The 461,373-nt window shown below is 46.1% G+C and carries 403 protein-coding genes, 21 tRNA genes and 1 riboswitch (1 of these 425 only partly in view); of the genes, 236 read left to right on the top strand and 188 right to left on the bottom strand.

The annotated features are described in order from the left end of the window. Window positions 1-140, top strand: partial view of an ABC transporter ATP-binding protein gene (locus INR79_RS14720; protein WP_223094857.1) — the 3' portion only. The gene continues 889 nt to the left of window position 1, outside the view; 140 of the gene's 1,029 nt are visible here — the last part of the coding sequence; its start codon lies off the left edge, out of view; its stop codon occupies window positions 138-140. A gap of 189 nt (window positions 141-329) precedes the next feature. Here the strand turns inward: INR79_RS14720 and INR79_RS14715 are convergent, their stop codons facing one another. The 14 genes from INR79_RS14715 to hemL form a co-directional block, all read right to left on the bottom strand. After that, window positions 330-1,742: a phosphoglucomutase/phosphomannomutase family protein gene (locus INR79_RS14715; RefSeq protein ID WP_223094855.1), complete on the bottom strand. Its 1,413-nt coding sequence runs from the start codon at window positions 1,740-1,742 to the stop codon at window positions 330-332. Window positions 1,743-1,819: 77 nt separating this feature from the next. Next, window positions 1,820-4,225, bottom strand: a complete 2,406-nt coding sequence (locus INR79_RS14710) for a GH36-type glycosyl hydrolase domain-containing protein (RefSeq protein ID WP_223094853.1) — start codon at window positions 4,223-4,225, stop codon at window positions 1,820-1,822. A 79-nt stretch (window positions 4,226-4,304) separates the two neighbouring features. Next, window positions 4,305-6,224, bottom strand: a complete 1,920-nt coding sequence (locus tag INR79_RS14705; protein ID WP_223094851.1) for a beta-N-acetylhexosaminidase — start codon at window positions 6,222-6,224, stop codon at window positions 4,305-4,307. A gap of 5 nt (window positions 6,225-6,229) precedes the next feature. Continuing rightward, window positions 6,230-7,114: an N-acetylglucosamine kinase gene (locus INR79_RS14700; protein WP_223094849.1), complete on the bottom strand. Its 885-nt coding sequence runs from the start codon at window positions 7,112-7,114 to the stop codon at window positions 6,230-6,232. After that, entirely contained in the window at window positions 7,111-8,847 is a 1,737-nt protein-coding gene (locus tag INR79_RS14695; protein ID WP_223094847.1) for a glycoside hydrolase family 9 protein, read from the bottom strand. The genes INR79_RS14700 and INR79_RS14695 overlap by 4 nt, the downstream gene beginning before the upstream one ends. Before the next feature lie 332 nt (window positions 8,848-9,179). After that, a complete protein-coding gene (locus INR79_RS14690; protein WP_004401922.1) occupies window positions 9,180-10,172 on the bottom strand; it encodes an ABC transporter ATP-binding protein in 993 nt (330 codons plus the stop codon). 46 nt (window positions 10,173-10,218) lie between these two features. Next, window positions 10,219-11,202, bottom strand: a complete 984-nt coding sequence (locus INR79_RS14685; protein WP_004401924.1) for an ABC transporter ATP-binding protein — start codon at window positions 11,200-11,202, stop codon at window positions 10,219-10,221. Between the two features lie 2 nt (window positions 11,203-11,204). Beyond that, window positions 11,205-12,230, bottom strand: a complete 1,026-nt coding sequence (locus INR79_RS14680) for an ABC transporter permease (protein WP_004401926.1) — start codon at window positions 12,228-12,230, stop codon at window positions 11,205-11,207. Between the two features lie 2 nt (window positions 12,231-12,232). Continuing rightward, a complete protein-coding gene (locus INR79_RS14675) occupies window positions 12,233-13,219 on the bottom strand; it encodes an ABC transporter permease (protein ID WP_004401928.1) in 987 nt (328 codons plus the stop codon). A gap of 155 nt (window positions 13,220-13,374) precedes the next feature. Continuing rightward, window positions 13,375-15,054 (bottom strand): ABC transporter substrate-binding protein, encoded by a 1,680-nt coding sequence (locus tag INR79_RS14670; RefSeq protein ID WP_004401929.1) that lies wholly within the window; start codon window positions 15,052-15,054, stop codon window positions 13,375-13,377. A gap of 744 nt (window positions 15,055-15,798) precedes the next feature. Further along, window positions 15,799-19,185: an ATP-binding protein gene (locus INR79_RS14665; protein ID WP_223094845.1), complete on the bottom strand. Its 3,387-nt coding sequence runs from the start codon at window positions 19,183-19,185 to the stop codon at window positions 15,799-15,801. A gap of 240 nt (window positions 19,186-19,425) precedes the next feature. Beyond that, window positions 19,426-20,454 carry a 16S rRNA (guanine(1207)-N(2))-methyltransferase RsmC gene (gene rsmC / locus INR79_RS14660; protein ID WP_223094843.1) on the bottom strand — a complete coding sequence of 343 codons (1,029 nt, stop codon included), beginning with the start codon at window positions 20,452-20,454 and terminating at the stop codon, window positions 19,426-19,428. 78 nt (window positions 20,455-20,532) lie between these two features. Next, window positions 20,533-21,651 (bottom strand): AI-2E family transporter, encoded by a 1,119-nt coding sequence (locus tag INR79_RS14655; protein ID WP_410482883.1) that lies wholly within the window; start codon window positions 21,649-21,651, stop codon window positions 20,533-20,535. Window positions 21,652-22,120: 469 nt separating this feature from the next. Further along, window positions 22,121-23,410: a glutamate-1-semialdehyde 2,1-aminomutase gene (gene hemL, locus INR79_RS14650; protein ID WP_223094841.1), complete on the bottom strand. Its 1,290-nt coding sequence runs from the start codon at window positions 23,408-23,410 to the stop codon at window positions 22,121-22,123. Window positions 23,411-23,609: 199 nt separating this feature from the next. Between hemL and erpA the strand changes: the two genes are divergently transcribed. The 3 genes from erpA (at window position 23,610) to INR79_RS14635 (ending at window position 28,420) form a co-directional block, all read left to right on the top strand. After that, window positions 23,610-23,951 (top strand): iron-sulfur cluster insertion protein ErpA, encoded by a 342-nt coding sequence (erpA, locus tag INR79_RS14645; RefSeq protein WP_004401935.1) that lies wholly within the window; start codon window positions 23,610-23,612, stop codon window positions 23,949-23,951. Window positions 23,952-24,191: 240 nt separating this feature from the next. Continuing rightward, entirely contained in the window at window positions 24,192-25,274 is a 1,083-nt protein-coding gene (locus INR79_RS14640) for an efflux RND transporter periplasmic adaptor subunit (RefSeq protein ID WP_022595352.1), read from the top strand. An 11-nt stretch (window positions 25,275-25,285) separates the two neighbouring features. Next, on the top strand, window positions 25,286-28,420 hold the full coding sequence (locus INR79_RS14635; protein WP_223094839.1) for an efflux RND transporter permease subunit: 3,135 nt from the start codon (window positions 25,286-25,288) through the stop codon (window positions 28,418-28,420). A gap of 63 nt (window positions 28,421-28,483) precedes the next feature. Here INR79_RS14635 and INR79_RS14630 read toward each other — a convergent pair whose 3' ends face one another. Further along, window positions 28,484-29,776, bottom strand: coding sequence for a peptidoglycan DD-metalloendopeptidase family protein (locus tag INR79_RS14630; RefSeq protein WP_223094837.1), 1,293 nt, complete (start codon window positions 29,774-29,776; stop codon window positions 28,484-28,486). 130 nt (window positions 29,777-29,906) lie between these two features. Here INR79_RS14630 and tyrS point away from each other — a divergent pair, with 130 nt between their 5' ends. Continuing rightward, entirely contained in the window at window positions 29,907-31,094 is a 1,188-nt protein-coding gene (gene tyrS, locus INR79_RS14625) for a tyrosine--tRNA ligase (RefSeq protein ID WP_223094835.1), read from the top strand. Window positions 31,095-31,153: 59 nt separating this feature from the next. Here the strand turns inward: tyrS and INR79_RS14620 are convergent, their stop codons facing one another. Continuing rightward, window positions 31,154-31,558 carry a YbaN family protein gene (locus INR79_RS14620; protein WP_223094833.1) on the bottom strand — a complete coding sequence of 135 codons (405 nt, stop codon included), beginning with the start codon at window positions 31,556-31,558 and terminating at the stop codon, window positions 31,154-31,156. Window positions 31,559-32,037: 479 nt separating this feature from the next. Here INR79_RS14620 and INR79_RS14615 point away from each other — a divergent pair, with 479 nt between their 5' ends. Beyond that, the gene (locus INR79_RS14615) at window positions 32,038-32,865 is read left to right on the top strand and encodes a magnesium transporter (protein WP_223094831.1); all 828 of its coding nucleotides are present in this window, start codon (window positions 32,038-32,040) and stop codon (window positions 32,863-32,865) included. On the opposite strand, the gene dacB is transcribed toward INR79_RS14615, so the two are convergent. After that, on the bottom strand, window positions 32,840-34,234 hold the full coding sequence (gene dacB, locus INR79_RS14610) for a serine-type D-Ala-D-Ala carboxypeptidase (protein WP_223094829.1): 1,395 nt from the start codon (window positions 34,232-34,234) through the stop codon (window positions 32,840-32,842). The genes INR79_RS14615 and dacB overlap by 26 nt on opposite strands. A gap of 109 nt (window positions 34,235-34,343) precedes the next feature. Beyond that, window positions 34,344-35,366: a porin gene (locus INR79_RS14605; protein ID WP_004401945.1), complete on the bottom strand. Its 1,023-nt coding sequence runs from the start codon at window positions 35,364-35,366 to the stop codon at window positions 34,344-34,346. Between the two features lie 532 nt (window positions 35,367-35,898). Between INR79_RS14605 and greA the strand changes: the two genes are divergently transcribed. Continuing rightward, window positions 35,899-36,372 carry a transcription elongation factor GreA gene (gene greA, locus INR79_RS14600; RefSeq protein ID WP_004401946.1) on the top strand — a complete coding sequence of 158 codons (474 nt, stop codon included), beginning with the start codon at window positions 35,899-35,901 and terminating at the stop codon, window positions 36,370-36,372. A 90-nt stretch (window positions 36,373-36,462) separates the two neighbouring features. On the opposite strand, the gene yhbY is transcribed toward greA, so the two are convergent. Further along, window positions 36,463-36,759, bottom strand: a complete 297-nt coding sequence (gene yhbY, locus INR79_RS14595) for a ribosome assembly RNA-binding protein YhbY (protein ID WP_004401947.1) — start codon at window positions 36,757-36,759, stop codon at window positions 36,463-36,465. A 124-nt stretch (window positions 36,760-36,883) separates the two neighbouring features. Between yhbY and rlmE the strand changes: the two genes are divergently transcribed. The 15 genes from rlmE (at window position 36,884) to nlpI (ending at window position 52,923) form a co-directional block, all read left to right on the top strand. Next, entirely contained in the window at window positions 36,884-37,513 is a 630-nt protein-coding gene (rlmE, locus tag INR79_RS14590; RefSeq protein ID WP_004401948.1) for a 23S rRNA (uridine(2552)-2'-O)-methyltransferase RlmE, read from the top strand. A gap of 105 nt (window positions 37,514-37,618) precedes the next feature. Continuing rightward, window positions 37,619-39,562 (top strand): ATP-dependent zinc metalloprotease FtsH, encoded by a 1,944-nt coding sequence (ftsH, locus tag INR79_RS14585; RefSeq protein WP_223094827.1) that lies wholly within the window; start codon window positions 37,619-37,621, stop codon window positions 39,560-39,562. A gap of 57 nt (window positions 39,563-39,619) precedes the next feature. Continuing rightward, window positions 39,620-40,450: a dihydropteroate synthase gene (gene folP, locus INR79_RS14580; RefSeq protein ID WP_223094825.1), complete on the top strand. Its 831-nt coding sequence runs from the start codon at window positions 39,620-39,622 to the stop codon at window positions 40,448-40,450. 15 nt (window positions 40,451-40,465) lie between these two features. After that, window positions 40,466-41,806 (top strand): phosphoglucosamine mutase, encoded by a 1,341-nt coding sequence (glmM, locus tag INR79_RS14575; protein ID WP_223097025.1) that lies wholly within the window; start codon window positions 40,466-40,468, stop codon window positions 41,804-41,806. A gap of 271 nt (window positions 41,807-42,077) precedes the next feature. Beyond that, window positions 42,078-42,422 carry a preprotein translocase subunit SecG gene (secG, locus tag INR79_RS14570; protein ID WP_004401952.1) on the top strand — a complete coding sequence of 115 codons (345 nt, stop codon included), beginning with the start codon at window positions 42,078-42,080 and terminating at the stop codon, window positions 42,420-42,422. 9 nt (window positions 42,423-42,431) lie between these two features. Beyond that, a tRNA-Leu gene (locus INR79_RS14565) sits at window positions 42,432-42,515 on the top strand. Window positions 42,516-42,570: 55 nt separating this feature from the next. Further along, window positions 42,571-42,647: transfer RNA gene (locus INR79_RS14560), tRNA-Met, on the top strand. Window positions 42,648-42,882: 235 nt separating this feature from the next. Next, complete coding sequence (gene rimP, locus INR79_RS14555; protein ID WP_004401953.1) at window positions 42,883-43,338, top strand: ribosome maturation factor RimP; 456 nt, start codon at window positions 42,883-42,885, stop codon at window positions 43,336-43,338. 18 nt (window positions 43,339-43,356) lie between these two features. Next, window positions 43,357-44,844 carry a transcription termination factor NusA gene (nusA, locus tag INR79_RS14550; RefSeq protein ID WP_223094823.1) on the top strand — a complete coding sequence of 496 codons (1,488 nt, stop codon included), beginning with the start codon at window positions 43,357-43,359 and terminating at the stop codon, window positions 44,842-44,844. A 21-nt stretch (window positions 44,845-44,865) separates the two neighbouring features. Further along, window positions 44,866-47,574 carry a translation initiation factor IF-2 gene (gene infB, locus INR79_RS14545; RefSeq protein ID WP_004401955.1) on the top strand — a complete coding sequence of 903 codons (2,709 nt, stop codon included), beginning with the start codon at window positions 44,866-44,868 and terminating at the stop codon, window positions 47,572-47,574. Window positions 47,575-47,674: 100 nt separating this feature from the next. After that, a complete protein-coding gene (gene rbfA / locus INR79_RS14540; RefSeq protein WP_004401956.1) occupies window positions 47,675-48,070 on the top strand; it encodes a 30S ribosome-binding factor RbfA in 396 nt (131 codons plus the stop codon). Then, window positions 48,070-49,014 (top strand): tRNA pseudouridine(55) synthase TruB, encoded by a 945-nt coding sequence (gene truB, locus INR79_RS14535; protein ID WP_022601616.1) that lies wholly within the window; start codon window positions 48,070-48,072, stop codon window positions 49,012-49,014. The genes rbfA and truB overlap by 1 nt, the downstream gene beginning before the upstream one ends. Before the next feature lie 176 nt (window positions 49,015-49,190). After that, the gene (gene rpsO / locus INR79_RS14530) at window positions 49,191-49,460 is read left to right on the top strand and encodes a 30S ribosomal protein S15 (RefSeq protein ID WP_004401958.1); all 270 of its coding nucleotides are present in this window, start codon (window positions 49,191-49,193) and stop codon (window positions 49,458-49,460) included. Between the two features lie 271 nt (window positions 49,461-49,731). Beyond that, window positions 49,732-51,855, top strand: coding sequence for a polyribonucleotide nucleotidyltransferase (pnp, locus tag INR79_RS14525; RefSeq protein ID WP_004401960.1), 2,124 nt, complete (start codon window positions 49,732-49,734; stop codon window positions 51,853-51,855). Between the two features lie 186 nt (window positions 51,856-52,041). Continuing rightward, complete coding sequence (gene nlpI / locus INR79_RS14520; protein ID WP_200767418.1) at window positions 52,042-52,923, top strand: lipoprotein NlpI; 882 nt, start codon at window positions 52,042-52,044, stop codon at window positions 52,921-52,923. A 101-nt stretch (window positions 52,924-53,024) separates the two neighbouring features. Here nlpI and suhB read toward each other — a convergent pair whose 3' ends face one another. Beyond that, complete coding sequence (suhB, locus tag INR79_RS14515) at window positions 53,025-53,828, bottom strand: inositol-1-monophosphatase (protein WP_004401962.1); 804 nt, start codon at window positions 53,826-53,828, stop codon at window positions 53,025-53,027. Window positions 53,829-54,059: 231 nt separating this feature from the next. On the opposite strand from suhB, the gene trmJ reads away from it, so the two are divergent. The 20 genes from trmJ (at window position 54,060) to INR79_RS14415 (ending at window position 72,303) form a co-directional block, all read left to right on the top strand. Then, window positions 54,060-54,785 (top strand): tRNA (cytosine(32)/uridine(32)-2'-O)-methyltransferase TrmJ, encoded by a 726-nt coding sequence (trmJ, locus tag INR79_RS14510; protein ID WP_223094821.1) that lies wholly within the window; start codon window positions 54,060-54,062, stop codon window positions 54,783-54,785. A gap of 118 nt (window positions 54,786-54,903) precedes the next feature. Further along, on the top strand, window positions 54,904-55,410 hold the full coding sequence (gene iscR, locus INR79_RS14505; protein WP_004401964.1) for a Fe-S cluster assembly transcriptional regulator IscR: 507 nt from the start codon (window positions 54,904-54,906) through the stop codon (window positions 55,408-55,410). Window positions 55,411-55,466: 56 nt separating this feature from the next. Further along, window positions 55,467-56,681 (top strand): IscS subfamily cysteine desulfurase, encoded by a 1,215-nt coding sequence (locus tag INR79_RS14500; protein ID WP_022551463.1) that lies wholly within the window; start codon window positions 55,467-55,469, stop codon window positions 56,679-56,681. A 34-nt stretch (window positions 56,682-56,715) separates the two neighbouring features. Next, complete coding sequence (gene iscU / locus INR79_RS14495; protein ID WP_004401966.1) at window positions 56,716-57,099, top strand: Fe-S cluster assembly scaffold IscU; 384 nt, start codon at window positions 56,716-56,718, stop codon at window positions 57,097-57,099. Between the two features lie 63 nt (window positions 57,100-57,162). Then, a complete protein-coding gene (iscA, locus tag INR79_RS14490) occupies window positions 57,163-57,486 on the top strand; it encodes an iron-sulfur cluster assembly protein IscA (protein ID WP_004401967.1) in 324 nt (107 codons plus the stop codon). Between the two features lie 102 nt (window positions 57,487-57,588). Then, a complete protein-coding gene (hscB, locus tag INR79_RS14485; protein WP_022551462.1) occupies window positions 57,589-58,104 on the top strand; it encodes a co-chaperone HscB in 516 nt (171 codons plus the stop codon). A gap of 13 nt (window positions 58,105-58,117) precedes the next feature. Next, entirely contained in the window at window positions 58,118-59,971 is a 1,854-nt protein-coding gene (gene hscA / locus INR79_RS14480) for a Fe-S protein assembly chaperone HscA (RefSeq protein WP_223094819.1), read from the top strand. 23 nt (window positions 59,972-59,994) lie between these two features. Continuing rightward, complete coding sequence (gene fdx, locus INR79_RS14475) at window positions 59,995-60,333, top strand: ISC system 2Fe-2S type ferredoxin (RefSeq protein WP_004401970.1); 339 nt, start codon at window positions 59,995-59,997, stop codon at window positions 60,331-60,333. A gap of 12 nt (window positions 60,334-60,345) precedes the next feature. Further along, window positions 60,346-60,546: a Fe-S cluster assembly protein IscX gene (gene iscX, locus INR79_RS14470; protein WP_004401971.1), complete on the top strand. Its 201-nt coding sequence runs from the start codon at window positions 60,346-60,348 to the stop codon at window positions 60,544-60,546. Between the two features lie 180 nt (window positions 60,547-60,726). Next, on the top strand, window positions 60,727-62,019 hold the full coding sequence (gene pepB / locus INR79_RS14465) for an aminopeptidase PepB (RefSeq protein WP_200766713.1): 1,293 nt from the start codon (window positions 60,727-60,729) through the stop codon (window positions 62,017-62,019). Between the two features lie 68 nt (window positions 62,020-62,087). After that, the gene (gene ndk, locus INR79_RS14460) at window positions 62,088-62,519 is read left to right on the top strand and encodes a nucleoside-diphosphate kinase (RefSeq protein ID WP_004401973.1); all 432 of its coding nucleotides are present in this window, start codon (window positions 62,088-62,090) and stop codon (window positions 62,517-62,519) included. 225 nt (window positions 62,520-62,744) lie between these two features. Then, window positions 62,745-63,863, top strand: coding sequence for a bifunctional tRNA (adenosine(37)-C2)-methyltransferase TrmG/ribosomal RNA large subunit methyltransferase RlmN (locus tag INR79_RS14455; RefSeq protein WP_004401974.1), 1,119 nt, complete (start codon window positions 62,745-62,747; stop codon window positions 63,861-63,863). A gap of 45 nt (window positions 63,864-63,908) precedes the next feature. Next, entirely contained in the window at window positions 63,909-64,664 is a 756-nt protein-coding gene (gene pilW, locus INR79_RS14450) for a type IV pilus biogenesis/stability protein PilW (protein ID WP_004401975.1), read from the top strand. Beyond that, window positions 64,654-65,640 carry a cytoskeleton protein RodZ gene (rodZ, locus tag INR79_RS14445; RefSeq protein ID WP_223094817.1) on the top strand — a complete coding sequence of 329 codons (987 nt, stop codon included), beginning with the start codon at window positions 64,654-64,656 and terminating at the stop codon, window positions 65,638-65,640. The genes pilW and rodZ overlap by 11 nt, the downstream gene beginning before the upstream one ends. Before the next feature lie 26 nt (window positions 65,641-65,666). Then, window positions 65,667-66,791, top strand: coding sequence for a flavodoxin-dependent (E)-4-hydroxy-3-methylbut-2-enyl-diphosphate synthase (gene ispG / locus INR79_RS14440; RefSeq protein WP_004401977.1), 1,125 nt, complete (start codon window positions 65,667-65,669; stop codon window positions 66,789-66,791). Between the two features lie 18 nt (window positions 66,792-66,809). Beyond that, on the top strand, window positions 66,810-68,078 hold the full coding sequence (gene hisS / locus INR79_RS14435) for a histidine--tRNA ligase (RefSeq protein WP_223094816.1): 1,269 nt from the start codon (window positions 66,810-66,812) through the stop codon (window positions 68,076-68,078). 12 nt (window positions 68,079-68,090) lie between these two features. Continuing rightward, window positions 68,091-68,705 (top strand): YfgM family protein, encoded by a 615-nt coding sequence (locus tag INR79_RS14430; protein ID WP_022596645.1) that lies wholly within the window; start codon window positions 68,091-68,093, stop codon window positions 68,703-68,705. A gap of 12 nt (window positions 68,706-68,717) precedes the next feature. Next, the gene (gene bamB, locus INR79_RS14425; protein WP_223094815.1) at window positions 68,718-69,875 is read left to right on the top strand and encodes an outer membrane protein assembly factor BamB; all 1,158 of its coding nucleotides are present in this window, start codon (window positions 68,718-68,720) and stop codon (window positions 69,873-69,875) included. A 152-nt stretch (window positions 69,876-70,027) separates the two neighbouring features. Continuing rightward, the gene (gene der, locus INR79_RS14420; protein ID WP_004401981.1) at window positions 70,028-71,515 is read left to right on the top strand and encodes a ribosome biogenesis GTPase Der; all 1,488 of its coding nucleotides are present in this window, start codon (window positions 70,028-70,030) and stop codon (window positions 71,513-71,515) included. A 548-nt stretch (window positions 71,516-72,063) separates the two neighbouring features. Next, window positions 72,064-72,303 carry a zinc ribbon domain-containing protein gene (locus tag INR79_RS14415; protein ID WP_022551457.1) on the top strand — a complete coding sequence of 80 codons (240 nt, stop codon included), beginning with the start codon at window positions 72,064-72,066 and terminating at the stop codon, window positions 72,301-72,303. Between the two features lie 19 nt (window positions 72,304-72,322). On the opposite strand, the gene xseA is transcribed toward INR79_RS14415, so the two are convergent. Further along, window positions 72,323-73,657, bottom strand: a complete 1,335-nt coding sequence (gene xseA, locus INR79_RS14410) for an exodeoxyribonuclease VII large subunit (protein WP_223094813.1) — start codon at window positions 73,655-73,657, stop codon at window positions 72,323-72,325. A 209-nt stretch (window positions 73,658-73,866) separates the two neighbouring features. Here xseA and guaB point away from each other — a divergent pair, with 209 nt between their 5' ends. From guaB to INR79_RS14395, 3 genes are all read left to right on the top strand, one after another. Next, window positions 73,867-75,333: an IMP dehydrogenase gene (gene guaB, locus INR79_RS14405; protein ID WP_004401984.1), complete on the top strand. Its 1,467-nt coding sequence runs from the start codon at window positions 73,867-73,869 to the stop codon at window positions 75,331-75,333. A gap of 86 nt (window positions 75,334-75,419) precedes the next feature. Continuing rightward, complete coding sequence (gene guaA, locus INR79_RS14400; protein WP_022590162.1) at window positions 75,420-76,973, top strand: glutamine-hydrolyzing GMP synthase; 1,554 nt, start codon at window positions 75,420-75,422, stop codon at window positions 76,971-76,973. Window positions 76,974-77,130: 157 nt separating this feature from the next. Then, window positions 77,131-77,946, top strand: a complete 816-nt coding sequence (locus INR79_RS14395) for a hypothetical protein (RefSeq protein ID WP_223094811.1) — start codon at window positions 77,131-77,133, stop codon at window positions 77,944-77,946. Window positions 77,947-77,998: 52 nt separating this feature from the next. Here the strand turns inward: INR79_RS14395 and INR79_RS14390 are convergent, their stop codons facing one another. Further along, window positions 77,999-79,543 (bottom strand): alanine/glycine:cation symporter family protein, encoded by a 1,545-nt coding sequence (locus INR79_RS14390; protein WP_022590164.1) that lies wholly within the window; start codon window positions 79,541-79,543, stop codon window positions 77,999-78,001. Between the two features lie 278 nt (window positions 79,544-79,821). Further along, window positions 79,822-81,078, bottom strand: coding sequence for a D-amino acid dehydrogenase (locus INR79_RS14385; RefSeq protein ID WP_410482900.1), 1,257 nt, complete (start codon window positions 81,076-81,078; stop codon window positions 79,822-79,824). 133 nt (window positions 81,079-81,211) lie between these two features. Here INR79_RS14385 and INR79_RS14380 point away from each other — a divergent pair, with 133 nt between their 5' ends. The 3 genes from INR79_RS14380 (at window position 81,212) to INR79_RS14370 (ending at window position 83,774) form a co-directional block, all read left to right on the top strand. Next, window positions 81,212-82,111, top strand: a complete 900-nt coding sequence (locus INR79_RS14380) for a LysR family transcriptional regulator (protein WP_223094807.1) — start codon at window positions 81,212-81,214, stop codon at window positions 82,109-82,111. Between the two features lie 115 nt (window positions 82,112-82,226). Beyond that, entirely contained in the window at window positions 82,227-83,204 is a 978-nt protein-coding gene (locus INR79_RS14375) for an ion channel (protein WP_022596632.1), read from the top strand. A 75-nt stretch (window positions 83,205-83,279) separates the two neighbouring features. Then, window positions 83,280-83,774 (top strand): GNAT family N-acetyltransferase, encoded by a 495-nt coding sequence (locus INR79_RS14370; protein WP_045962264.1) that lies wholly within the window; start codon window positions 83,280-83,282, stop codon window positions 83,772-83,774. A gap of 6 nt (window positions 83,775-83,780) precedes the next feature. Here INR79_RS14370 and INR79_RS14365 read toward each other — a convergent pair whose 3' ends face one another. Beyond that, window positions 83,781-84,974 carry an EAL domain-containing protein gene (locus INR79_RS14365; protein ID WP_022551448.1) on the bottom strand — a complete coding sequence of 398 codons (1,194 nt, stop codon included), beginning with the start codon at window positions 84,972-84,974 and terminating at the stop codon, window positions 83,781-83,783. Window positions 84,975-85,606: 632 nt separating this feature from the next. Between INR79_RS14365 and INR79_RS14360 the strand changes: the two genes are divergently transcribed. Further along, window positions 85,607-86,536, top strand: a complete 930-nt coding sequence (locus INR79_RS14360) for an SRPBCC family protein (protein WP_223094805.1) — start codon at window positions 85,607-85,609, stop codon at window positions 86,534-86,536. Window positions 86,537-86,542: 6 nt separating this feature from the next. On the opposite strand, the gene INR79_RS14355 is transcribed toward INR79_RS14360, so the two are convergent. Continuing rightward, complete coding sequence (locus tag INR79_RS14355; RefSeq protein WP_004400774.1) at window positions 86,543-87,253, bottom strand: response regulator transcription factor; 711 nt, start codon at window positions 87,251-87,253, stop codon at window positions 86,543-86,545. A gap of 229 nt (window positions 87,254-87,482) precedes the next feature. Here INR79_RS14355 and INR79_RS14350 point away from each other — a divergent pair, with 229 nt between their 5' ends. Beyond that, window positions 87,483-90,494, top strand: a complete 3,012-nt coding sequence (locus INR79_RS14350) for a 7TM diverse intracellular signaling domain-containing protein (protein ID WP_045962266.1) — start codon at window positions 87,483-87,485, stop codon at window positions 90,492-90,494. Here the strand turns inward: INR79_RS14350 and INR79_RS14345 are convergent. The 9 genes from INR79_RS14345 to INR79_RS14305 form a co-directional block, all read right to left on the bottom strand. Continuing rightward, complete coding sequence (locus tag INR79_RS14345; RefSeq protein ID WP_223094803.1) at window positions 90,461-91,189, bottom strand: FadR/GntR family transcriptional regulator; 729 nt, start codon at window positions 91,187-91,189, stop codon at window positions 90,461-90,463. The genes INR79_RS14350 and INR79_RS14345 overlap by 34 nt on opposite strands. A 232-nt stretch (window positions 91,190-91,421) precedes the next feature. Beyond that, the gene (locus INR79_RS14340; RefSeq protein WP_022551445.1) at window positions 91,422-92,705 is read right to left on the bottom strand and encodes a TRAP transporter large permease; all 1,284 of its coding nucleotides are present in this window, start codon (window positions 92,703-92,705) and stop codon (window positions 91,422-91,424) included. Then, the gene (locus INR79_RS14335; RefSeq protein ID WP_022601590.1) at window positions 92,702-93,295 is read right to left on the bottom strand and encodes a TRAP transporter small permease; all 594 of its coding nucleotides are present in this window, start codon (window positions 93,293-93,295) and stop codon (window positions 92,702-92,704) included. Before INR79_RS14335 ends, INR79_RS14340 begins: the two co-directional genes overlap by 4 nt. Before the next feature lie 49 nt (window positions 93,296-93,344). Beyond that, a complete protein-coding gene (locus tag INR79_RS14330) occupies window positions 93,345-94,340 on the bottom strand; it encodes a TRAP transporter substrate-binding protein (RefSeq protein WP_004400782.1) in 996 nt (331 codons plus the stop codon). A 130-nt stretch (window positions 94,341-94,470) separates the two neighbouring features. Further along, on the bottom strand, window positions 94,471-95,205 hold the full coding sequence (locus tag INR79_RS14325; RefSeq protein WP_223094801.1) for a FadR/GntR family transcriptional regulator: 735 nt from the start codon (window positions 95,203-95,205) through the stop codon (window positions 94,471-94,473). A gap of 21 nt (window positions 95,206-95,226) precedes the next feature. Beyond that, window positions 95,227-96,804, bottom strand: a complete 1,578-nt coding sequence (locus tag INR79_RS14320; RefSeq protein ID WP_223094799.1) for an aldehyde dehydrogenase (NADP(+)) — start codon at window positions 96,802-96,804, stop codon at window positions 95,227-95,229. 11 nt (window positions 96,805-96,815) lie between these two features. Beyond that, complete coding sequence (gene araD1, locus INR79_RS14315; RefSeq protein ID WP_223094797.1) at window positions 96,816-97,802, bottom strand: AraD1 family protein; 987 nt, start codon at window positions 97,800-97,802, stop codon at window positions 96,816-96,818. 8 nt (window positions 97,803-97,810) lie between these two features. Next, window positions 97,811-98,983 carry an L-rhamnonate dehydratase gene (locus INR79_RS14310; protein ID WP_223094795.1) on the bottom strand — a complete coding sequence of 391 codons (1,173 nt, stop codon included), beginning with the start codon at window positions 98,981-98,983 and terminating at the stop codon, window positions 97,811-97,813. Then, entirely contained in the window at window positions 98,980-100,020 is a 1,041-nt protein-coding gene (locus tag INR79_RS14305; protein ID WP_223094793.1) for a 4-hydroxythreonine-4-phosphate dehydrogenase PdxA, read from the bottom strand. The genes INR79_RS14310 and INR79_RS14305 overlap by 4 nt, the downstream gene beginning before the upstream one ends. 324 nt (window positions 100,021-100,344) lie before the next feature. Between INR79_RS14305 and INR79_RS14300 the strand changes: the two genes are divergently transcribed. Next, the gene (locus INR79_RS14300) at window positions 100,345-100,755 is read left to right on the top strand and encodes a hypothetical protein (RefSeq protein WP_022601580.1); all 411 of its coding nucleotides are present in this window, start codon (window positions 100,345-100,347) and stop codon (window positions 100,753-100,755) included. A gap of 67 nt (window positions 100,756-100,822) precedes the next feature. On the opposite strand, the gene ribB is transcribed toward INR79_RS14300, so the two are convergent. From ribB to INR79_RS14280, 4 genes are all read right to left on the bottom strand, one after another. Beyond that, complete coding sequence (ribB, locus tag INR79_RS14295) at window positions 100,823-101,485, bottom strand: 3,4-dihydroxy-2-butanone-4-phosphate synthase (RefSeq protein WP_022551438.1); 663 nt, start codon at window positions 101,483-101,485, stop codon at window positions 100,823-100,825. Window positions 101,486-101,631: 146 nt separating this feature from the next. Continuing rightward, window positions 101,632-101,782, bottom strand: a riboswitch (FMN riboswitch). Window positions 101,783-101,932: 150 nt separating this feature from the next. Next, on the bottom strand, window positions 101,933-103,069 hold the full coding sequence (nagA, locus tag INR79_RS14290) for an N-acetylglucosamine-6-phosphate deacetylase (protein ID WP_223094791.1): 1,137 nt from the start codon (window positions 103,067-103,069) through the stop codon (window positions 101,933-101,935). An 8-nt stretch (window positions 103,070-103,077) separates the two neighbouring features. Continuing rightward, window positions 103,078-103,947, bottom strand: a complete 870-nt coding sequence (locus INR79_RS14285; RefSeq protein ID WP_223094789.1) for an N-acetylmannosamine kinase — start codon at window positions 103,945-103,947, stop codon at window positions 103,078-103,080. Next, window positions 103,944-104,624 (bottom strand): putative N-acetylmannosamine-6-phosphate 2-epimerase, encoded by a 681-nt coding sequence (locus INR79_RS14280; RefSeq protein ID WP_223094787.1) that lies wholly within the window; start codon window positions 104,622-104,624, stop codon window positions 103,944-103,946. The genes INR79_RS14285 and INR79_RS14280 overlap by 4 nt, the downstream gene beginning before the upstream one ends. A gap of 263 nt (window positions 104,625-104,887) precedes the next feature. Between INR79_RS14280 and INR79_RS14275 the strand changes: the two genes are divergently transcribed. From INR79_RS14275 to INR79_RS14250, 6 genes are all read left to right on the top strand, one after another. Continuing rightward, complete coding sequence (locus INR79_RS14275; RefSeq protein ID WP_223094785.1) at window positions 104,888-105,853, top strand: sialic acid TRAP transporter substrate-binding protein SiaP; 966 nt, start codon at window positions 104,888-104,890, stop codon at window positions 105,851-105,853. A gap of 61 nt (window positions 105,854-105,914) precedes the next feature. After that, on the top strand, window positions 105,915-106,418 hold the full coding sequence (locus INR79_RS14270) for a TRAP transporter small permease (protein ID WP_223094783.1): 504 nt from the start codon (window positions 105,915-105,917) through the stop codon (window positions 106,416-106,418). Between the two features lie 9 nt (window positions 106,419-106,427). Further along, complete coding sequence (locus tag INR79_RS14265; RefSeq protein ID WP_223094781.1) at window positions 106,428-107,711, top strand: TRAP transporter large permease; 1,284 nt, start codon at window positions 106,428-106,430, stop codon at window positions 107,709-107,711. Between the two features lie 15 nt (window positions 107,712-107,726). After that, window positions 107,727-108,629, top strand: a complete 903-nt coding sequence (locus INR79_RS14260) for a dihydrodipicolinate synthase family protein (RefSeq protein WP_223094779.1) — start codon at window positions 107,727-107,729, stop codon at window positions 108,627-108,629. 7 nt (window positions 108,630-108,636) lie between these two features. Continuing rightward, complete coding sequence (locus INR79_RS14255) at window positions 108,637-109,509, top strand: N-acetylneuraminate lyase (protein WP_262415353.1); 873 nt, start codon at window positions 108,637-108,639, stop codon at window positions 109,507-109,509. 74 nt (window positions 109,510-109,583) lie between these two features. After that, window positions 109,584-110,417 (top strand): MurR/RpiR family transcriptional regulator, encoded by an 834-nt coding sequence (locus tag INR79_RS14250; protein WP_223094777.1) that lies wholly within the window; start codon window positions 109,584-109,586, stop codon window positions 110,415-110,417. A gap of 1 nt (window position 110,418) precedes the next feature. Here INR79_RS14250 and INR79_RS14245 read toward each other — a convergent pair whose 3' ends face one another. The 4 genes from INR79_RS14245 to metN form a co-directional block, all read right to left on the bottom strand. Then, on the bottom strand, window positions 110,419-110,838 hold the full coding sequence (locus INR79_RS14245) for a DUF1801 domain-containing protein (protein WP_223094775.1): 420 nt from the start codon (window positions 110,836-110,838) through the stop codon (window positions 110,419-110,421). 149 nt (window positions 110,839-110,987) lie between these two features. Continuing rightward, window positions 110,988-111,797 (bottom strand): methionine ABC transporter substrate-binding lipoprotein MetQ, encoded by an 810-nt coding sequence (gene metQ, locus INR79_RS14240; protein WP_223094773.1) that lies wholly within the window; start codon window positions 111,795-111,797, stop codon window positions 110,988-110,990. Between the two features lie 63 nt (window positions 111,798-111,860). Next, window positions 111,861-112,538, bottom strand: coding sequence for a methionine ABC transporter permease (locus INR79_RS14235; protein ID WP_004400809.1), 678 nt, complete (start codon window positions 112,536-112,538; stop codon window positions 111,861-111,863). Continuing rightward, window positions 112,528-113,562 carry a methionine ABC transporter ATP-binding protein MetN gene (gene metN / locus INR79_RS14230; protein WP_022590183.1) on the bottom strand — a complete coding sequence of 345 codons (1,035 nt, stop codon included), beginning with the start codon at window positions 113,560-113,562 and terminating at the stop codon, window positions 112,528-112,530. Before metN ends, INR79_RS14235 begins: the two co-directional genes overlap by 11 nt. Window positions 113,563-113,898: 336 nt before the next feature. On the opposite strand from metN, the gene gmhB reads away from it, so the two are divergent. From gmhB to treC, 5 genes are all read left to right on the top strand, one after another. Then, the gene (gene gmhB / locus INR79_RS14225) at window positions 113,899-114,453 is read left to right on the top strand and encodes a D-glycero-beta-D-manno-heptose 1,7-bisphosphate 7-phosphatase (RefSeq protein ID WP_004400812.1); all 555 of its coding nucleotides are present in this window, start codon (window positions 113,899-113,901) and stop codon (window positions 114,451-114,453) included. 3 nt (window positions 114,454-114,456) lie between these two features. Beyond that, entirely contained in the window at window positions 114,457-114,795 is a 339-nt protein-coding gene (locus tag INR79_RS14220) for an MliC family protein (protein WP_004400813.1), read from the top strand. Window positions 114,796-114,889: 94 nt separating this feature from the next. Then, complete coding sequence (gene treR, locus INR79_RS14215; protein WP_223094771.1) at window positions 114,890-115,840, top strand: trehalose operon repressor TreR; 951 nt, start codon at window positions 114,890-114,892, stop codon at window positions 115,838-115,840. 196 nt (window positions 115,841-116,036) lie between these two features. After that, window positions 116,037-117,461, top strand: a complete 1,425-nt coding sequence (treB, locus tag INR79_RS14210; protein WP_022601569.1) for a PTS trehalose transporter subunit IIBC — start codon at window positions 116,037-116,039, stop codon at window positions 117,459-117,461. Window positions 117,462-117,527: 66 nt separating this feature from the next. Beyond that, the gene (gene treC / locus INR79_RS14205; protein ID WP_223094769.1) at window positions 117,528-119,198 is read left to right on the top strand and encodes an alpha,alpha-phosphotrehalase; all 1,671 of its coding nucleotides are present in this window, start codon (window positions 117,528-117,530) and stop codon (window positions 119,196-119,198) included. A 52-nt stretch (window positions 119,199-119,250) separates the two neighbouring features. Here the strand turns inward: treC and INR79_RS14200 are convergent, their stop codons facing one another. Beyond that, complete coding sequence (locus tag INR79_RS14200; RefSeq protein ID WP_223094767.1) at window positions 119,251-119,862, bottom strand: YitT family protein; 612 nt, start codon at window positions 119,860-119,862, stop codon at window positions 119,251-119,253. Between the two features lie 348 nt (window positions 119,863-120,210). Here INR79_RS14200 and glyA point away from each other — a divergent pair, with 348 nt between their 5' ends. From glyA to dnaJ, 4 genes are all read left to right on the top strand, one after another. Continuing rightward, entirely contained in the window at window positions 120,211-121,461 is a 1,251-nt protein-coding gene (glyA, locus tag INR79_RS14195; protein ID WP_004400820.1) for a serine hydroxymethyltransferase, read from the top strand. Between the two features lie 447 nt (window positions 121,462-121,908). Further along, window positions 121,909-123,174 carry a dicarboxylate/amino acid:cation symporter gene (locus tag INR79_RS14190; protein ID WP_223094765.1) on the top strand — a complete coding sequence of 422 codons (1,266 nt, stop codon included), beginning with the start codon at window positions 121,909-121,911 and terminating at the stop codon, window positions 123,172-123,174. A gap of 265 nt (window positions 123,175-123,439) precedes the next feature. Then, window positions 123,440-125,353 carry a molecular chaperone DnaK gene (gene dnaK / locus INR79_RS14185; RefSeq protein WP_223094763.1) on the top strand — a complete coding sequence of 638 codons (1,914 nt, stop codon included), beginning with the start codon at window positions 123,440-123,442 and terminating at the stop codon, window positions 125,351-125,353. A gap of 281 nt (window positions 125,354-125,634) precedes the next feature. After that, window positions 125,635-126,780 carry a molecular chaperone DnaJ gene (gene dnaJ, locus INR79_RS14180; RefSeq protein ID WP_223094761.1) on the top strand — a complete coding sequence of 382 codons (1,146 nt, stop codon included), beginning with the start codon at window positions 125,635-125,637 and terminating at the stop codon, window positions 126,778-126,780. 67 nt (window positions 126,781-126,847) lie between these two features. On the opposite strand, the gene INR79_RS14175 is transcribed toward dnaJ, so the two are convergent. The 13 genes from INR79_RS14175 to leuS form a co-directional block, all read right to left on the bottom strand. After that, window positions 126,848-127,174 (bottom strand): hypothetical protein, encoded by a 327-nt coding sequence (locus INR79_RS14175; protein ID WP_004400827.1) that lies wholly within the window; start codon window positions 127,172-127,174, stop codon window positions 126,848-126,850. A 227-nt stretch (window positions 127,175-127,401) separates the two neighbouring features. Then, window positions 127,402-128,367, bottom strand: coding sequence for a lipoyl synthase (lipA, locus tag INR79_RS14170; RefSeq protein WP_022551423.1), 966 nt, complete (start codon window positions 128,365-128,367; stop codon window positions 127,402-127,404). Further along, window positions 128,364-129,023, bottom strand: coding sequence for a lipoyl(octanoyl) transferase LipB (gene lipB, locus INR79_RS14165; protein WP_004400831.1), 660 nt, complete (start codon window positions 129,021-129,023; stop codon window positions 128,364-128,366). Before lipB ends, lipA begins: the two co-directional genes overlap by 4 nt. Before the next feature lie 192 nt (window positions 129,024-129,215). Further along, window positions 129,216-129,494, bottom strand: coding sequence for a DUF493 family protein YbeD (gene ybeD, locus INR79_RS14160; RefSeq protein ID WP_004400833.1), 279 nt, complete (start codon window positions 129,492-129,494; stop codon window positions 129,216-129,218). Between the two features lie 174 nt (window positions 129,495-129,668). Then, window positions 129,669-130,853: a serine hydrolase gene (locus tag INR79_RS14155; RefSeq protein WP_022551421.1), complete on the bottom strand. Its 1,185-nt coding sequence runs from the start codon at window positions 130,851-130,853 to the stop codon at window positions 129,669-129,671. A gap of 108 nt (window positions 130,854-130,961) precedes the next feature. After that, on the bottom strand, window positions 130,962-131,756 hold the full coding sequence (locus tag INR79_RS14150) for a septal ring lytic transglycosylase RlpA family protein (RefSeq protein ID WP_223094759.1): 795 nt from the start codon (window positions 131,754-131,756) through the stop codon (window positions 130,962-130,964). Next, on the bottom strand, window positions 131,756-132,877 hold the full coding sequence (gene rodA, locus INR79_RS14145) for a rod shape-determining protein RodA (RefSeq protein WP_004400838.1): 1,122 nt from the start codon (window positions 132,875-132,877) through the stop codon (window positions 131,756-131,758). The genes INR79_RS14150 and rodA overlap by 1 nt, the downstream gene beginning before the upstream one ends. Window positions 132,878-132,882: 5 nt before the next feature. Continuing rightward, complete coding sequence (gene mrdA, locus INR79_RS14140) at window positions 132,883-134,763, bottom strand: penicillin-binding protein 2 (protein WP_022613387.1); 1,881 nt, start codon at window positions 134,761-134,763, stop codon at window positions 132,883-132,885. A gap of 6 nt (window positions 134,764-134,769) precedes the next feature. Next, window positions 134,770-135,240 (bottom strand): 23S rRNA (pseudouridine(1915)-N(3))-methyltransferase RlmH, encoded by a 471-nt coding sequence (gene rlmH, locus INR79_RS14135; protein ID WP_004400840.1) that lies wholly within the window; start codon window positions 135,238-135,240, stop codon window positions 134,770-134,772. Between the two features lie 3 nt (window positions 135,241-135,243). Then, window positions 135,244-135,561 (bottom strand): ribosome silencing factor, encoded by a 318-nt coding sequence (gene rsfS / locus INR79_RS14130; protein ID WP_004400843.1) that lies wholly within the window; start codon window positions 135,559-135,561, stop codon window positions 135,244-135,246. Between the two features lie 133 nt (window positions 135,562-135,694). Continuing rightward, window positions 135,695-136,717 (bottom strand): DNA polymerase III subunit delta, encoded by a 1,023-nt coding sequence (gene holA / locus INR79_RS14125; RefSeq protein WP_223094757.1) that lies wholly within the window; start codon window positions 136,715-136,717, stop codon window positions 135,695-135,697. After that, on the bottom strand, window positions 136,717-137,328 hold the full coding sequence (gene lptE, locus INR79_RS14120) for an LPS assembly lipoprotein LptE (protein WP_022590191.1): 612 nt from the start codon (window positions 137,326-137,328) through the stop codon (window positions 136,717-136,719). Before lptE ends, holA begins: the two co-directional genes overlap by 1 nt. Before the next feature lie 149 nt (window positions 137,329-137,477). Beyond that, entirely contained in the window at window positions 137,478-140,066 is a 2,589-nt protein-coding gene (gene leuS / locus INR79_RS14115) for a leucine--tRNA ligase (protein ID WP_223094755.1), read from the bottom strand. A 116-nt stretch (window positions 140,067-140,182) separates the two neighbouring features. Between leuS and INR79_RS14110 the strand changes: the two genes are divergently transcribed. Further along, a complete protein-coding gene (locus tag INR79_RS14110; protein ID WP_022551415.1) occupies window positions 140,183-140,665 on the top strand; it encodes a zinc ribbon-containing protein in 483 nt (160 codons plus the stop codon). A 12-nt stretch (window positions 140,666-140,677) separates the two neighbouring features. On the opposite strand, the gene lnt is transcribed toward INR79_RS14110, so the two are convergent. The 15 genes from lnt to INR79_RS14035 form a co-directional block, all read right to left on the bottom strand. Further along, window positions 140,678-142,198, bottom strand: coding sequence for an apolipoprotein N-acyltransferase (gene lnt, locus INR79_RS14105; RefSeq protein ID WP_223094753.1), 1,521 nt, complete (start codon window positions 142,196-142,198; stop codon window positions 140,678-140,680). Between the two features lie 39 nt (window positions 142,199-142,237). Continuing rightward, window positions 142,238-143,134: a CNNM family magnesium/cobalt transport protein CorC gene (gene corC / locus INR79_RS14100; RefSeq protein WP_004400860.1), complete on the bottom strand. Its 897-nt coding sequence runs from the start codon at window positions 143,132-143,134 to the stop codon at window positions 142,238-142,240. A gap of 75 nt (window positions 143,135-143,209) precedes the next feature. Then, complete coding sequence (gene ybeY, locus INR79_RS14095; RefSeq protein WP_022551413.1) at window positions 143,210-143,674, bottom strand: rRNA maturation RNase YbeY; 465 nt, start codon at window positions 143,672-143,674, stop codon at window positions 143,210-143,212. Next, on the bottom strand, window positions 143,674-144,765 hold the full coding sequence (locus INR79_RS14090; RefSeq protein ID WP_004400862.1) for a PhoH family protein: 1,092 nt from the start codon (window positions 144,763-144,765) through the stop codon (window positions 143,674-143,676). The genes ybeY and INR79_RS14090 overlap by 1 nt, the downstream gene beginning before the upstream one ends. A 73-nt stretch (window positions 144,766-144,838) precedes the next feature. After that, window positions 144,839-146,263 carry a tRNA (N6-isopentenyl adenosine(37)-C2)-methylthiotransferase MiaB gene (gene miaB / locus INR79_RS14085; RefSeq protein WP_004400875.1) on the bottom strand — a complete coding sequence of 475 codons (1,425 nt, stop codon included), beginning with the start codon at window positions 146,261-146,263 and terminating at the stop codon, window positions 144,839-144,841. A 298-nt stretch (window positions 146,264-146,561) separates the two neighbouring features. Further along, window positions 146,562-147,752, bottom strand: a complete 1,191-nt coding sequence (locus tag INR79_RS14080; protein WP_022613392.1) for a CaiB/BaiF CoA transferase family protein — start codon at window positions 147,750-147,752, stop codon at window positions 146,562-146,564. Beyond that, on the bottom strand, window positions 147,733-148,839 hold the full coding sequence (locus tag INR79_RS14075) for a hypothetical protein (protein ID WP_223094751.1): 1,107 nt from the start codon (window positions 148,837-148,839) through the stop codon (window positions 147,733-147,735). Before INR79_RS14075 ends, INR79_RS14080 begins: the two co-directional genes overlap by 20 nt. Next, window positions 148,836-149,870: an ABC transporter ATP-binding protein gene (locus INR79_RS14070; RefSeq protein WP_223094749.1), complete on the bottom strand. Its 1,035-nt coding sequence runs from the start codon at window positions 149,868-149,870 to the stop codon at window positions 148,836-148,838. The genes INR79_RS14075 and INR79_RS14070 overlap by 4 nt, the downstream gene beginning before the upstream one ends. 10 nt (window positions 149,871-149,880) lie before the next feature. After that, window positions 149,881-150,969 carry a hypothetical protein gene (locus INR79_RS14065; RefSeq protein WP_223094747.1) on the bottom strand — a complete coding sequence of 363 codons (1,089 nt, stop codon included), beginning with the start codon at window positions 150,967-150,969 and terminating at the stop codon, window positions 149,881-149,883. Continuing rightward, complete coding sequence (locus INR79_RS14060) at window positions 150,969-151,745, bottom strand: SDR family NAD(P)-dependent oxidoreductase (RefSeq protein WP_223094745.1); 777 nt, start codon at window positions 151,743-151,745, stop codon at window positions 150,969-150,971. Before INR79_RS14060 ends, INR79_RS14065 begins: the two co-directional genes overlap by 1 nt. Then, window positions 151,735-152,565: an enoyl-CoA hydratase/isomerase family protein gene (locus INR79_RS14055; protein WP_223094743.1), complete on the bottom strand. Its 831-nt coding sequence runs from the start codon at window positions 152,563-152,565 to the stop codon at window positions 151,735-151,737. The genes INR79_RS14060 and INR79_RS14055 overlap by 11 nt, the downstream gene beginning before the upstream one ends. A gap of 4 nt (window positions 152,566-152,569) precedes the next feature. Continuing rightward, window positions 152,570-153,388, bottom strand: a complete 819-nt coding sequence (locus INR79_RS14050) for a carbohydrate ABC transporter permease (RefSeq protein ID WP_223094741.1) — start codon at window positions 153,386-153,388, stop codon at window positions 152,570-152,572. Beyond that, complete coding sequence (locus tag INR79_RS14045; RefSeq protein WP_262415352.1) at window positions 153,385-154,260, bottom strand: carbohydrate ABC transporter permease; 876 nt, start codon at window positions 154,258-154,260, stop codon at window positions 153,385-153,387. The genes INR79_RS14050 and INR79_RS14045 overlap by 4 nt, the downstream gene beginning before the upstream one ends. 50 nt (window positions 154,261-154,310) lie before the next feature. Beyond that, window positions 154,311-155,546, bottom strand: a complete 1,236-nt coding sequence (locus tag INR79_RS14040; protein WP_223094738.1) for an ABC transporter substrate-binding protein — start codon at window positions 155,544-155,546, stop codon at window positions 154,311-154,313. Continuing rightward, the gene (locus tag INR79_RS14035) at window positions 155,543-157,276 is read right to left on the bottom strand and encodes a substrate-binding domain-containing protein (protein WP_223094736.1); all 1,734 of its coding nucleotides are present in this window, start codon (window positions 157,274-157,276) and stop codon (window positions 155,543-155,545) included. Before INR79_RS14035 ends, INR79_RS14040 begins: the two co-directional genes overlap by 4 nt. A 222-nt stretch (window positions 157,277-157,498) precedes the next feature. Here INR79_RS14035 and INR79_RS14030 point away from each other — a divergent pair, with 222 nt between their 5' ends. After that, window positions 157,499-158,650: a 2-octaprenyl-3-methyl-6-methoxy-1,4-benzoquinol hydroxylase gene (locus INR79_RS14030; protein ID WP_223094734.1), complete on the top strand. Its 1,152-nt coding sequence runs from the start codon at window positions 157,499-157,501 to the stop codon at window positions 158,648-158,650. On the opposite strand, the gene INR79_RS14025 is transcribed toward INR79_RS14030, so the two are convergent. From INR79_RS14025 to lolB, 22 genes are all read right to left on the bottom strand, one after another. Beyond that, complete coding sequence (locus INR79_RS14025; RefSeq protein WP_223094732.1) at window positions 158,647-159,693, bottom strand: lactonase family protein; 1,047 nt, start codon at window positions 159,691-159,693, stop codon at window positions 158,647-158,649. The genes INR79_RS14030 and INR79_RS14025 overlap by 4 nt on opposite strands. A 176-nt stretch (window positions 159,694-159,869) precedes the next feature. After that, window positions 159,870-159,954 (bottom strand) — tRNA-Leu (locus INR79_RS14020). A gap of 53 nt (window positions 159,955-160,007) precedes the next feature. After that, a tRNA-Met gene (locus INR79_RS14015) sits at window positions 160,008-160,084 on the bottom strand. Window positions 160,085-160,097: 13 nt separating this feature from the next. After that, window positions 160,098-160,182, bottom strand: a tRNA-Leu gene (locus INR79_RS14010). Between the two features lie 56 nt (window positions 160,183-160,238). Beyond that, window positions 160,239-160,313 (bottom strand) — tRNA-Gln (locus tag INR79_RS14005). Window positions 160,314-160,327: 14 nt separating this feature from the next. After that, window positions 160,328-160,414 (bottom strand) — tRNA-Leu (locus tag INR79_RS14000). A gap of 64 nt (window positions 160,415-160,478) precedes the next feature. Further along, window positions 160,479-160,553: transfer RNA gene (locus tag INR79_RS13995), tRNA-Gln, on the bottom strand. Between the two features lie 29 nt (window positions 160,554-160,582). Beyond that, a tRNA-Leu gene (locus tag INR79_RS13990) sits at window positions 160,583-160,667 on the bottom strand. A 51-nt stretch (window positions 160,668-160,718) separates the two neighbouring features. Beyond that, window positions 160,719-160,793: transfer RNA gene (locus tag INR79_RS13985), tRNA-Gln, on the bottom strand. 29 nt (window positions 160,794-160,822) lie between these two features. Next, window positions 160,823-160,907: transfer RNA gene (locus tag INR79_RS13980), tRNA-Leu, on the bottom strand. 54 nt (window positions 160,908-160,961) lie between these two features. Beyond that, window positions 160,962-161,036 (bottom strand) — tRNA-Gln (locus INR79_RS13975). A gap of 55 nt (window positions 161,037-161,091) precedes the next feature. Continuing rightward, a tRNA-Leu gene (locus tag INR79_RS13970) sits at window positions 161,092-161,176 on the bottom strand. Between the two features lie 30 nt (window positions 161,177-161,206). After that, a tRNA-Leu gene (locus INR79_RS13965) sits at window positions 161,207-161,291 on the bottom strand. 56 nt (window positions 161,292-161,347) lie between these two features. Continuing rightward, window positions 161,348-161,424: transfer RNA gene (locus tag INR79_RS13960), tRNA-Met, on the bottom strand. A gap of 82 nt (window positions 161,425-161,506) precedes the next feature. Beyond that, window positions 161,507-161,581, bottom strand: a tRNA-Gln gene (locus INR79_RS13955). Between the two features lie 29 nt (window positions 161,582-161,610). Beyond that, window positions 161,611-161,695 (bottom strand) — tRNA-Leu (locus INR79_RS13950). A gap of 38 nt (window positions 161,696-161,733) precedes the next feature. Then, window positions 161,734-161,810: transfer RNA gene (locus INR79_RS13945), tRNA-Met, on the bottom strand. A 294-nt stretch (window positions 161,811-162,104) separates the two neighbouring features. Further along, window positions 162,105-163,196 carry a redox-regulated ATPase YchF gene (gene ychF / locus INR79_RS13940; protein ID WP_223094730.1) on the bottom strand — a complete coding sequence of 364 codons (1,092 nt, stop codon included), beginning with the start codon at window positions 163,194-163,196 and terminating at the stop codon, window positions 162,105-162,107. 10 nt (window positions 163,197-163,206) lie between these two features. After that, on the bottom strand, window positions 163,207-163,797 hold the full coding sequence (gene pth / locus INR79_RS13935) for an aminoacyl-tRNA hydrolase (protein WP_004401504.1): 591 nt from the start codon (window positions 163,795-163,797) through the stop codon (window positions 163,207-163,209). A gap of 161 nt (window positions 163,798-163,958) precedes the next feature. Continuing rightward, the gene (locus INR79_RS13930) at window positions 163,959-164,903 is read right to left on the bottom strand and encodes a ribose-phosphate pyrophosphokinase (RefSeq protein WP_004401505.1); all 945 of its coding nucleotides are present in this window, start codon (window positions 164,901-164,903) and stop codon (window positions 163,959-163,961) included. Window positions 164,904-164,931: 28 nt separating this feature from the next. Next, complete coding sequence (gene ispE, locus INR79_RS13925; protein WP_223094728.1) at window positions 164,932-165,804, bottom strand: 4-(cytidine 5'-diphospho)-2-C-methyl-D-erythritol kinase; 873 nt, start codon at window positions 165,802-165,804, stop codon at window positions 164,932-164,934. Further along, window positions 165,801-166,448 carry a lipoprotein insertase outer membrane protein LolB gene (gene lolB, locus INR79_RS13920; protein WP_262415351.1) on the bottom strand — a complete coding sequence of 216 codons (648 nt, stop codon included), beginning with the start codon at window positions 166,446-166,448 and terminating at the stop codon, window positions 165,801-165,803. Before lolB ends, ispE begins: the two co-directional genes overlap by 4 nt. Window positions 166,449-166,588: 140 nt before the next feature. Here lolB and hemA point away from each other — a divergent pair, with 140 nt between their 5' ends. Genes hemA through kdsA form a run of 6 tightly spaced genes read left to right on the top strand, consistent with a single transcriptional unit; the run spans window position 166,589 to window position 171,911 of the window. After that, complete coding sequence (gene hemA, locus INR79_RS13915) at window positions 166,589-167,845, top strand: glutamyl-tRNA reductase (RefSeq protein WP_004401508.1); 1,257 nt, start codon at window positions 166,589-166,591, stop codon at window positions 167,843-167,845. An 18-nt stretch (window positions 167,846-167,863) separates the two neighbouring features. Then, the gene (gene prfA / locus INR79_RS13910) at window positions 167,864-168,952 is read left to right on the top strand and encodes a peptide chain release factor 1 (protein ID WP_004401509.1); all 1,089 of its coding nucleotides are present in this window, start codon (window positions 167,864-167,866) and stop codon (window positions 168,950-168,952) included. Between the two features lie 9 nt (window positions 168,953-168,961). Further along, on the top strand, window positions 168,962-169,810 hold the full coding sequence (prmC, locus tag INR79_RS13905; protein WP_223094726.1) for a peptide chain release factor N(5)-glutamine methyltransferase: 849 nt from the start codon (window positions 168,962-168,964) through the stop codon (window positions 169,808-169,810). Window positions 169,811-169,849: 39 nt separating this feature from the next. Beyond that, a complete protein-coding gene (locus INR79_RS13900) occupies window positions 169,850-170,233 on the top strand; it encodes a SirB2 family protein (protein WP_004401511.1) in 384 nt (127 codons plus the stop codon). A 3-nt stretch (window positions 170,234-170,236) separates the two neighbouring features. Continuing rightward, window positions 170,237-171,046, top strand: coding sequence for a SirB1 family protein (locus INR79_RS13895; RefSeq protein WP_004401512.1), 810 nt, complete (start codon window positions 170,237-170,239; stop codon window positions 171,044-171,046). Between the two features lie 13 nt (window positions 171,047-171,059). After that, window positions 171,060-171,911 (top strand): 3-deoxy-8-phosphooctulonate synthase, encoded by an 852-nt coding sequence (gene kdsA, locus INR79_RS13890; RefSeq protein ID WP_223094724.1) that lies wholly within the window; start codon window positions 171,060-171,062, stop codon window positions 171,909-171,911. A gap of 73 nt (window positions 171,912-171,984) precedes the next feature. On the opposite strand, the gene INR79_RS13885 is transcribed toward kdsA, so the two are convergent. Continuing rightward, window positions 171,985-173,223 carry a sensor histidine kinase gene (locus INR79_RS13885; protein WP_223094722.1) on the bottom strand — a complete coding sequence of 413 codons (1,239 nt, stop codon included), beginning with the start codon at window positions 173,221-173,223 and terminating at the stop codon, window positions 171,985-171,987. Continuing rightward, complete coding sequence (locus INR79_RS13880) at window positions 173,223-173,903, bottom strand: response regulator transcription factor (RefSeq protein ID WP_223094720.1); 681 nt, start codon at window positions 173,901-173,903, stop codon at window positions 173,223-173,225. Before INR79_RS13880 ends, INR79_RS13885 begins: the two co-directional genes overlap by 1 nt. 131 nt (window positions 173,904-174,034) lie before the next feature. Here INR79_RS13880 and INR79_RS13875 point away from each other — a divergent pair, with 131 nt between their 5' ends. Both INR79_RS13875 and INR79_RS13870 read left to right on the top strand, forming a co-directional pair. Beyond that, entirely contained in the window at window positions 174,035-174,817 is a 783-nt protein-coding gene (locus INR79_RS13875) for an efflux RND transporter periplasmic adaptor subunit (RefSeq protein ID WP_223094718.1), read from the top strand. Continuing rightward, window positions 174,818-177,838: an efflux RND transporter permease subunit gene (locus INR79_RS13870; RefSeq protein ID WP_223094716.1), complete on the top strand. Its 3,021-nt coding sequence runs from the start codon at window positions 174,818-174,820 to the stop codon at window positions 177,836-177,838. It abuts the gene before it with no gap. A gap of 70 nt (window positions 177,839-177,908) precedes the next feature. Here INR79_RS13870 and INR79_RS13865 read toward each other — a convergent pair whose 3' ends face one another. Then, on the bottom strand, window positions 177,909-179,804 hold the full coding sequence (locus tag INR79_RS13865) for a methyl-accepting chemotaxis protein (protein ID WP_038145485.1): 1,896 nt from the start codon (window positions 179,802-179,804) through the stop codon (window positions 177,909-177,911). A 351-nt stretch (window positions 179,805-180,155) separates the two neighbouring features. On the opposite strand from INR79_RS13865, the gene ushA reads away from it, so the two are divergent. Continuing rightward, entirely contained in the window at window positions 180,156-181,811 is a 1,656-nt protein-coding gene (ushA, locus tag INR79_RS13860) for a bifunctional UDP-sugar hydrolase/5'-nucleotidase UshA (protein WP_223094714.1), read from the top strand. Between the two features lie 80 nt (window positions 181,812-181,891). Continuing rightward, the gene (gene ybaK, locus INR79_RS13855) at window positions 181,892-182,374 is read left to right on the top strand and encodes a Cys-tRNA(Pro) deacylase (RefSeq protein ID WP_004401520.1); all 483 of its coding nucleotides are present in this window, start codon (window positions 181,892-181,894) and stop codon (window positions 182,372-182,374) included. Between the two features lie 408 nt (window positions 182,375-182,782). Here ybaK and INR79_RS13850 read toward each other — a convergent pair. After that, window positions 182,783-182,859: transfer RNA gene (locus INR79_RS13850), tRNA-Pro, on the bottom strand. 347 nt (window positions 182,860-183,206) lie between these two features. Here INR79_RS13850 and INR79_RS13845 point away from each other — a divergent pair. The 3 genes from INR79_RS13845 (at window position 183,207) to rluF (ending at window position 185,154) form a co-directional block, all read left to right on the top strand. Then, a complete protein-coding gene (locus INR79_RS13845) occupies window positions 183,207-183,347 on the top strand; it encodes a DUF3149 domain-containing protein (RefSeq protein WP_004401522.1) in 141 nt (46 codons plus the stop codon). Window positions 183,348-183,486: 139 nt separating this feature from the next. Further along, on the top strand, window positions 183,487-184,068 hold the full coding sequence (smrA, locus tag INR79_RS13840) for a DNA endonuclease SmrA (protein WP_004401523.1): 582 nt from the start codon (window positions 183,487-183,489) through the stop codon (window positions 184,066-184,068). A gap of 69 nt (window positions 184,069-184,137) precedes the next feature. Then, window positions 184,138-185,154: a 23S rRNA pseudouridine(2604) synthase RluF gene (rluF, locus tag INR79_RS13835; RefSeq protein ID WP_223094712.1), complete on the top strand. Its 1,017-nt coding sequence runs from the start codon at window positions 184,138-184,140 to the stop codon at window positions 185,152-185,154. A 47-nt stretch (window positions 185,155-185,201) separates the two neighbouring features. Here the strand turns inward: rluF and INR79_RS13830 are convergent, their stop codons facing one another. Together INR79_RS13830 and INR79_RS13825 are read right to left on the bottom strand one after the other, a co-directional pair. After that, entirely contained in the window at window positions 185,202-186,074 is an 873-nt protein-coding gene (locus tag INR79_RS13830; protein ID WP_223094710.1) for a TraB/GumN family protein, read from the bottom strand. 139 nt (window positions 186,075-186,213) lie between these two features. Next, window positions 186,214-186,783 carry an outer membrane beta-barrel protein gene (locus tag INR79_RS13825; RefSeq protein WP_022605299.1) on the bottom strand — a complete coding sequence of 190 codons (570 nt, stop codon included), beginning with the start codon at window positions 186,781-186,783 and terminating at the stop codon, window positions 186,214-186,216. Between the two features lie 174 nt (window positions 186,784-186,957). Between INR79_RS13825 and INR79_RS13820 the strand changes: the two genes are divergently transcribed. Both INR79_RS13820 and INR79_RS13815 read left to right on the top strand, forming a co-directional pair. Further along, window positions 186,958-189,522 (top strand): Ig-like domain-containing protein, encoded by a 2,565-nt coding sequence (locus tag INR79_RS13820; RefSeq protein WP_223094708.1) that lies wholly within the window; start codon window positions 186,958-186,960, stop codon window positions 189,520-189,522. Window positions 189,523-189,975: 453 nt separating this feature from the next. After that, the gene (locus INR79_RS13815; RefSeq protein ID WP_022551383.1) at window positions 189,976-190,623 is read left to right on the top strand and encodes an oligogalacturonate-specific porin KdgM family protein; all 648 of its coding nucleotides are present in this window, start codon (window positions 189,976-189,978) and stop codon (window positions 190,621-190,623) included. 82 nt (window positions 190,624-190,705) lie between these two features. On the opposite strand, the gene INR79_RS13810 is transcribed toward INR79_RS13815, so the two are convergent. After that, complete coding sequence (locus INR79_RS13810; protein WP_223097023.1) at window positions 190,706-191,146, bottom strand: DUF411 domain-containing protein; 441 nt, start codon at window positions 191,144-191,146, stop codon at window positions 190,706-190,708. A gap of 9 nt (window positions 191,147-191,155) precedes the next feature. Then, window positions 191,156-193,831 carry a copper-translocating P-type ATPase gene (locus INR79_RS13805; RefSeq protein ID WP_223094706.1) on the bottom strand — a complete coding sequence of 892 codons (2,676 nt, stop codon included), beginning with the start codon at window positions 193,829-193,831 and terminating at the stop codon, window positions 191,156-191,158. A 107-nt stretch (window positions 193,832-193,938) separates the two neighbouring features. Between INR79_RS13805 and INR79_RS13800 the strand changes: the two genes are divergently transcribed. Then, on the top strand, window positions 193,939-194,274 hold the full coding sequence (locus INR79_RS13800; protein ID WP_223094704.1) for a DUF2834 domain-containing protein: 336 nt from the start codon (window positions 193,939-193,941) through the stop codon (window positions 194,272-194,274). A gap of 127 nt (window positions 194,275-194,401) precedes the next feature. After that, a complete protein-coding gene (gene gltX, locus INR79_RS13795) occupies window positions 194,402-195,829 on the top strand; it encodes a glutamate--tRNA ligase (protein ID WP_223094702.1) in 1,428 nt (475 codons plus the stop codon). Window positions 195,830-195,891: 62 nt separating this feature from the next. Here the strand turns inward: gltX and INR79_RS13790 are convergent, their stop codons facing one another. Then, window positions 195,892-196,398, bottom strand: coding sequence for a hypothetical protein (locus INR79_RS13790; protein ID WP_004401540.1), 507 nt, complete (start codon window positions 196,396-196,398; stop codon window positions 195,892-195,894). 475 nt (window positions 196,399-196,873) lie between these two features. On the opposite strand from INR79_RS13790, the gene azu reads away from it, so the two are divergent. Both azu and INR79_RS13780 read left to right on the top strand, forming a co-directional pair. After that, window positions 196,874-197,311: an azurin gene (gene azu, locus INR79_RS13785; RefSeq protein ID WP_004401541.1), complete on the top strand. Its 438-nt coding sequence runs from the start codon at window positions 196,874-196,876 to the stop codon at window positions 197,309-197,311. 173 nt (window positions 197,312-197,484) lie between these two features. Next, entirely contained in the window at window positions 197,485-197,844 is a 360-nt protein-coding gene (locus INR79_RS13780; RefSeq protein ID WP_223094700.1) for a hypothetical protein, read from the top strand. A gap of 135 nt (window positions 197,845-197,979) precedes the next feature. On the opposite strand, the gene INR79_RS13775 is transcribed toward INR79_RS13780, so the two are convergent. Further along, window positions 197,980-198,056: transfer RNA gene (locus tag INR79_RS13775), tRNA-Arg, on the bottom strand. Between the two features lie 49 nt (window positions 198,057-198,105). Next, complete coding sequence (locus tag INR79_RS13770) at window positions 198,106-199,245, bottom strand: flagella assembly protein FlgT (RefSeq protein WP_004401547.1); 1,140 nt, start codon at window positions 199,243-199,245, stop codon at window positions 198,106-198,108. 158 nt (window positions 199,246-199,403) lie between these two features. On the opposite strand from INR79_RS13770, the gene INR79_RS13765 reads away from it, so the two are divergent. Together INR79_RS13765 and INR79_RS13760 are read left to right on the top strand one after the other, a co-directional pair. After that, complete coding sequence (locus INR79_RS13765) at window positions 199,404-200,039, top strand: FlgO family outer membrane protein (RefSeq protein WP_004401548.1); 636 nt, start codon at window positions 199,404-199,406, stop codon at window positions 200,037-200,039. A gap of 32 nt (window positions 200,040-200,071) precedes the next feature. Continuing rightward, on the top strand, window positions 200,072-200,500 hold the full coding sequence (locus INR79_RS13760; protein ID WP_004401549.1) for an LPP20 family lipoprotein: 429 nt from the start codon (window positions 200,072-200,074) through the stop codon (window positions 200,498-200,500). Between the two features lie 131 nt (window positions 200,501-200,631). On the opposite strand, the gene INR79_RS13755 is transcribed toward INR79_RS13760, so the two are convergent. From INR79_RS13755 to flgA, 3 genes are all read right to left on the bottom strand, one after another. Continuing rightward, window positions 200,632-201,057: a flagella synthesis protein FlgN gene (locus INR79_RS13755; RefSeq protein ID WP_022599715.1), complete on the bottom strand. Its 426-nt coding sequence runs from the start codon at window positions 201,055-201,057 to the stop codon at window positions 200,632-200,634. 35 nt (window positions 201,058-201,092) lie between these two features. Next, the gene (gene flgM, locus INR79_RS13750) at window positions 201,093-201,404 is read right to left on the bottom strand and encodes a flagellar biosynthesis anti-sigma factor FlgM (protein WP_004401551.1); all 312 of its coding nucleotides are present in this window, start codon (window positions 201,402-201,404) and stop codon (window positions 201,093-201,095) included. A gap of 121 nt (window positions 201,405-201,525) precedes the next feature. After that, entirely contained in the window at window positions 201,526-202,272 is a 747-nt protein-coding gene (flgA, locus tag INR79_RS13745; protein ID WP_038123296.1) for a flagellar basal body P-ring formation chaperone FlgA, read from the bottom strand. Window positions 202,273-202,346: 74 nt separating this feature from the next. Between flgA and INR79_RS13740 the strand changes: the two genes are divergently transcribed. The 14 genes from INR79_RS13740 (at window position 202,347) to INR79_RS13675 (ending at window position 216,691) form a co-directional block, all read left to right on the top strand. After that, complete coding sequence (locus INR79_RS13740) at window positions 202,347-203,273, top strand: chemotaxis protein CheV (RefSeq protein ID WP_004401553.1); 927 nt, start codon at window positions 202,347-202,349, stop codon at window positions 203,271-203,273. 10 nt (window positions 203,274-203,283) lie between these two features. Beyond that, window positions 203,284-204,111: a protein-glutamate O-methyltransferase gene (locus INR79_RS13735; protein ID WP_004401554.1), complete on the top strand. Its 828-nt coding sequence runs from the start codon at window positions 203,284-203,286 to the stop codon at window positions 204,109-204,111. 328 nt (window positions 204,112-204,439) lie between these two features. Continuing rightward, window positions 204,440-204,835 (top strand): flagellar basal body rod protein FlgB, encoded by a 396-nt coding sequence (gene flgB / locus INR79_RS13730; RefSeq protein ID WP_022605273.1) that lies wholly within the window; start codon window positions 204,440-204,442, stop codon window positions 204,833-204,835. 4 nt (window positions 204,836-204,839) lie between these two features. Next, a complete protein-coding gene (gene flgC, locus INR79_RS13725) occupies window positions 204,840-205,256 on the top strand; it encodes a flagellar basal body rod protein FlgC (RefSeq protein ID WP_004401558.1) in 417 nt (138 codons plus the stop codon). Window positions 205,257-205,274: 18 nt separating this feature from the next. Next, a complete protein-coding gene (locus tag INR79_RS13720; RefSeq protein ID WP_004401559.1) occupies window positions 205,275-205,982 on the top strand; it encodes a flagellar hook assembly protein FlgD in 708 nt (235 codons plus the stop codon). 28 nt (window positions 205,983-206,010) lie between these two features. After that, window positions 206,011-207,315, top strand: coding sequence for a flagellar hook protein FlgE (gene flgE / locus INR79_RS13715; RefSeq protein WP_022591368.1), 1,305 nt, complete (start codon window positions 206,011-206,013; stop codon window positions 207,313-207,315). A gap of 183 nt (window positions 207,316-207,498) precedes the next feature. Beyond that, complete coding sequence (locus tag INR79_RS13710) at window positions 207,499-208,248, top strand: flagellar basal body rod protein FlgF (protein WP_004401562.1); 750 nt, start codon at window positions 207,499-207,501, stop codon at window positions 208,246-208,248. 21 nt (window positions 208,249-208,269) lie between these two features. After that, on the top strand, window positions 208,270-209,058 hold the full coding sequence (flgG, locus tag INR79_RS13705; protein WP_004401565.1) for a flagellar basal-body rod protein FlgG: 789 nt from the start codon (window positions 208,270-208,272) through the stop codon (window positions 209,056-209,058). A gap of 13 nt (window positions 209,059-209,071) precedes the next feature. Further along, the gene (flgH, locus tag INR79_RS13700) at window positions 209,072-209,848 is read left to right on the top strand and encodes a flagellar basal body L-ring protein FlgH (RefSeq protein ID WP_004401567.1); all 777 of its coding nucleotides are present in this window, start codon (window positions 209,072-209,074) and stop codon (window positions 209,846-209,848) included. A gap of 46 nt (window positions 209,849-209,894) precedes the next feature. Beyond that, window positions 209,895-210,971 (top strand): flagellar basal body P-ring protein FlgI, encoded by a 1,077-nt coding sequence (locus tag INR79_RS13695; protein ID WP_375342721.1) that lies wholly within the window; start codon window positions 209,895-209,897, stop codon window positions 210,969-210,971. Window positions 210,972-210,981: 10 nt separating this feature from the next. After that, window positions 210,982-211,893, top strand: coding sequence for a flagellar assembly peptidoglycan hydrolase FlgJ (gene flgJ, locus INR79_RS13690; RefSeq protein ID WP_223097022.1), 912 nt, complete (start codon window positions 210,982-210,984; stop codon window positions 211,891-211,893). 145 nt (window positions 211,894-212,038) lie between these two features. Beyond that, on the top strand, window positions 212,039-213,919 hold the full coding sequence (flgK, locus tag INR79_RS13685; protein WP_004401574.1) for a flagellar hook-associated protein FlgK: 1,881 nt from the start codon (window positions 212,039-212,041) through the stop codon (window positions 213,917-213,919). A gap of 14 nt (window positions 213,920-213,933) precedes the next feature. Then, complete coding sequence (flgL, locus tag INR79_RS13680; protein ID WP_004401575.1) at window positions 213,934-215,127, top strand: flagellar hook-associated protein FlgL; 1,194 nt, start codon at window positions 213,934-213,936, stop codon at window positions 215,125-215,127. A gap of 418 nt (window positions 215,128-215,545) precedes the next feature. Then, window positions 215,546-216,691, top strand: coding sequence for a flagellin (locus INR79_RS13675; RefSeq protein WP_004401576.1), 1,146 nt, complete (start codon window positions 215,546-215,548; stop codon window positions 216,689-216,691). Window positions 216,692-217,265: 574 nt separating this feature from the next. Here INR79_RS13675 and crr read toward each other — a convergent pair. From crr to cysZ, 5 genes are all read right to left on the bottom strand, one after another. Beyond that, window positions 217,266-217,775: a PTS glucose transporter subunit IIA gene (gene crr / locus INR79_RS13670; protein WP_004401577.1), complete on the bottom strand. Its 510-nt coding sequence runs from the start codon at window positions 217,773-217,775 to the stop codon at window positions 217,266-217,268. A 40-nt stretch (window positions 217,776-217,815) separates the two neighbouring features. Continuing rightward, window positions 217,816-219,543 carry a phosphoenolpyruvate-protein phosphotransferase PtsI gene (gene ptsI / locus INR79_RS13665; RefSeq protein WP_004401578.1) on the bottom strand — a complete coding sequence of 576 codons (1,728 nt, stop codon included), beginning with the start codon at window positions 219,541-219,543 and terminating at the stop codon, window positions 217,816-217,818. Window positions 219,544-219,680: 137 nt separating this feature from the next. Then, window positions 219,681-219,938 (bottom strand): HPr family phosphocarrier protein, encoded by a 258-nt coding sequence (locus INR79_RS13660; RefSeq protein WP_004401586.1) that lies wholly within the window; start codon window positions 219,936-219,938, stop codon window positions 219,681-219,683. A 300-nt stretch (window positions 219,939-220,238) separates the two neighbouring features. Then, window positions 220,239-221,207, bottom strand: a complete 969-nt coding sequence (cysK, locus tag INR79_RS13655; protein WP_004401587.1) for a cysteine synthase A — start codon at window positions 221,205-221,207, stop codon at window positions 220,239-220,241. A gap of 225 nt (window positions 221,208-221,432) precedes the next feature. After that, on the bottom strand, window positions 221,433-222,176 hold the full coding sequence (gene cysZ, locus INR79_RS13650; RefSeq protein ID WP_022610421.1) for a sulfate transporter CysZ: 744 nt from the start codon (window positions 222,174-222,176) through the stop codon (window positions 221,433-221,435). Window positions 222,177-222,446: 270 nt separating this feature from the next. Between cysZ and zipA the strand changes: the two genes are divergently transcribed. The 3 genes from zipA (at window position 222,447) to INR79_RS13635 (ending at window position 227,302) form a co-directional block, all read left to right on the top strand. Next, window positions 222,447-223,352 (top strand): cell division protein ZipA, encoded by a 906-nt coding sequence (gene zipA, locus INR79_RS13645; RefSeq protein ID WP_223094698.1) that lies wholly within the window; start codon window positions 222,447-222,449, stop codon window positions 223,350-223,352. Between the two features lie 139 nt (window positions 223,353-223,491). After that, a complete protein-coding gene (gene ligA / locus INR79_RS13640; RefSeq protein ID WP_223094696.1) occupies window positions 223,492-225,507 on the top strand; it encodes an NAD-dependent DNA ligase LigA in 2,016 nt (671 codons plus the stop codon). Window positions 225,508-226,249: 742 nt separating this feature from the next. Further along, window positions 226,250-227,302: a porin gene (locus tag INR79_RS13635; RefSeq protein WP_223094694.1), complete on the top strand. Its 1,053-nt coding sequence runs from the start codon at window positions 226,250-226,252 to the stop codon at window positions 227,300-227,302. Between the two features lie 139 nt (window positions 227,303-227,441). Here the strand turns inward: INR79_RS13635 and INR79_RS13630 are convergent, their stop codons facing one another. Continuing rightward, window positions 227,442-228,098 (bottom strand): DUF2057 domain-containing protein, encoded by a 657-nt coding sequence (locus INR79_RS13630; protein ID WP_223094692.1) that lies wholly within the window; start codon window positions 228,096-228,098, stop codon window positions 227,442-227,444. 152 nt (window positions 228,099-228,250) lie between these two features. On the opposite strand from INR79_RS13630, the gene cueR reads away from it, so the two are divergent. Further along, window positions 228,251-228,646, top strand: a complete 396-nt coding sequence (gene cueR, locus INR79_RS13625; RefSeq protein ID WP_022551361.1) for a Cu(I)-responsive transcriptional regulator — start codon at window positions 228,251-228,253, stop codon at window positions 228,644-228,646. A gap of 35 nt (window positions 228,647-228,681) precedes the next feature. Here the strand turns inward: cueR and INR79_RS13620 are convergent, their stop codons facing one another. From INR79_RS13620 to INR79_RS13600, 5 genes are all read right to left on the bottom strand, one after another. Further along, complete coding sequence (locus tag INR79_RS13620; protein WP_022551360.1) at window positions 228,682-229,134, bottom strand: NfeD family protein; 453 nt, start codon at window positions 229,132-229,134, stop codon at window positions 228,682-228,684. Window position 229,135: 1 nt separating this feature from the next. Beyond that, window positions 229,136-230,053: an SPFH domain-containing protein gene (locus INR79_RS13615; protein WP_022591377.1), complete on the bottom strand. Its 918-nt coding sequence runs from the start codon at window positions 230,051-230,053 to the stop codon at window positions 229,136-229,138. A 148-nt stretch (window positions 230,054-230,201) separates the two neighbouring features. After that, window positions 230,202-231,056, bottom strand: a complete 855-nt coding sequence (locus tag INR79_RS13610; RefSeq protein ID WP_223094690.1) for a co-chaperone YbbN — start codon at window positions 231,054-231,056, stop codon at window positions 230,202-230,204. A gap of 321 nt (window positions 231,057-231,377) precedes the next feature. Further along, window positions 231,378-232,205 (bottom strand): SDR family oxidoreductase, encoded by an 828-nt coding sequence (locus tag INR79_RS13605; protein ID WP_223094688.1) that lies wholly within the window; start codon window positions 232,203-232,205, stop codon window positions 231,378-231,380. A 45-nt stretch (window positions 232,206-232,250) separates the two neighbouring features. Then, the gene (locus INR79_RS13600) at window positions 232,251-233,165 is read right to left on the bottom strand and encodes a TIGR01777 family oxidoreductase (protein ID WP_223094686.1); all 915 of its coding nucleotides are present in this window, start codon (window positions 233,163-233,165) and stop codon (window positions 232,251-232,253) included. Window positions 233,166-233,499: 334 nt separating this feature from the next. On the opposite strand from INR79_RS13600, the gene INR79_RS13595 reads away from it, so the two are divergent. The 5 genes from INR79_RS13595 to yfcE all read left to right on the top strand — a co-directional run bounded on the left by INR79_RS13595 (window position 233,500) and on the right by yfcE (window position 236,416). Then, on the top strand, window positions 233,500-234,234 hold the full coding sequence (locus tag INR79_RS13595; RefSeq protein ID WP_223094684.1) for a DUF1538 domain-containing protein: 735 nt from the start codon (window positions 233,500-233,502) through the stop codon (window positions 234,232-234,234). Further along, complete coding sequence (locus INR79_RS13590) at window positions 234,231-235,025, top strand: DUF1538 domain-containing protein (RefSeq protein WP_004400498.1); 795 nt, start codon at window positions 234,231-234,233, stop codon at window positions 235,023-235,025. Before INR79_RS13595 ends, INR79_RS13590 begins: the two co-directional genes overlap by 4 nt. Beyond that, entirely contained in the window at window positions 235,015-235,365 is a 351-nt protein-coding gene (locus INR79_RS13585; protein ID WP_004400499.1) for a P-II family nitrogen regulator, read from the top strand. Before INR79_RS13590 ends, INR79_RS13585 begins: the two co-directional genes overlap by 11 nt. After that, window positions 235,362-235,766 carry a CBS domain-containing protein gene (locus tag INR79_RS13580; protein ID WP_004400500.1) on the top strand — a complete coding sequence of 135 codons (405 nt, stop codon included), beginning with the start codon at window positions 235,362-235,364 and terminating at the stop codon, window positions 235,764-235,766. The genes INR79_RS13585 and INR79_RS13580 overlap by 4 nt, the downstream gene beginning before the upstream one ends. 104 nt (window positions 235,767-235,870) lie before the next feature. Continuing rightward, complete coding sequence (yfcE, locus tag INR79_RS13575; RefSeq protein ID WP_223094682.1) at window positions 235,871-236,416, top strand: phosphodiesterase; 546 nt, start codon at window positions 235,871-235,873, stop codon at window positions 236,414-236,416. A gap of 55 nt (window positions 236,417-236,471) precedes the next feature. Here yfcE and INR79_RS13570 read toward each other — a convergent pair whose 3' ends face one another. The 4 genes from INR79_RS13570 to INR79_RS13555 are packed head-to-tail and all read right to left on the bottom strand — an operon-like array spanning window position 236,472 to window position 238,975. Continuing rightward, a complete protein-coding gene (locus INR79_RS13570) occupies window positions 236,472-236,750 on the bottom strand; it encodes a SelT/SelW/SelH family protein (protein WP_004400507.1) in 279 nt (92 codons plus the stop codon). 9 nt (window positions 236,751-236,759) lie between these two features. Next, entirely contained in the window at window positions 236,760-237,524 is a 765-nt protein-coding gene (locus tag INR79_RS13565) for a sulfite exporter TauE/SafE family protein (RefSeq protein WP_223094680.1), read from the bottom strand. A gap of 45 nt (window positions 237,525-237,569) precedes the next feature. Continuing rightward, the gene (locus INR79_RS13560) at window positions 237,570-238,112 is read right to left on the bottom strand and encodes a regulatory protein ToxS (protein WP_004400509.1); all 543 of its coding nucleotides are present in this window, start codon (window positions 238,110-238,112) and stop codon (window positions 237,570-237,572) included. Continuing rightward, on the bottom strand, window positions 238,112-238,975 hold the full coding sequence (locus tag INR79_RS13555) for a transcriptional regulator (protein WP_004400510.1): 864 nt from the start codon (window positions 238,973-238,975) through the stop codon (window positions 238,112-238,114). Before INR79_RS13555 ends, INR79_RS13560 begins: the two co-directional genes overlap by 1 nt. A gap of 270 nt (window positions 238,976-239,245) precedes the next feature. Between INR79_RS13555 and htpG the strand changes: the two genes are divergently transcribed. From htpG to hemH, 3 genes are all read left to right on the top strand, one after another. Continuing rightward, window positions 239,246-241,150: a molecular chaperone HtpG gene (gene htpG / locus INR79_RS13550; RefSeq protein WP_200766800.1), complete on the top strand. Its 1,905-nt coding sequence runs from the start codon at window positions 239,246-239,248 to the stop codon at window positions 241,148-241,150. A 283-nt stretch (window positions 241,151-241,433) separates the two neighbouring features. After that, window positions 241,434-242,078, top strand: coding sequence for an adenylate kinase (gene adk / locus INR79_RS13545; protein ID WP_223094678.1), 645 nt, complete (start codon window positions 241,434-241,436; stop codon window positions 242,076-242,078). 265 nt (window positions 242,079-242,343) lie between these two features. Continuing rightward, window positions 242,344-243,309, top strand: a complete 966-nt coding sequence (hemH, locus tag INR79_RS13540) for a ferrochelatase (RefSeq protein ID WP_223094676.1) — start codon at window positions 242,344-242,346, stop codon at window positions 243,307-243,309. Window positions 243,310-243,358: 49 nt separating this feature from the next. Here hemH and INR79_RS13535 read toward each other — a convergent pair whose 3' ends face one another. Beyond that, a complete protein-coding gene (locus INR79_RS13535) occupies window positions 243,359-244,750 on the bottom strand; it encodes a peptide MFS transporter (RefSeq protein ID WP_223094674.1) in 1,392 nt (463 codons plus the stop codon). A 297-nt stretch (window positions 244,751-245,047) separates the two neighbouring features. On the opposite strand from INR79_RS13535, the gene rfaH reads away from it, so the two are divergent. Further along, window positions 245,048-245,545: a transcription/translation regulatory transformer protein RfaH gene (gene rfaH / locus INR79_RS13530; RefSeq protein WP_045966489.1), complete on the top strand. Its 498-nt coding sequence runs from the start codon at window positions 245,048-245,050 to the stop codon at window positions 245,543-245,545. Between the two features lie 36 nt (window positions 245,546-245,581). Here rfaH and asnB read toward each other — a convergent pair whose 3' ends face one another. Continuing rightward, window positions 245,582-247,246 (bottom strand): asparagine synthase B, encoded by a 1,665-nt coding sequence (asnB, locus tag INR79_RS13525; RefSeq protein ID WP_004400517.1) that lies wholly within the window; start codon window positions 247,244-247,246, stop codon window positions 245,582-245,584. 302 nt (window positions 247,247-247,548) lie between these two features. Here asnB and INR79_RS13520 point away from each other — a divergent pair, with 302 nt between their 5' ends. From INR79_RS13520 to INR79_RS13475, 10 genes are all read left to right on the top strand, one after another. Next, window positions 247,549-248,409 carry a GntR family transcriptional regulator gene (locus tag INR79_RS13520; RefSeq protein ID WP_022605737.1) on the top strand — a complete coding sequence of 287 codons (861 nt, stop codon included), beginning with the start codon at window positions 247,549-247,551 and terminating at the stop codon, window positions 248,407-248,409. 365 nt (window positions 248,410-248,774) lie between these two features. After that, window positions 248,775-249,563 carry an SDR family NAD(P)-dependent oxidoreductase gene (locus tag INR79_RS13515; protein WP_223094672.1) on the top strand — a complete coding sequence of 263 codons (789 nt, stop codon included), beginning with the start codon at window positions 248,775-248,777 and terminating at the stop codon, window positions 249,561-249,563. Window positions 249,564-249,570: 7 nt separating this feature from the next. After that, entirely contained in the window at window positions 249,571-250,227 is a 657-nt protein-coding gene (locus INR79_RS13510; protein ID WP_022551343.1) for an L-fuculose-phosphate aldolase, read from the top strand. 67 nt (window positions 250,228-250,294) lie between these two features. Continuing rightward, the gene (locus INR79_RS13505) at window positions 250,295-251,293 is read left to right on the top strand and encodes a sugar ABC transporter substrate-binding protein (protein WP_004400525.1); all 999 of its coding nucleotides are present in this window, start codon (window positions 250,295-250,297) and stop codon (window positions 251,291-251,293) included. Between the two features lie 75 nt (window positions 251,294-251,368). Continuing rightward, on the top strand, window positions 251,369-252,883 hold the full coding sequence (locus tag INR79_RS13500; RefSeq protein WP_223094671.1) for a sugar ABC transporter ATP-binding protein: 1,515 nt from the start codon (window positions 251,369-251,371) through the stop codon (window positions 252,881-252,883). Further along, window positions 252,880-253,884 (top strand): ABC transporter permease, encoded by a 1,005-nt coding sequence (locus INR79_RS13495; protein ID WP_022551341.1) that lies wholly within the window; start codon window positions 252,880-252,882, stop codon window positions 253,882-253,884. Before INR79_RS13500 ends, INR79_RS13495 begins: the two co-directional genes overlap by 4 nt. 10 nt (window positions 253,885-253,894) lie before the next feature. Beyond that, window positions 253,895-254,878, top strand: coding sequence for an ABC transporter permease (locus INR79_RS13490; protein WP_223094669.1), 984 nt, complete (start codon window positions 253,895-253,897; stop codon window positions 254,876-254,878). Between the two features lie 11 nt (window positions 254,879-254,889). Next, window positions 254,890-255,840 carry a carbohydrate kinase family protein gene (locus tag INR79_RS13485; protein ID WP_200766807.1) on the top strand — a complete coding sequence of 317 codons (951 nt, stop codon included), beginning with the start codon at window positions 254,890-254,892 and terminating at the stop codon, window positions 255,838-255,840. 32 nt (window positions 255,841-255,872) lie between these two features. Beyond that, window positions 255,873-256,631, top strand: coding sequence for an SDR family NAD(P)-dependent oxidoreductase (locus tag INR79_RS13480; RefSeq protein ID WP_223094667.1), 759 nt, complete (start codon window positions 255,873-255,875; stop codon window positions 256,629-256,631). Between the two features lie 33 nt (window positions 256,632-256,664). Beyond that, window positions 256,665-258,116 (top strand): flavin-containing monooxygenase, encoded by a 1,452-nt coding sequence (locus tag INR79_RS13475; RefSeq protein WP_223094665.1) that lies wholly within the window; start codon window positions 256,665-256,667, stop codon window positions 258,114-258,116. Window positions 258,117-258,154: 38 nt separating this feature from the next. On the opposite strand, the gene INR79_RS13470 is transcribed toward INR79_RS13475, so the two are convergent. The 4 genes from INR79_RS13470 to nagB all read right to left on the bottom strand — a co-directional run bounded on the left by INR79_RS13470 (window position 258,155) and on the right by nagB (window position 263,181). Next, window positions 258,155-259,738 (bottom strand): cation:proton antiporter family protein, encoded by a 1,584-nt coding sequence (locus tag INR79_RS13470; RefSeq protein ID WP_223094663.1) that lies wholly within the window; start codon window positions 259,736-259,738, stop codon window positions 258,155-258,157. A gap of 272 nt (window positions 259,739-260,010) precedes the next feature. Beyond that, window positions 260,011-261,225 carry an ROK family protein gene (locus tag INR79_RS13465; protein WP_004400536.1) on the bottom strand — a complete coding sequence of 405 codons (1,215 nt, stop codon included), beginning with the start codon at window positions 261,223-261,225 and terminating at the stop codon, window positions 260,011-260,013. Between the two features lie 2 nt (window positions 261,226-261,227). After that, the gene (gene nagA, locus INR79_RS13460; protein WP_004400537.1) at window positions 261,228-262,364 is read right to left on the bottom strand and encodes an N-acetylglucosamine-6-phosphate deacetylase; all 1,137 of its coding nucleotides are present in this window, start codon (window positions 262,362-262,364) and stop codon (window positions 261,228-261,230) included. Between the two features lie 13 nt (window positions 262,365-262,377). Continuing rightward, window positions 262,378-263,181 carry a glucosamine-6-phosphate deaminase gene (gene nagB / locus INR79_RS13455; protein ID WP_223094662.1) on the bottom strand — a complete coding sequence of 268 codons (804 nt, stop codon included), beginning with the start codon at window positions 263,179-263,181 and terminating at the stop codon, window positions 262,378-262,380. A gap of 255 nt (window positions 263,182-263,436) precedes the next feature. On the opposite strand from nagB, the gene nagE reads away from it, so the two are divergent. Beyond that, window positions 263,437-265,002, top strand: a complete 1,566-nt coding sequence (nagE, locus tag INR79_RS13450) for an N-acetylglucosamine-specific PTS transporter subunit IIBC (RefSeq protein WP_022551335.1) — start codon at window positions 263,437-263,439, stop codon at window positions 265,000-265,002. A 175-nt stretch (window positions 265,003-265,177) separates the two neighbouring features. Then, complete coding sequence (gene glnS / locus INR79_RS13445; protein WP_022589947.1) at window positions 265,178-266,848, top strand: glutamine--tRNA ligase; 1,671 nt, start codon at window positions 265,178-265,180, stop codon at window positions 266,846-266,848. A 139-nt stretch (window positions 266,849-266,987) separates the two neighbouring features. On the opposite strand, the gene fcrX is transcribed toward glnS, so the two are convergent. Beyond that, entirely contained in the window at window positions 266,988-267,440 is a 453-nt protein-coding gene (fcrX, locus tag INR79_RS13440) for a ferric iron uptake transcriptional regulator FcrX (protein WP_004400548.1), read from the bottom strand. 176 nt (window positions 267,441-267,616) lie between these two features. Between fcrX and INR79_RS13435 the strand changes: the two genes are divergently transcribed. Further along, window positions 267,617-268,099, top strand: coding sequence for a DUF4442 domain-containing protein (locus INR79_RS13435; RefSeq protein WP_022551333.1), 483 nt, complete (start codon window positions 267,617-267,619; stop codon window positions 268,097-268,099). A 32-nt stretch (window positions 268,100-268,131) separates the two neighbouring features. On the opposite strand, the gene fldA is transcribed toward INR79_RS13435, so the two are convergent. From fldA to INR79_RS13420, 3 genes are all read right to left on the bottom strand, one after another. Next, entirely contained in the window at window positions 268,132-268,665 is a 534-nt protein-coding gene (gene fldA / locus INR79_RS13430) for a flavodoxin FldA (protein ID WP_004400552.1), read from the bottom strand. Window positions 268,666-268,718: 53 nt separating this feature from the next. After that, window positions 268,719-268,940: a DUF2788 domain-containing protein gene (locus INR79_RS13425; RefSeq protein WP_004400554.1), complete on the bottom strand. Its 222-nt coding sequence runs from the start codon at window positions 268,938-268,940 to the stop codon at window positions 268,719-268,721. Between the two features lie 94 nt (window positions 268,941-269,034). Beyond that, on the bottom strand, window positions 269,035-269,802 hold the full coding sequence (locus tag INR79_RS13420) for an alpha/beta fold hydrolase (protein WP_223094660.1): 768 nt from the start codon (window positions 269,800-269,802) through the stop codon (window positions 269,035-269,037). Between the two features lie 92 nt (window positions 269,803-269,894). On the opposite strand from INR79_RS13420, the gene seqA reads away from it, so the two are divergent. Next, entirely contained in the window at window positions 269,895-270,428 is a 534-nt protein-coding gene (gene seqA / locus INR79_RS13415; protein ID WP_223094658.1) for a replication initiation negative regulator SeqA, read from the top strand. Window positions 270,429-270,519: 91 nt separating this feature from the next. Continuing rightward, the gene (gene pgm / locus INR79_RS13410) at window positions 270,520-272,166 is read left to right on the top strand and encodes a phosphoglucomutase (alpha-D-glucose-1,6-bisphosphate-dependent) (RefSeq protein WP_223094656.1); all 1,647 of its coding nucleotides are present in this window, start codon (window positions 270,520-270,522) and stop codon (window positions 272,164-272,166) included. 80 nt (window positions 272,167-272,246) lie between these two features. Here pgm and INR79_RS13405 read toward each other — a convergent pair whose 3' ends face one another. Continuing rightward, window positions 272,247-273,011, bottom strand: coding sequence for a DUF1853 family protein (locus INR79_RS13405; protein ID WP_045966466.1), 765 nt, complete (start codon window positions 273,009-273,011; stop codon window positions 272,247-272,249). A 79-nt stretch (window positions 273,012-273,090) separates the two neighbouring features. Between INR79_RS13405 and INR79_RS13400 the strand changes: the two genes are divergently transcribed. After that, window positions 273,091-273,849: a Nif3-like dinuclear metal center hexameric protein gene (locus INR79_RS13400; protein ID WP_045966464.1), complete on the top strand. Its 759-nt coding sequence runs from the start codon at window positions 273,091-273,093 to the stop codon at window positions 273,847-273,849. A 100-nt stretch (window positions 273,850-273,949) separates the two neighbouring features. Here the strand turns inward: INR79_RS13400 and INR79_RS13395 are convergent, their stop codons facing one another. Then, window positions 273,950-275,239: a citrate synthase gene (locus INR79_RS13395; protein WP_004400564.1), complete on the bottom strand. Its 1,290-nt coding sequence runs from the start codon at window positions 275,237-275,239 to the stop codon at window positions 273,950-273,952. Window positions 275,240-275,634: 395 nt separating this feature from the next. Here INR79_RS13395 and sdhC point away from each other — a divergent pair, with 395 nt between their 5' ends. The 8 genes from sdhC (at window position 275,635) to sucD (ending at window position 285,260) form a co-directional block, all read left to right on the top strand. Further along, window positions 275,635-276,027 (top strand): succinate dehydrogenase cytochrome b556 subunit, encoded by a 393-nt coding sequence (gene sdhC, locus INR79_RS13390; RefSeq protein WP_004400567.1) that lies wholly within the window; start codon window positions 275,635-275,637, stop codon window positions 276,025-276,027. Next, window positions 276,021-276,365 (top strand): succinate dehydrogenase, hydrophobic membrane anchor protein, encoded by a 345-nt coding sequence (sdhD, locus tag INR79_RS13385; RefSeq protein ID WP_004400569.1) that lies wholly within the window; start codon window positions 276,021-276,023, stop codon window positions 276,363-276,365. Before sdhC ends, sdhD begins: the two co-directional genes overlap by 7 nt. Continuing rightward, window positions 276,366-278,132 (top strand): succinate dehydrogenase flavoprotein subunit, encoded by a 1,767-nt coding sequence (sdhA, locus tag INR79_RS13380; RefSeq protein ID WP_022551326.1) that lies wholly within the window; start codon window positions 276,366-276,368, stop codon window positions 278,130-278,132. It abuts the gene before it with no gap. A 15-nt stretch (window positions 278,133-278,147) separates the two neighbouring features. Continuing rightward, window positions 278,148-278,861 (top strand): succinate dehydrogenase iron-sulfur subunit, encoded by a 714-nt coding sequence (locus tag INR79_RS13375; RefSeq protein ID WP_004400572.1) that lies wholly within the window; start codon window positions 278,148-278,150, stop codon window positions 278,859-278,861. A gap of 107 nt (window positions 278,862-278,968) precedes the next feature. After that, window positions 278,969-281,776: a 2-oxoglutarate dehydrogenase E1 component gene (sucA, locus tag INR79_RS13370; protein ID WP_004400574.1), complete on the top strand. Its 2,808-nt coding sequence runs from the start codon at window positions 278,969-278,971 to the stop codon at window positions 281,774-281,776. Between the two features lie 28 nt (window positions 281,777-281,804). After that, window positions 281,805-283,013, top strand: coding sequence for a 2-oxoglutarate dehydrogenase complex dihydrolipoyllysine-residue succinyltransferase (gene odhB / locus INR79_RS13365; protein WP_223094654.1), 1,209 nt, complete (start codon window positions 281,805-281,807; stop codon window positions 283,011-283,013). 208 nt (window positions 283,014-283,221) lie between these two features. Continuing rightward, the gene (gene sucC, locus INR79_RS13360) at window positions 283,222-284,388 is read left to right on the top strand and encodes an ADP-forming succinate--CoA ligase subunit beta (protein WP_004400577.1); all 1,167 of its coding nucleotides are present in this window, start codon (window positions 283,222-283,224) and stop codon (window positions 284,386-284,388) included. Continuing rightward, a complete protein-coding gene (gene sucD, locus INR79_RS13355) occupies window positions 284,388-285,260 on the top strand; it encodes a succinate--CoA ligase subunit alpha (RefSeq protein ID WP_004400579.1) in 873 nt (290 codons plus the stop codon). The genes sucC and sucD overlap by 1 nt, the downstream gene beginning before the upstream one ends. Before the next feature lie 69 nt (window positions 285,261-285,329). Here the strand turns inward: sucD and INR79_RS13350 are convergent, their stop codons facing one another. Continuing rightward, a complete protein-coding gene (locus INR79_RS13350; protein ID WP_223094652.1) occupies window positions 285,330-286,388 on the bottom strand; it encodes a glycosyltransferase family 9 protein in 1,059 nt (352 codons plus the stop codon). A 159-nt stretch (window positions 286,389-286,547) separates the two neighbouring features. Here INR79_RS13350 and msbA point away from each other — a divergent pair, with 159 nt between their 5' ends. The 5 genes from msbA to INR79_RS13325 all read left to right on the top strand — a co-directional run bounded on the left by msbA (window position 286,548) and on the right by INR79_RS13325 (window position 292,705). Further along, window positions 286,548-288,311, top strand: a complete 1,764-nt coding sequence (gene msbA, locus INR79_RS13345) for a lipid A export permease/ATP-binding protein MsbA (protein ID WP_223094650.1) — start codon at window positions 286,548-286,550, stop codon at window positions 288,309-288,311. Window positions 288,312-288,444: 133 nt separating this feature from the next. Next, window positions 288,445-290,073, top strand: coding sequence for a pyridoxal-dependent aspartate 1-decarboxylase PanP (gene panP / locus INR79_RS13340; protein WP_223094648.1), 1,629 nt, complete (start codon window positions 288,445-288,447; stop codon window positions 290,071-290,073). A gap of 16 nt (window positions 290,074-290,089) precedes the next feature. Then, window positions 290,090-291,652: an AMP-binding protein gene (locus INR79_RS13335; protein WP_223094646.1), complete on the top strand. Its 1,563-nt coding sequence runs from the start codon at window positions 290,090-290,092 to the stop codon at window positions 291,650-291,652. Beyond that, entirely contained in the window at window positions 291,649-291,879 is a 231-nt protein-coding gene (locus INR79_RS13330; RefSeq protein WP_004400586.1) for a phosphopantetheine-binding protein, read from the top strand. Before INR79_RS13335 ends, INR79_RS13330 begins: the two co-directional genes overlap by 4 nt. Next, complete coding sequence (locus tag INR79_RS13325) at window positions 291,869-292,705, top strand: lysophospholipid acyltransferase family protein (RefSeq protein ID WP_223094644.1); 837 nt, start codon at window positions 291,869-291,871, stop codon at window positions 292,703-292,705. Before INR79_RS13330 ends, INR79_RS13325 begins: the two co-directional genes overlap by 11 nt. A gap of 80 nt (window positions 292,706-292,785) precedes the next feature. On the opposite strand, the gene znuB is transcribed toward INR79_RS13325, so the two are convergent. Continuing rightward, a complete protein-coding gene (gene znuB / locus INR79_RS13320) occupies window positions 292,786-293,571 on the bottom strand; it encodes a zinc ABC transporter permease subunit ZnuB (RefSeq protein WP_223094642.1) in 786 nt (261 codons plus the stop codon). Beyond that, window positions 293,564-294,346: a zinc ABC transporter ATP-binding protein ZnuC gene (gene znuC, locus INR79_RS13315; protein WP_022551319.1), complete on the bottom strand. Its 783-nt coding sequence runs from the start codon at window positions 294,344-294,346 to the stop codon at window positions 293,564-293,566. The genes znuB and znuC overlap by 8 nt, the downstream gene beginning before the upstream one ends. Before the next feature lie 83 nt (window positions 294,347-294,429). Between znuC and znuA the strand changes: the two genes are divergently transcribed. The 6 genes from znuA to INR79_RS13285 all read left to right on the top strand — a co-directional run bounded on the left by znuA (window position 294,430) and on the right by INR79_RS13285 (window position 303,889). Then, complete coding sequence (gene znuA / locus INR79_RS13310) at window positions 294,430-295,425, top strand: zinc ABC transporter substrate-binding protein ZnuA (protein WP_223094640.1); 996 nt, start codon at window positions 294,430-294,432, stop codon at window positions 295,423-295,425. Further along, window positions 295,422-296,768 (top strand): murein DD-endopeptidase MepM, encoded by a 1,347-nt coding sequence (mepM, locus tag INR79_RS13305; RefSeq protein WP_022597594.1) that lies wholly within the window; start codon window positions 295,422-295,424, stop codon window positions 296,766-296,768. Before znuA ends, mepM begins: the two co-directional genes overlap by 4 nt. A gap of 132 nt (window positions 296,769-296,900) precedes the next feature. Beyond that, window positions 296,901-300,305: an AraC family transcriptional regulator gene (locus tag INR79_RS13300; protein ID WP_004400597.1), complete on the top strand. Its 3,405-nt coding sequence runs from the start codon at window positions 296,901-296,903 to the stop codon at window positions 300,303-300,305. A gap of 862 nt (window positions 300,306-301,167) precedes the next feature. Then, window positions 301,168-301,395 carry a ferrous iron transport protein A gene (locus tag INR79_RS13295; RefSeq protein WP_004400601.1) on the top strand — a complete coding sequence of 76 codons (228 nt, stop codon included), beginning with the start codon at window positions 301,168-301,170 and terminating at the stop codon, window positions 301,393-301,395. Beyond that, entirely contained in the window at window positions 301,395-303,668 is a 2,274-nt protein-coding gene (gene feoB, locus INR79_RS13290; RefSeq protein ID WP_223094638.1) for a Fe(2+) transporter permease subunit FeoB, read from the top strand. Before INR79_RS13295 ends, feoB begins: the two co-directional genes overlap by 1 nt. Further along, entirely contained in the window at window positions 303,665-303,889 is a 225-nt protein-coding gene (locus tag INR79_RS13285; protein WP_223094636.1) for a FeoC-like transcriptional regulator, read from the top strand. The genes feoB and INR79_RS13285 overlap by 4 nt, the downstream gene beginning before the upstream one ends. Before the next feature lie 51 nt (window positions 303,890-303,940). On the opposite strand, the gene INR79_RS13280 is transcribed toward INR79_RS13285, so the two are convergent. After that, window positions 303,941-304,363, bottom strand: coding sequence for an HIT domain-containing protein (locus tag INR79_RS13280; protein WP_223094634.1), 423 nt, complete (start codon window positions 304,361-304,363; stop codon window positions 303,941-303,943). Window positions 304,364-304,439: 76 nt separating this feature from the next. Here INR79_RS13280 and lpxM point away from each other — a divergent pair, with 76 nt between their 5' ends. From lpxM to INR79_RS13240, 8 genes are all read left to right on the top strand, one after another. Next, complete coding sequence (gene lpxM, locus INR79_RS13275; RefSeq protein ID WP_022607264.1) at window positions 304,440-305,381, top strand: lauroyl-Kdo(2)-lipid IV(A) myristoyltransferase; 942 nt, start codon at window positions 304,440-304,442, stop codon at window positions 305,379-305,381. 166 nt (window positions 305,382-305,547) lie between these two features. Then, the gene (locus INR79_RS13270; protein WP_223094632.1) at window positions 305,548-307,893 is read left to right on the top strand and encodes a helix-turn-helix transcriptional regulator; all 2,346 of its coding nucleotides are present in this window, start codon (window positions 305,548-305,550) and stop codon (window positions 307,891-307,893) included. Window positions 307,894-308,141: 248 nt separating this feature from the next. After that, window positions 308,142-309,164 (top strand): ABC transporter permease, encoded by a 1,023-nt coding sequence (locus INR79_RS13265; RefSeq protein WP_262415350.1) that lies wholly within the window; start codon window positions 308,142-308,144, stop codon window positions 309,162-309,164. Window position 309,165: 1 nt separating this feature from the next. Continuing rightward, the gene (locus INR79_RS13260) at window positions 309,166-310,086 is read left to right on the top strand and encodes an ABC transporter permease (RefSeq protein WP_223094630.1); all 921 of its coding nucleotides are present in this window, start codon (window positions 309,166-309,168) and stop codon (window positions 310,084-310,086) included. A 2-nt stretch (window positions 310,087-310,088) separates the two neighbouring features. Continuing rightward, window positions 310,089-311,741, top strand: coding sequence for a dipeptide ABC transporter ATP-binding protein (locus INR79_RS13255; RefSeq protein ID WP_223094627.1), 1,653 nt, complete (start codon window positions 310,089-310,091; stop codon window positions 311,739-311,741). 31 nt (window positions 311,742-311,772) lie between these two features. After that, window positions 311,773-313,332, top strand: a complete 1,560-nt coding sequence (locus tag INR79_RS13250) for a hydantoinase/oxoprolinase N-terminal domain-containing protein (RefSeq protein WP_223094625.1) — start codon at window positions 311,773-311,775, stop codon at window positions 313,330-313,332. Continuing rightward, window positions 313,329-314,411: a DUF917 domain-containing protein gene (locus INR79_RS13245; protein ID WP_004407414.1), complete on the top strand. Its 1,083-nt coding sequence runs from the start codon at window positions 313,329-313,331 to the stop codon at window positions 314,409-314,411. The genes INR79_RS13250 and INR79_RS13245 overlap by 4 nt, the downstream gene beginning before the upstream one ends. A 77-nt stretch (window positions 314,412-314,488) precedes the next feature. Continuing rightward, window positions 314,489-316,051, top strand: coding sequence for an ABC transporter substrate-binding protein (locus INR79_RS13240; RefSeq protein ID WP_223094623.1), 1,563 nt, complete (start codon window positions 314,489-314,491; stop codon window positions 316,049-316,051). A 91-nt stretch (window positions 316,052-316,142) separates the two neighbouring features. Here INR79_RS13240 and argS read toward each other — a convergent pair whose 3' ends face one another. Continuing rightward, complete coding sequence (argS, locus tag INR79_RS13235) at window positions 316,143-317,876, bottom strand: arginine--tRNA ligase (RefSeq protein ID WP_223094621.1); 1,734 nt, start codon at window positions 317,874-317,876, stop codon at window positions 316,143-316,145. A 218-nt stretch (window positions 317,877-318,094) separates the two neighbouring features. On the opposite strand from argS, the gene INR79_RS13230 reads away from it, so the two are divergent. Then, complete coding sequence (locus INR79_RS13230; protein WP_223094619.1) at window positions 318,095-318,697, top strand: VOC family protein; 603 nt, start codon at window positions 318,095-318,097, stop codon at window positions 318,695-318,697. A 62-nt stretch (window positions 318,698-318,759) separates the two neighbouring features. Here INR79_RS13230 and purU read toward each other — a convergent pair whose 3' ends face one another. Then, window positions 318,760-319,593 (bottom strand): formyltetrahydrofolate deformylase, encoded by an 834-nt coding sequence (gene purU / locus INR79_RS13225; protein WP_004407423.1) that lies wholly within the window; start codon window positions 319,591-319,593, stop codon window positions 318,760-318,762. A gap of 478 nt (window positions 319,594-320,071) precedes the next feature. Here purU and INR79_RS13220 point away from each other — a divergent pair, with 478 nt between their 5' ends. The 8 genes from INR79_RS13220 to rnd all read left to right on the top strand — a co-directional run bounded on the left by INR79_RS13220 (window position 320,072) and on the right by rnd (window position 328,193). Continuing rightward, the gene (locus INR79_RS13220; RefSeq protein ID WP_223094617.1) at window positions 320,072-320,269 is read left to right on the top strand and encodes a hypothetical protein; all 198 of its coding nucleotides are present in this window, start codon (window positions 320,072-320,074) and stop codon (window positions 320,267-320,269) included. Between the two features lie 382 nt (window positions 320,270-320,651). Next, window positions 320,652-322,601, top strand: a complete 1,950-nt coding sequence (locus INR79_RS13215; RefSeq protein WP_200766833.1) for an ATP-dependent DNA helicase — start codon at window positions 320,652-320,654, stop codon at window positions 322,599-322,601. Between the two features lies 1 nt (window position 322,602). Further along, on the top strand, window positions 322,603-323,304 hold the full coding sequence (tsaB, locus tag INR79_RS13210; RefSeq protein WP_223094615.1) for a tRNA (adenosine(37)-N6)-threonylcarbamoyltransferase complex dimerization subunit type 1 TsaB: 702 nt from the start codon (window positions 322,603-322,605) through the stop codon (window positions 323,302-323,304). A 56-nt stretch (window positions 323,305-323,360) separates the two neighbouring features. Further along, complete coding sequence (locus INR79_RS13205) at window positions 323,361-323,657, top strand: hypothetical protein (RefSeq protein WP_022551301.1); 297 nt, start codon at window positions 323,361-323,363, stop codon at window positions 323,655-323,657. An 89-nt stretch (window positions 323,658-323,746) separates the two neighbouring features. Continuing rightward, the gene (locus tag INR79_RS13200) at window positions 323,747-324,292 is read left to right on the top strand and encodes a Slp family lipoprotein (protein WP_004407431.1); all 546 of its coding nucleotides are present in this window, start codon (window positions 323,747-323,749) and stop codon (window positions 324,290-324,292) included. Beyond that, a complete protein-coding gene (locus tag INR79_RS13195; RefSeq protein WP_223097019.1) occupies window positions 324,292-325,146 on the top strand; it encodes an alpha/beta fold hydrolase in 855 nt (284 codons plus the stop codon). Before INR79_RS13200 ends, INR79_RS13195 begins: the two co-directional genes overlap by 1 nt. A gap of 104 nt (window positions 325,147-325,250) precedes the next feature. After that, the gene (fadD, locus tag INR79_RS13190; protein WP_223094613.1) at window positions 325,251-326,933 is read left to right on the top strand and encodes a long-chain-fatty-acid--CoA ligase FadD; all 1,683 of its coding nucleotides are present in this window, start codon (window positions 325,251-325,253) and stop codon (window positions 326,931-326,933) included. A 144-nt stretch (window positions 326,934-327,077) separates the two neighbouring features. Continuing rightward, window positions 327,078-328,193: a ribonuclease D gene (gene rnd, locus INR79_RS13185; protein WP_022589976.1), complete on the top strand. Its 1,116-nt coding sequence runs from the start codon at window positions 327,078-327,080 to the stop codon at window positions 328,191-328,193. Between the two features lie 94 nt (window positions 328,194-328,287). Here the strand turns inward: rnd and INR79_RS13180 are convergent, their stop codons facing one another. From INR79_RS13180 to queF, 6 genes are all read right to left on the bottom strand, one after another. Next, window positions 328,288-329,040, bottom strand: a complete 753-nt coding sequence (locus INR79_RS13180; protein ID WP_223094612.1) for a DNA/RNA non-specific endonuclease — start codon at window positions 329,038-329,040, stop codon at window positions 328,288-328,290. A 179-nt stretch (window positions 329,041-329,219) separates the two neighbouring features. Then, on the bottom strand, window positions 329,220-329,990 hold the full coding sequence (xni, locus tag INR79_RS13175) for a flap endonuclease Xni (protein WP_223094610.1): 771 nt from the start codon (window positions 329,988-329,990) through the stop codon (window positions 329,220-329,222). A 78-nt stretch (window positions 329,991-330,068) separates the two neighbouring features. Then, a complete protein-coding gene (gene ppnN / locus INR79_RS13170; protein ID WP_022551297.1) occupies window positions 330,069-331,433 on the bottom strand; it encodes a nucleotide 5'-monophosphate nucleosidase PpnN in 1,365 nt (454 codons plus the stop codon). 157 nt (window positions 331,434-331,590) lie between these two features. Then, complete coding sequence (locus INR79_RS13165; RefSeq protein WP_004399385.1) at window positions 331,591-333,162, bottom strand: GGDEF domain-containing protein; 1,572 nt, start codon at window positions 333,160-333,162, stop codon at window positions 331,591-331,593. A 100-nt stretch (window positions 333,163-333,262) separates the two neighbouring features. After that, window positions 333,263-335,527 (bottom strand): tetratricopeptide repeat protein, encoded by a 2,265-nt coding sequence (locus tag INR79_RS13160; protein WP_223094608.1) that lies wholly within the window; start codon window positions 335,525-335,527, stop codon window positions 333,263-333,265. A gap of 28 nt (window positions 335,528-335,555) precedes the next feature. After that, window positions 335,556-336,401 (bottom strand): NADPH-dependent 7-cyano-7-deazaguanine reductase QueF, encoded by an 846-nt coding sequence (queF, locus tag INR79_RS13155; RefSeq protein ID WP_045966421.1) that lies wholly within the window; start codon window positions 336,399-336,401, stop codon window positions 335,556-335,558. A gap of 101 nt (window positions 336,402-336,502) precedes the next feature. On the opposite strand from queF, the gene syd reads away from it, so the two are divergent. Both syd and INR79_RS13145 read left to right on the top strand, forming a co-directional pair. Continuing rightward, a complete protein-coding gene (syd, locus tag INR79_RS13150) occupies window positions 336,503-337,057 on the top strand; it encodes a SecY-interacting protein (RefSeq protein WP_022551293.1) in 555 nt (184 codons plus the stop codon). 3 nt (window positions 337,058-337,060) lie between these two features. Continuing rightward, on the top strand, window positions 337,061-337,834 hold the full coding sequence (locus tag INR79_RS13145; RefSeq protein WP_223094606.1) for a Zn-ribbon-containing protein: 774 nt from the start codon (window positions 337,061-337,063) through the stop codon (window positions 337,832-337,834). A 60-nt stretch (window positions 337,835-337,894) separates the two neighbouring features. Here the strand turns inward: INR79_RS13145 and INR79_RS13140 are convergent, their stop codons facing one another. The 4 genes from INR79_RS13140 to INR79_RS13125 all read right to left on the bottom strand — a co-directional run bounded on the left by INR79_RS13140 (window position 337,895) and on the right by INR79_RS13125 (window position 340,724). Then, window positions 337,895-338,341, bottom strand: coding sequence for a YaiI/YqxD family protein (locus INR79_RS13140; protein WP_223094604.1), 447 nt, complete (start codon window positions 338,339-338,341; stop codon window positions 337,895-337,897). Further along, window positions 338,338-338,619, bottom strand: coding sequence for a hypothetical protein (locus INR79_RS13135; protein ID WP_022597542.1), 282 nt, complete (start codon window positions 338,617-338,619; stop codon window positions 338,338-338,340). The genes INR79_RS13140 and INR79_RS13135 overlap by 4 nt, the downstream gene beginning before the upstream one ends. Before the next feature lie 747 nt (window positions 338,620-339,366). Continuing rightward, the gene (locus INR79_RS13130) at window positions 339,367-339,666 is read right to left on the bottom strand and encodes a DUF3301 domain-containing protein (RefSeq protein WP_004399378.1); all 300 of its coding nucleotides are present in this window, start codon (window positions 339,664-339,666) and stop codon (window positions 339,367-339,369) included. A 20-nt stretch (window positions 339,667-339,686) separates the two neighbouring features. Next, complete coding sequence (locus INR79_RS13125; protein WP_223094602.1) at window positions 339,687-340,724, bottom strand: DUF3549 family protein; 1,038 nt, start codon at window positions 340,722-340,724, stop codon at window positions 339,687-339,689. An 82-nt stretch (window positions 340,725-340,806) separates the two neighbouring features. On the opposite strand from INR79_RS13125, the gene INR79_RS13120 reads away from it, so the two are divergent. Both INR79_RS13120 and truC read left to right on the top strand, forming a co-directional pair. Next, a complete protein-coding gene (locus INR79_RS13120) occupies window positions 340,807-341,124 on the top strand; it encodes a YqcC family protein (protein WP_223094600.1) in 318 nt (105 codons plus the stop codon). Further along, a complete protein-coding gene (truC, locus tag INR79_RS13115) occupies window positions 341,118-341,852 on the top strand; it encodes a tRNA pseudouridine(65) synthase TruC (protein ID WP_223094598.1) in 735 nt (244 codons plus the stop codon). Before INR79_RS13120 ends, truC begins: the two co-directional genes overlap by 7 nt. 69 nt (window positions 341,853-341,921) lie before the next feature. On the opposite strand, the gene INR79_RS13110 is transcribed toward truC, so the two are convergent. The 3 genes from INR79_RS13110 to map all read right to left on the bottom strand — a co-directional run bounded on the left by INR79_RS13110 (window position 341,922) and on the right by map (window position 346,092). Next, window positions 341,922-342,305: a DUF3461 family protein gene (locus tag INR79_RS13110; RefSeq protein ID WP_004399373.1), complete on the bottom strand. Its 384-nt coding sequence runs from the start codon at window positions 342,303-342,305 to the stop codon at window positions 341,922-341,924. 183 nt (window positions 342,306-342,488) lie between these two features. Continuing rightward, window positions 342,489-345,110: a bifunctional uridylyltransferase/uridylyl-removing protein GlnD gene (gene glnD / locus INR79_RS13105; protein ID WP_022551287.1), complete on the bottom strand. Its 2,622-nt coding sequence runs from the start codon at window positions 345,108-345,110 to the stop codon at window positions 342,489-342,491. 103 nt (window positions 345,111-345,213) lie between these two features. Further along, a complete protein-coding gene (gene map, locus INR79_RS13100; protein WP_022603306.1) occupies window positions 345,214-346,092 on the bottom strand; it encodes a type I methionyl aminopeptidase in 879 nt (292 codons plus the stop codon). A gap of 406 nt (window positions 346,093-346,498) precedes the next feature. Between map and rpsB the strand changes: the two genes are divergently transcribed. The 22 genes from rpsB to INR79_RS12990 all read left to right on the top strand — a co-directional run bounded on the left by rpsB (window position 346,499) and on the right by INR79_RS12990 (window position 369,537). Beyond that, window positions 346,499-347,233, top strand: a complete 735-nt coding sequence (rpsB, locus tag INR79_RS13095) for a 30S ribosomal protein S2 (protein WP_004406902.1) — start codon at window positions 346,499-346,501, stop codon at window positions 347,231-347,233. Window positions 347,234-347,363: 130 nt separating this feature from the next. Beyond that, the gene (gene tsf, locus INR79_RS13090) at window positions 347,364-348,206 is read left to right on the top strand and encodes a translation elongation factor Ts (RefSeq protein ID WP_004406903.1); all 843 of its coding nucleotides are present in this window, start codon (window positions 347,364-347,366) and stop codon (window positions 348,204-348,206) included. A gap of 154 nt (window positions 348,207-348,360) precedes the next feature. Beyond that, window positions 348,361-349,089: a UMP kinase gene (gene pyrH, locus INR79_RS13085; RefSeq protein ID WP_004406904.1), complete on the top strand. Its 729-nt coding sequence runs from the start codon at window positions 348,361-348,363 to the stop codon at window positions 349,087-349,089. Between the two features lie 45 nt (window positions 349,090-349,134). Then, window positions 349,135-349,692, top strand: coding sequence for a ribosome recycling factor (frr, locus tag INR79_RS13080; RefSeq protein ID WP_004406905.1), 558 nt, complete (start codon window positions 349,135-349,137; stop codon window positions 349,690-349,692). A gap of 96 nt (window positions 349,693-349,788) precedes the next feature. Beyond that, the gene (locus tag INR79_RS13075) at window positions 349,789-350,541 is read left to right on the top strand and encodes an isoprenyl transferase (RefSeq protein WP_022551285.1); all 753 of its coding nucleotides are present in this window, start codon (window positions 349,789-349,791) and stop codon (window positions 350,539-350,541) included. 15 nt (window positions 350,542-350,556) lie between these two features. Next, the gene (locus INR79_RS13070) at window positions 350,557-351,399 is read left to right on the top strand and encodes a phosphatidate cytidylyltransferase (protein ID WP_223094596.1); all 843 of its coding nucleotides are present in this window, start codon (window positions 350,557-350,559) and stop codon (window positions 351,397-351,399) included. Between the two features lie 56 nt (window positions 351,400-351,455). Continuing rightward, window positions 351,456-352,664 carry a 1-deoxy-D-xylulose-5-phosphate reductoisomerase gene (ispC, locus tag INR79_RS13065; protein ID WP_223094594.1) on the top strand — a complete coding sequence of 403 codons (1,209 nt, stop codon included), beginning with the start codon at window positions 351,456-351,458 and terminating at the stop codon, window positions 352,662-352,664. After that, on the top strand, window positions 352,661-354,019 hold the full coding sequence (rseP, locus tag INR79_RS13060; RefSeq protein WP_223094592.1) for a sigma E protease regulator RseP: 1,359 nt from the start codon (window positions 352,661-352,663) through the stop codon (window positions 354,017-354,019). Before ispC ends, rseP begins: the two co-directional genes overlap by 4 nt. 62 nt (window positions 354,020-354,081) lie before the next feature. Continuing rightward, window positions 354,082-356,508: an outer membrane protein assembly factor BamA gene (gene bamA / locus INR79_RS13055; protein WP_223094590.1), complete on the top strand. Its 2,427-nt coding sequence runs from the start codon at window positions 354,082-354,084 to the stop codon at window positions 356,506-356,508. Window positions 356,509-356,533: 25 nt separating this feature from the next. Next, window positions 356,534-357,034: an OmpH family outer membrane protein gene (locus INR79_RS13050; protein ID WP_022551281.1), complete on the top strand. Its 501-nt coding sequence runs from the start codon at window positions 356,534-356,536 to the stop codon at window positions 357,032-357,034. 3 nt (window positions 357,035-357,037) lie between these two features. Continuing rightward, window positions 357,038-358,057 (top strand): UDP-3-O-(3-hydroxymyristoyl)glucosamine N-acyltransferase, encoded by a 1,020-nt coding sequence (gene lpxD / locus INR79_RS13045; protein WP_223094588.1) that lies wholly within the window; start codon window positions 357,038-357,040, stop codon window positions 358,055-358,057. Window positions 358,058-358,167: 110 nt separating this feature from the next. Further along, window positions 358,168-358,599 (top strand): 3-hydroxyacyl-ACP dehydratase FabZ, encoded by a 432-nt coding sequence (gene fabZ / locus INR79_RS13040; protein ID WP_173425408.1) that lies wholly within the window; start codon window positions 358,168-358,170, stop codon window positions 358,597-358,599. Between the two features lies 1 nt (window position 358,600). Then, entirely contained in the window at window positions 358,601-359,389 is a 789-nt protein-coding gene (gene lpxA, locus INR79_RS13035) for an acyl-ACP--UDP-N-acetylglucosamine O-acyltransferase (RefSeq protein WP_004406919.1), read from the top strand. A gap of 93 nt (window positions 359,390-359,482) precedes the next feature. Further along, window positions 359,483-360,631: a lipid-A-disaccharide synthase gene (lpxB, locus tag INR79_RS13030; protein ID WP_223094586.1), complete on the top strand. Its 1,149-nt coding sequence runs from the start codon at window positions 359,483-359,485 to the stop codon at window positions 360,629-360,631. Between the two features lie 15 nt (window positions 360,632-360,646). Beyond that, window positions 360,647-361,267, top strand: a complete 621-nt coding sequence (gene rnhB, locus INR79_RS13025; RefSeq protein ID WP_223094584.1) for a ribonuclease HII — start codon at window positions 360,647-360,649, stop codon at window positions 361,265-361,267. An 88-nt stretch (window positions 361,268-361,355) separates the two neighbouring features. Next, the gene (dnaE, locus tag INR79_RS13020; protein ID WP_223094582.1) at window positions 361,356-364,835 is read left to right on the top strand and encodes a DNA polymerase III subunit alpha; all 3,480 of its coding nucleotides are present in this window, start codon (window positions 361,356-361,358) and stop codon (window positions 364,833-364,835) included. Between the two features lie 44 nt (window positions 364,836-364,879). After that, on the top strand, window positions 364,880-365,839 hold the full coding sequence (accA, locus tag INR79_RS13015; protein WP_004406923.1) for an acetyl-CoA carboxylase carboxyl transferase subunit alpha: 960 nt from the start codon (window positions 364,880-364,882) through the stop codon (window positions 365,837-365,839). A gap of 56 nt (window positions 365,840-365,895) precedes the next feature. Beyond that, window positions 365,896-367,218: a tRNA lysidine(34) synthetase TilS gene (tilS, locus tag INR79_RS13010; RefSeq protein WP_223097017.1), complete on the top strand. Its 1,323-nt coding sequence runs from the start codon at window positions 365,896-365,898 to the stop codon at window positions 367,216-367,218. 58 nt (window positions 367,219-367,276) lie between these two features. Further along, a complete protein-coding gene (locus INR79_RS13005; protein ID WP_022589999.1) occupies window positions 367,277-367,591 on the top strand; it encodes a c-type cytochrome in 315 nt (104 codons plus the stop codon). A gap of 238 nt (window positions 367,592-367,829) precedes the next feature. Further along, the gene (locus INR79_RS13000; RefSeq protein WP_004406928.1) at window positions 367,830-368,204 is read left to right on the top strand and encodes a hypothetical protein; all 375 of its coding nucleotides are present in this window, start codon (window positions 367,830-367,832) and stop codon (window positions 368,202-368,204) included. An 88-nt stretch (window positions 368,205-368,292) separates the two neighbouring features. Continuing rightward, window positions 368,293-368,631 carry a nitrogen regulatory protein P-II gene (glnB, locus tag INR79_RS12995; protein WP_004406929.1) on the top strand — a complete coding sequence of 113 codons (339 nt, stop codon included), beginning with the start codon at window positions 368,293-368,295 and terminating at the stop codon, window positions 368,629-368,631. Window positions 368,632-368,694: 63 nt separating this feature from the next. Then, the gene (locus INR79_RS12990; RefSeq protein WP_223094580.1) at window positions 368,695-369,537 is read left to right on the top strand and encodes an endonuclease/exonuclease/phosphatase family protein; all 843 of its coding nucleotides are present in this window, start codon (window positions 368,695-368,697) and stop codon (window positions 369,535-369,537) included. Here INR79_RS12990 and INR79_RS12985 read toward each other — a convergent pair. From INR79_RS12985 to gloB, 3 genes are all read right to left on the bottom strand, one after another. Further along, window positions 369,526-370,209 carry a YIP1 family protein gene (locus tag INR79_RS12985; RefSeq protein WP_223094578.1) on the bottom strand — a complete coding sequence of 228 codons (684 nt, stop codon included), beginning with the start codon at window positions 370,207-370,209 and terminating at the stop codon, window positions 369,526-369,528. The two genes, INR79_RS12990 and INR79_RS12985, sit on opposite strands and share 12 nt — an antisense overlap. After that, window positions 370,206-371,780, bottom strand: coding sequence for a LysM peptidoglycan-binding domain-containing protein (locus INR79_RS12980; RefSeq protein ID WP_022551272.1), 1,575 nt, complete (start codon window positions 371,778-371,780; stop codon window positions 370,206-370,208). Before INR79_RS12980 ends, INR79_RS12985 begins: the two co-directional genes overlap by 4 nt. A gap of 71 nt (window positions 371,781-371,851) precedes the next feature. Next, the gene (gene gloB, locus INR79_RS12975) at window positions 371,852-372,610 is read right to left on the bottom strand and encodes a hydroxyacylglutathione hydrolase (RefSeq protein ID WP_223094576.1); all 759 of its coding nucleotides are present in this window, start codon (window positions 372,608-372,610) and stop codon (window positions 371,852-371,854) included. Between the two features lie 39 nt (window positions 372,611-372,649). On the opposite strand from gloB, the gene INR79_RS12970 reads away from it, so the two are divergent. Beyond that, window positions 372,650-373,387, top strand: coding sequence for a class I SAM-dependent methyltransferase (locus INR79_RS12970; RefSeq protein WP_223094574.1), 738 nt, complete (start codon window positions 372,650-372,652; stop codon window positions 373,385-373,387). Here the strand turns inward: INR79_RS12970 and rnhA are convergent. Then, window positions 373,384-373,848, bottom strand: coding sequence for a ribonuclease HI (rnhA, locus tag INR79_RS12965; protein WP_022551269.1), 465 nt, complete (start codon window positions 373,846-373,848; stop codon window positions 373,384-373,386). The two genes, INR79_RS12970 and rnhA, sit on opposite strands and share 4 nt — an antisense overlap. 55 nt (window positions 373,849-373,903) lie before the next feature. Between rnhA and dnaQ the strand changes: the two genes are divergently transcribed. Then, entirely contained in the window at window positions 373,904-374,644 is a 741-nt protein-coding gene (dnaQ, locus tag INR79_RS12960; RefSeq protein ID WP_022551268.1) for a DNA polymerase III subunit epsilon, read from the top strand. 8 nt (window positions 374,645-374,652) lie between these two features. Beyond that, on the top strand, window positions 374,653-375,909 hold the full coding sequence (locus tag INR79_RS12955; protein ID WP_022551267.1) for a TIGR03503 family protein: 1,257 nt from the start codon (window positions 374,653-374,655) through the stop codon (window positions 375,907-375,909). Between the two features lie 129 nt (window positions 375,910-376,038). On the opposite strand, the gene INR79_RS12950 is transcribed toward INR79_RS12955, so the two are convergent. Both INR79_RS12950 and fadE read right to left on the bottom strand, forming a co-directional pair. Then, a complete protein-coding gene (locus INR79_RS12950) occupies window positions 376,039-378,609 on the bottom strand; it encodes a hemolysin (RefSeq protein WP_223094572.1) in 2,571 nt (856 codons plus the stop codon). 416 nt (window positions 378,610-379,025) lie between these two features. After that, the gene (gene fadE, locus INR79_RS12945; RefSeq protein WP_223094570.1) at window positions 379,026-381,473 is read right to left on the bottom strand and encodes an acyl-CoA dehydrogenase FadE; all 2,448 of its coding nucleotides are present in this window, start codon (window positions 381,471-381,473) and stop codon (window positions 379,026-379,028) included. 613 nt (window positions 381,474-382,086) lie between these two features. Here fadE and lpcA point away from each other — a divergent pair. Continuing rightward, window positions 382,087-382,662 (top strand): D-sedoheptulose 7-phosphate isomerase, encoded by a 576-nt coding sequence (lpcA, locus tag INR79_RS12940; RefSeq protein ID WP_022608489.1) that lies wholly within the window; start codon window positions 382,087-382,089, stop codon window positions 382,660-382,662. 14 nt (window positions 382,663-382,676) lie between these two features. Further along, complete coding sequence (locus tag INR79_RS12935; RefSeq protein ID WP_223094568.1) at window positions 382,677-383,522, top strand: class II glutamine amidotransferase; 846 nt, start codon at window positions 382,677-382,679, stop codon at window positions 383,520-383,522. Window positions 383,523-383,599: 77 nt separating this feature from the next. On the opposite strand, the gene purN is transcribed toward INR79_RS12935, so the two are convergent. Together purN and purM are read right to left on the bottom strand one after the other, a co-directional pair. Next, on the bottom strand, window positions 383,600-384,238 hold the full coding sequence (gene purN / locus INR79_RS12930; RefSeq protein ID WP_004403424.1) for a phosphoribosylglycinamide formyltransferase: 639 nt from the start codon (window positions 384,236-384,238) through the stop codon (window positions 383,600-383,602). Window positions 384,239-384,241: 3 nt separating this feature from the next. After that, entirely contained in the window at window positions 384,242-385,282 is a 1,041-nt protein-coding gene (purM, locus tag INR79_RS12925) for a phosphoribosylformylglycinamidine cyclo-ligase (protein WP_004403425.1), read from the bottom strand. A gap of 249 nt (window positions 385,283-385,531) precedes the next feature. Here purM and upp point away from each other — a divergent pair, with 249 nt between their 5' ends. Next, a complete protein-coding gene (gene upp, locus INR79_RS12920) occupies window positions 385,532-386,158 on the top strand; it encodes a uracil phosphoribosyltransferase (protein ID WP_223094566.1) in 627 nt (208 codons plus the stop codon). A 144-nt stretch (window positions 386,159-386,302) separates the two neighbouring features. Here the strand turns inward: upp and INR79_RS12915 are convergent, their stop codons facing one another. From INR79_RS12915 to INR79_RS12905, 3 genes are all read right to left on the bottom strand, one after another. Next, window positions 386,303-387,688, bottom strand: coding sequence for a TRAP transporter large permease subunit (locus INR79_RS12915; protein WP_223094564.1), 1,386 nt, complete (start codon window positions 387,686-387,688; stop codon window positions 386,303-386,305). Beyond that, window positions 387,678-388,214, bottom strand: coding sequence for a TRAP transporter small permease subunit (locus tag INR79_RS12910; RefSeq protein ID WP_022590009.1), 537 nt, complete (start codon window positions 388,212-388,214; stop codon window positions 387,678-387,680). The genes INR79_RS12915 and INR79_RS12910 overlap by 11 nt, the downstream gene beginning before the upstream one ends. An 81-nt stretch (window positions 388,215-388,295) precedes the next feature. Continuing rightward, the gene (locus INR79_RS12905) at window positions 388,296-389,354 is read right to left on the bottom strand and encodes a TRAP transporter substrate-binding protein (RefSeq protein ID WP_022551260.1); all 1,059 of its coding nucleotides are present in this window, start codon (window positions 389,352-389,354) and stop codon (window positions 388,296-388,298) included. A 157-nt stretch (window positions 389,355-389,511) separates the two neighbouring features. Here INR79_RS12905 and INR79_RS12900 point away from each other — a divergent pair, with 157 nt between their 5' ends. Together INR79_RS12900 and INR79_RS12895 are read left to right on the top strand one after the other, a co-directional pair. Next, window positions 389,512-390,543: a sensor histidine kinase gene (locus INR79_RS12900; RefSeq protein WP_223094562.1), complete on the top strand. Its 1,032-nt coding sequence runs from the start codon at window positions 389,512-389,514 to the stop codon at window positions 390,541-390,543. Next, the gene (locus tag INR79_RS12895) at window positions 390,518-391,144 is read left to right on the top strand and encodes a response regulator (RefSeq protein WP_045966359.1); all 627 of its coding nucleotides are present in this window, start codon (window positions 390,518-390,520) and stop codon (window positions 391,142-391,144) included. Before INR79_RS12900 ends, INR79_RS12895 begins: the two co-directional genes overlap by 26 nt. A 39-nt stretch (window positions 391,145-391,183) precedes the next feature. Here the strand turns inward: INR79_RS12895 and INR79_RS12890 are convergent, their stop codons facing one another. Then, window positions 391,184-392,428 carry a uracil-xanthine permease family protein gene (locus INR79_RS12890; protein ID WP_022590013.1) on the bottom strand — a complete coding sequence of 415 codons (1,245 nt, stop codon included), beginning with the start codon at window positions 392,426-392,428 and terminating at the stop codon, window positions 391,184-391,186. A gap of 480 nt (window positions 392,429-392,908) precedes the next feature. On the opposite strand from INR79_RS12890, the gene INR79_RS12885 reads away from it, so the two are divergent. Continuing rightward, window positions 392,909-394,195, top strand: coding sequence for a DUF2066 domain-containing protein (locus tag INR79_RS12885; protein WP_223094560.1), 1,287 nt, complete (start codon window positions 392,909-392,911; stop codon window positions 394,193-394,195). A gap of 100 nt (window positions 394,196-394,295) precedes the next feature. Here the strand turns inward: INR79_RS12885 and INR79_RS12880 are convergent, their stop codons facing one another. Beyond that, window positions 394,296-397,388 carry a hybrid sensor histidine kinase/response regulator gene (locus INR79_RS12880; protein ID WP_223094559.1) on the bottom strand — a complete coding sequence of 1,031 codons (3,093 nt, stop codon included), beginning with the start codon at window positions 397,386-397,388 and terminating at the stop codon, window positions 394,296-394,298. A gap of 112 nt (window positions 397,389-397,500) precedes the next feature. On the opposite strand from INR79_RS12880, the gene INR79_RS12875 reads away from it, so the two are divergent. Then, window positions 397,501-398,724, top strand: coding sequence for an EAL domain-containing protein (locus INR79_RS12875; protein WP_004403440.1), 1,224 nt, complete (start codon window positions 397,501-397,503; stop codon window positions 398,722-398,724). Between the two features lie 336 nt (window positions 398,725-399,060). On the opposite strand, the gene minE is transcribed toward INR79_RS12875, so the two are convergent. Genes minE through minC form a run of 3 tightly spaced genes read right to left on the bottom strand, consistent with a single transcriptional unit; the run spans window position 399,061 to window position 400,812 of the window. Next, window positions 399,061-399,324 (bottom strand): cell division topological specificity factor MinE, encoded by a 264-nt coding sequence (gene minE / locus INR79_RS12870; protein ID WP_004403443.1) that lies wholly within the window; start codon window positions 399,322-399,324, stop codon window positions 399,061-399,063. A 2-nt stretch (window positions 399,325-399,326) separates the two neighbouring features. Further along, on the bottom strand, window positions 399,327-400,139 hold the full coding sequence (gene minD, locus INR79_RS12865) for a septum site-determining protein MinD (RefSeq protein WP_223094557.1): 813 nt from the start codon (window positions 400,137-400,139) through the stop codon (window positions 399,327-399,329). A 13-nt stretch (window positions 400,140-400,152) separates the two neighbouring features. After that, window positions 400,153-400,812 carry a septum site-determining protein MinC gene (minC, locus tag INR79_RS12860; protein WP_223094555.1) on the bottom strand — a complete coding sequence of 220 codons (660 nt, stop codon included), beginning with the start codon at window positions 400,810-400,812 and terminating at the stop codon, window positions 400,153-400,155. Window positions 400,813-400,989: 177 nt separating this feature from the next. Between minC and INR79_RS12855 the strand changes: the two genes are divergently transcribed. Together INR79_RS12855 and INR79_RS12850 are read left to right on the top strand one after the other, a co-directional pair. Beyond that, window positions 400,990-401,265, top strand: coding sequence for a YcgL domain-containing protein (locus tag INR79_RS12855; RefSeq protein WP_004403448.1), 276 nt, complete (start codon window positions 400,990-400,992; stop codon window positions 401,263-401,265). Between the two features lie 26 nt (window positions 401,266-401,291). Next, window positions 401,292-402,263 (top strand): lytic transglycosylase domain-containing protein, encoded by a 972-nt coding sequence (locus INR79_RS12850; protein ID WP_223094553.1) that lies wholly within the window; start codon window positions 401,292-401,294, stop codon window positions 402,261-402,263. 94 nt (window positions 402,264-402,357) lie between these two features. Here the strand turns inward: INR79_RS12850 and INR79_RS12845 are convergent, their stop codons facing one another. Further along, window positions 402,358-403,563 carry a hypothetical protein gene (locus tag INR79_RS12845; RefSeq protein ID WP_223094551.1) on the bottom strand — a complete coding sequence of 402 codons (1,206 nt, stop codon included), beginning with the start codon at window positions 403,561-403,563 and terminating at the stop codon, window positions 402,358-402,360. Window positions 403,564-403,771: 208 nt separating this feature from the next. Continuing rightward, the gene (folD, locus tag INR79_RS12840) at window positions 403,772-404,626 is read right to left on the bottom strand and encodes a bifunctional methylenetetrahydrofolate dehydrogenase/methenyltetrahydrofolate cyclohydrolase FolD (RefSeq protein WP_004403453.1); all 855 of its coding nucleotides are present in this window, start codon (window positions 404,624-404,626) and stop codon (window positions 403,772-403,774) included. Window positions 404,627-404,826: 200 nt separating this feature from the next. Here folD and INR79_RS12835 point away from each other — a divergent pair. Then, window positions 404,827-404,903 (top strand) — tRNA-Arg (locus INR79_RS12835). 157 nt (window positions 404,904-405,060) lie between these two features. Beyond that, complete coding sequence (locus INR79_RS12830; RefSeq protein WP_223094549.1) at window positions 405,061-405,549, top strand: DUF2867 domain-containing protein; 489 nt, start codon at window positions 405,061-405,063, stop codon at window positions 405,547-405,549. Between the two features lie 22 nt (window positions 405,550-405,571). Here INR79_RS12830 and INR79_RS12825 read toward each other — a convergent pair whose 3' ends face one another. The 3 genes from INR79_RS12825 to INR79_RS12815 all read right to left on the bottom strand — a co-directional run bounded on the left by INR79_RS12825 (window position 405,572) and on the right by INR79_RS12815 (window position 411,266). After that, window positions 405,572-408,061, bottom strand: coding sequence for an ATP-binding protein (locus tag INR79_RS12825; protein WP_223094547.1), 2,490 nt, complete (start codon window positions 408,059-408,061; stop codon window positions 405,572-405,574). Window positions 408,062-408,226: 165 nt separating this feature from the next. Further along, window positions 408,227-409,948 (bottom strand): methyl-accepting chemotaxis protein, encoded by a 1,722-nt coding sequence (locus INR79_RS12820; RefSeq protein WP_223094545.1) that lies wholly within the window; start codon window positions 409,946-409,948, stop codon window positions 408,227-408,229. Window positions 409,949-410,129: 181 nt separating this feature from the next. Then, window positions 410,130-411,266, bottom strand: a complete 1,137-nt coding sequence (locus tag INR79_RS12815) for a GGDEF domain-containing protein (protein WP_004403461.1) — start codon at window positions 411,264-411,266, stop codon at window positions 410,130-410,132. A gap of 639 nt (window positions 411,267-411,905) precedes the next feature. Between INR79_RS12815 and INR79_RS12810 the strand changes: the two genes are divergently transcribed. The 8 genes from INR79_RS12810 (at window position 411,906) to INR79_RS12775 (ending at window position 420,006) form a co-directional block, all read left to right on the top strand. Beyond that, the gene (locus tag INR79_RS12810; protein WP_223094543.1) at window positions 411,906-412,634 is read left to right on the top strand and encodes a response regulator; all 729 of its coding nucleotides are present in this window, start codon (window positions 411,906-411,908) and stop codon (window positions 412,632-412,634) included. A 3-nt stretch (window positions 412,635-412,637) separates the two neighbouring features. Beyond that, window positions 412,638-414,074, top strand: coding sequence for an ATP-binding protein (locus tag INR79_RS12805; protein WP_004403474.1), 1,437 nt, complete (start codon window positions 412,638-412,640; stop codon window positions 414,072-414,074). Between the two features lie 155 nt (window positions 414,075-414,229). Then, a complete protein-coding gene (locus tag INR79_RS12800) occupies window positions 414,230-415,477 on the top strand; it encodes an ABC transporter substrate-binding protein (RefSeq protein WP_022551248.1) in 1,248 nt (415 codons plus the stop codon). 169 nt (window positions 415,478-415,646) lie between these two features. Then, window positions 415,647-416,570 carry a carbohydrate ABC transporter permease gene (locus tag INR79_RS12795; protein ID WP_004403479.1) on the top strand — a complete coding sequence of 308 codons (924 nt, stop codon included), beginning with the start codon at window positions 415,647-415,649 and terminating at the stop codon, window positions 416,568-416,570. Beyond that, the gene (locus INR79_RS12790; RefSeq protein ID WP_223094541.1) at window positions 416,567-417,439 is read left to right on the top strand and encodes a carbohydrate ABC transporter permease; all 873 of its coding nucleotides are present in this window, start codon (window positions 416,567-416,569) and stop codon (window positions 417,437-417,439) included. Before INR79_RS12795 ends, INR79_RS12790 begins: the two co-directional genes overlap by 4 nt. 4 nt (window positions 417,440-417,443) lie before the next feature. Next, window positions 417,444-418,553 carry an ABC transporter ATP-binding protein gene (locus tag INR79_RS12785; protein WP_223094539.1) on the top strand — a complete coding sequence of 370 codons (1,110 nt, stop codon included), beginning with the start codon at window positions 417,444-417,446 and terminating at the stop codon, window positions 418,551-418,553. Between the two features lie 269 nt (window positions 418,554-418,822). Then, window positions 418,823-419,335 carry a type VI secretion system amidase effector protein Tae4 gene (locus tag INR79_RS12780; RefSeq protein ID WP_022608464.1) on the top strand — a complete coding sequence of 171 codons (513 nt, stop codon included), beginning with the start codon at window positions 418,823-418,825 and terminating at the stop codon, window positions 419,333-419,335. 251 nt (window positions 419,336-419,586) lie between these two features. Beyond that, window positions 419,587-420,006 carry a hypothetical protein gene (locus INR79_RS12775; protein ID WP_223094537.1) on the top strand — a complete coding sequence of 140 codons (420 nt, stop codon included), beginning with the start codon at window positions 419,587-419,589 and terminating at the stop codon, window positions 420,004-420,006. Window positions 420,007-420,065: 59 nt separating this feature from the next. Here the strand turns inward: INR79_RS12775 and INR79_RS12770 are convergent, their stop codons facing one another. Beyond that, entirely contained in the window at window positions 420,066-421,109 is a 1,044-nt protein-coding gene (locus INR79_RS12770; protein ID WP_004406249.1) for a type III polyketide synthase, read from the bottom strand. Between the two features lie 353 nt (window positions 421,110-421,462). Between INR79_RS12770 and INR79_RS12765 the strand changes: the two genes are divergently transcribed. From INR79_RS12765 to INR79_RS12755, 3 genes are all read left to right on the top strand, one after another. Then, window positions 421,463-422,461 (top strand): TRAP transporter substrate-binding protein, encoded by a 999-nt coding sequence (locus INR79_RS12765; RefSeq protein WP_004406246.1) that lies wholly within the window; start codon window positions 421,463-421,465, stop codon window positions 422,459-422,461. Between the two features lie 67 nt (window positions 422,462-422,528). Beyond that, the gene (locus INR79_RS12760) at window positions 422,529-423,152 is read left to right on the top strand and encodes a TRAP transporter small permease (RefSeq protein WP_004406244.1); all 624 of its coding nucleotides are present in this window, start codon (window positions 422,529-422,531) and stop codon (window positions 423,150-423,152) included. Between the two features lie 3 nt (window positions 423,153-423,155). Next, on the top strand, window positions 423,156-424,517 hold the full coding sequence (locus INR79_RS12755) for a TRAP transporter large permease (protein WP_004406243.1): 1,362 nt from the start codon (window positions 423,156-423,158) through the stop codon (window positions 424,515-424,517). A 101-nt stretch (window positions 424,518-424,618) separates the two neighbouring features. Here INR79_RS12755 and INR79_RS12750 read toward each other — a convergent pair whose 3' ends face one another. From INR79_RS12750 to INR79_RS12730, 5 genes are all read right to left on the bottom strand, one after another. Continuing rightward, window positions 424,619-425,896 carry a TRAP transporter large permease gene (locus INR79_RS12750; protein WP_022551240.1) on the bottom strand — a complete coding sequence of 426 codons (1,278 nt, stop codon included), beginning with the start codon at window positions 425,894-425,896 and terminating at the stop codon, window positions 424,619-424,621. Beyond that, complete coding sequence (locus tag INR79_RS12745; protein ID WP_223094535.1) at window positions 425,896-426,396, bottom strand: TRAP transporter small permease; 501 nt, start codon at window positions 426,394-426,396, stop codon at window positions 425,896-425,898. Before INR79_RS12745 ends, INR79_RS12750 begins: the two co-directional genes overlap by 1 nt. 18 nt (window positions 426,397-426,414) lie before the next feature. Further along, window positions 426,415-427,392: a C4-dicarboxylate TRAP transporter substrate-binding protein gene (locus INR79_RS12740; protein ID WP_223094533.1), complete on the bottom strand. Its 978-nt coding sequence runs from the start codon at window positions 427,390-427,392 to the stop codon at window positions 426,415-426,417. Window positions 427,393-427,770: 378 nt separating this feature from the next. Continuing rightward, window positions 427,771-429,108, bottom strand: coding sequence for a sigma-54-dependent transcriptional regulator (locus INR79_RS12735; protein WP_004406236.1), 1,338 nt, complete (start codon window positions 429,106-429,108; stop codon window positions 427,771-427,773). 8 nt (window positions 429,109-429,116) lie between these two features. Next, the gene (locus tag INR79_RS12730) at window positions 429,117-430,889 is read right to left on the bottom strand and encodes an ATP-binding protein (RefSeq protein WP_223094531.1); all 1,773 of its coding nucleotides are present in this window, start codon (window positions 430,887-430,889) and stop codon (window positions 429,117-429,119) included. Between the two features lie 448 nt (window positions 430,890-431,337). On the opposite strand from INR79_RS12730, the gene tig reads away from it, so the two are divergent. The 7 genes from tig to INR79_RS12695 all read left to right on the top strand — a co-directional run bounded on the left by tig (window position 431,338) and on the right by INR79_RS12695 (window position 440,317). Next, a complete protein-coding gene (gene tig, locus INR79_RS12725; protein WP_004406233.1) occupies window positions 431,338-432,639 on the top strand; it encodes a trigger factor in 1,302 nt (433 codons plus the stop codon). 105 nt (window positions 432,640-432,744) lie between these two features. Continuing rightward, complete coding sequence (gene clpP, locus INR79_RS12720; protein WP_004406230.1) at window positions 432,745-433,371, top strand: ATP-dependent Clp endopeptidase proteolytic subunit ClpP; 627 nt, start codon at window positions 432,745-432,747, stop codon at window positions 433,369-433,371. 86 nt (window positions 433,372-433,457) lie between these two features. Next, a complete protein-coding gene (gene clpX, locus INR79_RS12715) occupies window positions 433,458-434,738 on the top strand; it encodes an ATP-dependent protease ATP-binding subunit ClpX (RefSeq protein WP_004406221.1) in 1,281 nt (426 codons plus the stop codon). Between the two features lie 113 nt (window positions 434,739-434,851). Then, the gene (gene lon, locus INR79_RS12710) at window positions 434,852-437,203 is read left to right on the top strand and encodes an endopeptidase La (RefSeq protein ID WP_004406208.1); all 2,352 of its coding nucleotides are present in this window, start codon (window positions 434,852-434,854) and stop codon (window positions 437,201-437,203) included. 195 nt (window positions 437,204-437,398) lie between these two features. Beyond that, window positions 437,399-437,671: an HU family DNA-binding protein gene (locus tag INR79_RS12705; protein WP_004406206.1), complete on the top strand. Its 273-nt coding sequence runs from the start codon at window positions 437,399-437,401 to the stop codon at window positions 437,669-437,671. 327 nt (window positions 437,672-437,998) lie between these two features. After that, entirely contained in the window at window positions 437,999-439,870 is a 1,872-nt protein-coding gene (ppiD, locus tag INR79_RS12700) for a peptidylprolyl isomerase (protein WP_022590033.1), read from the top strand. A 126-nt stretch (window positions 439,871-439,996) separates the two neighbouring features. Beyond that, window positions 439,997-440,317 (top strand): ComEA family DNA-binding protein, encoded by a 321-nt coding sequence (locus INR79_RS12695; protein WP_223094529.1) that lies wholly within the window; start codon window positions 439,997-439,999, stop codon window positions 440,315-440,317. 56 nt (window positions 440,318-440,373) lie between these two features. Here INR79_RS12695 and rrtA read toward each other — a convergent pair whose 3' ends face one another. Further along, window positions 440,374-440,940: a rhombosortase gene (rrtA, locus tag INR79_RS12690; RefSeq protein ID WP_022598155.1), complete on the bottom strand. Its 567-nt coding sequence runs from the start codon at window positions 440,938-440,940 to the stop codon at window positions 440,374-440,376. Between rrtA and INR79_RS12685 the strand changes: the two genes are divergently transcribed. Then, the gene (locus tag INR79_RS12685) at window positions 440,929-441,549 is read left to right on the top strand and encodes a tRNA-uridine aminocarboxypropyltransferase (protein ID WP_223094527.1); all 621 of its coding nucleotides are present in this window, start codon (window positions 440,929-440,931) and stop codon (window positions 441,547-441,549) included. The genes rrtA and INR79_RS12685 overlap by 12 nt on opposite strands. 32 nt (window positions 441,550-441,581) lie before the next feature. Here INR79_RS12685 and INR79_RS12680 read toward each other — a convergent pair whose 3' ends face one another. From INR79_RS12680 to INR79_RS12670, 3 genes are all read right to left on the bottom strand, one after another. Further along, window positions 441,582-442,901, bottom strand: a complete 1,320-nt coding sequence (locus INR79_RS12680; protein ID WP_223094525.1) for an anti-phage deoxyguanosine triphosphatase — start codon at window positions 442,899-442,901, stop codon at window positions 441,582-441,584. Window positions 442,902-442,949: 48 nt separating this feature from the next. Continuing rightward, window positions 442,950-443,534: a 5'-deoxynucleotidase gene (yfbR, locus tag INR79_RS12675; RefSeq protein ID WP_004406194.1), complete on the bottom strand. Its 585-nt coding sequence runs from the start codon at window positions 443,532-443,534 to the stop codon at window positions 442,950-442,952. 147 nt (window positions 443,535-443,681) lie between these two features. Further along, window positions 443,682-444,896, bottom strand: coding sequence for a pyridoxal phosphate-dependent aminotransferase (locus tag INR79_RS12670; protein ID WP_022613111.1), 1,215 nt, complete (start codon window positions 444,894-444,896; stop codon window positions 443,682-443,684). Between the two features lie 256 nt (window positions 444,897-445,152). On the opposite strand from INR79_RS12670, the gene INR79_RS12665 reads away from it, so the two are divergent. The 6 genes from INR79_RS12665 to menE all read left to right on the top strand — a co-directional run bounded on the left by INR79_RS12665 (window position 445,153) and on the right by menE (window position 452,286). Continuing rightward, on the top strand, window positions 445,153-446,442 hold the full coding sequence (locus INR79_RS12665) for an isochorismate synthase MenF (RefSeq protein ID WP_223094523.1): 1,290 nt from the start codon (window positions 445,153-445,155) through the stop codon (window positions 446,440-446,442). Beyond that, on the top strand, window positions 446,439-448,151 hold the full coding sequence (gene menD / locus INR79_RS12660) for a 2-succinyl-5-enolpyruvyl-6-hydroxy-3-cyclohexene-1-carboxylic-acid synthase (protein ID WP_410482882.1): 1,713 nt from the start codon (window positions 446,439-446,441) through the stop codon (window positions 448,149-448,151). Before INR79_RS12665 ends, menD begins: the two co-directional genes overlap by 4 nt. Continuing rightward, window positions 448,138-448,935, top strand: coding sequence for a 2-succinyl-6-hydroxy-2,4-cyclohexadiene-1-carboxylate synthase (menH, locus tag INR79_RS12655; RefSeq protein WP_223094521.1), 798 nt, complete (start codon window positions 448,138-448,140; stop codon window positions 448,933-448,935). Before menD ends, menH begins: the two co-directional genes overlap by 14 nt. Window positions 448,936-448,950: 15 nt before the next feature. Then, window positions 448,951-449,817, top strand: coding sequence for a 1,4-dihydroxy-2-naphthoyl-CoA synthase (gene menB, locus INR79_RS12650; protein ID WP_223094519.1), 867 nt, complete (start codon window positions 448,951-448,953; stop codon window positions 449,815-449,817). Between the two features lie 76 nt (window positions 449,818-449,893). Beyond that, complete coding sequence (gene menC / locus INR79_RS12645; RefSeq protein ID WP_038142611.1) at window positions 449,894-450,880, top strand: o-succinylbenzoate synthase; 987 nt, start codon at window positions 449,894-449,896, stop codon at window positions 450,878-450,880. Next, complete coding sequence (gene menE, locus INR79_RS12640; protein WP_223094518.1) at window positions 450,874-452,286, top strand: o-succinylbenzoate--CoA ligase; 1,413 nt, start codon at window positions 450,874-450,876, stop codon at window positions 452,284-452,286. The genes menC and menE overlap by 7 nt, the downstream gene beginning before the upstream one ends. Before the next feature lie 52 nt (window positions 452,287-452,338). Here menE and INR79_RS12635 read toward each other — a convergent pair whose 3' ends face one another. Beyond that, window positions 452,339-454,213, bottom strand: a complete 1,875-nt coding sequence (locus INR79_RS12635) for an MFS transporter (RefSeq protein ID WP_223094516.1) — start codon at window positions 454,211-454,213, stop codon at window positions 452,339-452,341. Between the two features lie 9 nt (window positions 454,214-454,222). Next, window positions 454,223-454,819, bottom strand: a complete 597-nt coding sequence (locus INR79_RS12630; protein WP_004406182.1) for a TetR/AcrR family transcriptional regulator — start codon at window positions 454,817-454,819, stop codon at window positions 454,223-454,225. 341 nt (window positions 454,820-455,160) lie between these two features. Between INR79_RS12630 and INR79_RS12625 the strand changes: the two genes are divergently transcribed. The 3 genes from INR79_RS12625 (at window position 455,161) to INR79_RS12615 (ending at window position 457,849) form a co-directional block, all read left to right on the top strand. Continuing rightward, window positions 455,161-456,033 (top strand): Tim44 domain-containing protein, encoded by an 873-nt coding sequence (locus tag INR79_RS12625; protein ID WP_022551221.1) that lies wholly within the window; start codon window positions 455,161-455,163, stop codon window positions 456,031-456,033. A gap of 275 nt (window positions 456,034-456,308) precedes the next feature. Then, complete coding sequence (locus tag INR79_RS12620; protein WP_223094514.1) at window positions 456,309-456,869, top strand: LemA family protein; 561 nt, start codon at window positions 456,309-456,311, stop codon at window positions 456,867-456,869. An 11-nt stretch (window positions 456,870-456,880) separates the two neighbouring features. Beyond that, a complete protein-coding gene (locus INR79_RS12615; RefSeq protein WP_022613121.1) occupies window positions 456,881-457,849 on the top strand; it encodes a DUF3137 domain-containing protein in 969 nt (322 codons plus the stop codon). Between the two features lie 53 nt (window positions 457,850-457,902). Here the strand turns inward: INR79_RS12615 and pta are convergent, their stop codons facing one another. Both pta and INR79_RS12605 read right to left on the bottom strand, forming a co-directional pair. Further along, window positions 457,903-460,056 (bottom strand): phosphate acetyltransferase, encoded by a 2,154-nt coding sequence (pta, locus tag INR79_RS12610; RefSeq protein WP_022551218.1) that lies wholly within the window; start codon window positions 460,054-460,056, stop codon window positions 457,903-457,905. Between the two features lie 104 nt (window positions 460,057-460,160). Then, a complete protein-coding gene (locus INR79_RS12605) occupies window positions 460,161-461,357 on the bottom strand; it encodes an acetate kinase (RefSeq protein WP_004406172.1) in 1,197 nt (398 codons plus the stop codon). Between the last annotated feature and the right edge of the window lie 16 nt (window positions 461,358-461,373).

Raw genomic sequence — 461,373 nt, 5'->3', positions numbered from 1 at the left:
AACAGCAGTTTATGGGCGATCACTGCCGCTATGTGATTGAGGCTAATGGAACTCGCCTGATCGCCAGTTCTTCTGAGGCTCTGGACATCAACCAGAAGGTCAATGTGCAGATTGAATCCGATGGCGTGTTGGCGTTTTAATACCAGCTACTTACTGCGATTGGTAGAACCTCATTCTGAGAAGAAAAGAGAAAGCCCAGCAAACGCTGGGCTTTGATTTTGGACCTATAGGGGTATATCACCAGTCTAACGGCGAACACTGAATAGTGACTAGCTATTCAGTGCGTCCAAAACACTTTATACAACAATTGTGACAATTGTTTTGTATGATTAAAGAGAAAGGAATGCTTTTACTTGTGCCACAGCGGCTTCTGCGCTTTCCTTGTCTTCCATTTCAGAGAAGATTCTCAGCAGAGGTTCTGTCCCAGAGAATCGGGCAATGACCCATCCGCCATTTTTGAAGTAGACCTTAGCGCCATCTTCATAACTGACTTTCTCTATTTCAAAATCGAAATCGGGCAGTTGCTTCTCTACATAAATCTTGTTGTACAACGCTTCTTTTTGCGCAGGCTTAAATGTGCAATCGCCCTCTGCTGTATAAGCGTAGCCATACTTACCGTAGATTTCATCCAAAAGCTCAGAAAGTTTCTTTCCTGTGACGCTTACCATCTCAACCAGTAAACTTGATGCAAACACACCGTCTTTACCTTTGATGTGACCACGAATGGTCAAGCCACCTGAACTTTCACCACCGATAAGTGAGTCGTCGGCTTCCATTTGAGAACTGATGTGCTTAAAGCCTACTGGAACCTCAAAGCTTTTCTCGCCGTGATCGGCTGCGATTTTGTCTAGGATATGCGTGGTTGCAATGTTACGAACCACAGAACCCGACCAGCCTTTGTATTTCAGCAGGTAGTAATACAGCAGCATCAGCACTTCGTTCGGATGAATGAAGTTGCCTTTCTCATCAATGATGCCTAAGCGGTCTGCATCTCCATCGGTGCCAATGCCGATGTCATAGCCTTCTGCTGCCACCAAGTGTTTCAGGCGATACAGGGTTGCCGCACTAGGTGATGGCATTAAACCGCCAAAATCGGGGTTTTTACCATCATTGATTACGTCTACATCACAACGACCGTTGATCAACACCGTCTGAAGTGCGTTTTTGGCTACGCCGAACATTGGGTCAATCAATACGCGCAGATTGGCTTTTTTGATTGCTTCGATGTCGATGAAGTTAATGATGGAATCGACAAACTCATTCATTGGGTTAATTTCAAGAATGGTCTTGTCTTCTACCGCTTGTTCAAAGTCGATGCTCTTAACATTTTCTAGCGTTAGATTCGCAATCTGTTCTTCGATCTTCTGCGTGATGATTTCATCCGCATCGCGACCGCCTTCAATGAATACCTTGATGCCGTTGTAATCTGCCGGGTTGTGAGATGCTGTAATACATGCTGAGTATGCACATCCCATTTCTTTGGCTTTGAACATCACAATTGGGGTAGGGACAAATTTGTTGATAAAGCTAACCGTAATACCATTTGCTGCCAGCACTTCGGCAAACCAATGACCAGCTTTATCCGAAAGGAAGCGACGGTCGTAACCGACGACAAATCCTTTGTCTTCCACCTTCTCGTTTAACATGATATTGGCAACGGCCTGAGCCACTAAACGAACATTGTCTTTAGTGAACTCTTCACCGATAAAGGCGCGCCAGCCACCTGTACCGAACTTAATCATATTAAAATCCTATTTCTCTCCGTGGCTCACAATGAACCAAAATCAAAAGGGTGGGAGAAAACCTCCCACCAAAAAAGTTAGCCAAGGACAACAACAACGTCGTTTACGCTGCCTTCAGCCAGAACAGGGATAACGCCGTCAACCGCTTCGCCATTCACAGTAATAGATTTCACGCCTTTGCTGACAGAATCAGGGTTTTGTACCGAGATGTTGTACGTAGCGCCACGCCATTGACGAGTCACTTCAAAGCCCGACCAGTCTGTTGGGATACAAGGATCCACAGTCAGACCTTCGAAGCCAGTTCGAACACCCAGAATGAAGTTGGTTACGGCAAAGTAAGCCCAGCCAGACGTACCTGTTAACCATGGGTGGTTTGCACGACCGTGATCCTGATGGTCACGTCCCATAATGAACTGTACGTATGAGTATGGTTCAGCGATTCGTTTCTCGATGATGTCGTTCTGGTTGTACGGGTTCAGTGCGTCGTAGAATTTCATCGCACGGTCACCACGACCCAGTTTCGCTTCCGCTACCCATGCCCATGGGTTCGGGTGAGAGAAGATAGCACCGTTCTCTTTTACGCCTTGGTAAACACGAGTCACGAAGCCAATGTCATCATTCGGTGTTGCGAATGATGGAGCGTTTAGGTGCAAGCCGTACTCAGAGAACAGGTTCTCATCAACCGCGTCCATTGCTTTCTCGCCACGCTCTTGAGAAACCGCACCAGAAAGTACTGCTAGCGTGTTTGACTCTAGGTGTATACGACCTTCAGTTTGTTGCGCCGTACCAATCTTGTCGCCGTTCTTCGTCAGACCACGGATGTACCAACCGCCTTCGTCGTCCCAAAGGTGCGTTTCACACGCTTCGCGAACGTTGGCTGCCATTTCGGTGTATTTGGCTACGTCTTCATCTGCGCCACGGTATTTCGCCAGGTCGATGAACTCTTGTAGAGCCCAGAAGTGTAGGAACGACACCATGGAAGACTCACCGCCGCCAAGGTTCAGACAGTCATTCCAGTCTGCGCGCAGACCTTTACAGATGCCTGTTTGACCCACGTATTCCGCAGAGAAATCCAACGCCGCTTTCATGTGCTCGTAAACTGTGGCTTCACCGCCGTCTGCGTATGGGATGACTTCGTCAAAGAAGTTCTCTTCACCAGTTTCCATCACGTACTTACAGATGGTTGGAACCAACCATAGGTGGTCGTCAGAACAGGTGTCTTCGATTCCGTGAATCTTGTCTTCGTCAGATGGAGTCGGAACGACTGTTGGTGACTTAGAAGGTTCAACGTCTGCTTTTTCAGGATCGAACCAGTCAGGATCGAACAGGTGCAGACCGTATCCAGCTTTCACCTGACCGCGTAGGAGATCCACAAGACGTTTGCGAGTCATGCCGGCGTTTGAGTGAGGAACCGAAATTGCGTCCTGCGCGGTATCGCGGTAACCCAGACCAGTACGACCACCCACTTCGATGAAAGAAGCAAAGCGAGACCAGACTACACAGGTTTCTGCTTGGTATAGGGTCCAAGCGTTGATCATGGTATCCAGACCTTCGTTTGGCGATTTCACCTGGAACTTCGCACAACGTTCATCCCAGTGAGCTTTGATGCCCGCAAATGCAGCGTCAACTTCGTTAAGATCCTGGTACTTAGTACGCAGGCGCTCACCGTTGCCTTTACCAATACCCAGAATGTAGGCAAAACGCACTTCTTCACCAGGCTGGATAGTGAACTGCTTATGCAGAGAACCACAGTGGTTGTAACAGGTTTGAGCCGTGTTAGAACATTTGCCATTTTCTACAGCGATCGGGTTAGCTTCGTCACGGTAAAGACCTAAGAAGCTATCGCGCTGACCGTCGTAAGAATCCGGAGAGAAAGTGGATGCCAGGTAGTAGAAACCTTCAAAATCGTTGGTGTTGTAGTACAGGTCGTACTCAATCACGCCATCTTTATATTCAGTGCCTGCTGAGTACAGAGACATTTGGTGGTTCTGATTATCAGACTGGATATGGCTGAAAGAAAACTCAACAAATGAGAACGCACTGATCGTACGAGGTTTGTTTGAGGTGTTCTTGATAACCACATCCCAGATCTCGGCATCTTCGCCTTTTGGCACGAATAGCGTTTTGGTTGCCGTAATGCCTGCATACTCACATTTGAATTTAGAGTAAGAAAGACCATGACGAACTTCGTAAGTCGCTTCATCAAGGCTTTTTGCTACTGGCTGCCATGAAATTGACCAGTAGTCACCCGTTTCGTCGTCACGCAGGTAAACGTAATGTCCTGGGCGATCGAACGTTGCGTTCGGGCGGAATTTTGTCACGCGGTTGTATTCCGGTGAATTGTAGAAAGAGTAGCCGCCTGCATTGTGAGAAATAACAGTACAGAACTTTTCCGTTCCTAGGTAGTTTGTCCATGGCGCTGGTACGTCTGGACGCGTAATGACATATTCACGATTATCGTTATCGAAATAGCCGTATTTCATGGTTCTTTCCTTTTAAACAAACTGCGAAGGAGTGCAGTAAAAACTAGTAATTCCGTGACCTGAGCAGGCTCGGGTCTTGTTATTCTTGCCAGGGCGAACGGTAGTTCACTCCCAGGCGTTGCCAATGTGGCAAATGTCCTTTAAGTCTGGATAAGTAATCCAGCCAGTTACGATCTTTAGCCTGACTCCAGCACACTTCTGCCAGTGCAGTGAGTCGCGGGAATACCATGTATTCGAGTCGGGATTGGTTAGTGACTTTTTCACACCAAAGCGCACACTGCACTCCCCAGATCCTTTGACGAACAGGATCGTTTTCTGAGGCGGAGCTCAGAGGTTCATACTGGTAAGCCATCTCAAGAGGTACTGGATTTGCCCAGTCCACTCCCGGTTCTTCTGGCGCATAGTCTTGGGTCATATCAAGGTAAGTGGTTTGCGCTGGTTGCAGCACAACGTCAAAGCCTTGTTGCGCGCATTGCAGCGCAGCTTCTTCGTTCATCCAGGCAAAGATAACGGTGTCTTTAGACACTTTGTTTCCGTGCTTGGCTTCTTCCCAGCCTAGCATGCGCTTGCCCAACGATTTCAGTTTGCGTTCGGCATGGCGAAGTAAATGACCCTGAAGCTCAGAAGCTTCCGTGTAGCCGTGCTCTTTCATCATCGCCTGACATTTAGGGCTCTCCGTCCAGACGTTTTTAGGAACTTCATCAGCACCAATATGAACGTATTGTGATGGGAACAAGCCCGCGACTTCCGTCAGAACGGTATCTAAAAACTGGTAAGTACCGTCTAAAGCGGGAGACAGTACGTTGTCGTTGTAGTTCTGAATACTCAGGTATTCAGAAGAGTCTTGTGGATCAACCAGCAATTCAGGCAAAGCTTTGATTGCCGCTCGGCAGTGACCCGGAATATCAATTTCTGGAATAACGGTGATCGATCTTGTCGCCGCGTATTCGATCACTTCTTGCACTTCTTCCTGTGTGTAGTAGCCACCATAAGTTTCAGACAGATGGCTGTACTGAGCATCGTTCTGTGTTTCTGGACCACGTTTGGAACCAGTTTGAGTCAGTTCAGGGAAGGCTTTAATCTCTAGTCGCCAGCCTTCATCATCGGTTAAGTGCCAGTGAAAGTAGTTAAACTTGTAGTACGCCAGGTGGTTGATCAGCTGTTTGACCTGAGCCACGCTGTGAAAGTGTCTGGCGCAATCCAGCATCATTCCACGATAGCCATAGCGAGGGCTGTCTTTAATGGTAATGCTGGGCAGTGTGCTACTGACTTTTTGTGCTGATATTAGTTGAAGCAAAGAGGCACAGGCATGAACGAAACCCGAGCGTGAACCGGACTCCAGCGTAATAGATTTCTCGCGAATTTTAAGACAGTAGTGCCCTTTATCCAGAGTTGGATTACTGCGAAATACGATGTCACCCTGCGCATTGTTCTTTAACGAGATCCCAGTCAGCGACTGTACTTCCTGCTTTAGCCATTCAACAGCATTGCTTGCCAGAGTGCTGGTGACGTTAAGACCGGATGCATCACTCAGGGAGAAGTAACCGTTTTGCGCCGTAAAGCTTGCAGGCTTTGGAATAATGGCGAAATCAGCTGCTTCAACCTGAGGGATGGATTCACGTTTTTTGTATGGCGACATCAGCGCGATTGGCGTGATATCGACCGTTAGGTTCTGAACGCTATCACCATCACGAACTTCTAAATACGCATCATCGATACCGTCCGCCAGATAGCGAAACGGTGAAGTATTAACAGAGAATTCAATGTAGTAATGATGATTGGCCGACAGGCTTTGTTCATCGCTTGGAGAGAGCACACAATGGCTACCCACTTGATCGATGACACCTTGGCTTAAGGTGTCCGCAAGGATGTATCGATCCAATGAGAAGTGCAACGCCCAGCCAGATAAATCCTGATCACTGAGGTTATGCAAAGTCAGCCCGAATCGGGACACTCCATTTTGCTCTGATAGCACAGCAAGATCGACACGATAATTCATAGTCTCTACCCTTGATTGAATAGGTTATGCTCAGATTTGTTTGCCATCATGATGCCGCCTTCAATCGCATCATGCTTAGGGGCTACGATCCATTCTTGGACCGGAGGGGAAAGCCATTTCACGATGCGCTCAGCAATGCTACCCATCAGCGAAATTTGTGTTGCCCCCTTCTTATTCAGAGCAATCAAAAACATTTCGATGTCGGCTGCGGTTTGCTTGAGCATTTTGATGCCCAAAGCATCGCCCTGTTTCGCGTGTTCGAAAATGGCAGGCGAGAACTGACCGTAGTCACGAGGCTTGGCTGTTTTCGACCAGGCAACAATATTGTCAACATTGTTGTCAAAATGGGTCATGACATGTTCTGCCAGAGCGGTCTTAGGAACAATACCATCCTCTGCCAGCAGTACTTGCTGAATCAGGTTCAGACCCATTACTGCGCCGCCACCTTGATCCGATATCGGAAATTCACGACCTCCAACCACATGCTGTTGACCGTCTTTGAGCAAAATGCCGCAAGAACCCGTACCAGCGATCATGATGGCTCCGTTTTCACCGTTATGCGCACCAAGGCAAGCACCATAGGCATCAGTGTTTAACACCACACTGGCGAACGGGTGTGGCAGCGCCATAAAGTCGTGCCAGAAAGATTCCTGTTCAGCTCCTGCTAACGCCATTCCAAGGTGCATGCTGGCGAAGTCTGATTCACTCAATCCACCTTGTCTGGCTGCTTCAGATACCGCAGTCACAATGGAGTCCATCGCCAGTCCAACGCCTAACATGATGTTGGCGCTGCCGCTTTTGGCTTCTCCAATCAAGTTGCCTTGCTCGTCTCTGATTCGCGCTCGGCAAGAGGTGCCGCCGCCGTCAATCCCGACCAAATATTGCGTCATTGATTTGTGTCCTGTGTTTGAATTTTGTCCTGCGTTTGAGTAGTGAACTGCGACATGGTTGCGAGTAGGAACCACGCACCATGAGGGATCCACTGTTCACCCCATCGCCAGTTCTGCATCATGTCGTCTTTTTGCCCCGAAGGGTTAAAGGCAATGTCTTCTTCGTCTTCAAAGCCACCAGTAATGCCATTACAGACGCCACCTTTGGCATTAAAGAAGCCGTATTGTGGAAGGTAGTCAGGGTTGTTTTTGCCATGACCGTCTAGCATGCACATGTCATAAGGGTTCAGACCGACAATCCAGTCTAAACAGCGTTGTGCATATTGCTCGGCTTTAGGCAGTAAAGATTCATCCAAATATGGCTTCGCCAGATAGATCATGCTTGCCAGTGATCCCAAGCGAGCGTTTTCACCCTGCCACCAGTAGCCCGTTTCGTTGTCATGCGCGACAAAGAAGGCATCGCGCTTTTCACCATTTACTGATTTCACATATTGGCGAGGGTAACCAAATGGGTTGGCTGTATCGTGAGTGATGGTCAGTTCAAATGACACGGCTTTATTGACCACGGCACGAATTTTGGATTTCTGAGATTCGCGTCTTTCGACGGCAAGATATTCACAAAGAGCAATCACAGGTAAACCTGCTTCTGCTGCGTGATAGTAAGGTCGGCTGCCATCGTCGGTAGCAGCCCAAAAATGTTCAAAGCGTGCGTCGGAAAGCTGGCGAAGTGACAGGCGGTTTGCCCACATTTGCCCTTCCGATAAGTAACATTGCTCGCCGGTTGAGCGGTAAAGCTCAACACAGGCTAACAATGCACAATACTCATCAATGATGTTCTCTTCACCATCATTGAGATACTGAGTATTGTACTCCTTTAAGTGCCAGTAACCTTTTTCCGCTGCCTGCAAGTATTGCTCTTGTGAAAATTCTCCACAAACATCGAGCCTTGAAGCCGCGGCTAAAGCTGCAATTGCGATTCCGCCACCCTGACGAAAACCAGCCTGGTAGTCGTCAGATTTGTGACCGTCCTGCGTTGCGTAGGCACAGATCTCCCGTTGTTTGACGTCCTTGCTCCATTTGTCAAAGACAGTCATATAAAAGAAACCCTCCGGGTGTTGCATACGGGCTAAGAAGTCAGCACCGAACAGTGCTTCTTCGGTTAGCCTCACCCGAGAATACGTTGCAAAGTCAGAGCGCTCCTCCACTAACTCTAGTCCTTTCAACATATTCCATACGACCATTGGAGTTTGTTGAGGGTTTAAAAAATTGGCGTAAGACAGGTGACTCAGATATTTACTTACATCACCTGACGCGTCGTACCATCCACCGCGAACGTCGACAGTTTTGTCTGAGTTGAGGAGGGGAATGGTGCGATCCTGTTTCTCATAAATCCCGCCACAACGTTGGGATTTAAAGTAGTGCAAAACATCCGAGAAAGTGGTGTTCATCAACACCCCTTCACAAATGTCAAAAGGAGAAGATTGCAGCTCGTTGACTCTTAATGCATAGCGTCCTTCGACTGCGAATTCCGAAAAGTCGATTTCGCAGAACAGCCCCTGGTGCCAGCGGGCGACTTGTGTTGGCTGACCAACATCAAAAGAAGCCACGACTTCATCAGAATCTACCCTGACCAGTTCAGCTTTACTGCTTTCAGCCAATGCTTCGCTGATACATAGCACTGCGTGCTTTGTACCTGACGTTTCGTAGCCTATCTGGTTAGTTAAGAGTTGCATGGGGTTCTCCCGTAAAAGTACATCTGGGAGGCACAAATCTGTGCCTCAATTCTTAGGGTCTGCTGATCTTTCGCGATTAAATTTTGTTCGAGCTAGAAGCGTTTTAATCGCGACGCAAGATTTGCAGCTTAGTTATTCTAAGCAAAGATCTTGCAACAAAGAGTAAAACGCTTATAGCCGAACCCTTTGGGCAGCGTTTGTGGCTTCTTTCTACTGTGTTACCGCTTATTGATGTAGAGTGACTACACCGAATAAGCGCTGCCTTGTATAAAGAACCCACAAACTGCTGCAAAAATCATCTCGAAAGGTCAACAGACCCTATTGGGGTATATTTATTCGTACAAATAACAACGCACAAAGTGGTTGTCAGACAGTTGAGTTACCGCTGGCAGCTTTTCACGACATTTGTCTGAAGCGTGAGTACAGCGACCAGAGAACGGGCAACCAACAGATTCAGGTGTCCACAATGGGATCTCACCTTTATTGCCTTTCAATTTTTCGTGTATCGATTTCTTAGGATCCGGTACTGCGGATACCAATAGCTGGGTGTAAGGGTGCTGAGGATCGTGAATGATTTCTTCCGTATCTCCCCATTCCACCATGTGACCCACGTACATCACGGCAAGATCTTCGGCGATGTAACGCGCCGTTGCGATATCGTGCGTGATGTAAAGCAGAGACATCTGCTTTTCAAATTTCATTTCTTCCATCAGGTTTAAAACACCTGCACGGATAGATACGTCCAACATGGACGTTGGTTCATCGGCGAGAACCACTTCCGCACCTACAGCAATATTTCTTGCCAGATTAACGCGCTGGCGCTGACCGCCAGACAGCTGATGCGGGAATTTTTGTGCGGTTTCCTTTGGTGGAATTAACCCCACTTGCTCCAGAAGATCGTACACACGCTCTTCGAGCTCTTTTTTATTGCCGGACGTGACTTTTTTGTGAATCAGCAACGGGCGAGCAATATGGTGGAAGATATTATGCGTTGGGTTCAATGAACCAAACGGGTCTTGCCATACCATCTGGACGCCTTCGCGGTAGTGCATCAGGTCTTTTCTGTCGTTGATGGACTGAATGTCACGACCTTTGTATTCGATAACGCCTTCAGTTGGGGCGTACATTTTCGCAATCATTTTTGCCGTGGTGGACTTGCCTGAACCAGACTCTCCAACAACCGACAGACCGCGGCTTTTATACATTTTGAATGACACGTCATTAATGGCACGCATCATAGGTTGGTTTAGGGCGTTACTGTTGATAGGGAAGTCTTTTACGACGTTCTTTCCTTCAACTAGCAGTTCGCCAAAATCTTTGCTCATAATTGTCTCCAGTTTCTCTTTTTCGCTTTTTTATTTTTTATTGGCTCTATGCTTTGGCCGTAGCGATTGGTTGACCATATAAATGGCAGTTAGAGAAGCGGTTTGGTTCTATTTGACGCAGTGATGTTGCTTGGGTAGTACATGCTTCGTGTACTCGCTCGCAACGCGCTTGAAAACGACATCCAGTTGGAACTTCCAGTAGGTTCAACGGGTTGCCAGGAATACCAGTTAACTTGGTTTTTGGACCAGTTAATGGAGGGAATGAACTTCCCAGCCCTTTTGTATAAGGATGATATGGGCTTTCCAGAATTTCTTTCGAAGGCGCTACTTCAATCAGTTCACCGGAATACATGATGCCAATGCGGTCAGAGAACTCGACCATCAGTGACAAATCGTGAGTAATGAACAGAATTGAGAAGCCGAACTCTTCTTTTAGCGCGTAAATCTTTTGAAGGATCTCGCGTTGTACAACAACATCAAGCGCGGTGGTTGGCTCATCCATAATGATCATTTTTGGATTGAGTGCCAACGCGATAGCGATAACCAGACGCTGACGCATACCACCAGAGAACTGGTGTGGGTAGTCGCTTAGACGGCTAGGATGAATATCTACGATTTCCAGTAATCCTTCGGCACGGCGTTTTGCCTGCTCTCGAGTCATGTTCGTGTGACGCATAATTACGTCACAGAACTGATCTTCCATTGTAAGGACTGGGTTGAGCGCGTTCATCGCGCTCTGGAACACCATAGACATCTCACTCCAGCGGAACGCTTGCATGCGTTCGTCGCTATATTGAAGGATATCTTCGCCATTGAAGATAACCTCTCCGCCAGTGATAAACGCTGGCGGCTTATGAAGCCGCATCAGCGAAAAGGCAACGGTGGACTTACCACAGCCTGACTCTCCAGCCAGACCGAAGACTTCACCTTTACCAATATCAAAGCTTACGTTGTTACAGGCGCGGACATCGCCCGCGTCTGTAATGTAGTCAACGCATAAGTTGCGGATGGAAATGAGTGACTCAGTCATAATTATTTATCTCCGCTCCATAGTGCATTTTGTGGTGGCAATTCTGGCTCGCGTTCTTTCTGGTCTTGAGCGTTCAGTTTCTTCCAACGCTTCATACCTTTGTGTGAACGTAGCTGTGGGTTAGCAATTTCGTCGACAGCGAAGTTAAGCAGGGCAAGACCTGTAACCAGCAATGTCAGAGCCATACACGGTGCGACTAGTTCCCACCATGCGCCAATCAGCATGGATGATGAGGTCTGTACGTTGTACAGCATGATGCCCCAACTGATGGTACTCGGGTCACCAAGACCTAAGAACGAGATAGTGGCTTCCATCATGATGGCGTACATAACCGAACCGATGAAACTTGCCCCTACGATAGGGATTAGGTTTGGCAGAATTTCTACAAAGATGATTCTCCAGGAAGACTCGCCAAGTACCTCTGCGGCTTTAACAAACTCTTTTTCACGCAGTGCCAGGGTTTGGGAACGTATTACCCTCGCACCCCATGCCCAGGAGGTACATCCCACAATAATGGCAATGGTCAGCGGACCGGCCTCTCCAATAAAGGCAGCAAGCACAAAGAGGAGTGGATATTGTGGAATAACGAGCATGATGTTCATGGCAGCCGTCAGGATGTCGTCGACCCGACCACCGAAGTAACCTGCCGAGATACCAATGATGGTAGCCAGGAAGCACACTGTGATACCTGCACCAAAGCCAACAGCCAGTGATACACGTGCACCGTGAGCAAGCTGAGACCAAACGTCACGACCCATACGGGTTGTGCCTAGTACGTGATCGGCTTTCTTGGAAAGCAGAAGAGTACGGCGGTCAGTTGCCAAGTTTTCAGCGATCCAGCCATCAGGGTTGTTCTGAGCAGCTTTTACAACGAAACCTGGGTATTCATGTGGCTTACCAGTACGTTTGTCTGGTACGTGCTTAGTGATAAGTGGTGCTGCAACCGCAATAAAGATAAACAGGCTTAGGATAATCACACCGATTAACGCAACCGGGTTACCTGCAACTAATTTAGCGAAACCTTTCATGATTATTTGCCTCCCTTACGTAGGCGAGGGTCTAGAACTACGTACAACATGTCTGCAACCAGGTTAAAGAACAGCATGAATAGCGTCATAATAAGCAGTTGCCCCTGAAGAACTTGGTAATCACGTGCGTGAATCGCATTGAATAAAACCGAACCAAGACCCGGATAGTTAAAGATGATTTCGATGATAAGCTGACCACCGATCGCCATACCAAGTGACATAGACAAAGCCGTCACACTTGGAAGCAAGGCGTTACGTGCTGCGTAGTTGAATACCACGCGGTTTTCACTCAGGCCTTTACCCTTCGCCATCGTGATGTAATCTTCGGCAAGCAGGTTAATCATGTTGTTACGCATGTTTACCAGGAAGCCACCGATTTGGACGACAGAAGCACAGAACAGTGGTAGAACAGCGTGGTAAGCAGCGTCTTTATAAAACGCCCAGCTTGTCCAGTCCGGTGTTGTACCTGCGGTGTAAGCGTAACCTGTTGGGAACCATTTCAGACCGATTGCGAAAGTAAACAGTGCCAGCATCGCGATAACCACCTGAGGTACTGCCTGAATAATCAGCATACCTGGAGTGATGAAAGTATCGTAACGGCTACCGCGTTTCCAAGCCGCGAAAATACCTAAAATTGAACCGATAGAGAATGAAAGAACTACCGCTGTACCCGCTAGGAATAGAGACCAGCCAAACGCACTGCCAAGCAGCTCGTTTACGCTAAGAGGATAAAACTGAATAGAAGTGCCCAGTTCCCAGCTTAGAATGTTCTTCATGTAAGCTACGTACTGAACGAACAAGCCGCCATCTACGAAGCCCAGAAGTTGTTTCATTGCTTCAATACGCTCAGGTGTTACCTGAACTGAAGCGTTAGCGAACATCATGGTAACAGGGTCACCTGGCATTGCTCGCGGAATGATGAAGTTCAAAGTGGCTGCAACTAACAGCGCAATAAAGTAAAACGACAAACGTCTTAAAAAATATCCCATAACTTATACCTTACTCACCCAGATTTTTTACCTGATCCTGGTTTCAGGACGCCCTTTTTGGAACGAGAAACCCCCTGACGACGAGCGCCATATCTTAAACTAAGAGAGGAGGGTTTAGTGAGCGGTGCACGGAAGTACACCGCTAAGGTTAGTACTTACTTAACTGGTTTTAGGTCCAGTACGTGAAGTAGACGCTCAGGGATGCCAGACCAGATGTTTGGACGACCCTTAGGATTCTTCTCGCTCCACCAGCCAGCGAAACGAGTTGTGTTGTATTGGTACATGTAAGCACCAGACATCACAGGAACCGTAACTTGGTTAGATGCGATAATTTGCTGAATACCGTGAGCAATTTCTAGCTGCTCGTTCTTGTCTGCAGTCTTGTAGAAGCTGTCTAGAAGTGAATCTAGCTTGCTGTCTTTGAAGAAGTGCATCGCGAAACGAGGCATACCAGCACCGTCTTGAAGGTTTGAGTTGTACGCACTGTTCCAGTAAGTGTATGGATCTGCACCGTGGAAGTAGTTGGTGTATGCAACGTCGTAAGTACCTTCAAGCATAGCTTGGTTGTATACAGAGAAGTCAGGAGTACGAGCACGTGCTTTGATGCCCACTTCTTCTAGTTGCTCAACTGCTAGCTGTACAGTGTTGTTGAAGTCAGTCCAACCGTTAGGAGATTGAATCAATAGCTCGAAAGATTTACCTGATGGCGTGTCAACAAAGCCGTCTTTGTTTACGTCTTTGAAGCCCGCTTTTTTCAGAAGTTCTTTAGCGCCTTCAACATTGTACGTGTTGTAACCTTTGTACTTGTTGTGAGTCTTTTCATCAGACCAAGCTTCAAACGCGTAGCCAAGACCAGATGCGAAGTCATTCACTGTACCGCCACCGTAGAATGCGATGTCGATAATAGTTTGACGGTCAAGAGCCATTGAGAACGCACGACGGAAGTCAACGTTGTTTAGCGCTTCGTTCTTCGCTGCGTCTGGGTGCTTGAAGTTAACAACAAACGCCTGAGTACCTGCTGGTGGGTACCAGTAGTGGTGTTTAGGGCTTGCTGCTGCGTAAGTACGGTCGATGTCAGGAATGAACGATGATGTCCAGTCCATTTCGCTGTTTACAACTTTACCCAAGAACTGGTCGTTGTTTGCGATTTGAGGAACACGTAGACAGTCTACATCTAGGTTATCGTTGTCCCAGTAGTTAGGGTTACGACACTGAACGTAAAGTTGAGGTGTGAACGTAGCGATTTCAGTGAACGGACCAGAACCAACAGGGTTTTCGTTCATGAACGTTGTTGGATCTTCAACTTTAGACCAAACGTGCTCAGGTACGATAGAAACTTTTGCAATTTCGTAAGGTACGTTGGAGTTAGCTTCAGTCAAACGGAAACGAACTTTGTATTCGTCGATTTTCTCAACGTTCGCTACCCAGTTGTTTGTGCCGTGCTGGTCAAGTGCTGGCGTGTTCTTCACTAGGTCGAAAGAGAAGACTACGTCGTCAGCAGTGAATTTTTCGCCGTCAGACCATTTCACACCCTTACGGATGTCAAACGTAACGCTCATTAGGTCATCAGACATTTTGTAATCTGATGCAAGACGCATTACTGGCGTGTTGCCGTGCATTTCATTAAATACAACTAGTGGCTCGTATAGGAAGTCCCAAGTTGTATGTAGATGAGTTGCGCCCAAGAAAGGGTTGAAGTTACGAACGAATGTTGTGAACTCTTTAGGGTGGATAGTCAGTTCACTACGTTCTGCAGCTGAAACTACTGGAGCTACAGAAGTTGCTGCAGCAACTACTGCAACTGCTAGCGCTGTCTTCTTAATATTGGCAAGCATAGCTGTTCCTTACTCATTGCTTTTATTTCACTAAATGGATGTGAATGTCATCAATTGATAAACACTCGCCGTGGCTATCCCAACATCCCTCCAACTTCAAGAAATTGAGAGAAGTTGGGTGGCCTATAGCCGTCGGTCAAGGCTAAGAAAACACCCGTACGCGTAAATGGTCAAACGGGTAGTCCGTTAAAAACGTTAAAACGCCTTTTAACTACGTCATAAACGTCAAAATGACGATTTTGACTTAAGAATAGGTCTCATTTTGTCTTGTGAGCACTGTCAAAAAAAATCGAAGTGTCTTTAAGTGGAGTTAGTGTTTACTTACCTTTTTGGCTTTTATATTTAATGTCATTTCTTTATTTCAATATTATAGAGATCTTACTCACTATCCACTTTTATCGTTAATTTACGTCGATAAAATTATTCTGACAATTTGTTGTGACTAACTTCTCAAACAGATAACAAAACTGGAGTTGCTGCGACAATATTCGATATTTTTCGCCAAAAATGACACTGTTTTTATGCGTTTTAACGGGGTTATTTTAACGGGTGAAATAACATGGATTGACGCAAGAACAGAAACAAAATGGAATGTCTTACTAGTGCGATTTGAAGGTTTCCAGAGTACGTTAATTTATGAGGGGTAGGTCAGATAAGAAGAGAATTGCCACTAGCAACATGGTAATAAAAAGCCAGTCAAACAAAAGTGCTCGACTGGCTTAAAAGGTGATTCAGAATGCGGATTTATGAGGTAAGCAGTTTTTGCAACTTATCCCTCAGGCTAACCAGTTTGTCACGCTGTGCGCCAGGCGTATGGCAGTTATCCAGAATAAACTCGATAGAGTTCAATACCGTCCGCCAGCGTGGAGTTTTTGGCAGAGTTTCAACACGAAGGTATTTGTCCAGTGTTCTAGTTTGCAGCGTGCTGCGATCAAGGTAAACGCGCCATAAGCCACTCTGCTCTGCGAAAGAGAATTTGGTTTGTCCCGTTTCCGATTCCCAGTAGTCAATCGCAGTTGTCATTGAATCAACCAGAATCTCTCTCATGAGCTCTGTCTTGTCTCCACCACGACCAGATACTTTATCTGCGATTCGCGTAAACTCGCCACCCAGTTCTTTAAGCTGTTGCAGTTTGCCTTTGTCACCTTCAAACGCATAGCTGGACAGGGCTTCAACTGCGGTTTCCAGATTATTAATGCGGGTTGCGTTAATGCCTCCGCCTACGTTGAATATGTACATATACTGGATGTCAGAGCCTTCTGGCAGCTTCAATACATCCGCTGAAAGGTGTTCACGCCTATCGTCAATGTAGACGTCAATTCCGCCGCAGAAGTGTTCCTGAGATAGGTTGAGGTATTTCGGTGCGATGACTTCGTCACCGTTTGAACGTTTGAGCTGCTCCTGAGTTCGTTTAAATAGCTTAGATGCCGCCTCGTTTGCAAACCGTATTCTGCCATCGTCCCTAAGGCACAGAATGGCTTCAGGTGCCGATTCAAGCTGTTCTAGCAATCTGCCTTGTGTTTCCAGCAGGTTTGCTTCTACTAGTGCTCTTTGCTTAAGCTCTGCCTGAAGTTTGTCGTTTTCAATTCGGCGAAGCTCAGCCTTACTTGCTGAGAGATGAGCTTTGATTCGAGAAGCCAGCTCGAGTTTGTTGAATGGCTTCGTTAAATAGTCATTCGCCCCGCTGTCGAACCCTTTGATTCGGTCGTTGGTCTGGCTTAGCGCGGTGAGCATAATGACCGGAAGCTCAGATAAGTCATAGCTCAGACGAACCTGCTCGCAAACCTGATAGCCACTCAATCCTGGCATCATCACGTCTAATAACAGCAGTTCTGGCTTTTCCTGCTGAACCAGTTCCAGAGTCTCGGTGCCATCTTTTGCCGTTTTCACCCTGTATCCTTCCATTCGCAGGAAGCTGTCCAGAATTTGCAGGTTCACTGGTTCATCATCCGCGACCACAATAAGTGGACCTTCTGGGTTTTCTGGCAATGAATTGTCTTCTGGTGATGAGTTTTCATTTGCTTCTGGCAACTGGAAATGATTCTGTTCGCCAAGCTGCTTCGACGTTGATATCTCTGCATCTGACGCTAACGGTAAAGAGAAACTAAAGGTAGTTCCAACAAGAGGCTGACTGCTGACATAGAGTGTTCCTCCCATCAGTTCTATCAGCTGTCGGCTGATAGATAAGCCTAATCCCGCCCCCTGACGGTAACGGCTGGAGTCCTGACCCGCCTGAATGAGAGGCTCAAAAATGTGCTCCAGCTGCTCAGCCGGAATACCCTGACCTGTATCAACCACCTGAACCCGGAGTTTATCGTCCAGCACTGTAGCGGAAATGACGATTTTACCCTCAGAGGTGTACTTAATTGCATTGCCTATCAGGTTGTAGAGAACCTGCTCTAAACGCTGCGGATCAGCGGATACTAAAGGCAAATCCATCGGAACCTGATTAATGATGCGAATCGATTTGTTGCCCAGCAAATGCTGTGAAAGTTCCAGTACCAAGCGTGTAGAGGACGAGAGGTTAACGGCGGCAGCTTGAATATCGAGGCTGCCGTAGCGCATTTTGTGATAGTCCAGAAGATCATCAACCAGAGTTGCAAGACGTTGACCACTATTAATGATGATATCGAGCTGATGTTTCTGATTTGCAGGTATTGGTCCATTCGCTCCGCTGATTAACGCCTCTGCAATACCCACCATGCCATGTAGTGGTGTACGGAGCTCGTGCGAGGTAGTTGCTAGGAATTCATCTTTCAGTTTGTTGGCCAGTTGAAGCTCGTCATTCTGGCTTTGAATCACTTTCAAATGGGCTTCTAGCTCTTCATTTTGTGATTTGATGGTGAGGATCTTCTCACGGATAGAACGCTGCATTCGCTGGAAACTGACCGCCAGACGACCAATTTCGTCTTTGCGGCGTGTTTCAAACATCACTTCGTCGAGATCACCAGCTGAAACCCTTTCCGCTGACCACGTCAGTTTTAAAAGTGGGGACGTAATGAAGTTAGAAAGATAATGGGAGCATATCACCACGAGGATAATGGCGATCAACATGGCCACCACGAATACTTTTTCTAGCTGCTGAATCCGAGCAAACGCTTCAGCTTCGGTTCTTTCCGCAATCAATGCCCATTCAATATTCTGGATCTTAATACTGGTGTAAGCCGCAATAATGCTCTCGCCTGCGGTATTAATAAAGGTTTTGACTGAGGTTTGCCCATTAAGGGCGCGGTCGATGATCTCGCTACTTTTGTCAATTTCTTCTTGAGTGACGTTAAAAACACGAGCCTGTTGGTCACTACCAACCAAGAATGCCTTGATAGCTTTACGCGCAGCAGTATCTTCAAACAGAGAAATCAGCTTGGTGCTAGGCAAACGGAATAGGGCATAACTGTGCAGGTATTCTTGCTGGATGATGGGCGCGGCAAACCACGCGATGTGCTCACTGCCCTCTAGTGCAAAATCCGACATCACAATTGGCGTAATGTCTGGTGTGTCTTTCTGCTTTTTCACCAGAGATTTTATTGCCTGAAAAGTTTCACCGAGGTTGCTGTTCCGATACTTTCCAGAACCCAGATTCGTACCATAATTGTCGTGCTTGTTGAGTGAGTAAACGACGTTTCCATCCAGATCGACCAGCAAGATGTCGTCAAAGTCACTGCGTTTCAAAAGATCAACGTAACGTCGATGGTAACGCTTGTGCATTAAGCGATAACGTTCGCTGCCCTGGTAATCATCAGACTCAGGTAAAATTGACGTTTTTATCTGATCCCCAGATCCTTCAATGTAACGCTGCTGCGCATACTCCCGCGATTGTTCAATCGTTTCGCCTAAATTGCTGAAAGCATTGATAAGACCGTAAAAACGACCACCACTGTTATAAGCCAGTTCGGAACGGACAAAACCCATTACTTCGGATTCTTTTGCATCGAAATAATCGACAAGTTGTTGTTTTTTCGTATCTCGAACTGAAAGAAGGTGAGAAGTACTCTGCTCCTGCAAATCTTTACTATGAGACTGCAAAAAGAAGAGAGCAATTAAAGTCAGCGGCGTAATACTGAGGACAAGAAATGCCACCATCAAAGTATGCTGAAGACGTTTAAATTTTTGTTTTTTATTAGATTTAAACATAGGAGTCGTTTAAATAAGCCTAGTGCAACGTCCGTTTTGCCGGGGCGGGCTCGGCAAATGCGACAAAACAGAAAATGACGATTTTAACGTTTATACGAGGTTTTTTTTCTTAATCAAGTAAGTGCAATACAAAGCGTGGGCAATAACGCAAAAATTAAATGAGATAGATTGAAAGTGTTAGTACATATGAAGCAAAGGACGCCAACGGTTTCAGCCACTGGCGAAAGCTTATGGAGGAATTTAGTTTGTCTTGTTTGCCTGATAGATCGCGAATTTATTGGTTTTCTCTACCAAAACACATTCACCAAATGCTTCTTCAATGATTGGTGGGTATTTGAGAAAGCTATTGGCAACAATATGCAATTTACCGTTCTGGCTGAGGTAATCAGGCGCATCAGCAAGCAGTGTTTCCGTCGCGCTGTAGCTGGTATCCAGCCCAGAATGGAAAGGGGGGTTGGAAATCAGAAAGTCGAATCCGGCGTCAATGTCTGAATATACATCGGTTGGGATAACATTCCCTTTCAAACCGTTTGCTTCGAGTGTTGCTTTTGATGAAGCAACAGCTAATGCGCTGACATCGCACATAGTGAGGGCAATTTCTGGGTATTGCATTGCCATAGTCGCGCCAATCACACCAGCACCGCAACCAAAGTCCAACACTTTTCCTTTCAGTTCAGGAAGGGTTTTGAGTAAAAGCTGCGTGCCCACATCAAACTCGCCATGACTGAATACTCCGGGCAAGCTCTTGATCACGACATCTTGCCCATTGATTGGCAAGGTATAGGATTTAAACCAGTCGGCTAACTCAAATGGTGCAGGTTTGCTAGTGCACTGTCCCCAGTAAAAAGAGCATCTTCGGGCTGAATCGTATTTTTTGATTACGCCATAAGGATTGAAAAATTTCTCAATACTTTTAATGCCAGAACGATTTTCACCGACGACGACAATTTCAGTCCCCTGGCCCAAGTGGTTCATCAACATTGCAAGCAGGTATTCCGCCTCTGCTTTGGCTTTTGGCCAGTAAAGCAGCACTAAGTCTGCATTGGTCTGCTCCGTAAATGCTTCAGAAAAAACGCGCGTTACATTTGGGTGTTTTTCATACTGACGAAAGTAGCCATAGTGCGTCGTAAAAACGGTGACGCTTTCGCAATGTTTGGCGAGATCGAGTGGGAATAGGTCTTCTGCTTCGCCAGCAACCAGCACGTGTTTTCCTTCAAAGTATTCAAGGTTGCGCTCTGCAATCTGGCTTGGGGCGGTGTATGCCGACATGGATGGAATCTCGATAAAAAAAGATGGTCGGATTCTCGCATAATCCGACCATCGCTTGAAGCCTAATAAAATGAAAAACTAGCTGTTGTCTTGCTTGTTAAGGAAAGTCTGGAACTCTTCCTCGTAAATCTTAAACAGCACCATGGTAATCGCGAAGATCAACGGACCATAAATCAACCCGATCAGCCCGAACAAGTGGATCCCTCCCAGTAGTGAGAAGAAGATCATCAGGGTATTCATGCCCGCGCTGCCTTGCATCAACAAGGGTCTGAGAACGTTATCAATGGAACCTACAATTACCACACTCCAAATGGTGAGGAATATTGCCCAACCGGTATCATCAGTAAAGAAGAGATAAATCACAGCAGGGATCCAGATTAACGCAGTACCCACAATAGGGATAAATGAAGCAAATCCCATCATCGTACCCCAGAATAGTCCGGGGAACCCTGCCAGCCACATGCCAATACCGCCAGCCAAACCTTGTGCTATTGCGGTAAGAAAAGAACCCAACACTGCGGATTTCGAGACTTTCTCGATCTCTTCCAGTAATCGATCTTCCTGGCTGCGAGAAAGAGGAAGGATATGACGCACTGCCGTGATGATTTTGTCGTGATCTCTCAACAAAAAGAACAGCACAAACAGCATCAACAGAAAGTCCATCAGAAAGTTAGTGGCATCTCCCAGCACTTTGGCACTGAAGGTGACCAATTGAGAACCAAACTGAGAGACAAATTCTGCGACTTTTTGTGCAATGTGCTGAGGATCGATGTTATCAAATGGCAGGTATTCATTGACGAAGCTCAGCCCTTTTACGACGAGCGGGTGAGTTGTGGCTTCCTGTATCCCACCCTGAGTGATCCACTTGTAGGCGTTTTGAGAAAAGCCTGAGCCTTGCTGAACAATTGCAGCGAACACAGCAAGCAGTGGCAGAACAATGATCACTGTAAGCAAAATACACGACAGCACCGAAGCCGTGTTCTTGTAATTCGGCATCTTGTTTTCTAACCACTCATGGACCGGAAACATCAGCAGAGAAATAATGAATGCCAAGATGATGGAGTTGATGTAGGGCTGAACGAGTAAGTAACAGGCATAGCCAGCTACCAGCAAAGCCATGATCAGCACCCAGTGACTGGAAGACAGTTTCAGTTTGTCTGGCACAGTATTGACCTTATATCGGTTGGTATGTGCCATATAATGGCTACAATACAGTCGGTTATCAACTGATGATATACTCAAACTGCCTCAAGATGCTAGATTCAGCGAGAGTTGCTTGGCTTTCAGGCAAGGCAACAATTTGTAGATCTAGTCATTTTAAATCAAAAATTGGTAACGCAGGATGAAAGCCAAGCAAACTCGCCCTTGGGAGCTCATCTTATGTCTCATTTCATCGTCAAAGAGCTTGGAAAGGACTTGTCATTCCGCAGCGCTCTTTTCCTTGAACTGAAACAGAAGATGGAGCTCTGAATCCTGCATATTGAGATAGTTTGAGTATAAGGCCATCTGGGATATGGGGTGTTGTAAGCAAGAGCAGGAATGTTCTAAATCTAGAAAGCCAATTCCTTGGTTTGCTATTTGTGTCGTTGTACTTTTGATCTTAGTGATTGTTAACTGGCAATAAAAAGGGCAGCGAATGCTGCCCCAATAAATTTAGTGTATTCGGTCATTCTGCTGCCAGAATAGCGAAACAGCGATCTGCCGCTTCCAGAGTTGCTTCGATTTCTTTCTGACCGTGTGCAAGAGAAGTGAAGCTTGCTTCAAACGCTGAAGGAGCCAGGTACACACCGTGCTCAAGCATTAAGTGGAAGAATCGTTTAAAGCGCTCAATATCGCATTTAGTGACATCTTCATAACTGGTGATTTCAGCTTGTTCGGTAAAGAAGAAACCAAACATCGCACCAACCTGGTTAACCGCAAGAGGAATACCATGTTTGTCCGCCAGCGATTTGAAGCCGTCAGCCAGTTGCTTAGTGACATCAGCCAATCGTTTTTCATTGCCTTCAAGGGTCAGCTCAGTCAAGCATGCGTAACCTGCCGCCATTGCCACAGGGTTACCAGAAAGCGTTCCCGCCTGATAAACCGGACCTGTTGGCGCAATGTGTTGCATGATTTCTTTCTTGCCGCCGAATGCACCAACTGGCATTCCGCCACCAATGACTTTACCTAATGTGGTCAGATCTGGCTGAATATTGTAGTACGCCTGCGCACCGCTTTGAGATACTCGAAAGCCTGTCATAACTTCATCGAAAATCAGTACAGCGCCTTCCTGGTCACAGATTTCTCTTAACCCTTCATGGAAACCAGCGACAGGTGGGATACAGTTCATGTTGCCTGCCACAGGTTCAACGATAATACAGGCGATCTCATCTTTATTGGCTTCAAACAGCGCTTTAACAGATTCTAAGTCATTAAATGTTGCTGTCAGTGTGTATTTCGCAAAATCTGCTGGAACACCAGGAGAGCTTGGCTGACCAAGAGTCAGAGCACCGGAGCCTGCTTTAACCAGCAAGCTGTCAGCGTGACCATGGTAGCAACCCTCGAATTTCAGGATTTTGTCGCGACCCGTGTAACCACGAGCCAGGCGGATGGCACTCATGGTCGCTTCAGTACCTGAACTCACCATGCGCAGTTGCTCCATTGAAGGAACCAGTTCGGAAACCAGTTCCGCCATTTTTATTTCCATTTCGGTTGGCGCACCAAAACTTAAACCGCGATGAGCAGCTTCAATAACGGCATCGCGAATGGCAACGTGGTTGTGACCAAGAATCATAGGTCCCCATGACCCAACGTAGTCAATGTAAGCTTTTCCATCAGCATCAAAAATGAAAGCACCGTCAGCGCGCTCAATAAACAGTGGCGAGCCACCGACACCATTAAAAGCACGAACAGGTGAGTTAACCCCTCCCGGAATTACATCTTGCGCTTTCTGATACAGCTCGGCTGATTTGGTCATGGAGAAATCCTCATAAAAGTTGAACGCAGGCATTGTAACGATAAAGGTAGGATTTGCATTACTCATTTTAAAGTTTTGTGCGGACTGGTTGGAATTAGGCAATACTTGAACGAAGCAGTCAGGTATTAGATAATCAGCCAATAATGTAAATTTAGATAAGTCGGCGTATTGACAAATTAGCCGAGTGAGAGAGGTCGTTGTGAGCGAAGTAAATGTACCCTTGTCCTTTTCAGATACAGCGGCAGCGCGCGTTAAAATTCTGATTTCTGAAGAGGAAAATCCTGAGCTGAAATTACGAGTTTACATCACTGGTGGTGGTTGTAGTGGTTTTCAGTATGGCTTCACATTTGATGAATCAGTCAACGAAGGTGACACTATTATTGAAAACGACGGTGTTGTTTTGGTTGTAGACCCTATGAGCCTGCAATACCTGATTGGCGGTGTGGTGGATTACACTGAGGGGCTGGAGGGTAGCCGATTCTTCGTAAGCAACCCAAATGCAACCACGACCTGTGGATGTGGCGCATCATTTAGCGTTTGATCCCACCTTTGATACAAAGCTTAATTATTTGAAAACCCAGCGATAAGCTGGGTTTTTTCATTTCTATGTGATTTGAGTGGCATTTTCTTTCTCAGTACGCTGTACTGGTTTTCTATACTTTATTAGCATTGTTCCACCTGCTCTTAATCTTGGTTTAAGGTATCTCCGATATAATTCAACTAAGATTGAGCCTTTTGCGTTAGGATGTCGTAAAAGGCAAAAAAATAACAAGGAATTAGTATGCCAATTGCAAGAATTAATGGCTTTTTTTCTCAACGCCCCTGGCTGGTTTCCCTCATACTCGTTACAGTTCTCACCGTTTGGCTTGGTTTAGGAATGCTTCGAGCAGAAGAGAATCCAACTGCTGAAAAAAAAGAAGAGCCAGTGCCACTCGCTAAAGTTGTCGTCAGCAGTTTTAGCGCAGAACCTACCGCAAAAAGCGTCAACCTTTATGGTCGAACCGCTCCCAACCGAGAAGCCACTCTTGGTGCTGAAATCGCAGGTAAAATCATTGCTTTGAAAGTCAGTAAAGGTGATGCCGTTAAAAAAGGGCAGGCTATTGCTCAAATTGATAAGGGTGATCTGGACATCAGGCTTGAGAAAGCCAGAGCCATTCTCTCGGTAAAAGAAAAAGAATTCAAAGCTGCCAACTCTTTGAAAAAGCGTGGGCTTCAAGGTGAAGTTGCCTACAGCACTGCACAGGCTGCTCTCACGGAAGCTCGTGCTGGTGTGAGAAATGCGCAACTGGCACTAAGCAACACTGAAGTCAAAGCCCCTTTTAGTGGCGTGATTGAAGACATGATGATTGAAGTGGGTGATTTTGTAGGCATTGGCGACCCTGTTGCGAAGGTACTCGATTTATCTACTCTGGTGATTGAAGCCGATGTCAGTGAACGCCACGTAGACCAGCTCAAGCTTAATAAAAAAGCCCATGTTCGTCTGGTAACTGGTCAGGAAGTAGAAGGACATCTGCGATACATTTCCAGAGTCTCCTCACCTGCGACCAATACATTTGCTATCGAAGTCGAGATTCCTAACCAAGGGCAGAGAACATCTGCTGGTGTCAGTGCTGAAGTGGATTTGCAACTTGCTACTCAGCTGGCAATAAAAGTCACTCCGGCGATGCTGGCTTTGGATGAGGCTGGAAATCTGGGTGTTAAGACCGTTCAGGCAGAAGACAAAGTGAAATTTGTTCCTATCCAACTGGTTAAAGCAGAACAGGATGGAGTTTGGTTGACGGGGCTTGGAAAGCAGGTCGAAATCATCACTGTTGGACAAGGATTCGTTCGCGATGGCGACTCCGTAGTTGCCATTCGTCAGTAGGAGACTGAATTATGTACTCCGTGATAGATGCAGCGTTATCTCGCAGTAGGACCATGATCACCTTCCTGATCCTGATTCTTGTTGCGGGCGCTTTGACGTATCAGGCGATTCCTAAAGAATCCAGCCCCGATATTACCATTCCTATTATTTACGTGTCTGTTGGTCACCAAGGTATCTCTCCTGGTGATTCAGAGCGATTGCTTGTTCGCCCGATTGAGCAAGAACTGCGTTCGATTGAAGGCGTGAAAGAGATGAACTCAACGGCATCTGAAGGGCACGCTTCAGTCATGTTAGAGTTCAATGTTGGTGTGGACTTGAATAAAGCCATGTCCGACGTACGTGAAGCGGTAGATTTAGCAAAACCTAAGCTTCCAGCGGACAGCGACGAGCCCACTGTCAACGAAGTGACGTTGGCATCGGCACAGCCCGTTCTTTCGGTGGTGCTTTATGGCACAGTGCCAGAGCGCACCATCGTCCAGATTGGTCGCCAGATCCGCGACAAACTTGAAGGTTTCCGACAAGTTCTGGAGGTTGATATTGCTGGTGACCGCGATGATGTTGTGGAAATCATTGTCGACCCCCTTCTTATGGAAAGTTATGGTCTGGATCAGGGAGACATATATAACTTAGTTGCTCAGAATAATAAGGTGGTTGCCGCGGGTTTTGTCGATACCGGTTATGGTCGGTTCTCGGTAAAAGTCCCTTCTGTTTTTGATTCTTTGAAAGATGTTCTGGAATTGCCGGTCAAAGTTGATGGGAAGCAGGTCATTACCTTTGGAGACATCGCCACAGTCAGACGTGCGTTTCGTGACCCGGAAAGCTATGCTCGTTTGGATGGTGAGTCCGCCGTCGTTTTGGACGTGAAAAAGCGTGCCGGTGAAAACATCATTGATACCGTTGAACTAGTAAAAACCGTTCTTAGTGAAGCGCAAAAGCGCGAGGACTGGCCGTCGAACCTGTTGGTTAAGTACACTTGGGATGAATCCAAAGATGTGAAGATCATGCTTAATGACCTTCAAAACAACATCTTGTCCGCCATCATTTTGGTGGTCATTGTGATCATCGCTATTTTAGGTACCCGTACCGCATTTTTGGTTGGGGTCTCAATTCCTGGCTCTTTCCTAACTGGTCTATTGGTGTTGGCAATCTTTGGTCTTACCGTCAATATCGTCGTTCTGTTCTCACTGATCATGGCCGTCGGTATGCTGGTGGACGGCGCAATCGTGGTTACTGAGTTTGCGGATAGACGGATGCAGGAAGGCGTTCATAAGCGAGAAGCTTATCGGGATGCTGCGAAACGCATGGCATGGCCAATCACTGCATCTACCGCAACCACACTGGCTGCATTCGCTCCACTTCTGTTCTGGCCGGACACAACTGGCGAGTTCATGAAGTATCTGCCGCTGACCCTGATCGCAACGCTGTCTGCATCACTTGTTATGGCACTGCTGTTTGTTCCAGTATTAGGCGGGCTGCTGGGTAAGCCTCAATTTGTGTCACCTGCTAAACAAGCTGAGATGGTGGCATTGCATGACGGCGATTTTGAAAAAGCGACAGGTTTAACCAAGGCTTACTACAAGACCTTGTCGGTTGCGATAAAGCATCCTTTGAAGATTCTTCTTTCCGCATTCCTATTAGCAGGAGCTGTAGGATATACGTACTATAAAGCGGGCTTAGGACTGGAGTACTTCCCAGAAGTGGATCCCCCTTTCTTTACCGTAAAAGTGCGTTCTCATGGTGATTTGTCTCTTCGTGAGAAAGACACCATCATGCGCGAGGTTGAAGCCGTTGTACTTGGGCACGATGAGTTTAAAAGTGTTTACACCAAAACGGGCGGAAAAGAAGAAATCGGGCAAATTCAGATCACACCAGTAGACTGGCAGTATCGCCGTAAGGTCAAAGTGATTATTGACGAACTGCGAGAAACTACTGATAAGTTCGCTGGTGTGGAAATCGAATATAAGTTCCCTGACGCAGGTCCTCCTGTTGAAAATGATCTTGTGATTGAAATGTCCTCCCGTATTCCAAGTGGCTTGGATGATGCGGCTAAGATAGTTCGTCACTGGGCGGATTCCTACCCTGCATTTACTAACTTGAACGATACTTCAAGCAAAGAAGGGATCGACTGGCAAATCGACATTCGCCGTGATGACGCTTCGCGCTTTGCTGCGGACGCCACTTTGGTGGGTAACACAGTTCAGTTTGTCACTAACGGTCTGAAGATTGGCGATTACTTGCCAGATGATGCCAATGAAGAAGTCGACATCTTGGTACGTTTCCCTGAAGACAAGCGTGATATCGGGCGTTTCGATCAACTGAGGGTGAAAACTCAGGCGGGTCTGGTTCCAATTACCAACTTTGCTGAGATCACTCCGAGTCAAAAGCAGGATACGATCAGTCGAATCGACGGTCACCGCATCATCAATATCATGGCAGACATGAAGGAAGGGTATAACCTGACCAACGAATTGCCAGGTATTGAGCAGGCACTGTCTGAGTTGGAACTGCCGGCTGGAGTGGAATACAAAATCCGAGGTCAGAATGAAGAGCAGCAAAACTCTTCTGCTTTCTTACAAAAAGCTTTCCTGATTGCTTTGGCAGTCATGGCTCTGATATTGATCACTCAGTTCAACAGCTTCTATCAGGCGCTACTGATATTGAGTGCGGTTCTGTTCTCAACGGTAGGCGTCTTTGTCGGCTTACTGATATTCCAACGACCTTTCGGTGTCATCATGTCCGGTATCGGTGTGATTGCTCTGGCAGGTATTGTGGTGAACAACAATATCGTATTGATTGATACCTACAATCAGTTGAGAAAGCGTGGTCTAGATAAGACAACCGCCATTCTGAGAACCGGTGTTCAGCGTTTGAGACCTGTTATGTTAACAACCGTGACAACCATACTGGGGCTATTACCTATGGTACTGGAGATGAATATCGACCTAATCAATCAGAAGATTGAGTTTGGTGCGCCTAGTACGCAATGGTGGTCTCAACTTGCGACGGCAGTTGCGGGTGGATTGGCGTTTGCCACGGTTCTTACATTGGTACTCACTCCTTGCCTATTGATGCTAGGGCGTGAACCTAAAGAAGTAAGCAGACCTGAGTCTGAACCAGAGTTAGAACTGGTGGACAAAGCTTCCTGATAGCGCTAGCCAGAAATGCAAACGCCAGCCCTTGGGCTGGCGTTTTTTATTGATGTCAGAGAACTAGCTTTCTATTGGCTGCAACAGCACTTTGTACTTTTCTAGTTGCTCTAATCTGATTTTCGAGTTAGCAACAAAGGTTTGCTTGGCTTTTCCCTTTAACGATTTCGCTTCCGGTAGTTTCACTGTCCTTGGGTTTTTATGAACACCGTTAACCAAAAACTCGTAATGCAGGTGAGGACCAGTTACACGACCAGTTCCGCCTAATGTTCCCACTGTTTGTCCCTGTTTTACCCGCTGACCAGTTTTAACAGAGCGCTTTTTCAGGTGAAGGTATTTTGTGATGTAAGTGCTGCTGTGTCTGATGAAAACATAGTTACCGTTGAATTTGTTGTAACCAGCCTTTTCAACAATGCCGTCACCCGCCGCCCAAATTGGCGTTCCAACAGGGGCCACATAGTCGGTGCCTCGGTGCGGTCTGACGCGCCCCGTTACTGGATGAAGTCGTCTTGGGTTAAAGTTGGAACTCACGTACCGGAAGTTAACAGGGGAGCGCAAGAATGCCTTTTTCATGGCTCGACCATCTTGGTCATAGTAGTTACCGGTTTTCTTGTCGCGAATGGCTTTAAAGGTATCCCCCTGGTTGGTAAAAATAGCGGCTATGATATTGCCACGACCAACCTTTTCACCTTCTACAACCTTTTCTTCGTAAAGAACCTGGAAGTTGTCACCTTTGCGAATATCCAGAGCGAAGTCGATATCCCAACCAAAGATCCCAGCCAGTTCCATAATCTGATTGGCATTTAATCCTGCTGTGACACCAGCATTCCAAAAGTTAGAGGTAATTTCGGCTTCGGCATAGTTGTATTGAACATTTACCTCTTTCTTTTTTAGTTGAGAGGTATAGCTATCATCTGCACGGGTAATACTGAAGGTTTCGAAGGCATTTAGCTGCCGATTCAAATGAATCAGCTCATTATTTTCGTCAAAGCCGAATTTTAGCGTATCACCGGGTCTTAACCGGGAGAGCTGCTGATTTATTTCTTTGTTGCTACTGATGAGGTTATGCAGCAAACGCGGAGACAATCCGATGCGGTTAAACAGAATCGCAGCACTTTCTCCAGAACCTACTTTATGGGTTTCCCAGCGAATCAGAGAAAGGGTTTTAGGTTCGTAGCTCGGGCTGAGATTTGTACCATCTATATCAATGGAATAAACCTTTCCAACTTCTAGGGTTTGATCATTGGGTCTGAGCTCTTTGGCGTCTGGAAGAAGAAACACTGCGCCAAACACTATCGCAGAAAAGAAGGCAATCCATACTCGATGCAGCAGAGAAAGACGTGCGAATTTAGACATCGGAATCCATTTATTGGGTTAATGATATAAAAAAGACAATTACTGAGTCTAACTGGTTTCAAAACTGAGTGCTATTCAAGTAAGATGGCGGAATATCAAATTTTTGCCAAATCTGTGGGAGTGAACAAGAATGGCGAGTATTGAAGCAGCACTGGCTGAAATAAAGCGTGGTGTAGAAGAGCTTATTCCTGAAGAAGAATTGATTGAAAAGCTAAAAGAAGGGCGTCCTTTACGCATCAAGCTAGGGGCAGATCCAACTGCGCCGGATATCCACCTTGGTCACACCGTTATTTTTAACAAGCTTCGTACATTCCAGGATCTTGGTCATGAAGTGACTTTCCTTATTGGTGATTTTACTGCGATGGTAGGTGACCCAACAGGTAAAAATAACACGCGTCCTCCTTTGAGCCGTGAAGATGTTCTGCGTAACGCAGAAACCTACAAAGAGCAGGTTTTCAAAATTCTTGACCCAGCAAAAACAAAGATTCAGTTTAACTCTGAGTGGTTATCTGAGTTGGGTGCTGAAGGGATGATCCGCCTGGCTGCGAACCAGACGGTTGCACGTATGCTAGAGCGTGACGATTTTAAAAAGCGTTATGCTGGTGGTCAGCCAATTGCGATTCATGAATTTATGTACCCACTTCTTCAAGGTTGGGATTCCGTGGCAATGGAAACCGATGTTGAGTTAGGTGGTACTGATCAGAAGTTTAACCTTTTGATGGGACGTGAACTTCAGAAATCGAGCGGTCAGAAGCCACAAGCTGTGTTGATGATGCCATTGCTTGTTGGTTTAGACGGCGAGAAGAAAATGTCTAAATCCGCCAACAACTACATTGGTATTAGTGAGTCGCCGAGTGAAATGTTTGGCAAGATCATGTCCATTTCTGATGATCTGATGTGGAACTACTACGAGCTATTGTCATTCCGTCCACTGGGTGAAATTGAGCAGTTTAAGACTGACATTGCTAATGGCAAAAACCCACGTGATGTGAAGATCTTGCTTGCGAAAGAGATCATCGCACGCTTCCATACTGAAGCTGATGCTGATGCAGCCGAGCAAGAGTTCATCAACCGCTTCCAAAAAGGAGCGATGCCAGACGAAATGCCTGAGTTCGAATTCGATGCAGGTCTGCCAATTGCGAACCTTTTAAAAGAAGCTGGTTTGGTAAATTCGACTTCTGATGCCATGCGAATGATTAAGCAGGGTGCAGCGAAAATTGACGGTGAAAAAGTTGCGGACAACAAGCTGGTACCAGAAGCAGGCACAGCGATTTATCAAGTCGGTAAGCGTAAATTCGCTCGTGTAACATTGAAATAAAAACAAAAAACCTGGCAAATGCCAGGTTTTTTAATACCACTATTTCAGGAGTTCGTGCGTCACTCCGGCACGTAACTCTTGAACCTCAAAATAAACCAAGTCTCGAATATCAGCAGGGATATGATCCCATACTGCCAATGCGTTCCCCACGCAAGAAAATAGAGCACGGCACCCATCGAAAGCCATATCAAAATTAAGGACTGAATTTTCTCAGCTTTGGTCAGCCCTTGCTTGTTCTTCAGTCTGTTGGCGATAGGACCTAAGTATTTGTTGTTGAGTAACAAGGTCTGGAATTTTTCCGATGTTGCACCAAAACAGTAAAGAGTGACCAGCAAAAACGGAACGGTAGGAAGTAAAGGCACGAATACCCCAATAAAGGCAAGAGCAACAGTTAGCCAGCCTAGTGTGATAAGGAAAATGCGCTTTCCATTTGAAATTGATGTATTGCTTTGCACTTTTTCCATTGGGTTAAGATCAGCCTGAGGTCAGTTAAAGTTACAATCCCTATTATAGGACATTCGCAATAGGGACAGCCATTCTAGATTTGCACTTAATGAGAATCAATATCAATACGGAGTACTATTGATCAATCAGTTATAACAGTTTTATTGAACTCACTTATATCATTGATATTGTTTGATTATTTTACTGATAAATTTACTTTTTATTGAGTTCGATACGCAAAGCATTGTGCTAGAATTTTTCGGCTGCATAAAGTAGCTTTCAGGAGTTTATTTATGAACAATGTCGACCATCCTCCAAGTAGCCAAAGAGAAAAATAACCTTCCGGCATTGAAACATCTAATGTCTTGTCGGAATGGCAGGGTATTAGCCTCTATATTTTCCTTCTAAATACTCGTGAAAATCAGACATCTGAGCTGGCATGGTCGATCACATTTTGCGTTTGGGAAGCACAAACGTAAAGCTAATCGGGAGATTCGCTATGACCTTTATTCAAACCCTACACTTTTCAGATGCAGAAATCAGTGCTGCATACGGCGCCTTTCTCCAATACGAACAAGCGCAACAAGTTCATCTGCTTACGGTAATGCCGATAGAGGAGGCTGTTTGCGTGCTGGCAATGTGCCCAATTAGACACGTTCATATCTTATTGCAAAAGTTGGAAGAAAAAGGGCACGACTTACGAGCAAGGCACTATGCAATGCAACTTGGGTTAATCCGCTCGGAAGCCGAAACAACCAAAGGGTATTTAAGCACAGGTGTTTTTGAGCATTTCAGGCAGAGAGTTGGCTGGATCTTAGCGTTAGCACTGCTTGGCATCGTTTCTGGGCTAATCATTGCGCAGTATGAGGATACATTGAGCCAGCTGGTATTGCTTGCAGTGTACATGCCAGTGATTGCCGCGGCTGGCGGAAACACGGGCTCTCAGGCGGCGACATTAGTGATTCGTGCTTTAGCGACTAATGAGCTCAAGAAAAGGCAGTGGCTTAGTGTGATGTGGAAGGAGAGCCGAATCGCTGTAATGTTGGCTGTGGTTGTTGTCGCGGTTATTGCTATGAGAATACTTTTGTTCAGCGGTACAGGCAGTAATTCTGAATATGATCTCCATTTGATTGCGATGGCTATTGCCACCGCGCTCTTTATACAAATCACTCTATCTACAACGTTAGGTGGTGTGCTACCGATACTCGCGCGAGTATGCAAATTAGACCCAGCAGTACTAGTCAGCCCAGTGCTCGCCTCAATTGTCGATATTTCCGGTATCTGGATCTATTTTACTGTCGTTAATTACTTTTTAGGGTTGAGTTAACCAGGTCCTTATAGAATTGTTTTTCAAAGTGAAAAATAGGGGCGATGACTTTTGGAGCATCATCTCTCTTAACAGGGTGATAGTCGGTAATAAATTGAACAAACAGCGATTGGGGTTTGTTGTTTTCATCCAATACAAACCCCGCCATATTGTAGCTTCCGTACAGGGAACCGCTTTTCGCTGCAAGCCTGCCTTCAATAGGGGGCTTTCTCATGCTTTGGCGGTATTTTAACGTACCAGACTGACCGGATATAGGAAGCAACTCGATCAGCCCTAATTTCACATCATACTTCCAGATGTACCTTAGAATCTGTTCCATATCTGAGCTGGTGAGTCGGTTGTTGCGCGACAACCCAGAACCGTCTTCAAGCTTCGCATGCTCAAGATTGATACCTGCTCGGGTGAATAAGATCTGTTTTATTGCTTCAGTGCCATTAGAAAAGCTACCAGGTTGATGATAAAAACGTGCACCAAGCGTTTTCGTGAGGTTGTCAGCGATTAAGTTATCAGACTTTCTCAGCATTATGGTCAGCAGTTCAGGTAAAGGAGCAGACTGGTGAGTCGCAATGATAATACCTTTTGATACGACATTATCTGCGTAAATCTTCCCACTAACCTGAATGTCATTCTCTGCAAGAATACGCTTAATAATTGCCGAAACGTAAAGAGTGGTGTCCTGAACGGCAAATTTCAGAGGAAGTGGTCTACTTCGCTCTTGCATGCAGCCTGATAAGTGGTATTGGTTTCCTTCCGATGTCAGAAGTTCTAAATCACAGCGTTTGGATTTCTGCGCCATTTTACTGAGGCTCAAAGCATCGGTGGTCACTTTAATAGGCTGGTGGGCTGGAACAAATACAGATGTAGCCTGATTTGGTTTGGATGAAATAGAGGCCTGTACACAGTTGTTGTCTAAAGTAATTGCACTTGCAGGGGCGCTGTAGCAAACCCCCAGTATATCCCAAGGCCACCCCACCGCACGTTCGTACCCTCTGAATGCGCTGTTATCCAATATGACGTTTTCTAACCGATTAATGCCTTGCGCTTTTAGGTTAGTGATAAGTGCAGTTAGATGCTCGGTTTTCAGCTCAGGGTCGCCACTAAAGCGAATAACCAGATTCTTCTCTTGTATTTCGAGGTGCGTCTCGAAACGAAAATCATCCCCCAATTCCAGCTTGGCTGCCAATGCTGTCGCAATTTTTAATGTGCTGGCTGGCGGGAAAAATTGCTCACTGGCTAAATTGATGGAGTGATTCCCCATACTGTCAGACACTAGCAAAGCGTGTCTTGAACCATAAGGTAACGAGTCTAACGGCGCATAAGCAAAAGAGGGAAAAACCAGAAGAGAAAGCAGAGTGATCAAATTTCGCATAATATGAGTTCAGAGGTGCATATCGATGTTCAGTGTAGCAAAGAATAGATGAAAAAAAACGCTCACCTATGGCGAGCGCTTTTTCTATAAAACTTAGCTGAAAGCTAAATTAGAAGTCGTAACGTAGACCTAGAACAGCTTCATTCTGCGCACCTAGCTTACCAACTTTGTCTGAGTCTAGCAGATTGAAGTTGTAAGATACGTATGAACGGAAGTTATCGTTGAAGAAGTAAGTTGCATCAACAGCGATGTTGTCTTTTTCTACTTCTGAATCAGAGTTAGCAGCGTTTGATTTGTTGTTCAAACGGTTGTAAGTCGTAGTGAACTTAGCCTGACCCATAGTGTAAGCCGCAGCTAGTTCGTAACCGTCGCCTTTAGAACCGTTGTTCGCACCGTCTTCTTGGTTGTCGATGTTGGTGTAAAGACCAGCTACGTAAAATGCGTCAAACTCGTAAGAAGCACCAAGCATGAACTCTTTAACAGACTTAGTTGCTGACTCGTCTTGAGCTGCGTAAGCCGCAGTTACACGAGCACCAGTTTCACCGATGTTGTAGATACCAGACAGAGCGTAACCGCCGTTGTTGTCTTTCTCGTTTTTGTCAGTAGAAGTGTTAGCAGTCGCTGAACCAAACGTGTAGTTTGCACGCGCTTCGAAATCACCAAAAGTACCAGCGTATGCTACAGAGCGATCTGGACGGTCTGCTGCGTTTACTTTAGGAGCAGCAGTGTTACCGTGGTAAGCCATGATATCTGTGAAGTCAGTTACTGCTTGCAGAGAACCTTTAACAGTACCAAAAGTCACTTCACCGAAGTTACCGCCGATACCAGCAAAAGCGTAACGGTGTTCAATGGTGTCTTCTTTAAGACCATTGTGACCGCTTTCGTTGTATGCTTTGAACTCACCTTCGTAGAAGCCTAGACCGTATAGCTCGTCAGTGATCTCAGTTTTGCCTAGGAAGTTTAGACGTACTCGAGATTTGTCTTCTACTTTGTTGTCTTTAAGAGATAGACGCGCTTCAACACGACCACCCATTTCAAGAGAAGCGTTGTCGTTTTTCGCGATTTCAGCAGCAGTAGCGCCAGTAGTGCTAGCAGCTGCAGCCACAGCTAGAGCAATCAGTTTTTTGTTCATTGCTTTCTAAGTCCTAATTTTAGTCCGTAAATATAAGCAGATAGGTTATTCCCTGCCCACTTAGGGATGCGTTTGATATCAGCAGCTAACTGCGTGATCTCATTCGCATTTATAAGGTGAGGAAGTTGTACCCCTAAAGTTCAGCTAGCCGTTAGTAAAATGATATAAAATGAAATAGTGAACATTGTTTTTTTAGGTTTTTGATATTAATCCACCTATAAGAAACAATGGGTTAATGATTTTTTTGATTTTTTTCTCAATTATTTTTTTTATATTTTTTTATATGAATTATGTTTGGGTGAGGTTTGATTTATAAGTTTGGTGATTGAATTCAATGGATTTAATCGGGCAATTCTAGGAATTGTGACTCCCAACTTTTGAAAGACGTGACCTCGTGAAAAAGTTTGATTACACTAAATTGAAATGTGAACCAATTTGCCCCGCCTCCAACTCACTTGCTGAGCAGGAGTGGGGTTTTGTTGTCTGAGGATGCTGGTGAAATGAATCAGCCAGTTATCTGTAGAGGTATAAAATGGAAAAAGTTCCAATGACTGCTCAAGGCGAGCAGAAGTTACGTGAAGAATTGGAAACGTTGATGAAGCGTCGTCCATTGATTTCTGAAGCGATTGCAGAAGCTCGTGAGCTTGGTGATTTAAAAGAAAACGCAGAATACCATGCCGCTCGTGAAGAGCAGGGTATTTGTGAAGCGCAGATTCGTGATATTGAATACAAGCTTTCTGTTGCTCAGGTTATCGATGTAACCAAAATGGAAAATACGGGCAAAGTAATTTTTGGTACTACAGTCACCTTGATAGACGTGGATACTGACCAAGAGAGCACGTACCAAATTGTAGGTGATGACGAGGCCGACATTAAAGCGGGCAAAATTTCAGTAAGCTCACCTATTGCTCGTGGTCTAATTGGTAAGATGGAAGGCGATGAAGTTACCATTACCACACCTGGTGGCATCAAAGATTACGACATCGAAAAAGTTGAGTATATTTAAGACTTATTCATCTTAATATCAAAAAAGGTCGCTCTGGCGACCTTTTTTGATGGAAGTAAACGAGTACTTCAAATGACTAAGAGAGAGTTCTTACTTACGAGGAATCTCAATCTTACGCTCCTCAGACTGGCGATAAAGAACCAACATCTTACCGATAGTTTGTACTTTTTCTGCCTTCGTTTCACGTACGATAGCGTCAATAATCAGGTTCTTTGTTTCTCTGTCTTCAGAAGCTACTTTCACTTTGATCAGTTCGTGATGATCCAGTGCCAGTTCAATTTCAGCCAGTACTGCTTCGGTCAATCCATTGGCGCCCATAAGTACCACAGGTTTCAATCTGTGAGCCAGGCCTTTCAAATACTGCTTTTGTTTGGTGCTTAGGTTCATTGTGCGCCCAATTTTGTTTACTATAAGGGTTGAAAACCGCCATTTTAACGCCATCTATCCCAGAAGACTATAATTTCTACCATACTTCACTTGGTAGAAGGTCATTCAAGCAATTAGGAATCGAATGAGTAAACAGAAACACTCAGCCAGCTCTGGTCGCTGGTTGAAAGAGCACTTCGATGATAAATATGTCAATGAAGCAAAGAAGAAAGGCTACCGTTCACGTGCTATCTTCAAAATTGAAGAGATTCAAGAAAAAGATAAGTTACTGAAACCTGGAATGACCGTAGTAGACCTTGGCGCTGCACCTGGTGGTTGGTCTCAATACGCTGCGAAATTCGTAGGAGAAGAAGGACAAGTCATCGCTTGTGACATTTTACCTATGGATTCGATCGCGGGAGTGGCGTTTCTGCAAGGTGATTTTCGAGAAGATGCAGTACTTGAAGCACTTCTAGAACGAATTCAGCCAGATATGGTCGATGTAGTGATGTCAGATATGGCACCAAACATGGCCGGCAACCAGTCCGTTGACCAGCCAAGAGCGATGTATCTGGTTGAACTGGCATTGGATATGTGTCGACAAGTTCTAGCTCCAAATGGTAGTTTCGTGGTTAAGGTATTCCAGGGCGAAGGCTTTGATCAATACGTTAAAGATGTACGAGACATGTTTAAGACCGTAAAAATAAGAAAGCCAGACTCTTCCAGAGCACGTTCTCGGGAAGTCTATATTGTAGCGACTGGTTACAAAGGCTAGCTTACGTTTACAAAGAGCAATTTAACACTATAGCTACAGCGTATAAACTGTAGTACCCTACCTTTAATTACAATTAGTTATCGAGAGGCTGACACCTTGAGTGACATGGCAAAAAATTTAATTTTGTGGCTAGTAATCGCCGTAGTCTTGATGTCGGTATTCCAGAGTTTTGGACCGGGAGAAAACAGCGGCAGAACAGTGGATTACACCACATTTGTACAGGAAGTTGGCCAAGGCCAGATTCGAGAAGCTCAATTTAAAGACAGAGAAATCACGTATTACCGTCGTGACAACACTCGTTATGTAACATACATGCCTGTGTATGACAGCAAGCTACTTGATGATCTGATCAACAAAAACGTTAAAGTTGTTGGTACACCACCTGAAGAACAAAGCCTGCTTGGCACCATCTTCATTTCCTGGTTCCCAATGATCTTACTGATTGGTGTATGGATTTTCTTCATGCGTCAAATGCAAGGCGGTGGCGGTAAAGGCGCCATGTCTTTCGGTAAGAGTAAAGCTCGTATGATGAGCGAAGAGCAAATCAAGACGACATTTGCTGACGTTGCAGGTTGTGACGAAGCTAAAGAAGACGTTAAAGAGCTGGTAGATTACCTTCGCGATCCAAGTCGATTCCAAAAGCTGGGTGGTAAAATTCCAACTGGCGTATTGATGGTGGGTCCACCTGGTACTGGTAAAACGTTGCTTGCTAAAGCGATTGCTGGTGAAGCAAAAGTACCGTTCTTTACTATTTCAGGTTCTGACTTCGTAGAAATGTTCGTGGGTGTTGGTGCATCTCGTGTACGTGACATGTTCGAACAAGCGAAAAAAGCCGCACCTTGTATTATCTTCATTGATGAAATTGATGCAGTAGGTCGTCAGCGTGGTGCTGGTGTAGGTGGTGGTCACGATGAGCGTGAGCAGACTCTTAACCAAATGCTGGTTGAAATGGATGGCTTCGAAGGTAACGAAGGTATCATCGTTATCGCTGCGACTAACCGCCCAGACGTACTAGACCCAGCGCTTCTTCGTCCTGGTCGTTTTGACCGTCAGGTCGTTGTTGGTCTTCCGGATGTTCGTGGTCGTGAACAAATTCTTAAAGTTCACATGCGTAAAGTACCGCTTGCTGGTGACGTTGAGCCATCTTTGATTGCTCGTGGTACACCAGGTTTCTCTGGTGCCGACCTGGCAAACCTTGTGAACGAAGCGGCTCTGTTTGCTGCTCGTGGTAACAAGCGCAACGTTTCCATGGTTGAGTTTGAACTGGCGAAAGACAAAATCATGATGGGTGCAGAGCGCCGTTCTATGGTGATGTCGGAAGATATCAAAGAATCAACAGCATACCACGAAGCGGGGCACGCTATCGTTGGTCGCTTGGTTCCAGAGCATGATCCTGTTTACAAGGTATCTATTATTCCACGTGGTCGTGCGTTGGGTGTGACGATGTACCTGCCTGAAAACGATCGTGTGAGTATGTCTCGCCAGCATCTTGAGTCAATGATCTCCAGTCTTTACGGTGGTCGTCTGGCTGAAGAGCTTATCTATGGTTCAGAGCATGTATCTACGGGGGCATCAAATGATATCGAACGTGCAACAGATATTGCTCGTAAGATGGTGACCCAGTGGGGCTTCTCTGAAAAACTTGGTCCTCTTCTTTATGCAGAAGACGAAGGCGAGGTGTTCCTTGGTCGTAGTGTAACGCAAACCAAGCATGTTTCTGACGATACAGCAAAGCTGATTGATGACGAAGTTCGCAGCATCATTGACCGCAACTACGATCGTGCAAGAGAAATCCTAGAAGCAAACATGGATATCATGCACTCGATGAAAGATGCGTTGATGAAATATGAAACCATCGATGCGGGTCAAATTGATGATCTGATGGAGCGTAAAGAAGACGTTCGTGAGCCAGCAGGCTGGGGCGATCAGACTCGTGCTCAAGAAGAATCAAACAACGCAAAAAATGCACAACCAAAAGCAGAAGAGAAAGATTCAGACGATAAGCCGTCAGTATCTTCTGATGATGGTGCAGACAAAAACGTTGAATAAAATCAGTTAAATCCAAACCCCGAGGCAACTCGGGGTTTTTCTATTTCTAGCAGCATCATGTTTTTACATTCAAATAATAAAACACTTAGCCTATCTACTCCTCAGGTCATGGGGATCCTCAACGTTACACCTGATTCATTCTCTGATGGTGGAAAGTTCAATCGCATTGACCATGCTTTAGAGCAAGCGCGTTCAATGATTCAGGCTGGTGCCAGTATCATTGATATCGGTGGTGAATCAACACGACCGGGGGCTCCGGAAGTATCACTGCAAGAAGAGCTCAACCGAGTCATCCCTGTCATAACTGCATTGCGTGCCGAATCAGACGTATGGATTTCAATTGATACCAGTAAAGCTGAGGTGATGAAACAGGCAGTCGATGCTGGGGCAGATATCATCAATGATGTTCGAGCTCTACAAGAGCCGGGTGCCATTGAAGTTGCCGCAGGTGCGGGTGTTCCTGTATGTCTGATGCATATGCAAGGTCAGCCAAGAACCATGCAAAGCAACCCTAAATATCAAGACGTTTTGCTTGAGGTTGGCGAATTTCTGAATGAGCGTGTTACCGCTTGTGAAAAAGCCGGAATTAAAAAAGAACAACTGATTCTCGATCCTGGCTTTGGTTTTGGCAAAACCTTAGCGCACAATTATCATTTGCTGGCGAATTTGGAAAAATTCCACCGGTTTGGCATACCACTACTTGCCGGAATGTCCCGTAAATCGATGATTTTTAAACTGCTGGAGAAGCAACCCGCTGAATGTGTTGTCGGCAGCGTGACCTGCGCCAGTATTGCGGCTTTAAAAGGAGCGCAGATCATTCGTGTGCATGATGTGCCTGAAACTGTTGAAGCCATGAAAATTATTAATACAATTTGCGAAAATCAATAACAATTACTAGGAAACATTATGTCTAAGAGACGTTATTTTGGTACCGATGGTGTACGTGGAAAAGTAGGACAGTACCCTATTACTCCCGATTTTGTGTTAAAGCTTGGCTGGGCTGCTGGACGTGTACTTGCTAAACAAGGTACAAAGAAAGTCATTATTGGTAAAGACACCCGTATCTCTGGGTATATGCTTGAATCAGCTCTTGAGGCAGGCTTGGCTGCTGCTGGCTTGAAGGCTACCTTTACTGGACCAATGCCCACACCTGCCGTCGCATATCTTACGCAAACTTTTCGTGCAGAAGCGGGCATTGTGATTTCAGCATCGCATAACCCTTACTATGACAACGGCATTAAGTTCTTCTCTTCAGAGGGCACAAAGCTTCCTGACGATATTGAACTTGCTATCGAAGCCGAACTTGATAAGGACATCGAGTGTGTAGAGTCTGCACAGCTTGGTAAAGCATCTCGACTTAACGATGCAGCGGGTCGCTATATCGAATTCTGTAAGAGCACTTTTCCTAATGATCTAAGCCTTGCTGGAATGAAGATCGTTGTCGATTGTGCCCACGGCGCAACATACCACATTGCTCCTAGCGTATTTAAAGAGTTGGGTGCTGACGTTATCGCTATGGGTGTGGAACCAAATGGTACAAACATCAACGACGAAGTTGGTGCGACTGATGTTCGAGCGCTGCAAAAGCGCGTTGTAGAAGAGCAGGCAAACCTAGGCTTGGCCTTTGATGGCGACGGTGACCGCATCATCATGGTTGACGAGCTTGGTAACAAAGTTGATGGTGACCAAATTGCCTACATCATTGCTCGAGATGCTCTGCGTCGCGGTGAACTGAAAGGTGGTGTAGTCGGTACTCTGATGACCAATCTAGGCATGGAGAATGGGCTAAAGCAATTAGGTATCCCATTTGTGCGTGCAGCGGTTGGCGACCGTTACGTAATGGAACAACTGCTTGAAAAAGGCTGGAAGATCGGCGCTGAAAACTCTGGTCATGTCATCCTACTGGATAAAGTAACCACTGGTGATGCCATTGTTGCTGCTCTTCAGGTTCTGGCTTCGGTTGTTGGTAGTGAGATGTCGCTGAACGAGCTTTCTCAAGGAATGACACTCTATCCACAGGTGCTTGAGAATGTTCGATTTAGTGGCGACTCTAACCCACTCGACGCTCAGGCAGTAAAGGATGCAGTCAAAGTTGTTGAAGGCAAACTTGGCGAAAAAGGTCGAGTACTTTTAAGAAAATCAGGTACTGAACCTCTACTACGAGTAATGGTTGAGGGTGAAGATGCTGAATTGGTGCAGCAATCTGCGCTTGATATAGCCGAGGCGGTAAAAGCAAACTGCTGAGTATGATAACGGGGGAGTAAAGCGCATTGCTTTGCTTTCTATATAGTGGGTTATTTGTATAAATGTATTGAAAGGTGCTTTTTTTAGCGCTTTGCTAATATTTTGACCACTTAACCCCTAAGCTTTACAATTTAGTGAATTTTTACTTGTCAGCGTAATAGGCATTCGATAGTATTGCTCCGCCTTCGAAAGGGAGGTGCGCTAGCCTTGTCTCTGTAACCCGGTTCAGTACGACGGCGCTGGCTCAACAATTTGGAACATAGGTGGAAGAATGTTTACAGTTCTACTTGTGATTTACCTGTTGGCAGCGATTGGTGTTATTGGCCTAGTGTTGATTCAACAAGGTAAAGGCGCAGATATGGGAGCTTCGTTCGGAGCTGGTGCTTCAAACACAGTGTTTGGCGCGAGTGGCTCAGGAAATTTCCTAACCCGAACAACTGCAATTTTTGCAATCGTATTTTTTATCGTTAGCTTGGTTCTTGGTCGTATGTCTACAAACAGCGGCGAAACAGAAAGCATTCTAGCGAACCCAAGCCAGGCTGCATCAACTATTGAGCAACCGGCTGATGTAACGAGTGAAATTCCTGCTGGAAACGGCGACGAAATTCCTCAATAAAGAATTTATGCCGAGATGGTGAAATTGGTAGACACGCTAGCATGAGGTGCTAGTGCCTTAGGTGTGAGGGTTCGAGTCCCTCTCTCGGCACCATGATTCTACAAACTTGTAAAATACTGCCTTGGGCGTATAATGCTCAGCAGTCGGACGCGGGGTGGAGCAGCTTGGTAGCTCGTCGGGCTCATAACCCGAAGGTCGTCGGTTCAAATCCGGCCCCCGCAACCAAATTTCACATGAATAGGTAGTGAATTTGGATTGCAAGTTTGTGCGGTATAACCTAACCGCAAGCTGAACAAAATAATGTTCAGTTATATCAGGGTCCAGCAACAAAAACCCCGACTAATCGGGGTTTTTTGTTATTTGTATTTTGTGTTGTGCAAAATATGAGTAATGTTCGGGCTATTTGATAGGGCTATTAGCCCTTTTTTTGTTTCTAGAGTGGTTATCTAAAGGTGAGATCATGACGGGTTTAGAAAGACAACTAACTGAAATGCTAGATGCGCCGGTGGCTGCTTCTGGTTATGAGTTAGTTGGATTGGAGTTCATCCGTGCAGGTGAGCATTCAACATTGCGTATTTACATCGATCACGAGAATGGCATCAATGTCGATGACTGTGCAGAAGTAAGTCATCAGGTAAGTGCGGTATTGGATGTTGAAGATCCAATCTCTGTTGCCTACAACCTAGAAGTATCTTCGCCTGGATTAGAGCGACCACTGTTTAAAGCAGAACACTATCAACAGTTTATTGGTCACGAGGTCAGCCTTGTCTTGAAAATGGCTATGGGCAACCGTCGTAAATGGAAGGGTGTGATTGAGGGCGTAGAAGGCGAAACGATCACAATCACAGTGGATGGCGCGAAAGAAGAGTTTGCTCTAAGCAACATTTCCAAAGCTAACCTGATCCCTAAGTTTTAAGTCTTAAGAGGCTAGAGAATGAACAGAGAAATTTTAGCGGTAGTAGAAGCTGTTTCTAACGAAAAGGCGGTTCCTCGTGAGCGTATTTTTGAAGCGCTGGAAATCGCGTTAGCCACAGCTACTAAAAAGAAATACGAAATCGAAATCGATGTTCGTGTTGCGATCGATCGCAAAACAGGTGATTTCGACACTTACCGCCGCTGGTTGGTTGTAGAAGAAGTAGAAAGCCCAACAAAAGAAATTTCACTAGAAGCTGCACAATACGATGATGAAGAAATCGAATTGGGCGGCTTTATCGAAGATGATATCGAATCCGTTACTTTTGACCGAATCACTACACAAACCGCTAAGCAAGTTATCGTACAGAAAGTACGTGAAGCTGAGCGTGCGCAAATCGTTGAGCAATTCATTGACAACGAAGGCGATCTAATTACTGGTGCGGTTAAAAAAGTGAACCGCGACACTGTCGTATTGGATCTAGGTAATAACGCTGAAGCTGTGATTCTGCGTGATGACCAACTTCCTCGTGAAAACTTCCGCCCAGGTGACCGTGTACGTGGTCTTCTTTACAAAGTGGCGCCGGAAGCTCGTGGTTTCCAATTGTTTGTTACTCGTTCTAAGCCAGAAATGCTGTCTGAGTTATTCCGAGTAGAAGTGCCAGAAATTGCAGAAGAGTTAATTGAGCTAAAAGGCGCTGCGCGCGACCCTGGTTCTCGTGCGAAAATCGCAGTGAAAACTAATGACAAACGTATCGACCCTGTTGGTGCTTGTGTTGGTATGCGTGGTGCACGTGTTCAGGCTGTATCTGGCGAACTGGGTGGTGAGCGAATCGATATCGTACTGTGGGACGACAACCCAGCTCAATTCGTTATCAACGCAATGGCTCCTGCTGATGTGGCTTCCATCATTGTTGATGAAGATGCTCATGCCATGGACATCGCGGTTGAAGCCGATAACCTTGCTCAAGCTATCGGTCGTAATGGTCAAAACGTACGTCTGGCTTCTCAACTAACAGGTTGGGAACTGAACGTAATGACGGTTGCAGATCTAGAGAAGAAGCATCAGGAAGAATCGGGTGCGGCTATCGAAAACTTCATGAAGTACCTAGACATCGAGCAGGACTTTGCAGAGCTTCTGGTTGAAGAAGGTTTCTCAACTCTTGAAGAAGTGGCGTATGTTCCAGTTAACGAACTGCTTGAAGTTGACGGTCTGAACGAAGAAATCGTAGAAGAACTTCGTCAGCGTGCGAAAGATGCATTGACGACCATTGCATTGGCACAAGAAGAATCATTTGACGGCCTAGAGCCAGCAGAAGATCTGCTAGCGCTTGAAGGTCTGGAACGCGAAATGGCGTTCAAATTCGCAGCTAAAGGTGTAGTTACACTAGAAGACCTCGCTGACCAAGGTACTGACGAACTAGAAGGCATTGAAGGTTTAACAGAAGAGCGTGCTGGTGAGCTAATCATGGCTGCACGTAACATCTGTTGGTTTGGCGACGAAGAATAATTTCAGCAAGGAGGAAGTGGCATGACAGAATTAACGGTTAAAGCACTGAGTGATGAGATTGGTACGCCAGTTGACCGCTTGATTGAGCAACTTGCTGATGCTGGGATGAAAAAAGCGGGCACAGATACCGTATCTGACGATGAGAAGCAAAAGCTTCTCACTCATTTGAAAAAAGAGCATGGTGATACCTCAGGGGAATCCGAGCCTACGCGCTTGACTCTCCAGCGTAAGACTCGCAGCACTTTAAGTGTGAATGCGGGCGGCGGTAAGAGTAAAAATGTTCAAGTAGAGGTGCGTAAGAAGCGCACGTACGTAAAACGCAGTGCAATCGACGAAGAAGCTAAGCGAGAAGCTGAGGAAGCAGCAAAACGTGAAGCTGAAGAGCTAGCGAAGCGTGAAGCGGAAGAGCTAGCTAAACGTGAAGCTGCAGAGAAAGCACAACGCGAAGCTGAAGAGAAAGCCAAACGAGAAGCTGAGGAAGCAGCTAAACGTGAAGCGGAAGAAAAAGCCAAGCGCGTACAAGCTGATAAGGCTAAGAAAGAAATGAACACAAAGAGTGCGGAATTAAGTTCGCAGGCAAAACAAGAAGCTGATGAGCTAAAACGCCGTCAGGAACAAGAAGCACAGCGTAAAGCAGAAGCTGAAGCGGCTAAACTGGTTGAAGAAGCCCGTAAGCTAGCTGAAGAGAATGCAGCTCGTTGGTCAGAAGCTGAAAAGAAAGAGAAATCAATGGAAGAGGGTGACTACCACGTTACTACTTCTACATTTGCTCGTGAAGCTGAAGATGCAGCTGACCAAAGCGAAGAGAAAGCTCCTCGTCGTCGTAAGAAGAAAGCTTCTACTAACAACGATGATCGTGGCAATAACCGCAATGGTGGCAATCGCAACCAACGTGGTGGTCGCGGCGGTAAGAAAGGTAAACTGGCTAAGCCAACTTCCATGCAGCATGGCTTCGATAAGAGTGCTTCTGTTGCTAAATCTGACGTTGTCATCGGTGAGACAATTGTTGTTTCTGAACTGGCGAGCAAGATGTCAGTGAAAGCAACTGAAGTTATCAAAGTGATGATGAAGATGGGGGCAATGGCAACCATCAACCAGGTAATCGACCAAGAAACTGCACAGCTAGTTGCAGAAGAAATGGGTCACAAAGTTATCCTGCGTAAAGAAAACGAATTGGAAGAAGCAGTACTGTCTGATCGTGACAATAACGCTGAAGCGGTTCCTCGTGCTCCAGTTGTTACTATCATGGGTCACGTTGACCACGGTAAAACTTCGACACTTGACTACATCCGTAAAGCACACGTTGCTTCAGGTGAAGCGGGCGGTATTACCCAGCACATCGGTGCATACCACGTTGAAACTGAAAACGGCATGATCACTTTCCTTGATACTCCTGGACACGCCGCGTTTACCGCAATGCGTGCTCGTGGTGCTCAAGCGACAGATATTGTTGTTCTTGTTGTAGCGGCAGACGATGGCGTAATGCCACAGACTATCGAAGCGATTCAGCACGCGAAAGCGGCGGAAGTACCTCTGATTGTTGCTGTGAACAAGATCGATAAAGAAGACGCAAACCCAGACAACGTGAAAAATGAGCTGGCACAGTACGACGTTATCCCAGAAGAGTGGGGCGGTGAGAACATGTTCGTTCACATCTCTGCGAAACAGGGTACTAACATCGAAGGTCTTCTAGAAACCATTCTTCTGCAATCTGAAGTTCTTGAACTGACAGCGGTTGAAGAAGGCATGGCGTCTGGCGTAGTTGTAGAATCTCGTCTGGATAAAGGTCGTGGTCCTGTTGCAACTGTACTTGTTCAGTCTGGTACGCTAAACAAAGGCGACATCGTACTTTGTGGTCAGGAATACGGTCGTGTTCGTGCAATGCGCGATGAGAATGGTCAAGAAATCTCAACGGCTGGTCCTTCTATCCCAGTAGAAATCTTGGGTCTGTCTGGTGTTCCTGCATCAGGTGACGAAGCAACAGTTGTACGTGATGAGCGTAAAGCACGTGAAGTAGCGAACTACCGTCAAGGTAAATTCCGTGAAGTTAAACTGGCTCGTCAACAGAAAGCGAAGCTGGAGAACATGTTTGCGAACATGTCTGCGGGTGAAGTGGCTGAGCTTAACGTTGTTCTTAAAGCTGACGTACAGGGCTCTGTAGAAGCTATCGCAGATTCTCTACGTAAACTTTCTACTGACGAAGTGAAAGTGAACATCGTAGGTTCTGGTGTTGGTGGTATAACAGAAACTGACGCAGTACTTGCAGCGGCTTCTAACGCTATCATCCTAGGCTTTAACGTACGTGCTGATGCTTCTGCTCGTCGTACTGTTGAAACTGAAAACCTAGACCTTCGTTACTACTCAATCATTTACCAATTGATTGACGAAGTGAAACAAGCAATGGGCGGTATGCTTGCTCCAGAATTCAAGCAAGAGATCATTGGTCTTGCTGAAGTACGTGACGTGTTTAAGTCGCCGAAACTGGGTGCAATCGCTGGTTGTATGGTTACTGAAGGTCTTATCAAGCGTAACAACCCAATCCGCGTACTACGCGACAACGTAGTAATCTACGAAGGTGAGCTAGAATCTCTACGCCGCTTCAAAGATGACGTTCAAGAAGTTAAGAACGGCTACGAGTGTGGTATCGGCGTTAAGAACTACAACGACGTTCGCGTAGGCGACCAAATCGAAGTATTCGAAATCGTTGAAGTTAAACGTACTCTAGACTAATTGACAAAGTTGCAATGATATCAATCTGATAGATTGCAAAGGTTGTTGAATACACCATGGGGGGCCTTTGCCCCCCATTCTTTCTATAGTGAGAAAAGAAATGTCAAAAGAATTTAGCCGCACGCAGCGCGTGTCGCAGCAACTACAAAAAGAACTGGCGCTCATTCTGCAACGCGAAGTTCGTGATTCACGCATTGGTATGGTGACCATATCCGATGTTGAAGTGTCTCGTGATCTGGCTTACGCAAAAGTATTTGTGACTTTCCTATGTGTGGGAGAGCAAACCCCAGAAAGCAGCCTTGCAGCGTTGAAAGAACACGAAGTTCAAATTCGTATGATGCTAGGTAAGCGTATTCGTCTTCGCCTGACTCCAGAAGTTCGTTTTACTTACGACAACACGCTGGTTGAAGGTATGCGCATGTCCAACCTTGTGAGTGAAGTGGTTAGCAAAGACAAGCAGAAGAAAGAAGATGCAGGTCGTGGAGACGAAGAATAATGGGACGTCGTCGTAAAGGACGTCCGGTTAACGGCGTCGTTCTTCTCGATAAGCCGACGGGCATTTCATCGAATGATGCGCTGCAAAAAGTAAAGCGTATCTATTTCGCTGAAAAGGCTGGGCACACAGGGGCTTTAGATCCGCTAGCAACAGGCATGTTGCCGATTTGTCTGGGCGAGGCGACCAAGTTCTCTCAATTCCTTTTGGATTCAGATAAACGGTATGTGGTGATCGCCAAACTGGGTGAGCGTACCAATACTTCGGATTCAGATGGCGAAGTTGTTGAAACTCGCGATGTGAATGTCACCGAAGAACAGCTTCTTGAATGCATTGAGAAATTCAAAGGCACGACGGACCAAATTCCTTCGATGTTCTCGGCGTTGAAATACCAAGGTCGCCCGCTATACGAGTACGCTCGTGAAGGTATTGAAGTACCTCGTGAGTCTCGGAAAATCACAGTCTACTCTATTGAGCTGCTTCGATTTGAAGGCGATGAAGTCGAAATGGAAATCCACTGTTCTAAAGGGACGTACATTCGAACGATTACCGATGACCTGGGTGAGATGCTCGGTTGCGGAGCACACGTAACATATCTGCGTCGAACTGGTGTTGCCAATTACCCTTATGAGCGCATGGTAACGCTGGAGCAACTGAACGAGCTTCTTGAGCATGCCAACGATCAAGGTTTGCCACCAAAAGAGTTACTTGATGTGTTGTTGTTGCCAATGGATACCGCTGTTGAAAGCTTACCAGAGGTTAACCTCAACGCAGAACTGACGCACATGGTTCAGCATGGTCAGCCTGTTCAGGTGTTTGGCGCACCGATTGAAGGTACTGTTCGCATGACAAGTGGGGATGAAAAATTGTTTATTGGCGTTGGTGAAATCGACGACGATGGCAAAGTGGCACCCAAGCGCTTAGTGGTCTTTAGAGACGAAGAGTAACGTCAAAACCCTGCTAAATTGAAACCGAAGCCTTACGCTTCGGTTTTGTTTTTAGGGTTTTAATTCTGTTCGCTTGTGTTTACAAATTACACCCCGTATAATGCGCGCTTCGCGTGTCGGCTGAATCAGAGATTGGCTGGCACAGTTTTAACTTTAACTCTTATTAGGAGAGAATTATGTCTCTGAATGCAGAAACTAAAGCAGCAATCGTTGCTGAATACGCACAATCTGAAGGCGACACTGGTTCACCAGAAGTACAAGTAGCTCTACTGACTGCTTCTATCAACCACCTACAAGGTCACTTCAAAGCGCACAAGCAAGACCACCACAGCCGTCGCGGTCTTCTACGTATGGTTTCTCGTCGTCGTAAGCTTCTAGACTACCTTAAAGGTAAAAACCTAGAGCGTTACCAAGACCTAATCAAACGTCTAGGCCTACGTCGCTAAGATCAGTTTGTTTGAAAAAAGGAGCTTCGGCTCCTTTTTTTGTGCCTACCGAATGGTGTTTAAGACATTTTCCAATAAGTAGTTTATACTACTGCGGATTTGGCTTCTGCCAGTCGCACAAAGCAGCTTTACAGTCACCGATGTCGACCATAAAGGTCGCGGCTAATGAAAACAATTCGGGTGAATTCTTTTCATTAGTCGCGATTGGTAAAGCGCTGTTGTGTTTAATTCAAAACAACAACTTTGAAAAACTCAAAGCTAAGGAATTTACGTGAATCCAATCGTAAAAACGTTTCAATACGGTAACCACACCGTAACTATTGAAACTGGTGCTATCGCACGTCAAGCGACAGCAGCAGTTATGGTCAACATGGACGATACAGCGGTATTCGTTTCTGTTGTAGGTAAAAAAGAAGCGGTTGAAGGTCAGGACTTCTTCCCTCTTACAGTAAACTACCAAGAGCGTACCTACGCCGCTGGTAAAATCCCAGGTGGTTTCTTCAAGCGTGAAGGTCGTCCGTCTGAAGGCGAAACGCTGACAGCTCGTCTTATCGACCGTCCTATCCGTCCTCTATTCCCAGATGCATTCAAAAACGAAGTTCAGGTTATCGCGACAGTTATGTCTGTAAACCCTGATGTTCAGCCAGACATCCCAACTATGATTGGTACTTCTGCTGCACTTGCTATCTCTGGTATCCCGTTCAACGGTCCAATCGGTGCGGCTCGTGTTGGTCATATTGATGGTCAACTTGTGCTAAACCCAAGCAACACAGAACTGGAAAGCTCTAAGCTTGATCTAGTGGTTGCGGGTACTGACAATGCAGTACTAATGGTTGAGTCTGAAGCAGACAACCTGACAGAAGAAGAAATGCTATCTGCGGTTGTTTACGGTCACGATCAACAGCAAGCTGTGATCACAGCAATTAAAGAGTTTGCTGCTGAAGTGGCAACTCCAGCTTGGGAATGGGAAGCGCCTGCAGAAAACACAGAGCTTAAAGCTCGCGTTGCTGAACTGGCTGTTTCTCGTTTCGAAGAAGCGTACCAAATCACTGAAAAAATGGCGCGCTACGAGCAAGTAGGCACTATCAAGAACGAAGTGGTAGAAGCACTTCTTGCACAAGACGAAGAACTGGATGAGCGCGAAATCCGCGGCATGCTGGGTTCTCTTGAGAAAAATGTTGTACGTAGCCGCATTATTGCGGGTAATCCACGTATCGATGGTCGTGAGAAAGACATGGTTCGTGCACTAGACGTACAAACTGGTGTACTTCCACGTACTCACGGTTCTTCACTATTTACCCGTGGTGAAACTCAGGCGCTGGTAACGGCGACTCTTGGTACACAGCGTGATGCTCAAATCATCGATGAACTGACTGGTGAGAAGAAAGATCACTTCCTTCTACACTACAACTTCCCTCCATACTGTGTAGGTGAAACAGGTTTCGTTGGCTCTCCTAAGCGTCGTGAAATTGGTCACGGTAAGCTGGCTAAGCGCGGTATCGCTGCGGTAATGCCTTCTGTTGATGAGTTCCCATACACAGTACGTGTTGTATCGGAAATCACGGAATCTAACGGTTCGTCTTCAATGGCTTCTGTATGTGGTACGTCTCTGGCACTTATGGATGCTGGTGTACCAATTAAGTCTTCTGTTGCAGGTATTGCAATGGGTCTTGTGAAAGAAGGCGACGACTTCGTGGTTCTTTCCGACATCTTAGGTGACGAAGACCACCTAGGCGACATGGACTTTAAAGTAGCAGGTACTAACGAAGGTATCACTGCGCTACAAATGGATATCAAGATCGAAGGTATCACTAAAGAAATCATGCAAATCGCGCTTAACCAAGCACAAGGTGCGCGTAAGCACATCCTATCTGTGATGGATCAGGCGATTTCAGGTGCTCGCGAAGATATCTCTGAGTTTGCTCCTCGTATCCACACCATGAAGATCAACGCAGACAAGATCAAAGACGTTATCGGTAAAGGTGGTGCAGTTATCCGTGCTCTGACTGAAGAAACTGGCACAACCATCGAAATCGAAGACGACGGTACAATCAAGATTGCTGCAACTGAAGGTACAGCTGCTAAAGAAGCGATTCGTCGAATCGAAGAGATCACAGCAGAAGTTGAAGTAGGCACTATCTACACAGGTAAAGTGACTCGTATCGTAGACTTCGGTGCATTCGTTGCTGTTCTTGGTGGTAAAGAAGGTCTGGTACACATTTCTCAAATCGCTGACAAGCGTATCGAGAAAGTAGCAGATCACCTTTCTGAAGGTCAGGAAGTGAAGGTTAAGGTACTTGAAATCGATCGCCAAAACCGTATCCGCCTAAGTATGAAAGAAGCAGTTGAAAAAACTGAAGAAGCACCGTCAAGTGAGGAGCCAAGCGCGGAATAACGCGTCAGGCATACGCATTTGAATTAAAGCGTGTTATAAAGGGGAGCTAAGGCTCCCCTTTTTGCTATAGGGAACAGGTACAAAGCGTCAAATTTTCAGTATTGGTTACTATATATAACGAGCACTTTTATAACTGCTCAGTATTGACGCGAATTAAGGAGAATCAGTTTGGCAAAATGGTTAAAAATGGTCGGGATTGTATCGGCTCTGGTACTGACAGGGTGTGCATCCAACCAAAACCAGTGGCTATACCCACCCATGGCGGTGCCGCTCCAACCAAGTATTCAGCAGGAAGTGCAGATTGCGCGATTAACTCAGCTTCTGCAAAGACAGGATCTTAAGGAAGAAGTCCGCGCTAAGATGTTTTATGAGCGAGGTAACTACTACGATAGCGTAGGGTTACGCGATTTAGCACGCCTTGATTTTGAACGTTCCTTAAACATCAATCCACGTCAGCCAGATGTGTACAACCTTCTTGGTGTTTACTTCACTGAAAAACGTGAATTTGATGCTGCTTACGATGCTTTTGATTCCACACTTGAGCTTGACCCAAGCAACCAATATGCAGAAAGAAATCGTGCTATTGCCTTGTACTATGGATCAAGGTTCGAGTTAGCGTTGGAAGAAATGTCAACGCACTATGACGATGACCCAGAAGATCCGTTTCGAGCGCTGTGGCTGTATCTGATAGAGCGTGAAGTTGATGCCGAAGCAGCGAAAGAAAAACTGATGACTCGCTACGAGCAGAGAAGTGAGCGTTGGGGGTGGTTGATGGTTGCATTAATGCTAGAGCAAATCTCAGAAGAACGAGCTCTCAAGGCTATTGTCAGTGCAACCAACGATAACGAGCTGTTATCGCAGCGTTTAACGGAAACCTATTTCTACCTGGCTAAGCGCTACCAGCTTCAGGGAGACTACGGTAACGCTATCTCACTTTACAAACTGGCGCTTTCTTTTAACGTGTATGAGTATGTAGAACACAGATATTCCTATATGGAACTCGGCAATATCTACAGTGAACTGAAAGCAGAACAAGCCAAGGATTCAACTCAACCCGCAAGTATTTAGATACAGGATCCGTAATTCGCCATTTAGGTTGCTTCCAAATAAAAAACGCCCGGTCACTTCATAGTAACCGGGCGTTTTATTCAGCGTGTGACAGTAAAAAATTACTTCAGGATAGCTTCATTACCGTTTTCGCGGATGTGTTTTAGAATTGATTTAACACCGCGTGGGCTAGAGCCAACAATATTGCCTGATTGCATGTAGTTAGTGCCGCCAGAGAAGTCTGTAAGAATCGCGCCAGCTTCACGAGCAATCAGCTCACCCGCCGCCATATCCCATGGTTTCAAACCTAACTCAAAGAAGCCGTCTACACGACCTGCAGCTAAGTAACATAGGTCAAGTGCTGCACTACCAGTGCGGCGGAAGTCTGCACATTCAACAAACAATGCAGATACAATCTTCATGTAAGATTCAGAGTGCTGCTTTTGCTTGAATGGGAAGCCTGTTGCCAGAACTGCGCCTTGAAGATCTTTCAATTGAGGAACACGGATACGTGCGTTATTGAGTTGTGCGCCTGCACCGCGTTGAGCAGTGAACAGTTCGTTAAGCATTGGGTCGTATACACACGCCACTTCTGTTTTGCCTTTCATACGAACGGCGATGGAAACAGAGAAGTGTGGTAGACCTTTAACGAAGTTAGTGGTGCCATCCAGTGGGTCGATGATCCATTGTACGTCTTTATCTTTACCTTCGATAAGACCATTTTCTTCAGCAACGATACAGTGCTCAGGGTAAGAGCTTTTGATGGTATCGATGATTAGAGCTTCTGCTTCTTTGTCTACGTTAGTAACAAAGTCATTGCTGCCTTTCTGAGTTGACTCAATTTTGTCAGCGTTTTCTAGTGATTTAGCAATGTGATTGCCTGCTTTTCGCGCAGCGCGAATAGCAATGTTAAGCATTGGATGCATACAAATTTCCCAACGGATGTTAAAGAACGATAAAGCGGCGGGGAGTATATCAGAGTTCCTACAAAAAGGAAGTGGTTATTTTTTACCCTTTTTGAGGTGAGTGGAAACCTACGTTGACACTGGATTCTGGCAGTGTGATTGAAAGCAAGCCCCTCCATTGGATTGAGATAACCTTTTTATTGGTGTTGTGATACTATTTCGCGGTTTTTCAATAGCGGGTATCTAAACACCATGTTAGACCAAGTAAAAGTCGTATTAGTTGGCACATCTCATTCAGGAAACATAGGCAGTGCAGCACGCGCAATGAAAGTGATGGGACTATCCAATATGGTGTTGGTGGATCCACAATGTGAGGTTGATTCTCAGGCTATTGCATTGGCGGCCGGAGCAAGTGAAATAGCGTTAAATGCCCAAATCGTAAGTACCCTTGAAGAAGCCGTAGAAGATTGTGGTTTGGTCGTCGGGTCTAGTGCTCGATCGCGCACACTGGAATGGCCAATGCTTGAGCCGCGAGAGTGTGGAGAGCTGTTTGCCAAAGAAGGAAAAAGCCATCCTGTGGCATTGGTATTCGGACGTGAAAGAACCGGGCTGACAAATGAAGAACTTCAGCGCTGTCATTATCATGTCTGTATTCCAGCAAACCCAGAATACAGTTCATTAAATTTGGCTATGGCAGTTCAAACTCTTGCTTACGAAGTGAGAGTTGCGCATTTAAATGATCAGACAAGTATCCATCCTAGAGCCGAGCAGGAAGAATATCCAAGGCATAAAGAGTTGGAAATGTTCTATGAGCATCTTGAAAAAGTCATCACACAAACCCAGTTTATTGATAGCGATAACCCTGGTCAGGTGATGAACAAACTTCGACGTTTATTCTCCAGAGCTCGACCTGAAGCACAGGAAATCAATATCTTGAGAGGGATTCTGACCTCCGTACAAAAGAAAATATCAAAGTAAAATAACCGCATTAAATTAATGGTTAAATACCTGACTATTTTAGTCAAATAAATACTTGACCAATTTAGTCAGGTATGGAAAACTTCTATCCACAAACTTACTGTGGATACGATGCGATATGAGACTTACATCAAAAGGAAGATATGCAGTAACAGCAATGTTAGATGTTGCTCTGCATTCGCAAGAGAGCCCAGTCCCGCTGGCGGATATTTCAGAGCGTCAGGGAATTTCTCTTTCTTACTTAGAACAACTGTTTTCAAAACTGCGTAAAGCAGGTCTGGTTGCCAGCGTTCGTGGTCCTGGTGGTGGTTACCGCCTAGGTGCAGATGCGAATGAAATTGCAATCGGAATGGTTATTTCAGCCGTTGACGAATCTGTCGATGCAACCAAATGCAGTGGTAAAGCCGACTGCCAAGGTGGCTCTCGCTGCCTAACTCACACACTTTGGCGTGACTTAAGTGCTAGAATTAGTGAGTTTCTTAACAACATCACGCTTGGCGAGCTGATGCTTGATAATGAAGTGTTAGAAATATCTGACCGTCAGGACATTGACTTGGCGCTCAACCATGGGTTTGGACAAAAAAATACAAACACCGCTCCCATCGGTGTAAATGCACGCTCTTAATCGATAATAAAATGATCGCTTATTAAAAGCGGCACTATCTTACATTGGAGTAAAGAATGAAACTGCCTATTTATTTTGATTATTCAGCAACATGCCCAGTTGATTCTCGCGTTGCTGAGAAAATGGTTCAGTACATGACGATGGACGGGACGTTCGGTAACCCGGCATCTCGTTCGCATCGTTATGGCTGGCAGGCAGAAGAGGCAGTAGATACTGCTCGTGAGCAAATCGCTGAACTACTTAATGCTGACCCGAGAGAAATTGTCTTTACCTCAGGTGCAACCGAATCAGACAACCTAGCGATAAAAGGTGCAGCGCACTTTTACGGTAAAAAAGGCAAACACGTCATCACTTGTAAGACCGAGCACAAAGCGGTTTTAGACCCTTGTCGCCAACTTGAGCGCGAAGGTTATGAAGTGACATACCTTGAGCCAGAATCCAACGGCATCATCGACTTAAATAAGCTTCAAGAAGCCATGCGCGAAGACACAGTTTTAGTGTCAATCATGCACGTTAACAACGAAATTGGCGTTATTCAGGACATTTCTGCGATCGGCGAGCTTTGCCGAGAGCGCAAAATCATCTTCCACGTTGATGCAGCTCAGTCTGCAGGCAAAGTGCCTCTAGATGTAAAAGAAATGAAAGTAGACCTGATTTCGATGTCGGCTCACAAAGCTTATGGACCAAAAGGTATTGGTGCACTTTACGTTCGCCGTAAACCACGCATTCGTTTAGAAGCACAAATGCACGGTGGCGGTCACGAGCGTGGATTCCGTTCAGGTACACTGCCAACACACCAAATCGTTGGTATGGGCGAAGCGTTCCGCATCGCTAAAGAAGATATGCAGAAAGACTTTGAACATGCTAAAGCCCTGCGCGATCGCATGTTAAAAGGTTTGGAAGGTATGGAAGCGTTAACCGTTAATGGTGACCTTGACCAACGCGTTCCTCACAACCTAAACATCAGTTTTGCCTTTGTAGAAGGTGAATCACTGCTGATGGCATTAAAAGATCTGGCTGTATCTTCTGGCTCTGCGTGTACGTCTGCAAGCCTAGAGCCTTCATACGTTTTACGTGCGTTAGGTCTGGATGATGAACTGGCTCATAGTTCTATCCGTTTCTCATTTGGTCGTTTTACGACAGAAGAAGAAGTGGATTACGCCGTCGAAAAAATTCGCGTAGCAGTAGATAAACTGCGCGACATGTCTCCTCTATGGGATATGTACAAAGAAGGTGTTGATTTGAGTACGGTTGAGTGGGCGCACCACTAATCTAAGGAATATAGAGGATTCGAGGTAAAAGATTATGGCATACAGCGAAAAAGTTATTGATCACTACGAAAACCCACGCAACGTTGGTTCATTTGACAAAGAAGATCCATCTGTCGGAAGTGGTATGGTTGGCGCGCCAGCATGTGGCGACGTAATGAAACTGCAAATCAAAGTGTCCCCTGAAGGCATTATTGAAGACGCGAAATTTAAGACTTATGGGTGCGGCAGTGCAATTGCTTCCAGCTCTCTTGTTACAGAGTGGGTAAAAGGCAAAAGCATTGATGAAGCGGCAGCAATTAAAAATGCAGAAATTGCAGAAGAACTTGAATTACCACCAGTAAAAGTTCACTGCTCAATTCTGGCAGAAGATGCAATCAAAGCCGCTGTTTCTGATTACAAAAAGAAACACGACTCCTAAAGTTAAAGCAGGAGAGAAAAGCGCTCTCCTGTCTTAAATTCACTAATGTAAGCAGGGTGCAGTATGGCCATTACCATGACAGAAGCGGCAACAAGCCGGGTCAGAGCATTTCTTGATAACCGAGGCAAAGGTATCGGTTTGAGACTTGGGGTAAAAACCACAGGTTGTTCAGGAATGGCATATGTTCTCGAATTTGTTGATGTATTGAATGACGAAGATGAAATCTTCGAACAAGACAATGTGAAAATCATCATTGACCCGAAAAGCTTGGTTTACCTTGATGGAACTGAGTTAGATTTTGTCAAAGAAGGTTTGAACGAAGGCTTCCAGTTTAACAACCCTAACGTGAAGAGCGAATGTGGTTGTGGTGAAAGCTTTAATGTTTAATCGCAAACATCAATAAATAAAATGAACAAAAACGCAGTGAAGGCTGCGTTTTGTACTTTCCACCCGTCTTGAATTTTGCCCAATATTATTGAGAGACAGATAATGGATCATTTTGAATTGTTTGGCATTTCTCGCCAATTTGATCTCGATGTCACTGCGTTGTCCACCCAATTTAGAGAACTTCAGCGTCAATTTCATCCTGATAAATTTGCGACCTCGTCTGAGCGCGATCGCCTTATGGCGGTTCAGAAAGCCGCTCAAATAAACGATGCATTTCAAGTTTTGAAGCAACCCATCTCTCGCGCAGAATATCTTTTGTCTCTTAAAGGGGTAGATATTCGCAACGAGCAAAACACCATGCAAGACCCGATGTTCCTAATGGAGCAAATGGAACTGAGGGAAGCATTGGAAGAGATCGAGTCTTCATCTGATCCAGAGTCCGAGCTGTTCGATTTTGAAAAAAAGGTCAGTAAACTGTATCAATCTCACTTAGATGAGATGGTTCAGTCATTGACTGAAGAAGCACTGGAAAATGCTGCGAATGGTATTCGCAAGCTAAAATTTATTGCCAAATTACAAAATGAGATAGAGCAACTGGAAGAAAAGTTGTTCGCATAATAAAGGAATTTCAATGGCATTACTTCAAATTGCAGAGCCAGGTCAAAGCTCCGCGCCTCACGAGCATAAGCTCGCGGCGGGGATTGATCTCGGTACAACCAATTCACTGGTGGCATCGGTTCGAAGTGGAACCGCCAAGCCACTGGTGGATGCGCAGGGTGAAAGCATTCTGCCTTCGGTTGTGTATTATGGCTCTGAGGATCCTGTAGTCGGAACTGCTGCACGTGAGCATGCGCAGTCTGACCCAAAACAAACCATCATATCTGTCAAACGCCTAATTGGTCGTTCTCTGGAAGATATTCAAAACCGTTATTCATCTTTACCTTATCAATTCACAGCCAGCGAAAATGGTTTGCCAGTAATTGAAACCGATCAAGGTAACGTTAACCCGATTCAAGTGTCATCTGAGATCTTGAAATCTCTCGGTCAGCGTGCTGAAGAAACCTTGGGTGGCGAGCTAACTGGGGTTGTGATTACGGTACCTGCGTACTTTGATGATGCACAGCGTGCTGGCACTAAAGACGCAGCTAAGTTAGCTGGATTGAACGTACTGCGCCTTCTTAATGAACCTACCGCAGCAGCCATTGCTTACGGATTGGATTCAGGTCAAGAGGGAGTTATTGCCGTCTATGACTTGGGAGGAGGGACGTTTGATATCTCAATCCTACGTTTATCCAAAGGGGTATTTGAAGTCTTAGCCACTGGCGGAGACTCTGCTCTGGGTGGTGATGATTTCGATCATATCATCGCTGACTACATCAAAGAGCAATCGGGCTACCAAGGCGATCTATCGATCCAGGAAAACCGTGCTTTGTTGGATGTAGCAACTCAGGCAAAGATTGCTTTGTCTGATTCCACCGTTACCGAGATTAAATTTGGTTCTTGGAAAGGTTCGCTGTCTCGTGACACCTTCAATGAGTTGATTCATCCTCTAGTGAAAAAGACTTTGCTTTCATGTCGCCGCGCCCTTAAAGATGCAGGTGTAAGTGCGGAAGAAGTTCAAGAAGTCGTGATGGTAGGTGGCTCAACCCGGACTTTATACGTTCGTGAAATGGTCGGTGAGTTTTTTCATCGCGAGCCACTAACAAGCATCAATCCCGATGAGGTGGTTGCCATTGGGGCTGCGATTCAGGCAGATATTTTAGCGGGTAACAAACCGGATTCTGAAATGCTGTTGTTGGATGTCATTCCGCTGTCATTGGGCATCGAAACCATGGGTGGTCTGGTCGAGAAGATCATTCCAAGAAATACCACGATCCCTGTCGCTCGCGCTCAAGAGTTTACTACCTTCAAAGATGGTCAGACGGGCATGCTGGTTCATGTCGCGCAGGGCGAACGTGAGCTGATTGACGACTGTCGTTCTCTGGCGAAATTCTCGCTAAAAGGTATCCCTCCTATGACTGCAGGTGCGGCGCATATTCGCGTCACCTATCAAGTGGATGCGGATGGCCTGCTCTCTGTTACTGCAATGGAAAAAAGCACGGGTGTTCAGGCAGAAATCCAAGTGAAACCTTCTTATGGTCTGAGTGATGATGAAGTCGCTGGCATGCTCAAAGATTCCATGACCTATGCTAGAGAAGACATGCAAGCTCGCGCACTGGCAGAGCAGCGTGTAGAAGCAGACAGAGTAATTGAAGGTTTGGTCGCTGCTATGCAGGCAGATGGTGACGAGCTGTTGTCTGAAGATGAACAGCAAGTGTTGCTAAAATCCATCGAAGCATTGATTGCGCTTCGAAACGGCGATAATGCCGACGCGATTGAGCGAGGCATCAAGGATACTGATAAAGCCAGCCAGGAATTTGCGTCGCGACGCATGGACAAATCCATCCGTACTGCCTTATCTGGTCAGTCGGTTGATGACATTTAACAGAAGAAGTTTGAGAATTTAAAATGCCTAAGATTATTGTTTTACCTCATGAAGATCTTTGCCCAGAAGGTGCGGTATTAGAAGGACAAACTGGTCAGTCTGTATTAGATGTCGCACTTAAAAACGGAATTGGAATTGAGCACGCGTGTGAAAAATCCTGTGCATGTACAACATGTCATGTTGTGATTCGCGAGGGTTTTGATTCACTGGATGAGAGTGATGAACTGGAAGACGACATGTTAGACAAAGCGTGGGGGCTAGAGCCTGAATCTCGTCTTGGCTGTCAGGCTGTTATTGCAGATGAAGACTTGGTTGTTGAGATTCCGAAATACACCTTAAACCACGCGGCTGAAGATCATTAATAGGGAAGAGATATGAGCTTGAAATGGACTGACTCGCGAGATATCGCGATTGAGCTTTGTGATTTATATCCGGATACAGACCCAAAAACAGTGCGTTTTACCGACCTGCACCGTTGGATTTGCGAGCTAGAGGATTTTGACGACGATCCAAACCGATCAAACGAAAAAATCCTTGAAGCAATTATTCTGTGTTGGATGGATGAAGCAGATTAAAAGATAAGCAAAATAATGTGACCTAACATTATTTACTGAAAAAAGCGGGCTTAATTGCCCGTTTTTTTTATGCAAATGACATTTAACTCGAACATAATGCTAACATTCTGAAACTAGTGAAAAGAAACACAGTCGTAATAAAGAATTGCAAGGATTACGACACCAAGACAAGGAGAAATCATGTCTACTCAAATGCCGGTATTCATTTCCTCACAAGCGGCACAACCTCATTGGGGTGAGAAAGCAATCCTATCTTTTACCGAGCAAGGTGCAACCATTCACCATACAGACAACGACCTGACAGACGTCGCTCAACGTGCGGGTCGTAAGCTGGACGGTCAAGGAATCAAAGCGGTATCTCTGGAAGGAGAAGGCTGGAACGTTGAAACTATCTGGGCGTTTTACCAAGGTTTCCGTAGTCCAAAGAATACAAACTCAGTGGTATGGACTGAGCTTGAAGAAAATTCAGAAAAAGAACTGAAAGCGCGTATCAAAGCGGGCGATTGGGTTCGTGACATCATCAATAAAAGCGCTGAAGAAGTGGCGCCTCGCCAATTGGCAACCATGGCGGGTGAATTCATCAAGTCTCTAGCTCCTGAGCACGTAACTTACCGTATTGTAAAAGACAAAGATCTTCTGACTGAAGGGTGGGAAGGCATTTACGCGGTTGGTCGTGGTTCAGAGCGTACTTCTGCAATGCTACAACTAGACTACAACCCAACAGGTGACGAAAACGCACCAGTATTTGCGTGTCTGGTTGGTAAAGGCATCACCTTTGATTCTGGCGGTTACAGCATTAAACCATCTGGTTTTATGGACGCGATGAAAGCAGACATGGGTGGTTCCGGTACGATCACTGGCGGTCTAGCACTTGCGATCCTACGTGGTCTCAATAAGCGAGTTAAGTTGATCCTTTGCTGTGCTGAGAACATGATTTCTGGTCGAGCATTCAAATTGGGCGACATCATTACCTACAAGAATGGTAAAACGGTTGAGATCATGAACACCGATGCGGAAGGTCGTTTGGTACTGGCTGATGGTCTGCTGTATGCGAGTGAACACAGCCCTGAGCTAATCATTGATTGTGCAACTCTGACTGGTGCGGCGAAGAACGCATTGGGTAACGACTACCACGCACTGCTGACGTTCGATAATGCTCTTTCTGCAAAAGCGATTTCATACGCCAATGAAGAAAAAGAAGGGCTATGGCCTCTTCCACTGGCTGATTTCCACCGTTCAATGCTTCCGTCGAACTTTGCTGACATGTCAAACATCAGTAGCGGTCAGTATTCGCCTGGCGCAAGCACAGCAGCAGCATTTTTGTCTTATTTTGTGAATGACTACAAGAAAGGCTGGTTGCATTTTGACTGCGCAGGCACGTATCGTAAGAGTGCAAGTGATAAGTGGTCTGCAGGTGCAACGGGCATGGGTGTTCGCACTCTGGCTCGTATTCTCACTGAACAGGCGAAATAATCAGAATTCGGCATGCAGGCGGAAACCTGCCAGCAAAAATATTATAACGATAGTACGAAGGACATCTTATGGCTCTAGAAAGAACATTTTCCATCATCAAGCCCGATGCAGTTAAGCGAAACCTTGTGGGTGAAATCTATAACCGTATTGAAAAAGCCGGTCTTCGAATCATTGCGGCAAAAATGGTCCACCTTTCTGAAGAACAGGCAAGTGGCTTCTACGCTGAGCACGAAGGTAAACCTTTCTTCGAAGGACTGAAAGAATTCATGACGTCAGGACCTATTATGGTTCAGGTGCTTGAAGGTGAAGATGCGATTGCACGTTACCGCGAACTCATGGGTAAAACGAACCCAGAGGAAGCAGCATGCGGTACCATCCGTGCAGATTACGCAGAAAGCATGCGTTTTAACTCTGTGCACGGCAGTGACAGCCCAGAATCTGCTGCACGTGAAATCGAGTACTTCTTCCCGACTTCTGAGATTTGCCCTCGTAACGACTAACGTTTATCAAAGAAACGCTCTGAAATATCAGAGCGTTTCTTTTTCACAATCTCTTCTCTTTTCTCTCATATTTACTCTGCTATTCTTGAGAATATTATTTTGATTAATTTTTAATCGATTTAAAATTAATCTCTTATCAATAACCTTACTCTCGGCCTCTTGTTGTCATTGGGTAAAGGCTGTACAATTCGCGCCCTTAAATAAAGTTCCACCGCGAGAGGCAACATGAGCACTGAAAAAGTAAATCTGCTGGATTTTGACCGAAAAGGGCTACGAAAATATTTCGCCGATGAATTAGGCGAAAAGGCATTTCGTGCCGATCAGGTCATGAAGTGGATCTACCATTTTGGTGTCGACGACTTCGAGAAAATGACCAACATCAACAAGAAACTGCGTGAGAAACTTCAGCGATTAACTGAAATTCGTGCACCGTATGTTTCAGAAGCTCAGCACTCGACGGACGGTACTATTAAGTGGGCGATGCGTGTGGGCGATCAGGATGTTGAAACGGTTTACATTCCGGAAGACGATCGCGCCACCTTGTGTGTCTCTTCTCAGGTTGGTTGTGCACTTGAGTGTAAGTTCTGCTCGACCGCTCAGCAGGGCTTTAACCGCAACTTGAAAGTATCTGAAATCATTGGTCAGGTATGGCGTGCCGCTCGTGAAATTGGTTTAGAAAAAGAAACAGGTCGTCGTCCGATCACCAACGTCGTTATGATGGGTATGGGTGAGCCGCTTCTCAACATGAAGAACCTGATTCCTGCTCTGGAGCTAATGCTTGATGATCTAGGTTTTGGGTTGTCTAAGCGTCGTGTGACGGTTTCCACATCAGGTGTGGTTTCTGGTCTTGACCAAATGACGGGTAACATTGATGTTGCGCTCGCGATCTCTCTGCATGCTCCAAACGATAAGCTTCGTAGTGAAATCATGCCAATTAATGATCGTTGGGACATTGAAGACTTTTTAACGTCCGTAAGACGATACATTGCCTCTTCTAATGCTAACCGTGGCAAGGTAACCATTGAGTATGTTCTGTTAGATCATGTGAATGACGATATGGAACATGCAAGACAACTCGCAGAATTGTTAAAAGATACGCCTGCTAAGATAAATTTGATTCCTTTTAACCCTTATCCTGGTTCACCATATCGCAAGCCAAGTAACTCGCGCATTGACCGTTTTATGAAAACGTTGATGAAGCACGATTACACGGTGACTGTTCGTAAAACACGTGGTGATGACATCGATGCAGCCTGTGGTCAGCTGGTTGGTGATGTGATCGATCGTACAAAACGAACAAAACTTAAACAGCATGGGGAACCAATCGCGGTGAAGTCAATCTGACTTGATAATTGACCCGGAAGGCTCCCCGCACAGTAAGGGAGTGTGATGTTGGTGAGAATTGCGGGCATATTTCTGGTTAGTTTGTTAGTAGGTTGTGTTACAGTTACTGAACAACCCGCTAATAATCAGTTCGATAAAATTAAAGCGGCGGAAGCGCGTATAAGTTTGGGGCTAAACTACCTGGAGTCGAGAGACATGATCCGGGCAAGGGAAAACCTTGAAAAAGCCGTGAGCTATGCGCCAAAATATTATCGCTCGTTGATCGCAATGGCTCACTTTTATCAAGAAGTCGGTGAAAACGGTCAAGCAGAGCAAGCCTATAAGAAGGCACTAAGGGAGTCGCCAAAGAACGGTGATGTTCTCAATAACTACGGTACATTTCTTTGTAAGATCGGACGCTATGACGAAGCCGATGCATTCTTTAACCGTGCTATTGAGCAGCCATATTATTACTTGATTTCAGCCAGCTACCAAAATGCGGCGATGTGTGCGCTTAAGCACGGTGATCAGGATAAGGCTGAATATTATTTCTCTCGTTCGTTGGATCATGACCCAAACCGAGTGGTTTCTATACTTCAGTTGACACAAATAGAAATACAAAAAAAGAAGTATCGTGAAGCAAGGGTCAGACTTTTAAAATTTCATAATAGATATGGGTATCGTGCATCGAGTTTAGGTCTGCTCATTCAACTAGAAAAACAAGCAGGCAATGAATCTCTGGCAAATAAATACGCAAGCGTATTAAAAGATAAATACCCAGACTCGATTCAATATCAGAAGTACGTAGCGAATGAGTATTGAACAAACTGCAGAAAATATGACTATTTCTACATTACCTCTGCCGGGTGATGTACTGCGCCAACAGCGCGAGAAGCTTGGGTTATCGCAAAAAGACATTGCTGACCGACTGCGACTCCGCTTAGCAGTGATTCAAAACATTGAAGAAAATAACTTCAAATCTGACCAAGTAGCCACTTTTACCCGTGGCTATTTGCGATCTTATGCAAAGGCGGTAGGGCTTTCTGATGATGAAGTTCTTCCTCTTTTAGAAGGCGCGCTTGAAGACGAGCACAAAGAGCACGCCATGCAAAGCTTTTCCCGTAAAACTAACCGCGAAAAACACGACAGCCGCATCATGCTAATTACTTGGGGTGTATTGGTCGTTTTAGTCGGAATTTCATCGGTTTGGTGGTGGCAAAATCAAAGCCAGGACACCTTATCTGTCTCTGAACTTGTCTCGTCTCAAGGGTCTTTGTCTCAGGAATCCGAAGCGGATTTAGCGGTGCTTGAAGCACAGCGCGAACTTAACGTTGCCTCTACGCAACCTTTGCAGCGAGAAGCATCTTCTCAAACAGAGCCCGATTCGCAAGCACAACCTGATGCTTCGAGTGTCGAAGCAACGACAGAAAACACATCAACAGAAGCTACGCCCGTTGATAACTCATCTACTGTTTCCGACCCAGAACCCGAGGTCGCAGTAGTTGAAAATGAACCCGCACAGCAGCCAGAAGCACCGTCGCAATCTGAAACTCCAGTAACATCAAATCAAGTATCTATGTCGTTTTCGGCAGATTGCTGGATTCAGGTTAAAGACGCAGATGGAAAAGTCCTTGCAACTGGTGTTAAAAAAGCGGGACATCAGCTTACTCTGAGCGGTCAAGCCCCTTACAGCGTCATATTAGGTGCTCCTGAGGGTGTTACAATGACATTTGCTGGTGAAGCGGTAGACCTTTCTGGGTATACTGCGGGCAAAGTAGCAAGATTCAAATTACCCTAGCAAGCTGAGTTAGTCTAAAAGCAATTATGCAACACGAATCCCCTATTAAACGTCGTGCATCGACCCGCATCAATGTGGGTGATGTGCCGATCGGTGACGGTGCCCCAATTGCGGTACAGTCCATGACCAACACCAGAACGACCGATGTTGACGCCACTGTGGAACAAATCCGGTCGTTGGAAAACGTTGGTGCAGATATTGTTCGTGTGTCGGTTCCTACTATGGAAGCGGCAGAAGCGTTCAAGCTTATTAAGCAGCAGGTGAAGGTGCCATTGGTTGCCGATATTCACTTTGATTACCGTATCGCATTGAAAGTTGCGGAGTACGGTGTTGACTGCCTTCGAATCAACCCAGGTAACATTGGTAATGAAGCTCGCGTTCGTTCGGTTGTCGATTGTGCGCGTGATAAAAACATTCCAATTCGCATTGGCGTAAATGGCGGTTCTTTGGAAAAAGATCTGCAGGTGAAATACGGCGAGCCAACACCAGAAGCTCTGGTGGAATCGGCAATGCGCCATGTGGATTACCTCGACCGTCTTAACTTCGACCAGTTCAAGGTCAGTGTTAAAGCTTCCGATGTTTTCCTAGCCGTCGATTCTTATCGTTTGCTGGCAAAAGAGATCGACCAACCCCTCCACCTCGGCATTACTGAGGCTGGTGGTGCGCGTGCTGGATCTGTGAAATCAGCGGTTGGCTTAGGCATGCTGCTTGCTGAAGGAATCGGTGACACGTTACGTATTTCTCTGGCAGCGAATCCGGTAGAGGAAATTAAAGTCGGCTTCGACATTCTGAAGTCACTTCGAATCCGCTCGCGCGGCATTAATTTTATTGCCTGCCCAAGCTGTTCACGCCAAGAGTTTGATGTGATCAACACAGTAAACGCGTTGGAAGAACGTCTCGAAGACATAATTACACCAATGGATGTATCCATTATCGGCTGTGTGGTGAACGGACCGGGTGAAGCAGAAGTTTCCCACCTAGGTCTTGCAGGCAGTAACAAGAAAAGTGCTTTTTACGAAGATGGTAAACGTCAAAAAGAGCGTTTCGACAATGATGATCTCGTTAACAAGCTAGAAGCGAAGATTCGCGCGAAAGCGTCGATGCTAGACGAGAATAACCGCATCGACATCAATTTAATCGATAAACAATAATCTCAACGGTATAAAACTGTGGCAAAAACGATACAAGCAATCCGAGGCATGAACGACTGCCTCCCAACACAATCTCCTCTTTGGCAAAAAGTGGAGAATGCGGTGAAACATGTGATCAGTGCGTACGGATACAGTGAAGTGCGCATGCCTATCGTTGAGATGACGCATCTATTCAGCCGAGCTATCGGTGAAGTCACCGATGTGGTTGAAAAAGAAATGTACACCTTTGAAGATCGCAACGGTGACAGCCTGACGCTTCGCCCTGAAGGCACCGCAGGTTGTGTACGTGCAGGTATTGAAAATGGTCTGCTTTACAACCAGGAACAGCGTTTGTGGTACATGGGACCTATGTTCCGTCATGAGCGCCCGCAAAAGGGTCGTTACCGCCAGTTCCACCAGTGTGGTGTTGAAGTCTTTGGTTTGAATGGACCAGATGTTGATGCTGAACTGATCATGCTAACGGCGCGTCTGTGGCGTGAGCTTGGCATCGACAAACACGTTCGCTTGGAACTGAACTCCATCGGTTCTTTAGAAGCTCGTGCAAATTACCGTACTGCTCTGATTGCATTTTTAGAGCAACACATTGATATCCTGGACGAAGACTGTAAACGTCGTATGCACACCAATCCACTTCGTGTGCTGGATACCAAAAACAAAGATATCCAGGCGATTCTTGTTGATGCGCCACAGTTGTCCGATTACCTTGACGAAGATTCTAAAGCACATTTTGCTGGTTTGTGTGAACTTCTTGACGCTGCTGGTATCGAATACCAAGTTAATCAGCGCCTGGTTCGTGGTCTGGATTACTACAACCGCACCGTATTTGAGTGGATCACTGAAAGCTTAGGCGCTCAGGGCACTGTATGTGGCGGCGGTCGCTACGATGGTCTGGTTGAGCAACTTGGCGGTAAAGCAACACCAGCCGTTGGCTTCGCGATGGGGCTTGAGCGTCTGGTATTGATGCTGGAAGAACTGGAACTGGCTGAAACTCGCCGAGCGGTTGACGTGTATATGGTGAGTGCTGGCGAAGGTACGCTGATGGCGAGTATGAAACTGGCAGAACAACTGCGTGAAACACTACCAGGTCTGCGCGTTATGACGCACTTTGGCGGTGGAAACTTTAAGAAACAATTTAAGCGTGCTGACAAAGTCGGCGCTGCAGTCGCACTTGTGCTGGGTGAAAATGAAGTAGCTGAAAGCACGGTAGTTCTGAAAGATCTACTTGGTGGCGAACAAACAACAGTAGCTCAGGCAGAGGTTGCCGAGCAACTTAAGCATTTGATCTAAAGAGGACAGGACGTGGAACTCTACGATACTGAAGAACAACAGGTAGAAGCCATTAAAGAATGGTGGAAAGAGAATGGTAAAGCGGTCATCGTAGGTGCGGTGGTTGGCTTAGGTGGTATTTTTGGCTGGCGTTTCTATCAAGATTCACAAGCTGATGCTCAGAATGCTGCCTCTTTGGCGTACGATGGTGTGCTAAAGCAAATTCAGACATCTGGTGCCGAGTCTTCTTCTGATGCATTGGCATTTATTGAAGCAAACAAAGATTCTCAATACTCCGTATTGGCTGCACTTCAACTGGCGAAAGCGTTTGTTGAAGCGGGTGAGCTAGACAAAGCACTTGAGCAACTAAGCTGGGCGAAAACGAACACCAAAGATGAGTCAATCGTTTCTCTTCTTACAGTGCGTGAAGCTCGTGTATTGGCAGAGCAGGAAAAGTTTGATGAAGCTCTGACTAAGCTAGATTCAGTGAAAGAAGCTGGTTGGGCAGGTCGAATTGCGGAGCTTCGTGGAGACATTCTGCTTCGTCAAGGCAACACTGAAGGCGCTTATGCTGCTTACTCTGAAGCGCAGCAGCAGTCTGACACAAGCCAAGCGCTACAAATGAAGCTGGACGATCTGGCGAAGTAAGGGTTACATCGAATGAAGAAAGTGCTCAACCGAGCTTTGATGTGCGCGCTGGCTGTTGCAGGTTTAGCAGGCTGTGCCGGTGAAGAAGACACCATCGTCATGGCACCATTGCCCGTTGTGGAAAGTCAGTTCACTCCAGAGAGAGAATGGTCTGCTTCTATTGGTGATGGAGTAGGGCACTACTTTTCGAAGTTAAAGCCTGTTTATGCATACGACAATGTTTTTGTCGCGAGTCGTGACGGTCAGGTCAAAGCGCTTGACCCAAACACTGGCAAGTCTAACTGGTCAGTGACTATTGAGTCTGAAACTACGGCACGTTTGTCCGGTGGTATTGCAGCAGCTTATGGCAAGCTGTTCATCGGCAGTGAAAACGGTGAGCTGATTGCACTATCGGCTGAGAACGGTGAGCTGCTTTGGCGTTCGAAAGTGGAAGGTGAAGTCCTCGCTTCTCCAGCAACTGACGCAAACCTGGTTATGGTTCATACCTCTCGCGGTGTCTTGGTTGCTCTAAACCAGGAAGATGGTTCTGAAGAGTGGACAGTGAGCTCAGAAGTACCCGCGCTGACATTGCGTGGTGATAGCACACCAGTGACAATTTCTGGTGGCGTGTTCTGGGGAACCGCTAATGGTCGAATTGCAGCAGCGATTGTGGCCCGTGGTCAGCTTATCTGGCAGCAACCTGTAGGCACACCAAAAGGTTCTACAGAAATTGATCGCCTGGTTGATGCAGATGCCTCTCCGGTTATCATCGGCAGCACCTTGTACATCGTAGGTGTCAATGGTCAGTTAGTTGCCATAGATTTAAGATCGGGTGCGCCTACTTGGAAACGTACCTATTCATCAGCGACGGATATGGTTACGGATGGTACAAATCTGTATCTGGTTACCGATAAAGATCATTTGGTTGCCGTTGATGCACGAAGTGGCACCGAGATCTGGAGTAACAATCAGTTAGAGCATCGCCTGCTCACCGCACCAAGCATTGTTAACGGACGTCTGGTTGTTGGCGATACAGAAGGTTACTTGCACTGGCTTGATATGGACTCTGGCGAGTTTGTCGCTCAGCAACTTGTGGATGACAGCGGTTTTGCTGTAGGTCCTGTGGTTGTTGATCAAAGCTACGTAGTGGTGACACGCTCTGGCTCTGTAAAGAAAATGCAGATTCAGTAGATAACGTGATATAATTCACAAACGGCTCTTGGCTGCTCTCAGTCAAGAGCCGTTTTATTGATAATTAACCCATGTGGTTATAGGTAAACTCAGGAAAGATCATCCACAGTTTACCTATAGCTACATTAAGAATAGAGATTGTAGAGGTACGTATGATTCCTGTAGTTGCTCTGGTTGGGCGTCCTAATGTGGGGAAATCGACGCTGTTTAACCGTCTGACTCGCACACGAGATGCGTTGGTCGCTGACTTTCCTGGTTTGACCCGGGATCGTAAATACGGTCAGGCTCAACTGGGTGAACACGAATTCATCGTTATTGATACTGGTGGTATCGACGGTACAGAAGAAGGTGTAGAAACCAAAATGGCGGAGCAGTCTCTGGCTGCGATTGATGAAGCCGATGTGGTTCTGTTTATGGTGGATGGACGCGCGGGGCTAACACCAGCGGATGAAGCTATTGCTCAGCACCTTCGAAAAATTGAAAAGCCAGCCATGCTGGTGGTGAACAAAGTAGACGGTATTGATGCCGATTCAGCCTGTGCCGATTTCTGGAAGCTGGGTGTTGATGACATGTACCAAATTGCTGCGGCTCATGGTCGTGGTGTAGCGGCTCTGATTGATCGTGCGCTAAACCCATTTGCTGAAGAGTTTGCCGCAAAGACCGAAGGCGAATTAGAAGACCTGACAGAATTTGAAGATCCAGAAGAAGAAAAACTGGATTACACCGAAGAAGAAGCGGAAGCGGAATTTAAGCGTCTTCAAGACCAGCCCATTAAGTTGGCAATCATTGGTCGTCCAAATGTTGGTAAGTCTACGTTAACCAACCGAATTCTCGGTGAAGAGCGTGTTGTCGTTTACGATATGCCAGGCACAACGCGTGACTCTATCTACATCCCGATGGAGCGTGATGAGCGCGAATACGTGCTTATCGACACTGCTGGCGTACGTCGTCGTACTCGTATCAATGAAACTGTTGAGAAATTCTCAGTGGTTAAGACGCTTAAAGCGGTTGAAGATGCGAACGTTGTCCTTTTAGTTATTGATGCACGTGAAAATATCTCTGATCAGGACCTAAGCTTACTCGGCTTTGCATTGAATGCTGGTCGTTCGATCGTTATCGCTGTGAACAAGTGGGACGGTCTGGATACCGACGTAAAAGAACAGGTTAAGAAAGAGCTCGATCGCCGTCTGGGCTTTGTTGACTTTGCTCGTATTCACTTTATTTCTGCGCTGCACGGTACTGGCGTTGGTCATTTGTTTGAGTCGGTTCAAGAAGCTTACAAATCTGCCACGACTCGTGTAGGTACTTCAGTGCTGACCCGTATCATGAAGATGGCACAAGACGATCACCAGCCACCAATGGTACGTGGACGTCGTGTGAAGTTAAAATACGCACACGCTGGTGGTTATAATCCACCAATCGTTGTCGTACACGGTAACCTAGTTCATGAATTACCGGACTCATACAAGCGCTACCTGATGAATTACTATCGTCGTTCGTTGGAAATCATGGGTACGCCGATTCGAATTCGTTTCCAGAGCAGCGACAACCCATTTGAGGGCAAGTCCAACAAGCTGACTCTTTCACAAGAGCGTAAGCGCAAGCGTTTAATGACCATGATGAAGAACCGAGACAGGTAGAAAGCAAAACTGTATAGAAGAAAGCGCTGAAAGGCGCTTTTTTTGTGTCTGTCGAAAATGAATGAGATATTTGGAGTAAGATCAGGCATTTTTTTCAACAAAAGTTTGGTTGAATTATTTAAAATCAGAGAGTTATGTCGAAAAACACATGTTGTAATTTCCATTTACATTCTATCGTCATCTGTTTTTTGATCGAATACAAAATATGGATAAATCTGTTTATTTATGTTGTCAGTAGATTTTTATTTCAACTAAAATCCAAAAACAGCACATGTAACTTATGCTTTCGGGGTGTGGTTATATAAATGTTCTTTTTGAGGCTGATCGCTGATCATATGTCATCTAGCAAAAGATCGGGAAAGATCTGCATGTGAGGTGTAACCAGTGCAGTCACATCCATATTACAGAAAAAATAGAGAGTTAGAAGCACGAAAATTTCTTTGCAACAAGACGTGATTCAGATCAAAGCGACTCAGCGTAGATAATCGCATTATCAATTTATCCCAGCAGGAAAGGTCGCTGGGGATCAATTGTTTTGAGGTATTAGTATGACCGAGAATAGCTGCAAAAAATGCGACAGTGAACTAAGGTGGAATGGCGGCTTATACCATTGTGATTTTTGCGAAGAAGACTACCAGAAGCTGGCGAACTGCCCAGATTGTAATATGCCTTTAGAAAAGCTTCAGGCATGTGGTTCGGCAAGCTATTTTTGTCATAGCTGCAATGAGCTAAAGTCTAAATCTCGAGTAAAATTTGTATACAAGTTAGAGAGTGAGCCCGTTTTATAGAAGCGCCCACTAACTGATATTATTCCGATACAATCGAACGAATTTCACCTTCAGCCAGTCGGGTGACCAGTACATCACCCGCTTCAACACTCTTATCTGTTGTTACAACTTTCCCATTCTCAAGCTGTGTAATGCTGTATCCACGCTTTAACGTTGCCAGCGGGCTGACCGTATCCAGTTTTTCGGCTGCCAGAGACAACTGATGCCGTGATAAAAGCAGTTGTCTGTCCATCGCATCAAACAGCTTGGTTTTGCTATTGGATAAACGGTTACTGAGATGATTGAGCTTTTGTTCCGGGCTATTTAGTGCAAGTCTGTGCTCTAGCGAGGTTATATTAAGCTGATGCGAAGACAGCTTTTTCATCACAGCAGAATGCAGACGTTGTTCTAATTCATCCAACTTTTGGCTCTGTTGTTGCAACTGAAAGCTAGGGTGTTGACGCTCTAGCTTTCTCTCTAGCAGAGACAGAGCCATTTTATGCTCTGATAAGAACCGGTGGAAACTTTGATGCAGGCTTTGCTGCTTTTGGCGTAGCGAAAGTACTTTGTGATTGTTATCCCGACTCACCAATTCTGCCGCGGCTGAAGGGGTAGGGGCCCGAACATCAGCAACAAAATCGGCAATGGTCACATCCACTTCATGACCCACTGCGGAAACAATCGGAATCTGACTGGCTGCAATTGTGCGTGCTAAGATTTCATTATTAAAGCACCACAGATCTTCCAAAGAGCCACCGCCTCGCCCGACAATCAGTACATCGCACTCGTTGCGTTCATTGGCTCTGCCAATCGCCTGAGCAATTGATATAGCAGCTTGTTCTCCCTGAACTATCGTTGGGTAAACCACAATCGGCAGACTAGGATCGCGGCGCTTTAACACGTCCAGAATGTCGTGTAGTGCTGCACCGGTCTTAGAGGTAATAACACCAACCTGCTTTGGGTTCTCTGGCAAAGGTTGCTTGGAGCTTTGAGCGAATAACCCTTCTGCCGCGAGTTTCATTTTCAGCTCTTCAAATTCTTGCTGAAGTCGACCATCGCCCTCGGGCTGCATGCTTTCGATGATTAATTGGTAGTCGCCACGAGGCTCGTACAGAGAAAGGCGTGCTTTCACTAAAACCTGATTTCCGTTTTGTGGCTTAAACGTTACCCGGCGATTATTGCCACGAAACATGGCGCATTTCACCTGTGCACGAGCGTCTTTTAACGTGAAATACCAATGCCCGGAGACGGGAGCAGAAAAATTAGAAATTTCGCCAACCAGCCAGACGATGCCCATTTCATTTTCGAGTAATAAACGAACTTCGGAATTCAGACGGGATACAGTGAAAATATTATTATTGGTCAGAGAAGACACAACTAATCTCGAAGGCGTGAATATGGAAATTAGCGGCAATATAATACATATCAAGGGGGTGAATGCAAATAAAAAATAAAAAAATGTGTGGTAAAGCGATTGCCCTGTGCGTATAATCCGGCTGCAATATCAAATCCAAATCACTTTATTATGCGAAACGATAAAGCTTGGATTTATTCCTATTAACACCCTGTTGTGAGATATTGCAAATGCTACGAATCGCAAAAGAAGCTTTAACTTTTGACGACGTTCTACTCGTCCCGGCACATTCTACTGTTCTTCCGAATACAGCTGATCTTCGCACTCAGCTAACAAAAAACATCACTCTTAACATTCCTATGATCTCCGCATCTATGGATACGGTAACGGAAGCTCGCCTGGCAATCGCGCTAGCGCAAGAAGGTGGTATCGGCTTTATCCACAAAAACATGTCAATTGAGCAACAAGCTCATCAGGTGCACCTAGTAAAGATTTTTGAAGCAGGTGTCGTTACTGCTCCTGTTACTGTTAAACCAACAGCAACCATCGAAGATGTTAAGGCTCTTACCGAAGAAAACGGCTTTGCTGGTTACCCTGTTGTTGCTGATAACAATGAGCTTGTAGGCATCATCACAGGTCGTGATGTTCGTTTTGTTACCGATCTAACTAAGAAAGTAGAAGACGTAATGACGCCAAAAGCGCGTCTGGCAACGGTGAAAGAAGGTGCTTCTCGTGAAGAAGTACAACAACTGATGCAAGAGCACCGCGTTGAAAAAGTACTGGTTGTGAATGATGAATTCCAACTAAAAGGTATGATCACTGCAAAAGACTTCCACAAAGCAGAGCGTAAACCTAACGCATGTAAAGACGATCAAGGTCGTCTGCGTGTAGGTGCGGCAGTAGGTGCAGGCGCTGGTAACGAAGAGCGTGTTAAAGCTCTGGTTGAAGCTGGTGTCGACATTCTGCTTATCGATTCTTCTCACGGTCACTCTGAAGGTGTTCTTAACCGTATTCGCGAAACGCGCGCGGCTTACCCTGATCTAGATATTATTGGTGGTAACGTTGCTACGGCTACAGGTGCGAAAGCTCTGATTGAAGCTGGCGTTAGCGCAGTGAAAGTGGGCATTGGTCCTGGTTCTATCTGTACAACTCGTATCGTAACGGGTGTTGGCGTTCCTCAAATCACGGCTATTTCTGATGCGGCAGATGCTGCAGCTGAATACGGCATTCCTGTCATCGCGGACGGTGGTATTCGTTACTCTGGCGACATCTGTAAAGCGATTGCTGCTGGTGCATCTTGTGTGATGGTTGGTTCTATGTTTGCAGGTACTGAAGAAGCACCGGGCGAAGTTGAGCTTTACCAAGGTCGTGCTTACAAGTCTTACCGTGGCATGGGCTCTCTGGGTGCAATGTCTAAAGGATCTTCTGATCGTTACTTCCAGTCTGATAACGCAGCAGACAAGTTGGTACCTGAAGGTATCGAAGGTCGTATCGCATACAAAGGTCGCCTAAAAGAGATCGTTCACCAGCAAATGGGTGGCTTGCGTTCAAGCATGGGTCTGACTGGCAGTGCAACGATCAACGACATGCGCACGAAAGCAGAATTTGTACGTATTTCAGGTGCAGGCATGAAAGAGTCGCACGTGCATGATGTACAAATGACCAAAGAAGCGCCGAACTACCGTACTGGTCAGTAAGCCAAATAAATTCTGAGGCAGCGACAAACTGGCTGCCTCTTCCCCGTATTTTGACAATGCTCAACTGTCTATCTTGAGAAAAGAAAATGACTAAAAACATTCATGACCAACGTATTCTGATCTTGGATTTCGGCTCACAGTACACGCAGCTCGTTGCTCGTCGTGTTCGTGAAATCGGTGTTTACTGTGAACTTTGGAGCTGGGATGTAGAAGAAGCGGACATCCGCGAATTCAACCCAGACGGCATCATCCTTTCAGGTGGTCCTGAGAGTGTAACGGAAGCAAACTCTCCGCGTGCTCCTCAATACGTATTCGATTCAGGTGTTCCTCTACTTGGTGTGTGTTACGGCATGCAGACCATGGCAGAACAGCTTGGTGGTAAAGTATCAACTTCTGACGAGCGTGAATTTGGTTACGCTGCAGTTGAAGTTTCTGGCGAATCTTCAATCTTTAAAGATCTTGAAGCAACTCAAGATGTTTGGATGAGCCACGGTGATAAAGTGGTAGAAATCCCACAAGGCTTCGTGAAAGTCGGTGAGACAGATACTTGCCCGTACGCTGCAATGGCGAACGAAGAGAAGAAATACTTCGGTGTTCAGTTCCACCCAGAAGTGACACACACGAAAAACGGTCTACAGATGCTAGAGAACTTTGTTCTTGGCGTATGTGGTTGTGAGCGTTTGTGGACCTCTGAATCCATCATCGAAGACGCTGTTGCTCGTATCAAAGAACAAGTGGGCGACGATGAAGTGATTCTAGGTTTGTCTGGCGGTGTTGACTCATCTGTAGTAGCCATGCTGGTTCACCGTGCTATCGGCGACAAGCTGACTTGTGTATTCGTAGATAACGGCTTGCTTCGCCTAAACGAAGCAGAGCAAGTTATGGACATGTTCGGCGACAAGTTTGGTCTGAATATCGTCCACGTGGACGCAGAAGAGCGCTTCCTTAAAGCACTGGAAGGCCAGTCTGACCCAGAAGTGAAACGTAAAACTATCGGTCACGTATTCGTTGAAGTATTCGATGAAGAGTCGAAGAAACTTGAAAACGCGAAATGGTTGGCTCAAGGCACAATCTACCCAGATGTTATTGAATCTGCGGCGTCTAAGACTGGTAAAGCACACGTTATCAAGTCTCACCACAATGTGGGTGGCTTGCCTGATGATATGGAAATGGGCTTGGTTGAACCGCTTCGCGAGCTGTTCAAAGATGAAGTTCGTAAGATTGGTCTGGAGCTAGGTCTTCCTTACAACATGCTTTACCGCCACCCGTTCCCGGGTCCTGGTCTGGGTGTTCGTGTTCTTGGTGAAATCAAGAAAGAGTACTGTGATCTACTGCGTCGTGCTGACGCGATCTTTATTGAAGAACTGCACAACGCCGACCTGTACAACAAGGTTTCTCAGGCATTCACTGTATTCCTGCCAGTTCGTTCTGTTGGTGTAATGGGTGATGGTCGTAAATACGATTGGGTAGTATCGCTACGCGCCGTTGAAACCATCGACTTTATGACAGCACACTGGGCACACCTTCCATACGACTTCCTGGGTAAGGTTTCTAACCGAATCATCAACGAAGTGGATGGTATTTCCCGCGTGGTTTACGATATTTCTGGTAAGCCACCAGCAACGATTGAGTGGGAATAATCCTTTTTTACTCATTCGTGAAATAAAGAATTGAAAATGCCCTCACAGCAATGTGAGGGCATTTTTTTATATTGATTACCCATACTTACACGGACTTACTGATTTGTTGGAAGTGTCGAAGGTACATTGATTATCTTGCTCTCACAATGGTAATGAAATGAAAGTAACAAAATACTTAATGTACGCTAGTGCGTTGATTTTTAGCACTAATAGTTTTGCAGAAGACGGCTTAACACTCGGTGACTTACTGAGTAATACAAAAAGCCTAACGGAAGAAAATGAGGTTCTGAAATCTTGGGGGGCGTTCACCAAGCTCAACTTTTCAGTCGATTCAGAAGGGCAACCTCAAAGTAAAGTCACTTACCTCAACAATCTCGATCAGTCAGTCGCCATTATCTCTACCCCTGAAGGCAGCATTGAAATGCTGGAAACGCCAAATGTCACGCTCTTCAAAGGTGCCGGGCAAACAGGGGTTTATGGATATGGGCAGTGTGGTGAGATGGATGCACCAACTCCAGTTCAGATGCGATTCTATTCAAGCTTGTTACAGTTTTTGCTGAGTGAAGCAAGCGCGGTAAAACCAGAGTCTATAAACCAAACGTTGAAGGTCTCTCGTGAAGAAAAACAGGAAAATGCTCAGGTTTGGATTGGCGACCCGATTGTTCTCGATGTTGGTGAAGACATGCCGATAGGCGACTACATTGAAGTTCAGGCACCTTGGGGAGTGTCTGGTGATATTCGTCGTAATACTTCTGATTTGAACTTTGATTTCAGTTACTTCTACTCGTACGAAGGCGGGAAAGATGAAATTAAACTCAAAGGGACATGGGAAAACACGCCTCAGCGCACAGACGGTTATAACCATGAGCCTACGGACAACTGGCTAGTATGTGTTGACGAAGCCTATCTGGAATCCGTTAACAAAGTAGGACCCGAAAATGTGGGGAAACTCGTGAAGCTAGCTAACCCATAAAGAATAAAAAAGGGGATGGTAAGTGCCATCCCCTTTTGCTAGTGAATTTCCATTACGTAGACGGTTGTTCTACACCGTCTGCTGCTTCATCAGCTTTCGGGGATTGACCCGTTTTACGCTTGTATTTCTCTTCCCAGTAGTCAGCGCCTTTAATGCCAAGTTTTACTGGGTTGAATGTGTACTCAGATACGCCAGCCTTCTGCTGTTCTTCGTAATCTTTCAGCGCTTTTAAGGCAGGTTTTGCCATAAAGAAGATGATAAGAATACCCACGATGTTCAGCCAGGCCATCAAGCCAACACCAACGTCACCCATTGCCCATGCAAGGTTCGCTGTTTTTACTGTTCCATAGAAGACCGCAGCCAGAAGAATCACTTTAAGCACAAACATCATGCCACTGACCTTAAATGAGCGGCGGATGTAAGCGATATTGGTTTCCGCTATGTAGTAGTAAGCCAGAATCGTAGTGAAAGAGAAGAAGAACAAAGCAAATGCAATGAACAGTTTACCTACACCCGGTAGGGTGCTCTCGATTGCCATCTGGGTGAATACCGGTCCATTTGCGCCAATGGTCGCTGGCAGGTTCTGAATCAGGAACTGACCTTCTGCGCCACCGTGAACGTTGTATGCACCTGTGATCAGAATCATGAATGCTGTTGCCGAACATACTAAGAGCGTATCAATGTAGATTGAGAAAGACTGAACTAACCCTTGCTGCGCTGGGTGATCGACACTTGCTGCTGCCGCTGCATGTGGGCCTGTTCCCTGACCCGCTTCATTCGAGTACACACCACGTTTTACACCCCAACCGATAGCGGCACCAAAGCCAGCCATAGGAGTAAATGCGTCACCTACGATCATTGCGAAGATACGAGGTACCTCGCCAATGTTCAGAAGGATGATGACAAACGCAATGATGATGTATGCCAAGGCCATGAAAGGCACGACAACCTGAGTGAAGTTGGCGATACGCTTTACACCACCGAAGATGATGAAAGCCAGAATGATAGAAATGAAGGTGCCGGTAAAGATTTTAGCAAAACTGTAAGTGCCCAGACCCGTATCAATCATCATTCCACTGCCAAACGCGGCTTCAACTGCATTACCGATACTGTTCGACTGAACACCCGGAAGCAGAACACCACAAGCAAAGATGGTAGCGATAGCGAAAATCCACGCGTACCACTTCTGACCCATCGCTTTTTCGATGTAGTAAGCTGGTCCACCACGGAACTCACCTTCATCTTCTTCTTTGTATATTTGTGCCAGAGTGGATTCTGCGTACGCAGTTGCTGCGCCTAGGAACGCTACAACCCACATCCAGAATACGGCACCTGGTCCACCAAAACCGATCGCTGCGGCAACACCCGCAATATTACCAGTACCCACACGACCAGACAGTGATACGGCCAAAGCCTGGAAGGAGGAGATACCCTTAGAAGAGCTTTTTCCTGATAACAGAAGACGCCACATTTCAGCGAAATGGCGTACTTGCACGAAGCGTGTAGTGATGGAATAGAACAGACCAGCACCCAGACACAAATAAATCAGTGCCGGGCTCCATATTATTCCGTTAAGAAAGTCGACGAGTGACTGCATGACTCTTTCCCTATTTTTGATGTTGTGTTTGTGTAAAAAGCGAACAACATATTAATCCCGTATGTAATCCGATTGTTAATATTTTTGGTTTGTTCGTGTTTTTACCGTGAAGTAGAGCACGTACCGCTAGGAATTTGAGTTTTTTTGGCTAAAAATTGCGCGAAATTAGAGCGTGATGTTAATTAATTTTTAATATAAATAAAGTTACCGATAATGATCTTGTAATTGGCGAAGAAAGATTGTTCGACTTTATGCTGATTTGATCGCATTTGGCGGAACTATTGAACATATCTGAAGTAAGAGAGATCATCATGCTGAATATCCGCTTTTTTCTCTGCCACGATATCTGCGAGTAACTTTCCTGACCCACACGCCAGTGTCCATCCTAAAGTGCCATGTCCCGTATTGGTGTATGCATTGCTTAACGGTGTTTTGCCGATAACTGGCGTGCCATCTGGGGTCATGGGTCTTAGCCCTGTCCAGTATTCTGCTTTTGAAACATTACTGGCCTTTGGGAACAGATCGGTCAGCACCTTGCTTATGGTTCTGGTTCGTTTGTGTGGCAGATCCTGACTAAAGCCTGCGAGTTCAGCTGTACCGGCGACGCGAATCCGATTTTCAAACCGTGTAATCGCGACCTTGTAAGTCTCGTCCATCACTGTGGACGTTGGCGCATTTTTACTGTCTTCAATGGGTACTGTGAGTGAATAGCCTTTTACAGGGTAAACTGGCAAATTAATGCCAAGGGTTTTTAACCAAGTGGCGGAGTGGCTTCCCATTGCAAAAACGTATTTGTCGGCAACAAACGTCTGCTTATCCGTGACCACTTTTGTGACCTGTCCGCTTTGGTGCTCTATCTTTTTAACCTGATGGAGGTAGTGAAATTCAATGCCCGCTTTGCGACATTCTTGTTCCAGTTGCTGGCAAAAAAGATAGCAGTCACCAGTTTCATCGTTGGGGAGATACAGCCCCCCTGTCAGCTTCTCTTTAACAGCCGCGAGCCCCGGTTCTTTCTGAATACACTGCTCCACATTGAGTAGATGATGCTCAACACCACTTTGCGCCAGAAGGTGCATGTCTTTGCCAATGGAATCAAGTTGAGAAGCGTGGCGAAATACCTGAAGCGTACCCAGTTCTTTGCCTTCAAAATTCAGGGGGAGACGGTCTTTTAACTCGCTGAGGCAACTTTTGCTGTAATTCGCCAGCCGAAGCATTCGGGATTTGTTTTGCTGGTACTTTTCAGTATTACAGTTAGCCAGCATTTTCAGGCTCCAGCCAACCATTTCAGCATTCAAAGGGGGAGAAATCTTGAGAGGAGCATGTGTCTGAACCAGCCACTTCAACGCTTTTTGGGGCACACCGGGCGCTGCCCAGGGCGCTGAGTACCCATAAGACAACTGCCCTGCATTGGCATAACTGGTTTCTAGTGCTGCTTGAGCCTGTCTGTCTATTACAGTCACATCAAACCCTGCTTGTCTTAAATACCAAGCACTGGTTAACCCAATTACACCACTACCAATCACAAGCGCTTTCATTGTCTTCTGCACCGCCACAGTTTTCATTTCAAAGAATCGGTGGATAGTGTCTTTTCTTTACATCTGATTAACAATCGATAAATATTACAGCTAGCCTTTAGAAAAACTAAAGGCAATTGATAGAGAAAAGCTAATGGAACTTGTGAAAAGTAATGTGCTAAACCATTTATCAACATTTGAAGTTGCCGCAAGAGAGGGCAGTTTTACTCGCACTGCCAGAGCTCTCCACAAGACCACGGGAGCCGTCAGTCAACAGATCTCCTTGTTAGAAAATGCTTTGGGAACACCTTTATTTCAAAGGCACTCGCGAGGTATTGAGCTCAATGAGAATGGACAGGTTCTGTTTGAAGCCGTTCAACAGGGATTAAGCCACATTCGTCACGCCATAATAAGTATTCAAACTGAGCTCAATCTGGAACAGGAAATCCGTCTTAAGCTTACCCCTTCTTTCGCCTACAAATGGCTGATTCCCAGATTGCAGAAATTCTATAGCGAGTATCCTGAGATTCAAATTCAGAGTTATGCCGAGGCTGCCATTGTTGACGCCTACAGTGGGGATTTTGATCTGGTCATTGACTACGGAATTATTCCTTACAGCGATAGCAAAGCCAAATTATTGATGAGAGAAGCGCTATTGCCAGTAATGTCTCCGGCATTAATGCGTCAGTATGACTGGGGGAATGATCCTGACGTCTGGAAGAAGGTCATGTTGCTTCACGATGCAATGGCTTGGCGAGATGCTGGCAAAGACGTGGAGTGGCAAATGTGGTTAAAACACAATGGGATAAAGACCTCTGAGCTTAAAGGGCACTTTTTTAGCCGTGCAGATATGGCCATGGCAGCGGCAGAAGCAGGAGTCGGGGTTGCTATGGGGCGGCGTTCGCTGGTAGATGAAGACTTTAAGCACCAAAGGTTGTGCAGCCCTTTCACTGAAACGCCTGTGGATGCGGGCTATTTTCTTATCCAGCATCATAAGAGTGAGATTATCGATAAATTTGTTCACTGGTTAAGACAGGAGGCAGAAACCCAATAAATTAACCAGCCACATTTTGTGACCTCAGAAATCCCCTCCTACACTTAAAAAAGGTGATGCATATCTCGTTTCTTTTGCGAGGCAGGGGTTCCTCGCTTTTTTAAGGCGTATCTCAATGACAAAAAAAAGAACATGTAAATATTGCAGTCCAGACGGGTGGCAGTGTGACGAACCTGCTGGCGAGTCGGGTCTGTGCTATTGGCATGATCCAGACATTGATAAAAGCAAAGATGAAGACGTTAAAGATCGGGTTGAGCAGTGGGCAAAAGATGGCAAACCTCTGGACGGGTTTCAGTTGTCACGAGCCAAACTGGAAGACATCAATCTGGTCAATCGAGGCTGCAGGGAAGGGTATAAGTGTCGGGATGTCGACTTTTATCGTGCCGATCTTCGTAATGCGCATTTCTTTGGACTCGATCTTCGAGGTTCATCTCTGATGAAAAGCACGTTGGCAGGCGCAAACCTGCACTGTGCCAAACTGGAAAACTGTAATTTGCTCGGTGCCGATCTCAGCCGTGCGCGGTTAGAGAACGTGGAGTGGGGCGAGCAATTGCAACAAGAGCGCAAAGCCATGGATGCGATCAGTGCCAAAGACACCAAGAAAGCGGTTGATTTGTGCCAGGAAGCAGAAGAGGTAGCCCGCTGTATCCGTAAACAGTGTGAAAAAGAGGGGTTGTTTGAAATTGCAGGTCACTTCTTCAAAAAAGAAATGATCTTCAGGCGCTATCAAATGCCGTTATACAGCTCTAAGCGTATCATTTCCAAAGGCGTCGATTTGTTTTGCGGGTATGGTGAATCGCCTATACGTGTGGTGATGTTTTCGGTTTGCCTGATTTTTATGTGTGCCTTGGCCTACTTCTTTTTAGGCACGACGGCTTCAAATCCAATCTACCCAGACGTTCATGGTTATAAAGCAACATTTTTAGAGTTCCTTAACGCGCTTTACTTCAGTGTGGTGACGTTCACAACATTAGGGTACGGCGACATTTCCCCCATAGGACTCGCAAGGTTTATTGCTGCCTTTGAGGCTTTCTTAGGAAGCTTTACCATGGCACTGTTTGTGGTGGTATTTGTTAAAAAGATGACCCGTTAAAACGCATATTAACAATAGTTAATGAGTCGTAACCCAGCGCCCACTATAGTCCTTCTGGTTTTATAAGGAGGCACTATGCGCTGGAAAGTCTGTTCATTCGAACAAATTACTAATATCGAACTCTATCAACTGCTTAAGCTTCGTGTAGACATTTTTATTGTTGAGCAAAATGCACCGTATTCTGATCTAGACGGCAAAGATCATGCGGAAGGCGTGTTGCACGTTTTAGGTATTGAAGGAGACGAAGTGGTTGCCTATGCGCGGCTGCTGCCAGAAGGGTTGGGATACCCAGTTGAAGTGCTTCCTTTTCTAGATGGCAGTGAGAAAGAAACCGCGATTGGGCGTGTGGTGGTGAAAGCCTCATACCGAGGAACAGGGGTTGGACATGAACTGATGCGTGTTTCACTGAACGCGATGAAAGAACATGGTTTTTCTACACCAGTGTTTATTTCTGCACAGTCTTATCTCACGGATTATTACCAGCAGCATGGCTTTACTGTGTTCACACCCGCTTACAGCGAAGACGGATGCGATATGAGGGGAATGCGCTCCGAATCACTAGTGGTTTAAGGGGGATCAATGCTCGGCATTTGCCCAGCTGTGGTACCAACGCAGTAAACTGTCCACTGGTTTCGGCGTACATATTAAAAATCCCTGAATGTGCATGTCTCGGTAGTTGTGTTCGAGATAATGCAAGTCCTCGATGGTCTCCATTCCTTCAGCAATCAAGGTTACGTTCAGCTTCTTGGAAATGTCAGCCAGCGAATTCACCACCACCTGATTAAATTGATCGCAGTGGATGTCGGTAATCAGACTGCGGTCGATTTTAACTTCGGTGAAAGGCAGGTTTCGCAATTGCTGAAGGTTGGTAAAACCCGTTCCAAAATCATCCAGAGACAAACCAAACCCACGAATCCGGAAGCGATTGAGAGACTCCAACTGCTCAGTGCTTTTCAATGCAAATTCTTCAGTGATTTCCAGAATAATCTGAGATTTCTCAACACCACGCGCCGTGACCATATCATTCAGTGTATCGGGGTACTTAGGATCGATCAGTTGGTTGGGAGAAAGATTCACACTCACTCGTACGTTGTTACCAAACTCTTTACACAACATAGGTAAATCATCCAGCGCCTTTTCCAGTATCTGGAGAGTTATCTCATCGAGCATGTTGTAGCGCATCGCAGTTGGAATAAACTGCCCCGGAAGAATGGCTTTAGGCACTCCTGGTTTGCAGATTCTTGCCAGCACTTCGACCCCATCGACTTTGTGTTTGTAGATGTTCACTTTTGGCTGGTAGTAAGGTGTGATGAAACGGGCATCGAGACAGGCACGCAACTCCTCTCTGGACATCTTCTTGTAATGGACGAAATTACGCTCTTCCATTTGCTGAAGTTTATCTAAAGCACGTTTTAAGCTGTTGAGATCAATAGGCTTTGAGATATTGCCGAGCAGGCAGACTTCATGCTGCCTGGCAATGTCTGCCGCCAGTTGAATAATGCGCTTCTCCATGTCCGAAATGATGCACACCCCCCCGGAAAACCTGCTTTCTCCTAACTGGCGGATCACTTCCATTCCGTCGATATCCGGCATATTGAGATCGGTGAAAACAGCACTGTATTTTTCGGGATGGTTACTGATTAAATCGAGTGCTTTTCGTGGGTTAGAAGACGTGACTACATTTGCGAATCCCAGTTCCAGCAGCATGGTTTTCATGACCATAAGAATGGCTTGGGAATCGTCGATCACGACAATTTGCTTCTCTTTCATTCACATACCTTTAGCCAACGAGTTAGGTATTCATTGGCTTGAGTTATGTTTTTTGGTGCCAATGATAAATTGTGTAATTAGGGTCTGTTGACCTTTCGCGGTTAAATTTTGTTCGAGTTCTATGTGGTTTAATCGCGGCGCAAGGTCTTTCGCTTAGTCATTCTAAGCAAATACCTTGCAACAAAGAGTAAAGCACATAGAACCGAACCCTTCGGGCAGCATTTGTGGCTCCTTTCTACTGTGTTACCGCTTATTGATGTAGGGCACTACACCGAATAAGCGCTGCCTTGTATAAAGCACCCACAAATTGCTGCAAAAATCATCTCGAAAGGTCAACAGACCCTACATAGCTCAGAGTCTATTCTCCTTATTTTAAAAACCTAGTAGAACTAAGGGAATTATCAAGGAGAGGCTTCCTTTTTGAGCTCTTTTTTTATTCAATCGATGGAGTATTTAGGGCTGCTGGAAAAACAAAAATCTGAAAACGGCACGCGAAGGCGTATTAGATGTAAAACTGTCAGCAAGTTGCGGAGTGGTAACGTTGCAGTCATACGGTTTATTGTTCAAGATTAAATAGGGTCAAAGATCTTAGGATGCGATCAGACAACATTCAGGGAAGGATGAGGAAAACAATGCTTAGCTACCAAGTTTGTCGAGACATCGAAATCGGCACCACACCAGAATCACTCATTGAATTCATCAGTGACTTTAAAAACTGGCCAGAATGGTCTCCGTGGTTAATCATGGAACGAGGCTGCCCTCTGATATATAGCGGTGAAGCCGGTCAAGTCGATTCAGGCTATGAATGGAGTGGTAATCTGGTCGGCGCTGGTGGCATGGTGCTAACCGAAAAATCGCCGACCAGTCTGGTCATGGCGTTGAGTTTCTTCCGCCCTTTTAAATCCACAGCAACGGTAAAATTTAACGCTGAAAAGACGGAAACCGGGGCAAAGTTAAGCTGGATTATGGAAAGCAAAGTCCCGTGGTTTTTGTTTTTCTTAAAGAACATGTTTAAGTCGATGATTGGGATGGACTACGATCGCGGTTTATTGATGTTAAAAAGCCAGATTGAAACAGGAGAGGTCCATTCCGAGCTGAAACTGGTAGGGGAGAGCAACCTACCCGAAACTCATTACATTGCTTTGAAAAATGATGCCGGAATGCAGGACATGGGACCGACCATGCAAGATGATATCGTTAAGCTGGATGAGTTTATGACCGAGCGTGGCATTGAACCATCGGGCGCTATGTTTGCGCTTTATGACTCCATGGATATGGCAACCATGCATTTCGATTTTCATACCTGTTACCCGATTTGCGAGCCGATTGACGTACCCGAGCCGTTTATTTGTGGGCATTTAAAAGCCAGCGACACATACGTCGTCGAGCATATCGGTGCTTACCACTTTCTCGGTAACGCCTGGTCAATGGCGAATATGGCAGCCAGGCATAATAAAGTGCCAGTAAAACGCAAGCCGCTAGGGATCGAGCTTTATGTCGACAACCCTAACGACGTAGAAATTACTCAGCTACGCACTCAGATACTGCTGTTTAAAAAGTAGGGAAGGTTATTGCGTTGCCAGCATGTAGCCCTTGCCACGAATCGTGACCAGAAGTTCGGCATGAGAACTGTTGGCTTCCAGCTTCTTTCTGAGGCGGCTAATGAGCATATCAATAGAGCGGTCTGTTGGTGACCAGTTCTGGCTTTTTGTTATCTTGACCAGTTGTTGGCGGGTGCACACTTTTCCGGCATTTCCTATCAGAAAAAGCAGCGCCTGATTTTCGGCATCCGTCAGGCGGAACTCACGTCCGTCTTTGTGAAGTAGCAGTTTATTTTCCTTGTGTAATCGGATCCCTGGATACACATGAATGTAAATAGATTCCTGATCATGCTCATGGGACGGTATATCGTTTCGACGTAAAACTGCCTGCACTCTCAGCAATACTTCTACCATATTCAACGGTTTAACAACGTAGTCGTCTGCGCCACGAGCAAGTCCCTTAATGCGATCCTCGTCAGACTTTCTACTGGATACCAAAATCACTTTGCATAATTTTTCTCGGGAAAGCGTATGGGCAATTTCCGTTCCATCTGCTTGAGGCAAAACGACATCACACAAAACCAGGTCGATTGGTGGATGGCTATTGGTCACTTGCTGGCAGACGTCTTCTCCCGTGATATTTACGAGGACATCGTAGCCTTGAGATTGTAATGCTTTAACCAGAGATTCACGAGTTGGAGCGTGATCTTCGACAACTAAAATACGGCGATGAGGCATGAGAGCGAATTTAACCCTAGGTTGATATGCAGTTTAGTTCCTATTTGTTAAATATTTATAAGGAGTATTTCCTAAAAAAATGAAACAACCCATCAAATATTTAAATAGTTTATAATAATTCGCTCGAATTAAAAACTATCAATTGTAAAGTTCCATGTCGCACTTTTATTCAATTTTGCTAAAGTTCTGCTGTGTTACATTTGTTTTTCTAATTAGCTCATTCTGGAGCTTGGATGGTTTCGCACATCTAAAGAAAACGAACATTCCAATCAGCGAAGTGAGTGTGCTGGAAGATCAAAATGGCACATTGAATATTGCAGATGTACTTCAGGCGGAAAATTCGCAGTGGCAAGCCTTAGCGCCGTCTCTGGAGAACATCAATATGGGGTATAGTGACTCCACCTACTGGTTAAAAGTGGTGATCGACCAACCTAAGAATGACTGCTGCATTCTGACGGTGGCGTACACGCCTCTGGATTATCTCGATTTCTATCAATTGATTGATGACGCGCGACTGGAACATCAGCAATCTGGTGATCGATATCCGTTTAGTGTTCGACCCTTTCACGATAGAAACAACACGTTCCGCGTTGTGTTAAACCCAGACAGACCGACGGTGTTTTATCTTCGGGCACAAAGTGAAAGTGTTCTGAAGTTGCCGTTAGAGTTGTATAGCGACATTGAATTTGCTCAGACTCTCGGGCAGGAAAATTTCTTTATTGGCTTGTTTTATGGTGGGTTGTTGCTGATTGCAGCTTACAACGCCTTTGTTTTCTTTCGATTGCGAGACAAGGTGTACGCTTACTACCTGTTCTTTGTCATCAGTGCCGCGCACAGTGCCGCCTGCTGGGATGGTCTGGCGTTTCACTACCTCTGGCCTAACTCTCCCCTTTGGGCAAGTAAGTCCATCCCCATTTCGACAGGGTTGCTGACCTTCTGTACTTTGCTGTTTAGTCAGGAATTACTCCAAACCAGAAAGAACCTTCCGTGGATAAATGCGATCATCGAACTGATGAAAGTCGCCGCATTGTCTTTGATTGTCCTGACTTACCTCGTGCCTTATTCCACTGTAGGAAAAATGAGTATTTTCATAGCTTATGGTTACGGAATCATAGGGTTAGTGATTGGGGTCGCCTCGATGCATCGCAAAGTAGAAGGCTCTGGTCTCTATTTGTTTGCCTGGTCGCTGCTCTTTGTTGGGGTGATAAGCAATACCGCTGCGAACATTGGCATTCTTCACAGCAATATGTTTACCAGCCATTTGATTCACGTTGGTGGTGTGGTGGAAGTGTGTCTGTTTTCTGTGGCTCTGGCTAACCGGATCAAGTTGCTTAAGCAGGCAAAGCTGGATGCCGAAACCCGAATGTCTGTCGAGCGGCAAATGGCGCAGGACAAAGCCAACACATTAGCGGTGATCAGCCACGAATTGAGAACCCCTATGAACGCTGTGCTGGGGTTTGTTTACCTCGCGAAACAAGGTAAAGGGCAGCTCAGTACTATGGATTACCTGACCAAGATAGAGCAGGCATCCTCAAATTTAGTGCAGTTGATTAATGACAGTCTGGATTTTTCTAAGCTGGAACAGAAAAAGCTGAGTCTGAAAAGCGAAACTTTCAGCCTGGTTGATGTAGTAGACCATGTGGCTTCTGTCTCCACACCTGCGCTCGCGGGTAAGCCTGTTCAAATGTATATTCAGGTCGCCCCGGATGTGCCTTCTCATATTCGGGGAGACAGGGTGCGCTTGGAACAAGTCATCATCAACCTGACCAACAACGCCATTAAGCACACAGAAACCGGATATGTAGGGCTGGCGATATCCGTCATCCGACAGGCTGGGCATGAAGTGGTGCTGGCATTTAACATTTCTGATTCGGGAAGTGGTATTTCCCAACAATATCAGGACAAACTCTTCAAACCTTATTCGCAGCTCGAAGATCATCATAAAGGGACCGGGCTAGGGCTTTCCATCAGTCAGAAAATTGTGCATCTGATGGGGGGAAATATCGAGTGCGTCAGTGAAGTGGGGCGTGGCTCGCTTTTCTCTTTTGATCTGGCATTTCCTTTAGTATCACAGCCGGTGAATAACTCGGACGGTGCTCATATTCTGTTGGTTTGTGAGGATGAGACCTTTGGAGAAAGTGCAAAGCTAACACTGCGCTGGCTTGGCATGGAATGCGATTTGGTTACCGCATCTCAGGCATTGGAGATGACCTGTAATTACGATCTCATTTTGGTGGATCATGCGTTAAAGGGCATTTCTGGTGAAACCTTTATCGATATTTTACGTGCGACCGACTTTTCCCATATTCCGGTTGCCATGCTCTGTGATATCGATGATATCGAAGGATCTGAGAGTCAGGTGGAGCACCTGAGTAAACCGATTCGGGTAGGGGATGTATTCCATCTGGTCAATAAAGTGCACGGTAAAGAAGTGTCTGAGCCGGAAACGTCCTCCTTTGCCGACTACGCGCTGAGTGGTTTAAAAGTGCTGGTGGCAGATGACAACAAACTCAATCAGGAATTCATCAGTGACATGCTGACGATGTTTGGCGCAGACACAGACATAGTGGAAAACGGGCGTCAGGCATTAGAAGCCATGAAAAAACACAATTACGATGTGTTGCTGCTGGATTTGCACATGCCTGAAGTCGACGGTATTGAATGCGCCATGACTATTCGCCAGACTCCTGAGCTCCAACAAATTCCGATTTTTTGTACCAGCGCCAGCCCGGGCATCGTTTCTCAGCATATGGATGTGTTTGATGACTGTATTGCTAAGCCAATCATCGCCAGCCGACTGCTTAAGCTACTGACGCCCCTTGCCACGCAAGAGCTTTCGCCACATGCTCTGCCAAAGAAGGGACAGATTCGCTGGTTAGCGGACAAGTCGTTGCCCGAGATAGAAGGCATTAATATGTCGTTCCTTTATGAACAGTGTGCTTACTCTGAGACCAGAGTAGAGGGAAAACTGGATACATTCGTCGCCATGACAGAAGAGTTTCTCACAGCACTGAATCAGACATCGGAGTCGGATTATCGCGAAAAGCAAAGGTTGTATCATGACTTTGCAGGTACGGCGGGAGCCATTGGAGCGAAAGATATTCAGGAACTGGCGTTAGAGCTGGATCTGGCATGGCAGAATGAGCAGCCCGACGAGTCTGTGGCTGCTGAACTGGAAGAAAAAACTCGGGCTTTGTTAGACCGTATTCACGCAGTGCCCATTTCTTCTACTGTTGTCTGATGAACACTCACAATGTGGCGCAGCATGGCTTGCTCGGCAGCGTCAGCATCTCTGTGATTTAAGGCATTAAAAATGTCCAGATGCTCCATGTAGCTTTGCTCAATGGAGCCTTTCTTGCTCATCACCTGACGTCGGAACTTCAAGCCAAAAGCATACAGTTCGTCAGAGTAGTTGAGCATTATCGGGTTCACGGCTATTTCTGCGATTTTGAGGTGAAACTGATGATCAGAGAGCTGAAAACGCACCGGATCTGAAAACATGGTTGCCTGTTGCTTCAGCAAAGCGTCCAGTTCTTCCAGCTGTTTGTCGTTAATGTTTAAAGCGGCTTGTCGCGCAATGGCCGACTCAATGATTTTTCGACTTTCAAAAACGGTATCAATGGAATGATTGTTGATTTCGAGGCTGGAGGATTCTGGGAGCCAGTCGTTGCGTTTCAGAATCGCTTCGTCGCGGTTGACCCGAGTCTTTGACCCGTGAGAAACATGGATCATACCGTATGCCTGAACAATCCCCAATGCACCTCGCACCGTTTCCCGGCTGACGCCAAACATACTACTGAGCTCGCGTTCACTGGGCAGTTCATCCCCATCTCTGAGTAGCCCGGTGACGATCATCTCCAGTATTTTTTCCGCAAGAATGTCTTTTTTGGTTTTGTTTTTGAGGGTTTGCTCAAAGGCAAAAGCAGCGCGAGTCATAGGCGCTCCCATTTCAGTGAATTCTGTTAACAATTATGCGGACTGAGCAGAATGGTTACAAGTACGGCAAAATTCTTAAAAATGGGAAGTGGGGAGAAAGCACAAATACTCATGGAAGCAATGGACTTAGCTAACCTAAGCGAGCACTTGTGGGTTTGACGGGCAGACAAATGCTGCCTGCTCATCAGAGGGTGGAGGGATAGCTCCACCACTTCCCTAAATCATGGATACGTTAGCCGTAAACCCAGTCCACCAGCCCTAGCGTGATAAACGGAACATAAGTCACCAACAAGAGCAGTGCGATCAGTACGCCAATAAATGGCAGGTTCGCCCGCGTTGTTGACCAAATATCCACCTTGGCAATGGAACAGGCAGTGGCAAGCACGCTCGCCACTGGAGGGGTTTGCTGACCAATGGCAAGGTTCAGTGTCACTATCAGCCCGAAATGGATTGGGTTAATGCCAAACTGAAGTACCAGTGGCAACACCATAGGTACCACTAATATGATGGCGGCAGCGCCATGAAGGAACATACCTAATACAAAAAACAGCACATTCAGCAGCATCAGAACCACAATTTTACTCTCAGTAAAGTTGAGGATGGCTTGCGCCATTTGCTGTGGCAGTCTGACTTCGGTCAGGAATAGCCCAAGTAGCGCAGAGGTAGCAACCAGCAGCATAACCGCAGCAGTCTGAACGCTGGCACGCACCATACACTTATAAAGGTGTGCCAGAGTCAGTTCCCGATAAATCACAAAACCAATCACCAGAGCTGCAATCACCGCCAAGCCTGCCCCTTCGGTTGCGGTCACAATGCCACCGAAGATACCGCCCAAGATGATGACGGGTAAGAAAAGTGCCCAAATCGCGTCTTTGAACTTCTGCTTCAGGTTCTTCCAGCTAAACGCTTCTTCACGTGGAAGGTTGTAGCGAATGGCAAAGTAATAAGAAAGCGCCATCATCATCGCACCGCCGAGTACGCCCGGTACGACACCCGCAAGGAACAGTTTTACAATGGACGTGTCCGCAATGGCACCGTACAAAATCATAGAAATTGAGGGTGGAATGATGATCGCAAGGGAAGCTGAGGAAGACGTAATAGCCGCCACAAAGGTCGGTTTATAGCCGCGTTTTTTCATGGCAGGCATCAGCACGCTGCCTGTTGCTGCGACATCGGCAACCGCCGAGCCTGAAATCTCAGCAAAGAACATGGACACCCCAATGTTGACCATAGCAAGACCACCACGCACGAATCCAATCATGGCTGAAACCAAATCGATCAGGCGCTTGGAAATGCTCGAGGTATTCATAAGCTCACCCGCCAGAACAAACAGAGGAATGGCGAGTAATGGGAATTTGGTTGCCCCTTCATACAGAGTAAGAGGAACGTTGAGCATGGCATCGCTACCAGAGGTCAGAACCATCCCGCCAACTGCAACCACACCAATGGAAACAGCAATAGGGACGTTTATCATCACCAGCGCGAGCAAACCACCAAATAACAACAGGTAAATCATGAGTTTGCCTCCATGCTTTTATTCGAATTTGATTTCTGACCAACAGGGTAGAGCTCGTCGGTATCGATGCCGCATTCTTCGGCGTATTCTTCCAGCTCGGCTCTGTCGTGATCGCGCCCTTCTCGCATATCACTCAATGCCTGAGGGATGGATAAAAGCTCCGCCAGAATGAACAGCAGGGAACCAAAAGGAATAACAGATTGAACAAAAGGCACGGGCACCCAAGGCAGGCTGATTAGCGTTTCGCCTTCAAAATACTCCAGCACGATCCAGCCGTAGTAAGCGACCAGAATAAAAAAGCCAATCACTATGACTTCTGAAAGCCAGAATAAGGCGGATTGAAGCGATCCCTTTAGGCTGTAAAGCAAACCACTGAAACCGAGGTGGCTACGTTTGATTGCTGCCGTTGCGGCACCGTAGTAGGTAACCCAAACCAGCAAGAGGGAAGCGACTTCGTCATACCAAATTAAGGATGAACCCGTTTTGCGCATGATGACGCCGAATACAATGACAAAAGTCATCGACAACACCAGGAATACAGAGATTCCTTCCAACAGCTTTTCCAGCCAGTTTGCCCATTTTGTAATCATGATACTCCTCCTGAGTGAGGGCATTTCTGCCCTCTCCCTTCATTACACGCTAGTTAGCCAATGACAACGCTTTGTCTAACATGTCTTTACCGCCATCCACTTTGCTGGCGAACTGCTCATAAATGGGTTTGCTGGCGTCCACAAAGTCCTGATAGCTGGCTTTGTTTACTTGCATACCGCCGGCTTTCAGTTTGTTTAGCAACTCCTGCTCCTGACTGTCAGACAAGTCGTACATCCAAGGTTTGATCGCATTAGCAGAGTCCTTGATGATAGTCTGAACGTCGGCTGGCAATTTATCCCAGGTGCGTTTACCTGCTACCAGATACGACGGGCTATACACGTGATTGGTCAAAGACAGGTATTTCTGTACTTCATTAAATTTAGCGGCATAAATGTTGGTCAGAGGGTTTTCCTGCCCATCAATAACGCCAGTTTGAAGCGCAACGAAAACTTCAGAGAAAGACATTGGGGTAGGGTTACCGCCCCAGTTACGGAACATGCTGACGCGCCATGTGCTGTTAGGCGTACGAAGCTTGATACCTTTTAGGTCCTTTGGTGTCGTGATCGGTTTGACATTGTTCGTGATGTGGCGGAAACCGTTCTCCCACATACTCAATACCTTGTAGCCTTTTTTATCGGCTGTCGGTGCAATGCTTGGCCAGAATACTTCGGATTCAATTTTTGCCAGATGTGCACGGTCTTTAACAAGGAAGGGCATGTCGAACAGCGCGAATTGCGGTGTCACTTTTGCCATGATGGAAGAGGGCTGACTAAAGTGAACCGTGCCTAGCTTGAGTTTCTGCATCAGTTCTTTGTCTTTACCCAGCTGCCCGTCACCAAACAGGCTGATGGAATAATCCGAACCTGCCGATTTAAGAGCCGCATTCGCTTCGTTGGCAAACTTCTCTGCCGTTTTGTACTGCAATGACCCCTGTGCAGCGCCAATGGCGAAAATCAGTTCTTTCGCAATGGTGTGTGGGGCGGCAAAAGCCAGTGAAGCTACGGTTGTACTAATTAACATTTTCCGCATAGTTTTGATGTTCATTTCTGCGTTTCTCCGTTAATTTCAATGGTCGTCATTGACCGTCTATAGTCCTTAAAATCATGCTTACCATCTCAAATCAAAAGACTGGTTGGTGAGCACTTGTGGGGTAGTCTTATTTAACGCTGATCACTCAGCGAATTTTCCTCATCGCTGAGGCGGTGGTGCAGTAGACACTGTTGAGGTGATCCATCATGGCTTTTTCTGCCAGCTCCGGATTGCCCTCTTCCAGCGCCCTGTATATCTCCCCGTGTTCTTTGAAGCTTTTTTCTATCGCTCCTTCTTGTTCCAGAACACTTCGTCTGAAATTCAACCCGTAGGTGTAAAGCTCGTCGGCGTAACCTGCCAGAATGTCGTTGTCGCTGTAATCTGAAATCAGCTTATGGAAACGCTGATCGGAAATTTGAAAGTGGGCCGGTTTATCAAACAAAGATGCCTGCTGATCCAGTAAATACTTAAGTTCGTCCAAACCCGCTTGATCGATGTGAATAGCCACACCTCGCGCAATGGCAGATTCGACAACCTTGCGGCTCTGATAAACGGCTTCAATGTCGTAGTTGTTAATGGTGAGGTTTGAAAGCTGTGGCAGCAGTTCAATGCAGCGCTTGAGCAGTTCATCATTGCGGTTAACGCGGCTTTTAGCACCGTGTGACACGCTGATCAGCCCATAGGCGGCGATCATCCCGATCGCACCTCGAACCGTTTCCCGGCTTACGCCAAACATGGCACACAGTTCCCTTTCGCTGGGTAATGTGTCCCCGTCTCTCAACAAACCAGAGAAAATCATCTCCAATAGTTTGCTGGCAAGAATGTCTTTCTTGGTTTGGTTTTTAAGTTGCTTTTCAAACGCAAATACATTGGCTGCCATGATATTCCCTCACCTTGATGTTCAGCTCTGCTTATACTTCCCGTTCACCAACTGCATGCCTGAATGCTCGTCCCTGAGCGATTGAGGAAGCAGCGAAGCGGGTGTGTTTTGATAACAGACTGGGCGCAAAAAGCGTTCAATCGCATTGGAACCTACAGACGTTGTTCTGGAATCAGAGGTAGCCGGAAAAGGACCGCCATGCACCATGGCATGGGATACTTCAACACCAGTCGGGTAGCCATTAAACAGAACCCGACCCACTCTCAGTTCCAGATGATCCAGAACTTGCTGAGCATCTTGCGTGGTGTCGTCACTGCCCATGTGAATAGTTCCGGTAAGCTGCCCTTCGAGCGAATCAATCACTTTCAGTAGCTGCGCGGAATCTTTGCAGCGCACGACTAATGAACTGCTGCCGAATATTTCCTCACGAGCCTGCTTTTCCTGCAGGAACACATCAGCACTGGTGCTGAACAGATAAGGTGTACATTGGTTGTGATCCCCAGATATTTCGCCTTCACTCACCATGGCAATGTCCGGATTTTCCACCAGTGCGCCAACGCCATTTTGGTAGGCAGCGTGAATGCCCGGTGTCAGCATGGTCTGGCTGGTGGCTGAATTGATGATCTCAGCGCACTGATTAACAAACTCATCCAGTTTTGAAGAGTCGACAGCCAATACCAAACCGGGGTTTGTGCAAAACTGACCGGCACCCATTTGAAGAGAGGTGCAGAACCCGGCAGCCAGCGTACCAATATCGCTGTCAAGTGCACCCGGCATGATCACCACAGGGTTAATACTGCTCATTTCGGCATAGACCGGAATCGGCTCTGGGCGATTTTGAGCAGTTGACATCAGAGCCAGTCCGCCAGCTCTCGAACCGGTAAATCCAACGGCTTTAATATTGGGATGAGCAACCAGCCCCTGACCAACAAGACTGCCGGAACCAAACAGAAGTGAAAACACGCCTTCAGGCATATCACAGCGCTTGGCTGCAGTGATGATGGCGCTTGCAACCAGTTCTGCAGTACCCGGGTGGGCAGAATGTGCTTTAACTATCACCGGGCAGCCTGCTGCGAGGGCAGAAGCGGTGTCACCGCCTGCAACGGAAAAGGCCAATGGGAAATTACTGGCTCCGAAAACAGCCACCGGACCAAGAGGCAGATAAGACAAACGCAAATCCGGTCGTGGTAGCGGTGTACGTTCTGGTAAGGCGGTATCAATTTTGGGTAGCTCAGTCAGCCCGTCACGTAAGTTAGAAGCAAAAAGATTGAGTTGCCCAACGGTTCTCCCGCGTTCACCTTCAATGCGCATTTGAGGCAGCCCGGTCTCCTGCATGGCTCTTTCAACGAGCGCATCACCGAGCGCCATGATCTCTTCCCCGATAGACTGAAGAAAGTCCGCTCTCTGGTTTGAAGAGGTTTTCCGATAGCGCGCAAAAGCCTGATGGGCGAGAGCACAAGCTTCTTCCAATTGTTCTTGATTGGCTCCCGCGTAGGGTGGATCGAGCACTTCATTGGTGTGCGGATTGATAGCATGAACGACTTTTTGGTCACCCATGATCTTTTTACTACCAATGGTCATTTTTCCTGTGAGTGTCATGGTAAATGCTCCTATAGCGCCTTGACCGTAATGGATTGCTCTGGCGCTTTAGCTAACGTGTTACGCAGCGAACGACCAAACGCTGGAATGGAAATTTCAAACAGATCACCAACCTGAGTCTGCACTTTGTCGGCAAAGCTGAGTGTGGCTGTGCCCATGTAGTGGACATGCAAATCGCCGGGGCGACGGAACTGCTCGTACTTAAAGTGGTGGTGTTCCAGATTGGCGATGGTGTGCGCCATGTTGGCTTCACCGGTTAAAAAGGTTTTGCTCCACAGGCGTTCGCCGTTGCGATGAATGGTACTGATGCCTTCGAGGTTTTCCGGAAGGTCACCAATCAAAAGTTCTGGTCCGTAGCTGCAAGAGCGGAGTTTGGAATGTGCCAGCCACAAGTAGTTAAAGTGCTCGGTTACATGGTCGGAAAATTCATTACCTATGGCGAAACCAATTCGGTAAGGCTGACCGTCGTTGCCTATCACATAGAGTGCAGTCAGTTCAGGCTCTTCTCCGCCATCTTTGGCGAAATCTGGCATGGTGATTGGCTTTTCCGGTGCAACAACGCATTGACCGTCTCCTTTATAAAACCACTCAGGCTGAGCTCCGGTTTCCCCCGCGTTGGGTTTTCCGCCTTCCACACCCAACTGGAACATTTTCATCGAATCGGAAAGCTCTTCATCACCCGAAAGCTTGGCGTGCATTTCGGCACGAGCGTCTGCACTGCCCAGATGGGTTAGCCCCGTTCCGGTGACCAGCCAGCGGGATGGATCTTCATGAATGATGGGCGGCAGCAGTGCCTGACTATCAACAAGAGACTGGTAACTCAGTGTTTCGTCACTCAATCTGGCATCGATCACTGCCGCTAAAGGTTTCCCCGACTCAATGGCTTCCATCGCCAACTGATAAGTGCCACCAGTGGTGTTAATAACCCGCACCTGATCAAGGGACTCAACCACAGCGGCTTTCAGGGTGTTGTTCTGAGTGAATTGTATGACTCTCATGACGTGCCTCACTCAATCACATTGAACTGATCCAGATGCTTGTCGCTGATACTCAGCCCAAGCCCTGGTGTGTTTTCATCTAGGTCGATTGTTCCGTTAACCGGAGTTGGATCGCCTTCGAAGATGTAGTAGAACAGCTCGTTTCCGATTTCCACATCATGCACAGGGAAGTATTCCGACATAGGAGAGGCAAGCGTCGACATTGTCAGATGGTAGTTGTGCATCTGACCTGCGTGCGGAATTACCGGAACACCAAATGATTCAGCAATGGCATTAATTTTGTGGGCAGCGGTGATGCCGCCGACGCGGTTGGTGTCGTACTGGATAACCGAAACCGCACGCTTTTCTAGCAGTTGACGGAAACCATAGCTGGTGAACTCGTGCTCACCTCCCGAAATAGGGATGCAGGTCAGTTGGTTGAGTTCTGCGTAGCCGTCGATGTCGTCTGCAATAACAGGCTCTTCAAGCCAGCGAGGCTGAAACTGTTCCAGTTTAGGCAGAATTCGTTTGGTGTATTCGAGATTCCAGCCCATGTAACATTCCAGCATCAGGTCAACATCTTCACCGATCACTTCGCGAACAGCGGCTACACTGTCGAGATTCTTTCTGACCCCCTGCGGTCCATCCTTTGGACCATAACCAAATCGCATTTTCATCGCTGAAAATCCTTGGTCCAGATAGGATTGAGCTTCGCGCTGCATCTCATCCAGATCCGTGCGATAAAGCTTAGAAGCGTAGCAGGGGATCGTTTCTTTCGTGCGTCCACCAAGGAGTTTGAACACAGGTTTATTGGTCGCTTTGCCCATCAAATCCCAAAGGGCGATGTCAATGGCAGAAATCGCCGCCATTCCAACACCCTTACGACCCCAGGCGAGGGTAGAGCGGTACATGCGTTGCCATAGGTATTCGTAGTCAAAAGGATCCTGACCAATAACCAGCGGCGCCAGATATTGATCGATGATCTGCTTGGCAATACGGGGCGCAAGTGCCACGTTGCCAATGCCCACTAAACCGTCGTCGGTATACACTTCAACAACAGTCCAGCCGTGGAATCGAAAAGTGCCCATGGAATCGCCTCTGTCCCAAAGCAGATCCATCGCATTGGAACAAAAGTTGTTCTGAGGCTCTACGGTGTGTCCATTCCACTCAAATACACGGGCTTGAACTTGGGTTATCTTCATTGAAACGTCTCCTGTTTTTGAGCTTGCTTGCGATAGTTGGTGCCCATGCGGCAGGCAATATTGAATGCTTGAATCGTAGCGCTGACATTGGCCTGATTTTTCCCGGCGATGTCGTAAGCGGTGCCATGTGCTGGCGTGGTAATGGGAACGGGTAAGCCGCCCTGAACCGTAACGCCTTTTTCGAAACCCATCAGCTTGATGGCGATTTGACCTTGATCGTGATACATGGTGACGATCGCATCGACTTCTCCATCACGGGCTTTGAGGAAAATGGTGTCAGCAGGGAAAGGTCCCAGAATTGGGTAACCCATCTCGTTCAGTTTTTTCACGGCAGGTTCGATGATCTCTATTTCTTCACGACCACAGACTCCGCCGTCTCCGCCATGTGGATTGAGCGCCGCAACCGCAACGCGAGGAGCGTCAAAGTCTGCGGATTTGAGCGCCTGATAAATCAGTTTGCTGGCTTCGATGATTCGTTCTTCACTGAGAAGGCTGACCACATTTTTCAGAGGAATATGCGAAGAGATTCGAGATGTCCAAAGCGTGCCTAATGTGTTGAACTCACAGAAAAAAGAGTCAACATTCAGCTTGTCGGCAAAGTAATGCAATTCATCTTCAAATGGCATCCCTGAGCGAATCATGGCCTGCTTGTTTAAAGGAGCGAAGCAAATGGCATCAATGTGATTCGCCACGACAGCATCGAGGCACAAATCCAATACCGTCAGCACCGAGCGTCCTCCAGCAGCATTGGCTACACCCATTTCCACTTCATCTGAATTCACGGAATCGACAGGGACATACAAAATATCGCCACTGCCTGTGTGTCGGCGTGCCGCACTGAGGCTTTCGATTTCTTTTACATCAATGTTGGTGTTAGCGATGCGCTGTCCCTGCTCCCAAAGCCAGTTGTCGCCAATAAGTACGATGTTGGCTCTTGAGGTGACATCAGGTTGGCTGAGCAGCTTGGCAATAAGCTCTGTGCCAATCCCGGAAGGATCGCCAAGAGTGACGGCAACAGTGGGCAAAGTGCTAGGCATAGGATGTCCTTATTCTGTTTGTATGCTTTTTGGTCTACTGGTTCGGAAACAATACCACTAGACCAGTAATTGACAAGAGTAAAATTAACAATAAAGAAACATAATGAATTAAGGATAGAGCGCGTATCGGCTTCTATCTCTTGTAATTAAAGGAGCTTTGTTGAATTTGACTATGTTTAGAAATGGTTAATATTTGTGATCTTGTTCAATTTTTAATCTCGATTTGTTCATAACTAATGCTTATAAACAAAATAAGTTTCTCCGATTAGATCATTCGTTATCGATGGCGCAAGATGATCTCAAACCCAGTTGCCGAGCAAACTTATGAAAAAATCACGTACATTGATTAAATCAGCGTTAATTGGATTAACTCTGATCAGTCTCGCTGGATGCGCTTCTCCTGAATTTGATTCAGATAATGAAAATGCCGCGCGAAATCGAGGTGCCGCAGGTGGTGCATTGCTCGGTGCGACGGCTGGCTTATTGTTAGGCTCTCCAGAACTGGCGGCAAAAGGTGCCATTGCTGGTGGTGTGGCAGGTGGAGTGAGTGGTTCGATGAAAGATTTGGACGATTCACGAAGTGCAGACAGAAATCAGGTAATGGCGGATGGTGTTTCTCAGGACACTCGATCTGACGCTGAAAAGCGAGCGGCGGAGCTGGAAGCTGAGCTGCGTATTCTGGAACTTGAAAAGCAACTTGCTGAACTGAAAGGCGAGAAAACAGAAGAGAGCTGAATGTTCACCAGCCGTTTTACTAATAAAAAAGGAGCCTAAGGCTCCTTTTTTCGTTGCTGAGCAATCGCTATGCCGATTTCTCTTCCATCTCGATACGGTAACGAACCATATCTTCAATCGTCAGTACAGGCATGTTGTGGAGTTTCCCAAAAGCTACAATTTCAGGCGTTTTTGCCATGCTGCCATCTGGGTTAGCCACTTCACACAGAATGCCGAAAGGGGATAGCCCAGCCATTTCCATCAGGTCTATTGTTCCTTCGGTATGACCTCGGCGCGTCATGATTCCACCTTTGCGTGCGCGAAGCGGAAAAACGTGTCCCGGTCGCGCCAGATCGCTGGCTTTAGCATTGAATCGAGATGCGGTTTTAATGGTGGTGACTCGGTCAGCGGCGGAAACGCCTGTAGTCACACCTTCTCTGGCTTCAATAGATACGGTGAAAGCCGTTTGGTTTTTGCTGTCGTTATTCTCCACCATGGGTGGTAACTCTAGCTGATTAGCGTGCTCATCACTCAGACACAGGCAAACAATACCGCTGCATTCGCGAATCATTAGCGCCATTTGTTCATTGGTAAGGTGGTCAACAGAATAGATAAGATCGCCTTCGTTCTCTCTATCTTCATCATCCAGCAGCAAAACGCCGCGACCTTGTTGCAGTGCCTGAAGTGCTTTTTCAACACGTTCGAAAGGTGTGCCAAATTCTTCTAGTAAGGAAGTTTGGTTCTGATTCATGGTAGTGACTCCGTAAAAAATTTACCAGAATCAGGGCATATGTGAAGGGGGCTTGCGGAGCATGGGTAGCGAAAAGCTTCCCGGTGACCAAATGCAAACCAAAGTAAAACCCACGGCATATCGCAAAGCGAATTCTGCTGTGTTTTTATCATCCTCTCCCATCCGGACTATTACCGTCGGCTCTGGCTTCTCACCAGATCTGCTGACCTTAAAACGTTAGGGTTTTAAGCGCTCGCGGGCTCACCAAAAAACTGGCATACCGCCGGTGGGGAATTGCACCCCGCCCTGAGAATAATGTTGTTTCACGTTCATGTAGAACGCGGAAGAGATGATATCGTTTTTTTATTTAGAAGGTAATCACTAAGTGATGAAATGGCGTAATTTCGAATACAAAAGGCGCGAAAAATACAATTTTTGCGCCTGATTAGATTTTAGAGAAAGAAACTATTAGGAATAAAGTTGCCCATCTACAACCACTGCCTGGCTGTTACGGTTCCCATCCAAAATGGTCATGGCAGCCAGAAACCCTCTTTTGAGGTAGCCCAGCTTATCTTGGTGCATTGCTTTTGCCGGGTAGGTGGATGCCATTTTCAACGCTTCCTCTTCCGGAATACCCCATTCAATGAGTTTTGCCACCGATTGGTCCATGCCAATATGTGCGCCTGCAAGGCTACCCTGGGCATTGACCAGCTTACCGTTGACCACTTGTACGGTCTCATTGTTCAGGGTAAATGTATCGCTTTGGCTGCCAACGGTCGCCATTGCATCTGTAACGACAAACAGCTTGCCAGCAGGTTTACTGCGGTGTGCCAAAAGTGTGCTTTCTTTCGATACATGAATGCCGTCGGTGATGATGGAGCACCACGTATTGTCGCTGAGAAGAGCAGTGCCTACGACTCCCGGCTCCCTGCCTTCTAATGGCGACATAGCGTTATATAAATGAGTAAACCCATCTACGTGGCGAATTTTATCGGCACCGAGTTGTGCTTGACTGGCGTTGCTGTGTCCGCATGAAACGATGATGTTTTTCTCTGACAACCAGCCTAGAACTTCAGTGGGTATCATTTCCGGTGCAAGCGTAACCAGCGTTGAACCGGAGGTCAGCCACGGCAATTTTTCGAGTTCGGAGATGGATGGGGTGTAAAAATGTTTTGAATCATGTGCCCCTTTTTTATCAGGGTTGAGCCAGGGACCTTCTAAGTGTACGCCAAGTACACCTGTGATTCTGTCGTTTATTGCCGATTGCGTCGCGGCTAGGGCACGCTCTATTTTCTCTTTAGTATCACTAATTAAAGTTGGAAGCAGGTACGCCGTGCCGTGTTTTCGGTGCGCACGACAAATAGTCTGAATTCCTTCCAGGTCGGTGTCCTGATTGAACATGACACCGCCACCGCCGTTAACCTGAATATCAATGAAACCCGGGGTGATGGTGCATTGGTTATATTCATGAATTGTCGCTGTGTCGGGGATGTCATTTTGTGCAACGATACTTACGATTTCGTTATCTTGCCAAAGAATGGCGGAGTGTTGGTGAAACTGTTCACCGTCAAAGATTCGCTTCGCTGAAATGGCTTGTAGAGACATAGATTTCCTTACTCGATAAATTGAAAGGCAGCACCCAGTAAGCAGGCGTCGTAGTCGCCTTGAGCACTAAAAAGAGGAATGTGAAATGGAGGAGGTGACTTCTGAATGTAATGGCGAACAGTTTTCAGATAGCCATTTGCCAGCCCGATGCCCCCGCCAATGACGATGGCATCTAAATCCAGACTGGCTTTTAAGTTTTGACACAGAGTCGCAATGGCTTTTGCGCTGTTGTTTATGATTTCCTGAGCCTGTGGGTTATCAGACGCAAGATCGAAGAGTTTGATATTGCTGATTTCATTGCCAATTTTCTCTTTGACCTGGCGCTGAATAGCATTGCCTGATGCTATTGCTTCAACACAACCATTTTGACCGCAGCCGCAAGGATGACCGTCAATGTTGACCACCGTATGCCCGATGTGCCCGGCAAAATTAGTAGCGCCTTTATGGAGTTTTCCATCCAGAATCAGACCGCCTCCGACACCCGTTGAAATGGTGATGTAAGCAACATTAGAAAGCGGTTGGTCCAGCTGAAGGTATTCATACCAAGCCGCAGCCTGAGCGTCGTTGAGCATAGAGGTGGGCTTGTTAGTTAATGCTTCCATTGCCTGACGTAACGGGAATGGGGTCGGAAAAGCCAGAGTATCGGGGTTTGTTGATGTGACACCTGCATGGCTTACCCAACCTGTGGTGGAAATGCCAATTTTTTCTGCTTTCGGTAGCCACTCCTGACAATGCTGGATGATGTGATGGACAAATTGATCAGCAGATTGAGCGTCAGGTGTTGGGATTTGCTTACGCTCCGTAAGAGTTTGAGTGGAAAGATCAACCAGCCCGATGGCAATTTTTGTTCCTCCAATATCAATAGCCAGTATTTTCATCTTTGCACTCCTGCTGCTTGAGTTGCGGAAATAAACCAGTCTGTCATCACCTCTAAACGAGTTAACGCAGATCCTACCGTTACGGCGACCGCACCACATTCAATCGCTTTTGCTGCCAGTTCAGGGGTGTGATAACGACCTTCTGCCATCGTAAAGAATCCAGCCTCGGAAAACTGTCTGACGAGTTGCAAATCTGGCTCACTGGGTACTTCGCCTTCCGTATAGCCTGACAAAGTGGAACCTATGATGTCGACCTTGTGGTTGTGTGCCCAAAGCCCGTCATCAAAGCAGGAGCAGTCAGCCATGGCGATGCATCCTGCTTTATGAATTGAGTCAATAAGCGCCTCTCTACTATCGGGGCGGGGTCGGGGCGTGCAATCAAAAGCAATGATCGCAGCTCCGGCTTTTGCCAGAGATTCAACGTCCGATACAAACGGCGTGATACGTACTGGGCTGTCGGTTAAGTCTCTTTTCACTATGCCTATTATCGGAATACCGACCGCAGATGAAACGGCGGCAACGTTCTCTATCCCCTCTATTCTAAGCGCCTTTGCCCCCGCCTGCTGCGCAGCCAAAGCCATTGCGACAATGATGCTGGTTTTTTCCATTGGGCTGCCAATGACTGGTTGAATTGATACCACCGTCTGACCTTGCAGTAATGCTCTTATTTGATTCATTTTTTTCGTGTTTTTCACAATTACCCCAAATTAAAGATTGCTGCGGAACCCGCCCATTCACTTCCGATAATCATCAAGTCTGTTTAGAAAGTGGCAGTTTTGATGGTTTTTTGCCCGCGTTCACATTTTGTTAAATACCGCTTTGAAAATAATCTTCATTGTCATAATAATTCTTGGTGAATATTTTTTTCAATAAAAAAAGAGATTTTTTTCAAAATGTCGTAAGTATGAAAATCTGACGGCAAAAACAAAAGGGAATAGCGATGAAAGCCATCAATAAATTGACGTTGGCAGTATTGGCAATGGGATGTGCCATGTCTGTTCAAGCTGCCACTACTTTGAAAATGGGCATGCAGGCTTCGGTTGGATCTGTTGAATACACTTCTGCAAAGCTTCTGGCTGATACCGTTGAAGAGCTGAGTAAGGGGGAATTAAAAATCACCCTGTACCCAAGCGCTCAGCTAGGGGATGACCGCGCCATGCTCCAGCAGTTGTCACTGGGTGATCTGGATATCACCTATGCGGAGTTTGGACGCATGGGGCTTTGGATCCCTCGTGCAGAGGCGGTAACACTTCCGTATGTCGCCAAAGACTACGAACACTTACGTCGTATGTTTGACTCTGAATTTGGTCAGGGTGTGCGTCAGGAAATGTTATCCAAGTTTAACTGGCGTGCACTGGATACCTGGTATAACGGAACCCGACAAACCACATCTAACCGTGCGCTCAAGTCGATAAGTGATTTCAAAGGGTTGAAGCTGCGGGTTCCAAATGCGAAACCTAACTTAAATTACGCCAAACTTTCCGGTGCATCTCCAACGCCGATGGCATTTTCTGAAGTCTATCTGGCACTGCAAACCAACGCGGTAGACGGGCAGGAAAACCCATTGCCAACCATCAAGACGATGAAGTTTTACGAGGTTCAGAGCAATCTTGCACTAACCAACCATATTGTGAACGACCAGATGGTCATCATTTCAGAAAACACCTGGAAAAACCTGTCTTCGGAACAGAAAGAGATGGTCAATCAGGCAGTCGCAAAAGCGGGTAAAGCGCATACCGCCTCCGTGAAAAAACAAGAAGCGGAACTGGTGTCCTTCTTTGAATCGAAAGGCGTTAACGTCACGTACCCCGAACTGTCTCCATTCCGTGACGCGATGCAACCTCTGTACGCTGAATTCGAAGAGAAAATTGGACAGCCTATCGTTAAGCAACTCGCTGCGATGTAAGTGTCCGGTCAGTTAGATATTCCGGCTGGCAAAGTGTTACCTGCCAGCCATGGAGCCCTAAATGCTACGTAAAATTACGAGAAATATAGAGGAAATCATCACGGTGCCGCTGATGCTTGTTTTGCTGGTTGTACTGAGCTGGCAAATCGGCACCCGCTGGCTGTTAGATGATCCTTCACTGTGGAGCGAAGAACTGGCGCGAGTGCTGTTTATGTACATGGCGCTGATAGGGTGTGCGATTGCGATCAAAAACAGCAGTCACGTCAATATCACGTTCTTTTCAGACAAATTACCCCTGAAAGCCCGGCTAATACTGGTGCTCTCTCTGGAGTTAGCGGTACTCGTTTCCATCTTTGCCATTATCTACCTTGGTTATCAGCACGTTCAGCGTACTGCTTTCTTTGAACTGATAACGTTAGAAATTTCAAGCAAATGGATGAATTACAGCTTGCCTCTTGGAGGTGTATTTATGGTTGTTCGTCAACTGCAGAAGATGTTGAAGGTTTTCGCAGAATACCACCAGACAAGTTATGAACAGCATGAAACAGGTATTGAAGGGAGATAAGGAAATAGCATGGCAAGTTCAATTTTCGGCTGGTTAGCTCTGTTGTTTGCAGGGATGCCTGTCGGTTTTTCACTCATTTTTGTCGCTCTGACTTTTCTGGTTTTAACCAGTAGCCCGGGGATTAACTTCGCTGCCCAGCAGATGCTTGGTGGCATTAACAACTTTACACTTCTTGCGGTGCCTTTTTTTGTTCTGACGGGGCACTTGATGAACAGTGCGGGTATCACCAAACGGATTTTCAATTTTGCTAAAGCCATGGTGGGCCATGTAACTGGCAGCCTCGGGCACGTAAATATTATGGCAAGTTTACTGTTTTCCGGGATGTCTGGCTCTGCGCTTGCCGATGCTGGTGGGCTGGGGCAGTTGGAAATCAAATCGATGCGCGATGCCAAGTATGACGATGACTTTGCGGGAGGATTAACCGCCGCGTCATGCATTATTGGTCCTTTGGTTCCGCCTTCGATCCCATTGGTGATTTACGGCGTTGTCTCAAACACTTCAATTGGTGCTTTGTTTCTGGCAGGAGCCATTCCTGGCCTTCTTTGCTGCATTGCTCTGATGGTCATGAGCTATTTCATCTGCAAGAAACGAGGATACATGACGCTTCCTAAAGCCTCGCGCAGAGCTCAACTTACGTCATTTAAAGAAGCATTTTTGTCTCTGCTGACTCCAGTGATCATTATTGGTGGGATTTTCTCTGGCAAATTTACACCAACGGAAGCTGCGGTCGTTTCTTCTTTGTACGCACTGTTTTTGGGTACTGTGGTATACAAGCAGCTCACAATTCGCGGTTTTATTGATGTACTTAAAGACACCGTCAACACAACCGCAGTGGTGGCGTTAATGGTTATGGGGGTAACGGTATTCGGCTGGATCGTGGCTAGAGAACAACTTCCCCAAATGCTTGCTGAGTACTTTCTGACAATCAGTGATAACCCTCTGGTGCTGTTACTGCTGATTAACTTGCTGCTCCTTTTCCTCGGAACCTTCATTGAATCATTAGCACTTTTGCTTTTGCTTGTTCCGTTTCTGGTCCCTGTAGCGAGCGCGGTAGGAATAGACCCTGTTCACTTTGGTGTCATGGCCATTCTGAACCTGATGATAGGTATTCTGACGCCACCAATGGGGATGGCTCTCTACGTGGTATCAAGAGTGGGAGATATTCCGTTCCACACCTTAACCCGAGGTGTGATCCCTCTGTTGGTGCCATTGTTCATCGTACTGATGTTGGTGGCGGTATTTCCTCAATTCACACTATTTTTGCCAGAACTGATCCTCAACTACGGGCAATAAACAGGACGATTCATAATGAAAAAATTAACAGGGTTGATTGCTGCGCCTCACACACCTTTTGATCAGAATAACGAGGTGAACTTTGACGTCATTGATCAAATTGCCGAGCTCCTGATCTCGCAGGGTGTTTCTGGTATTTACATATGTGGTACGACAGGCGAGGGGATTCATTGCTCCGTTGAAGAACGTAAGCGCATTGCCGAAAGATGGGTAAAAGCCAGCCGTAACCGATTAGACATTATTGTCCACACCGGAGCGCTCAGTATTGTTGATACGCTGGAACTTACCCGTCATGCGGAAACGTTAGATGTCCTTGCGACCTCTGCGATTGGTCCCTGCTTCTTTAAGCCCGGCAGTGCAGAAGATCTTGTCGATTACTGTGCTCAGGTGGCGAGTGCAGCACCATCAAAGGGCTTTTATTACTATCATTCCGGCATGTCTGGCGTTGATGTCGATCTGGAACAGTTTCTTATTCAGGGCAACGAGCGAATCCCCAATCTTTCTGGAGCAAAGTTCAATCATTCTGATCTTTATGAATACCAACGCTGTGTGCGAGTTGCTGGCGGAAAATTTGATGTGCCTTTTGGTGTCGACGAGTTTTTGCCAGCAGGGTTGGCAGTCGGTGCGGTTGGGGCGGTGGGCAGTACCTATAACTACGCAGCGCCTTTGTATCTGGAGATCATCGGTGCATTTCAGCAAGGTGATCACCAGAAGGTGGCTCGGTTGATGGATTCGGTAATTGCCATTATCCGTGTGCTGGTCGAATACGGTGGAGTAGCCGCAGGGAAAGTAGCTATGCAGCTACACGGTATTGATGTGGGGAACCCGAGAACACCGATCAGAACGTTATCTGAAGGGCAGAAACGAGACGTGCTGGTGAAGCTGCGTGATGCTGGCTTTGTCAGAACAAGTTTGTAAGGAGGGAATGATGGAAGGCATATTTGTTCCTTTGATGACGCCATTCAGTGCCGATGGAGAGTTGGAATACAGCAAACTTGACGCAATGATCGAGTATCACATCTCACAAGGTGTTCACGGTTTTTATGTGGGTGGCAGTTCTTCTGAGTGTTTTATGATGAGTATTTCGGAGCGCCAGAAGGTATTGAAATACGTCAGCCAGGTAGTAAAAAAACGTGTACCGGTTATTGCGCATGTAGGGGCAATTGCGTTAACCGATGTTCGTTTATTGATAGATACTGCATTGGACGAAAACTACGATGTTATTTCTGCGATACCTCCGTTTTACTATGGGTTCACCAAGCAAGAGGTGACGTATTATTACCAGTCCATTCTGGATTACACCGATCTGCCTCTGCTGCTTTACAACATTCCGGGAACGACAGGGGTTACCTTTACCCATGAGACCTTGCTGAACCTGCTGATGATGGACAACATCATTGGAATCAAGCACACAACACCGGACATGTTCTTTATTGAGAGGTTGCGACATCTGCAGCAAGACAGCCTGATATTTCATGGTGAAGATTCAATGCTGGTTAACGGTCTGCAAATGGGGGCGAGTGGTGGTATCGGCACCACCTACAACTTAATGCCTGCGCAGTACGTGAAACTCTTCGAAGCCATGAAGCAAGGCGACGTTGATAAAGCGATGGCTCTGCAACATCAGGTTAATCGTGTAACTGAAGTTCTGCTGGAGGTTGGGCTATATCAAAGCATCAAATTTGCGATGAGTGAAATGGGTATCGATTATGGTCACTGCAGAGAGCCTTTCTTACCCCTGTCGAAGGAAGATAAAGGACGGGTTATGACGTGCCTGGAACGTTACGGTTATCTCTAGGGTAAAGAGACCTGTATTTGATATGGTGAGTCTGATACCTTTGTCCAAATCTTCACTAAAGAAAAGAGAGTGTTGTGAGCTTACACAATAATTTACTGGTTCGACTCAGAGCGAACACTACGCCCTTAAGTAAGAAACTGCGTTTAGTAGCGGATTATGTGTTGGATAATGCTCATGACGTCCAATTCCAGACAATTACGGAGTTGGCGCGTAACTCTCAGACCAGTGAAGCTACCGTAGTTCGGTTGTGCCGCGATATGGGTTATAAGGGCTATTCAGATTTCCGTATGGCACTGGCTGTCGATCTGAGTCAAAACCCTCGGGAAAAGCAGGTCGAGATGGAGGGGGACATTTGCCACGTATCCGCCCAAAGAGCGGTAGCTAGTTTGCAGGATACCGCTCAGATCATAGACCGCAAAGCACTTGAAAGGGTGTGTGAACTGGTACATAAATCCAGCTACATCAGCTGTGTAGGAGTCGGGGCATCTAGCATTGTGGGGCGTTACCTGACTTTTCGACTATTGCGGATCGGAAAGAAAGTAAACATGTATGAAGACACCCATCTTGCGGCTATGAACGCCGTGCGCAGTACTGAAGGCGACCTTTGGTTTGCCGTCTCCAGTTCTGGGTCGACTAAGGAAGTGGTTCATGCAGTCAGGCAAACCCATGAGCGCAATGTCCCTGTTGTTTCTATCACGAATATCACTCACAGCGCACTGTCTTCAATATCAACGGAATCACTGATTGCTGCCAGACCAGAAGGTCCGTTAACGGGGGGAGCGTTTGCCTCTAAAGTTGGGGCATTGCTATTGGTCGATGTGCTCGTGAATACGCTTCTTGAGCAGTACCCTGAATACAAAGAATCAGTGGTTGAAACTGCTGAGGTTGTCATGCCGTTGATGCTCTAGGTCAGCGGCAATCGTATTTTTCTTCCATATCTCTGACGGCTTTTACCAGTAAGTTTTCCAGAGCCTCCATGTTGATTTTGCTCAGGTTAGTCAGGTAAAGGCATGACTTGGCGGTTTTCACTTTACCGATGGCGGCTAAGTCGTCGGCATAATCGCTGAATCCCTGCATGATGTAAACCGTCAGGTTTTGCTTTCGAGGTGAGAAACCTGTGATCATCCACGAGTAGGTGCCTTTGGTATTGGTGTACTCGTAACTGCCAAAACCAACGATGGAATCTCCCCACATCACGGCTTTTCTTTCTGTGACTCTCTCAAACATTGCCAATAATTCGAATGCATCCTCACGGCGTTTATCGTGTTCTACGGCATTCAAAAATTTGGTCACGCTTTTTCGGTTTGGACGGGTTTTTATCTCAGACATGGCAGTACCCTAGAAAGGCAAGAGGATAGAGATAAGATAAGTTTAAGGCATTTAAACATCAAGATACTCAAATTGAAAGGTGCCATAACGCAAGAAAGGCTAACCGAAGTTAGCCTTTCTTTAGGGGATGTGAATCTGTGTGGCAGTGATTACCAGCCTTTCACAACACCACCTTTAAAGATGTCCATCGCTGCGTTGTACACTTCGTCAGTCTGGTAAGCTTTTACGAAATTCTGTACGTTTTCAGCCGCTAGGTTTTCTTCACGAGCAACAATCAGGTTAACGTATGGAGACTCTTTGTCTTCTACGAATACACCGTCTTTCTCAGGCGTCAGGTCGATGCTGCTTGCGTAAGTTGTGTTGATGATTGAAAGTGCAACGTCATCCAGAGAACGAGGAAGCTGTGCAGCATCCAGTTCAACGATTGTGATGTTTTTCGGGTTTGCCACGATGTCACGTACTGTTGCCAGTAGACCAACACCTTCACGCAGAGTCAGAAGACCTTGTTGTTCAAGAAGAAGTAGAGAACGACCTAGGTTTGTTGGATCGTTTGGTACTGCGATACGCGCGCCATCCTGAATTTCGTCAACCGATTTTACCTGCTTAGAGTAACCTGCGATTGGGTAAACAAAAGTGTTACCAGCGATAGTCAGTTTGTAGCCACGATCGGTCACTTGCTGATCAAGGTATGGCTTGTGCTGGAATGCATTGATGTCGATAGACTTGTCGTCTAGCGCTGCGTTAGGCGTTACGTAATCGGTGAACGTTACTAGCTCAACATCCAGGTTGTATCTCTCTTTCGCAACTTTAGCTGCTACTTCTGCAACCTGTGCTTCTGCGCCTGCCATTACACCTACTTTGATTTTGCTGGTGTCTGCTTCTTTTTCGCCACAGCCTGTTAGTACAAGTGCTGAAGCCGCTGCCGCGATAGCCAATAGGCCTTTAAGGTTAAATTTCATCTTATTCTCCTTAATTCTAAATCCAAAAATTCGTTCTTATTAGCAGGTAACCTGAGAATCAAATTACCTGTGGTCAACACGGCGTACTAAGGCATCGCCGATTGACTGAATGATTTGTACCAGCACGATAAGCATCACTACAGTCACTGCCATGATGACCACATCGTAACGGTGGAACCCGTAACGAATCGCCACATCGCCAAGACCGCCGCCGCCCACGGTGCCAGCCATTGCTGAATAGCTCACTAGTGTTACCAAAGTGATGGTTACTGAGTTCACAATGGTTGGTAGTGCTTCAGGAAGCAGTACCTTTGTAATAATTTGAGTCGGTGTTGCGCCCATAGACTGAGCTGCTTCAACCAGACCTGTTGGCACTTCAAGCAAAGCGCCTTCAATCAGGCGTGCTACAAATGGAATCGCACCGATGGTCAGTGGAACGATTGCCGCCGTTGTACCGATAAAGGTTCCGACCAGAAGCTTGGTTACTGGGATGATGGCAACCATCAAGACCAGGAAAGGCACCGAGCGACCGATATTGACAATCGCACCCAGCACATTGTTCAGTGCCACGTTTTCAAGTAAGCCGCCTTTTTTAGTGGTGTGAAGAATCACGCCCAAAGGAATACCAACTGCAAAACCAACGATGCCAGCTACCGCAACCATGTAGACGGTTTCCCACGTAGCACTCAGCAGAAGATCGCCGTTGAGGCTTAACCACTCCGTTACAGACTTAAAGGACATAACCAAGTACCTCGACTTTTACTTTGTGATCGCGGATGAATTGCAGGGAGGCTTTCTCGCCTTCTTCATCGCCAAACAGCTCTGCCACCATCATTCCGAATTTCACGCCACCTGCGTAATCCAGATCTGAGCTCAGAATGCTGACATCAATGCCGTAGTTACGTGCAATTTGCGTCATCAGCGGAGCATCCACACTGGCACCAGTGAACTCTAGGCGCACAAGCGGGTAACTGCCTTCTACACGAGTAGGGTGCAAACGTGCCTGATAGTCTTCAGGAATGGAAAGGTCCAAAGTAGAGCGAATAAACTCGTGCGCCAGTTCCGTTTTCGGATGGGCAAAAATTTCACCAACCGTGCCTTTCTCAACCAGCTTGCCACCGCCAATGATGGCGACTTCATGACAGATGCTTTTCACTACATCCATTTCATGAGTAATAAGCAGCATTGTGATGTTCAGCTTGCGGTTAATTTCTTTAAGCAGTTCAAGAATCGACTGAGTGGTTGCTGGATCCAGTGCACTGGTTGCTTCGTCACACAACAAGACTTTCGGATCGGACGCCAGAGCGCGGGCAATGGCGACACGTTGTTTCTGACCACCACTCAGGTTGGCTGGGTAGGTTTCTCGTTTTTCTGCCAAGCCTACCAGCGCAAGTAATTCCGTAACTTTTGATTCGATGTGAGCTTTGTCTGCACCAGCCAGTTCCAGAGGGAGTGCGACATTTTCGAACACTGTACGGGAAGATAACAGGTTAAAGTGCTGAAAGATCATCCCGATGTTGCGGCGCGCTTTACTGAGCTCTGACTTTGACAGCTTAGTCAAATCAACACCGTCAACAATGACCTCGCCAGAGGTAGGTGCTTCAAGCATATTAACGCAACGAATCAGTGTGCTTTTCCCTGCACCGGATGAGCCAATAACACCAAATATGGCGCCTTGGGGAACAGATAGGTTGATATCTATTAAAGCGTTGATTTCCTTATCGCCTTGATAGAAGACCTTATTTACTTGATTAATTTCAATCATCTAAACAACCGTGCAGAGCTCGCTCAGAATAAAGTGAGCTTACAGAATAATATTTTGAACTTTGTCTCAATTTTCAGTCGATGCTATGGCTTTATGATTTTTAAGTCAATAGATATTTTTACGTCTAGACGTCTAAAAATCTTTATGGATGGACTGTGATATTTGTTCAAAGCAAGGAAAAGTATGCGCTGGCGGCAAATTGCACCGTTTACTCCTCTATTGAGTCTAAAAAGTAATTGAATAGTGCGAACAGGTATAAAGCATGTAATAATTTGCGCTTATTGAACTCGATAGCCAGTTATCTGTGCTCTCGGAAGGATTGTTGAGGAATCGATTTTGGCTAAACCTGCCGTATTTCTGGATCGCGATGGCGTGATAAACGTAGACCATGGGTACGTCCATGATGAACATGACTTCGAGTTTATTGATGGTGTTTTTGAAGCCACAAAAGCGTTAAAAGACATGGGGTATCTGCTGGTATTGGTGACCAATCAGTCCGGTATTGCCCGAGGCTTATTTACTGAAGATCGCTTCCTGTCGTTGACTCAGTGGATGGATTGGAACTTTGTTGATAACGGTGTCGAGTTCGATGGTTTCTATTACAGCCCGTATCACGAAGAACACGGTATCGGTAAGTACAAGAAAGACAGTGATTGCCGAAAACCCAAGCCGGGTATGCTTATTTCGGCCCGTGACTTTCTGAAAATCGACATGGAAAAATCGGTCATGGTGGGCGACAAAGCGGAAGACATGATGGCCGCTGAAGCCGCAGAAGTTGCTACCCGAATTCTGGTTCGCACCGGCAAACCCATCACGGAAAAAGGCGAAGCGTTGGCGACCACGGTGCTGGATAGCATTAAAGATGTCCCTGAATTTCTGAAAAGCCGTTAAGCCATGACATTAAAGTTCTGGAGCATTTCTCTTTTCGTATTACTGGTCGGGTGCAGCAATCAAGTTGCAACCCCCAACACTTACGTTTGCGGTGAGCAGTTAGAGATTTGGTCGCATCCAATAAATGAGTATGAATTGCAGATCGAGTTGGATAACGAGCGTTTCCTGATGACTCGTGTTCCTAGCGCATCTGGTGAGAAGTACGAGAATCGCTATCTCGGTCTGGTGTTCTGGACCAAAGGGAGTGAAGCCAGCTTGTCGATGCCCGATTCCCCATTGCAAATGTGCACTCAGATGAACCCGAATAAGACGTCTCTGTCTTCACAGAAGACGTTGTTTTAATTCTCTCATCACCCTTTGATGTGGGAAAGTTGCAATTTACCCACAGTTTTCGGCACTATTCTTTCACTAACTCCTCAAACATAAATGAACGTCTATGAGTAAGAAGCTCACTATTCTGGATATTGCCCGCCTTGCAGGTGTCGGCAAATCGACCGTATCACGTGTCTTGACTAAAGATCCGAAAGTCAAACCCGATACCCGGAAGAAAGTAGAGCAGATCATAGCGGACTCTGGTTACGTTCCCTCTAAATCCGCCCAGTCTATGCGGGGTGGAAGCCAGAAAGTGATTGGTGTGATCATTTCTCGTCTGGATTCACCTTCTGAAAATCTCGTGGTTAGCGCACTATTAAAAGCTTTGTATGCAGAAGGCTACGACGTGGTGATCATGGAAAGCCAGTTTGACTGCGACAAAACGAATGAACATCTGTCGGTGCTTAAACGTCGAAATGTGGATGGGGTGATCGTGTTTGGTTTCTCCGGCTGTGACATGTATGCGCTGGAAAACTGGGGACACCGTGCGGTTGTGATTGCGGCAGATTCAACGGAAATTTCCTCAGTGAACTACGATAATCAAGCCGTGATTGAAATGGCGTTAAACCAGCTGAGAGAATCCAACAAATCCAATATTGCATTCATCGGGGTAGATGATAGTGATGTTACAACAGGTTTAATGCGTACTCAGGCTTACCTGTCCTGGTGCGAATCACATTCAATCAAGCCGAATTACCGCTCTGGTGAACTCAACCATGAAAGTGGATACCGGCTGGTGGATGATGTTCTAAAACCAGAAACGGACGCCATTGTTTGCGCCAGCGACTCCATTGCTCTGGGCGTCAATAAAAGACTTCAAGAACTGGAGCGAGGTGATGTGACGGTATTTGGTGTTGGTGGCAATTCACTCCTTTCTTTCCTGTTCCCCAATACATTGAGCATTGATCCCGGATATGTGGAAGCGGGCAACCAAGCTGCCAGTTTACTCATTGATCAACTTCAGAATGAGCCGGATGTGAATCACATTACGCTCTCTCCAAGCCTGCCAGATTAACCTATTGAATCTTAATTGATATTTAAATATGTAGTGAAGGTCTTTATGGATTCCACTACATTTTAAATGTGATCATGTTCAATTTGTGGGACTGTTCCCATTTTTATCTGATATTACTGATGGCAATATAAATAACAATAAATGGGAACGATCCCAAAAATATAACAGAACGTGAATACAAATAGGATGAACAGTTATGAGTAAAGTAGCGAAGCAAGACGTCGCTAAAATCCTCGAACTCGTAGGAGGAAGCGACAATATTGCCAGTGTAAGTCATTGTCTGACGCGCTTACGCTTTGTACTAAATGATACTGAGGCAGCGGATGTTAAAGGTTTAGAGTCGATCTCTATCGTCCGCGGCTGTTTTACCAATGCCGGGCAATTTCAGGTCGTGATTGGTAACGAAGTCGACGAGGTTTACAAGATCCTGCTTGAGCTGTCTGGCAAGAGCAGTGCAAGTAAAGACGAAGCTAAACTGGCTGCGCGCCAGAATATGAATATTCTTGAGCGCGGAATTTCCCACCTGGCAGAAATTTTTGTTCCTCTTTTGCCTGCCATTATTACAGGTGGTTTGATTCTTGGTTTCCGCAATGTCATCGGCGACATCAAAATGTTCGATGGTCAGACATTAACCCAAATCAGCCAGTTCTGGGCAACGGTACACTCTTTCCTATGGCTTATTGGCGAGGCGATCTTCTTCTTCCTGCCAGTAGGGGTCTGCTGGTCAACAGTTCGAAAGCTCGGTGGAACACCTATTCTGGGGATCACCTTGGGTGTCACGCTAGTTTCTCCTCAGTTAATGAACGCTTATCTGATCGGTAAAGAAGTGCCGGAAGTGTGGGATTTCGGTTTGTTTGTGATTGAGAAGGTAGGCTATCAGGCTCAGGTGATTCCTGCGATGTTAGCGGGTATGGCACTTGCCCTTATTGAAACGAACCTGAAACGCATTGTACCGGGATACTTATATCTGGTGGTGGTGCCATTTGTATCCATCCTGCTTTCTGTGATTTTGGCGCATTCGTTGATCGGCCCGTTTGGCCGTATGCTGGGCGATGGTGTGGCATTTGCCGCTAAAGCGGCGATGACAGGTGACTTCGCCATTGTTGGCGCAACCATCTTCGGTTTCCTTTACGCTCCATTGGTGATTACTGGTGTGCACCACACGACCAACGCAGTAGATCTTCAACTGATGCAGGAATTAGGTGGTACGCCTATCTGGCCTTTGATTGCGCTTTCTAACATTGCTCAGGCATCGGCGGTTGTAGGTATCATCCTTATTAGCCGAAAAGAAGGTGAGCGAGACATCTCCGTACCTGCGGCAATCTCTGCTTATCTGGGGGTGACTGAACCTGCAATGTACGGTATCAACCTGAAGTATAAGTTCCCAATGCTCAGTGCAATGGCTGGGTCTGCAATTGCCGCGGCTATCTGTGGCAGCGCAGGGGTGATGGCAAACGGAATTGGTGTCGGTGGTCTGCCGGGCATTCTTTCTATTCAACCTCAATACTGGACTATTTTTGGTGTGGCTATGCTGGTGGCTATCTTCGTTCCAGCTATGCTGACGCTGTTCTTCTACAAGCGTGCCCAACAAAAAGGTGAGCTGGTTGCAGCAGCCGCTTAACATTATGCAGGCAGCCTGCTTTCTCCCCCTTGTCGGCTGCCTGCGCTTTACTCTGAGATCAAAGCAATGACAATTCATAAAGATTGGTGGCGCAAAGCGTCGGTTTACCAAATCTACCCAAAAAGTTTTTGTGACAGCGGAAGTTCTGGCACGGGTGATATTCAGGGAATCATTTCAAAGTTAGGGTATTTGAAAGCGCTGGGTATTGATGCCATTTGGCTGACGCCTGTTTACGCTTCCCCCATGGTAGACAATGGTTACGACATTTCGGACTACTATGCGATCAATCCTGATTTCGGCACTATGGCGGACTTTGACCAGCTTTTGGAAGAAGCGCATGACAAAGGTATCCGGATTATTATGGATATTGTGGTCAACCATACCTCAACTGAGCATCATTGGTTTCAGTCCGCGCTAGGCGACAAAAACAGCCCATACCGTGATTACTACATCTGGCGTGATCCGGTAAATGAAAGTGTGCCAAACAACTGGCAATCCAAGTTTGGTGGTTCAGCGTGGGAGATGGACGAAGCTACAGGACAGTATTATCTGCACCTGTTTGCCAAAGAGCAGGCAGATTTGAATTGGGAGAATCCGAAAGTAAGGGAAGAAGTGAAGTCGGTGATCAGCTTTTGGGCTGAAAAAGGGGTCGATGGGTTCCGACTTGACGTGATTAACCTGATTTCGAAGCAGCAGGATTTTCCGTCGGATGAGGAGGGAGATGGTCGCCGCTTTTATACTGATGGACCTCGTGTGCATGAGTATTTACAGGAAATCAGTGAATCGGTATTTCAGAAATATGGCAGCGTGACCGTGGGGGAAATGTCGTCCACTACGCTGGACCATTGCCAGCAGTACTCGTCTTTGGATGGCAAAGAGCTCTCTATGGTCTTCAACTTTCATCATCTTAAAGTGGATTACCCCAATGGTGAGAAATGGAGCCTAGCGCCATTCGACTTTCTGCAACTCAAATCCATTTTTAATCACTGGCAGCAAGGATTAAATGGAAAAGGGTGGGGAGCTCTGTTTTGGTGCAACCACGATCAGCCACGTATCGTGAGCCGGTTAGGGAACGACTCTGAGTTTCGAGTTGAGTCAGCCAAAATGCTGGCTGCCTCTGTCCATTTTATGCAGGGCACGCCATACATCTATCAAGGGGAAGAGATTGGCATGACCAATCCTCATTTTGATTCGCTCGGGCAATATCGTGATGTCGAAAGTACCAATATGTACGACATCATGGTGAATCAGCAGGGTGTAGAGCACGATGACATGATGAAGATTCTGGCAAGTAAATCCCGAGATAATTCGCGAACGCCAATGCAATGGGATGCCACTTCACACGCTGGATTTACTCAGGGGACACCGTGGATAGATGTTGCCAGCAACTATACCGAGATTAACGCTGTCGCGGCTTTTGAAGACAAAAACTCAGTTTTTTACTTCTATCAGTCTTTGATAAAACTAAGAAAATCGATACCGGTGATAACGGATGGGGATTACAAAGACCTGATGCCAACTCACCCGTCGATATTTGCCTATTCGAGAAGTAATGCGAACCAGACTTTGATTAGCCTTAATAACTACTATGGTGAAAATGTCGAATTTGATTTGCCCGTCGAAGTAAACAAAGACAACGCCAGAGTTATTCTTGGGAACTATGAGGGGCAGGTGGAACAGCCTTTATCTCAGCCGCTGAGACCTTATGAGACAAGGACAATTTTGGTTGAGCACTAGAGCAGCAGTTATAAATAACAAGAAGCCGGGTCGTTATGCCCGGCTTCTCGTTTTAAGATTGCATTGAACGTTTGCTCACGCTGTATCGAGTCGGCTTGTGATTCATGGCAAGCACCAGGTTCAGTGCGACTGCCCCTAAAATAGACAAGCCAATGACTTCCAGAGAAACAAAGAAGAAAGACGCGATAAGGATAGCGCAGTCGATGATCATCTGGCTTTTACCCACGGAGAAACCAGTTTTGTCCTGAATGAACAGGCAAAGCACATTGAAGCCCCCCAGACTGGTGTGATGTCTGAACAAAATCAGCATTCCTAACCCCATTAACAGTCCACCCGAGATAGCGCAGTAGATGGGATTAATGTGGTCAATCTGAATCAGCCACTGTAGGTTGTCGGCGAAAATGGCGACAAGTGCACCCGAAATGGTACTGGTTATCGCGAAAGATAATCCAAAACGCTTCCAGGCCAGTATATAGAATGGAATATTTGAACCAAAATACAGCATACCGAAGCTAACAGGTACTAATTGGCTGACTAACAATGCCAGTCCAGTGGTTCCACCTGTCAGTAAGGCTGCGTTTTGTAAGAAGAATACGCCCTGAGCAACCAAAAATGTGCCCGTGAGAATGGCTATCCAATCTTCTTTGTGTGTGTGTTTTTCCATCAATTTGAATGTTAACTTACCGAAATTGATGCGAATACTAGTGAAAAACTGTTGTTTTCGATAGCTTGGTTACTAATTTGGTATGTAACTTATGTAACCTTAGATTTACATGGTGTAAACCTTTAAGTTGACAGTAATATCGTAAAGCTCAATCATATGTGCCACCACTATGATGCGGGCTCACATGGAGCATGAAGAATCTACATAAAGAAAGTTGCAAAAGTCACTTTATGACGCAGATCAAATTATGTAGAATGCACCCCATCAAATACGGTGACGAAAACGTTTGCTTTTGGTCGTTGTGTGGTTTTTTTGAAACTTTCAGTCAATCTGAGTCAGGAGATACAGATGCTAAAGCGTGATATGAATATCGCTGATTACGATGCGGACTTGTTCGCAGCTATCCAAGAAGAAACTCTTCGCCAGGAAGAGCACATTGAGCTTATCGCTTCAGAAAACTACACCAGCCCACGTGTAATGGAAGCTCAAGGTTCTCAGCTTACAAACAAGTACGCTGAAGGCTACCCAGGCAAGCGTTACTACGGCGGTTGTGAGTACGTAGACAAAGTAGAAGCTTTGGCCATTGACCGCGCTTGTGAATTGTTCGGCGCTGAATACGCGAACGTTCAGCCACACTCTGGTTCTCAGGCAAACAGCGCAGTATACATGGCGCTTCTAAATCCAGGCGATACAGTTCTGGGTATGAGCCTTGCACACGGTGGTCACCTGACTCACGGTTCTCCTGTAAACTTCTCTGGTAAGCACTACAACGTTATTCCTTACGGTATCGACGAAGCGGGTCAGATCAACTACGACGAAATGGAAGCTTTGGCTGTAGAGCACAAGCCTAAGATGATCATCGGTGGTTTCTCTGCTTACTCTCAGGTTTGTGATTGGGCGCGCATGCGTGAAATCGCGGACAAAGTAGGTGCTTACTTCTTCGTAGATATGGCGCACGTTGCAGGTCTGATTGCTGCTGGTGTATACCCGAACCCTGTGCCACACGCACACATCGTAACGACAACAACGCACAAAACTCTGGCTGGTCCACGTGGCGGTCTGATTCTGTCTAGTGCGGGCGAAGATTTCTACAAGAAGCTAAACTCAGCAGTATTCCCAGGCGGTCAGGGTGGTCCTCTGATGCACGTTATCGCTGGTAAAGCGGTAGCATTCAAAGAAGCTCTGGAACCTGAGTTCAAAGAATACCAACAACGTGTTGTTGCTAACGCAAAAGCAATGGTTGCGGAATTCCTAGAGCGTGGTTACAACATCGTTTCTGGCTCTACAGAAAACCACCTGTTCCTAGTTGATCTCATCGACAAAGACATCACAGGTAAAGATGCAGATGCAGCACTGGGTGCCGCTAACATCACGGTAAACAAGAACTCTGTACCAAACGATCCTCGCAGCCCGTTTGTTACATCTGGTATCCGTGTAGGTACGCCTTCTATCACTCGTCGTGGCTTCACTGAAGAAGATGCGAAGAACCTGGCTGGCTGGATGTGTGACATCCTTGACAACATGGGTGATGAAGCAGTGATCGAAGCAACGAAAGCAAAAGTGCTTGAGATCTGTAAGCGTCTACCTGTTTACGCTTAATTTCTTCACTACTCACTAGACTGTATGCTTGTTGAAGCGCACCTTTAGCGCTTCCTCATGTGGTAACAGTGGAATATAAAAACGCAGCTTTGATGGCTGCGTTTTTTTGTGCCTACTGAAGCAGATTCCTCTTTTTTGCTTTTTAGAATTTCATCTTTAAAGCATGCAATTTGTAAGGTTAAATAACTTTATTTTTAATGAAAACTAGGATGTTTGTTTCCTGAGCAGTAAATGACTTAACTTACTGACCCTATTTGTTTTTAGATTTTTGTTTCAAGGAAGGTGGAAAATATTGGATTAAATTTTGTGAAGTTCATTGTGATATTTTTGTTAATAGTGCCTTTTATTTGTAAATTCAGTGTGTATTATTCCTGCCCTCTGCCTCAATTGAGGCAGTAAATAACTATCAAAACATTATATGCAAGCATAAACAACTGGAGTGAAACGATGAATAAATCGCTTTCAACAAAAATTTTTATAGGCCTCTTTGCTGGTCTGATGATTGGTACTGCAATTCAGTACCTGTTTAATGGCATTGCCATCATGGATACCTACGTTCTCGGTGCTGCAGAAGGCGCTGGTGGAATGTTCGTTTCACTGATCAAGTTATTGGTTGTGCCATTGGTATACGTATCGATTGTTTGCGGTATCGTAGAACTGAAAGACATCACCGCATTTGGTCGTCTTGGTGGTAAAACTTTTGCCCTATACATTTTCAATACCATCATCGCGATTACTGCGGCGCTTACCATTGGTATGATTGTTCAGCCTGGTGCTGGTGCAAACCTCGCGGGTACAGTGTCAGAAACCATCGCTCTGACCACAACCGATACTCCAGACATTTTCTCTCTGGTCGTAAATATTGTCCCAAGTAACCCTGTTCAGGCGTTTGCGAATGGCGACATGCTACAAATCATCTTTATGGCGATTTTGACAGGTCTGGCGATTCAGGCTCTGGATTCACGTGGTGGTCCTGCGATTCGTACTTTCAAGATGGCGAATGAAATCATGATGAAGCTGGTAGGGCTGGTGATGAGACTGGCGCCATATGGTGTATTTGCGCTTATGATTCAGCTTGGTGCAACACTGGATGCCAATACTCTTGCCTCTGTGGCGGGTTATGTTGCGCTGGTTGTCGCAATGCTGGTGTTCTGGATCTTTTTCTTCTACCCAACTGTGGTGGGTCTGGCGACAGGCATTTCTCCGAAAAAGTTTATGCGTGCGACACGCGAGCAGGTTCTGTTCTCGTTATCAACAGCAAGCTCAAACGCGACGATTCCTGTCACCATGCGTACTCTGACTGAAAAGCTGGATGTATCCAAGTCGGTTGCAGGCTTTGGAGTTCCGCTGGGCGCAACCATGAACATGTCTGGTGTGTCTATTTATATTGCGCTGGCTACTATCTTTGTGGCGAACGCTTTCGGTCAGCCAATCAATTCAGCCGATATCTTTACTCTCGGTCTGACAATTCTTCTTCTTTCTATTGGGGCTGGCGGTGTTCCTGGTGGCGGCGTGGTAATGGTAGGCGTGCTGCTTCACCAACTGGGTCTTCCACCAGAAGGTTTGGCTATTATTGCTGCTGTTGACCGTATCAATGATATGTTCTGTACGTCTTCAAACGTAGTGGGCGATACCGCTGTAAATACGATTGTCGCCAAGTCAGAAAATGAAATTGGTGTAGAAGAGAAACCGGAGCCCGCTCAGGTGAGCTAAATACGACGGAAATCTCATAGAATTAGCGGAGCCTCAGGGCTCCGTTTTTGTTAGCAATAACAAGGGTTCAGCTTGAATCGAAAAAAAACGTAACTTTTTTTATCGAGTCCCCTTGAAAAGGTATTCCATGCCCTTATCTATTGGGCATAGACAAAGCAAAGTGATTTGCACACATATTTTGTGAGTAGGGGTTGAATCCCCATTCCTCATCCCCACTTAAAGGGGATATAGCAAAAAGATAATTGATTTAATCGGAGATAGCCTGATGGGTAAAATCATTGGTATTGACTTAGGTACTACTAACTCTTGTGTTTCTGTACTGGACGGCGACAAGCCACGTGTTATTGAAAATGCTGAAGGTGAGCGTACAACAGCATCGGTAATCGCATACACAGACGGTGAAACGCTGGTAGGTCAACCTGCAAAACGTCAAGCAGTTACAAACCCTGAAAATACGCTATTTGCAATCAAGCGTTTGATCGGTCGTCGTTTTGAAGACGAAGAAGTTCAGCGCGACATCGAAATCATGCCTTACAAAATAGTTAAGGCTGACAACGGCGATGCTTGGGTAGAAGCGAAAGGTCAAAAAATGGCCGCTCCTCAGGTTTCTGCTGAAGTTCTTAAAAAGATGAAGAAGACTGCAGAAGACTTCCTGGGTGAAGAAGTAACAGGTGCTGTTGTTACTGTTCCTGCATACTTCAACGACGCACAGCGTCAGGCAACTAAAGATGCTGGTCGTATCGCTGGTCTTGATGTTAAGCGTATCATCAACGAACCAACTGCTGCTGCTCTGGCTTACGGTCTGGACAAGCAAGAAGGCGACCGCACAATCGCTGTATACGACCTTGGTGGTGGTACATTCGATATCTCTATCATCGAAATCGACAACGTTGATGGTGAGCAGACTTTCGAAGTACTAGCGACTAACGGTGATACTCACCTAGGTGGTGAAGACTTTGATAACCGTCTAATCAACTACTTGGTTGACGAGTTCAAGAAAGAGCAGGGCATCGATCTTAAGACTGACCCTCTAGCAATGCAGCGTGTTAAAGAAGCTGCAGAGAAAGCGAAAATCGAACTGTCTTCTGCACAGCAAACTGACGTAAACCTACCTTACGTAACAGCTGACGCAACTGGTCCTAAGCACATGAACGTTAAAGTAACGCGTGCGAAGCTGGAAGCACTGGTTGAAGACCTGGTACAACGTTCTCTAGAGCCTCTAAAAGTTGCTCTTGCAGACTCAGATCTATCAGTAAGCGAAATTACAGACGTAATTCTTGTTGGTGGTCAGACTCGTATGCCAATGGTTCAGGCTAAAGTGGCTGAGTTCTTCGGTAAAGAAGCTCGTAAAGACGTAAACCCTGATGAAGCAGTAGCAATGGGTGCTGCGGTTCAAGGTGGTGTACTAGCGGGTGATGTGAAAGACGTACTTCTTCTGGACGTTACACCTCTGTCTCTGGGTATCGAAACAATGGGCGGCGTAATGACGGCTCTAGTTGAGAAGAACACAACGGTTCCAACAAAAGCGAACCAAGTATTCTCTACAGCAGAAGACAACCAGAACGCAGTAACTATCCACGTTCTTCAAGGTGAGCGTAAGCAAGCGATGCACAACAAATCTCTAGGTCAATTCAACCTAGAAGGCATCCAGCCTGCACCACGTGGCATGCCACAAATCGAAGTAACTTTCGACCTTGATGCGGATGGTATTCTTCACGTATCTGCGAAAGACAAGTCGACGGGTAAAGAGCAGAAGATCACTATCCAGGCATCTGGCGGTCTGAGCGACGACGAAATCGAGAAAATGGTACAAGAAGCAGAAGCAAACAAAGAAGCGGACAAGAAGTTCGAAGAGTTAGCATCTGCACGTAACCAAGCTGACCAAATGATTCACGGTACTCAGAAGCAGGTAGAAGAAGCAGGTGATGCACTACCAGCTGACGAGAAAGAGAAAATCGAAGCAGCAATCAAAGAGCTGGAAGAAGCGAAGAAAGGCGAAGACAAAGAAGCCATCGACGCGAAAGTTCAGGCTCTGATGGCAGCATCTCAAAAGCTGATGGAAATTGCACAGCAGAAAGCACAAGCTGCACAAGGCGGTGCTGAAGCAGGCGATCAACCTCAGCAAGATGACGATGTGGTAGACGCTGAGTTCGAAGAAGTTAAAGACGAGAAGAAATAATTTCTCTGCCTGAGTCGCTGAGCTCAACAGATAATCAGTGACTCAGTATTGAAAATCTTCTATGCTGCGGGCGTTCGAGGTATCTCTTACGCCCGCAAATTTGTAAACGAGGAATCAATCCAGATAAAGAGACTGTAAACCTAGGTGTCCCGCAAGACTAGCCAGTTGTGCTATTCATACATATGCTTTTCTCATAACCTTTGGTTCAGCCTTCTTATCTAGATTGATACAAACACCAAGCGGAACTCTCCGTTTGCAGTAATAAATTGGTGACGAAGAACATGTCAAAACGTGATTTTTACGAAGTATTAGGCGTCGGCCGTGATGCATCAGAACGTGATATTAAGAAGGCGTATAAGCGCCTTGCAATGAAGTTTCACCCAGACCGTAACCAGGGTGATGAATCTGCTGCCGAAAAGTTTAAAGAAGTAAAAGAAGCGTACGAAATTCTGCTCGACCCTCAAAAGAAAGCCGCATACGACCAGTACGGTCATGCAGCCTTTGAACAAGGCGGTATGGGCGGAGGTGGCGGCTTCGGTGGAGGCAGCGCTGATTTTGGTGACATTTTCGGTGATGTATTTGGTGATATCTTTGGCGGTGGTCGCCGTGGTGGCGGTCAGGCACGTGCGCAGCGTGGTGCGGATTTACGCTACAACATGGAGTTATCGCTAGAAGAAGCGGTTCGCGGTGTTGAAAAAGAAATCGAAGTTCCGACATTGGTTGAATGTGATACGTGTGATGGCTCTGGCGCTAAACGAGGAACTAAGCCTCAGACATGTGGAACCTGTCATGGTCATGGTCAGGTTCAGATGCGTCAGGGTTTCTTTGCGGTTCAGCAAACGTGTCCAACCTGTCATGGAACCGGCAAAATCATTAAAGATCCTTGTGTTGAATGTCATGGACAAGGTCGCAAGCAAAAAACGAAAACACTCAATGTTAAGATCCCTGCTGGTGTAGATACTGGTGATCGCATTCGTCTCTCCGGTGAAGGTGAAGCGGGTGAAATGGGGGCTCCAGCTGGTGACTTGTACGTACAGGTACACGTTCGCGAGCACAACATCTTTGAGCGTGATGGCAACAACCTTTACTGTGAGGTGCCAGTTAGCTTTGCAATGGCTGCACTGGGTGGTGAAGTTGAAGTTCCAACTCTTGACGGTCGTGTAAACCTGAAAGTGCCAGAAGAAACACAAACGGGTCGTATGTTCCGTATGCGTGGCAAAGGTGTGAAAGGGGTTCGCGGCGGCGGTATCGGTGACTTGATTGTTAAGCTGGTTGTAGAAACGCCGGTTAAGCTAAGTTCTCGTCAGAAAGAGCTATTGCGTGAATTCGAAGAAACATGTGGTGGAGAAGCGGCAAATAAGCACAAGCCAAAATCTGAAGGTTTCTTCAACGGTGTTAAGAAGTTCTTTGATGACCTGACCAGTTAAGAATTAATAGAATGAAAAAACGACAGCCTTGACTGTCGTTTTTTTGTATCTGAAATAAGCCAGTGACTTATTTGTTGATGCTGATGGTTTCACCAGACTTACAACGGAATTGGTAGTAACGCTGGCTTTCGTTAAATTTCGACAGACCTTCACCACTACAGTAGTCAGCATTGATATTACGCATGGTCTCTAAAGTTGCTTCTGAACGAAGAGCGAATTTAGAGCCATCAGCACATACGATACGAACACGACCGTCGTCACTCACTGAGTAGACTTTAACTTCGGTATTACATAGTTCGAAAGACGCGTCCATGTAGTTATCTTGTTGAGTAGGTGCTGAACCACAACCTACCAGCGTAAGTGCCATTAGACCTGCTGCTGCAAATAATTTCATCTGTAGTTTCCAACTGGTTGATGTAAGTTTGATGCTGAACTATAAGTCGAAAGCATTGTAATGTAAAAAGATCCCTTTACGTGTTTCGTCAATACTCAGCAGAAATTAAGTATGTACGCATCTTAGCGCAAAGCCTAAGGTGAGTAAAATTCTGGTATAAAAAACGCCCCGGTTTTATTAAACCGGGGCGCATTATAAAAACAGTAGTAATAATAGAAGCTTAAGCTCTATTTTACTTCCACACCTTTTGCCTGAAGATCCGCGTGGTATGAAGAACGAACAAACGGTCCACAAGCGGCATGCGTAAAGCCAAGGTCCAGAGCGATATCTTTCAGTTCATCAAACTCAGAAGGCGGAACGTAGCGCTCTACTGCTAGGTGGTGACGGCTTGGAGCAAGATACTGACCAAGTGTCAGCATGGTGACGCCATGAGCACGAAGATCTTTCAATACTTCGACAATCTCTTCTTTGGTTTCGCCAAGGCCCATCATCAAACCGGATTTGGTTGGCACATCAGGATGCTGTTCTTTAAATTTGCGAAGCAGATCCAAAGACCACTTGTAGTTTGCCCCCGGACGTACCTTACGATACAGGCGAGGTGCAGTTTCTAGGTTGTGGTTGAACACATCTGGTGGGTTGTCTTTTAGCAATTCTAGAGCGGTATCCATACGACCACGGAAGTCTGGAACCAGTGTCTCAATTCGGATGTGCGGATTCATTGCGCGAATCTCGCGGTTACAGTCTGCAAAGTGCTGAGCACCACCATCACGAAGATCGTCTCGGTCAACTGACGTGATAACCACGTATTTCAGTTTCATGTCCTTAATCGTTTGCGCAAGATGCTGAGGTTCATTCGCATCCGGAGTAACAGGACGACCATGGGCAACGTCACAGAAAGGACAGCGGCGAGTACAGATAGCACCCAGAATCATGAAGGTTGCCGTACCGTGGTTAAAACACTCTGCCAGGTTTGGACAAGACGCTTCTTCACATACCGAGTGAAGATTGTTCTTACGCATTGCTGCCTTGATGTCCTGAATACGTTGGCTATCAGCAGGCAGTTTGATTTTCATCCATTCCGGCTTGCGCAACACTTCCTTCTGTTCCACGGGCATATTCTTGACCGGAATCAGTGCCATTTTGTCGGCGTCGCGATACTTAACGCCTTTTTCCATCTGGATTGGTTTGCTCATGATGATTTGCTTTCTGTAATTATTTCTACGTGCTTGTAGCCCAGAAGCGTGACAAGCTCTTCGACCAGCGTATCTTCGACGCTGCTTACTTCAGTGTTTCTATTAAAATCGTTTAACTGCACCATCTCCATTCCCTGGTAACCACATGGGTTAATACGAAGAAATGGGGTAAGGTCCATGTTTACGTTTAAGGCTAGCCCATGAAAAGAGCACCCTTTGCGGATTCTAAGCCCTAACGAGCAAATTTTCCTGTCTTCTACGTAAACGCCCGGAGCATCCGGCTTGGCTGAGGAGTCGATTCCATAACGGGAAAGCGTATTGATAACTAAATTTTCAATATGAGTGACCAGATCTCGTACACCCAGCTTACGCCTTCTCAGGTTCAAAAGGAAATACGCCACGACTTGACCCGGACCATGATAGGTCACTTGCCCTCCGCGATCGCTTTGAACGACTGGAATATCGCCTGTATTCAAAAGGTGTTCGGTTTTACCTGCCTGTCCTTGAGTGAATACCGGGTTGTGCTCAACCAGCCAGACTTCGTCAACCGTATCTTCATCACGGTTGTCGGTAAAATCATGCATGGCTTGCCAAACGGGTAGGTAATCTTGTCGACCTAGTTTTTTAACAACTAACTGGTCCTGGACATCGAGCAATGTAAGAATTCCTTTGGAGTTCGAGCGATTTAGTAAACGGATTATAAACGTCTTTAACCAATCTAACTACACATAAGCGACATGGATTTTACATCTGAGCCAGAATAATGTGCTGAGATTCGAGGTGAGGCATTGTCATTAACAAAAACAGCGACATGACGTCGCTGCTTGTTTTATCGGGTATCGCGTGGATCAAAGTACCATGCGTACGATGTCGATTTCGCCCAGCTCTTTGTACAGGGTTTCTACCTGCTCGATAGAAGTGGCGGTAATGGTAACCGATACAGAGTTATAAGTGCCTTTGCCACTTGGCTTAACTGATGGGCTGTAGTCGCCTGGAGCGTGACGCTGAATCACCTCTAGCACAAGCTCTGGCAGTTCTGGCTTTGCGTAGCCCATTACCTTGTAAGTAAACTGACAAGGGAACTCCAGCAGGTCTTTTAGTTTTGCATCTGAGTTGATAGTCAACATTGCTAGGACTCCGTTTTTATATTCGATATAGCGGTGCGAAATAGTACTGATAAATGTGATGGAACTCAAGTCACATAGAAGCGTACTTTAATTGTATGAACTTATGTCTGGCGGCGAAACAAAAAATGCCGCTGAAGACAGCGGCATTTAAGACATTAAGTAATGTGTAACGGTTTAGCTAAACCAGCTTTTGAACAGCAACACAATGTAATCAATCAGACGGCTGAACAGACTACCTTCTTCAACATCTTCTAATGCCAGAAGTGGGTATTCTGCAATGTCTTCGTTCTCGATCTGGTAGAACAAACGACCTACGACATCACCTTTGCGAATAGGAGCCTGCAGTTCCTTTTCCAGAACAAAGTTGGCTGTCATGTTTTTCGCCTGACCACGAGGAAGGGTAACGTAGGTGTCTTCGGCAACACCCAGAGCAACTGCATCTTTGTCGCCCATCCAAATCTTTTCACTTACAAATGTTTCACCCGCTTTGTGTGGAGAAACTGTCTCAAAGAAGCGGAATCCGTAGTTCAGCAGCTTTTTGCTTTCTGCTTTACGAGTGTTGGCATTCTTGGTACCCATCACTACCGCCACCAAGCGCATCTTACCTTCGGTCGCAGAGCTCACCAGGCTGTAGCCCGCTTTGCTGGTGTGCCCGGTTTTGATGCCGTCCACGTTCATGCTCTTGTCCCATAACAGACCGTTACGGTTGTACTGAGTAATGCCGTTATAAGTAAATTGTTTTTCCGCGTAGATGCGGTATTCGTCTGGTACGTCACGAATAAGAGCCTGACCCAATAGCGCCATATCGTAAGGCGTTGAGTAAAGGTTCGGATTGTCCAGACCGTGTACGTTGGCAAAGTTGGTGTTGTCCATACCAATCGACTTCGCCCATGCATTCATAAGGTCTACAAATGCGTCTTCAGAACCAGCAACATGCTCTGCCATAGCAACACAAGCATCATTACCTGACTGGATGATGATGCCTCGGTTTAGGTCATCAACGGTTACTGTGGTGCCCACTTCAATGAACATTTTTGATGAATCAGGGAAGTTTTTCGCCCAGGCATTTTTGCTGATAACAACTTTGTCAGACAACGAAATGTTACCACGCTCAAGCTCTTGACCGATGACATAGCTGGTCATCATTTTTGTCAGACTGGCTGGTGATAACTGAGTGTGCATCTCTTTTTCTGCCAGAACCTTACCTGAATGGTAATCCATCAGCACAAAACCTTTAGCGGCGATTTCAGGAGCGTCAGGAACAACAATTGGAGCAGAGAATGCTGGAGAAGCGAATGATGCTGACACGATAGCAGAAGTGACAAACAAAGATTTTATAGATTTCACTGATTTTTTCATTGGTATTAGTTGTTAGTCTGAATGTTTTAATGCTTAAACGTTCGTATCTTAGCAGAATCAATCTGATAAGTCAGAAGCTTACTGTTGCACAAATTAACCCATTTGTCCTTAAGGATTCTGTTTCACTTGTTTAATGAATGCTGTGGGATAACCTTGCGAGTGTACTTGAGCCAGTGTTTTTTGCGTTAATTCCTGGTCAGTAAACGGACCTAAGAAGATGCGATGAATCTTTTTAGTACCTTCAGTGTAACTGCGCACTGATAAGCTTTGACCTAAAGATTGCGCCAAAGTTCTCGCTTTATCTTCGTCTTTTGATGCGGCAACCTGAATCACAAACTTGGGTAGCTTTTTATTGGCTACCGGAGAAGTGCTATCTCGGTCGACCGTGATGTATTCAATCTTAACGTTCGCGGTTCCGGTATTCACCACGCCGAGTTTGTAGGCTGCAGCGTAGCTCAGGTCAATAATGCGCCCTTCATGGAAAGGTCCACGGTCATTCACACGAACCACTGCCGTTCTTCCGTTGTCTTTGTTCAAGACCCGAACGTAACTTGGAAGCGGAAGGGTTTTGTGAGCCGCCGACATGGAGTACATGTCATAAATTTCTCCATTGGACGTGAGGTGCCCGTGAAATTTCTTGCCATACCAGGATGCAATGCCTTCTTGCGTAAAACCATCGGGCTCTTTGATGATTTTGTAGGAGCCTCCTCGCAGCTCATAATCCCGATTCCCACCCAGGCTTATGGGCTCATAAACAGGGTGAGCATCTTCAATATGTTCGACTGAAAGTGGTTTTTCAGGTGCGATGTCATCATCAATACTGTAGCGACCTTGATCTGGTGTGGTACACCCTGTCAGACCAAGCATGAGTACTAGTATAAGTGCGTAAATTCGAACTGCCATTAGGTCGCCTTAGAAAGCATTTTCCGGTGTGTGTGAATAGACATTAAGATGCCAAAACCTGCCATAAGTGTCACCATGGACGTCCCACCATAGCTAATCAGAGGCAAAGGTACGCCAACTACTGGCAAGATACCACTCACCATCCCTATGTTCACAAATACGTAAACGAAGAAGCTTAAAACAACACTGCCTGCCATCATACGACCAAACGCCGTTTGTGCCTGGCTGGCAAGGTACAAGCCTCTACCGATAATAAATAAGTAAATACTGAGTAGGGCAATAACACCCAGCATGCCCCATTCTTCGGCAACGACGGCAAAGATAAAGTCGGTATGACGTTCTGGTAAGAATTCCAGCTGAGATTGAGTCCCCTGAAGCCAGCCTTTTCCTGATAATCCTCCAGATCCAATCGCAATCTTACTTTGGATAATGTGGTAGCCCGCGCCTAGTGGATCGGATTCAGGATCGAATAGGGTTCTCACTCGCACCTTCTGGTATTCGCGCATTAGGAAGAACCACAATACGGGAATAAATGCACCTAGTGCGACCGCTGCACCCGTGATGATTTTCCAACTGATTCCAGCAAGGAAAATAACAAATATCCCAGACGCTGCGATAAGAATAGAGGTGCCCAAATCAGGCTGTTTGGCGATCAGAATGGTGGGAATGAACACCATCAGAAGCGAGGCAATCAGGGTTTTAAACGTTGGAGGAAGTGAGCGCTTACCTATGTATCTCGCAACCATCAAAGGCACTGCGAGTTTAAGCAATTCAGAGGGCTGAAAGCGTACAAATCCCAGATTTAGCCAGCGTTGCGCCCCTTTAGATGCCTCCCCAAAAAAGAGAACACCTAAAAGCAAAAATATTCCGACGACGAACAGCAGTGGTGCGGCGGTCTCGTATGTTCTTGGTGGGATCTGAGCGAGCAATAGCATAACTACCAAAGACAACCCCATACGCATTGCCTGCCTGTCCATCATCGCCATGCTTTGACCGCTGGCGCTGTACATGACCACCAAGCCAAAACACATCAACAGCAACAAACCAAGAAGCATTGGCAGGTCGATGTGTAGCTTATCGAAAAAAGAGCGGTTCCTACCGGTAGAAGGGTCAAATCGCATCGGTCTTAGTTCCCCTCTTTACTTTTAATTAAAACGTGATCGAATATGCGTCGTGCAACAGGTGCACCGTGTGTAGAACCACCACCTGCGTTTTCTAGTACGATGGTTAATATCACTTCTGGATTTTCAAATGGAGCGAAGCCGGTATAAAGCGCGTGATCTCGCAAATGCTCTGCCAGTTCCTCAGCGTTGTATTCTTCGTCTTCTTTCAGACCGAATACCTGTGCTGTTCCTGATTTGCCCCCCGTCACGTATTTCGCTGTGGTGAATGCACGCCTTGCGGTGCCTTTTTTACCATGGTTCGCGAGTCTCATACCTTCAAGTGCCACATCCCAGTAGCGTTTAGATACCCCTTGAATAGGAGGATAGGTCTCAATAGGCGCTGCAGTTGTCACGTGAGGTTCTTGTGACTTATCAATGGTCGCTCGTAGCAAATGAGGGGCAATCACTTCACCTCGGTTAATTAATACGGATGTGGCTTTAGCAATCTGCATTGGTGTTGCGGTCCAGTAGCCCTGACCAATACCCACTGGGATGGTGTCTCCCTGATACCAAGGTTGGCGGTGTCTTGCCATTTTCCATTCCCGGGTTGGCATGTTGGCTTTACTTTCTTCGTGGATATCAATACCTGTGAAGTCACCAAAACCAAACAGCATCATCCAGGTGGAAATGCGGTCGATGCCCATGTCATACGCAATTTGGTAGAAGAAGGTATCTACCGATTCTTCAATGGATTTGAGAATGTCTACCCGGCCGTGCCCCCATCTCAGCCAGTCACGAAACGGACGAGTTTTGGAATTAGGGATACGCCAGTAACCCGGGTCATTACGCGTGGTTTTGGTGGTAATGACTTTCTCTTGCAGCGCGGCAACAGAAATAAAAGGCTTAACCGTTGAGGCGGGAGGGTAGATCCCTAACGTTGCGCGGTTGACCAGCGGGCGGTCTTTGTCGTTCAGCAGCGCCCGATAATCTTTGCCAGAAATACCGTGTACAAATGCGTTCGGGTCGTAGCTTGGGCTGGACAACATTGCCAGAACCCCATTATCACTAGGATCGAGCAAAATCGCAGAGCCACGACGACCATCAAGCAGCTTGTACAGATATTGCTGAAGTCTGATATCCAGGTTTAAAACGATATCTTTACCTGGGATGGGTGGCACGTATTTTAGCGTTCGGATTATGCGTCCACGGCTGTTTACTTCGACTTCCTGATAGCCAGCAGTCCCGTGCAGAACATCTTCGTAAAAGCGTTCAATACCAAGCTTGCCAATATCACGAGTCGCCTGGTAGTTAGCGGCTTTATCCTCACGTTCTAAGCGCTGTAAATCTCGATCGTTAATTCGAGAAACGTAGCCAAGCACATGAGTTAATACTTTTCCATATGGGTAGAATCGCTTCAGAGTGGCATTTACTTCAACGCCGGGAAAACGATGCTGATTTACCGAGAAGAGTGCGACCTGTTCTTCGGTTAGCTGGTTCAGTAAAGGGACGGATTTAAAGCGTCGGGTGCGCTTTCGTTCCTTGTGGAAGCGTTCTACACGCTCGTCACTGATATCCAGAAAGGTACGCAGCTGAACGATTGTTTCATCAATGTTTTTGATCTTTTCAGGCGTGATTTCCAAGCTGAAAATCGGGCGGTTTTCAGCCAGCAAAATTCCGTTCCTATCGTATATAAGCCCACGGTTTGGGGCGATAGGGACTACCTTGATGCGATTGTCATTGGAGCGGGTTTTGTAATCCTGAAACTGGTTAACCTGAATATTGTAGAGGTTAGCCAGTAGCACACCCATTAAAATCACGATGCCTGCAAATGCAACCAGTGCGCGACGGGAAAATAAGGCGGACTCGGCGGTGTAATCTCTGATTTGGGTGCGCTGACGTCTCATCTAGCGTTATTCTCGATGATAAGGGTGATTTGCCGTAATACTCCAGGCTCGGTATAGGCTTTCAGCCATAACAACCCGAACCAATGGGTGAGGAAGCGTAAGTGGCGAAAGAGACCAGCTTTGGTCAGCCGCAGCTTTACAGGCGGGAGCTAAGCCTTCAGGACCTCCAATCAGTATGGATACATCACGGGCATCTAGCTTCCACGCTTCAAGCTGACCGGCCAATTGTTCTGTGTCCCAACGCTTACCCGGAATATCGAGGGTAACAATTCGATTACCTTTTGGCACGGCAGCCAGCATGGCTTCGCCTTCTTTTTGCAGAATTCTTGCAATGTCCGCATTTTTACCGCGTTTACCTGCCGGAATTTCCACCAGTTCCAGTGGCATATCATGAGGGAAACGACGCTTGTACTCTTGGAAGCCTTCTTCAACCCATTTCGGCATTTTAGTGCCTACGGCGATCAGCTGAATCTTCAACAGTTAGCTCCAGAGTTTTTCAAGTTGATAGAGTTCACGCTGCTCTTCCTGCATGACATGAACCATGGTAGAACCCATATCAACGACAACCCATTCGCCTTCCTGTTCGCCATCCACTCCTAATGGTTCCAGCCCTGCTTTCTTGGCTTCGCTGGCAACGTGGTCAGCGATGGACGCTACGTGACGCTTGGAATTACCCGTGCAGATGACCATGTAATCGGTAACGCTGGATTTGCCTTGAACATCGAGAGTTACGATGTCTTCTGCTTTCATGTCGTCTGCCTTATCGGCTAAAAAATCACGTAGATCTTGAACTTGCAATGTTATTTACCTCGAAAAAATTTAAAAAGTATTATACCCAAGTTAATTCAAGATGCTCGCTTCTGCACGAATTAGTTCGTCACCTTGTGACGCTTTGGCTAGTAAAGGAGCATCTGGTCTGAAAGAGTGAGTATTAGGCGCTTCCAAACGCCGCTTTTGGCTCACAAAATTGCAGCGAAATTTGTGCCATTGAAAGCCAGACAGGTTTGTCATAACTGGTTTTTGCATCTCGCTCTGTCTGGGCAGTCAAAGACAGAAGCTTGTTTATGTCTTGTGCCTGAAGCCTTTGAAGTGCAGCAGAGTAGAGCGGGCGCTTGTTTTGCCACACACGACGGGTATCGAAGACTCTTCCTACAGGTTGGGTGGCACACTCTTTTTGCATTTCCAGAAGTAGCAACAACTCTTTTTGAACCGTTCTAAGCAAGATGATGGCTTCAGTGCCTTCTGCTTCTAACTGACGGAGAATTCTTTGGGCTCGTTTGCCTTTACCAGCTAAGAGAGCATCCATCCATTGAAATGGCGTGAAATGGTTATGGCGGCTCAGAGCCTCCTCTACACGGGGGAGAGTGAGCTGTCCATCAGGGTAAAGCAGAGTGAGCTTTTCCAGGCTCTGCGACAGTGCCAGTAAGTTGCCTTCGTGCCATTGGGCGAGAAGTTGAACAGCCTGAGTATCTGGCATCAGGTTGAGCTTGCGACAGCGTTGCTGAACAAATTGCGGTAACCTTTGTGTATCAGGTGTTAAACAGTTTACGACACAACCGCTAGCGGCTAAGGTTTTGAACCACTTAGCGTTCTCCTGCTGCTTCGTTAGTTTGTGCCCGATGAGTACAAGCAGAATGTCCGGGTGTAACATCTCTGAAAGGTTAACCAGCTCTTTACCGGCTGCGGCATTTACGCCAGTTTCTGGCACTTCCAGCTCGATGATTTGCCTTGCCGAGAACAGGCTCAATGCCTGACAGCAGTCGAAGACCAGATTCCAATCCAACTGAGCATCCATAGCAAAGCGGTGTCGCTCTTCAAACCCCTGAGTTTTCGCGTGTGCCTGAATTGCTTCTCGACTTTCCTGAAGAAGCAGTGGTTCGTTACCAAATATCAGATAGATACCATGTTGAGCACGTGGTAGATGATCGGCAAGTTTGTCGGCAAATAAACGCATTACTGACTCTCTGCAGTAGTGTTTTCAGTTGTCGTTGTCTGGGTTACACCAAGGTCTAACGTTACGCTCTCTTCTTGAGTGTCTTCCACGTTTTTTGCGTCGTCTAATTTCGCTTTCAATCGAGCCATTTGCCTTAGGATCTGTCTTGATGCCTGCTTGCGCATTTCATCAATGATCATTTCTTTTTCCGTCGACTTCGCCAATGCGGTTAGCGGGTTATCGAGAAAGCTTCGGTTAACCGTGGTTGTAAAGGACTGGCTACCAATCCCGGGAACTGTCACGCGATAAGTCGCTGCATAAGTCAGCTCATATTCTGCTGCCCGGCTGTTCTGGTAAAGAGAAAGCGTGCGTTCGCCGTTAGATTCGCCTGTCAGGTGCAGGTTTGGAATATCTTCTCTTGGAGGGACAGCTTTTACACCGTTGAGATCGAGCTCAGCACGGACATATCGAGTCAGAGGTCCATATGAATCGAAACTGGTGAAGGATATTTCAGATAACTCTTCAGGCAGAAAATAGGTATCGCGGAAATGGAATCCACAGGCACTTAACAGTGTGGTGAGTAGAATCAATACAGAAGCGCGCACAGGGCGAAAGAAAGAAACACGTTTCACAAATCGTTTCCTGAATTTTGGTTAACTTTGGTAACGGAGCTCATACATTAATGATTGGCATAAGTTCGGTTAACAAAGCTGACCAATAAAAATAAACAGGGTGATCGCTCACCCTGTTTGATTTCAATATGGTGCGAAAATTATGACAATCAGTTTGCCACAATGTTCAGAAGTTTACCCGGTACGTAAATCACTTTACGAACAGTTTTCCCTTCTGTGAACTTAGTAACGTTTTCATCGTTCAGACCAAGTTCTTCTACCTGCTCTTTCGATGCATCCGCCGCCACAGTCAGTTTTGCACGCAGTTTGCCGTTCACCTGAACCACAATCAGCTTCTCATCTTCAACCAGAGCTTTTTCATCAAACGTTGGCCAAGAAGCTTCGTCGATGTTGGATTCACCCAGTGCTTCCCACATTTCGAAGCTGATGTGTGGAGTGATTGGGTAAAGCATAGTCACAACTGCTTTCAATGCTTCATCAAGAATCGCACGATCTTGCGCGGTTTCTTGCGGTGCTTTTGCAAGCTTGTTCATTAGTTCCATTACGGCTGCGATGGCTGTGTTGAACGTCTGACGACGAGATACGTCATCCGTCACTTTCTGAATCGCCTTATGAACGTCACGGCGAAGTGCTTTTTGGTCAGCGTTGAACGCGCTTACATCAACGGCTTCAGCTGCACCTTTTGATGTGTGCTCGTTTACAAGCTTCCAAACACGCTTCAGGAAGCGGTTTGCGCCTTCTACACCAGCGTCAGACCATTCCAGAGTTTGCTCTGGTGGCGCTGTAAACATCATGAACAGACGAACTGTATCCGCACCGTACTGCTGGATAACAGTCTGTGGGTCGATACCGTTGTTCTTAGACTTAGACATCTTACTCATGCCCGCAGAGAACACTGGTTCACCATCTTCTTTATGCCAGGCTTTAATGATGCGACCTTTGTCATCGGTTTCTGTCTGAACGTCCGTAGGCGCAATCCAGATGTCGCCACCTTTCTCATCTTTACGGTAATAGGTGTCTGCCAGAACCATGCCCTGACACAGCAGGCGCTCAAACGGCTCATCAGAGTTCACCAGACCGAAGTCGCGAAGCAATTTGTGGAAGAAGCGGGCGTACAATAGGTGAAGGATAGCGTGCTCAATACCACCGATGTACTGATTCACTGGTAGCCAGTAGTTAGCCGCACCTGGTTCTAGCATGCCTTCATCGTAGCGTGGGCTACAGTAACGCGCGTAGTACCAAGAGGATTCCATGAACGTATCGAAAGTGTCTGTCTCGTGGAAAACAGGCTCACCATTTACTTCTGCTTTTGCCCACTCAGGATCGGCTTTGATTGGCGACGTTACGCCATCCATCACCACATCTTCTGGCAGGCGCACTGGTAGCATGTCAGCCGTAGCAGCAAGCTCTGAACCGTCTTCTTTGTTTAGCATTGGGATTGGAGAACCCCAGTAGCGCTGGCGGCTTACACCCCAGTCACGTAGACGGAAGTTCACTTTGCGCTTCGCTACGCCTTGTGATTCCAGTTTGTCGGCAATAGCGTTGAATGCGTCTTTAAACTCAAGACCATCAAACTCACCGGAATTAACCAGTGTGCCTTTTTCTACAAACGCTTCTTTTTCAAGGTCAGCGACTAGCTCACTGCCTTCAACTGGCTGGATAACCTGCTTGATTTCTAGCCCATATGCCGTTGCGAACTCGTAGTCACGCTGGTCGTGACCCGGAACTGCCATAACCGCACCTGAACCGTAATCCATCAATACGAAGTTGGCGATCCAGATTGGCACTTCCTGCCCCGTAAGAGGGTGAACTGCGGTAAAGCCAGTAGCGATACCTTTCTTTTCCATGGTTGCCATATCAGCTTCGGCAACTTTAGTGTTCTTGCACTCTTCAACAAACGCATCAACCGCTTCGTTGTTTTCTGCCGCTTCCAGTGCGATAGGGTGACCGGCAGCAACTGCTACGTACGTCACACCCATGAACGTATCTGGGCGAGTGGTGTAAACCGTGAAGTTTTCGTCTTTGTCGGCACGTTTGAAATCGATCTCTAAACCTTCAGAGCGACCAATCCAGTTGCGCTGCATGGTTTTTACTTGCTCAGGCCAGTGATCCAGTTTATCCAGATCGTCTAGTAGCTCTTGAGCGTAGTCAGTGATTTTGATGAACCACTGAGGAATTTCTTTTTGCTCAACCACAGCACCTGAACGCCAGCCGCGTCCGTCGATAACCTGCTCGTTCGCCAGTACCGTCTGGTCTACCGGATCCCAGTTTACCGTCGACATTTTCTTGTAAACCAAGCCTTTTTCATAAAGCTTAGTGAAGAACCATTGTTCCCACTTGTAGTATTCCGGGTGGCAAGTGGCAATTTCACGATCCCAGTCGTAACCAAAGCCCAACAGCTTTAGCTGATTGCGCATGTAGTCAATGTTTTCGTAAGTCCACTTCGCAGGAGCTGTGTTGTTTTTGATGGCTGCGTTTTCAGCAGGAAGACCGAATGCATCCCAGCCCATTGGCTGCATAACATTCTTGCCTTGCAGACGATGGAAGCGAGATACCACATCACCGATGGTGTAGTTACGCACGTGACCCATGTGGAGACGACCACTTGGGTATGGGAACATGGAAAGACAGTAAAACTTTTCCTTGTTTGGGTCTTCGCTCACGACAAATGTCTTGTTGTCGTCCCAGTGCTTTTGAACTTTCTGCTCAATATCTTGAGGGTTATATTGGTCTTGCATCGATGATATCCGGTTATCTTGGAATTTGTGAGATCGGTTAGATCAGACTGTGATAGATCCGCATAGAATACATAAAGGAAAGACAGTCAACAATAGTCAATGCACGGAGGTGGTTTATGCCAGAGCATAAAGCCCGTTACGAAGCCTTCTTCGAAGAGGTGGTTGATACGTTGAAACACACGCCGGAAGAACTCGAACGCGTGCTGGAAACGTCGACGGAAGTTATGTCGGCAGCCAGCGATATGACTAAGGATGAGCTCTCTCTCGTCTCTGCCTATGTTCGTTCAGATTTGAATGAATTCGCCCAGAATTACCAACATAGTAAAGAAACTTTTCCTGACAGCCCTTTTTATCGATTAATTGCCGATTCAGTTTGGGAAGGGTTACTTGATATTACAGACCGCACCAAAGTGGAATGGCAAGAGCTTTTCATGGATCTGGAACACAAAGGCTTGTACCAGACCGGTGAAGTCATTGGTTTAGGGTATTTGGTGTGTGACAAATGCGGACACAAGACGTACTTTAACCATGCGACTGTTATTCCGCCCTGCCAGAAGTGTGGCTACACAGGCTTCACACGCCAAGCGCTGAAGCCTTGATACCTATTGGGTTTAATCTTGTTGGTCTTTTCTTCGCTTAAAGCCGAACAGTAACGTAATCAGCACGATCAGGTACAAAGGCCAAATACCCAAAATCCGATAAGGTGTCATACCCGTCGCGGTATTCACCTCGGCGACAAGTACTTCGGTTTCGAATTGCGGTACCTGATGAATGATCTTTCCTTTGTAATCTGTAATTGCAGTCACGCCATTGTTAGTGGTTCGGACCAGAGGTCTGCCTAACTCTAATGCACGCATTCTGGCAATTTCCATGTGCTGATGGGGGCCAATGGAATCCCCAAACCAAGCGTCGTTGGAAAGGGTGAGAATGAAGTCTGTATCTTCAGTTACATTCTGGCGAACTTGTTCGTTAAAGATGATTTCGTAGCACAGAGCAGGAGCAAAATAGCGCCCATTGGATTCGATATTATCCTGTACAAACCCTCCACGGCTGAACGAGGACATCGGAAGATTAAAGAATGGCGCAATAGGTCGAAGAATCTCGCCAAAGGGCACAAATTCACCAAAAGGAAGTAAGTGGTGTTTGTGATATTTTGGCTGCGTTTTCCGATTGTATTCAGTTTGCTCGTTTTCTCCGACAGCAATCACACTGTTGTAGAAGTGTTCGCGACTTGTCGAGGTCACAATACCAGTAATAATCCCGGTATTATTCAACCGACCAGCACTATCCAAGTTGCTCAGGAATGAAGGCAGTTCATTTTCAAAAGCGGGAATTGCGGCTTCTGGCCAAATGACCACATCGGCATCCCAGTTTTCGCGGGTCAGATCCATGTATTTCATGATGGTTGGCCAGCGTTGGCTTGGTAGCCACTTAAGTTCTTGGGAAATATTTCCCTGAATCAAAGCGAACTTCGTTGGATTTTCTGTCTCTTCCTTCACCCACTGCACCATGCCAAGAGCACCTGCCAGAGCAAAAATACCCAGAGGAAGACCAATAAAATGCCATTGCTTCTGTGTAATAGCGAGCGCTAGCGCTCCAGCCATCAAAAAAAGCAAGTAAGTAATGGTGTCGACACCGCCGATAGGAGCGTAAACACTGAGCGGGGAATCGATTTGACTGTAGCCTAGCAACAGCCAGGGGAAGCCTGTCATCACCCATCCGCGCAACCATTCTGCAATCAGCCACAAAGAAGGTACTGCCAGAAGGAATCGAGCTGCATTCTCTTTGGGAAACCAACGATTAAGTATGCCAGCAAAAAGTGCGGGGTAGAGGGCGAGATAACTGACCAAAAGCAGCATCAGCATCAGGCTGGCCGCTTTTGGTAGCCCGCCAAAGGTATCAATACTGATATGTACCCAACTGATGCCTACTGCAAATTGTCCAAAGCCCCAGGAGAAGCCAATTGAGAGAGCACGTTTAGTTGACTGATTACTGAGTAAAAGAAGTAAGAAAAGTGGGCTGAGAATCGCCACAATCCAGATTTGATAAGGAGCAAAGGCAAGCGTGGTTAAAGCCCCAACAAAAGCGGCCGCAAGCGGCCGCACGAGGCGATGATTTGTTTTTATTATCATCTTCGTCTTTTTATTGTTGTAGCTTTCGCTACCTGTTCATCATTCCTCTTCGGCTGGAAGAGGCTCTTCATCGGGAACCGTGACCTGAAGCTGAACCACGCGGCGATTATCCGCTGCTGTTACCTTAAACAGGTAATGTTCAATCTCCACCACTTCTCCACGAGTCGGTAAATGACCGAAGCTGGTCATCACCATGCCACCTACGGTATCCACTTCTTCATCGCTGAAGGTGGTACCGAAGGTTTCATTAAAGTCTTCGATGGTAGTTAAAGCTTTAACGGCAAAGGTGTGTTTGCTGAGCTTGCGGATATCGGTTTCTTCTTCGTCGTCGAATTCGTCTTCGATTTCGCCTACGATTTCTTCCAGGATATCTTCAATGGTCACCAGACCAGAAACACCACCGAACTCATCTACGACAATCGCCATGTGATAACGTTCCTCTCGGAACTCTTTTAACAGACGATCAACGCGTTTACTTTCCGGAACTACGACAGCAGGGCGTATTACCTGCTCAATATCAAAAGGAGCACTGTCCGAACCTAAATATTTTAGTAAGTCCTTCGCTAACAGAATGCCTTCTACATGGTCTTTATCTTCACTGATGACTGGGTAGCGAGAGTGCTGGGCGTCAGTAATCAGTGCAACTAAATCGTCGAGAACATGGGTTCTTTCAACAGTGACCATTTGCGAGCGTGGGAGCATGATGTCTCTTACCCGCATTTCTGCGATTTCCATAACACCTTCAAGCATATCTCTGGTGTCGTGGTCTATCAGATCATTCACTTCGGAATCCCGAATAACATCTACCAATTCCTGGCGGTCTTTCGGTTCACCCTGAAATAGTTGACCAAGGCGTTCAAAGAAGGACTTTCTACTCGGACCTTCTGCTTTTTCTTTCTTCCCTTCGGGTGAAGGGGTCGAATTGTCTTCGTTCATGATTTCTCAATCGTTAACGCTATCAGATGTGTGATAGCACACGTAGGTAACGCGACCGTCTCTGGGTTTCTAACGTTACTGCTTTTCTGCTAAATACGGATCTTCGAAACCCATAGATTGCATAATTTCGGTTTCGAGGCTTTCCATTTCTTCGGCTTCCTCGTCTTCGATATGATCATAACCTAACAGATGCAAGCTGCCATGTACAACCATATGCGCCCAGTGCGCTAGCACGGTTTTTTCCTGTTCTTTTGCTTCCAGTTCAACCACTTGCTTACAAATGATTAAATCACCAAGCAGATCCATTTCGATACCCGGAGGGGCTTCAAATGGGAAAGACAGAACATTGGTCGGTTTATCTTTACCGCGATATTCGTGGTTCAACTGGTGGCTTTCTTCCTCATCTACGATGCGGATAGTGACTTCTGCGTCTTTTTGGAATTGCGACACAGTTTTGGTAAGCCATTCGTTAAGTTGGGCTTCACTAGGAAGCCCATTTTCGTTCTCAACCGCCAGTTGCAGATCCAGTTCGATACTCATTACTTACTTACCGTCTGTTGAACCAGTTCTGACTTTTGCGCTTCAAGCAATTTCGCTTCGCGTTCTTCACGTTTGCGTTTCTCGTACTCTTTGCGCTCTTTCTGATCTTTGGCTTCCCACTTCTCATAGGCGTTGACGATACGAGCCACTACAGGGTGACGTACTACATCATCAGACAGGAAGAAGTTGAAACTGATTTCATCCACTTCACTTAAGACTTCAATTGCGTGACGAAGCCCCGATTTTGCACCGCGTGGCAAATCGATCTGGGTGACGTCTCCCGTGATAACCGCGCGTGAATTGAAACCAATACGCGTCAGGAACATCTTCATTTGTTCAACGGTGGTGTTTTGACTTTCGTCCAGAATGATGAAAGCGTCGTTCAGTGTACGACCACGCATGTAAGCCAGTGGAGCGACTTCAATCACGTTACGTTCGATGAGTTTTTCTACTCGTTCGAAGCCCAGCATCTCGAATAATGCATCGTATAACGGGCGTAAGTACGGATCGACTTTCTGACTCAGGTCACCTGGAAGGAAGCCCAGTTTCTCACCCGCTTCAACCGCTGGACGAGTCAACAGAATTCGGCGAATTTCCTGACGCTCAAGCGCATCTACCGCAGCCGCAACCGCGAGGTAGGTTTTACCTGTACCTGCAGGACCAATACCAAAGCTGATGTCGTGCGTTACCATGTTCATCAAGTACTGAGCCTGATTAGGAGTACGTGGCTTGATAACGCCTTTCTTGGTTTTGATGAAGACTTCTTTGCCGTGTTCGATACTGGACTCTGTGTTTTGTTCCAGTACACCAGATTCTTTGATCGCCAGGTGAATCAGCTCAGGTTCGATATCGTTGACCTGACCTTTAACAGGGGCTGTCTCTACATACAAAGATTTGATGATATCGAGCGCAGCAGAAGCGGTGTGCGGTTTACCAACCACAGAAAAAAAGTTGCTGCGATGATTGATTTCGACACCAAGACGGCGTTCTAAGTGTTTGATATTGTCGTCGAAAGGACCACAAAGGCTGGACAACCGGCGGTTGTCTGAAGGTTCTAGATCGATTTCTAGAGTGACGATTTTATTACTCAATGTTGCCTCACATTTTATGCCATTTTCAGAGAGCCTGATGACGACCAGGCTCTCGATGGCGATTTATACGAACTTAAGGCGTGAAAGTCGCTACACCCAGTTCGTCTTCGCGACGCGTTCTTGCCATCATTTGTGTTGGCGAAATGACGGTACGAAGGTCCATGTCTTTTTCTGTACGTACCAGCTCACCGCGCAGTGAGTTGGCAAATACGTCGACGATTTTCACATCGACAAACTGACCGATGAGATCAGCGCTGCCTTCAAAGTTTACAACACGGTTGTTCTCAGTACGAGCACGAAGCTCCATCAAGTTTTTCTTCGACGGACCTTCAACCAGTACGCGCTGCTCTGTATCTAGCATCAGACGTGAGTAACGCATAGCCTGGGCGTTAATGGTTTGCTGCAATTCGTACAGGCGTTCTTTCTTTGTTTGTTCTGACAGATCACAAGGGTAATCTGCTGCTGGCGTACCTGGACGTGCAGAGAAGATAAAGCTGAAGCTCATGTCAAAATCGACCTGCTTAATAAGCTTCATTGTATCTTGGAAATCTTTGTCAGACTCACCCGGGAAACCAACGATAAAGTCAGAACTGATTTGAATATCAGGACGCGCTTTGCGCAGTTTACGGATGATAGATTTGTATTCGATACCAGTGTGTGGGCGCTTCATCATAGTAAGAATACGGTCTGAACCACTTTGAACAGGCAAGTGCAGGAAGCTCACCAGTTCCGGTGTGTCTTCGTACACAGCGATGATGTCATCGGTAAATTCCAGTGGGTGACTGGTGGTGAATCGAATACGGTCGATACCATCAATAGAAGCCACAAGACGAAGAAGCTCTGCAAATGAACAGATATCGCCGTCGTGCATTGGACCACGGTAAGCGTTTACGTTCTGACCCAGAAGGTTCACTTCACGTACGCCTTGCTCAGCAAGCTGTGCAATTTCAAATAGCACATCATCCATTGGACGGCTAACTTCTTCACCACGAGTATAAGGAACTACACAGTAGGTGCAGTACTTTGAACAGCCTTCCATGATAGAAACGAATGCCGTTGCGCCTTCAGCACGTGGTTCTGGCAGACGGTCGAACTTTTCAATCTCTGGGAATGAAATGTCCATCACTGGCTTTTCGTTATCGCGAGAAGAACGGATCATTTCTGGCAGGCGGTGTAAGGTCTGTGGACCAAAAATAACGTCAACAAAAGGTGCACGCTCACGGATGTGATCACCTTCTTGAGTCGCCACACAACCACCGACGCCAATCACCACACCTGGCTTTTGGTCTTTCAGCGTTTTCCAACGACCAAGCTGGTGGAATACTTTTTCTTGCGCCTTCTCACGGATTGAACAGGTGTTAAGTAATAATACGTCTGCTTCCTCTGGCTCTTCGGTTAGCTCATATCCATTAGCGGCATTAAGCAGGTCGGCCATTTTCGATGAATCGTATTCGTTCATCTGGCAGCCCCAGGTTTTAATTAGCAGTTTCTTACTCATCTCACTTCGCTCGTTATTTATTAAGTTCTGTTCAAATTATATACACTACTCTCGTAGTAAGCGGCGTATTGTACTGCTTTAAAAACCAACTGACCAGAGATCCTTTTAAGGTAATTTGCTCTAAATATCGAGGCTTCACCATAGAAAAAATACGGAAATTGTTGAAGATTGGAACAGGATCTAAAGGTTGTGATTTTACCGTTTGCTGTATTAACGCTGAGAGCAACGGAGTTGTTTAGAAGTGGATGAAGTGGCGTGCTACAGAACGAGCACGCCTGTTTGTTGTATTTTGACTTGGTTAAGCAATGAACCCAGAAGCCAACGCGTCTGTAATTTCTTGATCTGTAAAGCCAAATTCAGCCAATACCTCTTTGGTGTGTTCACCAACGGTGGGAGCGGATCGCTGAATGGTGGGTTGGGTTTCCGACATGGATACGGCTGGGCCTACGCATTTAACTGAGCCGGCAACCGAATGTTGGTATTCCTGAATCAATCCGAGATGTTTTACTTGAGGATCGTCTGCCGCCTCAAGATGAGATTTGACTTCACCACACCAGATATCTTCCGCCAGCATCATCGACATTAAGGTTTGGGTATCAAAAGCCTGAGTCCGTTTGGCTATCTCATTCCATATTATGTCGCGTTGATCAAACAGAGTTGCTGGATCATCGTATTTCAGCAAGCTATCGTCACCAAGTACTTTGACCAGCGTTTTGAATGGGCTCATGGCAATGGTGACCCAGCCATCGGAAGTAGGGTAAGTACCAAAAGGGGCATCCATCCCAGGATGACCAATACCAGAATTGGGGCGCTGAAAATCCTGATTGAAATTCATGGCCATCAGCATTTCCTGTCCCTGATGTGCCAGCATACCTGCCAGAAGGTTGACGACAATTTTTTGCCCCTTGCCTGAACGTTCGCGCCAGTAAAGTGCCGACAAAACCGAATAGACGATGTTCATCGCCCCAACTTGGTCGGAAAAACCAGAACCTGCCGGAGTTGGTGGCTGGCTGGCTTGTCCGGTCGCTGCCATCAGTCCGGTCAGACCCTGAACCAGCATATCCTGCCCCGGACGTTCAACATAAGGTCCGGAATCCCCATAGCCTGTTCCAGAGCAGTAGATGAGTTTTGGGTTGATGGCTTTGAGGTCGTCATATCCGTATCCGAGTCTGTCCATAACGCCGGGACGAAAGTTCTCCACTACAATGTCTGCCTGTTCCACCAGTCGATACAAAATGGCTTTGGACTCTTCCGACTTTAAGTTCACTGCGATGGAGCGCTTGTTGCGGTTCCATGCCAGAAAATTGGGGCTTTCCTTTCCTCCTACCCACTGGTTGTTGAACGTCATTGAGCGAAAGAGATCACCGCTGACGGGTCTTTCGACTTTAATGACGTTTGCCCCCATATCACCCAACATCTGAGTGGCAAAGGGACCTTGCAGTAACTGGGAAAAATCCAGAATCGTGACATCACTCAGTGCCTGTTCCATGGCTGGGCTCCTTAGTTTTTGAATAGAGTTGATTGATTTTTTTGATGGTGTACCTGGAAGGCTCACCATTAAACAGTGAGTGCCGAATCAAATGCGCTGCTTCGTCCTGAAAATGGGTGTATCCCGGGTGTCGAGGGCGTAGGTGGGCTCCATTGACGGTAGAAAATGCGTTTTGATAGAAGTGGTTCGAATTCTGATTAATGTTCGCTTCAGACCACGCAGACTGAAAGCTGGGCTGACCACCATTATTCGGAATAAAAGCACTCTGCACATCTGGGCTCAGCAGCTTTTTAAGGTAAATCAGCAAGTCGTTATTGACGGTGCAACGCTTTGTGATGGCAATACCCGTTCCACCTAAAATCGACTTGCCGCCCAGTGGTGATGTGACACAAAGATTTGATGACTCAGCGCTGTAGTTGACGTAGCCGTACACAAAAGGGCATAGACCCAAAGAATCACTACACGAGAGCGTATCGAGCAGCTCTATCGGGTTGAGAACCCGGCTAGGTTCGATGCTGTTTTTGAATACGGACTTGAGCAGGCCAAGGGCCTCAACCCCTTCATCTTCCGGAATAAAAAGCGCATCACTCTTTAAGCTCGGATTTAAGCTTAATGTCATTGCCAATAACTGAAGTGTAGGGTGGGGACCAGCAAGGCAAAGCTGATACTTAAGATTCCCTTTGAGTAAGTCTCGCCAGCCACTCAGACCGAGCACAGCGTCTTCAGCCTGTTTTTGATACGCCATGATTTGCGAGGACGCATCCAGTGGCAGCGCCCAGCAGTGGCTGTCGTACCAGTAACTTTGAGCCGACTGACCAATACACAAGGCTTTGAGCTCCTCCAGCCACATTGGAGAAAACAGCATATCCAGAGGTTGCAGACATTGTGATTCAACTGCCTGACCTAGGTGAGGGTGGTCTATGACCAGCAAGTCATACTGATCGGCTAATTCCTCTAATGGGGTTTCTTCAAACCCTGAGAGAGGCTGAATATCCCACTGAGCAACAGGGCAGTCTTGCCAGTCGAGGCTAGCTTGAAGTGCCTGATAGCCTCGCGGATGATCCCAGGTTAATCCTTTGAAGCTCATTGCAGCCTCTCAGGCTGAGGTTCAATCCGTTCACCATCAGCATCAAACCAATGGGTATGTTCCTGAGAAAAGTGCAAGCCAATGGTGTCACCCGTTTTGGCGTGCATGTCTCTGGTGGTTTTCACCAGCAAGGTTTGGTTATCGGTTTTTAAGGTGTACAGGTAACTGTCGCCAAGCAACTCCACCAAAGAAACGCTAGCATTCAACATGGCGTTTTCCGCTGGCACCAACTGAATATTTTCAGGGCGGACACCCAGTGTCGCCGCACCTTGCGGAGCGTGCAGATGCATGGTCTCATCAAGATGGATTAAGTTCATCGGAGGGTTGCCCAAAAAGGTCGCAACAAAGGTGTTCTTAGGTTTGTCGTAAATGGCTTCTGGTGTGCCAACCTGCTGAATTCGCCCTTGATTGATGACCACAATGCGATCGGCAAGGGTCATGGCTTCCACCTGATCATGGGTGACATAAATGGTGGTGACCGCCAGTTCTTCCTGCAGCTTTTTAAGCTCTGCACGCATACTGGAACGCAATTTTGCATCCAGATTAGAAAGGGGTTCGTCGAGCAGGAAGAGTTTGGGTTGACGAACAATCGCCCGGGCAAGGGCCACGCGCTGCCTTTGTCCGCCAGAAAGCTGAGCGGGTTTACGTTCTAGCAGATGTTCCAGTTCCACTCTTTCGGCGACTTGTTGAATCAACACCTGACGTTTGGATTTGTCTAAGCCCTGTACTTTGAGAGGAAAGTCGATGTTATTGCGAACGGTTTTGTGTGGGTAAAGGGCGTAACTTTGAAACACCATGGCTAAGTCACGCTCATTGGGAGGCAGGTCGTTGACGCGCTTCCCGTCAATAATAATGTCGCCCTCTGATGGTGTCTCCAGTCCGGCGATCATGCGCATGGTGGTGCTTTTACCGCAACCTGACGGACCGAGCAGCACCAAAAACTCCCTGTCTTCAATGCTGAGATTTAACTGATCGACGCTTACAACGGAAGACCAGGATTTCGATAAGTGTTTCAATTCGACAGAAGCCATAGTTCATCCTTCATATATCGCTGGTGTCGGAAAAAGTCAGAAGCGATGAATGAAACATCACTTCTCTTTGGGTGCCTGTATCGCCAGTAATGATCACTCGGTCATCAGTTACTTTTACAGTCTGAACGCGGTACCAGTCGGTGTTGGCTTTGAGAACGCCAAACGCATATCCAACGCGAGTCTTGGTTCCCGGTAACAGTGGCAGAGCGGTTGAGTAGCCCTGCTGGTTTATGGGGTTCGAAGACACTGAGGCTTTATGCCCTAAGTGGGAATAAGCATTGCCTTCCTCAATCCCCAATACGTGGGTATGGGTACTGTTAAACGGTGGGTAATCACGCCCGCCATGACTTTGCCATAAAGTCGTTTGTGGCAATGAAGCACTGGGTTTTATTGCCAGATACAGCCAGCCTTCATCCTTACAAAGTGCCGCAGACCAGCTCCAGTTCTGATGTCTGGAAGTCATCAAATGGAGAATGTCTTCATGGCTTTGATTCCACGGGTAGACGCTTAAATCGGCAAATTGCCCGTCGGCAAGTTCAACATTTTCTAGCTGTTTAAAGGTTTGTGGGTATTTTAGCAGCGAGCGCCCGAGCGTTGGGTCTGGCTCTAAGGTTTCATCAATGGTGAAACCCAAAGTAAAAGAAGAAAAGGAGAGTGCGACAGGTGAAGTACATTTGAGCATCGCGTGGTAGCTGACAGGAATAGCTCCTTTGCCCCCTTCAAACTCATGCAGGTGATACACAAATGGTGAGTCTTCCTGCAGCACAATGCGTTTGGTCAGAGTAGCACCGTAAATGGTTTGTTCTAGCTTTGCGCTTAAGTAAGTGTCGTTGTGCGACTTGACGTGCCAGTCTCCATTGCTGCTCCAGCCATGAGGCGGAGCGGGTTCAAAATCGCTTTCTCCAAACGGCGCACAGAAAAAATCACCAGAGAGCTGCTGCAAGATAACGGGATGTTCACCTGTTAAATTGCCCACCCAAGGTGCTCGGTGCATGGGGGAGAATTTTTCGCCATCATCGGAGAAAGTCAGGTGATCGAGATGCCCACCTTCTTCTTTGAAAGTCAGCTCAACATGGTCATTTTTCAGTACTTTAGGCATCAGTCCCCCTTAACCAGCAATCCACCATCCGCGATGATGATCTGCCCTGTGATGAAACTCGATTGTTTGGTCGCCAGAAAACTCACCGCCTGTGCTACTTCTTCCGGCTGACCGAACCGCCCAATGGGGTGAATATCATTCCAGCGTTGACGCAGCGCATCGGCGTCGTCCACTTCTTCAAAAATCTTTTCATTCATTGGCGTCATGATGGTGCCGGGGGCGACAGCATTAATACGAATGTTATGAGGTGCAAAATCAATAGCGGCCTGTCGAGTGAGTGCATTGATTCCGCCTTTGGCTGCCGCATATGCACTCCAGCCGTGAAAACCGGCAAACGACTGAGCCGAACTGATGTTTACCACATTACCCCCACCGCGTTTCTTCATATCGGGCACTGAGAGTCGAATGCCACGCCAGACACCTGATAGATTGGTGTTCAGTACTCTGTTCCACGTTTCTTCTGGAATATCCACCGCGTCCCCGGACAAGGCGACTGCGGCGTTGTTGACCATGATACTGACCAGCCAGCCCTGAGCGTGAATCCAGTCAAACAAAGACTTCATCGAGTCAGAACTGGATACATCAGTTTCGACAAAATATGCATCCAGCCCTTTGCTTTGAAGTTCTCTAGCCGACGCCGTCCCTTTTTCTGAATTGATGTCCGCCAGAATAACGGTTGCCCCTTGCTCTGCCAGGTTCTGAGCACAGGCAAATCCGATGCCTTCCGCGCCACCTGTTACCACCGCAACCTCACCTTTGAGCGTGTTATTGTCCATTTTTCCCTCCTGAGGAGCTGGTCATCTCAGAGCTCACATCAAACGCAGGCGTGCGTTTATCCAGAAACGCAGCAACTCCTTCCTGCCCATCCTCAGAGCAGTAAAGTTGAAGTAAGGATGCCTGCTCCCAACTGAGTCCAGACTCCAAAGGGGTATCGAAACCATTACGTACCAGCTTCTTCATTGCGGCTTGTGCGACAGGCGACACTTTCAACAGGTAGCTGGCTTTTTTCAGCCCCTCTTCAAGCAGGGCATCTTGAGAGCAGGTTTGAGATGCGAGACCAAGGCGCAGTGCTTCATCTGCTTTGATTCGTTTACCTGAAAGCAGGACGTCCATTGTGACAGCTTTGCCTACAGCACGTAGCAAGCGCTGCGTGCCTCCACCACCAGGGCAGAGCCCCAGTAGCCCTTCAGGCAATCCCATCTGAGCATTATCAGAGGCTATCAACAGGTCGCAGGAGAGGGCGATTTCGAATCCGCCACCCATGGCAAAGCCATTGACCAAGGCGATGGTGGGCTTAGGCAACTGTTCGATTCTCTCGAAGGCTTCTCTGCCTTTGAGCTGGTAGTCGTTAAACTTTTTGATTTGCAAACCTCGGTATTCATTGATGTCTGCTCCGGCAACAAAGGCTTTATTGCCGCTTCCGGTAAACATCACAACCCGTGTGGCACTGTCTTGCTCAACGATATCGAGCGCTTCAAAGAGCTCTAGCTGCATGGTTTCAGAAAGTGCATTGAGTTTCTCGGGGCGATTGAAGGTAATCAAAGCCACGTGTTTAACAGGAGAGGTGAGAGTCAGATATTGAAAGGTCTTTTCCATAGGGTCATCCTTTGACAGAGCCAGCAGTGAGACCTGCGACGAAATGCTTTTGAAGAAAGAAGAACACCACCACAACTGGTAATGAAATCATCACAGAGCTTGCCATGAGCTCCCCGTATCGAATGCCGTACTGACCAATGAAATCGTTCATTCCTACAGGCAATGTCCGCATCTCCTGAGTGGTGGTGAACGACAGGGCAAACAGAAATTCCTGCCAGGTGACGATCAGGATGTAAACGCTGGTGGCAATCACGCCGGGTCGGCATAAAGGCAGTACGATTTCTAAGAAAGTGCGCAGCGGTTTGGCGCCGTCCATTGCGGCAGCTTCATCCAGAACGGAAGGGATGTTTTCCATAAACCCTTTTAACATCCAGGTTGCAACCGGAAGGGTGATGGTGATGTAAGCGATAACGAGTGAAAGCCGAGTGTTCAATAATCCGGCGTCGTCCATCATTTTGTAAATGGGAATGATGATGGCACTGGATGGAAACATCTGTGACACCAGAATTAACCCTAGAAACGCCGCCATGATTCGAAGCTGGAAACGTGTGAAGGCATAGGCAGCCATTAAGGCCAGGCTGGTAGAGATGAGAAGTGTACTTATGGAAATGATCACACTGTTCAGAAAGTACTGGCGGAATTCAGGGCGAAAAGCGTTGCAGTAGTTTTCCAGTGTCGGGCTGTCTGGCCAAAGCTTGGCAGGAATGGCAAATGCCTCTGTGGAGGGCTTAAGGGAAACCGACACCATCCAGAATATGGGAAGTAAAATGACCAGCGCCAAGGTTAACTGGCATCCAAGTAGGGCGATTCGCTTCGTATTCATCGGCTCTCCCTCCTTTGCAACCAGAAGTAGAGAGTCAGTAAGACCACGAGAATCAGAATCGACATCACACCGTAAGTGGCGGCTTCACCGAACCGGAACTGACCGAAGCCCAGTTCGAATATCTTGGTTGGGAAAATGTGGGTGGTGTCTTTGGGACCGCCACGAGTCAGCACCCAGACCATATCAAAGTAGTTAAAAGTCAGAATGGCGGTGAGAAGCAGATTAATCGCCACGACGTGTTTGACCGCAGGAATGATGATTTCAAATAAGCGGCGAATCGGACCTGCGCCATCCACGACGGAGGCTTCTATCTGTTCCTTATCGACGCTTTGCAATGCCGCAAGGTAAACGACGGTCGAGAAAGGGAACCCTTTCCATACAGCGGCAATCACTACGGCAAACATCGCTGTTTCAGGAGTGGCCAGCCAGGCTACGGCTTCGTCGATTAAGCTGGTTGAAAGGAACATCGAATTAATCAGACCCAGTTGAGGATCGTACATAAAGCGCCACAGAATGGCAGCGACAATTCCCGGTAAGATCCAGGGTAAAAGCACCAGTGAGCGCATTAGTCCCTGCCCGGGTAATTTTTCGTTGAGCAACAAGGCTGCAAGAAAACCAAACAAGTTTTGCAACAGGATGACCCCAAACGTCCATGCGAGAGAGTTCTGAATGATTTGCCGGAACTGATCTTGTGAAAGGAGCTTGGTATAAAGCTCAAAGCCAACAAATTCAGGTTCGGGGTTTATGAAAGAGGTGGTGTGCAAGCTCTCGATAAACGTGCCAAACATTGGGTAGTACATCAGTATTCCGATCAGTGCGACCGCAGGTGCAATCATAGCGACCGGGAATACAAACTTCCGTTGGTACTTCATTACAACATCCGTGTCATCAGGCTGGCGACGATTTGTCGCCAGCGTTTTCGTTATAACTGATTGATCTTGATGCATGCGGCATCCGCGGCTTTTTGAGCGGGCGTTCCATCAAACAAGTCCTGAATCATTGCCATTTGAATGTCCGCTACTTCCAGGTAGCGCGCAGAAAGCGGGCGAGGAGACGCGTTATTCAGATGTTCAATGATGTCGTTTGGCTTGCTGCGATTCTCACCGACAAAAGCTTGTGCAGCCTGAACGTTAGCAGGAAGCAGATCGACCACTTTGCCGTTGATGTCTTGCCTTGTCAGGAACTGAGCGAACTTCCATGCAGCTTCCTGATGTTTAGAACCACGGTAGACCACGAGATTCCAGCCGCCATAGGTGCCCACGGCTTTCTTGCCTTTCGGGGCATGACCATTGAAGAAATCCCAGTCAATGTTGGATTTTTGCAGAGTGGGTTGCTCCAGCGCAGGCCAGAACTCAATAGCAAGCGAACCGTTCAGGAAAAGCTCTCGCATGTCTCCGCTTGAGGCATTCAAAATTCCTTTTGGTGCGTATTGCGCAAGATCTTGCAAATACGCCAGTGCTTCAACAGCAGGTTGTTCGTTCAGCTTGCACTCACCGTTACTGTCGAGTACCTGACCACCATTAGAGAAGATAAAGGAGTTTACGACGACGACCGTATCTTCTCCTTTGTGACCAAATAAGCCAACGCCATATTGCCCTTTGGATTTATCGGTCAGGGCTTTTGCGGCGTTTTTCAGACCGTCCCAGGTCACGATGGATCCCGGCGCAATACCTGCTGACTTGAATAGCGCGTTATTGACGTAGCTGAACTGCCACACATCAACATTAAATGGGACACCCCAAGTTTTGTCTTTGTAGCGAACAGATGACCATGCTCCCGGAAAGAACTGATCTGCTTTCATTGAGGCGGACTGCATCTTATTGTCGAGTGGGATAATGGCGCCGGCTTCGGCAAATGCTGCCAACCAGATCTGGTCGACTGTGGAAATGTCTGGCGCATTACCGCTTCGGACTGCCGTGAGGAGTCTTTGCTGGTATTCAGGATAAGGCACAGTAGTGACTTCTACTTTGATGCCAGGGTTTTCCTTTTCAAACAATGCCACTGAGGCTTTCTGGTATTCGCTCAGACCGGATTCGGTTTGCTGGTTATCCCAGAAGCGAATGGTAATATCTTCTGCCATAGCTGCGGGGGCAGACACCATCAGCCCAAAGCTGACAGCGGCACACAAGGTGTGCAGATGAGTGGTGAGACGCTTCATAAACTATCTCCTTGTTTTTTATGTTGCATCACTGCATGTGTCTTGTCGTCGGACTTAAGGTAATCCTCGGCAAGGTGAACGCGTACACCATTCGCAGCCAGTTCTAATCGCTGAGCAGGAATAGTGCCTAAATCCGTCATCACGTCGGTAATGGTGTCTAATGGAGCAATCAGATAATTTTCTTCCGCTCCCATCTGGCTGGCTTCACCCAGAATAATGGTCTGGTGAGCTCGAAGCATGGCAGATTTCGCCACTTGAGAGCTGGCTTCATCGTTCATGCTGATACCAAATTTGGCAGAAATGCCATCGACCGACAGGAAGACTTTGTCGACACGCATCTGTTCAAGAACTGCGATGCATGCGGAACCGACAAGTGCGCTATGGTCGGTCTGAGTTTCTCCGCCAGTCAAGATGACGCGAAAATCATTGCTGTTGTTTTTTAGAAGTTGGAAAACAGTAAGAGAATTCGTCACAACTGTGTGATTTCCGCCTGCTTCTTGTAAAGCATTCGCAAGAGGAAGCGCAAAAGCACCGTGGTTGATAAAAATTTTGCTTTCACGAGTGAGGACTTGAATAGCCATCTGCGCAATGCGTTCGCGAGCGTGCTGAACTTCTTTGTGAAACTGAATTTCTGGCGGTTGAATCTCACAATGCAGTTCTAGCTGCTCACACTCCGCTTCAAGGCTCTTGGCTAATTTCCGATACCAGCTGTGGTCAATATAGTGTGGGACGAACATGACCCTGGCTTTCTTTCCTGCTCCTGAATGTGGCGTGAAGTCCTTTCCTGCCATTTCATGAAGCGTTTTTTTCAATACCCAGTGATCATTCTGCCGGGTAAAGCGAGTATGCACATCTTTCCCGGTCAGAATATCAAAGGGGGTTAGCACAGGCTGAGAGGGTTGCCCGGCAACCAGTTTTGCTGTGGTATGGGCTGCCATATAGCCAACCAATTCAGGATACAGGGCAACGCAGGCGTGGAGACGATTTCCATAGGTCAGCTCATCAAGTAAATCGTCGCCTTCCAGTCCTACGGAGTAGGCGTAGATATCACTATGACCTTTTGTTGCTTCCAGCCCTGCCAGTATCGAATGATCATTTACACCAAACAGCACATTGATTTCAGGGTGAGTTGCAATGGCATCCTGAACTTGTCGCAACGCTGTGCGGTAGTGACCAAACCCATCGACTGACAGAGTGGTTGCCTCACCCAAATACTGCTGGTGGAATCCACGTAGGAAACCTTTGGTTCTCTGCTGGGTGTTCGATAATTGAGTATGATTAATCAGCAACAGGTTGGCTTCATGTACCCCGGCATCGTTAAGCTCTCTTGCCGCAAAAGTACCAAGTTGATAACCCACTTCCAGATTGTCTGGTCCAATGTAGGTGCATTGAGAGTCGGGCGCAGACTCCGACAGGATTGGAAGCCCTTCTGCCAAAGCGCGCTGTTTAATGAGTTCCCCCCAAGGTTCGTGTATAGGAGGAAGAATCAAAGCATCGACTTCACGAAGCCCAACTTCGTTTTGCTCTGCTTTGGGGAGGGTTGGTGTTTTTACGGCATGAACGGCGCCGTGTGATCGTTCTAGCTTTCCTCGTTTCGCCAGTCTGGCGACATCTCTACGGATAGTGACGTTCGCAACTTGGGGAAATTCCTGCACGAGCTGAGAAATCGTCACATTTCGACGGTTTTCCAGTACGTGTAAAATTGCCTGTTCGCGAAGTCTCTGATTCATGATTGGTGTATCAGTTGGTGAAACAATGACCACCATTATCTATGGCAAGTGCTTTAAATGATCAATTTATTCACCTTTAAATTACAAAATTATCACAAATGATCATTTGTGCTCAATATTGATCGGAAAGAGTGACGTGATTCCTGAACTGGTCGTGGACGGTTTACTGGTTACGGAAGTAAAATAGTGAAATTGAAGCAATTAGCGCTATCTGGATTAAGTATGAAACAGTTCGACATCGCGGTTATTGGTGGTGGCATGGTGGGTGCTGCCGTTGCGGTTGGATTTGCCAGGCAAGGTAAACGAGTCGCCGTTGTGGAATATCAGCAACCTAAAGAGTTTGATGTAACCCAGCCAATGGACCTGCGAGTGTCTGCGATCTCTCAGGCATCGGTGAATTTTCTTGAAGATCTTGGTGCCTGGAAGCTCATTGAATCCATGCGTGCTTGCCCGTACAAGCGGCTCGAAACCTGGGATATGCCAGATTGCCGAACCCGCTTTCATTCTGATAGTTTAAACATGGAACAGCTAGGCTTCATCGTCGAAAACAGACTGGTGCAGTTAGGTATTTGGAAGGTGATGGCAGGCATGGAGAACATCACACTGATGTGTCCAGAAGGGTTGGAGTCGGTTGAAGACCACTCTGACCATCGTATTGTCAAACTATCCAGTGGCGAATCGATTCAAGTGAACTGGGTGGTCGGTGCCGATGGGGCAAACTCTAAAGTCAGAGATCTTGCTAAAATCGGAGTAACAGCGTGGGATTACCGCCAGCACTGCATGCTGGTCAATGTCAAAACCGCTAAACCTCAGCAGGATATTACCTGGCAGCAGTTCACTTCATCCGGTCCTCGCTCATTTTTGCCTTTAACCGGACATCAGGGTTCTGTCGTATGGTACGACTCTCCTGAAAAAATTCGCGCTTTGTTGGCTATGAACCATCAGCAACTCGCCGAAGCGATTATGACGTCGTTTCCAGCAGAGCTGGGTAAGATAGAAGTCGAGCAGGCAGGGGCGTTTCCTTTGACCCGTCGTCATGCGCAGTCTTATTTCCAGAAAGGATGTGTATTGGTGGGTGATGCAGCCCATACCATTAACCCACTGGCGGGGCAGGGGGTGAATTTAGGATTTAAGGACGTAAAAGCCCTTCTAGACTTTACAGCAGATCTCGGAATGACAGAACAAGCGTTATCGGGCTATCAGTCTGAAAGAAAGCGCGACAATCTGCTGATGCAAACTGGGATGGACGTGTTTTACAAAGTGTTCAAAGAGACATTTCCACCCCTTGCCTTTGCACGAAACGCAGCCCTGAAACTGGCAGAACACTCAGGTCCGGTTAAGCAGCAGGTACTGCGTTACGCATTAGGTCTTTAAAATGCAATACAGACGGGGTTGCCAGTCGAGATACTATACCCCGTTGCCTCTAGCTCACCAGATTCCGCATTTCGACGATAAGAAATCACATTGTTGGTGTCCTGATTGGCTGAAATGAGCCATTTCCCGTCTGCCGTAATATTGAAATCTCTCGGATTTAAACCACCAGAAGAGACGGTTTGTACTGTTGTTAAACTTGCATCGGATTCCACTTTTAAGCAAACAATTACGGATTGCTGCCTTCCGGAAACATAAACAAATTTCTCGTCAGGTGATAAACGGATTGCGGCGGCGGCTCCGCCTTCGTCATGTGGGGTAAAGGGGGCGATTTTAGAAACCAAAGACCACTGGTCAGTTTCTTCTTTTTTCAGTACCAGCACTTCCTCAGACAACTCACAAAGTACATAAGCGGTTTTCTCGTCCTTCGTGAGGACAAGGTGCCTTGGTCCACTACCCGGAGGAGTTGAAACATGCTGTGCGTTTGACTCGTCGATACCTGAAGGTGTCAGCGGATAAAAGCTCACACGGTCAATACCCAGATCGACGGTTACAAGCTCCGCCGTATGGTTAAGAAAACAGGCAAAGTGGGCGTGTGGACCTTCCTGCCTTTCAGCATTAGGACCCGTGCCGTGGTGTTGGATGGTATGAATCAGCTCTATCTTCCCTTCGTTATGAGAAAACAGAGAAAAGTTTCCGCTGCCATAGTTAGATGCAATAACGCGAGAACCATCGCTATTCATTGCAACATGGCAAGGATAATCACCCTGAATGGCTAAATGGTCGGTTAGTGTTAAATGCTCATCAATTCTTTCAAAAACCGTAATACCTGCGCCTTCACCAGAAGCAAATTCGTTGATGGAGAAAAGACGTTCATCAGCCAAAGTTAAATAGGCGGGGTTGGGGGAGTCAGAAAGCAACTCAAGGTTAAGAAGTTCACCTGTCTCGGTATTCAGCTCCACAACAGAGATGCCTTTTCCTTCTCCAGTCATTGCGCCAATAGACTGGGTGTAGCTGCCAATTAAAATGGATTGAGTATTTGCCATGCTATGTAGCCTTCATAAGTTTTATGGCAACCATGATCCTAAGGGTTAATGGTGAAGCGCAATAGAAAGCTTTCTTGGCAAGTAAAGAATGAGAATCAGACCAAAGAAACAGATAAATGAATGAGAAGTGATCCGTCAGAAAGGAGAAAACCCACCAAAAGGTGGGTTTCAGATAATGGTGCGGAAGGAGAGACTTGAACTCTCACACCTTGCGGCGCCAGAACCTAAATCTGGTGCGTCTACCAATTCCGCCACTTCCGCAACAAATTTTGTAGTCTTGACCAATAATTGGTGAATTAGTCAGACGTTGTAAATGGTGGCTACGACGGGATTCGAACCTGTGACCCCATCATTATGAGTGATGTGCTCTAACCAACTGAGCTACGTAGCCACTCTCTGAATAATGGTGCGGAAGGAGAGACTTGAACTCTCACACCTTGCGGCGCCAGAACCTAAATCTGGTGCGTCTACCAATTCCGCCACTTCCGCAACAAAATCTGTAGTTATCAAGATAATTGGTAAAATCTCAACAACGTTGTAATTAGTGGCAGGGCTACCTGGATTCGAACCAGGGAATGGCGGCATCAAAAGCCGCTGCCTTACCGCTTGGCGATAGCCCTACTAAATAAACTGTTGGTGCGGAGGGAGGGACTTGAACCCTCACGTCCTTTCGGACACTAGCACCTGAAGCTAGCGCGTCTACCAATTCCGCCACCACCGCAACGGATTAGTTTATATACTGTTTTGACTTGAAACTCAATGTTTTGAACTTCAATTCTTAATAATGGCTGGGCTACCTGGATTCGAACCAGGGAATGGCGGCATCAAAAGCCGCTGCCTTACCGCTTGGCGATAGCCCAACTACGAGTGTGATGTTCACTCTAAATAATGGTGCGGAAGGAGAGACTTGAACTCTCACACCTTGCGGCGCCAGAACCTAAATCTGGTGCGTCTACCAATTCCGCCACTTCCGCAACAAGTTTGTAGTCTTGACCGACAATTGGTGAGTCAATCAGACGTTGTAATGGCTGGGCTACCTGGATTCGAACCAGGGAATGGCGGCATCAAAAGCCGCTGCCTTACCGCTTGGCGATAGCCCAACTGCGAGTGTGATGTTCACTCTGAATAATGGTGCGGAAGGAGAGACTTGAACTCTCACACCTTGCGGCGCCAGAACCTAAATCTGGTGCGTCTACCAATTCCGCCACTTCCGCAACTTAATCTGTAGTCATCAAGACAATTGGTAAAGTCTCAACAACGTTGAATAATGGCTGGGCTACCTGGATTCGAACCAGGGAATGGCGGCATCAAAAGCCGCTGCCTTACCGCTTGGCGATAGCCCAACTGATTGTTTAGCGTGTCAATCTCACGCTCTTTATTTCTAAAGAGAACAATTCATGGTGCGGAAGGAGAGACTTGAACTCTCACACCTTGCGGCGCCAGAACCTAAATCTGGTGCGTCTACCAATTCCGCCACTTCCGCATGAATTTGTTTTGATAGAAGAGTTTGAGATGGTGCGGAAGGAGAGACTTGAACTCTCACACCTTGCGGCGCCAGAACCTAAATCTGGTGCGTCTACCAATTCCGCCACTTCCGCGTCTCAAATTTTCTATCTTGTTATCCGCTAATTGGTAAAAGCCAATAACAATTGTATGGTGGCTACGACGGGATTCGAACCTGTGACCCCATCATTATGAGTGATGTGCTCTAACCAACTGAGCTACGTAGCCATGTTTTTCGAGCGAGACAATATAATACAATCTCAACTCCACTTCTACCGAAAATTTAAAAAGATTTCGACAGAAGAAATAATGGCTGGGCTACCTGGATTCGAACCAGGGAATGGCGGCATCAAAAGCCGCTGCCTTACCGCTTGGCGATAGCCCAACTGCGAGTGTGATGTTCACTCTAAATAATGGTGCGGAAGGAGAGACTTGAACTCTCACACCTTGCGGCGCCAGAACCTAAATCTGGTGCGTCTACCAATTCCGCCACTTCCGCATTATTTCCTAAAAGCTCTCTAAAAAGCGCTTAGGAAATGGTGGCTACGACGGGATTCGAACCTGTGACCCCATCATTATGAGTGATGTGCTCTAACCAACTGAGCTACGTAGCCATTTTCCAAATTTTTGCTCTCGTTTCTAAGTCGCCTTATCGTCGAGAACGGAGCGCATTATGCGTATATGACCGAAAACCGTCAACAGTTTTTTTTAATAAATTGCAATTTTAGAATTGTTCGGGCTTTTTTTAAGCAAAGAGACGTATTTCTGATCTAAAAGTGCCGTGATTTAAGCACAGACTGAGGTTTATAAAGGTAAGAAATCGGGATTATAGGTATCGCTAACTAAAAAAAGCCAACATAATTGTTGGCTTTTTGAACACTTTTGCGTTGGATTATTGAAGTAAACGCTTAAACATTGAAGCGGAAGTGAACTACGTCACCATCTTTTACAATGTACTCTTTACCTTCTAAGCGCCATTTACCTGCTTCTTTTGCACCGCTTTCACCGTTGTACTGGATGTAATCGTCGTATCCAACCACTTCCGCACGAATGAAACCTTTTTCGAAGTCAGTATGAATCTTACCAGCTGCTTGAGGCGCGGTTGCACCAATAGGAATGGTCCATGCACGTACTTCTTTAACACCAGCAGTGAAGTAAGTTTGTAGAGTCAGAAGCTCATAACCTGAACGGATCACTCGGTTCAGACCTGGTTCTTCGATACCCATGTCGGCAAGGAACTCTTCGCGATCTTCATCGTCCAGCTCTGAAAGTTCAGATTCGATAGCCGCACACACAGGCACAACCACGTTGTTTTCTTTTTCTGCAAATTCGCGAACCGCATCAAGATATGGGTTATTTTCAAAGCCGTCTTCGTTTACGTTTGCGATGTACATGGTTGGTTTTAGCGTCAGGAAGTTCAGGTAACCGATCGCAGCCAGCTCTTCTTTTGCTAATTCAACAGTACGAGCCATACCACCTTCAGTCAGAACTGGCAGCAGTTTTTCAAGAACCGTCAGTTCGAACTTCGCGTCTTTATCTCCACCTTTCGCTTTCTTCGCGTTACGTTGAATAGCACGCTCACAAGAATCCAGGTCAGCCATTGCCAGTTCAAGGTTGATCACTTCGATGTCTTCGATTGGGGATACTTTACCTGCAACGTGAACGATGTTTTCATTCTCAAAACAACGAACTACGTGACCAATCGCATCAGTTTCACGGATGTTTGCCAGGAATTTGTTACCCAGACCTTCACCTTTGGATGCACCTGCAACCAAGCCCGCGATGTCGACAAATTCCATCGTGGTTGGAAGAATTTTCTGAGGGTTAACGATTTTTGCCAGCGCGTCTAGGCGCAGATCAGGGACAGGTACTACGCCTGTGTTTGGCTCGATTGTACAGAACGGAAAGTTTGCTGCTTCGATGCCTGCTTTAGTCAGTGCGTTAAACAGAGTCGATTTACCAACGTTTGGCAAACCAACGATGCCACATTTAAAACCCATGATAGTAACCTTATTCAGCTTTGAACGTGTGTAAGCGATTTTGTGCTTTAGTGAGTCCGTCTTTGAGCAAGATATCTAAGCTGCGAACCGATTCGTCCACCGCTGCATCTATGCATTCTTGCTCTTTGGATGGGGCTTTGCCTAATACATAGCCCGCCACTTTATCTTTGTGCCCCGGATGACCAATGCCAATCCGAAGGCGATAGAAATCTTTGTTATTGCCTTGTTTACTGATGATGTCTCTCAGACCGTTATGCCCGCCATGACCGCCACCTTTTTTGAATTTAGCCACACCGGGAGGCATGTCGAGTTCATCGTGTGCCACCATGATCTCTTCGGGCTTAATTTGGTAAAACTTGGCAAGTGCCGCAACAGCTTTACCAGACAAGTTCATAAAGGTTGTGGGGATCAGTAAACGGAGATCTTGTCCATCAACCATGATTCGACCAGTGAGTCCGAAAAATTTTGCTTCATTTTTTAAGGTTACGTTGTGTACCCGCGCTAATTCTTCTACTGCCCAAGCCCCTGCATTATGTCGGGTTCTTGCGTATTCTGGACCCGGATTCGCTAATCCAACCAGAAGTTTTATGGTCTGACTCAAGGTAATGGTCTCTCTGCATAATCAAAAAGCGCGCTATGATAGCACACTTCAAACTTGTTAGGCGACAGGATGTCGATTCCCTGTATGTGCAAAGGTTTGAGGGCGATCGATAGATAAAAAAATGCCCCGCATTTGAGCGGGGCATTTTAAAAAGACTGTTCTTAGTTGAACATTGCAGAGATAGACTCTTCATTGCTAATACGACGAATCGCTTCAGCCAGCATGCTAGACAGAGTAAGCTGAGTTACTTTGCCTGTTGCAGCCATTTCTTGAGGCAATTCGATGGAGTCAGTGATGATCACTTGGTCCAGCACTGAATTCGCAATGTTTTCCGCAGCGTTGCCAGAGAATACAGCGTGAGTCGCGTAAGCAAATACTCGCTTAGCACCACGTTGTTTCAAAGCTTCAGCTGCTTTACACAATGTACCGCCAGTGTCGATCATGTCGTCAACGATGACGCAGTCACGACCTTCCACATCACCAATTAGGTTCATTACTTCAGAAACGTTAGCGCGAGGACGACGCTTATCAACGATAGCGATGTCTGTATCGTCCAGAGCTTTTGCCGTTGCACGAGCACGTACAACACCGCCAAGGTCAGGAGAAACGACAACCGGATCTTCCAGACCACGAGCACGCATGTCTTCTAGCAGTACTGGTGTACCGAAGATGTTGTCTACAGGAACATCGAAGAAGCCCTGAATCTGTTCTGCGTGAAGGTCGATAGTAAGAACGCGGTCAACACCAACGTTAGAAAGGAAGTCTGCAACAACTTTAGCAGTGATTGGCACACGAGCAGAACGCACACGACGGTCTTGGCGAGCGTAACCGAAGTAAGGGATAACTGCTGTAATACGGCCCGCTGAAGCACGGCGCATCGCATCAATCATTACCACCAACTCCATTAGGTTGTCGTTGGTTGGTGCACAAGTCGATTGGATGATGAATACATCACTACCACGAACGTTTTCGTTGATTTGGACAGCGACTTCGCCATCTGAAAAACGTGAAACAGTTGCGTCACCTAGTGAGATGTATAGACGATCAGCAATACGTTGGGCTAGTTCAGGTGTAGCGTTACCAGCAAATAGCTTCATATCAGGCACGGTAGAAACCTCAGGTTTGCGTCCAGTTTTAGATAGATTGTGAGTCGGCCGATTGGTACCCGGCCAATCTTTCTTTTAGAGGCGAAAGATTTACGCCTGCAGCCACAAATGCATGTACATCATCTGGTAGCTGAGAGAGCACTGAATTTGCTTCTTTTTTGCTCGAAAATTCGCCAAAAATGCATGATCCGGTGCCCGTCAATCTTGACGGCGCGTATTGTAGCAGCCATGAAAGTTGCTTATCAACCTCAGGATAGAGTATTCGAACGATTTTTTCGCAATCGTTTTCGTATGGTGTGTCAAGAAGCGTTGCCAGATCTCGTTTTGGTGTGTTTCTTGTCAATTGTGGGTGAGTGAAAATGTCGGCTGTGGCAATCGACACATTCGGTCTGATAACCAGATACACTTTTTCTTCTGGCTCAGCGGAATACAACTCTTCTCCGACGCCTTCAGCAAATGCCGCATGACCGCGAACGAATACCGGGACATCAGCCCCCAACGCTAAACCGATATCGGCAAGTTCATCATCGCTTAAATTGGTTTGCCACAGATAGTTCAGAGCTACCAGAGTGGTTGCAGCGTTAGAAGACCCGCCACCAATACCACCACCCATTGGCAATACTTTATCCAGTTCTATATGTGCACCAAGCTGGCATCCCGCTTTATTTTGCAATGCAGTCGCTGCTTTCCAGATAAGATTGTCTTCAAGAGAAACCCCTTCAATCTCTGGAGTCAGCGTGATTTCGCCCGTCTGATTTGCCTGGATAACCAGCTCGTCACCATGATCGATAAACTGAAATAGCGTCTGTAGCTCATGGTATCCATTCGGGCGCTGACCAGTGATATAGAGGAAAAGGTTCAGTTTGGCGGGAGAAGGCCAAGTGGTTTTGCGAGAAATCATTGAGAAACAATCCATTTCGAAACGGCGATTTTTATTTTTGTCTGGTCTTGTTTAAGGGTTAGGCTAGAGGGCAGGACATATCCGCTCTCTTCGGTATAACGGTTGAAAGTCATGTCCCACGGTTGTCCGTTGATCTGCTTAGAGAGGATGCTAAGCGTATTGGACTCGTTCAGTTCATAGTAATCTGCGCCAAAAGGTGAACCTTTAACCCATTCACTTAACTGGTCAACAGGAATACTCAGCCCTGTAAGCCTGTGCACAAGAATATTGCTACTGACATGACGAAATGTTTCACCTTCATGGTTCACAACGGTAGCACCTGCTTCGTCAACGGTGAGGAGCAGAGCGGTTTGCCCAAGTAAGGTTGTCAGGCGGAGTTCTTCGGAGTCTGGACTTTTTTTCCAATAGAAATTCAGGCTTTGACGTCTATCTTTTCCGATGTAAGCCATTTTCCCTGTGAGTGCATAGTTTTGCAGGGTTTCCAGTTTTTCCTGATGGTTAACCCAGTCGACTGGTTGGTCTGATACCTCGGGTAATGTGGTACAGGCGCTTAAAAACAAGGTAAAAAGTAAGGTCAGAAAGGTACGTGCCTTAATAAAAGATAAAAGGCGCATAGCAGTAGGTGAATGGAATGAATTAGTCAAACTTTGCTCCACGTAACACTGATTCGGCGCTCACTATACCATTTTATTAACAGAGTGTTTAAATCCCCCCTTTAAATAGGTGCTTCCATAAAGTAAAATTCCAACTCTTACAGTATTTTCGGACAGAGATCTCTCACTACATGTCTTTGCTTGCCATTGGTATCAATCACAATACGGCCTCAGTCGAATTGCGAGAAAAGATCGCTTTTTCTCCCGACAAACTGACTCAGGCACTATCTGAGATTGCTAACCGAGCGAGCATCAACGGCGGCGTGATCCTATCAACCTGTAACCGCACTGAAATTTACTGCGATGTCAAAAACGCGGGGAAAGGTCAGATAATCGACTGGTTAACTGACTTCCATGGTGTTGGGTCTGCCGATCTGATGCCTAGTCTTTATATCCACGAAGAACAGTCTGCCATCAAGCACTTGATGAGGGTGGCTTGTGGTTTGGATTCCCTTGTTTTAGGTGAACCGCAGATTCTGGGGCAGGTAAAGCAGGCGTTTTCGGATGCCAGAGATGGTAAAGCCGTCGACGCAACGATGGAAAAGCTGTTCCAAAAAGCTTTTTCTGTTGCTAAGCGAGTGCGTACCGAAACGGAAATCGGTGGAAATGCCGTTTCCGTTGCTTATGCCGCATGTACGTTAGCCAAGCATATCTTCGAATCGATTGAAGATACGACTGCCTTGCTTGTAGGTGCGGGTGAGACCATTGAACTGGTTGCAAAACACCTGGACGGGCATGGCTGTCGCAACATGATAGTGGCCAACCGGACGCGAGAACGTGCTCAGACGTTAGCGGATGATTTCGGTGCGTCGGTGATCAGTCTGCCGGAAATACCGGATCATTTGCCGAAAGCTGATATTGTTATCAGCTCCACAGCAAGCCCCCTGCCGATCATAGGGAAAGGAATGGTAGAAACGGCTTTAAAAGCCCGCAGACATCAGCCTATGCTGATTGTAGATATCGCGGTGCCCAGAGATGTAGAAGCTCAAGTTTCTGAATTGGACGATGCCTATTTATATACAGTGGATGATCTTCAATCTATTGTTGATAAGAATATAGAGCAGCGCAAAGTCGAAGCCATTCAGGCGGAAGCGATAGTCGCAGAAGAGAGCGCGTCATTCATGACATGGCTGCGTTCATTGCAAGCGGTAGACAGTATTCGTGATTACCGTGATTCAGCCAACTCCATCCGAGAGGAGCTGTTAACAAGAAGCCTGCAATCGCTCGCATCTGGTGGTGACCCAGAAAAAATTCTTGTTGAATTGAGCAACAAACTGACAAACAAGTTAATTCACGCTCCCACTCGTGCTCTGCAAAGTGCCGCTGAACAAGGTGAGCCAGCGAAACTAACAGTGATAAGAGAGAGTCTCGGTCTCGATGACTCCTAACATTATTTAAAGAATATTATGAAATCTTCAATTTTGACCAAGCTTCAAACGCTGGTAGAGCGTTACGAAGAAGTCCAGCATTTGCTTGGCGATCCTGAAATCATTGGTGATCAGGACAAATTCCGTGCCCTTTCTAAAGAGTATTCTCAACTGGAAGAAGTGACCAAGTGCTTCCAGTCTTACCAGCAAGCGCAAGACGATCTTGAAGCCGCAGAAGAGATGGCGAAAGAAGACGATGCAGAAATGCGCGAAATGGCACAGGAAGAAATCAAAGAAGCGAAAGCATCAATTGAGCGTCTGGCGGATGAACTTCAGATTCTGCTTCTTCCAAAAGATCCAAACGATGACCGTAACTGCTTCCTTGAAATCCGCGCTGGCGCGGGTGGTGATGAAGCGGGTATCTTTGCTGGCGACTTATTCCGCATGTACAGCAAATACGCGGAAAAGCGCGGCTGGCGTGTAGAAGTCGTGAACTCTAACGAGTCAGAACACGGCGGCTACAAAGAGATGATTGCCAAAGTGGTTGGTGACGGTGCTTACGGTGTATTGAAATTTGAATCTGGTGGTCACCGTGTTCAACGTGTACCAGAAACCGAGTCTCAAGGTCGTGTTCACACGTCTGCGTGTACAGTTGCCATCATGGCAGAAATCCCTGAAGCGGAGATTCCAGAAATCAAAGCTGCTGATCTGAAAATCGATACCTTCCGCGCATCTGGTGCGGGTGGTCAGCACGTTAACACCACCGATTCAGCAATCCGTATTACGCACTTGCCAACGGGTACAGTGGTAGAGTGTCAGGATGAGCGCTCTCAGCACAAGAACAAAGCGAAAGCGATGTCGGTACTGGCTGCACGTATCATTCAGGCGGAAGAAGCCAAGCGTGCTGAGGAAGAATCCACAACGCGTCGTAACCTTCTAGGTTCTGGTGACCGTAGTGACCGAATTCGTACTTACAATTACCCTCAGGGTCGTGTATCTGATCACCGAATCAACTTGACTATCTACCGTTTAAACGAAGTGATGGAAGGGGACATGCAGTCTCTGGTTGATCCTGTAATTCAGGAACATCAGGCGGATCAGTTAGCAGCATTGGCTGAGCAAAACTAAATCTTTTCTATGCTATTAAGTATTGAAGACACATTAAAGGCGGCAACGGAAAAGCTGATAGAAAGCGGCAGCGAATCGCCGTCTTTGGACGCGGCTGTTCTGCTTTGCCATGCTTTGGATAAGCCTCGAAGCTACCTTTTAACCTGGCCAGAAAAGTTACTCACCCCTGAACAGGACAAAGACTTTGTATCGCTATTGGAAAGACGTCAGAACGGAGAACCCGTAGCATACATTGTCGGTGAGCGAGAATTTTGGTCATTGCCGCTTAAAGTGTCTCCTTCAACGCTGATCCCTCGTCCAGACACCGAGAGGCTGGTAGAGCTGGCGTTAGAAAAGATACCGTCCACATCAGGTTCTGTATTGGATCTTGGTACCGGAACGGGTGCCATTGCGTTGGCGATAGCGAGCGAGCTGCCCAGCCATAACATTGTCGGTGTCGACATTCGTGAAGAAGCAAAAACACTGGCAACGGAAAATGCTCAGCAGTTAAACCTCAGAAATGCCTCATTTCTTCAGGGAAGTTGGTTTTCGCCTGTCTCCGAAGGAACGAAATTTGCTTGCATAGTGAGTAACCCTCCCTATATTGACGCTTGCGATCCACACCTTAAGCAAGGCGATGTTCGGTTTGAACCGCTGAGTGCGTTGGTTGCAGACGAGAAGGGAATGGCGGATCTCAGCTATATCGCAACACATGCCAAAAGCTATCTTGAGCAAGATGGCTGGCTTCTTATGGAGCATGGTTATGAACAAGGGAAAGCTGTGCGGGATGTGCTGGAATCACTGGGGTATTCAGACATTGCCACTGAAAAAGATTATGCAGGTAATGATCGGGTCACACTCGGTCGTTATCAATCTTAATGCGGAATGATCCGCTCACCAAACATATAGAAAACTATTATGTACGTAGCGCTAAAACATTTTCATATGCTTACCATCGCGATCAGTGCTTTGTTATTCGTGATTCGGTATGCGCTGATGGTGGCGAAGTCGCCAGTGCTGGAAAACAAGTTTCTGAAAATTTCACCGCATGTTAACGACACATTACTGTTGCTTTCTGGCATCGGATTGGTTGCTATCACAGGGTTTGTACCATTCACCCCTGCGGGATTGTGGCTCACAGAGAAAATAACTTGTGTGTTGGCGTACATCGCCCTTGGTTTTTTTGCATTAAAATTAGGTAAGAACCAACTGCTGAGAGCGTTTGCTTTTTTTGGCGCGCTGGGCTGGTTGGCTATGGCAGGGAAACTTGCTGTGACAAAAGTGCCGTTATTTTTAGGTTAAATCATGTTTAATCTGTTCGACGAAGACTTAGACAATATGACGTTGGTTGAAGGGGCGTTGGCGCTAAACGTCGCCGTAGACCCGGAAACCAATGTGCAATGGGCGAATCTGGAATTGGATCGCCTGTTGAAAGAAGCCGAACTGGAGCTTAGCCATGAAGTCAATGAGCAAGCGAAGTTCGATGCGTTTTTGCGTCTTTTTTATTGCCAGTGGCAGTTTGAAGGCGATAGCGAAGCGTATTTTGCGAGTGAAAATGCGTTCATTGATAAAGTGTTAGAACGCCGAAAGGGCATTCCAGTCAGCTTGGGAGCATTGCTTTTGTTTTTTGGACAGAAGCTTGGGTTTCCGATTGATGGGGTAACCTTTCCGACCCAGTTCTTAGTGAAAGTGAGCTGGCATGGTGAAACGGCAAAATACATCAATCCGTTCAATGGTGAGTACGTCAGTGAACAAACGCTTAGCGCGTGGTTGATTGGTCATGATGGACCGCTTGCCAAAATTACACCTGAACACCTTGCGACAGCTGATCACCCAACCGTTATTGGTCGCTGGCTAGCCCTGATCAAGTCGGCTATGTTGCGCGAAGAGCGTTACACGTTAGCGCTGAATTGTACCGACCTGGCTTTGACTTTCGTACCAGATGACCCTTATGAAATTCGAGATCGCGGGTTTATCTACCAACAGCTAGATTGTCATCAGGTCGCTGTGACTGACTACCAGTTTTTCATCGATCAGTGTCCAGATGACCCAGGCGCTGAACTGCTCAAGGCTCAGGTTAACAGCATGAGCGAAACCCGAATTACGATTCACTAGACGAGACATTCAAATGGAACATAAAACCGTCAGAATTGGCGATCTTGAGGTCGCTAACGATAAGCCGTTTACACTTTTTGCGGGCATGAATGTCCTTGAATCTCGCGATCTAGCGATGCAAATCTGTGAACATTACGTGGAAGTAACTCAGAAACTGGGCATTCCTTACGTATTTAAAGCGTCTTTTGATAAAGCCAACCGTTCTTCCATCAATTCGTACCGTGGTCCGGGTATGGAAGAAGGCATGAAGATTTTCCAGGAACTGAAAGACACTTTTGGCGTGAAAATCATCACGGATATTCATACTGAAGAGCAGGCGCAACCTGTATCTGAAGTGGTGGACGTGATTCAGCTTCCGGCTTTCTTAGCTCGTCAGACAGATCTGGTTCACGCCATGGCGAAAACGGGTGCTGTGATCAATGTGAAGAAACCTCAATTCATGAGTCCGGGTCAGGTAGGCAATATTGTCGACAAGTTTGAAGAATGCGGTAACGATCAGATCATTTTGTGTGAGCGTGGTTCTTGTCATGGTTACGACAACCTGGTGGTGGACATGCTGGGCTTTGGTGTTATGAAAAAGGCGTCGAAAGGCAGCCCAATCATCTTCGACGTGACTCATGCATTGCAAATGCGTGATCCATCTGGCGCTGCTTCTGGTGGTCGTCGTGAGCAAACCGTTGAGCTGGCAAAAGCGGGTTTGGCGACAGGCATTGCTGGTTTGTTTATTGAGGCGCATCCGAACCCAGAAAAAGCATTGTGTGATGGTCCATCAGCATTACCACTAGATAAGCTGAAACCTTTCCTGGCGCAAATGAAAGCGCTGGATGACTTGATTAAAGGTTTCGAGCACATTCAAATCGATTAACACTGTCTCTTATCCAGAGCTGTGGTTAAGTATTGAAAACGGGCTTTTTAGCCCGTTTTTTTATACCTGTTTTCTATTCACAATTTTTATTCATTCTGGCAATGCAGCCGCCATTAGGGTGGTTTTGAATTGAAAACGCCCAACCGTAGCTTTCGCAAAGCCGTCTTACGATAAGAAGCCCTAGCCCATGTTCTGTCGTTGTATTTCCCGTCAATCCGGTTCCCGTATCCTGAACTGAGATTTCACTGTGATTAATCGCTACGTTGATTTCACCAGATTCGGTATGCCGGACCGCATTATCCACAAGATTTTTAAGAATCATGGACAACACAGAAGGAGGAAGATTAGTCGATGTGCCTTTTGGCGCGTGGATTTGAATATCAAGGTTCGGATTGGCGTTTTGGTAATCTTCCAAAACAAAACTCGCTTTTGATACACCGTATTCCTTGCCTGTATCCCCGGCATTTTCTTGCTTAACAATACTCAGCAACACTTCAACGGTGGCTTGCATCTCTTTTGCAGATTTTATGATGCGGCCACGCTGTTTCTCTCGAAAATCATGATCCTCTTTCATACCTTGCAGGTTAGCGGCTCCAAGGATGATGGCGATAGGGGTTTTCAGCTCATGGCTGGCGTATTTGGCAAACATCAGCTCCTGCTTGGCTACTCGCTCCTTCATTTCTGAAAACTGATTCAGCTTCTCGGTAAGTTGTTCCAATTCCAGAATTGAGTCGTTTGACAGGGTAAATCGCTGTTTTCCTTCGACACTGAGTTGGTTACTCAATTCAGATATTGGGCGCATAATCACCCTAAACATCTTTTTCAATGAGAGTTGGAGAACCAACACCAGAATGCCAGTAAACACCATAGAAATGATAAAGATGAAATCCCAGGACTCATCGCCAAAGTCTTTGGCGTTGACCGCAATAGTCATAAACAGCGGAACCTCTTTTCCGTCGGGACCAAGGAATCGGGTATGAAAAATAAAATAGCCCTCATTAAAAATGTTTCGATTGGAGGATATTTCATCTACCGGGAAGGGCATGAGGGAGCGGATCTCTTTGGGAAGAGCAGTCTCACTGAAATAGGCGTTGATAAACGGGCTGACTTTCTCAAATTTTTTGGGCTGGTCCCGATATCTCTCTATCGCCAGTTCTTTAAACGACTCTAAGTGAACGGCGGTGTGTCTGTCTTCACTTAAAATCAGATACGCCGCTAAAGAGAGGTAAATCAATGCGGTCAAACCAAAAGCAATGAAGCTGTATGAGCGTATAAGCTTGCGTTTTATGTCACTGATAGAAAGGGCTTGCATCACTTTTCCAACCTTAGGCCAACTTTGGGAACGGTTGTCAGAAGCGGGCGTTCAAAGGGTTTGTCTACCACATTCCTCAGAAGATAAAGATGGCTTCTGAGCACGTCATTGTCTGGAATATCCTCTTTCCATATTTCATGAATCAGACTTTCGCGAGTGACAATCTCAGGGGCTGCCTTCACCAGTTTAACCAAAATTTGGTACATGACTGGAGTAAGGGAAAGCAGAGTGCCAGAACGGTAAACCTGATGAGTGGACTGGTCGATAGTGATTTCACCGAACGAGAGTTGATTACTGGCAACTTCGCCGCGATAGCGTTTTATTAATGCCGTCAGGCGTACTTCGAGTTCATCAAAATCAAAAGGTTTGGTGATGAAATCGTCGACCCCATTTTGATAACCATTGAGCAGATCTTCTTTGCTGTTGAGTGCCGTTAACATTAAAACGGGAAGGTCATTGCCAGCGTTGCGCAATTCCTTAATGACCTGAATACCGTCTTTTTTAGGCATCATGACATCGAGGATTACTGCGTCGAAACGGCATTCAGTGGCGAGCTGAATTCCTTGTTCGCCGTCGGATGCAAAATCGACATCTGCCCCTTTGACTTCAAGAAAATCTGCCAGAATGCCTTGGAGTTCAATGTTGTCTTCAACGATCAATATCTTCTTATCTTTCAGCATCTTCTGTCGCTCTTTTTTTCATCTATGCACAGTGTAGCAACTTCGTGTCGAATTTATGTCGAAATCTGACTTTCACAAAACTTCGACATCGCTGCCTGCAGACTTTCCTCATCAATTAGGAGAGACAAGTTATGAAAATTGGCAAATCCCTACTCGTTGCCACAGCGTTGAGTGGTGTATCGATTCAAATCAGTGCGTTGGAATTGTTAGGGCAGGTTCAGCTTATTAATCCTGTTCATTTAGTGTCGCAGGTCAGTGGTGTGCTGGAAAAGGTAGACGGTCAGGTAGGTGAAAGCGTTAAGTCTGGGAGAAAACTGACGACGATACAGGTATTCGATTATGAGTTAGCTGTAAAGAAACAAGCAGCTAACCTGGCGTTAGCCAAAGCGGATATGAACATCAAGCAATCTATTTATCTGCGTTATCAGACTTTAAAGAAAAAGAAGAGTCTGTCCCAGAATGAGCTGGATGTGGCAAAGGCGGATATGGATTCTGCGAGAGCAACGGTAGAGCTCGCCAGAATTCAACTTGCTGAAGCCAAAAACAATTTAGAAGACACGGTGGTCGTTTCGACGATAGACGGCATCATCACTCAGCGACATGTAGAGAGTGGAGCCTGGGTTGAGCGCGGAACACCGCTATTTCAATTGGCGAACATCGATACCGTTCGTATTCGTTTCTTTGCCAGTCAGTATGATCTGGATGAGCTGCGTATTGGCATGCCAGTCGAGCTTTGGTTGGAAGGGAGCAGAGATGAAAAAGTGACAGCTCGCATTGAGCGCATCGGCATTCAGCCTGATGACCAATCCAAGTCTTATCCGGCTTTTGTCAGCATTGACAACATAAATCATGTCTACAGACCCGGTATGACGGTGTACGCATCCACTCAAAGCTCAAGTGTAAAGGGGGAGTAGATGAAAGGTTTCATTCATTATTTTGCTTCTCGCCCTATGGTGGCAAGGGTGATCACCATGATGGTTCTGCTGGTGGGAGTTGGCTCTGCCAGTATTGTAAAACTGCAGGAACTGCCGGATGTGGCGTTTGCTGAGGTAACCATCACCACTCAGCACCCTGGCGCGTCTGCTCAGGACGTCGAGCTCAATATTACCAATCGGATAGAAAAAGAACTCAGAAGTGTTCAGGGGCTGAGAAAGTTTACCTCCTCTTCGGTTGAAGGCATGTCGGAGATAACGCTGGAGTTGGATGAAAGCAGCAATTTGACGAAAGTAGTGAGCGATATTCAGCAAGCCGTTGACCGAACTAGCGGGCTGCCAAAGGACATTTCAGCGCCCCCATTGGTGGAACAAGTCAGTACCTCCTCCTTTGAAGTTCTTCGCTTTGGTGTTGTGACAGACAAAAGCTATTCAGAACTCCAGCCCTACGTTCGGGACTTGGAAAAGCAACTTCGTACCTTACCGGGTATTGGCTCTGTCAGCATGAATGGGTTTCGTGAACGGGAATTCTGGATTGAAGTCGATCCGGTTAAAGCCAACCGATACCGCTTATCGCTGGATCAAATCATCAGTGCGGTGAAAAGTCGAAACCTGTCGCAGTCTGGTGGTGTTGTGGAATCCTGGAACAGCGATCAGCGAATTGTGACACTCACTCAAATCCAGTCGGTTAAGGAGCTTGAAAACACCATAATCGCATCACTTCCCAGCGGAGAGATTATCAGGGTAAAAGATGTTGGGTCGGTCAAAGACGATTTTGAGCGCAGTACTCAGGTCAGTGTTATCAACGGTGAGCAGGGGGTGCTGTTTACGCTATCGAAAAGCGCTCATGCCGACATCAAAGCTACCATTGCGGGGGTATTGGGATTTCTGGAGAGACAGTCACAACAGACCAACGGAGAGTTTCGCTTTCCTGTTGCCCTGAATCTGGCGGACGACATGTCATCCAAATTTTCCATTGTGTCTGTTAATGGTGGTGTGGGATTGGTTCTGGTGCTGCTGGTACTCAGCCTTATTTTAAAGCGTCAGGTGGCGTTTTGGGTATCGGTGTCTATTCCGTTTAGCGTGCTTGGGGTAGTTATTTTGCTGCCCGCTTATGGGATGAACTTAGACAGTATCACGCTCGCCGCCATGCTGTTAGTGATTGGTATTATCGTAGATGACTCCGTGATTGTGGCTGAAAGTGTGTATCGCGAATACCAAAGAGGGAAGAGAGGCTTGGAAGCGGCAATTGCTGGCACGCAGAAGGTCATTAAACCCATTATTGCCAGCCTGACCACCACTGCGCTGGTGTTCATTCCCATGTTCTTTATTCCCGGTACGTTAGGCAAAGCCGTGGTGGTGATTCCTATTACCGTGATAACCGCACTGCTTTTCTCACTGGCAGAATGTACTTTTACTTTGCCTGCCCATTTGGCTTCTTCACTCGAAAAAGAGGGGCTGAAAAACAGCAAACCAGACAAATTTAACGCCTTAACGGAGCAATACCAAAAGCTACTCAGTGGCAGTTTAAATCACAAAAAGAAAGTACTGGGTTTGTCTGTTGTTGTACTTGGTATAGGAAGTTTTCTGGTGACTTTCATGAAGCTGGATTTCTTTCCTGCTCAGGCGGCTAAGTACATTGAAGTGTATACCGAAGTTGCGCCAGGAACGCCAAATGACCAGCTTCGTCAGCAACATGAAGCGCTCGAAAAAGCGATTCAGAACCTGCCGGAGTCGGAACTCAGTAGCTATCAAATGACCTACGGTTCGCCGGTAAGCCGCGGTCAGATTAACCTGACGGACTTTGACCAGAGAAGCCGAACAGCAGATCAAATCAGCAACGCTCTTTTGGATGAGTTGAGCTCGGACAAAAAGCTGGAGTTTGTGAAATTCAGTGTGGATGCAGGAGGTCCGCCACCGGGAGAACCTGTCGAGATAAGAGTGATAGGAAATGAGCAGGTTGAACGGGAGCACGCGGTTTCGCTGGTTCAGTCCTGGATGCAAGATCACCAAGGGCTGGATACGGTTACGAATAGCGAAAGTTTGAAAGACACACAGCTAAAAATTATTCCTCAGCATGAGTGGTTAGCCCGTTATAACCTGACTGTTCAGGATCTGGCGAGCACGTTACGTATTGCTTTCGATGGAGAACAGGTCACATCAACTTGGCTGGCGGATGAAGAGGTGAGTCTCAGAGTCATTCTGACGAAGGAGTATCGAAATCTGCAAAAACTCAGCACCACTAAGATTTACACCGCAAATGGTGAGCAAGTGCCATTGAGTCGCCTTGCAACTGTTGAGCAGTACGATTCTCCAAGAGAAATACTGCATTACAATGGCGACAGACAAACTATGGTTACCGCGCAGATTATCGATGAAAATCTGACACCAGACGAAATTTCGTCGAATATTGCCCGAGATTTAGCCGACAAAGTTGGCGACTCTGTGATTCTGGATATTGGTGGCGAAGCTGAATCTACCAATGAGACATTCGGCGGCATCTTGATTGCCTTCCCTGCGGCTTTACTTGGGATCTATTTTGTTTTGGTGATCATGTTTAATTCCATGTTGCAGCCGCTACTGGTGATGTCTGTTATTCCATTTGCGCTGGTGGCATCGTTAATGGCGCTGTTGGTTCATCTTCAGGATATCTCTCTGTTCGCACTTATCGGAGCGCTAGGAATGATGGGAGTAGTGGTCAACAACACCTTGGTGCTCATCAATCAAATCAATGTATTGAGAGGTCAGGGCTACGCAAGCTATGACACAGTGATTGAGGCAGCAAGCAGCCGGCTAAGACCAATACTTCTCACATCCATTACAACGGTAGTAGGGTTGATTCCTCTGGCGTACGGCCTGGGGGGAACCGACGTGTACATGGGACCCATGTCCCTGACTCTTGGATATGGATTGCTATTCTCTTTACCCGTTGTGCTGTTTGTGGTGCCTTGTCTCTACCTATTGTGCTTTGGTCGCTCTCAGACGAGCGAATCCAGACAATGAAGTTTCAACTAGAAAGAAAAACGGGCTGATTAGCCCGTTTTTTATGGAAAGCTTAAAGCGGTTAAAGCGGTTAAAGCTTAAAGCGTGACACTTCTTGGTAGAGTTCACCAGAAATGCTATTTAACTCAGAAGCCTGAGCGCTTGCATCCTGTGCCTGATTCGCCAACGCTTGCGAAACGTCTTTCACCTCATTGGTGTTACGAGTAATTTCTGCAGTCACAAGTGATTGCTCTTCTGCCGCTGCCGCAATCTGGCTTGCCATGTCGTTAATCAAGTTGGCAGATTGGGTAATGCGCTGCAAACTTTCTGAAGCGATACGGGCATCATTCACTGCTTTTTCTGCATTCCCCTGACTGGTCTGCATGGATGAAACGGCGCGTTGCGTAGTGCTTTGCAGAGTTTCGATGTTGCGGTTGATTTCGCCAGTCGCATCGTGTGTTCTCTGGCTTAATACGCGAACTTCATCGGCAACTACTGCAAAGCCGCGACCTTGTTCGCCTGCACGTGCCGCTTCAATTGCCGCGTTCAGTGCCAGCAGGTTGGTTTGCTCTGCGATTTCCTGAATGGTCGACAAGATACTGCTGATTTCCTGTGCGTGCTGCTCAAGTTCTTCAATTACGTTTGTCGCATCACTGATGTCGGAAGCCAGAGACAGAATCGATTCCTGGCTATTCAGAACCTCGCGTTCACCCTGATTAGAAATCTCAACCGTTGCCGCACCCTCGCGCGCGGTATTTTCTGCATTGTTTGCGATTTCTTGAGTCGCGCTCGACATCTCTGTAACGGCAGTCGCTACCATATTGATCTCCTGTTGCTGGTGATCAATACGCTGCGCGTTGTCGTCTGCATGACGAGAGGTCATATCCGCCTGACTGGATAACTGTGTCGAGTAGTTATGAATGTTAGACACCAACTGGTGCATTTTTTCAGTGAATTTGTTGAAGTTCGATGCCAGTTGACCCACTTCGTCATTCGACTGAATGGCAATGCGCTGAGTCAGGTCGCCATCACCTTCCGAGATCTCTTCCAGAGCTTTGCTGACTTGGGTAAGCCCTTTCAACTGGAAAGAAACCATCCACCAGATAATAAACAGCACAGCCAGTGCGACGGCAACACCTGTAAGGATAAGCTGTTGCAGCAGTGCGTCGTGGTTTGCTTCTTCAGTTGCGCGATCCATCTCTAGTGCGAAAATCCAGTCACTGTTAGGAACCGATGCAAAGTAAAGCAGCTTTTCAGCACCGTTGCGGACAGATATTTCAATACGCTGATTGTTTGAAGCTGCCGCGATATCGCTGTTCGACAATGTAGGAACATAGCGACTGAAAGGGGTCATCAGGAGTGACTTGGTAGGATGTGACAAGATGGTGCCTTCTTCATTCAGCATCATTGCAAACGCATTGTCACCAACCTGATAGCTATTGATGTTTTTTTGAATGGATTCAAGCTTCAGGTCTGCCCCCAGAACACCAATCATCTGCCCGTTGGCGTATACCGGAGTAGAGATGGTCAGCATCGTATGACCTTGCTGAGCGCCCACATAAGGCTTGGATACGATGGTTTTTCTTTGGCTGGACGCCTGTTTAAACCAGTCTCGGCTTCGACCATCGAAGTCTGGGTAAGGAGTAGAAGAACCTGCAAGGTATACATCGCCATTCATCTGTGCAAAGAACACTTCGTCAAATTTGCCTGCTATTTTCGCTTGAGGCATCGCAACGATTGCTTGTTCCAGAGAAGTGACGGTTGCGGTGGCATCCACCACATCCATGTGAGACACCAGCCAGTATTCCAGAGATTCAACAGCGGTATTCGATAAGCTTATCGCGCGGTTGTAAACACCGTGACGCGTTTGCTCAAAAAGGATAGATGAAGCCCGCCAAGTCAGTATTGAAGTGATTATCGAAATACAAACGAGTACGGAAAGAGTGATCTTGACTTTAAGAGATAAGTTTCTAGCTGAAGTAATCATAACTGCCTAGTTTTGAACATAAGATTTACTTTATGGTATGTTGTGCGAAAAAGTATCCTAGTTACTCGATGAATACAAGATAAAAGGACGAAAATTACACGCTATTTAATTATCTCACAGGTAAACGTTTGCTTGTGATCAGAAAAGTAATGCTGTGTAAGCGTGGCGTTTTGTTACACATATAGAACCTGATTTGGGTGATCTATCCGTCATAAATATGAAATACGGATGTTTGTTTTCTTTGGTTACTTTAAACTCCTTCAAGTTTTTATGATTTAAGCGACAAGTTCGCTTGATTTCGCATCAATTTCGATGCCGCTGGACTCCTACTAATTTAAAAAGGTTATAACAATGAAGGAACGCCTAAGTTTGAAGGCTGCAATTGGCGCAGCATTACTTGCGACTTTTTCCGTTTGTGCAACAGCATCTACATGGGAAGAAGACACAACCTACAAGCTTACGGTTTTGCACACCAATGACCACCACGGTCGTTTCTGGCAGAACAAATACGGTGAGTATGGTATGGCTGCTCGTAAGACGTTGATCGATGAGCTTCGTTCTGAGATTCGTGCAGAAGGAGGAAGCGTACTGCTGCTTTCTGGTGGTGACATCAACACTGGTGTTCCTGAATCTGACCTACAAGATGCAGAACCTGATTTTAAAGGCATGAAAATGCTGGGTTACGATGCAATGGCTCTGGGTAACCACGAGTTCGACAACCCGTTAGAAGTGCTTGAAAAGCAAATTAAATGGGGCGGGTTCCCAATGCTGTCAGCCAACATCTACGACAAAGAAACAGGCGAGCGCAAGTATCAGGCATACCACATGTTTGAAAAGCAGGGCATCAAAATTGCGGTTATTGGTCTTACAACAGAAGACACTGCGAAAATCGGTAACCCAGAATACATCAGTGGTTTGGATTTCCGCGATCCTAAAGTGGAAGCGAAAAAGCTGATTGCCGAACTGGAAAAGTCTGAAAAACCTGATCTTATTTTTGCGGTTACGCACATGGGTCACTACGAAAATGGCAACCGTGGTATCAATGCTCCGGGCGACGTTGCTTTGGCACGCTATCTTGATGAAGGCTCGCTGGATATGATCGTAGGCGGTCACTCTCAGGAGCCTGTGTGCATGGAAGGTCCAAACGTTGCGAAGAAGAAGTTCAAACCTTCTGACGAGTGTAAGCCAGACCAGCAAAACGGTACCTGGATCGTGCAAGCTCACGAGTGGGGTAAATACGTTGGTCGTGCTGATTTTGAATTCCGTAACGGCGAGCTAGAAATGGTCAGCTACGATCTGATTCCAGTTAACCTGAAAAAGAAAGTGAAGGTTGATGGTAAGAAGAAGCGCGTGCTTATCGAGAAAGAAATCCCACAGGATCCAGAAGTATTGGCATTCCTGCAGCCTTATCAAGAAAAAGGTCAGGCAGAGCTGAACGTTAAGATCGCCCAAACCAATGGCAAACTGGAAGGTGACCGTAACGTAGTTCGTTTCCAGCAAACGAATCTTGGTCGCTTGATTGCAACGGCGCACATGAAGCGTGCGAAAGCTGACTTCGCTGTGATGAACTCTGGTGGTGTTCGTGACTCGATTGAAGAAGGTGCGGTTACATACAAAGATGTACTGACGGTTCAACCGTTCGCAAACATTCTGACTTACACCGACATGAGTGGTGCAGAGGTTCTGGATTATCTAAACGTTGTGGCGACTAAGCCAGTTGATTCAGGTGCGTACGCTCAGTTTGCTGGTATTTCTATGACCGTAGAAAATGGCAAAGTAAGCAATGTTAAGATTGGTGGTCAGCCGCTCGATAAAGCGAAAACTTACCGCTTCACCGTGCCAAGCTACAACGCGGCTGGTGGTGATGGTTACCCTAAATTGTCGGGTCACCCAGGTCATGTGAACACAGGTTTTGTTGATGCAGAAGTTCTGAAGGACTACCTAGAAAACAACAGCCCAATCGACGTGAACGCATACCAGCCGAAAGGTGAAATGATATACAAGTAATTGACCTGCTGAGGTAATTACGATTTGATAAAGGCGGAGCAGATGCTCCGCTTTTTTGTCTCTACTGGAAATCCATTGTCATGACACCAGCCATCAACCTTGCCAAAAAGAAGAAAACCCCTCACAAGGTTCACCAATACAAACACGATCCCAATAACCAGAATTTCGGGCTAGAAGCGGTTGAAGCTCTGGGGCAGGATCCGAACTGCGTATTTAAAACTTTATTGTTTTGTCTGGATGGGCAAGACAAAAATCTTGCTGTTGCGGTTATTCCTGTGAATGAAAAACTGAACCTGAAACTGGCAGCCAAAGCAGCAAAAGGGAAAAAAGCGGAAATGGCGGATCCTAATATTGCTCAGAAAACCACAGGGTACATCGTAGGGGGCATCAGCCCGCTTGGCCAAAAGAAAGCGTTGCCAACCTTTATTCACTCTTCTGCTCTCACACTAGAAACCATGTGCGTCAGTGCCGGTAAGCGAGGTTTAGAAATCGAGCTCGCCCCAAACGATCTTGCCACATTGTGCCGAGCTCAATTCGTCGACCTGTGTTTATCGACTGAATAACGTATTAACTTCGTTACCTGAAACGAAAAGCCGAGCCTGAAGGTAAGGCTCTAAAATGTGGTCGGTGAAGAGGGATTCGATGCGACTGGGCTTCCAGCCCCCGACCCAAATTCGTCGCGAATACAGACTTTTCTAAAACGAAAAAAGCCTCGTCCGGAGACAAGGCTTTAAAATGTGGTCGGTGAAGAGGGAGCCGATGCGACTGGGCTTCCAGCCCCCGACTCAAATGCGTCGCGACTACCGACTTCTCTAAAACGAAAAAGCCTCGTCCGGAGACAAGGCTTTAAAATGTGGTCGGTGAAGAGGGATCCGATGCGACTGGGCTCCCAGCCCCCGACCGAAATGCGTCGCGAATACAGACTTCTCCAAAACGAAAAAAGCTCCGTCAAATGACGAAGCTTTCGAAAGTGGTCGGTGAAGAGGGATTCGAACCCCCGACCCTCTGGTCCCAAACCAGATGCGCTACCAAGCTGCGCTATTCACCGATTGTTCTTGGTATTTTCACTCTCAAGGGTCGAACCCTCTGGTCCCGCTATTCCTAAGAGCCGGAGATGCGCTACCAAGCCACGCTATTCACCGAAAATCTCAAGGCTTTGCCTCAAGACGGATGCGTATAATACGGTTTCTGGCGGCAGACGCAAGTGATTTTCCTAATAAATCCCAACTTATTGATTGTTTGGTTAGATGATGCTCAAATATTGGTAATCTGTGACTAAAAACACATCGCTATAAACAAAATTATTACGTCGGAATTACAGTTGATCTAGATCAGTGCTTAAAGAGTAATCGAGTATTAACGTTAACCTTGTCTTTCAACACTGACGGAGGAAACATGGACTTTTGGCTAGATCTCCTATTTGGTAATGCTGTAGGGCTGTCTTCAATGATAGTAATATTCGGCGCAATTGGTCTGATGCTGTTTTTCGGCACCTTCTTCGTCTACAAAGTATTGAATGACAAATCTCCTCACTAGATCGCTTAGCAATTAACTAAATTGCACCGAAGAAAGTTCCATGCTTTCTTCGGTTTTTCTTTTCTCTAAACACTGCATAAAAACGAATCTTGAGGTTATAATCCGGCTATGTAGTTCATGATGCATTCGAGATGACCCCATGTCTCAAGATGACGATTTAGATCTCTTCCAGCAAATGATGAGTGATGTCACACCAATCAAACATGACACCGCAATCCATGAGAAGAAACACCAGGTAACAGACGCCCAACTTGCTAAACGCGAAGCGGCGATGTCTCTGTCGGAAGATGACCCAGAATATCTTTCAATAGACCATGCTCCTATGCTTAAACCCGATGACCTGGTTGAATACCAGAAACCGGGTGTTCAGGATGGCGTTTACCGCAAATTGAGATTAGGCAAGTACCCGATTCAGGCAAGACTAGACTTACACAAAAAGTCGCTAAAAGAAGCGCGTGATGAAGTGGTTAAGTTTTTGAGGCAATGCCAGAGAATGGATATCCGCACCGTCGTGATTGTTCATGGGAAAGGAGAACGTTCTAACCCTCCTGCATTGATGAAAAGTTACGTGGTGAACTGGCTTTCTCAAATCAAAGAGGTGATGTGCTTTCATAGTGCTCAGCGTTTTCATGGTGGCACGGGTGCCCTCTATGTGATGCTGAAGAAAAGTGCAGAAAAGAAGCTGGAAAATCGCGAACGCCATCAAAAGCGCATGAGCTAAAACCATTGAGTATTTCTTCACACCGACTGTCATCCGTTGTGAAACGTTAACAAAGAGAAAACACAGACTATGTCGCAGACATCTGAAGCTAAAAGGCTGAATAAATTTATTAGTGAAACCGGGTATTGTTCCCGACGTGAAGCGGACAAACTGATCGAACAGGGAAGAGTGACCATCAACGGCAGTTTGCCTGAGATGGGGGTAAAAATTCTGCCTACCGATGACGTATTGATCGACGGTAATCCCCTGCGTCAGAAAGAGAAATCGATCTATATCGCTTTGAATAAGCCAACAGGGATCACCTGTACAACGGAGCGCCACATTGAAGGCAATATTGTGGATTTTGTCGGGCACCGGAAGCGTATTTTCCCTATTGGACGTCTGGATAAACCGTCTGACGGGCTTATCTTTCTGACAAACGATGGCGACATCGTAAATAAGATTCTGCGCGCGGGTAACTCTCATGAAAAAGAGTACGTGGTACGTGTAGACAAACCCATCACCCAAGAGTTTTTGGACAAGATGGCGAGCGGTGTTGAAATCCTCGATACGGTGACCCTGCCATGTAAAATTACCAAAGAAACCAAGTTTTCTTTCCGTATTGTTTTGACTCAAGGGCTGAACCGACAAATCCGCCGTATGTGTGAAGCCTTGGGTTATGAGGTATTTAAACTCAGACGCGTTCGCATCATGAATATCTCGCTCGACGGCATTCCTAACGGAAAGTGGCGTTACCTAACGGACGATGAGGTGGCGGATATTCACCGTTTGTGTGAAGGTTCGGTAGGCACAGAAGAGGCTTCCCGTACAGACGGTAAAGGTCAAAAGATCGATAAAGCGACGGATGCTAAGCTATTCGACCACCGTCAGAAAGAAAAATCCGAACCTAAGAAATTTAAGACCTTTAAAGGAAAGGGCACAGACTTCAAACGTCGACCATCAAAAGGGAATGGTGAAGGTTCCGCTCAGAACAAGCACGAACGTACAGGGAAACCTAAAAACCGAACAGAGAATAACAAGAACAATTCGGGTGGAAAGAGCAGACCCTTTAAAGTGCGAAAGCCAACAGGAAAAACTCTGGGTTAGATGAAGTCTGAATTAGTATAGATGAAGGAAGGCGCAAGCCTTCCTTTTTAACATTTTACCGGAGTGGAAGTAGAAAGCTGTGATACTTTCCAGCCACTTTGACTCAGTAAATCCAGTACATTTTCTTTGCCTAAAAGATGCAGAGTACCTACCACAACGGTGTACTGACCTTCTTTTGATAGCAACTTGCCACTATTAATTTGTTTTACCCAGTCGTGGTTACGATCGTAAAGCAAAATATCCAGAATACTCTCGTCATATTCGCCATCCTGAAGAAGCTGCATCAGTCTGCTTTTGTCACCTGTTTTCCAGGCATCAATCTGGCAGTGAAATTCGTCATTAGACGTGTCCCAATGCAGTAGAGTTTCCTTCAATAAATGTTCGCCGTTATTTGGCAGTGCATTAAGAAACCCCAATTGCTGACTTGCGGTTTCAAGTGGCAGTATTGGCTTTTCTTGTTTTATCGCCTCATTGGTTAACACATAATCTACCCCGTCAGCCGGGTTGTAACCAAGACGCTGAAAGTTTGCCATTTGTAGTGAAAGTGCAGACAACCAAGGAGGAGAACTCAGGATTTGAGCGTCTGGAAGCCCTAAACTTGAAGCTATCTCGGCTACCTTTTCTGATTGTTTGACATCCAGAACATCGGATGTTTTTAATTTTGAAACTGGGAAGCTGGAGCCACTTGGTGGCTTATTGAGGTCGATTTCAACAATTAAACCTTCGCTCTGTTTCAAAAACTCTGAAACGGATTTAGGCAGTGGGTACATACTCTTATCACCCACGTGAATTGAGCCAATAACAAGCAGTTCATACCCATCTTTTTGAACCTTCCAGAATAGAGGCTCCTGAGCTTTGAGAGTCAGCGGGAAGATTAGAAATAATGCGATGGCGAGTCGTTTAGCCAATGAAAGAGACATGGATCTCTCCTGATCGTCTGTAATTGTTATTCCGCGTTTCTTATTAACATCTTTCCAGAAAGCGAAACGCTCTGTTGAAACATCATATTCCAACAGAGCGAGAGTTTACAGACTACGAAATCACTAAATTAGCAATCGCTTAGAATTTGTAGCCAACACCTGCGTAAAACGTTGTGGATTCAGCAATAACCTTCTTCGCACCTGCTTTAACCGTAAACTGTTCCATGATGTCGTAACCAATTTCAGCACCGTAAGTGAGTCCGAAACCGTCAGAGAATGGCTTTTGAGATACTTTGATGGTTTGACCCATGATCTTAGCTGAAGCTTCTACTTTTCCATCAACCATTACGTATGCACCACCTACTGGCGTTGCTAGGTATAGGTTTCCTAGGTACAGCTTAGGCTTTAGGTTGAAGTTTACAGAAGACACATTGATGTCAGACTTTGCGCTGATACTACCCATGTTTGCTGAATATTCCACGCCGCTTTGCTTAAGGTATTCAACCTCTGCACCCAGTGCGAAATACTCACTTGTACGAGCTTCATATCCGCCTTGAACAGCAAAGCCCATACCTTTGTTCTTTGCTTTGAAATTGGTAATTGCATCGTAGTTACTTTTCGCGATATCAGCACCTACATAGAAATTACCTTCTGCCATAGCTGATGCGGAAATTACTGATATTAATACAGTTAGTGCAATTTTTTTCATCTTAATCCTCGTTGAAAGATGGGTTTCTAAATTGCGAGAGAGCTTAAGTGAAGTGCGTAAATGGAGCTATTTAACTTGTTAAACGAACAGTGTTTTTTATTCAGCAAAAAGAATGTATTGCCTTTATCAGGAAGCTTAAAATTTCGTCCGTAATTTCTGACGGCGAATAAATATATGTTGAGTAAATTTGCAGGATTGGTTGGGAAATGGATGTTCTGTGTGCTGGTGGTGTTTGGGGTATCTGCCTGTGGCGGTGGGTCGGCAGATAATTCAGTCACTCCAGTATCAAAACGTATTGTTAAACTGGAGATTCAGATAGGAAATGGGACGAACTCGAGCCATCAGACTTCTTTATTACTGAACGAATCTTCTGACATCAGCGTGATTGCTCACTTTAATGATCAATCCAGGCAAATGGTCACATCAGAAGTGACCTGGGTCGTGTCCGACCCATTGGTGATGGATATTGTGTTTGGCACAAAGATGACGCTAAAAGCCAAGTCTCTTGGGAGAGCAACTGTCAATGCTTGGTATAAAGGGCTGAAAAGTGATTCGATAACAGTCGAAGTCAAAGCGCCTCAGATTACCCATATCCAGCTATCAAGAGTATCTGCTCGATCGGGGATAGGAGCAGAAATATCTTTCCCGCTGGGGACTCAAGAAAGATTTTCAGTGGTCAGCGTTTACGAGGATGGGAAGGTCGAAGACATCACCTCCAAGGTAAAGTGGTATTCCACCGTTCTGGATGCCGTCGAGTTCTATCCCAATGGTTCTGTTAAATCCAAGAAAATAGGGAAAACGCAAATATCGGCGGCGTATTCTGGTTTCGACAGTAACTCTATTGAGATCGAAGTGACTGCGGCAACTCTGTCGAGATTAGAGTTGATTCCATTCAACCAAGGCGTACCGCTAGGAACATCCCGTTCGATAAGCGTTGAGGGAGTCTTTAGCGATTTATCGAAGAAAGATTTGACCAATAGCGTTCGCTGGCACTCTGATAACACGGCAATTGCCAGTGTTTCTCAAGGAATCGTTAAGGCAAATAAGCAAGGAAAAGCAAAGATTACGGCTTCGATGCAGGGCAAGGAAGTCTCCACAGAGGTTACGGTGACCACCGCTGTTCTACAGTCTATTTCTGTCACGCCAAACCAAAGTCAGATACCTGCGGGACTAAAGCTCAATTTTAAAGCGTTAGGTCATTACTCTGATGGTCAGAATATCGATGTCACTAATAAAGTGATCTGGCAAACCGACAATCCGTCTATAGCATCATTTAAAGGCGCATCGCTTTCCGCGATTAAACCCGGCTCTGTCAAGGTAACCGCAGCAATGAGCCTTATCAGTAGTGAGTCAGTTAACGTTGAAGTGACGCCAGCGTCACTTCAGAAACTACTCATAAGTGCAAAGAATAACTCAGTCCCAAAAGGGAACCGGTTACGGTTAAAAGCTGAAGCTTTGTACAGCGACAACTCTAAGGTTGATGTGACAAACCAGACTAGTTGGAGCTTAGGCAGCTCCGATTTCGCGACGATAACTTCTTCGGGTCTGCTTACCGCTCTCAAAGAAGGACGCGTAAGCATAAACGCATTGTTCCAATCGCTTTCGGTCAAATATGCCGTGGACGTCACTTCCGCAGTATTAGAGCGTATTGAGATTAAACAGAAAAACACCGAATTGTATCGCTCGATTAGTCAGACTGTTCATCTTAATGCTATCGGGTATTACAGCGATGGTAGCTCTGCTGATGTAACCCAATCGACAAATTGGAGTACGCCGTCATCCAATATTATGGTTACGGTGAGTGGAACTGTGTGGCCAGTATCTGCTGGTAATGCTCAAGTGACGGCGAGCCTTGGACATATTAATAGTTTATCAGCTGACATAAAGGTGAACGATGCGGATGTTCGTCAAATTCAAGTGACACCAAGTGACTTTTCTGTAGTTCAGGGCGATTGGAGAAGGCTGGTTGCAGAGGTGACTTTAGAAGATGGAAAAAAAGTAGACGTATCAACATCTGCAAACTTTTTTGCTAGCAATGTTTGGAAAATCGCTGATTCTGATGTTGCCTCTCTGGTGTATGTGATTTTTTCTGCTAAAAACGTCGGCTCTACGACCATTCATGGGGAATTTAAATCGAAGGTCAGCGGAAAAACCATTTCAAGTAACAGTGTCAATGTAAATGTAAAGTCGATGCGGATTTGTGGGGGTAAGGTGAACGACACTCACGTCGGCAACGCAGCGACAGCCTGCCTGAAGGTAGTGGACTTCAATGGTAAGCAATTTACTGGAACACCCAGTAAGGCTCTGATGGATTATATGGGTGGATACAGTCTAGGTGCTGATACGGCAGAGCCGTTTGGGAGACATTATCACTCCGTATATTCTGAAAGTGGTCGATGGGGACCTAAGGGCGATTTCGTCAAATTTAGGAATAACCCATCTCTGACTGGCGTAGGTGAAGCTTGGAGCTTTTGCAGTAAACTGGGTCATATGAATTTTAATGGTCGTCATTACTGGAGGTTGGCTACGTTAAGTGAGTTATCGGAGTTGAGAAAGGATGGCGATATGCATAAACGCTTTGGCTGGCCAACATCCTCTTATTACTGGACGGGCTCAAAATATACTGGGGATGAACCCGGTGAACGTCATCACGCGTTGGAGCTTATGTTGAATGCTCTTCATTATTTCCCCTTGAATACTGATGGCAACTACATCAGCTGCGTCTCTTCCTCTCAGTAAACTCGTGTACAAAAGAGCGGTATTAACCGCTCTTTTATGTTCAATTGGTTACATTACCTCTCGAAAAAATAAGTCGATATAACGTGATCAAGATCGCTATGCCTACCTAAAAATTCCTGATTATGTTGAAGTATTGGTCTTCGTTATGTGATCAGTCTCTTGATTGGTCGATAGAATGGTCGGATAAGTGTGAGCTCATGCAGAATGCTTGGTAAAAATAGGTTTGATATATTTTTATTTTTACCTAATAACATATTGAATGTATGGGTTTTTTAGGTTTTTACAACCTTTGATTTTGAAGGTGATCACTGTTTAAATGGTTTTGTTTTGCAGCCCGAAAAATATCTGCAATTATTTGAGTCAAGCCAGGGAGGCAGACAAAAGAATTCAACTGGATTGCGTATTCTTCGACCAAAACGGATTCAGTGCAGATTAACAAGATAGGTAATTAAAATGAAAAAAGTATTTGCTCTTACAGCTCTAGCAGCGGTTATGTCTACCAGTGCTTTCGCAGGTTCTTCTTATGTAACAGGTAACGCTCAGTTCCATAGCGACGATATCCACGGCTCTAAAGCGACGTCTACTCTGGAAGCGGGTCACACTTTCGATTCTGGCACCACACTTCTTGTTGAGTACGATGGCATTCCTGTTGGCAAGCTAACGGGTGATGCGGCACCAACGCCTTACATTACTCTGGGTGCAGAACAGATGTTCAACATCAACGAAAACCTATGGGTTGCCGCGGGTTACCACCACCTTGTTAACAACGGTGAGACTGTTCAATACCGTCCTCTAGTGAAAATCGGTTACAACTTCGATAACGGTCTGTCTTTGAGCAACCGTACTCGTTACCACTCAGTAAAAGATGGCGACAACCAAACTCGCTTCGACAACCGCATCGGTTACACGTTGAATGAAGATGTTGCTCTGTCTTACAACAACGTTTATGTAGTGAACTCTGCTGATGGCGTCGACAACTCAATGGATCACGAGCTTCGTGCTACCTGGACTCGTAAAGGTGTTCAGCCATACTTTGAGTACCGCAATCAGGCAGACAACAAGAACAACGCATTCGTATTTGGTGCTTCTTACGGTTTCTAAGTCCGCCGTCAGAGTTCTAAGTCCAATCAAAAGAGCCAGCATCATGCTGGCTCTTTTTCTATGTGCGTTTTAAGTAGCGTTGTTACTTCTCGTTGTGTGTTGCGTAAACAAAGGTGTGACCTTTTTTATTAAACGCGTACACATCGTATTGGTCTTTCTTGTCGCCATATTCCATGCCTGGTGAACCTAGTGGCATTCCCGGTACAGCCAGACCTACCGCCTGCTTGGGTGGGTTATCTAGGAAGGCTTTGATATCTGACGCAGGAATATGCCCCTCAAAGACGTACCCTTCAATTTCCGCCGTGTGGCAGGAGGCAAGCTCTGGTGAAACTCCAAGTTTCTGCTTGATAGGATTGAGGTTTTTGTGATCTTTGACTTCCACGTCAAACCCCGCTTCTTCCATATGCTTAACCCACTCACTGCAACAGCCGCAGTAGGGAGACTTATGAGCCACAACCTGCGCCGCCATGGCAGTCGCAGACCCTAACATTCCCAGTGTAAAAACAACGTGTGAGATTTTCATCATTCACCTCTATTTTATTTTGAATAATCGCAAGCGATTGGCATTGCTGACTACCGTGATGGAAGAAAGCGCCATGGCAGCACCAGCTACAACTGGGCTGAGCAGGAATCCAAAAGCGGGGTACAAAACGCCAGCGGCTACTGGTATTCCTAATGTGTTGTAAATAAATGCCCCGAACAGGTTTTGTTTCATGTTCTTTACGGTGGCTTTTGAAAGCTCAATGGCTTTGGCAACCATAACCGGAGACGTGTTGAGGAGGGTCATCTGAGCGCTTTCTATCGCAAGATCCGAGCCACCACCCATCGCCATACTTACATTGGCAAGGGCAAGAGCCGGTGCATCATTGATGCCATCGCCAACCATAGCAACGGTGTAACCCTGTTGTTGCAACTGCTCAATGTGCGACGCTTTTTGATCCGGAAGCACATCCGCAATCACTTCATCGATGCCTAATTCATTAGCAACAGATCGGGCGACTTTCTGGTTGTCGCCCGAAAGCATCGCAACCTTGATGCCCATATCATGAAGCAGCGTAATCGCATCTTTTGCTTCGGGTTTCACGCTGTCGGAAATGTAGAAAACGGCTGCCGGGGTGTTGTCTACTGTCACGTAGACCTCGGTGAATTCCCCTTGAGGTTTCGATTCTGAGTTGAAGACTTTCTCTCCATCAACAAATTTGGCGTTACCAATATGGATCTGCTGACCATTAATTGTGGCGGCTAACCCTTTTCCTCGGTGGTTTTCAAACTGTTCTACGAGCAAAGATGTGTTTTTTGCTGTGTCGGAGAAGGCGCACAGAGCTTTAGCAAGAGGGTGCTCAGAGCTGCTTTCAGCGGCGTACACCAAAGAAAGCAAATTGGATTCAGACCATTCACCAACGTACTGAACGTGAGAGACGCTGGGTTTACCTTCGGTTAATGTGCCCGTTTTGTCGAACACGACCATGTCGATTTTGCTCGCTTGCTGGATAACGTCTGCATCTTTGATAAGTACACCTAACTCTGCTGCCTTACCGACACCAACCGTCACCGAGAGGGGCGTCGCCAGCCCCAGCGCACATGGGCAAGCGATGATCAGAACCGTCGTTGCCACAATCAACATATAGCTGGCTTGTGGAGCAGGACCAACGGCGTACCAGATCAGTGCTGAGACAATGGCAATAGCAACGACCACAGGTACGAAGACCGCAGAGATGGAGTCTGCCAATTTGGCTATTTGAGGTTTGCTGCTTTGTGCTTGTCTCACCATAGTGATTATCCGAGCAAGCATGGTGTTCGCACCAACGGTTGTTGCCTGAATAATCAAAGCACCGTCCTGGTTAATGGTGCCGGCTGAAACCTGTTCCCCTACTGAACGCGCTTTAGGGATGGGTTCGCCTGTGAGCATGGACTCATCGACGTAGCTTTCACCCTGAATGACTTCTCCATCGACCGGAATTTTGGCTCCTGGATGAATGCGTAGTTTCATCCCAATCGTGACCTGATTGAGTGAGACCTCTGATTCCTGACCATGTTCATCGATAACAATGGCGGTTTCCGGTTGAAGGTCCATTAACGCTTCTAAGGATTGAGTGGTTTTGGCTTTGGCTTTGGCTTCGATGAAATGACCAAGTGAGATTAAACCAATGATCATAGCACTGGCTTCAAAGTACACATGGCGAGATTGAGCTGGAAGCCATTCTGGGAATAACACCACTACCATGGAATAAAGCCATGCTGCTCCCGTTCCGAGTGCCACTAAGGTATCCATGGTTGCCCGTTTATGGGTCAGTGATTTCCAGGCATTCACGAAAAAGTGTTTGCCAGGCACGGCAAGCAGCCACAGGCAGATGACACCGATGACACCCCAAATCCATTGATCTTGGGTGTGGCGGATCATCATGTTGCCACCCAATACACCCCAAAGCATCAAAGGTGCTCCGATAGAAAGCGCAAGGAAAGATGCCTTCTTATGGTGACTCATTGCTGCTTGAGACTGCGCGGCTTGTTGCGCTCTGCGTTCCTGTTCGCTGGTCACAACCTCGGCACCATAACCTGCGCTGTCGACGGAATGGATAAGTTCCGCTTTGACCTTGTCGGATGCGTCATCAACAAACACCAGTGCCGATTGTTCTGCCAGGTTTACCTGAACTTTCTTTGCCGAGTCTACTTTAAGTAGCGACTTTTCGACTGAGGAAACGCAACTGGCACAGGTCATTCCGGTGAGGGTGAGCTGGATAGTTTCTGTTTCACTGACCTGAACGGGCGAGACTGATTGAAGGGCTGGTTCGATTACTTCTTCTGTTACCTCAGATGGCTCTTCACTTGGTAGAGAAGCCTGATATCCCGCCGATTCAACAATAGATATCAGCTCCTCAGGTTCAAGAAGCGAATAGACTGTTGCGTCCGTTTTGGTTACATCAAAACTGAAAATTTGCGAATGTTGTGCAAATTTATCCTGCAGTTTTTTTACGCATTTTCCACAACTTAAGCCGGATAAGCTAAGCTCCTGTTTATGGCCAACTTGATAGCCTAAACTTTGAATAGCATTAAATAGGATTTTGAGAGGTGCGTTAGTCTCCAGATTGACCTGGTATTTATCAATAGCGGTCACGGAAGTGTCTGGCAGTTCGGTTAATGCCTTTTCAACTTTTCTGGCGCATCCCATGCAATTTAAACCATGGAGAGGAAGCGTATAACTGGTCATAAGCCGTCTCATAAGAATCTCGATTAGGGATGAGAATAAACCTTCCCTCAAGGGGAAGGTCAACAAGCGTTACAACTTTTTTGGATGTTTAGGATTTAGGAGGCAGGATGAAAGGATTTTACTTAGTTGGCTGTATTGTGGGAACGGTGGTGCCGTACGCGGCGCTTTTGTCCTGGTTTGGTGAATTTGGATTCTCCATTCCTTTGATATTTGAACACATCAATAGTACTAAAATCGGGTTGTTTGCCTGGTTAGATGTTCTGATTTCTGCGGTTGTATTAATTGGCTTTATTCTCTACGACAGTAAGAAAATAGGCTTTACTCAGGCATGGAAACCGATACTGGGTACATGCTTGGTCGGTGTTTCTCTTGGCTTGCCGCTTTACCTGTTGCTTCGTGAAATGCATCAGGAAACTCAGATAGCGTTGCAAAGCTCTTCTTAGGGCTTCATCACGCTCTGTTTTTGCCCATTGTACAATTGCAATTGGGTGGTAAAATGTCGCCAATTTCTCGTCCTTATCTGCGCGGTACCCCAATGGGTGCCGCTTTTAAACACCCAAAGGAAATCCCATGACGGTTAAAACTCGTTTTGCTCCTAGCCCAACAGGCTATCTTCATGTTGGTGGTGCACGTACCGCACTTTACTCTTGGTTATACGCGCAAAATCAGGGCGGTGAATTCGTTCTGCGTATCGAAGACACTGATTTGGAGCGTAACTCTCAGGAAGCCGTGGATGCGATTCTGGAAGGGATGAAATGGCTAGGTCTTGAGTGGAATGAAGGTCCTTACTTCCAATCTAAGCGTTTCGACCGCTACAACGAGTTTGTAGAAAAGCTTCTGGAAGAAGACAAAGCCTACAAATGTTATGCGTCAAAAGAACTTCTTGACGAGATCCGTGAAGAGCAAGAAGCGAACAAAGAAATGCCTCGCTACGACGCAAATCATCCAAAAATTGTTGCGGCAAACGAAGCGGCAAAAGAGGGGGACCCTTGTGTTGTGCGCTTCCGCAACCCAAAAGAGGGCAGCGTAGTATTTGATGACCAGATCCGTGGTCGCATTGAGATTGCTAACGACCAGATGGATGATTTGATCATTCGTCGTACTGACGGTTCACCAACTTACAACTTTGTAGTTGTTGTGGACGATTGGGATATGGGAATCACTCACGTAGTACGCGGTGAAGACCACATCAACAACACGCCTCGTCAAATCAACATTTATGAAGCACTGGGTGCACCTGTTCCGACATTTGCACACTGCGCAATGATTCTGGGTGATGATGGTGCCAAACTATCTAAACGCCACGGCGCAGTATCTGTAATGCAGTACCGTGATGAAGGTTACTTGCCAAATGCGCTAAACAACTACTTGGTTCGTTTGGGGTGGTCTCATGGCGATCAGGAAATCTTCTCTGAAGAAGAGATGATCAAGCTGTTTAGCCTGGATGCAATTTCTAAGTCGGCTTCTGCTTTTAACACAGAAAAGCTGCATTGGCTGAACAACCACTACATCAAAACGTCTGATCCAGCCTACGTAGCAGAGCATCTGCAATGGCACTTGGACAACCAGAATCTGAACACAGAAAACGGTCCTGCCATAACTGAAGTGATCACTTTGGTGGGCGAGCGGTGCAACACACTGGTGGAACTGGCAGAGCAAATTCGTTACTTCTACGAAGACTTTTCTGAGTTTGAAGCGGGTGCGGCAAAGAAACACCTACGCGGTGTAGCGAAAGGTCCATTAGAGCTGGCTCTGGCAAAAGTTGAAGCGCTAGAAGACTGGACAACAACGAACATCAAAGAAGGTGTTATCGCGGCTGTTTGTGAAGAGCTTGAAATTGGCATGGGCAAGATCGGCATGCCACTGCGTGTTGCAGTAACGGGAGGTGGTCAGTCTCCATCTGTTGATGCAGTTATGGAGTTGATTGGCAAAGAGCGCGTTATTGCTCGCATCAAGATGGCACTAGAGTTCATCGCTGAGCGCGAAGCCAACGCATAATCGGCGAAAACAGAAAGTAAAAGGCTGCGTATGCAGCCTTTTGTGATCGTATTGAGTCATATTTATTTGAGATCAATGCTGTTAAGCCGACCCATATAAGTCAGAATCTCAATATTGTGTTTATGCGCTTCTAACAAGGCCTTTTTGGTTTGAGTGTATGCCGCCAACTTTCCATGTTTGTTAATGGAACAGACCTTGGTCTTGTATTTGTATTCCCCGTTTTCATCAAACTCGCGCCACTTTGCCAAGTAACACGCATCCCTATGTTCAGGGTCAGTTTTAGTCGGGTTTGGTTTATACACAATCACAGGTTCTACACTGTGAGGCAGTCGGGTCATCAGATAAGGATCTTTAAGCAAGCGACGCCAAAACTTTCCCCACATCTCCCTACCCAGTTCATTGCGCAGTTTGATGGCTTTCTGAAGTCCTTTCTTCTCTCCAATACGCACGAAGCCGACTGAGCGGTGAAGTACAGTGTCGTCAGGTGTATGAATATGAATCTTAAATGCGGTCTTGCTTTTAGAAATAAACCTGTGCCCGGTACTTGTTGTTAGGCTGCTTTTTTTCATAAAGAACGAAATTGATATGTTTGTTACTTATAAAAAAGCATAGAAGAATTTATATAAAGTTTGAAGAGCGCCGCAACTCTCACGGCACGCCAGTCACATTTTTACAATAGATCTTTTTCATGCTTCTTAGGTTCGAAGCACTCAAGCAAATAAATTTGTTAAGAACAGCACCTTATGACGTAAATTGAGCTTTAATTCCCTCATTTTTCTTGTTGTCTTTATCTTAGGTTTTACTGGCTATCTGCGGCATCCAGCGCATTCAACAGATAGGCTCTAACAATGCGATTCTGATTCAAAATTACAATATGTCTCATCAAAGCAGACCTTTGTATTGAGCTTTTTCTTCTTTAGTAGCGTTTTTAATGATCTAGACCTCTATTTCCTTATATTTCACTATGGTTAAATAATCTACTATTGATAATGAGTATATTTATCAATGAATCATCACTAAAAAGAAAAGTTAAAGGAGCCCAAAATGAAGAAGTTACTGATAGCGGTGTTTGGATTGTTTTCATTCTCTGCGCTTGCAAACCCTTGTCAAATAACGGTTGAAGCGACAGATGCGATGCAATTCAATACTAAAGCCATCACAGTACCTGCAAGTTGTGAAAACTTTACTGTCGAACTAAAACACGTTGGATCATTACCTGCAAATGCAATGGGTCACAACTGGGTACTGGCAGAGACGGCAAACTTCCAACCTGTTGCCTTGGATGCCGCGAAGGCAGGTCTTGCCAACAACTACGTGCCACCTGGTGACAAACGTGTTATTGCCTTTACTAAGATCATTGGTGGTGGAGACACTACATCAGTGACTTTCCCAACGGCAGATCTGAAAGGCAAAGATCTTACGTATTTCTGCTCTTTCCCTGGACACTGGGCAATTATGAAAGGTTCATTGAAAGTAGAGTAGTATGCATTGGTTGGCAGCGATACGCTCGCTGCCACGTACTGATTAACATACGTTTTAATGTATATATGAGCATATATAAGTATCAGTGGTGAGAAAAATCATATAAAACTATATTTGTAATCCATGTGTTTTATATAAATGAGGTGTTAATTCAAACAGCTTTTAGGTGATGTATGAAGCATAAAGTATTTGCAGTTCTATATGTTCTCGTAGGCTTAGTTCTTGTGCACAACATGATTCCGGAATTAGAGCTTTTTGTTGACCTTAAACCCCTGATATTTGTATTAAGCATGTCTATACTGGGCTTCTTGTCTGGCAAATTTAATGAGCAATCTGATGGTATTAGAATTGCTTCATCTGCTGCTCTATCTTCAGGCTTTATTGCAACAATAGTTGGGTTAGTTCTAACATTAGGGCAACCTGAACTCGACTTCCAAATTTTTGCAATTGGGCTGAGTGTATCTGTACTTCCTACTTTTTATGGGCTGTTACTATTCCTGTTACTAGTTCCATTTAGGAAGCGGTCAAAATAAACGATATACAGCGTTCAGGCAGAGCACCAGGAACACGATCGACATGCTAGCAACTAACCTCCTTGCCCTCGCTTATATTAGCGACTGGAGCCAAAAAAGCCTTAACTTAAAAATAAGCTAAGGCTTTGTTTTATATGGCGCTCCCGACAGGATTCGAACCTGTGACCTGCCCCTTAGGAGGGGGCCGCGCTATCCAGCTGTGCCACGGGAGCGGTCTATTTTCATCATACCTAAAATTCTTACGATGTTAAGCGTTTGGTTTTAATCGAAAATTTGTTTGTGCATTACATCGCCTATTTGCACACTTCTAGCCAGATTAGGTTGGTTGATAACAAGTTCAGCACCTTTGTCGTATACACGAGTGACAGTTAAAGTTATATCACTTTTGGATACGCGGTTACGTGCTATACCGTGTTGGTCAACAAAGGCTCCAGTGTGCCATAGTTGCAACGTGTCGCCTTTCTTTACGCCATGTCGACGACCAAGATCGATAGTCACCACACCGTCTTTTATCGCCACAATCTCTGGAAGGGTGATCTTACAAGATAATTCAGATTCTAAGTCCAGCATGACGTTGCGACTTACCCGCATCATCATTGTTCCGTAAGTAGAAGACCAGAATCGTGCGCCCTTGGTGTCGACTTTACTGGTCTTAGGGAAAGGCCAGAGTGCGACTTCGCGATAATTCTTGGTGTACATCTCGTTGCCGGTTTTACCGTCAAACACGCTGACTTCCATAGCAAACTGGCGGTTGATGGTTTCTCTTCCCAAGAGTGAAGATTCAATCGTTGCAGTGAGATCGGTAATAGATGCGGTCATTAAGTATTGTGCACCCGTATCCTGAGCCAGCATTTTGACGACTTCAGGCTGATCTTTGCGGATCTCATATTGTGTGGTGCCAACAGAGTAGAAGCTCAGGGACTCTTCATTTAGCTGGCGGCTAATAATGGTGCCGTAATCTCGACCGAGATAATACATGCTGCCCATAACTGCCTGGGTAGGTTCAACAATGTCGATCAAGCCAACAGCAAATGTCTTCTTATATTGATCAACATGGCAACCCTTTGCCGAAGGGTAAATGTCTACCCGTACTTTTAAACGTACTTTGCCGCCTGATTCCTCTTCACTAACCACTCTTACGTAGCGAACTTCATGGTTAGTAAACTGATATTCTTCACGAGGATCTTCTAAAAAAGGCTGAATAAAACTCAAAGTGCCAATGTCGGCGCCAGAAAAACTCATGGCTTTATAGAGGGCATCTTCAATGGCGTGAATTCTTGCTATCTCTTTTGTTGACACTATGGTCGCATCGCCGTTGACTTCATACCACGCCGCGCGAATACCAGCAGAAAATATCAAACTGAATATCAACAAGATGGTTCGGAAATCGTATTTTTTCATCGGTGTTTTACCATTCGGGTATGTTTTTTGCTAAATACTTGGTTAGCAGGTTTCGGTGAGTTTTTTCTTAGCGAGCAACTAAGGAAAAGCAAGTATTGTTCCAACAACTGGTAAACACGTTGGAGTAATGAAGCCAAGTATATCCGGAGATGAAGAGAATGAAAAAATGGTTTGTCGTCGCAATGACATCGCTATTAGCGTCATGCGCATTTTCACCCATTTATGACGGTAAAGACACGTACCCAGGCAGCCGCTTTATGCTGATGGATACACCGCGTCATACAATGGATTTCTTTGTAGAAAGTTTGACTGAAGAGTTGATCCTTTCTAACACGAGTGTTTCAGCGCGCTCACCCATTGCAATCACATCTTTTGTTGATTTGCAGAATATGGATACCACTAACTGGCTGGGTAACTCAGTATCTGAAGGGTTTATCCATCAGTTCCAACGCCGTGGATTTAAGGTGGTTGACTTTAAAACTACTGGCTCGATTCGTGTAACGCAGGAAGGCGACTTTGCTTTCAGCCGTGACTGGAAAGAGTTGGCGCGCGAGCAAGACGTAAAATACGTTCTGACGGGAACGATGCTGCGTCAGGAAGGTGGTGTATTGGTCAATGCTCGAGTGGTAGGGATGCAAACACGTATTGTTGTGGCAACGGCACAAGGCTTCCTGCCGGCAGACCGAATTGGTCGTGACCTTGAAACTCTGCGAAGCATTCGAACTCAGGACGGTGTGATCATTCGCTCTGATCCAGAGATGAAAACGCAGAACACAATTATCCTACGTCCATAGAGCAGTCCGAAGCAGAGATTAAGGTGAGAGAGATGAAAAAGTTACTTTTATTGATTACCGCGCTGGTGGCAGTAGGTTGCCAGCCAATTAACAACCGTGGTGAGAATGTTTTAGTTGCGGTCGGATACGCCAGCATCAGTGAACAAAGAGGGCGTACCGCTGAAGAAAAACAAGTTCGTGCACTTCGCGCATCAAAAGTGGATGCTTACCGTGAGTTGGCGGAGCAAGTTTATGGTTTACGAGTCAGTGCCCGTTCGGATCTAGAAGATCAACGCTTAGGTACTGAATACGCGTCAGGTGCAGTTGATGGTGTGATCCGTGGTGCTGAAGTGGTGAGAACCTATGCCGTCGGCGATAACTATGTGACCGAGCTTAAGCTAGACATCGATAAGATGGATAAGCTGCGCGAGTATGGTGATGTTCAGCAAGTACCTGTTAAGAAGAAATCGACACTGTTCTAATTGAACCTATCCGGTATTCTCTTCAACGGTTTCTTTAAAAAGTAAAAGTGCTCAATAAATCGAAAGCGGCAACCAAGTGGTTGCCGCTTTTTTGATTTTTAAAAACGGATTCGATCTGAAATTTTGTGGCTTTAAGCTTTGATATTTGTGCCTAAGGTCGAAACGGTTTGAGTTTGCCCGCCCGCGTTATAGGTCATACCAATTTTGCTGCGACTTTGCTGCATCAGATTGTGCAGTTTATTAAAGCTTAACTGAGCGCGTTGCAGTGCTTCACCGTTTATCTCGTTCATTTGCTGGCACTCTGCCACCAAAGATTGGATCTGACTGACTTTGTCTTCAAAATCATTATTGGTTTTAAGTTGATCGACGTCGGAATGCTCTCCGATCCTTTGATCTGTCTGCTGAAGTTGGTTGATAAGATCGAGTTTGTTCTTCGCCAGAGATTCAATGTCTTTGGAGACACGGTTGGCGATAGCGACTTTTTCCTGCTCTAGCAAGTCCGAAAGGGATTGAGCATTCTGGATTTGGTATTCGAGTAGACTGATTAATGTTGCCATAGATTTCGGAGTGAAAAAAAGCTGGACTGCAGCTATTACAGTCCAGCTAGTTCATCTTCAAACTTCACCATGTTTTCTGCCAGCTTCTCAGGATCTACAGTGTAGGATCCGTTTGCTATTGCCTCTTTAATAGCAGCAACTTTCGCGCTATCAAAGCTCGGCTCGGCAGCCATAGACTGGTGAAGTTGACCGATCGCTTTGCCTTCTTGGCTTAGCGAGACGGCATCTTTGCCGCCTTTAGGTTCGGCGACAGAATCAGAACGCGACGTAGCGCTTGAATCTGTACGGGTTTGAGTGCGGCTAGTTGCCACATTCTGCCCGGACCTTAATTGATCAATGCTTGCCATAGTTTGAGCCTTATTCGCAAATGAAAGAGAACCTGTACAAATGGTATCGACACCCGTTTGGAAAACTTTAACTAATTTTTTCTCAAAAGATCGACTTTTTTCATTTTCCGCTTTATACAGATCAAAACGTAACGGTTACTTCTGCAATTCCAGTTACTATAGCACTAATTATACGATTTGATTTGGTATTTTTCACCCTCACTTCCTCGCCTTGTGCTCCGTCGGAAAGGGATTTACCTTTGGTTGTGATCACCAGTCCGTCTTTAACCGCTTTAATTACAACGGTTTCATTTCTGCACACCACACAAATATCGCCTCTTTCTATTACTTCGCCCTGGCGTATATTTTTCTTGAGTTTTGCACCGGCGACTTGATCCAGTTGATTGAAACCGAATCGACGATAAGCACGTTGTTCGACAAAACTTATGCTAATATCTGATTTATTAACAAGTTCACCTCTGGCTAGTGGACGAAGGGCAGTGACCAATGGTCGCATCAACGAAATGCGCACCGGAACGTAGACTCGCCAGTTGTCTTCTGCACATTCAACTAATACAGTTATGTTGGTGGTTGAGCGTGAGTTAGAGGGGGAAGAGGTCACCAAAGGTGATGGACAGGTCGTCGCTTTAATACGGGAGTCCAGGTTAGCTGCGTGCAGCTCCAACTTGTCCGATGAGGCGGTCTTTAATGTCGCTTTTACGTGTGCTTCGGCGGCGTTTTGGATATCCTTGATCTGTTGCTCAGTAGCAGCGGAACAATATAGGCTAAAGAAAGTTAAACAAAAGCCGATACTTTTCCCAAACTTTTTGCAGAAAGCTCTACACTTAGATATAGATTGCATACTGAGAATTACCTTATAATACGCTATTTTGTATGTAATGATCTTGGTTGTCAGATTTTCATTATACTTTACTAGAAAATGCTTGAGATGGAGATGCGCTTATGACGGGTATTCTTGATTCGGTGAATCAACGCACACAACTCGTCGGTCAAAACCGATTAGAGCTTTTAACGTTTCGTCTAATGGGACGTCAACGTTACGGCATAAATGTATTCAAAGTAAAAGAAGTTCTCCAGTGTCCCAAGCTGACGTCGATGCCTAACTTACACCCTTTGGTGAAAGGTGTCGCGCATATTCGCGGACAAACCGTATCCGTTATTGATCTAAGCTTGGCAACTGGGGGGCGTCCAACTACAGATCTCGACAAGTGTTTCGTGGTGATCTCTGAATTCAACCGAACCATTCAGGCGTTCCTGGTCAGTTCTGTTGAAAGGATCATTAACATGCACTGGGAATCGATCCTTCCACCGCCAGATGGTGCGGGTAAAGCTAACTATCTGACCGCTGTTACTAACATAGACAACGAGTTGGTTGAGATTCTCGATGTAGAAAAGATTTTGGCTGAAATTTCTCCTATTGATGAAACCATGAGTGAGGACATCAAAGAGGAAATCGCTAATATACAAGAAGAGAAAGAAATCGTTCGTCGTATTCTTATTGCGGATGACTCAACGGTTGCACGTAAGCAGGTTCAACGTGCGATTGAAGGGCTTGGCTTTGAAGCTATTGCCGTGAAAGACGGTAAAGAAGCTTATGAGAAATTGGTTGAGATGGCGTCAGAAGGCAGCATCTACGAACAAATTTCACTGGTTATCTCTGATATCGAAATGCCAGAAATGGACGGCTACACGCTTACTGCGGAAATCCGTCGTCATAATGATCTTAAAGATCTTCACGTGATTCTTCATACCTCCTTGAGTGGTGTGTTCAACCAGGCAATGGTTGAGCGTGTTGGAGCAAACGAATTCATTGCGAAGTTTAACCCAGATGAGTTAGGCTCAGCGGTTAAAGCAGCGGTATCTGGTTAAAGAGAACTGAATGACAGCTATAACTATAAGCGATCAAGAGTATCGCGATTTCAGCCGTTTTCTAGAATCCCAGTGTGGGATCGTTCTGGGAGACAGTAAGCAGTATTTGGTCAGAAGTCGATTGAGTCCTCTGGTTAGCAAATTCAATGTTTCATCGCTATCTGACTTGTTAAAAGATGTCATTACAGGGCGAAACCGTGAGCTTCGAGTTGCTGCGGTAGATGCGATGACAACCAACGAAACACTATGGTTTCGCGACAATTACCCGTTTTCGGTATTGTCTGAAAAGCTATTGCCGGAAGTCGCGGCAAACAAGCGCCCAATCAAGATTTGGTCTGCAGCAAGTTCTTCTGGACAGGAGCCTTACTCCATTGCGATGACCATTTTGGAAACGCAATCCAAAAAACCAGGCATGTTGCCTAACGTCTCTATTACAGCAACAGACATTTCTTCTAGCATGCTAGACATGTGTAAAGCTGGTGTGTACGACAACCTGGCACTGGGTCGTGGTTTGTCTCCTGAGCGTCGCAAAATGTTCTTTGAAGACGCGGGCGACAGCAAAATGAAGGTGAAGGACAATGTTAAGCGCATGGTTAACTTCCGCCCTCAGAACCTTATGGACAGCTACTCGCTTCTGGGTAAGTTCGACATCATTTTCTGTCGTAACGTTTTGATTTACTTCTCACCAGATATGAAATCAAAAGTGCTTAACCAGATGGCAGGGTGCCTAAACCCAGGCGGTTACCTACTATTGGGGGCTTCGGAATCGCTGACCGGTCTTACTGATCGATTCGATATGGTTCGTTGCAACCCTGGTATTATTTACAAGCTCAAGTAACCGCATTTTATGCTTTATCTAGCCCGGCAATTTTTGCCGGGCTTTTTATTGCCACATCTCTTCTCCAATTCGCTATAGCTGACTAAATCGGGTGATAGGTATACACTCACTAATGACATTCCAAATATTTTGAACCCTGAGATCGCAAGATCAGACGGGATCTTCCAAAGAAATACGTAGTGTACATCCACTGTTTGCACATCCTTTGGCTTAATATTTGCTTGTATTACAGCTGTGATTTCATTTTCTTTAGGCTTCCAGAAAAAACTTGGCATGCAGATTGCAAATTGATTCACAGGTAAGTCAGTTCTTTTGGTAGAGGCAAGATATGACTATTTCGTTTGATAAAGCTTTGGGTATCCACCAACACACGGTCGGGCTACGTGAGCGCAATGCTGAAGTGATTTCCACTAACATTGCACAAGCGAATACCCCAGGCTTTAAAGCGAAGGGCATGGATTTCGACAAGGCGCTTAAAGCGGCAAAGTCGGGGGCAAGCTTTGGTCTTTCTCGTACGGACGATCGGCATATTAATGCCACTACCAATATTTCTGGGGACACTTTATACCGATTACCAACACAGCCGGACACGGGTGACGGTAATACTGTTGATGTCGATTTGGAGCGTAACCTGTTTATGCAAAACCAAATTCGTCATCAAGCTTCGCTGGATTTCTTAGGCAGTAAGTTTAAGAACCTAACTAAAGCCTTAAAAGGGGAGTAAGTAGATGAGCTTATTTAATGTATTCAATGTGACTGGGTCTGCCATGAGCGCTGAGTCGGTTCGTCTAAATACCACCTCTAGCAACCTGGCAAACGCGAACAGTGTAAGTAGCTCTGCGGAGGAAACTTACAAAGCTCGCCACGCTGTGTTTGGGGCGGAGTTAAGCAAGGCTAAGTATAACCGCGACCACAATGTTCCAGTGAAAGTAATGGGTATCATCGAGAGTGATAAACCACTCGATGCGGAGTACAACCCAGAACATCCGATGGCGAATGATGAAGGTTATATCTTCAAATCAAACGTTAATGTGATGGAAGAAATGGCGAACATGATTTCTGCTTCTCGTGCATACCAAACGAATGTGCAAGTAGCAGATGCAAGCAAACAAATGCTGCTGCGTACGCTGCAGATGGGTCAATAGGGATAAGGAGGTAACGTAATGGCCGGAATCAACAATGTTGGTCAGAGCGGCTTGTCCTATGTTGATCAGCTTAAAACCCTGCAAGAGCAGAATAAGCCTGAGAAAACAACGGGGCAAAATGATCTTAAACAAGAAGATTTTCTCTCGTTGCTGACCAAGCAGTTAGCTCAACAGGATCCTTTTAAGCCGGTCAGCAATGACCAGATGATTGCGCAAATGGCTTCATTTGCGACCGTCGACGGCATCGGGAAAATGAACAATCAATTTGAAAGTCTTAACTCTTCAATGACGTCTAACCAAGCGCTTCAAGCTTCGTCTTTGGTTGGTCGTGATGTTCTAGTACCAGGTGCTGCAGGCATGAAACCTGACAATGCTGGCATGTCTGCCATGGTCAAGGTCCCTCAAGCGCTGGATAACTTGTTTGTCCGCATTGAGAACGCACAAGGTCAACTTGTTCGCACCCTTGACGTAGGTGCAAAACCTGCTGGTGATGCCAAGGTGGAGTGGGACGGATTAGATGAAAACGGTAACCCATTGCCGGGTGGCAAATACGCCGTGAAAGCGGGTGGTTTGCTGGATGGAGAAACGCGTGAGTTTGAAGTATCTACTTACGCTAACGTGAACAGCGTGCTCCTGGGCAAAGGTGATGGGAATGTACTGCTCAATCTGGCTGGCTTTGAATCGCCAGTTCGACTAGCTGAAGTACTAGAAGTTGGAAAAGCGTAAAAGCGCTAGCTAGATAGGAGAATTTGGAATGTCTTATATTGCTCTTAGCGGGTTATCCGCTGCTCAACTGGACTTGAATACAACCAGTAACAACATTGCGAACGCCAACTCATTTGGCTTTAAAGAGTCGCGTGCCGAGTTCGGTGATGTTTACTCGAACTCAATCTTTACCAACGCGAAAACCGCGACTGGTAACGGTGCGCAGGCTCACAAAGTGGCGCAACAGTTCCATGAAGGTTCCAGTATTTATACCAATAACCCGATGGATTTGCGTATCTCAGGTACGGGTTTCTTTGCAGTAGCAAAAGAACGTCTGGAGCCACTATCAAACGAGTTAACTCGTAATGGTGCGTTTCACCTAAACAAAGATAACTACATGGTAACTTCGAATGAAGAATACCTACTTGGTTATCAGGTGAACCCTGATACAGGGGAAGTCGCGTCCTATGAGCCTTCGCCTATAAACATTCCAGCAGAATTCGGCAGACCAAAACCAACAGAAAATGTTGAACTGGGCGTGAACGTGCCAGCAAACGGTGAATTAAAAGATCCGGCGTTGTTTGATACCACGGACCCGACCACTTATAACCGTTCAACATCTTCGACCATTTATGACTCAATGGGTCAGTCTTACAAGATGACAACGTACTACTTGAAAGATTCGACTCAACCGAATACTTGGCACTCTTACTACACAGTGACTGACAAAGCTGGTGAAAAGCCAGTGAATGTAACTGGAGGAGACGTGACAGCACCTAACGGGCATGTCGGGCATACCATTCGCTTTAATAACGATGGTACGTTGTCGAGTATTAACAACGGTCAGAAAATCGTAACTGAACCTCTTGGTACTGGTGCGGTTCCTATTGAACTAAATGGTGCAGACGTCAACCAACAGATTGAGATCAACCAGTTAGGAGCCACTCAGTTTGCCGCCCCGTTTGAATTGACTAAATTCAACGAAGACGGTGCTACAACGGGCTTCCTTACTAAGTTAGATTTTGATGAGTACGGCAGTATCATGGGCACTTATTCAAACGGTGAAGCGGTAACGTTAGGGCGTGTTGCGCTTGTACGTGTACCGAATGAGCAAGGTCTGGATAAGAAAGGCGGTACTCAGTGGAACTCAACTCAGCTTTCTGGTGACAAGATCTGGGGTGAATCTAACAAAGGTTCATTCGGTTCGGTATCCAGCGGTACGCTAGAGCAATCGAACATTGATATGACTCAGGAGCTGGTGGACTTGATTTCTGCACAGCGTAACTTCCAGGCGAACTCCCGTTCTCTAGAAGTTCACAACGGTCTGCAACAGAACATCCTGCAAATCCGATAGTATCTTCAATCATCTGTCATTGCCGCTTTGTGCGGCAATGCTTGTTCCTCTGGCAAGATCTTGTCTGATCTTATCGCTCAAACTCTCTCCAAGAAATCCATTAATTTCCTTATATATCAATTGTTTGTATTTTTGGCATACTAATTGCTTTTTAGCTTTCATAGACTTTTATGGGAGCACACCATGGATCGTTCACTGTTTCTCGCGATGAGCGGGGCAAAACAAAACATGCAGGCAATGCAGCTAAGAGCCAACAACCTGGCCAACGTTAGCACAACGGGTTTCCGTGCTGATCTTGCGCAGGCTCGCTCTATGCAGGCATATGGTGATGGTTTGCCATCTCGCGTATTCAGTATGACTGAGCGTCCGGGGCAAAGCTTTGCTCAGGGCAGCGTGATTACAACAGGTCGTGATCTGGATGTGACCATAGAAGGCAATGGTTGGATTGCGGTTATGGATAAAACAGGTAAGGAAGGGTTAACTCGAAACGGTAACCTGCACATCGATCAAACCGGTCTGCTTACCAACAGCTCTGGTCACCTAGTGTTAGGTGAAACCGGTGCACCAATAACCTTGCCAATTCCTATCAGCAAAGTCGAAATCGGTCGTGACGGCACTATTTCGGTTATCCCGCAGGGTGCTCCTGCCGATGCTATCGAAGTGGTTGACCGAATTAAGTTAACGGCAACCGATAACCGTTCTTTGTACAAAGATACCAATGGTCTTTTCCGCGGAAAGAATGACAACAACGAATACGAAGCCGACGCCAACATCAAGATCATGACGGGCGCGGTGGAAGGCAGTAACGTGAATGCCGTCGGTGAAATGACCAGTTTGATTGACCTTCAGCGCCAGTTTGAAATGCAGGTCAAATTGATGAGTACCGCAGAAGATATGGACAAAGCGTCCGAATCTCTTCTTCGTTCTAGCTAGCATTTAAGTGAGGATTGAGTTATGCATCCAGCATTATGGGTAAGTAAAACGGGTTTAGATGCTCAGCAAACGAATATCTCAACCATCTCGAACAACCTGGCGAACGCCTCAACGGTTGGTTATAAGAAGAGTCGAGCGGTATTTGAAGATCTTTTCTATCAAAACATTAACCAGCCTGGTGGTCAGTCTTCGCAAAACACAGAACTGCCTTCCGGTCTGATGTTGGGCGCAGGTTCCAAAGTGGTCGCGACGCAAAAAGTCCACACCAATGGTAATGCGCAAACCACCAGTAACGCACTCGATTTGATGATTGAAGGCGATGGCTTCTTCCAGGTACTGCTGCCTGACGGCAACATTGGCTACAGCCGCAACGGTCAGTTTACGCTGGATGGCGAAGGCGCAATTGTTACCTCTGGCTCTGGCTACCGATTAGAGCCTGAAATTGTCATTCCTGATAATGCGATCTCTATTTCGGTCGGTAACGATGGTGAAGTGTCGGTCCGAGTTCGTGGTCAGCAAAATAACCAGGTTCTGGGGCAAATTACCACTGTTGATTTCATCAACCCAGGTGGTCTGGAACCAATCGGTCAGAACATGTACCTACCAACAGGTGCCAGTGGCGATCCACAGGAAGGGGTTCCTGGTCTGGAAGGTTTAGGCTCCATTCGTCAGTCTATGTTGGAAACGTCCAACGTTAACGTGACAGAAGAGCTGGTGAACATGATTGAAGCGCAGCGCGTCTACGAGATGAATTCAAAAGTGATCTCATCAGTAGATAAGATGATGAGCTTCGTGAATCAGCAGTTGTAATGAGGGCTTGACCATGATGCGTATACTATTTGTATTTATGACTTTAGTTATGGCGGGTTGTTCTTCGCTACAGCCGCCTGAAACGACGGATCCTAATGCCGGTACTACAGTGGTTGACGCCATTGAAGGCGATAAGTCTAACGAAGGCGGCAATGGAATCGTAGACACACTTCGTGGTCGAACCGATCCAGTCGCAGGCGACCCGGCCTGGGCACCTATTCACCCTAAAGAAAAACCAGCGCACTACGCCACGGCAACAGGGTCACTGTTTAATACGCACTTTGCACAGAATCTTTATGATGACAGCAAGCCACACGGAATTGGTGACATCGTGACCGTCATGCTGTCGGAAAACACCAAAGCGGCAAAAAGTGCCGACGCGGATTTAAGCAAGTCTAACGACGCATCCATGGATCCTTTGAGTGTTGGTGGGCAAGAACTGACGATTCAAGATTACAACTTTTCTTATGAGTTAAGTAACGAGAACAAATTCAAAGGGAATGCATCGGCGAACCAGTCAAACAGCATCAGTGGTTCAATTACCGTTGAAGTGATTGAGGTGCTAGCCAACGGGAATCTGATTATCCGTGGTGAAAAATGGCTGACGTTGAATACAGGGGATGAATATATCCGCCTAAGCGGCACAATTCGTCCGGATGACATTTCTTTTGACAACACTATCGAGTCTACAAGAATCTCCAATGCACGAATTCAGTATTCTGGCACCGGAAATCAACAAGATATGCAAGAACCTGGATTCTTGGCACGATTCTTTAATGTAGCTCTGTAAGTGAGAGAATTGTCGGAGTTTTGACATGTTGAAGAGATGGGCAGTAATGGTCGCCGGTTTGATGATGTTGACAGTGAGTTCAGCGCAAGCGGCACGAATTAAGGATGTAGCGAAAGTTGCAGGGGTTCGTAGTAACCAATTGGTTGGCTACGGTCTGGTAACGGGTTTACCAGGCACGGGGGAGTCCACGCCATTTACTGACCAAAGCTTCAATGCCATGCTTCAAAACTTCGGCATCCAATTACCACCGGGCACCAAACCAAAGACCAAAAACGTCGCCGCCGTAATTGTGACAGCAGAGCTACCCGCTTTCTCTAAGCAAGGTCAGCAGGTCGATATTACCGTGTCTTCCATTGGTAGTGCGAAAAGCCTTCGCGGCGGTACATTACTGCAAACTTTCCTGAAAGGTCTGGATGGTGAAGTCTACGCAGTGGCCCAAGGTAATCTAGTGGTGAGTGGATTCAGTGCAACGGGGGCTGACGGTTCTAAAATTGTCGGTAACAACCCAACCGTAGGTATCATTTCAAGTGGCGCGACAGTGGAACGTGAGATTCCTAATCCGTTTGGTCGTGGTGATTACATCACCTTTAACCTTCTGGAGTCAGATTTCACAACTGCACAACGCATGGCGGATGCAGTCAACAACTTCTTAGGTCCTCAAATGGCTCAGGCAATTGATGCGACATCTGTTAAAGTACGTGCCCCACGAGAAGTCAGTCAGCGAGTCGCTTTCCTATCTGCATTAGAGAACATCGAGTTCAACCCCGCTGACGGCTCTGCCAAAATCATCGTTAATTCACGCACAGGCACTATCGTGGTGGGCAAACATGTTCGTCTAAAACCTGCTGCGGTGACTCACGGTGGCATGACTGTGGCAATCAAAGAGAACCTGAACGTCAGCCAGCCAAATGCGTTAGGTGGTGGGAATACCGCGGTTGTTCCAGACACAGATATTGAGGTATCGGAGCAGTCAGGCAAAATGTTCAAGTTTGAGCCGGGATTAACATTGGATGATCTCGTGCGCGCAGTGAACGAAGTAGGTGCAGCTCCTTCAGATTTAATGGCGATTTTACAAGCGCTTAAGCAAGCGGGTGCCATTGAAGGTCAGCTGATTATCATCTAGGGAGTTTATGATGGTTAAGAATCCTAATGACATTGGTTTTATCCATGACATTTCTTCTTTAGACAAGCTTCGTCAGGGTGCTGTAGAAGCAGGTACAGAAGAAGAAAAGCAAGCGGCACTCAAAACAGCGGCAAAGCAGTTTGAGTCGATTTTCACCACCATGCTGTTTAAATCGATGCGTGACGCGAATACTGCTTTTGAGTCTGATCTGATGAAAAGCCAGAATCAGGACTTCTACCGCCAGATGCTGGATGAACAAATGGCAAGTGAACTGAGTGATTCCGGATCACTCGGTTTGGCAGATATGATCGTTGCCCAGTTGTCGGCTGGTGCAGGTGAAAGCCAGTCTGAGATCGCGATGAGAAACGCTGCGCTAGATACTTCACTAAGATTGCCTGCCGACCAGAGTCGAGTGCATGAAGCTTCTGCCAGCCGTGGCGCTGGTGCATCTAAATTCGATAATCCTCAGCAGTTTGTAGATAAGCTAAAACCTTATGCAGAAAGAGCGGCAAGGGCGCTTGGTGTTGATGCTTCTGTGATCATTGCACAGGCAGCGCTTGAAACAGGTTGGGGACAAAAAGTGGTTAAGAACTCTCTGGGTTCCAGTAATAACCTGTTTAATATCAAAGCGGATAAACGATGGGATGGCGGTAAGGTTGCTACCCAGACTCTGGAAGTTTATGACGGTGTGCCAGTCAAAGAGAAAGCGTCTTTCCGTTCTTACTCCAATTATCAGGACAGCTTTAACGACTATGTACGTTTCTTGAATGAAAACCCAAGGTACGAGACAGCGCTTCAACATCAAGGCGACTCTAAAGCCTTTATTCATGGCATCCATAAAGCAGGATATGCAACGGATCCAGATTACGCAGACAAAGTGCTGAAAGTGAAAGCGCAAGTCGACGAACTCATTTCCAACTAATATAAAAGGCCGCATGACGTTATGCGGTCTTTTTCTTCTCTCTTCTCTAAAATCCCCTCTGATTTAAAACTGTGGCATAGATATTGCAATTTTTACATCAGTAATGGTGTAAACCAATCGTAAGTAACTCTTTTTTGGGGGCAACATGGCATCCGATCTACTCAACGTAGGTAGACAAAGTGTCTTAACAGCTCAGCGGCAACTGACTACCACCGGTCATAACATTTCTAATGCGAATACCGAGGGTTACAACCGCCAGTCTGTTCTGCAGGCAACCAATGACCCCCGGCAATATGGGGGGCAAACATTTGGCATGGGTGTCCATGTGGAAAATGTTCGCCGCTCATGGGACCAATTTGCCGTTAATGAGTTAAACCTGACGACGACTAACTTTTCGAACAAGCTCGATACCGAAGAAAACCTGGATCAAATAACTACCATGTTGTCTTCTGTGGCGTCTAAGAAAATCCCGGAAAACATCAACGAATGGTTTGATTCTCTCAAGACACTTTCCGATTCCCCAAATGACATGGGGGCGCGAAAAGTGCTGCTCGAAAAATCCCAGATTGTGGCTCAGAACATGAACCACTTTCACTCTGTAGTTCGACTGGAAAAAGAAAACATCAATAAAAAGCTGGAACAGGCGGTAGAACGAATCAACTCACTAGCGAAAGAGATTCGTGATGTACACCGTCTGATGATGCGTACACCAGGACCACATAACGACTTTCGTGATGAACACGAACGTCTGATCAAAGAGCTTGCGCAGTACACCAAAGTCACAGTGACACCGAGAAAAAACAACGAAGGATTTAACGTCCATATCGGGAACGGTCACACTATCGTCTCCGGTACGGAAGCCAGCGAACTGACACTTCTACCGGGGCAGCCGGATGCTCAACAGCTTCGGATTGGTATGGTTGAAGGTAAAGGCATCAAAGCCATCAAACATGCAGGTTTAGACGGCAAGTTAGCGTCGTACCTTAAAGCGCGTGACGAATCCATTCCTTACGTTATGGATGAGTTAGGAAGACTGGCTACAGCTATGTCTTACCAAGTGAATAAGCTGCAGTCACAGGGTTTGGACCTTCGTGGCGATATTGGTACTAGCCTGTTTACCGATGTGAACTCAAAAGACATGGCAAAATCTCGTGTGATCCAAATGTCGGAATCCACTGCAGAAGTCAGTGTATACATTGAAGACATTTCGCAGCTCAGCAGCGGCGAATACGAGGTGAAATACGACGGTTCGGATTACCGAATTGTTAAACCAAACGGCGACGTCATCACTGTATCTGGCAGCGACTTTTCCAACAACTTCATTTTAGATGGAATGAGAATTTCTATTCAGACTCCACCTAAAGATGGCGAACGTTTTCTTATTCGACCCACTGAAAGTGCAGCAGCCTTGATGAAGGTCGAGATGAAAGATGCTGCTCAACTGGCTGCTCAAAGTTATGAGAGTTCTTACACAGAGGCGCGCGGCACCGCCAAGTTCAACATTCTTCAAGCTGGTAGCCTACGTGAATTTCAGGTAGTGATTTCCCCTACCGGAGATCAGTTTGCCGTTCTGGATATGAAAGGTCAGGTCGTGATGCAGCCTCAGGCTTACCCGCCATCTGGTCCTGTTACCGTGAACGGAACCGTTTTTGAACTGACGGCAGGGGCAAAAGAGAACGATAAATTTGCGGCAAACCTTGTCCCGTCTGAAGGTGATAACGGCAACTTGCTTAAGATGCAGAACATCCAGACCGAAAAAGTCATGAATGATGGCAACTCCACGGTTCTGGAAGTGTATAAAGATCTGAATACAGAAATTGGTTTGAGAACGGCAACGGCAACTCGATTAGCCGATGTTGCCAAGTTAGAAAATGAAGCTGCAAAAGAACGTATCGCTTCGATCTCGGGTGTAAACCTGGATGAAGAAGCGGCAAACATGATGAAGTTTCAGCAAGCTTACATGGCATCTTCTCGAATCATGCAAAGCGCGAATGATACCTTCAACACCATTTTGGCACTGAGATAGGGGAGGACGGGTAAATGATGAATCGAATCGCCAGTTTCCATAACTATCAAACCGTGCAGAATGATCTTCAGCGCCAGGAAAACAAAATTCATCACAACCACGCTCAGCTAGCTTCAGGCAAGAAGCTGATGACCGCGGCAGACGATCCATTGGCTGCACACTATGTGCAGGGGATCAAACAGCAGACAGAAGAACTTCGTCAATATATGGATTCCATTGTTCTGATTCGTAACCGTTTAGAGCATCAGGAAGTCATGATTGCCAGTGCAGAACAATACGCAGATGAAGCTAAGCGTTCTGTTATGGAAATGATCAACGGTGCATTATCACCAGAAGATCGGGCGGCAAAATCTCGTGAGCTGGAAGAGATGGTTGTGAACATGCTGAACCTGGTGAACAGCCAGGATGAATCTGGTAACTATATTTTTGCAGGTACAAAACCTAAATCACAGCCGTTTTTCCGTGATTATGCTGGGGACGTTTCTTACCTTGGTGATACCTATCATCGCAACATGAAAATTGCCAATGGGCTAGAAATTCCTGTCAGCGATCCGGGCAACAAAGTGTTTATGGAAATAGACAACCCGCTTGGTGATTATGATCCTCAATATGAACTTCAGGTGGCGTCAGAACTTTTGGTCGAGAAAGCCACTAATCTGAATTACGACGATCAGTCTGAATACAGAGCAACCTTTGTTGATATGGGCGACGGAAGCTTTGGATATCAGTTGGAAAAAGATGGCTCAGTAGTCAAATCGGATAACTATGATCCAAAAGAAGGTATCAAGTTTGAAGATTTACACCTTCAGTTCAAAGGAAGAATCACCCCAGGTGATGCCATTACATTTGAGCCTAAGAAAAGCTATAGCATTTTTGAAACCTTTCAGAAAGCGATGAAATATTCTGAACGTTCGGTAGCGGATTCAAATGGTACGGCTGAATTGCATCAGGTCACTGAAGAGTTTCATGCGGCATTCGTACACATTAATACGGTGCGTACTGATTTGGGTTCCAGACTGAATACGTTAGATATTCAGGAATCCCAGCACGAAGACTTCAAGCTTTCTATGGCGAAGTCAAAAAGTAATTTCGAAGATCTGGATTACGCTCAGGCGGTAATCGAGTTCAATGAAAACTCCCTGGCGCTTAAAGCGTCCCAACAAGCTTTCGGAAAAGTGAAAGACTTAACCCTGTTCAATTACATCTAACTCTTGTCTGCAAACCTATGCCTTATGTGCTTTGCCTTAAGTGCCCGGTTTGCCCCCCAAGAGGAGAAAGGTAAAACATTGCCGCTCAATAAACTTTATGCGGTAAAGGGGGAGGTAGAAAGTGAGCTGGTCGTTTCTTTGATGATAGAAATATAAAGAAATGAAGCGAGAAAAAGTTTTTAAAGATAATAATCTCTTTAAAAACATTAAATTAAGGATAAGTTTGGTTCTTTGGTAAAAATGTTGGAAAAGTTGGCACACAAGTTGAATGTATTAATGTAACGAAACAACTTAGGTGCAGTTAGAAGTTCACCATTTAATAAGTTGGACTTCTACAAGTAACTTTCGGTCAGGGCTTAACCAATAAGATTGAACTGACCGGTTCGCAGAGAGAGCGAACTCAACAGGAGAGCAAACTATGGCTGTAACAGTGAGCACTAACGTTTCCGCAATGACGGCACAACGTTACCTAAATAAGTCAACTAATGACTTAAACACATCGATGGAGCGTCTATCGTCAGGGCACAAGATCAACAGTGCAAAAGATGATGCAGCGGGTTTGCAAATCTCTAACCGATTGACCGCTCAGTCTCGTGGTCTGGATGTGGCAATGCGAAACGCCAACGATGGTATCTCGATTGCTCAAACGGCAGAAGGTGCCATGAATGAGGCTACAAACGTTCTTCAACGTATGCGTGACCTGGCCATTCAGTCTGCCAACGGCGCCAACACTGATGCGGATCGCCGAGCCATCAATGAAGAAGCGGTAGCGCTTCAGGATGAGATTAACCGTATTGCTGAAACCACATCATTTGGTGGACGTCGATTGCTTAACGGTTCATTTGGCGATGCGGCATTCCAGATTGGTGCTAACTCTGGTGAAGCCATGGTAATGGCATTAACCAGTATCCGTGCCGACGATGTGCAAATGGGTGGGCGTACCTTTGTCGCTCCACCGGAAAATGCGAAGTCTAAAGACTGGGGTGTACCAGCCGATAAACTCGACATCAAGTTTGAGTTCACCACGAAAAACGGTGAGCCACAGGTGGTCGATATTATTGCCAAAGCTGGTGATGACATCGAAGAGCTGGCGACCTACATCAATGGTCAGTCAGACATGATTCACGCTTCTGTCAGTGAAAATGGACAGATGCAGGTATTCGTAGCCGAACCACATTTGGAAGGTGATCTTACTATCTCTGGGACACTTGCTGGGGAAGTCGGGTTAACGGGTGGTCCGGGGGTACAAACTACGGTTCAGGATCTTGATCTAAGAACGGTAGCAGGCTCTCAGAACGCAATCAGCGTTGTGGATGCCGCTCTCAAGTACATTGATAGTCAACGTGCTGATTTAGGTGCAAAACAAAACCGACTCAGCCACAGTATCAATAACTTAGCGAATGTTCGTGAGAATGTGGATGCTTCCAACAGCCGAATCAAAGATACCGATTGGGCAGTGGAAACCACAGAGCTTACGAAAAACCAGATTTTGCAGCAGGCAGGTACTTCAATACTTGCTCAAGCGAAACAGTTGCCAAACTCAGCGATGCAATTACTTCAATAGTAATGCACATCTTCGCCAGGGCAGACGTGAACTGGCGTATGATGCCGCTTAGTTAGCAAGCGCGGAAGGTACAAAAAAACAGGACGCTCTCTCATCTCTCACCTGCGGAATGTTTTAGTGTTTGTATCGGAAGCACCTGGCTAGTCGGGGATATGTTTCATTTCTCTGATCTCCGCATGACTCTGACTAGTAACAGCCCCGGTTCTCTCAAAGGAAAGGGGCTTTTTTCTTGCCCAAAGAAAAGTATCTTTCTACATATCTTAATCTAAGATTTTTCCTGAACCTGAACCTGAACCTGAACCTGAACCTGAACCTGAAGGCTTTGTTTCCCTTCTGACTCCAAGCTTGTTTTACGACATGATCAAACGTGTGAGTGTTTTTACGCAGAATGGGTATAGGAGGTAAACGTGCTGTTCGCTTGAATAGTGAATATTGTTTGGGGCTTTCTCAAGTTAGCGCTGATGGCTCTTATGGGAGGAAATGATGATAAGGATTGAGATAGGCAGAAGTTACTGTGAATAGAAACAAAAAACGCTGCCATCGGACAGCGTTTTTAAAATGTTCTAAGTAAAAATTACTTAGTCACGCGTAGAACCGTTGTTTCACCAACAGATACCGCGCCAGTTAGCTTGTTCAACTCTTTGATTTCGTCCATGTTAGAAATAACAACTGGAGTTAGAGTTGACTTCGCTTTCTCTTCTAGAAGAGCTAGATCGAATTCGATGATTGTGTCACCAGCTTTAACTGTTTGACCTTCTTCAGCGATGCGAGTGAAGCCTTCGCCTTTTAGTTCAACAGTATCAATACCGAAGTGAACGAAAAGCTCAACGCCGTCGTCAGATTCGATAGAGAATGCGTGGTTAGTTTCAAAGATTTTACCGATAGTACCGTTTACTGGAGCGACCATCTTGTCACCAGATGGTTTGATAGCGATACCGTCACCAACGATTTTTTCAGCGAATACTACATCTGGCACATCTTCGATGTTTACGATTTCGCCAGATAGAGGTGCGATGATTTCAATTGCACCAGCGTCAGCACTGTCGTCAGAAACCAGCTTCTTCAGTTTGTCAAACAGACCCATGTCATGCTCCTAAACGTTAATTTTATTCTGTTGAATTATATTAGCAGTTTGTTTTTTCTGCGATAAATTTTTCTACGTGCGCTTCAATCTCAGCCGCTGTTGGCATTTGAAGGGCTTCTTCCGCCATCGCTTTTACTTCTGCAAAGTTCGAGTTACGGATAACTTTCTTCACTTTAGGGATGGAGATTCCGCTCATGCTGAACTCATCCAGACCCATACCTAGTAGAAGAAGCGTTGCACGCTCGTCACCAGCAAGCTCACCACACATACCAGTCCACTTACCTTCAGCGTGAGAAGCATCGATCACTTGCTTGATTACTGTCAGAACAGCAGGTGAAAGTGGGTTGTATAGGTGAGAGATTAACTCGTTACCACGGTCAACTGCTAGAGTATACTGAGTTAAGTCGTTAGTACCAATACTAAAGAATGATACTTCTTTCGCTAAGTGATGAGCAATTGCCGCTGCCGCAGGTGTTTCAACCATAACACCGATTTCGACGTTTTCGTCGAAAGCATGACCTTCATTGCGCAGTTCCGCTTTGTACTCTTCGATAGCTGCTTTTAGTTCGCGAATTTCTTCAACAGAAATGATCATTGGGAACATGATGCGAAGCTTACCGTGTGCAGATGCACGTAGGATACCACGTAGCTGGTCACGTAGAATTTCACGACGATCCAAGCTAATACGTACTGCACGCCAACCCAGGAATGGGTTCATTTCTTTTGGCAGATCCATGTAAGGAAGATCTTTGTCACCACCGATATCCATAGTACGGATAATCACTGGCTCACCATGCATCGCTTCCGCTACTTCTTTGTAAGCTTGGTACTGCTCTTCTTCAGTAGGAAGTGCATCGCGATCCATGAATAGGAATTCTGTGCGGTACAGACCAACACCTTCACCGCCGTTGCGGATGATGCCGTCACAGTCTTTTACTGTACCGATGTTGCCACATACTTCGACGTTATGGTCGTCAAGTGTTGTAGCAGGAAGATCTTTCAGTTTAGCCAGCTCTTCTTTTTCTGCGATGAAAGCATCACGGATAGACTGTGCTTCAGACATTTCTGCGTCTGTTGGGTTAACGATGATTTTGTTGTTCATCGCATCCAAGATAAGCATGTCGCCGTTCTTCACTTGCTTAGTGATGTCGTTAGTACCAACGATCGCAGGAAGTTCAAGAGAACGTGCCATAATAGAAGTGTGCGAAGTACGACCACCGATGTCACAAGCAAAGCCCAGAACGTAGTCCAGGTTGATTTGCGCTGTTTCAGATGGTGTAAGGTCGTAAGCAACCAAGATAACTTCTTCATCAATGTCGCTTAGAGAAACGATGTTGATGCCAAGTGCGTTTTTAACGAAACGAGAACCGATGTCACGGATGTCTGTTGCACGCTCTTTTAGGTATTCGTCATCCAGAGATTCAAGTGCAGTCGCCTGCTCTTCAATCACAGTATGGATAGCGTTATCTGCAGAAAGCTTATCGTTTTTGATCAGTGCTAAAATTTCTTCTTCTAGCTCTTCGTCTTCAAGAAGCATGATGTGACCTTCAAAGATCGCTTCTTTCTCTTCACCGAACGTTTCAAGTGCTTTTTGCTTGATGGTTTCAAGCTGCGCCGAAGATTTGTTACGTGCATCAAAGAAGCGCTGAACTTCAGCTTCTACTTGATCGTCGGAGATAGTGTTTGTGTTTAGGACAATTTCATCTTCTTGAAGGAGTAGTGCTTTACCAAAAGCAATACCAGGAGATGCTAGGATGCCTGAAATCATAGCCTTACCTTAATATGGTCAACAATAAACGGAAAGTGTTTGACTAAAAATGCTAACGAGTAGTGGTAGCTTAAAGACGTCTTATTTAAACAAAGCCATTTTGCGTTTGCAAAATGGCTTTGAGAAGAGCGTTCTAATTAGTGAAGTTGGTCCATAAGAGCAACTAGGTGGTCAACTGCTGCTTGAGCCTGTGGGCCTTCTGCAGAGATAGTAACAACTGTACCTTTAACTAGGCCTAGAGTTTGTAGCTTGAACAAGCTCTTAGCACTTGCACTTTTACCGTTAGAAGTCACTGTGATGTCAGCGTCAAAGCCTTTAGCTTCTTTAACAAACTGAGCAGCTGGACGAGTGTGTAGACCGTTTTCTGCAGTGATTTCTACTTGCTTCTGATACATGTGATATACCCCAATTGATTTATTTTTGTGTCTGTAGTCGGTAGCGTACAATCTATCATTAACAGTGCTAGTCCAACGTTAATGAAACGCTGACCCGATGTCAGTGTTTTCAACTCATTCTGCTCGCAGTCCTTGACTGCTGCAAAATCAGAGTGATTCTTTACTAATGCGCTTTTTATTTTGAAGCGAAAAATAAAACTGAGGTGATATTACCAAAGGTGAGGCAGGGATCAACAAAAAAGCCCCTATATGGGGCTTTTTTAGACTAAAAATTGATTTCAACACAGTTTTATTACGTGTTTATTGCTGGTTTTCTTTCTCAGTAAACAGACCTGCAAATAGTGCTGTACTTAGGTAACGTTCACCAGAGCTTGGTAGAACCGTTACAATTGTTTTACCAGCAAATTCAGGCAGTTCCGCAATGCGGTTTGCAGCAACTACTGCAGCGCCAGATGAGATACCGGCCAGGATACCTTCTTCTTCCATCAGACGGCGAGCCATTTCGATTGCATCTTCAGAGGAAACAGACTCAACACGGTCAATAAGTTCTAAATCAAGGTTACCAGGGATGAAACCTGCACCGATACCCTGAATTTTGTGTGGAGATGGTTGAATTTCTTCACCAGCCAGAGCTTGAGCGATAACAGGCGATTCTGTTGGCTCAACAGCTACGGTTGTGATTGCTTTGCCTTTTTCGCCTTTAATGTAGCGGCTTGTACCTGTTAGCGTACCACCTGTACCTACACCTGAAACGAACACGTCAACTTCACCGTCTGTCGCATCCCAAATTTCAGGACCTGTCGTTTTCTCGTGGATCGCTGGGTTAGCTGGGTTGTTGAATTGTTGTAGAAGCAGGTATTTTTCTGGGTTGCTTGCAACAATCTCTTCTGCTTTAGCGATAGCACCTTTCATGCCTTTTGCTGCTTCAGTCAATTCTAGGTTTGCACCCAGAGCTTTAAGAAGCTTACGACGCTCAAGGCTCATTGACTCAGGCATAGTAAGAGTAAGCTTGTAACCACGAGCTGCGGCTACGAATGCAAGTGCAACACCAGTGTTACCACTTGTTGGTTCAACAAGCTCAACGCCTGGCTTAAGTGTACCTGCTTTCTCGGCTTCCCAGATCATGTTCGCACCGATACGACATTTAACGCTAAAGCTAGGGTTACGTGCTTCTACTTTAGCCAGTACGTTACCTTTACTTACGCGGTTCAGACGAACAAGTGGAGTGTTACCAATAGCTTGCGAGTTATCTTCGTAGATTTTGCTCATGTTGATGTTCCTTCATTACACGGTAGAGGGTGCACAATGCACTCTGTGTTATTACTGATTAAGCATAAAGTGCTAATAAACAACCGAAAAAGAATAAATGGTTATAACTTATAGGGTGTAATGAAGAGCTTTAATAGTGTGAACTGAGTGGTTTTTCTATTGTGATAAGCAACCAGTATTGTACAAAAAAGGCGAGTCTTACATTAGTAATGACTCGCCTAATCCTTATCTCACATATTGTAATCGATATTTGTCCACCCACATGGCGGTTGCGCCACACACGGCCACGGGCATCACAAACAAATTCAATATTGGGATCATGGTAAACAACGAAACCATAAACCCAAACCCATAAGAGGTGGACTGATTTTGTTTCAAATCATTTCTCATGTCCTGAAATGTGACTTTGTGATTGTCAAAAGGGTAGTCGCAGTACTGAATGGCAAGCATCCAAGCTGAAAACAGGAACCAGAGTACCGGACCTACTGTCTGACCCAGTGCGGGAATCAACAATAAAATAAAGAGCCCAAGTGCTTTTGGAAGATAGTACATCAGCTTGCGCCATTCGCGACCTAGGATTCTTGGTACGTCTTTCAGTAAAGACATTACAGACTGATCACTAAGCGTCTTGCCTGTAAGCTTGGCTTCGAGCTGCTCAGCCAGAAGCCCGTTAAATGGGGCCGCCACAAAATTGGCTATGGTGCTGAAAAGATAAGTAAACGTAGCCAGTATAGCGAGTGCTACTAAGGGCCAAAGAAGATAAGAAAGCCATGACAGCATATCAGGCAGGTAGCCAAGCCATGCGTCTATCCATTGATTGAGATTAGAGAAAAGAAAATAGATGGCTCCGCCAATCAGCAGAATATTGACGAGTAATGGCAGGATAACAAATCGTCTGATGCCGGGCTGAAATGCCAGCTCAATGCCATGAAAAAAGTATCCTATGCCACTGCGGTGGTGTGTTGTCATAAAAATGTTCTTCCTAGATTGCTCTATTCGCGATTCTAACGTAGACATAACAGTATACCCAAGATATGAACGCTTCCTGAATCGAAAGGCATTTCATCTCTTAAAGGTAAAATTAAAGAAAAAGCGTGCAGAAGGTCACGCGATGTTCAACGACGTCTCCATATATTTATTCAAATTTCTCAGAGACTTTTGGTAAAGTAACACACATATACGATAAATAGACTGCCACTTGAATGTTTTTTCAGCGATGCAGTGAACAGAGAGTAAAAAATGCAGGAATTGCGACTAGTACTTATCATCGTAGGCTTACTTGCTATTGCCGCTTTGCTATTCCACGGGTTGTGGACCAGTAAAAAAGAAGGAAAAGCCAAATTTGGTAACAAACCTCACCGTAAGCTGGAAAGCTCTGAGGAAGAAGAACAAGATTATACCGCTACTCGCGCGTTTGCTCCTGAAGATGATTTCGAAATTATCCGCAAAACCCGAAAAGAACCTGAGTTTGCTGACAATACTGAAAAAGAAGTACCTGCTTACGATCCACTGGTAGACAGTGAAGAACCATTACCTTCCTTTTCATCGATAGATGATGATTCTTCCAAGTCAAAAGAAAATGAACCCGTTGAAAGTGTTCTGGAGCCAGAAGCATTTGTTGCAGAGCCTAAAGAGACAGAACAAATCGCAGTAGATCAAACTACCGACTTCGAAAACGAAGAGCGCATTGAAGAGCCTGTTATCAATGAGCCAGAGCCCGAAGCTGAAAAAGAGATGGAAGTGCTAGTCCTTAATGTTCACTGCGCTGGCGATGATCCGTTTGTGGGCACTTCTTTGTTTGATAGCATGAAGCAAAATGGCTTGCTGTACGGTGAAATGGACATCTTCCATCGCCATGCGGATTTGTCTGGCACAGGTAAAGTACTGTTCAGTGTGGCAAATATGATGCAACCAGGAACACTTCAGCATGATGATCCGGACACCTTTACAACTCAGGGCATTTCTTTCTTCATGACGTTGCCATGTTTTGGCGAAGCAGACCAGAATTTCAAATTGATGTTGAAAACCGCGCAGCAGATAGCCGATGACTTAGGCGGAAATGTGCTGGATGATCAACGCAACCTCATGACGCCAGACAGGCTTGACGCGTACCGACAACAGATCCGCGATTTCAACGCTGGTTAATACAAGCAAATACAATATACTCAAGCTACCTCAAGATAGGCTCTCGCTGAACCTAGCATCTTGAGGCAACTTGAGTATATAGAATAAAATGATTAGGGCTCGCTTCGAGCCCTTTTTTCTAAGCACGATAGAGCACGTTATGAGTAAGAACATTGAGCAGCAATACGCTGAGTTGAAGCAGACCCTCCATCATCATGCCGTAAAATACTACGTCGAAGACAGCCCAGTGATTCCGGATGCCGAATACGACAGGTTAATGCGTCAGCTTTTGGAAATTGAAGAGCAAAACCCTGATTGGGTTACAGTCGACTCCCCAAGCCAGCGCGTTGGTGGCCCCGCACTTGATAGCTTTACGTCAGTCGCTCATGAGATTCCCATGCTCTCTCTGGATAATGCATTCAACGATGAAGAAATAGAAGGGTTCTATCGCCGAGCAACAGATAGAGCGCCAGGCACAGATATTCAAACGTTCAGTTGTGAACCTAAACTTGATGGGCTTGCAGTTAGCCTTCTTTATGAAAACGGTGTGTTAGTTCAGGCGGCAACCCGCGGAGATGGTGCCACTGGCGAAAACATTACCGAGAATGTCAGAACGATTAACGCTATTCCTTTGATTTTGCAGGGAGAAGGCTGGCCAACTCGCATTGAGGTGCGTGGTGAGGTCTTTATGCCTAAGGCGGGCTTCGACAAGATGAATGAAGAAGCGCTTAAGAAAGGTCTGAAGCCTTTTGTTAACCCGCGAAATGCAGCAGCGGGAAGCCTGCGTCAACTGGATTCAAAAATCACGGCTACAAGACCATTGAGCTTTTATGCGTACAGCGTGGGTGTTGTAGAAGGTGGCGAACTGTCCGATAGTCACTACGAGCGATTTCTGCAACTGAAGTCGTGGGGTTTGCCTATGTGCCCAGAGACGAAACAAGTCCAAGGACTAAAAGACGTCTTTGAGTACTACAAGGACATTCTTGAGAAACGAGATAGCCTACCGTATGAAATAGACGGTGTAGTCATAAAAATTGATGATATCGCTATTCAGGAACAGCTTGGTTTCGTCGCGAGAGCACCGCGTTGGGCGATTGCGTATAAATTCCCTGCACAAGAAGAAATTACCGTTCTGAATGACGTTGAATTCCAGGTTGGTCGTACCGGAGCCATCACGCCTGTTGCTAAACTTGAACCAGTATTTGTTGGTGGCGTTACCGTCAGCAATGCTTCTCTTCACAATGCCGATGAAATCGAACGACTAGGTGTAAAAATTGGTGACAGCGTCATTATTCGACGTGCTGGTGATGTGATTCCCCAGGTGACAGGAGTGATTCTGGACAGACGCCCAGATAACGCTGGCGAAATTGTATACCCGACGGCTTGCCCAGTCTGCGAATCAGACGTAGAGCGACTGGAAGGTGAAGCCGTTACTCGATGTACGGGAGGGCTAATTTGTCAGGCTCAGCGTAAAGAAGCACTCAAGCATTTTGTGTCCCGAAAAGCGCTCGATGTAGATGGGCTAGGCGAAAAAGTCATAGAGCAGCTAGTCGACCGTGAAATGGTGGAAACCCCAGCAGATCTTTTCAAACTTTCGGCGGGAGTCATTACCGTTTTGGATCGAATGGGCCCTAAATCTGCACAGAATGTGGTTGATGCGCTAAATAAATCAAAACAGACAACGCTTCCTAGATTTCTATACTCTCTTGGAATTCGAGAAGTTGGTGAAGCAACAGCAGCAAACTTAGCAAACCACTTTAAAACACTGGAAGCCATCCAAGAAGCAAGCAAAGAGCAGTTAATTGAAGTTAATGATGTTGGTGAAGTCGTCGCAAATCACATCAAACGTTTCTTCGAGGCAGAGAGTAATCTTGAGGTTGTTGAAAAACTTCGGGAATTTGGTGTCCATTGGGAAGATATCACACAACAATCCAGTGATAAGCCACAGCTACTGGAAGGAAAGACCGTTGTTATTACTGGCAGCTTCTCCAAGTTAAATCGAAATGAAGCTAAAGCTATGCTGCAAGAACTGGGAGCGAAGGTAACAGGAAGTGTGTCTAAGAAAACGGATATCTTATTCGCTGGCGAAGCTGCCGGTTCTAAGTTAGCTAAAGCTCAGGATCTCGGAGTCGAAGTCAAAGATGAAGAGGCTCTAATAGGGATCTTAGGTTTGTAATTTATTTAAAGTTATTTTGTTTAAAAGCGAGCTTGATAGCTCGCTTTTTTATTGCACTTTGAAACAAAGAATGTGTCATCAAGTTATCTTAATTATTTTAAATAGTTATATTTTATCTTGGTGTTATTTCTTCATGGAATGATTTTTAGGAAGTTTCTTTTTAATACCAAGGTCTTTTTATAATAATTCATAAAAAAATCGAAAGAAGTGCAACTAATTACCATATTATTTGTCTATAAAAATTATGTTGCACGCCATCTACACAAAGTTTGATTAATAGGCTTTTAACTCCTGTTAGGTAAAGATTTTTATAATAATTCTTGTCAAAAATAAAGATATCAATTGTCAGTGATCAATATTCCAAATTTGATTTTTAAAGCTATTGATATTTATCATTTTCGAGTCACTTCACTTTTTCATAATCGCAACTCTTCTTAACTTATTGATTTTTAATAGCTCTATCTTTATTTTTCAGCTCAAAATTAATAACTGTGATTCATATCATTAAGTTGAGAAAACTTTGCTCTCGTTCATATTTTTTTAGTTAAAAAATAAGTTCTCGTTGATGTTTTTCTTCGCGAAGATAGTCTTTGTCATGTGGATACACACTGTGTATGCAGGAATAAAAAGTGTGAACTCATTAGTTTTTGAATATCACACACAGGAAAGATGCTTTCTACCTTAGCGGCCAAATTGAGGTGGATAGCGGACAAAACAGCTATATCCATTTTAGGAGTTTTCCATGGAAAAGATCTTTAAGCGCACTCTTCTGGGTGCAGCAGTGGCTTCAATTGCACTATCTGGCTCTGCACTGGCTAAACCAGCAACTGAAACAGTTGATCTGTACGGTCAAATCGCTATCTCAGTTGCGCAAAATGCTGAAACAAAAGACGGTGTTGATAAACCAATTGTGATGGACAACGAATCACGTATCGGTGTTCGTGGTTCTGCAGACTGGGAACGTGGTCCAACAATCATCTGGCAATTAGAAGGTGGTAATGTTGATGATGATGGTTCGAACAGCGGTCTAGGTGTACGTGATACATACGGCGGCTTCGACTTTGGTGATTCTGGTAAAGTTCGCTTCGGTCGTGTTCTGACTCCACTATTCGAAGTTGTAGATGGATACACAGGTCAAAGCTCAGGTGGCGGTTTCAACGTAGGTAACACAGGTAACACTAACTACGATCGTCAATCAAACATGGTTCGTTACGATTCTGCAAACCTAGGTGGTTTCAGCTTTGCTCTTGGTGCAGGTCGTGGTGACGAGAAAATTGCTGGTTCAAACGTTTATTCTGCAAGTGGTCAGTTCACTACAGGTGTATTCACTGCAAAACTTGCTTTTGAAAACAACAAAGACCGTACTATCACTAAAGCAGATGATGCTAAGAGCATTGCTGAGGTTCGTGGTGATGCAAATGCAATGATTGCAGGTATCAACGTTGATCTAGAAGGCTTTGGTGTTCACGCAGCATACTTGACAGGTGAAGTTAAGCCTGAAGCTGGTAAAGCTGGCGGTGCATACGACAAAGCAACTCAAAGTGCTTACAAGTTTGGTGCATACTACACAGGTGTTGAGCACTGGACATTCAATCTGAACTTTGCTGCATCCACTGATGTCAAGCAAGACGGTGTTTCTCAGAAGAACAAAGACCAAGCAATTACTGGTCAGGCAATGTACAGCATTGATTCAAATGCAGTGGTATACGCTCGTCTAGTCCACCACACAGATAAAGTTGCTGGCGAGAGCAAGAGCGACTTGGGCTGGCGTCTAGGTATGGAATATTACTTCTAAGACCTAGCTACACTGCCTTTTTCAATTTGCCGACGTGCATGACACGTCGGCTTTTTTGCCAAATTTTTGGTGAGAATAAAAGTTGAAGATAAAACAAAAGCCACGATAAGTGGCTTTTGTTTTATCTGGAATTAGTATATTAATTCATATTTGAAATAGCCCAAGTTAGAAAAGCTTTTCTATCATCTTGAGACGCTTGATTAAACAATTGCTGTAGCGTTTCCAAGTCGGTAGTCGTCGCTTTTTTAGCAGAGACATTTTTCTTTTCTATTTTTACGGTATCAACTTCGATCGCTTTACCTGTATAGGCAGCAATACTAGCTGGCTCCGAACTTTCATTAAAGTTTTTTACTTCCTGAACCATGTCTGGCATGAAAGTAAAACCAACGTTGATTTGTCCTGTTTTTAAAGACTTAAGGTCACCATTTGAATCTTTCAGGTAAAATTTGGGATCTTTATTAAACCGTTCTCCTTGGCTTAATGTATTTATTCTTGGGATAGTCAGAGCAATTTCACTATCAAAACTTGTAAAAGTTGCCACTAAAGGCTGAGACTTAAATTTAGTGTTTTTACTACCAGCTTCAGTTACAACTTTTGCTACTCGAAACACAATCTGATTAGTCCCGTTAGGAATGGTTAGTGTTTCTTTATAATCAAAGCCAAAACTTGAGTAACCAATATCCTCTCCGTTGACGATCATAAGCTGAACATCTTTAGGTATCGAAATCTCAACATCAGCTAGTGATGCAAATGGAACCAGTGCTGAAGTGAGCAATAGCTTATGACTTAATTTCATAGTTCTCTCCCTGCAAAATGAGAAACAAGTCTACTATTCATTTTATTATTTGTTCCGCAAATAAAGTATTAAATAATCTCTGCTTTGCGATCTTACGCTCGTAGTAATTTGACGTTATATTAATAGCGAACATAATGTTGGACTGACTGATAATGAACATTTCTAAAGTTGCAGAGTTGACTGGTCTCACCGCCAAATCGATTCGATTTTATGAATCAAAGGAGATTACTTCTCCAGCACTTCGTAGTGCCAATGGATATCGGACTTATTCAGAAAAGCATATTGAAGAGTTACAGCTTGTGGCGCGAGCGAGAGCCGCTGGGTTTAACTTAGATGAGTGTAAGTCTCTACTGGAACTCGCCTTCAATCCTTCTCGTACCAGTGCTGAAGTAAAACAAAAAACACGCGAGAAACTGGCGGAAGTTGAAGCCAAAATTTCAGAGCTGACTTTAATGAAATCTCAGTTAGAAGCGTGGATTGAAGAATGCCCAGGGGATGAAGGGCAAGAATGCCCCATTATCGATAATTTGTGCGGACATAAAAAATAGGCTCATTAAGAGCCTATTTTTAGTTTGGATCCATCTTAATCCACAGCTTCGATGGTGAGGATTATGCCGTTTACTGAAGTGACTTTTACCGTGGTTCCTGCGGTGAGTGCTTTTTCGCTGACGGCAGACCAGGTTGTATCACCAACTCGAATTCGACATCTCCCTGCCTGAATATCCTCTTCGAGTCTAGTAATTTGACCAACAAGCTGTTTGTCTTTTTGATTTAGGTCGGTCGCTTTGTCATCAAGTACGTCTTTTTTGTGCTGATACCGCCACCAAAGCCAGGTAGTGACCAGAGAGAAAACCGCAAAGCAGACCCATTGCAACTCCCAGCTCATTGGCAGAAGGAGTTTTACGATACCCACTAAAATGGCGGAAATACCAATCCACAGTAGATACCCTGCGGTGCCTAATAGCTCGCCACATAAAAGCACCAACCCAAGGGCTATCCAGTGCCAGTGATTCATTTGGTCAAGCAGTTCAAACATATTACTTCTCTTTCGATTCTTTAAACATTTCGGCAATGCCAGCGACGGAGCCCATTAGACCCGTTGCTTCAAGTGGCAGCATGATTATCTTACCGTTTTCTGCCTGTCCAATCGACTTGATCGCTTCGGTATAACCCTGCGCGATAAAGTAGTTAACGGCTTGCATGTCCCCTTGAGCAATGGCATTAGATACCATCTCTGTTGCTCGAGCTTCCGCTTCCGCCGCGCGTTCCCTTGCTTCTGCCTGAAGAATGGCCGCTTGTTTGTCACCTTCCGCTTTTAAGATTTCAGCTTGTTTCTGACCTTCAGCTCGTAGGATCTCCGCTTGACGAACGCCTTCTGCCTCTAGCACTTCTGCACGCTTATTACGCTCTGCTTTCATTTGGGCATTCATTGCCGCAGTAAGATCTGAAGGAGGCTGCACATCTTTAATTTCGATACGGGTGACTTTAACTCCCCAAGGGTTAGTTGCTTCATCAACGATAGACAATAAGCGCGTATTGATCATGTCACGTTGGCTGAGCATTTCATCAAGTTCAAGAGAACCCAAAACAGTACGAATATTTGTCAGGGTAAGGTTTCGGATTGCGTGTTCCAGATCGTTCACTTCATATGCAGCTTTTGCCGCATCGACAACCTGAACAAAACAGACTGCGTCTATAGTGACGTTGGCGTTGTCCTTAGAAATGACTTCCTGTGCTGGAATATCCAGAACGCGTTCCATCATATTCACTCTGTGACCGATGGAATCAATGAAAGGGATAATGAGGTTTAAGCCTGGCTTAAGCGTTTGGGTATAGCGTCCAAAACGCTCTACTGTCCAATTGTTGCCCTGAGGAACGGTTTTAACGCCTGCAACGATAAATATGATGGCGACAAAAAGCAGTACGCCAATGGTGATGAGCATGTCGAGTTCCATGACTGTATCCTTAATGCATATTGGAGACTTCAGGATACAAGGAACTTCGTTAACAGGGTACTTAATTTATGAAAACGTGAGAGTTTTTGCGTTCCGCTTTGCACATATAAAAAGCAGCCCGTTTGGGCTGCCTTTGATGAGAAAAGGTTTAGTAAAGAAGAGAGTAAAGTTTACGGCGGTACTGACCCGCAAGTGAATGACCTTGCCCAAGAGCAGAAAGAATATCCATGAAGGATTTCTTTAAATCGCCATCAAGTGCATTCAAATCTTTTGATAAGAATTGCCACATAAGTTCAAGTGCTTCTTCATCTCTCCCCACCTGGTGATATTGAAGAGCCAAATCACTGGCAAACTGAATGTTCTCTGGCTCGTTTTGAAACTGGGCTTCCAAAGCTTGAATTTCCGGGCTATCGGCTGCCTGCTTCTGAAGGTCAAGCTTGGCTACCAGACTTTTGTAGTAGTTATCCTGATATTCCAAAGGAATAGCGGAAAGGAGTTGCTCAGCTGTTTCAAATTGATTGGTTTCAAGCAAACAGTCTACGGTTACTAATTTAACGTCACCGCGTTGTTTGAACTCGTCAGACAGTGTCGAAATTTCTGCAAGCGCTTCAGTGAATTGTTGAGCTTGAAGTTTTTCCTGAATGGATTTGAGCGCCAGTTCATCCTGACTTGGAAGGTGTTTCTCAAGCATAGACTTGATGGCTTCAATTGGTTGAGGACCTCCCAAACCGTCGGTAGGCTGACCATTCGCGAACAATGCAATCGTTGGTAGCGCCTGAACTCCAAACTGACTCGCAATCATTTGCTGCTCTTCACAGTTGATAGTCGCCAGAGTGAACGCACCTTGATACTGTGAAGCTAGTGTCTTCAATTCTGGAATGATTTGCACACTTTCCTGGCTCATTGGAGCCCAAAAATGGATCAGTACTGGAGTCTGCGCAGAGCCCTCAAGCACTTGACGAAAGTTCTGTTCATTGATTTCAACGGTAAATTCAGACGACATGGTCTTTCCTTATAAATGAGCACTGTCTATTAGGTAAGGGTAAACGAGAGAGAAATCAAGGGGAAATGCCACACAAGGTGGCATTCGTGTGAAAGCAAGCAAAGGTGTAAAGTCACAGAATTAGAATAATAAGCGCTACGCCTAAGCTCAGCCAGTTTAGCTGGTTTAGTGTCATTGTTTCCTCAACAGGTAACGCAAGGGCAAGTAAAAATAGGAATGTTTTCCAGCCTCAAGTGTATTGGAGGTTTGTTAACTTTTTATGACACTCATACGGCTTATTTATGAAGTTCGACTCATAGCAATAGCTTGAGACTTTCTAGTCTATGCCGCTTTGGATAAGATCTTGTCTAGCCATGTTGTCGGTAATATGCGTTTGAATACGGCAAAAACTTTGGTTGGTGTGGTGACTCGATAGCGAATCTTGGGTTTGTTGGCTTCTATCGCATGGATCAGTGGGGAAACGATAGATTCAGGAGGAAGAGTGAAAGCGTTACCTGACTTATCGTTGCCCAGTCGCTGAAGCTGCAGCTCGTATTCGGAGCGATGAACACTGGACTCTACGTTGATCCATTTTTGAAAATGTTTGAGTGCGTTGGCTCTGAACTGGGTTTCGATAGGTCCCGGTTCAATTAGAGATATGTGTATTCCACTGTTTGCCAGTTCAAGTCTGATCGTGTCTGTCCACCCTTCAAGTGCAAACTTCGAAGCATTGTAGGCACCCCGATACTTCATCGCTGCAAAGCCTAATACAGAACTGTTTTGAATGATGCGACCATAGCCTTGCGCTCTCATTAGCGGGAGGATCTGCTTCACCAGTTCATGCCAGCCAAATACATTGGTCTCAAACTGTTCTCTCAGAGCGTCGGTAGGCAAGTCTTCCAGCGCACCAGCTTGTCCGTAAGCGCCGTTATTAAACAGGGCATCTAGTTTTCCATCGGTAATGGCTAACGCTTCCTTCAATCCACTCGTGATGCTGTTGGTGTCACTGACATCCAGCAATACACAATTCAGCCCTTCTGAGCGAAGCCGAGCTACGTCTTCTTCGCGTCGGCAAGAGGCGACGACCAGATAGCCTTTCTTATTTAGTTCGTGAGCACATACGTAGCCAATACCTGTCGAACAGCCCGTGATCAGAATGGACTTTGTCATGAATTTTCCCTGTAAAAACCTAAACTTCAGGCAGTGTAACAGACCCTAATCCTGATGCTGAAGAATGTTTTTAAGCGCAGGTTCCAGCCGGGAAAAAGTGAAATTGAATCCAAGCTCGGTCAGGTGCTTTGGTTTGGCTCGAATGCTATCGAACAAGAGGGAAGACGCTTCACCAAGTGCCGCTTGCATTAACCATTTGGGTGTGAACAATACGTGCGGGCGGTTAAGCACCTTGGCGAGTGTCTTGCTGAACATCTGATTTTGAACGGGATGAGGAGCACATAGATTGAACGCCCCTCGGGCGTGCTCAGTCTCCAACAGGTACATAATGGCTCTTACCATGTCCTGAAGATGTATCCAGGGCATGTATTGTTTACCGCTGCCTATTGGACCGCCTAGCCCCAGCTTGTAAGGAGGCAACATTTTTCCAAGGGCACCGCCATGAGATCCTAATACGATCCCCGTTCGAAGAATACAGACTCGTGTAAGGTCAGAATCGGCTCTTTTAGCGATGGCTTCCCACTGAGCGCAAACTTGATGAGCGAACTGCTCCTGGTGGACGTGAAGGTTTTCATCAAAAGGGTGGGCTTGCTGATCGCCATAGTAACCGACAGCGGAACCGCTAATAAACACGTTTGGTGGCTGAGTGCTGGCGTGAATAAGGGAAACGATCTGCTCGGTTACGTTCCAGCGGCTGTCGCAGATAATTCGTTTCTGATCATCTGTCCAGCGTTTGTCGGCAATAGGTTCACCGGCGAGATTAATCACTGCATCGAAATCATTGAGATCAGAAAAAGAATCCAGTGAGGTGATGTACTCGATGTTACCGAAATCGGCATGGGTCAATGTGTTTCTGGCGGAATTTTCGCAACGAGTGAGAATAACAAGTTGATTACCAGCTAAGTGTTTAACGAGTTCCTTTCCAATAAAACCGGTTCCTCCGGTTAACAACACTTTCATATTATTCCTCATTGTCTTTTACCGTTGTTCATTATAGACGTTGGAGGTCGAGTTAGATCAGAGTGAAAGACTGAGTGGTCACGACCTGGGCAATTCGGATTATCGAGCAATACGTTGACAACAAATTTGTAAAATAATTCCCCCCAAGAATTGAACGATAGCGCTATTGTCACATTTTCTTACAACTTTATGTGCCATGCTGTATATATAAGCGATTGATGAACATGAAGCGTCGCTTGGGTATGTCGTTCATTGAACAGGAAAAACAATAAAAGCGCTTAATAGCGAGTTTCATCGAGCGACTCATTGCTGACCAGAAATCACAGGGGGTGGAATGTCAGCCATTCTTGCGCTAGCTAAGTCTATGCTTTCCAGTTTTAGAGATCTTATGCCGATAATACTGGTTATCGGATTCTTTCAGCTTGTTGTTCTACAAGAACCTCTTCCTAACTTACTCTCCATTCTTTTTGGCTTACTCCTTGTTGTTCTGGGTCTTACTTTTTTCATTTTTGGACTTGAAATGGGTTTGTTTCCTATCGGCGAGTCCATGGCACAAGCCTTTGCCAGAAAAGGAAGTGTCGTCTGGCTCATTATTTTTGCTTTCAGTTTAGGGTTTGGTACCACCATCGCAGAGCCCGCGTTAACGGCAGTCGCACAAGAAGCCTCAGAAGTTGCTGCGGAAGGGGGAGTCATCGAGCATACCGAAGAAGCAATGGAAAGCTACGCCGATGGCTTGAGATTAACCGTTGCTTTGTCTGTTGGAGTGGCGATTGTGATTGGTGTGATCCGAATCTTAAAAGGGTGGCCGATTCACATCATGATTATAGGTGGCTATCTGGGGATCGTGATACTGACTGGGTTCGCCCCAGATACCATTATCGGTATTGCCTATGATTCGGGCGGTGTTACAACCTCGACCATTACGGTGCCTCTGGTTACGGCTCTGGGCGTAGGTCTGGCTTCCGCGATTAAAGGACGAAATCCAATGATTGATGGTTTTGGTCTGATCGCATTTGCCTCGTTATTGCCAATGATGTTTGTGATGATCTACGGGATGGTGCTGTCATGATTAGCCCGTCTCTTTTTATTGATACCTTTGTTGGAACGGTTCGTGACGTGATTCCAATAGCGTCGATTATCTTTGGTTTTCAGTTTGCGGTGTTGCGTAAGCCAATCGTTAATTTGGGGAAAGTGGTTCTTGGATTTGTGTATGTTCTGCTCGGTTTATCGCTTTTCCTTATAGGTCTGGAACTGGCACTGTTTCCCCTTGGTGAAACCATGGCAACGCAGCTGACAGAGCCTGAATTTCTGCAAGAATTTAAAATATCGCTCGGTCAGTCTCTGGAATGGATAGATTATTACTGGGTGTATTTGTTTGCCTTCTTTATCGGCTTCAGTACCACAGTGGCGGAACCGTCACTGATCGCCGTTGCGATTAAAGCGAACCAGGTGTCTGGCGGTTCGATCAGCGTCAATGGATTACGATTTGCAGTCGCGCTTGGTGTCGCCGTGGGCATTTCACTTGGTAGTTATCGCATCGTGGTCGGAGACCCTATCCATTATTACATCATCAGCGGTTACATCGTGGTGGTGATTCAAACCTTTTTTGCTCCCAAACTCATAGTGCCTCTGGCGTACGATTCCGGTGGTGTAACGACATCAACCGTTACCGTTCCGTTAGTTACAGCTCTGGGGTTGGGATTGGCTTCCACAGTGCCGGGGAGAAACCCGGTTATCGATGGCTTTGGACTGATCGCGTTCGCCAGTTTATTTCCAATGATTTCTGTCATGGGTTACGCGCAGCTAACCCAATGGCTGAACCAGCGATCTTCGTCAAAGGAGAAAGAAAATGCGCTTTAAACTCATCATTGCTTTTGTTGAAGAAAGTAAAACGGATTTGGTTCTGGATGCCGCACGCAGTGCAGGAGCAACCGGAGCGACAGTAATCAACCACGCTCGTGGAGAAGGTCTCAATAAGAAAACAACCTTCTTAGGGCTGACGTTAGAAGTACAGAAAGACGTATTGCTGTTTGTGGTAGAAGAGCATCTGTCTCGCCATATTCTCGAAAAAATTGGTGAGGTAGGCGAATTTGATGAAGCATCAGGGCAGGGCATTGCGGTGCAAATTGATGTAGAAGACGCCGTGGGCGTAGCCCATCAAGTTGAAACTTTAACCAGAGTAGTAGAAGAAAAATTATGAGTATGCAGATGATGATACAGGTCAGAAATGTCATGTCAGACTCCTACGTAATTGTCGATGGTCTGACAACCGTTCAGGAAGCCATTCATTTGGCAAAAGAGCATCAGGTGAAAGCATTGCTGGTGGACAAACGTTACGAAGACGACGAATACGGCATTGTGCTTATGAATGATATTGCCAAAAGAGTACTGGCGCAGAACCGTTCTCCAGAGCGAACCAATATCTATGAAATCATGACCAAGCCCGCGCTTTCTGTGCAGCCCAATATGAACGTTAAATATTGTGCCCGACTGTTTGAGCGTTTCGGCATCAGCCGAGCTCCAGTGGTTGAGGACGGAAAAGTCATCGGCATGGTGAGTTACAACAACATAGTCATCAATGGCATGGCAAAAGACGTTTGAAATTTCTCAGGACTCGTTCCTCATTGGTGTGAAATCAAAGTACAAGTGGATAAGATTGGTGTAGAGTCCGAATCTTGCTCGACTTTTCATCTGATGAGGATCTTATGAGACTGTTTTTTGCTTCAGACTTACATGGCTGCGCGTATGCGACGAAGAAAGTGATTGAGGCTTTCCACCAATCGAGTTGCGAACACTTTCTATTGCTTGGTGACACCCTAAATCACGGACCACGAAATCCGGTTCCTGATGGCTATAACCCGCCAGAAGTGGCTGCAATGTTGAACGAGTTATCCGATAGAATCATTGCTGTCCGTGGCAATTGTGACAGTGAAGTGGATCAAATGCTTCTCAACTTTCCAACACTGTCTGATTACACATGGATATTGCTAGAAAATGGCAGACGTCTCTTCTTAACTCATGGTCACATCTACAATTCAAACAAGCGCCCTAACCTAAAGGCGGGGGATGTTATTTGTCACGGACACACTCATATTCCTGTCGCAGGTGAAGTGGACGGCGTGTTCATCTTTAATCCTGGAAGCACTACATTCCCTAGAGACGGGTATCAAGCCAGCTATGGGCTTTATGAAAATGGGCGATTTGTCGTTCAGAGTTTTTCTGGAGAGGTCATTGTCGCGGGAGAGATGTAAGCCCAGCACTCATATAAACTGACAGCCAGGCTTTATCCATTCAACAGACTTTAGGTTACTTAGAATCCGAATGACCCAGATCTCGCTCTGGGTCAATCACATCACGTACCTTCTGCTTGAGTACTTTTGCTTCCGGGAACCCACCATCGCGTTTTCTCTCCCAGATTAATGCACCATTACAGTGTATTTCGAAGCGTCCACCAGTATCAGGGTGCAAAGACACGGTTTCAATTTCTTCGCTGAACGTGTGAAGCAATTCTTGGCTTAGCCAGGCAGAGCGGAGCATCCAATTGCATTGGCGGCAATAGTAAATATCAATAATGGCTTTTTCCATAGAACCCTCTTACCAGGCAGAATAAATAAGTTTAATGCTCACCATAATGGTCAGCACTTCAAAAGCAATTTTTATAACAGAATTTGGTAAATGGTGGGTTGCAATTGCTCCAAGCCAGCCACCAAGAAAGGAGCTGACAAGTAGAATGGGCACCCAAGCCCAGTGAGGGTCGATGCCGACATTCACTATGGCTATCGCTCCCATGCCGTTCCAGAACAGCCCTACGCAAACCAGAGTAAGTGCAACCGCCTGTTTGTAACTGAAACCAAACCAGCGAACTAAGAACAGAGTAACTACCAAGCCAGAGCCGGCGGTCAGTGAACCATTGAAGATACCAAGCAGAAACAGTACAACACCACCGATAACCCATCCGAGAGAATCTCGGTGGCTGGGGTGTTCCTGCTGTCCTAGCTCTTTTTTGATTCGGGAATAGATACCCAGAGACAAGATAATAAAACCAAGTAATAACTCACCAATTTTTCCCGGTAAGATCAATACGACATAAGCCCCTGCAACCACTCCCAAGCAACCTGTGACAATAAGGTAGACCGCAAGCTTAAGATCAAACTGTTTGGCACGAAGGTGTGAAATTGCCGCTCCCAGCCCCATAGCGACCGTGGCGATTTTGTGTGTCGCGAGTGCTGTCTGAAAACTCAGCCCGAGAAAAATAAGCAAAGGGAACTGGAGTAACCCCGCACCTCCTCCAGCTATAGAAGAGAGGGTGCTTGCGATTAAGGAACCAATAAAGAGATAAGTGCTTTGAAGCCAGTCCATAGTCTTTCTGAAAAGAGGGAGGCAACCCTGCCTCCCTTTGTGTTGTTAGTGAGAATACAAAACGGTGGAGCCGTGATCCAAGCTGGTCATCAACAGCGCTTTTGCATTGATGATTTCAACTCGACGGCTTTGCTGAGCATCCATTTTGAAAATCTGGGTAATGACTTTGAGTTGCTTGTCGGTGAAGTCTGCTCCCTGATTGGATGAGATATCTTTAAACTCTTTGGGCTCAATCAAAAGGTAGTTATCACTCAATTCCCAGGCACCGTTTTCCGATACATTAATGGTCGACGAAGTATTTTTCTCGTGTGTTCCGGTGTAAAGGTTAATGCGTGATACCCGCAGATAAGTGCCGTTTGGCAGGTACTTTACATTCGAATCTATGGTCGCTTTTCTCAAAGGACCAATAACCTCATCCTGCTCAGAATCAGATTCAATGAAAAGACGAGTCACCATGCGCGACTGCCACTCACGTGAGGTCAGAACATTCTCAACTTTGGCGCTTGTCTGAGTGTAGAGCCATGCACTGGCGAGCGCTGACACAACCAGAAAAATTAACGCTCTTTTCAAGTTCTTCGTCATAGTCATTAGTTACATACCTGTGCAAAGTCTGGTTGAGTTGAGAAGAGCCGCAAAGTCACGTTTTCACTTGAGTAGTGAATAGAGTGGATGTAATTCAAAATGATCTGTCCATTTTGACCACCCGTCGCTATCACTTGAACAGGTGCGAGATCGCCTTCATGTTGCGACGCGTAGTGCTCGATACACTTCTCTATATTCGGCAGAGACTGCTGCATACTAGGGTGGTTTTCAGGCATGCGAACCGGAATTCCAGCGACTTCTGCAATAGTCGTGAATTTGGCTGGTTTTTGCTGAGAGCCTAAATAGGTTAAGAATGGCAGAGCAAATGCCAGAATGACGGCAAGCCAGACCCATTTGCTGTCTTTTGATGCAGGTTGTACCGGTTCAGATGGGATGGTGACAGCATCATCTTGAACTGGCGTGGTAACGGCTGAAGAGGACGGCTCTTTTTCTACCAACTCTTTAGTGTCTACAGCGGGTTCTGCTACTTCAGGAAGGTCGGCAATTTCTTCATTAGAGTTAGGTGTATTGCGTTCAACCGAAGAGATGAGTTGGTACCCACGCTTAGGGACGGTTTTTACAAACTGTGGAGATTTAGTGGAGTCTTTCAGCATCTTTCTGAGGGTAGAAATAGCCTGAGTCAGACTGGAGTCATCGACCTGAAATCCCTGGTCGCGCCAAACGAATTCGTGCAACTGCTGACGGGTGATCACCTCATTTGGGCGTTCCGACAACATAAGCAAAATACGGCTTTCATTACTTCCCAGACGAATAACTTCATTGTCGCTGTGCTGGTCTACTAACGAGTTGCTGTTAGGATCAAAAATAAACCGTTGCGCGAGAATGAATTTAGTACCGATATTAGTCATTATTGAAGCACTTAGTCTTGATTAGAGTTCTGTGAAACCGAAGGTGTGTGAGTGTGATTTAATTCACACTTTATCTTCTTTGAGAATTTTTACGCACCATAGAATAATCAAAAACGATCAAAAAAACATTGTTTTTATTTCTTTTGACCTTGAATTTACATTTGCCAGCCACATCTAACTAGCATCTTGGAATTTAGTTTGAAAACCAACTCTCAAGAAAGTTCCAGGTTTTCAAATTTGTGCATCTAAATGTCTAGTTTTGGAGTGAAGATGAGCGAGACAATCACAAACAACAAAGAAACTCGAGGCTTTCAATCAGAAGTAAAACAGTTACTTCATTTGATGATTCATTCTCTATACTCGAATAAAGAAATTTTCCTACGCGAGCTTATTTCTAACGCGTCTGACGCATCAGACAAGCTCCGTTTTCAAGCGCTATCAAACGCAGACCTGTATCAAGGTGACGCCGACCTAGGTGTTAAGCTGTCGTTTGATGCAGAGGCAAACACCCTAACGATTTCTGATAACGGTATCGGTATGAGCCGTGATGACGTGATCGAGCATCTGGGTACCATCGCAAAATCCGGTACAGCGGATTTCTTCGCGAAGCTTTCTGAAGATCAAAGCAAAGACTCGCAGCTTATCGGTCAGTTTGGTGTAGGTTTCTACTCTGCATTCATTGTTGCTGACGCAGTAACAGTTCGTACGCGTGCAGCTGGTCTGGCAAGCGATGAAGCGGTGCAGTGGCATTCGGCGGGGGAAGGTGAATACACCATCGAGAACATCACCAAAGAATCGCGTGGTACAGACATTATCCTTCACATGCGTGACGAAGGTAAAGAATTCCTGTCTGAGTACCGTTTGCGTGATGTAATCAGCAAGTATTCTGACCACATTGGTATTCCTGTTTCCATCCTGACCAAAGTGAAGGATGAAGAGGGCAAAGAAACAGAAGAAACCAAGTGGGAGCAAATCAACAAGGCTCAGGCGCTTTGGACTCGTGGTAAGTCAGATATTTCTGAAGACGAATACAAAGAATTCTACAAGCACGTAGCAAACGATTTTGCAGATCCACTCACGTGGAGCCACAACAAAGTCGAAGGTAAAAACGACTACACCAGCCTGTTGTACATCCCAGCGAAAGCACCTTGGGATATGATGAACCGCGATCATAAGAGTGGTCTGAAGCTGTATGTGCAGCGCGTATTCATCATGGATGACGCTGAACAGTTTATGCCAAGTTACCTGCGTTTTGTCCGCGGTTTGATTGATTCCAACGACCTGCCTCTGAACGTTTCTCGTGAAATTCTTCAGGACAACAAGGTGACTCAGTCACTTCGTAGTGCCTGTACCAAGCGTGTGCTTGGTATGCTTGAGAAAATGGCGAAGAAAGATGAAGAACAGTACCTGTCTTTCTGGAAAGAGTTTGGTCTGGTTCTGAAAGAAGGCCCGGCAGAAGATTTCTCAAACAAAGAGAAAATTGCAGGGTTGATGCGTTTTGCTTCTTCTGAAGTGGATAACTCTGAGCAAACTGTTTCTCTTGCGTCTTACGTAGAGCGCATGAAAGAAGGTCAGGACAAGATTTACTACCTGACAGCTGACAGCTACGCCGCAGCGAAGAACAGCCCGCACCTTGAGCAGTTCAAGTCGAAAGGCATTGAAGTTGTTCTGATGTTTGACCGCATTGATGAGTGGCTAATGAACTACCTGACCGAGTTCGATGGCAAGCAGTTCCAGTCAATCACTAAAGCGGGTCTGGATCTGAGCAAGTTTGAAGACGAAGCAGAAAAAGAGAAGCAGAAAGAAACCGAAGAAGAGTTCAAATCGGTGGTTGAGCGCACGCAAACTTACTTGGGAGACCGAGTGAAAGAGGTTCGCACAACCTTCAAACTGGCGTCTACCCCTGCAGTTGTTGTGACTGATGACTTTGAAATGGGTACGCAAATGGCGAAGCTTCTGGAAGCAGCTGGTCAGGCTGTTCCTGAAGTGAAGTACATTTTTGAACTGAACCCAGAACACGACATGGTCAAGCGTATGGCGGATGAAGCCGACGAAGAAATCTTTGGTCGCTGGGTTGAAGTATTACTTGGTCAGGCAATGTTGGCAGAACGCGGTGCGCTGGAAGATCCAACGCAGTACGTTGGTGCGGTCAACCAGCTTTTGACTAAGGTGTAATAGGCGAATCGAATTCCCTAGGTAACACTGTATCAAGCCCCACTTTTAGAGTGGGGCTTATTACCTTAGCGACGTATCTCATGCGGAGTAGGTGTTAGGTTACTTGGAGATAATGGTCACTTTTTGAGTAGCCAAACTGGCAAGGGTCGAAAATAGTCATTTATATATGGTATATTCACGCCCGATTTCATTGGGGCTCAGCGCCTCGTAAAGCAGTTATACCGAAACTTACCGTTCACGCTGTGAGCTTCGGTATAAATTCAAAATATTAAGAGGATCCAACATGCGCATCATTCTTCTAGGTGCTCCAGGTGCAGGTAAAGGCACGCAAGCTCAATTCATCATGGAAAAATATGGTATTCCACAAATTTCTACTGGTGACATGCTACGTGCAGCTATCAAAGCGGGCACTGAGCTTGGTAAACAAGCGAAAGCAGTGATCGATGCAGGTCAACTTGTTTCTGACGACATCATTCTTGGTTTGATCAAAGAGCGTATCGCTGAAAACGATTGTGAAAAAGGTTTCCTACTAGATGGTTTCCCTCGCACAATTCCTCAGGCTGATGGTCTGAAAGAAATGGGTGTAGACATTGATTACGTGATCGAGTTTGATGTTGCTGATGATGTGATTGTTGAGCGTATGGCGGGTCGTCGTGCTCACCTGGCATCTGGTCGTACTTACCACGTTGTGTACAACCCGCCTAAAGTAGAAGGCAAAGACGACGTGACTGGTGAAGACCTGGTTGTTCGTGATGACGACAAAGAAAAGACAGTGCGCGCTCGTCTGGGTGTATACCATGAGCAGACTGCACCATTGATTCAGTACTACGGTAAAGAAGCGGAAGCAGGCAACACGAAGTACCTTAAGTTTGACGGTACTAAGCAAGTTGCTGAAGTGAGTGCAGACATCGAAAAAGCGTTGTCTTAATCAGACAATCTTTTTAATGATTTGATATAGTTAAAGCGGTCTTAAAGACCGCTTTTTTCGTTTTTGAAGACTTTTTGGAAACACAGATATTTGAATAAATTTTTCCAATTTGAAATGAATCCAAATGGTAAAAGAGTTCGTAAATATCTAAACTGTGGAAGTAAATAACCCCTTGAGTTAGAAAGGGTATACCCAAGTGTCCTTAGTGCGTTTCTCCTCAGAGAAGGTTGCTTGGATATACGTTTCAATCTGAAATTGGATAAATATGGAAAATATGCCAAAACAAGGCATTTTGTTGGCTAACCTGGGTACCCCTGATGAGCCAACCGCGCCTGCTGTCAAAAGATTTCTCGCTCAGTTCCTGATGGATAAACGTGTCGTCGACTTGACTCGTTGGTTATGGTGCCCGTTATTGCACGGCATCATTTTACCGACCCGCTCTCCAAGAGTTGCCAAGCTCTACAAGACAGTATGGATGGATGATGGCTCTCCTTTGATGGTCTATTCCAAACTTCAGGCTCAGGCATTAAAAGAGTCGCTGGATGTGCCTGTTGAGCTGGGGATGACCTATGGTAACCCCAGCCTGCAATCCGGGATTGAACGTTTAATGGAGCAGGGCTGTAAAGAAATCATTGTCTTGCCTCTGTTCCCTCAATATTCGTCAACAACAACCGCGGCTGTGTCGGATGGCTTAACCGATGCCTTCAAAAAAATGCCAGAGATACCGGGTTACACTGTTATCCGCGACTACCATGACCACCCGATGTACATCAAAGCTCTGGCAGACAGTGTTCGTGCTCATTGGGAAAAGCACGGGCAATCCGAGTATTTGTTGTGTTCTTACCATGGTATACCTAAGCGTTATGCCGATAACGGAGACATTTATCCTCAGCACTGTGAGGCTACAACTCGATTACTTGCCCAAGAGCTAGAACTGGATGAGAAGCAGATTGGTATGACTTATCAGTCCCGATTCGGCAGAGAAGAATGGCTGCAACCCTATACCGATGAAACCATGGAAGCGCTGCCTTCTCGTGGAACCAAAAAGCTTCAAGTGATTACGCCTGCATTTTCTGTTGATTGTCTGGAAACGCTTGAAGAAATAGCCGAGGAAAACAAGGAAATATTTATGGAGGCTGGTGGAGAAGATTACCAGTACATTCCTTGTCTTAATGTAGACCCTAGTCATATCGAGATGATGAAAGCAGTGATAAATCCCTATCTACGCTAGAGATTGACTATAGATCGAAAGAAGGCTGCCAAATGGCAGCCCTCAGTTTTTATGTTTCGTTCAATGCCAGAGAGACGTGTTCATCTTCGTCTTCAAGCTCGGGTTTGTCTTCCGCACCATGCATCCAGATTATCAACTGATTGGAACATAAAATCAGCAGCAAACCAGAAAGAGTTGCAGTTACCGCGATGCCTCCGAAAATGGCTAAAGCACCAAAGTCGCCGACGTGAGAACCTATGTAACCCGCAACATAGTTAGCAATTGCGTTAAATCCGAACCAGACTCCCATCATCAAAGACGCTAATCGTAGAGGAGCGAGCTTAGTTACCATCGATAACCCGATTGGCGAGAGACAAAGCTCTCCCAGTGTATGGAAGAAAAACGCACCGATAAGCCAAAGCATCGAAGTCTTGGCTGACGGGTCTCCACCCTGCTCGAGCGCCGCTCCTACCATGCAGAGAAAACCAAGTGCCAGAAAGAAAAGTGCCAGCGCAAACTTAATCGGTGAGTTGGGCTCGCTCTTTCCCATTCTGATCCACAGCGCCGCCAGAATAGGGGCAAGTGTAATAATGAAGAAAGGATTGAGCGACTGGAACCAGGCGGCGGGAACTTCAAATCCGCCGACCATTCTGTCGGTGTATTGCTGGGAATAGACATTCATCAAACCACCAGCCTGTTCAAATCCTGCCCAAAATACCACCACAAACAGCCCCATCACCATAATCACTTTCATGCGATCTTTTTCTTCTTTGGTTAATGGTTGTCTGGACTGAGTTGTTACGGCGTGTTTCTTTGCAGCAGGCTCTATGCCAATGTTTCCGAGCCAGCGGTGAGCAAACCCCATCTGCAGTAACAAGCTAATAACCATGCCGATACCGGCGGCTAAAAAGCCCGCTTTCCAACCGTATGTACCTGTGACTGAACCAGATACTAAACCTGCCAGAAGACCGCCGATATTGATGCCCATATAGAAAATTGTGAAAGCGCCGTCACGTCGGTTATCACCTTCCTGATACAGGTCACCAACCATGGTAGAGATATTGGGTTTGAATAGCCCATTGCCTGTAATGATTAAAGCGAGACCCAGATATAAAGCATGAGTTTCAGAAAGCAGCAGGGCATTGTCAGGAAGCGCTAATGCAAATTGCCCCAGCGCCATCAAAACGCCACCCATTAACAATGAACGGCGTTGCCCCAGATAGTTGTCTGCAAGCCATCCTCCAATAAGAGGGGTGATGTAGACCAAGCCCGTGTATGCGCCATAAAGTTGCAAGGCTTGCTGATTCGTCCAGCCAAGCCCGCCATTTATAGTGGTATCGGTGAGAAAAAGTACCAGAATGGCGCGCATCGCATAGTAGGAGAAGCGTTCCCACAATTCGGTACTGAAAAGAAGGAACAACCCTTTTGGGTGCCCCATAAATTCGGAATGTTGTTTTTGCATTGTCTGTTCTTATTTGAAGTCTGTTGGAATCGAAAGAACAAAAATGAAAGGCAAGATGATCCTGCGATCTTGCTGCTGACATCCTGACCTAATAGAAGGAAAGAAACGGATGAGCGACGGTTATCATTGATCGTCCATGACGATAAGCGTTATCAGGCTTGTCTTGTTACCAAAATCTTCACCAATATACGCCTGAATGAAAGCCACGGTTTGCTGTAATCTTTGTTTGCATTATTGCATTTAGACTAGTTAATGAAGATGGTATTATGGGCTAAAAATTAAGGCCGATATTGAGCAATGAAACGTTGGTATCTTTTATATTGCAAGCGTGGTGAACAGGCTCGGGCAAAGTTGAATCTCGAGAATCAGGGTGTGGAATGTTATTACCCTGAGGTGGAAGTCGAAAAAGTGCTTCGCAACAAGAAACAGACAGTAAAAGAGCCGTTGTTTCCGTGTTATGTGTTTATTCGTTTCGACTACGAAGCTGGACCGAGCTTTACAACCGTGCGCTCTACTCGTGGGGTTGTGGACTTTATCCGATGTGGGGCACACCCACATGAGCTGCAAGGGGATTTGATATACGAGCTAAAACTTCTTGAAAAAGAAGATGAAGCCGTCATTAAAATGTCTGAACCAGAAAAAGGTCAGGCAGTACAAATTGAAGAAGGGCAGTTTGCTGGTATCACGGCGATTTATCAGGAACCCGATGGTGATAAACGCTCGTTTTTGTTGGTTGAAATGATAAACAAACCCGTCAAGGTCAGCGTTGACAACTCTTCTCTCTCCTGGGAATAAACGAAAGGCGCTTAATTAGCGCCTTTCTCTTTTGGTTTAGTATGCGTCGTTGTGAACGGTTTGTACTGCGCGACCTGATGGGTCAATGCAGTTTTGGAACGACTCATCCCACTCAATGGCTTTAGCAGAAGAACAGGCAACCGAAGGACCACCCGGTACACATTTCGCTGCAGACTCTAGCGGGAATAGCTCTTCAAAGATTTCACGGTAAACGTAACCTTCTTTGGTACTTGGGGTGTTGTAAGGGAAACGGTAAGCGGCAGTTTCCATTTGCTGATCGGTGACCTTAGCTTCCGCGACTTCTTTCAACGAATCAATCCAGCTGTAGCCTACGCCATCAGAGAACTGTTCTTTCTGGCGCCATGCGATGGAATCTGGCAGGTAGTGTTCGAAACACTCACGCAGAATGTGTTTCTCCATCTTGCCGTTGCCACACATCTTGTCTTCAGGGTTAAGGCGCATAGCCACGTCAATAAACTCTTTATCCAGGAACGGTACTCGACCTTCTACACCCCATGCTGCAAGAGATTTGTTGGCACGAGCACAGTCAAACATGTTCAGAGCCAGCAGCTTACGAACGGTCTCTTCGTGGAATTCTTTCGCGTTAGGCGCTTTGTGGAAATACAAGTAGCCGCCAAAGATTTCATCCGCACCTTCTCCAGAAAGTACCATCTTGATGCCCATGGCTTTGATCTTACGACCCATCAGGAACATTGGAGTCGATGCGCGAATGGTTGTGACATCGTAGGTTTCAATGTGATAAATCACATCACGGATAGCGTCCAGGCCTTCCTGAACGGTGTAAGTCATCTCGTGGTGAACAGTCCCGATCTTGTCTGCTACTTCACGTGCAGCTTTTAAGTCTGGTGCACCCTCAAGACCTACTGCAAATGAGTGAAGTTGAGGCCACCAAGCTTCCGATTTTTCATCGTCTTCAATTCGCATTGCTGCAAAGCGCTTAGCAACCGCAGAAGTAATTGAAGAGTCCAGACCACCAGACAGAAGTACACCGTAAGGAACATCCGTCATCAACTGACGTTTAACCGCATCTTCCAGTGCTTGAGTCAGTTCTTCTTTGCTTGTGGAGTTACCTTGTACAGCGGCGTACTCGTTCCAGTCACGAACGTAGTAGCGCTGAGGTTCAGCATCACCGCTGCCGTAGTAACAACCCGGAGGGAATTCACTGATGGTTTTACAAACAGGAACCAGAGCTTTCATTTCTGAAGCCACATAGTAGTTGCCGTGTTCGTCGTAACCTTGGTAAAGAGGGATGATGCCGATGTGGTCGCGACCAACCAGGTAGGTGTCTTTCTCTTCATCATATAGTACGAATGCAAAGATACCGTTCAGTTCTTCAAGCAGGTCTGCGCCCATTTCCTGATAAAGCGCTAAGATAACTTCACAGTCAGAATCTGTCTGGAAATCAAACTTATCGGAGTAGCGAGCACGGAGTTCTTTGTGGTTATAGATTTCACCATTAACCGCGAGTATGTGTTTTTTGTCCTGACTGTACAGAGGTTGGGCACCACTGTTCAGACCAACAATAGCAAGACGTTCGTGCGCTAAGATTGCTCGATCTGATGAATAAATACCAGACCAATCAGGTCCGCGGTGACGCAGTTTCTTTGACATTTCCAGTGCGACTGGTCTTAACGCTGCTGCATCACTTTTTATGTCTAGGATGCCGAATACTGAACACATACCAATTCCTCAAGTAAATCCGTTTTAATCTTTTCCATTTAATCTGCCACTATCATTACAAATTGCAACTCTTAAGAATAAAATAATTTACTCTTACGTGGTCTTATTAAATATTTTCTATTTTTATACCTATAAAAGTGAATGAAGTTTTATATTCGATGGTTTTTTGGACAGATTTTGAAAAGTAGGAAGATAACTCTTTGTAAGTTTAAGAACCGAGTGGTTGGTATTTTTGGATCTTGAAAAAGCGTGATAGGGTAATTTTAAGGAAGTGAGCGCAAACAAGAGAGTTACTGCCGTCAATGAGTTATGTAAACAAACAGGACAAATCTGCTTCCGCTGGTAGCCGTGGTCGGGGAAGACCAAAGAATGACGCTAACAACAGTCAGGCAATTACAGTGTTAAATCAGATTGCTGCGGGATTACTTCCAAACCGCAAATCTTCCGTACCCTTGTGGCTTGCTGTTAAAAATGCTCTTGCAGACAGTATTCACCGTCAGGAACTTCCCGTAAATACCCGTCTTCCATCAGAACAGACAATGTGTGAAATACTCGGAGTATCCCGCTCCGTTATACGCTCTGCTTTGGGTAGCCTGTCTTCAGAGGGGCTATTGAATAAAGTTGCCCGGACGGGGATTTTTGTCGCTCCGCCTAAAATGGAAACGGATTTTCTTACTTCGAACATGTCAGTGCATTCCGATTTGGAAGCCAGAGGCTATAAGGTCACGTCACAAACTTTTGAGTTCAGAAAAGTGAATGCTGATGAAGCCGAATCAAAAGTGTTTAATCTTCCCAAAGATGGCAAAGTCGTAAGAATCGAGCGCATATACAGTTTCGAAGATACACCGATTACCCATACCATCATTTCTCTGCCGTCTCACAAAGTGCCGGGCTTTGAAAATATCGATATTGAAGACCAGTCCATTTTCCAGTTGCTTAAAGAAAGATATGGGTTGGTATCACGTCGGGCAGAGCGCTGGCTTAACGCTGTCATACCGAGCGAAGACATCTGCAAAAAACTAAGGGTTGAGAATGGACAACCTGTCATTGCCATCGAATCGATAGCTTATGATTCCAGTGACATGCCTTTAGAGTTTTACCGCGCCTACTACAATTCTGCTATCGCCAGAATTCACGTTGCGACCAGCAATGTACATCTTTGATCTACCTACGCTGAGTGATGGGTAGTTCTGAGCCAATTCGATAGACCTGATCTTTTGCTTTCAACACCTTGTGTAGCTTTTAAATCCAATTTCTTACCTATCTTATTGATTTTATTTTATAACTTAACCTCTTTCATAAGTAGCCTGCTCTAACGCAACACTGTTCATGTGATATCCATTTCATCATTTCTGTATTTATCCAAACGATCAAGATCACAAAAATATCTTATTTCTGATCATACTCAGATTTTTTCTATTTCTGGTACTTACCAGATTGACAAGTTTTTAATCTCTCACTTATAGTGGTTAAAAATTAACCAGAAAAGATCTTTTGGTTAACTAAATATTTACATTTGAGGTCACGGATGGACTACCAAAGAGCATTTGATTTTTCAGGAAAGGTCGTTGCCATTGTCGGAGCAGGGAGTGGCATTGGGCTTGAAGCCGCAAAAGCTTTTGCTTCATGCGGCGCAGATTTAGCACTGCTCGATTTAAATGCCGAGGCTCTGAAACGTGCGCGATCTGCTTTGACCTCTATGGGCTACATCTCATCAGAACGGAGCGTTTTTATTCAGGCACTAGATGTTACTGATGAACAAGCGGTGGTGTCTGCTGCTGAGGCAGTGGTAGATGAGTTTGGTCAGGTGGACGTTTTAGTGAATTCCGCTGGTATTGCTGAGCTTCATGAAGCTGACGAGATTGCAGAGCGCAATTGGAAGCGGGTAATGGACGTCAACATGAACGGGACATTCTGGGCTTGCCGCGCTTTTGCCACACACATGTTAAAGCGCCAAAGCGGTGCGATTGTCAATATGGGCTCTATGTCCGGCAATATCATCAATACCCCTCAGTTTGCGTCCAGCTACATGGCTTCCAAAGGAGGGGTTCACCAGCTAACTAAAGCACTTGCCGTGGAATGGGCTCAGAAGGGGATCCGCGTAAACGCGCTGGCACCCGGATACATCGCAACGGAAATGACCCTTGAGATGCGTTCGCGTCCAGAGCTTTTCAATAAATGGATAGAAATGACGCCCATGGGGCGGTGTGGGACACCGTCTGAGGTGGCGGCTCTGATTTTATTTCTCGCGTCCGATGTATCGAGTTACATGACGGGAGCCATCGTTGCTATCGATGGTGGGTACACATGTTTATAAGTAGAAAATGACCAATATGATTGCGAAAAATGAGCGGGCATTGCGCCAGTCGATTATCGATGCGTGTATTTCCATGAATTCAAATGGGCTGAATCAAGGGACATCAGGCAATATCTCAGTCCGGTATCAGGATGGAATTCTGATCACTCCAACGTCGTTACCTTACGACGAAATGAGCGCCGAGGACATCGTATGGATGGGGTTTGATGGCGTGATAGAAGGGGACCGTGTCCCTTCCACAGAGTGGCGTTTTCACATCGATATTATGAGACAAAAGAAGGATGTGAACGCGATAGTCCACGCTCATCCGACAGCTTGTACAACTCTGTCGATTATGAATCGGGATATTCCACCCATTCATTACATGGTAGCGGTAGCGGGTGGATACGATATCCGCTGCGCAGAGTACGCAACATTCGGTGTAAAAGCGCTTTCAAACAATGCACTTAAAGCTCTGGAAGGGCGTAAAGCCTGCCTGTTGGCTCACCACGGAATGATTGCTACTGCGCAATCTCTGGATAAAGCGATGTGGCTGGCGATTGAAGTGGAAGCGCTGGCGAAACAGTACTTAGGTTGCTTACCTATGGGTGAGCCGCCGCTACTTTCAAAGGAAGAAATTCAAAACGTCATCAATCGAATGACCAATTATGGGCATGGCGATTGAGGATGGTTTAACGGGCTGAAACCAAAACGGTTTTCAGCATACATGAGCATTGATTAGGATGATTAAAATGCTAACAGATAAAATCAGCACTATGATAAGCGCCACTATCCTAGTTGCAGCAATGTCTGCCAGTACACTGGGTGTGGCCAAGGAAGCGCTTCCCCTTAAGGGGAAAACGGTAGGTGTCACAGTAATTGGGACTGACCACGATTGGGATCTGAAAGCCTATCAGGGGCAGGTCGATGAATTAGAAGCTCTTGGAGCGGAAGTCATTGCTCTGGATGCAGGTCGAAATGATCAGACTCAGGTCAGTCAGATTCAAACCTTAATTGCACAGCGACCAGACGCGATTATAGAACAGCTAGGGAATATTGATGTTCTTGACCCCTGGCTGAAACGAGTACGCAAAGCTGGTATCCCTCTGTTCACGGTGGATACTGTTAGCGCGCACTCAATCAATAACACTTCATCTAACAACTACAATATCGGTGCAGATCTGGCTTTGCAGATGGTTACCGATATGAAAGCCAAAGGCAAAGTGATCATCTTTAACGGGTTTGCCTCGGTTCCTGTCTGTAAAATCCGTATCGATCAGATCAAGTATGTTTTCCAGTCCTTTCCCGACATCGAGATCATTTCTCCTGAGCTCCGCGATGTTATCCCTAACACGGTTCAGCAAGCCTATTCTGATATGACAGACATGCTGACCAAATATGGTCCTGACTCTGGACTTAAATCTGTCGTCGCGTGTTGGGATGTGCCAATGATAGGGGCGACTCAGGCAATTGAAGCGGCAAAACGTAAAGGCATTCGTACTTATGGTGTCGATGGCAGCCCTGAGTTTATTGAGATGGTTGCAAACCCAGATTCTGCAGCTGGAGCAGTGGTCGCTCAGCAACCTTATGAAATTGGTCGTCAGGCTGCTCGTACAGTGGCTGCCTATTTGAATGGCAAAGAAGTGCCATCCTTCACTATGGTGCCAGCAGTATTAATCAACAAACTTAATGCTGACGTCACGGCAGAAAAATTCTTGAAGGCGAAAAAGGAACAAGAATCTGCGCAGTAAGCCAGACTGTTCAGAAACATACTGGCTGCTCCTGAGGCAGCAGTATGTTTCTGATTGGTGATTCGGGAGAACAATATGAGCTCTATCGCAATAGAAATGAATGGGGTTTCTAAGACATTCGGTCCAGTCAAGGCGCTCAGTGATGTGTCTATGAAAATAGCCAAAGGCACAATTCATGGCTTAGTGGGGCAAAATGGAGCAGGGAAGTCCACTGTAATAAAGATTCTGGCAGGTATGTACAAACGAGATGAAGGAGACATCATCGTTGAAGGTCAAAGTTTAGCAGCCATAACTCCAAAGCTGATCGAAGAAGTGGGTGTTCACTTTATTCATCAGGATCGTTTGCTGGTCAACACTGCGACAGTCGCAGAAGCCATTTTTCTTCGAAATGAACCCAGATTTGGTCCTTTTATCAATCACAGAAAGATGAATGCTGATGCTGGCTTATTGCTCAAACAATATTTCGATCTGAATCTTGAACCATCCACTTTAATTTCAGACCTCTCTACAGCGCAGCAAAAAATTGTTCAAATCACGCGTTCGCTGGCTCAGAAAGCCAAGATTCTGGTATTGGACGAGCCGACTGCAGCCTTGGTCACCAAAGAAGTCGACAGCCTGTTCAAGGTGCTTCGCCGCCTGAAAAATGACGGGATTACCATTATTTTCATTTCTCACTATATGTCTGAAATCATGGAGATTTGCGACTCAGTTACCATATTGCGTAATGGTGAGAATGTTGGGGAAGTAACACCTAAAGAGGTGGGGATTGAAAAAATAGTCGAAATGATGACCAATCGCGATACCTCCGAAATGTATCCTCCCCGGGATGTAACTTTGGGGCAGTCAGTATTGGAAGTCGAAAACCTGTCTCTCAAAGATCACTACCATGACATTTCTTTTAACGTTCATGCCGGGGAGGTTGTCGCTATTGCTGGTCTCCTTGGTTCTGGTGACAAAGAACTGCTTCAGACACTCTTTGGTTTGCAGTCTCCCGATAGTGGGGTAATTCGGTTAGACGGTCAAAAACAACATTTTTCCAGCCCGGTTAACGCCGTGGAGAAAGGCATAGCGATGCTTCCAGAAGATCGGCGTGCCCATGGGGTTGCCGTCAGTTTGCCTCTTAGTGAAAACATCTCTCTGGCATCGGTTAGCAATTTCAGTACAAACGGGTTAGTCAATCGAGCCGCTGAACTGAATGCTGTTAACCAGTTGATTTCTGAACTGGATATCAAAACTCCCAGCAGCCAGACCCCGGTGAGGGATTTATCAGGAGGCAACCAACAGAAAGTTGTGGTGGCCAAATGGCTTTCTAGAGACAGCCGGGTTTATCTGCTTGATGAACCTACTGTGGCGGTTGATGTTGGCTCAAAAGTCGAAATATACAATTTGATTAACCGACTGGCAGGAGAGGGGAAATCAATCTTGTTTGTTTCCTCTGATTTTGAAGAAGTCACCCAGATGTGCGACCGAATTTTGGTTATCTACAAAGGAGAGATGATCGCTGAATACCTCAAGGGAGAAATCAACGCCGAAGAATTGCTCGCAGCGGCATCAGGGCAGCTCACCAACAGTGAAAGGAGTCATGCATGAGCAGCAGTACCACCGTTTCTCAAATTAAGGCTCAGACCACACCACAAAAAGTATTCTCAGTTCAGAAGCTCGCAATACGCCTGGGTGCCTTCGTCGCATTGCTAGGGATTATGATCTACTTCGCTCTTTCTGCTCGGGGGTTCACGTCTGCTTATAACCTACAAAACATTGTTGAGCAGTCTGCCATTCTTGGCTTTCTTGCCTTTGCCATGACGGTCGTATTTGTCGCGACGGGCACCGACGTACAAAAAGGGGGGATCGACCTTTCTGTTGCTGCTAATGCGGGTCTTTGCTCTGCCGTTTACGCCGTTATGCTGAAAAATGGTTATACCGATATTCAGGCGATCCCTCTGACTATAACGACGGGTTTACTTGTCGGGCTGCTTAATGGTTTTGCGGTGGTTACTCTAAAAATTTTGCCTTTGCTCAGTACGTTGGCAGTCATGAATATAGCCGCTGGTCTGGAGCTGGTGGTTACTCAAAATAGCGTCGTTGGCGCAGAGTCTCCACTGCTGGATCTTCTCACCTTTGGCAGCTTTCTTGGTATCAGCAGTTTATCATGGTGCCTTATTGTCGGGGCTGTGCTGATTTCTGCTGTCATGCACTTTAGTCCTTTGGGGCTTCGAATGTATGCCGTTGGAGGCAACATTGAAGCAGCAAAAGCCGCGGGTATTAACACTGGGCGGTACATCTATGGCAGCTATCTGTTCTCTGGTTTTGCCGCGGGCGTGACTTCCATTCTGATTGTAGCTCGCCTTAGTGCGTCAACTCCGGGGACCAGCCTTCTGCTTCTTCCCGTATTGGCAGCTGCACTGTTAGGCGCGGTATTTTCAAGGCGATTTGTACCTACCATTGGTGGAACGTTAATTGCCGTTCTGTTTATTGGGTCACTTTCAAATGGGTTCCAGTTGTTGGGTATTTCCTCCTACTGGGTAAGCGGTGTGCAGGGCGCGTTGATTCTAATCGTGGTTGCCTTTACATCATTCGCCAAAAAGTCTTGAGGAGATGAAAATGACAGCTCAATCTAACCACGCGGACCGACCATTTACTCTAGAAAGGCTTTCCAACTACTTTGTCATTGTGGCATTTGGTCTGGTAATAGTCGGCTTTTCGGTGTTTGCTGAGGGTTTTTTAAATTTCGAAAATCTGACCAATCTGGTGGTCAATAAAGTTGTTCTACTGGCTATCGTTTCCCTTGGCATGACGATAGTGATTGCGTCCGGAGGGATTGATTTATCCGTCGGGGTTTCAATCGACCTTTCTTCCATGGCATTCATTATGATGATTGCCGCAGGCTTCTCTGGAATAAATGGTGTTTTAGTGGCGATTTGCGCGGCGATAGCGGTAGGTTTGCTAAACGCAGTTCTCATTAACAGATTGAAAATTGACCCGTTTCTGGCCACTTTGGGCGTGCTTTTTATTGGTAAATCCATTCAACAACTGGCAACACAGGGCGGTGTGCCCATCTATCTGACCAGAGAAGAATACTCCGCCCCATTTGAAGCCATCTCCCGCACTTCACTTTTGGGTGTGCCAACACCTGTTATCGTCCTGATTGTCAGTGTTGTAGCCGTTTACATCGCCCTTCACCGTTCGAAGTTTGGACGTTATTTAAGTGCTCTGGGCGCTCAGCCTGGCGTGGCGAAATATTCTGGGATTCGAGTGCCTTTTCAACTCACCATGGTTTTTGTTTCCAGTGCCGTTTTGTGCGGAATTGCCGGAATCTTACTGTCGTCGACGGTGCGTTCTTACGTTCCGTTAGCCGGTGATGCGTTTCTTCTGGATGCCATAGGCGCCACCTTTATCGGAACGGCTATCAGTGGCGAGCGAAAGCCGACCGTTCTCGGCACGATTCTGGGCGTGTTGCTTCTGGCAGTACTTCGCAATGGATTACTCCTGATGGGATGGAATTTTTTCTGGCAACAGGTCGGAATAGGTGTGCTGGTATTTGTGGTTTTAGGCATGTCGTTTGGGCTTCGAAAACAAGCTGAATAAGGAAATAAAGCATGACGAAGTTTGATGTAAGTGCGGTAGGGTTTGCGGTCCTCGATATTTTGGGGCGTCCGGTCACTCATATCCCAGAGGGAGGAAGAGCTGACTTTATTGAGGAGATCCGCATGACAGTTGCAGGCACGGCGGCAGCGACAGCGGTTGATTGCGCCATATTGGGATTAAAAACTCGCATGGTGACCACAGTTGGGAACGACGATCTGGGTGACTTTCTGATAAACAAAATGAAAAGGTTTGGATTGGATACGGAACTGGTCAGGGTCGATAACAGCACCCAGACCTCTGCCACTATTTTGCCAGTCCGACCGAATGGAGAACGCCCGGCATTGCATGTGCCCGGTAGCGCAACAAGGTTTGATGTCCATGAGCAAGATCTGGACGCTGCTCTCGATGCGCAGATTATTCATATTGGTGGAACTGGTCTACTAAAAAACTTTGATGGCGAGAAGACGCTGAATTTTATCAAAAAAGCCAAAGAGCTTGGTCGAATCACTACTTTTGATTTGATTCAGGCGACTCCTGAAACAACAGCTTTGGTGGAGCCACTTTTGCCCTACATTGACTACTTTGTGCCTTCAATAGAAGAAGCGTCAGAAATGGCGAACATGGATGATCACATTTTGGTTGCAAAGTGGTTTAAAGAAAATGGGGTTAAAAACGTCATCTTAACCATGGGGGGCGATGGGGTTTATGTATTACCTGAACAGGGAGCCCCTTTTTCACTGCCTGCCCACGATATTAAGGTAGTGGATACCACAGGGTGTGGCGACAGTTTCACAGCGGGTATCATAGTTGGTTTGTCCAAGGGGTGGGGCATTAAAGAATGTGCGCGTTTCGCCAATACTGTGGCTGCCAAAGTGGCAATGGGGTTGGGGTCAGACGGCAAGCTAGTTTCGTTTGACGACACGTTGAATGCCATGAACCAGTGGTCACTGAAAAATCATTAGAGCGTTCAGCTCGACAGGCAAGGATGAACAGAATGTCAGAGTTAACAAACAAAGTCGCATTGATAACAGGTGCCAGCAGAGGGATCGGGCGTGCACTGGCCGTTGGGATGGCAAAGAGCGGAGCGGATATCGTCATCGCGGATCTTCCATCTCAACAAGTTGAGTTAGAGCAGACTCAGAAGCAAATTCTAGAAACGGGGCGAAAGTGCGTTGCCTACAGTCTGGATGTGACGAATAAAAAGCAGGTGGAAGAAGTTACTGGTGAGGCTCTACAAGAATTTGGAAAAATCGACATTCTTGTTAACAACGCAGGGATCCTAAAACCTTCAAAGTTAGAAGACCTCGATGAGGCTGATTGGGACGCTCACTTTGATGTGAATGGTAAAGGGGTGCTTTTAATGACCAATGCCATTCTTCCTCATATGAAGCAACGTAACTTCGGGCGAATAATCAATATTGCGTCCATTGCGGGTCGTCAGGGAGTAGCGACTCAGGGGCATTATGCCGCCACCAAATCAACGGTCATTACCCTAACCCGGGTCTATGCGCAGGAAGTGGGGGAATATGGCATTACAGTCAATGCAATTTGCCCTGGAATCATCCTGACAGAGATGGGGAAAAATAATCTGGGATCCGATGAAGCCATAAGACACTGGCAGGAGGTGGCAGCACTTAAACGGCTTGGTGCGCCTGAAGATGTGGTTGGCCCTGCTGTGTTTTTCGCTTCAGAACTCAGCAGTTTTGTCACCGGACAAGCGTTAAACGTTTGTGGTGGTATTTACTTCCACTAGGGCAACAGAGCCTGTGTTTTAGGAGATAGACAGATGGAAGCTGTTGCAATCATTGGAGGCGGTCCAAGCGGGATTGTCGCCGCCCGTTATTTACAGTCTCAGGGCTTTAAGCCAGAAATTTATGAAAGCCACAGCTGCATCGGTGGTCAGTGGGCGGCAGATAACCCCAAATCTGGGGTCTGGCCGACAATGCGCACAAATACGGCTCGCATGGTCACCCGCTTTTCCGACTTGGATCATGACGCGGATGTACCTATTTTCCCCAGAAACGATCAGATCAAACAATACCTGACCCGCTATCTCGAACACTTTGGTCTCTCCGGCTCCGTTTCACTGAATACCAGCTTGCGGTCTTTAGATCGTTTGGAAAACAGGTGGAAGCTCACTTTCGAAGGAGAGCGGGGAGTATTTTCCAAACAATTCGATAAAGTCGTTATCGCTACCGGAGCGTTTAACCGACCAAATATTCCAGTAATTAAGGGGCTGGACACATTCAGTGGAGAGTGCGGTTCAGTTCATGCCTTTCACTACAAGGATCCCGAATTCTATCGGGGGAAGCGTGTCTTAATTGCTGGTGGCAATATCTCCTCTCTTGAGATTGCGTCTGATCTTGCCATGCTGGGCGCCAGCAAAGTCATTACTACGATGAGAAGACAGCGCTACATTATGCCAAAGCTTGTTGCAGGCGTTCCTGTAGAAAGCTATGCATTTACGAGAGGTGGTGCACTTTTTCAAGAGCAGGCGAGCTCAGAAGAATGGGCACAGGCAACCAGAGAATTCATCTTAACGTACTCAGGAAACCCTGCTTGGTATGGCGCACCCGAGCCAGACCAAGACGTCAGAATTGCAGGTACAACGGGGAGTCAGAATTACCTGAACTTAGTCGCTGAAGGGAGAATCACCTGTAAGCCCTGGATTGAGAAATTCAGTGATAATCAGGTGCATTTTCTGGATGGCAGCCACGAAGAAATAGATGGCGTTATTTTTGGTACTGGGTATCGTCTGAATCTGGACTTTTTCTCTGACGAGTCGAAAAGGCACCTAGAAATAGACGGTATGCACATCACTCTGGCGGATCATACTTTCTCACCTAAACTTCCCGGGATGGCATTCATGGGGCAGTGGGGGCAAATAGGACCTTACTTTCCCGTGTTAGAACAGCAAGCCAGGTACATAGCCTACTCTTGGGGAAAAACGGTTCCAATTCCAGAGGAGCAAGCATTGATGAAAGCTTGTCAGGTATGCAAGGAAAAGAAAGGTGAAACTTTGTATCAGCACTTAATGGCGATTAAATTTGCCCGTCTGAACAAAAGCGATCCCGCCGGGAGTGTAACGCCTTTGGTTGAGGAATTGCTGAGCAAGCATGCGGTAACGGGACTGACATTCAGACTTGCTGGTACTGATGCTCTTGATAACGCGTATGAGCAAATATTAGAAGAGTCCCGCCTGTATGGTATTAAGCCCACGTCTTTAAGAAACGAGTAAACCGAGTGCCCAAGTTCATCACTTGGGCACCCGTTTTTTTAAAGCTTAAATTCAGGTTTGAGCTGGTCGCACACATGGCGTGCAAAACCACTACCTGCTTCGCTATAGATGTTGAAAGCGGCGTCGACACCCAGTTCAGTCAACTCATTGAGCTGATCAGAATATTCTGCGATCGCTGCAATCTGCCCCTTGAAGTCTTTGCGTTGTAATTGCTCTAACGCGAGCTGATTACCCAAATGGTGAGGCATGGCTAACAAGACCAACTTAACATTTGCTGTATCTAAAATGCGTTCCCAAAAATCTGGGTCGGTTGCATCGCCCTCAATCACGTTCCTGCCATGACTGCGGTGGGTGGCAGCTGCATCAGCGCGAACTTCGACGCCAAGGCTCACCTTTCCATAGCGTGTTCTTATTTCATCGTACGCACCAGTGCCGATACGACCCATCCCTAATATCAGTACTTGTGCATGCCCTGGGTTTATCAGTTGGTCTCTTGCATGAAGTTTTTCTGCGGCGGCTTCTTTTAGCCATTTAGCACTACGCTGATAAATTTCATGACCAGCACGGGTTAGTGGCGCAGCCAGAACGAATGAAATGGACACAGCAATGGCAATTGAGACAAGAATGTCACCAGGAAGCCACCCCATCTTGTATGCCAGACCTCCGACAATAAGCCCGAATTCTGAGTAGTTGAATAGCGTCAGTGACGCCAGCAAAGAGGTACGGACTCGGAATTTGAAGAAGTTGATAGTGAAGAAATATAGAATCCCTTTCACCGGAAGAAGCAGCATAAAGAGCACAGCTAAAGACAGACCGGTCAACGTCGGTTCTTCTGCTAAACCAATGTTCAGGAAGAAGCAGACGAGAAAGAGCTCTTTCAGATTAAGAAGGGATTTGGACAGTTCAGAAGCTTTCTTGTGCCCAGCCAGAATCATTCCAAGGATCAGTGCACCCAGGTCAGCTTTCATTCCAACTACATGGAATAGCCCTGCGCCAACGACCAGCGCGAAGAAGATGCCAAATAACACCAGCATCTCACCATGACCTACCCTGTCGAGTAACTTATAGAATAGTGGTCTTAGGAACGGCAGAATAAAGAGAGAAATGGCGTACCATTCCGGAATCTTTCCTGTAGAAGCGGTTAAGAAAATCACCGCAAAAATATCCTGCATAACCAGAATACCAATGGCAAGCGTGCCATAAGTGGCATTCATTTCACCTTTCTCCTGAAGGCTCTTCACCGCAAACACGGTACTGGAGAACGATAGGGCAAAGCCAAGCAGAACAAGCTGTTCGATACCGATGCCGGCAAGCGTACCCACGCCAAGAGTCTTCAATAAAATCAGTGCGACGGTGAAAAAAGCGGTCGAGATAAGATTGTGAACCGTCGCCCCTAGCCATATCTCTTTGGCGAGTAAGGTTTTAACATCGAGTTTCAGCCCGATGGTGAACAGTAGAAGAGTGACACCCAGGTCTGCCAGAGTGGTGATTGTGTCGTTGCTTTCAAAGCCATAAGCATTAAGAGCAAACCCCGCGAGCAAAAAACCAACCAAAGGTGGAAGGTTACACTTCAGAGCGGCGAAACCTGCAATGAACGCAACCGAAATAAAAATGAGTTCCATTGAAAAGCCAGCTAATTTGAGTTGTTGTTATACCAATCACAGTAAGTAGGTGTTCAGAAATAGCGTAGGAAAAACGCTTGAGAACAAGGCAAAAAACTTCGATAAGTAGCTATTCTACAATCAAATTTTTTAACGCAGTTATCGAGTGTTTTAACAAGCTAGAATGAGCAATTACTTGCTACGATTGGTATTAATATAGAGCAGATACAAAAAAGGGTCGCACTAGACGACCCATTTGTTTAGCGCCTGACCGCTATTTTTCCACCAAACTTTTATTCTTCAAGTAATTTTTGTAACAAAACACCATTCAGCATAGCACGCTTAATCATTGCAAAAGCACCCATGGCTGGTTGGTGGTCAAGTTCCGAAGCAACAATTGGCAAATCGGTGTGGAAGGTTTTAAGCGATTGTGTTTCCACGTTTTTACGGATCGCCGGGAATACAATGTCTTGTGCTTTCGTAATGTCGCCCGCAATGATGATTTTCTGCGGGTTAAACAAGTTGATGGTAATCGCAATCGCTTTACCCAACTGGTTACCTACCTTTATCAGGCTTTGGCTAGCGAGCTCATCACCCTTTAGGGCGTGCTGACATACATCGTCCATTGTTGGATTCGATATATTGCTCAAGCTAGACTGGTAACCTTTGCTCAATAAAGTTCTGACTCGCTCTAAAATAGCAGGGTTAGAAGCGACAGTTTCAAGGCAACCAAAATTTCCGCACTGGCATTGCTCGCCTAACGGATCGATCTGAATGTGACCGATTTCTCCGACATTTCGGTTAAAACCCAGAAACACTTGTCCGTTGACAATAATTCCAGAGCCAGTGCCGCGATGGACACTGACCAGAATGGAGTCCTGGCAATCTCGGCTAGCACCAAAGTAATGTTCAGCCAGTGCCATGCCACGAACATCGTTTCCAACAAAGCATTCAACATTGAACGTATCGCGGACGACATCACCCAGAGCCAGGTTATCGATGTCGGTATTCGGCATGTATTCGATCACACCAGTTTCAGGATTGACCAGCCCCGGTAATGAAATGCCAATAGCGATCAGCTGTTCGATACGCTCTTTATGTTCTTCAATAAAATTTCGAATCTGCTCCAGCAGACCTTCCATTAACTCGGTCTGGTTGTGGTAGATGAACGGTGCATAGTGATTCACCAGTTCTTTGCCACCAAGGTTATACAGACTGAAATGGATGTAATCACGACCAACACGGATCGCAATAGAATGAAAAGGTTCGACTTCCGTCGTGAGGGAGATGGCTCTTCGACCACCTGTGGAGGCTTGTTGCGCGACCTCTTTAATCAGGCCGCGCTCCAATAGCTGGCGGGTTATTTTAGTAACACTTGCCGGAGCAAGCTGACTTACATCAGCGACTTGAATCCGTGAAATAGGACCTTGCTGATCAATCAAGCGGTAAACCGCTGCACTGTTGAGTTGTTTGACTAAGTCTACGTTACCTATTTGTCCGCCATTCATGCTTAATTTTGCTCGTATTGTCCGTTAACTACTGTCGCTTTGACATTGAAGTCACGGTCAAATACAGCAAGGTTAGCAACCATACCTTTTTTAACTCGGCCAAGTTTGTCTTCTACACCGATAGCGCGTGCAGCATACAGAGTGGCCATACGTAGAGCTTCATCCAAAGCGATCCCAACGTGCTCAACTGTATTTTGTACTGCTTCTATCATTGTTAGTGCTGAGCCGCCGAGTGTGCCATTTTCATCAACACACTTGCCATCTCGGTAATATACTTTCTTGCCTACAAAAATAAAGTGATCCATATCTGCGCCTGCCGGAGCTGTGGCATCGGTCACTAATACGAGCTTTTCGCCCTTAATTTTGTGAGCAATTCGGATGTTGGCGTAGTCTACGTGGAAACCATCGGCGATGATGCCCGCGTATACTTCTGGTGTATCGTAAATTGCGCCAACAACACCTGGTTCACGACCCGCCATTGGCGTCATTGCGTTGAATAGGTGAGTAGCGAAAGTGATACCAGCTTCAAAACCCTGACGAGCTTCTGCATACGTACCGTTACTGTGACCGATAGCCACAACAACACCCGCTTCGCTTAGCTTCTCAATGTGTGCAGGATCGTTTTGCTCAGGAGCCAGTGTTACTTTAGTCACTACATCTGCGTTTTCACAGATGAAGTCAATCATGTCACTGTCGGAGCGACGAATGTAGTCAACACTGTGAATGCCTTTCTTCATGACATTCAGGTAAGGACCTTCAAGGTGAAGACCCAAAGACTGGTTTTCATACTTCGCGTGGTAGTCACGAGCTGCCGCAACAGCTTGGCGCATGTTTTCGTCTGAAGAAGTGATCAGAGTTGGCAGAAAGCTTGTGCAGCCTGATTTCAGGTTTGCTTCATGCATGATTTGCATGGTTTCAGCAGTGATCTCATCGTTTAACATCACACCACCACAGCCATTTAGCTGTAGGTCGATAAAACCAGGGCTGACGTTTGCACCGTCCAGATCAATGGTTTTAATGTCAGCAGGAAGCTCAGCTACTGGACAAACAGATTCAATGTTTGCTCCGTTAACAACAACGGCATGATTGTCCAGCACATCGCTACCAGTATAAATTTTACAGTTGGTTAGCGCATACATAGTGTAATAACCCTTATTTAAGATCTTTAGTATTGTCTGCTTCAAGCTCTTGGAAGTATTTCACCGTCTTCACTTTTAATTCTTGAGTTGCAGGCTCGTCACAAACGATCACTGACTTAGGGTGAAGTTGAAGTGCAGATACAGTCCACAGATGGTTAACAGAACCCTCTACTGCTGCTTCTAGTGCTAGTGCTTTGTTATGACCTGTAATTAGGATCATGATTTCTTCAGCGTCAAGCAGAGTACCTACACCAATGGTCAGTGAGTATTTTGGTACCTGGCTGATGTCGCCATCGAAGAAACGAGAGTTCGCAATACGCGTATCTTCAGTCAGAGTTTTGATACGAGTACGCGAAGAAAGTGAGGATGCTGGCTCGTTAAAAGCGATGTGACCATCGTTACCAACACCACCCATGAACAGGTTGATTCTGCCGTACGATTTAATCTTATCTTCGTAACGTTGGCACTCAGCTTCCTGATCTTCAGCATTGCCGTTAAGAAGATTGATGTTTTCTTCTTGAATATCAATGTGATTGAAGAAGTTGCTGTACATGAAAGAGCGGTAAGACTCAGGGTGATCAGATGGAAGACCAACATACTCATCCATGTTGAAAGTAACGACGTGTTTGAAGCTTACTTCGCCAGCTTTATGAAGTTCAATTAGACGCTTGTAAGTGTTCAGAGGAGTACCACCAGTAGGCAATCCTAGTACAAATGGACGGTCCGCAGTTGGCTGGAAGGCATTGATTCGGTTAACAATATGACGTGCAGACCATAGGCCAACATCAGTAGCTGTATTTAGTGGAATTAATCTCACGGTGATACCTCAAATTTATACAGTAAATGATTAAAACTTGGCGCCCTGGGGCATTTGTTTTGAATGATAAAATAAGTTTTATGATCTCGCTAGCAAAATCCTTTGCCCTTACCCGAAACGGGTGATTAGGATCACAAATGAAAAGGTTTTAATTTGCGGAGCAAAATTAATGTCATAAACTGACTACGACTAAATTGAGCCACTAAAAAAAGTGTCTCAAATCTAATACAAAAAATCCTATAGGGGGAACTTAAGGTGAATATACTTGGATATGCGCAGAGATTAGGTAAAGCTTTGATGCTTCCTATTGCAGTGCTTCCAATAGCAGGTCTTTTACTGCGTTTGGGACAAGGTGACGTGCTTGATATCGCTTTCATGGCGCAAGCAGGTGGGGCGGTTTTCGGTAACCTACCAGTTATCTTTGCAATCGGTATCGCAATCGGTCTTTCTAAAGACGGTCACGGTGCAGCTGGTCTAGCTGGTGCAGTGGCTTACTTCGTTTCTAACGCAACTGCAACAACAATCAATGCCGACATCAACACTCAGGCATTCGGTGGTATCCTAGCGGGTATCGTAGCTGGTCACGCATACAATGCATTCAATGCAACGCGTCTACCAGAATGGTTGGCTTTCTTCTCTGGCAAACGTTTAGTTCCAATCATGGCTGGTCTTTTCGCTCTAGTACTAGGTGCGGTTCTAGGTTACGTATGGCCTGCAATCCAGGGTGGTCTTGACGCACTAGCACAAGGCGTATCTTCTTCTGGTGGCTTTGGTCAGTTTGCTTACGGTTTCCTAAACCGTCTTCTGATTCCAATCGGTCTACACCACATTGTGAACAACATTTTCTGGTTCAACCTAGGTTCTTGTCAGGAAATCCTAATCACTGGTGCTCAGGCTGCTGGTCAAGCTCTAGACCTAACTAAAGTGTGTGTAACTCCTGAAGTTGCTAAAACACTAGTAGTTGGTCAACAGCACACGTTTGAATTCGCTAACTCTGTAACTCCAGAAATCGTTGCAACTGTTAAAGAAGTAACTGAAACAGTAGCGTCTGGTGACCTATTCCGCTTCTTCGCAGGCGATAAAGGCGCTGGCGTATTCATGAACGGCTTCTTCATGGTAATGATGTTCGGTCTTCCAGGTGCAGCACTAGCAATGTACCTAGCAGCTCCTGCTGAGAAACGTGCTCAAGTTTCTGGTGCTCTGTTCTCTGTAGGTTTCTGTGCATTCCTAACAGGTGTTACCGAGCCAATGGAATTCATGTTCGTATTCCTAGCTCCTGCACTATACGCAGTACACGCAGCATTCACTGGTCTAGCTCTAGTAGTAGCGAACATGTTCGGTACTCTACACGGCTTCACATTCTCTGGTGGTGCTATCGACTTCATGCTGAACTTCGGTATCGCAACTAAGCCTCTAGTTCTACTAGCTCTTGGTCTAGCATGGTTCGCTCTATACTTCGTAACCTTCTCGTTCGCAATCCGCGCGTTCAACCTGAAGACTCCAGGTCGTGAAGACGAAGAAGAAGCAGTTGCTGCAGGTGGTGAAGCACCTAAAGGTGACCTAGCTCGTCAATACCTGAAAGCTCTAGGCGGTCACGAAAACCTAACAACTATCGACGCTTGTATCACTCGTCTACGTCTAACTCTTAAAGACCGCTCTCTAGCTGATGAAGCTGTTCTTAAGAAGCTTGGTGCGAAAGGTGTGGTTAAACTAGGTGAAAACAACCTTCAGGTTATCCTAGGTCCTCTAGCAGAAATCGTTGCTGGTGAAATGAAAAATATCGGTCCAGGTGAAGACCTATCTGATGTAAAACTTCCTTAATCTCAGATTAAGAAATCAAGTTTAAGAAATGCCTCCCATTGGGAGGCATTTTTTTTAACCATTCAAAACGAAATTTGGCAATAAAGTGTTTGAGGCAGTTGTGTATCTCGTGAGAATGGTGGATCATTAGCGATTAACCATTCTGACAATACTTAAATACATAGAGGTGTTATAGATGAGTGAAGCTGAGGCTCGTCCATCGAACTTTATCCGTCAAATCATTGATAAGGATTTAGCGGAAGGCAAACATAACAGCGTGCACACCCGTTTCCCGCCAGAACCTAACGGTTATCTGCACATCGGTCACGCTAAATCTATCTGCCTTAACTTTGGTATTGCTCAGGACTATCAGGGACAGTGTAATCTTCGTTTTGATGACACTAACCCTGAAAAAGAAGATATCGAATACGTCGAGTCGATTAAGAATGATGTTAACTGGTTAGGCTTTGAGTGGAATGGGGATATCTGTTACTCCTCAAACTACTTCGACAAACTTTACGGTTATGCAGTTGAATTAATTAACAAAGGCTTAGCGTATGTCGAAGAGCTAAGTCCTGAGCAGATCCGCGAGTACCGAGGTACTCTGAAGGAACCGGGTAAGCCTAGCCCTTATCGCGACCGCAGCGTTGAGGAAAACTTAGCGCTGTTTGAAAAAATGCGCGACGGTGGTTTTGAAGAAGGGAAAGCATGTCTACGTGCGAAAATCGACATGTCTTCCTCCTTTATGGTTATGCGTGATCCAGTGCTATACCGCGTGCGCTTTGCCACACACCATCAAACTGGTGACAAGTGGTGCATCTACCCGATGTATGATTTTACGCATTGTATCTCGGATGCATTGGAAGGTATTACGCACTCGCTTTGTACACTGGAATTCCAAGATAACCGACGTTTGTACGACTGGGTGTTAGATAACATTTCAATCGAATGTCAGCCACGCCAGTACGAGTTCAGCCGTCTGAACCTTGAATACACGGTTATGTCCAAGCGTAAGCTGAGCCAGCTGGTTTCCGAAAACCTAGTGAATGGGTGGGATGACCCGCGTATGCCAACGGTTTCTGGATTGCGTCGCCGAGGCTTTACTCCTGCTTCTATTCGTGAGTTCTGCAAACGCATCGGTGTGACTAAGCAAGAGAACATGATCGAGTTTAGTTCTTTGGAATCTTGTATTCGCGATGACCTTAATGAAAATGCTCCTCGTGCTATGGCGGTTTTGGATCCAGTGAAGCTGGTGATTGAAAACTTCGCTGAAGGTGAAGTTGAGACTCTGACTGTAGCAAATCACCCTAATAAACCAGAAATGGGTGAACGTGAAGTGCCATTTACTCGCGAAATATATATCGAGAAAGAGGACTTCCGCGAAGAAGCAAACAAGAAGTACAAGCGTTTAGTACTGGGTAAAGAGGTACGTTTACGCGGCGCATATGTGATTAAAGCCGAGCGCATTGAAAAGGATGAGCAAGGTAATATCACTACTATCTTCTGTACTTACGACAATGAAACGTTGGGTAAGAACCCAGCTGATGGTCGTAAAGTCAAAGGGGTGATTCATTGGGTTTCAGCGGAGAAAGGCGTTTCAGCAGAAATTCGCCTTTACGATCGCTTATTCTCAGTCGCAAACCCTGCAGCAGCAGATGATTTTGCTTCTACTATCAACCCTGAATCACTCACGGTAATGCAGGGGGTGGTTGAGCCTAGTCTAGCGAATGCCAAGCCAGAAGCGGGCTACCAGTTCGAACGTACCGGTTATTTCTGTGCAGATTCAAAAGATTCAACACCAGAAAGCCCAGTATTCAACCGAACGGTTGGGTTGAGAGATACTTGGGCTAAGATTGAGTCTAAATAAGACTTAACTTAATTTATGATAAAAAATAAGAGGGCGCATTTTGTGCCCTCTTTTTGTAACAAACCAGGCTTGAGTATAAGAATCGAGCAATAAAAAAGCCGAAGGCGTTAAAACCTTCGGCTTTTTCGGTGTTTTTGCCTTACTTTTTCTTCGGCTTGTGCGCGTTTGGATCGTCTTTACAAGAGCGATCACCACACTTACCGTAAAGGTACAGGCTGTGATTCGTCAGTTCGACGTTGTACTTGGCTGCTATTTCTCTTTGTCTTTCTTCAATCACTTCGTCAGAAAACTCAATCACTTCACCGCAATCAAGACAGACCAAGTGGTCGTGGTGGTGTTGAGTGGACAATTCAAAAACAGACTTACCGCCTTCGAAGTGGTGTCGGGTTACAATGCCAGCATCATCGAATTGGTTAAGAACTCGATATACAGTCGCTAGCCCAATCTCTTCACCGAGATCGATCAGCTTCTTGTACAGTTCCTCTGCACTGATGTGAGAGCAGTCAGGTTGTTGAAGTACCTCTAAGATCTTTAATCGCGGTAACGTAACCTTTAGTCCAGCTTCTTTTAGAGCTTGGTTATTATCTGGCATATTCTTTCCTGTAGATGATCTGCAGCAAAATACAGAAGTCGTAGTTAATAGCATTATAGGATAGTAAAACGTAACAATAAACCACGAAGTTCAAACGGTTAATAAAGAAAACTTGTAAATCTGCCTCAAATCACGGATATTGAGATCCGACCAGTTACAACTTTATAACAATACTTATGCATAAAAGCTTGAGCCGAGTGTACAAACCCGGTGTTGTTAAATTTGCGCTGAATCTGTGGCCGCCATTCTGGGGAGCTGGAATCAGAATACTATCTATCAGCAAAGATTTCCGCACAGTAAAAGTGAAACTTAAATTGAGGTGGTGGAATAAGAACGCAAACCGAACTCAATATGGAGGCTCGATTTTTTCTCTGACTGATCCTGTGTATTCGCTGATGTTGATAGGTATCTTAGGTGAAGAGTATTTTGTTTGGGATAAGGAAGCCAGCATCAATTTTATTGCTCCTGGGAAAAGTGCGCTTTATGCGGACTTTCAAATTTCCCAAAACATGCTTGATGACATTTACAGTAAAACCGCAAATGGTGAAAAGTGTTTTCCTGAGTTTATGGTTTACGTTAAAGATGAAGCAGGGGATGTAGTGTCTGAAGTACAGAGAACACTGTATGTGAGAAAGCGTCCGGAATATCGTTCAGGGTAAAAAAATACCTCCCAATCGGGAGGTATTTACTTTTAGTCTTCTAGTTCAGCAAGACACATTTCTTCGTGTATCTGCTCAACCCAATTTTTTACTCGATCGTCTGTCAGCTCTGGTTGGCGATCTTCATCAATACACAAACCTACAAACAGAGAGTCGTCACCTTCTACCAATCCTTTTGATGCTTCGAATTCGTAGCCTTCAGTTGAAGTGTGACCCAAAATTGTTCCGCCTTTCGCTTCAACGATATCGCGAACCATGCCCATAGCATCACAGAAGTACTCTGCGTAGTCTTCCTGATCGCCACAACCAAAGATAGCCACGAGTTTCGTCGAGAAGTCGATTTGCTCAAGCTCTGGGAAGAAATCATCCCAGTCACATTGTGCTTCACCGTAATACCAAGTTGGAATACCTAGTAGAAGAAGATCAAAGTTGTCGATGTCTTCTTTGCTGCTTTTCGCGATGTCTTGTACGTGAACCAACTTTTTACCTAGTTGTTTCTGAATCATCTTAGCAACGGCTTCAGTATTACCTGTGTCGCTACCAAAGAAGAGTCCTACACTTGCCATAGAATCAGTACCTATATAGTGACGGTTTTTAAATTAAATCTGAGGTCGCCTGGTTAACCCAAACCAGTGCCTTCCCAGCTTAGCTGGATAAGCCCCTTTGCGATGAATCCGGCGCAACCTAAGAAAAGAACTAACCATACAATACGACGCCCAAACGGTGGGACGTTACCTTGTTTCAATACGTCTTTGATTGCCATTCCGATAAAAAAGAAGATCGATGCAAACAAAAGGTCCAAGCCTATGGACTCTAGCATATTGATGTAGTCGTAGAGCATGACGTTCCTTGTAGTCAAATTTGCTGGGCGCACTATATCACTGTTGCGACCCAAAGTTAATGAGAAGGATTCTCCAATAGGCGCAAAATGTTACCTACGCGGCTATGAATCGGCGCATCACTCTCAGCACGTCGTTCGGCTTTTCCGCATGTAGCCAGTGGCCCGTATTCGCGATTACATGTGCTTTGGCATTTGGAAACTGTCGCATTACTGCTGGCTGGTGTGCTTCAGTAAGATAATCTGAATTTCCACCTTTAATAAGTAATGCGGGCGTTTGAACGGCTTTCGCTTCTTCCCAACTTATGATGTTTCTGTAGTTAGAGAATAACGACTCAACATTAAAACGCCAGCCAAGGTGATCACTCTCTTTGTATAGCGACTTACCAAGAAACTGACGCACACCTTCCATTTCGATATGTTCTGCCATGACTTTCATCGCTTCTGAGCGACTTGAGGGTTTTGCATTTTCAACAGCATGAAGCCCGGCAAAAACGTTGTCGTGACGTGATTCAGTGTACGCGACTGGTGACATGTCCAAAACAACAAGCTTTTTCACTTTGTCTTCAGTAAGCGACGCGAGTTTCATGGCAACTTTTCCGCCCATGGAATGACCGACAAGAATCACATTACTTAAGTTCAGATGTTCAAGGAGTGCTTTTACGTCTTCTGCCATTTCTTCATAGGTATGGCTTTCACTGTGAAAAGAAAGACCATGATTGCGAAGATCGACAGACAGAACCTGATGATCCTGAACCAAATCTCTGGCTAATAATCCTAGGTTATCCAGATTGCCAAACAATCCATGCAGCAAGACGATCGTCTGTCCTTCGCCTTGCAACTTATAATTCAAAAGTGATGACATTTTCTCTTTATCTTGTTGGGTTTGCCGTAGAGTATCATGGCAGAACTGGTTATAATCACACAGAGTTTAAACATAGAGATTGTGAAAAGCGAATGAAAACAATAGAGGTTGATGAGGATCTATACCGTTACATAGCCAGTCAAACACAACACATCGGAGAGAGTGCATCAGACATTCTTCGTCGATTGTTAATGGGCGAACAAAAGCCAGTTGTTGAGCCTCCCGCTCCAGCAATGAATGGTATCGTCGTAAGTAAAGAAGCAGGTAAGGACACCGCTATTGATGGCGTAAAAGTGCTTCGTTCTTTATTGATTTCTGACGAGTTTGCAGGCAAAGACAAAGCCATTGATCGTTTTATGCTGGTATTGTCGACTCTTCACAGTGTTCACAACGATAAATTTGCAGAGGCGACTCAAGTAAAAGGTCGCACACGTGTTTACTTTGCTGATAATGAAGACACTCTGTTAGCCAGCGGTAAAACAACGAAACCACGTCAGATTCCTAACACACCTTTCTGGGTAATCACGAACAATAATACCAACCGGAAACGCCAAATGGTGGATCAATTAATGACGCGTATGGGCTTCCAGGGCGATTTAATTGAAAAGGTGTGTAACGCAATTTAAAAGCACCTGATTCGAACCTCATAATGACATATTGAATCGTTATTATGAGGTTTGTTTTTTTATGGGTAAGTAAATAAATAAGGAAATAAAAATGGCTATCCATCCTCGAGCGGGGCAACAAGCCTTGCAAGAAGATTTGCATAACATCCCTTCGTTAGTTGCTAATTACTTCTTACTTCAACCAGAATCTTCTAATGATGCACATCGCGTTCAGTTTGGAACGTCCGGTCATCGTGGTACGTCTGACAAACACACTTTCAATGAGCACCATATCTTAGCTATTGCTCAGGCTGTCGCAGAAGTGCGTAAAGAGCAGGGCGTTACTGGTCCTCTGTTTTTAGGTAAAGACACACATGCATTGTCAGAGCCCGCTTTTACAAGCGTTGTAGAAGTGCTGATTGCAAATGGTGTAGAAGTGATTGTTCAGGAAGATAATGGCTTTACTCCAACTCCTGGTATCTCCCATGCAATTCTGACTTACAATCAAACGCATGATGCGAAAGCAGACGGCATTGTAATTACGCCTTCGCATAACCCGCCACAAGACGGTGGTATCAAGTACAATCCGCCTCATGGTGGTCCGGCTGAAGCTGAGTTGACTCAGGCAATTGAAGACAGAGCCAATGTACTGATTTCAGAAGGCTTGCAAGGTGTGAAGCGCACACCAATCACTCAGGCAAAAGAGTCCGAATTATTCAAGCAAGTTGATCTAGTAAAACCTTACATTGATGACTTAGTGAATGTGATCGATATCGAGGTGATTCAAAAAGCCAACTTGAACATTGGTGTGGATCCACTGGGTGGTTCAGGCATCGATTACTGGCGTCAAATCGCTGAAACATATCAACTTGACCTTACTTTGGTCAGTGAATCCATCGATCCGTCTTTCCAGTTTATGTCATTGGACAAAGACGGCGTGATTCGAATGGATTGTTCTTCGCCTTACGCCATGGCAAGTCTATTGGCACTAAAAGACGATTATGATCTGGCGTTTGGTAACGACCCTGATTACGACCGCCATGGCATTGTGACGCCAAAAGGGCTCATGAACCCTAACCATTTCCTGGCGGTATGTATTGATTACCTTTACCGTCACCGCGAAGGTTGGAACAAAGACGTAGCAGTTGGGAAGACTCTGGTATCCAGTGCGCTGATTGACCGTGTTGTGGCTGATCTAGGTCGTGAGCTTTGTGAAGTTCCGGTTGGTTTCAAATGGTTCGTAGATGGCTTGTATTCTGGTCAGTTTGGCTTCGGTGGTGAAGAGAGCGCGGGTGCTTCCTTCCTTCGTAAAGACGGCACACCATGGTCAACGGATAAAGACGGCATTATTTTGTGTCTGTTGGCGGCAGAAATTACAGCTGTGACGGGTAAAAATCCTCAGGAATATTACGAAGAGCTGGCAACCAAGCACGGCGAATCAAAATACAATCGCATTCAGGCTGTTGCAAACAGTGAACAGAAAGATGTGCTTAAGAAACTTTCGCCTGAAATGGTGTCGGCAACGACATTGGCAGGTGACGAAATCACGGCACGCCTGACACATGCACCAGGCAATGGCGCGGCAATTGGCGGGCTTAAAGTGACCACAGCAAATGGTTGGTTTGCTGCACGTCCATCTGGTACCGAAGACATCTATAAGATTTACTGTGAGAGCTTCAAAGGTGAAGAACATTTGAAAGCTATTGAAGCAGAAGCTCAGGAAATCGTTAATCAGGTATTTAAGAACGCTGGTTTGTAATGCCTAACGGTTTTTAGTGGATAAAGGCGGCGCTTGCCGCCTTTTTACCTTTTGTCCTTACTCTTTCGCCCGCCGAATGACTAGTTTGGCCAACCTTGATTCACGATAAACCAGTATTGTCCACTTTCAGATTGGCAATGAATGAACTTTCCAATATCCGTCTCTTCTTCAAGCAATGAAGAAGTGCTCGTTCTGCCCGTTATCCAGTTTTTCTTTTCTAATACATACAATGGCTCTTCAATGCGGTGTTTTTGATTCTCATAACACCAGTAGCCTTTTATACGTTCTTTATTGATCTCTTTCTCACAACAGTGAGTGGGTACTTCATTATCTAAAAATGGATTGATATACAGCCTGCCCTGCATAAGCAAACGTTCTTGAAGGTCCAGCCATTGAGGGAACTGACATTTGAAAGCTTCAGAGGATGACATTTTTAGCTGATGCGTGAGCATGTGCTCTAACTTAATATCCAGCCGGTCTTTTGCGTTAGGACCAAACCACAGTTCGTTGTGGAAAAGGTAGAACTTGATCGCCACTTCCCAGTGTTCGATTTCGTCTTTAAGCTGGTTTTGAATGATGAAGTCAATCGCGCCGAGAGTTCTACCATTTTGGTTTAGCTGAATTTCTTCATCTTTGACTAAGTATTGTGGGTTATTTTCAAAAAGCTGCTGGCAAAGGTATTGATAAACAAAGCCTAATCGAGCATTTCCTTCATATTCTTCAATATTTTTCGTAATTGAGGCTGAAAAAGGGGGAATTTCAACAATAGGGTCAGCCTGCTTAAACAGAGCGGGGGTTTGTATGACCCATTTCAAAAGTTTATTTAGTTCTTGTTTTGATAGCATTGAAATTCTCCATTTGGTTTCGACATTCTACCTTTAAATTGTTATAAACGCGCTAAAAGAGATAACACGGATACGCATGATGAATAACTTTCAGCTCGAGTCGATCCTCAATGACAAGCTGTCGCCACAATTGATCAAAGATTACAGCCCAAATGGTATGCAGGTAGAGGGTAAGCCCGAAGTTCAGCGTATCGTGACCGGGGTTACGGCATCTCAAGCCCTAATTGAGAAAGCGATTGAGCTTAACGCAGATGCTCTGTTGGTACACCATGGTTACTTTTGGAAAGGTGAGCCAGAACCCATCAAGGGAATGAAAGGTAAGCGCATTCGCAGCCTGATTAAAGCCGACATTAATCTTTATGGTTACCACTTACCTCTGGACATTCACCCGGAACTTGGCAATAACGCTAAGCTGGCTGAGTTGCTGGATATTGAAATTGATGGTGGCTTGGAAGGGCACCCTCAGTCGGTTTCTGTGTATGGCAAGCTTGTTAAACCTGTTTCAGGTGCTGAATTTGCCAAGAGAATCGAAACCGCTTTGAATCGAACTCCACTTCATATTGCTCCGGAAAATAGTAACAAATTGATTGAAACTGTGGGTTGGTGTACTGGTGGCGGTCAGGATTTCATCGAGCTTGCAGCGGCAAAAGGTTTGGATGCTTTTATCTCCGGGGAAATTTCAGAGCGCACTACGTACTCGGCTCGTGAACAGGACATCCATTACTTTTCAGCAGGTCACCATGCAACGGAGCGTTATGGTGTTAAGGCACTTGGCGAATGGCTGGAAGCAGAGCATGGCTTTGACGTGACCTTTATTGATATCGATAACCCGGTTTAGTCGAAAGCTACAATTTTTTAGATTAAATACATAGAAAAAGGTCGAAGCGAATGCTTCGACCTTTTTACTACTCAGTAACCAATAGTCAGAATATTGATCATCACTCTCTTTCGTGAAGAGGTTGGAAGTCGCGTGATTTCTGACCAGTGTATAGCTGGCGTGGACGACCAATTCGGTTGTTTGGATCACTGTGCATTTCATTCCAGTGAGCAATCCAACCAATGGTACGAGACATCGCGAAGATTACTGTGAACATAGAGATTGGGATACCAATCGCTTTCAGGATAATACCTGAGTAGAAGTCTACGTTCGGGTACAGTTTCTTCTCTACGAAGTACTCGTCAGACAACGCAATACGCTCAAGCTCCATTGCCACGTCGAGTAGAGGATCCTGGATGTTCAATTCCTCTAGTACTTCGTGACATGCTTCGCGCATTACTGTTGCACGTGGGTCGTAGTTTTTGTAAACGCGGTGACCGAAGCCCATAAGACGGAACGGGTCTTCTTTGTCTTTCGCACGTTCGATGTATTCAGGGATGTTGTCAACGCTGCCAATCTCTTCAAGCATACGTAAACAAGCTTCGTTTGCACCACCGTGTGCAGGACCCCATAGAGAGGCGATACCCGCTGCGATACATGCGAATGGGTTTGCACCAGAAGAACCAGACAAACGAACCGTAGACGTTGAAGCGTTTTGTTCGTGGTCTGCGTGCAACGTAAAGATCTTGTCCATTGCGCGAGCAACAACAGGGTTAACGTTGTACTCCTCACAAGGGTTTGCGAACATCATGTGTAAGAAGTTTTCTGCATAGCTCAATTCATTACGAGGGTAGATGAATGGTTGGCCGATGGAGTACTTGTAACACATTGCTGCCAGAGTCGGCATTTTAGAAAGCAGACGGTAGGCCGCGATTTCACGGTGTTCGTCGTTGTTGATGTCTAGAGAGTCGTGGTAGAAGGCAGCTAATGCACCAACCACACCACACATAACAGCCATTGGGTGAGCATCACGGCGGAAACCGTGGAAGAAACTTGCGATTTGCTCATGGACCATGGTGTGACGCGTTACGGTCTCTTTGAATTGTTCATATTGCTTACGATCTGGGGCTTCGCCATACAGTAGGATGTAACATACTTCCAGGTAATCTGCGTTATTGGCAAGTTGGTCGATAGGGAATCCTCTGTGAAGAAGGATGCCTTTCGCACCGTCAATATAAGTGATTTGGGATTCACAAGATGCAGTGGCAAGAAAACCGGGGTCAAAAGTAAAGTAACCATTGGCTCCGAGTTTACGAACATCGATTACTTCAGGTCCAACTGTACCCTCCATAATCGGCAGCTCGATTGGCGCTTTACCTTCGATGTGAAGGGTCGCTTTCTTATCTGCCATAACATTCTCCTTTGTTTATTATTAATCCATCCAGGATATTTTGTGTGCCGTTTTTTTACTGAGTATCTAAAGTAAAGTCAATTTTTCTCCCTTTTTGTGTGCACTCGTTTTGATTTTTCATATGAAAAAAGTTAAAAATCTGTTCTGTGTAGCATTATTTGTTACGTCAATTGTATTAATATGTTACCGCCCGTATAGTGGCGCTGAAAATTTTTGTGGAATCCTTATAAATTCAAGGCTAGAAACAAATATTGGCCTATAATAAAAAAGAAAAAGATAACAATTCATTTACATTTATCTCGCCAATATTGGGCGAAATAAGTTAAATAAATGTTAATTTTTGTAGGGTTCCTACTAAAATTTGGTTTATAACTATAAATGCTCTAAGGAGCTGAGTGAGCAAGCCCGTGAAAGAAAGAAAGTCAAGACCTGTTAATCTAGATTTACAGACAGTCCACTTTCCGATTTCTGCAATCGCATCCATCCTGCATCGAATTTCAGGTGTTATTACGTTTGTAGCAATTGGAATTTTAATTTGGTTACTATCCATATCCCTCTCTTCCCCACTAGGATTCGCTAAAGCCGCTGACATAGTAGACAGCTTTATCGTGTCTTTTATCCTTTGGGGCATTCTAACTGCACTCGCATATCACATAGTAGGCGGTATTCGTCATTTATTCATGGATATGGGGTATTTTGAAGAGTTAGATACTGGCGCAGTGAGCGCAAAAGTCTCATTTGCCGTAACAGTAGTATTGTCTCTACTAGCAGGGGTTTTGGTATGGTAAAACATGTTTCCTCGTTGGGACGCAATGGCGTTCACGACTTTCTACTGATCCGCGCCAGTGCGATCATCCTTACGCTTTACACCATCTACATTGTTGGCTTTTGTGCCTTCAATGAAATCACTTACATGTCATGGACGGCATTTTTTGGCGGCACCTTTACCAAAGTCTTTACTATGCTTGCATTAGTCTGTGTGCTTGTGCACGCGTGGATTGGCTTGTGGCAAGTATTAACAGACTACATTAAACACATAATGTTACGTGGTGTATTACAAGTCGCAATTATTGCCGTTCTAATCGCCTATTTCTTCTCTGGTTTGTTTGTATTGTGGGGTGCGTAAGTGACTATTCCAGTTCGTGAATTCGATGCCGTTGTAATCGGCGCAGGTGGCGCGGGCATGCGCGCTGCTCTACAAATTTCTGAGCAGGGGCTGTCTTGTGCTCTGCTTTCTAAAGTATTTCCTACTCGCTCACATACTGTTTCAGCTCAAGGCGGTATTACGGTAGCACTTGGCAACTCCCATAAAGATAACTGGCAGTGGCACATGTACGACACCGTTAAAGGCTCTGATTACATCGGTGACCAGAATGCGATCGAGTACATGTGTAAAACCGGTCCTGAATCTGTTATCGAGCTTGAAAAAATGGGCTTACCATTTTCTCGCTTTGAAAACGGCAGCATCTACCAGCGTCCGTTTGGTGGACAGTCTAAAGAGTTCGGTGGTGAGCAGGCGGCACGTACTGCTGCGGCAGCTGACCGTACCGGGCATGCACTGCTTCACACGCTTTATCAGCAAAATATCAAACACAAAACCACCATCTTCTCTGAGTGGTACGCCCTTGATTTAGTGAAAAACCAAGATGGTGCAATTCTTGGCTGTACAGCAATCTGTATGGAAACGGGCGAAATGTGCTACTTCAAGTCGAAAGCGACTGTGCTTGCGACTGGTGGTGCAGGTCGAATCTACGCATCGACAACTAACGCTCACATCAACACGGGTGATGGCGTTGGTATGGCATTGCGCGCTGGTGTTCCAATGCAAGACATGGAAATGTGGCAGTTCCACCCGACTGGTATCGCAGGCGCGGGTGTGCTGGTAACCGAAGGTTGTCGTGGTGAAGGTGGTTACCTTCTCAATAAAGACGGCGAGCGCTTTATGGAGCGTTATGCTCCTAACGCGAAGGACCTTGCAGGTCGTGACGTTGTTGCTCGTTCGATGATGATCGAAATCCGCGAAGGTCGTGGTTGTGATGGTCCATGGGGGCCACACATCAAACTGAAGATGGATCATCTTGGTCAAGAAGTTCTGGAATCTCGTCTGCCGGGTATTTGTGAGCTTTCTCGTACCTTTGCTCACGTCGATCCTGTGAAAGAACCAATTCCAGTTATCCCAACCTGTCACTACATGATGGGTGGTGTTCCAACTCAGGTATCTGGTCAAGCGCTTAAACAAAATGCCGACGGTACTGATGTTGAAGTCCAAGGTTTGTTTGCTTGTGGCGAAATCGCATCTGTATCGGTACACGGTGCTAACCGTCTGGGTGGTAACTCGCTACTCGACTTAGTGGTATTCGGACGTGCGACAGGTCTTCACCTTGGTGAAACTCTGGAAGCACAAGCCGAAGCGCGCCCAGCAACAGATTCTGACATCGAAGCATCTCTGGCTCGTACTATGCGTTGGGAAAACAGCACCGGCGGTGAAGATCCTGCTCAAATCCGTAAAGACCTGCAAAGATGCATGCAAAACAGCTTCTCGGTATTCCGTGAAGGTGAGGCAATGGCAACAGGGCTTGAAGAGCTTAAAGTTATTCGTGAGCGCCTGAAGGATGCTCACCTGGCTGACAAGTCAACAGAATTCAACACAGAGCGAATCGAGTGTCTTGAACTGGACAACCTGATGGAAACTGCATTCTCGACAGCGGTAGCTGCAAACTATCGTACGGAGAGTCGTGGTGCTCATGCTCGTTTTGATTTCCCAGACCGCGATGATGAAAACTGGCTATGCCACTCCATCTACAATCCGGATTCTGAAGCAATGACTAAGCGTGATGTGAACATGACACCAGTTCATCGTGAAGCATTTCCGCCGAAAGCACGTACATACTAAAGGGAGGTACATACTATGAAACTTAATTTCTCTCTTTACCGCTACAATCCGGATACAGACAAAAAGCCTTACATGAAGGACTACGTTCTTGAAGTGGAAGATGGTTCAGACATGATGGTCCTGGATGCTCTTATTCTGCTGAAAGAGCAAGATCCGTCAATCGCTTTCAGACGCTCATGCCGTGAAGGTGTGTGTGGTTCTGATGGTTTGAACATGAACGGCAAGAATGGTCTGGCGTGTATTACACCGATGTCGGCGCTGTCGGGCAAAGACAAGATTGTCATCCGACCGCTTCCAGGGTTACCAGTTGTTCGTGACTTGATTGTAGATATGACACAGTTCTACGACAACTACGCAAAAGTGAAGCCGTTCTTGATTTCAGACGGCAACTTACCGCCAGCGCGAGAAAATCTTCAGGCTCCGGAAGATCGCGCACATCTGGACGGTCTGTATGAATGTATTATGTGCGCATGTTGCACAACTTCGTGCCCGTCATTCTGGTGGAACCCGGATAAATTCATTGGACCGGCAGGCTTGCTTGCAGCTTATCGTTGGCTGATTGATAGCCGCGATACCGCTACAGATGAACGTTTATCTAATCTTGACGATGCTTTTAGCGTTTTTCGTTGCCATGGCATCATGAATTGTGTAAGTGTTTGTCCTAAGGGATTAAATCCTACGAAGGCAATCGGTCATATTAAGACCATGCTATTGAACCGCTCGGTTTAATTGAATAAAAATTGCCGACCCAAGTTGCGCAATGTACCAGGGTCGGCTTTATTAATAGCTCGGCATAAGACCGAAGCGAACGTGAAAACTACTGGTTAAGGGAAAATATGCACAACGGCGTGATGAAGGCATGGCTCGAGTCTTCACACTTGGCTGGCGCCAATGCAACTTATGTAGAAGAACTCTACGAACTGTATCTTAGTGACCCCGACCTGGTAAGTGAGGAGTGGAAACGAGTTTTTGAAGGATTGCCCAAGCAATCTGACGCGGCAGAACAACCGCATTCTCGTGTCCGTGATTACTTCCGTCGATTAGCGAAAGAGACAAAGCATTACAATGTCCAAGTTAGTGATCCTGATGTCGATGCTAAACAAGTAAAAGTACTACAGCTTATCAATGCTTACCGCTTCCGCGGTCATGAAGCTGCCAACCTCGACCCCCTAGGTCTTTGGAAACGAGACACAGTCGCTGAACTGAATCCTGATTTCCATACTCTTACCGAAGATGATTTTGATGAAACTTTCAACGTAGGTTCTTTTGCTATTGGGCAAGAAACCATGGTTCTGAGAGACCTTCACAAAGCCCTACAACAAACTTACTGCGGTTCTATCGGTGCTGAATACATGCACATGACCAATACAGAGCAAAAACGTTGGATCCAACAACGTCTGGAATCTGTATCCGGTCAAGCGAGTTTCAGTTCAGAAGAAAAGCAAACATTCCTACATGAACTGACTGCTGCTGAAGGTCTTGAGCGTTACCTGGGGGCGAAATTCCCTGGTGCGAAACGTTTCTCCCTTGAAGGTGGTGACGCCATGATTCCGATGACGAAAGAAATTATTCGTGCAGCGGGCTCTCAAGGTATCCGAGAAGTGGTAATCGGAATGGCCCACCGTGGTCGTCTGAACATGTTGGTTAACGTTCTAGGTAAGAAGCCTCAAGATTTGTTCGACGAGTTTGCTGGCAAACACGATGAAACTTGGGGTACTGGTGATGTTAAGTATCACCAAGGTTTCTCAGCTGATTTCGCAACTCCAGGCGGTGATGTTCACCTTGCGCTGGCGTTCAACCCATCTCACCTTGAAATTGTTAACCCTGTGGTTATCGGTTCTGTACGTGCTCGTCAGGATCGTCTGGGCGACAAAGACGGCAGTAGCGTTCTGCCTATCACCATTCATGGTGACTCAGCGATTGCTGGGCAAGGTGTGGTGCAGGAGACATTTAACATGTCTCAGGCTCGTGGTTTCTGTGTGGGCGGTACGGTACGTATCGTTGTGAACAACCAGGTTGGTTTCACAACGTCTAACCCACGCGATACGCGATCCACGATGTACTGTACAGACATCGCGAAGATGGTACAGGCACCAATTTTCCACGTGAATGCTGATGACCCAGAAGCAGTCGCTTTCGTGTCTCGTCTTGCAGTGGATTACCGCAACACCTTCAAACGTGATGTTGTGATTGACCTGGTTTGTTATCGCCGTCATGGTCACAACGAAGCAGATGAGCCGAATGCAACTCAACCTCTGATGTATCAGAAAATCAAGAAGCACCCTACACCGCGTAAGCTTTACGCTGATGTGCTGATTGAGCGTGGCGAGTTAGACATTGAAACGGCAACACTTCAAATTAACGAATACCGTGACGCACTTGACCACGGTGAAGTCGTGGTGAAAGAGTGGCGTCCGATGGCGTTGCATTCTGTGGACTGGTCTCCGTATATCGGTCACGACTGGGATACAGATTGGGACTCTACGTTTGATATCAAGCGTCTTACAGAGCTGGGTCAGCGTTTGTGCCAGTTCCCGGAAAGCCACAAGCTGCATAGCCGTGTTAACAAGCTATACAATGACCGTACTTCCATGATCAATGGCGAGAAAGCCTTGGACTGGGGTATGGCAGAAACCTTAGCGTACGCAACCTTGGTGGATGATGGTAAGCGCATTCGTATCTCTGGTCAAGATTCAGGTCGTGGTACGTTCTTCCACCGTCACTCTGTGTTGCACAACCAAAACGATGCCAGCACTTATGTGCCTCTTGCGAACATTCACGATAAGCAAGGTCCTTTCCAGGTATTCGACTCAGTACTATCTGAAGAGGCTGTTCTTGCCTTTGAATATGGCTACGCGACAGCAGAGCCGGGCGGTTTGACTCTTTGGGAAGCGCAGTTCGGTGATTTCGCAAACGGTGCTCAGGTTGTAATCGACCAGTTCATCTCTTCTGGTGAGCAGAAATGGGCGCGTCTGTGTGGTCTGACTATGCTTCTGCCACACGGTTATGAAGGGCAAGGACCTGAACACTCCTCTGCACGTCTAGAGCGTTACCTTCAGTTGTGTGCTGAACAAAATATGCAGGTTGTTGTTCCATCTACACCCGCACAGGTTTACCACATGATTCGCCGTCAGGTTGTGCGTCCGATGCGTCGTCCATTGGTGGTTATGTCACCTAAGTCGCTACTGCGTCATCCTCTGTGTACTTCTACGCTCGAAGAGCTGGCAGAAGGCACATTCCAGGCTGCAATCGGTGAAATTGACAAACTGAATCCGACAAGAGTGAAACGTGTCGTATTCTGTTCGGGCAAGGTTTACTACGATTTGCTGGAACAACGCCGCAACAATGAGCAAGACGATGTTGCAATCGTTCGTATTGAGCAGCTTTACCCATTCCCGCTGGAAGAAGTACAAGCTGCGATTTCTCAATACAAGTACGTTGAAGACTTCGTGTGGTGTCAGGAAGAGCCTCAAAACCAGGGTGCCTGGTATTCTAGCCAGCACAACTTCCGTGCCGCGATTCCGGCAGGAGCTGATCTGAAATATGCAGGTCGCCCGGCGTCGGCATCACCGGCAGTAGGCTATATGTCCGTACACATGAAACAACAAAAAGCGTTGGTGAACGACGCACTTACCCTAGATTAAGAACTAGAAGAAAAAGGACGAAACAGATATGACAATTGAAATTCTGGTTCCAGACTTACCTGAATCTGTAGCTGATGCGACGGTTGCAACGTGGCACAAAAAACCTGGTGAAGCTGTTGAGCGTGACGAAGTCATTGTTGATATTGAAACAGATAAAGTAGTACTTGAAGTACCGGCTCCTGAAGCGGGTGTCCTTGAGGCTATTATTGAAGAAGAAGGTGCGACAGTTCTTGGTCGTCAAATCATCGGTAAACTAAAACCTGGTGCTGTTGCCGGTGAGCCAACAGCGGATAGCACAGACGGTACGGAAGCGTCGCCTGACAAACGTCACAAGGCTTCACTAACGGAAGAGTCTAACGATGCGCTTAGCCCTGCGGTTCGTCGTCTTCTGGCTGAGCACAATCTTGAAGCTAGCCAAGTGAAAGGCACTGGTGTAGGTGGTCGTATCACTCGTGAAGATGTTGATGCGCATCTGGCAGCTGCGAAATCTGCTCCGGCAGCAGCGGCACAGCCAGAGGTTGAAGTGCCTGCAGCAGCTCGTACGCAAAAACGTGTACCTATGACGCGTCTGCGTAAAACGGTGGCAAATCGTCTGCTTGAAGCGAAGAACAGTACAGCAATGCTGACTACGTTTAACGAAGTCAACATGAAACCAATCATGGATCTTCGTAAGCAGTACAAAGATCAGTTCGAAGAGCGCCACGGTACTCGCCTAGGCTTCATGTCTTTCTATGTGAAAGCAGTAACTGAAGCTCTGAAGCGTTTCCCTGAAGTGAACGCGTCTATCGACGGTGATGATATTGTTTACCACAACTACTTCGATATCAGCATGGCAGTATCAACTCCTCGTGGTCTGGTTACTCCGGTACTAAAAGACTGTGACACGCTAGGTTTTGCTGAAATTGAAAAAGGCATCAAAGAACTGGCAGTGAAAGGTCGTGATGGCAAGCTGACAGTTGACGAGCTAATGGGTGGCAACTTCACTATCACTAACGGTGGTGTGTTTGGTTCTCTTATGTCTACGCCAATCATCAACCCGCCTCAATCTGCTATTCTTGGTATGCACAAAATCCAGGAACGTCCAATGGCAGTAGATGGCAAAGTTGAAATCTTGCCTATGATGTACCTAGCGCTGTCTTACGATCACCGTCTGATTGATGGTCGTGAGTCGGTTGGTTTCCTAGTAACAATTAAAGAGTTGCTAGAAGATCCAGCACGTCTGCTGTTAGACGTTTAATATCGCTAAAACGTCTAGTGACCTCCGGTTGCTAGACGTGTATTAGTTTTCAAGGCTAGACTGGCTCAACTGTCTGGCCTTCACTTGAATCTCGTTTGCCTCGCGTGCACAACGAGATTTATTTGAGAAGACCCTACAGACGTCCGTTTAATAGACGGCGTTATGGAAATAATAAATCCCCTAAGGGATAAACAAACGGAATAACACAATGAATTTGCATGAATACCAAGCCAAACAGCTGTTTGCAGAATTCGGTTTGCCTGTGCCGGAAGGCTACGCATGTGACACACCTCAGGAAGCTTTCGAAGCTGCGGGTCGCATCAGTACTGAAAAGAAAGTTGTAAAGTGTCAGGTTCACGCTGGTGGACGTGGTAAAGCGGGCGGTGTTGAACTGCACGATACAAAAGATGGCGTAAAAGAATTTGCGCAAAAGTGGCTAGGTAAAAACCTAGTGACATACCAAACAGATGCTAACGGTCAGCCAGTTACTAAGATTCTGGTTGAAGAAGCGTCTAACATTGCTAACGAGCTTTACTTGGGTGCGGTTGTAGACCGTGCGACTCGTAAAATCGTATTCATGGCATCCACTGAAGGTGGTGTTGAAATCGAAAAAGTAGCGGAAGAAACGCCAGAGTTGATTCACAAAGCTGCTATCGATCCACTTGTAGGTCCTCAAGCATACCAAGGTCGCGAGCTTGCTTTCAAACTTGGTCTTGAAGGTAACCAAATCAAACAATTCACTAAGATCTTCATGGGTCTTGGTTCTATGTTCTCTAAGCACGACCTAGCGCTTCTGGAAATCAACCCTCTAGTAGTGACTGGCGAAGGCGACCTTTTGTGTCTTGACGGCAAAATCAACATTGATTCTAACGCAATGTACCGTCAGCCTAAGCTTCGTGAAATGCACGATCCATCACAAGAAGATGAGCGTGAAGCACATGCAGCTCAGTGGGAACTGAACTACGTAGCACTAGACGGCAACGTTGGTTGTATGGTTAACGGTGCTGGTCTGGCAATGGGTACGATGGACATCGTAAACTTGCACGGCGGTAAGCCAGCTAACTTCCTGGATGTAGGTGGCGGTGCAACAAAAGAACGTGTGGCAGAAGCATTCAAGATCATCTTGTCTGATGACAACGTGAAAGCGGTATTGGTCAACATCTTCGGTGGTATTGTTCGCTGTGACATGATCGCTGAAGGTATTATCGGTGCGGTTAAAGAGGTAGGTGTAAGCGTACCTGTAGTTGTTCGTCTTGAAGGTACTAACGCTGACCTAGGTCGTGAAGTACTTGCAAATTCTGATGTTGATATCATTGCTGCTGAGTCGTTAACTGACGCTGCTCAGAAAGTTGTTGCTGCTGTGGAGGGCAAATAATGTCTGTACTAATTAATAAAGACACCAAAGTAATCTGCCAAGGTTTCACTGGTGGTCAGGGTACGTTCCACTCTGAGCAAGCAATCGCTTATGGCACGCAAATGGTTGGTGGTGTTTCTCCAGGTAAAGGTGGTCAAACTCACCTTGGTCTTCCAGTATTTAACACTGTGCGTGAAGCTGTCGAAGCAACTGGCGCAACAGCAACGGTTATCTACGTACCAGCACCTTTCTGTAAAGATGCGATTCTGGAAGCTATCGATGCAGGTATCGAGCTAATCGTGACCATCACTGAAGGCATTCCAACAACTGACATGATCGATGTGAAAGTGAAGCTAGAAGAAACTGGCGTTCGCATGATCGGTCCTAACTGCCCGGGTGTTATCACTCCTGACGAATGTAAGATTGGTATCATGCCTGGTCACATTCACAAGAAAGGTAAAGTGGGCATCGTATCACGTTCAGGTACGCTAACTTACGAAGCGGTTAAGCAAACAACCGATGAAGGCTTCGGTCAATCAACGTGTGTTGGTATCGGTGGTGACCCAATCCCAGGTTCTAACTTCATCGATATTCTGAAGTTGTTCCAAGAAGATCCAGAAACAGAAGCGATCGTTATGATTGGTGAAATTGGTGGTACAGCTGAAGAAGAAGCAGCAGCGTTCATCAAAGAAAACGTCACTAAGCCAGTAGTTTCTTACATTGCAGGTGTTACAGCGCCTCCTGGTAAGCGTATGGGTCACGCAGGTGCTATCATCTCAGGTGGTAAAGGCACAGCGGAAGACAAGTTTGCAGCTCTTGAAGCGGCAGGCGTGAAGACGACTAAGTCTCTGGCTGAAATCGGCAAAGCACTTCGCGAAGTGACTGGCTGGTAAGTCAAAGCTGAAAATGAAAAACCGGAGCTGAGCCTCCGGTTTTTTTGTGTCTTATGTTTTTGAGAAGGCCTAGAAGGGCACTTCAAGAGATTTTAAAATCTGGGCGGCGTCGAGGTTATCTAACCCGTCAACATTCACTGTGTTTGTACCGAGAAGCCCATAGCGCTCGATTGAAGTGTGTGTGTATAAACCTATACAGTTTGCGCCTGCCGCATCCGCCAGATGCAACGGACCGGTATCACAGCAAATAAACCCATCCATTTGTTTAAGAACCGCGGCCAGAAGGCGCATATCTTTAGATTGATAGGTTTGTGTTTCTAGATTTAAAGGCGCGGGAATATCGGGGCTTAGGATCTCGACCCAGTTGACCTGTTTACCCGTGACTTCATCAAATTTAGACAAAATATTCTGCCAAGTTGTCTCATCCAACTGCTTTTCACCACGCGCTCCTCGGAAATACGCCAGAGTAATGGTACTTTCTTTCCTCAGCTCAGACGCGATAGCTTCTGCTTGTCTGGTTTCATCTTCTGAAAACGCCATGGTGTGGTCGTATTGCTCTTCCAGCTTGATACCCATGCCTTTAAGTACATCCAGACTTTCTAATGCGGCATGAGGGTGGCGAATCGGAAGAGGAGAGGAGTGCGGCGCTGCAGGCAGTCGGTCTTTCGCGTATTCAGAGACTTTGTTGCGGGCATCCAGCATCGAAGACATCATGCTGTCCGTGACAGATGAATAAGGCACGATGACTAAGTCGTAAGTGTTCTTTCTGAGATCAAAAATGCACTTCAACCAGCTTGCGATTTGTTTAAATGAAAAGCTGGAGTAATCGAATCTGCCTAATCCCATATGCTGAAAGAACTGCCCTTGCCATGGTTCGCGCAAAAGTAAGTCGATTTTGGCGTCGGGATATTGCTTTTTAAGTTCTCGAATAAAAGGCAACATGAAGAACATATTTCCGATTCGCTTATTGTTACGAATCAATAGGATATGTTTCACTTGATCTTTATCCAGAAGCTCAGGTTCTAATGATCGATTATTGCTTAATAGTTTATAAAGCAAGATTTCAGAAGAGCCCATTTTGTCCCGACGATAGCTGTCAAAACGGCGAAGCGCATTTCTTAAAGTCATAAATTCTTTCTAAATGATGGATTAGCTGAAGTCACGCACAGAATTGACGGACTTTAGCAAGCATTTTTGAGCAGATCCAGCGGCAGTTTTGATGACAAAAGTACAATACACAGACCGAATTAATGGTAATCTAGCGCAAAAAATTTCTATGTAACACTTATGTCTGTCATTAAAGATAAGAAAAACCTAGAGCAATTTAAGCGGTTATGGCCCTATATCAGCGTATATAAGCTGGCAATTGGTGCTGCTATTGTTGCACTGGCGATTAACGCATTAAGCGATATCTACATGCTTTCTCTGCTGAAACCCATCCTAGACGAAGGGTTTGGCGACTTAGAGTCTAACTACCTTAAAATTCTGCCGTTTATTATCTTGGGTGTTGCACTTCTGCGTGGCTGTAGTGGCTTTGTTTATGGATACCTTTTAAGTTGGGTGTCCAGCAATATTGTGATGAAGCTGCGCAGACAGCTATTTAATCATCTGATGAAGATGCCCGTTTCCTACTTCAGTAAAGAATCGACGGGAACACTGCTTTCTAAAATCACCTACGACACAGAGCAAGTGGCTGGCGCGACATCCAGCACGCTAATCACGCTTGTGCGGGAGATTGTGACTATTGTTGGTCTGCTTGGGCTGATGTTCTGGACGAGCTGGCAGTTATCTTCTGTGCTTCTCGTTGTCTGCCCTGTCATTGGTATTCTTATAAGCGTGATTTCTAAGCGTCTTAAGAAGGTCAGTAAGAACATTCAAGACGAAATGGGGAACTTGGCGACCAGTTCCGAGCAAATGCTGAAAGGGCACAAAGAAGTACTGAGCTTCGGTGGTCAGAAGAAAGAAGTCAGCCGTTTTGAAGGCGTTTCTAATCAGGTTCGCCAGCAGAACATGAAACTGATTGTGGCTCAGCAAATCTCAAACCCGGTCATACAGACTGTTGCATCCTTTGCATTGGTGGCTGTGCTCTATATCGCGAGTATGGATAACATTCACAATACACTGTCAGCTGGTACCTTCACCGTAGTATTTGCCGCTATGTACAGTTTGTTGCGTCCTTTACGCGGACTCACCAACGTTCTGTCTGAATTCCAGCGCGGTATGGCGGCGTGTGAATCTTTGTTTGATATTCTGGATAAACCAACGGAAAGCAATACTGGAACCGTCACAAAAGTCCACACAGAAGGGCACATTCGATTTGACGGCGTGAGCTTTAGTTATGAGGAAAACACCAGTAAAGCTCTGAATAACGTTTCTATCGACATTCCTACAAACAAAATGACAGCCATAGTAGGGCGTTCTGGCTCAGGTAAAAGTACCCTGGTCCAGCTGCTTCCACGTTTGTATTCAGTGAACGAAGGGGCGGTTTACCTGGATGATGTGAATGTTGAAGAGTTCGAACTTTCCAATCTAAGAACGCACATTAGCTCGGTATCGCAAGATATTCATTTGTTCAGTGATTCTATAGCCAACAATATTGCCTACCCGGCTTTGGAAAATGCCGATCGCGCAGAAATAGAAAAAGCAGCGAGACTGGCGAATGCGCATGAATTTATCGAAAAATTGCCTGATGGATACGATACAGAAATCGGGCAAAATGGCGTCACTCTGTCGGGTGGTCAACGCCAGAGGCTTGCCATTGCACGTGCTTTACTTAAACAGTCTAAAGTACTGATTCTGGACGAAGCGACTTCGGCACTGGATACGGAATCGGAAAAAGCCATCCAAAGCGCACTGGCAAATATTCAGCGCGAGAAAACTCTGGTTGTAATTGCCCATCGCCTTTCGACCATTGAGCATGCCGACAACATCATAGTGATTGAACAAGGTGAAGTTTCTGGTCAGGGAACTCATCAAGAGCTATTACAAAACAATCCTGTCTATTCAAGGCTTTACCAAAGCCTCAAGTCGAAAGAAGAAGAGCAGGCATAGCCTGCTCTTCTCTTATCTGAACAATCTGTGACAATACGTTTAGCCAAACATATTGATTCAACTGTTATTAATTTATAGCATCCCGTAGATCCCATGACCACATCAGAATTTTATATTAATAGGTCACTCTTCTATGGTGTATTTTACTTCAAATTCTCAAGAGATTTCCTCTGAGACTGCTGCCAGGACTGATCGATCTTCCAAAGTCGAAGACTTCTTTAATGGCAAAGCCGATTTAACGGCACTAGCAGCGATTGAAGAAACACTGCAACACGATTATGAATACTTCCTCTGCAAACTGTCTGACGTAGCAGTTTCTGGCCATTCAACGGATTTTGAGGTGCCAGAATCCCCCCTGACTACAGAAGCATTTTGCAATTTCCTGCAGGGCCTGCTCACTTGCAGTGCCCCTGTTTTTTCTCCTGAATTCGTCGGACACATGACCTCTGCTTTGCCTAAGCATGCCATCATGATGTCCAAAATCCTGGCGGCTACAAATCAGAATGTCGTTAAGGTTGAAACGTCTAATCAGTTCACGGCGCTTGAAAAAAGCATCATTAACTATTTCCACAAGCTCTGTTATCAATCGGATTATTCTGAGGGTTCAATCCCATCAGAACTTAGTCTGGGAAACTTTTGCTCTGGCGGCACAGTTGCCAATCTTTCTGCACTGTGGGTTGCACGTAATCGAGCTTTAGGAGCCAATGTTGGAGAGGTAGGCTTACTCAAGGCACTTAAAGATTGCCCTTACGATGATCTGGCTATCGTGGTCTCGGAAAGTGGTCACTATTCACTAAAAAAAGCCGCGGATTTACTGGGTATCGGCAAAGAAAACCTCATTGCGGTGAAAACCGACTCTCACCACAAGATAGACATTGCTGACCTTCGCAAAACATTGTCCAGGCTGCGCGACGACAACATCGGAGTGCTTGCCATTGTCGGCGTTGCGGGAGCCACTGAAACAGGGGTTATTGACCCTCTGAATGAGATGGCGGATTTGGCGCGTGAATACCAGTGTCACTTTCATGTCGATGCCGCGTGGGGCGGAGCGAGCTTGCTGTCCGATCAGCACCGTGAACTGTTTTCTGGGATTGAAAAAGCGGACTCCGTCACTATCGACGCTCACAAGCAGCTTTATGTCCCAATGGGAGCAGGCATGGTGCTGTTCAAAGACCCTCATGCCGTTCAGTCAATTTCGCATCATGCTAACTACATCATCAGAAAAGGCTCTGATGATTTAGGTGCCCACACTATCGAAGGGTCTCGTGGTGCAGTCGCTGCTATGGTGGCGGCAAACCTAGCGTTGTTGGGTAAAAAAGGGATGTCTCAGCTGATTGATAATAGTATTGAGAAAGCCAAAGCACTGGCAACACATATAGCGACCCTAACTGACTTTGAGCTGACCAGTGGCCCTACGCTTTGCATTCTCACCTATCGATACGCCCCTGATTCACTCATGTCGTCTCTGAATTTGCTGGATGCAGAATCCCGTTATTCCGCGTTGGAGATGTTAGACGAGCTCAATAAAGAAATTCAGGAAACCCAGCGTGATACTGGTATTGGATTTGTGTCCCGTACCAAGATTCGAGTTAACAAAGAAGAACAAAAGCGCGTTGTGTTTCGCGTTGTACTGGCGAATCCTCTAACTCAAATGTCCCACCTGACTGCCATTCTCGATGAACAAATCCGCATTGCCAGTCAGAGTGAAGGTTTAACGAAACTCAACCAGTACATCCAGCACTCGTTAAAGCGTTCCGCATAATAAATAGTTGAAGTTTATGAGAGAACAGATCTACCAAACCGTAAAAGCGTCAGCGAACCAGCCTGCGCTATGGGTTGCCAATCAGCATTACAGTTACCAAGAGCTAACGGGACGAGCGAGCCGAATCGGTGAGGCTTGCGTTTCACTCGGAACCGAAAAGGTGGCGATTCTTGCGCACCGCAGTTTCTACGCTTATGCCAGCGTATTAGGGTGCTATCTGGCTGGCTTAGCCTGGGTACCGATGAATAATAAAAAGTCGCCTGCTCAGCTCGCCGAGATCATGCAGGATACCGCAACTCAGGTCTTGGTTTGTGATGCAAACCACCAGAGGTTGTTGAGGCTGATGCTTGAAGAAGCAGAACAAAGCTGGACAATCCTCTTCGATTCGGACATCGATCTTGATGAATGGGAACAAACATTTCCCGCGCACAGCTTTCAGGTTTTAGATGAACCACTAGCCTCAACAGAGGTGCTTCGCCCGGTTCAAGACGATTCGCTGGCTTACATCATGCACACTTCAGGTTCAACGGGGAAACCCAAGCGAATTCCAATCTCGTATCACAACCTTTCGTGTTACTTAGAGAATATTCGTGATGCGTTTCCGCTAGAAGCGTCTGACCGCGTTGCCCAGTTTTCAGATCTTAGTTTTGATCTATCAATACACGACATGTTTTCTGCCTGGATGCACGGTGCCTGCTTGTATTGTGTACCAGAGATCCTGAAAACCAATCCGGTTCAATTTATTCGCCACCACGAAATTACCACTTGGTTATCCGTCCCGTCTGTCATTGATTTGTCCATGCAGCGTGATGCGCTAGAACCGGGTTCAATTCCATCATTAAAACTAAGCATTTTTTGTGGGCAGGCGCTTGCCACTGATTTGGCTCATAAATGGCAGCAAGCCACAAGGCAAAAGGTGGTCAATATATACGGACCTACCGAGTGTACTGTTACGGTCACAGCACATACGTATTCCCCTGAACACGACAGTGACCAGATTTCAGTCCCCGTTGGTAACGCGTTTCGTAAAGATACGTTGGCCATTGCCAATGAAGCGGGAAAGCCCGTGCTTATTGAGTCACTGAAAGGTGAAACCCAGGGAGAGCTTTTCATCCGAGGTGTTCAGCTAGCAGGCAAGTACTGGAATGATGATGAAAATACTCAACGTGCTTACTTTACCGATGATACTGGCACTCTCTGGTACAAAACCGGCGACCTTGTGAAATGGGACACTAACGTACTTCACCACCTCGGGCGTAATGATCATCAGGTCAAAATTGCGGGTCACCGTGTAGAGCTAGGTGAAATTGAAACGGTCGCTAGAAAAATTACGGGGCTGGCATCAGTTGCCGCTGTTCCATGGCCTTTGAGCAAGGCTGGGTACGCCAACGGTGTTGTTGTGTTTTTTCAGTCAGAGAGCTCATTAAATCACCCGGAGATTATTCGAGCGTTTGCCCAGCAGTTACCGCGGGCAGTTTCACCTAAGCAAATCTTTACGTTAGAAAAACTGCCAAGAAACATCAACGGCAAAACAGATGTGAATGCCCTATACCAAAAACTACAGGAGCTAGCCTCGTGAGAGTAGAAAACTTTATCAACACTTATATTTCCAATTTAGTCGCGCCGGGTACACAAGTTGTCGAAAACGACGCATTTTTTGATTACGTTGACTCGTTTTCATTCATTGATCTGATTACTAACGTGGAAAGTGAGTTTGGTTTTGCCGTTGACTTGATGACCGTGGACTTTGATCTGAATGCCACCATTCGTCAGGTACTGGACTGGTTCAACCTGCATGACCGATAACTATAAACTCGAAAAAATTGCTAAACGCACCCGCACTTTTATCCGGACTCCTTTTCTTTTTAAGAAGTGTTTAGCCAGCATGATTGCCCCCATTCTGCATTCCACTCGATATAAGATTGCGAATCAGGGGTTGATGCGAGTTTTTCCTGACAGCCAGCCAGAATGGCGGAAAAAGGTTTCCAGAGCCGCGGCAAAACAGACGCTCGATAACCTTATGGGGATTTGCCACTTAAATGCGCTAAATTTCCAGTCTGATGATGGCTTACAACAAATCATTGAGCACGCAAAACAAGGAAAGGGTGGGGTGGTCCTATGTCCACACACCGGTATCTATGATGCCGTGACATGGTATTTAAACCAGCAGGGCGTGCCTACTCAGACGATTTTTGGTGCGGGTAAAGATGGCAAACGCGAAACGGAAAATACCATCATTGAAGTTGTGGCAGATGAGCTGGACATTCCTTTTGTGGAGCGCGGCAACAACAGCATTCTCGGGCTAGTGCAGTCGATTTCAAAGGGAAACTGGATAATCTTCCATATGGATCTGAGGTCAGAAGGTGTTGCGACCGAGTTCTTTGGTTTCGAAACCCAGATTCCTGCGACCCCCTTCTTTATTGCTCAGAAGCTAGGCTGTCCTGCTTATCTTCACCACACCTTATCTTCTAAAGGCACTCAGACCCTCAGTTTTGCCGAATTAAAGCCAAGAGACGATTTAGTTGGCAAAGCAAGAATGGAAGCCGAGGCGAACATGGCAATGGAATACATGGAAGCGGTGATTCGGGAAAATCCGGAACAATGGATTTGGCATTACAATCGTTGGAAGTGATTCAACGATATACTCAAGCAGCTTGAAGCTGCGAAGTTATAAAAAAGGGAAGCGCTCGCTTCCCTTTGTTGTTTGTTCTTTTAGTGGGTGACTCGTTTAAACTGAGACAGGATAAAAATCATCGCGGCGCTGATCACTACAGAAGGACCTGCGGGTGTGTCCAGATTCCACGAGAAGGTTAGTCCGCTCAACACGGCAATAACACCAAACACCGACGAGAGAACTGCCATTTGCTCTGGTGTACTGGAAAAACGGCGCGCTGCCGCTGCTGGGATTATCATTAATGATGTAATAAGCAGAGCACCTACGAACTTCATGCCAACGGCGATTACTACGCCCACCAGCAACATCAGTATCAGCCTCATAAAATCTGTATTGATGCCTTCGATATTCGCCAATTCTTCATTGACGCTGCTGGACAGCAATGGCTGCCAGAAGTACACCAGTACTGCAATAATGAAAATGCCACCAGCAAAAATAAACGTCAGATCTTCCGGTGACACGGCGAGCAAGTCCCCGAAGAGGTAACCCATTAAATCAACACGTACGTTGTCGAAAAAGCTTATCGCTACTAAACCGAGCGAAAGCGAGCTGTGTGCCAATATGCCCAAGAGCGTATCGGTAGCGACGACTTTTTGCTTCTGGAGCGTCACCAAAATCATCGCCAGCGCGACGCAGCAAACCACCAGTGCCAGATAGATGTTGATGTCGAGAAGAAAGCCAAGTGACAAACCCAGCAAAGAAGCATGAGCGAGAGTATCGCCGAAGTAAGCCATTCTTCGCCAGACCACGAATGAACCTAAAGGACCAGCGATAAGGGCGATGGCAATACCAGCAATAATAGAAGGTAATAGAAACTCAATCATGTTTGTGACCGTGTTGAGAATGTTGACAAGTTTCAGCGTTTCCAGAAACCGCGTCTCCAGAAAGATCGTGATGATGAAGGTGATCGTGCTGATAAAACGCTAGAGATTCGCGATTGCGATGTCCAAAGAGCGCGATATAAGAAGGGTGTTCACTGACCGCGGCAGGTGTACCTGAACAACAGACGTGATGATGAATGCACACCACGTGATCGGTTTTGGCCATAACCAGATGCAGATCGTGGGACACCATCAGCACTGCACAGTTAAAACGATGTCTCAGATGGTCGATAAGATTGTACAGGTCTATTTGTCCCTGAACATCGACACCTTGTGCGGGTTCATCCAGAACCAACAGTTCAGGACGGTGAAGCAGGGCACGTGCCAGCAATACGCGCTGGGTTTCGCCACCAGACAGGCGGTGCATGTTATTTTTGAGAAGGTGAGAAGCACCCACTAATTTCAGTGCCTCTAAACGCTCTTGTTTGCTGTATTTCCCTGCAAGCTTAAGAAAGCGCTCAACGCTCAGTGGCAGAGTATCGTTGAGCCTCAGCTTTTGAGGGACATAGCCAATTTTTGGCTTACCAACAAAAGAGAGTTCACCATCAAATCGTTTATTGAGTCCAAGCAGAACCTTAACCAAGGTCGACTTTCCTGCCCCGTTTGGACCGATCAGCGTAGTAATCTGGCCTTTGTGTAATTCGAGGGAGATATTATCGAGAACTGGTTTGTCACCAAATTGCACCCGAATGGAATTGAGGGAGGCGAGAAGAGTCATCATTAACCGCTATTGCAATGTTATTATGTTATAATGTAACATTTGTCCCAATACCATCCAAGTTAAGATTACTAGAGGACGAAATGTCACGTTTTGGTCGTTTGTTTTTGCTGCTCAGCCTTTTTCCTGTCTTTGCCAATGCAGCAAACGTTTTAAGCTCAATTAAGCCTATTCAATTAATCACAAATGAAATCACGGAGGGAGTATCCACGTCAGAGGTACTGCTGTCCACTAATACTTCACCTCACGACTACGCACTTAAACCATCCGATGTAAAAAAAATCAGAAAAGCGGATCTGGTTGTCTGGGTTGGACCAGAATTAGAAACGTTTCTAACAGGTGTGATGGAAAGCCACTCAGGCGCTTTTGCATTGCATGATCAGCCGGAAATGATTTTGCGTGAATACGGCGGCTGTGGCTGTGAAAAAGACAAACATGACGATCATCACGAAGGTCACGCCCACGATAAGCACGATCATGACAAACACGATCATGAGAAACATGATCACCATGACCACGATGATCACCACGGACATGGCAGCCACGATGGTCACAATCATGGCACACACGACATGCACATCTGGTTGGGACCTGAGCAAGCATTACAAGCTGCAACAGCTATTGCTAACAAGCTTTCAGCCATTGATGCAAAAAATGCACAGCGCTATCAAGATAACCTTAAGAAGTTTGAAAGCAACTTAAGTGCAACAATTGCTGAGCTAGAGAAGAAATTATCGCCTGTTCGCCAAAACGGATACTTTGTTTTCCATGATGCGTACGGATATTACGAAAGTTACTTTAAATTAAATAACTTAGGTCACTTTACTGTTAGCCCTGAGCGCAAGCCGGGCGCAAAAACCTTAAACAAAATACGTAAAAAGCTTGAATCTAAAGATGCACATTGCGTATTCTCTGAGCCACAATTTACTCCAGCTGTTATTAACTCGGTCACACGTGGAACGGACGTAAACAAAGGTGAACTCGATCCACTTGCGGTTAGCATTAAAGTACAGCCTGGAGCTTATTTCGACTTCTTGAAGTCGTTAGGTACTCAATTTTCTAGCTGTCTATCTGAATGAAAAATATCCAAGTCGCTGCCAAACAATGGCAGCGATTACCTAAAAAGCACAAAATTACTATTATGAGTCTGGCGGTACTGACAGTTGCAGTATCGCTATGGCGTCCCACCCCTCCAATTGTTGTTTCCTCAGATGTTTCTCCAGAGCGCATAGAGATCGATCTGGAAGTCGAACAAACCGAATCATTAGCCGATCAGAACAGTGAGCCTTTAGGGGCTCAGATAGATTCTTTTGCACCAGAGTTTTCAGCGCCTAAAGATGAGCTGGAAGAAGCTCTTAGCCAGGACAGCGAACCTACCCATTCGCATGTCGTTGCGAAAGGGGAGCTTCTCAGCACCGTGTTTGAGCAGTATGGTCTTCGCCTGAATGACATGTATTCCCTGATAAATACTGATAAAGCCGCTGAGCGCCTTCGCCCGGGAATGACGCTTAACTGGACTCTTAACGACGAAGGGCGTTTAAAAGAGCTTCGCATTGAGCGCAATGCCAAACAATACGATCTTTACACCCTGACTGACTCTGGTTACGAATATCAAAGATTAGAAAATACGGGTGAACTCAAACCTATTCTGATCAACGGACAAATTTCAGGAAGTTTTTACCAGTCCGCCATCAATGCGGGTTTAACCCCTGGTCAGATTGCCACCATCGTAAAATCCATGCAGTGGAAGTTTGATTTTGGTCGACGAGCCAGAAAGGGCGATAAGTTTGCTGTTCAATTGGAGCAAGAATTTATCGATGGAAAAGCGGTAGGTCGTGGTGAAGTGAAAGCCATGTTGTATGTGAATGGCGGCAAAGAGTATTCAGCGGTTAAGTTTGAAGATAACCGATTCTATGATGCTTCAGGTCAGAGCCTTGAACAGGCATTCAACCGTCTTCCAACCAACAAACGATACCGTGTTAGTTCGCGATTCAACCCTCACAGAAAACACCCGGTAACTGGAAGAGTATCTCCACACAACGGAACCGACTTTGCTACACCCATTGGAACACCTATCTATGCAACGGGCGACGGTAAAGTGGTGAAAGCCAGAAGTCATCCTCTGGCTGGTAAATATATCGTGATCAAACATGGTCGCGAATACATGACCCGATACCTGCATTTACACCGAATTCTGGTGAAAGTAGGGGACAATATATCTCGTGGTCAGAAAATTGCGCTCAGTGGAAATACAGGTCGTTCGACAGGTCCACACTTGCATTACGAGTTCATTAAAAACTCCCGCCCCGTAGACCCGATGAAGGTTCAGCTCCCGAAAGCATCGGATGTTCCAAGTGCTAAGTTGCCGGAATTTAAAGAAAATGCCGACGGTGTTATGCAGATTTTACGTGATCAAATCTAGATAAATGAAAGGTGCAGCTCGCTGCGCCTTTTTTATTCATCATAATTCGTATAACTTATCTAGCTACTCAAAATCGCCTCGCTTAAAGAATGGCGGTAGAGTTTATTTGCTGCTTAGAAAAAGGGAAAAGATTTGATTACGCGCGTCGTATTCATACTGATATTGCTCGTGGCAAGCCAAAGCTTGCGTGCGCACGAGGACAATTCCATCTTTTATCCTTTGCCATTCCAGATGCAAGGGCAGTCTCTGACGGCGAAAAATCTCATTTCAGGACCTGATGGTGGTCTATGGATCCACGATATCCACGGTCAGTTACGCTTCTTTGATGGTCAGCACATCCTTCCGCGCTCAGGCAGCGTATTTGAACGCAAATTGGCTCAGGTTGCCTACAGCCGGCAGTACTTCTGGTTTGCGGAAAAAAATCAGATATACCGGTTCAAACCCAATTATGAACGAGAACTGATTGCCACCCTTCCTGCTAATCGACAAGTGTTAAGGATTGGTGTCAGCAGTCGGTACATCTGGGCATCAACCGCAGAACACCTTTACACCCTAAATCTGGATGATGAATCCTTAACGGAATTTCCCCTCAATTTTGTATACCGGAGTAGCTCTAAGAACCGGGTTATCATCAATGATGCTAAGTATGTTGATGGACGCTGGATTCTGGGTACCACGGAAGGTGTCTACTTTAATCAGGGCAAAAAGTTCTACCACATACGCTCTTCCGCTAAACATCATATAGAAGCACTCCACTTTTCACTCAAGCGCCGTGAGTTGCTGGTCGGTACGTTGCGGGGTGCGCGAATCATAAGTATTGATAACGAATCCAGCGAATCTAAAGTGATTGGGCGTTCACACGTATTAGCGATTGAAGAGACCGACACCTCATACTGGTTGGGCACTGAGAACGGCATCTATATCTACCATTTCCTGACAGGTGAGACGACACATATCGCCTCAAATTACCAGGATGACTACGCTTTACCCGGCGATCATATTTACGATCTCTATAACGACGGGCAGGGTGGTATTTGGGTTGCGACAAATAAGGGAATCAATTATTTCTCACTCTACAGTCGTCTGTTTGAACGTGTAAGGTTTGGCAATACCTTGCAGCACCTTGGGCTTGGTAACATTAAACAAGTCTTTACCTCAACAGATGGAACACACTGGATTGGCACTGATCAGGGTTTCTATAAGTTAAACCCGAAAAATATGCACCATCCGAAAAGGCTTTTGGAAGGTTGTGTAAACGATTTAGTTCAGCAGGGCGACCATTTGTGGTTAGCCATGACAGATGGACTTCGCCGGTTCAATATCCGCACTCTCGAACTGGAAACAGACCTTCTTCCCAGTCAGCTCAATCAAAGAGAGATTAACCGAATAACCGTTGATAGCAGTGGCATGCTTTGGGTGGCTACCGAAGAAGGATTGATTCGTTATCAGCCCGAAGAGAAAGTGATTGAGAACTTTGGGTATGGCTGGGTGGCAAGACAGTATTTTCCAACTCAGATTACCCACTTGTATACCTCTGCCTCCGGAACGGTTTGGATAGGCACTGATCATGGGTTGTACTATTACATCAATGGGCGTCTTCAGCTAGACAGACAGGGCGATGCACTGTTAGCTCGTACCTTAGACATGTCGGAAGCGATTGATGGTAAAACATGGCGCATCAGCAGTCGCGGCTTAAGCCTGTATGACCCTAAAACCCGTTCTCAAAAAGGTGTTCAGTTATTTGAGCCCGATATCAAGCCTCTGTGTAGTGTGACCACGAAACGCGGTATGTGGCTTTCAACATCGAAAGGGCTCAGTTTCTATTCCAATGAAGGTCAGTTATTACACCACTATGGTGCCCCTTTTGGTTTGATAAACAATGAGTTCCTGCCTGATGTGTGTTCCGTTGGTCCTAATGGCGACAGTTTGATTTTTGGATCTAAGCTCGGTGTGATACTCACATCTGAAACCGCGCTCAAGGCAACACAGCTTCCGCAGAGTAAGGTTAAGTTTGGGCAAGTTCTGTTAGACAGAAAACCCTTCGAATTTGCCCCAGACAGTAGCAAGTCTTACGTAGTACCTCATGGAGAAAACCTGTCCTTCGTGCTTGGTGTTCTTCCCGATTTCGATGTCTGGAGCCTGGAATATCGCCTTCTTGGCAGTCGCAATGAGGATTGGATTTCACTTCAGGGTTCCCAGCTAACCTTTGATTATTTGCTTCCGGGTTCTTACGAGTTGCAGGTGCGGACTTCTACGCAATCTGAGGTAGAAGCAGAAGGTTCAAGTTTCTCTTTCTTAGTTGAAACCCCTTGGTATATGTCTGGCTGGTTCATCGCCTATCTGATCCTCTGCCTTATTATATTTGCAGGTCTGATTGTGTTATGGCGTTCTCGGCAAATTCGAAGAATCAACAAAGCGCTCCGGGATAAAGTGGAACTGAGAACCAGCCAGTTGAAGCACCAGAGTGACATGTTGGTAAACAGTAATAAATTACTTAAGCGCCAGATAAACATTCGTCAGTCCTACATTGATAACCTGGCAGGAAAAACCAAAGGTGTGTTCGAAGACATCTGTCAGAGCGGTGCTGAATCTGGTCAGTTTAAAGGTGCCTTTTATCTTCTCCAGCAAATTGTAGACCTCGGCTTCAAAAAACGAGGTGAGTCTAGAGCCAGTCACGATTTAAACATGGTCTGCGACGCGGTGATTACTCATTGGGAAGAAGAGCTCGCGAGGCAAGGCGTTCAGCTAAACGTATACAAATCTCCCGCTGCTATTTCTGTGTACATTGAGCAGTTCAATCTCGATTTCGTCTTACATGGGATGCTGGCTAATGTTTCGAGGCGCAGTAAACGCGGAGATAAGATTGAGTTAATGGTCGTGACTCACGAGGATATGTGCGGATTCCGAATTCAGGATACGGGCAATCCAATCTCTCAGCAGGAAGTCCTCGGGTATAACTCCTTTAACCAGAAATACAGTGGTGAAGAATGGAGTGCGCTTACCGATACAAGCCTGCAGGGGCTAAGGCGATATGTAGAGTTCGGTGGTGGTGAATGTTACTTCCGAAAGAAAGACAGCAACATCAATATTATTGATGCACTTTGGTCTAATGCTCCTACTGAGATAAACGAGGAACCAGAAAGCAGCCGCGAGTTTGTGATTCCTGCCCCAGCAATTGTTGAGCCGGATTCCGAAGAGTTACCGACGGAAGAGGAGCTGTGGTTGACTAGAATTCTGGAGTTAGTGGACGCTCACTATCATGACCCGGACTTTGGAACAACACAGGTTGCTAAGATGATTTATACGTCTGAACGTAGCCTTCAACGTAAGTTTAAATCGCAAACTGGCAAGACATTTAAAGAGTATCTGAATGAAACTCGTCTGGAGAAAGCCTGCCAACGTCTGATCAGCGGAGAAAAAGTCTCTGACGTTGCCTACGACACAGGATTTAACGATCCATCATACTTTAGCCAGCGATTTAAGCATCACTACGGTATATCACCATCCAAATTTATTGAAGCTAATATAGGCGCGTAGAAAGAAGTAGAAATATAGCTTCTCTGCACCGTAAATGTCCTTCATACATCAGCAGCTCAACTGATTCTTTAACTCTTATCCCTCTCAATTACTTTTCAACCTTATTTCACCATCTACGGTACATGACTGCCAATTAAGATGAAGACCGACGATGAAACGCACTACAAGGCGTCACATTGGTTAAGCCCCACTTTACCCGCATCTATGGGTCAAAACACCGTTAGCAATGATAGGCGTGTGTTAGAGCTGTTTAGAATGAAATGAAACTAAGGGTATATTTTGAAATATAAATGATACATCAGACGGTTAAGATGTAAGAAAATTCAGTTAGAAGTGAAAGAATTGTTGGATTAGAAGGAATAGTTAAGAAGACCAGAAAAAAAATATCGTGGTATAGCCGGGGGGACTATACCACGGGTGTCAATGACACCTTCGCTTGCTGCCGGAGTGATATAGCCTAAGCTATATCACCTCTGGAATTCTTATCTGAGGCGATTGCCTTTCGATGGGATAACTATATCCTCGCCGACTTATTTTCTTTATTGAATTAACGACACATTGGCATAAGAAATCCGACACTTTTTACTTTTTATCTCTAACCGTTTGTTTTATTTGACTTTATGTTTTTTGTCTCAGTAGTGAAATCTTCATATTGATAGAATTAGTGTTTAACTATTAAGCAGTTATGTCGCTTTTTTAACGTTTTTGACGAGAGTTAAAATGACGTTTTTGACGTTGTTTTTTCAGGGAACATTAAAAACGGGAACATTGATTGAGCTCAACACTTCAGAACGCTGTTCCGATATATTTAATGATAAAAATAATAATGTTTCTCATTACGAATAATGTCGAGGATACACTGATGAAGCTCTCTGAAATGGGCATAGGCGACAATGCCAAAGTGACCAGTTTGGGTAACCTAACCCAAGAAATAAGAAAAAAACTCATGGTCATGGGGATGTTGCCGGATACTCAAATTAAGTTGGTGCGCAAAGCGCCAATGGGTGACCCACTGCAAGTTGAAGTACGCGGCGTGGTAATTGCTATGAGAGAAAATCTCGCTCAGCAAGTTGAAGTGGAGGTCGCATAATGCAATACGACATTTTAACAATAGGTAACCCAAACAGCGGCAAAACTACTTTATTTAATGCGCTTACTGGCGCAAAACAACATGTTGGCAACTGGGCGGGCGTAACTGTTGAAAAGAAAACGGGTCATTTTGAACACGCAGGCGACCGATTCGCACTAACTGATCTTCCGGGTATCTATGCGCTAGACAGTGCGGATGATGCCAACAGTATTGACGAGTCTATCGCATCCAGAGCGGCTTTGACCCATCCAACAGATTTAATTATCAATGTTGTAGATGCCACGTGTCTGGAACGCAGCTTATATATGACACTTCAGCTTCGTGAACTGGGCAGACCAATGATTGTTGTTGTCAATAAGATGGATGCTCTGACTCGTGCTCGTCAAACTCTAGACATCAAAGCACTGGAATCCACTCTTGGCTGTCCAGTGTTTGCATTATCGGCGAATAATAAACAGCAAACACGCACCTTCCGTGAACAACTTCATAAATGGCTTGTTCAGGGTTTACCTGTCGAAGAATTTACTCTGGATTATGGAAACGAACTTGAGCTGGCTATTGATCAAGTTGTGAAAACTTTCGACAACAAAAACAACGCTCGGGCACTTGCATTAAGAGCATTAGGGCAAGACCCACTTGTGGTCAACGCGCTTGATGATAACCAGCGACAAGCTGTGCTCCGTCAAAATGCAGCGTTAGAAATTGACGTAGATTTCCAAGTTGCCAACGTTAAATACACGTTTTTACATCAGGTTTGCCAGCGTGTCCGTAAAGACAAAGGGAAGCTTAGTAGAAATACGACTCAGATGATCGATAACCTGGTCCTGAACAAATGGATAGGCATTCCTTTCTTCTTCTTCGTTATGTACCTAATGTTTATGTTCTCTATCAACATAGGCAGCGCATTTATTGATTTCTTCGACATTGGCGTAGGTACGCTGCTGGTGGATGGTGGGCATTATCTGCTTGATGACCACTTACCTGTCTGGTTGGTGACTCTGTTGGCTGATGGCGTTGGCGGCGGTATTCAAACCGTGGCGACCTTTATTCCTGTTATTGCCTGCCTGTATCTGTTTTTGGCTTTGCTGGAAAGTTCTGGCTACATGGCAAGAGCGGCGTTTGTCCTCGACAAAGTTATGCAAAAAATCGGGCTACCTGGCAAAGCTTTTGTTCCGCTGGTGCTTGGATTTGGTTGTAACGTTCCTTCTGTGATGGCGACGCGCACACTTGATCAGGAACGCGAACGCAAACTGGCGGCAGCGATGGCGCCATTCATGTCCTGTGGTGCCAGGCTTCCTGTTTATGCACTTTTTGCAGCCGCGTTTTTTCCAGAAGCGGGTCAGAATGTGGTGTTTGCGTTGTACTTGCTTGGAATTCTTGCAGCCGTCGGGACAGGGTTACTTCTAAAGAAAACCCTTTACCCTGGTTCCAGTGAGCATTTCATTATGGAAATGCCAAGCTATGAATTTCCAACCGTGCAGAACGTGTTGTTGAAAACCTGGCAAAAACTCAATCGATTTGTATTAGGGGCAGGTAAAACCATCGTTGTTGTGGTCACTATTCTTAGCTTTTTCAATTCACTGGGGACTGACGGAACCTTTGGAAACGAAGACTCGGAGCAGTCTGTTCTTTCTCGGGCCGCACAAATTGTTACTCCTGTATTTGAACCGATTGGGGTTAAAGAAGAAAACTGGCCAGCAACGGTAGGTATTATCACGGGTATTTTTGCTAAAGAAGCCGTAGTCGGCACACTAAACAGCCTTTACTCAACACCAACTGACGAAGAAGCGTCAGAGTTTGATCTATGGGGCAGCTTGAATGAAGCCGTCAATACCATACCTGAAAATCTGTCCGGGCTTAGCTACAGCGATCCGCTGGGTATAGAAGTTGGTGACCTTACCGATTCGAATGCAGTGGCAGAAGATCAGGAAGTAGACAGCAGTATCTTTGGTAACCTTCAGCATTTCTTTGTGACAGGGAATGCCGCATTTGCTTATCTCATTTTCATTCTTTTATACACGCCTTGCGTCGCGGCAATGGGGGCGTATGTCAGAGAATTTGGGCATAAATTTGCGCGCTTCATCGCCGCATGGACCATGCTTCTGGCTTATGGAAGCGCCACACTCTACTATCAGGTGACTCACTTTGCGGAACATCCGATTTACAGCACGTTCTGTATTGCCGTTGTATCGCTATTATTTGTAGGTACTTACTTACTCTTAAAAAGAGAAGGAGAAAAACAGACCGAACTCAGCGAGGTAGTCGTGGCATGATATTAACGGAGTTAAGCGATTATTTGTCTCAAGAGCAAAAAGTCAGCCGACGCAAACTCGCTAAGCAGTTTGGAATGAGCGAAGATGGCGTAGACGCGATGATGGCAATTTGGATGAAGAAAGGCAAAGTATCCCGAACTCGTGATAAATCGGAATCGAATGTCACCTATAACTGGATAGTTAAGCCTGAGCAAATTGCATTGAATGTTGTGACGGGTTAAATCTGACGTAACCAGAAAGGGATGGCTATGAAAGCCATCCCTTTTTTAATGCTATTTAAAAATAGGAGAGTGCGTTAGGGCTTGGCGTATCTGGTCTACCATCTTTTGCTGATTTTCTTCAGAGCGACGTTCACCGCTGGTATTCCCCCAAACCGGACCTGGCCAAACAGGATCGTTCTTATATCGAGCAATATGGTGAAGGTGCAGCTGTGGAACCATGTTCCCAAGCGCGCCCGTATTCAGTTTGTCAGGTTCAAAAAGCTTTTCCAGCGTCTGGCAAATAAGCTGTGATTCAACCAGGTACTGCTGTTGTTTATCCATTGGCAAGTGGTGCAGCTCTTTCAGGTTTTCTTCTTTTGGCACCAGAATTACCCAGGGTACTGCTGCATCCTTGTGGAGCAGAACAGCACAAAGTGGAAAATCACCGATGTGAGAAGTGTCCTTTTCTAATTGGGGATGCAGGGAAAAAGCCATAAGTATCTGTAGTTTGTTTTGAGTGACCTTTGTTATACCATAACGCGCCTAATCCCAAGACAGATTTCATGGTCGAATGAGCGATAACATCGAAAAACAATTGTACGATCCAAAATTTCAATGGTCGTTTTTACACCCCAAGTACTGGCCAACCTGGATTGGTATCGGGTTTGCCCTGATCCTTGCATTTGTTCCTCATCGACCGCGCGATAAATTCGCCGCCTGGCTGTCACGTTTTTTCTCCAAAAGAAACTCGGGAGCATTGCGTCGCGCCAAGAAAAATATTGAGTTGTGCTACCCAGAGAAATCAGCTCAAGAGCGTCAGGCATTGTTGGAAAAGATGTATGAAGTGGCCGCACAGTTTTTCCTTGGGTATGCCGAACTGACCGTTCGCAGCAAAAAGTACAATCAGAACCGAGGAGAAGTTTTCGGTGGTGAACATCTTTTCCCGCGTCTAGAAAAGGGAGAGAAGGTGATAGCCCTAGTACCCCATTGCTGGGCGATCGATTACACCGGAATGTATTTCTCCTCTTATGGTCATGATGTCGTGATTATGATCCGTCCGCAAAAGAACCCCATTGGTGACTGGCTGATGAACGTTCAGCGAATGCGCTATGGTGGTCGAATTGTTCCCAGACACGCCGGAATAAAACCCTACCTTCGCTCAATTAAAGAAGGGTACATGGCTTACTACCTGCCAGATGAAGATCATGGTGCCGAGAATTCTGTCTTCGTTCCATTCTTTGGTACTGAAAAAGCGACATTAAAAGGATTTGGTAAGCTCGCAAAACTCAGCCGTGCCAAAGTTGTTCCAATGATTCCAGCGTACAATGCAGAAAAAGGGAAGTTTGAGCTTTTCATTCTGCCTGCACTAGAAAATTTCCCTACAGGAGATGAAGAGCAAGACGCAAGAATGATGAACCAAGCGCTCGAAGATCTTCTTCGGGATCGACCAGAACAATATATGTGGATCCTCAATTTACTTCGCACCCGACCAGACGGTACCGAACTTTATTAAAGATAAATTTGTTTGTTTTTTAAAGCCCATTCAATCCTTTTTGAATGGGCTTTCTTTATGGGATTGAGGGAACGCTGGTAATTTTATGTCCTCTGATTTAGGTTAATAAGTAATCAGTCATTAAAAGGTTGAGTTGTTTATCTGAAGCATGCACGAACGGAAATCTTTGTTATATCGGCTCAGGGACATTGAGCACCCCGTAGTGTTAATCAGCGGTTTTCCGGGAAGTGGAAAAACGCGCACTCTCGAAATGTTTGCCCAACTTCTGGATGTCGATATTCAGGAGCATTTCCTTGGTGCGGATGAATTGCGAGAAGGGGAGCGGGTCGTTATTGATGCCGGACACGACGAAGATACCTTTCAACTTGACCTTATCTTAAAGCAACTGCCTCAAATCAAACGCAAAAAAGCCAGAATTTACCTAGGGGTCGGTTTGCTGGCTCACCCTCCATCACTCAGTGTTCACTTGCTTTACAAACACGTTGCCATTCTCAATAGTCAGGATCTGTTTTTTTCAGTGGAAGAGATTCGGACTCTAGGCGTAGAAGACGCCGAAACGCTCTATGAGCAGACTGCAGGGTGGCCAATATTGGTCGATTACGCTGAGCGGTTAAATGAACCTTTATTTTTGTCCCAATGGCATCATTTTGTTGCCGTTAACCTACTGTCGGTGTTTCCGTTTAAAGTGGTTCGGGCGTTGGTGGCGCTGGCTTTTTCTGAAGGCATTCCACAGGAGCGAGGCGGATTATCAGAATCCGAAATTGCATCCCTATCACCGATTGTACAGGTAGAACTCGGGGGCAGGCTTCGTTTGGGTATCCCAATGCTAAAGGAACCTCTGCGAAAATTTGCTCGTAAAAATGGTCGCTACCACCAACAGGCAATGCGCATTGTCGCCAAGAGTCATCACGATTCTGGTCAGGTTATCCTCGCCATTACCGAGGCAGCTCAGTCCAGTAATTACGACTTGGCCATTCGTTGGTTTGAGGAAAATGGCAACAGCATGTTTGGTTGCCTTTATGGGTACGCTGCCCTTAAGACAGTGCTGGCTGTGATGCCGAAACCCATTGTTGAAGGGAACATTTATTTGTGCTGGGCAACCATGCTCTCAAAACTAAAGTCGGGAGATATTGCTGATGCAATTACCCTGTTTGAAGCTATAAAAACCAAACACGCCAGTCAGCAGCCCATACTCAGGTTGATGAAGTCCATGTTGGATCCTTTCAAGAGCAGTAAACCGTCAGAGACTTCTTGCCAGCAGCTAGAGAAATTACATCCCAATTTTCTTAACGACCCCATGTATTTAGGTATTCTCCACAACGAATTGTGCGCCAATTACATCGATCTAGAATTGTTTGAGAAAGCCAGTATTTCCGGTGAAATTGCTTACCGCTCGTACGGTGACGCGGGGGCTCCCTATCTGCAATTTTTTATGTGTCTTCATATGTCCAACATTTGCATTGAATTGGGAAAGCTGGATGAAGCCCAGCGTCAGGTTGATATCGGACGAAAGTGTCTGAAATCGGTCAGTTTCGTTGACGAGCTCTACAACGAGATGGATATGCTGTATCTGGAAGAAGCGCGGATAGCGCTCTTGAAGGGCAAATTGTCTCACGCGTTTGATCTCTGGAAGAGTGTCGGGCTGGCGGAAGGTGGACGCGAAATGTGGACCACCATGATGAAAGATTACTGCTGGTGTGGCGTTTTAATCGACAGCCTTTCGTCGGGTAGCACTCAGACATTGCAGAAGCTGGACGGACTAAAAGCCGATTACTGGCAAGTTATGGGGGCGTCATACTCGCGAGAGTTTGATTTAATTCAAGCCTATCTTTTGCAGCAGCAAGGGCAATGGTTTCAGGCGGAGCAGGCACTTGAGCAATACCGGATGCAAAATGTTGAGAAGCCACAAAATCGGGACAAACTCTTCAGGCTACTTCAGCTTAGAAATCAGGTGTCGGCTCTGGCAAGGAAGAATCGATCTTCAGTAAAAGAGTTGGAACAAAAAATAGCGGAGATCGAACTGGCATTGGAGAACCAAAGTGACGGTTTGAGCCGCGTATTTATGTCCTTGTTCGTTTGTCGTTTGCGCTTCGCTGCCCATGATGAAGGGCTTGCACAATCGGCATTAAAAGAAGCCGTAATCCTGACGACTCAGACTGGTATTCAGTTGCCGTTTCTGATGGAGTCTGAGTGGATACTGGAGCCGCTTAAAGCTTTACAATCCTTGCGGCTGCAAGGTTCTCAGATTTCTGTCGAAGTCCAAAATTTACTCCCACTGGTTAACAGCGCCTACGAAGCAGAACATCTTGTCCGGCGAACCGGTCCCTTTAGCACGAAAGAGACGTTGATCTTATCAAGGCTGAATGAAGGGATGACCAATAAACAGATAGCCCGTCATCAGGGCATCAGTGAAAACACAGTGAAATATCATCTTAAACAGATGTATCAGAGAGCGGGTTGTCACAGCCGACAACAATTGCTACAGGTTGCTCGTGAGCAAAGTTGGGTATGATATCCCACTACCCATTTTTTATTGATTACTACCCAAAATAACCTTCAGAGCGACTCGTTTTCCGATCACTACTTCCCTCTTGAATGCCAAATGCGCATCTGCTTTGAATTTCATTACTGCTTTCCTACCCGAATTAGTTAAAAAACTACCCAAAAGTGTGCTTGTTGCTGTTTCAGGACGGCTGTTAGTTTGTATTTATTGTACAAAAAGCAGTCGGCAGGAAGCCGGATGTTATATGGAGTCAGCACATGGAAGTCCTCAGGATGCTGGCAAAGCGAGTCGCAGGATTTGCGCTGGTTTTGTTCGGTCTCTCGGTCATTATTTTTACTGTCGCCCGGCTAATCCCCGGGGATCCAGCTCGGATTGCGCTTGGGCCGCTTGCCACAGATGAGCAGGTTCAGTCTCTGCGCCATGAAATGGGATTGGATCAGCCTGCAGCAGCTCAGTACTTCAACTATATATCCGGTGTGTTGCAAGGCGACATGGGAGATTCCCTACTCACAGGGCAGCCTGTGGCTCGCGATATTACTAACGCCCTTCCTGCCACACTAGAATTGGTGATTTGCACTGTTTTCCTTATGACCGTCATCGCAATCCCTCTGGGAGTACTGGCGGCTTACCGACAAAATTCATGGATAGATCAATGCTCTCGACTGCTTTCGTTGATGGGGGTGGTCACGCCCGCATTTTTATTGGCGATAATCTTTCAACTGCTTGCCAGTATTGGGGTGATTGACCTGCCTGTTTTGGAGCGGTTGGATGCTGATCTGGCGTTTGAAGCGGATGTCACGGGTCTGATACTGGTCGATAGCATACTGGCGGGTCGCGGAGATGTTTTTCTTGATGGCTTTCAGCATCTGCTGCTACCCAGTATTGCACTGTCCGCAGCGGGCATTGCCCAGGTGATGCGCATTACTCGCTCAAGTGTGATTGAGTTTGCTCATCGCGATCATGTGGATACCTTGCGAGCGGCAGGTGTACCTAAACCTCTCATTACTTTTAAATACTTATGGCGATTAAGTGCCTCTGCGCCACTTACCATTCTTGGGTTGGAGTTTGCGTCTCTGATTGGCAACGCTTTTGTGGTCGAAATGGTATTCGCGTGGCCAGGGATCGCCAGTTACGGAGTGCGCACCATTCTCCACAACGATTTCAACGCGGTAATGGGAGTGGTTCTGGTGTCTGGTGTGATTTTCATCGTCGCCAACCTGACCATCGACATCCTCGTCTCCATTGTCGATCCAAGACTCAGACTCAAAGGAGCCCGCTAATATGGATCAGCAATCCGATTCATTGACCACACTACCCAATGGCTCCGAAGAAGTGTCTGTAAATGAACAGGCTCATACCACCACCTCTTTTCAGAAATACTGGCGCAGATTTTCTGCCAACCCAATGGCGATCATTGGCGCGTTTATTGTGTTGAGTGTGGTGTTGTCTGCGCTGTTTGCTCCTTGGATTTCTCCCTATGCGGATCAGGTAGGCAGCTATGTGAATTTTCGAGCTCGTCATTTAGAACCATCCTCTGAGTACTGGTTTGGTACTGACAACGTCGGACGAGACATTTTTACACGAGTGATTTTCGGTTATCAGGTCAGCCTGAAACTCGTATTTGGTGTGCTAGGCATTGCCATACCCATTGGTGTCACGCTGGGGCTTCTGGCTGCGTATGCGGGTGGCTGGGTTGAATTTGCGATTATGCGGTTGAATGACATGTTGCTTGCGGTGCCACCTCTTGCCTTAGCGCTGGCTATTACAGCCGTTTTGGAACCCAACTTAACCAATGCCATGATTGCGATCTCCTTTTTGTGGTGGAACTGGCACTGTCGGCTGGTTTACCGACTGGCAAAAAGCCTGATGACAGAGGAATTCATCGAGGCAGCAAAAATGGCGGGTGCCAGCCCGTACCACATCTTGGTTAAAGAGTTACTTCCCAACTGCATGGGGGCGATCACCGTGAAATCGACCCTCGATGCGGGATTCGTCATTCTGTTTGGTGCCACACTGAGCTTCCTTGGGTTGGGGGTTCAGCCTCCTACACCGGATCTCGGAACCATGGTGGCTTCAGGAGCAGAATACCTGCCGGAATACTGGTGGGAAGCACTGCTTCCAGGTGCCGCCATATTGTATGCCATTTTCGGTTTTAACCTCTTGGGCGATGGTCTCAGGGACATGCTGGATGTGGAGGTTTAACGATGGCGAATAATGCATTGGTCGATATCCGCAACCTTAATGTCAGCTTTGAAAACTATGGCGTATCCAAGCAGGTTTTGCATAACGTATCCATCCAGATCCAGCCCGGTCAGCGAGTGGCATTAGTTGGAGAAACAGGATCAGGAAAAAGTGTGACCAGCAAAGCCCTGATTGGTAATCTGCCAGAAAGAACTGCGCGGGTACTTGGCGGAGAAATAGACGTTGAAGGGCGGTCCGTGTTTGAACTGGGCAAAGAGGAGAGAGAAGGGCTGAAAGGCACTGTCATGTCAATGATTCAGCAAGATCCTCTGTCTTCATTTAACCCCGTTTTTCGTATCGGAACGCACCTTGATGACGTTCTTAAATACGTTGATAAGCGTGAGGGTGTATCGCGCAGTAAAGCGCAGCGTCAGGAAGCCATTTATGAAGCGCTGAAGAAGGTGCAGCTCAATGAAGTAGAACGCGTGTACAAGAGCTTCCCGTTTCAGCTTTCCGGTGGTATGCGTCAGCGTGTATTGATCGCCATGGCATTACTTCATCCAACCAAATTGCTGATAGCCGATGAACCAGGGACGGCGCTGGATGTGACTACCCAGGCTGAAATTATTCGTCTTATCAACACGCTGGTGGAAGAAGAGAATTTAGCGCTGCTTCTGATTAGCCATAATTTAGGGGTAGTCCGTCAGGCATCCGATTATGTGTACGTGATGCAGCATGGTCGAATTGTTGAGCATGGCAGCGTAACGGATCTGTTTGCAACGCCCTGTCATCCTTACACTCAGCGCCTGTTTGCTGCTGTTCCTCCTTTATATGGCCCGAATGTTCACTCAACGCCAAGACCAGACAGCAAAACACTTTTGAACATTGCTTCTCTGAGCAAATCTTTTGTCACGGAAAGGAACCTTTTATATCGCCCGATTCATACCAATCATGCGGTTCAGGATGTGTCACTGACGGTTCGTGATGGTGACATCTACGGGCTGGCAGGCGAGTCTGGTTCGGGAAAGACCACTGTAGCCCGAATGGTCATGGGGCTGGAATCGCCCACATCCGGCGTTCTGAATTTTGGTCAGCAAAGCCTGAGTGAATACCAGTCGGAACACGGTTCTCATGCCGTGCAGATGGTGTATCAGAACCCCGGAGGCTCGCTGAACCCTAAGCGCAGTGTAAGACAAATTCTCGAAGTGCCGCTTAAGTTTATCGCCGGGCTGAAAGGGGAGGCTTTGAATCAGCGAATTCTGGAGATTCTGAACATGGTGGAGCTCACGGAGCACCATGCAGAACTCTATCCCGGAAACCTTTCTGGCGGTCAGAAGCAAAGGGTCGCCATTGCCAGAGCATTGGCCGCAAATCCAAAAATTCTGGTACTAGATGAACCCACGTCAGCATTGGATGTTTCGGTTCAAAAGAGCGTGATTGAGCTGCTCAGGCGTCTGCATAACGAACTTGGTCTGACCTACATCTTTATCTCTCACGATTTAAGCCTGATGCGGAATTTCTGCACTCAGATCGCGGTAATGCTACGCGGCAAGGTGGTGGAAGAAGGCGAGCCAGACAGCGTATTTGAGTCACCAAGACACCCCTATACCCGACGCCTGATAAACGCCATTCCGGTGTTGAGTGAAGAAGAACAAAACAGCAAGCCCTCACTTTAGCGAGGCAAAGGAAGATAAAACGGAGTTTTTCATGTCTTTAGATTTACGAGTCGGTATCGACGTCGGCGGCACCAACACGGATGCCGTGATAATGAAAGGAAGCGAGTTGCTTGCGTCGGTGAAAATGAACACCACCAAGGACGTGACCAGCGGAGTGAAAGAAGCACTCAATCAAGTACTAAGCACAGGAAAAGTGGATAAGAAAGACCTGAGTGCGGTAATGATTGGGACAACGCATTTTACCAATGCGGTCGTTGAACAAACCCGGTTAACCCAGACAGCGGTGATCCGATTGGCACTGCCTAGCTCTTCAGCAATTCCTCCCATGGCCCAATGGCCAGAAGGGCTGGTAGATGCCATCGGACGCCACCACTACGAAATTGAAGGCGGTTACAACTTTGATGGCAGAGCCATCAATCCTCTTGATGAATCGGCACTGACTGACATCGCTAATGAGCTGAAAGATAAGGGGATCCGCCATGTGGTGGTGAATTGTGTCTTTGGTCCGGTCAATGATGATATGGAGCGCAGAGCAGCAGAAATCCTGAGTTCAGTCTGGGAAGAGTTTGACATCGTTTGTTCGGTGGATGTTGGGCGCATCGGTTTTCTGGAGCGGGAAAACGCCGCCATTCTGAATGCAAGTCTGCGTGAACTGAGCGAGAAAACCGTTAAAGCGTTCGAACATGCGCTCAATGAATGCGGTGTTTACTGCCCGTTTTATATTACCCAGAACGACGGCACATTGATGAGCGCAACTTACGTGAAAAAATTCCCCGTGCTGACGTTTGCCAGTGGCCCCACAAATTCCATGCGAGGGGCTGCGTTTCTCTCTGGTTTGAAAGACGCCATCGTCGTGGATGTAGGCGGCACAACCAGTGATGTTGGTCTGCTTCAGAATGGCTTTCCCCGTCAGGCAAACGCGCACGTCGACATCTGTGGTGTGAGAACCAATTTCCGTATGCCTGATATGGTGAGCATTGGTCTGGGTGGCGGGACCCGAATTCATCAGGAAAATGGGCTGATTAGCGTAGGGCCTGACAGTGTCGGCTACCGCCTGAGTAAAGAAGCTCTGGTGTTTGGTGGTAATACGCTTACCACGTCGGACATTGCGGTGGCTCTCGGGCAACTGGAACTCGGTGATCACTCCTCAGTGGATGATTTGTCTGACGAACTTCTCGAAGAGTGCAGCAAGCAAATCGACGAACTGATTTTTGATGCGGTAGAAAGCAACCGCTTATCCAAAACGCCCATTCCGGTATTGGCAGTTGGCGGCGGCAGTGTGTTGGTGAAAGAGCAGGTCGGGGATTTGAAAGTGATTCGACCGCCTCATTTCCACGTTGCTAATGCGGTAGGGGCGGCAATTGCTCAGGTGAGCGGTGAGGTAGACAGAGTCTACAGCTTAGCGGAGATCAGCCGTGAAGAAGCGTTTTCTCAGGCTGAACAAGAAGCAACGGAACGAGCTATTCACGCAGGAGCGATGCCGGAATCAATCGAAGTGGTGGAAAAGGAAGATGTGCCGTTGGCGTACCTGCCAGGTAATGCCACGAGAGTGCGCTTAAAAGTTGTGGGCGATTTAAAGGTGGGATCATGAAAGAACTGACAGTACAAGACATCGAAGCCATCGAAATTGGTGCGGCAATCCTCGGAACTGGCGGGGGAGGTAACCCTTACTACGGGAAGTTAGAGGTACTAGAACAGTTGCGTCAAGGGCGACGAATTCGCCTGATGTCGATGGAAGAGCTGCCTGATGATGCGCTGGTGGTTTCGATTGGTGAAATTGGCGCTCCAGCGGTTTCAGTTGAAAAAATCAATGAAGGCGAAGAGCTGAAAAGGGTTGTGGAGATTCTGGAACGGGAAACCGGGCGCAAAGTAGACGCCATTATCTCTGTTGAAATCGGAGGGGCAAATGGAATCAAACCCATGACCGCAGCTGCCCAGCTCGACTTGCCTGTAGTCGATGGCGACGGCATGGGACGTGCCTTTCCTGAGATGCAGATGACAACGTTCAGCATGTACGGTCATTGCAGCATGCCAGCCGCCATGTCTGACTGCCACGGTAACAACGTGGTATTCCAGAAACTAAAAGACGAATACTGGCTTGAAAACCTTGCCCGAACCACAGTTGTGGAAATGGGGGGGAGTGCCGCCATGGCAGAAGCGCCAATGAAAGGGTCGTTTGTTAAAAAATACGCCATTCCGGGCACCGTCAGTCAGGCGCTGAGACTAGGGAAAGCGGTCATGGAGGCGAATGAAGCCAAGCGCAATCCTATCGATGTCATCATGAATTCAGAAAACGGCGTGATGCTTTTCAAAGGCAAAATAGTCGACTTGGAGCGTCGCATGCGTTCCGGCTTCACCGTGGGTCAGCTCACTTTGCAAGGTTTGAGTGAATACCAAGGTGAAGAAGCCAACATCGATATTCAGAATGAAAATCTGGTGTTTCGAATGAATGGCAAAACCATGGTCAGCGTTCCGGATCTGATTGTGGTGTTAAACATTGATACCGGTCATGCCATTACCACCGACGTTCTTCGTTATGGACAGAAGGTCGCCGTGGTCGGAATCCCTTGTCATCCATTGCTTTGTACGCCGCGAGCACTGGAAGTTGTTGGACCTGCGGCATTTGGCTATCCAGAAATCGAATACCGACCTTTGATCGATCAAGGGTAACTTTGATCGATTCAAGGCAACACGGAAGGAAGTTTGCCCGCTGAATGGCGGGCTAAATAGAACATGGAGTAGAGGTTATGAAGAAAGCAACAAAAGCGCTGGCACTTGCTGGTGTCTTGTCTGCACCATTTGTCGCCGCAGACAACAAACCCGTGGAGATTACCGTCAGTATGGTTCAGATAATCGGAACCATCGACCCGGCGAAAATCACGGACTACACCGAATACATGGGAGCGGTAAACCTGTATGACGGTCTGACAACGGTAAATACATCCGGCGATATTGCCCCTTTACTGGCAGAGCGTTGGGAAGTCTCTGAAGACGGGAAAACCTATCTGTTTCACCTGAAAAAAGGCGCAACTTTCCACGATGGCAGTTCGGTGGAAGCTAAAGATGTGGTGTATTCCATTCAACGTCTCTTGACCCTTAACGAAGGTCCGGCGGGTTTCTTCTCGAAAAGCATTGACCTGGATAAGTTAAAAGCGGTGGACGGGCAGACCGTTCAGATTGGTCTTACTGAACCGTCATCCGCATTTTTAGCCACCACCCCGCTTTTGTTTGTCGTGAACAGTGACAAAGCCATGGAAGCAGGTGGCAGCGACAAATGGGCTGAAGACTACATTGCCGAGAACGTGCTAGGAGCAGGGCCTTATAAGAAAGTGAGCTGGCAACGTGGCAGCCGGATGATGCTCGAACGCTACACCGGATACCACGGTAGCTTTGGTGATAAACCAATAGATAAGGTTCGTCTGCTGGTTACCAATGATGAAGCCACAGTTAAAGCGCTGGCAAACAAGGAAGAGTTGCATCTCACCAGTGTTTATCAGGCAGAAGAAACCTATTCGGCACTGGCGAAGCTGAAAAACTACGAAATCGACAAACAGAAAACCGCGACCGGATTCTATATAAAGCTGAACAACAAAGTAGCGCCTACCGACGATGTGAACATTCGAAAAGCGATCGCATACGCTGTGGATTACGCCACCATCAATGAAGTGATTTACGAAGGTGAACCTCTGGCAGGACCTTTGCCTCCCGCATTTAAATCGGCTTATCTTGATTCACTTAAGCTGCCTGAGTTTAATCTGGATAAAGCCAAGCAGTACGTTGACCAGTCGAAATACGCGGGCAAAGGCAAAATCCCATTAGTGCTCGGGTATGTCGCAGGTGCGGCGTTTGAGGAAGAAATAGCCTTACTACTGCAATCGACTCTGGAAACCATCGGGTTCAAGACCACATTGCAAAAAGACCCGTGGAACAGAGTGACGGAGATTGCGTCAAAACCTGAAACCACCCCGCATGTGAATCAGATCTTTTACGAGCCAGTGTACCCATCACCAGACGCGGTATTCTTCAACCAATACCACTCAGATGCGTCAGGTAGTTGGGCTTCCATGTCGTGGCTGCAAGATGCAAAAGTGGATAGCTGGATTGAACAGGCAAGGCTGGAAAACGATCCTGCCAAGCGCAATGAAATCTACAAGCAGGTTCAGCAATATCTGGTCGACAATCAGGTCGATATCTTCCTGCAAAATTCGGTGGATAAGCTTGGTGTACACAAATGTCTGAAAGGGCTGAATTACATACCAATGCAGAGTTTTTACTTTGATTTCTCCCGTATGAGCTGGGTGTGTGATTAATCCTTAACTTATCTTGATTTAGGACGTTCAAATAAAAAAATCCCTCGAACAGTTCGAGGGATTTTTATTGATGATTTAGCTGTCAGCCAGATTACATACGTTCCAGGGTTTCGATACCCAGCAGCGACAGACCTTGTTTGATGGTTTTCGCTGTTAGCGCAGCCAGTTTCAAACGACTTTGCTTCACGGCTTCGTCTTCGGCAATCAGGATTGGGCAAGCTTCGTAGAAGCTAGAGAACTGACCTGCCAGTTCGAACAGGTAGCTACACATGATGTGAGGCTGACCTTCGCGAGCTACAGACTGCACCGCTTCTTCAAACTGAAGCAGTTTCGCGATCAGTGTTTTTTCTTTCTCTTCAGTTATTTTTACTTCACCTTCAAGCGAATCCATAGAAACGCCAGCTTTTGCAAATACAGACGCAACACGAGTGTAGGCGTATTGCATGTAAGGCGCAGTGTTGCCTTCAAATGCCAGCATGTTGTCCCAGTCGAACACGTAATCGGTCGTACGATGCTTAGAAAGGTCGGCGTATTTCACGGCTGCCATTGCAACAGTGTTAGCAATCTTCGCTTTCTCTTCTGAAGCCAGCTCTGGGTTCTTAGATTCGATCAGTTTTGCTGCGCGCTCTTCCGCTTCATCCAGAAGATCAGCCAGACGAACTGTACCGCCAGCACGAGTTTTGAATGGTTTGCCATCTTTGCCGAGCATCATACCGAATGCATGGTGCTCAAGAGAAACAGACTCAGGGATGTACTGTGCTTTACGAACAATAGTCCACGCTTGCATCAGGTGCTGATGCTGACGTGAATCGATAAAGTAAAGTACACGGTCAGCGCCTAGCTGCTCGTAACGGTACTTAGCACAGGCAATGTCGGTTGTGGTGTAAAGGAAACCGCCATCACGCTTCTGAACGATAACGCCCATAGGCTCACCGTCTTTGTTTTTGTACTCGTCTAGGAATACAACTTGTGCGCCGTCATCTTCTTGCGCCAGACCTTTTTCTTTAAGATCAGCAACGATTTGAGGAAGCATGTCGTTGTACTTGCTCTCGCCCATAACGTCATCACGAGTCAGAGAAACATTCAAACGGTCGTAGTTGCGCTGGTTTTGGATCATGGTGATATCAACCAGCTTCTTCCACATCTCTGCGCAGAATTCGTCGCCGCTTTGCAGCTTCACAACGTAGTTACGTGCTTTAACGGCGAACTCTTCATCTTCGTCGTACAGTTTCTTTGATTCACGGTAGAAGGCTTCTAGGTCAGAAAGCTCCATCGAAACTTCACCTGACTCTTGCTGTACACGTTCAAGGTTAGCGATAAGCATACCGAACTGTGTGCCCCAGTCGCCGATGTGGTTGGCGCGAATCACTTTATGACCCAAGAACTCCAGTGTGCGGACTACTGCATCACCGATAATGGTAGAACGCAGGTGACCTACGTGCATTTCTTTTGCAACGTTTGGCGCAGAGTAGTCAGCAACGATGGTTTTTTCTTCGTCTTTCGCCACACCCAAACGCTCGTCTGCCAGTGCAGCGTCTGCTTGTTTTGCCAGGAACTCTTCGCTTAGGAAAATGTTGATGAAACCCGGACCTGCGATTTCGGTTTTGCTCGCAATGCCTTCCAGGTCAAGAACATCCAGTACTTTTTGTGCAAATTCTCGAGGATTCGTACCCAGTTTTTTTGCTACGCCCATTACGCCGTTTGCCTGGTAGTCACCAAACTGTGCTTTTGCTGATTGGCGAACAGCGGCAGGGCTGCCTGCAGGTGCGCCAGCGGCTTCGAGAGCCTGAGATACTTTGTCGTTAATAAGTGCTTGGATATTCACTCGAGTTTCCTTCAATTCTAAGAATTGCTCTGATGCATTCCCGCAGAGTTAACCCACATATTTGGTGGAGAGGGAATGGATACTTGTTCTAGTTCACAAAATGGCGTTAATCATACCAACTTTCTCTCGGCTCTAGTAGTCGGAAAAAAATGATTTTTTCTACTTTTCGCTGCGATATTGATAGAATTGCCGGAAAATCAGATTTTAGTGAGTAATCCATGTCTCCTCTCTCTGTTCGCAAGGACTTAATGCCAGAAAATATGGTCAGCCAACTACCCGAATTTATGAAGAAAATTGAAGCGTTGGCGGAGCTAATTCAAATCGACTTAACGGATTATCAAGCCGATCATATTGCGCTTCGAATAAATGATTCAGAGACGGCAAAAGCCGCGCACCAAGCTTGGCTTAGCTGGGGAAAGGAGATTTCATCAGCACAGATTAATGGTCGCCCAATCATAGTGTTAGCATTTAATGATTTGCTTAACGCCAGCCGTTGGGACATTGAGTGCCTGGAGTTGCCCTATCCAGCGTCGGGGAAAACTTATCCAGAAGAATCCTGGGAGCATGTGGAGTTCGTTATTCCATCAACCGCGCAGTCTGCTGACGACTATTTGCTGTTTTTGCAGCAGCAATTTCCTCAATTCAGCCAAGTTTTACCGCAATTGTCGGAAATGGGCGTGAAAATGAAGCTTTCCAGCCCTAAAGGGGAGGGAGAACGGCTGCCAAATCCTACTGTTGCCTTTAAATACAACGGAGTCTGTATCAAGCTCCATCCGCATTCTTTGAAAGACGTAGTGGCATCAGAACAATCTGAACTTTAATTTAGGTTACGACAAAAACGGCGAGATAAAATTATCTCGCCGTTTTTGTTTTTCAATGAGTTTTACAGAATCACAGTTTTGTTGCCGTAAACAAACACGTGATCATTTACCACTTTATTGATGGCTTTACTGAGCACGTTTTTCTCAACATCGCGTCCCGCTTGAGCCATATCGGATGCGCTGAAATTATGGTCGACTGGAATCACGTCCTGCTTAATGATTGGACCTTCATCCAGATCGTTGGTGACGAAGTGCGCGGTTGCACCGATGATCTTCACACCGCGATCAAACGCTTGCTGATAAGGTTTTGCGCCAATAAAGGCAGGCAAAAAGCTGTGATGAATATTGATGATCTTGTGGTGGTACTGTTCAACGAACGACGGCGTAAGCACGCGCATGTATTTTGCCAGAATCAGGTAATCTGCGTCGTAACTATCAATCACTTCCAGCATTTTTTGCTCATGCTCTTCACGAGACAGATCCACATGGGACACATGGTGGTATGGAATGTCGAATTTTTCCGTCAGATTCTGAAGGGTATCGTAGTTGCCGACGACCGCTGCAATGTCTATATCCAGGCTGCCGTCATAGTTCTTCATCAGAATGTCACCCAGACAGTGCGCTTCTTTCGTCACTAAAATGACGACCTTTTTGCGACCTGAGCCGACCAGTTTTCTTTTTGCGCCTTCTGGTAGTGCCTGGTCTAAATCGAGTAAGAAAGTCTCATCATTAAAGTAGCCTTCAAGTTCGGTACGCATGAAAAAATGACCGCTTGAATTATCAACATATTCATTATTATGAATAATATTGAGCTGATGCTTATAGCAAATATTGGTGATTTTGGAGATGAGTCCGGGGGCATCATTACAATGCGTAAGTAGCGTTTTTCGTTGCATTTTTTTGGTTACTTCCTGTAATAATTTTTTTGATTTCCGAATATATACCCAAGTGACCTCAAGGTGCCTGGTTCAGCGAGAATTAACTGGCTTTCAGACAAGACACCGATTTGTAGATTTAGTGGCTCTAAATCAAGAATCGGTAACGCAGTGTGAAAGCCAGTTAAACTCGCCCTTGGGAGCGCATATTCTGTTCCACTTCATTGTCAAAGAACTTGGAAAGGACTTGTCATTCCGCTGCGTTCTTTTCCTTGAATTGAACCAGAATATGTCGCTCTGAATCCTGCATCTTGAGGTCACTTGGGTATACCTTTTTGAGACAAGAGTGGGCTTTATAAAAAAGAATTCGCGGTGTGAGCCTCAATATGTTGTCTATAATTAATCTATTATGACGGTGGTTTCAACAAAATAAGCAAGTTCAGGAGTCTGCTTAGAAACTCAATGGTTTTTACTCCTGCATATCAAAGAGGTGATTCTGATGGATAAAGAACTGTTAGCCCGTAGATTGTATGTAGAACGCGTCACGTCTCTTGTTGGGAATCACGATATCGATGAAGATATGCTCATCCAGCTCTGGGAAGAAAAAGCCACACCTTCTGAAGCCGCTAATGCACTGATGAGCGACGATTCTTTCCAAGGACCCGCATGGCTTGAGCGCTACCTAAACCGTAAATAAAAGCCAAAGTGATTACTGAAGGGCGCGGATCTCAATTTGAGTTCGCGCCCTTGCTTTAAACCTGCCATAATTCGGTCTTTCTCTTTAGGGTCTGTTGACCTTTCGCGGTTAAATTTTGTTCGAGTTCTATGTGTTTTAATCGCGGCGCAAGGTCTGTAGCTTAGTCATTCTAAGCAAATACCTTGCAACAAAGAGTAAAGCACATAGAAACGAACCCTTTGGGCAGCATTTGTGGCTCCTTTCTACTGCGTTACCGCTTATTGATGTAGAGTGACTACACCGAATAAGCGCTGCCTTGTATAAAGAACCCACAAATGGCTGCAAAAATCAGCTCGAAAGGTTAACAGACCCTAGTGTTCACAGACCCCAATCTTCAGGATTTATGATCGACAAAACTTTTTCCTCCGATGGCGCATTAGGTAAAGCAATCAAAGGCTTTCAGCCTCGTCAGGCTCAGCTTGATATGGCGCGCGCTGTGGAAAAATCCATCAAAGAGCAGTCACAGCTTGTCGTTGAAGCCGGAACAGGAACAGGCAAGACGTTTGCTTATCTGGTTCCTGCTTTACTTAGCGGGAAAAAAACGATCATCAGCACCGGTTCCAAAAACCTTCAGGAACAGCTTTTTCACCGCGATCTCCCTTTAATGACTGATGCTCTTGGCTTCTATGGCAGTGTCGCGTTGCTGAAAGGGCGTTCGAACTATTTGTGTTTAGACAGATTAAGCCGCCAGATGGTGGAAAGTCACTCAGTAGAAGCGGACTCCACATTACTGTCTCAACTGGTGAAAGTGCGGAGCTGGGCGTCGGAGACCAAAAGTGGAGATCTGGGGGAGTGCAGTGATATTGCCGAAGACAGCCCTGTCATCCCTGACATCACCTCAACCAACGATAACTGCTTAGGCAAAGAATGCCCCAGTTATCAGGATTGCTTTGTGGTCAAAGCGCGCCAGAAAGCCATGGATTCCGATGTAGTGGTGGTGAACCACCACCTGTTTTTGGCAGACTTGGCGATCAAGGAAACCGGGTTTGGTGAACTGATCCCCGAGGCGGATGTGTTTGTGTTCGATGAAGCACACCAGATTCCAGATATCGCCAGCCAGTACTTTGGTTCATCGATCTCTAGCCGTCAAATTCAAGAATTATCCAAAGACATCGAAATCGGTTACCGCACTGAAGCCAAAGACATGAGGCAGTTGCAGAAAGTAGCAGATAGGCTTGTTCAGTCTGCCATGGACATGCGTTTAGTATTAGGAGAACCGGGTTTTCGAGGAAACTGGCGTGAAGCCATGAAATCCCCTTCTATTGAGCGTGAAACAACAAGGCTGATAGATGTGCTGGATTTAGCCATCGACGTACTAAAAGTTGCCTTGGGTCGAAGTGAGCTTCTGGACGCCGCGTTTGAAAGAGCCAATGCCATCAAAGCGCGCATTGAGCGAGTCTGTGAAGTGAGTATTACCGGGTATTCCTACTGGTTTGAATGCTCGCCAAGACATTTCTCGTTACACATTACGCCGCTTTCTGTTGCCGAAAAATTCCGAGAGCAGGTTGAGATGAAGCAGGGGGCGTGGATCTTCACGTCTGCAACGCTCGCTGTTCAGGATGATTTTAGCCATTTCACGCAAAGGCTAGGACTCGCGCCTTCTCAGCAATTCTCTTTACCTAGCCCGTTCGACTATGAGCAGCAAGCCAGGCTCTGTGTGCCAAGGTACTTACCTGAGCCCAATAGCCCCGGTATGGCGGATAAGCTCGCCAGAATGTTAGGACCCGTTATTGAGAAAAACGGCGGTCGATGCTTTTTTCTTTGCACCTCCCACAGTATGATGCGCGAGCTGGCGGAGCGGTTCCGGGAACAGCTTTCTATCCCTGTGTTGATGCAGGGAGAAACCACCAAGCAGAAACTATTAGCAGAGTACCTAGAACTCGGTAACGCTTTGCTGGTGGCGACTGGGGCATTCTGGGAAGGGATCGATGTGAGAGGCGACGCACTGAGCTGTGTTATCATCGACAAACTTCCTTTTACGGCACCAGATGACCCTTTACTTAAGGCTCGAATTGAAGATTGTCGGCTCAGCGGCGGCGAACCCTTCAATCAAGTTCAGATTCCAGATGCGGTGATTACCTTAAAACAGGGAGTCGGGCGTCTGATTCGAGATAAGAAAGATCAGGGGGCATTGATCATTTGCGATAACCGGCTGGTTACGCGTGATTACGGCGCAGTGTTCTTACGAAGCCTGCCGCCTATTCCAAGAACACGGGATTTAGGAATCATCAGTGAATTCCTTGAAGATATTGATTCATCCCAACAAGAAACAAATGAAAAACTTGAGGCGTAATGTGAGCGCAAAAATTCTAGCTTTAGACACCGCAACGGAAAACTGTTCTGTGGCACTGATAGTCGATGGTCAACTGTACGCAAGAAGCGAAGTTGCACCTCGTGACCACACCAAAAAAGTGCTGCCTATGGTAGATGAAGTACTAAAAGAAGCAGGGGTGATGCTTCAGGATCTGGACGCTTTGGCGTTCGGACGTGGACCGGGCAGTTTTACGGGTGTGCGAATTGGCATTGGTATTGCACAAGGTTTAGCATTCGGTGCGGATTTGCCTATGATTGGTGTATCAACCATGAAGGCTATGGCACAGGCGACTTACCGCGTGCATGGCAAAGCCTCAGCGGCAGTGGCTATCGATGCGCGAATGAGTGAAGTGTACTGGAGCCGCTATGTGCGTCAAGAAAGTGGCGAATGGACAGAACACGACGCCGAATGTGTGGTTCCACCTTCTGTACTGGCAGAAAACTTGACGGACGATGGTCAGATTTGGACGAAAGCGGGCACCGGTTGGGACGCTTACTCAGAAGAAATGAATGGATTACCCATTTCTACTGACGCTGGAGATGTGCTTTATCCAGATGCTCAGGACATGGTAGTACTGGCACAATTCGAATTCGCGAAAGGAAATAAGGTTCCAGTGGAGGAATCTAGCCCGGTTTATTTACGTGATAACGTGGCTTGGAAAAAGCTGCCGGGTAAAGAGTAAAAACGAGTATACCTGAGCTTGTTTTTCGGGCTCAGGTATAAAACCAAAGGACTTTTATGGCATCCATTAACGGTTTACCTCCAGTTGTTGTCCCCAATACCAACAAGACGCAAAAGCAGTCTAAGGTTAAGAAAAATGATGGGAAGCAACCTACAAGTCAACCTACTAAGGTTGCGGACGCCGTTGCCAAAACTATCCGCCATGTGAATGAGTCGGATATCCATAAAGCACAAATCCAATATGACCTACCTGAAGGGCGCTCTCGTCGGGCGATGGAAGAGTATATGGATGTGATGAACCAGGCTAAAAAAGAGGAACTTGCCCAGCTTTTGGGGGTTGATATCTATATTTGAATTTCAGACCGAATACCAACGTAACATCAAGTTACTTAGGTGTATCAGTTTGATATAGTTGATATCAGTCTTAATTGTCGGAGCATGTTATGTCAGTTCGCCGATCCCTTCTTATCCTATCCGCCCTTCTTATTTCTGCCTGTTCCAGCTTGCCAGAACAGCTCACAGCCCAATCTGAAAATGTGATTACCGATTACCCTACATTTGCGTCATCTTCTGAACAGAATGTGGATGTTCGCTTGGGCGGTTTGATTGCCAGTGTTACCAATTTGGAAAAGCAGTCTCGTATTGAAGTGGTAAACTTGCCCATCAGCAAAACTGGAAAACCAGACATCAGTACCGATGCCAATGGTCGCTTTGTCGCTTACGTTGAAGGGTTTGTCGATCCCGTTACCTTTGCTGAAGGTCGGGTGGTCACTGTAGTAGGTAAATCTCAACCGACAGAGAAAGGCAAAGTAGGGGAGTTTGAATATACATTCCCAGTGATGAATGCTTACGGAATGCATTTGTGGAAGGTTGAAGAGTCTGTGATCATTCATGACTTTGATACTTATCTGTACCCTTGCTACGGTATTCACTGCCGCTCAAGCCGACTGGGTTCCAGTAAGGCAAAAGTCATTCAAGAAGTGAAATGATGGAACAAACACAATACTGGCTGGATGAGCATCAGTGCATCACAGCCATTGAAATGGGTAATGCAAAAACGGCCGCTAAGACGGTCGTTTTTGTTCATGGCTGGATGGACAACGCCGCCAGTTTTATCTCAGTGATGGCGTCGATGCTCCAGTCAGAGCCAGACTGGCATTTGATTGCGATAGATTTGCCTGGGCACGGTCTTTCCAGCTCTAAGGGAGAGGACAACTTTTATCCTTTTCATGACTATATAGACGATCTTCACCGCACTTTGTTGAAACTTTCAGCGAATGAAGTGGTTTTGGTGGGGCATTCGCTTGGTGCATTAGTCACAAGTTGTTATAGTGCCGCGTTTCCTGAAAAGATCGCTGCTCTGGTCGAAATTGAAGGGTATGGTCCTCTGGCTGAAGAAGCAGAAAATGGTGTGAAAAGGCTGCGTTCTGGTATTGAAAGCCGTCTAAAGCATCGCGACAAACCCACCAAAAGCCTGTCAGATCCGGAAGATGCTGTCCGATTGCGTGCTGTGAGGGCACAAGTATCACAAGACCTTATTCGACCCTTGGTATACCGGGCTCTTGAGCAGGTTGAAGATCGTTGGTTCTGGCGACACGATGAAAAACTAAAATGCGACTCTCTGTACCGCATGTCAGCGCCGCATCGCCAGAATGTACTGGATAGCCTCAACTGCCCTCATCTGGTGATATTGGGTGAAAAAGGGTTCAGTAAATTAAAAAGTATGGATAAGAGCGGTCAACCAAACGAATTCTGGTTTACTGTTCCGGGCGGTCATCATTGCCATTTGGAGTGCTCAGATCAGGTCAGTCAATTGATTGTGGATTTGGTTAACAAAATTTAAACAAGTGTTTGATTAATTCGTATCACTATACGAATGACTGTGCTGTAATAGGTCGGTTCATTGGAGCCGTATATAACGGTGAGTCAAGTTTGAGGAGTTTATTTGTGGATAAAGTTTGGCTATCACGTTACCCGAGTGACGTACCAGAAACCATTGATCCGGATAGCTACCCATCACTGGTAGAGATGTTTGAGCAATCGGTACATAAATATGCCGACCAGCCTGCCTTCATGAATATGGGATCGGTGATGACCTTCCGTAAACTGGAAGAGCGAAGCCGAGCATTTGCTGCTTATTTACAAAATGAACTCAAGCTTCAGAAAGGCGACCGCGTCGCTATTATGATGCCGAACTTACTCCAATATCCGATTGCTCTGTTCGGTATTTTGCGTGCGGGTCTGATTGCAGTAAACGTAAACCCACTGTACACACCGCGCGAGTTAGAGCATCAGCTTAACGACTCTGGCGCAAAAGCCATCGTAATCGTATCGAACTTTGCCAATACGCTAGAGCAAGTGGTCGACAATACTCCAATTAAACACGTGATTTTGACTAGCTTGGGTCAGATGTTGCCGCGTGCGAAAGGAACATTGGTGGACTTCGTGGTCAAATACGTGAAAGGCATGGTGCCGAAATACGATTTGCCTAACGCGATTTCGTTCCGTAAGGCGATTCGCAAAGGTCGCCGAGAGCAATACGTGAAGCCATTTATGTCGGGAGATGATATTGCATTTCTGCAGTACACTGGCGGCACAACCGGCGTTGCTAAAGGTGCGGTGTTAACGCATCGCAATATGTTGGCTAACGTAATGCAGGCCAAAGGCGCATACGGACCAGTTCTGACGGAAGGTCGTGAGCTGGTGGTTACCGCGTTGCCGCTTTATCACATCTTCGCGCTGACAGTGAACTGCCTGCTGTTCATCGAACTTGGCGGTCGCAACTTAATGATCACCAATCCGCGTGACATTCCAGGTTTCATTAAAGAATTGCAAAAATACCCGTTTACGGCGATCACGGGCGTGAACACATTGTTCAATGCGTTAGTGAACAACGAAGACTTTAAAGAACTGGATTTCAGCCGCTTAAGCATTGCAGTGGGCGGTGGCATGGCAGTTCAGCGTGCTGTTGCCGACAAATGGAAAGAGATCACGGGTGGATTCCTGTTGGAAGGCTACGGTCTGACCGAATGTGCACCACTTGTGGCAGCAAACCCGCATGATTCAACTGAATACAGCGGTGCAATTGGTTTGCCTGTGCCTTCTACTGACGTTCGAATTGTAGACGATGAAGGTCAGGTACTTGCGAATGATCAGGTAGGCGAGCTACAGGTTCGCGGACCACAGGTGATGCAGGGTTACTGGCAACGCCCTGAAGCGACAAAAGACGTGATTGATCAGGATGGCTGGCTTTCTACTGGCGACATTGTGAAGTTCGATGAAAACGGCTTCCTGCATATCGTGGACCGAAAGAAAGACATGATCCTGGTTTCTGGCTTTAACGTATACCCGAACGAAATCGAAGATGTGGTTTCTTTGCACGGTAAAGTGCTTGAAGTGGCAGCAATCGGTGAGCCGCATGAAGTGTCTGGTGAAGTAGTGAAGATTTGTGTTGTGAAGCGCGATCCTAGCCTGACCAAGGAAGAATTGATTGGTCACTGCCGTGAACACCTGACTGGCTACAAGATTCCAAGAGTGGTTGAATTCCGCGATGACTTACCGAAAACCAACGTCGGTAAAATTCTGAGAAGAGCGCTTCGTGAAGAAAATCAGGAGAATGCCTCAGCCTAAGTCGGTTGAAAGCTCAGCATAAATTCTCTTTGAGTGTTAAAATGTCAGCAATTGCTGGCATTTTTTATGCTTGTTGGTAACCCAACCACTCTTTGACCTGATGAATGGTTTGGGTATATCCAGAATGATAAATAAGAGAATAAAGTGAACTACCAAATAGTCGATACAAAAGAAGCATTGGAAGCTGTTTGTTTAGCTGCGCGCGACGCCGATACTGTGATGCTGGATACCGAGTTTGTCCGAACCCGCACTTTTTACCCTCAGCTTGGCTTAATTCAGCTATTTGATGGTAATGTGCTTTCCCTCATTGATCCTACTGTCATTTCCGACATGACATCGTTTGTTGACCTTCTGAAAGACACGTCAGTGCTGAAAGTGCTTCATGCCTGCGGAGAAGATTTAGAAGTGTTTGCTCACGTGTTTGGCACCATTCCAGTACCTATGATGGACACACAAATCATGGCTGCGTTTTTAGGTCACGGTTTGTCGACTGGGTTCGCGGCATTGGTGAAAGAGTACTTAGGTGTCGAGCTGGATAAAAGCGAAGCCAGAACCGACTGGTTAGCAAGACCTTTAACGGACAAGCAATTGGAATATGCAGCAGCCGATGTGCATTATTTGCTGCCAATGTATGAAAAGCTGGAAGCTGCGGTAAAAGACGCAGGCTGGTGGGAAGCCGCTCAGCAGGAATCGGATCTGATTGCATCTAAACGCGTGGTTACCCATAACCCAGAGAAAGCCTATCTGGACATTAAAGGTGCCTGGCAGCTCAGACCAAACCAGCTCGCCATCCTTAAAATTCTGGCTCAGTGGCGTTTAGAAGAAGCGTTAAAACGCGACTTGGCGCTGAACTTTGTCTTTCGCGAGCAAAACCTGTGGGCATGCGCTCGATTTGGCATCAAGGGCTTGAAGCAAATGGAGCAGCAAGGTTTTGATCATCGCGAAATTCGCCGCCATGGCAATACTGTAATTTCCATGGTGAAAAAGGGTGAACAGGTGCCACAAGATGAGCACCCAGATGTGATTGAGAGACTGATGGATAAGCCGGGTTACAAGCAGCTATTCAAACAGCTGAAAGACGAAGTCAAAAAAGCGTCTCAAAAAAGCGGATTAGCGACGGAGTTCCTGGCGTCGAAAAAACAGATCAATCAGCTAATCAGTTGGGTATGGAAGAAAGACAGAAATCCAGCCAGCGTGCCAGACGTAATGCAAGGGTGGAGAAAAGAGCTCTTTGGAGAGCGTCTGGATAAGCTTGTATGATATAAAGGCTTCAAAAATAAGTCAGATTAATAGAAAAAATCCAATCGGTTATCGATTGGATTTTTTGGCTATTGAAGCAATGTTTTAAGTGCTCTTAATGGCTTGTTGGCCACATTTGAGTCCACTCAAGAGATTCCATGCTGTCTTCAATGGTATCTGGCGTGGTCGAGAAAAAGTCCAGCCCAGTCTGACTTTCAACTTCATCGATGGTCGCAATAAAGCTTTCGAGTTCTGCGCCCGTCACCTCTTGATGAGGAACAATAAAGGCAATCGCTTCATCGTGGTTCGGATCGAGGATCACTTTGTAAAACGCACTAGGTATGATGACGCCATCACCGATAATGCTTTCTCCACCTTGGTAGATTGGACCTGTGACCACGTACAGTTCCTGGTATTCGTTTGCTAAATCGCGGACATGTTCCTCCAGTATTCTCCAGCCATTTCGGTTAAACCCAGGTAACTGTGGAGACATGTTGCTCATCAGAAAGCTTTGCAGCATGGACTGTCGAGTAAAGTCCATCGTCGCAGAGGGCGCAAGGTGACCTCTGTCGTACCCAGAACCTCGATAATCAGCCAGAGTGGAACGGGCATATTCTGGTAACTCCTGATCGGCTTTGAATGCGTTTTTGCGTTTAATGGACACATTCACGCCGTCTGCGGTGATGTGGTATGCCACCCAGTCTGCGTTTTTGGTGTTGTAGTTGTAGCCCACCGCATAGCCGTCACGACACAGAATTTGATCGCTTTGAGCTGACGGTAATCCTTTCTCAAGATGTTTGGCGCACGTTTGCGCGAATGTTGGGAACGAAAGGATGGCAGTGATAGAGAGCAGGAAAAGTGTTTTCATTATTTTTTATCTCCGTTATTAGGAGAATTAAAAATAACGAAATCTATCAATAAGACTGTGAATCCGGTTCTAAACTAATCAGTACTTTGTAAGATAAGGCTAGCCAAGTGTTTAGCTTGTGAATGAAACGGATTACACAACAGGTTTTATAAACGTATTTAATTGACTCGAAATGCAGCTTAATTCTTAGAAAAGCGGATATCTTGCAGATTAAATCCGAGCTCCATGTCTGTTTTAAGAGCAGAGATCTGCTTGCAAATCTTTGCGGACTCGAAATGCTCGTCAAACTTCTTCCGGTATTTTGCCGGGAGGTCTTCCGATGCATCGGCTGTTTCGATATCAGGGTATAGGTTCAGAATTTCTTTCGCTGCTTTAGGACCGATCCCCGGAATGCCTGGAACCTGGCTGGAACTGACGCCAGCTAGCCCCCAGTAATCGGCGAGTTGTTCCGGCTTTACACCGAATTCGTTTTCGATAAAAGGCGCATCCAGCCAGCGATGCTGAAAGTAATCCCGAATTTGCAGGGTAGGGGAAAGCAGTTGGCAATACCCTTTATCCGTCGACACAATGGTGACTTTTTCACCGTGGTTCGCCACCTTACACGCCAAAGTTGCGACCAGATCATCCGCTTCATCACCGTCTGAAAGTAAAGAATCGATCCCTAACTGCCACCAGGCTTCCTGAATTGCATCCAGCCCATTCAACAGAGGCTCCGGCATGGGTTTGCGATTCTCTTTGTATGTGGGAAGAATATCCGCTCGCCACCCTCGGTTTTGTAAGTGGTGATCGAATACGGCGATGATATGGGTAGGCTTTGCTTCAGACAAAATGCGATTCAGGGTCTTGCCAGTGGTTTCGATGGTGCGGGCGATATCGTTTGGATCGGGCTGCGCAGAATGAACTCTTCGGATTAAGTTAAGCGCATCAATGATGACAAGATGAATCGACATTTTTGAATTCTAAAGAAAAAGGGGCGTATGCCCCTTAGTGTATTGGAATCGGTGGATGTTGACCATAGAGGAAGGACGCTAGTGGTCAGATAGCGCAATCTTGTAGCATGGAATGTATTCCGAACCCGGAAGCTTCATTCGTTGCTGTTCGACAAAATCCGCCAGTAAACGGTCCATTTTCTTCATCAAAGTCGGATCGCCATCGATAACAAAAGGTCCTTTGCGTTTTATTTCCCGGATACCTTCTGCTTTGACATTACCTGCAACGATGCCCGAGAAAGCCTGACGAAGTTTTGCTGCCAGAACTTCTGGCTTCTGATTGAGATGTAAATCCAGATTGGCCATATTGTCGTGTGTCGGTTCAAATGGCAGTTGGAATTCCGGTTCAATTTTCAGTGACCAGTTGTAGCTGTAGGCATCGCCCGTTTCTTTACGGTGTTCACGAACTTCCGGCATCGCTTCTTTAATGATTCGCGCTGCTTTCTCTGGATCCCCAATGACGATTTGATAGCGGCTTTGCGCCTCTTCACCTAGTGTGTCCCCGATAAATTTATCAATGGATCGGAAGTAAGCTTCGCTTTCTTTCGGTCCAGTTAATACGATCGGCATCGGCTGATCGACGTTTTCCGGATGCAACATGATCCCCAAAATGTAAAGCAGCTCTTCTGCGGTTCCAGCACCACCTGGGAATATCACAATTCCATGAGCCATGCGCACAAACGCTTCTAAACGTTTTTCGATATCCGGCATGATGATGAGCTCATTCACTATTGGGTTAGGCGGCTCAGCAGCAATAATAGAAGGTTCGGTTAAGCCAATATAACGCTGGGCATCGTAACGTTGCTTAGCGTGCCCAATAGCGGCACCTTTCATTGGTCCTTCCATTGCTCCGGGACCACACCCAGTACAGATGTTGAGTTCTCGCAATCCGAGCTCATGACCCACTTCACGTGTGTATTGGTACTCGATTGGATTGATAGAGTGACCACCCCAGCACACCACTAGGTTAGGATCGATACCCGGATGAAGCGCGCCAGCATTACGCAAAATACCAAAGACTAGGTTGGTAATGTGAGTTGCGTTAGTCAGGTTCAGGCGCTGATTGTCCGCGAGATGCATATTGACGTAGACGATGTCTCGCAACACAGAAAAAAGGTGTTCCTGAATACCCGTAATAATGGTGCCGTCGACGAATGCATGATCGGGCGGGTTATTGAGTTCCAGTTTGATGCCGCGCTCGCGGCGCATGACACTCACGTCGAATGACTTGTATTTATCAAGCAGCTCTTCGGAATTGTCAGTGTGGCTGCCGGAATTGAGAACTGCGAGGCTGCAATTTCTGTAGAGTTGATAAAGCTCGCTAGAGGCGGTTTTTTTTAGACGTTCTACTTCGATCTGAGACAGCAAATCCATGCTGCCTGCAGGGCTGATATGAGTAATCATAGGCTCCTCCTTTGGGCAGAAAGTCTTTGTTTTTGTTAATTTCTCTACCCTGTCATTTCACCTTACACAGGAATTGGCGGTTTCGCCACCCGGATTTAGCGAATAATTGAGCAATTTGTGGGGTAAGTCTTTGTTACAAGGAGGAATATGCGGGGGCTTACAGCCAGACGAGTTGGTTTGGACCTGTGCGCTTGGCATTTTTCAGACCAAGCTGCAGTCTTTCCAGTACTTCTTCAGGGGTGTCGGTATCACTGAAGATCGCACAAACCGCTGAGGCGGTAATGGTGATGCTTTGATCGCGGAACTTAAATGGAAGTTTGGCAATCTGTGCCTGAATTTTTTGTGTCACAGCATGGGTTTCTGCGTCGACCTGATCAGGAAGCAGCACTAAGAACTCCTCACCAGAGAAACGGGCAACGGTGTCGGTGTCTTTTACGGCTTTCTTAATGGTTCGGGCAATGATTTTCAGTGCCTTGTCACCAGCGCTGTATCCGAAGCTGTCGTTGAGGGTTTTGAAGTTATCAATATCGAGCAACAGAATGCGAAAAGAGTGTTGAGCCCGAATCCATCTGCGATATTCCAGTTCCAGTTTATCTGCCAGAGCTGCACGGTTATAAACCTTCGTGAGGGGATCAAGCAGTAAGCGCTGAGCCTGATCTTGCAGCCTTCTGCGGTAGTCCTGAGTGACTTCCTGAAGTGCTTCAAGTTGATTGTGGCTGTAGCTCAAACGCTCGGTTAAGGCTTGTTCGCGCTTCTCAATATGTTGCAATCTTTCTGTGAGAGAACCTATCTGATCAAGCAAAGGAGCAATCGCCCCTTTCAGTTGTTCTACATCCAAATCCGAGTCGAGGCTGGTTTTGCCTTGGGAAACCAGTTCATTGATCTCAAAATGCATCATCTTACGATGTTCAGAGTAAGACAGGCTCTGTTCAATATTCTGAGATGTGTTCTTTATTGCCGTATTCAGCGAACTGTTGACTTGATCAAGGAATTGTTCGGACGTTTTTCGCTCGAAATGTGTACCTTGAATAACGAGTTTGAGAATTTGAAGAATCAACTCGAATAATTCATTAGGCGGCACGCCAATGAGAAGTTTTGCTCTGATGTCGGTAAGTAATTCGCCCGATTCACCATCAAAATCCAGTTCGGTTATCAGGTTTTGCAATTCTTCAGACAGACGATCAAAAATTTCCTGGTCGACTGCTTTTTCAAGATTCAGGTTATTACGGGAATTTGACGCCATAATTTTAGTGGCGCGCTCGTAAATACCGAGAAGACGAATAGCCTGATCGATTTCTTGAGTGAGTTTTTTACTAGGGAAGTGAAGCAGATTTCGCAGATCACGTTTTAATTGTGCAGGCAGACCTGGAATGCGCTGCAACGTTTCTCCGCTATGTTTAATTCGCTCGTCTAAGTGAATTGTCTTTTTTTCCATGGTCACCGTGTTTTGCTTCAGCATTCTCTCTATGACGACAAGCTTGGGTATTAACTTAGTGACATCTTGATGTTGTTCTAGGTCTTTCTTTAAACCTGTTAAACCCCTATCAAGATCTTGGTTATTACCTTGGCATGCATCACTTAGATTAGCAACTATACGCTTAAGAACGTTTTGCTCTCTTTTAAATTTAAAAAGAGAATCTCGATGCGAAAGACGAGCATGATCTAACTTGCATTTCAATTCATGCAATTCGTCTTTCAACTCTTGCTCAAGAGCATCCAAATCATTCATAAAAAGCAGGTGCCAAAAAACCGCGATGGCGAAAACAGTTATTCGATAATAACAAAAAACAAAATAAGGTCACTTTAATCAGTGGTTAAGTGCTCACTTATCACTCGGATAGTGTCAATTTTTTGATGTCATCCTCATTTTGGCACGACGATTGGACTTTTATTAACCCTTGGTTTAATGCTTGCTTACATGCAAGCCTAATATTATCCGTCGCAAAACTCGCTGCTGGGGCATTTTCAATTGCTCTTAAATAGACCCACTGGCTCTCATCGCTATTTTTTTCTATTCCGCGGGCCAAGTTTGTTGATAGTAATAATATATCTATCAGCTCTTGATCATTTATCGCGGTATATGCTCTTGGCAAGAATGGATAATCTGCCATACCTATGTGAACTTTGCGCGATATTTTTCTTTCTGGCTCAAATTCTGAGATCCAGCTGCAAATCTTATCGAACATATGTTGCGGTTCGACGGTAGTCTTAGTATTGGGCTCTACATAAAGAAACATGGCGTCAGAAAAGTGATAGAGACGAGAGGGTTTCTCGATTTTTGACTTTATAAAATCGCCAAAGGATTTTTCGAGCTCCAGCCCTGACTGATAGCCTAATTCAAGGTAGGTGTTACGGAGAAATGGCAGGTCAAACATCACGAACCTCAAACGATCGCTGAAAGGTTCATTGATAAGCTCACCCAATTGCCACTGTTCGTAAGTTGCGCTACTTCTGGCTAATGAGTTTTGCAATTTCTTATTCAACAGTCTCAAGTTTCTAAGACCCGAACGCGCGTGTGTATATAAATCTTGTCGCAGACTTTTTACTTCATTTTTTAGTTTGTCAATAATGTAACCACGACGCAAAACAAATAGAACCAGCAGTACCGTAATTATAAATAAACCAAATGCTGTGTTCTGAAATTTTCGAAATTCTTGCTGAGCGATTTTTAGCTCACCTTCCAATCCTTTGTAGTGTAAAGATTGTTCAATGATGTCTTTTTGCTGCTTTAATACGTCTTCGTTTATTTCATTCAGACGTTTTTGTTGGTTGGCGTTCAGTATCGAAAATTTCTTCAGCGCATTTAATGATTCAATAAATTCTCCATTTTGCTCATATGCAGCGGATAGCACCCGATAAGATTGTAATAAAATAAAGTTATCGGATAAATCTTGACCTATTGCGAGTGCATTTCGAGCATTTGATAATGCTTTTGCAGTTTGTTCTTGTTGCAGTGCCAAACTGGCAGTAAGTAATAATGTGCGCGCTTTTAATGGTTTTATTTGGGTGTAATTGACAAGGTTTTTGGCTTTGTCTAAATATTGCTCAGCTAACGTGAAGTTGAACAGTTGTAAATAAGTATCAGCAATGCTTAATCTTAATTCAATCACATCGTGAATATCACGAGCGAAGTATTCATGATCGAGTACGTTAAAATATCTTACAAGTGCGAGATTGTATTTCCCTTGGAGAAAATAAATATCCGCCATCTGCTTTAAAACGTCGCCAAGTACCAGCGATTGTTCAAAATTTCGATAGAAATCGGCAGCTCGGGATAAATGCTCTAACGCTTTGTCTAACACCTGACGTTGCTTAAAAAGCTGTGCAAGTTGGTAGTTTGCTTTGGCTAATTCCTGGCTTTGATCTTTTTCAATGGCCATCCAATAGCCGGTAAGCAATTCTGTTAAAGCAAGATCGTACGATTTATATCGTAAGTAATGTTTTCCCACTTCAATGTGGTAATTAATGATGGTGTCAATTTTGGTTACTTTCGCCAATATTTCAGACGCTGTTTTGTATTCCAGTTCAGCATCTACTCGGTTGCCATTAACAGAAGCGATTTCGCCTTTGATCATCGCCAGTCGATATTGCAGGCTAGTGACCAAGCTTGAGGAAGTCATTGGTTGCAATAATGCTTGCTCAATTCTTTGAACTATAGGAAAGACTTTTTTCAAATCATTGGTTTGCAACCAGAGAAGCTCAGCCCGCATAAGCTGAGTTTCAAGTGCAATCAACGGCAGATCATAGTTGCCTGCGAGCCGTTCTGCGTTTTCTAAGTGAAGGAACGCGGTTCTGGGGTCGCCAAGTAACAACTCGGAATGAGCGAGTATTTGCAGGGCATCTATACTGCTGCTTGGTGTTCTCAGAGAGTTGTCGGTGTCTTCCCGTGGCAACGCGGAAGGACCTTTAGGCGAAGCATCAGTCAGCTTACGCTGACTGAGAAACTTGGTGGCAATTTGCTTGGATTTTTTCGGGTCGATCTCCACCAAATTGGCGGCATCACTGAGAATGGGCGATGTGTAGATTTTTGCCAATGCGGTCTGACTTTGCAGAAAAATAGCAAAAAATAGCGCAGACCAACCAAAAAATTTCATTCCTTTGTACTCCAGGCTTTGGCTTATTTTATTGTCTTGCGAGTCTCAGGTTGTTGTCCGGCTTCGACTGTTCCGTTGAGCGGTAAGGATTGATGTCCAATCCGCCACGTCTCGTGTATCGGGCAAATACCGTCAGAGAAGTTGGGGCGCAATACTTCTGAATATCCGTGAAGATGCGTTCTACACATTGTTCGTGGAATTCATTGTGCTCTCGGAAAGAAACCAGGTATCGGAGTAAAGCTTCGCGATCGATACGACTTCCAGTGTACTCGATCGAAACGCTTCCCCAGTCGGGCTGATTTGTGATCAAACAGTTGGACTTAAGCAGGTTACTGACCAGCGTTTCGGTGACCATCTCGTCTGACGATGCGTCGCGCAGTAGCTCAGGGTCAAATTCGTAACTTTCGATTTTTATGTCCTGGTTATCGATGCATTCGCCTTGCAAGCTGACAATAGGTTGGTTGTCATAATGTGAAACGGGATTAATGACAACTTCAACAGGTTCACCTGCACATTCAGACAAATCTTTAACTAAAGAAGCCTGTACCTGCTCCCAGCTATCAAATTGAGTCTGGTTGTAGCTGTTCAGGTAAAGCTTGAATGACTTGGATTCAACAAGGTTAGGGCTGGTAGCAGGTAACATCACTTCACCTACCGCCACTTGAGGAAGCCCGCTACGATTCAACCAGGACAGCTCATAGAGCGTCCAGATATCCACACCAACAAACGGTAGCTCACCGGTAAGTTGAATGTCGTCACGGTTCAGGCTTCGGGGAACGCCTTGCAACAGGGAAGGGTCGTATTGGCTGCTGTACTCTGTTTTCTGACCCAGAGTTAAACCAGCCAGCTCTTCGGCGTTCGAATATTTGCTCATACTTACTTTAAAAGATCGATTAGAATACCCCGAAGTTTACTTAATCCCTCTTATTCTGTCATCCGTCAAGGTACAGGACAGAAGATATCCAGGAGCAATCAATGTCTCAAAATGTTGCACACGCCTTAAAGTCTTTCAGCGAACGCTACCTTTCGCAGTGGAATGAAGAACGTTCTAGTTTCCCTCAAAGTGAAGAGCTGGCAGGTATTCCTTCACCATGTATTGAGAAACAAGGTGAAGACTATGTGGAGTGGCGACCTGTGTATCGTGACAGCTGGGCTGATTTCACCAATGTAGAAAATGGCATCGAGCTCACATTGCATGAAGACATTAAAGCGTTTTATAGCTGTCAGTTTTGCGGGGACATGGAGGCACTTTGGGATGGAAAGCCTCTTACGTTACTTCAGGTGTGGAGCGAAGAAGACTTCGTTCGTTTGCAGGAAAACATTCTTGGTCATCTGGTCATGCAGCGTCGCCTTAAACTGAAACCCACCGTTTTTATTGGCTCTACGTCAGCAGAAATGGACGTTATCTCCATATGCAACATCACTGGTGAAGTCATCTTTGAACGCCTTGGAACGTCACAGCGTGACATTTTGGCTCCGTCCGTTGAGGAATTCTTGTCTCAGCTAACCCCTGTTGTGGAGCAAGAATAAACCATGTACATCACTGAGCTTTCATTTGAAGTGTACCGTGATACCTCCATGGGAGAGGTAGAAAAGGCGATCAACTACGTTTTGGATTGCTTAAGATATAACGGGCAAGTGCTAGGACGTGAACTTCCCGTACATATGGATGGTGCCGTCTTTACTGCTCGCGTAGTCTGCCCGGAATCAAACAGCTTACACCCAGACTTTCATAGTGCGCAGGTAAAACACGCCATCAGTCAGCTAGCCGACTTTGGATTGCTGCAACCTAAAGTTCGGGTACTGGGTGAGGATATGAATTCGGACCCCAGTGCAGATACCATTGAGAGAGAATGGCAGATTTTGTATACCAGCTATTTGCACACCTGCTCTCCAATTCGATGTGGTGAGCAGTTTCAGCCAGTTCCATTGTATCGGTTACCCCCGGTTGCGAATGGTGACCAGAAGCAGATCATTAAATGGCAGGAAGACTGGAGCGCGTGTGACCAGCTTCAGATGAATGGCTCTGTAGTAGAGCATCCTTCCTTGTACGAAATTTCATCCAGCAAGAGCTTACTGTTTCGACGTGGGTGGGATTTATGCCGACGTCTCAAAGTAGTGAGCGGAATTCCGACTTATCTATACATCTACCGTGTTGGTGGCAAAAGCAAAGAAGAAGAGTTAGCAAGAAAGTGCCCGACTTGTGGTGGTGACTGGAAGCTGGCAGAGCCTATTCACGGTGTCTTCGACTTTAAGTGCGATGAATGCATGTTGGTGAGCAATTTGTCGTGGGATTTTAAAGACTAAGTAGGTTGGGGGAGCGGGAATTGATTCACCGCTCCTTAGCTTTACTTTAGTATGTTCAGATCACTTACTTTTAGCGATGATTCTGTCTAAGTGATTGGCAAATTCACGCCTTTCAGTTTGAGAAAGAGCAGCCGGTCCGCCCGTCTGAATTCCACTGGATCGAATGGTATCCATAAAATCTCGAATGTTAAGCCGCGCTTTAATGGTATCCCGAGTGTAAAGTTCCCCTCTTGGGCTGAGTGCCTGCCCGTTTTTCTGTATTACCTCATCGGCTAACGGGATATCCGAGGTAATCACCAGATCGCCCTCTTCCACTCGCTGGACTATTTCATTATCGGCAATATCGAAGCCGCTCGATACCTGAAGCATATGGATGTTGTTACGTTTAGGAAGAGGAATACTGTGGTTAGCCACAAAAGTGGTGGTTATCCCTGTTCGCTCAGCAGCCCGTGTTAATGTTTCGCGGATAACCTTCGGGCAGGCGTCCGCATCTACCCATATCTTCATTCTGCTGATTTCTCCAGTGCTTCTAGTCTTTTCGTTAACTCAGCAACCTGTGCTTCTAATGCTGCAATACGGGCATCACTGGACGCCTCTTTTACACCTACTTCCACTTTCGGTACTCGCGCAGAGGCTTTCCAGCTTTTGATTGTGGCGATGATGGCTGGCATGGGAACTGTCGATTTTAATCTTGCTTTGACAAGCGCCACAGTGGGCTCTTTTCCCTGATCAGCGAGAGACTGAATAACGGCTTCTAGTTCGGCAGTGATGTCCTGAGTTTTCATGTCGGATTCCTTAAAATTTCTGAGCTAATGATATATCTAATTGGTCATGGCGAGAAGTGTGCGCCAGCACGTATTTTTCTTTGAGTCTTTTGTTAGTGGCTCTAGTTATTTGCTCATTAGCTTGTGAGAGATCTCTTACAAGCTGTGTAGGAGATGTTTGCTTTTAATATTAGGGAATCATTGAGTTGAATTTCTATCTTATTGTTCTTAAATAATTATTTAATTTATGCGATTTATTCTCAAATAAAAATGTGAGCCAGTTAAGTTGTTCGAATTCGAGATAAACGTAATCTGTTCCCTGTCGGAAGGATTCTGACACGGAACAGGAAACAACCACGGACTGGTTATCTTCAGGAAGAAGATTTGGTTATTCAGGATGAATGATCAGCATGGAGCGAACGGACATTGAATGGACTCAATCGTTATCAGGAAGATGACGACTAAGGAAAGACGATGGACACCTCAGGACTGAGGCAGGGAACAAACATCAGGATGATGTAAGGGACACCGCTCAAGGAACAAGTGAGTGCGCTAATCAGGAAGGTTAGCAGATCAGGATAGGATCATGGACACCGCTAGGATGGCGATGAAAGGATTAAGCTGAAGGACACAGCATACTATCAAGGATTTGATGCATGGAGCACCTATAGTAGCCGGATTGCTGCGAGTAAGACTACAGCCCCGATACGAAAGTATCGGGGCTTTTCTTTTGTCCGAAAATTGTGACTTATCTTGAGTTCAGGTTACTTACATCCGGTAAGGGGGAATGTCGAAGTGGCTTGCGTGGAACCCCACCATAGTCAGCTCCCCGATGTAGTAATCGTCTCCAAGTGACGAAAATTCAAACTGATACACCGTATGCCAGCCAATTTTGCCCGATTTATGGCGAAATCTATGCCCTTTGAACGACACCGAGAGTACTTGGATTTCAAGTTGTTTACAGCGATGTGCCACCATTTGCTTTGCCAGCTCTGACTGCCTTCTTTGTTGCCAGAAGAGTAAGCAGAACAGAGTCACCAATATAATTGCGAACAGATTTCCTATCATTATTCAGTCCTTTGAACCACTTACTGAGAGCGAGTACTTTGCTGTAATTTGATGAGAGCGTCAGCCAGCTCTGGTGAAGGAGCATTGTGAAGCAGCGGAAGCAATACCATTCTTAATTCAGGAAGCATAACTAAGTCAGCAAAAAGCTGGTTAAATAGCCCTTGGTTGCCTGTTTGCGCCAGTCTCAACAAAAATTGACCTGCACGGTTGGTATCCGCTAAAGCCGCCCAGCTTCTTCCTGCTAGTCCAATGAGGACTTCCTGGTGGCTTAGCCTTGGGCTTTTTAACACTTCATCGACCACTTTGTTCAGTGAATCAACGGATCCTGAAAGTGCCCGGACAAGCGCTGAGAGTAAGAAAAGGTCAGGGTTATCCGAATGACACTGTTCCAGCGCTTTTTCTTCCAGCGTGGTGCCTAACTTCTCTGGCAAGTCACAATGTTCAAGGACACCAAGTAGTGCATAAAGCGGTTCATTAGGCAGATTCCTGATGGCTTTTCTTAGCATCACACCATTTTGTTCGGCATTCAGGCGCGCGCAAATATCTGCGATACCCTGAAGACCAATGGTTTGCCAGTTTTCCCAACCCAATCCACCAGTGAAGTAGTGTTGAGCATGCTCGTAGTATTGGCTGGTTGGCATGGTCAGAGAAGCACGTACCTGACTATGGAATACCGCCATTTTGTCTTCCGAAGGTTTGAAGGTGTATGGGTTTTGCGAAAGCTTGTCCTGTTGCTCTTCACTTAGCTCTCCACCCAAACGTGTCCCCATGGCTTCAATGACGTATTTAATGAAATTGCCGATGTCTGACTGCTTGAGCAATCCACGTTCATCCAAATCAAATTTTAGAAACCAGATCCACGGTTGTTTCGCCTCGTTCCAATAAGCAATAGCAAGGTGGGCTTTTCTCTGCATTGGATACGGGTAAGCATGCTGACCTACCTCGGCCTTTGAGAAAGCCTGAGGGTCGATTTGAGTGATGCGTCGTCCCAAGTCAAAGACCTGGTATTCACAATGACTGTTGGTCAGGAGTTGGGTAAGAGTATGAATGGTATCCATGGACTAGCTTGTTATCCTATATGTCTTTAGCCAATAGATGGTACTCTATGGGCAATTTTCAAGGTCCACCGAATCGAAATTCATGAATACCGTTCAAATCTCGACACATATCGAGAATCTGAAAAGTGCACTTCAACAACAAGCGTTATGGGAAAGCACACCACCATCTTTTCAGGCACTGTCTAGTGACCAGCCTTTTGCGTATGACACTTTAGAGCCGCATCAATGGCTTCAGTGGGTGTTTATTGTCCGTATTGAAGCGTTGATTCTTACGGGGCAGACGTTACCAACCGGGTTTGAGTTGTCCCCCTATTTTGAAGAAGTCTGGAAAGACGATGAGAGTAAAGCAAAAGTGTTAGCAGCTGTTTCAGCCATCGATAAGGCGTTTTCATCGTGTTAGAGATTTTATTTCAAGATGAGTATCTGGTCGTGGTCAATAAACCTGCCGGAATGCTGGTGCATCGCTCATGGCTCGACAAACACGAAACCCAATTCGTGATGCAAACACTGCGTGATCAGATTGGTCAACATGTGTTTCCTCTGCATCGCCTGGACAGACCGACCTCCGGAGTGCTGGTGTTCGCGCTTTCAGGTGAAGTAGCGTCTGAAGTATCCCCGATGTTTGCCAATCACGATATGCAGAAGACTTATCACGCTATTATTCGAGGCTGGATTGAAGAAGGGGATACGCTAGATTATCCGCTTAAAGAAGAGCTGGATAAAATCGCCGATAAGTTTGCTGATAAAGATAAGGAAGCTCAGAGCGCGATAACCGAGTATCTTCCTCTTGGTAAAGTGGAAGTGCCACATTCCACCGGGCGTTTTCCAACGACGCGATACGGTTTGGTGGAAATGAAACCCATAACGGGTCGCAAGCATCAGTTGCGCCGCCATATGGCACACTTAAGGCACCCAATCGTTGGAGACACTTCTCACGGAGACGGTAAGCACAATCGATTATTCCGGGAGCATTACGAGTCGCACCGTTTACTGCTTCACGCGTCTGAACTGGAATTTGTTCATCCATTCACTAGTGAGCCTCTTGTGTTAAAGGCACCATTTGATGAAGTGTGGAACAGGCTGCTTTCAGAGTTTGGCTGGAAAACGCTTTTTGAGAAAAAGGGATAAAAACCTTAGCTTGGGATAAAAACAGAAAAGGGAGCTAGGCTCCCTTTTTTAATTCACTAAATTGAATTGCTATTTAAGCTTTTCCAGATCCGCTTCGATCTCAGCGATCTTACTGGATACGACTTTTTCTAGGTGTCTTAAATCCGACAGGATTTTCTCTTTCACGTCCACTTCGACCAGTTTTTCTGGCTTCGTAATGGTGTTCAGTTCATCAATCACCAAAGTAAGGTTACGGTTAATTTCAGTGACTTCTTTGTACTGGTGGCTGCCACTGTCGACCAGAACATTCTTGCGTTGCCTTGGGTATTTAAACTTAACGCTTTTGGCAAATAGCTCGCCTTTCTGTTTTTTGAAATAAATCTTAAGTACGTCTTTTTGCGCTTCCTGGCGTAAGGAGTAACGTTCGATCTGTTTTGGGTCCTGAATACCTAATCCAGTGAGGTTTGGATACATAGAGCACCTCGTGATAGCCGTTGAATGGTAGTGCCAACCCTTTTGTTCAATTGGAGTAAAGAACATCGACGGTTGGTTGAGTACTGTTCAACTTTAGCAGCTATTGATAGGTCGGACAGAGGGATTTTCGGAGGTTTGTGGACGAGATCGCGATATACCGGATCTCGCCCATTAAGCGATTGGTTAGTGAGACTGAAGTTCGCTAACGCTTTCTTTCAGCTTGGATTTTAGCTCTGCTTGTTCTTCTTCACTCAAGGGACCACCATTTGGTGAAGTGAGGATAAACAAATCTTCTGCTCGCTCACCTATGGTGGTGATTTTTGCTGCGTGTAGATTAATGTTCAGATCTGCGAAAGTCGCTCCCACGTTGGCGAGTAGCCCGGGCGTATCCAGAGCCACAAACTCCATCAGCGTGCGCTTTTTGGTTTTGGTCGGTATGAAATCGACTTTGGTCTTCACATTGAAGTGCATCAATTGGCGAGGCGTACGCCGCACTTTAGTTGCGGAGCTTGTTTCATCCAGGACGCTTTGTAATTGTTTGACGACTGTAGCGTGGCGATTTTCTTCAATGGGTTTACCGTGCTGATCCAGCACCATAAAGGTATCCAGTGCATAGCCGTCTTTGCTGGTCATGACCTGAGCATCATGGATGCTGAAGTTTCTTCTGTCTAGCTCACCTGCGACATTGGCAAACAGATTTGGTAGATCTGGAGAGTAGATGAACACTTCGGTTCCACCACGTGTTGGCTTTTTACTGAGTAATACCAGTGGTTGTTCTTTGGATTCCAGCCGCAATAAATGCTCACCATGCCAGGCAATTTGCTTATGGGTATGACGAAGGAAGTAATCAGCTTTAAATCGCTGCCAGAGCACCTCGATTTCCCGAGGGGTGAAGCCTTCTTTGCGTAAGATTGCCGAAGCGAGGTGTTGGTTGTGGCGGATACGTTCTCGCACATCGACCGGGTTTTCTAAACCGCGCCTTAGCGCGCGTTGAGTGGAATAGAATAGCTCTGCGAGCAAAGTTCTTTTCCAACTGTTCCAGAGTTCAGGATTGGTGGCGCAGATGTCTGCAACAGTCAGGCACACCAGAAATTCGAGATACTCTTCGTCGCGTACTTTTTTAGCAAAGCCAGTGACCACTTCAGGATCGTAGATATCGCGGCGTTGTGCCGTTACTGACATCAACAGGTGATGTTTAACCAGCCATGACACCAATTTGGCTTCTGGTTTAGATAGCCCGTGTTCAATACAGAAATCGTAGGCTTCAACAGCGCCAATTTCTGAGTGATCGCCGCCTCTGCCTTTACCAATGTCGTGGAATATCGCGGCAAGAATCAATAGCTCTTTCTTCTGGATACGAGGATACACTTCACAACAAATAGGGTGTTTAGCGTGGTTTTTCGCAAAGCTAAAGGTGTGAATGTGTTTTAGCAGTCGGATACTGTGCTCGTCCACCGTGTACACGTGGAACAGGTCGAACTGCATTTGCCCGACAATCTGACTCCATTGCGGCAGATACGCTGACATTACGCCTAAACGGTGCATCAGACTGAATGCCTTGTGTAGGGCGTTGGGGTGGCGCACCAAATCCATAAATTTTTCACGCGCTTCTGGAATGGTATGCAGAAATTTATTCAGTCTTCGTCGTGCCGTTCGCAACTGGCGCATGGTTGCTGGTGCCACACCTTCAATGGAAGAGTCATTGGCGATATGCAGAAACATATCCAAAATGGTTTCTGGTCGAGCCTGAAACAGGGCGGGCTTTCTTGCTTCGATGAGTGGACCCCGGCGTTGGAAGTCGTCGTCTAAAATCTCTGCCGGAAGTTGCTCCCCCTTATTGATGATCGCCTGATCAAACAATTTAAGAAGCATCTTATTGAGCTCTGCTACGCGTCTAAGCGTTCGATAGAACTCTTTCATCATCATTTCGATCGGTTTATTGCCTTCACCAGAGAAACCCAAATGTTCGGCTACCTGTAACTGGTGAGCAAAGGTCAGGCGGTTGTCATAGCGTTTCAGTTCAATATGAAGGGCAAATCTAACGCGCCATAGAAAATCCTGACACTCAAGCAGCTCCCGATACTCGGCATCGGTTAAAAAGCCGTATCGGCTCATTTCGAACAAAGATGTGGCACCAAAGTGACGCCTTGCTACCCAACTGAGGGTGTGAATGTCTCGCAGACCACCTGGGCTGGATTTGATGTCTGGCTCCAGATTGTAGGTGGTGTCGTGGTAGCGAGCATGACGTTCTTTTTGCTCCTGCAGTTTGGCTTGGTAAAAAACTTCGCTGGGCCAGAACGATTCAGAGTGAATCAAAAGCTTGAGTTTGTGAAAGCTGTCTTCACAGCCACAGATCAGCCGCGCTTCCTGTAAGTTGGTGGCGACGGTGAGATCATCTTTACCCACTTCCTTACATTCTTCGACAGTTCTTACGCTATGACCCACTTCCATACGCAAATCCCAAAGCAGCGTAATGAACTCACTGACTTTGGTTTTAACCGAGTCGTCTAAAGCAGATTGGCTGAGAACCAGAATATCAATGTCTGACAGTGGGTGGAGTTCGCCACGACCATACCCTCCAACGGCAACCAAACTCATCTCTGGCACTTTGTCGAATGCGTAATGTTCCCACAAACGCGTGAGTAACATGTCCATGTATTCGCTTCGACCCAGTACAAGATCAGTGACGGGGTGATGGGCTAGAAATTCATTCTTTTGATATTCAGAGAAAGTGTCGAGCTCGTTACGTAAACTCTCCAGATTCATTGATTCGTTTTTTAGCGTAAGAGGGGATTGAAAGGTCATCCATGCGGTCCGTGCAAACTACTGTTGTCTTAACTGTAACAACTGAGCTTAAAGTTTTCGATGTATAGAAAAGAAAAATCCCAGCCAGGCTGGGATTTTTGAGTTATACGTTCTTCATAATTCGGGGAATCGTGTCATCACTGCGTAGTGTCAGAACCTCACAACCAGTTTTGGTTACGAGAATAGTATGTTCCCACTGCGCCGAGTTTTTGCCATCACCTGTGTAAACTGTCCAGTCATCTTCAGAATCTACGCTACAACCAAATTTACCTGCGTTGATCATAGGTTCGATAGTGAAGCACATGCCTTCTTTCAACTTACGGTTATCGGTGTTTTTGTAATGAACAACTTGTGGCTCTTCGTGGAACTCGCTGCCAATGCCATGACCGCAGAAATCTTTAACAATAGAGTACTTCATTCGAGGATTCTTTTTATTGTTATCCTTGATGAATTTATCGATTGCTGTTCCTAAATCTCCGACTGTTGCACCAGGTTTAACTTTTCTCATTGCTACATACAGTGCTTCTTGAGTTACGGTACAAAGGCGCTTATCCGCAGGAGACACTTCGCCAACGTAGAACATGCGAGAGCTGTCGCCGTGGTAGCCTTTTGGACGAACACTTAAGTCGGTGTCCTTGTCGTCTGGAACAATAACAGTGATGTCGATATTGATGACGTCACCGTCTTTGAGTATTGCAGGCTTTCCTTTACCGGTAGAGCCTACTTCGTCTACAGAGGCTGGAATGCCATGGCAAACAATGTGATTGATGGATGTGCAGATAGATTTCGGAAAACCGTGGTAGTCCAATGGAGCAGGGTATGCGTTGTTTTCCAGAATGTAATCGTGGCAAATGCGATCCAGTTCTTCGGTTGTTACCCCAGGTTTGACATGTGGCTCAATCATTTCAAGAACACTAGCGGCAAGCTTGCCTGCAACGCGCATTTTCTCGATTTCTTCTGCAGTTTTAATTTTAATGGACATTGATTTTCTCAAACTCATAAATGCAATCGCAGCATTTTATACCCAAACTAGTTCAAGATGCTAGATTCAGCCACTATTGAGCAGCTCAATTGCATTCATTTCCCCTAATGGAATGTGACCAGAATCTTTCTCTGAAAGATGTTATGTAAAGCCAAGTCTCAAAGACGGTTGGTATCATTCAGTCAGAGAATTTATTACTAGCTTTACTCGCCGTTTTTATGGTATAAAGCGCGCCGGAATCAAGATCAGTTCTCTCCTTCGGCGAAGCTGCTTTTGGCTCCAACAAACTATTTCTTAAATCACACACGTACCGACACATGATCCGGGGTGCTCACTTACTTAGATATAAGAAGTTGAGTCGGACGCATGGGGTATGTGGAGGCCTAACCCCATAGAGGAATTTAAAATGGCAACTGTATCAATGCGCGATATGCTAAAAGCTGGTGTTCACTTCGGTCACCAGACTCGTTACTGGAACCCAAAAATGAAGCCATTCATCTTTGGTGCTCGTAACAAAGTTCATATCATCAACCTAGAAAAAACTGTACCAATGTTCAACGATGCACTAGCTGAGCTAGGCAAAGTTGGTGAGAAGAAAGGTAAAGTTCTTTTCGTAGGTACTAAGCGCGCTGCATCTGAAGCTGTAAAAGAAGCTGCTATCGCAAGCAACCAGTTCTACGTTAACAACCGTTGGTTGGGTGGTATGCTTACGAACTACAAAACTGTTCGTCAGTCAATCAAGCGTCTGAAAGATCTTGAAGCACAGTCTCAAGACGGTACTTTCGACAAACTAACTAAGAAAGAAGCTCTAATGCGTACTCGCGAAATGGAGAAGCTAGAGAAATCTCTTGGTGGTATCAAAGACATGGGCGGTCTACCAGACGCTCTATTCGTAATCGACGCTGATCACGAGCACATCGCAGTTCGCGAAGCAAACAACCTGGGTATCCCTGTATACGCAGTTGTTGATACTAACTCTGACCCAGATGGTGTTGACTTCGTTATCCCTGGTAACGACGACGCAATCCGTGCTGTACAACTTTACCTAAACGCTGCTGCAACTGCAGTGAGCGAAGGTCGCAACCAAGACGTTGCTGCAGCGGCTGCTGAAAAAGACGGTTTCGTAGAAGAAGCTGAGTAATAGCGGCTCTGAGTCACACTTAGTTTTATAGGCAACAAAAGTTAAATATAAGCTAAGTTATAGTTACTATCAGGGGCCGACATCGAGCCCCTGATTTTTACCATATCCAGAATCAACTGAGGAATAGAGAATGGCTGTTACTGCTGCTCTAGTTAAAGAACTGCGCGACCGCACTGGCGCAGGCATGATGGACTGTAAGAAAGCGCTGAACGAAACTAACGGCGACATCGAACTAGCAATCGAAAACATGCGTAAATCAGGTGCTGCTAAAGCTGCTAAGAAAGCAGGTAACGTAGCTGCTGAAGGTACAATTATCATCAAAGAAGCTGACGGCGTTGCTGCTCTTCTTGAAGTTAACTGTCAGACTGACTTCGTTGCTAAAGATGCAAACTTCACAGCTTTTGCTAACGAAGTTGCTGAAGCGGCTCTTGCTTCTAAAGCTACTGCAGAAGAACTACAAGCTCAATTCGAGGAAACTCGTGTTGCTCTAGTTGCTAAAATCGGCGAAAACGTAAACATCCGTCGCGTACAATACGTTGAAGGTGCTGCACTGGCTGCTTACCGTCACGGTGAGAAAATCGGTGTTGTTGTTGCTGGTGAAGGCGACGCAGAAACTCTTAAGCACGTTGCAATGCACGTTGCAGCTTCTCGTCCAGAGTACGTTAACCCAGAAGACGTACCTGCTGACGTAGTAGAAAAAGAGAAAGCGGTTCAAGTTGAAATCGCAATGAACGAAGGCAAGCCTGCTGAAATCGCAGAGAAAATGGTTGTTGGCCGTATGAAGAAATTCACGGGCGAAATCTCTCTGACTGGTCAGGCTTTCGTTATGGAACCTAAGAAATCTGTTGGCGAAATTCTTAAAGAGAAAGGCGCTTCAGTAACTAACTTCGTTCGTCTAGAAGTTGGTGAAGGTATCGAGAAAGCTGAAGAAATGAGCTTCGCTGAAGAAGTAGCGGCTGCTCAAAAAGGTTAATCCCTTGTAGATTGCTTAAAAAAAGACCGTAGCCAAGGCTGCGGTCTTTTTATGACAAGAAGACAGAAGCGTTAATCGTGATGAATGCACACTGACAGTTCCAGCATGCATTCATGACTGTTAATCAACAACTCTCATTTGGAAGGTAAACTCCATGACTACTAACCCTAAACCAGCGTATCAACGTATCCTGTTAAAACTGAGTGGTGAAGCACTTCAAGGTGAAGAAGGTTTTGGTATTGATCCAGCAATCTTGGATCGTATGGCTCAAGAAGTAAAAGAACTGGTTGAACTGGGTGTTCAAGTGGGCGTGGTTATCGGTGGTGGTAACTTGTTCCGTGGTGCAGGTCTGGCTGAAGCGGGTATGAACCGCGTTGTGGGTGACCACATGGGGATGTTGGCAACCGTAATGAACGGTCTGGCAATGCGCGATGCGCTTCACCGTGCATACGTGAATGCTCGCGTTATGTCTGCAATTCCTCTAAAAGGCGTATGTGACGACTACAACTGGGCAGATGCGATTCGCGAACTGCGTCAAGGCCGTGTGGTTATCTTCTCTGCAGGTACAGGTAATCCATTCTTTACTACTGATTCTGCTGCATGTTTGCGCGGTATTGAAATCGAAGCGGATGTAGTTCTAAAAGCAACAAAAGTAGATGGTGTATTTACTGCTGATCCGGTAGCAAACCCTGAAGCAGAGCTGTATGATACTCTTTCTTTTAGTGAAGTTCTTGAAAAAGAATTGAAAGTAATGGACTTAGCGGCATTTACATTGGCTCGTGACCACAAAATGCCTATCCGTGTATTCAATATGAACAAGCCAGGCGCTCTACGTCGCGTGGTAATGGGTGAAGCCGAAGGTACGCTGATCAGCGAAGCCTAAATCGGTAACCAGAACACTCTTATAAAAAATTATTAAGGTGAAATTGTGATTAACGAAATCAAACAAGATGCACAAGAGCGCATGGAAAAAAGCGTTGAAGCGCTAAAAAATAACCTGTCTAAAGTACGTACAGGTCGTGCTCACCCAAGCCTGTTGGCAAACATCAACGTAGAATACTACGGCGCAGCTACTCCTCTAAACCAAGTTGCAAACGTAATCGCAGAAGATTCACGTACTCTGGCAATCACGGTTTTCGATAAAGAGCTGGCGCCTAAAGTTGAAAAAGCAATCATGCAGTCAGATCTGGGTCTAAACCCTATGTCTGCGGGTACGGTTATCCGTGTTCCACTTCCACCGCTAACAGAAGAACGTCGTAAAGACCTAGTTAAAATTGTACGTGGTGAAGCAGAAGGCGGTCGTGTCGCTATCCGTAACATTCGCCGTGACGCGAACAACGACCTGAAAGCATTGCTGAAAGACAAAGAAATTTCTGAAGATGAAGATCGTAAAGCACAAGACGAAATTCAGAAGCTGACTGACGCTGCGGTTAAGAAAGTTGATGAAGTTCTTGCTGCAAAAGAAAAAGAGTTGATGGAAGTGTAATATAACTTACACTTTTCTTTTTCAAAGCGCTGTGCCCACAGCACAGCGCTTTTTTTATGCTATTATCTCAACCCCATTAGATTCAATGAATTCTCTATGCTGAACACTCAAGTCTCTCCAGACGCATTCCCCAAACATATCGCTATCATCATGGACGGCAATGGTCGTTGGGCAAAAAAGCAAGGTAAGCCTCGCGTATTTGGACACAAAGCAGGAGTCGATTCAGTAAGAAAAACCATTTCAGCCGCATCTCGTTTAGGCATAGAAGCTATTACTCTTTTCGCATTCAGCAGTGAAAACTGGCGTCGCCCGGAAGAAGAAGTGAGCCTTCTTATGGAGCTGTTTATTACCGTGCTGTCCAAAGAAGTGAAGCGTCTTCACAAAAACAATCTTAGGCTTCGTGTGATCGGTGATACCTCTCGCTTTAATCAGAGGCTGCAAAAGAAGATTGTCGAAGCTGAGACTCTAACGAAAGATAATGATGGCATGGTGGTGAATGTCGCCGCTAACTACGGTGGCAAATGGGACATCACTCAAGCCATTCAGAAAATTGCTTCAGAAGCCAAAGAGGGTATTCTTGATCCGCTAGAGATCAATGAAGACCTTGTCGCTTCACACCTTACGATGTCCGATCTACCTGAAGTTGATCTGCTTATCCGCACCAGTGGTGAATGTCGGATCAGCAACTTTGTACTGTGGCAAATGGCTTACGCTGAAATGTACTTTGTCGACCAACACTGGCCGGATTTTGATGAGCAAAGCCTAGCAGATGCGGTGGCGTGGTTTGTTAACCGCGAGCGTCGCTTTGGCTGTACAGGCGAACAGATTCAAGAAATCATGAATGGATAAAAAAGGATCATCAGCTTGAAACAAAGAATTATAACCGCGCTGATTCTGGCTCCATTAGTTGTGCTGGGGATTTTTAAACTTTCTATCCCTCTCTTTGTTGCTGCCATCGCTGCAATTGTTGTGGTGGGCTTCTGGGAGTGGACTCAATTTGTTAAATCATCTAACAGACAGCTTGCTTTGATTCCGTCGCTGGTCGCTTTGGCTGGTCTGTTCTTCTTGTTGCCTTTTGATGTGGCAGCGCTTCAGCAGGTATCCAGTGGTCACGTCACTATTCTCACTATCGCTGGAGTCTGGTGGTTGGCTTCCAGTGGTATGGCAATGTCTTTCCCAAAGTCTGCAAGCTTTTGGGAAAATTCAAATGTACTGCGCCACCTTTTTGGTTTGCTGACACTGATTCCTTTTTTTACCTCTGTCGTTCTTCTAAGAAGCGTAGGCTACGACGCCGATCCGTATTACGGTGCTAAGCTTGTCCTGTTTGTTTGCTTTCTTGTCTGGGCGGCCGACAGCGGTGCCTATTTTGCCGGTAAAAGTTTCGGAAAGCGCAAAATGGCCCCTAATGTCAGCCCGAACAAAACTATAGAAGGTCTGGTCGGTGGCATCATTACCGCATTGGTAATTGGGTGGGGCGCGGCAAATTGGTTTGAACTCACCTTCTCCAGCCCTGTCATAATGGTATTCATTACTCTTGCCACTGTTATCATCTCAGTGTTAGGTGACTTGGTAGAAAGTATGTTTAAGCGCGTATCAGGGATAAAGGACAGCGGAAACATTATTCCCGGGCATGGTGGTGTTCTAGACAGAATAGACAGTTTGACTGCCGCTTTTCCTGTATTTGCCTTACTCTATTTCACGCTTTAATGTTGTAAAAAGGCAGGGAAACTTGCCTTTTCAAGTTCTGTATAACGGTCTTCACAATGCAAAATTTAACCATTCTTGGAGCGACGGGGTCTATTGGTGCCAGTACCTTAAAGGTGGTAACCCAAAACCCAGAAAAATTTAATGTGTTCGCTCTGGCTGCAGGCAGTAACGTTGCCAAAATGCAGGCTTTGTGTGAGCAATGGAATCCGGTCTATGCGGTAATGGCGGATGAAAAAGCTGCTGTTGATCTAAGAGAGTCTCTCAGAAATTCAGGTAGCAAAGTAACGGTTTTAGCGGGAAATGAAGGCTTATGTGCTGTCGCCTCCATGGATGAAGTGGATACAGTAATGGCTGCCATTGTCGGAGCAGCAGGGCTTATTCCTACTATGTCTGCGGTTCAGGCGGGTAAGCGTGTACTTCTGGCAAACAAAGAAGCGCTCGTTATGTCTGGACAGCTCTTTGTGGATGCGGTTAAAAAATACGGCGCACAGCTTTTACCTGTAGACAGCGAACACAATGCCATTTTCCAATGCTTGCCTGAATCTATTCAAACTCAACCCGGGCACTGTGACCTGAATGAGTCCGGAGTCTCTTCGATTCTTCTTACTGGTTCCGGTGGTCCTTTTCGTTATTCGGACGTGTCTGTACTCAAAGATGTCACGCCAGAACAAGCCATCGCACACCCTAACTGGTCGATGGGACCAAAGATTTCTGTCGACTCTGCCACCATGATGAACAAAGGGCTTGAGTACATTGAAGCTCGCTGGTTGTTCAATACGCGCCGTGAACAGCTTCAAGTGGTTATTCATCCGCAATCTGTTATCCACTCCATGGTGCAGTATTGTGATGGTTCTGTTTTGGCACAAATGGGTGAGCCGGACATGGCGACACCCATCGCATATTCCATGTCTTACCCCGAAAGAATAACTGCAGGTGTCAAACCGTTGGATTTTACCAAAGTAGGTGAACTGACGTTTTTAGAACCAGATTTCGATCGTTATCCTTGCCTTAAGCTTGCTATTGAAGCTTGTTACACAGGACAACACGCAACAACAGGACTGAATGCAGCAAATGAAATTGCTGTGGAAGCATTTTTAAATAATCAAATCCGGTTTACAGATATTGCAGTCATTAATGAACAGGTTTTGTCCAAGCTGTGTGGTCAACAGCAAAACCTTGAGGTTGATTGCTTGGAAAGCTTATTAGAGCTGGATAGAATGGCGCGTATTCTTGCGCTTGAACTTGTAGGTAAGCGAACAATATGACAGGTATTTTGTGGAACTTAGTATCGTTTATTGTTGCACTGGGTGTACTGGTGGCGGTACATGAGTACGGTCACTTTTGGGTAGCGCGCCGTTGCGGTGTGAAAGTACACAAGTTTTCAATTGGCTTTGGTAAATCTATTTGGAGCAAAGTTGGTAAAGACGGCACCGAATACAGCATTTCTATGATCCCTCTCGGTGGATATGTCAAGATGCTGGATGGTCGTGTCGATACTGTTTCAGAAGAAGAAAAAAATCAGGCATTTGACCATAAATCACTTTGGCAGCGAAGCGCTATTGTGGCAGCAGGTCCGGTATTTAACTTCGCCTTTGCGCTTTTTGCTTACTGGCTTGTGTTTATCATGGGTGTTCAGGCAATTAAGCCTGTTATCGGTGAGGTCACACCCAATTCCATCGTTGCTGAAGCGGGAATTGAACCGGGAATGGAACTAAAGTCTGTTGCTGGAATCAAAACCGCTGATTGGGAATCTGTCAACATGCAGCTTATCGCTCACATTGGTGATGATGAGATGACCATGACAGTAAAACCTGAAGGCGGCATAGGTGTTGAACGAGTATTCAAGCTAGATTTACGTGATTGGCAATTTAACCCTGAGACGGAATCGCCAATGACAACCTTGGGTTTCAGACCTTACCGTCCGGAAACCACCACTAAGATTGCCCATGTTGGTGAAGGTGGTGCGGCGGAAAAAGCTGGCTTTGAAGTGGGTGACCAGCTTATTGCAATCAATGGTGCCCCTGTGAATGAATGGCAACAAATGGTTAAAGCCATTCAGGATAACCCAGAGCAAGCCATTACAATCTCCGTAGAGCGTGAAGGTCTGACAAGGGATTTACAGCTTATTCCTAACTCACGAATGGATAAGCAGGGCATTACTAAAGGGTTTGCTGGTATTGCACCAGAGATTGGTGAGTGGCCACAAGATTACAAGTTCGATTTGCAATATGGCGTTGTTGAGTCAGTTGGTAAAGCAGTTGAAAAAACCGGGCAGGTCATTTCTCTGACCTTTAGCTTGCTGAAGAAGCTGGTTGTCGGTGATGTTGGTATAGAAAATCTTAGCGGACCGATTTCTATTGCAAAAGGTGCGGGCACTACTGCTGACTATGGACTGGTGTATTTTCTAGGTTTCCTGGCTTTGATCAGCATTAATCTAGGTATCATCAACTTAATGCCACTGCCTATTCTTGATGGCGGTCATTTGTTGTTCTTTGCGGTTGAAGCTGTGATCAGAAGACCAGTACCAGAAAAGATTCAAGAAGTCGGTTATAAATTGGGCGGAGCTATTATCTTCTCCCTTATGATAGTCGCATTGTTTAACGATTTTACTCGCCTTTGATATCACCTGATTGGTAGAAGATGGCAACGAATAAGAAGTAGCAAGGAATAATCAGAATAGATATGGCGATCAAGCATTTATTGCTCACCTCTCTGTTGCTCACGAGCACAGTGGTGAATGGTGCAGAAAAATTTGTCGTAGAAGACATCAAGATTGAAGGCTTGCAACGTGTTGCGTTGGGAGCTGCACTCCTCAAAATGCCTATTCGTATTGGTGATTCGGTTGATCAGCAAGATGTGGCAAAGATCATCAAATCCTTATATGACTCCGGCAACTATGAAGATGTCAGAGTGCTTAGAGATAACAACGTACTTGTCATTGAAGTGAAAGAGCGTCCTACCATTGCGAACATCTCTTTCTCAGGAAACAAGGCGATTAAAGAAGATCAGCTTACTCAAAACCTCGATGCTTCAGGTATCCGAATTGGTGAAGCTCTTGACCGTACAACGCTGAGCAATATTGAAAAAGGTCTGGAAGATTTTTACTACAGCGTCGGTAAGTACAACGCTGAAGTCAAAGCGGTCGTTACTCCTCTTCCACGTAATCGGTCTGATTTGAAGTTTGTATTTACTGAAGGTGTTTCTGCCAAAATTCAGCAAATTAACTTCATTGGTAACTCTGTATTTTCAGATGATGACCTTCGATCTCGATTCAACTTACGTGTAGACGTGCCTTGGTGGAATTTCCTGGCGAATGAAAAGTATCAGAAACAAGTACTGGCTGGGGATCTCGAAGCGCTAAGAACTTACTATCTCAACCAAGGTTATCTGAAGTTTCAGGTATCCGACACTCAGGTCTCAATCTCTCCGGACAAGAAAGGTGTATACATCACTCTAACTTTGGATGAAGGTGAACCCTATTCGGTTGAGTCGGTTAAATTCCGTGGTGAGTTGATCGACAAAGAAGAAGAATTCAATAAGATGGTGCCGTTTGCTGCTGGTGATACTTACGATGGCAGTGCGGTGACATCCTTGGAAGAGAATGTAAAGCGTGTTCTGGGCGAATCCGGTTATGCATACCCTCAGGTTCGTACGATTCCAGAGTTTGACGATGAAAATAAAAAAGTTTCTCTAGTCGTCAATGTTGAAGCAGGTAAGCGTATTTACGTGCGTGACATTCGCTTTACTGGCAATAATTCCACTCGTGATGAAGTTCTTCGTCGTGAAATGCGTCAGATGGAAGGTTCATGGTTAAATTCAAAAGCCATCGACACAGGTAAGAGTCGATTAAACCGACTTGGCTTTTTCGAAACAGTTGACGTACAGACGGTTCGTGTTCCGGGCACTGAAGACCAGGTGGATTTAGTCTATAACGTCAAAGAAGCCAACTCCGGTAGTATCAACTTTGGTGTGGGGTATGGTACGGAATCTGGTGTGAGCTTCCAGGTGGGCTTGCAGCAAGATAACTTTATCGGAAGCGGTAACCGTGTAGGTATCAACGCTTCAACAAACAAATTCCGTAAAAATGTCAGCCTGGAATATCGTGATCCGTACTGGAACCTTGATGGTGTCAGCCTGGGAGGAAAAGTATTCTACAACCAGTTTGAAGCATCAGAAGCTGGAATTGTTGACTATACCAACGAAAGTTACGGTACACGTCTGACATGGGGTTTCCCGTTTGATGAGTTGAATTTCTTCGAAATTGGTGCAGGTTATACGCACAACCGAATTTCTAATTTGGATGAGTACGTGCAGATTGAGAAATTTCTTCAAGCGCAAGAAGACAACCTAGACAAAAACGACCGAAGCTTGAAAGTTAACGACTTTGATTTGTCACTGTCCTGGACGAGAAACAACCTGAACCGTGGTTTCTTCCCTACAGCAGGTAATCACCAGCGTGCTTTCTATAAAATGACAGTGCCAGGGTCAGATGTTCAGTATTTCAAACTGCAATACGATGTAAGACAGTACATCCCTCTGACAAAGAAACATGAATTTACCTTACTATTGCGTGGACGTTTAGGCTACGGAAACGGTTATGGTAAGAATGGTGACAACGACAACCTGTTCCCATTCTACGAGAACTTTTACGCTGGTGGTTTCAGCACTTTACGTGGATTCCGCTCCAACAGTGCGGGTCCAAAGGCGGTGTACAACGAGAATCACATAGGCGGGAACAATTCCCAGTACACAGTGACCGATGATTCAGTCGGTGGTAACGCCATTGCCCTGGCCAGCATGGAGTTGATTTTCCCGACTCCGTTTGCATCTGATGAAGCGCGCAGCCAAATCCGAACCAGTGCATTCATTGATGCAGCGAGCGTCTGGGATACAGAATTTAACTACTTGGATCCTGAATCAGGAGTAAGCTCTGGTGGTCAGTACTACTACGATTACTCTGATCCAACCAATTACCGAATGTCTGCAGGTGTTGCCCTGCAATGGATGTCGCCTATGGGACCTTTGGTTTTCTCGTTGGCGAAACCTATCAAACAGTTTGAAGGGGACAAAGACGAAGTCTTTACCTTTACAATTGGTCGAACTTTCTAAAACTTAGGAGAGAATTTTGAAAACAATGTTAAAAGCAGCAGGACTTAGCCTCGCCATTCTAGGCACATCTTTTTTTGCCAATGCAGCAGAAGCAGCGCAAAAAGTAGGTTATGTGAATACTGCACAAATTTTCCAGGCTCTCCCGCAACGTGAAGCAGTTCTTCAAAAGCTTCAGGCAGAGTTTAAAGACCAAAATGCTGAGCTTCAGGCTTTAGAAGCAAAGATCAAGACCAAGGTTGAACAAGGTCGTCGTGATGGCGAGCTGCTTGGTGAAGACGGGGTGCGCAAGCTTCAGATTGAGATTGGTCAGCTTCAGGCTGAGTACAAAATCAAAGCGCAGTCACTAGAGCAGACTGGTCAGAAACGTGAAGCGCAAGAAAGACAAAAATTGCTTAAGCTTATTCAAGACACAGTAGCAAAAGTAGCTGAGAAAGAAGGTTTTGACGTAGTTATTGACGCGACATCTTTGCAATACGCGAAACCTGAGCTAAACCTGTCTAAAAAAGTAATAGAACAACTTAAATAAGCTATGACAACATTAACCCTTGCAGAAGTTGCGAACATTGCAGGTGGTGAGCTCCACGGAGACGACGCGGTAGTCGTCTCTGAATTTGCTGCCATGGAAAAGGCTGGTAAAGGTCAGCTGACTTTCCTTTCTAACCCTAAATTCAAAAAGAATCTGGAATCTTGCCAGGCGGATGCTGTGCTTGTCAGAGAACCTGATCTGGATGCGTGTCATGGCAACGCGATTGTCGTTGATGACCCTTATGTCGCCTACGCTCGTGTTGCGCAGGCTCTGGACACAACACCAGCACCAGCGGAGGGCATTGCGAGCTCCGCGGTGATCGATGCTTCTGCGACTCTCGGTAAAAACGTTTCAATTGGTGCGAATGCCGTTATTGAATCCGGTGCCATTCTGGGTGATAACGTGGTTATCGGCGCAGGTTGCTTTGTTGGTAAACAATCGCAGATTGGAGCAAGTACCAAGCTATGGTCTAACGTCAGTGTTTATCATGGTGTGACTATTGGTGAAAGTTGTCTGATTCAGTCAAACGCCGTGATTGGTTCAGATGGCTTTGGTAATGCGAACGAAAAAGGCGAGTGGGTAAAAATCCCTCAGGTTGGTGGTGTTCGTATTGGCAATCGAGTAGAGATCGGAGCATGCACCACTATTGACCGTGGTACACTGGACGATACGGTTATTGAAGATAACGTTGTTCTCGATAACCAAATTCAGATAGCGCACAATGTTCACATTGGCTACGGAACTGCAATGGCAGGCGCCGTCATCGTTGCAGGAAGCACACACATTGGCAAATATTGTCAGTTTGGCGGTGGCGCGGTAGTCAATGGACACATCACAATTACCGACCAGGTTTTTGTTACTGGTATGGCGATGGTTATGAGAGACATCGAAGAAAAAGGTGTTTACTCCTCCGGTGTGCCAGTGCAACCAAACAAAGAATGGCGTAAAATGGTGCCACGTGTACACAAGATTGCAGAGCTAGACAGAAGACTCAAATCTGTTGAGAAAGAACTCAAATCCTGACACGAAGCGTTTAACTTTAAGCCTGCGACTATGCAGGCTTTCATTCGTTTGCTAACGAATAGAATTTAAAAAATTATAGGAATATGACTTTGACTACTGAAAAGAAAACGATGGATATCACGGAGATTCAAACACTTCTTCCACATCGCTACCCTTTCTTGATGATTGATCGTGTTACTGACTACGAAGAAGGCAAGCGCCTTGTCGGTCTGAAAAATGTGTCAGTGAACGAACCTCAATTTACAGGTCATTTCCCACAACTTCCGGTTTTCCCTGGCGTACTGATCCTTGAAGCTATGGCGCAGGCAACAGGTTTATTGGCGTTCAAAACCTTTGGCGCACCTGCTGAAAACGAGCTTTACTACTTTGCAAGTGTCGATGGCGCTAAGTTCCGTGCCCCCGTTATGCCAGGCGATCAGTTGATAATTGAAGTCGAATTTTTGAAAGAGCGCCGTGGTATCGCAGCGTTCAACGGTACAGCAACAGTAGACGGCAAGGTAGTGTGTTCTGCTGAACTAAAATGTGCTCGTCGAGAGTTTTAATATGATTCATGAATCTGTTTCCATCCACCCAAGTGCCGTAATCGAAGGCAATGTTCGCATTGGTGCTGGTACAACGGTTGGACCTTTTACGTACATTTCTGGCGATATTGAGATCGGAGAAAACAACGAGATCATGTCTCATGTTGTGATCAAAGGTCCTACTGTTATCGGCAATGAAAACAGAATTTTCCCTTACGCCATTGTGGGCGAAGAGTGCCAGGATAAGAAATACAGTGGTGAAGACACGCGTCTTATCGTCGGTGACCGCAATGTCATTCGCGAAAGTGTTCAAATGCATCGTGGTACGGTACAGGACAAAGGGGAAACCCGAGTCGGTAGTGACAACCTTTTCTGTGTTAATGCTCACATCGCTCACGATTGTGTGGTTGGCGATAACGTGATTCTTGGCAATAACGCGACGCTAGCAGGTCACGTAACAGTTGAAGACTATGTCATTCTGACTGCGTTGTCTCCAGTACATCAGTTCTGTACGTTAGGGGCACACTGCTTTGTCGGTGGTGGTTCAATTGTGGTTCAAGACGTGCCGCCATTTGTCATGGCACAAGGTAACCACTGCAAGCCGTTTGGCATCAACATCGAAGGTTTGAAACGTCGTGGTTTTGAAAAGAAAGAAATCCACGCGATTCGCCGAGCTTATAAAGCCTTATACCGTAACGGTCTCACTCTCGAAGAAGCCAAAACAGAGATTGCGAAAGAAGCCGATGAATACGCGGTGGTTCAGCAGTTCCTGGACTTCTTAGGTAATACTCAGCGTGGCATCATTCGCTAAGCTTTGTACTCCATTTTATTGATTGAAAAGATCGCTGATTTCAGCGATCTTTTTGTATTTTCAACACATTGAAATTCAACATTGAGGTTGGTGATGAGCTTAAATGAAGCGCCATTGAGAGTAGGAATTGTTGCAGGTGAATTATCAGGTGACACTTTAGGCGCTGGGCTAATGCAAGCCATCAAGCAACAATACCCAAATGCCGAATTTGTTGGTATTGGTGGCCCGAAAATGAATGCGCTAGGCTGCGAATCTCTGTTTGAAATGGAAGAGCTGGCTGTCATGGGGCTGGTGGAAGTGCTTGGGCGTTTGCCTCGCTTACTGAAAGTCAAAGCTGAACTGGTGAAGCACTTTATCCAAAATCCACCAGACGTATTTGTAGGTATTGATGCGCCTGACTTCAACCTCCGTCTTGAGCTGAGTTTGAAAAATGCAGGTATCAAAACCGTTCATTATGTCAGCCCATCAGTATGGGCATGGCGCCCTAAGCGAATATTCAAAATCGACAAAGCAACGGATTTGGTGCTGGCATTTCTACCCTTTGAGAAAGCTTTCTATGACAAGTACAACGTCGCCTGTGAATTTGTTGGTCATACACTTGCCGATTCCATTCCTCTTGAACCTAATAAAGCAGAAGCTCGTGAGCTTCTGAATCTTGAACAGGGCAAAAAGTGGCTTGCCGTTCTTCCTGGTAGCCGAGGCGGTGAAGTAGGCTTGATTGCGGAACCTTTTATCGAGACCTGTAAGCGACTAAATCAGAAGTACCCTGATGTGGGATTTGTTGTTGCTGCGGTAAACGAAAAGCGTCGCGACCAGTTTGAACAAATCTGGAAGGAACAAGCACCTGAGCTCGATTTCACTATTGTTCAGGATACCGCAAGAAACGTCATTACCGCGTCAGATGCCGTGCTTTTGGCGTCAGGTACAGTAACTCTGGAGTGCATGCTTTTAAAGCGTCCCATGGTGGTTGGCTATAAGGTAAATCGTTTGACAGGCTGGATTGTGCAAAAACTGGCGATTACCGAGTTTGTATCTCTCCCAAACATTCTGGCGGGTAAAGAATTGGTTAAAGAATTTATCCTGGACGAATGCCACTCCGATTTTCTTTACCCTGAAATTGAAAAAGCCCTGTTTGGAGACAATCAGGTGTTAATCGAAGAATTTACCGAAATGCATCACTGGATTAAGAAAGATGCCGATAAGCAGGCAGCAAAAGCTGTTTTGAATTTAATCGGAAAGTAACAATAAGAATCTGTTATGGCAAAAAAAGAGCAAAAAGAATTCCCTCCTTTTGAATACCCAGAAGGTTACCAGTTGTTTGCTGGTGTGGATGAAGTAGGGCGCGGACCTTTGGTTGGAGATGTAGTGACAGCAGCGGTCATATTGGACCCCGCTAACCCAATCGAAGGGCTGACGGATTCAAAAAAACTGTCAGAAAAAAAGCGCCTCGCATTGTTTCCAGAGATCCAGGAAAAAGCACTGGCGTGGGCAGTAGGGCGCTGCTCGCCAGACGAAATTGATGAACTGAATATACTTCAGGCAACCATGGTCGCCATGCAGCGTGCGATTGCCGGGCTGAAAATCCAGCCAGATTTTGCTCTGATTGACGGTAACCGTGTTCCGAAACTGCCTATGGCAGGGCAAGCGGTAGTTAAAGGCGATCTTAGAGTGGCTGAAATCAGTGCCGCCTCCATTATTGCCAAAGTTGTGCGAGATGCGGAAATGGACGAACTGGACAAAAAGCATCCGGAGTTTGGTTTTGCCAACCATAAAGGTTATCCGACCAAGGCACACTTCGAAGCAATTGAAAAACATGGTGTGATATCTGAGCACCGAAAAAGTTTTAAGCCTGTAAAACGCGCACTTGGGATCGAGTAGCTTCTCTTGCCACTGGATTTAAGTATCATAGAACGTCATTAGGTCGCGAGACCCTAGAAGAATTAACCATACATTCAGGATCACTTTGATGTCTGACCCGAAATTTATACACCTACGCGTTCACAGTGACTTTTCAATGGTCGACGGGCTGTCAAAAGTCCCACCTATCGTAAAGAAAGTCGCTGAATACGGCATGCCAGCGATGGCACTGACCGATTTCACCAACTTATGTGGTTTGGTGAAGTTCTACAATACGGCGCATGGCTGTGGGGTAAAACCCATTATCGGAGCAGACTTTACGATGCAGTCGGAAGAGTTTGGCGACGAATTGACTAAGCTCACCGTATTGGCATCGGACAATACCGGTTATAAAAACCTTACCTTGCTCATTTCTGAAGCCTATCAACGAGGACATGTTCAGCATCAGCCTGTTATCGATAAATCGTGGTTAGCCCAGTACAGCGAGGGATTGATCATCTTATCCGGTGGTCGTGTAGGTGAAGTAGGGCGCGCGCTTCTCAAAGGCAATCAAGCCTTAGTGTCTGAATGTGTCGAGTTCTACAAAACTCATTTTCCAGATCGCTTTTATTTGGAACTGACCCGAACAGGTCGTGCCGATGAAGAAAGCTATCTGCACTTCGCACTAGAGCTGGCAGATAAAGCAGAATTGCCCGTCGTTGCAACCAACGACGTAGTCTTTATTACTGAAGATCAGTTCGATGCTCATGAAATCCGGGTTGCCATCCACGATGGTTTTACGCTTGAAGATCCCCGTCGACCAAAAAACTACAGCCCGCAGCAATATCTTCGCACTGAAGATGAAATGTGCGAGCTGTTTTCGGATATTCCAGAGGCATTGGAAAACAGTGTCGAGATTGCCAAGCGTTGTAACGTCACCGTGCGTCTGGGAGAGTACTTCCTCCCTAACTTCCCAACCGAAGGTCTGGCGATTGAAGATTTCCTGATCAAGAAATCCAAAGAAGGGCTTGAGCGACGACTCGCGTTCTTGTTTCCTGATGAAGAAGAGCGAGCGAAACGTCGCCCAGAGTACGATGAACGTTTAGATATTGAACTGGAAGTAGTTAACAACATGGGATTCCCAGGCTACTTCCTGATCGTAATGGAGTTCATCCAGTGGTCAAAAGATAACGATGTACCAGTAGGTCCCGGTCGTGGTTCTGGTGCAGGTTCACTGGTGGCGTATGCACTGGACATCACCGACCTTGATCCATTGGAATATGATCTGCTTTTCGAACGATTCCTAAACCCTGAACGTGTTTCCATGCCCGATTTCGATATCGATTTCTGTATGGATAAGCGAGATCAGGTTATCGATCACGTAGCCGAAATGTACGGGCGTGATGCGGTATCTCAGATCATCACCTTCGGTACTATGGCTGCAAAAGCGGTAATCCGAGACGTAGGTCGAGTGCTAGGGCACCCTTATGGCTTTGTTGACCGCATTTCAAAACTGGTACCGCCTGATCCGGGTATGACGCTAGAGAAAGCGTTTGCAGCCGAACCTCAGCTTCCTGAAATCTACGAAGCGGACGAAGAAGTCAAAGAGCTGATCGATATGTGCCGTGTGCTGGAAGGGTGTACACGAAACGCCGGTAAGCACGCGGGTGGTGTTGTAATCTCACCCACAACCATCACTGACTTTGCGCCTATTTACTGCGATGCAGAAGGTAATTTCCCGGTTACTCAGTTTGACAAGAACGATGTAGAAACTGCGGGCTTGGTAAAGTTTGACTTCCTGGGGCTACGTACATTAACCATCATTGACTGGGCGTTGGGTCTGATTAACCCACGCTTAGAAAAAGTTGGCAAAGAGAAGGTGCGCATTGAGTCCATTCCACTTGATGACCAAGCCTCTTTTAACCTGCTGCAAAACTCCGAAACGACTGCGGTATTCCAGCTTGAATCCCGAGGGATGAAGGAACTGATCAAACGCCTTCAACCGGACTGTTTTGAAGACATCATCGCACTGGTAGCCCTGTTCCGCCCTGGTCCACTTCAATCAGGCATGGTAGATAACTTTATCGACCGTAAGCACGGACGTGAAGCCATTTCCTACCCGGATGAAACTTGGCAGCATGAGTCGCTCAAAGATACGTTGGAGCCAACCTACGGCATCATTCTGTATCAGGAGCAGGTAATGCAAATTGCACAGATTCTAGCGGGTTATACGCTGGGTGGTGCAGATATGCTTCGTCGTGCGATGGGTAAGAAAAAGCCCGAAGAGATGGCAAAGCAGCGTGCCGTATTCGAAGAAGGTGCCGTGAAGAACGGCGTTGATGGCGAATTGGCAATGAAGATCTTTGACCTGGTAGAAAAGTTCGCAGGTTATGGCTTCAACAAATCTCACTCTGCTGCATACGCATTGGTTTCCTACCAAACGCTATGGCTTAAAACTCACTATCCGGCGGAATTCATGGCAGCGGTAATGACTGCTGATATGGATAACACCGAAAAGGTGGTTGGGCTGGTGGACGAATGTTTCCGCATGAAGCTTAAAGTGCTCCCACCAGATATCAACTCGGGTTTGTATCGCTTTAACGTGGATGATACCGGTGCCATTGTTTATGGTATCGGTGCCATTAAAGGTGTGGGTGAAGGTCCTATCGAGAACATCATTGCAGCACGTGAAGAAGGTGGATACTTCAAAGATCTTTTCGACTTCTGTGCGCGAATCGACCTTAAGAAAGTCAACAAAAGGGTTATCGAAAAACTCATCTACGCAGGTGCACTGGATCGCTTAGGTCCACACCGAGCTGCGATGATGGCGTCTCTTGACGACGCTGTAAAAGCGGCAAGTCAGCATCATCAGGCTGAATCATTTGGGCAGGTGGACATGTTTGGTGTTCTTACCGATGCTCCAGAGGACGTAGAGACAAAATACACCCAAGTTCCAGCATGGCCGGAAAAAGTATGGCTGGAAGGGGAGCGTGAAACACTCGGGCTCTATTTGACCGGGCACCCAATAAATACCTACATCAAGGAACTTGGTAAGTACACCAGTTGTCGATTAAAAGACGCCCAGCCAACAAGGCGAGATCAATCCGTCACAGTGGCGGGTTTAGTGATTGCTGCCAGAGTGATGACTACCAAGCGTGGTACTCGCATCGGCATTATGACACTGGATGACCGTTCCGGGCGTATGGAAGTGATGTTGTTCTCAGATGCGCTCGAAAGATATGCAGAACTGCTTGAAAAAGATAAAATTTTGGTGGTTTCTGGACAGGTCAGCTTTGATGACTTCAATGGTGGCCTTAAAATGTCCGCGCGCGAGGTCATGGATCTCGGAAATGCGCGTGAAAAATACGCTCGTGGTTTGTCCGTTTCTATACAAGAACAACAAATTGATGAACATTTCTTTGAGCGCTTCAATCAAATATTGGAGCCTCATCGAGCGGGAACAGTGCCAGTTAATGTATATTATCAGCGCAGCGATGCGCGGGCGCGAATAACACTGGGCGCCGAATGGCGAGTAACGCCAACCGATACATTACTTGACGATTTAAAGCAGCTACTTGGCCAGGGCCAGGTAGAACTCGAATTTAACTAATTCAGTTGTCAAACAGATGACAGCTGACCAACAAGGATTCATAGATGAGCCTGAATTTTCTTGAATTTGAAAAGCCTATCGCTGAACTGGAAGCAAAAATTGAAGCATTGCGCGACGTTTCTCGTCACGGCGGGGATGCTTCTGTTGATCTGGATAAAGAGATCAAACAGCTTGAAGACAAAAGCCTGGAACTGAAAAAGAAAATCTTCAGTGATCTGGGGGCATGGCAGGTGGCTCAGCTTGCAAGACACCCACAGCGTCCATACACGTTGGACTACGTTGAACACGTATTTACAGAGTTTGATGAACTGGCCGGTGACCGCACTTATGCCGACGACAAAGCAATTGTTGGCGGTATTGCGCGTCTTGAAGGTCGCCCGGTGATGATCATCGGTCATCAGAAAGGTCGCGAGACGAAAGAAAAAGTGATTCGTAACTTTGGTATGCCAAAGCCAGAAGGTTACCGCAAGGCGCTTCGCTTAATGGAAACGGCTGAGCGTTTCAACATGCCAATCATTACGTTTATCGACACGGCAGGTGCATATCCGGGTGTTGGTGCTGAAGAGCGCGGTCAGTCTGAAGCAATCGCAAAAAACCTGAAAGTGATGTCTGGTCTTAAAGTGCCAGTTATCTGTAACGTTGTCGGCGAAGGCGGTTCAGGTGGTGCACTGGCGATTGGTGTGGGTGACTACGTGAACATGCTTCAATACTCAACTTACTCGGTGATTTCACCAGAGGGCTGTGCTTCTATCCTGTGGCGTGACTCTGATAAAGCACCACAAGCAGCAGAGGCGATGGGTTTGATTGCTCCTCGTCTTAAAGAGCTGAAGTTGATCGATGAAATCATCGATGAGCCTCTGGGTGGCGCACACCGCGACAAGATTCAAATGGCAGAAAACATGAAAGCAACACTGGTTCGTCAGTTAGAAGAACTGGAACAGCTTGACCATGAAACTCTGCTTGAGCGCCGTTTCCAGCGCCTGATGAGCTACGGTTACTGCTAAGCGAGTCATTTAGATATAGAATAAAGCGAGCATTTAGCTCGCTTTTTTATTTTGGAATTCCCGTGCTAGAAACCGAATTTAACCGCCAAATTCATCAACATACTCAACCACCAGGAAAGGTCGTACTGGCTTTGAGTGGTGGGCTGGACTCCAGAGTTCTTTTAGAACTGTTGGCAAGGTTCAAGAGAGACAACCCCAACTGTGATGTCAAAGCGGTCTATGTCCACCATGGTTTGAGTGCCAATGCTGACCAATGGGAAAGCAACTGTATAGAGTGGTGTGCGCAGTCTCAAGTGCCCTTTTCATGTGAACGTGTTTCCTTAGATACTCAAAGTTCTGAAAGCCTTGAAGAGCTTGCCCGAGACGCTCGTTATCAGGTACTAGAAAAGCACCTAAATGAAGGCGGTGTTCTACTAACAGGGCAGCACTTGAGCGACCAAAGCGAAACCTTTCTCTTAGCCCTGAAAAGAGGCAGCGGTCCGAAAGGGTTAGCAAGTATGGCGCAATCGGCTCCGTTTGGGCGCGGAACACTTTTACGACCTCTGTTCAATGTGTCCCGTCATTCCATCGAGCGTTTTGCTCTAGATAACAAGCTCGAATGGAATCACGATGAAAGCAACGACGACACTCAATTTGACCGTAATTTTCTCCGCCATAAAGTCATTCCACTACTCACTGAACGCTGGTCTGGTTTTGAAAAAGCGGTCCAGCGGAGTGCGACCTTGTGCGCCGAACAACAACGTTTGCTGGAAGAACTTCTTGAAAGTAAGTTGAATGAAGCGATAACGAAAGACGTGGGAATTTCCATTCCATATCTGGCTGAGCAAAGCCACCTTGCGCGGGCTCAACTTATCCGGATGTGGCTTGAGCGACAGAACGCAAAGATGCCATCGCGCAAGCAGCTTCAGCTTGTCTGGGATGAGGTTGCATGCAGTCAGAGAGATGCCAATCCCAATCTGAAGCTGTCGTCTGGTGAAGTTCGCAGGCATGATGACAAACTGTATTTGGTGTCACCTCAGAGAGATCTCTCCGACTGGTCACACATTCTCGACGTCAACCAATCTCTCATCTTGCCTGATGGGCTTGGCCATTTGACTTTAAAGAACACCGACCTGAATCCTCAAGGCTTACTTTTACGGGCGCCATTACAAAGCGAAAAGGTCACTGTGCATTTCTGTCCTCAGGGGCTCAGCGCTAAGCCTGTTGGAAGGAATGGAAGTCGCAAGCTTAAGAAGCTGTTTCAGGAATACGGAGTGCCTAGCTGGAAGCGTAGGCAGATGCCCATTGTGATGTATAACGACCACATTGCAGCCGTTGCCGATCTATTTGTTACACAAAGGTTTTGTGCTCCAGATTGTGAGCTCATTTGGGTTCACTAATCCAAATTTGTGCCACAATCGTAGAAAAATAAAACCCTAATAACAACATGGTGAAGCAATGAAAAATGTAGCAATAGGTTGCGCGCTTAGCGCCGCAATCCTGAGCGGTGGTGCCTACGCCGCTGGAGATGTAAATGCAGGCAAAGCGAAAGCTGCGGTTTGTGCAGCGTGTCACGGTGCTGATGGCATTGCCCTTATCGACGGTTATCCGAATTTGAAAGGACAAAACGAGAAATACATTGTCACTTCTTTGAAAGCGTATAAGGCGAATCAGCGCACCGGCGGTTTGGCTGCCGTAATGTCCGCTCAGGCAATGGCGCTCAGTGATCAGGATATGGAAAACCTAGCTGCTTACTATTCGAGCTTGAAGTGAAACTCGACATTATTAATGTGATCTTATGCCCAGTCTTGAATTCAGGACTGGGCATTTTCATTCTTATTAATAAAAGAAAAGGTATAACTGATAAGAAGGAGTAAAGCAGAGGTATTGTTCTGCAATCCTATTGTAAGGGGCTCAATTCAGTCTAAACTTTGAATTGGGATGGTATCAAACTAAATGGATATTAAAGGTTACTATCGAACGACAATAACGGACAACAAGGAGTGTTGCCATGAATTTAGATTCGTCACACCGTAAGCGCTTTTCATCTGAACGCATTGTTGCGCTTATTCTCATCGGCTATCTAGCTTTCCACTCACCGATATTGATTCAAGCTCTTTCCCAAACTGTACTTAAACTGATCCCTGCAACGATTATGGCTCTGACTTACATCAGTGGTTTACTGGCTGTTGCGGGTCTTTGGCGTCAAAGAACCTGGGGGTATTTGCCAGTTTTATTCTTTATTCCGGCGCTTACTTTGTTTTCTGGCGTATTGTCTTTTGACGGGAATGGAATACTTTTCAAAGACTTCATTCTAATGATGGCGAACATTGGTGTATTTCTGTTTGCAGCATGGGGATTAATGCAAAAAATGAATGCCGCTTGATTCGATTACGCAGTTTTAGCTGGCGTATCTTGATGTTACCTAGCGATGCAGTAATAATATCTGCAAACGAATACGTGAAGGGAAGACAATGAAAAAAATTGAAGCAATCATCAAGCCGTTCAAATTGGATGATGTACGTGAAGCGCTTGCAGAAGTTGGGATTACAGGTATGACTGTGTCTGAAGTAAAAGGCTTCGGTCGTCAGAAAGGTCATACAGAACTGTATCGCGGTGCAGAGTACATGGTCGATTTCCTACCTAAGGTAAAGCTTGAGATTGTTGTTTCGGAAGATGTTGCTGACCAGTGTGTGGATACTATTATTGAAACCGCTCAAACAGGTAAAATCGGCGACGGAAAAATCTTCATCACGGATGTTGAGCGTGTAGTACGTATTCGTACTGGAGAAGAAGACGAAGACGCGATTTAAAGTTATCGTCTCGTTTAAGAATAAAGAAATGGAGCCTCGGCTCCATTTTTGTTGGAGTCAGAGATGAAAAAAACGGTATTAGGTGCTGGATTGGTTGCGGCATTCATCATGGTTGCCCATTGGTCTCTGTTTTCTGTTCCTGAAAAGCCTGTGCTGATTTCACTTGATTCTGCTATTCAGAGAACAGATGAAGTTTGCTACCAAACGGAATCGCCTGAACCGATAGACCAGAACGGTTCACTCAATCTGTTAGTCTGGAACATCTATAAACAAAACCGTGATAGCTGGTCTGAAGAACTCAGTGCTTTATCTGAAAGTGCTCAGCTGGTCATGCTTCAGGAAGTTAGCTTGAATCCTACCTTTCTAGATTGGTTGACGGAACATTCGTGGGCAAGCAATCAAGTCAGTGCCTTTAAGCTTTTTGAAACCAGCGCTGGTGTTCTTAATCTGGCTCCTCATTTCCCCTTGCAGGCTTGTGCTTACACTCAGATTGAACCTTGGTTAAGATTACCCAAGTCCGCGATTTACGCGACTTATGCGCTTTCTAACGGTCAGACTTTGGCGACAGTGAACATTCACGCAGTTAACTTCACCATTGGAACCAAAGAGTTCGAGGCACAAATAGACGCGCTCAAGTCTGCCGTGGAGTCGCATCAGGGACCAATCATCATTGCGGGGGATTTTAATACCTGGAGTGAAGAACGAACTCAGGAATTGAAAAAGCGTGTGGAATTGCTTGGATTGAAAGAAGCCCGTTTCTCCCCAGATCAGAGGACTGAGTTTGTGACCGGATGGCCTCTGGATCATGTTTTTTATCGAGATTTGAATTTCAAAAGTGCAGAGGCACCGCTATCCGGTGCCTCTGATCATAGCCCTATGTGGGTGGAGTTTTCACTAGTTAAATAGTGCGAGACCCACAAGCATTGAATAAAACAGTAACCAGGGCAGGATGGCGATAGCCAGCGCTTGTCCTTTTTCGAACTCAGTCCACGCGCCTAATGCAGCGTAGCCAAGCACAATGTACCAGGGAAGCAGCAAAGGGAAGGAACTGGTAAAGAAATACCAACTATGATCGGGTGAAAGTTTGATTAACCCGTTCAGGCTATTCAGATCCGCTGCGTAACTGACAATCTGCCCATGATTCACTAGCAGGCTAATGTAGCTGGCTAAATCGCCCAGCACGGCAGGAAACAGCATCACACAGCTTGCCGCGACCCATTTCCAGTAACCCATCTTATATTGGCTTTGCTTCGTTGCGAGCGTAAACCAGAACCCCAGCAATAAAACCGCAAAGGTACGCCCTGTCACATCCAGAATCACTTCGCCAGCCAGCAAGGTATTGCTGTTAATGAGTGCTTGCTGGTCTTCTGGAATCTTCATAGTGGCGATCAATTGTGATTTAAGCCACTCAAAATCGACCACATCAAAGTATGCCCCCCAAAACAGGAAAGGGCTAATCAACAATACGATGAAGGGCTGCCAGCCCCAGATGCCTTTTTGGTACAGGGCAGCAAAACATTGTGTTGGAGAACGGAAAATGTCCACCAACATGACCAATGAGTTTTTAGAAGGGGTCATGCACTTACCTTAGTCACGTCAACATACAACTTTAATTTCTGACCTGGTTGTAGGTATTTTGATTTATTCAAATCGTTCCACTTAACAATATCGCCTGTTTTCACTTTGAACTTAGAAGCGATACCGCTGATGGTGTCACCTGAACGCACTTTATAGAACACAGGACGAATGATAGCGCCGTCCGAAGAGTCTTTCCAAATAACCAGCTTTTGCCCGATTCGCAAGGTATCGCGTGGTCCCATGCCATTCCATTTTGCGAGCGACTTGTGAGAGACCTTATGCTTCTTGGCAATAGACCACAGGCTGTCCCCCGATGCTACAGTATGGTTAAGCTTGTATTTTCCACGGGTACGGGACTGAGTTTTAGCCAGGCGATTATCAGCGCTCAGAGCGTAAATGCTGTCATCTTTGGTTGATGTAGGGATCATCAGGTTTTGACCAACCCAAATGCTGGTGCTTTTTAGCTCGTTGGCAGCCTGAATCACCTTAGTGGTGGTATTGTATTTTTTCGCTAGTACGCTCAAGGTGTCACCGGATTTCACCTGATGGCGAACCAGCTTCATGCCATTCCCACGGTTTTCCATTACACGCTTATTAAACTGTTCCACCTTTTCCAGAGGGAGTAAAAGGTGATGTGGACCATCTGGGGCTGTCGCCCACTGATTGTAAGCCGGGTTGTAGCTCTGCAGCTCTGAAACGCTTAAACCTGCGTACTTTGCGGCAATCGCCAGATCTAACTGTTCTTTCGGGTTAACTTGCGCAAGAACAGGCTGGTTAGCAATTGCTGGAATATTGATGCCATATTTCTCTTGGTTAGCAACGATATCCGCCAGAGCTAATAGTTTAGGTACGTAGCCACTGGTTTCCTTTGGCAGAGACAAAGAGAAAAAGTCGATAGGCTTGTTGGCTTTCTTGTTCTTACGAATCGCACTGGAAACGCGTCCACCGCCGCTGTTATAGGCTGCGATGGCATGGTTCCAGTTACCATCAAAACGTCGGTTCAGGCTTTCCAGATAATCGAGAGCGGCATCCGTTGAGGCAGTAACATCGCGTCTGCCGTCGTACCAGTAGTTCTGTTCCAGACCGAACATCTTTCCGGTGCCAGGAACGAATTGCCAGAGACCTGCGGCACTGCCATGAGAATAGGCAAATGGGTCAAATGAACTTTCGACGACAGGAAGTAGTGCGAGCTCCAGAGGCAAGCCACGTTTTTCAATCTTTTCAGTAATTAAGAAGAGGAAAGGCTCGGCACGTTTCGCAACTGTCTGTAAATGGCGCGGGTGTTTTAAATACCAGGTACGATAGTAGTCTACTTTCTTGTGATCTGGGATTGGCATCTCAAGCTGCATCGCAATACGCTGCCAAACATCAAGCTGACTTTGAGGCGTCACTTCCGGAATTTCTTTGACCGTTTTTGTGTCCGTTGATTGGGTTTTTGACGGTTTTGAAGGGGTCGTAACCTGAGTGTTTTTCTGGTTAGTTTCCGGTTGTGTTTTATTGGGTGTTTCCGACGACGTTAACTGACACCCTGTCAGAAATAACGCCAACACCCAACTGTGCTTTAGTCTCATTGATGCAGCCTTTTAATTAAATGGCTGCTGATAATACTTGTCTCCCTATCCAGGTGACAAGCATCAAATCGTTAAAATTCGTTCTTCCACTCACGAAGGGCAGAAAACACTGCAAGCGGTGACCTATCCTGAGTGCGGTGAGAGACGGCTTTGATCACACTTTCTTCCTGACAACGGAGGAACGGGTTAATCCATTTCTCTTGTCTTAATGTGGTCGGAATAGTGGGTTGGTTTTGGGCGCGAAGGCGATTAACTTCGTCGCGATACTCTTGCAATTGAGGATTGTCTGGTTCGACTGCCAGAGCAAAAGCCACATTTGATGACGTGTATTCATGGGCGCAGTAAACCTCCGTTTCCTGAGCCAATGCGGATAGTTTGTTAAGGGATTCAAACATTTGAGTAAATGTCCCTTCAAACACCCTGCCGCAGCCTGCTGCGAACAGAACGTCGCCACAAAACACTTTGCCATCGCCGACATAGCCAATATGACCTAAAGTATGACCAGGCAGCGATAAAACAAGGAAGGTTTCACCGAAGAGCTCTATCTGGTCACCATCGTCTACCGGAGTAGTAAGGGTAGGGATAGGTTCGCTCGAAGGTCCGACTACTTTGCAGTCTGGGAAGGCGCGGATCAGGTCTGAAACACCACCAATATGGTCATTATGATGATGGGTAATCAGAATCGCTTCCAACTGCAATCCATGTGATTGGATATACTCCATAACGGGAGCAGCATCACCCGGATCGACAACGGCACAACGCTGATCGCTATTTTGAATGAGCCAGATGTAATTGTCGTTGAATGCAGGTATGCTTTTGATGGTTAACATATTTGGAACTCCAGTCCCCAGATATTTAGACGGATTATTATGAAGCCAGCTCGTACATCACGCAAACTTGAACAGCCACATTCTTGGGAACAACTCAAAAATGGTCAGTGGGTCTCTGAATCTATCCAAATGCGACTGGATGAATGGTGTCCGAAACTGTTTGGTTATCATATGCTCAAATTGGGTGGGCTGAGTTGCGAGCTGAGCAGCACCAACTGCAATATTCAGCATCAGGTCTTACTGGATATTGAAAACCCACTGCACAACGTGATTGCTGATGCCTACGACCTCCCTTTCTTGGAAAAAAGTTTCGATGCGGTGTTGATGGCGCATCAGCTCGACTACTGTAATGACCCGCATCGTCTGTTAAGAGAAATTGACCGTGTGATGATTGATGACGGGTATTTGATTGTCACAGGTTTTAATCCCATTAGCGCAATCGGGCTTTCAAGCCTTATGCCCTGGCGTAAAAATAACCTTCCCTGGAGTGGAAGAATGTTCACGCCGAATCGAATTCGTGACTGGTTAGGTGTCTTAAATTATCAGGTCGTGCATTCAGACAGTTATGCGCTATTACCATTCGGGAAATACCGCACATTATGGACCTGGATGGAAAATTCGATGGGAGACTGGGTTAGCCCGTTAGGCAGTTTGTACTTCATTGTTGCGCGAAAACGCACTTACCCACTGAAACCGATCAAACCCCATTGGCGACTGAAGAGAAACCTGTCGCCAATTGGAGTGAATTATAGAGTGTCTTCGGATAGCCAGGATTAGCTTGGCTGGTAACCGGTATCTTCTTCGGTAGGCGCTTCTGCCGCCGTCCGTGCGAGTTCGTCGCAGATTTCGTTCTCTCTGTGTCCTGCGTGCCCTTTTACCCAGTGCCATTCAATTTCATGGCGTTCAGTCTCCTTGTCCAACGCTTGCCATAAATCAGCGTTTTTCACCGGCTTTTTATCTGCGGTTTTCCAGCCACGTTTTTTCCAGTTATGGATCCACTGAGTAATGCCTTGTCTTACGTATTGGCTGTCGGTGGTCAAAATGACGTGGCAAGGTTCTTTCAGTGTACTCAGGGCGACAACAGCTGCCATCATTTCCATTCGGTTATTGGTTGTCAGCTGGTAGCCTTTAGACAGGTACTTCTCGTTTTCTTTGTACCTGAGTACGATTCCGTATCCCCCCGGACCTGGATTGCCTAGGCAGGAACCGTCCGTGAAAACTTCAACTTGTTTCGCCATGATTTGATACTATTGGTTGTTATTGCGAATTGAACATAGTCTGACACATATCTTTATGAATACCAGCAACAATTCTGCGCACCAGCGAATCGTGGTGCTCGATACCGAAACCACAGGTATGAACCGGGAAAGCGGTCCTCACTATTTAGATCACCGTATCATCGAAATCGGTGCGGTAGAAATCGTCAACCGAAAGCTGACCGGTAAGCATTTCCATGTGTACTTGAAGCCTGACCGTGAAATTCAGCCAGACGCAATTCTGGTTCATGGTATTACCGACGAATTTCTGGTCGACAAACCAGAGTATCGGGACGTCCACAAAGAGTTTCTTGAGTTTATCGACGGTGCAGAACTCGTCGCGCACAACGCGCCCTTCGACGTCGGTTTCATGGACTATGAATTCGAGAAGCTGGATTCCTCCATTGGCAAGACGGAGCAGTACTGCAAGGTAACCGATACCCTTGCCATGGCGAAGAAAATCTTCCCGGGCAAGCGAAATAACCTTGATGTGTTGTGTGAACGCTACGGCATTGATAACTCTCACCGAACGCTTCACGGGGCATTGCTCGATGCCGAAATTCTGGCAGATGTTTATCTATTAATGACAGGTGGGCAAACCACACTAAAATTTAATAGTGATGAGCAGGGTGACGGCGGTACTGGCGAAGCGATTAAGCGTGTTGCTTCAGGCAGAAAGTCCCTTAAAGTTATTCGTGCTTCTGCCGATGAAATAGAAGCGCATGGTGCGCGACTGGATATTGTTGAAAAAGCGGGCGCTTGCCTCTGGCGTCAATAGGAGAGTGTATGTGGCGGATTTTGATTCCATTATTGATGTTGTTTGCAGCCACCGCTGTAGGCAGTGAAGAATCGGAATCCTCCATTCGGTTGTTAGATAACCGTTTCCGCGTAGACCCAACCATTTCTCAAGCCTCCTTTGTTATTTATCGGAAAAAGAACAGCCAGTCGGTTGTCTTGATCCGACCAGACGGCAGCAAGTATTACGCCTGGAATCATCCGGAAAATGTTCGCTGGTACGAAGAGTCTGGTATGGACATCATTTCCATCGACAACCCGATGCCGGGTCCATGGCAGGCGGTTGGCAAGGTGCATCCACAGAACAACATCAAAATTCTTTCTAATCTTCAGTTAAGTGTGGATCGTTTTCCTCAGCGTCTTTACCTTGGCGAAAGTCTTAAGTTTACCGCCCGATTGCAACATGATGAGAAACCCTTGGTTCTCAGAGATTTTTTGGATCGGGTGAATCTAAAAGTTACTTTCACTAAATATGTCGAAAACGAAGAAACACTCAGTGCCGACGCTAAACCCAAGCCTCAGGTAATGGGAGATTTTGAAGACAACGGGCAGGGGCTGGACGAATACCCTGCGGACGGTGTTTTCACAGTCGAACTTCCCATCCAGATTGAACCCGGAAAATATCGAGCACGAATTACATCTGGAAATGGGGTTTTCCTAAGAACCATTGAACAGACGATATTGGTCTACCCAACACCGATTTCGACTCAGTTTATTCAGGCGCGAAGTGAAAAACTGGAGCACTCCATCAATGTGACGGGTGAAGAAGGGGCAATTGAGCCTGGATCGGTTGCCGTTACGATTCATCAGACATCTCCTGAAGGAAAGGAAATGGTCACTCAGGGTCAGTCTGAACAAGATGGCGTTAAGGCAAACTTCGGACTGCCAAACAATGCCATGCCCGGAAAACATACTTGGGCAGGCATCGCATACGCAACGGAAACTGCCACTGGTCGAGAGTTAATTTTCCCATTGGCAGAACAGTCTTTCAGTGTCGTGGAAAAAGTTGATGTTGAGGCTTCTATGGAAGCTTACAAGAAAGAGCAAGAAGAAAAGCGGATGCTTGAAGAACAGGCGATGCGTGAAAAAGAGCGTGAAGACGAGCGTTTTAAAGGGATGATGATCATTCTGATTGGTAACTTGATCGCCATTATTCTGGGTATTGTTATCTGGTTTGTGCTTCGCAAGGTTCGAATGCAAAGAGCGCAAATTCCTGAGATGCAGCTCTCCATGCCACCGAAGAGTTAATCTAAATAACTTGTTCCCGGCATAAATAAAAAGTTAACCAACAAATTAAAAAAGGGTCTGACCGCATGGTCAGACCCTTTTAACTTTCAATGTTTCCGAAAATCAATATTACCGATAAAACGGGTTGGCTTAGTCGGTCAGTTTCAGGTTGCGAATTTCGAAACCGTCACTGTTTTGATCGTACCCAGACTGATAAGACGGGATCTTGTGAGTGCGATCGACGAAGCGGATAGCGCGTAGCTTACAGCTGTCGTACTTGTCATCATTAAACGTCTTGTTGATCTTATGTGCTGTGATCAACAGGTTGTCTGGGAATGTGGTTTCCAGAGTTTCCCAGTTCAGCACAGTTTCATCATCTTGTTCACAAGCCAGTAGTACCTTGATTAAACCTTGTTCTGCATAGCGCTGGTAATCCCAGTTATTGCCTGTGAATTCTTCAAGAGACAACGTCTTATCCTGAATGTCACAACCAGCATAGACACCGTTGTAAGCCAGGTTCAGAGTTGAGTAACCACTTTTACCTACAGAGTAATAGTTTTTGTGGTGGAAGATGTTTTGTGGGTCGTAACGGAAAGGTTCGTTTTCTAAACGGAATCCTGCTTTGTTTACCACAAAGTTACCCAAAGCAGAATCAATGCTCAGGTCACAAGACTCAGGTACTGGGGTAGGTGCGCCAGTGGATGTTAAACACTCTTTCTGAAGGTCCAGATCATCCGGGTGGAACATCTGACACGCCACTTCAAACGGGTTCGCTTTGGTTTCGTCTGACACCACTTTAGTGACCAAAATACCGTAAGAGTCTGGGTGACCAGTATCTTTTAGCGAAATAGGGGTAAAGAAACGATCCGCCGTGAAGGTGATCTTAGCCGCTTTAAACCCTTCGTTCTGAGCTTCACTTGAGGCATAAAGCTTACCAAAGCTTACGTTACCGCCAGCACTAAAGTTACTGGTCAGTTTGATTCTGTCGCCTTTACGAGCGATAAAATCGTTGGTGAATGCCCAGTGAGTTGTGCCGTTGGCGATTGCACCAGTGGCTGGATCGTAAGTGTTAGAAACACGGATTTGATAAACGCGACCCGCCTGACCTGTTGTCAGGTTGTACACGTTTTGGAAAGCGCGGGAGTGAATGTAAGCGCCTTTGTTGAAAGCACCAAATGCCACCGCCAAACGCTGTTTGGTCGGGTCAAGAGACTGCGAACCTACAACATTGTTCGAACCATTGTTGTCTTCAAGCAGATTGTCATCGTCTTCTACTGAAACCGAGAATGAATCCGAAGGCAGGGTAAAGGTGTAACCCACTGGGCTGCCGTTCTGACCAATACCCGTATCAGACATGTTGAACACCTGAGTCAGAGTGTAAACATCGTCTAGTCCGTTAACAGTCGGAAGAATTGGCAGATATGAAGTGTGGCTATCGTGCTCGATTTCAGGAATACCAGAAACAGTCACGCTCTCAATATCACCCGCCGTTGTGGCAACCAGCTCACGATAAGCCTGATCTGGGTTGATGCTGGTGCTGTAGTTACGTTTTTGGTAATCCACGTCCAGTTCGTAGGTCGCACCAGGAACGGTTGGCAAGAAGCTTTCGATGATCACAGTTGAAGCCTGGCGACCAGAGAAGTTCAGTGGGTAGCTGGTTCCATCAACGTAAATCGATGTGCCACGCTGACAGTGGTAGTTGCCCGAATCCAGCTCAGACGTATGTCCAGCAGCAAAGTGTCTGCCATAGGTACGGTGTGTACCTACTTCGAGTCTTGCCGGGCAGTAGTCTTCAACGAGCTCACGAATTTTGCCGACGCCGATGCTGGTTTTCAACGTTTCAAAACTTTCATCACTCAACAGTTTGCGCAGAGTACGCTCTGTCCATTTCACCTGGAACAGGATCTCACGACCTTCTACAAACGTTTTCTTGTCGTCTTCAGTAACAGGCTGACCATTGTTATCGAATTCGACAAGACCCCATGAACCGCGGTCATACTGATCAGTAAAGTCGTTGAAGTCTTGAATCAGCTGTTTATTAGTAGGAATGGTCGCGCGAGACAAAACGCGCATAGAGCGCGGGTGTGAAAAATCAAGATAACGTCCGTTGTAAGCTCGAACGTTCTTCATATCTTCATTATTGGTGTCTTTTGTAAACACGGCCAGACGGTTGTAAGACAGGTTGTCCCAGTCACTCAGCATAACAGCTAAGCCTTCAGGGGCAATCACATCAACCTGATGACCACGAATGTAGTAAGGCAGTGAGTATCCAGAGCGTTGACCGGCTTTAAGACAGTACTCTGCACCAGTCTGACGGCTAACGATACATGCTTCGTCTGGTTTAGCTGTGCTCACTACTCGCATAGAACGTGGGTTTGAGAAGTCGAGGTACTGCCCGTTACGGGCTAAAACGTGTTCCATCGCTTCATTGTGAGTATGGCGTTCAAAAACGGCTAAACGGTTGTATGAAAGGTTATCCCAGTCACTCAGCATTACACCCAGTCCTTCTGGTGCAATAACGTCAACGTCGTGACCACGAATATAAGATGGCAATGAATAACCAGAGCGTTGCCCGGCTTGCAGGCAGTATTTAGCACCCGTATCGCGGCTTACGATACATGCTTTTGCAGGCTCTTGTGCCGATGATGTTGTTGCTTGGACTGGCGCTTGAACGCCCAAACCAAGTACAACGGCAGATAGCACTAATGGAGTTCTTAGCATTATTCTCTTCCCTCTGAGAGCTAATGAATTAAATAAACAACTTTCGCTTTAACTACTGATTTAAAATAAGTCTTCGCTTATTTAGAATTCACTTTTTTATTTGTTTGAGAGTAAGAACGTCCCGCATCCTAAATATTAAAAGGAAGTGAATATAAGCTCAGAATAATTAAATTGTTATTCATCACCATTATTTTGAGGCTGACTTTAAACTCAAATACGCCGTAGGTGATGTAAATTTTTGTCGAGGGGATTGTGGATTGTTTGGAGGAAGATCTCTATTGCTCTTTTGTATTAATTTTGAGACTGATAGTTTATGTCTCAAGTTTGAGAGAATTTTTGGAGTCACCTAAGTGCATGTTTAAATAAGTATTAGGAACACAGGTAGTGCTCCTAATACTTAGCTTGCCTGTTTAAGGCTACGCAACTTCATTCATTTTTGAGTGAATTTCGTGTTGAGCTGCTAAAGCGTTAAAGTCAAAATCGTCCACATTGATGGTTTCTAATCTAAGCTTTTCAGCAAGTACTAATAAATCGGCTTCTTCGCGAGAAATAATATTATTCTCAATGCCAATTTCAGCCACCTTATTTAATTGCATGAACGGCTTTTTCTGACCGATGGACTTACAGATTTTATTAAAAACAGGCTCAGCTTGAAGAATGGTTTCTAATGCGAATTCCAATTTTCCAGCTGGATTGTTTTCGGTGGGTAACAGATATTGATTGCGTCCGATGCGTGAGCGAGTTTCACTTGGCTCCTGTAACAATGCAGCAACCTTGTGGTCCAGATTGTCCGAAGGTGATTTTCGTACACGTCCAAATGGCAAAATTACCAGGCGCAACATTCGTCCAACCCAAGGGCTAGGGAAGTTCGCCAAGAACTCGTCAATAGCGGTTTCCGTCTGAATCAAGGCATCTTGCATACCCCAGTCGAGTAGCGGAAGATCTTCGGCCTTTCTTCCCTCTGTTTCAAATCGCTTTAGTGTTGCACTGGCAAGATAAAGCTGACTCAGAATGTCTCCAAGCCTCGCACTCAAACGCTCTTTACGCTTGAGCGAACCGCCTAAAACTGCCATGGACACATCAGATAGAAGCGCCATGTTAGCACTGTAGCGATTGAGCTGCTGGTAGTACCGACGTGTCTTGTCGCTCGTTGGGCTTTCAGATCCCCAACCATCCGTTAAGCCAAGCCATAAACTGCGGGCAAAGTTACTCATCGTGAAGCCGATATGCCCCATCAGCGCTTTATCAAACTGGTCCAGAGCATCTGATTTGTCAGAGTGTGCCGCGTTCATTTCCTGAAGTACAAATGGATGACAACGGATTGCACCCTGACCGTAAATGATCATCGAACGCGTCAGTATGTTCGCCCCTTCGACGGTTACCGCAATAGGTGCCCCCTGATAGCCGCGGGCAAGGAAGTTGGAAGGGCCCATGCAAATGCCTTTACCGCCTACGATGTCCATAGCGTCAATGATGCTTTTCTGCCCACGATGAGTACAGTGGTATTTCACGATGGCAGAAATCACTGAGGGTTTTTCACCCATATCGATACCTGCTACGGTCAGGGCACTTGCAGCATCCATCACGTACGCATTTCCGCCTAGACGTGCCAATGGCTCTTCGATGCCTTCCATGTGACCAATAGGCTGTTTAAACTGACGACGAATACGAGCGTATGCGCCAGTCGCCAAGGCAGCCGTTTTAATACCGCCCGTTGAGTTAGAAGGAAGAGTAATTCCGCGACCAACGCTCAGGCATTCAACCAGCATACGCCAGCCTTGTCCTGCCATTTTTGGTCCGCCGATAATGAAGTCCATTGGAACAAACACATCTTGTCCTTTGGTAGGACCATTCTGGAACGGCACATTAAGAGGGAAGTGGCGACGACCAATTTCCACTCCGTCGATACCGGTTGGAATCAGGGCACAGGTAATACCCAGTTCTTCGGTATCACCCAGCAGACCTTCTGGGTCACGCAGTTTAAATGCCAGCCCCAGCACGGTCGCTACAGGAGCTAGGGTAATGTAGCGCTTGTTCCAGGTCAGGCGCATACCTAATACTTCTTTGCCTTCCCATTCCCCTTTACAAACAATGCCGTAATCAGGAATCGACCCTGCATCTGAACCGGCTTCTGGGCTCGTAAGGGCAAAACATGGGATCTCCTTACCTACAGCAAGACGAGGAAGATAATGGTTCTTTTGTTCTTCAGTCCCATAGTGTTGTAACAGTTCACCCGGACCCAATGAGTTTGGAACGCCTACTGTAGAGGAAAGTACACCGGATACGCCGGTCAGTTTTTGAAGTACTAAGGATTGAGCGTAGGCAGAAAATTCCAGACCGCCGTATTTTTTCTTGATGATCATGGCGAAGAATTTGTTGTCTTTCAGGTACTGCCAGACTTCAGGAGGGAGGTCCGCTAGTTCGTGTGTAACCTGAAAGTCACTGGTCATCTTACAGACTTCGTTAACTGGACCATCAAGAAATGCCTGTTCTTCGGCAGTTAATTTCGGAGTTGGGATGGATTGCAATTTTCGCCAGTCTGGTTTGCCTTTGAATAGTTCTGCTTCCCACCATACTGTACCTGCATCCAAAGCTTCCTTTTCCGTTTGAGACATAGCAGGAAGCACTTTCCTGAAAAACGTTAAGGCTTTAGCACTAAACAGTGACTGTCGGATGGCAGGAACGCCAATGACTGCACAAATCACGATGTAGATCAGCCAGGCTGTTCCTCCGGTAGCACCAAGCAATGTGGTTGCCAAGAGAGTGGCACCAACGAGTAAGAGAGATTGTATCAACGATGCCCGGTGATAGAGCACTAGCCCGACGACCAGTGCCAGAGCGATAGTAGAGAGCAAGATATCCATAATTATTATCCTTTTTAATGACAGTTTTCTGCCTTATTCAGGTAAGAGGTCATACCAGTTAATTTTGATTGTAACTCACTTGTTACCAGTATGTAAATTGGATTCTTGCTCAAGATTTGATCGCGATTTGGTGAGGGATTGCCCAATCCGTTTTTGAGCTAAAATTTCTGCCATCAATTGAAGGGATTCTGCGCTCGGCTATCGACAGGAATTCAATAATAAGTAAACTCATAGATACTCATGCGAACGTTGATTACGACGTCGTGTGGAAACAGATTTCTAGGGTGTATACCCAAGTGACCTCAAGATGCAGGATTCAGAGCCTCATATTCTGTTTCAGTTCAAGAAAAAGAACGCAGTGGAATGACGAGTCCTTTCCAAGTTCTTTGACGATGAAATGGGACAGAATATGGGCTCCCAAGGGCGAGTTTAACTGGCTTTCATACTGTGTTACCGATTCTTGATTTAGAACCACTAGATCTTTAAATCGGTGTCTTGTCTGAAAGCCAGTTAATTCTCGCTGAACCTAGCATCTTGAGGTTACTTGGGTATAAGAAAAGGTTGGCTCTCCACAATGGAAGGCTGAAAGCAAAACAACTATTCAGAGATAACCATGTACCAAGACCTTATAAAAAATGAACTGCAAGAAGCTGCCGAAGTCCTGAACGCATTTTTAAGTGACCAGGAAAATATTGAGCAGATAGAAAAAGCGGCAAAGATGATTGCCGATTCTTTTAAGCAAGGCGGTAAAGTTTTGTCATGCGGTAATGGCGGCTCCCATTGTGATGCGATGCATTTTGCAGAAGAGCTAACGGGTCGCTACCGCGAAAACCGTCCGGGTTACCCAGGTATTGCGATTTCAGATCCAAGCCACCTTTCTTGTGTCAGTAATGATTTTGGCTACGAGTCTGTGTTTTCTCGTTATGTCGAAGCGGTAGGTTCGAAAGGTGATGTTCTGTTTGGGCTCTCCACTTCTGGAAATTCAGGCAATATTCTTAAAGCGATTGATGCGGCAAAAGCCAAAGGCATGAAAACCATTGCTCTGACGGGTAAAGATGGCGGTAAAATGGCTGGTCTGGCGGACATTGAAATTCGCGTTCCGCATTTTGGTTACGCTGACCGTATTCAAGAAATACACATCAAAATTATTCATATTGTTATCCAGCTCATAGAAAAAGAGATGGAATAGGAGTACCACGACTTATGTGCGAATTGCTCGGAATGAGCGCCAATGTGCCAACGGATATTTGTTTCAGCTTCACGGGGCTGATGCAAAGAGGCGGGAATACAGGTCCTCACCGCGATGGTTGGGGGATCACCTTTTACGAAGGAAAAGGGTTTCGGACGTTTAAAGATCCGAAACCCAGCTGCAGATCGAAAATTGCAGAACTGGTGCAGAATTATCCGATCAAAAGTAAGGCCGTAATCAGCCACATTCGACAAGCGAATCGGGGAGGGGTGAATTTAGAAAATACGCATCCTTTTACCAGAGAGCTTTGGGGGCGTTACTGGACTTTTGCGCACAACGGTCAGTTGTCTGGTTATGAAGGTTTGCATTCGAGGTCAACTCGTCCAGTGGGTCAGACAGACAGTGAACTGTCTTTTTGTTGGTTACTTAACCGATTGCAGGAACGATACCCAGAACCGCCTCAGGACATGGTCGGCGTTTTCCGATACATAGCAGAATGTTGCGATGAACTGAGAGAACTAGGGGTATTCAACATGCTATTGAGTGATGGTGAATATGTGATGACGTACTGCACCAATCATCTGTATTGGATAACCAGACGTGCGCCATTTGGTGAAGCCAGTCTGATTGACGAAGATGTCACCATCGATTTCCAGCAAGAAACCACACCGAATGACATTGTGACTGTGATTGCGACACAGCCTTTAACAGACAATGAAGAATGGTTTCGAATGAAACCGGGAGAGTACAACATCTTCCACTTTGGTGAGCTGATAGATGGCAATCACGATGCGTTGGATCACGTTCCGTATGCGGAAGCAAAACCGAGATGTCAGGCACCAACTGAGCCGCTGGAATAGCGCCTCGACGCCATTACAGCCGAGACTAAGATACAAAAAAGGTGACCATGTGGTCACCTTTTTTCATTCGTCTGAAACTACTCTTCAGCGTATCCGAATTCACCTAAGACGTTTCCGTCCAGCACGGCTTTTCCAGATTCCATTTTCAGTCGACCGGAAACAAACCATTGCGCTACCAGAGGGTAGATTCGATGCTCCTGAGTTTGTACTCGAGACGCCAGTTCTGATGCGTCATCTTGCTCAAACACCGGCACTTTTGCCTGAAGAATAACAGGACCGCCGTCGAGTTCTTCTGTCACAAAGTGCACGCTGGTGCCGTGTTCAGAATCTCCCGCATCTATGGCGCGCTGGTGGGTATGCAACCCAGGGTACTTCGGCAACAGAGATGGGTGGATGTTAATCATCTTGCCCATGTAGTGGCGAACAAACTCTTCGCTCAAAATACGCATGTAGCCAGCAAGAATAATCAAATCCGGCTGATACTTATCGATTTCAGCCATTAAAGCCAAATCAAACAGCTCACGAGATTCGAACTCCTTGGGGTTCACAGAGTGAGCATCAATCCCACTCTGTGTCGCTCTTTCCAGCCCGTAAGCGTCAGCCTTGTTGGAAAAAACCGCGCTAATTTTTCCGTCAATACTCTGATTTTCACAGGCATCAATCACTGCCTGAAGATTACTGCCATTACCGGAAATTAAGACAACGATGTTTTTCATTGCTTAGCGAATCTCTACTTGCTCTTCACCAGCTTCAGCCGATGCGATTTCACCGATAACCCAAGCGTTTTCGCCTTCGGCTTTCAACAGCTCAACCGCTGCATCAGCCTGGTCTTTTGGTAGCGCAACAATCAGACCAACACCACAGTTGAATGTGCGGTACATTTCGTGTGTTTCAACGTTACCTTTCTCTTGTAGCCAAGAGAAAATTGCCGGCCATTCCCAGCTGTTGCCATCGACAACGGCTTTAGTGCCTTCAGGTAGAACGCGTGGGATGTTTTCCCAGAAACCACCACCTGTGATGTGAGAGATAGCATGAATGTCATGCTCTGCAATCATCTTAAGTGCTGATTTGATGTAAATTTTGGTTGGCTCAAGCAATTGCTCGCCAATCGTGCGACCGTTCAGCTCTTCGTTCAAATCGGCATTTGAAACTTCAAGAATCTTACGGATCAGAGAGTAACCGTTTGAGTGAGGGCCGCTAGAACCGACAGCAATCAGTGCATCGCCAGCCGCAACTTTCGTACCGTCGATGACTTCAGATTTTTCTACAACACCAACACAGAAGCCAGCAACATCGTAATCTTCGCCTTCGTACATGCCTGGCATTTCAGCCGTTTCACCGCCAATTAGCGCACAGCCTGCTTGTACACAGCCTTCACCGATACCAGCAACAACGTCTGCTGCTGTGTCTACGTCCAGCTTTCCTGTTGCGTAGTAGTCCAGGAAGAACAGAGGTTCAGCGCCTTGAACGATAAGGTCGTTCACGCACATAGCAACCAAGTCGATACCAATGGTGTCGTGTTTTTTCATATCCAATGCAAGGCGAAGCTTTGTGCCCACGCCATCTGTGCCAGATACAAGCACTGGTTCGTTGTATTTTGTTGGCAATTCGCAAAGTGCGCCAAAGCCACCGATTCCGCCCATTACTTCAGGGCGACGAGTGCGCTTAACCACACCTTTAATTCGGTCTACCAGAGCATTACCAGCATCAATATCTACACCAGCGTCTTTATAACTAAGAGAAGAGTTGTTACCACTCACGGGGATGTCCTCGTCATAGGTTGGATGTGAAAAACGGCGCTATTCTAACAGGGGTTGAAAAGAAAAGGAAAACGTTTGCGCAGTTTTTTTTCTTCGCGTTTTCGTCGCTTAAATCAAGCCCTGTAAAGGCTGGATAGTGATTGATTTTTCGGTCAATTAGGGTTGGAGGGAAAAGAGATGCAGCTCTGTAACTATTCCGACCAGTTCGGTATAATCCCAAGGTTTATTTAAAAATTGTCGGAGTTGGAAATGAAAGTTGTTGAAGTAAAACACCCGTTAGTTAAACACAAACTGGGTTTAATGCGAGAAGGTGACATCAGCACTAAACGTTTTCGTGAGCTCGCTACTGAGGTAGGCAGCCTGCTTACTTACGAAGCAACCGCGGATTTCGAAATGGAGCGCGTCACCATTGAAGGTTGGAATGGTCCGGTAGAAGTTGATCAAATTAAAGGTAAGAAGGTCACCGTGGTACCAATCCTTCGTGCAGGTCTGGGTATGATGGACGGTGTACTAGAGCACATGCCTAGTGCGCGTATCAGTGTCGTCGGTATTTACCGAGATGAGGAAACACTGGAGCCAGTACCATACTTCAACAAGCTTGCATCCAACATCGATGAGCGTATTGCCTTGGTTGTTGACCCAATGCTGGCAACCGGTGGTTCGATGATCGCCACTATCGACCTTCTGAAAGAAAAAGGCTGTAAGGCTATTAAAGTTCTGGTTCTGGTTGCAGCGCCAGAAGGCATCGAAGCACTGAAAAAAGCACACTCAGACGTTGAGCTTTACACGGCTGCCATCGACGAGAAGCTGAACGACAAAGGTTACATTGTCCCAGGCTTGGGTGATGCGGGTGACAAGATTTTTGGTACTAAATAACCTCGTCTCCTTTTCCAGTTTAGAGTCAGCAGACCCTACCAAAACTGCATAAAAATACCCCCAATTGAACGAGTCAATTGGGGGCCTACAAAGAGCACCAACTCGGGTGCAAGCGGAGTTAAAGCTCTGGAAGCTGTTCTCTTCCTAGTTGTATGCGACCGAAGGCAACCAAAGAGCCACACTCGGCCAGAACAGAATCAGTAGAAGCGCAATCAGCTGAAGAATGATAAATGGCACCACGCCTTTATATATTTCAGAAAGCTTGATTTCCGGTGGACATACTCCTTTTAAATAAAACAGAGCAAATCCCACTGGCGGCGTTAAGAAGCTGGTCTGGAGAGTCATCGCTACTAACATCACGAACCAAACCGTAGTCGAATCATCAATGCCTGCGAACTCACCGATGTTGAGATCCAACCCTGCCACTACCGGGGCAAGAAGAGGCAGAATGATTAACGTAATTTCGATCCAATCAAGAAAGAAGCCCAGTAGAAACACCATCAATAGTATGAATGCCACTATACCGTAGGGGCCAAAAGGCAGTTGCTGAAAAAGGCTCTCTATGAACTCATCCCCTCCCAATTCCCTTAACACCAAAGAAAAACAAGTCGCACCAATGAAAATGGCGAAGATGTAAGCCGTTGTTTTGTAACTCTCTAGTGTGACTTCCTTAAGAATGGCAAGAGAGAATTTGCGATAGTAAATTGCCAGCAGGGTTGCCCCCGCTGCTCCAACACCGGAGGCTTCAGTAGGGGTTGCAATACCCGCGAAAATAGAGCCCAGTACTGCAACAATCAGAAGCAGAGTAGGGATCACCGCTTTGATGACCTGCCAAACAATCGCAAAGGAGACTCTTTCTGCGGTATCAGGCAGTGGCAATGACTTGGGTCTGAACATGCCGTAAGCCAGAAGGTATAGGATGTACATGGAACCAAGTGCCAGGCCCGGGAAGACCGCTGCCATAAATAGGTCGCCCACTGACAACCCCAGCTGATCTGCCATGATCACCAACATGATCGAGGGTGGTATCAGAATGCCTAAACACCCAGCAGAGGCAATGGTTCCTAGCGCCAGTGGTTTGTTGTAGCCTTGCTTCAACATAGACGGCAGCGCCATCATGGCAAGCAGAACAACCGAAGCGCCAATAATGCCTGTAGAAGCAGCCAAGATGATGCCGATGGATACAACGGTAATCGCAAGACCACCATGAACCTTGCCAAACATCGCCTGCATGGAAAGCATTAAACGGTCCGCAACGCCAGACTTGTCGAGCATGTTACCCATGAATATGAACATTGGGAGCGCGACCAGAATCCAGTTATCCATGATCTTATAGAGACGATTAACCAGTAGCCCCAGAGTTTGAAAATCGAGCCCGGTGACTGTGTCCAGATAGATGTCAGAATAGTAAGCAATCCCAGCAAAGATGATCCCAATTCCGCCCAGTACCCATGCGACGGGAATCCCCAGAAAGAGCAGTAAAATAAAAATCCCGAACATCGCGAGGATAAGTATTTCATTAATTTCCATGAGCCCCTCCAGATTGAAGCTGTGCAAAGGAGCGCAGAATTTTAGAGAGACCAGCTAATGCCAGAAGAGCAACAGCAAGCGGGATGGCTGATTTAATCAGCCAGCGGAAGGGCAGACCAGATGGTGCGTTAGAGCGTTCGCTTACCCGCCATGATTCGTATACAAAATCCAGAGAATGAATAAACACTACGAATACAAAAGGGAAAAGAAACAACGAAATGCCAAGGATCTCAATCCAGGCTTTCGCTCTTGGGCTAAAGTGCTGATATAAGATGTCTACGCGAACGTGTGAATTGGTGGTTTCAGCGTAAGCCAGACCAAATAAGACGCCCAAAGCATACAGATGCCACTGTAGTTCTTCCAATGCGATCAGACCGTGGGAGAATCCTTTTCTCATCACAACCTGAACCAGAATGACGACGACCAGAAGGACATAGACCCAGGCGATGCCATAACTCAAATGTTTTACAAACTTGTCTATCCTGTTCGAAGTGCGAGCAGGCAGAGACGTTCTAGTGTGGTTCACTGCAATTGCCTTTTATCAAAAACCAATACAACTCACCCAAATCGCCCTTAATGCGATTTGGGTGTACTTCAAAAAAGGGGATTACTCACCAGTTCTTGGTAAAAATGCTTTGTCAGACCACACTTTGTAGTTGGCGCGGAATTGCGTTAGATCTGCCCAGACCTTGTTGAAGAACGGGTCTTTCTTCTGCTCTTCAACTACGTCTAGCCAGGTATTTTCAAACAGATCCAACATGTCCTGACTCCAGTAGAGCTGCTTGACACCACTTTCTTTCGCTTTAAGCATTGCGTCGTATTGAAGGGATTCACCTTCTGCCATCGAATAAGTCATGGAAGCCATACAAACCGTCTCAACCGCGCCTTGTTGATTGGCGTCCATTTTGTTCCAGGTATCTTTGTTGATAAGCAGTTCCCAAACGGTCGACTGCTGGTGCCAGCCAGGGAAGTAGTTGTATTTCACAATCTTGTGGAAGCCTAAACGCTGGTCAACGGCTGGCTGAGAGAACTCTGTGGCATCGATTGCCCCTTTTTCGAGCGCACCAAATATCTCTCCACCCGGAAGCTGAACCGTACTTACCCCAAGTTTTTCCATGATTTGAGCACCGAAACCAAAGAAACGCATGTTGAGACCTTTCAGGTCTTCCGGTTTATTGATTGGCTTGGCGAACCAGCCGGAGGTTTCAGGAGAGTTAATCGCACACGGCAGGACTTTTACGTTGTAACCTGCCTGATCATACATTTCCTGATACAGCTTGTTTCCGTTGCCAAAATAAAGCCAGGCCATGTATTCAGGGGCTTCTGGTCCGAATGGTACTGCAGAAAATAGCGGAGCCGCTGGGATCTTCCCTTTCCAGTAGCCCGCAGTGGTGTATCCGGCATTCACTTTTCCTGTTGATACGGCATCGAGAATCTCATTTGCTGCCACCAGCTTTCCGGGCTCATAGACCTTCATTTTTACTGAACCACCAGAAGCGATAGGCAACTGTTTGGAAACCCATTTCATCGGTGTACCCAAAGCAGGAAGGTGTGTACCAATAGCCACTGGTGTTTTAAGTAATACCTTATCTGCATGGGCAGGAAGCGCCAAAAGTGCTGTAGCCACTGCGATCGCTACCGTTGATTTTCCGATGTACTTTTTCATTATTCACTCCTTGAATATAACAATGTGCCATGTTGTAAGCTCTGTCTGAGTTTTCATGTTACAAATATGTAAATATTTTAAAATTCGTAAGACAGCGTACTTAGATGGCGTACTTTCATGGATGGAAAGTAAGCAGTACTACGTAGGGAAGCGGCGTATGACGAGTGATGAAGTTCGATTTAAGAGAAGGACGATTGTACTTTCTCAGATTCCAGTTCTCCTGATCATCCTTTATATATTGATTCACGTATATGCGGAGAAAGACCCGTTGTTTACTCAGGAGTATTCTCAGCGGGTATCTGAACTGACAGGAGCGGAATTGGACTACCACGGTGTGGTATTTGAGAGTCCGACTAGTGAGCCTCAGATTATTGTAAAACCAGACGGCATCAGTTCATTTCTGGTGGAATTGACCATTTTTATTTTCATCATCTGTGTACTGGTTGCAGGGTGGATAAGCGCCATACACATCAATCGTAGTGAACGGGCAAACAGGCAGCTTCAGGAGTTAAATAAGCGGCTGATCAATATGCAGGAGGAAGAGCGCGCCCGAGTGTCCAGAGAGCTGCACGATGGCATCAATCAGATTCTGGTGTCGACAAAACTTCGCTTCGACAATATTGAAAATGCCAGCGAAAAAGCCTTGATTGCTGAACAGGTGAAATTGGGTCGGGAAAATCTAGAGCTTGCAATGGATGAGGTCAGAAGAATATCGAAAGCACTTCGCCCTTCTTTACTCGACGATTTCGGTTTACTTGTGGCGATCAATAACCTGCGCAAGGAGTTCCAGAGCCGCACGGGCATCAAGGTGGTATTTGAATATCAAGTCGATGAATCCCTGTTTACTCGCGACATGGAACATTCGCTTTATCGGGTCACTCAAGAAGCGCTGTGCAATGCAGAAAAGTATTCACAGGCTCAGGCAATAGACATTGTTCTTCAGGAAGAAAAATCGCACCTACTCTTTACGATTGCTGATGATGGAGCAGGGTTTGAACCCACTCATACCCAAGGATCCGCGTCGGAATATGGAATTGGCCTCAAGAATATCCGCGAGAGAATCGCGTTGTTAGATGGGCATTTTGAATTGAACAGCGATTCAGAAGAAGGCACCGAAATCAGAATTATGCTCCCACTGAGCAATAGCGAACTAAGGGAAGAGCATGACCTCGATTTTACTGGCAGATGATCATACGTTATTTCAGGACACACTCGCCGAATGCCTCGGTAAAGAAAGCCAGTTTTCAATTATTGGACAGGCAGAAAACGGGTTGGAAGCGGTTCACCTTACACAAAAGATGAGACCCGATATTCTCCTTACAGACATATCAATGGACAAGATGTCTGGGATTGAGGTGCTGGAGGCTTTAAAAGAACAAAACTCGCGCTCAAAAGTGGTGATCCTCAGCATGCACAAAGATGAAGAATACGTCACGTCGGCAATTCGCTCTGGCGCTTGTGGTTACATATCAAAGGACATTTCATCGAGCGAGCTGGTTAAGGCGCTTGAGGTGATTGCCAGTGGAGGCACCTTCTTTAGTCAGAGCATTTCTGGTCATATCTTTCAGGCGTTTAGTCAGAAAAAAACAGGCGGGGTCAGTCTTACGCCGAGAGAGAAGGACGTGTTAATTAAGATCGGGGAGGGGCGGTGTAACAAATCCATCGCGAATCAGCTCGATATTAGTGTTCGCACCGTAGAAACTCACCGTTTACGGATTAAGAAGAAATTGGAAATTAAAACGACGGCTGGGTTAGTCAAATACTGTATGGACAAGGGGTGGTTAACCTGAAGAAGCAGCGCTTGCTGCTTCTTCAACTACATCGTTTCTTTAGCTTTGACTGGTTTGTTCGCTATCAATCGCCGGAGTCTGCCCCATGTCTTTTGGCAGAATCAGATTCAGCAAGATAGCGACAATACCGCACAGGCTAACGCCTTGAAGACTGAATTCGCCCACGCCAAACGCCATACCTCCAATACCAAACACCAGAGTCACCGCCACAATCACCAAGTTGCGAGATTTGTGCAGGTCTACGTGATTTTTAATCAGGGTATTCAAGCCCACTGTGGCAATAGAGCCAAACAGCAAGATCATAATGCCACCCATAACCGGTACAGGAATGGTCTGAAGCAATGCGCCCAATTTTCCCACCAGTGCCAATACGATGGCTGTGATCGCCGCCCAGGTCATGATGACAGGGTTGTATGCTTTGGTCAGCATCACTGCACCTGTGACTTCACTGTAGGTGGTATTCGGTGGCGCGCCAACCATAGAGGCTGCCATTGTGGCCACGCCGTCACCAGCAATGGTCCGATGTAATCCGGGCTTTTTCAGATAATCTTTACCCGTGACGTTTGAAATCGCCAGCATGTCTCCAACGTGCTCAACGGCCGGAGCAATGGCGACAGGAATCATAAACAGAATGGCATTGATATTGAATTCAGGCGTTGTGAAGTTTGGCATTGATAACCATGACGCCTGAGCAACCGGAGTGAAATCGACGATGCCGTAAGCAAGGCTCAGCGCGTACCCGACAGCAATACCGCCAAAGATTGGAAGCAGTTTGAGAAAACCTTTGGCGAACACGCTAATGGCAATAGTCGTTGCCAGTGAAGCAGAGGCAATAATCAGTGCCGCATTACCATCCACAAGCTGTACTGCGCCATCCCCTGTTTTCCCCAGTGCCATATTAACCGCAACCGGAGCAAGCCCCAGACCGATCACCATGATGACAGGACCAACAACCACAGGTGGCAATAATTTGTGAATGATTGCTACACCACGCACTTTAATCAGCGCACCTAAGCAGACGTAAACCAGACCAGCGCACATCAAACCACCCATGGTGGAAGCGACGCCCCAGGTTTGCACGCCATACATGATAGGAGCGATAAACGCGAAAGACGAAGCAAGGAAAATAGGCACGCTGCGACGGGTAATAAACTGGAATAAAAGGGTGCCGACGCCCGCGCCAAATAGTGCCACACTCGGGTCTAACCCCGTAAGCAGTGGAACAAGTACCAGTGCACCGAATGCCACAAACAACATTTGAGTGCCTTGAAGGATCTGAGTCATGATTCTCTTCCGAAGTTAAAATTTGCGGGATTTTATCATCTCGAAATCGATTGCATCGATAAATAGATCAAAGAATGTCACATAGACTGATTAGGGTCTGTTGACCTTTCGTGGTTAAATTTTGTTCGAGTTCTATGTGTTTTAATCGCGGCGCAAGGTCTTTCGCTTAGTCATTCTAAGTAAATACCTTGCAACAAAGAGTAAAGCACATAGAACCGAACCCTTTGGGCAGCATTTGTGGCTCCTTTCTACTGCGTTACCGCTTATTGATGTAGAGCGACTACACCGAATAAGCGCTGCCTTGTATAAAGAACCCACAAATGGCTGCAAAAATCATCTCGAAAGGTCAACAGACCCTATTCATATACAGAGAATTTAAGGTGGGTGCTGGGGTATATCACTGTATTCGCGATGTTTCCTTGCCCCTAAATCGAGAGTTGCTTATCATTTGGAGTTCATTCACGTTGTGACAGAGTATTTATGTATCGGATAGCTTGTTTGTTGTTGAGTTTGCTCGCTTTTCCTGGTTTTTCGCTGACCAAAGTAGACATTTTTCAATCAGAAGTTGTGTTGTCTGCGGAAGAAAAAGCCGAAGATCTGGCAAAAGCCCAAGGTTTAGAGCAAGTACTTATAAAGGCATCAGGTCAGAAAGATGTAGCCAGTAATCCGGTTATTGAAAAGGCAATGAAGTCGACCAGCCCATATCTATCTCAAATCAGCTTTGGGAATCTGGATGGTCAGGAGACCCTTAAAGTCGCATTTAACCCTAAGCAAATTCAGGGGTTACTGACTCAGGCTGGGTTACCTTATTGGTCTGAATCCCGTTCTTCCGTTCTGGTCTGGATTGTGGAAGAAGATCGTTATGAGCGTCAGATCATCTGGGAGCAAAGTGGCTCTAATGTAACCCAATTGCTCAACCAGTTTTCTGATTCGCGAGGCTTGCCAGTTACGGTTCCAGTCGGCGACTTTGATGATGTTACGGGAATCTCCGCTCCAGAAATATGGGGCGCATTTGTCGACCCTATCAGCAAAGCCAGCCAGCGTTATCCAGCAGATGCGATACTGGTGCTGCGTATTCAACACCTAAGTTCTGGGCGTGCAACGGTTCGCTGGACTTTGTTTGACCAGACTCCTTCGCAAATGATTGGCTCTCAGCAGTCTCCAATGTCTGGGCAGGAGCGCGGCGAGTTTTCTGCATCTTTGCAGCAGGTTGTCGATCAGGTCAGTGATTACTTTGCAGGAAAGAGTGCCGTACAGGTATCTGATGTTTCTACAGAAAACGTCACGGTTCAGTTTTTGGAAGTAAAAAGCTCACGCGACTTCTTCCAGCTTGAATCTTTGTTCAAATCATTAAACTCCGTGGCTTCTACTGAAGTACTGAAAATTCAGGGCAGTGAAGTGACCTTTAAGGTTCATCTGCTTGCACCGGTGGTGGATTTTCAGCGTGAGTTGAATAACTTTAAACAGGTCAGAGAGTTTTCTCTGGAGGTTCCAGTTGAATCGGAACCTGTTCTGGTGGAGAGCACTCCGGTAATCTCTGACGATCCTCAGACCGCAGAACCAGAAGCACCGCTAGAAACAGTTGCCGAAGAGACGATTCCTGAAGAAAACATTGATTCGAGTGCAACAGATGTGTTGCCAGAACAGGATGAACCTGTCGCAGGATCTGAAACTTCAGTGTCTGTTATTGAGCCAGTTGAAGAAACCGTTGAGGTTGAACTGGAGCCGCAGGAAAAAGCGGACCTTGTTTACGAGTGGTTGGGATAAGACAGCACTCAAGTAGAGTCAACAGACCGCAATCAAGTTTTAGTTAAAAAAGGAGCAGCCGGTTGGCTGCTCCTTTTATTTCGGAACTTGTGGCTTAATTCTAATCGTCGCCAGCTTCGTCCAGCACGGCTTCAATTTTAGGCAACAGTGCTTTCAGTTCACTCATGGATTCAAGCAATGAGTTTTTGTCGCCTGTTTTAGCATGTTGCTCAATGGTCTGGGTGAGGTGATAAAGGGAATCTAACCCTATGGTCGATGCTGATGATTTCAGTTTATGGGCAATGTTTGCCACCACACTCATTTCAAACTCTTCACTTTCTATTTCTGCCATTGCCTGATACTGAGGCAAGCTAAGCTGGACAAAATCGCGAATACTCTGTTTGTATGAGTTTAAGTCGCCCCCAAAGACCGTATCGACCACCTCCAAATTAAGGCTAGGGTTAATCATAGCGGCGTCATTCTGATTGGCTTCAGGCTCTTCCTTGATCCAGTCACTGAGCATCTTCTTCAGCTTTTCCAGCTCAATAGGTTTTGGCAGGTAATCATCCATGCCTGCGGTTAAGCATTTCTTCGCCTCACCGATCATGGCGTTGGCTGTCACTGCAATGATTGGAATACGGCGACCTTTTTCTATCTGCTTCTGCCTTAACGCGGTAGTGAGCTCGTAGCCATCACACTCAGGCATATGGCAGTCAGTAAGCACCAAATCGAACTCATGCTGTTCGTAGATGGCTTGTGCCTGCAATCCGTCGTCAGCCAGTGCGCAATCGTACCCTAGCGCCTTAAGCTGCTTCTTAATCACTTCCTGATTCACAGGGTTATCTTCGGCAACCAGAATGTAGCCTTTACTTTCGCCAGAATGCTCGGCTTCCACTTCCTGTATCTGTTGTTTATCAGGCGCGATATCAAATGGACTTTCCATGCCCAGCACTACGCGGATACCGTACCTCAAATTAGAAAGTTTCAACGGCTGAGCGGATATTGAGAAAGTCCGGTCGGTGATTTGTGACGAGATGTTAGCCTGTGGAAGTAAATCCAGATACTTAATTGAATCTCTTAGGTTTGATGGCTCAATTGCCATCAGCTCGGTCATGTTATCGGTAATGATAATGCAGACGGGAGAATCCAGTTCTAAGCTAGGGAAGTGGTAGCGATCGAGTTTCTTCCAGGGGATCGCCAGCGATTTTAGATAACTCGGGATATGGCTGTTTAACCAGTCTGAAGAAAGGTCGATAAAGACCTGAGTATCCGCGATTTGCACAGGTTTGACACTGTTTCCTGGCTGAGATGAGTATGGGAACGTCAGATGAAGGCTAAAGGTTGTTCCTTCGCCCACCTCACTGCGCACAGAGATCTCACCGCCCATTAGTTCAGTCAGGTGTTTGGAAATGGATAAGCCCAAGCCAGTGCCTCCGAACCGTCGGGTGGTATCCGATTCCGCCTGAGTAAATGGCGTGAAGAGGTTATCAATATGATCCTGATGAATACCGATTCCGTTGTCACGGATATCGAACTGTACCGTGATTTCATCCTTGCTTATGAAATAAGGATGCACCTCGATGTAAACCTCACCTCTTCGGGAAAGTTTGGACGAGAACTTAATGGCATTTCCGATGATGTTAAACAGAATTTGACGTAATCGAACAGGGTCGCCCTGTACCTCTTCTGGCAGTTCTGGGGCAATGTAAAGCTGGAAGATAATCCCTGCATTTTCCGCACTGGGCGACAGAGTGGATACGACGTTCTCTAGTGTTTCACGAAGTGGGAGAGCCGTTTGTTCTACGTCCAGTTTCCCTGCTTCAATCTTAGAGAAGTCCAGAATGTCATTAATGATATTGAGCAGGGAGAAAGAGGACTCTCGCACGGTTTTTAACATGCGTTGCTGCTCGCGATTGACGCGAGTGGTATTCAGCAAATCAATCATGCCAATGATCCCGTTCATCGGGGTGCGGATCTCATGGCTCATTGTCGCAAGGAAATTGGCTTTAGCTTTGGTTGCCGATTCCGCATTGTCTCGGGCGATGATCACTTCTTGCTGATACTGGTTGCGTTCTATCTGATTCTGTCTGAATGCCTCCAGCATTCGAGCCATTTCACCAATTTCATCGCTGCGGTAACGATAGGGCACTTTAATGCTGGTATCGCCTTTGATCAGGCTTTTCATTTGCATGTTAATTTTCAAAAGCGGCAGGCTGAGTGAACGATAGATGTACAGAATGACCACCGAACAGAAGACCAGAACGGCGAAAATAGACCCGAACAGGAAGTAGTTGTAGTTGTTGGTCAGGTTATCCAGAATGGCCAGTCGTTCGGTCATCTGGCTGTCCAGTCGAGTCGAAAGCAGGCTTATGGTGTCAGCCAGCTGTTTGTATTCCCGACCACTGATTTCTTCGACTGCCTGCAAAACGCCTTGTTTGTCGTTGTTGTCATAGCGGCTGAATATTTCAAAGCCACCATTTCTCATCACACGCAGCTCGGCACGAAGCTGTTCGATCAGTTCGTGGGACGAAGGTTCATTAAGTAGATACTTTAGCCACGTCAGCAAAAACTCTGCCCGCTGGACGGTGGCAGAGAAATCTTCTTTCACTCCCTGCGAGCCAATCACGTATACGGTGAGCATCTGATTCAGGTCGTTGATCAACTCAAACAGCTCATCACTTTGCAAAGACAGGTTTGCAGTGTGAGCTGTAGACTCAAGAGTTTGTACTTTCTCGGCAAGGGAAAGGAGTGATTGACCTGTGGTATTAACCAGAGAATGAGCCTGCGATTTTGCCCAGGTTTCATCATTAGGATTGTAAAAAGCGAAAATATCCAGCTTAACGCGGTTTTCAAACTGGAAGAAAAGGCTGCCTAATTCCTGGGAGGTATTGATATCAATGGCGTTGGATTTTTCAATTCTATCAAGGTGATGGAAGAACTGAGTACGGTGTTCTTCGAAGGTTTCTTCTCGTGATGCATCACCAAGAATATAGTGCAGCATATCGGCATTCATATCGCCTAGTGCATCTTGCATTTTTACCGCTGCAAGCTCTCCAGGAATGTTTTCGCTGCTAATTGTTGCATTATTTTCCTGAACTTGAGAATAAAGCTGAAAACTTACTATCGCTTTAGTGACAACAATAGCGGCAATTGCCAACATAGCAATAGTGATCTTACCAGATATCATCTGCCACTTGGCGAGGAAGTAACTCATAATCGTTCACCAAAATTACAAAATGTAAGTTTTTGTAACATAATTTGTATGATAAAGTAAGTTAAATATCAATATAGAGTTAAAGGACATTTCCGGAGGCGGGTAAGTAGTAATGACTGAGCAACCCTTTGAGCATCTTCACGTTCTGGTGATCGACGACGATCCATTCATTTTGAATATGCTCGAAAGAGCCCTCGCTGCGATGGGCATTGTACAAGTTACGCTGACCACCAATTCTGTTGAAGGTGCAGAGGCGATTGCGTGCCAGTTAAACCCAGTGAACGTGGTGATTTCTGATCTCAATATGCCTTCGTTAGATGGGGTAGAGCTGATTCGTCATATGGAAGCACTGAACCATAGTGCTTCTTTGATTCTTATTAGTGGTGAAGACGACCGTATTTTGCAAACGGCGGTCAAGATTGCTCAGGAACGCGGAATTCCGGTCTTAGGTGCGCTTTCTAAACCGATCAATACCGAAGAGCTGAGAAAAATGTTCAGTTCATCTGGCTTGATTGGCAACGGAGAAGGGTATCGAGTCAACCTGACCGCGATTGGAGCAGAACTAAGACAAGCCATTGTAAAAGGTCACATCGTGCCTTATTACCAGCCTCAGCTTTGCATTCAAACGCGAAAGGTTGTGGGTGTAGAAGCATTGGCTCGCTGGCACCACCCAGAAAGAGGCACTATCCCGCCAAACGTGTTTATCCCCATCGCAGAAAAGCTTGGGTTGATTAATCATCTGACTGAAATGATTTTCAAACAGGGAATTTCAGATCTTGCCCGATGGAAGAAGAGGGGCTGGGATTTGATGCTGTCTGTGAATTTCTCTCACTACTGTTTATCCAATCTAGAGATCCCTAGACAGGTAAAAGAACTGGTCACTGAACACAATGTTCCGGCACATCATGTCGTCATCGAGATTACGGAATCTTTGTTAAGCAAAGACGCCACGACCAGTCTGGATATTCTGACGCGTTTTCGTCTCAAGGGGTTTGGTCTTTCGATAGACGATTTCGGGACGGGCTTTTCCACTATGGAACAACTGCAACGCGTACCATTCACAGAGCTAAAATTAGATCGCTCCTTTGTTCATGGCGCTGAAAGCAGCAAGGTAAGTAAAGCCATTATTGAAACCAGTCTCTCACTGGCGAAGAAATTAGAAATTTCAACCGTAGCAGAAGGAGTAGAGACCTTCCAGGAGCTGGAGTTCGTAATGAGCAATGGCTGTGATCTGGTTCAGGGCTACTATGTTTCACCACCTCTGAAAGGTGAAGAATTCGAAACCTGGTTAGAAGACAACGAAAGCTTTGAACATCTATTTGTTAAGCCAAGCTAGCGTTTGAATGAGTTGAATTTGATAAGAAAACAGCGGCAAATGCCGCTGTTTTTTGTAAAACATTAGGGTCTGTTGACCTTTCGCGGTTAAATTTTGTTCGAGTTCTATGTGGTTTAATCGCGGCGCAAGGTCTTAAGCTTAGTCATTCTAAGCAAATACCTTGCAACAAAGAGTAAAGCACATAGAAACGAACCCTTCGGGCAGCATTTGTGGCTCCTTTCTACTGTGTTACCGCTTATTGATGTAGAGCGACTACACCGAATAAGCGCTGCCTTGTATAAAGAACCCACAAATGGCTGCAAAAATCAGCTCGAAAGGTCAACAGACCCTAGTAGACTACTTATCTTCGTCTGGCAGCTTAACGTTAAGCTCCAGTACCGACAGGTCGTCGTCATTTTGCTCCAGAGAAACATTGACCATTTCTGGATCGATATCGACGTATTTACTGATGACCTTCAAAATATCTTCTTTCAATTGAGGAAGATAGGTCGGCGCAGCGGAACCTTCTTTACGACGTTCCGCCACAATGATTTGCAAGCGTTCTTTCGCGACGTTAGCGGATGTTTTCTTTTGTGGTCGGAAAAACTCCAGTAAAGACATAATTAGCCCCCGAATAGTCGTTTAAAGATGCCTTTTTTCTGCTCAGTCAGGAAACGAAACTCTTTTTCGTTACCCAGTAAGCGTTCTACAGCATCATCGTAAGCAAGCCCTGCGTCCGACTCTTCATCAAAAATCACTGGCACACCTTTATTCGATGCGTTTAGTACTGCCTCGCTTTCTGGAATCACACCTAACAATGAAATGTGCAGAATTTCTTCTACATCTTCCACACTCAGCATTTCACCCTGTGTAACACGTGCCGGGTTGTAGCGAGTCAGTAGAAGGTGCTGTTTTACTGGCTCCAAGCCTTCTTCTGCACGGCGGCTCTTTGAATCCAGAATGCCCAGGATTCTGTCGGAGTCACGAACCGATGAAACTTCAGGGTTAGTCGTCACAATGGCTTCATCTGCAAAGTATAGTGCCATCAGTGCACCTTGCTCGATGCCTGCTGGCGAGTCACAGATGATGAAGTCGAAACCCATCTCATCCATCTCATTCAATACACGCTGTACGCCATCACGAGTCAGTGCATCTTTATCACGGGTTTGCGAAGCCGGAAGAATGAATAGGTTTTCTGTACGTTTGTCTTTTATCAGCGCTTGGTTCAGCGTGGCTTCGCCATTAATCACGTTAACAAAATCGTAGACGACGCGGCGCTCACAACCCATGATCAAATCGAGGTTACGCAAACCAATATCAAAATCGATTACCGCGGTTTTCTTGCCTTTTAGAGCGAGCCCGGAAGCAATCGCTGCACTTGAGGTGGTTTTACCTACGCCACCTTTACCTGATGTAACAACAATGATGCGTGCCATCAAACTATCCTTTTTAAATCTTGAGGGTATCGATTGTCAGTTGGTCTTCATGCATGGTTAACATGATCTTTTTCTGCCAATACGCACTGTCAATTTGGTCGCTAAGCCAATAGTTTCCAGCGATGGAAATCAGCTCAGCCTGTAAATCGTGACAAATGATCTTCGCTTCTTTTTGTCCACTTGCGCCAGCAATCGCACGCCCACGCAATGTGCCATGAATGTGAATACTGCCGTCTGCAATCACTTCTGCCCCTGCACTTACATGGTTCAGAATCACCAAGTCGCCGTCTTTGGCGTAAACCTGTTGTCCTGAACGAATAGGGGTTCGAATGACTTTTGTGGGTGCCATCTGAGCGGGGGCTGTGGTTGTCTTGCTTGAAGACATTACGGCGAAGCCTGCTTCCTTTGCCAAAGATTGCGAACGTTTGTCTTTGCAGCCCGTTACACCAACCGGGATCATTCCCGTCGACATAACGCCCGATTTCAACTGTTGGAAATCAATATCACCAGACATTTGTTCAACGTTAAGCACTACTGGTGCATGTTGAAAAAAAGCAGGGGCTTGTTCGACTTTGTCGTGCAGGAAGCGCACACTTTCACTTACATCTGTACCAGAAAGGTGAAGAACAGATAAGGTAAAACTGCTGCCTTTGAGATCTGTGTTTGTTGTCATGGTTAAATTTCAAACAATTTGGGTTGTGGTCGGACCCTAAAATGCTAGCATGTTATATTTCTACACATTCCTCATCAAGCAACTTATTGTCAAATAGACGCTTTACGTTCAAAATCTCTCAAACTTTACGAAAACTTCACTTTTTAGCGAAGAAAAATACGCAAAAATAGGTCCGATATGTTGTGTTCTATCTACAAAAGTCCTAAAAAAGAAGGGGCATACCTGTACGTTCCAAAAAAGGACGACTTTTCTGAAGTGCCTCAGCCGCTGAAGGATATGTTTGGTAAACCCATCTTTGTGATGGTGATTAAGCTAGATGGTCGCCAACTGGCTCAGGTGGATATCGAGAAAGTGAAAGAATCTTTGGAAAGCGAAGGCTTTTTCCTTCAACTGCCACCACCGCCAGAAAATCTATTAGAAAAATACAAAGAGCAAAAGGCCAAGCAAAAATAAGACATTGGCCGCTCAGGGAGAAAGGCTTGAAAAAATTACTCGTAGCGCTTTTGGGTTTAGGGCTTAGCCAGGCGGCATTCGCCCAAACCGCCAGTTTTGAAGATTACATCGAAGGGCTGAAAAGCGAAGCCTTGGAAAAAGGGATTTCCCAGGCAACCATTGATAGTGCATTTAATAACGTCAGCTATAAGCCGCGCGCGGTGAAAGCAGACAGGAATCAGCCAGAAAAAAGACTGACTCTGGATGAGTACATTCCACGTGCAGTCCCAAACTGGAAGGTAAAGCAAGCCAAGGCACTTTATAACAAGCACTACACGGAGCTGAAACGCATCGGTGATGAATACGGTGTGCAGCCAAGGTTCATTGTTGCCCTGTGGGGAGTGGAAAGTAACTTTGGCAAGTTGACAGGCGGTTATGGCGTTATCGATGCACTGAGCACGTTAGCTTATGACGGTCGCCGCGAAGCATTTTTTCGCAAAGAGACCATGGCAGCCTTAACCATTCTTGATGAAGGTCACATTCAGGCGCATAAGATGAAAGGCTCCTGGGCCGGTGCGATGGGGCAGTGTCAGTTTATGCCTAGCTCGTTCATTGCTTATGCCGCCGACGGCAACAATGATGGCAAGAAAGACATCTGGAACACCAAGTCTGATGTTTTTGCCTCTACGGCGAACTATTTAAGTCAGTCTGGGTGGGACGATAAGTACACCTGGGGTCGCCAGGTTACTGTGCCAGCCGGATTTGATATGAACCTAGAGGGGCGTCAGAAAGACAAAGCCAAAACTCTGGCTGAATGGCGCAAACTGGGGCTGACACGCATCAACGGTAAGCCGTTGCCTCAGCCAAAAGAGGACATTGATGCGTGGCTAATCATGCCAGACGACGAAGATGGACGCGCCTACCTTATCTACAACAACTATCAAGTGTTGATGAAGTGGAATCGCTCATACTACTTCGGTATTGCGGTGAGTCACTTAGCGGATAAGATTGTTTATTGATTTGCAGTTCTGCATTAATAGTAAAGGCTGAACCCCACCATAGAGTTCAGCCTTTTTTATTTTTTAGCTTTCTAGTTCTTTAGTTTAGATATGGCTACTGAGGCTGACCTTTCAGCCTTCTTATGAAAGATTTCGCAACCGCTTTTCTTTTACTTCCTTCTGGGAAAACTCTTTGAGCGAGGGTTTTATCTGTGCGTTTTAGAATGGCGGGAATTTCGGAAACCCAAGACTGGTTGATGTCATTTTTCTTTGCGTGCTCTAAAACTTGTTTCCATTCTTCTTTTACAGCATCGTTTTTCAGAACGATCCCACGCAGCGCTTTGTGAATGTCGGAGCCCGGAAGGCTTTTAGGAATGCCATTGCCTGTTGCTAAAAAGTTGAGCTTGGTTCTCAGGCACTTTTCACAAACACCACAATTTCGGTCTTTAAGATCGCCTTGCCAACATACTCGTAAGTTGTCGATTCCTTTCTGCCAATTTGCTATTTCATCCACTTTTTCCGTTCTGCTATGACTGGCTCCATCATGAATAACTGTGAAACTACTGGAACTTAGCAAGTGGTCAGTAATTGGAGACGATCCCCAAGGAATGACTAAGCTGTCGTAGGGTTCGCTGCTGCCAACAATGCATATGTCAGCTTCTCTCTTCATGTTACTGAGTGTAGCGACAAGAGCCGTAGAAAATGCATGTTCCCAGTTCACTTGTGACCAGAGTCGATAGTTGGTCTTGATGGCGACCAGAGGAATATCGACGTCGCTCAACGTAGACTCAGAGCGCTTGAACGCATTTTCAAATGCTTCGTTATCATTTAGGGGGATATCGAAACCATGCACCAAGGCAGATAGCCTGATGTTTTGAGAGCGGTAACCCGCAAGTTTTTTATGATGACGCCAAACGGAAAAGGTCGCGTCGACACCACCAGAAAACGCACAGATAGCTTGGTTACGTGGCAGTACCGGATCGCTATTGACCACATCAACTTTAATATCAACGATGTGGTAAAGCTCTGGCAGCCACTTGTTCCAGGCTGACTGAAATTCCTCAATGTTTCCAAGTAAGGTGCGCGAAACCTCACCCTTTACGTGAACTTCCCGCTGCTCCTGCATTGCATCCATAATGACAGCTAGAACATAGGAGTCACAATCGGAGTCATCGAGTTGGGTCACTTTATTTTCGATTTCAAACCACAGCTCATCAGAACTCTCAAGCTTATGGTCTGTGTACCTTTCTACAGTACATCGCCTGATGTATGTAGCATCACGCAATTCGGGTTTCTGCGGTAAAATAACAAAAGATTTCAAAATGCATCCTGCATATTTTATTTTCTAATTCTTTCGATATTTTGAGGAAAAGTTGTGCAAAAGCAAGCTTTGGAAAGTGTGAAAAAAATACCAGAGAAAATGAGGTTATTAGTAACAAGGTATGTGGATAGGAGAGGGGATTTCTGCTTAAAAAATAATGCTCTACCCCTAAAGGGGTAGAGCATTATTGCAATATTCAGATGAGTGATTAGCTGTTGTATTGCTCGCAGGCAAGCATCGTATTTTCAATCAGACTTGCAACGGTCATAGGACCTACACCACCTGGTACCGGAGTGATAAAGCTTGCGTTTTCTTTTGCTACGTCGTATTCCACGTCACCGACCAGCTTTCCGGAATCAAGACGGTTAATACCGACATCAACTACAATTGCACCTTTTTTAATCCATGCGCCTGGAACGAAGTTAGGCTTACCAACCGCTACGACAACCACATCAGCCTGGCGTACGTGGCTTTCTAAATCTTTCGTAAAGCGGTGACAAGTTGTTGTTGTGCAACCTGCCAGCAGCAATTCAAGTGTCATCGGGCGCCCAACAATGTTGGAAGCACCAACAACAACAGCATGTTTACCACGAAGCTCAATGTTGTAACGTTCAAGCAGGGTGATGATGCCTTTTGGCGTACATGAGCGCAGTTTAGGAATACGCTGACTCAGACGACCAACGTTGTAAGGGTGGAAACCATCAACGTCTTTTTCAGGCGTGATGCGTTCTAAAACTTTAGTGCTGTCGATACCTGCTGGCAGCGGTAGCTGAACCAGAATACCGTCAATTTCACCGTCTTTGTTGAGCTCGTCGACCAAAGCCAGCAATTCTTCTTCTGTTGTATTTGCTGGTAGATCGAAAGACTTAGAAACGAAACCTACTTCTTCACACGCTTTGCGCTTACTGCCTACATAGACTTGAGAAGCTGGATCTTCACCAACCAGAACAACAGCAAGACCTGGCGCGCGTAGCCCTGCATCAGTACGTGCTTTTACACGCGCTGCAACTTCTGATCGAACAGTTTGAGAAATGAGTTTGCCATCAATATTTTGAGCAGACATGTTATTCCTTGAGTTTTGGGGGCTGAATTTTTGGCGTATTGTCGCAAAAAAATATGACAATATCCATTAAGCAAACGATTGCCAAAGGAGGTTTCGGTGTCTTTTTCCCCATTCCGACTTTTTTTTGGTCATTCGAATCATAATGTTAGATAAATTCGTTGACCTTAACCAAGCATCTCGTATAATCCTGTCCCTGTAGCGCGCCCTTAGCTCAGTTGGATAGAGCACGTGCCTTCTAAGCATGTGGTCGCAGGTTCGAATCCTGCAGGGCGTGCCATTTATTCAAACAAAACCCCGATAGCTCAATGAGTTGCCGGGGTTTTGTCGTTTTATACTGCCTTGTTTATTCCTCTTTCCTCTGCATGACTTTTCTAACAACACATTAAGGCTTGTTGGAGTAGGCTAATTCGAAACATTGAGTCTTGGAGAGGTTTATGACATTCCAATCAGATGCCCGTATTCATCAGTTTGCTTCTGAATCCTACTTTCGCGATACGTTCACTACATTGATTGAGAACCGTGGAGAGTCTGCCATGGAGGTGTATTTAAGATTAGTGAGTACCACTCCGTCTTGGGTCAACCAACTGATGGACGCCCGAAATCGAATTGTGGGTCTGTTTGGTTTAAAGAACTTAGGAAGACTGACCGATGTATTGCCAAACAAGACCGCGAATGAATATCAGGCAGGGGACATGGTTGGAATATTCTCTCTTCATAGCATTTCGGATCGTGAAGTGATCATGGAAGATGACGATAAACACCTGAATGTGAAAGTGTCACTGTTTTTAGAAGACAAAGGTGAGTACACCAAGGTATATGCTACAACCACAGTACACGTGTACAACATGCTGGGACGCGCTTACATGTTCTTTGTCACACCGGCGCATAAAGTGATTGTTCCGGCGTCTTTGAGAAACTTGTAGTTTCGAATTTCAGCGGAGTCGGCTACGACTCCGTGCTTTCCTGTACACCCTCGACGTATTTCTCCATCTTGGCGATGAACACGGCTTTGGTGAAAGGCTTAGGTAAGTAGTCGTCCATACCCACATCAAAACATTTTTGAATATCGTCTTCCAGCACACTTGCAGTAAGCGCAATAATTGGAATTGGGGATAGCTGATTACTGTTTTCGTAAGCCCGAATTTCAGCCGTTGCCTCAAAACCATCTTTGACAGGCATCATGCAGTCCATTAGCACAGCAGCATAGCCTTTAGGGTCTGCCTGATACGCGTCTACCGCTTCCTGTCCATTGTTGGCAATGAACACTCTAAGCCCCATTCTTTCCAAATTAATCTCAGCGACCTTTTGGTTAACGGCATTGTCTTCAACCAATAGAATCTGGCTGGTGGCAGAGCTGCGTGACTCGTTGAAATCAGGTTCATTGGTGGCATCGGGTACGTGCTGAGTCTGGCTTTCTTTTAATACCGTAAGCAATCGCAAACCAAATAAAGGAGCGGTCAGGTAACCATCCACCAAATGTTCAAAGTTCAAATGTTCCTGATGATTGTCGCGGACCACAACAAGCGGCAAATCTGAGTGGGAAAGCCTCAGTTGTGACAAGGTCGCGCTGGTCTCTTCTGATGTCGTCTGAGCACATACGGCAACGCAATTGTGAGGCACTTCCTGATCGCTGTTGTCCATATCGTAAGGCAGATAATTGACGGAGAAGTGATCCAGTTCATCGCAGATAGGTGAGTCAGAAGCAATATTGACGAGCAACACCGACGGAAGATTCCCAATTGGAACCTGATGCCCCTGTTCAATGGGGCAGGTAATCTCAAATTTAAACTCACTGCCTTTTCCTTTGGCAGAAATCAGCTCCAGCTTTCCTCCCATCAGTTCGACTATTTTGTCACTAATGGCAAGACCGAGCCCGGTGCCTCCGAATTCCTTGGAGGTGTCACTGTGCTCTTGCTCAAATGCCTGGAAAATCTTCTGTTGCTTGGCAACATCGATGCCGATTCCGGTATCGATCACCCGGAAAAGCAAGCTGATTGAATCTGGCTCAAAAGTTCGGCTTGATAGAATTAAGGAAACCGACCCTTCTTTGGTGAATTTAATGGCGTTGGACGCCAGATTCATCATGACCTGACGTAGCTTGTGTTCATCGACTTTTACGTGTTCTGGAATTGCGGTTGAGACGTCTACGTTTAACTGAATGCCAGACTGATGCGCTTTAGGTGCAATAAGTGCAGCGGTGTCATAAATCACTTCTCTTACATTAGAGGTATGAGGGGAGATTTGCAGCTTGCCGGACTCGATTTTCGATAAATCCAGCACATCGTTAATCAGCATTAACAGGGTTTGAGAAGAGGAATCTATGGTTTTCAGATAATCCTTCTGCATGGCTGATAAACGTGTGCCTTTTAAGATTTCCGCCATGCCAATAATGCCATTCAGAGGCGTACGGATTTCATGAGACATATTGGCGAGGAAGGAACTCTTGGCCCGGTTGGCCTTTTCGGCGTCGCGCACCGAGACTTTCAGTTTCTTCTCAATTTTCGTGGCATTCATTACCAATATCAAAAGTGAAAATGCTGTCGCGACCAACATGATAACGAACAAGATTAACTGGTAAGTACTGATGGTATCTTCAGACTTTAAAAGCACGGTATCGATATGCTTGCTCAGTTTTAAAAAGTTGGCTTCGATCTGATGGGCGGTTTCGCGCAATGCTCCATGTTGTCCCAGACTCTCACTTAAACCAAGCACTCGAAGGCTGAAAAGTAAGTCATGTACTTGCTCCGAAGATTGATCCAGTAGCACCATGGCGTATGTGTCTTTGTCAGGGTTTAAGCCCGATTTCAGTGCGACCAAATTATCTATGATACTTTTCTTCTCAGAAACATCTTTACGATACAAACTTTTCAGAAGTTTGTTTTCTACCTCCAGCAAGAAGGTTTGATTTGCGCCCATCTCCAGAACCAGATGTTCGGTTTCAGCAATCACTCGCTCAACAGTTTGAGAGTCGTTAGGCAGTTCCTGACGCAGTTTAGCGAGGTTGAGCAACAACTTATCGAGTATGCCGTCAGAAGGGGAATAAATGTGTAAGAAGGTAACGGCGAGAGCATCAAAACGATCCTGATACTGAGTGACCGAACTGAGTGTGTTTTTTAGATCGTCGCGGACATTAATTTTCCCCTGATTACTGAGCAGATAGATGGTATTCAGGGTTTGCGACAGCACCACAATTTCGTCGTCAAAACGTTTGACGTATTTTTCATCCTTTCTGGCAAGGAAGTCCTTTTCGTGACGCCGTAATTGCAGCAGCGAGGTATGCGCTTTAGCCAGATTATGGCGGATCGTATTCAGATTGCTTTGTTGCGCACTAAAGTATCCATTAGCAAACACCCACAATAGGAAGAGGGCGAATATGGTTACGATAGATAGGGCAATCTGACCTTTGATGGTTTTTGAAAATGCTTTAACGATCATTGGCATACCGAATGTGAACAGTCATCATCTAAACGTAGAAAGAGATAGAGTGTTTTTAAAGCAAAGCAAAGCACTAAATGATTGAACTGTGACCTTTATGTGACAAAAAAAGGGTGCCATAACAAATGGCACCCTAATGATACGTTTATGTGAGAACTATGACGCTTACATATTAGCGAGTTCTTTAGCACTCTGATCCAGATTGGAAGCTGACACTTCTACCTGTTCAATTGAGCGCGCGACCTGATTAGTCAGCTCGTTTATCTGAGACAGACTTTCGTTGATCATATTAGACACCTTGGATTGCTCGTCGGTAGACTGAGCGATTTCAGAGTTGAGGCTGAATATAGTGCCCGTGGTGTCTTTGATTTTAACGAAGACTTCACCAATCTTATCGATGCTCTCATGAGCCGTGGACATTAGCCCAGCAGCCTGATTGATGGTACCACCCATGGAATTGGTTTTTTCTTGCAGGCTGGCAATAATCTCTTCGATTTCGTTGGTTGAATCCTGTGTACGTTGAGCCAGAGAGCGAACTTCATCTGCTACCACCGCAAAGCCTCGACCCTGCTCACCGGCACGTGCTGCCTCGATAGCGGCATTCAATGCCAGCAAGTTAGTTTGTTCTGCAATCGACTTGATTACGTCCAGCACGCCAGATACCTGAGCACTTTCAGAAATCAACCCTTCCATTGCTTGCTGGGTGTTGCCGAACTCACTTTGCAGCGTGGTCATGGACTCCACCGCCAGTTGCATGGACGATTGTCCTTCACTTACGTTGCGGTCATTTTGTGAGGCTTCATTCTCGGCATTTACTGTGACGTCTGTAACTCGTGTCAGGGCTGTAGCCATCTCTTCTACCGCAACCAGTACAGAATTGGTTTCCTGAGTCAGTGTGTCTGAGGTCATACGACTTTCAGATACCACTCCATGCGTTTGAGATGCCAGATCCTGAACGTGTGCCGAAACACGGTTCGAGGTCTCTTTTGTCTTGTGCAGGGATTCCAGCAAGCTGTTAATCTGAACGGCGATTTCCCCGATTTCGCCACTGCCTACATTTTCAATTCGAAGACCGAGGTTACCACTGCTCTCAATGTTCTTAAGCTGAACGCTGAGGTTAGTCACTGGTTTGGTCACAACTCGGTTGATCATGATGAAACCAATCACCGCAGCGACGAGCATCAGTGCCATAAGTGCCAGTGTAAATAAAACCGCCCCTTGAAGTGACCCGAAGTCTCGTTCCAGATAACTGAAGGTTCGGTTCTCAAGCTCAGAGAAGAAGCCATCGATCGGTTTCATGATTTTGGCTTTTTCAACGTGGTAGGTTTTACTGTGAAGCAGTTCCGCCGCCATCGCAGTATCCGGTTCTTTACGTAAGGTATATTGGCCAGAATTTGGATCCTGGAAAATACCTTTAACCGCGTTCATGGCTTTCACTTCCAGATTCACCAGAGCATCTGAGTTACCTTGTGCTTCTTTGAGTAACGCGAACTCTTTGTCTGAGAAGCCTAAATCCTTCATTCGTTGCTGAATTGAAATGGTTCGACCGTCCGGCTTTGGTTTTTCGCCGTAGTTAATCACCAGATCCCAGTAAATTTGGTGATACTTTTGCGGCAGTGGTTTTTCGCCGTTACGAATCGCCAGTATGTCCATATACATACTTTCGTAATCGTCATTACCTGTCAGTGCGTAGGTTCTTGCTAAACGGGTCAGATCATCGGAGCTCTGTCTTAGCTCATCAGCAACCTGATACGAGGCGTAGCGTGTTTCTGAAGTCTGCTTTAGTTTGTCTGCAGAGCTTAGGATGGTGAACCCTAACACTATGGTGATGCCCGCAATGATAGACATAGCACCGAAGACATAAGCCATTATTGCTCTGGTTTTCATAGTTATTTCCTTGGACTGTCACGACTAGAAAAAGTGTAGTCCAAGATTTTGGAAAGCGTTACATAGAGGAAAAAATTGTGAGCCCGGCTCAGTCACTTCAGTGCACAGACGTTCAGATGCATAGCTGCTTTGGCGTGGGTAGTTATTGTGGTGTGAATAGCTATTATGGTGAGGATAGCTATTATGGCGTGTATTGAGGGCTAAAGGTCTGGTTGTCTTCTTCGTTGTCGGCTGGTGCAATGACGACCTGATTTCTGCCGAGCTGTTTGGCTTTGTAAAGTGCCTGATCTGCGCGTTTCAGCGCGTCGGCAACCGTTTCGGAATCACGGAACTGAGAAACCCCTAAGCTGATGGTGATTTCTAATGACTGACTGCTGCAGTAGAGCACGGCAACCCGAATGCGTTCGGCAATGTCTCCCGCTTCATGCAACCCGACAGGGAGAGAGAGCAGAAATTCTTCGCCACCATATCGACCAACTGAAGAACCTTCTGGTAAAAAGTCCGCTTCCAGCGTTCGGGCAAGTTCGGACAGCACCGCATCACCCATTAGGTGTCCATAGGAGTCATTGAGTTTTTTGAAGTGGTCTACGTCGCAGAGAATCAAACTTGCCTGTTTGGCGTTGTCTTTAATTTGGCGTGCTTTGTCCAGAATAACGCGGTGGTTGTAAAGGTTGGTTAAGCTGTCTCGCTCAGCCAAATGTTTCAGTTTTTCTGCGTAGCTTTGGGCTCTCATCGCTTCCATTCGATAGCGATAAACGTGTCCAGACATCATAACCATTAGCATTATCATGACGGCAAAATAAGAAAACTGATGATCAAGGAAACGAGCGTAATCTGAGGTGTAATGCGTCACCAAGTCAGGGTAATAGGTTTCCACACTAAACAGAATAGATGGCAGGCAGATCGCGAAGGTAATGAAAGGCCACTTCAACATCGCCATTTCTCGCAACACACTTTGGGTGTACAGCGCCGTTACCAGACAATACAAGGCAGTCGGGCCGTATGATCCTGAATTCGAAAACCAGGTCATGGGGATCACAAACACCATCAGGCAAGTGGCAAATAAAACGGCAACAGGTCGATAGCGATCTTTAAAGCGAGAGTAATACCACATCACCCCCATTAAAGCGGCAACAACATAAAGAATAATAGAAAAGTGAATGGGTGTAATTTCAGCGACTGTATTAAAAACGCCTACAATGACCATGAAAATAGAAACAAGCAGCAGGAAAACGTGATGTACTCTATTGAATACATCTTCGCTGTCGCCAGATATCCAACGCATTACTTGCTTTAATTTTTCAAGTGCTTTGTTCAAATGGACTGTTTTCCTGAATTAATCTAGACGCATAATATGAGAACAATTTACGAGTGTTTCTCTACTGAAATTTGTCGTTGAAATGATAAGCGTTGAAATCAAAATGTGCTCAGATTCTAACAAATAATTTATAAACACCTCAATGTATTGAGTGTTTTATCGCAGAATCTATTAAACATAAGCCATATAAATGAGATCTGTGTCATACAAATTATTTTCATTCGATTAGAATTATAAATTGCTAATAAACTCTTTGAATATTCGGAAATTAGTTAACACAGATATTTAATACATTCTTTCAATTTGAAAAGATTTGACTAAACAAATGTGCACATTTGTTTAAGTGAATATTGAATTTGAGCCAGAAATAAAATAAGCGCATTTCCCTTCCTTATATTTAATTTTGGTTTTTACCTTATAATTTAGATGAATGTACGTTTGTATTTCTGGTTGAAAACTATTCAATATCAATCGGTTATTCGGAAGAATTATTGCGAGCATGAGTTCATATAAAAATTATATGTGCTGATAACAGGCTCAAACTTTATTGATAAAGTTGCCAAACAAAAAATCAGACAGGCTAGAATAAAATTACTGAAATGAATGAGCTATGCTCAAAACAAGCAAAAGGCAATAGGTATGCAGGCAAAAACTCACATTCTGGTAGTGGATGACGACAGCGAAATCCGAGAATTGCTGGAAGAGTACTTGTCTAAAGCTGGCTTTGACGTCTCCAGTGTGGAAGACGGAATCGCCCTACATGAATTTATTTCTGAGCAAGGTTACCCGGATTTAATCCTGCTGGATGTAATGTTACCCGGTGACGATGGATTTACTCTGTGTCAGAAAGTGCGTAAGCACTCCAACGTTCCTATCATTATGCTTACTGCGGTTTCTGACGAAACGGATCAGATCATCGGTCTGGAAATCGGAGCCGATGACTATATCGCCAAGCCCTTCAGCCCACGCCAATTGATGGCTCGCATCAAAGCCATGTTGAGAAGAATGCACACCCTAGAGGATGAAGCCAATGCCACGCCGTCGCTCTCAAGAAGCATCGTGTTTGGTGACTGGAGGCTGGATACGCTCTCTCATCGGGCTACGCATCTGGAATCCGAAGAGGTAATTGAATTTTCCGGCAGTGATTTTGCTCTGTTGATGCTGTTCCTTTCTCACCCTAATGAAATTCTGGATCGTGATACGATTTCTATTGCCACAAGGGGCAGGGAAGCGCTGCCTTTTGAAAGAGGTATCGACGTGCAGTTAAGTCGGCTTCGCCAGCGCTTGGGTGATAAAGGCAACAAGTACATCAAAACCATGCGCGGTAACGGTTATATGTTTACCGCGTCTGTTACCTACGAGCGCTGATAGATGCGATTCCGCTGGCCCAACTCCCTTGTCGCGCGCACGCTGCTTCTGACTTTACTTGCCGTGGTGGTGGCACAAGGGATTGCGACATCCATCTGGTATTCACAGTCTAAACAAAGGGAGTATGAAGGCATTCGTTCGGCGTCAGAAAGTATGGCGAACATGTTTGCTTCAACTGTCACCTTCTTTCAGTCGCTTCCCAGAGAATACCGACATATTGTGCTCGACCAGATTCGGAATATGGGCGGAACGCGCTTTTTCGTCTCTTTTAACGAAGAACGGTTAGATATAGACCCTGTCCCTGATTCCAAACTAAAACGCATATCTATGGATGCGGTTGAACAGGTGCTGAGCACCAAGCTTAGAAAGGTCAAGCAAACCAATGTCGAGTTTTCACGCCCCGATACCTTACGAATACTGAAAAACGACATCTATTTGAGTGATTTACCTCGCTCGTGGGCACATCACACCCTAACGTTAGAACCTTTGAACCCGCCGATTCTGGTGGTGCAGATTGAGCTGGACACCAATCAATGGCTGTACATAGCGGCACTACTTCCGGCACCTTACATCAGCTTGGACGACACCATTCTTGGCAGTGACCAGGTACTGTTTTTAGTATTCTCGACTACCTTGTTGTTGCTTCTCACCTATTTGATGGTCAAACGTCAGGTTCGCCCTTTAAGAAGACTGGCGAAAGCAGCCAACGACATGAGTATCGACGTTGAACAGTCGCCTCTGGCAGAAGAAGGAGCGGAAGAACTGATCACCGCAACTCGGGCGTTCAATCGGATGCAGTCTCGCATTAACCGGTACATTACCGACAGAGAGCACCTCTTTTCTGCTATTTCGCACGATCTTAAAACCCCGATTACCCGTTTGCGCATTCGAGCTGAGTTACTCGAAAGCGACCAAAAGCGTTTCAAGTTCAACAGAGATTTAGACGAACTTGAAATGATGGTGAAAGGGGCATTGCAATGTGTGCGCGAAACCGACCTGCACGAAAACAACGCGCATGTTGATTTAGGGGAAATGCTGGAATCCATTGCAGAAAGCCATAATCAGGAAACCACCAAAGTCTTTTTGCCTGAAGACTCGATTCCTCCAATTTGGGCGAAGCCCCTTGCCATGAAAAGAGTGCTGACTAATTTGATCGACAACGGTGTGAAATATGGTCATCGAGTTCATGTCTATGTTTACGACAATGAAGAAAGGCTGGAGCTGATTATTCTGGACGAAGGGAAAGGCATTCCCGAGAGCAAATTAGACATGGTGTTTGAGCCTTATTACCGACTCGCCAACGACAAAGACGGGCATGGTCTGGGGCTTGGGATCAGCCGAAATATCCTTCATGCACATGGTGGAGATCTCATTATTTACAATTCTCTCAAGGGCGGCTTAGAAGCAAAAGTCCTTATTCCACATGACCCTGAGCTGTAATGTAACATACTCGTTACATTAGGCTTACCCTTTGTTTCAATCTTCCGTTTTTTCCATGTTTAGACTGAAGGCAAATGAGGAAATGCTTGGTTGTATCCGTTTCCCCGTTTTTGCCTAATCCAAGACCGCAAGGTCAAATAACATGGACGATAACAATGAAAATGAATAAAACTCTGATAACCCTATCATTGCTGGCTGCTACTTCTTATGCACAAGCTGGCGAAGTTGAAGTACTTCATTGGTGGACATCTGGTGGTGAAGCGAAATCCGCAGCCGTACTGAAAAGCAAAGTAGAGCAACAAGGTCACTCTTGGAAAGACTTTGCGGTAGCTGGTGGTGGCGGTGAAAGTGCGATGACCGTACTGAAAACCCGCGCTGTTTCAGGTAACCCACCTTCGGCAGCCCAGATCAAAGGACACGACATTCAGGAATGGGGTGACCTTGGTTTCCTTACCAGCCTTGATGACGTAGCAAAAGCGGAAAAATGGGAAACTAATCTTCCTAGCGTTGTGACCAAAGTGATGAAGCACGAAGGCAGCTTCGTAGCTGTTCCTGTTAACGTACACCGCGTTAACTGGCTTTGGGCAAACCCGGAAGTATTGAAAGCCGCAGGCGTTTCAGTACCGAAAACGCTGGATGAATTCTTTGCAGCGGCTGAGAAAATCAAAGCGGCGGGCTACATTCCATTAGCGCACGGTGGTCAGCCATGGCAAGACGCAACAGTATTCGAAGCTGTCGCACTGGATGTATTAGGCAGTGCCGACTACAACAAAGCGTTTGTTGATTTGGATATGGACGTACTTCAAGGACCTAAGATGGTCGAAGTGTTCGAGAAATTCCACAAGATCCGCGATTACATCGACAGCAACTCTCCAGGTCGTGACTGGAACGTTGCTACCTCTATGGTCATCAACGGTGATGCCGCCATGCAAATCATGGGTGACTGGGCGAAAGGTGAATTTGCTGCTGCGGGTAAAATGCCGGGCAAAGACTACATCTGTGCGCCAGCACCGGGTACGGATGGTCAGTTTACCTTCAACATCGATAGCTTTGCTTTCTTCAAGCTGAAAAATGCAGAAAACGAAAAAGCACAAAAAGCGCTGGCGAAAACTATCCTGACCAAAGACTTCCAAGAAGTATTTAACCTGAACAAAGGCTCGATTCCAGTTCGCTTAGACATGGACATGACGAAGTTTGATTCTTGTGCTCTGGACTCTATGGCGACCTTCAAGACCAGTGCTGAGAGCGGCGATCTTGTGCCAAGTATGGCGCACGGCCTGTCGACGACCAGCTATGTTCAAGGTGCGATTTACGATGTGGTGACCAACTACTTCAATGACCCGTCTGCCAATGCAGAAGAAACGGTGAAGAAGTTAGCCAAAGCAGTGAAAGCTGCCATCTAAGACTCGATTCGAAGCCAGCAGTTTTTCCAAGTTTGCTTGTATAGCGGTCTGCTGGCTTTGATATCGACATTCCTAAAGAACACCCCCTGAAGGAAGGGCAATAATGCCCACTCTTCCTCTAGTACCGCCGCTTGCGGCGGTCGTGAGGGTCCCCTAACAAGGATAAGTTATGGAGCATGTTTTGACAGTGCCTAAGACTAAGTCGGCACCCAAGCGAAGCTTTGCCGACAAACTACAAAACTGGCTGCCAAAAATTGTTATGGCTCCGACTATGCTCGTCACTGTGGTGTGCATATACGGTTACATTTTTTGGACAGCAGCCTTATCGCTGACCAACTCCCGCTTTCTACCCAGCTTCAAATTCGTGGGTTTTGCTCAATACGAAAAACTGATGGACAACGATCGTTGGATCACTTCGATCACCAATCTGGGTCTCTTCGGTTTACTCTTTATGTTGATTGCCATTGTGCTTGGTGTCGGTTTGGCTGTCTTGCTTGACCAGAATATTCGCCAGGAAGGAGCAATCCGCACTATTTACCTTTACCCAATGGCGCTCTCGTTCATCGTAACGGGTACTGCGTGGAAGTGGATTTTAAACCCAGGTCTGGGCATCGAAAAACTGGTGCACGACTGGGGATTCACTGACTTCAAATTCGACTGGTTGGTTAATTCAGATTTCTCTGTCTACACGCTGGTTATTGCCGCGGTGTGGCAGTCATCTGGGTTTGTAATGGCGATGTTCCTTGCGGGGCTTCGTGGCATCGATTCTTCCATTATTAAAGCCGCGCAAATTGATGGGGCAAGCTTGCCAAGCATTTATCTGAAAATCATTCTGCCTTGCCTAAGACCCGTCTTTTTCAGCGCAGTGATCATCACATCGCACATCGCGATCAAGAGTTTCGATTTGGTCACGGCGTTAACTGCTGGTGGACCGGGTTATTCATCCGACTTGCCGGCGCTGTTCATGTACGCACACTCGTTCACCCGAGGTCAGATCGGTTTAGGTGCTGCCAGTGCCATGATGATGCTGGGCGGTATTCTGGCCATTCTTGTGCCTTACCTGTACTCTGAATTAAGGGAGAAAAAGTCATGAGTAAGCCTTTTAACTCTCGCTCTTTTAACTTAGGTCGCGTGTTAATTTATTCCGCACTGATTTTCTTCTGCCTTGTTTATCTGATGCCGTTGTTTGTGATGGTGATTACTTCATTCAAAACACTGCCAGACATCAAAGCGGGCAACATCATGTCGCTGCCAAAAGAATGGGTGTTTGACGCATGGGGTAAAGCCTGGTCTTCCGCCTGTACTGGCGTAGCGTGTGAAGGGGTAAAAGGCTATTTCTGGAACTCATTCCAGATGGTGATCCCTGCCGTAGCCATTTCGACCTTATTAGGTGCGTTCAATGGTTACGTAGTCAGTAAGTGGCAATTCCGAGGTTCTAACCTATTTTTCAGCCTGTTGCTGTTTGGGTGCTTCATTCCGTTTCAGGTGATTCTACTGCCTATGGCTGCCACGCTCGGTAAGCTGGGGCTGGCAAACACCACCACGGGCTTAGTGATTGTTCACGTAATTTACGGTTTGGCATTTACCACCTTGTTTTTCCGTAACTTTTACATTGGTGTCCCCGATGAGCTGGTGAAAGCTGCGAAGCTGGATGGCGCAGGGTTCTTTACCATTTTCTTTAAAATTCTACTGCCGTTATCACTGCCCATCATTATGGTTACCGTTATTTGGCAGTTCACCGCAATTTGGAACGATTTTCTGTTTGGCGTGGTGTATTCCGGTTCAGAAACGCAGCCCATTACAGTGGCTCTGAACAACCTAGTGAACACCAGTACAGGTGTGAAGGAATACAACGTAGACATGGCCGCAGCCATCATCGCTGCTCTGCCAACCTTGATTGTGTATGTATTAGCAGGCAAGTACTTCGTGCGTGGTCTCACCGCCGGATCAGTAAAAGGATAAACTTATGGCAACACTACAACTGAATAAGATCCGCAAAACCTATCGCAATGCGGACCAGGAAACCCTGAAAGGGATTAACATAAGCATTGATTCTGGCGAGTTTCTGATTCTCGTCGGACCGTCTGGATGTGGTAAGTCCACATTGATGAATACTATTGCGGGGCTGGAGGACATTACCTCGGGTGAGATTGTGATTGACGGCATAGACGTCGCACAAGTCGAGCCGAAAGATCGCGACATCGCGATGGTGTTCCAGTCTTACGCGCTCTACCCAAATATGACAGTGCGAGGCAACATCGCTTTTGGGCTGAAAATCCGCAAAATGCCGACGGATCAGATTGAAGCTGAAGTTCAGCGAGTGGCAGAAATGCTGCAAATCGACCACCTATTGGATCGCAAGCCGTCGCAACTCTCCGGAGGGCAGCGTCAACGTGTCGCCATGGGGCGCGCTCTGGCTCGTAAACCTAAGCTCTATTTGTTTGATGAGCCATTGTCGAACCTTGATGCCAAGTTGCGTGTTGAGATGCGCACCCAAATCAAGCGACTGCATCAGCAATTGAATACCACCATTGTTTACGTGACGCACGATCAGATTGAGGCCATGACATTGGCGGATCGCATCGCGGTGATGAAAGACGGTGAACTTCAACAACTGGGTACGCCAAAAGAAATCTACAACAAGCCAAACAATATGTTTGTAGCAGGTTTCATGGGATCGCCTTCGATGAACTTTATCCGTGGCAAAGTGGATCTGAACAGCAACGACCAACCGGTTGCAAAAGTGAAAGATGGAGAAGGGCGCGAACATGCGATCCGTTTGCCAGAATCGCTTCGTCCGCGAGACGGACAAGATGTGGTGATTGGTCTGCGCCCTGAAAACATCACTGAGCAAGTGGATGACGACACTCACGCCACCAAGCTGCCACTGAAAATTGAAGTGCTTGAACCAACCGGACCAGACACGATTGCCATGGTAAAAGTGAATGAGCAGGAAGTCGCGTGTCGATTATCACCAGAGTTTGATGTGAATGTCGGAGAAGTGACGGAATTGTACTTTGATTTGTCGAAAGCGGTGTTCTTTGATGCTAATACAGAAATTCGTATTGAACATTAGGATCTGGAGAGAAAACTGACAAGGGTTTGAAGTTCGGGAGTTTGAACTTCATGGATCTGTGACAATGCAAAAGATAGAGGGATCTTTTGTTGTCAATTTGCGCCCCATTGTGGGCGCTTTTTTTGATTGAAATCAATATACTATCGATAATTGGTTTTTGTTCACGTTAAGTGTGTCGAAAATATAACATCGTCATTGTCACTACTATAACTGCTATTTTTATCACCACTATTTGTTCTGCTAGGATGGATTTTTTAAGGAGCGAACATATGCCTACTTTTAATCAGTTGTGGGAAAAATATCCAGAGAAACCCTTCATGAAGGCAAAATGTCAAAATAAGCAAGTTAACAGTTCTAGCCCATTTCAAAACTACTGTGCCATTAACCTAAGTGAAGCATTGATTCGTTGCGGAATTTCAACAAAAAATGCCAAAGTGAGGAGATGTTGGAGTCACTCTGGAATGAGACATATTTTGTTGGCTGAAGAAATGGCTGACTGGTTGAAGAGATCTCATTTTGGGTGGTTGGGAAAATGTGAAAAAATCAACCCAGAGACCTTCCAAGATGACCTTAGTGACCGTACGGGGATCATTTTCTTCAAGGATTATTGGACTAGAAATAGAGAATCTTTTCCCAATAGAAGCGGTGATCATATTGATCTGTGGAATAAAGATGCGATAACAAGCTCTGGTATGCTTTGGCGAAATATAACGGAATTCTTATTCGCAGACGTGAGTGATTTGAATAAGTCTAAAGATATCTGGTTTTGGGAGGTGAAATGAAGAAAACCATAACGATTTCAGTGCTAATACTGTTTAATCTTATTGTAAATTACTTCATCTATTACTGGTCCTTCGAAATGCAAGTCGGGTCAATAATATCTGATGAACAAGCATTTGACATTGGAATGTTAATGCTTAAAACAACGCTACCCGCCTTTTTTGTCTCTTCGATTTTCATTGTCCTTCTCACTGAAATTATCCTTAGGAAAAATAAGGAATAAATATTTCTAATTAATGTAGGAGACAGCTAAATGCAAACAACTAAAAAATCAGGAAAGAGCCGGTTACTCTATCTAATTGGCGCATGTTGCCTTGCGTATCTGCTTTGGTCTCTGTTTTACATTAATCACTTGTCAAAACAAGTTGAGACTGAAAAATCCAGAGTGATCAGTGTTGCGAGAAATCTGGAATTGTGGAAACAGATTACGATCAAGGATGATGGCCATCTGGACCAGAATACACTTATGCAGGAAAACCAAGATATACATATCGAGCTTGTTGAAAATGCCTATGTAGAAGAAGGGCATAAATTCTACATGATGTACTATTCAGAACCTGCGAAAGAACAGGACTTTAAGCGTTATTTCTCTGAGCTGGTTCTTGATGACTATTTTTACATCGTGACGGATTCTGATGGAAAGGTTAAGGAGCTTTTCTGGGATAAACCTTAGCACTTAGTTGACTTGAGGATACGGGTGTCCGAATTTGGGTTCAGACACCCATTGTGGTTTTACTGCCAAGTCCCTAATGCCATTTCGGTGGTGAATCCCGGGCCGAATGCTGCCATCACACCTTGTTCTCCAGCCTTTCTGTGCGCAAAACTTCTTCTCAGCACATCAATCACAGCGGCACTGGACGTATTACCCGTTTCACGCAGGCATGCGCGAGAGTGGTCCAATGCATCTGACGTAAGTTCTAGAGTTCGTTCAACTTCATCCTGAATTCGTCTGCCTCCAGTATGGAACAGATAGAAATCCAACTCTTTCGATGCTTTTTCTTTGCTCGATTGTACGAACTGATCGATGACTGGTGCGACTCGTTCAATTGAATACATGACTTCTTTATCGAGTGAGAACTTAAAGCCTCGCGGGGTCATGTCATAGCGAATGAACGCTTCACTTTCAGGCAGAAAATGACAGGCAGAGTGAGTCAGTTTCATGCCACTGGTCTGGTCATCGCCTCGCATAACCACTGCGGCGCACGCGTCTCCAAACAGCGAGTTAGTGACAAAGTCCTGAATGCGATTGGCGTACTTATCGAAACAGAGTGACGACGTTTCCAGCGCGACAATTAACGCGTTGTTTTGTACAGACTGGTTGCAGTGGTCAAAAGCGCGGTTGACGGCAGCAGCGCCAGCAACACAACCCATTTGCGCCATGGGTAGCTGAATGGTTGAGTCTTTCAGATTCAAAGCATTGATCAGATGAGCGGTGAGGGAAGGCATCATAAACCCAGTACAGGATGTGACGATAACCATGGAAATGTCCTTGGGTTGCAACCCGGCGTTTTCGATAGCCTGGCGTGCTGTCTGCTCAGACATCAGACGCGCCTGCTCATCATAAATCATACTGCGCTCATCGAAATCTTCCAGCGAGACTACTTTGTCCAGAGGAACGATCAGATGGCGTTTATCAATGCTAGAATTACGAACCATATCAAACGCTTTTTCGGCGTGTGGCTGGTCACTGTGTAACTGACGAAGGCATTCAATGATCTCTTCCTGAGTCACGGTGTACTCTGGGAAATAAACGGAAGGCTTACTTAAAACACTCATAACGGTTCTCCTTTTATATGTTTTATAAATGATCATTTAGATATTTTGATTTTATAAAAACAACGAGAGAGTTTTAGAAGTATGAAATTGGTTCCGCATACTAATGAGACTGGTGGAATATATACTTTTGCCATGCACCAATGTTTCATTTTCCACCCATATCCCCTGATTTAATGGGTGGATTTCCACCCACTTCCATTCCTTCGCTCTGACTCGCACACTTTGTGACTTTCGTGCAGCCCTTATGGTTAAAGGGTTGTTAACAAAATGTATTAAGTTGGTCTGCGTTTTGCCTTATAGAACCTACACGGTCTTCATTGATGACGACCAAGTGTTAAATAAGGAGAATAAAAATGTTAAAGCCTCTTACCCTACTTTCTGCCTCCATCCTGGCGCTAACCAGTTTTCAAGCGGCTGCTAACTGTGACCCTGGCGAAATTGTGATCAAGTTCAGCCACGTAACGAACACCGATAAGCATCCAAAAGGTATTGCAGCTTCCCTTCTTGAAAAACGTGTCAATGAAGAGATGAACGGCAAGGCATGTATGCAGGTATTCCCAAACTCTACCCTTTACGATGACAACAAAGTGCTGGAAGCGCTTTTGAATGGTGATGTTCAGCTAGCGGCACCTTCTTTGTCTAAGTTTGAAAAATTCACCAAAAAATACCGCATCTTCGACTTACCATTCCTGTTTGAAGATGTGGATGCCGTAGACCGTTTCCAGAACTCGGAGTCGGGCGAGAAACTGAAAAACGCGATGAAGCGTCGTGGATTAAAAGGTCTGTCTTTCTGGCATAACGGCATGAAGCAGATGTCGGCAAGTAAGCCACTGCTTTCTCCTGCGGATGCAAAGGGTCTGAAATTCCGTGTTCAGGCTTCAGATGTTCTGGTTGCGCAATTTGAACAGTTGGGTGCAAACCCGCAAAAGATGTCGTTCAAAGAAGTGTATGGCGGTCTTCAAACTAAAGTTATCGACGGACAGGAAAACACCTGGTCGAACATTTACGGTAAGAAGTTCTTCGAAGTTCAGGATGGGATAACAGAAACCAACCACGGTATTCTGGATTACCTGGTTGTTACGTCTAACAAGTGGTGGAACGACCTGCCTGATGATGTGCGCATAGAATTCCACGCCATTTTGAAAGATGTGACAGCAGCGCGTAACTCGGCGTCTTCCGAAGTGAACGAGCTGAACAAACAAAACATCATCGCTGCTGGTGGTGTCGTTCGTACACTGACTCCTGAACAGCGTCAGGAGTGGGTAACCGCTCTGCAACCTGTATGGAAGAAGTTCGAGAAAGATATCGGCGCGGATCTTATCGAAGCAGCTCTAGCTTCAAACAAACAATAAAAATAATGGCGCAGCCCCCCGCTGCGCCTTAGCCCTTGGTTCATTCCTAATACAGCGGAGTATCTGTATGGAACAGTCGTTTTTTTCCCGAGTCGGTAAAGTAACGGACAACATCGAAGAGACGCTTATTGCTCTTTTTCTTGGTGGTATGACGTTACTGACCTTTGCCAATGTGGTGTTTCGTTATGTGTTTAACGACAACATCCTGTGGGCATTGGAACTGACCGTTTTTCTCTTTGCCTGGATGGTGTTAGTCGGTGCTTCTTATGGCGTGAAGAAGCACTTTCATATTGGTGTGGATGTGGTGATCAACCTTGCACCAGAAAGTGGGCGTAAGATCTACGCCATCATTGCTGTGAGCTTATGTTTACTTTTCTCTGTCTTGCTTTTCATTGGTTCCTGGAACTACTGGTATCCGTTCGTAACCGAGCGTGCCTGGTACGAAACTGATGACATCCCAATGCCTGAAATGCTGCAGTTTTTATCTGACTGGATGAATGAAGGCGAACGCTACGAGAAAATGCCTCGCTTTATTCCCTATGCGGCACTGCCAATTGGAATGGCGTTACTGACATTTCGCTTTGCTCAGGCAGCCTGGCAGATCATAACAGGTAAAACCGATCGCCTGATTTCAAGCCATGAAGCGGAAGAAGATCTTGAAGCATTGAAATCTGAAAGCAAGGAGAGCTAAACCGTGGACATTTTATTGTTGTTTGTCATGGTCATCGGTTTCATGCTGATCGGTGTACCAATTGCAATATCGCTGGGTCTTGCCAGTATTCTATTTTTGTTGATGCATTCCGATGCGTCACTGGCTTCTGTCGCGCAAACCTTGTTTAACGCGTTTGCAGGGCACTACACCTTACTCGCGATCCCGTTCTTTATTCTCGCGTCGAGTTTTATGTCGACGGGGGGAGTGGCAAGGCGAATCATCCGATTTGCCATCGCAATGGTGGGTTGGTTCCGTGGTGGTCTCGCCATGGCATCGGTCGTCGCCTGTATGATGTTTGCGGCGTTGTCTGGTTCTTCTCCAGCCACCGTGGTCGCGATCGGAAGTATCGTTATCGCTGGTATGGTGAAAAACGGTTACTCCAAAGAGTTCGCTGCTGGTGTTATCTGTAATGCCGGGACACTCGGTATCCTGATTCCACCTTCGATTGTTATGGTGGTGTACGCCGCTGCAACAGATGTGTCGGTAGGGCGTATGTTCCTGGGTGGCGTGATTCCGGGCTTGCTTGCAGGTGTCATGTTGATGATTGCTATCTACATTGCGGCAAGATTTAAAAACCTTCCAGCGCAACCTTTCGTAGGGTGGGGCGAAGCCTTTGCGGCTGCAAAAGACGCCAGTTGGGGTCTGTTGCTGATCGTCATCATTCTGGGTGGTATTTATGGCGGGGTATTTACTCCAACAGAAGCGGCAGCGGTAGCAGCGGTGTATTCCTTCTTTATCGCCAACTTTATCTACAAAGACATGGGACCGTTTGCCGATAAGGAAAACACCAAGCCGGTTCTGGTGAAAGTGTTCCAGACGTTTGTGCACAAAGACACCAAGCATACGCTGTTTGAGGCAGGCAAGCTGACCATCATGCTGCTGTTCATCATTGCTAATGCTTTGATTCTGAAGCACGTATTAACAGAAGAGCGCATCCCACAGATGATCACCGAATCTATGCTTTCTGCTGGATTAGGTCCGATTACCTTCTTGATCGTGGTGAACTTGTTGCTGTTGATTGGTGGTCAGTTTATGGAGCCATCCGGTCTGCTGATCATTGTTGCACCGCTGGTATTCCCAATAGCAATCGCTCTGGGTATCGACCCTATTCATTTAGGCATCATGATGGTGGTGAATATGGAAATAGGGATGATCACCCCGCCTGTAGGGCTGAACCTCTTTGTGACTGCGGGTGTGGCTAAGATGTCGATGATGAATGTGGTGAAGGCAGCGCTTCCTTGGGTGGCGGTGATGTTCCTCTTCCTCGTTATCGTAACTTACGTACCTTGGGTATCCACCTGGCTACCTACCACCCTTATGGGACCTGAAATCATAACCAAGTAGAAACGAAAACCTGAGACACCCTACACTCAGGAATAGATCGTTCATAAATGCACTTGAAGCACATTGCCCTGCTTTCCCCAGCAGGGCTTTTTTCGATTTATCTAATCCATCGTCCCCGGTAACCAGAGCGATATCTGAGGAACGAAAGTCAACAGAAGCAATACCGCCAACAACATTCCAAGGAACGGAAGAACTTCCTTAACAAAGTCTTTGACCGCCACTTTGCTGATACTACATGCCGTAAACATTAGGGTTCCCAATGGCGGAGTAACCCCGGCGATGGTTAAATTAAGCACCATCACAATCCCGAAGTGCACCGGATCTATCCCCACTTTGGTGATGATAGGCACCAGAATAGGCGTCAGAATGATCAGTGCTGCGCCACCTTCAATAAACATTCCAACCAAAACCAACAGTAAATTGATGATCAGCAGTAACAGGTATGGGTTATCTGTCAGCGACAACATTGCATTGGCGACCTGCACTGGTAATCGTTCCCATGATAAGTAGAAACTGAAAGTAGAAGCCGCACAGATAATAAACATCACGGTAGAGGTGGCGATCACCGTTTCTTTCATGATGGAAGGTAAGGCTTTTACCGAGAACTGGCGATGGATATAGCCAACAATAATGGCATAAATGACCGCAATCGCGCCTGCTTCAGTTGGAGTGAAAAGCCCGAATCGGATACCACCGATAATTCCGATGGGAACCATTAGCGACCACGCAGCATTTTTCAATGCCAGTAAACGTTCGGTTAGTGAAGAAGGTTTCGGCTGTGACGGAGCGTAATCGCGAATCCGGGAAATCCGGTGTGCGACCAGCATCAAGGCGATACACAGGACAATTCCCGGAACCACACCAGCCAGAAATAGTCGCCCAATGGATACGTCACCCATGTAGCCATACAGGATTAAACCAATACCGGGTGGAATGATCACACTGATAATGGATGAACACGCCGTTACCGCGGCAGAAAAAGCCGTGTGATAGCCACGCTGGTTCATCTGAGGAACCATGATTTTACTCTGCATCGCGGTATCGGCATTCGCACTGCCAGACATGCCGCCCATTAAGGTACTGAGAAGAATGTTGACCTGAGCCAGACCACCAACTCTATGCCCCGTTAAACTGTCGGCCAACTTCATTAGCCGCTCAGTTATGCCCGCGTGGTTCATGATGACACCCGTCATAATAAAGAAGGGAATCGCCAGCAAAGGGAATGAGTGGGTCACCGAAACAAATCGCTGAATGAAAATCTGATGCTGAATGCCATTGGTCATTAAGAAGAAGGTTAACCCGGCAATCGCGAGGGCGAATGCAACAGGTACGTTAACCGCAAAAAGCAGAAACAGAATGAAAACCGGAAGTAAATCCATTACAGCACCTCCGGCTCTGAAGAGTCGTCTGTTTGAGTCGGTCTGTTAAACAGATGACTTACGCTGTGAATCAACATAAATAAAAAAGACAGGCAGGTTGCAAGGTACACGAAGAAAAACGGTAACCTTAATACGGGCGAAGGACGGTTCCATGACTGAAAAGCCAGAACCGTTGCCAGATAAAAGCTGTATGCCAGAAAGATCAGTACGACCAGTGTTGTTAGCTGGAACAACCGTTTACGAATGTTGTCAGGCAGCGCGTCGACAAATACAGGGACGCCAATATGCAGACTCTTGCGATAACACACGGCTGCTCCCATAAATACCATCCATGTAAAGGCTATGCCTGACAATTCTGTTGTCCAGACTGCGGGTTGTTCCGTGATGTAGCGAGTGATCACCCCCCACACAACGGAACCCAAAACCAAGCTCATGGCGATCAGGGCAAGCGCGGTTTCCAGCTTGCCCAACACCTCCGACACTTTTCTTAGTGACATCATGATTCCTTATTGTTGGTCTCAGTTGTCCAGAATTTCACGAACTTTGGCGTGCAAACCATCTGACCATTTAGGGAATTTCTGATAAACCGGAGCCGTTGCTTTCTGGAATGCATTGGCGTCTACGTTTTTATGAACAGTCACGCCTTCCGCGCGGAGCTTGTCGAGTAGTGCATCGGTTGTGTTAACTGAAAGCTCTGTCATGAATTCACCCGCTTTGATCGCTTCTTCAGCCAGAATGGTCTGAATGTCTTTGGGCAGGTTGGCAAAGTAATCGGCGTTGATGACCAGTCCAATAAACGCTTTAAAGTGGCTGGTTAGTGACACGTGCTTTTTGCTTTCATACAGTTTGGCGGCGTAAAGTGAACCAAGCGGTGCTTCAGCAGCATCGACCACGCCCGAAGACAAACCGGTATACACTTCTGACCATGCCAGTTGAGTAGCACGAGCTCCCATCGCTTTTACGGTCTCAATCCACATGACGTTTGGCGGAACGCGCATTGACACACCTTTTAGGTCATCAGGTGACAGAATCGCTTTGTCAGAAATAATGTGTCTCTCACCAAACAACCAGTTCATCGCCAGAACTTCGAAGTTTCCGTTCTTCTTCACGGTCTCTTTCATAGATTGATAAAGGGATGAATCCAGTAACTTCTTAAAATCTTTTGGATCATTGAGTAAGTAAGGGCCGTTTAACACGCCAAAGTCCGGCGCGTAATCGGAAAGGTAACCCGGATCAGCCGTTTGAATAACAGGCAGACCCAGTTTCACTTGCTCGTAAACTTCTAGGTTGGTGCCGAGCTCGCCATTTGGGTGAATCGTGATTTTGATTTTGCCGTTAGAGCGCTTTTCTACGTTTTCGGCGTAGTATTCCAGCGCTTGGTGGAGAGGCTCTTTGTTCGATGTGACATGAGCCAGTTTGAGTTCATAGTCTGCTGCAAAGACGACGCTGGAAAACAGCATCGTTATTGCAATAAGCGGCTTGAGTAAACGTTCCATGTGTTGCTCCTGATTTTCCGCGAAACTGAAATAGATGAGTAAATACTCAGGCGCCACGAGCAATGCGCAATTAATACTGGTTGTGCAGGTCGTGTCGCTGACTTGCCCCGATACATCACTGTTTCCGAGTGGACAGCTTCTCAGGTCGCAGAAGGGAACAAGATTTCATCTCAGTTATAGAGTTTGATTAAATTCATATACAAAAGTAAATTTCATATATGGATTTACGGTATCCTTTGTATGGTTAAAAAACAACCGATCGACATCTTGCAAATAATCAAAGTGTGACAGCTGCCTGCGAAAATCAGATAGAGAATAAGTGATGGTGTGCATATTCGCACTTGGCGAGTACCAAGCGCGTAATGAAGTGGGGAAGGTTTAACTTTTGTAGCTGTCTTTGTTGATGCCGAACTTTTGCATCTTGTCGTAAAGGGTTTTACGCGGAAGCTGAAGAGCAGACATGGTGTCTTTAATGCTGCCGCCGTGATCGGCAAGCGCTTGCTCTATCAGAGCTTTTTCAAACTCTGAAACCTGATCTGCAAGCCCAGACTGGCATTTCGGTTTTTCTGTTTCACCCAACTGGCTGAGTTTACCGAGCAGGACAAAGCGCTCTGCGGCGTTTCTTAGCTCCCTAACATTACCCGGCCAGTCATGGGCGATAAGGGTCTGTAAATCGGCAGAAGGTAAAGAAGTTGCAGCTTTTCCATAACGTGCTGCTGCGACCAGCAAAAAATGATGGAACAGGGCTGGTATGTCCTCTTTACGAAGTCTCAAAGGAGGCAAATCTAGTGTTACAACATTTAAGCGGTAGTAGAGATCTTGACGAAATGTACCTTCTGAGGCGGCGTCTTTCAAATCCACTTTTGTAGCCGCGATAACACGAATGTCGAGAGAAATGCTTTTGTTTGAGCCGATTCGTTCAATCTGCCTTTCCTGCAACACCCTTAGCAATCGAATCTGTGCCTGCATCGGCATGGATTCAATTTCATCAAGAAAAAGCGTTCCTCCCTGAGCGTATTCGAATTTACCGATACGTTGGCTGTCTGCACCTGTGTAAGCGCCTTTTTCATGCCCGTATAACTCGCTTTCGATCAGGTTTTCTGGCACCGCCCCACAGTTGACGGCAACAAAGTTCTGCTCGCGCCGGCTGCTTTGCTCATGCAGAGAGCGGGCAACCAATTCTTTGCCAGTGCCCGTTTCGCCAAACAGAAGAATGTCTGCATTGGTATCGGCTATGTGGCTAATGGTGTCACGAAGCGACTGAATACTGTCGGTTTCTCCAATGATTCGAGGACCAAGTGTTTTGTTGGCTTTTAGCGCACGCTTGAGCTTCTGGTTTTCTAAGGTCAGCTTCCGTCTTTCAATCGCACGTTTAACGGTATCGATAAGCCGATCATTGGAAAAAGGCTTCTCGATAAAGTCGTAAGCGCCATCGTGCATCGATTGGACAGCCATAGAAATATCGCCGTGACCCGTAATTAAAATCACAGGGATATCCTCATCTTTGGCTTTGATGGAGTTCAGCAACTGCTGACCGTTAATACCGGGCAGGCGAATATCGGTGACGACCACAAAGGGTGGTTCGTCTTCCGAATACGCCAGCAGGGCAGATTCGGCATCGGGGAACCCTGTGGCTTCAATATCCGCCAGTTCAAATGCCTGCTCCATGGCAATCCGAAGATCTTCTTCATCATCAATAAAATAGATGTGACACATACTCATTCCTAAATTTTTGGCAGCAAGAGACGAAAGCGCGCGCCGGATTGTTCCATGTTATGCACCTGCAGTTCTCCATCCATGCTTTGCATAATCTGTTGGGAAATGGGTAAACCAAGCCCAAGACCGTTTTGCTTCGTCGTGAAAAAGGGCTCAAACAAATGGTTGAGCGTATCGGTTTCGATCCCCGGACCGGAGTCTTCTATATCAATCACGATATGTTCTGGGGTCGCATACAGCCTGAGTAGAATGTTTTTTTGTGGCTGCATATCCATAGCTTGAATGGCGTTAGTGAGTAAGTTTACTAATACCTGTTCGAGCTGAATTGGGTTGATTCTGGATTCGAGGGGCTGTTCCAGTCCTTCGCATTTTAAATGCGTCTGGCTCTCTTTGAGCTGAGGTTTCAACAGTTCTTTTGCTGCGATGATGACAGGCGAAATTTGGGTAACGACTCTATCGCTCGCGTCACTTTTTTTCGCGAAGGCTTTTAACTGCTGACTGATTTTTGCCATGCGTTCAGTAAGCGCCGAAATTCGGTGCAGGTTCTGATCGACTTTGTCGTGCCGTTCTTTTTCCAGAAACTGAAGTGCGTTGTCTGCGTAACTGCGAATCGCCGCGAGGGGGTTATTTAGCTCGTGGCTGATGCTGGTGGACATTTGTCCTAAAACTGCGAGCTTTGCGGCTTGAATCAGTTCTTCCTGAGTTTGCCTAAGTACCGATTCAGTATCTGCTCTTACCTTGATTTCCGCTTCTAACTCTGCGGTTCGTTCCATAACTTGATATTCAAGCTTTTGCTTGGACTCCGCCTGAATACGTTCGATTTGCCTTTGCTTAGACTTCTGCTGGCGAATGATGATGCTGGCGAGATAAAGCAGGGCGAATACCAGTGTATTCAAAGCAATCAGCCCAACGATTTTCCAAAAAAGGTTCGATTTGGGGCTGAGAACCCGCACTGTCAGGGAGCTATTGTTAAGGGGTTTGACGACACTTAAATACTGATTAAAAAATGAAGAGTCGCTTGTAAGGGTTAATTCAGTTTGTCTGGCATTGAAGTTGCCGGAAAATGCCAAAGAAGAAATATCCCGTTCCAGATATCTGCGGCTCTCCTTTATTTCTTTTTTCTTAATTTCGTCAAGATCATAGAGACTGTTGTACCACCAGTTTACCCGGTTAGACATAAACACAACATCGTCACTGTCCGTGACAACAAAGAAGCTATTTTGACTGTTCCAGTCTTCTTCTATTGTGGAAAGGTCTTTTTTTACAACAAGAACACCAATTGGGCTGCCGGCGTATTTAACTGGATACGAATAAAAATATCCACGCCTGCCAGACGTGCTGCCTAATGCAAAGTATTCGCCCCGACTTCCTGAGATCGCGGCTTGATAATAAGGGCGAAACGCAAAATTACGCCCAACGAAGGTCTTCTTATTTTGCCAATTGCTGGCGGCGATGGTTGTTCCGATATTATTGAGAAGATAAGTATCCGCGGCTCCGACAACCGTATTCACTTCCTCCAGGTAGCGATTGGTGATGTCTAGCTGAGCGCTGTTATCAGGAGAAAGAAGGGCATCCACCAGTTCGTTGTCTTTAGACATAAGTTGTGGAATGTAGGCGTACTTTTCTAGCTGACTCGTGAGGTGGCTGCTGAGCTGTTCAGCCTGAACTTGCGCATCTTCCAGTTGTTGCTCATAACCAGCCTGCCAGCCCCATGTGCCCAGTATCAGGCTAGAGACAGCGTAGGAGAGCAATAAAATGACTGGAATACGCCGCAGAATCATAGAGATAAACTTCTTCAACAACTGATAACGTAAAAGTAACAAAAAAGAGAAATTTATGGGTTGTTAAAACAAGACTCGGATCTCTTTTTTGCCTTTTCATGAAAAAAACTGATTATTTCACTTGAAAAGCCATGTATCGTCCCCATTTCTCAGAAAACTTTTGCCAAATGTTCGAGAAATCAGGACTTGGCTCGACAGTCGTTACGCATATCGCTAGAATGTCGCGTCTAAAATTTCTGTCCTGAAGCTAATTGGAGATGTTCTATCTATACCAAGAGTATAGGTAAGAGGTCACCGAATAGTGTTCAAACCAAGAATTCGGTGGTTTGTGACTCTACGAATTTATTTTTATGTATTCAGACAGAATACAACTTAAGGATGAAGCCACCGCAAGAAGCGCTGGCTCATACGCTCAGGTAATCTGAGCCAGTTTTGAGGTTTATTTATAATGCAAGCTACTGTTGAAACTCTAGAAGGCCTAGAGCGCCGTCTTACTATTACCGTTCCTGCAGCTAACATCGAAGACGCAGTAACAGCTGAACTACGCAACATCGCTAAAAACCGTCGTTTCGATGGTTTCCGTAAAGGTAAAGTGCCTTTGAAAATGGTTGCGAAAATGTACGGCAAAGCAGTACGTCAGGATGTGATGGGTGAGGTTATGCAACGTCACTTCATCGAAGCGATCGTTAAAGAAAAAATCAACCCAGCGGGCGCTCCTACTTTCGCTCCAGTTGAAACTGAAGAAGGTAAAGATCTTGTATTCAACGCAACTTTCGAAGTTTACCCAGAAGTTGAGCTGAAAGGTCTTGATAACATCACTGTTGAGAAACCAGCAGTAGAAGTGAAAGAAGACGACGTTGCTGAAATGATCGAAACTCTACGTAAGCAGCAAGCAACTTGGAAAGAAGTTGAAGGCGCTGCTGAAGAGAACTCTCGTGCAACTATCGACTTCGTTGGTTCTATCGACGGTGAAGAGTTTGAAGGCGGTAAAGCTGAGAACTTCCCACTAGAAATGGGCGCTGGTCGCATGATCCCTGGTTTTGAAGACGGCATCGTAGGTAAGACTGCGGGCATGGAATTCGAAATCGACGTAAACTTCCCAGAAGATTACCACGCTGAAAACCTAAAAGGTAAAGCAGCTAAGTTTGCTATCAAAGTAAACAAAGTTGAAGAGCGTGAGCTTCCAGAACTTGACGAAGAATTCGTTGCTAAGTTTGGCGCTGAAGGCGGCATCGACGGTCTTAAAGCTGAAGTTCGTAAGAACATGGAGCGTGAGCTTAAGCAAGCTGTTAAGAACCGCATCAAAGAGCAAGCGATTGACGGTCTGGTTAACGAAAACGAAATCGACGTTCCTGCTGCACTTATCGATCAAGAAATCGGTACTCTGCGTCAGCAAGCTGCACAACGTTTCGGTGGCAACCCTGAAGCGGCTGAGCAACTTCCACGTGAGCTGTTCGAAGAGCAAGCTAAACGTCGCGTTGTTGTAGGTCTTCTACTAGGCGAAGTGATCAAATCTGAAGAATTAAAAGCTGACGACGAGAAAGTTAAGGCTATTATTGAAGAGATGGCGACTGCTTACGAAGATCCAGCAGAAGTTATTGCTTACTACGAGCAAAACGAGCAAATGATGAACAACATGCGCAATGTTGCGCTAGAAGAGCAAGCGATTGACGCGATCATCGCTAAAGCAAAAGTTTCTGAAAAAGAAGTAAGCTTCAACGAGCTTATGAATACGCAACAACCTGCATAAAATCAGGTTTCAGTGCGTAGAAAGTTGACTTTGTTTTAACTCTTCTGCTAACAATGGTCCGTATGAGTCATTCATCCGGGCCATTTTATTTAGGGATATAAGAATATGAGCTACCAAGAAAAAAATGCAATGTCACCAATCATTGATGCACTAGTACCCATGGTGGTAGAACAAACTTCCCGTGGTGAACGTTCTTACGATATCTACTCACGCTTGCTCAAGGAACGTATCATTTTCCTGACTGGTCAAGTTGAAGACCAGATGGCCAACCTTGTGGTTGCGCAGTTACTTTTCCTTGAATCAGAAAACCCAGACAAAGACATCTTCCTTTACATCAACTCTCCTGGCGGAAGTGTAACGGCGGGCATGTCAATCTACGACACCATGCAGTACATCAAACCAAACGTAAGTACGGTATGTATGGGTCAGGCTTGTTCAATGGGTGCTTTCCTGTTAGCAGGCGGTGCTGAAGGTAAACGTCACGTTCTACCTAACTCTCGCGTTATGATCCACCAACCATTGGGTGGTTTCCAGGGACAGGCGTCCGACATTCAAATTCACGCTCAGGAAATTCTGACCATCAAACAAAAGCTAAACAAATTGCTTGCAGAGCATACAGGTCAGCCTCTTGAAGTTATCGAGCGTGATACCGATCGCGACAACTTTATGTCGGCAGATCAAGCAGTAGAATACGGTTTGGTTGATTCAGTTTTAACTCACCATAAAGAGTAATTTGTCATTGCTGCAAGATGCAGGCGAAATTTGGTGAAAATTGATATAAACTCAAAACAAGATAGTAAAGGCTAAGAGGTTAGCGAATGACAGATAAAAGCAAAGAGGGCGGTAGCGGTAAGTTACTTTATTGCTCTTTCTGCGGCAAAAGCCAGCACGAAGTTCGCAAGCTAATCGCAGGTCCATCGGTGTACATTTGCGACGAATGCGTCGACTTGTGTAACGATATTATTCGTGAAGAAATTAAGGATGTGCTTCCTAAGAAGGAATCCAGCGCGCTTCCTACTCCTCGCGAAATTCGCGAACACCTTGATGATTATGTGATTGGTCAAGATTACGCTAAGAAAGTGCTAGCCGTAGCGGTATACAACCACTACAAGCGCTTGCGTAATGGCGATACGACGAGCGAAGGCGTTGAACTGGGCAAGAGTAACATCCTGCTGATCGGTCCAACGGGTAGCGGTAAAACGCTGCTGGCTGAAACCCTGGCTCGTTTCCTAGATGTACCTTTCACCATGGCCGATGCGACCACACTGACGGAAGCAGGTTATGTGGGTGAAGATGTAGAAAACATCATCCAGAAGCTTCTTCAGAAGTGCGATTACGATGTGGCAAAAGCGGAACGCGGTATTGTCTACATTGATGAAATCGACAAGATTTCACGTAAAGCCGAAAACCCATCCATCACACGTGATGTATCCGGTGAAGGTGTACAGCAAGCGCTATTGAAGCTGGTTGAAGGTACGGTTGCATCTGTTCCACCACAAGGTGGCAGAAAACATCCTCAGCAAGAGTTCCTGCAGGTAGACACATCTAAGATCCTGTTTATTTGTGGTGGTGCATTTGCTGGTCTGGATAAAGTGATTGAGCAACGTACAGCAACAGGAACTGGTATTGGTTTCGGTGCTGATATTCGTTCTAAAGACGAAACGCGTACCGTCGGTGAACTGTTCACTCAGGTAGAACCAGAAGATCTTGTGAAATACGGTTTGATTCCGGAATTCATTGGTCGTCTGCCTGTAACCACTACACTGACCGAACTCGACGAAGCAGCACTTATTCAGATTCTGTGTGAACCTAAGAACGCACTGACTAAGCAGTATGCAGCGTTGTTCGACCTGGAAGATGTCGAGTTGGAATTCCGTGAAGATGCGCTTAAGGCGATTGCCAAGAAAGCCATGGATCGTAAAACGGGTGCTCGTGGTCTTCGTTCTATTCTGGAGTCTGTACTTCTGGAAACTATGTACGAATTGCCATCTTCTGAGAATGTCAGCAAAGTTGTGATTGATGAAGCGGTTATCCAAGGTGAATCAGACCCTCTACTGATTTACGAAGGGAACGACAATCAGGCTGCTGGCGCAGAATAAAATACTTTTAAACACTAAAGGAGGCTTTTGCCTCCTTTTTTTTATTATCTCGTTGAATCTAAGCAACTTGCCCCCATATACTGCACATAAGCAGAAACGGAAGAGAGAATAGTATGAACTTGGAACGTTCCGAGCGTATCGAGATCCCCGTATTACCCTTGAGAGATGTGGTAGTTTACCCACATATGGTTATCCCATTGTTTGTTGGTCGTGAAAAGTCAATCCGTTGCCTTGAGTCTGCGATGGACACCAACAAGCAAGTTCTTCTTGTTGCCCAAAAGCAAGCAGATACTGACGAGCCATCTATCGATGACCTGTTTTCTATCGGTACTGTTGCAACCATTCTTCAGTTGTTGAAACTGCCTGACGGTACGGTAAAAGTACTGGTCGAAGGTCAGCAACGTGCTCAAATCCATCAGTTCAAAGAAAACGATTTCTTCCTGGCAGATGCTGAATACCTGTCAACGCCAGAACTGGATGAGCGTGAGCAAGAGGTTGTAGTTCGTAGTGCAATCAATCAGTTTGAAGGCTTTATCAAACTGAATAAGAAGATCCCGCCAGAAGTTCTGACCTCTCTAAACGGAATCGACGAAGCGGCGCGCTTAGCAGATACCATAGCCGCTCATATGCCTCTGAAGCTTAACGACAAGCAGCAAGTGCTGGAAATTCTGGATGTAAACGAGCGTCTTGAATTCCTGATGGGGCAGATGGAATCAGAAATCGACTTACTTCAGGTAGAGAAACGTATTCGCGGTCGCGTGAAAAAGCAGATGGAGAAATCCCAGCGCGAGTACTACCTGAACGAGCAAATGAAAGCCATCCAGAAAGAACTGGGTGAAATGGACGACGCGCCAGACGAATTTGAAACTCTGAAGAAGAAGATCGAAGAGTCGAAAATGCCGAAAGAAGCGCGCGAGAAGACAGAACAAGAGCTGCAGAAGCTTAAGATGATGTCTCCGATGTCCGCAGAAGCGACGGTTGTTCGCAGCTACATCGATTGGATGGTAGGTGTTCCGTGGACTAAGCGCTCTAAAGTGAAGAAGAACCTGGCGAAAGCAGAAGAGGTTCTCAATGAAGATCACTACGGCTTAGAACGCGTAAAAGAACGCATCCTTGAGTATTTGGCAGTCCAGAACCGTATCAACAAGCTGAAAGGTCCTATCCTTTGCTTGGTTGGTCCTCCAGGTGTGGGTAAAACTTCTCTGGGTCGCTCTATTGCAGCAGCTACAGGACGTAAATACGTTCGTATGGCTCTGGGCGGCGTACGTGATGAAGCGGAAATCCGTGGTCACCGTCGTACTTACATCGGTTCTATGCCGGGTAAACTGATTCAGAAAATGTCAAAAGTGGAAGTGAAAAACCCACTGTTCCTTCTGGATGAGATCGACAAAATGTCTTCTGACATGCGTGGCGACCCGGCTTCAGCGCTGCTAGAAGTACTGGATCCAGAGCAAAACAACTCATTCAACGACCACTACCTTGAAGTGGATTATGACTTGTCTGACGTAATGTTTGTTGCGACGTCAAACTCGATGAATATCCCGGGTCCTCTTCTTGATCGTATGGAAGTGATTCGTCTTTCTGGTTACACAGAAGATGAAAAACTGAACATCGCTAAGCGCCACCTAGTGGGTAAGCAAGTTAAGCGTAACGGTCTGAAAGATCACGAGATCGAAATCGATGACTCTGCCATTATCGGCATCATCCGTTACTACACGCGAGAAGCTGGTGTACGTAGCCTTGAGCGTGAGATCTCTAAGATCTGCCGTAAAGCGGTGAAGAACATTCTGTTGGATTCAGACCTGAAGAAAGTGTCTGTTTCTATTGAAAACCTGAAAGACTACCTTGGTGTGCAGCGTCATGACTTTGGTAAAGCAGACGAAAGCAACCGCATTGGTCAGGTTGTCGGTCTGGCTTGGACCGAAGTAGGCGGCGACCTGTTAACCATCGAAACTGAGTCTATGCCGGGTAAAGGCAAGCTGACTCAAACCGGTTCTCTTGGCGACGTGATGCAGGAGTCGATTCAGGCTGCAATGACGGTTGTTCGTTCTCGTGCGGAAAAACTGGGTATCAACTCAGATTTCTATGAGAAGCGCGACATTCACGTACACGTTCCTGAAGGGGCTACGCCTAAAGATGGACCAAGTGCGGGTATCGCAATGTGTACAGCACTGGTTTCTAGCCTGACAGGTAACCCGGTTAAAGCGGATGTTGCGATGACAGGTGAAATTACCCTTCGTGGTGAAGTTTTACCAATCGGTGGTCTGAAAGAGAAGTTGCTCGCAGCACATCGCGGTGGAATCAAAACAGTGGTCATTCCGAAAGAAAATGAACGTGATTTGGAAGAAATTCCAGACAATGTTATTGCAGATCTGGTGGTTAAACCGGTTCAGTGGATTGACGATGTGTTAACGATTGCATTGGAGAAAGACCCGTCTGGAGTCACTCTAGAGTCTGTAAAATAGTGACGTGCAGCAAAAATAACTAAACAAAATACGCTGACATGCTTGAAAAGGCTTGTCAGCGTTTTTTTTGGAGGCTAAGTTTATCCACCAAGGACAACGCCTTTTCCCATAAGGCGCGGTTTAAAAATAACTAAATTTTTTAACGGAACGAATACTGCCAATTTTGGAATCGGTGGTACTAAAGGGGAACATCACGTGAATAAAACACAACTAGTAGAAAAAATCGCAGAGAACGCTGACATTTCTAAAGCATCAGCGGGTCGTGCCCTAGACGCATTCATTGAAGCAGTGAGTGACACTCTACAATCTGGCGACCAAGTAGCATTGGTTGGCTTCGGTACTTTCAGCGTACGTACTCGTGCAGCTCGCACAGGTCGTAACCCTAAGACTGGTGAAGAAATCCAAATCGCAGAAGCTAAAGTACCAGCTTTCAAAGCAGGTAAAGCGCTTAAAGACGCGTGCAACTAATTTTGGATTGACCTGCAAAAGGTCAATTACTGGGAATGGCGCTCAAAAACGCCAAAAAATCCTGAAATATGCGCATCAATGTGGTGCGCATTTCTTTTTCTGATATCATCTTCACCATTCAGCGCTATAAGGCGATTTGCCTGAATTCTTCTGAACAAGCTAATGTCCGAAAAAATGAAAATGTCCTCAGTTTTGAGGTGAACTTTTTTGTGGGCTACAGATCTAAATCACACATATTTATCAGTGAGCTGGCTTGTAGTATTCGCTAATGTGTAGATTTAATGGCTTAGTCAGAGCTCAGGCTCAATTTTGGAGAGTTGTTACATTATGATGGAACGATTGCGCGAAGGCGTAAACAGCATCGCAATTAAAATTATTTTAGGACTGATCATTCTGTCCTTTGTCTTCACAGGTGTGAGTGGCTACATTGGCGGTGGCAACAACGTTGCTGCAAAAGTTGATGGCATTGAAATTAGCCGCGGTGCTTTTGAGCAAGCGTATCAGAATGAGCGCAACATGCTTCAAGCGCAATATGGTGAACAATACGCAGCGTTGCTAGCAGACCCAGATTTCGTTCAAAGACTTCGTCAGTCTGTATTAGACAAGATGGTCAATGAAATCTTGTTAGAGAACCACGCTCGTTCATTAGGTATGCGCATCAGTGACGAACAAGTGCTGAACCTTATTCTTCAGATGCCTGAATTCCAGTTAGATGGAAAGTTCAATCAGGACATCTACGAAACATCATTGCGCCGTGCTGGTTACACACCAGAGTCCTTCGGCGAAGTTATGCGTCGTAGTGAAATTCGTAATCAACTTTTACAAGCGGTGAGCGCGAGCGAGTTCAGCTTACCGGGTGAAGTTGCCGACCAATCTAAACTGATTACTCAAACTCGTGACATTCGCACTTTGGAACTGAGTGTTGAAGAGTTTGCGAAAAAAGCTGAGTTGTCAGACGAAGAACTTCAAGAGTACTACGAATCAAATTCGGCTCAGTTCACTCGTCCAGAGCAAGTTAAGGTTTCATACCTTGAACTGTCTGGTGAAGCGCTTAAAGCAAGCGTAGAAGTGACTGACGAAGACGTAGATGCTTACTACCAGGAAAACCTCAGCCAGTACTCCTCTGCGGAACAACGCAGCGTAAGTCATATCTTGGTTGAAGGTGACGACGAGGCAAAAGCTCAAGCGATTCTGGATGACCTGAACGCAGGAACTGACTTTGCTGAGCTTGCGAAAACTCGTTCGGAAGACCCTGGTAGTTCTGACGAAGGTGGTTCACTAGGTTGGATTGAGCGCGACGTTATGGACCCAGCTTTCGAAGAAGCGGCATTTGCCCTGGCGAATGTAGGCGACGTAACGGGTTTGGTTAAGTCTGACTTCGGTTACCACATCATCAAGCTTGATGAGCTGAAAGCTTCAGAAACTAAGCCACTTTCTGAAGTGAAGGAAGAAATCAAAGCAGACTTGGTAAACCAACGTGCTGCGGAAAGCTTCCACGACATCTACACCGATCTTGAGCGTGTAGCGTTTGAGTCTCCAAATTCTCTAGCACCGTCAGCAGAGTTGTTCGAAGGTACAGTACAAACTACTGAGTTTATCTCTCGTTTCAACGCGCCAGAGATTCTGAGCAGCCCAGAAGTCCAGGAAGCTATCTACAGCCCTGAAGTGAAAGAAGACGGTGAAAACTCTGTACCTGTGGAAATTGCGCCAGAACACGTTGTTGTGGTTCGTGTCGACGAGGTTCGTGAAGAAACGGTATTGCCTTTCGAAGAAGTGAAAGAACAAGTCGTTCAGCAACTGTCTGTTGTGAAAGGTGAGCAAAAAGCGGTTGAATTGGCTGACCAGTTGATTGAAGCGCTTTCTAATGGCGATAGCAGCGTATTAGAACAAGAAGGCTTGGCGTTTGGCGAGCAGGAAACCATTAATCGTGGTAATCCTCTGGCTAACACAGTATTTGCAATGACCAAACCTGAAGAAGGTAAAAAGGTTTACAGCCAGTCTAAAGACTTCACAGGCAACATTGTGGTTGTTGAATTGGAGGGTGTTTCTTTTGAAGAACAGCCTGCATTTGCAGCACAAATTGGCATGCAACTGGTTCGCAGCAATGGTGAGCAAGACATGATTGCATTGAGCAAAGCGCTTCGTGATAAAGCGGATGTTGAGTTCTATGTGATTGATAATGCTAGTACTCACCCGTAAAAGTGTGTAACTAATTTGTCTATCAAACAGGTCGCTATATGCGGCCTGTTGTATTTTTAGTATTGATGATTTTCTAACCTTTGGTGACCGTACAAAATACGTTTTTTTATAACCAAGGAAGGAAATATGAAAATCATAAAACTGGCTTTGATAGCCGCTCTTTCTCTTTGCTCTGCCGTATCTGCAAACGCGTGGGATTCAAATTCGCCATCTAAAGCGGCTTCAAGCAGTGATAAGCATGCCGGAATAGAAATTACCGTAAACATCAATACAGCGACCGCTGAGGAGCTGCAAACGCTTTTAATCGGCATAGGTGCAAAGAAGGCGAAAACCATCGTAGAGTTTCGTGAAAAGAACGGGTTATTTCAGTCTGCAGACGATTTGAGTAAAGTGAAGGGTATTGGCAACGCTACTGTTGACAAGAATCGTGACCGAATTCTGCTGTAGAAAACTCTCGATCAACAGACCCTAATATATGGGTGTGAATGAGCGTTTGGTCGCGCTCATTTTTTTACCCATTTTTTGGGTTGCAAAGCACTAAGAATCAGACCAAACAAAGTACCAACTACATGTGCCTCTGTTGCCACTTTTGCTTCTATCAATGCGGCGGTGTCTGCCGAAGGTCCAACCCAGGTTTCCCATCCAATCTTAACCAATACAGCCCCGACTAACAGCAAACTCGATTTTCTGCCCTGTATTGCTTCTGTGAGAGCGTAAAAAGCAAATATTCCATGCAGTACGCCTGAAAAGCCAACGTATTGATAAGTATCTGAAGCCAGTAAACCGACTCCAATCAATGCAGAAAGAAGAAGAACTAGAACAGCCATGGACAACCAGGATGCGGTGAAACGGAAAAAGAATGCAATCACCGCTAGGCTAGCCGCATTGAGAGCGAGATGATTAAGATTGGTATGGGTAAAATTTCCTGTTACGATTCGCCACCATTGTCCGTCTAGAATGTCATCTGCGTTCCAGGGCAGTATATCGCTGAATGTCGGAAGCTGTGCAACGACCATAACGATTACATAAATTACTACAACGGGAACCAATTCTGCTTTATGTCTGATCATCAATCTGAAACGCACTCTCGATATTGCCAAGATTGTGGGAAGGCGAAAAAGATGTGTATTTGCCACACCATTCAAAGCCTTCATTCTGAGGTAGAACTGCTGATTCTTCAACATCCGGATGAAGTGAATCGTGCAATGGGGACGGCTCGGATACTAAAGCTCTCATTAGCGAATACGCATGTATTGATCGGAGAAGACTTCACAAACGATGAAAGGCTAGCTCAATTGCTGGAGGATGACGCCTATCATCACTGTGTTCTGTTCCCACAGAAAAGCAGCCTCTCTGTGTCCGAGATAGCTAAGCATAAGGGGAAAAAGCTAAGGGTGATACTACTGGATGGAACCTGGAAAAAAGCCTACAAGATGTGGAGGTTAAACACCATGCTGCATGACTTGCCTTGCATCGCTTTGCCTGAAAATCTGGAAGGGAACTATCGGATTCGAAAAGCGCCTTCCAGCAATAGCTTATCGACAGTTGAAGCAGGGTTTCATGTACTTCGTCTTTTGGATAGCAGCCGTGATTTCTCCCCACTCTTGGAAAGTTTTGAACGGATGGTGGACATGCAGTTTTCTCATATCCCACCGCACGTCCGATCAAAAAATTACTGACTGTTTTAGTAGTTCGGAGCAGTCGGCTCTAGCTAGGAACAAAAAAGCTGCTGATGGAGCCTTTGCGCAGATCCATCCGTGAGTGAAGATATGAAGTCAGTGATCACTCGCATACCGCCGTCATGACTTTCTGCGGCTTTTAACCATTCAAGGCGAGTTGAATCTGGCAGCAACCTTTCTGGATCCCCACTTATTGCCTCGAAGATATCCATAATGACTTGTTGCCCTTTGTATTCGACAACCTGAACTTCAGGAATCTGAATCACATATCGGCTTACAAATTGTTTGAAGATCTCGAGTGCTCGCTCTGAAGACGGCTCTAACGTCGCATTCCATCGAAGAAGAGGCTCATCAAATTTGCTTTCTGGTAACTCAGCGACGCTGATACTGGTCAGTAGTGCGTTAACAATGCCTCCAATTGCATCCTTACGCTGGTAATGAACACCGGAAAACAGTTTGTCGCTGATGGTTTGGATATTCTCCTCGAACCATTTGTCACCACATTCTGCCAACTGGCTCGCTGCTACCTCCTGCCATTGGTTTCGGTGAACCAACCCAAGCACGATGGCATCTTCCAAATCATGAATGCCGTAAGCAATGTCGTCGGCCAGTTCCATGATGGAGCAATCCAGCGATTTGAATCGGGTTTTCTTATGTTCAAAGGAAGCATAGTCCTTCTCGCGCATAGCAGAGAAAGCAAGTTTGTCATTGTCGCTCAAAGGCTCCAATACCCAGTCAAACAGGGATTTATCATCATCGTATATCCCTTTGGCTGGATGCCAGTCGCTGGCTTTCAGTTTTCGCTGATTGCTGACCGATTCAGGGATCGAAGTGGAGCGAGTCTCACTGATTAACGCCGGGTACTTAATTAATCCGAGCAGAGCGCGACGGGTTAAATTCATGCCATGGTTTTCAGTATAGGGCTCCAACTGGGTAACAATCCGGAATGTCTGAGCATTGCCTTCAAAGCCGCCATGTTCACGCATCATGTAATTCAGTGCGATTTCGCCGCCATGACCAAAGGGAGGGTGACCGATATCATGAGCAAGGCACAGCGCTTCCATCAGGCTTGAAGTCGGAAGCAATTCAGACAGTTCAGGTTGTTTGCGCTTTACCTGCGCTCGAATGCCAGAACCTAGCTGTGCTGCTTCAAGCGAGTGGGTGAGGCGAGTACGGTGAAAGTCATTAGCGCCAGTACCATGCACCTGAGTTTTCGCCTGTAACCTGCGAAATGCCGCAGAATGTAGGATTCTTGCTCGGTCTCGCTGGAACGGGTCACGGTGATCGTCGCGGCGCAGTTTCTGTTCTTCGTTCATACGCTCTTGCCAGGCGAAATGGTCGAGTTTGGTCATATTGTCCTCATTATTATCGTTATATTGGAACGTTGAATAGTTGATGCTCTAGCTGATCTCATCCAGCGACATTTCAAAACTTTCGGCGAAGGTCTCTAGAAAGTAAAGCATCTCGGGCGACTCTCGGTCTTTGAGCGTTTTATCTAACCTTTTCTTTGCCTGTGCGTATTCGTGGTTGCCTGCCGAAAGCTCTTCAAGGCATTTTAAATATGCGCAGAGGCAATCTGCCTGTTTTACGATTCCTTGGTCTTCCTGATTGGCATCTTTTGAAATCAGAAACGGAGCGAAGTCCTCCTGAAATTCTTCAGGCAGCATTGATAACAGTTTAGCTTCTGCCGCCGCTTCTATCTTTTTATATTCTTTAGCAATATCAGGATTATAGTATTTGACTGGGGTAGGTAAATCGCCAGTCAGTACTTCACTGGTGTCGTGGTACATACCAAGAAGTGCAATGCGTTCGGGGTTTACATTGCCGCCAAACTTTTTATTTTTGATGATTGCCAGAGCGTGCGCCACAAACGCGACCTGAAGGCTATGTTCTGAAATGTTTTCAGTGGAAATAGAGCGCATGAGTGGCCAACGTTGAATAAGCTTCATTCTGGCCAGATGGGCAAAAAAGTGACTGCGTGCCATGTGGTGCTCCTTGTTTTTCACACGGTTCCCTATAGCTTAAGAGATTGAGTTTAAAGGCACAACTTAACTAGGAAACCCAGAACTTGAGATAACAGGTTACAAACAAAAAGCGCACCCAATAGGTGCGCTTGAAAGAATATGTAAAGATTACTGACGATATGTAGTCAGGAAGCGATCCAGCCTTCCAATGGCTGTCTCTAAGTCCTCGATGTGAGGCAAAGTCACAATCCGGAAGTGATCTGGTTTTGGCCAGTTAAACCCACTTCCCTGAACCAGCAGTACTTTTTCCTGAATCAGAAAATCCTGTACGAATTTCAAATCGTTACTGATATTGAATTTTTTCACATCAATTTTAGGGAACAGATACATGGCGCCCTTAGGTTTAACGCAGCTGATCCCGGGAATTTGGGTGATCATCTCGTAGGCTTTGTCTCGCTGTTCCAACAAGCGCCCACCTGGCAAAATCAGTTCGTTAATACTCTGGTAGCCGCCTAAAGCCGTTTGTATCGCGTGTTGCATCGGTACATTGGCACACAGGCGCATCGACGACAGCATGTCTAACCCATCGACATAACCTTTGGCTTGCGCCTTAGGACCTGTCAAAAACATCCAGCCACCGCGGAAACCACACACGCGATACGCTTTAGAAAGACCGTTGAATGTCACCATCAAAACATCATCAGCAAGCGTGGAAATGGATGTGTGGGTTGCGCCGTCATAAAGGACTTTATCGTAGATCTCGTCAGCAAAGATGATCAGTTTATGCTGACGAGCTATTTCAACCATCTCTAAAAGAAAGTCCCGGCTGTAAACGGCACCGGTTGGGTTATTCGGGTTGATTAGCACCAGCCCACGAGTTTTAGGCGTGATTTTGGCTTTGATATCTTCAAGATCTGGGTACCAGTCTGATTCTTCATCACAAAGGTAGTGAACAGCATTGCCTCCAGAGAGAGAAACAGCCGCTGTCCACAACGGGTAATCTGGCGCAGGCACCAACATTTCGTCACCGTTATCCAGAAGAGCCTGCATTGCCATCACAATCAGCTCAGACACTCCGTTACCAATGTACACGTCTTCAACGTCTAAATTCAGCAAGCCTTTACGCTGATAGTGTTGAACCACGGCTTTTCTCGCCGAGTAAATGCCTTTGGAGTCGCAGTAGCCCTGCGAGGTGGGAAGATTACGGATTACGTCAACCAGGATTTCATCAGGGGCATCAAAGCCAAACGGGGCGGGATTACCGATATTCAGCTTTAGTATTTTATGCCCCTCTTCTTCCATGCGTTTAGCATGTTTGAGTACAGGACCCCGAATGTCGTAGCAGACATTGTCGAGTTTTGATGACATCCCGATATTTTGCATTGAGTAAATCCCGATTTATTTTATTTTAATTTTTAAAAGTACACTATTTAAGGTGTTAATAGAATAAAAATCTGTTTGAAATCGCAGGTTTTTATATTGTTCTGACATTCTGACCACAGGAGAGAGTGAGGGCTTGTCATTAATTTTTTGTGTAGCCCGAATTTCTCCCTAAATCGGCTCAGATTTGTCTGATATCAACAAATAGACTAGTCGAGATAGATAAGATGATCTCAGATTTCAGAAAAGTGAGATTGCCTTGTCGCCATTCAGAGCCAAAATCGAAGCGCTAATTGAACAAATTCAGTCCGTTGTGGATGTCGATGAGCGAATCAGTATTCCATTCGAGCCAGACAATTCGTTTTCCCCTCTGGACTGGCTGGAAGCGCAGCCACATTCCACCAAACTCTATTGGCAATCACGCGACAAGAACCGCGAAGTTGTTGCACTAGGTATTGCCAGGACATTTGACACCCCTGAACTTGGCGCAAAGTACATCAAGTCAAATCAAAATCTCTGGGTGGTCATGCCATTTGATGCCCAGCAACCCGATGTTTTCTTACCCAATATTGAAATTCAAAGACTAGGCTCAAATTGGACGTTGAGTGTCAATGTGAACCAGCGTAAAGAGGTGGCGATTAACGCGCTGGAACGAGTGAAATTAAAAAGCCCGGCTCATTTCTCATCACCCAACAATGCTCAGGTTAAATTTGTTCGACATATTCCGGATCTGAAAGACTGGACCCACTCCATAAATCTCGCGTTATCAACATTCGAACAATCGGAACTGAAAAAAGTGGTGTTGGCGCGAGAATCTGAGTTCCTACTCTCTGAGCCTGCTTCCGGGTTTACTTTGTTAAGACAGAGCCAGATATCTAACCAAAACAGCTACCATTTCGCCTTCACCAAAAACAGAGATTCGTTATTTTTCGGATCGTCTCCGGAGTGCTTGTTCCGACAAAATGGATACGAGCTAGAAACGGAAGCCTTGGCAGGCACAATCGAGCGCGGTTGCGATACGCGAGATGACCATGGAAAAGGTCTCTGGTTGTGGAATGACAAAAAAAACCGTTACGAAAACCAGTTGGTTGTCGAAGACATTGAGTCAAGATTGCATCCTTACTGCAGCTCTTTAGAAATAAGTGAAGCTTCGTCTTTGATCCGCCTGGCAAAAGTGCAGCACCTAAAACGTAAGATTGTGGGATACCTAAATCCGAAGAAAGCCGAAAGTTCTTTGGTTGATGTGCTCCATCCGACTGCGGCGATTGCCGGACTACCAAAAGATCACGCGATGGAGTTTATCCAGCAGAATGAGTCGTTTGAACGCGGGCTCTATAGCGGAGCGATAGGATACATCAGTCAGGACCGTTCCGAGTTTTGCGTGTCTATTCGCAGCGCATTTATCAATAAAAAAAGCATCAAATTTTACGCCGGGGCAGGCATAGTGCCGGGATCAGACCCCAATGCAGAATGGCAGGAGCTAAACAAGAAAATGTCGACATTGCTTGACCTGTTGACAGAGCTACCAGAAGTGGAGGTGGCATCATGATTGAACAAGCCAGTTTGAACAGAACGTGGGCTAAGCTGATTTTAGAAGAGCTAACCCGATTTGGCGCAGAACATATCTGTATCGCTCCGGGATCCCGTTCTACACCACTGACGCTAGAAGCGGACGACCACCCCAATTTGAAATTACATTGTCATTTTGATGAGCGCGGGCTGGGCTTTTATGCATTGGGCATCGCTAAATCTACTCAAAAGCCCGTTGCTATCGTCGTGACATCAGGGACTGCGGTTGCCAATCTTCTTCCAGCAGTCTGTGAAGCGAATCTAACCGGAGAAAAACTGGTATTGCTTGCGGCGGATCGCCCGGTTGAGCTGATTGATTGTGGAGCGAATCAGGCGATTGAGCAGGTCGGGATATTCTCATCTCACGTTGTAAAAGCACTCAATCTTCCTAGCCCCAATACCAGGGTTTCACCTAACTGGTTACTCTCCAGTCTGGATGAATGCTTACACCTACAGGCAGAGCAGGGTGGTGTCATCCATATCAACTGCCCATATCCAGAACCTTTGTACGGTGGTGAACCCGTATCTTCAGACTCCCACTACTTCAATGGTGTTCGGGGATGGTTTACCCATAAGAAGCCATTTACGACTAAACACAGTCAAGTTGTAGCGAACAGCATCAATCCCAACGATTTTGCGACTAAGAAAGGGGTAGTCATACTGGGTTCACTGTCGTTAAAAGAAGCTCAGAATGCGAAAAAGCTCGGTGAGTGTCTCGGCTGGCCGATATTTTGCGACCCTCAATCCGGAGTGAGCAGCGAGTACTCTCATTTTGATCTCTGGTTGAGAAACGAAGAAGCTGCCAGAGTTCTTCAGGGGTGTGATTTTGTCCTCCAGTTCGGTGGACGGTTGGTGTCCAAGCGCTTGTTGAAGTGGATAGATGACCGCTCAGAAACATGTGACTACTGGATAGTGCAACCGTACAACCAACGACTGAATCCGGGGTTGAGAGCACAGAACCGTATTGCTACTCATATAACGCAATGGTGTTCAGAGATGTTGGATAGTCTGCACCCTGCGGAAGTCCGATTTCGAGGCTGGGCGGAAAGCCTGAAGGATATCTCGCAGAAAACTTCAGAGCTGATACAACGAAGTGAACACGCACTATGCTCTGAAACCAGACTGACCATCGACCTGTTTGAGGAGCAAACAGAAAGCACCAATCTGTTTTTAGGAAATAGTCTGATTGTCAGGTTAGTTGATATGCTCACCTCACTTCCAGACACAGAGGTGTATTCCAATCGTGGTGCCTCTGGTATTGACGGATTGATTGCCACGGCGGCAGGCATACATGCTGCCAGTGGTAAGAAGTCGTTAGTGATGCTAGGAGACACTTCGCTGTTACATGACATCAACTCTTTAGCGCTGTGGACTCATCAAGAAGCGCAGCCATCGGTGATCTTTGTTTCCAACAATGATGGTGGTGCAATATTCGATTTCCTGCCCGTTCCGGCTAACAAGAAGCGTGCACTTTACCAAATGCCTCATGGGTTTTTGTTCAAACACGCTGCGATGCAATTTGGGCTGAGTTACATAGCGCCCGAAAGCACACAAACCTGCATTCAGGAAATTCAGAGTCACTTGAGCCAAGGTGAAGGCACACTGCTAGTCGAGCTGATAACACCGCCGGAGCAAACCTCTCAGGAGCTCAAGCCTATTGTCGATAAGGTGATGCATGATCTTATCTAGCACCTGGTTGAATCACTCAGAACTCAACACTCAGAACAGCCCTGTCATTGTATTTTTGCACGGGTTTCTTGGAAGTGCTGTCGACTGGCAGCCGATTATAGAGTACCTCGAAGGGGTAGACTGTCTGGCGATTGATTTGGCCGGTCATGGGCAGAGTTCGAAGGTTGAACCAAAAGACTTCATTACGGTTTGCCATCAGGTGGCGGAAACTTTAGAAACCCGTATTTCCAAAAACAAACCTGTTGTTCTTGTCGGCTATTCGCTGGGTGCCAGAGTTGCGATGTATGGGGTCGCAAATTCGATCTGGAGCAAGATAAATATTGTAAAAGTGATTCTGGAAGGAGGGCATTTTGGTTTACAAAGTGAATCTGACAGGGAAAAACGCTGGGTAAACGACAGAAACTGGTCGCAACGTTTTTCATCGGAAATCATTGAACAAGTCTTACTCGATTGGTACAGGCAGCCTGTGTTTAGTTCGCTAAATCATGAGCAAAGACAATATTTTATCGCTAAGCGACGGGATAATGATGCTAAAGGGGTAGCTCAAATGCTACGTGCGACATCGCTATCAAAGCAGCCTTATCTGCTCGCTCGTTTACAAAACCGAACCTCGATTCATTATGTCTGCGGGGAAAGAGATCAAAAGTTTAAAGCGCTCGCTGAATCAAGCGGTTTACCCTTCAGCGAAGTGAAAGGTGCGGGTCACAACGTGCATCAGGAACAGCCTGCTGCGTTTGCCCGAATCGTCAATCAATGTATGGCTGAACATCAATATCAGTCGTAACTTCTGGAGAAAATTATGGCAAGAACTGTCGGTATCACTGAAGAAGAGCTTTACGCACCTGTGGAATGGCGCTGTGCCAACCCAGATTATCAGGATATTCATTACCATAAATCCAAAGAAGGCATAGCGAAAATTACCATCGCCCGACCGCAGGTTCGAAATGCATTTCGCCCTCAGACGGTTAACGAAATGATTCATGCATTATCAGACGCTCGTTACGACAGTAATGTTGGTGTGATCATATTGACTGGGCTAGGTGAAGATGCCTTCTGCAGTGGTGGCGACCAGAAAATTCGTGGTGACTACGGCGGTTATCGTGATGAAGAAGGGACACATCATTTAAATGTACTAGACTTCCAACGTCAGATTCGTACCTGCCCAAAACCAGTGATTGCCTCGGTGGCTGGCTATGCGGTTGGTGGTGGTCATGTTCTTCATATGATGTGTGACTTAACCATCGCTGCAGAAAATGCGCAATTTGGTCAGACGGGACCTAAAGTCGGGTCGTTTGATGGTGGTTGGGGTGCCTCTTACATGGCACGAATCGTTGGGCAGAAAAAAGCGCGAGAAATCTGGTTCCTGTGTCGCTTTTACGATGCGCAGGAAGCGTTGGATATGGGGCTGGTGAATACGGTTGTCCCAGTTGAACAGCTAGAGCGCGAAACGGTTCGCTGGTGCAGAGAAACTTTGCAGCATAGCCCAATGGCACTACGCTGTTTGAAGGCGGCACTGAATGCTGACTGTGACGGTCAGGCAGGTCTGCAAGAGTTGGCGGGTAACGCGACCATGATGTTTTACATGACAGAAGAAGGGCAGGAAGGTCGAAATGCGTTCAATGAAAAGCGCAGACCAGACTTCGACAAATTCCCTCGTAACCCTTAGGCAAAACGCACACAGACCCGGTATCAGGTTGTTGGACCTTAAGGACGAAAGCATACTGGGTAAAAGGACAGGACATATGCGAAACGTAAAGCTTTACCGCTACCAGCTGGCGATGGACAGCGGCGTAATATTGCGAGATCAGAAACTTCCTCAGCGCGATGGCTGGATCATCGAACTGAAAGAGGGAGAAAACACTGGGTTTGGCGAGGTCGCCCCTTTACCCGGATTTAGTAAAGAAAGCTTTGAAGATGCGGGTGAACAGCTTCAGGAACAACTCGCTAAATGGGCTGCGGGAGAAGAATTACATCTTGATACCTTGCACCCATCGGTGTCGTTTGGGTTGTCCATTGCGCAAATGGAGCTGGTGGGTGGCTTACCAGAAAATGGTAATTACTCCGTTGCGCCACTTTGTACAGGTGACCCCGACGATCTTCTTCCCGTATTGAGCCAGCTAAACGGTGAGAAAGTGGCGAAGATAAAAGTAGGGCTTTACGAGCCGATTCGCGATGGCATGCTGGTTAACCTGTTTTTGGAATCCATACCGGATCTGTCCCTTCGATTAGACGCCAATCGCGCATGGTCACCAGATGAAGCGCGAAAATTTGCTAGCTACATTAACCCTTCATACCGTCAGCGAATCGCATTTTTAGAAGAACCGTGTAAGCAACCGGGAGAAAGCCTCGCTTTTGCCATTGATACTGGGATTGCTATTGCCTGGGATGAGACATTGCAGCACGCAGTAAAGCAAGAAGGTTTTGCGCTGTCTGAGCTAACGGGCGTGAAAAGTCTGGTTATCAAACCCAGCCTGATAGGTTCAATAGAGCGCTGCGCCGCGTTGGTTAAGCAGGCAGAAAAACTGGGCATCACCAGCGTAATCAGCTCATCTTTAGAGTCCAGCTTAGGGTTAAACCAACTTGCTCGTTTAGCACACTGGCTCACTCCTAAAAGTGTCCCTGGATTAGATACCCTGAGTATGTTTGCTTCTCAACTGGAAGTGCCATGGCCGGGCTCACCGTTACCGATCGAATCTCTTGAATCGCAGGAGCTTGTGTTTCAGTGCTAGACCGATTTCCGCTTCGCTACTGGGCAGAACGTTTTCCAAATGACATTGCGCTTGTTTTCGAAGATAAAACCTTTAGCTGGGCGGAACTTAAAATCAGAGTGGAATCTATGCGTGCGTTGCTCGAAGGGCAGGGTATTTCGAAGCAAGGCGTGGTTGCATGTGTAGGGAAAAACTCATTAACGATGTTGGACCTGGTACTTACCTGTGCTGACTTGGGGGCGATCTTTGCCCCTATCGCACCTGCTCCAACAAAAGTCATCAACAAGAAACTAAATACCATCGCACCAAGCTTGGTGTACTGGCAAGATCAGGAACCTCTGACACACTCATTTCCAAGCTTGATGCCGTCAGATACGTCACCATCTAACCCTCCTTCCTCATTCGATGAGACCTTATTTGGTGAAAACTTATTTGATGAAAATTTGATATCGAGCCTAATTTTTACTTCTGGTACTACAGGTGACCCAAAAGCGGTGGCGCATCAAGCTTGTCACCATCTCGCTTCTGCAAAAGGGCTTTTGGAAGTGTTTGAGTTTTCCAAAGGAGACACTTGGTTATTAAGTCTGCCGTTGTACCATGTTTCTGGTCTCGCTATTATCTGGCGTTGGCTTGCTACCGGCTCGACTCTGGTGATGCCTTCTACTCAAGGGCTAATACAGGATTTGAAAGCGGTGTCTCACGCCTCTCTCGTGTCGACTCAATTGAAAGCATTGTTAGACAGCGGCGAGAAGACCGAGCTGAAACGGGTGTTATTGGGAGGTAGCGATATTCCCTCTGAGCTTATTTCTGCTGCGAATCGAGCGGGAATTGAAGTCTGGATGGGATATGGGCTGACAGAGGCGGCGTCTACGGTGACAGCAAAGCGAGCCGAAGGCATTCACAGTGCGGGAATGGCGCTCCCGAACCGAGCGCTTAAATTATCTGATGACGAGATCTGGATAAAAGGTGAAACCTTAGCTCAAGGTTATTACCAAAATGGTTCTGTGATTCCACTGGAATTGGAGGATGGTTGGTACGCGACGGGTGATTTAGGGCAATGGCATGAAGGCGAGCTTGTTGTAAGGGGCAGAGTCGATAATCGTTTCATCTCCGGAGGCGAAAATATCTCATGCGAAGAGATTGAGTCAGCGTTGATGAGTCTCAACAGTATCTCCAATGCAATCGTAATACCTGTGGCTGATGATATTTACGGGCAGCGACCCGTCGCCGTCCTCGAGACTCAAGTCTTGGCTAATAAGCCCGATTATGATGCCCAGCTAGCTAACCGTCTTGAAAAGTTTAAGTGGCCTGTTGAATACCATTTGATGTCCTGTGAAGCGAAAGAGCAGGGTGGCATTAAGATTTCAAGAAAGTGGCTGAAAGAATGGCTGTGCTTAGAAAGGTCGAAAATGAAAAGGAGCGAATGATTCGCTCCTTTTGCAAGGTCAACAGACCCTAAGATCTATAGTTCAGGCGAGCTTACTTCCAATCGCCGCGCAGTGTGGAAACTTGCTCAAACATATACTCGGTTGAAGCGTTGTCCGGTTGAACGGGTGTACCTGCCTCAATCTCAACCCTTGACCAGAAGCGTCTTGGGAAGCCGTGACAGGCTCGCCCGTCTTTGGAACGGCTGAAGTAACTTCCCCATAACCCTTTTAATGCCATTGGGATAACAGGAACGGGGGAGCGGCGCAGAATTAGATCCATACCACGCATAAACGGATTCATGTCTCCATCGTTTGTTAAGCGACCTTCTGGGAATATGCAAACCACTTCTCCCTTAGAAAGTGCTTCTTTTACCTGCGTGAAAGCCTGACGAACTGAGCGGCTATTGGTGCCATCAATGGCAATCACTCCTCCATTTTCGAGCAGTGTTTTAATCGGTGTAAAGTGCGCGTATTCTTCTTCCATCACGAAGCGAATCTGACGCTTACAGGCACCAATCATCAATAACGCATCCATGTAGCTCACATGGTTACAAACAATCAGTGCGCCGCCTTCTTTAGGAATGTTGTCTAAGTTCTTATGTTTTACTCGATACATGGTGTGGGTAAACATCCACAGTACGATGCGAGAGAAGAACATAGGCGCTTGCCAGTACACGTAAATCGCAACAAAAATGTTCACAATCGCCAGAAGCAAGAAAAGCGTAGGAATGGAAAGCTCCAGTACACTCAAACAAACAATACCTAGAACCGCGCTGCCTACCATGTAGATTGAGTTATAGATGTTATTCGCTGCAATGATTTGTGCGCGTTCATCTTCACGCGCCTGAGTTTGCATCAAGGTATAGAGCGGTACGATGAACAAACCACCGGACGCTCCCAACATCAGCAAGCTGAAAAATACTGGCCAGAGAGCAGGGTAGGTCAGGAAACTGGTGAAATCGGCAAACTCAGGCAGAGAATCTGGAGTGAAGCTCGCCATCATAATGCCAAAGACACTGATGCCAAGGCTACCGACTGGAACAATGCCGGGTTCCAGCTTATGCTTGGAAATGCGATCACACGCCATAGAACCGATGGCGATACCGACAGAGAACAACGCCAGAAGGAAGGAAACCGCGCTTTCGTTACCGTTCAGGTGTAATTTGGTGTAGTTCGGGAATTGAGTCAGATAACTTGCGCCCAGGAACCAGAACCAGCTGATTGCCATTATCGCCTGAAAGACCACTCGGTCACGTTTAGCAATGGCTAAGGTATGTTTGGTTTGGGAAACTGGTCGCCACTTAAATTCGACGTCTGGCGCAGTCGGTGCTGCTTCAGGAATAGAACGGCTCGCCACGTAACCACATAGGGCAAAACTGACCACACAAATGGCGGCCACAATAGTGGCATTATCCGCAGATGCGATTACCCCTGCCCCTAAAGTACCCAGCAGAATCGCTAAAAATGTGCCCGTTTCTACCAATGCGTTCCCCGAAACCAGTTCGTCACGTTTTAGGTGTTGTGGCAGAAGTGCGTATTTTACAGGCCCGAAGAAAGCCGACTGTGTTCCCATCAGAAACAGCAGAATCAGCAAAATCAGATAACTTTGAGTGACAAAACCAATTGCCCCTAAGGTCATAATGCCAATTTCAGCCAGCTTTACTTTTCGGATGTAAGCGCTTTTCTCATATTTGTCTGCCAGCACCCCGGCGGATGCAGAGAAAAGGAAAAACGGAAGAATAAACAGACCAGCCGCCAGGTTAATGAACAGGTTACTGGAAATAGGAAGGGCTTCGGCTCCGGCAAACGCAACAAACAACAACAGAACATTTTTAAAAATGTTGTCGTTGAATGCGCCAAAAAACTGAGTAATAAAATACGGGAGGAAGCGCTTCTGCCTCATAAGAGACGGGTGCTGATTAGGCATTCAAAATCCTTATGCTTGCCAGTTAGCCAAATAGTTGGAAAGTAGATTATCGATCAAGATTTTGCCATCGACTGGAGAAGCTGAAAAGAACTTATCATCAACACTGAGCAATGTAATACCATGTACGCCTGCCCACAACACTCGGCTTGCTTCAACAACGTTACGATCTGCGCCTTCAGGTGTAATCATCTCAATCAAGCCTTCAAGCATTCCCGTCATTTTGTCGATTCGCTCTGCCTGCCAGGTCGGCAGCTCTTCACCGTTCATGGTGTGCTGGAAAATCAGTTGCCAGCGATGTGGATGAGCTAACGCAAAATCGTGATAGCAGTACGCGAGTTTGTGTAACGCGTCTATAGGGTGCTGCGCGTCTTCTACGGCTTTTTCTGCCTGCAGAGAAAGTTCGTCCAGAGTCTGGGCAACGGCTTTAAGCAAAAGCAGATTGTAGTTGCCAAACACATTAACAAGTGTACTTGGGACGTAACCAATCATATTGGCTATCTTTCTGAGGCTAAGCTCGTGGTGGGGTTTTTCTTCAAGAAACGATTTAACTTTCTCTAGAGTCAGTGCAATCAGTTCTTCGCGAGTATGATCGTTACGTCTGGCCATGATGGGGTGATGTTTGGTTGATTGGTTAAAAATGAACAATGTTCATTATTTTAAGTGTCGCTTATATAAGGGTCAAGGTGATAAACATGCCCACGAGCCCAATTTACTGAAATTAGAGCTGTATAGGTTAGTTTACTGTTAAACAAATATTTTAATTTATTTGGAACCAAGGTATCACTCTTTTTTATCATGGCAATATTCTGAAACACAGATTTTTGTTGCACGTATTTAAATGTTAACAACGAGGGGCTATGATTCTAAAAGTCGTTATGGGACTTGATATCGGCTTTACATGCCCATAGCTACATAATGTTAATACCAGAATTAAGAGAAAAATAACGATGAAACGATTATTTGCGTTTGTCGCTTTGTTAATGATTTCGGTTACCACTGCCCCAATCGCGGAAGCGAAAAAGTTTGGCGGTGGTAAGTCATTTGGCAAGAGCCACAAAACTGCGCCTGCTCCAAAACAGCAACAACAAAACACGAATACCATCAGTAAAGACCAGGGTAAACAGACCAGCGGTAAGAAAGGGCTGATGGGCGGTTTACTGGGTGGTCTGCTTGCTGGTGGACTTCTTGCTGCATTCTTTGGCGGTGCATTTGAAGGTATCCAGTTCATGGATATTCTGATTATCGGTCTGATTGCATTTGTTATTTTCAAATTGATGAAAGGCATGCTTGCAGCCAAACAGGGCAGCATGAATCAGCAGCAACCTGCTTATCCTGGAATGAATCGCAACTCGTTTGAGCCTCAACAGCAGCCAAACGGTCATAACTTCGAGCAGAGCCAGCCTTTATCTGGTGGTTTTGGTGCGACAGGGACAAGCGATGTTCCACATAATTACCCGCCGGGTTTTGATCAGGCTGCGTTTATCAATGGCTCTCGCGAGCACTATCGTACGCTTCAGGGCGCATGGAACCACAACCAGCTTGAGACAATCCGTGAGTATGTTTCTCCGGGTCTCTTCGAAGATTTGTCAGCAGAGCGCGCTAAGCTAGAAGGCGATCAGCATACTGAAGTTATGTATGTCGATGCAGAAATTGTACGTGCGGATTACGACTCATCCAGCGCGCAGCTTAGCCTTCAGTTCAGTGGTCGTTACCGCGACTCTGTCGAAGGTGTTGAAGAAGACATCACAGACGTATGGCACCTGGAGCGCGACCTGACTCAACCGAATGCACCATGGTTGATCGTTGGTATTCAAGCTTAAGCTCAATTTAGTCACCCTATAGGTAAACCCCTTCCTCATTGAGGAAGGGGTTTCTTTTTGCCCCTCAAACACACCACTTTCGATTTGTCTGAAAATTCAAAAGCCAAGCAAGTCTGGATTCTGATTCGAGCAAGAAATTGCTCAAAATATCAATAGCTGTATTTGATATGGAATTCGTTAAACGTAAATCGCAAGATCCATATGCAATGATTTCATTATTTCCTGAGATTTGTTAGCGTCTTCTGGTTTCTTTATTTTAATTCAAGGAGTTGCCAGTGGATTGGGTAATTATTGGGCTAGTTGTCGTATTTCTCTTGTTCTGCATCATGACCTACAACGGGCTGATCGCAAAAAAGAATCAGGTTGAGAATGCCGAATCCAGCATTGATGTGATGCTGAAAAAGCGTTTTGACCTGATTCCAAACCTAGTCGAGTCTGTTAAAGCGTACACTAAGCATGAGTCCTCAGTACTGACAGAACTGACCGACATCCGTTCTAAAGCCATGAGTGGGAATCTAAGCAGTGAAGATAAAGTAGAGCTGGATAAGCGAATGAATCAGGCTTTATCTCAGTTCAATGTGACGGTAGAAGCTTACCCAGAGCTGAAAGCCAGCGAAAACTTTTCTCACCTGCAACGCACACTAAACGAAGTAGAAGAGCAGATTTCTGCTGCTCGTCGTTCCTTCAATGCGGCTGTAACCAATCTGAATAATGCCGTTGAAATGTTCCCTTCAAATATCTTTGCCAACTTTATGGGGCTGACAACACGAACGTTGTTTGAGATCCCTGAAGCGGAAAAAGCCAATCCAAATGTTGGTAACCTGTTTGGTAATTGATAGGGAAACAAATGAACGCAACTGAACTGCAGACTCTGTTCGAAAATGAGTTAAAGCCAAAATTGGAGCCGCTGGAGCAAACGCGCCTCGAAGCGGTGAAACGAAAAAATATTTGCCTTGTTCTAGGGGCTATTTTGATTGCAGCGTCGATTTTCTGGGTGTTAGCAACCAATCAGGAAATTGAAGTGGCAATGTTTCCTATTGTCATTGGGGGGCTGATTTTAGGGGCTTTCTTTAATGCCAAGTGGAGTGTTTATCGAAAAGCCTACAAAAATGAAGTTGTTACCGCATTACTTGAGTTCATAGATCCTTCACTGACTTGTCGACCCAATGGTTATGTGGATTCTACAAAGTACAAAACCAGTGGGCTTTACCGCAGGAGCTATGACAGATACAGCGGCGAAGACCATATCACGGGCAAAATAGGCAAAACGGCAATTGAGTTCTCTGAGCTTCATACGGAGTACAAAACCACATCGCGTGATTCTAAAGGCCGAACCACAACCAATTGGCATACCATTTTTAAAGGTATTTTCTTTATTGCGGATGCTAATAAACACTTTAATAGCAAGACATACGTTCTTGCCGACAGTCAGGGATTTTTTTCGTCAATTGGTAAAGCCCTGACGGATAAGTTTGGCGGTATTGGAGACAGAGTCGCGCTTGAAGACGTGGACTTCGAACAATACTTTGAAGTGTACAGTGACGATCAGGTTGAAGCTCGTTATTTGCTTAGTCCCGCACTGATGCGGAGACTGGTGGAATTTCGAAAAAGTGCTGGCAACGTCGGGATTAGCCTGTCTTTTGTAGGTGGCAATATCTACATCGCGATTCCAAACAGAAAAGACTTTTTCGAGCCGAAGCTGAATAAGTCAGCAGTGGCATTTGATATGGTCGAAGAGATATTTCGAGATCTGGATTTCTTTATCGGAGTGGTAGAGGATTTGGACCTGAATACCCGAATCTGGACCAAACAGTAATACAAAAAACAAAACCCGCCATTTGGCGGGTTTTTATATGTTTGCGAACAAAATTACGCGTCAGCGTCTTCTGCTTGCTTCGCCTGAATGGCGGTAAGTGCCACTGTGTAAACAATGTCGTCAACCAGTGCACCACGAGACAGGTCATTAACTGGCTTGCGCATGCCCTGAAGCATTGGACCGATTGAAACAAGGTCAGCAGAACGCTGAACAGCCTTGTATGTCGTGTTACCTGTGTTTAGGTCAGGGAAAACGAATACTGTCGCTTTACCTGCAACTGGAGAGTTTGGCGCTTTCGATGCTGCAACATTCTCCATGATAGCTGCATCGTACTGAAGCGGACCGTCGATAACGAGATCAGGACGTTTTTCCTGAGCAATCTTAGTTGCTTCACGTACTTTCTCAACGTCAGCACCCTGACCAGATGTACCAGTAGAGTAAGAGATCATTGCAACGCGAGGGTCGATACCAAATGCGGCTGCAGAATCGGCAGACTGAATTGCGATTTCAGCCAGTTGCTCTGCGTTTGGATCTGGGTTGATCGCACAGTCACCGTATACCAGAACCTGATCTGGCAGAAGCATGAAGAATACAGATGAAACCAGAGACGCGTTTGGCGCCGTCTTGATCAACTGTAGTGGTGGACGAATCGTGTTTGCTGTTGTGTGAACAGCACCTGAAACCAGTCCATCAACTTCTGCGCGCTCAAGCATCATAGTACCCAGTACTACGGTGTCTTCGAGTTGCTCGCGAGCCACAACTTCAGTCATGCCTTTGTTCTTACGAAGCTCAACCAGACGCTCTACGTATTTCTCACGAACGGCTTCTGGGTCGATAATTTCAACGCCAGTACCAAGAGTGACACCTTGCTGCTCAGCAACACGCTTGATCTCTTCTGGGTTACCAAGAAGGATACATTCTGCAATACCGCGCTCAGCACAGATAGACGCCGCTTTAACCGTACGTGGCTCATCACCTTCAGGAAGTACGATGCGTTTCGCTGCACGACGAGCAAATTCAGTTAGCTGGTAACGGAATGCTGGTGGGCTCAGACGACGCACGGCTGCAGAGCCTTCAGTTAGCGTGTCGATCCAAGGACCATCGATGTGGCTTGCAACGTGATCGTTAACAAACTCGATACGCTCACGGTCGTCTGCTGGTACTTCAAGGCTAAAGCTTTGAAGGTTCAGAGACGTCTGCCAAGTGTTACCTTGCGCTTTGAAGATAGGAAGACCAGTGTCGAATGCTGGCTTACACAAGTCCACGATCTCGTCAGGAATGTCGTAACCGCCTGTTAGCAGGATTGCACCGATTTCAACACCATTCATAGCTGCCAGTGCTGCGGCAACAATAACGTCAGGACGGTCTGCGGAAGTCACCAGCAGAGAACCCGGACGGAAGTGCTCAATCATGTGTGGCAGAGAACGCGCACAGAACGTGATGCTCTTGATACGACGAGTTGCGATGTCACCTTCATTCACGATTTCCGCTTTCAGGTGTTTTGCCATGTCGATAGCACGAGTTGCAATCAGGTCGATGCTCCAAGGCACGCAACCCAGAACACGGATCGGGCTAGAGTTGAAGATTTGCATTACTTCAAGGTTCGCCTGCTGAGCACTGTCTGCATCATCGAAGATTTCAGAAAGGTCTGGGCGGGTACGGCCTGCGTCATCAACTGGCGCATTTAGCTTGTTGATGATAACGCCGGAAATGCTCTTGTTTTTGGTGCCACCGAAGTTAGAACAGGCAACTTCAATACGCTCTTTAAGCTGAGTAGGGTTGTCTGTACCAGGAGTCGCAACAAATACAATCTCTGCACCCAGCGTTTTCGCGATTTCTGCGTTTACCTGGTTAGCAAATGGATGTTTGCGAGTAGGAACCAAACCTTCAATCAGGGTCACGTCAGAATCTTTATTGATTTGATTGTAACGCTCGACCACGGTTTCCAGCAGCTCGTCCATCTTTTCAGCACCGATCAGTGCTTCAGCTTCTGTCATTGGCGTTGGTCGGCCAATTTTCATGTCGCTATTGAAAGATACGATGGTAGACGTTAGATCGGGTTGATCACCGCCGCTACGAGGCTGGGCAATAGGTTTGTAGAAAGAAACTTTAACGCCCTTGCGCTCCATTGCGCGAAGAACGCCCATGCTAACACTGGTAAGACCAACACCGGCGCTAGTTGGGATAAGCATAATAGTACGGGACATAGGGGAGTTCCTATCACTATCAGGTAAATGCTCTGTTTTGGCAGAGCTGAAAATAAGAACTGGGTTAACGCATGCAATATGCGTCACCCAGTAAAGTCAGTTTATTATAGACCTGCCAGACGAGCAGTGTCTTCAGCGATTACAAGCTCTTCGTTTGTAGAGATAACCATCGCTGGGATGCGGCTGTCAGCAGTAGTGATAGTACCTTCACCACCGAAACGCGCTTTCAGGTTCGCTTCGCCATCAACTTCGATACCGAATACACCCAGACGGTTAAGAACCATCTCACGGATTGGACCAGAGTTTTCACCGATACCACCAGTGAATACGATAGCGTCCAGACGACCTTCTAGTGTTGCTGTGTAACCTGCAACGTATTTAGCCAAACGGTGGCAGAACACGTCCATTGCACGAGTTGCTTCTTCTTTCTCGCCGTAGTTGTCTTCAACGAAACGACAGTCAGATGTCACTTCAGTTAGACCTTGCAGACCAGATTCTTTGGTTAGCATAGTGTTGATTTGCTCAACAGAGTAACCAAGCGCGTCGTGTAGGTGGAAGATGATCGCAGGGTCGATGTCACCACAACGTGTACCCATAACCAGACCTTCAAGAGGAGTCAGACCCATTGAAGTGTCTACAGATTGACCGTTCTTGATTGCACAAACAGAAGCACCGTTGCCCAGGTGGCAGTTAATGATGTTCAGTTCATTTGCTGGTTTGCCAAGACGCTCTGCCGCTTCACGAGCGATAAACAGGTGAGAAGTACCGTGCATGCCGTAGCGACGAACACCGTGCTCTTTGTATAGGTTGTAAGGAAGTGCGTACAGGTACGCTTCTTCAGGCATGGTCTGGTGGAAGGCTGTGTCGAAAACTGCAGACATTGGCAGGCTTGGGAAAGCTTTCTGAGCCGCTTTAATACCGATGATTGCAGCAGGGTTGTGAAGAGGTGCCAGAGTTGCACAGTCTTCGATACCTTTAAGTACAGCTTCGTCAATCAATGCAGACTGAGTGAACTTCTCGCCGCCGTGTACAACACGGTGACCGATAGCTTTCAGTTGCTCAGCAAGCTCAGGCTTAGAAGCAAGAATAGTTTCAACGATGAAAGAAAGTGCTTCATCGTGTGCAGCTCCATCACCTAGTTGTGCTTCGTGCTTGCCATCAAGTTTCCACTTGATACGTGCTTCTGGAAGATGAAGACATTCTGCAAGACCGGTTAGGTGCTCGTCGCCATTTGCTGCATCAACAATGGCGAACTTAAGTGAAGAACTACCGCAGTTTAAAACTAAAACTAGCTTAGACATGAGTGACTACCTGTTA

Source organism: Vibrio sp. SCSIO 43132 (assembly GCF_019904195.1).
GTDB lineage: Bacteria > Pseudomonadota > Gammaproteobacteria > Enterobacterales > Vibrionaceae > Vibrio > Vibrio nigripulchritudo.
The sequence above is the reverse complement of the archived record's forward strand: the minus strand, read 5'-3'. Positions and strand labels throughout refer to the sequence as shown.

What these genes read in the sequence shown, in the direction of transcription:
- INR79_RS14715 (WP_223094855.1), bottom strand. Translation starts at nt 1,742, where the DNA reads ATGATTAAGTTCGGTACAGGTGGCTGGCGCGCCTTTATCGGTGAAGAG.
- INR79_RS14710 (WP_223094853.1), bottom strand. Translation starts at nt 4,225, where the DNA reads ATGAAATACGGCTATTTCGATAACGATAATCGTGAATATGTCATTACG.
- INR79_RS14705 (WP_223094851.1), bottom strand. Translation starts at nt 6,224, where the DNA reads ATGAATTATCGTGTCGATCTTGCTGTGCTATCAGAGCAAAATGGAGTG.
- INR79_RS14700 (WP_223094849.1), bottom strand. Translation starts at nt 7,114, where the DNA reads ATGACGCAATATTTGGTCGGGATTGACGGCGGCGGCACCTCTTGCCGA.
- INR79_RS14695 (WP_223094847.1), bottom strand. Translation starts at nt 8,847, where the DNA reads ATGCAACTCTTAACTAACCAGATAGGCTACGAAACGTCAGGTACAAAG.
- INR79_RS14690 (WP_004401922.1), bottom strand. Translation starts at nt 10,172, where the DNA reads ATGAGCAAAGATTTTGGCGAACTGCTAGTTGAAGGAAAGAACGTCGTA.
- INR79_RS14685 (WP_004401924.1), bottom strand. Translation starts at nt 11,202, where the DNA reads ATGACTGAGTCACTCATTTCCATCCGCAACTTATGCGTTGACTACATT.
- INR79_RS14680 (WP_004401926.1), bottom strand. Translation starts at nt 12,230, where the DNA reads ATGAAAGGTTTCGCTAAATTAGTTGCAGGTAACCCGGTTGCGTTAATC.
- INR79_RS14675 (WP_004401928.1), bottom strand. Translation starts at nt 13,219, where the DNA reads ATGGGATATTTTTTAAGACGTTTGTCGTTTTACTTTATTGCGCTGTTA.
- INR79_RS14670 (WP_004401929.1), bottom strand. Translation starts at nt 15,054, where the DNA reads ATGCTTGCCAATATTAAGAAGACAGCGCTAGCAGTTGCAGTAGTTGCT.
- INR79_RS14665 (WP_223094845.1), bottom strand. Translation starts at nt 19,185, where the DNA reads ATGTTTAAATCTAATAAAAAACAAAAATTTAAACGTCTTCAGCATACT.
- rsmC (WP_223094843.1), bottom strand. Translation starts at nt 20,454, where the DNA reads ATGTCGGCATACACCGCCCCAAGCCAGATTGCAGAGCGCAACCTTGAA.
- INR79_RS14655 (WP_410482883.1), bottom strand. Translation starts at nt 21,651, where the DNA reads ATGGCACATACCAACCGATATAAGGTCAATACTGTGCCAGACAAACTG.
- hemL (WP_223094841.1), bottom strand. Translation starts at nt 23,410, where the DNA reads ATGACCAAATCAGCCGAGCTGTATCAGAAAGCGCAAGATGTAATTCCG.
- INR79_RS14640 (WP_022595352.1), top strand. Translation starts at nt 24,192, where the DNA reads ATGCCAATTGCAAGAATTAATGGCTTTTTTTCTCAACGCCCCTGGCTG.
- INR79_RS14635 (WP_223094839.1), top strand. Translation starts at nt 25,286, where the DNA reads ATGTACTCCGTGATAGATGCAGCGTTATCTCGCAGTAGGACCATGATC.
- INR79_RS14630 (WP_223094837.1), bottom strand. Translation starts at nt 29,776, where the DNA reads ATGTCTAAATTCGCACGTCTTTCTCTGCTGCATCGAGTATGGATTGCC.
- tyrS (WP_223094835.1), top strand. Translation starts at nt 29,907, where the DNA reads ATGGCGAGTATTGAAGCAGCACTGGCTGAAATAAAGCGTGGTGTAGAA.
- INR79_RS14620 (WP_223094833.1), bottom strand. Translation starts at nt 31,558, where the DNA reads ATGGAAAAAGTGCAAAGCAATACATCAATTTCAAATGGAAAGCGCATT.
- INR79_RS14615 (WP_223094831.1), top strand. Translation starts at nt 32,038, where the DNA reads ATGACCTTTATTCAAACCCTACACTTTTCAGATGCAGAAATCAGTGCT.
- dacB (WP_223094829.1), bottom strand. Translation starts at nt 34,234, where the DNA reads ATGCGAAATTTGATCACTCTGCTTTCTCTTCTGGTTTTTCCCTCTTTT.
- INR79_RS14605 (WP_004401945.1), bottom strand. Translation starts at nt 35,366, where the DNA reads ATGAACAAAAAACTGATTGCTCTAGCTGTGGCTGCAGCTGCTAGCACT.
- greA (WP_004401946.1), top strand. Translation starts at nt 35,899, where the DNA reads ATGGAAAAAGTTCCAATGACTGCTCAAGGCGAGCAGAAGTTACGTGAA.
- yhbY (WP_004401947.1), bottom strand. Translation starts at nt 36,759, where the DNA reads ATGAACCTAAGCACCAAACAAAAGCAGTATTTGAAAGGCCTGGCTCAC.
- rlmE (WP_004401948.1), top strand. Translation starts at nt 36,884, where the DNA reads ATGAGTAAACAGAAACACTCAGCCAGCTCTGGTCGCTGGTTGAAAGAG.
- ftsH (WP_223094827.1), top strand. Translation starts at nt 37,619, where the DNA reads ATGGCAAAAAATTTAATTTTGTGGCTAGTAATCGCCGTAGTCTTGATG.
- folP (WP_223094825.1), top strand. Translation starts at nt 39,620, where the DNA reads ATGTTTTTACATTCAAATAATAAAACACTTAGCCTATCTACTCCTCAG.
- secG (WP_004401952.1), top strand. Translation starts at nt 42,078, where the DNA reads ATGTTTACAGTTCTACTTGTGATTTACCTGTTGGCAGCGATTGGTGTT.
- rimP (WP_004401953.1), top strand. Translation starts at nt 42,883, where the DNA reads ATGACGGGTTTAGAAAGACAACTAACTGAAATGCTAGATGCGCCGGTG.
- nusA (WP_223094823.1), top strand. Translation starts at nt 43,357, where the DNA reads ATGAACAGAGAAATTTTAGCGGTAGTAGAAGCTGTTTCTAACGAAAAG.
- infB (WP_004401955.1), top strand. Translation starts at nt 44,866, where the DNA reads ATGACAGAATTAACGGTTAAAGCACTGAGTGATGAGATTGGTACGCCA.
- rbfA (WP_004401956.1), top strand. Translation starts at nt 47,675, where the DNA reads ATGTCAAAAGAATTTAGCCGCACGCAGCGCGTGTCGCAGCAACTACAA.
- truB (WP_022601616.1), top strand. Translation starts at nt 48,070, where the DNA reads ATGGGACGTCGTCGTAAAGGACGTCCGGTTAACGGCGTCGTTCTTCTC.
- rpsO (WP_004401958.1), top strand. Translation starts at nt 49,191, where the DNA reads ATGTCTCTGAATGCAGAAACTAAAGCAGCAATCGTTGCTGAATACGCA.
- nlpI (WP_200767418.1), top strand. Translation starts at nt 52,042, where the DNA reads ATGGTCGGGATTGTATCGGCTCTGGTACTGACAGGGTGTGCATCCAAC.
- suhB (WP_004401962.1), bottom strand. Translation starts at nt 53,828, where the DNA reads ATGCATCCAATGCTTAACATTGCTATTCGCGCTGCGCGAAAAGCAGGC.
- trmJ (WP_223094821.1), top strand. Translation starts at nt 54,060, where the DNA reads ATGTTAGACCAAGTAAAAGTCGTATTAGTTGGCACATCTCATTCAGGA.
- iscR (WP_004401964.1), top strand. Translation starts at nt 54,904, where the DNA reads ATGAGACTTACATCAAAAGGAAGATATGCAGTAACAGCAATGTTAGAT.
- INR79_RS14500 (WP_022551463.1), top strand. Translation starts at nt 55,467, where the DNA reads ATGAAACTGCCTATTTATTTTGATTATTCAGCAACATGCCCAGTTGAT.
- iscU (WP_004401966.1), top strand. Translation starts at nt 56,716, where the DNA reads ATGGCATACAGCGAAAAAGTTATTGATCACTACGAAAACCCACGCAAC.
- iscA (WP_004401967.1), top strand. Translation starts at nt 57,163, where the DNA reads ATGGCCATTACCATGACAGAAGCGGCAACAAGCCGGGTCAGAGCATTT.
- hscB (WP_022551462.1), top strand. Translation starts at nt 57,589, where the DNA reads ATGGATCATTTTGAATTGTTTGGCATTTCTCGCCAATTTGATCTCGAT.
- hscA (WP_223094819.1), top strand. Translation starts at nt 58,118, where the DNA reads ATGGCATTACTTCAAATTGCAGAGCCAGGTCAAAGCTCCGCGCCTCAC.
- fdx (WP_004401970.1), top strand. Translation starts at nt 59,995, where the DNA reads ATGCCTAAGATTATTGTTTTACCTCATGAAGATCTTTGCCCAGAAGGT.
- iscX (WP_004401971.1), top strand. Translation starts at nt 60,346, where the DNA reads ATGAGCTTGAAATGGACTGACTCGCGAGATATCGCGATTGAGCTTTGT.
- pepB (WP_200766713.1), top strand. Translation starts at nt 60,727, where the DNA reads ATGTCTACTCAAATGCCGGTATTCATTTCCTCACAAGCGGCACAACCT.
- ndk (WP_004401973.1), top strand. Translation starts at nt 62,088, where the DNA reads ATGGCTCTAGAAAGAACATTTTCCATCATCAAGCCCGATGCAGTTAAG.
- INR79_RS14455 (WP_004401974.1), top strand. Translation starts at nt 62,745, where the DNA reads ATGAGCACTGAAAAAGTAAATCTGCTGGATTTTGACCGAAAAGGGCTA.
- pilW (WP_004401975.1), top strand. Translation starts at nt 63,909, where the DNA reads ATGTTGGTGAGAATTGCGGGCATATTTCTGGTTAGTTTGTTAGTAGGT.
- rodZ (WP_223094817.1), top strand. Translation starts at nt 64,654, where the DNA reads ATGAGTATTGAACAAACTGCAGAAAATATGACTATTTCTACATTACCT.
- ispG (WP_004401977.1), top strand. Translation starts at nt 65,667, where the DNA reads ATGCAACACGAATCCCCTATTAAACGTCGTGCATCGACCCGCATCAAT.
- bamB (WP_223094815.1), top strand. Translation starts at nt 68,718, where the DNA reads ATGAAGAAAGTGCTCAACCGAGCTTTGATGTGCGCGCTGGCTGTTGCA.
- der (WP_004401981.1), top strand. Translation starts at nt 70,028, where the DNA reads ATGATTCCTGTAGTTGCTCTGGTTGGGCGTCCTAATGTGGGGAAATCG.
- INR79_RS14415 (WP_022551457.1), top strand. Translation starts at nt 72,064, where the DNA reads ATGACCGAGAATAGCTGCAAAAAATGCGACAGTGAACTAAGGTGGAAT.
- guaB (WP_004401984.1), top strand. Translation starts at nt 73,867, where the DNA reads ATGCTACGAATCGCAAAAGAAGCTTTAACTTTTGACGACGTTCTACTC.
- guaA (WP_022590162.1), top strand. Translation starts at nt 75,420, where the DNA reads ATGACTAAAAACATTCATGACCAACGTATTCTGATCTTGGATTTCGGC.
- INR79_RS14395 (WP_223094811.1), top strand. Translation starts at nt 77,131, where the DNA reads ATGAAAGTAACAAAATACTTAATGTACGCTAGTGCGTTGATTTTTAGC.
- INR79_RS14390 (WP_022590164.1), bottom strand. Translation starts at nt 79,543, where the DNA reads ATGCAGTCACTCGTCGACTTTCTTAACGGAATAATATGGAGCCCGGCA.
- INR79_RS14385 (WP_410482900.1), bottom strand. Translation starts at nt 81,078, where the DNA reads ATGAAAGCGCTTGTGATTGGTAGTGGTGTAATTGGGTTAACCAGTGCT.
- INR79_RS14380 (WP_223094807.1), top strand. Translation starts at nt 81,212, where the DNA reads ATGGAACTTGTGAAAAGTAATGTGCTAAACCATTTATCAACATTTGAA.
- INR79_RS14375 (WP_022596632.1), top strand. Translation starts at nt 82,227, where the DNA reads ATGACAAAAAAAAGAACATGTAAATATTGCAGTCCAGACGGGTGGCAG.
- INR79_RS14370 (WP_045962264.1), top strand. Translation starts at nt 83,280, where the DNA reads ATGCGCTGGAAAGTCTGTTCATTCGAACAAATTACTAATATCGAACTC.
- INR79_RS14365 (WP_022551448.1), bottom strand. Translation starts at nt 84,974, where the DNA reads ATGAAAGAGAAGCAAATTGTCGTGATCGACGATTCCCAAGCCATTCTT.
- INR79_RS14360 (WP_223094805.1), top strand. Translation starts at nt 85,607, where the DNA reads ATGCTTAGCTACCAAGTTTGTCGAGACATCGAAATCGGCACCACACCA.
- INR79_RS14355 (WP_004400774.1), bottom strand. Translation starts at nt 87,253, where the DNA reads ATGCCTCATCGCCGTATTTTAGTTGTCGAAGATCACGCTCCAACTCGT.
- INR79_RS14345 (WP_223094803.1), bottom strand. Translation starts at nt 91,189, where the DNA reads ATGACTCGCGCTGCTTTTGCCTTTGAGCAAACCCTCAAAAACAAAACC.
- INR79_RS14340 (WP_022551445.1), bottom strand. Translation starts at nt 92,705, where the DNA reads ATGATTTACCTGTTGTTATTTGGTGGTTTGCTCGCGCTGGTGATGATA.
- INR79_RS14335 (WP_022601590.1), bottom strand. Translation starts at nt 93,295, where the DNA reads ATGATTACAAAATGGGCAAACTGGCTGGAAAAGCTGTTGGAAGGAATC.
- INR79_RS14330 (WP_004400782.1), bottom strand. Translation starts at nt 94,340, where the DNA reads ATGAACATCAAAACTATGCGGAAAATGTTAATTAGTACAACCGTAGCT.
- INR79_RS14325 (WP_223094801.1), bottom strand. Translation starts at nt 95,205, where the DNA reads ATGGCAGCCAATGTATTTGCGTTTGAAAAGCAACTTAAAAACCAAACC.
- INR79_RS14320 (WP_223094799.1), bottom strand. Translation starts at nt 96,804, where the DNA reads ATGACACTCACAGGAAAAATGACCATTGGTAGTAAAAAGATCATGGGT.
- araD1 (WP_223094797.1), bottom strand. Translation starts at nt 97,802, where the DNA reads ATGAGAGTCATACAATTCACTCAGAACAACACCCTGAAAGCCGCTGTG.
- INR79_RS14310 (WP_223094795.1), bottom strand. Translation starts at nt 98,983, where the DNA reads ATGAAGATAACCCAAGTTCAAGCCCGTGTATTTGAGTGGAATGGACAC.
- INR79_RS14305 (WP_223094793.1), bottom strand. Translation starts at nt 100,020, where the DNA reads ATGCCTAGCACTTTGCCCACTGTTGCCGTCACTCTTGGCGATCCTTCC.
- INR79_RS14300 (WP_022601580.1), top strand. Translation starts at nt 100,345, where the DNA reads ATGAAAAAATCACGTACATTGATTAAATCAGCGTTAATTGGATTAACT.
- ribB (WP_022551438.1), bottom strand. Translation starts at nt 101,485, where the DNA reads ATGAATCAGAACCAAACTTCCTTACTAGAAGAATTTGGCACACCTTTC.
- nagA (WP_223094791.1), bottom strand. Translation starts at nt 103,069, where the DNA reads ATGTCTCTACAAGCCATTTCAGCGAAGCGAATCTTTGACGGTGAACAG.
- INR79_RS14285 (WP_223094789.1), bottom strand. Translation starts at nt 103,947, where the DNA reads ATGAAAATACTGGCTATTGATATTGGAGGAACAAAAATTGCCATCGGG.
- INR79_RS14280 (WP_223094787.1), bottom strand. Translation starts at nt 104,624, where the DNA reads ATGAATCAAATAAGAGCATTACTGCAAGGTCAGACGGTGGTATCAATT.
- INR79_RS14275 (WP_223094785.1), top strand. Translation starts at nt 104,888, where the DNA reads ATGAAAGCCATCAATAAATTGACGTTGGCAGTATTGGCAATGGGATGT.
- INR79_RS14270 (WP_223094783.1), top strand. Translation starts at nt 105,915, where the DNA reads ATGCTACGTAAAATTACGAGAAATATAGAGGAAATCATCACGGTGCCG.
- INR79_RS14265 (WP_223094781.1), top strand. Translation starts at nt 106,428, where the DNA reads ATGGCAAGTTCAATTTTCGGCTGGTTAGCTCTGTTGTTTGCAGGGATG.
- INR79_RS14260 (WP_223094779.1), top strand. Translation starts at nt 107,727, where the DNA reads ATGAAAAAATTAACAGGGTTGATTGCTGCGCCTCACACACCTTTTGAT.
- INR79_RS14255 (WP_262415353.1), top strand. Translation starts at nt 108,637, where the DNA reads ATGATGGAAGGCATATTTGTTCCTTTGATGACGCCATTCAGTGCCGAT.
- INR79_RS14245 (WP_223094775.1), bottom strand. Translation starts at nt 110,838, where the DNA reads ATGTCTGAGATAAAAACCCGTCCAAACCGAAAAAGCGTGACCAAATTT.
- metQ (WP_223094773.1), bottom strand. Translation starts at nt 111,797, where the DNA reads ATGAAATTTAACCTTAAAGGCCTATTGGCTATCGCGGCAGCGGCTTCA.
- INR79_RS14235 (WP_004400809.1), bottom strand. Translation starts at nt 112,538, where the DNA reads ATGTCCTTTAAGTCTGTAACGGAGTGGTTAAGCCTCAACGGCGATCTT.
- metN (WP_022590183.1), bottom strand. Translation starts at nt 113,562, where the DNA reads ATGATTGAAATTAATCAAGTAAATAAGGTCTTCTATCAAGGCGATAAG.
- INR79_RS14220 (WP_004400813.1), top strand. Translation starts at nt 114,457, where the DNA reads ATGACATTAAAGTTCTGGAGCATTTCTCTTTTCGTATTACTGGTCGGG.
- treR (WP_223094771.1), top strand. Translation starts at nt 114,890, where the DNA reads ATGAGTAAGAAGCTCACTATTCTGGATATTGCCCGCCTTGCAGGTGTC.
- treB (WP_022601569.1), top strand. Translation starts at nt 116,037, where the DNA reads ATGAGTAAAGTAGCGAAGCAAGACGTCGCTAAAATCCTCGAACTCGTA.
- treC (WP_223094769.1), top strand. Translation starts at nt 117,528, where the DNA reads ATGACAATTCATAAAGATTGGTGGCGCAAAGCGTCGGTTTACCAAATC.
- INR79_RS14200 (WP_223094767.1), bottom strand. Translation starts at nt 119,862, where the DNA reads ATGGAAAAACACACACACAAAGAAGATTGGATAGCCATTCTCACGGGC.
- glyA (WP_004400820.1), top strand. Translation starts at nt 120,211, where the DNA reads ATGCTAAAGCGTGATATGAATATCGCTGATTACGATGCGGACTTGTTC.
- INR79_RS14190 (WP_223094765.1), top strand. Translation starts at nt 121,909, where the DNA reads ATGAATAAATCGCTTTCAACAAAAATTTTTATAGGCCTCTTTGCTGGT.
- dnaK (WP_223094763.1), top strand. Translation starts at nt 123,440, where the DNA reads ATGGGTAAAATCATTGGTATTGACTTAGGTACTACTAACTCTTGTGTT.
- dnaJ (WP_223094761.1), top strand. Translation starts at nt 125,635, where the DNA reads ATGTCAAAACGTGATTTTTACGAAGTATTAGGCGTCGGCCGTGATGCA.
- INR79_RS14175 (WP_004400827.1), bottom strand. Translation starts at nt 127,174, where the DNA reads ATGAAATTATTTGCAGCAGCAGGTCTAATGGCACTTACGCTGGTAGGT.
- lipA (WP_022551423.1), bottom strand. Translation starts at nt 128,367, where the DNA reads ATGAGCAAACCAATCCAGATGGAAAAAGGCGTTAAGTATCGCGACGCC.
- ybeD (WP_004400833.1), bottom strand. Translation starts at nt 129,494, where the DNA reads ATGTTGACTATCAACTCAGATGCAAAACTAAAAGACCTGCTGGAGTTC.
- INR79_RS14155 (WP_022551421.1), bottom strand. Translation starts at nt 130,853, where the DNA reads ATGAAAAAATCAGTGAAATCTATAAAATCTTTGTTTGTCACTTCTGCT.
- INR79_RS14150 (WP_223094759.1), bottom strand. Translation starts at nt 131,756, where the DNA reads ATGGCAGTTCGAATTTACGCACTTATACTAGTACTCATGCTTGGTCTG.
- rodA (WP_004400838.1), bottom strand. Translation starts at nt 132,877, where the DNA reads ATGCGATTTGACCCTTCTACCGGTAGGAACCGCTCTTTTTTCGATAAG.
- mrdA (WP_022613387.1), bottom strand. Translation starts at nt 134,763, where the DNA reads ATGAGACGTCAGCGCACCCAAATCAGAGATTACACCGCCGAGTCCGCC.
- holA (WP_223094757.1), bottom strand. Translation starts at nt 136,717, where the DNA reads ATGCGTTTATTTGCCGACAAACTTGCCGATCATCTACCACGTGCTCAA.
- leuS (WP_223094755.1), bottom strand. Translation starts at nt 140,066, where the DNA reads ATGCAAGACCAATATAACCCTCAAGATATTGAGCAGAAAGTTCAAAAG.
- INR79_RS14110 (WP_022551415.1), top strand. Translation starts at nt 140,183, where the DNA reads ATGCCAGAGCATAAAGCCCGTTACGAAGCCTTCTTCGAAGAGGTGGTT.
- lnt (WP_223094753.1), bottom strand. Translation starts at nt 142,198, where the DNA reads ATGATAATAAAAACAAATCATCGCCTCGTGCGGCCGCTTGCGGCCGCT.
- corC (WP_004400860.1), bottom strand. Translation starts at nt 143,134, where the DNA reads ATGAACGAAGACAATTCGACCCCTTCACCCGAAGGGAAGAAAGAAAAA.
- ybeY (WP_022551413.1), bottom strand. Translation starts at nt 143,674, where the DNA reads ATGAGTATCGAACTGGATCTGCAACTGGCGGTTGAGAACGAAAATGGG.
- miaB (WP_004400875.1), bottom strand. Translation starts at nt 146,263, where the DNA reads ATGAGTAAGAAACTGCTAATTAAAACCTGGGGCTGCCAGATGAACGAA.
- INR79_RS14080 (WP_022613392.1), bottom strand. Translation starts at nt 147,752, where the DNA reads ATGGAACAGGCACTGAGTGATGTCACGATTCTGGATTTTTCCCAGTTA.
- INR79_RS14075 (WP_223094751.1), bottom strand. Translation starts at nt 148,839, where the DNA reads ATGAGCTTCAAAGGATTAACCTGGGATCATCCGCGAGGCTATCAGGCA.
- INR79_RS14070 (WP_223094749.1), bottom strand. Translation starts at nt 149,870, where the DNA reads ATGGCTTCTGTCGAATTGAAACACTTATCGAAATCCTGGTCTTCCGTT.
- INR79_RS14065 (WP_223094747.1), bottom strand. Translation starts at nt 150,969, where the DNA reads ATGCCTAAAGTACTGAAAAATGACCATGTTGAGCTGACTTTCAAAGAA.
- INR79_RS14060 (WP_223094745.1), bottom strand. Translation starts at nt 151,745, where the DNA reads ATGGACAATAACACGCTCAAAGGTGAGGTTGCGGTGGTAACAGGTGGC.
- INR79_RS14055 (WP_223094743.1), bottom strand. Translation starts at nt 152,565, where the DNA reads ATGGAAAAGACCTTTCAATATCTGACTCTCACCTCTCCTGTTAAACAC.
- INR79_RS14050 (WP_223094741.1), bottom strand. Translation starts at nt 153,388, where the DNA reads ATGAATACGAAGCGAATCGCCCTACTTGGATGCCAGTTAACCTTGGCG.
- INR79_RS14045 (WP_262415352.1), bottom strand. Translation starts at nt 154,260, where the DNA reads ATGAAGTACCAACGGAAGTTTGTATTCCCGGTCGCTATGATTGCACCT.
- INR79_RS14040 (WP_223094738.1), bottom strand. Translation starts at nt 155,546, where the DNA reads ATGAAGCGTCTCACCACTCATCTGCACACCTTGTGTGCCGCTGTCAGC.
- INR79_RS14035 (WP_223094736.1), bottom strand. Translation starts at nt 157,276, where the DNA reads ATGAATCAGAGACTTCGCGAACAGGCAATTTTACACGTACTGGAAAAC.
- INR79_RS14030 (WP_223094734.1), top strand. Translation starts at nt 157,499, where the DNA reads ATGAAACAGTTCGACATCGCGGTTATTGGTGGTGGCATGGTGGGTGCT.
- INR79_RS14025 (WP_223094732.1), bottom strand. Translation starts at nt 159,693, where the DNA reads ATGGCAAATACTCAATCCATTTTAATTGGCAGCTACACCCAGTCTATT.
- ychF (WP_223094730.1), bottom strand. Translation starts at nt 163,196, where the DNA reads ATGGGTTTTAAATGTGGCATCGTTGGTTTGCCAAACGTTGGTAAATCG.
- ispE (WP_223094728.1), bottom strand. Translation starts at nt 165,804, where the DNA reads ATGATTTCTCGCAAAACCACTTGGCCTTCTCCCGCCAAACTGAACCTT.
- hemA (WP_004401508.1), top strand. Translation starts at nt 166,589, where the DNA reads ATGTCTTTGCTTGCCATTGGTATCAATCACAATACGGCCTCAGTCGAA.
- prfA (WP_004401509.1), top strand. Translation starts at nt 167,864, where the DNA reads ATGAAATCTTCAATTTTGACCAAGCTTCAAACGCTGGTAGAGCGTTAC.
- prmC (WP_223094726.1), top strand. Translation starts at nt 168,962, where the DNA reads ATGCTATTAAGTATTGAAGACACATTAAAGGCGGCAACGGAAAAGCTG.
- INR79_RS13900 (WP_004401511.1), top strand. Translation starts at nt 169,850, where the DNA reads ATGTACGTAGCGCTAAAACATTTTCATATGCTTACCATCGCGATCAGT.
- INR79_RS13895 (WP_004401512.1), top strand. Translation starts at nt 170,237, where the DNA reads ATGTTTAATCTGTTCGACGAAGACTTAGACAATATGACGTTGGTTGAA.
- kdsA (WP_223094724.1), top strand. Translation starts at nt 171,060, where the DNA reads ATGGAACATAAAACCGTCAGAATTGGCGATCTTGAGGTCGCTAACGAT.
- INR79_RS13885 (WP_223094722.1), bottom strand. Translation starts at nt 173,223, where the DNA reads ATGCAAGCCCTTTCTATCAGTGACATAAAACGCAAGCTTATACGCTCA.
- INR79_RS13880 (WP_223094720.1), bottom strand. Translation starts at nt 173,903, where the DNA reads ATGCTGAAAGATAAGAAGATATTGATCGTTGAAGACAACATTGAACTC.
- INR79_RS13875 (WP_223094718.1), top strand. Translation starts at nt 174,035, where the DNA reads ATGAAAATTGGCAAATCCCTACTCGTTGCCACAGCGTTGAGTGGTGTA.
- INR79_RS13870 (WP_223094716.1), top strand. Translation starts at nt 174,818, where the DNA reads ATGAAAGGTTTCATTCATTATTTTGCTTCTCGCCCTATGGTGGCAAGG.
- INR79_RS13865 (WP_038145485.1), bottom strand. Translation starts at nt 179,804, where the DNA reads ATGATTACTTCAGCTAGAAACTTATCTCTTAAAGTCAAGATCACTCTT.
- ushA (WP_223094714.1), top strand. Translation starts at nt 180,156, where the DNA reads ATGAAGGAACGCCTAAGTTTGAAGGCTGCAATTGGCGCAGCATTACTT.
- ybaK (WP_004401520.1), top strand. Translation starts at nt 181,892, where the DNA reads ATGACACCAGCCATCAACCTTGCCAAAAAGAAGAAAACCCCTCACAAG.
- INR79_RS13845 (WP_004401522.1), top strand. Translation starts at nt 183,207, where the DNA reads ATGGACTTTTGGCTAGATCTCCTATTTGGTAATGCTGTAGGGCTGTCT.
- smrA (WP_004401523.1), top strand. Translation starts at nt 183,487, where the DNA reads ATGTCTCAAGATGACGATTTAGATCTCTTCCAGCAAATGATGAGTGAT.
- rluF (WP_223094712.1), top strand. Translation starts at nt 184,138, where the DNA reads ATGTCGCAGACATCTGAAGCTAAAAGGCTGAATAAATTTATTAGTGAA.
- INR79_RS13830 (WP_223094710.1), bottom strand. Translation starts at nt 186,074, where the DNA reads ATGTCTCTTTCATTGGCTAAACGACTCGCCATCGCATTATTTCTAATC.
- INR79_RS13825 (WP_022605299.1), bottom strand. Translation starts at nt 186,783, where the DNA reads ATGAAAAAAATTGCACTAACTGTATTAATATCAGTAATTTCCGCATCA.
- INR79_RS13820 (WP_223094708.1), top strand. Translation starts at nt 186,958, where the DNA reads ATGTTGAGTAAATTTGCAGGATTGGTTGGGAAATGGATGTTCTGTGTG.
- INR79_RS13815 (WP_022551383.1), top strand. Translation starts at nt 189,976, where the DNA reads ATGAAAAAAGTATTTGCTCTTACAGCTCTAGCAGCGGTTATGTCTACC.
- INR79_RS13810 (WP_223097023.1), bottom strand. Translation starts at nt 191,146, where the DNA reads ATGAAAATCTCACACGTTGTTTTTACACTGGGAATGTTAGGGTCTGCG.
- INR79_RS13805 (WP_223094706.1), bottom strand. Translation starts at nt 193,831, where the DNA reads ATGACCAGTTATACGCTTCCTCTCCATGGTTTAAATTGCATGGGATGC.
- INR79_RS13800 (WP_223094704.1), top strand. Translation starts at nt 193,939, where the DNA reads ATGAAAGGATTTTACTTAGTTGGCTGTATTGTGGGAACGGTGGTGCCG.
- gltX (WP_223094702.1), top strand. Translation starts at nt 194,402, where the DNA reads ATGACGGTTAAAACTCGTTTTGCTCCTAGCCCAACAGGCTATCTTCAT.
- INR79_RS13790 (WP_004401540.1), bottom strand. Translation starts at nt 196,398, where the DNA reads ATGAAAAAAAGCAGCCTAACAACAAGTACCGGGCACAGGTTTATTTCT.
- azu (WP_004401541.1), top strand. Translation starts at nt 196,874, where the DNA reads ATGAAGAAGTTACTGATAGCGGTGTTTGGATTGTTTTCATTCTCTGCG.
- INR79_RS13780 (WP_223094700.1), top strand. Translation starts at nt 197,485, where the DNA reads ATGAAGCATAAAGTATTTGCAGTTCTATATGTTCTCGTAGGCTTAGTT.
- INR79_RS13770 (WP_004401547.1), bottom strand. Translation starts at nt 199,245, where the DNA reads ATGAAAAAATACGATTTCCGAACCATCTTGTTGATATTCAGTTTGATA.
- INR79_RS13765 (WP_004401548.1), top strand. Translation starts at nt 199,404, where the DNA reads ATGAAAAAATGGTTTGTCGTCGCAATGACATCGCTATTAGCGTCATGC.
- INR79_RS13760 (WP_004401549.1), top strand. Translation starts at nt 200,072, where the DNA reads ATGAAAAAGTTACTTTTATTGATTACCGCGCTGGTGGCAGTAGGTTGC.
- INR79_RS13755 (WP_022599715.1), bottom strand. Translation starts at nt 201,057, where the DNA reads ATGGCAACATTAATCAGTCTACTCGAATACCAAATCCAGAATGCTCAA.
- flgM (WP_004401551.1), bottom strand. Translation starts at nt 201,404, where the DNA reads ATGGCAAGCATTGATCAATTAAGGTCCGGGCAGAATGTGGCAACTAGC.
- INR79_RS13740 (WP_004401553.1), top strand. Translation starts at nt 202,347, where the DNA reads ATGACGGGTATTCTTGATTCGGTGAATCAACGCACACAACTCGTCGGT.
- INR79_RS13735 (WP_004401554.1), top strand. Translation starts at nt 203,284, where the DNA reads ATGACAGCTATAACTATAAGCGATCAAGAGTATCGCGATTTCAGCCGT.
- flgB (WP_022605273.1), top strand. Translation starts at nt 204,440, where the DNA reads ATGACTATTTCGTTTGATAAAGCTTTGGGTATCCACCAACACACGGTC.
- flgC (WP_004401558.1), top strand. Translation starts at nt 204,840, where the DNA reads ATGAGCTTATTTAATGTATTCAATGTGACTGGGTCTGCCATGAGCGCT.
- INR79_RS13720 (WP_004401559.1), top strand. Translation starts at nt 205,275, where the DNA reads ATGGCCGGAATCAACAATGTTGGTCAGAGCGGCTTGTCCTATGTTGAT.
- flgE (WP_022591368.1), top strand. Translation starts at nt 206,011, where the DNA reads ATGTCTTATATTGCTCTTAGCGGGTTATCCGCTGCTCAACTGGACTTG.
- INR79_RS13710 (WP_004401562.1), top strand. Translation starts at nt 207,499, where the DNA reads ATGGATCGTTCACTGTTTCTCGCGATGAGCGGGGCAAAACAAAACATG.
- flgG (WP_004401565.1), top strand. Translation starts at nt 208,270, where the DNA reads ATGCATCCAGCATTATGGGTAAGTAAAACGGGTTTAGATGCTCAGCAA.
- flgH (WP_004401567.1), top strand. Translation starts at nt 209,072, where the DNA reads ATGATGCGTATACTATTTGTATTTATGACTTTAGTTATGGCGGGTTGT.
- INR79_RS13695 (WP_375342721.1), top strand. Translation starts at nt 209,895, where the DNA reads ATGGTCGCCGGTTTGATGATGTTGACAGTGAGTTCAGCGCAAGCGGCA.
- flgJ (WP_223097022.1), top strand. Translation starts at nt 210,982, where the DNA reads ATGGTTAAGAATCCTAATGACATTGGTTTTATCCATGACATTTCTTCT.
- flgK (WP_004401574.1), top strand. Translation starts at nt 212,039, where the DNA reads ATGGCATCCGATCTACTCAACGTAGGTAGACAAAGTGTCTTAACAGCT.
- flgL (WP_004401575.1), top strand. Translation starts at nt 213,934, where the DNA reads ATGATGAATCGAATCGCCAGTTTCCATAACTATCAAACCGTGCAGAAT.
- INR79_RS13675 (WP_004401576.1), top strand. Translation starts at nt 215,546, where the DNA reads ATGGCTGTAACAGTGAGCACTAACGTTTCCGCAATGACGGCACAACGT.
- crr (WP_004401577.1), bottom strand. Translation starts at nt 217,775, where the DNA reads ATGGGTCTGTTTGACAAACTGAAGAAGCTGGTTTCTGACGACAGTGCT.
- ptsI (WP_004401578.1), bottom strand. Translation starts at nt 219,543, where the DNA reads ATGATTTCAGGCATCCTAGCATCTCCTGGTATTGCTTTTGGTAAAGCA.
- INR79_RS13660 (WP_004401586.1), bottom strand. Translation starts at nt 219,938, where the DNA reads ATGTATCAGAAGCAAGTAGAAATCACTGCAGAAAACGGTCTACACACT.
- cysK (WP_004401587.1), bottom strand. Translation starts at nt 221,207, where the DNA reads ATGAGCAAAATCTACGAAGATAACTCGCAAGCTATTGGTAACACTCCA.
- cysZ (WP_022610421.1), bottom strand. Translation starts at nt 222,176, where the DNA reads ATGACAACACACCACCGCAGTGGCATAGGATACTTTTTTCATGGCATT.
- zipA (WP_223094698.1), top strand. Translation starts at nt 222,447, where the DNA reads ATGCAGGAATTGCGACTAGTACTTATCATCGTAGGCTTACTTGCTATT.
- ligA (WP_223094696.1), top strand. Translation starts at nt 223,492, where the DNA reads ATGAGTAAGAACATTGAGCAGCAATACGCTGAGTTGAAGCAGACCCTC.
- INR79_RS13635 (WP_223094694.1), top strand. Translation starts at nt 226,250, where the DNA reads ATGGAAAAGATCTTTAAGCGCACTCTTCTGGGTGCAGCAGTGGCTTCA.
- INR79_RS13630 (WP_223094692.1), bottom strand. Translation starts at nt 228,098, where the DNA reads ATGAAATTAAGTCATAAGCTATTGCTCACTTCAGCACTGGTTCCATTT.
- cueR (WP_022551361.1), top strand. Translation starts at nt 228,251, where the DNA reads ATGAACATTTCTAAAGTTGCAGAGTTGACTGGTCTCACCGCCAAATCG.
- INR79_RS13620 (WP_022551360.1), bottom strand. Translation starts at nt 229,134, where the DNA reads ATGTTTGAACTGCTTGACCAAATGAATCACTGGCACTGGATAGCCCTT.
- INR79_RS13615 (WP_022591377.1), bottom strand. Translation starts at nt 230,053, where the DNA reads ATGGAACTCGACATGCTCATCACCATTGGCGTACTGCTTTTTGTCGCC.
- INR79_RS13610 (WP_223094690.1), bottom strand. Translation starts at nt 231,056, where the DNA reads ATGTCGTCTGAATTTACCGTTGAAATCAATGAACAGAACTTTCGTCAA.
- INR79_RS13605 (WP_223094688.1), bottom strand. Translation starts at nt 232,205, where the DNA reads ATGACAAAGTCCATTCTGATCACGGGCTGTTCGACAGGTATTGGCTAC.
- INR79_RS13600 (WP_223094686.1), bottom strand. Translation starts at nt 233,165, where the DNA reads ATGAAAGTGTTGTTAACCGGAGGAACCGGTTTTATTGGAAAGGAACTC.
- INR79_RS13595 (WP_223094684.1), top strand. Translation starts at nt 233,500, where the DNA reads ATGTCAGCCATTCTTGCGCTAGCTAAGTCTATGCTTTCCAGTTTTAGA.
- INR79_RS13590 (WP_004400498.1), top strand. Translation starts at nt 234,231, where the DNA reads ATGATTAGCCCGTCTCTTTTTATTGATACCTTTGTTGGAACGGTTCGT.
- INR79_RS13585 (WP_004400499.1), top strand. Translation starts at nt 235,015, where the DNA reads ATGCGCTTTAAACTCATCATTGCTTTTGTTGAAGAAAGTAAAACGGAT.
- INR79_RS13580 (WP_004400500.1), top strand. Translation starts at nt 235,362, where the DNA reads ATGAGTATGCAGATGATGATACAGGTCAGAAATGTCATGTCAGACTCC.
- yfcE (WP_223094682.1), top strand. Translation starts at nt 235,871, where the DNA reads ATGAGACTGTTTTTTGCTTCAGACTTACATGGCTGCGCGTATGCGACG.
- INR79_RS13570 (WP_004400507.1), bottom strand. Translation starts at nt 236,750, where the DNA reads ATGGAAAAAGCCATTATTGATATTTACTATTGCCGCCAATGCAATTGG.
- INR79_RS13565 (WP_223094680.1), bottom strand. Translation starts at nt 237,524, where the DNA reads ATGGACTGGCTTCAAAGCACTTATCTCTTTATTGGTTCCTTAATCGCA.
- INR79_RS13560 (WP_004400509.1), bottom strand. Translation starts at nt 238,112, where the DNA reads ATGACTATGACGAAGAACTTGAAAAGAGCGTTAATTTTTCTGGTTGTG.
- INR79_RS13555 (WP_004400510.1), bottom strand. Translation starts at nt 238,975, where the DNA reads ATGACTAATATCGGTACTAAATTCATTCTCGCGCAACGGTTTATTTTT.
- htpG (WP_200766800.1), top strand. Translation starts at nt 239,246, where the DNA reads ATGAGCGAGACAATCACAAACAACAAAGAAACTCGAGGCTTTCAATCA.
- adk (WP_223094678.1), top strand. Translation starts at nt 241,434, where the DNA reads ATGCGCATCATTCTTCTAGGTGCTCCAGGTGCAGGTAAAGGCACGCAA.
- hemH (WP_223094676.1), top strand. Translation starts at nt 242,344, where the DNA reads ATGGAAAATATGCCAAAACAAGGCATTTTGTTGGCTAACCTGGGTACC.
- INR79_RS13535 (WP_223094674.1), bottom strand. Translation starts at nt 244,750, where the DNA reads ATGCAAAAACAACATTCCGAATTTATGGGGCACCCAAAAGGGTTGTTC.
- rfaH (WP_045966489.1), top strand. Translation starts at nt 245,048, where the DNA reads ATGAAACGTTGGTATCTTTTATATTGCAAGCGTGGTGAACAGGCTCGG.
- asnB (WP_004400517.1), bottom strand. Translation starts at nt 247,246, where the DNA reads ATGTGTTCAGTATTCGGCATCCTAGACATAAAAAGTGATGCAGCAGCG.
- INR79_RS13520 (WP_022605737.1), top strand. Translation starts at nt 247,549, where the DNA reads ATGAGTTATGTAAACAAACAGGACAAATCTGCTTCCGCTGGTAGCCGT.
- INR79_RS13515 (WP_223094672.1), top strand. Translation starts at nt 248,775, where the DNA reads ATGGACTACCAAAGAGCATTTGATTTTTCAGGAAAGGTCGTTGCCATT.
- INR79_RS13510 (WP_022551343.1), top strand. Translation starts at nt 249,571, where the DNA reads ATGACCAATATGATTGCGAAAAATGAGCGGGCATTGCGCCAGTCGATT.
- INR79_RS13505 (WP_004400525.1), top strand. Translation starts at nt 250,295, where the DNA reads ATGCTAACAGATAAAATCAGCACTATGATAAGCGCCACTATCCTAGTT.
- INR79_RS13500 (WP_223094671.1), top strand. Translation starts at nt 251,369, where the DNA reads ATGAGCTCTATCGCAATAGAAATGAATGGGGTTTCTAAGACATTCGGT.
- INR79_RS13495 (WP_022551341.1), top strand. Translation starts at nt 252,880, where the DNA reads ATGAGCAGCAGTACCACCGTTTCTCAAATTAAGGCTCAGACCACACCA.
- INR79_RS13490 (WP_223094669.1), top strand. Translation starts at nt 253,895, where the DNA reads ATGACAGCTCAATCTAACCACGCGGACCGACCATTTACTCTAGAAAGG.
- INR79_RS13485 (WP_200766807.1), top strand. Translation starts at nt 254,890, where the DNA reads ATGACGAAGTTTGATGTAAGTGCGGTAGGGTTTGCGGTCCTCGATATT.
- INR79_RS13480 (WP_223094667.1), top strand. Translation starts at nt 255,873, where the DNA reads ATGTCAGAGTTAACAAACAAAGTCGCATTGATAACAGGTGCCAGCAGA.
- INR79_RS13475 (WP_223094665.1), top strand. Translation starts at nt 256,665, where the DNA reads ATGGAAGCTGTTGCAATCATTGGAGGCGGTCCAAGCGGGATTGTCGCC.
- INR79_RS13470 (WP_223094663.1), bottom strand. Translation starts at nt 259,738, where the DNA reads ATGGAACTCATTTTTATTTCGGTTGCGTTCATTGCAGGTTTCGCCGCT.
- INR79_RS13465 (WP_004400536.1), bottom strand. Translation starts at nt 261,225, where the DNA reads ATGAATGGCGGACAAATAGGTAACGTAGACTTAGTCAAACAACTCAAC.
- nagA (WP_004400537.1), bottom strand. Translation starts at nt 262,364, where the DNA reads ATGTATGCGCTAACCAACTGTAAAATTTATACTGGTAGCGATGTGCTG.
- glnS (WP_022589947.1), top strand. Translation starts at nt 265,178, where the DNA reads ATGAGTGAAGCTGAGGCTCGTCCATCGAACTTTATCCGTCAAATCATT.
- fcrX (WP_004400548.1), bottom strand. Translation starts at nt 267,440, where the DNA reads ATGCCAGATAATAACCAAGCTCTAAAAGAAGCTGGACTAAAGGTTACG.
- INR79_RS13435 (WP_022551333.1), top strand. Translation starts at nt 267,617, where the DNA reads ATGCATAAAAGCTTGAGCCGAGTGTACAAACCCGGTGTTGTTAAATTT.
- fldA (WP_004400552.1), bottom strand. Translation starts at nt 268,665, where the DNA reads ATGGCAAGTGTAGGACTCTTCTTTGGTAGCGACACAGGTAATACTGAA.
- INR79_RS13425 (WP_004400554.1), bottom strand. Translation starts at nt 268,940, where the DNA reads ATGCTCTACGACTACATCAATATGCTAGAGTCCATAGGCTTGGACCTT.
- INR79_RS13420 (WP_223094660.1), bottom strand. Translation starts at nt 269,802, where the DNA reads ATGTCATCACTTTTGAATTATAAGTTGCAAGGCGAAGGACAGACGATC.
- seqA (WP_223094658.1), top strand. Translation starts at nt 269,895, where the DNA reads ATGAAAACAATAGAGGTTGATGAGGATCTATACCGTTACATAGCCAGT.
- pgm (WP_223094656.1), top strand. Translation starts at nt 270,520, where the DNA reads ATGGCTATCCATCCTCGAGCGGGGCAACAAGCCTTGCAAGAAGATTTG.
- INR79_RS13405 (WP_045966466.1), bottom strand. Translation starts at nt 273,011, where the DNA reads ATGCTATCAAAACAAGAACTAAATAAACTTTTGAAATGGGTCATACAA.
- INR79_RS13400 (WP_045966464.1), top strand. Translation starts at nt 273,091, where the DNA reads ATGAATAACTTTCAGCTCGAGTCGATCCTCAATGACAAGCTGTCGCCA.
- INR79_RS13395 (WP_004400564.1), bottom strand. Translation starts at nt 275,239, where the DNA reads ATGGCAGATAAGAAAGCGACCCTTCACATCGAAGGTAAAGCGCCAATC.
- sdhD (WP_004400569.1), top strand. Translation starts at nt 276,021, where the DNA reads ATGGTAAAACATGTTTCCTCGTTGGGACGCAATGGCGTTCACGACTTT.
- INR79_RS13375 (WP_004400572.1), top strand. Translation starts at nt 278,148, where the DNA reads ATGAAACTTAATTTCTCTCTTTACCGCTACAATCCGGATACAGACAAA.
- sucA (WP_004400574.1), top strand. Translation starts at nt 278,969, where the DNA reads ATGCACAACGGCGTGATGAAGGCATGGCTCGAGTCTTCACACTTGGCT.
- odhB (WP_223094654.1), top strand. Translation starts at nt 281,805, where the DNA reads ATGACAATTGAAATTCTGGTTCCAGACTTACCTGAATCTGTAGCTGAT.
- sucC (WP_004400577.1), top strand. Translation starts at nt 283,222, where the DNA reads ATGAATTTGCATGAATACCAAGCCAAACAGCTGTTTGCAGAATTCGGT.
- sucD (WP_004400579.1), top strand. Translation starts at nt 284,388, where the DNA reads ATGTCTGTACTAATTAATAAAGACACCAAAGTAATCTGCCAAGGTTTC.
- INR79_RS13350 (WP_223094652.1), bottom strand. Translation starts at nt 286,388, where the DNA reads ATGACTTTAAGAAATGCGCTTCGCCGTTTTGACAGCTATCGTCGGGAC.
- msbA (WP_223094650.1), top strand. Translation starts at nt 286,548, where the DNA reads ATGTCTGTCATTAAAGATAAGAAAAACCTAGAGCAATTTAAGCGGTTA.
- panP (WP_223094648.1), top strand. Translation starts at nt 288,445, where the DNA reads ATGGTGTATTTTACTTCAAATTCTCAAGAGATTTCCTCTGAGACTGCT.
- INR79_RS13335 (WP_223094646.1), top strand. Translation starts at nt 290,090, where the DNA reads ATGAGAGAACAGATCTACCAAACCGTAAAAGCGTCAGCGAACCAGCCT.
- INR79_RS13325 (WP_223094644.1), top strand. Translation starts at nt 291,869, where the DNA reads ATGACCGATAACTATAAACTCGAAAAAATTGCTAAACGCACCCGCACT.
- znuB (WP_223094642.1), bottom strand. Translation starts at nt 293,571, where the DNA reads ATGATTGAGTTTCTATTACCTTCTATTATTGCTGGTATTGCCATCGCC.
- znuC (WP_022551319.1), bottom strand. Translation starts at nt 294,346, where the DNA reads ATGACTCTTCTCGCCTCCCTCAATTCCATTCGGGTGCAATTTGGTGAC.
- znuA (WP_223094640.1), top strand. Translation starts at nt 294,430, where the DNA reads ATGTCACGTTTTGGTCGTTTGTTTTTGCTGCTCAGCCTTTTTCCTGTC.
- mepM (WP_022597594.1), top strand. Translation starts at nt 295,422, where the DNA reads ATGAAAAATATCCAAGTCGCTGCCAAACAATGGCAGCGATTACCTAAA.
- INR79_RS13295 (WP_004400601.1), top strand. Translation starts at nt 301,168, where the DNA reads ATGAAGCTCTCTGAAATGGGCATAGGCGACAATGCCAAAGTGACCAGT.
- feoB (WP_223094638.1), top strand. Translation starts at nt 301,395, where the DNA reads ATGCAATACGACATTTTAACAATAGGTAACCCAAACAGCGGCAAAACT.
- INR79_RS13285 (WP_223094636.1), top strand. Translation starts at nt 303,665, where the DNA reads ATGATATTAACGGAGTTAAGCGATTATTTGTCTCAAGAGCAAAAAGTC.
- INR79_RS13280 (WP_223094634.1), bottom strand. Translation starts at nt 304,363, where the DNA reads ATGGCTTTTTCCCTGCATCCCCAATTAGAAAAGGACACTTCTCACATC.
- lpxM (WP_022607264.1), top strand. Translation starts at nt 304,440, where the DNA reads ATGAGCGATAACATCGAAAAACAATTGTACGATCCAAAATTTCAATGG.
- INR79_RS13265 (WP_262415350.1), top strand. Translation starts at nt 308,142, where the DNA reads ATGGAAGTCCTCAGGATGCTGGCAAAGCGAGTCGCAGGATTTGCGCTG.
- INR79_RS13260 (WP_223094630.1), top strand. Translation starts at nt 309,166, where the DNA reads ATGGATCAGCAATCCGATTCATTGACCACACTACCCAATGGCTCCGAA.
- INR79_RS13255 (WP_223094627.1), top strand. Translation starts at nt 310,089, where the DNA reads ATGGCGAATAATGCATTGGTCGATATCCGCAACCTTAATGTCAGCTTT.
- INR79_RS13250 (WP_223094625.1), top strand. Translation starts at nt 311,773, where the DNA reads ATGTCTTTAGATTTACGAGTCGGTATCGACGTCGGCGGCACCAACACG.
- INR79_RS13245 (WP_004407414.1), top strand. Translation starts at nt 313,329, where the DNA reads ATGAAAGAACTGACAGTACAAGACATCGAAGCCATCGAAATTGGTGCG.
- INR79_RS13240 (WP_223094623.1), top strand. Translation starts at nt 314,489, where the DNA reads ATGAAGAAAGCAACAAAAGCGCTGGCACTTGCTGGTGTCTTGTCTGCA.
- INR79_RS13230 (WP_223094619.1), top strand. Translation starts at nt 318,095, where the DNA reads ATGTCTCCTCTCTCTGTTCGCAAGGACTTAATGCCAGAAAATATGGTC.
- purU (WP_004407423.1), bottom strand. Translation starts at nt 319,593, where the DNA reads ATGCAACGAAAAACGCTACTTACGCATTGTAATGATGCCCCCGGACTC.
- INR79_RS13220 (WP_223094617.1), top strand. Translation starts at nt 320,072, where the DNA reads ATGGATAAAGAACTGTTAGCCCGTAGATTGTATGTAGAACGCGTCACG.
- INR79_RS13215 (WP_200766833.1), top strand. Translation starts at nt 320,652, where the DNA reads ATGATCGACAAAACTTTTTCCTCCGATGGCGCATTAGGTAAAGCAATC.
- INR79_RS13205 (WP_022551301.1), top strand. Translation starts at nt 323,361, where the DNA reads ATGGCATCCATTAACGGTTTACCTCCAGTTGTTGTCCCCAATACCAAC.
- INR79_RS13200 (WP_004407431.1), top strand. Translation starts at nt 323,747, where the DNA reads ATGTCAGTTCGCCGATCCCTTCTTATCCTATCCGCCCTTCTTATTTCT.
- INR79_RS13195 (WP_223097019.1), top strand. Translation starts at nt 324,292, where the DNA reads ATGGAACAAACACAATACTGGCTGGATGAGCATCAGTGCATCACAGCC.
- INR79_RS13180 (WP_223094612.1), bottom strand. Translation starts at nt 329,040, where the DNA reads ATGAAAACACTTTTCCTGCTCTCTATCACTGCCATCCTTTCGTTCCCA.
- xni (WP_223094610.1), bottom strand. Translation starts at nt 329,990, where the DNA reads ATGTCGATTCATCTTGTCATCATTGATGCGCTTAACTTAATCCGAAGA.
- ppnN (WP_022551297.1), bottom strand. Translation starts at nt 331,433, where the DNA reads ATGATTACTCATATCAGCCCTGCAGGCAGCATGGATTTGCTGTCTCAG.
- INR79_RS13165 (WP_004399385.1), bottom strand. Translation starts at nt 333,162, where the DNA reads ATGAATGATTTGGATGCTCTTGAGCAAGAGTTGAAAGACGAATTGCAT.
- INR79_RS13160 (WP_223094608.1), bottom strand. Translation starts at nt 335,527, where the DNA reads ATGAAATTTTTTGGTTGGTCTGCGCTATTTTTTGCTATTTTTCTGCAA.
- queF (WP_045966421.1), bottom strand. Translation starts at nt 336,401, where the DNA reads ATGAGCAAATATTCGAACGCCGAAGAGCTGGCTGGTTTAACTCTGGGT.
- syd (WP_022551293.1), top strand. Translation starts at nt 336,503, where the DNA reads ATGTCTCAAAATGTTGCACACGCCTTAAAGTCTTTCAGCGAACGCTAC.
- INR79_RS13145 (WP_223094606.1), top strand. Translation starts at nt 337,061, where the DNA reads ATGTACATCACTGAGCTTTCATTTGAAGTGTACCGTGATACCTCCATG.
- INR79_RS13140 (WP_223094604.1), bottom strand. Translation starts at nt 338,341, where the DNA reads ATGAAGATATGGGTAGATGCGGACGCCTGCCCGAAGGTTATCCGCGAA.
- INR79_RS13135 (WP_022597542.1), bottom strand. Translation starts at nt 338,619, where the DNA reads ATGAAAACTCAGGACATCACTGCCGAACTAGAAGCCGTTATTCAGTCT.
- INR79_RS13130 (WP_004399378.1), bottom strand. Translation starts at nt 339,666, where the DNA reads ATGATAGGAAATCTGTTCGCAATTATATTGGTGACTCTGTTCTGCTTA.
- INR79_RS13125 (WP_223094602.1), bottom strand. Translation starts at nt 340,724, where the DNA reads ATGGATACCATTCATACTCTTACCCAACTCCTGACCAACAGTCATTGT.
- INR79_RS13120 (WP_223094600.1), top strand. Translation starts at nt 340,807, where the DNA reads ATGAATACCGTTCAAATCTCGACACATATCGAGAATCTGAAAAGTGCA.
- INR79_RS13110 (WP_004399373.1), bottom strand. Translation starts at nt 342,305, where the DNA reads ATGTATCCAAACCTCACTGGATTAGGTATTCAGGACCCAAAACAGATC.
- glnD (WP_022551287.1), bottom strand. Translation starts at nt 345,110, where the DNA reads ATGACCTTTCAATCCCCTCTTACGCTAAAAAACGAATCAATGAATCTG.
- map (WP_022603306.1), bottom strand. Translation starts at nt 346,092, where the DNA reads ATGTCCATTAAAATTAAAACTGCAGAAGAAATCGAGAAAATGCGCGTT.
- rpsB (WP_004406902.1), top strand. Translation starts at nt 346,499, where the DNA reads ATGGCAACTGTATCAATGCGCGATATGCTAAAAGCTGGTGTTCACTTC.
- tsf (WP_004406903.1), top strand. Translation starts at nt 347,364, where the DNA reads ATGGCTGTTACTGCTGCTCTAGTTAAAGAACTGCGCGACCGCACTGGC.
- pyrH (WP_004406904.1), top strand. Translation starts at nt 348,361, where the DNA reads ATGACTACTAACCCTAAACCAGCGTATCAACGTATCCTGTTAAAACTG.
- INR79_RS13075 (WP_022551285.1), top strand. Translation starts at nt 349,789, where the DNA reads ATGCTGAACACTCAAGTCTCTCCAGACGCATTCCCCAAACATATCGCT.
- ispC (WP_223094594.1), top strand. Translation starts at nt 351,456, where the DNA reads ATGCAAAATTTAACCATTCTTGGAGCGACGGGGTCTATTGGTGCCAGT.
- rseP (WP_223094592.1), top strand. Translation starts at nt 352,661, where the DNA reads ATGACAGGTATTTTGTGGAACTTAGTATCGTTTATTGTTGCACTGGGT.
- bamA (WP_223094590.1), top strand. Translation starts at nt 354,082, where the DNA reads ATGGCGATCAAGCATTTATTGCTCACCTCTCTGTTGCTCACGAGCACA.
- INR79_RS13050 (WP_022551281.1), top strand. Translation starts at nt 356,534, where the DNA reads ATGTTAAAAGCAGCAGGACTTAGCCTCGCCATTCTAGGCACATCTTTT.
- lpxD (WP_223094588.1), top strand. Translation starts at nt 357,038, where the DNA reads ATGACAACATTAACCCTTGCAGAAGTTGCGAACATTGCAGGTGGTGAG.
- fabZ (WP_173425408.1), top strand. Translation starts at nt 358,168, where the DNA reads ATGGATATCACGGAGATTCAAACACTTCTTCCACATCGCTACCCTTTC.
- lpxA (WP_004406919.1), top strand. Translation starts at nt 358,601, where the DNA reads ATGATTCATGAATCTGTTTCCATCCACCCAAGTGCCGTAATCGAAGGC.
- lpxB (WP_223094586.1), top strand. Translation starts at nt 359,483, where the DNA reads ATGAGCTTAAATGAAGCGCCATTGAGAGTAGGAATTGTTGCAGGTGAA.
- rnhB (WP_223094584.1), top strand. Translation starts at nt 360,647, where the DNA reads ATGGCAAAAAAAGAGCAAAAAGAATTCCCTCCTTTTGAATACCCAGAA.
- dnaE (WP_223094582.1), top strand. Translation starts at nt 361,356, where the DNA reads ATGTCTGACCCGAAATTTATACACCTACGCGTTCACAGTGACTTTTCA.
- accA (WP_004406923.1), top strand. Translation starts at nt 364,880, where the DNA reads ATGAGCCTGAATTTTCTTGAATTTGAAAAGCCTATCGCTGAACTGGAA.
- INR79_RS13005 (WP_022589999.1), top strand. Translation starts at nt 367,277, where the DNA reads ATGAAAAATGTAGCAATAGGTTGCGCGCTTAGCGCCGCAATCCTGAGC.
- INR79_RS13000 (WP_004406928.1), top strand. Translation starts at nt 367,830, where the DNA reads ATGAATTTAGATTCGTCACACCGTAAGCGCTTTTCATCTGAACGCATT.
- glnB (WP_004406929.1), top strand. Translation starts at nt 368,293, where the DNA reads ATGAAAAAAATTGAAGCAATCATCAAGCCGTTCAAATTGGATGATGTA.
- INR79_RS12990 (WP_223094580.1), top strand. Translation starts at nt 368,695, where the DNA reads ATGAAAAAAACGGTATTAGGTGCTGGATTGGTTGCGGCATTCATCATG.
- INR79_RS12985 (WP_223094578.1), bottom strand. Translation starts at nt 370,209, where the DNA reads ATGACCCCTTCTAAAAACTCATTGGTCATGTTGGTGGACATTTTCCGT.
- INR79_RS12980 (WP_022551272.1), bottom strand. Translation starts at nt 371,780, where the DNA reads ATGAGACTAAAGCACAGTTGGGTGTTGGCGTTATTTCTGACAGGGTGT.
- gloB (WP_223094576.1), bottom strand. Translation starts at nt 372,610, where the DNA reads ATGTTAACCATCAAAAGCATACCTGCATTCAACGACAATTACATCTGG.
- INR79_RS12970 (WP_223094574.1), top strand. Translation starts at nt 372,650, where the DNA reads ATGAAGCCAGCTCGTACATCACGCAAACTTGAACAGCCACATTCTTGG.
- rnhA (WP_022551269.1), bottom strand. Translation starts at nt 373,848, where the DNA reads ATGGCGAAACAAGTTGAAGTTTTCACGGACGGTTCCTGCCTAGGCAAT.
- dnaQ (WP_022551268.1), top strand. Translation starts at nt 373,904, where the DNA reads ATGAATACCAGCAACAATTCTGCGCACCAGCGAATCGTGGTGCTCGAT.
- INR79_RS12955 (WP_022551267.1), top strand. Translation starts at nt 374,653, where the DNA reads ATGTGGCGGATTTTGATTCCATTATTGATGTTGTTTGCAGCCACCGCT.
- INR79_RS12950 (WP_223094572.1), bottom strand. Translation starts at nt 378,609, where the DNA reads ATGCTAAGAACTCCATTAGTGCTATCTGCCGTTGTACTTGGTTTGGGC.
- fadE (WP_223094570.1), bottom strand. Translation starts at nt 381,473, where the DNA reads ATGGATATCTTGCTCTCTACTATCGCTCTGGCACTGGTCGTCGGGCTA.
- lpcA (WP_022608489.1), top strand. Translation starts at nt 382,087, where the DNA reads ATGTACCAAGACCTTATAAAAAATGAACTGCAAGAAGCTGCCGAAGTC.
- INR79_RS12935 (WP_223094568.1), top strand. Translation starts at nt 382,677, where the DNA reads ATGTGCGAATTGCTCGGAATGAGCGCCAATGTGCCAACGGATATTTGT.
- purN (WP_004403424.1), bottom strand. Translation starts at nt 384,238, where the DNA reads ATGAAAAACATCGTTGTCTTAATTTCCGGTAATGGCAGTAATCTTCAG.
- upp (WP_223094566.1), top strand. Translation starts at nt 385,532, where the DNA reads ATGAAAGTTGTTGAAGTAAAACACCCGTTAGTTAAACACAAACTGGGT.
- INR79_RS12915 (WP_223094564.1), bottom strand. Translation starts at nt 387,688, where the DNA reads ATGGAAATTAATGAAATACTTATCCTCGCGATGTTCGGGATTTTTATT.
- INR79_RS12905 (WP_022551260.1), bottom strand. Translation starts at nt 389,354, where the DNA reads ATGAAAAAGTACATCGGAAAATCAACGGTAGCGATCGCAGTGGCTACA.
- INR79_RS12900 (WP_223094562.1), top strand. Translation starts at nt 389,512, where the DNA reads ATGACGAGTGATGAAGTTCGATTTAAGAGAAGGACGATTGTACTTTCT.
- INR79_RS12895 (WP_045966359.1), top strand. Translation starts at nt 390,518, where the DNA reads ATGACCTCGATTTTACTGGCAGATGATCATACGTTATTTCAGGACACA.
- INR79_RS12890 (WP_022590013.1), bottom strand. Translation starts at nt 392,428, where the DNA reads ATGACTCAGATCCTTCAAGGCACTCAAATGTTGTTTGTGGCATTCGGT.
- INR79_RS12885 (WP_223094560.1), top strand. Translation starts at nt 392,909, where the DNA reads ATGTATCGGATAGCTTGTTTGTTGTTGAGTTTGCTCGCTTTTCCTGGT.
- INR79_RS12880 (WP_223094559.1), bottom strand. Translation starts at nt 397,388, where the DNA reads ATGAGTTACTTCCTCGCCAAGTGGCAGATGATATCTGGTAAGATCACT.
- INR79_RS12875 (WP_004403440.1), top strand. Translation starts at nt 397,501, where the DNA reads ATGACTGAGCAACCCTTTGAGCATCTTCACGTTCTGGTGATCGACGAC.
- minE (WP_004403443.1), bottom strand. Translation starts at nt 399,324, where the DNA reads ATGTCTTTACTGGAGTTTTTCCGACCACAAAAGAAAACATCCGCTAAC.
- minD (WP_223094557.1), bottom strand. Translation starts at nt 400,139, where the DNA reads ATGGCACGCATCATTGTTGTTACATCAGGTAAAGGTGGCGTAGGTAAA.
- minC (WP_223094555.1), bottom strand. Translation starts at nt 400,812, where the DNA reads ATGACAACAAACACAGATCTCAAAGGCAGCAGTTTTACCTTATCTGTT.
- INR79_RS12855 (WP_004403448.1), top strand. Translation starts at nt 400,990, where the DNA reads ATGTTGTGTTCTATCTACAAAAGTCCTAAAAAAGAAGGGGCATACCTG.
- folD (WP_004403453.1), bottom strand. Translation starts at nt 404,626, where the DNA reads ATGTCTGCTCAAAATATTGATGGCAAACTCATTTCTCAAACTGTTCGA.
- INR79_RS12830 (WP_223094549.1), top strand. Translation starts at nt 405,061, where the DNA reads ATGACATTCCAATCAGATGCCCGTATTCATCAGTTTGCTTCTGAATCC.
- INR79_RS12825 (WP_223094547.1), bottom strand. Translation starts at nt 408,061, where the DNA reads ATGATCGTTAAAGCATTTTCAAAAACCATCAAAGGTCAGATTGCCCTA.
- INR79_RS12820 (WP_223094545.1), bottom strand. Translation starts at nt 409,948, where the DNA reads ATGAAAACCAGAGCAATAATGGCTTATGTCTTCGGTGCTATGTCTATC.
- INR79_RS12810 (WP_223094543.1), top strand. Translation starts at nt 411,906, where the DNA reads ATGCAGGCAAAAACTCACATTCTGGTAGTGGATGACGACAGCGAAATC.
- INR79_RS12805 (WP_004403474.1), top strand. Translation starts at nt 412,638, where the DNA reads ATGCGATTCCGCTGGCCCAACTCCCTTGTCGCGCGCACGCTGCTTCTG.
- INR79_RS12800 (WP_022551248.1), top strand. Translation starts at nt 414,230, where the DNA reads ATGAAAATGAATAAAACTCTGATAACCCTATCATTGCTGGCTGCTACT.
- INR79_RS12795 (WP_004403479.1), top strand. Translation starts at nt 415,647, where the DNA reads ATGGAGCATGTTTTGACAGTGCCTAAGACTAAGTCGGCACCCAAGCGA.
- INR79_RS12790 (WP_223094541.1), top strand. Translation starts at nt 416,567, where the DNA reads ATGAGTAAGCCTTTTAACTCTCGCTCTTTTAACTTAGGTCGCGTGTTA.
- INR79_RS12785 (WP_223094539.1), top strand. Translation starts at nt 417,444, where the DNA reads ATGGCAACACTACAACTGAATAAGATCCGCAAAACCTATCGCAATGCG.
- INR79_RS12780 (WP_022608464.1), top strand. Translation starts at nt 418,823, where the DNA reads ATGCCTACTTTTAATCAGTTGTGGGAAAAATATCCAGAGAAACCCTTC.
- INR79_RS12775 (WP_223094537.1), top strand. Translation starts at nt 419,587, where the DNA reads ATGCAAACAACTAAAAAATCAGGAAAGAGCCGGTTACTCTATCTAATT.
- INR79_RS12770 (WP_004406249.1), bottom strand. Translation starts at nt 421,109, where the DNA reads ATGAGTGTTTTAAGTAAGCCTTCCGTTTATTTCCCAGAGTACACCGTG.
- INR79_RS12765 (WP_004406246.1), top strand. Translation starts at nt 421,463, where the DNA reads ATGTTAAAGCCTCTTACCCTACTTTCTGCCTCCATCCTGGCGCTAACC.
- INR79_RS12760 (WP_004406244.1), top strand. Translation starts at nt 422,529, where the DNA reads ATGGAACAGTCGTTTTTTTCCCGAGTCGGTAAAGTAACGGACAACATC.
- INR79_RS12750 (WP_022551240.1), bottom strand. Translation starts at nt 425,896, where the DNA reads ATGGATTTACTTCCGGTTTTCATTCTGTTTCTGCTTTTTGCGGTTAAC.
- INR79_RS12745 (WP_223094535.1), bottom strand. Translation starts at nt 426,396, where the DNA reads ATGATGTCACTAAGAAAAGTGTCGGAGGTGTTGGGCAAGCTGGAAACC.
- INR79_RS12740 (WP_223094533.1), bottom strand. Translation starts at nt 427,392, where the DNA reads ATGGAACGTTTACTCAAGCCGCTTATTGCAATAACGATGCTGTTTTCC.
- INR79_RS12735 (WP_004406236.1), bottom strand. Translation starts at nt 429,108, where the DNA reads ATGTGTCACATCTATTTTATTGATGATGAAGAAGATCTTCGGATTGCC.
- INR79_RS12730 (WP_223094531.1), bottom strand. Translation starts at nt 430,889, where the DNA reads ATGATTCTGCGGCGTATTCCAGTCATTTTATTGCTCTCCTACGCTGTC.
- tig (WP_004406233.1), top strand. Translation starts at nt 431,338, where the DNA reads ATGCAAGCTACTGTTGAAACTCTAGAAGGCCTAGAGCGCCGTCTTACT.
- clpP (WP_004406230.1), top strand. Translation starts at nt 432,745, where the DNA reads ATGAGCTACCAAGAAAAAAATGCAATGTCACCAATCATTGATGCACTA.
- clpX (WP_004406221.1), top strand. Translation starts at nt 433,458, where the DNA reads ATGACAGATAAAAGCAAAGAGGGCGGTAGCGGTAAGTTACTTTATTGC.
- lon (WP_004406208.1), top strand. Translation starts at nt 434,852, where the DNA reads ATGAACTTGGAACGTTCCGAGCGTATCGAGATCCCCGTATTACCCTTG.
- ppiD (WP_022590033.1), top strand. Translation starts at nt 437,999, where the DNA reads ATGATGGAACGATTGCGCGAAGGCGTAAACAGCATCGCAATTAAAATT.
- INR79_RS12695 (WP_223094529.1), top strand. Translation starts at nt 439,997, where the DNA reads ATGAAAATCATAAAACTGGCTTTGATAGCCGCTCTTTCTCTTTGCTCT.
- INR79_RS12685 (WP_223094527.1), top strand. Translation starts at nt 440,929, where the DNA reads ATGTCTGATCATCAATCTGAAACGCACTCTCGATATTGCCAAGATTGT.
- rrtA (WP_022598155.1), bottom strand. Translation starts at nt 440,940, where the DNA reads ATGATCAGACATAAAGCAGAATTGGTTCCCGTTGTAGTAATTTATGTA.
- INR79_RS12680 (WP_223094525.1), bottom strand. Translation starts at nt 442,901, where the DNA reads ATGACCAAACTCGACCATTTCGCCTGGCAAGAGCGTATGAACGAAGAA.
- yfbR (WP_004406194.1), bottom strand. Translation starts at nt 443,534, where the DNA reads ATGGCACGCAGTCACTTTTTTGCCCATCTGGCCAGAATGAAGCTTATT.
- INR79_RS12670 (WP_022613111.1), bottom strand. Translation starts at nt 444,896, where the DNA reads ATGCAAAATATCGGGATGTCATCAAAACTCGACAATGTCTGCTACGAC.
- menD (WP_410482882.1), top strand. Translation starts at nt 446,439, where the DNA reads ATGATTGAACAAGCCAGTTTGAACAGAACGTGGGCTAAGCTGATTTTA.
- menH (WP_223094521.1), top strand. Translation starts at nt 448,138, where the DNA reads ATGATCTTATCTAGCACCTGGTTGAATCACTCAGAACTCAACACTCAG.
- menB (WP_223094519.1), top strand. Translation starts at nt 448,951, where the DNA reads ATGGCAAGAACTGTCGGTATCACTGAAGAAGAGCTTTACGCACCTGTG.
- menC (WP_038142611.1), top strand. Translation starts at nt 449,894, where the DNA reads ATGCGAAACGTAAAGCTTTACCGCTACCAGCTGGCGATGGACAGCGGC.
- INR79_RS12635 (WP_223094516.1), bottom strand. Translation starts at nt 454,213, where the DNA reads ATGCCTAATCAGCACCCGTCTCTTATGAGGCAGAAGCGCTTCCTCCCG.
- INR79_RS12630 (WP_004406182.1), bottom strand. Translation starts at nt 454,819, where the DNA reads ATGGCCAGACGTAACGATCATACTCGCGAAGAACTGATTGCACTGACT.
- INR79_RS12625 (WP_022551221.1), top strand. Translation starts at nt 455,161, where the DNA reads ATGAAACGATTATTTGCGTTTGTCGCTTTGTTAATGATTTCGGTTACC.
- INR79_RS12615 (WP_022613121.1), top strand. Translation starts at nt 456,881, where the DNA reads ATGAACGCAACTGAACTGCAGACTCTGTTCGAAAATGAGTTAAAGCCA.
- pta (WP_022551218.1), bottom strand. Translation starts at nt 460,056, where the DNA reads ATGTCCCGTACTATTATGCTTATCCCAACTAGCGCCGGTGTTGGTCTT.
- INR79_RS12605 (WP_004406172.1), bottom strand. Translation starts at nt 461,357, where the DNA reads ATGTCTAAGCTAGTTTTAGTTTTAAACTGCGGTAGTTCTTCACTTAAG.